This window comes from Methylocella sp. (assembly GCA_037200525.1).
In the GTDB taxonomy this organism is placed as follows: Bacteria; Pseudomonadota; Alphaproteobacteria; order Rhizobiales; family Beijerinckiaceae; genus Methylocapsa.
Genome location: JBBCGG010000001.1, coordinates 2,618,949 through 3,080,321, shown reverse-complemented (window position 1 = coordinate 3,080,321; position 461,373 = coordinate 2,618,949). Strand labels below are relative to the sequence as shown.

421 protein-coding genes, 6 tRNA genes, 1 other RNA gene, 23 pseudogenes and 1 riboswitch (2 of these 452 running past the window's edge) are annotated in these 461,373 nt (G+C 58.9%); of the genes and pseudogenes, 185 read left to right on the top strand and 266 right to left on the bottom strand.

Annotated features, from left to right (window positions below; all coding sequences use genetic code 11):
* From WDN46_15130 to WDN46_15110, 5 genes are all read left to right on the top strand, one after another.
* Positions 1–1,048, top strand: the 3' portion of a protein-coding gene (locus tag WDN46_15130; GenBank protein MEJ0094707.1) for an ABC transporter ATP-binding protein. 26 nt of this gene lie to the left of the window's left edge; only the last 1,048 of its 1,074 coding nucleotides appear in the window; its start codon lies beyond the left edge, outside the window; its stop codon occupies positions 1,046–1,048.
* Positions 1,014–1,769, top strand: coding sequence for an ABC transporter ATP-binding protein (locus WDN46_15125; protein ID MEJ0094706.1), 756 nt, complete (start codon positions 1,014–1,016; stop codon positions 1,767–1,769). The genes WDN46_15130 and WDN46_15125 overlap by 35 nt, the downstream gene beginning before the upstream one ends.
* Before the next feature lie 13 nt (positions 1,770–1,782).
* Positions 1,783–3,246 (top strand): amidase family protein, encoded by a 1,464-nt coding sequence (locus WDN46_15120; GenBank protein MEJ0094705.1) that lies wholly within the window; start codon positions 1,783–1,785, stop codon positions 3,244–3,246.
* A gap of 30 nt (positions 3,247–3,276) precedes the next feature.
* Entirely contained in the window at positions 3,277–4,890 is a 1,614-nt protein-coding gene (locus tag WDN46_15115) for an ABC transporter substrate-binding protein (GenBank protein ID MEJ0094704.1), read from the top strand.
* Between the two features lie 669 nt (positions 4,891–5,559).
* Entirely contained in the window at positions 5,560–6,204 is a 645-nt protein-coding gene (locus tag WDN46_15110; GenBank protein ID MEJ0094703.1) for a FecR domain-containing protein, read from the top strand.
* Here the strand turns inward: WDN46_15110 and WDN46_15105 are convergent.
* Positions 6,198–8,129 (bottom strand): adenylate/guanylate cyclase domain-containing protein, encoded by a 1,932-nt coding sequence (locus WDN46_15105; GenBank protein ID MEJ0094702.1) that lies wholly within the window; start codon positions 8,127–8,129, stop codon positions 6,198–6,200. The two genes, WDN46_15110 and WDN46_15105, sit on opposite strands and share 7 nt — an antisense overlap.
* Before the next feature lie 258 nt (positions 8,130–8,387).
* Here WDN46_15105 and WDN46_15100 point away from each other — a divergent pair, with 258 nt between their 5' ends.
* Both WDN46_15100 and WDN46_15095 read left to right on the top strand, forming a co-directional pair.
* Complete coding sequence (locus WDN46_15100) at positions 8,388–9,104, top strand: hypothetical protein (GenBank protein MEJ0094701.1); 717 nt, start codon at positions 8,388–8,390, stop codon at positions 9,102–9,104.
* Between the two features lie 320 nt (positions 9,105–9,424).
* The gene (locus WDN46_15095; protein MEJ0094700.1) at positions 9,425–10,033 is read left to right on the top strand and encodes a Crp/Fnr family transcriptional regulator; all 609 of its coding nucleotides are present in this window, start codon (positions 9,425–9,427) and stop codon (positions 10,031–10,033) included.
* 220 nt (positions 10,034–10,253) lie between these two features.
* Here WDN46_15095 and WDN46_15090 read toward each other — a convergent pair whose 3' ends face one another.
* From WDN46_15090 to WDN46_15055, 8 genes are all read right to left on the bottom strand, one after another.
* A complete protein-coding gene (locus WDN46_15090; protein ID MEJ0094699.1) occupies positions 10,254–10,415 on the bottom strand; it encodes an aquaporin in 162 nt (53 codons plus the stop codon).
* A gap of 344 nt (positions 10,416–10,759) precedes the next feature.
* On the bottom strand, positions 10,760–11,884 hold the full coding sequence (locus tag WDN46_15085) for a nucleotide disphospho-sugar-binding domain-containing protein (GenBank protein MEJ0094698.1): 1,125 nt from the start codon (positions 11,882–11,884) through the stop codon (positions 10,760–10,762).
* A complete protein-coding gene (locus WDN46_15080; protein ID MEJ0094697.1) occupies positions 11,881–12,093 on the bottom strand; it encodes a hypothetical protein in 213 nt (70 codons plus the stop codon). Before WDN46_15080 ends, WDN46_15085 begins: the two co-directional genes overlap by 4 nt.
* A gap of 469 nt (positions 12,094–12,562) precedes the next feature.
* Positions 12,563–12,742, bottom strand: a complete 180-nt coding sequence (locus tag WDN46_15075) for a hypothetical protein (protein MEJ0094696.1) — start codon at positions 12,740–12,742, stop codon at positions 12,563–12,565.
* Positions 12,726–12,863: a hypothetical protein gene (locus tag WDN46_15070; GenBank protein MEJ0094695.1), complete on the bottom strand. Its 138-nt coding sequence runs from the start codon at positions 12,861–12,863 to the stop codon at positions 12,726–12,728. The genes WDN46_15075 and WDN46_15070 overlap by 17 nt, the downstream gene beginning before the upstream one ends.
* Positions 12,827–13,240 (bottom strand): hypothetical protein, encoded by a 414-nt coding sequence (locus WDN46_15065; protein MEJ0094694.1) that lies wholly within the window; start codon positions 13,238–13,240, stop codon positions 12,827–12,829. Before WDN46_15065 ends, WDN46_15070 begins: the two co-directional genes overlap by 37 nt.
* Positions 13,240–13,512 (bottom strand): hypothetical protein, encoded by a 273-nt coding sequence (locus WDN46_15060; GenBank protein ID MEJ0094693.1) that lies wholly within the window; start codon positions 13,510–13,512, stop codon positions 13,240–13,242. The genes WDN46_15065 and WDN46_15060 overlap by 1 nt, the downstream gene beginning before the upstream one ends.
* Before the next feature lie 11 nt (positions 13,513–13,523).
* A complete protein-coding gene (locus WDN46_15055; protein ID MEJ0094692.1) occupies positions 13,524–13,739 on the bottom strand; it encodes a hypothetical protein in 216 nt (71 codons plus the stop codon).
* Positions 13,740–13,938: 199 nt separating this feature from the next.
* Between WDN46_15055 and WDN46_15050 the strand changes: the two genes are divergently transcribed.
* A complete protein-coding gene (locus WDN46_15050) occupies positions 13,939–14,154 on the top strand; it encodes a hypothetical protein (GenBank protein MEJ0094691.1) in 216 nt (71 codons plus the stop codon).
* Positions 14,155–14,441: 287 nt separating this feature from the next.
* Here WDN46_15050 and WDN46_15045 read toward each other — a convergent pair whose 3' ends face one another.
* Complete coding sequence (locus WDN46_15045) at positions 14,442–14,621, bottom strand: hypothetical protein (GenBank protein ID MEJ0094690.1); 180 nt, start codon at positions 14,619–14,621, stop codon at positions 14,442–14,444.
* Positions 14,622–14,812: 191 nt separating this feature from the next.
* On the bottom strand, positions 14,813–16,489 hold the full coding sequence (locus WDN46_15040) for a SulP family inorganic anion transporter (protein ID MEJ0094689.1): 1,677 nt from the start codon (positions 16,487–16,489) through the stop codon (positions 14,813–14,815).
* A gap of 646 nt (positions 16,490–17,135) precedes the next feature.
* On the opposite strand from WDN46_15040, the gene WDN46_15035 reads away from it, so the two are divergent.
* Positions 17,136–17,893, top strand: a protein-coding gene (locus WDN46_15035) for an IS5 family transposase (GenBank protein ID MEJ0094688.1) whose coding sequence is annotated in 2 segments (ribosomal slippage) — positions 17,136–17,475 and positions 17,475–17,893 — 759 coding nt in all. Because the reading frame shifts where the segments join, the coding sequence is not laid out codon by codon here.
* Positions 17,894–18,481: 588 nt separating this feature from the next.
* Here the strand turns inward: WDN46_15035 and istA are convergent.
* Positions 18,482–20,066 (bottom strand): annotated as a pseudogene (gene istA, locus WDN46_15030) (IS21 family transposase).
* A gap of 578 nt (positions 20,067–20,644) precedes the next feature.
* On the opposite strand from istA, the gene WDN46_15025 reads away from it, so the two are divergent.
* Together WDN46_15025 and WDN46_15020 are read left to right on the top strand one after the other, a co-directional pair.
* Positions 20,645–20,815: a hypothetical protein gene (locus tag WDN46_15025; protein MEJ0094687.1), complete on the top strand. Its 171-nt coding sequence runs from the start codon at positions 20,645–20,647 to the stop codon at positions 20,813–20,815.
* Between the two features lie 231 nt (positions 20,816–21,046).
* Positions 21,047–21,481, top strand: coding sequence for a VirK family protein (locus WDN46_15020; protein MEJ0094686.1), 435 nt, complete (start codon positions 21,047–21,049; stop codon positions 21,479–21,481).
* A gap of 1,206 nt (positions 21,482–22,687) precedes the next feature.
* Here WDN46_15020 and WDN46_15015 read toward each other — a convergent pair.
* The 6 genes from WDN46_15015 to WDN46_14990 all read right to left on the bottom strand — a co-directional run bounded on the left by WDN46_15015 (position 22,688) and on the right by WDN46_14990 (position 28,805).
* Entirely contained in the window at positions 22,688–24,280 is a 1,593-nt protein-coding gene (locus WDN46_15015; GenBank protein ID MEJ0094685.1) for an IS66 family transposase, read from the bottom strand.
* Between the two features lie 74 nt (positions 24,281–24,354).
* On the bottom strand, positions 24,355–24,699 hold the full coding sequence (gene tnpB / locus WDN46_15010; GenBank protein MEJ0094684.1) for an IS66 family insertion sequence element accessory protein TnpB: 345 nt from the start codon (positions 24,697–24,699) through the stop codon (positions 24,355–24,357).
* A complete protein-coding gene (locus WDN46_15005; GenBank protein MEJ0094683.1) occupies positions 24,696–25,049 on the bottom strand; it encodes a transposase in 354 nt (117 codons plus the stop codon). Before WDN46_15005 ends, tnpB begins: the two co-directional genes overlap by 4 nt.
* Positions 25,050–25,476: 427 nt before the next feature.
* Positions 25,477–26,385 carry a plasmid partitioning protein RepB C-terminal domain-containing protein gene (locus WDN46_15000; GenBank protein MEJ0094682.1) on the bottom strand — a complete coding sequence of 303 codons (909 nt, stop codon included), beginning with the start codon at positions 26,383–26,385 and terminating at the stop codon, positions 25,477–25,479.
* Between the two features lie 45 nt (positions 26,386–26,430).
* Complete coding sequence (locus tag WDN46_14995) at positions 26,431–27,312, bottom strand: plasmid partitioning protein RepB C-terminal domain-containing protein (GenBank protein MEJ0094681.1); 882 nt, start codon at positions 27,310–27,312, stop codon at positions 26,431–26,433.
* On the bottom strand, positions 27,309–28,805 hold the full coding sequence (locus WDN46_14990) for a recombinase family protein (protein ID MEJ0094680.1): 1,497 nt from the start codon (positions 28,803–28,805) through the stop codon (positions 27,309–27,311). Before WDN46_14990 ends, WDN46_14995 begins: the two co-directional genes overlap by 4 nt.
* 298 nt (positions 28,806–29,103) lie before the next feature.
* Between WDN46_14990 and WDN46_14985 the strand changes: the two genes are divergently transcribed.
* Positions 29,104–29,352, top strand: a complete 249-nt coding sequence (locus WDN46_14985) for a hypothetical protein (GenBank protein ID MEJ0094679.1) — start codon at positions 29,104–29,106, stop codon at positions 29,350–29,352.
* A pseudogene (locus WDN46_14980) lies at positions 29,349–29,554 on the top strand (AAA family ATPase). Before WDN46_14985 ends, WDN46_14980 begins: the two are co-directional and overlap by 4 nt.
* A gap of 135 nt (positions 29,555–29,689) precedes the next feature.
* Here WDN46_14980 and WDN46_14975 read toward each other — a convergent pair.
* The 4 genes from WDN46_14975 to WDN46_14960 all read right to left on the bottom strand — a co-directional run bounded on the left by WDN46_14975 (position 29,690) and on the right by WDN46_14960 (position 32,930).
* Positions 29,690–30,445 carry a response regulator gene (locus WDN46_14975; protein MEJ0094678.1) on the bottom strand — a complete coding sequence of 252 codons (756 nt, stop codon included), beginning with the start codon at positions 30,443–30,445 and terminating at the stop codon, positions 29,690–29,692.
* 283 nt (positions 30,446–30,728) lie between these two features.
* Complete coding sequence (locus WDN46_14970; GenBank protein MEJ0094677.1) at positions 30,729–30,926, bottom strand: hypothetical protein; 198 nt, start codon at positions 30,924–30,926, stop codon at positions 30,729–30,731.
* A 261-nt stretch (positions 30,927–31,187) separates the two neighbouring features.
* Complete coding sequence (gene wrbA, locus WDN46_14965; protein ID MEJ0094676.1) at positions 31,188–31,787, bottom strand: NAD(P)H:quinone oxidoreductase; 600 nt, start codon at positions 31,785–31,787, stop codon at positions 31,188–31,190.
* Positions 31,788–32,172: 385 nt separating this feature from the next.
* A protein-coding gene (locus WDN46_14960; GenBank protein ID MEJ0094675.1) for an IS5 family transposase occupies positions 32,173–32,930 on the bottom strand; the annotation gives its coding sequence in 2 pieces (ribosomal slippage) (positions 32,173–32,591 and positions 32,591–32,930; 759 coding nt in all).
* 570 nt (positions 32,931–33,500) lie between these two features.
* On the opposite strand from WDN46_14960, the pseudogene WDN46_14955 reads away from it, so the two are divergent.
* Together WDN46_14955 and WDN46_14950 are read left to right on the top strand one after the other, a co-directional pair.
* Positions 33,501–33,671, top strand: a pseudogene (locus WDN46_14955) (transposase).
* Entirely contained in the window at positions 33,638–34,261 is a 624-nt protein-coding gene (locus WDN46_14950) for an IS5 family transposase (protein MEJ0094674.1), read from the top strand. The pseudogene WDN46_14955 and the gene WDN46_14950 overlap by 34 nt, the downstream one beginning before the upstream one ends.
* Here WDN46_14950 and WDN46_14945 read toward each other — a convergent pair.
* A complete protein-coding gene (locus WDN46_14945) occupies positions 34,251–35,081 on the bottom strand; it encodes a LysR substrate-binding domain-containing protein (GenBank protein ID MEJ0094673.1) in 831 nt (276 codons plus the stop codon). The genes WDN46_14950 and WDN46_14945 overlap by 11 nt on opposite strands.
* A gap of 147 nt (positions 35,082–35,228) precedes the next feature.
* Positions 35,229–35,594 carry a nuclear transport factor 2 family protein gene (locus tag WDN46_14940; GenBank protein ID MEJ0094672.1) on the bottom strand — a complete coding sequence of 122 codons (366 nt, stop codon included), beginning with the start codon at positions 35,592–35,594 and terminating at the stop codon, positions 35,229–35,231.
* A gap of 98 nt (positions 35,595–35,692) precedes the next feature.
* Between WDN46_14940 and WDN46_14935 the strand changes: the two genes are divergently transcribed.
* Positions 35,693–36,649: a LysR family transcriptional regulator gene (locus WDN46_14935; protein MEJ0094671.1), complete on the top strand. Its 957-nt coding sequence runs from the start codon at positions 35,693–35,695 to the stop codon at positions 36,647–36,649.
* Between the two features lie 26 nt (positions 36,650–36,675).
* Here the strand turns inward: WDN46_14935 and WDN46_14930 are convergent, their stop codons facing one another.
* From WDN46_14930 to WDN46_14910, 5 genes are all read right to left on the bottom strand, one after another.
* Positions 36,676–36,861 carry a hypothetical protein gene (locus WDN46_14930; protein MEJ0094670.1) on the bottom strand — a complete coding sequence of 62 codons (186 nt, stop codon included), beginning with the start codon at positions 36,859–36,861 and terminating at the stop codon, positions 36,676–36,678.
* An 86-nt stretch (positions 36,862–36,947) separates the two neighbouring features.
* Complete coding sequence (locus WDN46_14925; protein ID MEJ0094669.1) at positions 36,948–37,241, bottom strand: hypothetical protein; 294 nt, start codon at positions 37,239–37,241, stop codon at positions 36,948–36,950.
* 568 nt (positions 37,242–37,809) lie between these two features.
* Entirely contained in the window at positions 37,810–37,932 is a 123-nt protein-coding gene (locus tag WDN46_14920; GenBank protein ID MEJ0094668.1) for a hypothetical protein, read from the bottom strand.
* Between the two features lie 4 nt (positions 37,933–37,936).
* On the bottom strand, positions 37,937–38,308 hold the full coding sequence (locus WDN46_14915) for a hypothetical protein (protein ID MEJ0094667.1): 372 nt from the start codon (positions 38,306–38,308) through the stop codon (positions 37,937–37,939).
* Positions 38,309–38,412: 104 nt separating this feature from the next.
* A complete protein-coding gene (locus tag WDN46_14910) occupies positions 38,413–38,688 on the bottom strand; it encodes a hypothetical protein (protein ID MEJ0094666.1) in 276 nt (91 codons plus the stop codon).
* Positions 38,689–38,986: 298 nt separating this feature from the next.
* Here WDN46_14910 and WDN46_14905 point away from each other — a divergent pair, with 298 nt between their 5' ends.
* From WDN46_14905 to WDN46_14895, 3 genes are all read left to right on the top strand, one after another.
* Entirely contained in the window at positions 38,987–39,547 is a 561-nt protein-coding gene (locus WDN46_14905) for a terminase TerL endonuclease subunit (protein ID MEJ0094665.1), read from the top strand.
* 152 nt (positions 39,548–39,699) lie between these two features.
* Entirely contained in the window at positions 39,700–40,758 is a 1,059-nt protein-coding gene (locus WDN46_14900) for a catalase family peroxidase (GenBank protein ID MEJ0094664.1), read from the top strand.
* Positions 40,755–41,309 (top strand): cytochrome b, encoded by a 555-nt coding sequence (locus WDN46_14895; protein ID MEJ0094663.1) that lies wholly within the window; start codon positions 40,755–40,757, stop codon positions 41,307–41,309. The genes WDN46_14900 and WDN46_14895 overlap by 4 nt, the downstream gene beginning before the upstream one ends.
* A gap of 391 nt (positions 41,310–41,700) precedes the next feature.
* Here the strand turns inward: WDN46_14895 and WDN46_14890 are convergent, their stop codons facing one another.
* Positions 41,701–42,417 carry an alpha/beta hydrolase gene (locus tag WDN46_14890; protein ID MEJ0094662.1) on the bottom strand — a complete coding sequence of 239 codons (717 nt, stop codon included), beginning with the start codon at positions 42,415–42,417 and terminating at the stop codon, positions 41,701–41,703.
* Positions 42,418–42,876: 459 nt separating this feature from the next.
* Between WDN46_14890 and WDN46_14885 the strand changes: the two genes are divergently transcribed.
* The 4 genes from WDN46_14885 to WDN46_14870 all read left to right on the top strand — a co-directional run bounded on the left by WDN46_14885 (position 42,877) and on the right by WDN46_14870 (position 47,306).
* Positions 42,877–43,962, top strand: coding sequence for a phage portal protein (locus tag WDN46_14885; GenBank protein MEJ0094661.1), 1,086 nt, complete (start codon positions 42,877–42,879; stop codon positions 43,960–43,962).
* Positions 43,963–43,980: 18 nt separating this feature from the next.
* Positions 43,981–44,220: a hypothetical protein gene (locus WDN46_14880; protein ID MEJ0094660.1), complete on the top strand. Its 240-nt coding sequence runs from the start codon at positions 43,981–43,983 to the stop codon at positions 44,218–44,220.
* Positions 44,221–44,413: 193 nt separating this feature from the next.
* Positions 44,414–45,171 (top strand): IS5 family transposase gene (locus WDN46_14875; GenBank protein MEJ0094659.1). Its coding sequence is split into 2 segments (ribosomal slippage): positions 44,414–44,753 and positions 44,753–45,171, totalling 759 coding nucleotides; the frame shifts between segments, so codons are not numbered across the junction.
* 966 nt (positions 45,172–46,137) lie between these two features.
* Positions 46,138–47,306, top strand: a protein-coding gene (locus WDN46_14870) for an IS3 family transposase (protein ID MEJ0094658.1) whose coding sequence is annotated in 2 segments (ribosomal slippage) — positions 46,138–46,402 and positions 46,402–47,306 — 1,170 coding nt in all. Because the reading frame shifts where the segments join, the coding sequence is not laid out codon by codon here.
* A 120-nt stretch (positions 47,307–47,426) separates the two neighbouring features.
* Here the strand turns inward: WDN46_14870 and WDN46_14865 are convergent.
* From WDN46_14865 to WDN46_14835, 7 genes are all read right to left on the bottom strand, one after another.
* On the bottom strand, positions 47,427–47,735 hold the full coding sequence (locus tag WDN46_14865; GenBank protein MEJ0094657.1) for a hypothetical protein: 309 nt from the start codon (positions 47,733–47,735) through the stop codon (positions 47,427–47,429).
* A 416-nt stretch (positions 47,736–48,151) separates the two neighbouring features.
* Positions 48,152–48,472: a DUF2335 domain-containing protein gene (locus WDN46_14860; GenBank protein MEJ0094656.1), complete on the bottom strand. Its 321-nt coding sequence runs from the start codon at positions 48,470–48,472 to the stop codon at positions 48,152–48,154.
* A 44-nt stretch (positions 48,473–48,516) separates the two neighbouring features.
* Positions 48,517–48,738 carry a hypothetical protein gene (locus tag WDN46_14855; GenBank protein MEJ0094655.1) on the bottom strand — a complete coding sequence of 74 codons (222 nt, stop codon included), beginning with the start codon at positions 48,736–48,738 and terminating at the stop codon, positions 48,517–48,519.
* Between the two features lie 286 nt (positions 48,739–49,024).
* Positions 49,025–49,438: a type II toxin-antitoxin system HicB family antitoxin gene (locus tag WDN46_14850; protein ID MEJ0094654.1), complete on the bottom strand. Its 414-nt coding sequence runs from the start codon at positions 49,436–49,438 to the stop codon at positions 49,025–49,027.
* 9 nt (positions 49,439–49,447) lie between these two features.
* The gene (locus WDN46_14845; GenBank protein ID MEJ0094653.1) at positions 49,448–49,642 is read right to left on the bottom strand and encodes a type II toxin-antitoxin system HicA family toxin; all 195 of its coding nucleotides are present in this window, start codon (positions 49,640–49,642) and stop codon (positions 49,448–49,450) included.
* A 48-nt stretch (positions 49,643–49,690) separates the two neighbouring features.
* A protein-coding gene (locus WDN46_14840) for an IS5 family transposase (protein ID MEJ0094652.1) occupies positions 49,691–50,448 on the bottom strand; the annotation gives its coding sequence in 2 pieces (ribosomal slippage) (positions 49,691–50,109 and positions 50,109–50,448; 759 coding nt in all).
* A 513-nt stretch (positions 50,449–50,961) separates the two neighbouring features.
* Positions 50,962–52,065, bottom strand: coding sequence for a TIGR03118 family protein (locus WDN46_14835; GenBank protein ID MEJ0094651.1), 1,104 nt, complete (start codon positions 52,063–52,065; stop codon positions 50,962–50,964).
* A 362-nt stretch (positions 52,066–52,427) separates the two neighbouring features.
* Between WDN46_14835 and WDN46_14830 the strand changes: the two genes are divergently transcribed.
* Positions 52,428–53,596 (top strand): IS3 family transposase gene (locus WDN46_14830; protein ID MEJ0094650.1). Its coding sequence is split into 2 segments (ribosomal slippage): positions 52,428–52,692 and positions 52,692–53,596, totalling 1,170 coding nucleotides; the frame shifts between segments, so codons are not numbered across the junction.
* A gap of 13 nt (positions 53,597–53,609) precedes the next feature.
* On the opposite strand, the gene WDN46_14825 is transcribed toward WDN46_14830, so the two are convergent.
* Together WDN46_14825 and WDN46_14820 are read right to left on the bottom strand one after the other, a co-directional pair.
* A complete protein-coding gene (locus tag WDN46_14825) occupies positions 53,610–54,389 on the bottom strand; it encodes an O-antigen ligase family protein (protein MEJ0094649.1) in 780 nt (259 codons plus the stop codon).
* Between the two features lie 618 nt (positions 54,390–55,007).
* On the bottom strand, positions 55,008–56,201 hold the full coding sequence (locus tag WDN46_14820; GenBank protein MEJ0094648.1) for a hypothetical protein: 1,194 nt from the start codon (positions 56,199–56,201) through the stop codon (positions 55,008–55,010).
* A gap of 21 nt (positions 56,202–56,222) precedes the next feature.
* Between WDN46_14820 and WDN46_14815 the strand changes: the two genes are divergently transcribed.
* Positions 56,223–56,480: a hypothetical protein gene (locus WDN46_14815; protein MEJ0094647.1), complete on the top strand. Its 258-nt coding sequence runs from the start codon at positions 56,223–56,225 to the stop codon at positions 56,478–56,480.
* Positions 56,481–56,767: 287 nt separating this feature from the next.
* Here the strand turns inward: WDN46_14815 and WDN46_14810 are convergent, their stop codons facing one another.
* The 7 genes from WDN46_14810 to WDN46_14780 form a co-directional block, all read right to left on the bottom strand.
* Positions 56,768–57,970 (bottom strand): glycosyltransferase, encoded by a 1,203-nt coding sequence (locus tag WDN46_14810; GenBank protein ID MEJ0094646.1) that lies wholly within the window; start codon positions 57,968–57,970, stop codon positions 56,768–56,770.
* Between the two features lie 14 nt (positions 57,971–57,984).
* Positions 57,985–59,229 carry a polysaccharide biosynthesis C-terminal domain-containing protein gene (locus WDN46_14805; GenBank protein ID MEJ0094645.1) on the bottom strand — a complete coding sequence of 415 codons (1,245 nt, stop codon included), beginning with the start codon at positions 59,227–59,229 and terminating at the stop codon, positions 57,985–57,987.
* Between the two features lie 117 nt (positions 59,230–59,346).
* The gene (locus tag WDN46_14800) at positions 59,347–60,558 is read right to left on the bottom strand and encodes a glycosyltransferase family 4 protein (GenBank protein MEJ0094644.1); all 1,212 of its coding nucleotides are present in this window, start codon (positions 60,556–60,558) and stop codon (positions 59,347–59,349) included.
* Positions 60,555–61,514 (bottom strand): NAD-dependent epimerase/dehydratase family protein, encoded by a 960-nt coding sequence (locus WDN46_14795; GenBank protein MEJ0094643.1) that lies wholly within the window; start codon positions 61,512–61,514, stop codon positions 60,555–60,557. The genes WDN46_14800 and WDN46_14795 overlap by 4 nt, the downstream gene beginning before the upstream one ends.
* Before the next feature lie 453 nt (positions 61,515–61,967).
* A complete protein-coding gene (locus tag WDN46_14790; protein MEJ0094642.1) occupies positions 61,968–63,602 on the bottom strand; it encodes a GMC family oxidoreductase in 1,635 nt (544 codons plus the stop codon).
* Between the two features lie 158 nt (positions 63,603–63,760).
* Positions 63,761–65,215: a UbiA family prenyltransferase gene (locus WDN46_14785; GenBank protein ID MEJ0094641.1), complete on the bottom strand. Its 1,455-nt coding sequence runs from the start codon at positions 65,213–65,215 to the stop codon at positions 63,761–63,763.
* A gap of 102 nt (positions 65,216–65,317) precedes the next feature.
* Positions 65,318–66,079, bottom strand: a complete 762-nt coding sequence (locus WDN46_14780; GenBank protein MEJ0094640.1) for a WecB/TagA/CpsF family glycosyltransferase — start codon at positions 66,077–66,079, stop codon at positions 65,318–65,320.
* 865 nt (positions 66,080–66,944) lie between these two features.
* Between WDN46_14780 and WDN46_14775 the strand changes: the two genes are divergently transcribed.
* The 6 genes and pseudogenes from WDN46_14775 to WDN46_14750 all read left to right on the top strand — a co-directional run bounded on the left by WDN46_14775 (position 66,945) and on the right by WDN46_14750 (position 70,871).
* On the top strand, positions 66,945–67,358 hold the full coding sequence (locus tag WDN46_14775) for a hypothetical protein (protein MEJ0094639.1): 414 nt from the start codon (positions 66,945–66,947) through the stop codon (positions 67,356–67,358).
* A gap of 620 nt (positions 67,359–67,978) precedes the next feature.
* Positions 67,979–68,599: an Arm DNA-binding domain-containing protein gene (locus WDN46_14770; GenBank protein ID MEJ0094638.1), complete on the top strand. Its 621-nt coding sequence runs from the start codon at positions 67,979–67,981 to the stop codon at positions 68,597–68,599.
* The gene (locus WDN46_14765; GenBank protein MEJ0094637.1) at positions 68,596–69,123 is read left to right on the top strand and encodes a site-specific integrase; all 528 of its coding nucleotides are present in this window, start codon (positions 68,596–68,598) and stop codon (positions 69,121–69,123) included. The genes WDN46_14770 and WDN46_14765 overlap by 4 nt, the downstream gene beginning before the upstream one ends.
* 447 nt (positions 69,124–69,570) lie before the next feature.
* On the top strand, positions 69,571–69,753 hold the full coding sequence (locus WDN46_14760; GenBank protein ID MEJ0094636.1) for a hypothetical protein: 183 nt from the start codon (positions 69,571–69,573) through the stop codon (positions 69,751–69,753).
* A 104-nt stretch (positions 69,754–69,857) separates the two neighbouring features.
* Positions 69,858–70,391 (top strand): annotated as a pseudogene (locus tag WDN46_14755) (AAA family ATPase).
* A gap of 108 nt (positions 70,392–70,499) precedes the next feature.
* The gene (locus tag WDN46_14750; protein ID MEJ0094635.1) at positions 70,500–70,871 is read left to right on the top strand and encodes a hypothetical protein; all 372 of its coding nucleotides are present in this window, start codon (positions 70,500–70,502) and stop codon (positions 70,869–70,871) included.
* Positions 70,872–71,725: 854 nt separating this feature from the next.
* On the opposite strand, the gene WDN46_14745 is transcribed toward WDN46_14750, so the two are convergent.
* The 3 genes from WDN46_14745 to WDN46_14735 all read right to left on the bottom strand — a co-directional run bounded on the left by WDN46_14745 (position 71,726) and on the right by WDN46_14735 (position 75,077).
* The gene (locus WDN46_14745) at positions 71,726–72,958 is read right to left on the bottom strand and encodes a cytochrome P450 (protein MEJ0094634.1); all 1,233 of its coding nucleotides are present in this window, start codon (positions 72,956–72,958) and stop codon (positions 71,726–71,728) included.
* A gap of 275 nt (positions 72,959–73,233) precedes the next feature.
* Complete coding sequence (locus WDN46_14740; protein MEJ0094633.1) at positions 73,234–73,935, bottom strand: glutathione S-transferase; 702 nt, start codon at positions 73,933–73,935, stop codon at positions 73,234–73,236.
* Between the two features lie 494 nt (positions 73,936–74,429).
* Positions 74,430–75,077 (bottom strand): alpha/beta hydrolase, encoded by a 648-nt coding sequence (locus WDN46_14735; protein ID MEJ0094632.1) that lies wholly within the window; start codon positions 75,075–75,077, stop codon positions 74,430–74,432.
* Between the two features lie 476 nt (positions 75,078–75,553).
* On the opposite strand from WDN46_14735, the gene WDN46_14730 reads away from it, so the two are divergent.
* The 3 genes from WDN46_14730 (at position 75,554) to WDN46_14720 (ending at position 76,506) form a co-directional block, all read left to right on the top strand.
* Positions 75,554–75,751 carry a hypothetical protein gene (locus WDN46_14730; protein MEJ0094631.1) on the top strand — a complete coding sequence of 66 codons (198 nt, stop codon included), beginning with the start codon at positions 75,554–75,556 and terminating at the stop codon, positions 75,749–75,751.
* Complete coding sequence (locus WDN46_14725) at positions 75,751–76,059, top strand: hypothetical protein (GenBank protein MEJ0094630.1); 309 nt, start codon at positions 75,751–75,753, stop codon at positions 76,057–76,059. The genes WDN46_14730 and WDN46_14725 overlap by 1 nt, the downstream gene beginning before the upstream one ends.
* A 192-nt stretch (positions 76,060–76,251) precedes the next feature.
* Positions 76,252–76,506 (top strand): hypothetical protein, encoded by a 255-nt coding sequence (locus tag WDN46_14720; GenBank protein ID MEJ0094629.1) that lies wholly within the window; start codon positions 76,252–76,254, stop codon positions 76,504–76,506.
* Between the two features lie 55 nt (positions 76,507–76,561).
* On the opposite strand, the gene WDN46_14715 is transcribed toward WDN46_14720, so the two are convergent.
* The 4 genes from WDN46_14715 to WDN46_14700 form a co-directional block, all read right to left on the bottom strand.
* Entirely contained in the window at positions 76,562–77,014 is a 453-nt protein-coding gene (locus WDN46_14715; GenBank protein ID MEJ0094628.1) for a hypothetical protein, read from the bottom strand.
* A complete protein-coding gene (locus WDN46_14710; GenBank protein MEJ0094627.1) occupies positions 77,011–77,304 on the bottom strand; it encodes a hypothetical protein in 294 nt (97 codons plus the stop codon). Before WDN46_14710 ends, WDN46_14715 begins: the two co-directional genes overlap by 4 nt.
* A 95-nt stretch (positions 77,305–77,399) precedes the next feature.
* Positions 77,400–80,459: a phage tail tip lysozyme gene (locus WDN46_14705; protein ID MEJ0094626.1), complete on the bottom strand. Its 3,060-nt coding sequence runs from the start codon at positions 80,457–80,459 to the stop codon at positions 77,400–77,402.
* Between the two features lie 98 nt (positions 80,460–80,557).
* Positions 80,558–80,899 (bottom strand): helix-turn-helix transcriptional regulator, encoded by a 342-nt coding sequence (locus WDN46_14700; protein ID MEJ0094625.1) that lies wholly within the window; start codon positions 80,897–80,899, stop codon positions 80,558–80,560.
* A gap of 238 nt (positions 80,900–81,137) precedes the next feature.
* Between WDN46_14700 and WDN46_14695 the strand changes: the two are divergent.
* From WDN46_14695 to WDN46_14685, 3 genes and pseudogenes are all read left to right on the top strand, one after another.
* Positions 81,138–81,308: pseudogene (locus WDN46_14695) on the top strand (transposase).
* Positions 81,275–81,904, top strand: coding sequence for an IS5 family transposase (locus WDN46_14690; GenBank protein MEJ0094624.1), 630 nt, complete (start codon positions 81,275–81,277; stop codon positions 81,902–81,904). Before WDN46_14695 ends, WDN46_14690 begins: the two are co-directional and overlap by 34 nt.
* 169 nt (positions 81,905–82,073) lie before the next feature.
* On the top strand, positions 82,074–82,475 hold the full coding sequence (locus WDN46_14685; GenBank protein MEJ0094623.1) for a hypothetical protein: 402 nt from the start codon (positions 82,074–82,076) through the stop codon (positions 82,473–82,475).
* A 28-nt stretch (positions 82,476–82,503) separates the two neighbouring features.
* Here WDN46_14685 and WDN46_14680 read toward each other — a convergent pair whose 3' ends face one another.
* A complete protein-coding gene (locus WDN46_14680; protein MEJ0094622.1) occupies positions 82,504–82,809 on the bottom strand; it encodes a hypothetical protein in 306 nt (101 codons plus the stop codon).
* Positions 82,810–83,034: 225 nt separating this feature from the next.
* Positions 83,035–83,124: transfer RNA gene (locus WDN46_14675), tRNA-Ser, on the bottom strand.
* Positions 83,125–83,332: 208 nt separating this feature from the next.
* Here WDN46_14675 and WDN46_14670 point away from each other — a divergent pair.
* Entirely contained in the window at positions 83,333–85,642 is a 2,310-nt protein-coding gene (locus tag WDN46_14670) for a Tex family protein (GenBank protein MEJ0094621.1), read from the top strand.
* 179 nt (positions 85,643–85,821) lie between these two features.
* A complete protein-coding gene (locus WDN46_14665) occupies positions 85,822–86,649 on the top strand; it encodes a class I SAM-dependent methyltransferase (protein ID MEJ0094620.1) in 828 nt (275 codons plus the stop codon).
* Between the two features lie 44 nt (positions 86,650–86,693).
* Here WDN46_14665 and WDN46_14660 read toward each other — a convergent pair whose 3' ends face one another.
* A complete protein-coding gene (locus WDN46_14660) occupies positions 86,694–87,479 on the bottom strand; it encodes a pentapeptide repeat-containing protein (GenBank protein ID MEJ0094619.1) in 786 nt (261 codons plus the stop codon).
* 217 nt (positions 87,480–87,696) lie between these two features.
* Between WDN46_14660 and WDN46_14655 the strand changes: the two genes are divergently transcribed.
* Both WDN46_14655 and WDN46_14650 read left to right on the top strand, forming a co-directional pair.
* Positions 87,697–89,226: an aspartate ammonia-lyase gene (locus WDN46_14655; protein ID MEJ0094618.1), complete on the top strand. Its 1,530-nt coding sequence runs from the start codon at positions 87,697–87,699 to the stop codon at positions 89,224–89,226.
* 372 nt (positions 89,227–89,598) lie between these two features.
* Positions 89,599–90,288 (top strand): CDP-diacylglycerol diphosphatase, encoded by a 690-nt coding sequence (locus WDN46_14650; protein ID MEJ0094617.1) that lies wholly within the window; start codon positions 89,599–89,601, stop codon positions 90,286–90,288.
* A 35-nt stretch (positions 90,289–90,323) separates the two neighbouring features.
* Here the strand turns inward: WDN46_14650 and WDN46_14645 are convergent, their stop codons facing one another.
* From WDN46_14645 to WDN46_14635, 3 genes and pseudogenes are all read right to left on the bottom strand, one after another.
* Complete coding sequence (locus tag WDN46_14645; GenBank protein ID MEJ0094616.1) at positions 90,324–91,310, bottom strand: aldo/keto reductase; 987 nt, start codon at positions 91,308–91,310, stop codon at positions 90,324–90,326.
* Positions 91,311–91,507: 197 nt separating this feature from the next.
* Positions 91,508–92,143 (bottom strand): putative colanic acid biosynthesis acetyltransferase, encoded by a 636-nt coding sequence (locus WDN46_14640; GenBank protein MEJ0094615.1) that lies wholly within the window; start codon positions 92,141–92,143, stop codon positions 91,508–91,510.
* Between the two features lie 36 nt (positions 92,144–92,179).
* Positions 92,180–93,313, bottom strand: a pseudogene (locus tag WDN46_14635) (glycosyltransferase).
* A 656-nt stretch (positions 93,314–93,969) separates the two neighbouring features.
* Between WDN46_14635 and WDN46_14630 the strand changes: the two are divergent.
* Complete coding sequence (locus tag WDN46_14630; GenBank protein MEJ0094614.1) at positions 93,970–95,466, top strand: hypothetical protein; 1,497 nt, start codon at positions 93,970–93,972, stop codon at positions 95,464–95,466.
* 286 nt (positions 95,467–95,752) lie between these two features.
* On the opposite strand, the gene WDN46_14625 is transcribed toward WDN46_14630, so the two are convergent.
* A complete protein-coding gene (locus WDN46_14625; protein ID MEJ0094613.1) occupies positions 95,753–96,490 on the bottom strand; it encodes a GH25 family lysozyme in 738 nt (245 codons plus the stop codon).
* 597 nt (positions 96,491–97,087) lie between these two features.
* Here WDN46_14625 and WDN46_14620 point away from each other — a divergent pair.
* From WDN46_14620 to WDN46_14610, 3 genes are read left to right on the top strand one after another with little or no spacing between them, the layout of a single operon-like run.
* Positions 97,088–98,824, top strand: a complete 1,737-nt coding sequence (locus tag WDN46_14620; GenBank protein ID MEJ0094612.1) for an ABC transporter permease subunit — start codon at positions 97,088–97,090, stop codon at positions 98,822–98,824.
* Positions 98,825–98,833: 9 nt separating this feature from the next.
* Positions 98,834–100,168: a nitrate/sulfonate/bicarbonate ABC transporter ATP-binding protein gene (locus WDN46_14615; GenBank protein MEJ0094611.1), complete on the top strand. Its 1,335-nt coding sequence runs from the start codon at positions 98,834–98,836 to the stop codon at positions 100,166–100,168.
* A gap of 12 nt (positions 100,169–100,180) precedes the next feature.
* A complete protein-coding gene (locus WDN46_14610; GenBank protein ID MEJ0094610.1) occupies positions 100,181–101,563 on the top strand; it encodes a multicopper oxidase family protein in 1,383 nt (460 codons plus the stop codon).
* A 29-nt stretch (positions 101,564–101,592) separates the two neighbouring features.
* Here the strand turns inward: WDN46_14610 and WDN46_14605 are convergent.
* Positions 101,593–101,889: pseudogene (locus WDN46_14605) on the bottom strand (magnesium transporter).
* Positions 101,890–102,301: 412 nt separating this feature from the next.
* On the opposite strand from WDN46_14605, the gene WDN46_14600 reads away from it, so the two are divergent.
* The 5 genes and pseudogenes from WDN46_14600 (at position 102,302) to WDN46_14580 (ending at position 110,299) form a co-directional block, all read left to right on the top strand.
* Positions 102,302–103,237: a polysaccharide deacetylase family protein gene (locus WDN46_14600; GenBank protein MEJ0094609.1), complete on the top strand. Its 936-nt coding sequence runs from the start codon at positions 102,302–102,304 to the stop codon at positions 103,235–103,237.
* A gap of 147 nt (positions 103,238–103,384) precedes the next feature.
* Positions 103,385–104,415: pseudogene (locus WDN46_14595) on the top strand (amidase).
* A 73-nt stretch (positions 104,416–104,488) separates the two neighbouring features.
* A complete protein-coding gene (locus WDN46_14590) occupies positions 104,489–104,860 on the top strand; it encodes a hypothetical protein (protein ID MEJ0094608.1) in 372 nt (123 codons plus the stop codon).
* Positions 104,861–106,956: 2,096 nt separating this feature from the next.
* A complete protein-coding gene (locus WDN46_14585; GenBank protein ID MEJ0094607.1) occupies positions 106,957–107,532 on the top strand; it encodes a recombinase family protein in 576 nt (191 codons plus the stop codon).
* A gap of 1,321 nt (positions 107,533–108,853) precedes the next feature.
* Positions 108,854–110,299: a primase-helicase family protein gene (locus tag WDN46_14580; GenBank protein MEJ0094606.1), complete on the top strand. Its 1,446-nt coding sequence runs from the start codon at positions 108,854–108,856 to the stop codon at positions 110,297–110,299.
* Between the two features lie 290 nt (positions 110,300–110,589).
* Here the strand turns inward: WDN46_14580 and WDN46_14575 are convergent, their stop codons facing one another.
* From WDN46_14575 to WDN46_14565, 3 genes are all read right to left on the bottom strand, one after another.
* The gene (locus tag WDN46_14575) at positions 110,590–110,844 is read right to left on the bottom strand and encodes a hypothetical protein (protein ID MEJ0094605.1); all 255 of its coding nucleotides are present in this window, start codon (positions 110,842–110,844) and stop codon (positions 110,590–110,592) included.
* Between the two features lie 227 nt (positions 110,845–111,071).
* Positions 111,072–112,448, bottom strand: a complete 1,377-nt coding sequence (locus WDN46_14570) for a DUF6538 domain-containing protein (protein MEJ0094604.1) — start codon at positions 112,446–112,448, stop codon at positions 111,072–111,074.
* A gap of 125 nt (positions 112,449–112,573) precedes the next feature.
* A tRNA-Leu gene (locus tag WDN46_14565) sits at positions 112,574–112,658 on the bottom strand.
* A 181-nt stretch (positions 112,659–112,839) separates the two neighbouring features.
* Between WDN46_14565 and lipB the strand changes: the two genes are divergently transcribed.
* Positions 112,840–113,556 (top strand): lipoyl(octanoyl) transferase LipB, encoded by a 717-nt coding sequence (gene lipB, locus WDN46_14560; protein MEJ0094603.1) that lies wholly within the window; start codon positions 112,840–112,842, stop codon positions 113,554–113,556.
* A 55-nt stretch (positions 113,557–113,611) separates the two neighbouring features.
* Here lipB and WDN46_14555 read toward each other — a convergent pair whose 3' ends face one another.
* The gene (locus WDN46_14555) at positions 113,612–114,565 is read right to left on the bottom strand and encodes a GNAT family N-acetyltransferase (protein MEJ0094602.1); all 954 of its coding nucleotides are present in this window, start codon (positions 114,563–114,565) and stop codon (positions 113,612–113,614) included.
* A gap of 931 nt (positions 114,566–115,496) precedes the next feature.
* Between WDN46_14555 and WDN46_14550 the strand changes: the two genes are divergently transcribed.
* Positions 115,497–116,039 carry a GcrA family cell cycle regulator gene (locus WDN46_14550; GenBank protein MEJ0094601.1) on the top strand — a complete coding sequence of 181 codons (543 nt, stop codon included), beginning with the start codon at positions 115,497–115,499 and terminating at the stop codon, positions 116,037–116,039.
* Positions 116,040–116,393: 354 nt separating this feature from the next.
* Here the strand turns inward: WDN46_14550 and phoB are convergent, their stop codons facing one another.
* The 8 genes from phoB to WDN46_14510 form a co-directional block, all read right to left on the bottom strand.
* The gene (gene phoB / locus WDN46_14545; protein ID MEJ0094600.1) at positions 116,394–117,176 is read right to left on the bottom strand and encodes a phosphate regulon transcriptional regulator PhoB; all 783 of its coding nucleotides are present in this window, start codon (positions 117,174–117,176) and stop codon (positions 116,394–116,396) included.
* 4 nt (positions 117,177–117,180) lie between these two features.
* Entirely contained in the window at positions 117,181–117,894 is a 714-nt protein-coding gene (gene phoU / locus WDN46_14540; protein MEJ0094599.1) for a phosphate signaling complex protein PhoU, read from the bottom strand.
* Between the two features lie 29 nt (positions 117,895–117,923).
* The gene (gene pstB / locus WDN46_14535; protein ID MEJ0094598.1) at positions 117,924–118,706 is read right to left on the bottom strand and encodes a phosphate ABC transporter ATP-binding protein PstB; all 783 of its coding nucleotides are present in this window, start codon (positions 118,704–118,706) and stop codon (positions 117,924–117,926) included.
* Entirely contained in the window at positions 118,703–119,542 is an 840-nt protein-coding gene (gene pstA / locus WDN46_14530) for a phosphate ABC transporter permease PstA (GenBank protein MEJ0094597.1), read from the bottom strand. Before pstA ends, pstB begins: the two co-directional genes overlap by 4 nt.
* Positions 119,543–119,545: 3 nt before the next feature.
* Positions 119,546–120,535, bottom strand: coding sequence for a phosphate ABC transporter permease subunit PstC (gene pstC, locus WDN46_14525; GenBank protein MEJ0094596.1), 990 nt, complete (start codon positions 120,533–120,535; stop codon positions 119,546–119,548).
* A gap of 87 nt (positions 120,536–120,622) precedes the next feature.
* On the bottom strand, positions 120,623–121,669 hold the full coding sequence (pstS, locus tag WDN46_14520) for a phosphate ABC transporter substrate-binding protein PstS (GenBank protein MEJ0094595.1): 1,047 nt from the start codon (positions 121,667–121,669) through the stop codon (positions 120,623–120,625).
* Positions 121,670–121,866: 197 nt separating this feature from the next.
* Positions 121,867–122,922, bottom strand: a complete 1,056-nt coding sequence (locus WDN46_14515; GenBank protein ID MEJ0094594.1) for an ATP-binding protein — start codon at positions 122,920–122,922, stop codon at positions 121,867–121,869.
* Between the two features lie 393 nt (positions 122,923–123,315).
* Positions 123,316–124,425, bottom strand: a complete 1,110-nt coding sequence (locus tag WDN46_14510) for a lysylphosphatidylglycerol synthase domain-containing protein (protein ID MEJ0094593.1) — start codon at positions 124,423–124,425, stop codon at positions 123,316–123,318.
* A 711-nt stretch (positions 124,426–125,136) separates the two neighbouring features.
* Here WDN46_14510 and WDN46_14505 point away from each other — a divergent pair.
* The 5 genes from WDN46_14505 (at position 125,137) to WDN46_14485 (ending at position 130,162) form a co-directional block, all read left to right on the top strand.
* A complete protein-coding gene (locus WDN46_14505; GenBank protein MEJ0094592.1) occupies positions 125,137–125,322 on the top strand; it encodes a hypothetical protein in 186 nt (61 codons plus the stop codon).
* A gap of 91 nt (positions 125,323–125,413) precedes the next feature.
* Entirely contained in the window at positions 125,414–126,337 is a 924-nt protein-coding gene (locus tag WDN46_14500; GenBank protein ID MEJ0094591.1) for a metallophosphoesterase, read from the top strand.
* A gap of 58 nt (positions 126,338–126,395) precedes the next feature.
* On the top strand, positions 126,396–127,379 hold the full coding sequence (locus WDN46_14495; GenBank protein ID MEJ0094590.1) for a histone deacetylase family protein: 984 nt from the start codon (positions 126,396–126,398) through the stop codon (positions 127,377–127,379).
* 350 nt (positions 127,380–127,729) lie between these two features.
* Complete coding sequence (locus WDN46_14490; protein MEJ0094589.1) at positions 127,730–129,040, top strand: outer membrane beta-barrel protein; 1,311 nt, start codon at positions 127,730–127,732, stop codon at positions 129,038–129,040.
* An 855-nt stretch (positions 129,041–129,895) separates the two neighbouring features.
* Positions 129,896–130,162: a hypothetical protein gene (locus WDN46_14485; protein MEJ0094588.1), complete on the top strand. Its 267-nt coding sequence runs from the start codon at positions 129,896–129,898 to the stop codon at positions 130,160–130,162.
* Positions 130,163–130,556: 394 nt separating this feature from the next.
* On the opposite strand, the gene WDN46_14480 is transcribed toward WDN46_14485, so the two are convergent.
* On the bottom strand, positions 130,557–131,867 hold the full coding sequence (locus tag WDN46_14480; GenBank protein ID MEJ0094587.1) for a nucleotide disphospho-sugar-binding domain-containing protein: 1,311 nt from the start codon (positions 131,865–131,867) through the stop codon (positions 130,557–130,559).
* A 1,053-nt stretch (positions 131,868–132,920) separates the two neighbouring features.
* Here WDN46_14480 and WDN46_14475 point away from each other — a divergent pair.
* The 3 genes from WDN46_14475 (at position 132,921) to WDN46_14465 (ending at position 134,201) form a co-directional block, all read left to right on the top strand.
* Entirely contained in the window at positions 132,921–133,256 is a 336-nt protein-coding gene (locus WDN46_14475) for a hypothetical protein (protein MEJ0094586.1), read from the top strand.
* Positions 133,257–133,354: 98 nt separating this feature from the next.
* Positions 133,355–133,648 carry a YciI family protein gene (locus WDN46_14470; protein ID MEJ0094585.1) on the top strand — a complete coding sequence of 98 codons (294 nt, stop codon included), beginning with the start codon at positions 133,355–133,357 and terminating at the stop codon, positions 133,646–133,648.
* Positions 133,649–133,772: 124 nt separating this feature from the next.
* Entirely contained in the window at positions 133,773–134,201 is a 429-nt protein-coding gene (locus tag WDN46_14465; protein ID MEJ0094584.1) for a hypothetical protein, read from the top strand.
* 34 nt (positions 134,202–134,235) lie between these two features.
* On the opposite strand, the gene WDN46_14460 is transcribed toward WDN46_14465, so the two are convergent.
* Positions 134,236–135,669 carry an AAA family ATPase gene (locus WDN46_14460; GenBank protein ID MEJ0094583.1) on the bottom strand — a complete coding sequence of 478 codons (1,434 nt, stop codon included), beginning with the start codon at positions 135,667–135,669 and terminating at the stop codon, positions 134,236–134,238.
* A gap of 458 nt (positions 135,670–136,127) precedes the next feature.
* Between WDN46_14460 and WDN46_14455 the strand changes: the two genes are divergently transcribed.
* Positions 136,128–136,949, top strand: a complete 822-nt coding sequence (locus WDN46_14455; protein ID MEJ0094582.1) for an IS5 family transposase — start codon at positions 136,128–136,130, stop codon at positions 136,947–136,949.
* Positions 136,950–137,082: 133 nt separating this feature from the next.
* On the opposite strand, the gene WDN46_14450 is transcribed toward WDN46_14455, so the two are convergent.
* On the bottom strand, positions 137,083–137,871 hold the full coding sequence (locus tag WDN46_14450) for an outer membrane protein (GenBank protein MEJ0094581.1): 789 nt from the start codon (positions 137,869–137,871) through the stop codon (positions 137,083–137,085).
* Between the two features lie 354 nt (positions 137,872–138,225).
* On the opposite strand from WDN46_14450, the gene WDN46_14445 reads away from it, so the two are divergent.
* Positions 138,226–138,876 (top strand): SOS response-associated peptidase, encoded by a 651-nt coding sequence (locus tag WDN46_14445; protein MEJ0094580.1) that lies wholly within the window; start codon positions 138,226–138,228, stop codon positions 138,874–138,876.
* Positions 138,877–139,334: 458 nt separating this feature from the next.
* Here WDN46_14445 and WDN46_14440 read toward each other — a convergent pair whose 3' ends face one another.
* From WDN46_14440 to WDN46_14415, 6 genes and pseudogenes are all read right to left on the bottom strand, one after another.
* Positions 139,335–139,910 (bottom strand): hypothetical protein, encoded by a 576-nt coding sequence (locus tag WDN46_14440; protein MEJ0094579.1) that lies wholly within the window; start codon positions 139,908–139,910, stop codon positions 139,335–139,337.
* 11 nt (positions 139,911–139,921) lie between these two features.
* A complete protein-coding gene (locus tag WDN46_14435) occupies positions 139,922–140,278 on the bottom strand; it encodes a hypothetical protein (protein MEJ0094578.1) in 357 nt (118 codons plus the stop codon).
* Positions 140,279–140,316: 38 nt separating this feature from the next.
* Positions 140,317–140,769, bottom strand: a complete 453-nt coding sequence (locus WDN46_14430; GenBank protein MEJ0094577.1) for a hypothetical protein — start codon at positions 140,767–140,769, stop codon at positions 140,317–140,319.
* Between the two features lie 81 nt (positions 140,770–140,850).
* Positions 140,851–142,019 (bottom strand): IS3 family transposase gene (locus WDN46_14425; protein MEJ0094576.1). Its coding sequence is split into 2 segments (ribosomal slippage): positions 140,851–141,755 and positions 141,755–142,019, totalling 1,170 coding nucleotides; the frame shifts between segments, so codons are not numbered across the junction.
* Positions 142,020–142,064: 45 nt separating this feature from the next.
* On the bottom strand, positions 142,065–142,397 hold the full coding sequence (locus tag WDN46_14420; GenBank protein ID MEJ0094575.1) for a hypothetical protein: 333 nt from the start codon (positions 142,395–142,397) through the stop codon (positions 142,065–142,067).
* Between the two features lie 296 nt (positions 142,398–142,693).
* Positions 142,694–143,460 (bottom strand): annotated as a pseudogene (locus tag WDN46_14415) (IS5 family transposase).
* A 115-nt stretch (positions 143,461–143,575) separates the two neighbouring features.
* On the opposite strand from WDN46_14415, the gene WDN46_14410 reads away from it, so the two are divergent.
* The 3 genes from WDN46_14410 to WDN46_14400 all read left to right on the top strand — a co-directional run bounded on the left by WDN46_14410 (position 143,576) and on the right by WDN46_14400 (position 144,842).
* Entirely contained in the window at positions 143,576–143,803 is a 228-nt protein-coding gene (locus WDN46_14410; protein ID MEJ0094574.1) for a hypothetical protein, read from the top strand.
* Positions 143,800–144,267, top strand: a complete 468-nt coding sequence (locus tag WDN46_14405; protein ID MEJ0094573.1) for a hypothetical protein — start codon at positions 143,800–143,802, stop codon at positions 144,265–144,267. Before WDN46_14410 ends, WDN46_14405 begins: the two co-directional genes overlap by 4 nt.
* Positions 144,268–144,467: 200 nt before the next feature.
* On the top strand, positions 144,468–144,842 hold the full coding sequence (locus WDN46_14400; protein ID MEJ0094572.1) for a hypothetical protein: 375 nt from the start codon (positions 144,468–144,470) through the stop codon (positions 144,840–144,842).
* A 13-nt stretch (positions 144,843–144,855) separates the two neighbouring features.
* On the opposite strand, the gene WDN46_14395 is transcribed toward WDN46_14400, so the two are convergent.
* Positions 144,856–146,024, bottom strand: a protein-coding gene (locus tag WDN46_14395; GenBank protein ID MEJ0094571.1) for an IS3 family transposase whose coding sequence is annotated in 2 segments (ribosomal slippage) — positions 144,856–145,760 and positions 145,760–146,024 — 1,170 coding nt in all. Because the reading frame shifts where the segments join, the coding sequence is not laid out codon by codon here.
* A gap of 116 nt (positions 146,025–146,140) precedes the next feature.
* Between WDN46_14395 and WDN46_14390 the strand changes: the two genes are divergently transcribed.
* Complete coding sequence (locus WDN46_14390) at positions 146,141–146,815, top strand: tyrosine-type recombinase/integrase (GenBank protein MEJ0094570.1); 675 nt, start codon at positions 146,141–146,143, stop codon at positions 146,813–146,815.
* A gap of 23 nt (positions 146,816–146,838) precedes the next feature.
* On the opposite strand, the gene WDN46_14385 is transcribed toward WDN46_14390, so the two are convergent.
* A tRNA-Asn gene (locus tag WDN46_14385) sits at positions 146,839–146,914 on the bottom strand.
* Between the two features lie 220 nt (positions 146,915–147,134).
* Between WDN46_14385 and WDN46_14380 the strand changes: the two genes are divergently transcribed.
* Positions 147,135–147,208 (top strand) — tRNA-Cys (locus WDN46_14380).
* Between the two features lie 319 nt (positions 147,209–147,527).
* Here WDN46_14380 and WDN46_14375 read toward each other — a convergent pair.
* From WDN46_14375 to WDN46_14325, 11 genes are all read right to left on the bottom strand, one after another.
* Positions 147,528–148,535 carry a hypothetical protein gene (locus WDN46_14375; protein MEJ0094569.1) on the bottom strand — a complete coding sequence of 336 codons (1,008 nt, stop codon included), beginning with the start codon at positions 148,533–148,535 and terminating at the stop codon, positions 147,528–147,530.
* Positions 148,536–148,872: 337 nt separating this feature from the next.
* Positions 148,873–149,412, bottom strand: a complete 540-nt coding sequence (locus WDN46_14370; protein MEJ0094568.1) for a hypothetical protein — start codon at positions 149,410–149,412, stop codon at positions 148,873–148,875.
* Positions 149,413–149,423: 11 nt separating this feature from the next.
* Positions 149,424–149,780 carry a hypothetical protein gene (locus WDN46_14365; GenBank protein ID MEJ0094567.1) on the bottom strand — a complete coding sequence of 119 codons (357 nt, stop codon included), beginning with the start codon at positions 149,778–149,780 and terminating at the stop codon, positions 149,424–149,426.
* A 38-nt stretch (positions 149,781–149,818) separates the two neighbouring features.
* Positions 149,819–150,271, bottom strand: a complete 453-nt coding sequence (locus WDN46_14360) for a hypothetical protein (protein MEJ0094566.1) — start codon at positions 150,269–150,271, stop codon at positions 149,819–149,821.
* Positions 150,268–150,549 carry a hypothetical protein gene (locus tag WDN46_14355; protein MEJ0094565.1) on the bottom strand — a complete coding sequence of 94 codons (282 nt, stop codon included), beginning with the start codon at positions 150,547–150,549 and terminating at the stop codon, positions 150,268–150,270. Before WDN46_14355 ends, WDN46_14360 begins: the two co-directional genes overlap by 4 nt.
* Complete coding sequence (locus WDN46_14350; GenBank protein MEJ0094564.1) at positions 150,546–150,731, bottom strand: hypothetical protein; 186 nt, start codon at positions 150,729–150,731, stop codon at positions 150,546–150,548. The genes WDN46_14355 and WDN46_14350 overlap by 4 nt, the downstream gene beginning before the upstream one ends.
* 48 nt (positions 150,732–150,779) lie before the next feature.
* Positions 150,780–151,397 carry a hypothetical protein gene (locus WDN46_14345; protein MEJ0094563.1) on the bottom strand — a complete coding sequence of 206 codons (618 nt, stop codon included), beginning with the start codon at positions 151,395–151,397 and terminating at the stop codon, positions 150,780–150,782.
* Positions 151,394–151,828 (bottom strand): lysozyme, encoded by a 435-nt coding sequence (locus WDN46_14340; protein MEJ0094562.1) that lies wholly within the window; start codon positions 151,826–151,828, stop codon positions 151,394–151,396. The genes WDN46_14345 and WDN46_14340 overlap by 4 nt, the downstream gene beginning before the upstream one ends.
* A 31-nt stretch (positions 151,829–151,859) precedes the next feature.
* Entirely contained in the window at positions 151,860–152,453 is a 594-nt protein-coding gene (locus WDN46_14335) for a hypothetical protein (GenBank protein MEJ0094561.1), read from the bottom strand.
* Positions 152,454–152,473: 20 nt separating this feature from the next.
* Positions 152,474–153,642, bottom strand: a protein-coding gene (locus WDN46_14330) for an IS3 family transposase (protein ID MEJ0094560.1) whose coding sequence is annotated in 2 segments (ribosomal slippage) — positions 152,474–153,378 and positions 153,378–153,642 — 1,170 coding nt in all. Because the reading frame shifts where the segments join, the coding sequence is not laid out codon by codon here.
* A 526-nt stretch (positions 153,643–154,168) separates the two neighbouring features.
* Positions 154,169–155,590, bottom strand: coding sequence for a hypothetical protein (locus WDN46_14325; protein ID MEJ0094559.1), 1,422 nt, complete (start codon positions 155,588–155,590; stop codon positions 154,169–154,171).
* A 251-nt stretch (positions 155,591–155,841) separates the two neighbouring features.
* Between WDN46_14325 and WDN46_14320 the strand changes: the two genes are divergently transcribed.
* A complete protein-coding gene (locus tag WDN46_14320) occupies positions 155,842–156,165 on the top strand; it encodes a hypothetical protein (protein ID MEJ0094558.1) in 324 nt (107 codons plus the stop codon).
* 95 nt (positions 156,166–156,260) lie between these two features.
* Here the strand turns inward: WDN46_14320 and WDN46_14315 are convergent, their stop codons facing one another.
* The 28 genes from WDN46_14315 to WDN46_14180 all read right to left on the bottom strand — a co-directional run bounded on the left by WDN46_14315 (position 156,261) and on the right by WDN46_14180 (position 178,548).
* Positions 156,261–157,934, bottom strand: a complete 1,674-nt coding sequence (locus WDN46_14315; GenBank protein MEJ0094557.1) for a transglycosylase SLT domain-containing protein — start codon at positions 157,932–157,934, stop codon at positions 156,261–156,263.
* Positions 157,927–158,940 (bottom strand): tail fiber domain-containing protein, encoded by a 1,014-nt coding sequence (locus WDN46_14310; GenBank protein ID MEJ0094556.1) that lies wholly within the window; start codon positions 158,938–158,940, stop codon positions 157,927–157,929. Before WDN46_14310 ends, WDN46_14315 begins: the two co-directional genes overlap by 8 nt.
* Positions 158,937–159,359 (bottom strand): GNAT family N-acetyltransferase, encoded by a 423-nt coding sequence (locus tag WDN46_14305; protein MEJ0094555.1) that lies wholly within the window; start codon positions 159,357–159,359, stop codon positions 158,937–158,939. The genes WDN46_14310 and WDN46_14305 overlap by 4 nt, the downstream gene beginning before the upstream one ends.
* Positions 159,356–160,993 (bottom strand): hypothetical protein, encoded by a 1,638-nt coding sequence (locus WDN46_14300; protein ID MEJ0094554.1) that lies wholly within the window; start codon positions 160,991–160,993, stop codon positions 159,356–159,358. Before WDN46_14300 ends, WDN46_14305 begins: the two co-directional genes overlap by 4 nt.
* 3 nt (positions 160,994–160,996) lie before the next feature.
* Positions 160,997–162,001: a hypothetical protein gene (locus tag WDN46_14295; protein ID MEJ0094553.1), complete on the bottom strand. Its 1,005-nt coding sequence runs from the start codon at positions 161,999–162,001 to the stop codon at positions 160,997–160,999.
* Between the two features lie 21 nt (positions 162,002–162,022).
* Positions 162,023–162,406 (bottom strand): hypothetical protein, encoded by a 384-nt coding sequence (locus WDN46_14290; GenBank protein MEJ0094552.1) that lies wholly within the window; start codon positions 162,404–162,406, stop codon positions 162,023–162,025.
* A gap of 35 nt (positions 162,407–162,441) precedes the next feature.
* The gene (locus tag WDN46_14285) at positions 162,442–163,314 is read right to left on the bottom strand and encodes a hypothetical protein (protein ID MEJ0094551.1); all 873 of its coding nucleotides are present in this window, start codon (positions 163,312–163,314) and stop codon (positions 162,442–162,444) included.
* 59 nt (positions 163,315–163,373) lie between these two features.
* On the bottom strand, positions 163,374–163,904 hold the full coding sequence (locus WDN46_14280; protein ID MEJ0094550.1) for a hypothetical protein: 531 nt from the start codon (positions 163,902–163,904) through the stop codon (positions 163,374–163,376).
* Between the two features lie 78 nt (positions 163,905–163,982).
* Complete coding sequence (locus WDN46_14275; GenBank protein MEJ0094549.1) at positions 163,983–165,011, bottom strand: phage major capsid protein; 1,029 nt, start codon at positions 165,009–165,011, stop codon at positions 163,983–163,985.
* Between the two features lie 13 nt (positions 165,012–165,024).
* Entirely contained in the window at positions 165,025–166,227 is a 1,203-nt protein-coding gene (locus WDN46_14270) for a hypothetical protein (protein MEJ0094548.1), read from the bottom strand.
* Between the two features lie 12 nt (positions 166,228–166,239).
* Positions 166,240–166,533: a hypothetical protein gene (locus tag WDN46_14265; GenBank protein MEJ0094547.1), complete on the bottom strand. Its 294-nt coding sequence runs from the start codon at positions 166,531–166,533 to the stop codon at positions 166,240–166,242.
* 68 nt (positions 166,534–166,601) lie between these two features.
* Positions 166,602–166,796: a hypothetical protein gene (locus WDN46_14260; protein ID MEJ0094546.1), complete on the bottom strand. Its 195-nt coding sequence runs from the start codon at positions 166,794–166,796 to the stop codon at positions 166,602–166,604.
* 316 nt (positions 166,797–167,112) lie between these two features.
* A complete protein-coding gene (locus WDN46_14255; protein MEJ0094545.1) occupies positions 167,113–167,445 on the bottom strand; it encodes a hypothetical protein in 333 nt (110 codons plus the stop codon).
* On the bottom strand, positions 167,442–167,738 hold the full coding sequence (locus WDN46_14250) for a hypothetical protein (protein MEJ0094544.1): 297 nt from the start codon (positions 167,736–167,738) through the stop codon (positions 167,442–167,444). The genes WDN46_14255 and WDN46_14250 overlap by 4 nt, the downstream gene beginning before the upstream one ends.
* Positions 167,735–167,965, bottom strand: a complete 231-nt coding sequence (locus tag WDN46_14245; protein MEJ0094543.1) for a hypothetical protein — start codon at positions 167,963–167,965, stop codon at positions 167,735–167,737. The genes WDN46_14250 and WDN46_14245 overlap by 4 nt, the downstream gene beginning before the upstream one ends.
* A complete protein-coding gene (locus WDN46_14240) occupies positions 167,965–170,514 on the bottom strand; it encodes a hypothetical protein (protein MEJ0094542.1) in 2,550 nt (849 codons plus the stop codon). Before WDN46_14240 ends, WDN46_14245 begins: the two co-directional genes overlap by 1 nt.
* Positions 170,515–170,576: 62 nt before the next feature.
* On the bottom strand, positions 170,577–170,822 hold the full coding sequence (locus WDN46_14235) for a hypothetical protein (protein ID MEJ0094541.1): 246 nt from the start codon (positions 170,820–170,822) through the stop codon (positions 170,577–170,579).
* Positions 170,819–172,195, bottom strand: coding sequence for a hypothetical protein (locus WDN46_14230; GenBank protein ID MEJ0094540.1), 1,377 nt, complete (start codon positions 172,193–172,195; stop codon positions 170,819–170,821). Before WDN46_14230 ends, WDN46_14235 begins: the two co-directional genes overlap by 4 nt.
* Positions 172,173–172,733 (bottom strand): terminase small subunit, encoded by a 561-nt coding sequence (locus WDN46_14225; GenBank protein MEJ0094539.1) that lies wholly within the window; start codon positions 172,731–172,733, stop codon positions 172,173–172,175. Before WDN46_14225 ends, WDN46_14230 begins: the two co-directional genes overlap by 23 nt.
* Before the next feature lie 331 nt (positions 172,734–173,064).
* Positions 173,065–173,139 (bottom strand) — tRNA-Met (locus tag WDN46_14220).
* 83 nt (positions 173,140–173,222) lie between these two features.
* Positions 173,223–173,810: a hypothetical protein gene (locus WDN46_14215; GenBank protein ID MEJ0094538.1), complete on the bottom strand. Its 588-nt coding sequence runs from the start codon at positions 173,808–173,810 to the stop codon at positions 173,223–173,225.
* Positions 173,811–173,821: 11 nt separating this feature from the next.
* On the bottom strand, positions 173,822–174,034 hold the full coding sequence (locus WDN46_14210) for a hypothetical protein (GenBank protein MEJ0094537.1): 213 nt from the start codon (positions 174,032–174,034) through the stop codon (positions 173,822–173,824).
* Positions 174,031–174,270, bottom strand: a complete 240-nt coding sequence (locus WDN46_14205; protein ID MEJ0094536.1) for a hypothetical protein — start codon at positions 174,268–174,270, stop codon at positions 174,031–174,033. The genes WDN46_14210 and WDN46_14205 overlap by 4 nt, the downstream gene beginning before the upstream one ends.
* A complete protein-coding gene (locus WDN46_14200; protein ID MEJ0094535.1) occupies positions 174,267–174,419 on the bottom strand; it encodes a hypothetical protein in 153 nt (50 codons plus the stop codon). Before WDN46_14200 ends, WDN46_14205 begins: the two co-directional genes overlap by 4 nt.
* A 20-nt stretch (positions 174,420–174,439) precedes the next feature.
* On the bottom strand, positions 174,440–175,123 hold the full coding sequence (locus WDN46_14195) for a hypothetical protein (GenBank protein MEJ0094534.1): 684 nt from the start codon (positions 175,121–175,123) through the stop codon (positions 174,440–174,442).
* A gap of 79 nt (positions 175,124–175,202) precedes the next feature.
* A protein-coding gene (locus WDN46_14190; GenBank protein MEJ0094533.1) for an IS3 family transposase occupies positions 175,203–176,371 on the bottom strand; the annotation gives its coding sequence in 2 pieces (ribosomal slippage) (positions 175,203–176,107 and positions 176,107–176,371; 1,170 coding nt in all).
* A gap of 609 nt (positions 176,372–176,980) precedes the next feature.
* Positions 176,981–178,069 (bottom strand): acyltransferase, encoded by a 1,089-nt coding sequence (locus WDN46_14185; protein MEJ0094532.1) that lies wholly within the window; start codon positions 178,067–178,069, stop codon positions 176,981–176,983.
* 218 nt (positions 178,070–178,287) lie between these two features.
* Positions 178,288–178,548, bottom strand: coding sequence for a hypothetical protein (locus WDN46_14180; GenBank protein MEJ0094531.1), 261 nt, complete (start codon positions 178,546–178,548; stop codon positions 178,288–178,290).
* A 104-nt stretch (positions 178,549–178,652) separates the two neighbouring features.
* Between WDN46_14180 and WDN46_14175 the strand changes: the two genes are divergently transcribed.
* Both WDN46_14175 and WDN46_14170 read left to right on the top strand, forming a co-directional pair.
* On the top strand, positions 178,653–178,895 hold the full coding sequence (locus WDN46_14175; protein ID MEJ0094530.1) for a hypothetical protein: 243 nt from the start codon (positions 178,653–178,655) through the stop codon (positions 178,893–178,895).
* 85 nt (positions 178,896–178,980) lie between these two features.
* Positions 178,981–180,609 (top strand): GMC family oxidoreductase, encoded by a 1,629-nt coding sequence (locus tag WDN46_14170; GenBank protein ID MEJ0094529.1) that lies wholly within the window; start codon positions 178,981–178,983, stop codon positions 180,607–180,609.
* Between the two features lie 35 nt (positions 180,610–180,644).
* On the opposite strand, the pseudogene WDN46_14165 reads toward WDN46_14170, so the two are convergent.
* From WDN46_14165 to WDN46_14155, 3 genes and pseudogenes are all read right to left on the bottom strand, one after another.
* Positions 180,645–180,878 (bottom strand): annotated as a pseudogene (locus tag WDN46_14165) (IS701 family transposase).
* Positions 180,879–180,897: 19 nt separating this feature from the next.
* Positions 180,898–181,314: a GtrA family protein gene (locus WDN46_14160; protein MEJ0094528.1), complete on the bottom strand. Its 417-nt coding sequence runs from the start codon at positions 181,312–181,314 to the stop codon at positions 180,898–180,900.
* Positions 181,315–182,101: 787 nt separating this feature from the next.
* Positions 182,102–182,248 (bottom strand): hypothetical protein, encoded by a 147-nt coding sequence (locus WDN46_14155; GenBank protein ID MEJ0094527.1) that lies wholly within the window; start codon positions 182,246–182,248, stop codon positions 182,102–182,104.
* Positions 182,249–182,260: 12 nt separating this feature from the next.
* On the opposite strand from WDN46_14155, the gene WDN46_14150 reads away from it, so the two are divergent.
* Both WDN46_14150 and WDN46_14145 read left to right on the top strand, forming a co-directional pair.
* The gene (locus tag WDN46_14150) at positions 182,261–184,453 is read left to right on the top strand and encodes an AAA family ATPase (GenBank protein MEJ0094526.1); all 2,193 of its coding nucleotides are present in this window, start codon (positions 182,261–182,263) and stop codon (positions 184,451–184,453) included.
* Positions 184,454–184,804: 351 nt separating this feature from the next.
* A complete protein-coding gene (locus tag WDN46_14145) occupies positions 184,805–185,011 on the top strand; it encodes a hypothetical protein (protein ID MEJ0094525.1) in 207 nt (68 codons plus the stop codon).
* Positions 185,012–185,147: 136 nt separating this feature from the next.
* Here the strand turns inward: WDN46_14145 and WDN46_14140 are convergent.
* Together WDN46_14140 and WDN46_14135 are read right to left on the bottom strand one after the other, a co-directional pair.
* Positions 185,148–185,243 (bottom strand): annotated as a pseudogene (locus tag WDN46_14140) (IS5/IS1182 family transposase).
* A 521-nt stretch (positions 185,244–185,764) separates the two neighbouring features.
* Positions 185,765–186,397, bottom strand: coding sequence for a Hint domain-containing protein (locus WDN46_14135; protein MEJ0094524.1), 633 nt, complete (start codon positions 186,395–186,397; stop codon positions 185,765–185,767).
* Positions 186,398–187,046: 649 nt separating this feature from the next.
* Between WDN46_14135 and WDN46_14130 the strand changes: the two genes are divergently transcribed.
* Positions 187,047–188,201, top strand: a complete 1,155-nt coding sequence (locus WDN46_14130; GenBank protein MEJ0094523.1) for a right-handed parallel beta-helix repeat-containing protein — start codon at positions 187,047–187,049, stop codon at positions 188,199–188,201.
* A 436-nt stretch (positions 188,202–188,637) separates the two neighbouring features.
* A protein-coding gene (locus tag WDN46_14125; GenBank protein MEJ0094522.1) for an IS3 family transposase occupies positions 188,638–189,806 on the top strand; the annotation gives its coding sequence in 2 pieces (ribosomal slippage) (positions 188,638–188,902 and positions 188,902–189,806; 1,170 coding nt in all).
* 192 nt (positions 189,807–189,998) lie between these two features.
* On the opposite strand, the gene WDN46_14120 is transcribed toward WDN46_14125, so the two are convergent.
* The gene (locus WDN46_14120) at positions 189,999–190,223 is read right to left on the bottom strand and encodes a helix-turn-helix transcriptional regulator (GenBank protein MEJ0094521.1); all 225 of its coding nucleotides are present in this window, start codon (positions 190,221–190,223) and stop codon (positions 189,999–190,001) included.
* 150 nt (positions 190,224–190,373) lie between these two features.
* On the opposite strand from WDN46_14120, the gene WDN46_14115 reads away from it, so the two are divergent.
* The 4 genes from WDN46_14115 to WDN46_14100 all read left to right on the top strand — a co-directional run bounded on the left by WDN46_14115 (position 190,374) and on the right by WDN46_14100 (position 192,284).
* Positions 190,374–190,700, top strand: a complete 327-nt coding sequence (locus WDN46_14115) for a hypothetical protein (protein ID MEJ0094520.1) — start codon at positions 190,374–190,376, stop codon at positions 190,698–190,700.
* Positions 190,701–191,174: 474 nt separating this feature from the next.
* Positions 191,175–191,492 (top strand): hypothetical protein, encoded by a 318-nt coding sequence (locus tag WDN46_14110; protein ID MEJ0094519.1) that lies wholly within the window; start codon positions 191,175–191,177, stop codon positions 191,490–191,492.
* A 166-nt stretch (positions 191,493–191,658) separates the two neighbouring features.
* The gene (locus WDN46_14105) at positions 191,659–191,928 is read left to right on the top strand and encodes a hypothetical protein (GenBank protein MEJ0094518.1); all 270 of its coding nucleotides are present in this window, start codon (positions 191,659–191,661) and stop codon (positions 191,926–191,928) included.
* Entirely contained in the window at positions 191,928–192,284 is a 357-nt protein-coding gene (locus tag WDN46_14100) for a hypothetical protein (GenBank protein ID MEJ0094517.1), read from the top strand. The genes WDN46_14105 and WDN46_14100 overlap by 1 nt, the downstream gene beginning before the upstream one ends.
* Before the next feature lie 52 nt (positions 192,285–192,336).
* On the opposite strand, the gene WDN46_14095 is transcribed toward WDN46_14100, so the two are convergent.
* Positions 192,337–192,951, bottom strand: coding sequence for a hypothetical protein (locus tag WDN46_14095; protein ID MEJ0094516.1), 615 nt, complete (start codon positions 192,949–192,951; stop codon positions 192,337–192,339).
* A 167-nt stretch (positions 192,952–193,118) separates the two neighbouring features.
* Here WDN46_14095 and WDN46_14090 point away from each other — a divergent pair, with 167 nt between their 5' ends.
* The 12 genes and pseudogenes from WDN46_14090 to WDN46_14035 all read left to right on the top strand — a co-directional run bounded on the left by WDN46_14090 (position 193,119) and on the right by WDN46_14035 (position 201,306).
* Positions 193,119–193,355: a hypothetical protein gene (locus WDN46_14090; protein MEJ0094515.1), complete on the top strand. Its 237-nt coding sequence runs from the start codon at positions 193,119–193,121 to the stop codon at positions 193,353–193,355.
* Complete coding sequence (locus tag WDN46_14085; protein ID MEJ0094514.1) at positions 193,352–194,524, top strand: ParB/RepB/Spo0J family partition protein; 1,173 nt, start codon at positions 193,352–193,354, stop codon at positions 194,522–194,524. The genes WDN46_14090 and WDN46_14085 overlap by 4 nt, the downstream gene beginning before the upstream one ends.
* A gap of 45 nt (positions 194,525–194,569) precedes the next feature.
* A pseudogene (locus WDN46_14080) lies at positions 194,570–194,740 on the top strand (transposase).
* Complete coding sequence (locus WDN46_14075; GenBank protein MEJ0094513.1) at positions 194,707–195,330, top strand: IS5 family transposase; 624 nt, start codon at positions 194,707–194,709, stop codon at positions 195,328–195,330. The pseudogene WDN46_14080 and the gene WDN46_14075 overlap by 34 nt, the downstream one beginning before the upstream one ends.
* Positions 195,331–195,404: 74 nt before the next feature.
* Entirely contained in the window at positions 195,405–196,433 is a 1,029-nt protein-coding gene (locus WDN46_14070) for a hypothetical protein (protein MEJ0094512.1), read from the top strand.
* 58 nt (positions 196,434–196,491) lie between these two features.
* A complete protein-coding gene (locus tag WDN46_14065; protein ID MEJ0094511.1) occupies positions 196,492–196,662 on the top strand; it encodes a hypothetical protein in 171 nt (56 codons plus the stop codon).
* Positions 196,659–197,153, top strand: coding sequence for a single-stranded DNA-binding protein (gene ssb, locus WDN46_14060; protein MEJ0094510.1), 495 nt, complete (start codon positions 196,659–196,661; stop codon positions 197,151–197,153). Before WDN46_14065 ends, ssb begins: the two co-directional genes overlap by 4 nt.
* A 417-nt stretch (positions 197,154–197,570) precedes the next feature.
* On the top strand, positions 197,571–197,945 hold the full coding sequence (locus tag WDN46_14055; GenBank protein ID MEJ0094509.1) for a hypothetical protein: 375 nt from the start codon (positions 197,571–197,573) through the stop codon (positions 197,943–197,945).
* The gene (locus tag WDN46_14050) at positions 197,942–199,045 is read left to right on the top strand and encodes a hypothetical protein (GenBank protein ID MEJ0094508.1); all 1,104 of its coding nucleotides are present in this window, start codon (positions 197,942–197,944) and stop codon (positions 199,043–199,045) included. Before WDN46_14055 ends, WDN46_14050 begins: the two co-directional genes overlap by 4 nt.
* Before the next feature lie 226 nt (positions 199,046–199,271).
* Entirely contained in the window at positions 199,272–199,958 is a 687-nt protein-coding gene (locus tag WDN46_14045) for a hypothetical protein (protein ID MEJ0094507.1), read from the top strand.
* Positions 199,951–200,289, top strand: a complete 339-nt coding sequence (locus WDN46_14040; GenBank protein MEJ0094506.1) for a helix-turn-helix domain-containing protein — start codon at positions 199,951–199,953, stop codon at positions 200,287–200,289. Before WDN46_14045 ends, WDN46_14040 begins: the two co-directional genes overlap by 8 nt.
* 180 nt (positions 200,290–200,469) lie before the next feature.
* The gene (locus WDN46_14035) at positions 200,470–201,306 is read left to right on the top strand and encodes a tyrosine-type recombinase/integrase (GenBank protein ID MEJ0094505.1); all 837 of its coding nucleotides are present in this window, start codon (positions 200,470–200,472) and stop codon (positions 201,304–201,306) included.
* A gap of 116 nt (positions 201,307–201,422) precedes the next feature.
* Here WDN46_14035 and WDN46_14030 read toward each other — a convergent pair.
* The 7 genes from WDN46_14030 to WDN46_14000 form a co-directional block, all read right to left on the bottom strand.
* Positions 201,423–201,500 (bottom strand) — tRNA-Pro (locus tag WDN46_14030).
* A gap of 94 nt (positions 201,501–201,594) precedes the next feature.
* A complete protein-coding gene (locus WDN46_14025) occupies positions 201,595–202,164 on the bottom strand; it encodes a MerR family transcriptional regulator (protein ID MEJ0094504.1) in 570 nt (189 codons plus the stop codon).
* Between the two features lie 158 nt (positions 202,165–202,322).
* Positions 202,323–202,658 (bottom strand): integration host factor subunit alpha, encoded by a 336-nt coding sequence (locus WDN46_14020; GenBank protein ID MEJ0094503.1) that lies wholly within the window; start codon positions 202,656–202,658, stop codon positions 202,323–202,325.
* Between the two features lie 325 nt (positions 202,659–202,983).
* Positions 202,984–204,000 (bottom strand): beta-ketoacyl-ACP synthase III, encoded by a 1,017-nt coding sequence (locus tag WDN46_14015; protein ID MEJ0094502.1) that lies wholly within the window; start codon positions 203,998–204,000, stop codon positions 202,984–202,986.
* Entirely contained in the window at positions 204,001–205,086 is a 1,086-nt protein-coding gene (plsX, locus tag WDN46_14010; GenBank protein MEJ0094501.1) for a phosphate acyltransferase PlsX, read from the bottom strand. It lies immediately after the preceding gene.
* Positions 205,087–205,501: 415 nt separating this feature from the next.
* Positions 205,502–206,125 carry a DUF177 domain-containing protein gene (locus WDN46_14005; protein MEJ0094500.1) on the bottom strand — a complete coding sequence of 208 codons (624 nt, stop codon included), beginning with the start codon at positions 206,123–206,125 and terminating at the stop codon, positions 205,502–205,504.
* Positions 206,126–206,154: 29 nt separating this feature from the next.
* A complete protein-coding gene (locus WDN46_14000) occupies positions 206,155–206,697 on the bottom strand; it encodes a ubiquinol-cytochrome C chaperone family protein (protein MEJ0094499.1) in 543 nt (180 codons plus the stop codon).
* Between the two features lie 270 nt (positions 206,698–206,967).
* Between WDN46_14000 and bamE the strand changes: the two genes are divergently transcribed.
* Positions 206,968–207,390 (top strand): outer membrane protein assembly factor BamE, encoded by a 423-nt coding sequence (gene bamE, locus WDN46_13995; protein MEJ0094498.1) that lies wholly within the window; start codon positions 206,968–206,970, stop codon positions 207,388–207,390.
* Positions 207,391–207,531: 141 nt separating this feature from the next.
* Here the strand turns inward: bamE and WDN46_13990 are convergent, their stop codons facing one another.
* The 4 genes from WDN46_13990 to ribH all read right to left on the bottom strand — a co-directional run bounded on the left by WDN46_13990 (position 207,532) and on the right by ribH (position 212,236).
* On the bottom strand, positions 207,532–209,670 hold the full coding sequence (locus tag WDN46_13990; GenBank protein ID MEJ0094497.1) for a sodium-translocating pyrophosphatase: 2,139 nt from the start codon (positions 209,668–209,670) through the stop codon (positions 207,532–207,534).
* A gap of 184 nt (positions 209,671–209,854) precedes the next feature.
* Positions 209,855–210,847, bottom strand: coding sequence for a thiamine-phosphate kinase (gene thiL / locus WDN46_13985; protein MEJ0094496.1), 993 nt, complete (start codon positions 210,845–210,847; stop codon positions 209,855–209,857).
* 433 nt (positions 210,848–211,280) lie between these two features.
* Entirely contained in the window at positions 211,281–211,745 is a 465-nt protein-coding gene (gene nusB, locus WDN46_13980; GenBank protein ID MEJ0094495.1) for a transcription antitermination factor NusB, read from the bottom strand.
* Positions 211,745–212,236, bottom strand: coding sequence for a 6,7-dimethyl-8-ribityllumazine synthase (gene ribH / locus WDN46_13975; GenBank protein MEJ0094494.1), 492 nt, complete (start codon positions 212,234–212,236; stop codon positions 211,745–211,747). The genes nusB and ribH overlap by 1 nt, the downstream gene beginning before the upstream one ends.
* Before the next feature lie 359 nt (positions 212,237–212,595).
* Between ribH and WDN46_13970 the strand changes: the two are divergent.
* Positions 212,596–213,362 (top strand): annotated as a pseudogene (locus tag WDN46_13970) (IS5 family transposase).
* A 164-nt stretch (positions 213,363–213,526) separates the two neighbouring features.
* Complete coding sequence (locus WDN46_13965; protein MEJ0094493.1) at positions 213,527–214,900, top strand: AAA family ATPase; 1,374 nt, start codon at positions 213,527–213,529, stop codon at positions 214,898–214,900.
* A gap of 12 nt (positions 214,901–214,912) precedes the next feature.
* On the opposite strand, the gene WDN46_13960 is transcribed toward WDN46_13965, so the two are convergent.
* The 14 genes from WDN46_13960 to WDN46_13895 all read right to left on the bottom strand — a co-directional run bounded on the left by WDN46_13960 (position 214,913) and on the right by WDN46_13895 (position 235,666).
* Positions 214,913–215,743 (bottom strand): universal stress protein, encoded by an 831-nt coding sequence (locus WDN46_13960; protein ID MEJ0094492.1) that lies wholly within the window; start codon positions 215,741–215,743, stop codon positions 214,913–214,915.
* A 208-nt stretch (positions 215,744–215,951) separates the two neighbouring features.
* Entirely contained in the window at positions 215,952–217,418 is a 1,467-nt protein-coding gene (gene rfaE1, locus WDN46_13955) for a D-glycero-beta-D-manno-heptose-7-phosphate kinase (GenBank protein MEJ0094491.1), read from the bottom strand.
* Positions 217,419–217,624: 206 nt separating this feature from the next.
* Complete coding sequence (locus WDN46_13950; GenBank protein MEJ0094490.1) at positions 217,625–218,821, bottom strand: AGE family epimerase/isomerase; 1,197 nt, start codon at positions 218,819–218,821, stop codon at positions 217,625–217,627.
* A gap of 266 nt (positions 218,822–219,087) precedes the next feature.
* Positions 219,088–221,685, bottom strand: a complete 2,598-nt coding sequence (locus tag WDN46_13945) for a glycosyl hydrolase family 28-related protein (protein MEJ0094489.1) — start codon at positions 221,683–221,685, stop codon at positions 219,088–219,090.
* Positions 221,686–222,426: 741 nt separating this feature from the next.
* On the bottom strand, positions 222,427–223,965 hold the full coding sequence (locus tag WDN46_13940) for a YifB family Mg chelatase-like AAA ATPase (protein ID MEJ0094488.1): 1,539 nt from the start codon (positions 223,963–223,965) through the stop codon (positions 222,427–222,429).
* Between the two features lie 102 nt (positions 223,966–224,067).
* On the bottom strand, positions 224,068–224,790 hold the full coding sequence (locus WDN46_13935; GenBank protein MEJ0094487.1) for a nucleotidyltransferase family protein: 723 nt from the start codon (positions 224,788–224,790) through the stop codon (positions 224,068–224,070).
* 129 nt (positions 224,791–224,919) lie between these two features.
* A complete protein-coding gene (gene tsaE / locus WDN46_13930; GenBank protein MEJ0094486.1) occupies positions 224,920–226,491 on the bottom strand; it encodes a tRNA (adenosine(37)-N6)-threonylcarbamoyltransferase complex ATPase subunit type 1 TsaE in 1,572 nt (523 codons plus the stop codon).
* On the bottom strand, positions 226,481–229,006 hold the full coding sequence (locus WDN46_13925; protein MEJ0094485.1) for an ATP-binding protein: 2,526 nt from the start codon (positions 229,004–229,006) through the stop codon (positions 226,481–226,483). Before WDN46_13925 ends, tsaE begins: the two co-directional genes overlap by 11 nt.
* Positions 229,007–229,281: 275 nt before the next feature.
* The gene (locus tag WDN46_13920; protein ID MEJ0094484.1) at positions 229,282–230,655 is read right to left on the bottom strand and encodes a PAS domain-containing protein; all 1,374 of its coding nucleotides are present in this window, start codon (positions 230,653–230,655) and stop codon (positions 229,282–229,284) included.
* A gap of 265 nt (positions 230,656–230,920) precedes the next feature.
* The gene (locus tag WDN46_13915) at positions 230,921–231,760 is read right to left on the bottom strand and encodes a universal stress protein (GenBank protein ID MEJ0094483.1); all 840 of its coding nucleotides are present in this window, start codon (positions 231,758–231,760) and stop codon (positions 230,921–230,923) included.
* 16 nt (positions 231,761–231,776) lie between these two features.
* Positions 231,777–232,175 carry a fluoride efflux transporter CrcB gene (crcB, locus tag WDN46_13910; protein MEJ0094482.1) on the bottom strand — a complete coding sequence of 133 codons (399 nt, stop codon included), beginning with the start codon at positions 232,173–232,175 and terminating at the stop codon, positions 231,777–231,779.
* Between the two features lie 217 nt (positions 232,176–232,392).
* The gene (locus WDN46_13905; protein ID MEJ0094481.1) at positions 232,393–233,076 is read right to left on the bottom strand and encodes an ABC transporter ATP-binding protein; all 684 of its coding nucleotides are present in this window, start codon (positions 233,074–233,076) and stop codon (positions 232,393–232,395) included.
* A gap of 2 nt (positions 233,077–233,078) precedes the next feature.
* Positions 233,079–234,347: a lipoprotein-releasing ABC transporter permease subunit gene (locus WDN46_13900; protein ID MEJ0094480.1), complete on the bottom strand. Its 1,269-nt coding sequence runs from the start codon at positions 234,345–234,347 to the stop codon at positions 233,079–233,081.
* A complete protein-coding gene (locus WDN46_13895) occupies positions 234,344–235,666 on the bottom strand; it encodes a proline--tRNA ligase (protein MEJ0094479.1) in 1,323 nt (440 codons plus the stop codon). Before WDN46_13895 ends, WDN46_13900 begins: the two co-directional genes overlap by 4 nt.
* 430 nt (positions 235,667–236,096) lie before the next feature.
* Between WDN46_13895 and WDN46_13890 the strand changes: the two genes are divergently transcribed.
* The 3 genes and pseudogenes from WDN46_13890 (at position 236,097) to WDN46_13880 (ending at position 238,767) form a co-directional block, all read left to right on the top strand.
* Positions 236,097–236,624 carry a hypothetical protein gene (locus tag WDN46_13890; protein ID MEJ0094478.1) on the top strand — a complete coding sequence of 176 codons (528 nt, stop codon included), beginning with the start codon at positions 236,097–236,099 and terminating at the stop codon, positions 236,622–236,624.
* Between the two features lie 52 nt (positions 236,625–236,676).
* Positions 236,677–237,846, top strand: a pseudogene (locus tag WDN46_13885) (IS3 family transposase).
* Between the two features lie 333 nt (positions 237,847–238,179).
* The gene (locus WDN46_13880; protein MEJ0094477.1) at positions 238,180–238,767 is read left to right on the top strand and encodes an NAD(P)H-dependent oxidoreductase; all 588 of its coding nucleotides are present in this window, start codon (positions 238,180–238,182) and stop codon (positions 238,765–238,767) included.
* A gap of 136 nt (positions 238,768–238,903) precedes the next feature.
* Here WDN46_13880 and glmS read toward each other — a convergent pair whose 3' ends face one another.
* Entirely contained in the window at positions 238,904–240,742 is a 1,839-nt protein-coding gene (glmS, locus tag WDN46_13875) for a glutamine--fructose-6-phosphate transaminase (isomerizing) (GenBank protein MEJ0094476.1), read from the bottom strand.
* A 48-nt stretch (positions 240,743–240,790) separates the two neighbouring features.
* A complete protein-coding gene (glmU, locus tag WDN46_13870; protein MEJ0094475.1) occupies positions 240,791–242,158 on the bottom strand; it encodes a bifunctional UDP-N-acetylglucosamine diphosphorylase/glucosamine-1-phosphate N-acetyltransferase GlmU in 1,368 nt (455 codons plus the stop codon).
* A 211-nt stretch (positions 242,159–242,369) separates the two neighbouring features.
* On the opposite strand from glmU, the gene WDN46_13865 reads away from it, so the two are divergent.
* Together WDN46_13865 and mdoH are read left to right on the top strand one after the other, a co-directional pair.
* The gene (locus WDN46_13865; protein ID MEJ0094474.1) at positions 242,370–243,938 is read left to right on the top strand and encodes a glucan biosynthesis protein; all 1,569 of its coding nucleotides are present in this window, start codon (positions 242,370–242,372) and stop codon (positions 243,936–243,938) included.
* A gap of 20 nt (positions 243,939–243,958) precedes the next feature.
* Positions 243,959–246,142, top strand: coding sequence for a glucans biosynthesis glucosyltransferase MdoH (gene mdoH, locus WDN46_13860; protein MEJ0094473.1), 2,184 nt, complete (start codon positions 243,959–243,961; stop codon positions 246,140–246,142).
* Here mdoH and WDN46_13855 read toward each other — a convergent pair.
* A complete protein-coding gene (locus WDN46_13855; GenBank protein ID MEJ0094472.1) occupies positions 246,131–247,057 on the bottom strand; it encodes a glycosyltransferase in 927 nt (308 codons plus the stop codon). The genes mdoH and WDN46_13855 overlap by 12 nt on opposite strands.
* Positions 247,058–247,267: 210 nt before the next feature.
* Between WDN46_13855 and WDN46_13850 the strand changes: the two genes are divergently transcribed.
* A complete protein-coding gene (locus WDN46_13850; protein MEJ0094471.1) occupies positions 247,268–248,026 on the top strand; it encodes an FkbM family methyltransferase in 759 nt (252 codons plus the stop codon).
* 54 nt (positions 248,027–248,080) lie between these two features.
* Here the strand turns inward: WDN46_13850 and WDN46_13845 are convergent.
* Positions 248,081–248,347, bottom strand: a pseudogene (locus WDN46_13845) (transposase).
* 105 nt (positions 248,348–248,452) lie between these two features.
* A protein-coding gene (locus WDN46_13840) for an IS5 family transposase (protein MEJ0094470.1) occupies positions 248,453–249,210 on the bottom strand; the annotation gives its coding sequence in 2 pieces (ribosomal slippage) (positions 248,453–248,871 and positions 248,871–249,210; 759 coding nt in all).
* Positions 249,211–249,366: 156 nt separating this feature from the next.
* Here WDN46_13840 and WDN46_13835 point away from each other — a divergent pair.
* Positions 249,367–250,133, top strand: a pseudogene (locus WDN46_13835) (IS5 family transposase).
* 24 nt (positions 250,134–250,157) lie between these two features.
* Here WDN46_13835 and ppdK read toward each other — a convergent pair.
* Together ppdK and WDN46_13825 are read right to left on the bottom strand one after the other, a co-directional pair.
* Positions 250,158–252,833 (bottom strand): pyruvate, phosphate dikinase, encoded by a 2,676-nt coding sequence (ppdK, locus tag WDN46_13830; GenBank protein MEJ0094469.1) that lies wholly within the window; start codon positions 252,831–252,833, stop codon positions 250,158–250,160.
* Positions 252,834–252,926: 93 nt separating this feature from the next.
* Complete coding sequence (locus WDN46_13825) at positions 252,927–253,508, bottom strand: DUF308 domain-containing protein (protein ID MEJ0094468.1); 582 nt, start codon at positions 253,506–253,508, stop codon at positions 252,927–252,929.
* Between the two features lie 356 nt (positions 253,509–253,864).
* Between WDN46_13825 and dxs the strand changes: the two genes are divergently transcribed.
* The 4 genes and pseudogenes from dxs (at position 253,865) to WDN46_13805 (ending at position 258,006) form a co-directional block, all read left to right on the top strand.
* The gene (dxs, locus tag WDN46_13820; GenBank protein MEJ0094467.1) at positions 253,865–255,802 is read left to right on the top strand and encodes a 1-deoxy-D-xylulose-5-phosphate synthase; all 1,938 of its coding nucleotides are present in this window, start codon (positions 253,865–253,867) and stop codon (positions 255,800–255,802) included.
* A 186-nt stretch (positions 255,803–255,988) separates the two neighbouring features.
* Positions 255,989–256,736 (top strand): annotated as a pseudogene (locus WDN46_13815) (TlyA family RNA methyltransferase).
* Positions 256,733–257,263: a hypothetical protein gene (locus WDN46_13810; GenBank protein ID MEJ0094466.1), complete on the top strand. Its 531-nt coding sequence runs from the start codon at positions 256,733–256,735 to the stop codon at positions 257,261–257,263. The pseudogene WDN46_13815 and the gene WDN46_13810 overlap by 4 nt, the downstream one beginning before the upstream one ends.
* Positions 257,176–258,006: a hypothetical protein gene (locus tag WDN46_13805; protein MEJ0094465.1), complete on the top strand. Its 831-nt coding sequence runs from the start codon at positions 257,176–257,178 to the stop codon at positions 258,004–258,006. The genes WDN46_13810 and WDN46_13805 overlap by 88 nt, the downstream gene beginning before the upstream one ends.
* Before the next feature lie 40 nt (positions 258,007–258,046).
* Here WDN46_13805 and WDN46_13800 read toward each other — a convergent pair whose 3' ends face one another.
* The 3 genes from WDN46_13800 to prfB all read right to left on the bottom strand — a co-directional run bounded on the left by WDN46_13800 (position 258,047) and on the right by prfB (position 260,656).
* Positions 258,047–258,547, bottom strand: coding sequence for a DUF2721 domain-containing protein (locus WDN46_13800; protein ID MEJ0094464.1), 501 nt, complete (start codon positions 258,545–258,547; stop codon positions 258,047–258,049).
* A 16-nt stretch (positions 258,548–258,563) separates the two neighbouring features.
* Positions 258,564–259,400 (bottom strand): rhomboid family intramembrane serine protease, encoded by an 837-nt coding sequence (locus WDN46_13795; protein MEJ0094463.1) that lies wholly within the window; start codon positions 259,398–259,400, stop codon positions 258,564–258,566.
* A 124-nt stretch (positions 259,401–259,524) separates the two neighbouring features.
* Positions 259,525–260,656, bottom strand: a protein-coding gene (gene prfB / locus WDN46_13790; protein MEJ0094462.1) for a peptide chain release factor 2 whose coding sequence is annotated in 2 segments (ribosomal slippage) — positions 259,525–260,586 and positions 260,588–260,656 — 1,131 coding nt in all. Because the reading frame shifts where the segments join, the coding sequence is not laid out codon by codon here.
* Between the two features lie 120 nt (positions 260,657–260,776).
* On the opposite strand from prfB, the gene WDN46_13785 reads away from it, so the two are divergent.
* Entirely contained in the window at positions 260,777–261,184 is a 408-nt protein-coding gene (locus WDN46_13785) for a hypothetical protein (protein ID MEJ0094461.1), read from the top strand.
* 21 nt (positions 261,185–261,205) lie between these two features.
* On the opposite strand, the gene WDN46_13780 is transcribed toward WDN46_13785, so the two are convergent.
* Together WDN46_13780 and WDN46_13775 are read right to left on the bottom strand one after the other, a co-directional pair.
* Complete coding sequence (locus WDN46_13780) at positions 261,206–263,617, bottom strand: penicillin-binding protein 1A (GenBank protein MEJ0094460.1); 2,412 nt, start codon at positions 263,615–263,617, stop codon at positions 261,206–261,208.
* 180 nt (positions 263,618–263,797) lie between these two features.
* Positions 263,798–265,261: an N-acetylmuramoyl-L-alanine amidase gene (locus WDN46_13775; protein MEJ0094459.1), complete on the bottom strand. Its 1,464-nt coding sequence runs from the start codon at positions 265,259–265,261 to the stop codon at positions 263,798–263,800.
* An 825-nt stretch (positions 265,262–266,086) separates the two neighbouring features.
* Between WDN46_13775 and WDN46_13770 the strand changes: the two genes are divergently transcribed.
* The 3 genes and pseudogenes from WDN46_13770 (at position 266,087) to WDN46_13760 (ending at position 270,854) form a co-directional block, all read left to right on the top strand.
* Positions 266,087–269,269 (top strand): Rne/Rng family ribonuclease, encoded by a 3,183-nt coding sequence (locus tag WDN46_13770; GenBank protein MEJ0094458.1) that lies wholly within the window; start codon positions 266,087–266,089, stop codon positions 269,267–269,269.
* Between the two features lie 417 nt (positions 269,270–269,686).
* Positions 269,687–269,980, top strand: coding sequence for a hypothetical protein (locus WDN46_13765; GenBank protein MEJ0094457.1), 294 nt, complete (start codon positions 269,687–269,689; stop codon positions 269,978–269,980).
* Positions 269,981–270,088: 108 nt separating this feature from the next.
* Positions 270,089–270,854 (top strand): annotated as a pseudogene (locus WDN46_13760) (IS5 family transposase).
* A 115-nt stretch (positions 270,855–270,969) separates the two neighbouring features.
* Here the strand turns inward: WDN46_13760 and WDN46_13755 are convergent.
* From WDN46_13755 to WDN46_13745, 3 genes and pseudogenes are all read right to left on the bottom strand, one after another.
* Positions 270,970–271,209 (bottom strand): hypothetical protein, encoded by a 240-nt coding sequence (locus WDN46_13755; GenBank protein MEJ0094456.1) that lies wholly within the window; start codon positions 271,207–271,209, stop codon positions 270,970–270,972.
* Between the two features lie 372 nt (positions 271,210–271,581).
* Positions 271,582–271,923 carry a hypothetical protein gene (locus WDN46_13750; GenBank protein ID MEJ0094455.1) on the bottom strand — a complete coding sequence of 114 codons (342 nt, stop codon included), beginning with the start codon at positions 271,921–271,923 and terminating at the stop codon, positions 271,582–271,584.
* A gap of 118 nt (positions 271,924–272,041) precedes the next feature.
* Positions 272,042–273,233, bottom strand: a pseudogene (locus tag WDN46_13745) (aminotransferase class I/II-fold pyridoxal phosphate-dependent enzyme).
* A gap of 152 nt (positions 273,234–273,385) precedes the next feature.
* Here WDN46_13745 and WDN46_13740 point away from each other — a divergent pair.
* On the top strand, positions 273,386–274,174 hold the full coding sequence (locus WDN46_13740; GenBank protein MEJ0094454.1) for a DsbA family protein: 789 nt from the start codon (positions 273,386–273,388) through the stop codon (positions 274,172–274,174).
* Positions 274,175–274,276: 102 nt separating this feature from the next.
* On the opposite strand, the gene WDN46_13735 is transcribed toward WDN46_13740, so the two are convergent.
* Positions 274,277–274,825 (bottom strand): flavin reductase, encoded by a 549-nt coding sequence (locus WDN46_13735; protein MEJ0094453.1) that lies wholly within the window; start codon positions 274,823–274,825, stop codon positions 274,277–274,279.
* 96 nt (positions 274,826–274,921) lie between these two features.
* Complete coding sequence (locus tag WDN46_13730; GenBank protein MEJ0094452.1) at positions 274,922–276,235, bottom strand: NtaA/DmoA family FMN-dependent monooxygenase; 1,314 nt, start codon at positions 276,233–276,235, stop codon at positions 274,922–274,924.
* Positions 276,236–276,661: 426 nt separating this feature from the next.
* On the opposite strand from WDN46_13730, the gene WDN46_13725 reads away from it, so the two are divergent.
* A complete protein-coding gene (locus WDN46_13725) occupies positions 276,662–277,270 on the top strand; it encodes a TetR/AcrR family transcriptional regulator (GenBank protein ID MEJ0094451.1) in 609 nt (202 codons plus the stop codon).
* Positions 277,271–277,355: 85 nt separating this feature from the next.
* Here WDN46_13725 and WDN46_13720 read toward each other — a convergent pair whose 3' ends face one another.
* Positions 277,356–277,769: a VOC family protein gene (locus WDN46_13720; GenBank protein MEJ0094450.1), complete on the bottom strand. Its 414-nt coding sequence runs from the start codon at positions 277,767–277,769 to the stop codon at positions 277,356–277,358.
* A 230-nt stretch (positions 277,770–277,999) separates the two neighbouring features.
* Here WDN46_13720 and WDN46_13715 point away from each other — a divergent pair, with 230 nt between their 5' ends.
* Positions 278,000–278,545: a methylated-DNA--[protein]-cysteine S-methyltransferase gene (locus tag WDN46_13715; protein ID MEJ0094449.1), complete on the top strand. Its 546-nt coding sequence runs from the start codon at positions 278,000–278,002 to the stop codon at positions 278,543–278,545.
* A gap of 19 nt (positions 278,546–278,564) precedes the next feature.
* Here WDN46_13715 and WDN46_13710 read toward each other — a convergent pair whose 3' ends face one another.
* Both WDN46_13710 and WDN46_13705 read right to left on the bottom strand, forming a co-directional pair.
* Positions 278,565–279,200 carry an NrsF family protein gene (locus tag WDN46_13710; protein MEJ0094448.1) on the bottom strand — a complete coding sequence of 212 codons (636 nt, stop codon included), beginning with the start codon at positions 279,198–279,200 and terminating at the stop codon, positions 278,565–278,567.
* Entirely contained in the window at positions 279,197–279,769 is a 573-nt protein-coding gene (locus WDN46_13705) for a sigma-70 family RNA polymerase sigma factor (protein ID MEJ0094447.1), read from the bottom strand. The genes WDN46_13710 and WDN46_13705 overlap by 4 nt, the downstream gene beginning before the upstream one ends.
* Before the next feature lie 214 nt (positions 279,770–279,983).
* Here WDN46_13705 and WDN46_13700 point away from each other — a divergent pair, with 214 nt between their 5' ends.
* From WDN46_13700 to WDN46_13675, 6 genes are all read left to right on the top strand, one after another.
* Positions 279,984–280,274 (top strand): DUF2282 domain-containing protein, encoded by a 291-nt coding sequence (locus tag WDN46_13700; GenBank protein MEJ0094446.1) that lies wholly within the window; start codon positions 279,984–279,986, stop codon positions 280,272–280,274.
* 221 nt (positions 280,275–280,495) lie between these two features.
* Positions 280,496–280,786, top strand: coding sequence for a DUF2282 domain-containing protein (locus WDN46_13695; protein ID MEJ0094445.1), 291 nt, complete (start codon positions 280,496–280,498; stop codon positions 280,784–280,786).
* Positions 280,787–280,868: 82 nt separating this feature from the next.
* Positions 280,869–281,735 carry a DUF692 domain-containing protein gene (locus WDN46_13690; protein MEJ0094444.1) on the top strand — a complete coding sequence of 289 codons (867 nt, stop codon included), beginning with the start codon at positions 280,869–280,871 and terminating at the stop codon, positions 281,733–281,735.
* A 24-nt stretch (positions 281,736–281,759) separates the two neighbouring features.
* Positions 281,760–282,521, top strand: coding sequence for a DNA-binding domain-containing protein (locus WDN46_13685; protein ID MEJ0094443.1), 762 nt, complete (start codon positions 281,760–281,762; stop codon positions 282,519–282,521).
* A gap of 15 nt (positions 282,522–282,536) precedes the next feature.
* Positions 282,537–283,013, top strand: coding sequence for a DoxX family protein (locus tag WDN46_13680; GenBank protein MEJ0094442.1), 477 nt, complete (start codon positions 282,537–282,539; stop codon positions 283,011–283,013).
* Between the two features lie 46 nt (positions 283,014–283,059).
* Positions 283,060–283,422: a hypothetical protein gene (locus tag WDN46_13675; GenBank protein ID MEJ0094441.1), complete on the top strand. Its 363-nt coding sequence runs from the start codon at positions 283,060–283,062 to the stop codon at positions 283,420–283,422.
* A 39-nt stretch (positions 283,423–283,461) separates the two neighbouring features.
* Here the strand turns inward: WDN46_13675 and nadC are convergent, their stop codons facing one another.
* The 6 genes from nadC to rsmI all read right to left on the bottom strand — a co-directional run bounded on the left by nadC (position 283,462) and on the right by rsmI (position 289,475).
* Positions 283,462–284,313 (bottom strand): carboxylating nicotinate-nucleotide diphosphorylase, encoded by an 852-nt coding sequence (gene nadC, locus WDN46_13670; GenBank protein ID MEJ0094440.1) that lies wholly within the window; start codon positions 284,311–284,313, stop codon positions 283,462–283,464.
* 12 nt (positions 284,314–284,325) lie between these two features.
* On the bottom strand, positions 284,326–285,849 hold the full coding sequence (locus WDN46_13665; GenBank protein ID MEJ0094439.1) for an L-aspartate oxidase: 1,524 nt from the start codon (positions 285,847–285,849) through the stop codon (positions 284,326–284,328).
* Between the two features lie 15 nt (positions 285,850–285,864).
* Complete coding sequence (nadA, locus tag WDN46_13660) at positions 285,865–286,872, bottom strand: quinolinate synthase NadA (protein MEJ0094438.1); 1,008 nt, start codon at positions 286,870–286,872, stop codon at positions 285,865–285,867.
* 79 nt (positions 286,873–286,951) lie between these two features.
* Complete coding sequence (locus WDN46_13655) at positions 286,952–287,959, bottom strand: hypothetical protein (GenBank protein MEJ0094437.1); 1,008 nt, start codon at positions 287,957–287,959, stop codon at positions 286,952–286,954.
* A 160-nt stretch (positions 287,960–288,119) separates the two neighbouring features.
* On the bottom strand, positions 288,120–288,491 hold the full coding sequence (locus tag WDN46_13650) for a YraN family protein (GenBank protein ID MEJ0094436.1): 372 nt from the start codon (positions 288,489–288,491) through the stop codon (positions 288,120–288,122).
* 3 nt (positions 288,492–288,494) lie between these two features.
* Entirely contained in the window at positions 288,495–289,475 is a 981-nt protein-coding gene (gene rsmI, locus WDN46_13645) for a 16S rRNA (cytidine(1402)-2'-O)-methyltransferase (protein ID MEJ0094435.1), read from the bottom strand.
* Between the two features lie 403 nt (positions 289,476–289,878).
* Here rsmI and WDN46_13640 point away from each other — a divergent pair, with 403 nt between their 5' ends.
* Complete coding sequence (locus WDN46_13640; protein MEJ0094434.1) at positions 289,879–291,090, top strand: penicillin-binding protein activator; 1,212 nt, start codon at positions 289,879–289,881, stop codon at positions 291,088–291,090.
* Positions 291,091–291,131: 41 nt separating this feature from the next.
* Here WDN46_13640 and WDN46_13635 read toward each other — a convergent pair whose 3' ends face one another.
* From WDN46_13635 to WDN46_13620, 4 genes are all read right to left on the bottom strand, one after another.
* Positions 291,132–291,269 (bottom strand): hypothetical protein, encoded by a 138-nt coding sequence (locus WDN46_13635; protein ID MEJ0094433.1) that lies wholly within the window; start codon positions 291,267–291,269, stop codon positions 291,132–291,134.
* Positions 291,270–291,283: 14 nt separating this feature from the next.
* Positions 291,284–291,772 (bottom strand): ferritin-like domain-containing protein, encoded by a 489-nt coding sequence (locus tag WDN46_13630; GenBank protein ID MEJ0094432.1) that lies wholly within the window; start codon positions 291,770–291,772, stop codon positions 291,284–291,286.
* A gap of 72 nt (positions 291,773–291,844) precedes the next feature.
* Positions 291,845–294,505, bottom strand: a complete 2,661-nt coding sequence (gene ligD, locus WDN46_13625; protein ID MEJ0094431.1) for a DNA ligase D — start codon at positions 294,503–294,505, stop codon at positions 291,845–291,847.
* Entirely contained in the window at positions 294,505–295,413 is a 909-nt protein-coding gene (locus tag WDN46_13620) for a Ku protein (protein MEJ0094430.1), read from the bottom strand. The genes ligD and WDN46_13620 overlap by 1 nt, the downstream gene beginning before the upstream one ends.
* A 517-nt stretch (positions 295,414–295,930) precedes the next feature.
* On the opposite strand from WDN46_13620, the gene WDN46_13615 reads away from it, so the two are divergent.
* The 3 genes from WDN46_13615 to WDN46_13605 all read left to right on the top strand — a co-directional run bounded on the left by WDN46_13615 (position 295,931) and on the right by WDN46_13605 (position 297,114).
* Complete coding sequence (locus tag WDN46_13615) at positions 295,931–296,092, top strand: DUF3309 family protein (protein MEJ0094429.1); 162 nt, start codon at positions 295,931–295,933, stop codon at positions 296,090–296,092.
* A gap of 171 nt (positions 296,093–296,263) precedes the next feature.
* Positions 296,264–296,584, top strand: coding sequence for a hypothetical protein (locus WDN46_13610; GenBank protein ID MEJ0094428.1), 321 nt, complete (start codon positions 296,264–296,266; stop codon positions 296,582–296,584).
* A complete protein-coding gene (locus WDN46_13605; protein ID MEJ0094427.1) occupies positions 296,581–297,114 on the top strand; it encodes a hypothetical protein in 534 nt (177 codons plus the stop codon). The genes WDN46_13610 and WDN46_13605 overlap by 4 nt, the downstream gene beginning before the upstream one ends.
* Before the next feature lie 47 nt (positions 297,115–297,161).
* Here WDN46_13605 and WDN46_13600 read toward each other — a convergent pair whose 3' ends face one another.
* Entirely contained in the window at positions 297,162–297,986 is an 825-nt protein-coding gene (locus tag WDN46_13600; protein MEJ0094426.1) for a response regulator, read from the bottom strand.
* A gap of 144 nt (positions 297,987–298,130) precedes the next feature.
* Here WDN46_13600 and WDN46_13595 point away from each other — a divergent pair, with 144 nt between their 5' ends.
* Both WDN46_13595 and WDN46_13590 read left to right on the top strand, forming a co-directional pair.
* Positions 298,131–298,562 carry a NepR family anti-sigma factor gene (locus tag WDN46_13595; protein ID MEJ0094425.1) on the top strand — a complete coding sequence of 144 codons (432 nt, stop codon included), beginning with the start codon at positions 298,131–298,133 and terminating at the stop codon, positions 298,560–298,562.
* Between the two features lie 74 nt (positions 298,563–298,636).
* Complete coding sequence (locus WDN46_13590) at positions 298,637–299,194, top strand: sigma-70 family RNA polymerase sigma factor (GenBank protein ID MEJ0094424.1); 558 nt, start codon at positions 298,637–298,639, stop codon at positions 299,192–299,194.
* Between the two features lie 62 nt (positions 299,195–299,256).
* Here the strand turns inward: WDN46_13590 and WDN46_13585 are convergent, their stop codons facing one another.
* Together WDN46_13585 and WDN46_13580 are read right to left on the bottom strand one after the other, a co-directional pair.
* Positions 299,257–300,132 carry an undecaprenyl-diphosphate phosphatase gene (locus WDN46_13585; GenBank protein MEJ0094423.1) on the bottom strand — a complete coding sequence of 292 codons (876 nt, stop codon included), beginning with the start codon at positions 300,130–300,132 and terminating at the stop codon, positions 299,257–299,259.
* A gap of 354 nt (positions 300,133–300,486) precedes the next feature.
* Complete coding sequence (locus WDN46_13580; GenBank protein MEJ0094422.1) at positions 300,487–301,344, bottom strand: YihY/virulence factor BrkB family protein; 858 nt, start codon at positions 301,342–301,344, stop codon at positions 300,487–300,489.
* 171 nt (positions 301,345–301,515) lie between these two features.
* Between WDN46_13580 and WDN46_13575 the strand changes: the two genes are divergently transcribed.
* Together WDN46_13575 and rmuC are read left to right on the top strand one after the other, a co-directional pair.
* Positions 301,516–301,845, top strand: a complete 330-nt coding sequence (locus WDN46_13575) for a hypothetical protein (protein MEJ0094421.1) — start codon at positions 301,516–301,518, stop codon at positions 301,843–301,845.
* Positions 301,796–302,683, top strand: a complete 888-nt coding sequence (gene rmuC, locus WDN46_13570) for a DNA recombination protein RmuC (GenBank protein ID MEJ0094420.1) — start codon at positions 301,796–301,798, stop codon at positions 302,681–302,683. The genes WDN46_13575 and rmuC overlap by 50 nt, the downstream gene beginning before the upstream one ends.
* A 25-nt stretch (positions 302,684–302,708) precedes the next feature.
* Here the strand turns inward: rmuC and WDN46_13565 are convergent, their stop codons facing one another.
* From WDN46_13565 to ffs, 5 genes are all read right to left on the bottom strand, one after another.
* Positions 302,709–303,074, bottom strand: coding sequence for a VOC family protein (locus tag WDN46_13565; protein MEJ0094419.1), 366 nt, complete (start codon positions 303,072–303,074; stop codon positions 302,709–302,711).
* A gap of 250 nt (positions 303,075–303,324) precedes the next feature.
* Complete coding sequence (gene recR, locus WDN46_13560) at positions 303,325–303,930, bottom strand: recombination mediator RecR (GenBank protein MEJ0094418.1); 606 nt, start codon at positions 303,928–303,930, stop codon at positions 303,325–303,327.
* A 13-nt stretch (positions 303,931–303,943) separates the two neighbouring features.
* Complete coding sequence (locus WDN46_13555; protein ID MEJ0094417.1) at positions 303,944–304,267, bottom strand: YbaB/EbfC family nucleoid-associated protein; 324 nt, start codon at positions 304,265–304,267, stop codon at positions 303,944–303,946.
* A 53-nt stretch (positions 304,268–304,320) separates the two neighbouring features.
* The gene (locus WDN46_13550; GenBank protein MEJ0094416.1) at positions 304,321–306,225 is read right to left on the bottom strand and encodes a DNA polymerase III subunit gamma/tau; all 1,905 of its coding nucleotides are present in this window, start codon (positions 306,223–306,225) and stop codon (positions 304,321–304,323) included.
* A gap of 88 nt (positions 306,226–306,313) precedes the next feature.
* Positions 306,314–306,410, bottom strand: an RNA gene (gene ffs, locus WDN46_13545) — signal recognition particle sRNA small type.
* A 154-nt stretch (positions 306,411–306,564) separates the two neighbouring features.
* Here ffs and nudC point away from each other — a divergent pair.
* From nudC to pnp, 4 genes are all read left to right on the top strand, one after another.
* Complete coding sequence (gene nudC / locus WDN46_13540; protein MEJ0094415.1) at positions 306,565–307,521, top strand: NAD(+) diphosphatase; 957 nt, start codon at positions 306,565–306,567, stop codon at positions 307,519–307,521.
* 28 nt (positions 307,522–307,549) lie between these two features.
* Positions 307,550–308,245, top strand: coding sequence for a 7-cyano-7-deazaguanine synthase QueC (queC, locus tag WDN46_13535; GenBank protein ID MEJ0094414.1), 696 nt, complete (start codon positions 307,550–307,552; stop codon positions 308,243–308,245).
* Positions 308,246–308,665: 420 nt separating this feature from the next.
* The gene (gene rpsO / locus WDN46_13530) at positions 308,666–308,935 is read left to right on the top strand and encodes a 30S ribosomal protein S15 (GenBank protein ID MEJ0094413.1); all 270 of its coding nucleotides are present in this window, start codon (positions 308,666–308,668) and stop codon (positions 308,933–308,935) included.
* Positions 308,936–309,231: 296 nt separating this feature from the next.
* Positions 309,232–311,376 (top strand): polyribonucleotide nucleotidyltransferase, encoded by a 2,145-nt coding sequence (pnp, locus tag WDN46_13525; GenBank protein MEJ0094412.1) that lies wholly within the window; start codon positions 309,232–309,234, stop codon positions 311,374–311,376.
* A gap of 87 nt (positions 311,377–311,463) precedes the next feature.
* Here pnp and WDN46_13520 read toward each other — a convergent pair whose 3' ends face one another.
* The 4 genes and pseudogenes from WDN46_13520 to WDN46_13505 all read right to left on the bottom strand — a co-directional run bounded on the left by WDN46_13520 (position 311,464) and on the right by WDN46_13505 (position 317,414).
* Positions 311,464–313,665: a 3-hydroxyacyl-CoA dehydrogenase NAD-binding domain-containing protein gene (locus tag WDN46_13520; GenBank protein MEJ0094411.1), complete on the bottom strand. Its 2,202-nt coding sequence runs from the start codon at positions 313,663–313,665 to the stop codon at positions 311,464–311,466.
* Positions 313,666–313,755: 90 nt separating this feature from the next.
* A pseudogene (locus WDN46_13515) lies at positions 313,756–314,965 on the bottom strand (acetyl-CoA C-acetyltransferase).
* Positions 314,966–315,052: 87 nt separating this feature from the next.
* The gene (locus WDN46_13510) at positions 315,053–316,846 is read right to left on the bottom strand and encodes an acyl-CoA dehydrogenase C-terminal domain-containing protein (GenBank protein ID MEJ0094410.1); all 1,794 of its coding nucleotides are present in this window, start codon (positions 316,844–316,846) and stop codon (positions 315,053–315,055) included.
* Between the two features lie 166 nt (positions 316,847–317,012).
* Positions 317,013–317,414, bottom strand: a complete 402-nt coding sequence (locus WDN46_13505; protein MEJ0094409.1) for a MerR family transcriptional regulator — start codon at positions 317,412–317,414, stop codon at positions 317,013–317,015.
* Positions 317,415–317,857: 443 nt separating this feature from the next.
* Here WDN46_13505 and WDN46_13500 point away from each other — a divergent pair, with 443 nt between their 5' ends.
* From WDN46_13500 to accC, 5 genes and pseudogenes are all read left to right on the top strand, one after another.
* Complete coding sequence (locus tag WDN46_13500; GenBank protein ID MEJ0094408.1) at positions 317,858–320,797, top strand: hypothetical protein; 2,940 nt, start codon at positions 317,858–317,860, stop codon at positions 320,795–320,797.
* A 287-nt stretch (positions 320,798–321,084) separates the two neighbouring features.
* Positions 321,085–321,534, top strand: coding sequence for a type II 3-dehydroquinate dehydratase (gene aroQ, locus WDN46_13495; GenBank protein MEJ0094407.1), 450 nt, complete (start codon positions 321,085–321,087; stop codon positions 321,532–321,534).
* A gap of 2 nt (positions 321,535–321,536) precedes the next feature.
* Positions 321,537–321,977, top strand: a pseudogene (locus WDN46_13490) (biotin/lipoyl-containing protein).
* Positions 321,946–322,014 carry a hypothetical protein gene (locus WDN46_13485; protein MEJ0094406.1) on the top strand — a complete coding sequence of 23 codons (69 nt, stop codon included), beginning with the start codon at positions 321,946–321,948 and terminating at the stop codon, positions 322,012–322,014. The pseudogene WDN46_13490 and the gene WDN46_13485 overlap by 32 nt, the downstream one beginning before the upstream one ends.
* Positions 322,015–322,038: 24 nt before the next feature.
* Positions 322,039–323,400, top strand: coding sequence for an acetyl-CoA carboxylase biotin carboxylase subunit (gene accC / locus WDN46_13480; protein ID MEJ0094405.1), 1,362 nt, complete (start codon positions 322,039–322,041; stop codon positions 323,398–323,400).
* Positions 323,401–323,408: 8 nt separating this feature from the next.
* Here the strand turns inward: accC and dprA are convergent.
* The 4 genes and pseudogenes from dprA to WDN46_13460 form a co-directional block, all read right to left on the bottom strand.
* Positions 323,409–324,672: pseudogene (dprA, locus tag WDN46_13475) on the bottom strand (DNA-processing protein DprA).
* 44 nt (positions 324,673–324,716) lie between these two features.
* Positions 324,717–325,331: a glycerol-3-phosphate 1-O-acyltransferase PlsY gene (plsY, locus tag WDN46_13470; GenBank protein MEJ0094404.1), complete on the bottom strand. Its 615-nt coding sequence runs from the start codon at positions 325,329–325,331 to the stop codon at positions 324,717–324,719.
* Between the two features lie 105 nt (positions 325,332–325,436).
* Positions 325,437–327,086 (bottom strand): arylsulfatase, encoded by a 1,650-nt coding sequence (locus WDN46_13465; protein MEJ0094403.1) that lies wholly within the window; start codon positions 327,084–327,086, stop codon positions 325,437–325,439.
* 115 nt (positions 327,087–327,201) lie between these two features.
* A complete protein-coding gene (locus WDN46_13460) occupies positions 327,202–327,447 on the bottom strand; it encodes a hypothetical protein (protein ID MEJ0094402.1) in 246 nt (81 codons plus the stop codon).
* Positions 327,448–327,710: 263 nt separating this feature from the next.
* Between WDN46_13460 and WDN46_13455 the strand changes: the two genes are divergently transcribed.
* Complete coding sequence (locus WDN46_13455) at positions 327,711–328,142, top strand: cupin domain-containing protein (GenBank protein ID MEJ0094401.1); 432 nt, start codon at positions 327,711–327,713, stop codon at positions 328,140–328,142.
* Between the two features lie 156 nt (positions 328,143–328,298).
* Here the strand turns inward: WDN46_13455 and WDN46_13450 are convergent, their stop codons facing one another.
* The 4 genes from WDN46_13450 to WDN46_13435 form a co-directional block, all read right to left on the bottom strand.
* Positions 328,299–328,952 (bottom strand): hypothetical protein, encoded by a 654-nt coding sequence (locus WDN46_13450; protein MEJ0094400.1) that lies wholly within the window; start codon positions 328,950–328,952, stop codon positions 328,299–328,301.
* A 20-nt stretch (positions 328,953–328,972) separates the two neighbouring features.
* Positions 328,973–329,730 (bottom strand): IS5 family transposase gene (locus tag WDN46_13445; protein MEJ0094399.1). Its coding sequence is split into 2 segments (ribosomal slippage): positions 328,973–329,391 and positions 329,391–329,730, totalling 759 coding nucleotides; the frame shifts between segments, so codons are not numbered across the junction.
* A 264-nt stretch (positions 329,731–329,994) separates the two neighbouring features.
* A complete protein-coding gene (gene pyrC, locus WDN46_13440) occupies positions 329,995–331,314 on the bottom strand; it encodes a dihydroorotase (protein MEJ0094398.1) in 1,320 nt (439 codons plus the stop codon).
* Between the two features lie 96 nt (positions 331,315–331,410).
* On the bottom strand, positions 331,411–332,361 hold the full coding sequence (locus tag WDN46_13435) for an aspartate carbamoyltransferase catalytic subunit (GenBank protein MEJ0094397.1): 951 nt from the start codon (positions 332,359–332,361) through the stop codon (positions 331,411–331,413).
* A 326-nt stretch (positions 332,362–332,687) separates the two neighbouring features.
* On the opposite strand from WDN46_13435, the gene topA reads away from it, so the two are divergent.
* From topA to rpmG, 6 genes are all read left to right on the top strand, one after another.
* Positions 332,688–335,615, top strand: coding sequence for a type I DNA topoisomerase (gene topA, locus WDN46_13430; protein MEJ0094396.1), 2,928 nt, complete (start codon positions 332,688–332,690; stop codon positions 335,613–335,615).
* A gap of 89 nt (positions 335,616–335,704) precedes the next feature.
* Positions 335,705–337,948 carry a ribonuclease R gene (gene rnr / locus WDN46_13425; protein MEJ0094395.1) on the top strand — a complete coding sequence of 748 codons (2,244 nt, stop codon included), beginning with the start codon at positions 335,705–335,707 and terminating at the stop codon, positions 337,946–337,948.
* Positions 337,949–337,958: 10 nt separating this feature from the next.
* Entirely contained in the window at positions 337,959–338,384 is a 426-nt protein-coding gene (locus tag WDN46_13420) for a DUF302 domain-containing protein (GenBank protein ID MEJ0094394.1), read from the top strand.
* 116 nt (positions 338,385–338,500) lie between these two features.
* Positions 338,501–338,947, top strand: a complete 447-nt coding sequence (locus WDN46_13415) for a DUF983 domain-containing protein (GenBank protein MEJ0094393.1) — start codon at positions 338,501–338,503, stop codon at positions 338,945–338,947.
* A 125-nt stretch (positions 338,948–339,072) separates the two neighbouring features.
* Positions 339,073–340,260 (top strand): MFS transporter, encoded by a 1,188-nt coding sequence (locus WDN46_13410; GenBank protein MEJ0094392.1) that lies wholly within the window; start codon positions 339,073–339,075, stop codon positions 340,258–340,260.
* 102 nt (positions 340,261–340,362) lie between these two features.
* Positions 340,363–340,530: a 50S ribosomal protein L33 gene (gene rpmG, locus WDN46_13405; GenBank protein MEJ0094391.1), complete on the top strand. Its 168-nt coding sequence runs from the start codon at positions 340,363–340,365 to the stop codon at positions 340,528–340,530.
* A 3-nt stretch (positions 340,531–340,533) separates the two neighbouring features.
* Here rpmG and recO read toward each other — a convergent pair whose 3' ends face one another.
* From recO to pyrH, 11 genes are all read right to left on the bottom strand, one after another.
* On the bottom strand, positions 340,534–341,271 hold the full coding sequence (gene recO, locus WDN46_13400) for a DNA repair protein RecO (protein MEJ0094390.1): 738 nt from the start codon (positions 341,269–341,271) through the stop codon (positions 340,534–340,536).
* 92 nt (positions 341,272–341,363) lie between these two features.
* Positions 341,364–342,338 carry a quinone oxidoreductase gene (locus WDN46_13395; protein ID MEJ0094389.1) on the bottom strand — a complete coding sequence of 325 codons (975 nt, stop codon included), beginning with the start codon at positions 342,336–342,338 and terminating at the stop codon, positions 341,364–341,366.
* 71 nt (positions 342,339–342,409) lie between these two features.
* Positions 342,410–342,889 carry a 3-hydroxyacyl-ACP dehydratase FabZ gene (fabZ, locus tag WDN46_13390; protein ID MEJ0094388.1) on the bottom strand — a complete coding sequence of 160 codons (480 nt, stop codon included), beginning with the start codon at positions 342,887–342,889 and terminating at the stop codon, positions 342,410–342,412.
* An 86-nt stretch (positions 342,890–342,975) separates the two neighbouring features.
* A complete protein-coding gene (lpxD, locus tag WDN46_13385; GenBank protein ID MEJ0094387.1) occupies positions 342,976–344,052 on the bottom strand; it encodes a UDP-3-O-(3-hydroxymyristoyl)glucosamine N-acyltransferase in 1,077 nt (358 codons plus the stop codon).
* 213 nt (positions 344,053–344,265) lie between these two features.
* Positions 344,266–346,713, bottom strand: coding sequence for an outer membrane protein assembly factor BamA (gene bamA / locus WDN46_13380; GenBank protein ID MEJ0094386.1), 2,448 nt, complete (start codon positions 346,711–346,713; stop codon positions 344,266–344,268).
* A gap of 258 nt (positions 346,714–346,971) precedes the next feature.
* Positions 346,972–348,117 (bottom strand): RIP metalloprotease RseP, encoded by a 1,146-nt coding sequence (rseP, locus tag WDN46_13375; protein ID MEJ0094385.1) that lies wholly within the window; start codon positions 348,115–348,117, stop codon positions 346,972–346,974.
* A 164-nt stretch (positions 348,118–348,281) separates the two neighbouring features.
* Positions 348,282–349,517 (bottom strand): 1-deoxy-D-xylulose-5-phosphate reductoisomerase, encoded by a 1,236-nt coding sequence (dxr, locus tag WDN46_13370; protein MEJ0094384.1) that lies wholly within the window; start codon positions 349,515–349,517, stop codon positions 348,282–348,284.
* A 167-nt stretch (positions 349,518–349,684) separates the two neighbouring features.
* The gene (locus WDN46_13365) at positions 349,685–350,623 is read right to left on the bottom strand and encodes a phosphatidate cytidylyltransferase (protein ID MEJ0094383.1); all 939 of its coding nucleotides are present in this window, start codon (positions 350,621–350,623) and stop codon (positions 349,685–349,687) included.
* The gene (locus WDN46_13360) at positions 350,620–351,402 is read right to left on the bottom strand and encodes an isoprenyl transferase (GenBank protein ID MEJ0094382.1); all 783 of its coding nucleotides are present in this window, start codon (positions 351,400–351,402) and stop codon (positions 350,620–350,622) included. Before WDN46_13360 ends, WDN46_13365 begins: the two co-directional genes overlap by 4 nt.
* 240 nt (positions 351,403–351,642) lie before the next feature.
* On the bottom strand, positions 351,643–352,203 hold the full coding sequence (frr, locus tag WDN46_13355) for a ribosome recycling factor (protein ID MEJ0094381.1): 561 nt from the start codon (positions 352,201–352,203) through the stop codon (positions 351,643–351,645).
* Positions 352,204–352,310: 107 nt separating this feature from the next.
* Positions 352,311–353,045, bottom strand: a complete 735-nt coding sequence (gene pyrH, locus WDN46_13350; protein MEJ0094380.1) for a UMP kinase — start codon at positions 353,043–353,045, stop codon at positions 352,311–352,313.
* Positions 353,046–353,278: 233 nt separating this feature from the next.
* Here pyrH and WDN46_13345 point away from each other — a divergent pair, with 233 nt between their 5' ends.
* Together WDN46_13345 and WDN46_13340 are read left to right on the top strand one after the other, a co-directional pair.
* Positions 353,279–354,733 carry an ATP-binding protein gene (locus WDN46_13345; protein MEJ0094379.1) on the top strand — a complete coding sequence of 485 codons (1,455 nt, stop codon included), beginning with the start codon at positions 353,279–353,281 and terminating at the stop codon, positions 354,731–354,733.
* Positions 354,730–355,365: a response regulator transcription factor gene (locus tag WDN46_13340; GenBank protein MEJ0094378.1), complete on the top strand. Its 636-nt coding sequence runs from the start codon at positions 354,730–354,732 to the stop codon at positions 355,363–355,365. Before WDN46_13345 ends, WDN46_13340 begins: the two co-directional genes overlap by 4 nt.
* Positions 355,366–355,519: 154 nt before the next feature.
* On the opposite strand, the gene WDN46_13335 is transcribed toward WDN46_13340, so the two are convergent.
* Entirely contained in the window at positions 355,520–356,326 is an 807-nt protein-coding gene (locus tag WDN46_13335; protein MEJ0094377.1) for an invasion associated locus B family protein, read from the bottom strand.
* A 319-nt stretch (positions 356,327–356,645) separates the two neighbouring features.
* Here WDN46_13335 and WDN46_13330 point away from each other — a divergent pair, with 319 nt between their 5' ends.
* The 9 genes from WDN46_13330 to WDN46_13290 all read left to right on the top strand — a co-directional run bounded on the left by WDN46_13330 (position 356,646) and on the right by WDN46_13290 (position 366,834).
* Positions 356,646–358,499 carry an extracellular solute-binding protein gene (locus WDN46_13330; GenBank protein ID MEJ0094376.1) on the top strand — a complete coding sequence of 618 codons (1,854 nt, stop codon included), beginning with the start codon at positions 356,646–356,648 and terminating at the stop codon, positions 358,497–358,499.
* 31 nt (positions 358,500–358,530) lie between these two features.
* Positions 358,531–359,295, top strand: a complete 765-nt coding sequence (locus tag WDN46_13325) for an SPFH domain-containing protein (GenBank protein ID MEJ0094375.1) — start codon at positions 358,531–358,533, stop codon at positions 359,293–359,295.
* 194 nt (positions 359,296–359,489) lie between these two features.
* Positions 359,490–360,140: a DsbA family oxidoreductase gene (locus tag WDN46_13320; protein MEJ0094374.1), complete on the top strand. Its 651-nt coding sequence runs from the start codon at positions 359,490–359,492 to the stop codon at positions 360,138–360,140.
* Between the two features lie 273 nt (positions 360,141–360,413).
* The gene (gene smc / locus WDN46_13315; protein ID MEJ0094373.1) at positions 360,414–363,866 is read left to right on the top strand and encodes a chromosome segregation protein SMC; all 3,453 of its coding nucleotides are present in this window, start codon (positions 360,414–360,416) and stop codon (positions 363,864–363,866) included.
* Between the two features lie 266 nt (positions 363,867–364,132).
* Positions 364,133–364,528 (top strand): AtpZ/AtpI family protein, encoded by a 396-nt coding sequence (locus WDN46_13310; protein MEJ0094372.1) that lies wholly within the window; start codon positions 364,133–364,135, stop codon positions 364,526–364,528.
* Between the two features lie 145 nt (positions 364,529–364,673).
* Positions 364,674–365,432, top strand: coding sequence for a F0F1 ATP synthase subunit A (locus WDN46_13305; GenBank protein ID MEJ0094371.1), 759 nt, complete (start codon positions 364,674–364,676; stop codon positions 365,430–365,432).
* A gap of 55 nt (positions 365,433–365,487) precedes the next feature.
* Complete coding sequence (locus WDN46_13300) at positions 365,488–365,718, top strand: F0F1 ATP synthase subunit C (GenBank protein ID MEJ0094370.1); 231 nt, start codon at positions 365,488–365,490, stop codon at positions 365,716–365,718.
* Between the two features lie 64 nt (positions 365,719–365,782).
* Complete coding sequence (locus WDN46_13295; GenBank protein ID MEJ0094369.1) at positions 365,783–366,340, top strand: F0F1 ATP synthase subunit B'; 558 nt, start codon at positions 365,783–365,785, stop codon at positions 366,338–366,340.
* Positions 366,341–366,354: 14 nt separating this feature from the next.
* A complete protein-coding gene (locus WDN46_13290; protein MEJ0094368.1) occupies positions 366,355–366,834 on the top strand; it encodes an ATP F0F1 synthase subunit B in 480 nt (159 codons plus the stop codon).
* Between the two features lie 104 nt (positions 366,835–366,938).
* On the opposite strand, the gene gcvPB is transcribed toward WDN46_13290, so the two are convergent.
* The 15 genes and pseudogenes from gcvPB to WDN46_13215 all read right to left on the bottom strand — a co-directional run bounded on the left by gcvPB (position 366,939) and on the right by WDN46_13215 (position 382,636).
* Complete coding sequence (gene gcvPB / locus WDN46_13285; GenBank protein ID MEJ0094367.1) at positions 366,939–368,549, bottom strand: aminomethyl-transferring glycine dehydrogenase subunit GcvPB; 1,611 nt, start codon at positions 368,547–368,549, stop codon at positions 366,939–366,941.
* Positions 368,543–369,894, bottom strand: a pseudogene (gcvPA, locus tag WDN46_13280) (aminomethyl-transferring glycine dehydrogenase subunit GcvPA). Before gcvPA ends, gcvPB begins: the two are co-directional and overlap by 7 nt.
* A gap of 46 nt (positions 369,895–369,940) precedes the next feature.
* A complete protein-coding gene (gene gcvH / locus WDN46_13275) occupies positions 369,941–370,315 on the bottom strand; it encodes a glycine cleavage system protein GcvH (GenBank protein ID MEJ0094366.1) in 375 nt (124 codons plus the stop codon).
* Positions 370,315–371,454, bottom strand: coding sequence for a glycine cleavage system aminomethyltransferase GcvT (gene gcvT, locus WDN46_13270; GenBank protein MEJ0094365.1), 1,140 nt, complete (start codon positions 371,452–371,454; stop codon positions 370,315–370,317). The genes gcvH and gcvT overlap by 1 nt, the downstream gene beginning before the upstream one ends.
* Positions 371,455–371,635: 181 nt before the next feature.
* A riboswitch (glycine riboswitch) is annotated at positions 371,636–371,736 on the bottom strand.
* An 85-nt stretch (positions 371,737–371,821) separates the two neighbouring features.
* On the bottom strand, positions 371,822–372,454 hold the full coding sequence (locus tag WDN46_13265; protein ID MEJ0094364.1) for a hypothetical protein: 633 nt from the start codon (positions 372,452–372,454) through the stop codon (positions 371,822–371,824).
* A gap of 152 nt (positions 372,455–372,606) precedes the next feature.
* Positions 372,607–373,899 (bottom strand): glycosyltransferase, encoded by a 1,293-nt coding sequence (locus tag WDN46_13260; protein ID MEJ0094363.1) that lies wholly within the window; start codon positions 373,897–373,899, stop codon positions 372,607–372,609.
* 408 nt (positions 373,900–374,307) lie between these two features.
* Complete coding sequence (locus WDN46_13255; protein ID MEJ0094362.1) at positions 374,308–375,096, bottom strand: SDR family NAD(P)-dependent oxidoreductase; 789 nt, start codon at positions 375,094–375,096, stop codon at positions 374,308–374,310.
* 1 nt (position 375,097) lies between these two features.
* Entirely contained in the window at positions 375,098–375,559 is a 462-nt protein-coding gene (locus tag WDN46_13250) for a MaoC family dehydratase (protein MEJ0094361.1), read from the bottom strand.
* Positions 375,556–375,990 (bottom strand): hypothetical protein, encoded by a 435-nt coding sequence (locus tag WDN46_13245; protein ID MEJ0094360.1) that lies wholly within the window; start codon positions 375,988–375,990, stop codon positions 375,556–375,558. The genes WDN46_13250 and WDN46_13245 overlap by 4 nt, the downstream gene beginning before the upstream one ends.
* Positions 375,987–377,210 carry a beta-ketoacyl-[acyl-carrier-protein] synthase family protein gene (locus WDN46_13240; GenBank protein MEJ0094359.1) on the bottom strand — a complete coding sequence of 408 codons (1,224 nt, stop codon included), beginning with the start codon at positions 377,208–377,210 and terminating at the stop codon, positions 375,987–375,989. The genes WDN46_13245 and WDN46_13240 overlap by 4 nt, the downstream gene beginning before the upstream one ends.
* A 1-nt stretch (position 377,211) precedes the next feature.
* Positions 377,212–377,481, bottom strand: a complete 270-nt coding sequence (locus WDN46_13235) for a phosphopantetheine-binding protein (GenBank protein MEJ0094358.1) — start codon at positions 377,479–377,481, stop codon at positions 377,212–377,214.
* A gap of 367 nt (positions 377,482–377,848) precedes the next feature.
* Positions 377,849–378,307: a L,D-transpeptidase gene (locus tag WDN46_13230; GenBank protein MEJ0094357.1), complete on the bottom strand. Its 459-nt coding sequence runs from the start codon at positions 378,305–378,307 to the stop codon at positions 377,849–377,851.
* Positions 378,308–378,663: 356 nt separating this feature from the next.
* Positions 378,664–380,601, bottom strand: a complete 1,938-nt coding sequence (acs, locus tag WDN46_13225; protein ID MEJ0094356.1) for an acetate--CoA ligase — start codon at positions 380,599–380,601, stop codon at positions 378,664–378,666.
* 203 nt (positions 380,602–380,804) lie between these two features.
* A complete protein-coding gene (locus WDN46_13220) occupies positions 380,805–381,500 on the bottom strand; it encodes a hypothetical protein (protein MEJ0094355.1) in 696 nt (231 codons plus the stop codon).
* 359 nt (positions 381,501–381,859) lie between these two features.
* Positions 381,860–382,636, bottom strand: coding sequence for a DUF1223 domain-containing protein (locus WDN46_13215; protein MEJ0094354.1), 777 nt, complete (start codon positions 382,634–382,636; stop codon positions 381,860–381,862).
* A gap of 401 nt (positions 382,637–383,037) precedes the next feature.
* Between WDN46_13215 and WDN46_13210 the strand changes: the two genes are divergently transcribed.
* The 3 genes from WDN46_13210 to WDN46_13200 all read left to right on the top strand — a co-directional run bounded on the left by WDN46_13210 (position 383,038) and on the right by WDN46_13200 (position 385,222).
* On the top strand, positions 383,038–383,625 hold the full coding sequence (locus WDN46_13210) for a LemA family protein (GenBank protein ID MEJ0094353.1): 588 nt from the start codon (positions 383,038–383,040) through the stop codon (positions 383,623–383,625).
* Between the two features lie 143 nt (positions 383,626–383,768).
* On the top strand, positions 383,769–384,614 hold the full coding sequence (locus WDN46_13205; protein ID MEJ0094352.1) for a TPM domain-containing protein: 846 nt from the start codon (positions 383,769–383,771) through the stop codon (positions 384,612–384,614).
* Positions 384,614–385,222, top strand: a complete 609-nt coding sequence (locus WDN46_13200; GenBank protein MEJ0094351.1) for a TPM domain-containing protein — start codon at positions 384,614–384,616, stop codon at positions 385,220–385,222. The genes WDN46_13205 and WDN46_13200 overlap by 1 nt, the downstream gene beginning before the upstream one ends.
* A gap of 129 nt (positions 385,223–385,351) precedes the next feature.
* On the opposite strand, the gene WDN46_13195 is transcribed toward WDN46_13200, so the two are convergent.
* Complete coding sequence (locus tag WDN46_13195; GenBank protein ID MEJ0094350.1) at positions 385,352–386,560, bottom strand: lytic murein transglycosylase; 1,209 nt, start codon at positions 386,558–386,560, stop codon at positions 385,352–385,354.
* A 137-nt stretch (positions 386,561–386,697) separates the two neighbouring features.
* Entirely contained in the window at positions 386,698–387,096 is a 399-nt protein-coding gene (locus tag WDN46_13190; GenBank protein MEJ0094349.1) for a response regulator, read from the bottom strand.
* 239 nt (positions 387,097–387,335) lie between these two features.
* On the opposite strand from WDN46_13190, the gene WDN46_13185 reads away from it, so the two are divergent.
* Positions 387,336–388,304: an N-formylglutamate amidohydrolase gene (locus WDN46_13185; protein ID MEJ0094348.1), complete on the top strand. Its 969-nt coding sequence runs from the start codon at positions 387,336–387,338 to the stop codon at positions 388,302–388,304.
* 2 nt (positions 388,305–388,306) lie between these two features.
* Here the strand turns inward: WDN46_13185 and WDN46_13180 are convergent, their stop codons facing one another.
* On the bottom strand, positions 388,307–388,840 hold the full coding sequence (locus WDN46_13180) for an invasion associated locus B family protein (GenBank protein ID MEJ0094347.1): 534 nt from the start codon (positions 388,838–388,840) through the stop codon (positions 388,307–388,309).
* A gap of 334 nt (positions 388,841–389,174) precedes the next feature.
* Here WDN46_13180 and coxB point away from each other — a divergent pair, with 334 nt between their 5' ends.
* The 6 genes from coxB (at position 389,175) to WDN46_13150 (ending at position 395,014) form a co-directional block, all read left to right on the top strand.
* Complete coding sequence (gene coxB / locus WDN46_13175; GenBank protein ID MEJ0094346.1) at positions 389,175–390,068, top strand: cytochrome c oxidase subunit II; 894 nt, start codon at positions 389,175–389,177, stop codon at positions 390,066–390,068.
* Positions 390,069–390,104: 36 nt separating this feature from the next.
* Positions 390,105–391,772 (top strand): cytochrome c oxidase subunit I, encoded by a 1,668-nt coding sequence (gene ctaD / locus WDN46_13170; GenBank protein MEJ0094345.1) that lies wholly within the window; start codon positions 390,105–390,107, stop codon positions 391,770–391,772.
* 472 nt (positions 391,773–392,244) lie between these two features.
* Positions 392,245–393,198, top strand: a complete 954-nt coding sequence (locus WDN46_13165; GenBank protein ID MEJ0094344.1) for a heme o synthase — start codon at positions 392,245–392,247, stop codon at positions 393,196–393,198.
* Positions 393,199–393,202: 4 nt separating this feature from the next.
* Positions 393,203–393,367, top strand: a complete 165-nt coding sequence (locus tag WDN46_13160) for a hypothetical protein (protein MEJ0094343.1) — start codon at positions 393,203–393,205, stop codon at positions 393,365–393,367.
* Positions 393,368–393,381: 14 nt separating this feature from the next.
* Positions 393,382–393,990 carry a cytochrome c oxidase assembly protein gene (locus tag WDN46_13155; protein ID MEJ0094342.1) on the top strand — a complete coding sequence of 203 codons (609 nt, stop codon included), beginning with the start codon at positions 393,382–393,384 and terminating at the stop codon, positions 393,988–393,990.
* A gap of 160 nt (positions 393,991–394,150) precedes the next feature.
* Complete coding sequence (locus WDN46_13150; protein ID MEJ0094341.1) at positions 394,151–395,014, top strand: cytochrome c oxidase subunit 3; 864 nt, start codon at positions 394,151–394,153, stop codon at positions 395,012–395,014.
* 106 nt (positions 395,015–395,120) lie between these two features.
* On the opposite strand, the gene WDN46_13145 is transcribed toward WDN46_13150, so the two are convergent.
* Positions 395,121–395,564, bottom strand: coding sequence for a cupin domain-containing protein (locus WDN46_13145; protein ID MEJ0094340.1), 444 nt, complete (start codon positions 395,562–395,564; stop codon positions 395,121–395,123).
* Between the two features lie 300 nt (positions 395,565–395,864).
* Here WDN46_13145 and WDN46_13140 point away from each other — a divergent pair, with 300 nt between their 5' ends.
* Positions 395,865–396,761 (top strand): cupin domain-containing protein, encoded by an 897-nt coding sequence (locus WDN46_13140; protein MEJ0094339.1) that lies wholly within the window; start codon positions 395,865–395,867, stop codon positions 396,759–396,761.
* A 4-nt stretch (positions 396,762–396,765) separates the two neighbouring features.
* On the opposite strand, the gene WDN46_13135 is transcribed toward WDN46_13140, so the two are convergent.
* Genes WDN46_13135 through WDN46_13115 form a run of 5 tightly spaced genes read right to left on the bottom strand, consistent with a single transcriptional unit; the run spans position 396,766 to position 412,196 of the window.
* Positions 396,766–397,878 (bottom strand): RuBisCO large subunit C-terminal-like domain-containing protein, encoded by a 1,113-nt coding sequence (locus WDN46_13135; protein MEJ0094338.1) that lies wholly within the window; start codon positions 397,876–397,878, stop codon positions 396,766–396,768.
* Between the two features lie 51 nt (positions 397,879–397,929).
* On the bottom strand, positions 397,930–399,246 hold the full coding sequence (locus WDN46_13130) for a hypothetical protein (GenBank protein ID MEJ0094337.1): 1,317 nt from the start codon (positions 399,244–399,246) through the stop codon (positions 397,930–397,932).
* 58 nt (positions 399,247–399,304) lie between these two features.
* A complete protein-coding gene (locus WDN46_13125) occupies positions 399,305–402,202 on the bottom strand; it encodes a condensation domain-containing protein (GenBank protein ID MEJ0094336.1) in 2,898 nt (965 codons plus the stop codon).
* Positions 402,199–410,253, bottom strand: coding sequence for an amino acid adenylation domain-containing protein (locus WDN46_13120; GenBank protein ID MEJ0094335.1), 8,055 nt, complete (start codon positions 410,251–410,253; stop codon positions 402,199–402,201). Before WDN46_13120 ends, WDN46_13125 begins: the two co-directional genes overlap by 4 nt.
* A complete protein-coding gene (locus WDN46_13115; GenBank protein ID MEJ0094334.1) occupies positions 410,250–412,196 on the bottom strand; it encodes a non-ribosomal peptide synthetase in 1,947 nt (648 codons plus the stop codon). Before WDN46_13115 ends, WDN46_13120 begins: the two co-directional genes overlap by 4 nt.
* A gap of 500 nt (positions 412,197–412,696) precedes the next feature.
* Between WDN46_13115 and WDN46_13110 the strand changes: the two genes are divergently transcribed.
* The 5 genes from WDN46_13110 (at position 412,697) to WDN46_13090 (ending at position 420,246) form a co-directional block, all read left to right on the top strand.
* Positions 412,697–413,599 carry an SURF1 family protein gene (locus WDN46_13110; protein ID MEJ0094333.1) on the top strand — a complete coding sequence of 301 codons (903 nt, stop codon included), beginning with the start codon at positions 412,697–412,699 and terminating at the stop codon, positions 413,597–413,599.
* 139 nt (positions 413,600–413,738) lie between these two features.
* Positions 413,739–415,172, top strand: a complete 1,434-nt coding sequence (thrC, locus tag WDN46_13105) for a threonine synthase (protein MEJ0094332.1) — start codon at positions 413,739–413,741, stop codon at positions 415,170–415,172.
* A complete protein-coding gene (locus WDN46_13100) occupies positions 415,169–416,434 on the top strand; it encodes a pitrilysin family protein (GenBank protein MEJ0094331.1) in 1,266 nt (421 codons plus the stop codon). Before thrC ends, WDN46_13100 begins: the two co-directional genes overlap by 4 nt.
* Before the next feature lie 12 nt (positions 416,435–416,446).
* Entirely contained in the window at positions 416,447–417,058 is a 612-nt protein-coding gene (locus tag WDN46_13095; GenBank protein ID MEJ0094330.1) for a GNAT family protein, read from the top strand.
* A gap of 314 nt (positions 417,059–417,372) precedes the next feature.
* Positions 417,373–420,246 carry an EAL domain-containing protein gene (locus WDN46_13090; protein MEJ0094329.1) on the top strand — a complete coding sequence of 958 codons (2,874 nt, stop codon included), beginning with the start codon at positions 417,373–417,375 and terminating at the stop codon, positions 420,244–420,246.
* Positions 420,247–420,301: 55 nt separating this feature from the next.
* Here the strand turns inward: WDN46_13090 and WDN46_13085 are convergent, their stop codons facing one another.
* The gene (locus WDN46_13085; protein MEJ0094328.1) at positions 420,302–420,922 is read right to left on the bottom strand and encodes a YqgE/AlgH family protein; all 621 of its coding nucleotides are present in this window, start codon (positions 420,920–420,922) and stop codon (positions 420,302–420,304) included.
* 169 nt (positions 420,923–421,091) lie between these two features.
* On the opposite strand from WDN46_13085, the gene WDN46_13080 reads away from it, so the two are divergent.
* Positions 421,092–422,027, top strand: coding sequence for a protein-disulfide reductase DsbD domain-containing protein (locus WDN46_13080; GenBank protein ID MEJ0094327.1), 936 nt, complete (start codon positions 421,092–421,094; stop codon positions 422,025–422,027).
* Positions 422,028–422,082: 55 nt separating this feature from the next.
* Entirely contained in the window at positions 422,083–422,568 is a 486-nt protein-coding gene (locus tag WDN46_13075) for a peroxiredoxin (GenBank protein MEJ0094326.1), read from the top strand.
* A 60-nt stretch (positions 422,569–422,628) separates the two neighbouring features.
* Here the strand turns inward: WDN46_13075 and rnhA are convergent, their stop codons facing one another.
* From rnhA to WDN46_13050, 5 genes are all read right to left on the bottom strand, one after another.
* The gene (gene rnhA / locus WDN46_13070; protein MEJ0094325.1) at positions 422,629–423,099 is read right to left on the bottom strand and encodes a ribonuclease HI; all 471 of its coding nucleotides are present in this window, start codon (positions 423,097–423,099) and stop codon (positions 422,629–422,631) included.
* Positions 423,096–424,061, bottom strand: a complete 966-nt coding sequence (gene thrB / locus WDN46_13065; protein MEJ0094324.1) for a homoserine kinase — start codon at positions 424,059–424,061, stop codon at positions 423,096–423,098. Before thrB ends, rnhA begins: the two co-directional genes overlap by 4 nt.
* Positions 424,062–424,193: 132 nt before the next feature.
* Positions 424,194–424,610 carry a DUF502 domain-containing protein gene (locus WDN46_13060; GenBank protein ID MEJ0094323.1) on the bottom strand — a complete coding sequence of 139 codons (417 nt, stop codon included), beginning with the start codon at positions 424,608–424,610 and terminating at the stop codon, positions 424,194–424,196.
* A gap of 1 nt (position 424,611) precedes the next feature.
* Positions 424,612–424,929 carry a hypothetical protein gene (locus WDN46_13055; GenBank protein ID MEJ0094322.1) on the bottom strand — a complete coding sequence of 106 codons (318 nt, stop codon included), beginning with the start codon at positions 424,927–424,929 and terminating at the stop codon, positions 424,612–424,614.
* A gap of 447 nt (positions 424,930–425,376) precedes the next feature.
* The gene (locus WDN46_13050; protein ID MEJ0094321.1) at positions 425,377–425,781 is read right to left on the bottom strand and encodes a hypothetical protein; all 405 of its coding nucleotides are present in this window, start codon (positions 425,779–425,781) and stop codon (positions 425,377–425,379) included.
* 371 nt (positions 425,782–426,152) lie between these two features.
* Between WDN46_13050 and WDN46_13045 the strand changes: the two genes are divergently transcribed.
* Positions 426,153–427,820, top strand: coding sequence for an MFS transporter (locus tag WDN46_13045; protein ID MEJ0094320.1), 1,668 nt, complete (start codon positions 426,153–426,155; stop codon positions 427,818–427,820).
* A 67-nt stretch (positions 427,821–427,887) separates the two neighbouring features.
* On the opposite strand, the gene WDN46_13040 is transcribed toward WDN46_13045, so the two are convergent.
* Together WDN46_13040 and eno are read right to left on the bottom strand one after the other, a co-directional pair.
* A complete protein-coding gene (locus WDN46_13040; GenBank protein ID MEJ0094319.1) occupies positions 427,888–428,187 on the bottom strand; it encodes a hypothetical protein in 300 nt (99 codons plus the stop codon).
* Between the two features lie 184 nt (positions 428,188–428,371).
* Positions 428,372–429,655, bottom strand: coding sequence for a phosphopyruvate hydratase (gene eno, locus WDN46_13035; protein MEJ0094318.1), 1,284 nt, complete (start codon positions 429,653–429,655; stop codon positions 428,372–428,374).
* A 333-nt stretch (positions 429,656–429,988) separates the two neighbouring features.
* Here eno and WDN46_13030 point away from each other — a divergent pair, with 333 nt between their 5' ends.
* Both WDN46_13030 and queF read left to right on the top strand, forming a co-directional pair.
* A complete protein-coding gene (locus WDN46_13030) occupies positions 429,989–430,744 on the top strand; it encodes a transglycosylase SLT domain-containing protein (protein ID MEJ0094317.1) in 756 nt (251 codons plus the stop codon).
* Between the two features lie 139 nt (positions 430,745–430,883).
* Entirely contained in the window at positions 430,884–431,345 is a 462-nt protein-coding gene (gene queF / locus WDN46_13025) for a preQ(1) synthase (GenBank protein ID MEJ0094316.1), read from the top strand.
* 13 nt (positions 431,346–431,358) lie between these two features.
* On the opposite strand, the gene WDN46_13020 is transcribed toward queF, so the two are convergent.
* The 4 genes from WDN46_13020 to tpiA form a co-directional block, all read right to left on the bottom strand.
* A complete protein-coding gene (locus WDN46_13020; protein MEJ0094315.1) occupies positions 431,359–432,402 on the bottom strand; it encodes an aldo/keto reductase in 1,044 nt (347 codons plus the stop codon).
* 106 nt (positions 432,403–432,508) lie between these two features.
* The gene (locus tag WDN46_13015; GenBank protein MEJ0094314.1) at positions 432,509–434,137 is read right to left on the bottom strand and encodes a CTP synthase; all 1,629 of its coding nucleotides are present in this window, start codon (positions 434,135–434,137) and stop codon (positions 432,509–432,511) included.
* Positions 434,138–434,347: 210 nt separating this feature from the next.
* Entirely contained in the window at positions 434,348–434,746 is a 399-nt protein-coding gene (gene secG, locus WDN46_13010; GenBank protein MEJ0094313.1) for a preprotein translocase subunit SecG, read from the bottom strand.
* A 219-nt stretch (positions 434,747–434,965) separates the two neighbouring features.
* A complete protein-coding gene (gene tpiA, locus WDN46_13005; protein MEJ0094312.1) occupies positions 434,966–435,757 on the bottom strand; it encodes a triose-phosphate isomerase in 792 nt (263 codons plus the stop codon).
* A gap of 138 nt (positions 435,758–435,895) precedes the next feature.
* On the opposite strand from tpiA, the gene WDN46_13000 reads away from it, so the two are divergent.
* Both WDN46_13000 and trpE read left to right on the top strand, forming a co-directional pair.
* Complete coding sequence (locus WDN46_13000; protein ID MEJ0094311.1) at positions 435,896–437,797, top strand: SurA N-terminal domain-containing protein; 1,902 nt, start codon at positions 435,896–435,898, stop codon at positions 437,795–437,797.
* A gap of 10 nt (positions 437,798–437,807) precedes the next feature.
* Positions 437,808–439,325 (top strand): anthranilate synthase component I, encoded by a 1,518-nt coding sequence (gene trpE, locus WDN46_12995; protein MEJ0094310.1) that lies wholly within the window; start codon positions 437,808–437,810, stop codon positions 439,323–439,325.
* A 2-nt stretch (positions 439,326–439,327) separates the two neighbouring features.
* Here the strand turns inward: trpE and WDN46_12990 are convergent, their stop codons facing one another.
* The 3 genes from WDN46_12990 to WDN46_12980 all read right to left on the bottom strand — a co-directional run bounded on the left by WDN46_12990 (position 439,328) and on the right by WDN46_12980 (position 441,664).
* Positions 439,328–439,891: a hypothetical protein gene (locus WDN46_12990; GenBank protein ID MEJ0094309.1), complete on the bottom strand. Its 564-nt coding sequence runs from the start codon at positions 439,889–439,891 to the stop codon at positions 439,328–439,330.
* A 67-nt stretch (positions 439,892–439,958) separates the two neighbouring features.
* Positions 439,959–440,750, bottom strand: coding sequence for a calcineurin-like phosphoesterase C-terminal domain-containing protein (locus WDN46_12985; GenBank protein ID MEJ0094308.1), 792 nt, complete (start codon positions 440,748–440,750; stop codon positions 439,959–439,961).
* On the bottom strand, positions 440,720–441,664 hold the full coding sequence (locus tag WDN46_12980) for a metallophosphoesterase N-terminal domain-containing protein (protein ID MEJ0094307.1): 945 nt from the start codon (positions 441,662–441,664) through the stop codon (positions 440,720–440,722). The genes WDN46_12985 and WDN46_12980 overlap by 31 nt, the downstream gene beginning before the upstream one ends.
* Before the next feature lie 1,126 nt (positions 441,665–442,790).
* Here WDN46_12980 and WDN46_12975 point away from each other — a divergent pair.
* From WDN46_12975 to WDN46_12965, 3 genes are all read left to right on the top strand, one after another.
* Entirely contained in the window at positions 442,791–443,042 is a 252-nt protein-coding gene (locus WDN46_12975) for a hypothetical protein (protein ID MEJ0094306.1), read from the top strand.
* An 11-nt stretch (positions 443,043–443,053) separates the two neighbouring features.
* Positions 443,054–443,677 (top strand): hypothetical protein, encoded by a 624-nt coding sequence (locus WDN46_12970; protein MEJ0094305.1) that lies wholly within the window; start codon positions 443,054–443,056, stop codon positions 443,675–443,677.
* A gap of 363 nt (positions 443,678–444,040) precedes the next feature.
* Positions 444,041–446,479 carry a DNA polymerase gene (locus WDN46_12965; GenBank protein MEJ0094304.1) on the top strand — a complete coding sequence of 813 codons (2,439 nt, stop codon included), beginning with the start codon at positions 444,041–444,043 and terminating at the stop codon, positions 446,477–446,479.
* A 498-nt stretch (positions 446,480–446,977) separates the two neighbouring features.
* On the opposite strand, the gene cas1 is transcribed toward WDN46_12965, so the two are convergent.
* The 3 genes from cas1 to WDN46_12950 are packed head-to-tail and all read right to left on the bottom strand — an operon-like array spanning position 446,978 to position 449,356.
* Positions 446,978–448,255 carry a CRISPR-associated endonuclease Cas1 gene (cas1, locus tag WDN46_12960; protein MEJ0094303.1) on the bottom strand — a complete coding sequence of 426 codons (1,278 nt, stop codon included), beginning with the start codon at positions 448,253–448,255 and terminating at the stop codon, positions 446,978–446,980.
* A complete protein-coding gene (locus WDN46_12955) occupies positions 448,245–449,147 on the bottom strand; it encodes a hypothetical protein (GenBank protein ID MEJ0094302.1) in 903 nt (300 codons plus the stop codon). Before WDN46_12955 ends, cas1 begins: the two co-directional genes overlap by 11 nt.
* 53 nt (positions 449,148–449,200) lie before the next feature.
* Positions 449,201–449,356 carry a hypothetical protein gene (locus tag WDN46_12950; GenBank protein MEJ0094301.1) on the bottom strand — a complete coding sequence of 52 codons (156 nt, stop codon included), beginning with the start codon at positions 449,354–449,356 and terminating at the stop codon, positions 449,201–449,203.
* Positions 449,357–450,323: 967 nt separating this feature from the next.
* Between WDN46_12950 and WDN46_12945 the strand changes: the two genes are divergently transcribed.
* Positions 450,324–451,151: a hypothetical protein gene (locus tag WDN46_12945; GenBank protein ID MEJ0094300.1), complete on the top strand. Its 828-nt coding sequence runs from the start codon at positions 450,324–450,326 to the stop codon at positions 451,149–451,151.
* 11 nt (positions 451,152–451,162) lie between these two features.
* On the opposite strand, the gene WDN46_12940 is transcribed toward WDN46_12945, so the two are convergent.
* From WDN46_12940 to WDN46_12910, 7 genes are all read right to left on the bottom strand, one after another.
* Complete coding sequence (locus WDN46_12940; GenBank protein ID MEJ0094299.1) at positions 451,163–451,645, bottom strand: hypothetical protein; 483 nt, start codon at positions 451,643–451,645, stop codon at positions 451,163–451,165.
* A gap of 631 nt (positions 451,646–452,276) precedes the next feature.
* A complete protein-coding gene (locus WDN46_12935; GenBank protein ID MEJ0094298.1) occupies positions 452,277–452,699 on the bottom strand; it encodes a hypothetical protein in 423 nt (140 codons plus the stop codon).
* The gene (locus WDN46_12930; GenBank protein ID MEJ0094297.1) at positions 452,696–452,869 is read right to left on the bottom strand and encodes a hypothetical protein; all 174 of its coding nucleotides are present in this window, start codon (positions 452,867–452,869) and stop codon (positions 452,696–452,698) included. Before WDN46_12930 ends, WDN46_12935 begins: the two co-directional genes overlap by 4 nt.
* Complete coding sequence (locus WDN46_12925) at positions 452,866–453,342, bottom strand: hypothetical protein (GenBank protein ID MEJ0094296.1); 477 nt, start codon at positions 453,340–453,342, stop codon at positions 452,866–452,868. Before WDN46_12925 ends, WDN46_12930 begins: the two co-directional genes overlap by 4 nt.
* Position 453,343: 1 nt before the next feature.
* A complete protein-coding gene (locus WDN46_12920) occupies positions 453,344–454,486 on the bottom strand; it encodes a phage tail tip lysozyme (protein MEJ0094295.1) in 1,143 nt (380 codons plus the stop codon).
* A gap of 280 nt (positions 454,487–454,766) precedes the next feature.
* The gene (locus WDN46_12915) at positions 454,767–455,051 is read right to left on the bottom strand and encodes a hypothetical protein (GenBank protein ID MEJ0094294.1); all 285 of its coding nucleotides are present in this window, start codon (positions 455,049–455,051) and stop codon (positions 454,767–454,769) included.
* Complete coding sequence (locus WDN46_12910) at positions 455,042–455,308, bottom strand: hypothetical protein (GenBank protein ID MEJ0094293.1); 267 nt, start codon at positions 455,306–455,308, stop codon at positions 455,042–455,044. Before WDN46_12910 ends, WDN46_12915 begins: the two co-directional genes overlap by 10 nt.
* A gap of 1,073 nt (positions 455,309–456,381) precedes the next feature.
* Here WDN46_12910 and WDN46_12905 point away from each other — a divergent pair.
* From WDN46_12905 to aqpZ, 6 genes are all read left to right on the top strand, one after another.
* Complete coding sequence (locus WDN46_12905) at positions 456,382–456,987, top strand: aminodeoxychorismate/anthranilate synthase component II (GenBank protein ID MEJ0094292.1); 606 nt, start codon at positions 456,382–456,384, stop codon at positions 456,985–456,987.
* 9 nt (positions 456,988–456,996) lie between these two features.
* Positions 456,997–458,064, top strand: coding sequence for an anthranilate phosphoribosyltransferase (gene trpD, locus WDN46_12900; GenBank protein MEJ0094291.1), 1,068 nt, complete (start codon positions 456,997–456,999; stop codon positions 458,062–458,064).
* The gene (trpC, locus tag WDN46_12895; protein MEJ0094290.1) at positions 458,061–458,894 is read left to right on the top strand and encodes an indole-3-glycerol phosphate synthase TrpC; all 834 of its coding nucleotides are present in this window, start codon (positions 458,061–458,063) and stop codon (positions 458,892–458,894) included. The genes trpD and trpC overlap by 4 nt, the downstream gene beginning before the upstream one ends.
* Before the next feature lie 3 nt (positions 458,895–458,897).
* Positions 458,898–459,404 (top strand): cyclic pyranopterin monophosphate synthase MoaC, encoded by a 507-nt coding sequence (gene moaC, locus WDN46_12890; protein ID MEJ0094289.1) that lies wholly within the window; start codon positions 458,898–458,900, stop codon positions 459,402–459,404.
* Positions 459,401–460,651 (top strand): gephyrin-like molybdotransferase Glp, encoded by a 1,251-nt coding sequence (gene glp / locus WDN46_12885; GenBank protein ID MEJ0094288.1) that lies wholly within the window; start codon positions 459,401–459,403, stop codon positions 460,649–460,651. Before moaC ends, glp begins: the two co-directional genes overlap by 4 nt.
* 224 nt (positions 460,652–460,875) lie before the next feature.
* Positions 460,876–461,373, top strand: the 5' portion of a protein-coding gene (aqpZ, locus tag WDN46_12880; GenBank protein MEJ0094287.1) for an aquaporin Z. 204 nt of this gene lie beyond the right edge of the window; the window shows 498 of its 702 coding nt (coding positions 1–498); its start codon is at positions 460,876–460,878; its stop codon lies beyond the right edge, outside the window.

The window sequence follows — 461,373 nt, the reverse complement described above, 5'->3', positions numbered from 1 at the left end:
AGCCGCCCGCGCCAATCCGCTCCGATCCGAGGCTGCGGAGCAGCTGACGAAGGAGGGTGCGCGGCCATTGCTGCGGATCGAGGACTTCACCCTCGATTTTCGCATCCGCGAGGGCGCCGTCCATGCTCTCGACTCCGTCTCGCTTGACATCTCCCGCGGCGAAATTGTCGGCATGGTCGGCGAAAGCGGGTCAGGCAAGTCTGTGCTGGCCTACGCCATTATGGGGCTCACCGATGCGGCGGGCCTCGTTCGTTCTGGCCGGATCGAGTTCTCCGGCCGCGACATGCTGCGGAAGACGCCGGCTCGACTCTCGAGCATGTTGGGCCGGGAGATTTCGATGGTCTTTCAGAGCCCGCGGACGGCGCTGAATCCGATCAGGCGCATCGGCCGTCAGGTGGAGGACGTACTTCTGAGGCACGGTAACGTCAGTCGGCGGGCGGCGCAGGCCGCAGCAGTCGAGGCTCTGCGGCGGGTGCGTATCCCGGACCCGGAGCGCCGCTTCTATGCGTATCCGTTCGAGCTGTCCGGCGGCCTTTGCCAGCGGGTAATGATCGCGATGGCGCTGGCCTGCTCGCCCTCCCTGCTAATCGCAGACGAGCCAACCGGGCTCGACGTCACTACCCAGGCCGCGGTTATGGATCTGATCCGCGACCAAGTGAGGGCGCTCGGAGCCTCTGTGCTATTGATTACTCACAATTTGGCGCTGGCCGGAGAGTACTGCGACCGCATCGTGGTGATGCACGCCGGACACTTGGTGGAGGCGGCGCCCGCCGAGCGGTTGTTGCGCCGCGCCGCTCACCCGTACACTGCGCGGCTGATGGGCGCGACTCCCGCCGTCGGCATGCGAATCGAGGATCTCGCCTCCGTGCCGGAAATCTGCCCGATTTGCGGCAGGCGTTGCCTCCGTGTCGCTTCCTGCACCGCTGCGACCGCTTCGATGCGCGTTGCGGCGCCGCGCCGCTGCCGTCGCAGATGGTGGAAGACGGCCATCTCGTGCGCTGCTGGAACCCGCTTTGAGCGCTCTGCTGGAGACGATTGGCTTGGCTAAACGCTACCCTACCCGCCATGGGCTGTTGCACGCTGTAGACGGCGTAGATCTGAAGATCGGGCGTGGCGAGAGCCTCGGTCTGGTCGGCGAGTCGGGCTGCGGCAAGTCGACCCTGGTCCGCCTGCTGGCGCGACTGATCGAACCGAGCGAGGGAGCGATTGTGTTCGATGGTCGGGACATCGCGCCGATCCCTCTCGACCGTTTCGTGCGCAGCCCGGCCCGCGCCCGCATCCAGAGCGTGTTCCAGGACCCCACCGAGAGCCTCAACCCCGCGCTGACAGTGTTTGACGCCGTCGCCGACCTGCGGACGCGGCTCGGCATGAGCTACCTGTTCGTCTCGCACGACCTGAACGTGGTCAGCCTGCTCTGCAGCCGCATCGCTGTAATGTACCTCGGTCGGATCGTCGAGCAGGCGCCAGCGGCCGAGCTGTTCCGCGATCCCCGCCACCCCTACACGAGGTCGCTGCTTGCCTCGATACCCGACCCTGCCCGGCGGGGAGAGTGGCCCTTGCGGCCCGACGGATCGGCGCGCAGCCCGATCGACCCGTCCCCGCATGTCTGCCGCTTCGAGGGACGCTGCCCGCGCCAGGAGGCGGTGTGCGCCGAGCGGATGCCGTTGCTGCTCCCGACCACGCCCGACCACCTCGTCGCCTGCCACTTTGCAGAAGAGACCGCCTTTGTCGCCGCCGGCTCCGCGCCAGCGGCGCGACCAGCCCATTAGAAGGAGCCGCCATATGAAATCCAACGTCGCCGCCGAGATCTGCCAACTCGACGCCGTCACCCTGGCTCGGCGCATTCGAACGCGCGAGCTGTCCGCCGTGGAGGTAACCGAGGCGGCGCTTGCTCGCATGGAGGCGACGGAACCGCATCTGCACGCCTTCTGCACGCCGGCCCCGGATCTTGCGCGCGCGACGGCGCGGACGATCGAGGCGAAGATCATGGCCGGCGAGGAGGTAGGTCCATTGGCCGGCGTGCCGGTCGGGATTAAGGACCTGGTTGCGACCAAGGATCTTCGGACCGCCATGGGCTCGCCGCTCTACCGCAACTTCACGCCCGATGAGGACGACATCGTGGTCGAACGGCTGAAGGCGGCCGGGGCGGTGATTGTCGGCAAGACCAATGTGCCGGAGTTCGGCTATAGCGGCGTCGGCCACAGCCCCATCGCCCCGACCACGCGCAATCCCTGGAATCTCGCTCTCACTCCGGGCGGCAGCAGCGCCGGATCCGGCGCCTCGGTCGCCGCCGGAGTGACGCCCTTCGCCATCGGCAGCGACGGCGGCGGCTCGGTGCGCATCCCGGCCGCGCATTGCGGGCTGGTGGGAGTGAAGGCGTCGATGGGCCGAGTGCCTTTGTATCCGGGCTGCCGGGACGAACGCTATCCCGGCGTATCAAGCTGGGAGGGCCTCGAGCATATAGGCCCGATGAGCCGGACGGTGGCCGATTCCGCGCTGATGCTCGACGTGATCGCCGGCCCCGACCCACGCGACCGCCATTCGCTGCCGACGGCCGATTTCAGCTGGCTGGACGCCGCGCGCGCCGGGGATTTCAAGGGGAAGCGCGTCGCCTACAGTGCGGACTGGGGATACGCCGCGGTGGATCCTGAGGTGCGCCGCGTGGTGGGTGAGGCGGTGCGGGTCTTCGAGACTGAGCTTGGCTGCGATGTCGAGCAGGCCGACCCAGGCTGGACTGATCCGTATGAGACATTTTGGAGCTTGGTCGCGCTCGAGACTGATCTGCGCGGCCTGCGGGCGATGGCGGCGCCGCATCGGCATGAGATGTCGCCGCACCTCGTCGCATTTCTCGATCGGAATTGGACCGCAGAGGAGTTCACCGACGCGATCACCGCCCGCAAGGCGCTATGCAACCGCATGTGGCGCTTCATGCAGCGCTATGACCTGCTGCTGACCCCAACTCTCGCGGCGCCGCCGTTCCCGGTGCATATGCAGGGGCCGGAGATCATCGATGGGCGCATGGTCGGCAACACTCAGTGGCTTTGCTTTACCTTTCCGATCAACATGACCGGCCAGCCCGCCGCCTCCGTGCCCGCGGGGTTCACCGCGGATGGACTGCCGGTTGGGCTGCAGATCGTCGGCCGCCATCTGGATGATCAAGGAGTGTTGCAAGCCTGCGCCGCCTTTGAGGCGGCGCGGCCATGGCGCGATCGGTGGCCCCCGCTGCCCGGCGCCGCCGCCCACTGACCGCATTCCTTTCACGTCCGGAGACAAATCATGACGCTGATCAGCCGCCGTTCTCTTTTGAGCGGCACGATACTTACTCCGCTCGCGCTGTCCCTGCCCGGCCTCAGCCATGCCGCGACGCCAAACGACGTGCTCGTCGTTGTCGGCGAGCAGGGGCCGAACTCGCTCGACACTCACGGGCCGACCGCCAACGACTACACTCGATTGGTCGCCTGGAACGTCTATGACCGCTTGGTGACTCATGGCGTCAAGACGATGGAGAATGGAGCCACTGGCTACGACGTGTCGGTGATGAAGCCAGAACTGGCCGAGAGCTGGGACATCGCCGACGGCGGCCAGACCATCGTATTCCATCTGCGGCGCGACGCCACCTTCCACGATGGCGCCAAGGTGACCGCCGACGACGTAAAGTGGTCATTCGACCGCGCCGTTTCGGTTGGCGGCTTCGCGACCGTGCAGACGGCGCCGGGTTCAATGACCAAGACCGATCAGTTCTCAGTGGTCGATGAGTCCACGTTCAAGATCACTTTCGACCAACCGAACAAGCTCACCATGCCGGACCTGGTTGTGCCAATCCCGATCATCATCAATTCCAAGCTCGCCAAGGCGCACGCGACGGCGTCCGACCCATGGGCGCTGGATTGGGTGCAGCACAATGACGCCGGCGGCGGCGCGTTCAAGGTGGCGAGCTGGAAACCGGGCACCGAGATCGTGTTCACCCGCTTTGATAATTGGGTTTCCGGGCCAAAGCCGCAGCTCGCACGGGTGATATATCGGCAGATTCCCTCCCCGGGCACCCGCCGCGCGCTGCTGGAGAAAGGCGATGTAGATATCTCAGTCGGCCTGCCGCCAAAGGATTATGCCGAACTCGCCAAGGCGGGCGCCCTGAACGTGATTGGCACTCCGGTGCAGAATGACCTTCTCTTCATCGACATGAACACGCAGATGAAGCCCTTTGACAATCCTAAGGTGCGGCAGGCGATTGCCTGGGCGACGCCTTATCAGTCGATCATCGACGCCGCGCTCTACAATCGCTGCGTGCCGATGTTCGGCGACGCGGCGGACAAACCTTATCCGCCTGCATGGCCGGTCCAATCGCACTACACCACCGACCTTGCGAAGGCGAAGCAACTCCTGACCGAGGCCGGGTACCCGAACGGTTTCAAGACCACAATCTCCTACGATCTCAGTCAGGCGACAACGCGCGAACCGATCGCGCTGCTGATGCAGGAATCTCTCGCCAAGATCGACGTTGAGGTCACAATAGAGAAGGTGCCGGGCGCCAATTGGTTCGCGCAGATGGCCTCCAAGACTATGCCGATGGCGATCACCGAATTTTATGGCTGGCTGGTGACACCAGAATACTTCTTTTTCTGGAACTTCGACGGCAAAAACAATTCGGTGTTCGACACCGCTAACTACATCAATCCGGCGCTTGACGCCTTGATCGACGCGGCGCGATTCGAGGGCGATGCGGCTAAATACGATGCCGATCTGGTAAAGATGAATGACATCGTCATGGGGGACCTACCGCGCATCCCGCTCGCGCGGCTCTTCTTGGACGTCGCGATGCAGAAAAACGTGAAGGGCTACGAGTACTGGTTCCACACCCATCTCGACTACCGCAAGATGTACAAGGCATGACGTTGGGCGTGAACGAACGGCGCTGTTTCACCTCCAGCCGGGGGCTTGGATCTGTTCCGCGCCTTCATACCGGGGGCCGCTAGCGGTCCGAGCTTCACCAGCGTGACATCCACAGTGGTCGAGAGAGATTGACGAGTTCTAAACTCTCATCATTCGAAACAGGAATGGCCTCTTGCACATTGCGGCAGGCAAAGAGAAAAGGCCTCGCTTTCAGCAGATATCGCTCGAAAGCCGCGGTGAGAAATCCGGCAGCAAACGCATATCGGGCCGGCCGCTCTCGGTTTCGCTGCCCCGCAGGTCGATCCACCAGCAGGACCAGAAAAATGAAATGATCGGCCGAGCATCAGTCCGCCGAGGTTCTTGGCCCGGATATCGAGCGCCGTCGCCAGAGCCATCAAATAGTCGGACAGGCTATATTCATCACAATTGCAAATGTAACCGTTTCGCACCGGACGGTCATCAAGTTGTAGTTCCATCCGACTAGCTTTGGCCCTTGAAGGCGCTAGATGATTTTTCTATGGAGTTACAAACCGGCCAGAAGCCGAGATGGAAATCCCCGCTTGATCTGAGTCAAAATTGCTTCTCTGGGCGAGTCTGCCGGGGTCGATGCATTCTCGGCGCACCGATATTTCTTGTGTGCGGACGTGCGGTAACCCCGGCCAAAATTTGGTGGAAGTGTTCCCTATGGACCTATCGCTGCAACATCCAGCATTATTGCTAACCGATCGCCGCACCCTTATGGGGAGTCTTGCTTGCGCCGTTGCCGTCGGATCGACTGCTTTCGCGGCTGACGCTGTTGGTTCTGTAGAAAGTTCCATCGGCGATGCGAACGCCGAGGCGCTTGGCGTAAGGCGCTCGCTCGTTACGGGAGCCGATATTTTCGTCGGCGATCTCATCAGCACTAGCGATACGGCGCGCCTCATCATGCTGCTTGGCTCGGCGACCCGCGTACATCTGGGCGCGAGCGTGCGTCTTCGCGTAGACAAGTTTCTTGCGGAAACTGGCGGCGAACTTAGATTTGATTCCGGGCCATTGGTGATCGACCGGGACGAAAGATCGCCCCCCATGAACCTGCGTGTTCATTCGCCATTCGGCGTGATTGCATTGCGCGGGACGCGCTTCTTCGCCGGACCTAGCAACGGGGTCTTCGGCGTTTTCGTCGAGCGCGGTGTTGTGGATTTCACTGCGGGCGGCGCAACGGTGCGGCTCACCGCGGGCGAGGGATCGGACGTCCGACAGCCCGGCGACAAACCCACAGCGCCACGGCTTTGGGCGTCCCAACGCGCGGTCGACGCTCTGCGAAGCGCCTACTGACGAATGGGTTCGAAGACCTCGAGCGTCTCGCTGCGGCCCCTGACCATCAGCTTGCCCACCGACCGCACGGTTCCCGGGGCGAGCCGCGCGGCTGCAACGGGGCCTATGCAGATGGTCGTCCCCAGCTCCTTATTAGCCGCTTCGAGGCGGGCCGCAGTGTTGATCGCCGTTCCATGCGCCGTATAATCTAGTTTGCGCTTTCCCCCCACGTCGCCCACAATTGCCAGGCCGGTTTCGACGCCGATGCGCGTTTGGCCGAGGCCAAGCGCTCGCGCCAACGGGCGTTCACGAAACGCCGCGCAGGCTTCGCTCAGCGCGAGAGCGCATTCAACTGCCCGCTGTGGATGGTCGGGCAGATCGAGGGGTGCGTTGAACAGCGCGTGAATTGCATCGCCGACGATCTTGTCGACCATGCCGCCGTGATCAACGATGACGTCGACGAGCATCTGAAAATAAGCGTCAAGGAGGGCGATGAGATCGCGCGGCTGAGCGCGCTCAGTCATAGCAGTGGAGCCCTCAATGTCGGTAAACATCGCCGTGACCTCACGCGTCTCGCCTTCAAGACGCACCGCGCGAGGATTCGAAAGAATGCGCGCCACTACGGCGGGCGCGAGATGCTGTTCGAAGCGGTCGCGCAATCGTCGCTCGCGGCGGTCTATTTCGACGGCGGAGGTCAGCGCGGACAGGATGAATATTAGCGCAGCCAGCGCCGGTGGTCCAGCCGGATCCAGCAGTAGATTGCGCCAGCGCAGCGTCAGAGCGGCTACAACAATCCAAGCAGCGAGGAGACCGCCAACGACAAAGAAACCGCGGACCGGCCTCAACCGAGATCCTGCGCCGACAGACAGCAGGCCAAGCAATATCGCGCCGACAACTTCAATCTCTGCGAGAATATAAGGTCGCGTCGGAATTTCATCCGACATCAGGGTCGCAATCGCATCCGCCTCGATTTGGACGGTAGGAGCCGCTTCAGCCTTCGCGGTGCGACGAAAGATACCAGCTTCGGGGGCGCTGCTGCCGATAAGAACAATACTGTTCTTGATCATGGTTGCGTCAAAATGCCTGTCAAGAACGTGCGCGGCTGAAATAGTGCGCCGTTCCCATACATCGGGCGGCGAGGCGCGGAACCGAAGAGTCGCGTCTGGCCCCAATGGCGCAATGCGATCGCCTATCCGAAGGTGCGCCGGAGCGTCCTCAATGATCAGCGCTGAGGCCTCCCGCGAAACGCGCACCGTTTCGACGGCGAAGCCCGCGATCAAGGCGCCTCCAGCAAGCGCCAGCAACGGCGTGCGACGCGCCACGCCGTCCGCATCGTTTTCGAAGACGATAAGGCCAATGCCTGCAGCGACTTCCGCAAGGCCGGCCGTCGGCCCAATCGTTGCTTCCGCGCCCCAAATGTCTGGCAGCTGTGGCGCACCGCGCACGAGAATTGGAGCCGGCGCCTGGTATGCCGCCGCCTGCTGCGCCAACACGGCGCCAAGCACGCCCTGAGTACGACCAAGCGCGCGGCCGAGTTCCGCGTCGCCGTCCGTCAATTGACGAGCGATCGTCGCGAGATCGACGCGCCCGGTTTCGGCCGCAAGCATACGAGCGACGGATGCAGGAGAAAGCCTGTCTTTGCCCTCCAGCAAAATATCGAGGCCAACGACATTCGGCTTCTCCTCGGCGAGCGCCGCGATAATGCGCGCCAGCAGCACGCGGCTCCAAGGCCACGGACCGTACCGATGCAGGGTCTCGCTATCGATGTCGACTACCACAATCGGCGGAGAAGCGTCCTCGCGCGAATAAGGCAATTGCAGGTCGAGAGCGCTTTCGCGCAAGAAGCTCCGGACGCCTCCGGCGTCGATGCGCCAAAGCGCACCAAAAGCGAAAAGCGATAAGATGCCCACAGCCAGAGCGGCGGATGCAAAGGGCTTGCGTTTCATATCTGCTCAATAGCACCGTCTCGCCAACGCGATCGGAAATTCCAGGGCCGTGAAACCTTCTTAATCGCCGTTGGCCCGTAGCCGTTTCCCGCAACCGCTATCAGCCGCACCGTTTGGGGATATTCCCGGTTTCCGTTCAAGCCCGCAGATGGCCAAATTGGCTCGCCGATCGGGACGATGTGAGTCAGAGCCAAAGCCGACCTTCGCCCGACCTCGGTTCATTGATTTTACGATGTCGTCCGAGCGTTGTGAAGCTTCTTGGCCGATGACGAATTTTCTCCATTCTGTTCCCTAGGGAACAGCGAAGGACAGCAAAACAGCGGATTGTCTGGGCGTCGGCACTTAACAGTCGACGCTTATAACAAAGGGGAAGCTGAAATGAAATCATCCATTCTATTTGGAGCGACGCTTGCCGTGCTACTGCCGATTCAAGCATATGCAGGGCCGGCGCAGTCGATCGAGTTTCCAATGACCGTTTCGGCAGGAGCGGCAAAGTGTTTGCCAAAAGCTCAGGCTACCGTCATCGTTCATAGTGTAGGCACAAAGGAAGAGCTGGAGATTGTCGCGTCTGGCCTGCCCGCCAATACCGATTTCGACGTGTTCAACATTCAGGTTCCAAACGCACCGTTTGGAGAGTCCTGGTATTTAGGCGACATCGAGTCTGACGTAAACGGCAACGCCGTGAATACTTATGTTGGCCGGTTCCAGAAAGAGACCTTCATAATTTCGCCGGGCGTTGCGCCTGCGCCCAAATTCCCCGCGGGAAAATTTCCGGATGCAACTGCAAGCGTGACAATTGGTGGCATTCAAATATATCATCTTGGAATATGGTTCAATGCGCCAGCGGACGCGTCGAAAGCAGGATGCGCGAATACCGAGACCCCGTTCAACGGCTCACATAACGCTGGCATCCAGGTCCTGAACACAGCGACATTTCCTGACACAGCTGGGCCGCTCTCCACTTTCCAACCCTAAACTGATGTCGCGGCGTCCCACCGCATGATCGCCAATCAGCCTCGCTCTCGGAGCGAGGCTTTTTTTCAGCGCGAAGCTGGTGAATTGCGGCGGCATTGATTCTGAACGTGATCAACCGTCACCACATCACCGTGATAGCAATAGACGATGTCGCCGATGCCGCATCATTCACAAACTTCCTTTTGCGGCGAGAGGGTGTGGAATGCCGGCTACTCTGGTATCAGAGAGCCATCATGGCTCCAGATCCTTCCGCTATCGCGTCGATTTTTCCACTTTTTGGTCCGCTCGATGCAATCGACAGCGCGGCGCTAGCGCCTCTGTTGCGTCGGCGGCGCTTCGAAATCGGGCGAGTCGTATTTCAACGCGCTGATCCAGCCGAAGAAGTGCTGCTGGTTATCGCGGGTCAGCTGCGCATTTCTGTCTGCTTTGCTGACGGGCGCGAGTTGGCCTTCCGGGTCGCGGGTCCAGGCGACACAGTCGGCGAAATAGGCGTCCTCGACGGTCGTCGCCGTAGCGCCGATGTTATTGCGCTGCGCGCCACCGAGGTCCTCGCGCTCGCGCGTGCAGATGTGAAGCGCTTGTTAATCAGTCGTCCCGCGATGGCGATGGGCGTGATTAACTTCCTCTGCGGCCGTCTACGCGACACAAGTGAGCAATTGGAGGCGATGGCATTGCAACGCGTCGAGGCGCGACTGGCGCGCTTTTTGCTGCGGTTGGTAGATTCCTCGGGGTCGTTGATACGCACCGAGACAGAGATCACGCTCGGTATTTCCCAGTCCGAGATCGCGGGATTGATTGGCGCCAGCCGTCCAAAGGTCAATCTCGCGTTCAGCGCCCTTGAGGAGCGGGGCGCGATCCGCCGCGCCGGCAAAAAGTTGGTCTGCCGTCTTGGAACACTGAGCGAGATTGCAGAAGCGCCCGGCGCCTGATGCCCTATAGGCGTCACATCAGGCCGAAAGCGCAATGATCCCAGAATCGCGGCGATTAGACCAAAGGTGGCGACTGCCTCGGAGAGGGCTTGGCCTGGGCCTTCCCGCAGTTTGACGGAGACCTGAAGAACAGGCTCTCCGAACATCGAATGAGCCAACCAGACCCCAAGCGCGGCCCCCACAAGCTGAACAACAATGTAAGCTGCCGCCGTCCGCGCAGTTAACGCATGTTGGAACAAAAAACCAATGTCACGGACGGATTGAAGTGTGCGCCCGAAAGCGGCTCGAAGATGATTATGAGCACGGTTAGCCCGGCGCCAGTCGCAAGTGTGTTGCCGAGCAGCGCGACAGCCGTATTACCGCCCGCAAGCCGCCCGCCCATTATGCCTGGGCCAATTATAATGACGAGCGAGAGGCCGGCGCCTAGCGCCTCGGCTGGCCAGCCGCACAAGGTCGAATGAGGTAAGCGGCGGCTCCAGGCTGGGCTCGGCCTTGATCACCTCAGCGCCCCAGCTTTGTTGTCAGATAACGATGCGCAACACGCTGCACCGTTGACCAAATCGGCGAGAGGGCACAAATCTCCGGAGATCCGTTGCAACAATCCTTCATGAGGAAGCTCAGCAGATCGGCCATTTGAAGATAATTGGCCTTATAAATGATCGAACGGCATACATGTCGGGTACCCGCAGCAAGCCTAAGTCGTCCTGCGACCGCGCAGAGAACGAGTCATTCGGCCTGCAGACGAAGGTGAGGCGCGGCGTTCTGATCATCTGGACGATGCGAGACCTCCGTGAGGATCCGGAGGATTTCGAATCGCGTATCGATGCTGCCCAATTCCTTAGCCATTGCCGACGCCCTCGAACGATAGCCGGGATCGTCAAGCACGGTTCGGACGGCCTCCCGCAATGCCTGCGACGTCGGCTCGTTCGTCCCAAGGTTAACGCCGACTCCGGACCAGGCAATGCGGGCGTTCACGTCCGCTTTGTCTTCGGTCAGCCCAGCGCCGACGATAGGAATTCCAAAGCTTAGAGCCTGATTAACGCTGCCATAACCACCGTTCGTGACAAAAGCATCCACTCTAGGCAGCATCCACTCGAACGGCAAATAGCTGGCGAGGCGTGCGTTGTTCGGGATCGGATCTGGTATGGCCTCGATCGGCCTTCCGCCCGTGGTTACGATCACGAGCACGTCAGGCTCATTGGCGAGCGCCGCAAGCGTCGGCGCCACCAATTGGCCAAAACCAAAATTCGCCACCGTTCCCTGAGTGACGAGAACAACCCTGCGGGAGCCGTTCAATTCATTCGCCCAGGATGGAATCGGGGCTTGGCCGGGGACGATCGGAAGAGCCCCCACGAAATGCACCGAGGTCGGCAAGTGCCGGCGCGGAAATTCAAAGCTTGGAACTGTCAATTCTAGATAAGCGTCCGGAAATTCTATGATGGCGTCGAGAAAATCCGTAGACAACGGCCCAACGCCCATTTTCTTCAAGAGTCCATTGAGGCGACGGGCCAAAGGCTGACTTACGACTCTGTCGTGCTCTCGGGAGATGGCGGCATACTCGCCGAGCTGCGCCTGATTGGTTGCGGGTGGAAAGCCAGCAAAATTCGGCGCGCCGTCATCACGGCGCAAATGCAAAAATGATGTGCCGCAAATAACAATCGGGGGACGTTTCGATCGCGGTCTGAACAGCATCGGGAGGACGCCGAAAAACATATCATCGCCGATGATGAGGTCGGCTGCGAAATCCCGCAAAACTTGCTCGAGGCCTTCCATCTGAGCGGGTACGGGATCGATGAACAGGCGCTCCAACGCGACGCGCACCCATTCCGGGCCCGGAGGTATGTTTTTCAATTCCGGAACCACTGCGGGGACGTCGCGGAGATCGAGGTCGGCCCCGCCCGAAGGGGGTGAAATGCTGCGCCGATGCCTTCAATGCGGTCCCGTAAGGCGCTTCCAGACAAGCCAACGACCTCGTGGCCTTCGCCGATCAAGACGCGTCCAATCGCAAGCAGCGGATTGAGATGTCCTATGGCAGGCGTCGAGGCAATGAGAACTTTCATGAGGTCCTGTCGCTCTGGTTATTATAAAAGTACATTACCGTGGCGGCTCCCTGTGTCGGCATAATGTCAGCGCGAAGCAAAGTTGTTACGTCCGCAATCTGTGACACGCGGTTGGCCGGCCGCCTCCCCTCCTGCCATATCGATGGCCACAGTCGTGACTTTGCAACTGAATTAGGGTCGCGGTACGTTCGCGAAATCATGATGGATGGATTTCGATGACGATGATGTCGCGGATTGGCGGGTCGGACAGAGGCAGGATTATGCTTCGAACGTCCATGTTCGCGTGAATCCGGCGGCGAAAAAAAAGCGACCATGACCAAACAAGCCCCAACCGGTCAGCCGGCAAACACTCAGTCAGACGGCTTGGGAGACTCGCGCACGAAGACCACGAGCGCGGAGGCTGCGGTCATTGAAGCCGCCAATTACACAGCGAACAACGAGCCCTGATCGGCCAGATTGTATCAGCCTCTCACATTTCCAACCCGCGCTGCTCGCGTGCATCGTGGAGTTGTTTTGTCAGCACGTCGACCTTCGCTTCGAGATCGTCGATTTCCTCTTGCAGAATTGCACCGCGTTTCTCGTACCCCGCAATCCGCTTTTCGTAACTTTCGATTAGCATCTTGATACGCGCCTCAATCAACAAAGCCATCGGCGGCTGCGGCGACCTGCAGCAGATTGCCGGCGCCGACCACGAGCCGCGTCTCCAGCGATGGCGCCGTCTCGCCTTCCGCAGTCACATAGGTGATGCGGACATAATAGATGCTGGCCACAAGCGCGCCGCCGACAGCCGCCCACAGAAAAGGCGCGCGCGGCGGCGCGATCCCGCTGGCGAAATCTGCGCGACAATCGGCCAATGCGCCAGCTGCAGCGGCAGGAAGCCGCCATGGATCTGCCAGGGATGCGCCTCGCGCCGCGCCCAAAATTGATCCTGATAGGTTTGCACCTGGAAAACGCGGTTGCAAAACTTGGCGACGGCGCGCGACTGCCGCGTGATGACGTCTTTGAGCCAAACGTCATCAGCGCCCGAGGCGATTTTGAGCTCCAGCTTGATGTCGGCGAGGGAAATCAGGTCGAGCGGCGCACCGCCCTGAAAGGCGGGAACGGCGGGGATCAGCACCCTCGATAGGATCGTCGGGGACGAGGCCATCAGTACAGCGCCACAAGGCCCGAGGCCGTGGTTCCAGTGGCCCAAACGCGCTGCGCCCGGATGCTCAGCACGGTTCCGACCGGGACATTGGAGAGGGTGACTCCAGGGCTTCCCGCCTGGTCCATCGCGGTGATGGTGATGTTGCCGGCTTTTCCGAAATAAATCGCCTTGGTCACGAAAGGCAGATCGGTTGTGTCGTTCGGCGTGATGATGGCCAGATTCGTCGGCGGGCTCACCAGGTCCGGGCCCATGCCCTGAAACAGATCGGTCATGTCGATCCTTGCTATTTGGTGAGATAGGTTTGACGGCGGCCGTGCCTCGGCGCCGGCGACGACGCTGCGACCGGAAGAACTGCTTGCGCGGGAAATGGCTTTTTTGGCCAGTCCTGCAAATTGGCGGCGATGTCGCCGGATGCCTCGAGGCGGACCGCGACGTCATCCGGCAGGATGCGCGTCTCGCCCGATGCGGATCGGAAGTACGTCGCGGGTAAATTCGACAAGCTTCATTTGTTTTGTCCTTGCTGCGGCTCAGCGCCGCACCGATGCGTGCTTGCTATCTGGGCGATTGCTGATTAATTCAACGGCGAAGCGCCTAACTCTTTCTCAGCATCCGGTACTGAGCCTTGGTGGGAGCGTTTATTAGCCGACCGGCCGCTGTAGCGATGACTACAGCCGGCCGCGATTTTAGGAATTAAAATTATGAACATCTTCAGGTTGTTAGCCGTCGCCGCGATCGTTGCAAGTTCCACGGGTTTTGCAGAAGCAAAGCAGATGAGCTCGCATTTCTATGATCAGCGGTCTGCCCAGGAAACCGGCATTACGACAGGCCGCTCGGTTGGAGCCGAGACCCAGAATGGATCGCATGGCGCTGTTGAGCAGCTGCCCCCGGCGCGCGGGCCGTTCGAGGTCTATTGATATCGCAACAAACTGCGAGTCAACGGTTTAAGAGGCGGGAATCAGTCCCGCCTTTTTCTTTTTGCACGGAAGAATGCTCTAGCCGACCAGCGCTTCGAGCGTGTCGAAGCGGGCAAATACCCCAGCTGGGAAGATGACGGCGGTGTCCGTCGTGGCGTTCGAGAGATGCGGCGTGACGGTAAGCCGGATGAATTCGTCAGCTTGGCGGAGGCGCCAGGCGGCGCAAAGGTGATGACGCCTTCGACGCGATCGTCCTTGATCTCGGGCGCGAAATTGCCGACCGGGCACTACAGATTATGATCGGCCAGGACGATGTTATTTGAAAGGTAATTGTCGAGCCTGCAACCCTTGGCGACGAGGACGTCCTTGACGCGGTCGCTTTTGCCGCTGTTGGCGACAACGCGGATCTGACGTTCGCCGAGAGCGGCATCCGTGATCACGGAGCCGGCGAAGAGTTTATTTTGCATAGTCACGGATTCCCAGTGGCTCTGACCGCCGCCCCATTACGCGTACGATCGATCAAAGTTGGTCTGCATTACGGCCGCCGGCGGACATTAGGAAAATCTCGGCGTAGAGGCGGTCTTGGCCGAAAGCGATCGATCGGCTTTACGTCACTTGCCGCCGGCTCGTATAAGAGCGGCAATTCGCGCTTGATGTCTCACGGGCTCCCCAAGAGATGTTTTGTAAATAGAGTGGATGCCTCTTCGAGATCTTCGAAGATCATTGGCTTTCCGATCCTCTCCAGGAGGCCGGCCCGCTTCAGAAGATCCAGGGGTTCGCTGTGCAACTCGGCTATCCCGAATGCGATCCCACGCTCGGCAAACATGCTGCGCACCTCGTCGAGCATTGCCGCTGCCGTCGAATCTACTTGGACGATGGCGCTGGCGTCGAGCACGAACCAATGCGTATCGGACAAGCCGTTCGCGATAGCCATGAAGCGCGACTTCACATAGTCAACGTTGAAGAAGAGAAGACTGCCCTCGATCAAACAAATCGCCAGCCCCGGGATCGGTCGCGCTGCCTTCGACCTGTGCATTTTGTAGAAGCCATGTTGGCCGGGGATGACGCCAAGCATCGCGTCGCGGGGCCGCATTTCCTTCAGCAGCGTGTACAAGAGGGTCGCCGCTACAGCAATTACGACGCCTTTCAGGACGCCGAGACTAATCGGACCCGACATGCCAATGAGCGCAAAGACAAACTCTATCCGGCTGACTCGCCAGATCTCGCGGAGGCTCGCCAGGTCAATCAGGCTGATTGCGGCGGCAACAAGAATCGCCCCGAGCGCAGGAACTGGCAAAACCCGGAGAGCATCGTTCAAATAGAGGAGTCCCGCCGCGAGAGTGAGGGCCGCAACGATGCTCGACATTTGTGTCTTGCCACCAACGGTCATGTTAATGGCGGTGCGCGAATCCGAAACGGTCACTGGAAACCCGCCAAATAGCCCTGATGCAATATTGGCGGCTCCAAAGCCGACGAGCTCCGCATCGGCGTCCACCGCGAACTTGCCGCGTGCGCCGAAACTGCGCGCCGTGACGATGCCTGAGCCGAAGCTCACCAGCCATATCGCCGCGGCATCGGTCAAAAGGCTTTTCAAGGGCAAATTCATCACGTCAGGAATGGAAAACGTAGGCAGCGATCGGGGCAGATTACCCACCACCGCCACGCCCATCTTCTCAAAGTCGAAGATCGCAGAAGCCGCCGCTGCAATCACAACAACGACTATTGGTCCCGGCACCGGTGAGCGCCAAAATGTCATGAGCTGCAGAACGACGAACATCACAAACCCGATCACTGCGGAAAGCCAGTGGATCGATCCTGCTTTTTGGAAGAGCTCAAGAAATGGCGGAAAAAGCCCGTCGGATTCGATCCGCAAGCCAGTCAATCGTCCGATCTGACCCACAAGGATCGAAATTGAAACGCCGCTGATGAAGCCGATAAGGATTGGTTTCGACAAAAAGACGCTGACCACACCGAGATGAAGCCTACTCGCGACCATACAGAAGATGCCGACCGCCAGCGCGAGCGCCGAAGCCGCGGCGACGCGGTCAGTCGGCAGATTCATAGAGGTGTTTGCGAGTGCGGCGGCCAGGACGGTCATTGTCGGCGCGTCAGGACCAACAATCAGTTGACGTGACGGGCCCAGCAAAGCGTAACCGACAAGCGGGAGAATGCTTGAATAAATGCCCACCTCGGGCGGTAAACCGGCGATCGCTGGATAGGCGATCGCACTTGGCACGGCTACCGCTGCAACGGCGAGGCCCGCCGTCGCGTCTGGGCCAAACCACTGGGGCCTGTAGCCCTTAAGACTCGTCAAGATCCCATACCGCGCAAACATTGCATCAGCTCCGGCGCGGACTTAGTTGCTTAGGCAAGCGGGCGTTGCCTTAACCACAAATCCAAACGTATCCTATGGGGCTTGCGCGCCAACAGGAACCGACGCCGTAGGGCCACCATCGGCCACGCCAAAAGCGCCGGCCTGTCCCATACCAGACGCCACCGTAATAGCGGCCTCCAACTCGATGACGACTCACCGCTGCGCCGCGGCCTCCGTATCCGCGATGGGCTGCGCCCATGCCCCGATGATAACCATATCCACCCCGACTGACACCTATTCCATGATGCCCGGCAAACCCACGATGCCCACCGCCCCTTCCGCCCCGCCCACCGGACCGCACAAGATCAATATCGGGGGTGGATCTGACAGCGTCCGTTCCGAGGATTTGTGGTGCAATGGGAAACGCAAGAACCGGGTTGAAGTCGGCGATTACAAAGGCGAGGCTAAAGGCAAGTCGAAGCAGCTTGACCCTGTGCATGACGAGACTTCCTTTAAAAGAAAAAGTGTAAACGCAGAAGAACGGGAGCGCAATAGTCCTATCCTATGCCCAAGTTACTCACTCAGTAAGCTTTCCTAGGGCCCAGACCCATAAAATGGTTGGCGTGACAGGCGGATTGTGATTCACAGCTTCCGAAAGGAAGCGACTATGAATCGGGATCAATTCTGGCTGACGGACGCGCAGTTCGCGAAGATCGCGCCGCATCTTCCCACGGACACGCGCGGCAAGGCGGGCGTCGATGATCGCCGGGTGATCAGCGGGATCATTCATGTGCTGAAATCTGGCGGACGCTGGATTGACGCGCCGCTGGAGTACGGGCCAAAGAAGACTCTCTACAATCGCTACGTTCGCTGGGCTGCTAAGGGCGTTTGGATCGATCTGTTCCACGCGCTTGCGCAAGCAGGCGGGCCGCCGGCGCAGGTCCTCATCGACTCCTCGGCGGTCAAGGCGCATCGCTCGGCCAGTGGCGGCAAAGGGGGGAGAAGAATCAGGCCATCGGCCGTTCGCGCGGCGGGCGCACAACCAAAATCCACGCATTGACCGATGCGGACTGCCGCCCGCTGTCTTTCATGCTCACCGGCGGCCAAATCGCCGATTGCTCGGCGGGCGCGGAGCTTATCGCGCGACTTCCTCCTTGCGAAATCCTCCATGGCGACAAGGGCTACGACGCAAATGCGATCCGTCGGCAGGTCGAGGAGCGCGGAGCTATGCCGAATATCCCGCCCAAGGCCAATCGCAGGTGGAAGAACTGCTTCTCGCCCTTCCTCTATCGAAACCGCAACGCCATCGAACGCATGTTCTGCCGCCTGAAAGACTTCAGGCGCGTGGCTACCCGCTACGACCGAAACGCATTAAACTTCCTCGCCACAGTCTGCATCGCCGCTACCGTCAGCTACTGGTTGTGAGTCTGGACCCTAGGCCACCTCAATGGGCCTCGTAACTAAGCGCCTCCGTCGTCTTTACGACGGCAAGGGCCAACGATTGAGAATCCATGCAAAGGGTGCGCCGAATATTGGAGACCGAGGTGCTGCGCATATTCGTTGGCTTCTTCGATCGCCCATACTCTAAGCGATCTCTAACCCATTGCCCGAAAACCGAAGCCAATAGATCCTATCGTCTGGAATGTGAGTCTTCTCTATTAATGTGAGTCCAGTCTGTATGCGCAGCCGATAAATGGCATCCTTTGAGGCCATGATAATTTGAGCAAATTAGACAAACGGATTTTCGAGGCTCGATACGGCCGTTTGCCAAATAAACCAATTATAATAAGGCATTAGCATAAAAAATGTGAAACTATAAAGCATCTTAAGATAAGAATTGTAGTATTCGCGTTCATATATTGGCCTTCCAAGATTATAACATTCGCTGAAAAGCGCCCCCAGCCATTTTCCAAAGAGTAAAGGTAAATAAAGGAAATCAACCGAATGCCCTAATAAGCCATGCCGTGCATCTTGAGAGCCCGCAGCATGATGACGACGGCGCCGGCGGCGGGATTATGACGCATGACGCGCCTCCCGGGTCTTGCGCAGAGCGTCGTAGCGCTCGACGTTGGCTTGCGGCTCGGTGGTCAAGGTCAAAGCCTGCGGAGCCTTTATTGGAGGCGTGTCCATGGGCTTTCCGTCGACCAGCCTGTGGAGCAGGTTCAGAATATGTGTCTTGGTCGGCGCGCCAGCCTCCAGCGCCAGTTCGACAGCCGTGAGCACGGCTTGCTCGTCGTGCTGGAGAACCAAGGCTAGAATCTCGACCATCTCGCGGTCGCCGCCCGGCGTCTTGAGCAGGCGCTGTTGCAAAGCCCGGAAGGCAGGCGGCAGTTCGGCGAAGGGCGCGCCGTTACGCAAGGCTCCGGGCTTGCGCTGTATGACCGCGAGATAATGCCGCCAATCGAAAACGGTCGCCGTGGTCTTGCGTTCGTGGGAGCGGGCGAAGACGCGGGCGTGCTCGCAGACGATCTGCCCTTCGGCAGCGACGACGATACGCTCGGGATAGACCCGCACGCTGACCGGGCGATTGGCGAAGGACGCCGGCACGCTGTAGCGATTGCGGTCGAGATGGACCAGGCACGTCGGCGAGACGCGCTTGGCGTATTCGACGAAACCGTCAAACGGCCTCGGAAGCTGCATCAGATGCCGCGTCTCTTCGGCCCAGGCGTCGGCTACCGAGCCCGCCTGCGAGTTGTGCGCCGTTTGCGCCCACAGTTCCCGGCAGCGCGTCTCCAGCCAATTGTTCAGCGCCGCCAGGGAGGGAAAGCTGGGCGTCGGTTGCCAAAGCCGATGGCGGGCGTCCTGGACGTCCTTTTCGATTTGACCTCCGCCCGCCATCCAACATGCTTCGCATGCCGGACCCTTGGCGGGCTCCGCCTTTCTCCCACCCGGACGCCGGATTGCAGAACCCGGCCTCGAACAGGAAGTGACTGACCATGGCTAAGAAGCGGGCGTTGACCTTGCGCTCCTTGCCGCGTCCGATCTTATCGACGGCGGTTCGCATATTGTCGTAGATGCCGCGCCGCGGCACGCCGCCCAGGACGCGGAAGGCGTGATTATGCGCGTCGAACAGGATCTCATGGGTCTGTTGCGGATAGGCGCGGAGAAAGAAAGCGCGGCTATAGCTGAGCTTGAAGTGAGCGACCTGGAGCTTGGTCCGCTCGCCCGCGATGACCGCCCAGTCCTCTGACCAATCGAACTGGAACGCCTCACCGGCCATGAACGCAAGGGGCACGAAGACGCCGCGGCCCGTGGTCTTTTGCTCTCGCTGTCGGGCGTCCTTCCAATCCCGCGCGAAAGCCGCCACGCGATTGTAGGATCCGTCGTAGCCCAGCGCCGCCAGATCGGCGTGCAACTGCTTGATCGTGCGCTTCTGCTTGCGCGACTTCCCTGCCTCCTGTCGCAGCATATGCGACAGCTTGTCGGCGTAGGGGTCCAGCCCGCTCGGCCGCTCAGGAAGATTAAACTTGGGCTCGATGCTGTCAGAGCGCAGGTACTTGCGCACCGTGTTCCGCGACAGACCTGTGCGCCGCGATATCTCTCGGATCGAAAAATGATCCCGATAATGCCAGCGCCGGATGACGCTCAATAACTCCATGTCGATCACTCCATCGCCCCCCCCCCCCGGCCACGCCAAAGGGGTAAGGTTCGAACATGGGTCAGTTCTCGGCGGAAAAACCCGCGCTGCCTGGGTCAGTTCTCAGTGGAAATCAACAGACCGCCGCGGCCGCCAACTGTGGAGCCGGAGCCTCGCAGTCTCCTGGTTCTGGACGGTCGGCGCGGTGGCGGTTTCACTCACGCCGGTCGTCATTCGCAACAAGACCGGCGGCGGAATTGGCGTCGAGACCGCCATCACCGCGCTTTTCGCGCTAGGCATCGGGATCGGCTCGATCGCGGCGGCCTTGAGCGCCAAGGGGCGTATTTTGCTACGCCCGGTTCCGCTCGCCGCCGTCGGTATGGCGGCGTTTCTGATCGATCTCGGTCTGTCGACCTGGAGCCTCCCCACAGCCAGCGCGGAAGTCGGTATCGGAGCGTTTTTCAGCTCGGCCAATCGGCGTCCGCATCGTTGTCGATTTTGTTGGCCTGTCGTGCGCCGGAGGCTTGTACGTCGTGCCGCTGTTTACCGCAATTCAGGTGGACGTCGCTGCAGAGCGGCGAGCAAGAGTTTTCGGCGGGGTGAACATATTGAACTCCGCGTTCATAGTCGGTGGGGTTTTGGGGACCGCCACGCTGCAAAGCAAAATCCTAGGCCTTACCGAGCCCGTTCTCCTAGCGGGCCTTGGGGTTTTGACCCTTGGCGCAGCCTTTTATGTCAGCAAATATGTGTCGCGGCGGGTCAATCAATGAGCTGCGGAACAGGGCGTTTGGCCGTGGCGGACTAGAGGCTGCTTCGCGCGGCCGTGATTAATTTCAGCCGTGACCCCAAGTCTGTGGAAAGCGAGCCGCCAGCGCGCTTCGTGCAAGCGTGGACAGTTGTTTGCCTCTAATGCGGCAAAGCGGCGGCGACGTGGTCGCATCTGAGCCGGCGACGTCGCTCTGGGGTCCGCGTCGGCTATAAAATCAACGAGGTAATAATATATGCGGTCACGTGTTTTTTCCTTCGGGGTCCTTCTGGCTGGGCTGGCTAGCTTCGGCGTTATCCGCGACGCAGCTGCGACCGACGCGCAGAATTATGCGGAACTGGAAAAGGCGGTGCTGGATGGCAAGGACATCCGCATGACGCTCGATCTTTCGAAATGTCTCGTCCACAGCACGGAAAAACCAGGCCCCCTTGTTCGTGGGAGTCTGCACTTCGAAGGCTACATGGAAGGCGATCAAGGCATAGCGTTCGCGACGACGCATTTCACTGTGAGAAGCGACAACACGCCGGTGGACGAGTTTCTTTCCTTCAAAGTCGACCGAGCGGGGAAAGTTGATGCGAAAACGCGCTTCCTAAACCCGGTTACCTATGCGGTCTTCCATGAGGCGGAGTTTGATTGCAGCATGGGTGAGGGAGTGGCTTTCCACTGGTAACTGATGCGACGCTACAGGGATGGGGTCGGCGAAGCGCCGGGTCCCTCAGGGGGTGCCTCATGGAACAGGGGCGCTCCTTCGGCAAAGTGGGGAGCGCCGCAGCCGGATCAGAAGGGTGCCCGAACGCGACGATATAACTTCTCGGTCCCCGTCGGGAAATCCGCGCTCTTCTCCCAAAATCAGCGCGTAGTGATGGCGCTTTCGTGATGCTGGTCTGAATGAGCAGGTGACCACCGCGCTGGTCATCCACAAGCGTAATCCCGATGCAGCCCCGAAGCAAAATGTCCCACGAAAAATCCCACGGAATTAAATTGAGAGGGAGTATCTATTTGATTGGTTTGGCGTTTTAGGAATCAGCTATCCGGCCTGGGGGACTAGGGGTCGTGGGTTCGAATCCCGCCACTCCGACCAATTCTCTCGTTGATATCTCAGCGTAATTCACATCTTCGCCGTTTGACGCCAGGATCAGCTCTCGCGTTGGTGACCACCTGGTGACCACGAAGGCGGAATTGGACGCAGCGGGCCCCAATGAAGATTCGCTAGCCGAATCTATAAAGCTACGCGGTGGGTAAAATCGAAGTCAGCCGCATGTCCTCCGGGCACGCAGCTCCGGCCAAAAATTTTTTCCGCTTCGAATTATTTGATTGGTCGACAGTAAGGAAACTTCGCTCGAATTGCTGTTGCGCAATGGACGATCTGCGCGCCGCCGCTTTCTCGGGTTCTTGTATCTGGGTAGCCCGCTGGCCTGTCACGCTCATAACCTGAAGGTCACAGGTTCAAATCCTGTCCCCGCAACCAAATTAACTATATGAATACGCAGCTCTTTTATGAAGCCGCCCTTAGGGGCGGCTTTCGTATTTTCAGTCCATGTCGCCACCATCTCGCCACCGAAAAAAATTGTCTGGTTGAAGCTGCATTAGCTATGCTGCGTGGTGAATCTTGGAGTGCAGATCTCATCCCGAACGTCGGGCCGTCCAAGCTTTCATAGATGAGACACGGCTTTGGCATTCAAGATAGGGCACTGCGATGTCCGTATGCAGCTAGATGAGCTCACGAGACTGCCTTATGGCGTCGCTCCTGTACGGTCTGAAATTTGGGCGGCGCGAGCGGCACGCGTAAATCGCCTGCGGACGAGTTCGAGAGCGAAAAGGCCGCATTTGTGTTGATCAGGACGCCGTTTAAAAGTAAGCGCTTAGCCGAGGCCGTTCAGGCGGCGTATTTCCAGGGCATGAGGGCATCGATTTCGGCATTGGGCCAGCCGTTTGCGACGCGCTCGAGTGTCTGGGTGAGCCAGGCCTGAGGATCGATGTCGTTCATTTTTGCAGTTTGCAGCAATGTGGCTATGGATGCCCAAGTACGGCCTCCACCATCGCTGCCGGCGAAGAGTGAGTTTTTTCGTGTGATTGTTTGCGGCCGGATTGCACGCTCTACGATGTTGGAGTCGATCTCGATGCGGCCATCATTCAGGAAGCGTTCGAGCGTCGCCCGGCGTGAGATGGCGTAACGTATCGCCTCGGCGAGCTTAGACTTGCCGGAGATACGTGGGAGCGCATCTTGCCAAAGCCTGAACAGATCAGCGACGATCGCCACCGCAGTTTCTTGCCGGGCCGCAGCGCGCACTTCTGGCTCTTTGCCCCGGACGTTTTCCTCGACCTCCCATAGATGGGTCATGCGTTCAATCGTAGCCGTGGCAAGCTCGGAGCTGCCATTGACGTGCAGTTCGTAAAATCGTCTCCGGACATGGCTCCAACATCCCGCGAGCGTGACGGCGTCATTGCCGCGGTCTGGCCTCGCGAGGCGATTGTAGGCCGTATATCCGTCGACCTGCAGAATGCCCCTATAACCACCGAGATGACGGGCGACACAATCGCCAGACCGGCTATCTTCGAAGCGATAGGCAACCATCGGCGGGCCGCTGCCGCCAAAGGGGCGATCGTCTCTCGCATAGGCCCAGAGATAGGCTGTCTTTGTGCTGCCGGAACCGGGCGCCAAGGTCGGCAAGGTCGTTTCGTCGGCGAAGATTCTTTCCGCCTGTTTGATCCGGGTGAGGACGTGTTCAGAGAGGATCTCAAGTTCAAACCCGAGCCGGCCCATCCATTGGGCCATCAGGGCGCGATTGAGTTCCACCTTGTCGCGCGTGTAGATGGCCTCTTGCCGGTAAAGCGGCAGGCCATCGGCATATTTGGAAACGGCAATAAGCGCCAGGAGAGCTTCCGTCGGAACGCCGCCCTCGATGATATGGGCCGGCGCTGGAGCCTGGATGACACCATCCTCATTCTTGAATGCGTATTTAGGCCGGCGCGTGACGATGACGCGGAACTTGGCCGGCGTGACATCGAGCCGCTCGGAGACATCTTCGCCGATCAGGATCTTCTGTTTGCCTTCATTCTCGGGAAGAGTGTCCGGTTCGATGACGATTTCGAGCCGCTCGAGATGGGCGGCAAAACCTTTGCGGGGACGTGCGGCTCGTTTGGCCTTATCGGGACTGGGCCGCTTGTCGAGTTCGGCCTGGATGGCTCCGATCCCCGTTTCAATCTCGTCGAAGACGAAGGCACTCTGTTCGTCATCAAGAGCTTTCGAGCCAAGCTTCTCGGAGCGGCGCCCGAACCTTGCCCGTTCCAATGCCTTGAGGATGGAGGTCAGTCGCGCGATGCGTTCGTCGGCGCTCGCATTCAAGGCTTTGAGATCGGCAACTTCGGCTTCAAGAGCTTCCGCGCGAGCCGCTTTTTCAGTCATGGCCAACACCATGGCCTTGAGCGCATCAACGTCGTCGGGGAGCTTGGAGCCAGGCACTACCATGGGGCTCATAAGAGCACATTTTGCCCGCGATTGCCGCCCTATTGAAACGCCCGATTCACTCTGTCGCAGGCGTTTTATCCAGCAAACTCCGGCCGTTTCACTGCCACCGCGTGAACGCGTTTCCAGTCCATCCCATCGACCAGCGCCATTAACTGAGCCTGGTTGAGTTGAATCCGGCTATGCCCGATCTTCGGCCAGCAAAACTGCGCTTTCTCAAGACGTTTCGCATAAAGACAAACGCCGGATCCATCCCAAAATACAATTTTGATTCTGTCGGCCCTTTTTGCACGGAAGACGTAAAGCGCGCCATCGAATGGATCGCTGCCGCTGTCACGGACCAGGGACAGCAAACCGTCTACGCCCTTGCGAAAATCGATCGGGTGACTTGCCAGAAACACTTTGACGCCCGATGGGATCATGCCGAACGAACCGCGCGGATCACGCGCCGCAAATGTGTTTCGTCGGCCGTCGCATCCGCGCGGATGACAACGCCGCCGACAACAATTTCGATAACGCAAGGCGTGGGCTGCGTGACTTCAAGAGATGCATCCGCCGGTGGCGCTGGCAGGCTGGCCGATCCCTTACGTAAGGCCATGCGCCGCCAATCAAAAAGCTGCGCGGGACTGATGCCGATGCCTCGGGCGATCGCCGAGACATTCGCTCCAGGCACCAGAGATGCAGCTACGGCCTGTTCTTTGATCTCGTCCGACCATCGCCGCCGCAGCTGCGACGGTGCTCCCTCAAGACGATCAGGAAGCACCTCGATCATATGGAAGCTTCTATCCCTAGACCTATGCGCAGACATAGAAGTTCAAACCAGCATTTATTGCAGCTCCCGCATAAATACCTGCTCGTCAGACGCTCCGCCATATGGGTCCAGCTTGGCGCTTACTTTATTGCAGCTCCCGCATAAATACCTGCTCGTCAGACGCTCCGCCATATGGGTCCAGCTTGGCGCTTACGTTTAAAAACGAAGGCCGCCATCTTTGGTTTTTGAGCCGGTATAGATAGGACAGCGCGCAAGCGCACTGAAACCCCCGAACTGAGCCCACAAACGCTGCCCAACCATCAGGCGATGGCAGCGATTGCCATATGTCCTCGGGCTCGGCTCCGGATAAGTTTTCGACCGACATGGCGCCCGAAGGTCAATGCCGGGACGCGACAGTGATGTAGGTCATCACGAAATCGAAGGTCTATCACTTCGCTGGTACGCCCTTGCTCCCGCCCACAAAGCATTTGGACCGGGCTTTCAATGCGGCAGGAGGAGGAGCTTGGTCAAGCGAAGCGGTCAGAACGATAGATCGGAAGTTTTCCAGAAATTCGGGGTGGCGGTTAGCCAGGAAGCGTTCGATGGCGGGCTTGGAAAGCAACCGCTCCAAAAAGCCGGCGGCAACAACTAGAACTAACATGTCGTCGCCATAGGATACCTCCAATTCTTTATAATCTTCGCTTATCGAGGACATCTCTCGCTCGAGACGCATCATCTGTTCAGTGGAAAGACCGGTAGCTCTTGTGAGTTCGTCCGGCTTATGGAGATCTGCTGGCTTGGTCGTGGCCAATAAGGCTTTAGTATAGCTGGAACTGAAGTTATTTGCGGACGTCATCAGCTCGGCCACCTCGAGCTGCCGAATCGGCTTCATCTTCCGAAGGACCTGGAAAGAGCGGTGACCGACCGGCTTATCCTTCAGCAACTCTTCGACCTCACCGCTAATGCCGGTGAGCATGTGCCGTCGCTGCCGGATTACCTTCACGTCTACATCGAGCGCTCGAGCGAGCTTCTCTTCGGGAACACCCCGCTCAAGAGCTCGAACTATCATATGGTGCTCTTGGATTGGAGCCAGACGATTGATGCGCTTGTTATAAGTGAACGCCTCGTCATCGTTGGCGACGATGCAGCTAGCGTGGAGGGCTCCCTGCTGCTGTAGCGCATCGAATCTGACATGCCCGTCGAGAAGGAGATGTGAACCATCCTTCTGACGAGCAACTGAAAGCGGTTCGATCAAACCTAACTGAGCCACCGACGCGACAATGCGCTTATACTTAGCGGTTTCTTTGAGAGCTGGCGCTAGTAGCTTCGACGGGAAGATTTCGCTCAATGCTACCATAAGCACTGCACGTTCAAACGCGATTTTTACCCTTCCCGGCATCGCTTATGGCCTCCCGGTTTCGATGCGCTCGGCTAACGCGCTCGGTAGAGAGTGTAGGCCTTCGGCGCGCAGAAGCGTCAAAAAATGATCATCGGTAAGAAGGCGTTTCAGCGCATTCGACACAAATAGCAGTCGACTGCGAGCAAGCGTCGCCCGTTTGACGAGAAGCCTCTGCCTTTCGGTTTCCTTCTGATAAGCACGTATAAGGTTTTCGGAGGTTACTCGCTTTAAGGTGCGGCGTTCCCGCCGATTCCGCAGACGTACCGCCTTGCCACTGGTGTTTCGCTGCTCGATGATTTTCCGGATCGCCAGCACTTGGTTGCCCGGGATGGCCTTCTCCTCATAAGCCTGCGCTAGTGCTCGCTGAACATCACCTTCTTTGGCGCGAGCGATCTCTACGGCAATTGAGTGCGGTATAACGCCGCGATCGACGGCATTGATGAGCTTCTCCTCGCCATGTTGGAGCAGGTAACAAATGGAGTTGACATATTCGGCACTGAAATCCAATTTGATGGCAATTTCCGAATGTGAATATCCCCTCTCCCTCAGAGCGCCGATTGCGCGCACTAGCTCGATCGAGGTGTGGTGCCGGCGGGCAAGGTTCTCGACCAAGCTCATCACGAAGCAATCTTCTTCAGTTGCGTCGAGCACTATCGCCGGGATTTCTAGCTGCCCCAAGGCCATGAAGGCTTCGAGCCGCCCTTGGCCACAAACCAAATCATATCGTGCATTGCCAGGACGTTGACTTACTGTGATCGGCTTTTTCAAACCCAAGTGGGCGATGCTGTCGATCAGCTCCTGAAAGATTCGCTTATTGCGAACACGAGGGTTCAGCACCTTAATGGCGTCGATCGGCACCATGCGGATTTCGTGACCTTCGGTCATAGGGCGGCTCGCAATGGCGTTCGACGCCCAAGGTCAAAGAAAGCGTCGAGGGTGTCGAATCTGTAGGCGTCAAGAAGAATGCCGTTTTCTGGCGCGAGGCGTAGATTCGAGACTGATCCGACGTCTAGCCACGGTAGCAGGTAATAGTCGTAAACTCCCGCGTTATCCGGTTTCATGCGGACCGCGATTGTGATGTCGGGCCTGAGGCCGCTATCCAGTCGAACCTTCCATCGCAGGCCGCCCGCTGTTGTCATTTGGCAGCGCACAATGACTACCGAAGCCCTGAACTCATCATTGATCGTGAGGAGATCATTCAGAGGGTTGCGGCGCACCGTGCCTCCTGCGCTTTCAATATCGACGACAACTTGCGCGACGACGTCCGGGTGGAGTGCCCGCAACGTTCGGTTGGTTTCGATGTAACGGTAATCACGAGACGGCGAATAGCCAACGAGCTGATAGGCGCGGACCAAGCTTCCGAACCGATGACGGAAGGTGGAACTGGACGGCATGTCCTCGGCTTCGTCGATTACAAGCCCCGAGAGCCATCCTTTTGTGGCAAGCAGCGTCGAAAGACGATCGAGCAGGTCCTGGTCGCTGAACCGTCGGCTTCGATCTTGGACGATCCTTTGCGCGGCTTCGAAGAAGTCGGCCTCCACGATCGGTTCGAAGGCTCCGTTGCTGCGCACCCACATACCTGGAGGGTTCGCAACGCGTTTTGCTTTGAGCTTGAAAGAAACGCGATTGTAAACGTTATTGCCGACATACTTCTCATTAGTCAAAATTTGATGGACTGCTCCGCGCGTCCAAGGCCGATAAAGATCGCCTGGAACTTTCTCGGCGTTTAAGATGGCGGCGATCTCGCTCTCAGTGCGCCGCTGCACGACGAACATTCGATAGAGGCGGCGAACCACCTCGACCTCGTCAGGCGGCCCCGGAGTTAGGACGACGCGATCTGTTTGCAAACTTTTATACTCTCCCCGACCCAACAGGACTTTCGGTGTCCGATGCTCATCAAGCAATTGGCGTCGCAGGCCGAAGCCAGCCGGGCCACCTTGGCGAAAACCCATGCGGATAAGGCGACACTGGCCTGTGAACACTTTAGCGGACAGCTCGCGGCTATACTCCCCCGCCATGGCTCGCTTCATACTTTTGATGATAGTGGCGCTCAGGCTTCCATCATTCTCGAATTGCTCAGCGCAATATCGAACTGCAATGCCTGCCTCACGACAAATAAACTCGTAATAGGCGCTTTCATCAGCGTCCTGAAACCGACCCCAGCGGCTGACGTCATATACAAGGATGGCGGCAAATTCCGCACACCCGCTGCGAACGTCTGCAATCAAGCGTTGGAGCGCTTGTCTGCCATCCAGACGCAGACCGCTTTTGCCCGAATCCTGATAAGTCCTGACGATCTCGAAACCACGACGATCAGCATACTGCGCAATAATATCGGCCTGGTTTTCTGTCGAGTATTTTTGATGATCGGTCGACATACGCACGTATTGCGCAGCCCGAACTCTACGGTGGGGATAGTCGTCGTTTCTCGGAGCTACCGAACTCATCATCACATATCACGATTACTCGAGCGGACCCCTGGAGAACGATTTCGTCGCTCGACGAGGCTACGGGGAGTGAACAGGAATGTCCTTCACCAAGAACGACCGAAAAGTTCAGTCAAAATCTGGAAGATCTTTTCCGGCCTCAGCAGAGGCTGGTCGCCCCCCATTCGCTGAGATAATCGCCTCGGCTCTAAGGGAGGAATTTGGCGGGGGCACGTCCGCAATAAAAACGGTGGCGAGGCTCACGCGAGCGAATGAGCGCGCCGTCCGCAATTGGTTCGACGCGAAAAATGGTCCGAGCGGCGAAAACCTGATTTATCTGCTCCGATATTCCGACGTTGTGCTTGGAGGTGTTCTCGACCTCGCTGACCGGGGAGAGCTTCGAACGGCGGCGGGCTTTTCCGAACTGCGCCAGCTGCTTGTTGACCTCTTGACCGCGATAGACGATATCCGTGCGTCGGCCCCACGGGGATTGCCGTGAAGATATTTTCCGTAGTGATTGAGAATTTTCGAGGCATCCGTTCGCTAAGCTGGTGCTACCCGATCATGCGGTGCTGATTGGAGATAGCAACACCGGAAAATCGTCAGTGTTCGAGGCAATCGACCTGGTCCTCGGCCCCCACCCGCTCAACCGACGGCCGCCCGTTGATGAGCATGATTTCTATCAAGGCAAGTATCTCCCGGTTGAGAACCTGGAGGTGCCCGAATGTGCCGCGCGATCGCGCCGAAAATTGAACAGCCGGCGCATTGCATCCTGACTGCGGGTCCTCAAATACAAATCCCACATGAACTGTTTGGACTGAGTTTTTTGGGCGGTGTCAAAGCCCGATCCCGTCCGCCCGGTCAACCCGCTTGACCTCCAGAGCAAACACATAGCCGAATCCGTGATGTGTCTGAATGATCCGCGGGGCGCTAGGGTCGGCCTCCAACTTCCGCCGCAGCCGCAGGATCTGCACATCAATGCTTCGATCAGAGATGTCCTCATGCCGGCGAGTCGCCTGAATAAGGTACTCGCGAGAGAGTGTGCGCTGCGGCGCTTCGAGGAACGCAATGAGGAGGGCGCGCTCGCTCTTCGTCAGCGTAACCGCAATTTCACTGGAGTCGGTCAGGCGGGCAAAGCGCCGATCGAACTGCCACCCACCAAATGTGTAAACGCCGAGCTCCGGCCCTTGCGGAGGCGCGACGCGCTCGGTTTTCCGTCGCCGCAACACTGCCCGAATGCGCGCCAGCAGCTCTCGGAGACTGAAAGGTTTGGTGACGTAATCATCGGCGCCAAGTTCCAAGCCAACCACCCGGTCGGTCTCTTCGCGCCGATGGCCAGTGACAATGATGACTGGGACGCCGGAGCGCGACCGGATATCTCGCAATAACTCGAGCCCGTCCTCTCGGCCAAGTTGCAGATCAAGAATAACCAAACGGGGTTTGTCTCTCGCAAAGTGACGAGCCATATCTTGCTGTCCTGAGGCTGAAATGGTGCGCAAGTTATTTTCTTCGAGGAAATTGATGACCATGCTTCGCATGGCTGCATCGTCATCGACGACGAGGATGCCTCCCGGCCGGCCGTCGTCGTTCATGTCTCTATATTCCTTGGAAATCCCAGGCGGCCGACGGTGAGCTGGGGTCTGGCCTCCGAGGTCAGGTCGCTCGGCGGGTCCTCCGCATGATTTCGTCTCCGCGTAATTTGGCGTGTTGGCGTAGCTGCGGACATCACGGATAGCCGAAGAGATGGTCCTCCCGGCGGGGGTGCGCAGCGAACGCGAACCTGCGCTTTTTAGCATCGAAGGGAATAGGAACACCCGATGGGTCAGTTTGGGCAAACCGATGTGGTTCCGCACTCCTCCGGCGTGGGCAAGCGCCTTAAGCGCTCACCTTCTTGATCAGACGTAGCATGTGGTCATCGAGGGTCTGGGCGACCTCGTCGATTTCGGCATTGTGGAACTGCCCAAACTGCGTTGAGGGCTTATCGTACTCAAAGGTCGTTCCGCCTCGAGCATTTTCGTACACGTTGAGCCGAAGAGGAGCGTAAAGCGCAGCGCTGAAATTCAGCTTCGTCATCTCGGCGGCAGCAAGGACGTCGCCAAGAGTACACGTTCCCCAGTTGCCGTCTTCCTTCCAGCGCCCGGCTACCCTCTCGGTCTACAGGTCGGCGATCGCTGCTTTTGCAAGATACGCTGCAATACGGTTGGCCGTCGGTTCTAGCCTTCCGCCGACTAACCCGTTTTTTCCCGGCTGCGTCGTTTCACCGGCAAAAAGGCCGCGGGACGCAGCGAGCGGACAAACTCACCAAGCGTTTGCCCAGCCAGACGGACGTGGATCTCAACCCCAAAGCTTGATGGTCGCCTCGGCAATCTTACGTCCCTGGTATCGTGCCCCTTGAAGCTCGTTTTCGCTTGGCTGGCGCGATCCGTCGCCGCCGGCGATGGTCGTCGCTCCGTAAGGAGATCCACCAGTTATTTCATCCAGGGTCATCTGGCCGCCGTATCCATAGTCGAGTCCAACAATGACCATTCCGAAGTGCAGGAGATTGGCGATGATGGAGAACAGAGTCATTTCCTGGCCGCCGTGCTGCGTCGCGGTTGAAGTGAAGGCGCCTCCCACCTTGCCGTTCAGTGCGCCGCGCAGCCAAAGGCCCCCTGCCTGATCCAAGAAGTTTGCCATCTGCGAAGCCAGTCGTCCGAATCTCGTGCCAGCGCCGATGATGATTGCATCGTAATTTCCAAGTTCTTCAATAGTCGCAATCGGTGCCGGCTGGTCAAGTTTATAGTAGGACTTGCGGGCGATTTCCTCGGGGACGAGTTCCGCAACTCGCTTAATATCGACGTGCGCACCGCCTTCGCGAGCCCCTTCCGCCACAGCATTCGCCATCGCTTCAATATGCCCATACGCCGAATAATAAAGAACCAAAATTTTGGCCATATTTGTCCTCTTTCTTGTGTTTGAGGCCGACCTCACAAATGACGCAGCACTAACGCTACTGCGTCGTAGCTACAGACCGCAGCCTTCTCTTTGACGCACTACTTGTACTTAGATCGAAACCGCTCCCTTCGGTGTGATGAGCTACAGTTTCGTTGGTACCCGATCCAAAAATGTGAACATCAGCGAAATATGGCCGTTCCGCACGAGAGCCACATCAACACCCTGATGGGCTCTTCGCGGGAGTCCAGCTCGTCGCGCCCGCTTGTCCGGCCCCTAGGATTAAGAGGACACAATCTTCAGCCCAAAGCTGTGCGATCGCCGCGCGTCTCCTCACTGCAACTCGTTCGCCGAAGACTTCGTGAAGACTGCGCTTTAGGGTCCAGACTCACAACCAGTAGCAAACGGTAGCGGCGATGCAGACTGTCGCGAGGAAGTTTATGGCGTTTCGGTCGTAGCGGGTAGCCACGCGCCTGAAGTCTTTCAGGCGGCAGAACATGCGTTCGATGGCGTTGCGGTTTCGATAGAGGAAGGGCGAGAAGCAGTTCTTCCACCTGCGATTGGCCTTGGGCGGGATATTCGGCATAGCTCCGCGCTCCTCGACCTGCCGACGGATCGCATTTGCGTCGTAGCCCTTGTCGCCATGGAGGATTTCGCAAGGAGGAAGTCGCGCGATAAGCTCCGCGCCCGCCGAGCAATCGGCGATTTGGCCGCCGGTGAGCATGAAAGACAGCGGGCGGCAGTCCGCATCGGTCAATGCGTGGATTTTGGTTGTGCGCCCGCCGCGCGAACGGCCGATGGCCTGATTCTTCTCCCCCCTTTGCCGCCACTGGCCGAGCAATGCGCCTTGACCGCCGAGGAGTCGATGAGGACCCGCGCCGGCGGCCCGCCTGCTTGCGCAAGCGCGTGGAACAGATCGATCCAAACGCCCTTAGCAGCCCAGCGAACGTAGCGATTGTAGAGAGTCTTCTTTGGCCCGTACTCCAGCGGCGCGTCAATCCAGCGTCCGCCAGATTTCAGCACATGAATGATCCCGCTGATCACCCGGCGATCATCGACGCGCGCCTTGCCGCGCGTGTCCGTGGGAAGATGCGGCGCGATCTTCGCGAACTGCGCGTCCGTCAGCCAGAATTGATCCCGATTCATAGTCGCTTCCTTTCGGAAGCTGTGAATCACAATCCGCCTGTCACGCCAACCATTTTATGGGTCTGGGCCCTAGGAGAGTTTCTATTCCCTCAGCCACGAGTCACTCGCAGGTCGCCATTTGAAGGAGCCCTGCTCAGGAACAGTTCGCGCCCGCATGCGGGGATTCGAAACACGAAATCTTCAGCGTGCCACTCCACGCTTCGGTCATTACTCGTCGTTTTCAGGAGATTACCGCCGAATGAGAAGAATTACACATGACATATTCCTACAGACGAAGAAGTATGCCTGCATAGGTTAGGCTCGCGGCAAGATTTTCACTACGCATCATTTGGACAACAGTGCGTTCCCCAAGAGGAACAATTGCCTGGTGGGGCACCGGTCGGTCTAGCGCTCCACCTTCACGCGGCCGCGTTCCCGCTCAGGCAGACCTGTTGTCCGTAGTTTTCTGCCAGGAAATCGATGAAGGCGCGGACAGCTGGGTTGAGCCCGCGGCGCGTCATGAACACTAGGCTCAGGACCTATTAAATTTGCCTGAGATGTGATTCCTGGTCTCCGCATGGGGAGGCTGGGATGAGTGATTTGTTTTTGTTGGGCGAGCGGCAGATGGCGCGGCTTGCGCCGCATTTTCCTCTGTCGCATGGCGTTCCGCGGGTTGACGACCGTCGGGTGGTCAGCGGAATCGTCTATGTGATCCGCAACGGCCTGCAATGGAAAGATGCGCCCAAGGATTACGGGCCGCACAAGACGCTTTACAATCGCTTCATCCGCTGGAGCCGGCTCGGCGTCTTCGACCGCATATTCGCCGCGCTCGCTGGCGAAGGTCCAAAGCCCGAGCGCATCATGATCGACGCCACGCATCTGAAGGCGCATCGCACAGCGGCGAGCCTGCTCAAAAAGGGGCTCTTCCCCGCCGTATCGGGCGCACGAAAGGCGGACTGAACTCGAAGCTCCACGTCGTTTGCGACGGCGCCGGCAAGCCCCTCGTCATGTTGCTCTCGGAGGGCCAGATGAGCGACCACAAGGGCGCGCGGCTGATGCTCAAGGCTTTACCGCCCGCTTCAATGTTGATCGCCGACAGGGGCTACGACAGCAACTGGTTCCGCGCCGCGCTGAAGGCCAGGGGCGTCGAGCCCTGCATCCCGCCAACCAGAAGCCGCAAGCTTCCCATTGCCTATGACAAGACGCTCTACCGCCAGCGTCACAAAATCGAGAACATGTTCGCCAAGCTCAAGGACTGGCGGCGCATCGCAACCCGCTATGATCGATGCGCCCACACCTTCTTCTCCGCCATCTGCATCGCAGCCGCCGTCCTCTTCTATCTCAATCAATGAGTCCTGAGCCTAGATAGGTCGTAACTTCTTCAGAACTCCAATCCGGAAATATATGGAGAAGACGACCTTTTTCGATGGCATGCTTGACTATTTCTTTCGGCAAGAACGCGATACCTCGTCCAGCAGATGCGGCAGCAATCAGAGTGTTGAAATCGCTGCTACATAAGATTGGATCAAAACTGATCGTCTTTCGGACTCCATTCGGACCCAGAAGGGTCCAGCGCTGCGACGCCTCCTCTTGGGCACTCAGATATTGGAAATCGTTCATTTCTGCGGGGTCCACTGGGACCGCCCGCTGCCGGACGAAGTCGGGACTCGCCACAAAGATCCATCGGCTCAGGCCAAGGCGCCGCATCATGAGCGTTTCGTCGTCTAGCTGCAGGCGCGCGCGGATTGCAACGTCGATCCTGTCCTCGATCAGATCAATGCGGCGGTTGGTGGCTATTACCTCCAGCCGCACCAACGGGTATTTCGCCATGAAAGCGGGAATGAGCTGCGAGAGAAAGTTCTGAGCGATTCCGATTGGACAGCTCACCCTAACATTTCCCATGGGCTCCGCACGCAGCCGTGCGAGATCCCGTTCAGCGTCATCCAAGTCTGCAAGTATTGCGCTGCATTGTGTATAAAACGCCTCCCCAGCGTCGGTGGGTCGAAGCTTGCGTGTTGACCGCTCCAGCAGCCGGACGCCAAGGCGCGATTCAAGGCGGGCAACCCGTCTACTGACGCTCGATTTGGGAAGCTTTAGTGACTTGGCGGCGGCGGAAAATCCTCTGTGCTTCACGACGGCAGCAAAAACGAGAATGTCATTGAGGTCCTTCACCCCTCTAATCTCCTTGGTCTCGCCATAGCGAGCGACGGCAGATCGGTCGATGGTCCCACGGGACCGACCGGAAGTGCCATTAGCGACAACGCTGGAAAAAAAGCGCTCGCGGTCCTTCGTGATAGGGACCAGCGAGAGCGCCCAATGCTATTGGAGGATTGAGTCGAGAAATACATAGAGCGCCGCGATCTTGCCGTCGCGAGCGATGATCACGTCCACGCCCGTATAGTCCGGCTTTTCGCCGCGCGAACCGGACCCCCACGCCAAGCGGCCGGCGTTATGCAACGCTTGCGGCTCACCGTGCGGGGTATACGCGAAGTGGGGGTGAGTCGCACGGAGGTCTCCCGCGAACTTGTCCAGCGCGTCGTGCCCGACGAAGACGCCGGGAGGCACATAAAGAACGCAGTCGCTGGTGTAGAGGTCCTCGATTGCGGCGCGGCGGCGGGCAGGGTCGCCTTCACCAAAAACCTCCTGAAGGTTGCGGTTGAGTAGTTCATGAATTCTGTCCGACATAGCGCGTCTCCGTGGTTCCTTGCGGTCCACATTAATTTGTGGCGGAGGACCGATTTTCGAAATAGAAATGGGTGAAAGCTATCGTTGCAGGAATGTAGATGGCAAAGTTGCCTGACTTCGAGGGGCTGGCGATGTTCGCCAAGGTGGCAGAGGAGCGATCTTTTGCTGGGGCGGCCCGGACGATGGGTGTATCGGTGGCCACCGTCTCACGGGCTGTTACGCGTCTTGAGGAGCGACTGGGGGGACGTCTGTTCAATAGAACGTCCCGGCGTCTCGCACTGACAGACTATGGCCAAATGCTGGCGGAGCGAGCCTCTAAGATCTACGCAGAAGCGGAAGAGGCCGAGGATTTCGCACGCGAAACCTCCAGTCGCCCACGGGGCCTCGTGAAGCTCGCGGTCCCGATGTCCTTTGGCGCCCGCTGGGTCGCGCCTGCGCTGCCCGAGTTTATCCGTCGGTATCCTGACATCGCAGTCGATCTTCATCTCACGGATGCGCAGGCAGACCTCATCGGCGGTGGTTTCGATGCGGCGCTGCGCATTGCCGTGATGGAAGACTCCTCCCTCGTCGCACGACTCATTGCGCCCGTGCGCCGGTTTGTCGTCGCCTCGCCAACGTATATTGCTCGGTACGGTCGTCCGCAGCACCCACACGACCTGGGCGCTCATCAGTGTCTAACTTACGCGAACAGAGCGAAGCGCGAACTCTGGCGGTTCACTCATCGGGCGACAGGGGAGGAGTGCCCTATTGCTCCAACAGGGCCGCTAAGGGGCACGAGCGTCGAGGCGTTGTTACCGACGTTGCTCGAGGGGCTCGCGATTGCCGAACTCCCGGAGTTTATCGCGACACAATATTTTCCAGAGAACCAACTGGAGCCGATTCTGACCGATTGGCGCCTGCCGGAAGGCGGATTGTACTTCGTTACGCCGACTGCTCGCGCGCGTCCCGCAAAGGTCTCCGTCTTGGCCGACTTCTTGATCGCGGAGCTGACCGACGCGTCGTGGAGCGCGGAAGCCGTTATGGGCTGGAAACCGCCGGCGCAGCGGCGGAAGTAATCATAAGGTCAATATCGGGCGGGCGATCACCCTCGCTGCGACTTGAACGCCCGGCGCATCTCTTCGGCAAACAGTTGTGGTTGTTCGAAGGCCGCAAAATGCCCCCCTTTGTCGAGCTCGTTCCAATAGAACAGGTTCGGCCAAAGAGCCTGGGCCCACTCGCGGGGCGGACGGAAGATTTCGCGAGGAAAAATGGAAGCGGCCATCGGCAAATCGATGCGCCCGGCTGAGAGATTTGCAAGCCGCGTCGCGTGTTCTCCCGGTATATCCGGGCCGACGAAGCGGCAGTATTCGTCAATCAGTAAAGACTGATGTCATCGAGCATCGCGTCGAACGACAGCGCATCCTCCGGATTGCCGGAATTATCGGTCCATGCCTGAAATTTCTCGTAGATCCAAAGCGCCTGGCCACACGCCGAATCTGCAAGCGGGTAGCCGATCGTCTGGGGGCGAGTCGCATGCTCCTTGAAGTAGCCGTTCTGGTCACTGGCGAACCAGGTGGCCCGGTCGATCGCACGCTTTTCGGAAGCGGTCGGGTTTTCGGGGAGCTTCGCTGGGAACACGAAGGGCCAATTCACGTGAGCGGCAATCAACCAGGCGGTCGCAGATGCCCGAGCGCGTGCGTTACACCGGATCCTCAGTCTCCACCCTGGGCGACCCATTGGTCGTATCCGAGCCGCTGCATCAATGTTGCCCACGCCCTAGCGATGCGATTTACGTCCCGTACGGGTTCCACAGGCTTCTCCGAGAACGCAAACCCTGGGAGAGACGGCACGATGACATGGAACGCATCTTCCGCACGGCCGCCGAAGCGCGTGGGATCGCTCAGGTGGCCAATGATCTCCATAAACTCCACGAACGAATCGTCCTAATCCGGCCGCTGATGAGATCGACATCATCTTTCTTCAAAAGGCATTCTGACTGCCTCAGACCCGCCGCGCGAGCAAAAGCGCTAAGAGGAAAATAATCGCCGCGTATTGCTGATTGAATGGGGCCTTCCTCATTGGAGCGAACTTCACGAATGCGCTCAGTCGGTTCTTTGAGCGCGGCAACGCGCCATCCTTTACATGCTCCTGCTAGATCCGTGGCGAAATGCAAAGAATTTGCGCCGCTTGTTTGGCGGTTGGCAGATGGCCTTCATGGACGAAGCCATCGTCAGTTTCACTCATGGTTCAGGCCAAGGCCTTCCTCGAGCGCGAGCATTGCGGCGATGTTCACAAGATGGACGGTGAAAGTAACGGCGGCAATCCATGGATTTCGACTGTCGGGGCGACAGCGCTCCATTGGCCTAGGCCGCCTGGCTTACGGTCTTAATGGCGATTACGCTTCGGTCGATGATGCGATGGAATTGCTTGGATATTTCTTGAGCGTTCCAAGTTCCGATGCGCTTTGGACTGAGCATTATATTTGCGGAAATACCTGCAATGCGTCTGATCCGTTGCAACGCTGTCTCAAGCTCCAGAATTCTGACGTTCTTTCGCGTGATGGTCTCACACAAAATATCGACGTGCTCCCGGCTGAAGGTCTGCCGCAATTGTTGCTCCAGAGCGCTGATCGTCGATTGCTGCGCCTTGATCCGCTCCTTCGCGCGTCTCCGCGTCGCCGAGCGCTGTTTCAGTCGTTTTTGCGTTGACGCGAGCTTTTGAAACTCGTCTGGCATTCCTGTCTCCCCAAAGGAAATATCGGCGGCGATAACGGTGCGTTGAGTTGACAGACGTCGCGTCGTGGAGCGCTGCCCGGCGGGGCGATGCGCGGCGTAGAAAACTATTCGCGCAGCAAGGCGCGGCGCTGCTGATCAACGAGAGGCCCTACGCCGAGTTCCTCCTCGTCGCCCCAACCCAGCAGATCGCCGAGCTCGCCTTCCGCCAGGTCGAGGGCATGATCGCGACCGACAAGTCTCTGCGCAGCCTGTTGCATGTTCAACCGCATCTCAAAAAGATCACGCATCAGCGCAACAGCGCGACCCTTCAGATCAAGTCGTTTTCGACCGACATTCTCACCGGCGTGAAGCCGTCCGGCATTCTCGTCGACGAATTGCATGTCGTCTCCAACAACCCCAACGCCGACCGCGTCATCGGGCAACTCCGCGGCGGCCTCATCTCTCAGCCGGAAGGGTTTCTGTTTTTCATCACGACGCAGTCCGAGCGGCCGCCGGCGGGCGTCTTCAAGACAGAGCTCGCCAAGGCCCGCGCCATCCGCGATGGCCTCATCGGCGGCGCCATGCTACCCATTCTTTACGAGTTTCCTGAGGACGTCGCGTGGAACGATTCCGCCAATTGGTGGATGGTCACGCCCAATCTTAACGGGTGGGTCACGCTCGATCGGCTGATCGAAGATCATGCGCAAATGGCTGTCATGGGGCCACGCCTTTGCGCATGTCTCGGTGCTCGAGCGGCGCAAAAACGAGGCCTCGAAACTGCGCGATTTCGCCGAGCATGGCGATCTCACCATCGTCGACCGCATGTCGATCGCCTTCGAGGCCGTGGCCGACATTGCGGCGGAGATCGACCTGGCCGGAATTCTGGCCTCCATCGGGCTCGACCCATACGGCGTCGCAGAGATCGTCGAGGCCATGGCGCTGCGCGACATTTCCGGCGACGATCGCATCGTCGGCGTGTCGCAGGGCTACAAGCTGACCGGCACGATCAAGATGACGGAAGTCAAATTGGCCGACGGCAACCTTGTCCATTGCGGATCGGCGATGATGGCATGGTGCGTCGGCAACGCGAAAGTAGAGCCCAAGGGCAACTCGATCGTCGTGACCAAGCAGGCCTCCGGCTCAGCCAAGATCGACCCGTTGATGGCCCTCTTCAACGCCGTCGCGCTGATGAGCCAAAACCCGGAGCCGGTCGGAGGCCGTTCGGTCTATGAGGACGGCCATAGTCTATTGGCGGTTTAACGGTTGGGGCGTCGCTATTGCAAAGATCTGTGTACACGCAGTAAGATGTAGCGGAGCTCTTGATAGATAAATGGATCTGCCGCAGAATGCGTAAGACTTGTAGACATTGGAAGGTCGCTCGATGGCCTTTCCGTCGTGACAGCGAGGTTTGAATGCCGCAGCCGCTTCCGTCGCCCGCGCGCTCGGTGTTTGGATCGATGGTGCTGATCGCCGTCATCGTTGTTTTCGCCGCGGCCACCTTCGCTTACACGGCGGGATGGTTCTCACCGCAGCGCCTGACTCCGGACAAGATCATACTGGCGTTGACTCCCCCCACGGGGGCGCCGCTCGGCCATCGCCGGAACCACGCCAAGGGCGTCTGCTTCACTGGCGTGTTCGAAGCGAACGGCGCTGGCTCGGCGCTCTCGCGGGCCGCGGTATTCACCCGCGGGCAGTATCCAGCTCTCGGGCGCTTCAATCTCGGCACCGCCGATCCGAACGCACCGGACGCCACGGTCAGGGTGCGGGGGATGGGGCTGCGGATCTCTACGCCGGATGGGCAGGAATGGCGCGCCGCCATGATCGACCCCCCTTTCTTTCCGGTAGCGACGCCGCAAGCGTTTTACGAGCTGCTGCTCGCCTCCGCGAGCAAAGACCCGAACGCGATGAAGACATTTGCTGGCGCGCATCCAGAAATCGAAGCTTTCGGCGCGTGGGCTAAGAGCGCTCCCTGGACCGGCAGCTACGCAGAGGAACCTTTCAACAGTCTCGACGCCTTCATCTTCGTCGACGATTCCGGCGCCGAGCACAGCGTGCGGTGGTCGCTCGTGCCGACTGCGCAACCCGTCCCGATCTCGGCCGAGGATCTTGCGAAGCGCGGCCCCGACTATCTGGAGCAAGAGATCGCCGAGCGAGTGCGTAGCGGGCCGTTGCGCTGGAACATGGTGGTCACAGTGGCTAATCCAGGCGATCCGACGGACGACCCGAGCAAGGCGTGGCCGAAGGACCGCCGCACCGTCACCGTGGGCACGCTGATCGTGCAGCAGGTTCAGGCCGAGCCGGACGGGCCGTGCCGCGACATCAACTTCGACCCGATCGTGCTGCCGTCCGGCATCACCACCTCAAATGACCCGTTTCCGGCCGCGCGGTCGTCCGCCTACAGGGTGTCCTATGACCTTCGCACTGCGGAGGCCAAGGACTATCCACGAACCGCAACGGGTACCAAACCATGATCCGAGAGCGCTTCACTCCGCTTCAGCGCCTGCTGCACTGGTTAATGGCCGTCTGTGTCCTGGCGATGCTCTTCATCGGCGTCGGCATGGTCTCAACGGTGATGCCGAAATATCTGCCGCTTATATCCATCCACAAATCTCTCGGCATCGCCATCCTGGTGCTGGCGCTCATCCGGCTGGCGGTGCGCCTGCGCTACGGCGCCCCAACGCTACCGGCCGACTTGCCTGAGCCGATGCGGCTCGCCGCGCATCTGTCGCACTATGTGCTATATGCGCTGATGATTGCCATGCCGCTGATCGGCTGGGCGATGCTGTCGGCTGCCGCCTATCCGGTGGTGGTGTTCGGGGGCGTATATCTTCCGGCGATACTGCCGCAGAGCGACCATCTGCATAGTGTGCTCTGGGACGCACATTTCTATCTGGCTTTCCTGTTCTTCGCGGTAGTCTTGTTGCATCTCGCGGCGGCGCTGTTCCATGCGCTCGTCCGACGAGATGGCGTATTCGAGACTATGGCGCCTGTGCCTCCGCATAACGAGATCGCGGCCGAGTAACAAGGCTTTGTGGCCGACATTGCGGCGGAGATCGACCTAGCCGGAATTCTGGCCTCTGTCGGGCTCGACCCTTACGGCCGTCGCGGAGATTGTCTAGGCCATGGCGCTGCGCGACATTTCCGCCGACGATCGCATCGTCGGCGTGTCGCAGGGCTACAAGCTGACCGGCACGATCAAGATGACGTAAGTCAAACTCGCCGACGGCAACCTTGTCGTCCATTGCGGATCAGCGATGATGGCTTGGTGCGTCGGAAACGCGAAAGTCGAGCCCAAGGATAATCGACCCGTTGGTGGCGCTCATCAACGCCGTCGCGCTGATGAGTCACAACCCCGAGCCCCTCGGCGGCCGTTCGGTCTATGAGGACGGCCACAATCTGTTGGTGATCTGACGTTAAGGCAGTTTTTGGAGAAACGAGTTAATCAGACGAAGCAATCTCTCGCCGGCAACCGGCATCAGAGGCAGCATTGACAGCAAGCCGTGCAGCATTCCTTCAAGACGCACCGTCTCGGTCGCGATGCCTGACGCGCGCAGGCGCTTGCCAAGCGCTTCGCCTTCATCGCGCAGCGGATCGCACCCGCAGGTAATGATTAGGCTAGGCGGGAGCCCGGTAAGATCCTCCGCCAGTACAGGGGAAACGTAAGGTTGCCGGCGATCGACACCGGGAAGATAGAGACCCATTAACTGGGCATACTCATGAAGGCTGAAGACTTTTCCATCATGTTCGGCTTTCGATGGGTAGCCGCTATCGTCGCGCAAATCGGTGTTCGGATAGAGGCAGATCACACCTGCGAGAGCTGGTTTGCCTTGATCACGAGCCATCAGCGCCGTTGCGACCGAGAGCAAGCCGCCGGCGCTGTCGCCGGCCACAACTATCCGCGAGGCGTCCAGATTGAGGGAAGCCTGCTCGGCGACGATGTAAGAGAGTGCGGCATAGCAGTCATCTAAGCCCGCCGGGAAGGGGTGCTCGGGCGCCAGCCTATAATCCACCGACGCGATCGCCCATCCTGTCTCTTTGGCGAGTTTGCGGAGAGGCGTGTCGTAGAACTCGATCGAACCGCTGACAAAGCCGCCCCCATGTAGGTAAAGGAGAACGGGAAGGCGCCCCACTGTTGGCCGCGATAGATTCTCAGCCTCAGCAAATGACCTGCGTGGTCGAAGTGGACATCGGAGACATCGGCTAGGTCGGGCCCCAGGCCTTGAAGGCCTGCAAACGAATCGACGCGGCCGCGCCACGCCATCACAATTTCATGCGCGTTCGCGGGCGGCGGCGCCGGCGGAGCGGCCGCCAACATTTCGAGTACGGATTTGGCTTCTGGGTCGAGCCCTGAAATCAATAGTGGCGGTGCTGTCGAACTCTGATCCTACAATCTAAGGTCGTCTCAATACAAAACTGTGGCAACTCAGTTACGAGTGTCATGGACATAGGGGGCGCCCAACCTCTTGACGCCGGCGAAGGCTGCCAACCAACTCGAGTCGAGGTGGTTACAAATGGTCAGATCCACTCTTGAATCTTGCGTCGCTCGTAAAGCGCGCCGACGTCTCCATAAAAGAGAATTTCTTTCACCCATGAGCCTCGTCTCCCGCCTCCGCCAGGCCTTCGCGCCAAAAGAGAAAGGCGTTGGCGCCGCGCTCCCGGCGATGGGATATCTGCCGACGCTGGGCTCGACGCCCTCGACGACGGGGCTGAACATCAGCCAGGGCGCGGCGATGGCGGTGTCGACCGTCTACGCTTGCGTCACCATCCGTTCGCAAGATACCGCCCGCTGCACGCCGCGCCTGTTCAGGCGTCGGCCGGATGGCTCACGGGTGCAAAATACGACGCATCCGCTATGCAAAGTTTTTCGCCGACCGAATCGGGTTCGGACTTGGTTCGAATTCAGGGAGCAAATGAACGCCGCCTATCTTCTGCGCGGTAATGCTCATGCGGCCATCAAGCGCGATGCGCGCGGCGTCGTCTCTGAGCTCATTCCGATCAATCCGGACGCCGTTCTCGTCCTTGAGGGCTTCGACCGCCAGATTTTTTACAACGTCAATCGGCTCGGGCTCTGGCAGATCGCCATGCTGCGCGAGTTTCCGTCCTCGATCGCCTCGGAGGATATCTTTCATCTGCGCGGCCTGAGCTTGAACGCGCTCATGGCGCTTTCGACGATCGGCATCGCGCGCGATTCCATCGGCGTCGCCAAGGGCCTCGAACAACAGACGGCGCGACAAATGGCCAATGGCGCCCGGCCCAGCATGGTGCTCGAAGCTCCGCATAAACTGTCCGAGGACGCCGGGACGCGTCTCAACCAGCAGTTCCGCGACGCCTACGCGGGCTTTCAAAACGTCGGCGGCGTGCCGGCGCTCGAACAAGGCATCAAGGCAAACCAGTTGCAGCTCACTTCGGTCGACATGGAGTTCATGGCGCAGCGCGCCTACCAGGTGCAGGACATCGCCCGCTTTTATCGCATCCCGCCACATAAGCTCGGGACGGACCAGCTGCGCGGCGTCAACATCGTCCAAATGGATCAGGACTACGTCAACAATACTGTCATGCCTGATCTGCATCGCTGGGAGCAAAAGTTTGATCAGGTCTTCGGCCTCTCGGACGAAGGCCTCGAGATCGACATGGACGAGACGGTGTTGCTGCGGGCCGATATCACGACCCGCTAAAATTCCGCGCGCGTCGGTATGCTGACGGCTTTCCTGTCGCCGAACGAAGTGCGCGCCAGCGAAAACCTACCGCCCGTCGAAGGCGACGACGAGGTCTATCGGCCGCTCAACATGGCGGCGCTAGGCAGCGACGCCACCGGCACAGCGGCGGACGGCGCCAGGCATCCCAACACCGAAGAAGGCGACACGCCTGGCGCCGACAATGTGCCGAATGGAGCGGAGGCGACAAGCGCCGGCGCGCCGAATGATTGTTCATGATCCATAGGCGAAGCTTAGCGCGCGCGGAGGAATAGCCGCTTCGCGCCGGGAGCCGACATTCGATCTGATGAGATGCAACCCAGGAAGGGGCACGGTTCAGAAGTACAAACGAGAGCAAGCTTAGGGCCCAGACCCATAAAATGGTTGGCGTGACAGGCGGATTGTGATTCACAGCTTCCGAAAGGAAGCGACTATGAATCGGGATCAATTCTGGCTGACGGACGCGCAGTTCGCGAAGATCGCGCCGCATCTTCCCACGGACACGCGCGGCAAGGCGCGCGTCGATGATCGCCGGGTGGTCAGCGGGATCATTCATGTGCTGAAATCTGGCGGACGCTGGATTGACGCGCCGCTGGAGTACGGGCCAAAGAAGACTCTCTACAATCGCTACGTTCGCTGGGCTGCTAAGGGCGTTTGGATCGATCTGTTCCACGCGCTTGCGCAAGCAGGCGGGCCGCCGGCGCAGGTCCTCATCGACTCCTCGGCGGTCAAGGCGCATTGCTCGGCCAGTGGCGGCAAAGGGGGGAGAAGAATCAGGCCATCGGCCGTTCGCGCGGCGGGCGCACAACCAAAATCCACGCATTGACCGATGCGGACTGCCGCCCGCTGTCTTTCATGCTCACCGGCGGCCAAATCGCCGATTGCTCGGCGGGCGCGGAGCTTATCGCGCGACTTCCTCCTTGCGAAATCCTCCATGGCGACAAGGGCTACGACGCAAATGCGATCCGTCGGCAGGTCGAGGAGCGCGGAGCTATGCCGAATATCCCGCCCAAGGCCAATCGCAGGTGGAAGAACTGCTTCTCGCCCTTCCTCTATCGAAACCGCAACGCCATCGAACGCATGTTCTGCCGCCTGAAAGACTTCAGGCGCGTGGCTACCCGCTACGACCGAAACGCCATAAACTTCCTCGCGACAGTCTGCATCGCCGCTACCGTCAGCTACTGGTTGTGAGTCTGGACCCTAGTGCAAACGCAGAAAAGATCCGCGTTTTAGTCGACTATGCGACTTGGCTTGGCAAGAATAGAATTGATCTCGGGTTTGTAAATGATGTCACAAAAGGTAAGGTACTGGTGTTTCCAATCGTAGCATATTATAAATCGGCCGGCACTAGGGATCATTTTTACTGGGGAAATACGAAGGATTATCTCCTGAAGACGGGCCATTCGCATGCCAGAATAGTCGTAATGGGGCCCGACAATCGAGAGCAATTTTATGCTTTCAGCATATATCTCGGCGACTCGGAAGTAGAAATAAATCTGTTCAAGGATGTTACCCATCCCGGATTTTTAGTAGAGAACGATCCAGAGTTCTTATGGGGACCAGATTGAGAGTGTTCTCTGGACAGAGGTTAGCATCATGCATCAGATGCAAAGGTCCTGGTACATTGAGCCCCTATCGGCGCTTTCTGCTGTAGTCGCGGCCGTGTTCTGGGTAGGCTCAACCGTTGTTTGGGTGCCGGTACCTACCGAGACCCCCGGACCGGGAAGTTTCGTCGGTGGCCTAATCGACGAGAAAGATCGCTGGGGGCATCTATACGACGTCGTTAAGACAATCAAAAAACAATCCAAATGAAATGGATTTGCCGCATTTTTTGCGGCGCTATCCGCGTTCGCTCATGCGGCAGCTATTCTATTCCCAGCTTGACCGCCCTACGAAATACCGACTCACCGCTGTGCCCGATCTTATCGGGCGCCGCGGCGGCAAGCTTAAGTGGCACTGCCAAAATGTTCCGACAAAGTAAGGGGCAGCTTCTACCGACACGGCAGCTTCCCAACCACGAAGCCACCCCCAGGAAACGATCCTCTTCCCGGTCCCCCTACGCAATTCCAAACAGTGCTCGCAGTGACGAATGGTCTGCCCCCTGAAAAGTGATCCTCCGTGAAGTATGGGCTTATGAGCCTGATGGAGGACTGCGCAATGCCGAGGAAAAGACACAAGGCGGAAGAGATCGTCGCGAAGCTACGGCAAGTCGAAGTGCTTAGCGCGCAAGGGCGACCGGTCGCGGAGGCGATCCGCTCGATAGGGGTGACGGAAGTTACATACTATCGATGGCGGTCGGAATACGGCGGCCTGAAGGGCGATCAGGTGAAGCGGCTGAAGGAGCTGGAGGCGGAGAATACGCGGCTCCGTCGAGCGGTGTCCGATTTGACGCTTGAGAAGCTGATCCTGAAAGAGGCTGCCTCGGGAAACTTCTGAGCTCCGCGCGTCGTCGCGCCTGCGTGGAGCATGTGATCGCCGAACATGGCGTTTCCGAGCGGTTCGCTTGCCGGGTTCTCGGTCAGCATCGCTCCACGCAGCGCAAGGTTCCGACCAAGCCCGATGACGAAGCGGCATTGATCGCCGACATCACGGCGCTCGCCATCCAGTACGGCCGCTATGGCTACCGCCGCATCACGGCGATGTTGTGGGAGCGAGGCTGGAAGGTCAACGTCAAACGGGTCGAGCGGATCTGGCGACGCGAGGGGCTGAAAGTTCCGGCCAGACAACCCAAGCGCGGGCGTCTCTGGCTCAATGACGGCTCGTGCGTCCGGCTGCGCCCGCAATGCCCCAACCACGTCTGGTCCTATGACTTCGTCGAGGACCGCACTCATGATGGCAGGAAATATCGCATGCTGAATATCATCGACGAATTTACCCGCGAATGCATCGCGATCAGGATTAACCGGAAGCTGAAGGCAGCGGACGTCATCGACGTTCTCTCGGACCTCTTCATCTTGCGAGGGGTTCCGATCCACATTCGTTCCGACAACGGCCCGGAGTTCATCGCCAAGGCGTTGCGTGACTGGATTGCCGCCGTCGGCGCGAAGACCGCCTACATCATGCCGGGCAGTCCCTGGGAGAACGGCTATTGCGAGAGCTTCAACTCGAAGCTGCGCGACGAGCTTTTGAATGGTGAAATCTTCTACACTCTCAAGGAGGCGAAGGTCGTCATTGAGCGATGGCGACGCCACTACAACACCGTGCGCCCGCACTCATCGCTGGGCTACAAGCCGCCAGCCCCGGAGACCCTGCAATGGCCGGCTTCGCAATCCGGACCAGCTTCGCCCGCCACGCCAGCAATAGCGCCAGGGCCGACAATGCACTAACATTCAAACTGGATCACCCCATGGGGGCAGGCCACGAATACCGTCAGCCGTTGCGATGCCGCAACATAAAAGAAAAAGCCCGGCGCTGGGCCGGGCCGAGCCGTCCGGGTTTCGAAGGCGTCAAGGGATAATTTTATCGAGCGCGGACCGAAGCGATTTCATGGCTTCCATACTGCCAATGAGATGAGCGACAATCACCCGATCCATCAAGACTTCGTTCCCGGCAGGCGAGACCGCAACATGGCGACTCACCTCAAGTGCGACTTTCACGACCCCATCCATGTGTCCAAGGAACGGAGCTCGTTCAAAATATAAGAACGGAGCGCTTGCGCTCGCGACCGCCGAAATACCTTGAGCAACACTGGGAATAATTTCTACAACGGGTTGGCTGGCGGCAGCCGCCTGCGTGGAGGTTGGCTTACGGGCCATGATCGACTTTCTTAGAACTCCAGAGCCAATCGAAATTGCTTAGCTCCCGGCCAAGGAGTTAGTCGCGACTAGATTACAAAAGTGTTTCGCCACAGTTACGGTTGCATGAAAAAGCCCGGCGCTGGGCCGGGCTCTCAGGCGTAAGTGACGCGAAGGTCTTACATGCCGCTTTTAAAAGTATTGTCTTTCGCATTGCTTCCAGTAAAGCGACGCCGACTGACAAAACTACCAACGCTGCTAATTTGATCATAAAATCTCCTGGAACGAAAATTGTGATAGCAACGCGATATAACAGTTAGTGGTGGTCATGGAAAAGCCCGGCGCGAAGCCGGGCCGAGTTTATTTAGATAGGATAGGAAGTGCCTTGCTAACGTAAAGCGCGGTGCTTGGTTCCCGACAGCGGCAGACCAGCGTGTCTATTCTGAACGCTTGGCGCGATTCAGAAACGCAGCGATGCCGCTGACAATGGTCGTCGTTCCGAATATTCCGGCAACGGTGGGCTGACCTATATGCAGCGCATAAATTGTCACGCCAAAGGCTCCAACAGCAAAGATGCCAGCAAGGCATTGGCCGATGTGGGCCTCCCAAATTCGAAACCGGAGTTCGGTTTTTTCGAGCGCGCGGCGGTGAGCTGCCTCATCCTCAAATTGACGCACGATCCGCGCTGCCGAACCGGGCACGATCATCTCGAATTCTCGGAGCGACCCTGGCGGCGGGAGCGGTCCAGACCAACCCATAATTTCCGTTTGGATTGGCCTATCTCGTTCTACCGGGGCCGAGGTCATCCGGCACGTTTGATCTTTTCGTCCAGGCTGCGCCTGTATCGCCGCTCAGCCGAGCTAAGATCCGAGCCGACTTTTACCCAGTCCTGATGCAACGCCTCAGAAACAGAGTTGGCTCGCTTCGGTAGCTCGGCCTTATTCTGTCCGAAGGAGCCCATCTGAGCAAAACCTCGAATCATCGATGCTGAAAACTTCATCCAGACCGTGAACATGTCTTCCATCTAGGACTCCTAGACCACGCACCGGAGCTCGCGAAGATCTCCGAAACAGCCTAACAAATATGCTATCGGCAACGGTCCAACAATGCGTAAGTTCACACAGGCAAATGCGGCGGATCGTTAAGGCTCCAAGCCAGCCGATTAATGTCCTGTTTCTTATAGGGAAATGTCCTATTGGCGGCCTACCGCTGTGCGCGATCTTATCGCGCGCGGCCCCTTCGGTGTGGGAGCGTCCCAACTTTCGGACCGTGTGCCGGCGCTTAGCCCATTCTGTCTGCATGATGCACCGTTATTTCAGCGGATCACCGTTGCGCCTCGATCTTATCGCGCGCGGCGCTGGCCATAAATTTGGATCGGCTCGGCTTTCGCCTGGCCGCTTCCCGGTCGATCGTCTCAAGCAAAACCCGCGTCGATCATCAGGTTGACCTTCACGAGGCGTCCATTCTCGAGAAGCAGTGGAATTAGAACGGGCATTTCGCCCGGCGAGAGCCTGATTGATGTAAGGACCTTGCCAACGCCCCTTGCGGTCGGGATCTCGAACCGATCCGTTGGCTTTATGCGCCATGACATCGCGCAGCGCGCCAGTGACGCTGGCGATGGCTTCGTCGGGGGTGTTGCCGGCGCCGACGCAGCCGGGGACGTCTGGGATGCGGACACCCCAATTGTCGTCGCTTCCGTCCAGAATCCCAACATAATGAGCCATGGAAGTCTCCTAAATCCACTCCGCCGCTTCGGCAATGGATTGCGCGGCGCCGATTGTAAGTTCTTTCCTACGGGGAACAACGATCATCACTCCTGGGAAATCCCGGTTAACGAATCGATAGTGGCCGGCGACCCCAATATTCATCCAACCTTCCTTTTCCAGGCGCGCGATGATTTTACGCACGTTGGTCTCCAGGCCTTGCATGGCGCACCCTCTGGCTTGTTGACTCGCCCCGCAGTTTAGGGTCCAGACTCACAACCAGTAGCAAACGGTAGCGGCGATGCAGACTGTGGCGAGGAAGTTTAATGCGTTTCGGTCGTAGCGCGTAGCCACGCGCCTGAAGTCTTTCAGGCGGCAGAACATGCGTTCGATGGCGTTGCGGTTTCGATAGAGGAAGGGCGAGAAGCAGTTCTTCCACCTGCGATTGGCCTTGGGCGGGATATTCGGCATAGCTCCGCGCTCCTCGACCTGCCGACGGATCGCATTTGCGTCGTAGCCCTTGTCGCCATGGAGGATTTCGCAAGGAGGAAGTCGCGCGATAAGCTCCGCGCCCGCCGAGCAATCGGCGATTTGGCCGCCGGTGAGCATGAAAGACAGCGGGCGGCAGTCCGCATCGGTCAATGCGTGGATTTTGGTTGTGCGCCCGCCGCGCGAACGGCCGATGGCCTGATTCTTCTCCCCCCTTTGCCGCCACTGGCCGAGCGATGCGCCTTGACCGCCGAGGAGTCGATGAGGACCTGCGCCGGCGGCCCGCCTGCTTGCGCAAGCGCGTGGAACAGATCGATCCAAACGCCCTTAGCAGCCCAGCGAACGTAGCGATTGTAGAGAGTCTTCTTTGGCCCGTACTCCAGCGGCGCGTCAATCCAGCGTCCGCCAGATTTCAGCACATGAATGATCCCGCTGACCACCCGGCGATCATCGACGCCCGCCTTGCCGCGCGTGTCCGTGGGAAGATGCGGCGCGATCTTCGCGAACTGCGCGTCCGTCAGCCAGAATTGATCCCGATTCATAGTCGCTTCCTTTCGGAAGCTGTGAATCACAATCCGCCTGTCACGCCAACCATTTTATGGGTCTGGGCCCTAAAGCGATCGAGCGAAGAGTATAAGATAGTGGAAAAAAGACAGCTTTCTCTCGCAAAAAACAAAAGAGGTCGGCCGACGGGACGCGTGCGTCCTGAAACCAAAACACTCCGCATTGCTGTCGATACTTTGAATTCTATCGACGATTGGATTACCACCCAGCCTAATCCGAAACCTACAAGGCCGAGGCTGTACGCTCTCTGATCGAAGCCGCGCTTCACTTTTTGGAGAAAGATTCCGGCGGGAAATGATCGATGATGCCTGCATCGACATCAAGATTCGAAATAGCCGGCAAGCAACTCTTTGGTGCTCGAAGGCAGGGAAACCTTGACGGACCGGTCGTTCGAAGAGGAGACGTGATGGGCAGGCCGCCAGACCTCGCGAGCCCTGGCGGCCTGCATCCGTCAAGTGATGGCCGGAGGCTTTACTCCGGCCCTTTGTCGATCAATTCGCCGCTGCAACTGGCGTCGCGGTGGCCGGGGTAAGCGTGCTGAACTGGCCGTGCGTGCCGGCGTCAACTCCCGTGGTGATGAACAGCGCGCGCGGATCAGATATAGAGCCGCCGCCGAACCTCAGTTCCCACAGGCCGGGAGCGCCGATCGGCTGGCCGCTTTGGTTGAGCAGAGGTTGAATGCCGCCTTTTCCATCAAAAGCGTTGATATGGCCGTCGCCGAAGTTGCCAACGATGATATCGCCGCTGGCGCCGCCGAAACCAACCGGGGCAAGCACAGCGCCCCAGGGGGCGTTGAGGACGCCGCCAGCGCCGAGGCGCTGCAAGAGATTGCCGTTGGTGTCGAAAATATCGACGAAACCAGCGCCCGCTGCTGGGGTGACGAAGGTTTTCGTGGCGTTCTGCTTGGCATAGGTCACAATGATATTGCCCTCGATCGTGTGGATGCCGAAGGGCGTGAAGCCAGCGGGGATCTGCGGATCGGAAAACGTGCCCGTCAGCTTGTCATTCGCCGGCTTAAATGTGGCGTCGAAGACATCGATATGGGCGGTATGGACGTTGGCGGCGTAAATGAACGCGCCGTCTGTAGTCTCGCCGAGGGCCAGAGCGGTGTAAACGGCGCCCGTCTTCGAGTTGTCGACGGCGGTGACGGCGACGGTTGGATTGACCGGCAGATTCGGAGCCCAGGCCGCGATGGAGCCCTGCCGGGTCGCGAACATGAAGAGCGAGGTCAGCTGCGTGCCGGGGACCAGGAAGTCGGGGGTCGGATTCCAGAGCAAGCCAGAAGGTTGCGACTTCGCGCTGGGGGTGATGGGATTGGGGATGGTGAAGGTTTTTTGCACCTTGGTCCCATTGCCGTCATAAAGGGTGGCGACGCCAGAACCGCTATCGTTGATCCAGAACGCGCCGTCCGGCTGGAAGGCCATGCCCCAGGGGTCTACCAGGATAGGGTCGATGGTGATGCCGCCGCCCTTGGTGTCCGAGACAAGGTTCGTCTTTTGGTACAAGAGGGGCGTCGTTGACTGTGCGTGCGCAGCGCCGGACAGCAATGCGGCGGCGGACAGAGCCGCGGCCAAAAGCGGAATTTTCGGATTCATTTCATTTCCTATTTTTTGGAATCGGGTTGTTCGGCCGATGTCGCAGATCGGTTCGGAAAGAACCGTCCTCTCTTCGACGAAGACAACATAGAGTGGTCTCGTTTCACCGTGATTTCCGCTACTAGGAAATTCGTTACGATCGAAGTGAAAGAATGTCGTTTGATGAACTGCGATTCCCGAAGACATGCCTGAGTGATCCGCATCCGTTTATGGAAGGAGCCCCCGCTCGCTTCGCTCGACTGCGGCGGGGGCAGTTCGCACTACCGGGACTCGATCGTTAGGCCTTGAAGAAAAATGGTCTGCCCCCTGAAAAGTGATCCTCCGTGAAGTATGGGCTTATGAGCCTGATGGAGGACTGCGCAATGCCGAGGAAAAGACAGAAGGCGGAAGAGATCGTCGCGAAGCTACGGCAAGTCGAAGTGCTTAGCGCGCAAGGGCGACCGGTCGCGGAGGCGATCCGCTCGATAGGGGTGACGGAAGTTACATACTATCGATGGCGGTCGGAATACGGCGGCCTGAAGGGCGATCAGGTGAAGCGGCTGAAGGAGCTGGAGGCGGAGAATACGCGGCTCCGTCGAGCGGTGTCCGATTTGACGCTTGAGAAGCTGATCCTGAAAGAGGCTGCCTCGGGAAACTTCTGAGCTCCGCGCGTCGTCGCGCCTGCGTGGAGCATGTGATCGCCGAACATGGCGTTTCCGAGCGGTTCGCTTGCCGGGTTCTCGGTCAGCATCGCTCCACGCAGCGCAAGGTTCCGACCAAGCCCGATGACGAAGCGGCATTGATCGCCGACATCACGGCGCTCGCCATCCAGTACGGCCGCTATGGCTACCGCCGCATCACGGCGATGTTGTGGGAGCGAGGCTGGAAGGTCAACGTCAAACGGGTCGAGCGGATCTGGCGACGCGAGGGGCTGAAAGTTCCGGCCAGACAACCCAAGCGCGGGCGTCTCTGGCTCAATGACGGCTCGTGCGTCCGGCTGCGCCCGCAATGCCCCAACCACGTCTGGTCCTATGACTTCGTCGAGGACCGCACTCATGATGGCAGGAAATATCGCATGCTGAATATCATCGACGAATTTACCCGCGAATGCATCGCGATCAGGATTAACCGGCAGCTGAAGGCAGCGGACGTCATCGACGTTCTCTCGGACCTCTTCATCTTGCGAGGGGTTCCGATCCACATTCGTTCCGACAACGGCCCGGAGTTCATCGCCAAGGCGTTGCGTGACTGGATTGCCGCCGTCGGCGCGAAGACCGCCTACATCATGCCGGGCAGTCCCTGGGAGAACGGCTATTGCGAGAGCTTCAACTCGAAGCTGCGCGACGAGCTTTTGAATGGTGAAATCTTCTACACTCTCAAGGAGGCGAAGGTCGTCATTGAGCGATGGCGACGCCACTACAACACCGTGCGCCCGCACTCATCGCTGGGCTACAAGCCGCCAGCCCCGAAGACCCTGCAATGGCCGGCTTCGCAATCCGGACCAGCTTCGCCCGCCACGCCAGCAATAGCGCCAGGGCCGACAATGCACTAACATTCAAACTGGATCACCCCATGGGGGCAGGCCAGGATGACAGCTCCCCGAAACTAAACAATGCCCCCAACACGAGAGCCACTCCCGGCCCGGAGCGCAGGCTTTCTATGACGACGTTGGCTGAAATGGAAAGCAGGACGACCACCGTAAAGATAACTATCGGCAACGGCCCTTTGCGCGGCACATAACGAACAAGAAAATAAATGAGAAACAAGGACAAGACGCCAAAGCGAGTTAACAGATAAAGAAATCCGTTGTGGAACGAGAGCGAATAAACGTCATAGCCAAGCGACGCGGAGCTCTCCTCCCCCGCGGCGGCCATGTCCTTGGCAATTTCAGGATCGAGATACTGTTCCCATCCTAACTCTTCAACAGCTTCGAGCGGCACGATTCCTCTCCCCAGAGGCGTTCCAATGAGGGGGAAGTCCATAAACACGGAAAAGGCATGCTGCGCGAGAGTTTCTCTTGCCTGCCCATTATTCCCCTCGCTTACGCGGGAGTCTTTCAGATTAACATAGCTGGCAAATAGCGATGTGAGCGCCAAACATACGATAGCAACAATAACTGTAATCCGCCATGGCACAATAACGCGGGATAGCGCCGTAGACCGTACGCAGAATATCAATGTAAGGGATAAACAGGATATAGTCGTATACGAGCTCACAAGATGTGTTGATGTAAGCAGGAGAATGGCTAGCGCAAATAATACAAAATAGTAATTGTATCTCTTGTCAAAAAACACAATAAAAATAATAAAGAAAAAAACTGCTTGGTCGGCAGAGATATTGTGCATGATTGGAAGGCCGACCGCGAATATCTGGACTAATGGGACAAATATGAGAGCGGCTGTTAGCGCGGCTTTCCCCAAGGAGGTAAAGAACCTATAATTATATATCTTATATCCAACCATGAACCACGCGTAGAACATTATTAATGTCAGAATCTCTCGCAACATAGAGCTAAGGCTGAACTCATATTTAGCGTATTGCCCTAAGGGAAAAACCAACATTAATAAAATTTTGATCGAAATAAGTAATAATACAGGACCGAGCATCGTAAACGTGGATCTGTTCATTCTTCGGATTGGCCACAAAAGACCAACAAGCCCAATGGAAAAATGCAACGATACCAGCGCCATTGAAACTATGGTAATAACAAAGTCCGTTATTCGTTTTCTCTGGTCTCTCCCCATACTCTGCACTTCTCATTTTCCGGATTGATGTTCATTTAGGCAGACTATCTTAAATCAATTTGCTTTATATTTCTATCGCCGAGTAATGCTTCGTTGCCCGACTTTCGCACGAAGCAGGCGCAACAGCGGGCAAGCTCCCTCGGCAAGGCCTTCGTCACCCATTCGGCTCTCGTCCAATCGCCGCTTGGCGCGATCACCCCATGCGGAAAGGGCGCCGGTCTAGGAAGCGGCGTAAAGACAAATTCTCTTGGTTGCGAACAGCGCATTCTCACGGTGGGCGCGGTCACAAAGTTCGATCACATAGTCAATGTTGTTTTTTCGGGCGTAATCGAGCTTTTCCTCAAGGGAGATCTTGGAGCTCGCTTCGCTCACGCGGTGATGCCAAACGCTGTAATAAGACGGCGACCACATCACCGCCGCGCCCCTCTTGAAATCGACCCAAACAAGCCGATGCGAGGCATACTCGAAGATAGTATCGTCAACCCCCTCGGCCTCGCCTTCGCTGAGCCCTTTCTTCTGATTGAAGGAGACGACGGGCGTCTCAAAGACGGCGGTTACCGGCGTACTTTTGCGAGCCCAGGCGCCAATTGTCCACCATTCGTCGATCCACGCCTGGTCGTTCTGGTTCTTATGATGGTTCGTCAGCGCCAGGACAGAGATGATACATAAAAGCCACGCCGCCATCGCGATCTGCAGTCTGCCCCGTCCCATCCCCGGAATGCCTGATATGCGTGGAAACAGAGCGCCGATGCGTGGCGCAAGGGCCGTTCCGAGCAGGCACAGGCCAAGAGCCAAAATGATCGGAAAGCGAAGGGCGCCATCCGTTGGGACAGTCAGCGCCACGACGAGGATTGGCGCAATGACGGTCGCTTTGACCCGGTCTTCGCCGAACCACCACGAGGTTGCCAAGGCGCAGACCGCGAGAGTCGCAAGCAAATGGACAAGCGTGCTGCTGCGGAGCAGATGGAGATTGAGGAATGTCTGCGAATGGGTTGCGAAGGGCAGGAGGATTCCCGCAACATATATACCGCAAACGGCCAGAAGCGCATACAGCCAGATGCGACCGGCGCTGCCAAGGTGCATGAAAGCGCCGGCGCCGATGGCGACGACAAAGGCAACGCCAACCTTTTGGCTGAGACTGATCGAACCGAACAAGAAGTGATACGGAAAGTATTCGGTTAGGAACGACACATAGTCAAATGATGTCGGTTTTCCAAAATCCGGATTGGACAGGATCGAGGCGATGACCGGCGCGGCGAGCAAGCCAGCGAAGCCGATGCCTACCAAACCTCGAAGCAGGAGGTTGCGCCAAGTCAGCTCGCGACGCAAAATCTGAATGAGAAACACTACGCCGAGGACGACGATTGTCCAAACGCCGAAGAACGCGTTGACCGAAAATATTGCGCCTACCATAGCTATCGCCAGGGCGATCCGATGCCGCAGCGCCAAATAGAGAGCCAGAAGAAAAAGGCCATTGGCAATTTCGGATTGATTGAAATAGTTGATGAAAAGACCACCTTCTCCGGCGAAGGACGGCCCTCTCATCAAATAGGTCGTGCTCACGAGAAGGGCGAAGAACAGCTGCTCACGTCGTGTCTCAACATGGAGCAGTCGGGCGCATGCGAGAAAACCTACAAAGGACAAAAATCGGCTGAGCGCGAAAAGCAGCAAAAAAGCCCAGTAGACGCTTAAGTAACTCGCAGATCCGCGCAGCATCGCCCAAATGACCGAATCGTAATGCCGCAGGGATTGCATGAATTGATCATTTGCGAACTGCGGTTCGTTATACAGTTCAGCGACGATTGGGAAATGGAACAGGTTGTTGTTGGTTCCAAATACAAAGCCGGTGATCGCCAAAGACACGAGTGAGCCCATGGCCGCCGCGATCCAGAAGACCGCTCGGTCAGATCGTTCGTCCGCGGATCGAAACTCACCTTTTTTGACAGGCATGGCTTTTTCTCCGACGCAAGGCGGAAGCGTTAGCGCAGGGATTTCGGGCGGCCATAGAGCTCGACCAGGCGGCGCGCGATCAACGTCCAGTCGCCGATCGACACAGCCATGTTGAAAGCGGCCCGCGACATCGCCGGCCACTCGTCTTTCTTGACGCGCTCGGCAAGAAGGAGCGCCTTCGCTACCGCCTCCGGCGAGAGTTTCTCAATGAGAAGTCCGCTAGGAGGTTCGACGATATGTTCCGCAAACCCCGTCGGCTTGGACGCGATAAGCGGCAATCCGAGGATCGCGGCTTCGAGTCCAGCGGTTGGAAACACGTCGAACCGGGATGGCAAAACGAAGAAATCCCACGTCCGTAAGACTTTCTTCTTCTCCTCGCCAAATAGCGGGCCACCTATCCGGCAATATTCGTCAATGGAAAGCGACTTTGCCAAGGCTTCAAGTTGTTCTCGCGCGGGACCCGGACCGACTAACTCCAACGCGCCTTTCCCCCCGGCGCGCCGGTATTCCGCAAAGCCTTTGAGGAGAAGGTCCAGTCCCTTATGTTCGATGGCGTAGCGGCCACAAAAGCCGAACAAGGGAAAGCGAGGGGACGGAGACATGCGCGTCGGCGGCTCGGGAACCCCGTCGATGCTGCTCGAATAAGCGGCGTTGAAAATCAACTCGCACGAAGTGCGCGGAGCGACGCGACGTATGATCTCACGCTCCGCCGGCGTAACCGCCTGCACGAAGTGCGCGGATTCGAGCACCCAGCGCTCAAAGAGTCGAAGGTAGATCGCCGGGAGTGGTTTGACGACCCTGTTCTCCTGGTCGAAGATATGCGAGTAGCGACCATGAATCGTCATTGCATAGGGAATGCCGCGCCGACGGAACGCGCTCGCGATGGATAGAAGAAGCGGATCGCGCCCGTGGTGAATATGGAATATCGTGCCGTCTGTCGCGTCCGCCGTCAGGGCGTCGATGACATGCTTGTCCAGCCGAATGAAACGGCCTCCCATTTTGACGCCGGTCATAGGGGTGAGACGCGTCGGCGCGTCGGCGATATCCTGCGGTTCCTCGAGCGAACTCTTCAAAAGATAAAAGAGACCCACTTTAGAGCCTGCGCGCTTCTGTTCGGCGGCGATCCGTTGCGCCACGATCGCCAGTCCGTTCGCCCGGAGCGGCATATCGCCTGGGTCAATGACGAGGTGGCGGATGTCGAGAGACCCCTTCGGCATTGATGGCTGCAGCAACAGATTGGGCCCTTCTAAGATTGACGGAGAGGTTCATTGCCTGTCGCTCGCGCGACGATATAGAGCGACGCGGCGAGCCGCGCCACGTTCGCCACGACCAATGCGACGCAGGCGCCCGCCAGTCCGAACATACTGGTGAGCGGGAACGCCGCAACCAATGCGACGCCCAAGCCAATAATGTTGATGGCGAGGGCAAGACGAGGAGCATCGATGCCATGGAGAAAGGAGCAAATCATTTCGACGCCATAGTTCGCAACAAATGCTACAGCGAGGATGCGAAGGGCTAGCGATAGCTCGACGTAAGGCGACGCCGCCCCATAAAAGACTCGCAAGAGAAATTCCGACGCAATAAACGCCACGGCATAATATAAAAAGATGGGTGGGACGCCCAACAGCATGTAGGTCCGCGCGGTGGACCATTCCGTTCCGTCTCCGTCCGCCCGCGCACGCGCGGCCGTTTGCGGAATGATGTTGCCGAGGCCCTGGATCACGGGGTTTGCCAAATTCAACACATTGAGGAGGGCTTGAAACGAAGCGGCGGCCGCTGCGCCCCAACCCACTCCAAGCATCCCGAAAAATATGTAGAACCGCCAATAGGAGATCAGATTGTTCGCCAGCGCCCAGCCGCCTATCGACCAAAAGTCCGTCAAGACGAGGCGCACTTGACTGGGGGCCGACAATGACACCCGAAGTTGGCGCGCCTGAATCAGAACCGCCAATCCAGACATCGCCGCCATTCCCCAGAACGCATTTTGCAGGTTGAGCGAGCCAGCGAGGACAAAACCGAAAATGACCGCTGATTGCCCTAGGTAGCTCACCGCATCGCCGACAATCGCCTCCTTGATGCGGAAGCGCGCAAGCAGAGCCCGTCGCGTTCCCTCCTTCAATTGCCACAGGATTAGATAGGCGACAACGGAAGGCGCGATGGCGCCGAGATGGAACGCAAACAGCGATGCCGTCAGCAGAACGCATAAGGGGATCAAAAACAGAAAGAAAATTCGCGTTGAGGCACCCAGCAACGCCTTTTCGTCATCGCCATTAGAAACCGCCATGCGGACCGACATGGGGTAGAATATGAGCGAGGAGTTGACAATCTGGAGCGTGAATAATCCGCCCATCAGCAGAGCGAAGGCGCCGTACTCGCCCGGCGGCAGTTGCCGGGCGATAAGGATGTTCACCAAAAAATTGCCCAGGCTGACGACGGCTTGGTCGACCAAAGTCCAGGACGCTCGACGGAAATGCTCGGACTTACGTGACATTGAAGAAACCGAAAGTCGATGAATGCTCAATCATGGCGCCTCGATCCCGTTCGGCCGCAAACGGCAGTCCTGCTTGAGCGTTCAAATAAATATCTCTCATATGCATGTCCGAAGGACCTATGAGTTGCCCTGCAATATCGCCTTATATCCGGCTACGGCTTGTTTGGCCGCATGCGCCCACGTGAATTCCGTCGCGGCGCGCGCTCGCGCGCTTTGACCCATGGCGCGGAGGCTCTCAGCTTGGCCCGACAGACTCTCGACGGCGGCAGCTAATTGCCGAGGGTCTCCCGGCGGGATGACCATGCCGCACTCCTCCGTCAGTTGATAAGGGATCCCGCCTACGTCGGAGGCGACCACCGGCAGGCCGTTGGCCATGGCTTCGAGAACGACCAGAGGAAATGTGTCGGCAAGCGTCGGAAATACGAACAAGTCTGAGCGCCTGAATAGCGCTGCGACTTCACCATCGGTCAGCAGGCCGGTCAAGACAATGCGTTGGCCTGGCCTGCATGACCGGACATAGCGTTCATAGGGGATCTGGGGGCGCTTTTCGCCCCCAACGATCAGCAGGTAGGGCTGCTGCAAAGAGGCGAACGCATCGAGCAGAACGGGCAACCCCTTGTTGGGCGAATGATTGGCGAGGAAAAGACATGTGATCTCGCCATCTTGCCGCGCTGGGATTCCCAAACGGCTTATGATTGCGCGATCTTCATCGGCCTCTGCGGACGCGGACGGCGTCACCCCATTGCTCACGACCGTTAGATTGGGCCCCTTGAAACCCATGCGGCGAACGATCTCGAAGTCGGCAGGAGAGAGGGCGAATATGCCGGCTGCGCGCTGAACGACTTGCTGAACGGGCCGCACGGCAAGCTGGCTCCAAATCAGCCGACGGAGGGGGCCAAAGCGATTGATTTTGGCGCCATTGGCGATTTCATTGAAGCCGTGGGTCGAGACAACATACGGAATTCCGGCGGTGCGGCATGCGCGCGCGACGCGGGCCATCTCCAGTCCTGGCATGGGATTGTGCAAGTGAACGATGTCGAACCCGCCCCTTCGAACAATCTCCGGGAGGTCCGACCGATAAAACAGCGTCTTGTAGCGATTCGACAGCTTGGACCACGATAAGGGCCACGGGAGCCAGCTGCGCGTTGCGATCCGCTTGCATGCGCTCGCTTCCGGCGCCGCTCCCACGCCGGGCCCCCTATTCAACATGCTTGCGATGGTGACGTCGCAGTGGAGCGCAACAGCGGAGCTGAGTAACTCGGCGGCGCGCGCGGCTCCGCTGACCGACATGTGCGGCGATATCACGATTGCGCAAAGGACCTTGATCATCGGTATTTGTCCGTCAGTTCGGCGGCGAGATCGGGCTCTCGCCAAAGATCGCGAAGCGCATCATCAATCGAGCGCTTGGGCTCCCATCCAAACAAACGATGAATTTCGCTAATATCGGCGCCAAGGAAGGGCCGATCGCCCACGCGCACGCGCGCAGCGTCGCTTTCGATAGAGAACTCGATGCCGGCGATGCCTTTCAGCTTGGTCAGCAGTTCCTCGACCGAATATTGCTTTGAGGTGCCGAGGTTGACGGTTAAGGCTTTGCCTGGGCTTGCCAGATCGCTCTCGGCAACGGTCCCAAAGCCTCCGGCAGCGTCTAGCACGTGAATGTAGTCGCGTTTTGGCCATAGATTGCCGAGGTGAATCTTATTTCGCCCGGCCTTTAGCTGCGCAATAATCTCTGGCATCACATGCGGGTTGGTTTCCCCCGGCCCAATAACGTTGAACAATCTGACGATCACAGCCGAGACGTTGCGTTGCTTTGCAAAGTAGCGGACATAGTGCTCGGCAAACAGCTTGCTCGAGCCATAGACGTCGGTGGGCGCAAGTTTCGTGGTTGATTCGCGATGCAGCTCCGTATCCGGCTCGTAAACGGCGCCGCTGCTAGCCAATATGAAGCGGGCGGCCGGCGGGCACGCCAGCGCCATATTCAGCGTTCCCACCACATTCGTTTCGACCGCGGCGGACGGATCTTGCTCGCATTCTGGAATGAAATGGATCGCCGCAAGGTGAACAATTACGTCCGGCGCAAAGTCCGCGACGAATTTCGTGACCTCATGGCCGTTGGTGATGTCGATCCGCTCGAGCCGGAACTTCCGCGTTTCCTCTTCGCCAAACCGAATTCGACCCTGGCGCAGACAGTCAACGACGGCGACCTCATGTCGATCGTAGAGTAGCCGGGTTAACTCACGACCGACATATCCATTTCCGCCAGTAATCAGAATTCGCTTGCGCATTTTAAATCAATCCGTGTTGCAGTAACACTGTCCAGGCGCCGCCAAACTATATTATTGGTAATAACACTTTGAGTACCAAGTCCGGCGCCATCCGTGCCGATTTGCAATCGGAATGCCAGCAGTCAGACGGTCCGACTTAGTTCGATAATACCGTATTATGGCTAAAATGCCAATATTATAATAGCAAAGATATAGTATTACTACACTAACCGATAGGCATCAATCTTGTCAACGACAATTGCTCTGAAAAATCAATACGTTTCTATTAATTGCTATATTGCATGCAATTTCTGGAGAGAGAGGCAGCTCTTTCTCCCAGCAAGGCGGATTCTGCCGCACCCCCATGTTCCCGAGCCTTGGCGCGCGCCTTTTGGACGCCCGAAAATCCGCCCGAGTATCACCGCCATCGCCCCCGCACATTCCGACGAATGGGGAACTTACGAGCCGCTCCTTCTAGCGCCAGCGACCGGCATTGTGCTCTTTGACGATGTAGTCGCAGGCGCGGGCCGTCAGCGCCATGATCGTCAGCGTCGGGTTTTGCGCCCCGCAGGTCACAAAGCTTGCGCCGTCCGTAACAAAGACGTTCTCGGCATCCCAGCATTGATTGAATCGGTTAAGCACGGACTTGTCGGGATCGTCGCCCATTGGCGCGCCACCCACTTCATGAACAGAGGAGCCCGGTATGGCGGCGCCAGACTCCAACACGAGGCGTTTCCGCATCATCTTGAACGCAAGGTTGTGCAACAGCCTCCCTGTCGGAGTCGGTTGGATTTCCAGCCCCGCGGCCGACGCCATCGTCTTCATGGTCGCGAGCGCGTCGGCGATCATGTTGTTCTCGTTCTCGGAATATGTGAAATCGATATGCGCCACCGGAATGCCCCAGGCGTCTTTCTTATGCGGATCGAGCGTAATCCTATTCTGGGGCTGAGGCAGCATCTCGCCCTCAGCCGCCAAGAACCAAAAGGGGTAGCCGCGCCCGATTCCCCCCTGTATCGCGAAACCACGCAGATAAGGCCCACCTGCCGGCCTGGGATTTTTGTATTGGGGCACGTAAAAACCCCCAATCTTTCCAAAGTCGAACGCATCGGTTTTGCCTAGCGCTTCAGCTTCGAGGTCCACATGCGGGCCGGACAGCACGAAATGAGCGTGATCCATGAGATTGCGGCCAACGAGACCGGCGGAGTTCCCAAGGCCCTTCGGGCGGAGATCGCTTCGGGAGTTCAACATAATGCGCAAGGTCTCGATGGTGCTCGCACAGAGCACGATGACCTTCGCCCGCCCGGTATGCCTTTCTTTGCTGCGTCGGTCCATGAAGCGCACGCCTATCGCGCGTCCCGTCGCCCCGTCGACATCAATGCTCTCCACCACCGAGTTACTTCTCAGCGTTAGCCGGCCGGTTTTTTGGGCGGCCAGGATGGTCAGAGGGATTCTCGAAAGATTGTTGGCGACGTATCGCGTTGGGATGACGTGTGATCCCGGAAACACCCGCTGCACTTGGTCCCGGAACTTCTGTTCAGCGGCGTTAAGCGTGGTGAGCTTGGCGTATTTTCCATCGGGCACTCCCGGCAATCCCTCCGCAGTGCCGTTTACGCCCAGAAATTCTTCGACATGATCATAGTACGGAGACAAATCGTCGTAGGAGATCGGCCAGTCCGCTCCGTAGCCGTCTCTGCTCGCGGCCTTGAAATCGCTATCGGACATGCGGAAGACGATACGGCCCCATGTATAGAGGCGTCCGCCTACCTGCCGGCCTCGAAACCAGTTGAAGGGTTTGTCGCGCGGGGTCGTGTACGGGTTTTCCCGGTCGCTGACAAAAAATCTCTTCGTCGGCTTCGCGAAAGCGACGCACCGCGCCTGAATCGGTTGGCCGCCGAAGATCGCAGCGCGGGCTCGGTTCACGATCGGATTGCCGATGACAAGATGATGCCCGGCCTTCCCAGGCGGCGGAAAATCGGCGATCTGGTCCACCTCCCGTCCGGCTTCCAGCAACAGCACCCGCATCCCGCGTTCCGTGAGTTCCTTGGCGGCCCAGCCGCCAGCGGCGCCCGAGCCAACCACAATAGCATCGAACTCGGTATCTTCGAGCATGAGTATGACAGCTCCGAAACGATTGCTCTCCATGCCTGCTGCGGCCGCATCTCTTACTTTACATACTGACATCTTTACTGTCTGTACATAGCTCATTTGGTTGCTGCGCAGCGGCCCTGGTGCCTTCGCGGCATGGCGCCGAGGCGCCGGCTGACCGATCAGATAGCGGCCAACATAACGCCTGCAATCATGGCTCCGGCTGCGACGCTGACCCGATCTTGCAAAGCGAAAACAATCGGATCGTCGTGAACCAGGCGGCGATGCGCCATCATGAGCATCCGGCTGATCCAGTACATGAGGATGGGGCATGCGAACCACAAATATTCAGGATGACGATAAAGAGGACGCACCGCGTCCGACGAGATATAGAGCGCGAAAACCGTCACCGCATTGAAGCCGGAGGCCGCGGCGAGCGCTCCGACGACTTCGATATCGCGTAATCTGTAGTTTCGGTTCGTCGGGTCTGGCAGCTCCCCATCAACGCGGGCGGCGAGCTCAATATAGCGCTTGATGAGCGCAAGAGAGGCGAAGAAGAACAATGAAAAGCCGAGCAGCCACTGCGACGCCGATCCGCCGATCGCGGCGGCGCCGCCAATGACGCGCAATGAATAGAGCATGGCAAGGGCGACGACGTCGATCAGCATCTTCGTCTTCAACCAGCATGTATAGGCGTTCGTTAGGGCAAAATAAAACAAGAGCACTCCCAGAAACGGCCACGAAACCGCCGCCGCAAGCCCAATGGACCCGAGCAGCAGAAGCGGCATAAGCGCGACCGCCTGACGGATCGGAACGGCGCCGGATGCGAGCGGCCTGTTCTTTTTGGTCGGATGGTTGCGGTCGGCGGAGAGGTCCACGAGATCGTTGAAGATGTAGACGCTCGAAGCGCAGAGCGAAAAGGCCATCGTCGCAAGCAGACTGTTGAAGATGGACTCGGCGTCGAATTTGTGGGCCGCGAACATCGGCAGCCACACCAATGCGTTTTTGGCGTATTGATGCACGCGGATCAGCTTCGTCCAGGATTTCCAACTCGCTTTTGGGGTCTCGATGAGGTCGACTCCAAGGACCGCGAGCTTGGCCGCGAGCCGCGGCGATGTCCTGACGCCGATTCGCTTGGACGCCGCCGCCCAGACCGGCAAATCGGCTTCGTCGTTGCCGATGTAATCGAAGCCGCCTTCGCCGAATGCTTCGACAAGGAGGTCGGCCTTCGCGTGAGCGCTTCTGTTGGTGGTGGCGTCTGAGCCGAAATAGTCTGTAAACAACCCGAGATGCTGGGCCACGGCGGCGACAAATTTGGCGTTGCTCGCGGACGCGAGATAGACATGCCGCCCGTCCGCCCGCGCGTCCTTGATGAGGTCTAGCACCGCCTCGTCGTAAGGCAATTCAGCAGCGTCGAAATCGCTCGATTCCGCCAATACGCTTTTGAAGCGCGCTTTACCGTGACGCAACGCAAGCAGCAGGCTGAAAATCGACGCCGGATCCTTTCCGATTCGGCCGAAAAATGATTCAATAAGCAAATCCGATTTGATCAAAGTGCCGTCCAGGTCAACGACGAGGGGAAGGCCGCCGACGTCCGCGAGCTCGGACTCCGCAGCGACGATCAAGGAAATGGACATAGAACACTCCGATCAAAAATAACTATTTTAGCAATCACGGATGTATTGCGAAGAAATATTAAATGCAGTAGTAATATATAATTCTATTAGTCTTCAGCTATTCTAATGATTATCAGCGAAGTTGTCGCTATAAGCTGCGAGATCCGATCCAACCCTTGGCCCGAGATAAAGAGATATTTGTTCGCGGACGGCGTTAATCAGGAACCAAGGGACAATTTTGACATACCGCGGAAAAAGGCGGCGCGGTTCGCTGCAGATGCGATAAACCCATTCGAAGCCGGATGATCGCATCCATTCCGGCGCGCGCGAGACTGCGCCGCTGTGGAAGTCAAAGGCGGCTCCGACCCCTATTAATGTCGCGCCGCGAATTTTCCCGACGTGTTCGCTCATCCAGACTTCTTGCTTTGGCGTGCTCAACCCGACCCAGACGATCTGGGCCTCCGAGCGGTTGATGTCGCGAACGATTTCGTCGTTCTCCTCCTCGGTGAGCGGACTGAAGGGAGGCGAATAGAAGCCCGCCACCGCCATGTTCGGGTATTTTGCCTTTAGATTCTTGATCATCGCCTCGGCGACGCCTGGCTTGCCGCCGTAGAAATAATGACGAAGGCCGTTCGCCTCCCCCGACCTGCATAAAGCGTCCAACAGCTCCGCGCCGCACACGCGCCCACTCTTCAGTTGCGACCGAATCTTTGCGAGCCAAACGAGGGGCATGCCGTCCGGAGTTACCATTCCGGCTTCGTGATGTATCTTCATCAACCGCGGGTCCATGACGGCCAGCTTCACGCCGTGGACGTCCCGAACGCATACATACTCGGCTTGCCGCCTTTCAATCCATTCTATGATCTTCTCTACAGCGGTCTCCAAAGTGAGAAGACTTATCGGAACAGCTAACACTAAAATGGACGGCGGCTTCGGGACTATCGCGACGTTTGAATTGCGATAAACAGGACCATCTTGATGGATTGCGCTCTCGTGCGAGCGGGCAGTTTTGATTGAAATGCCTGCGTTAAGAATACTTGGCATGGCGCGTCTCCCAATACCCAAATATCAACCGGCCCAAATTCATTCACTGAAGAATGAAAGGCGACAGCTATACGCTGTATAATCGTTATTCCATTTAGAAAGCGTCATAAATATAGTATTATTCGAACAAAATACTGTATATTAGTGGATTATATATGTATCACGACAGTAGAAAATAATTTATAGTCACAGACGCTTCAATATCTGTGTGCCGCAGCAACTTGCCACGATGAAATTGGGCGCAGCTAAGATGTTCTCCGGTGTGATCCAGAGAAATTATCAATTAAACGGACGAAGCTATGAATTAGCTTCAGTTCATTCAATTAATGACTCAAAACGTTATGGACATACTCACTCGTAACGGTATCTCATGTAAAAAATATAGTCAACACAGTAATAGTCGAGCATTAATACTATATATTATTAGCGTATATATGTGTGACAATAGTGAAAATAATTTAGCGTTCGATCATTTTTAATGTCTTCCGCCGCTGCGAGGCGCCATACACTGACTTTTGACGCAACTGCTGCGCGATCCGACTAAATTCGCGATTGAGCGGACGAAAGCTAAAGATGCGCCATTCGTTTTCCCGCTCGCGGCAACCATGGCGCCGCGGTCTGTCGCGCTTTTGGCGTAAAAGCGAACACCTTATCGGCTCTCTGGCGGGGATCGGCTGCGGCGCTGGGCTCGACCGGGGAGCCCTCAATGGGCAATCACGGTTGTTGCCCAAGCCGCCGAGCTTCAGCCCTGGAGCCTGCTGGCTGTATTCCGACCTCGGGCTTTATCACGCTTGGCTATGCCGTGGTGGCGGCCTTCAGGCACAGAGCGCAAGCAATCCATCACAGCTATTGCGGCGAGCAAACGAGCGGCCCCGACATGGGCTTCGCGTGGCAGCTCGCCGATAAGAACGCATCCGCCCCAACCATTATTTGGAAGGACGGCGAGGTCAGCGCCGGCGGTTGCTCATGCTGGCTCGGAATGATCCCGGCGACGGACAAGGCGGGGCCCATGGGCGTCGCCGTCCTTGCCAATGGATGGGTCAATGACCTCGGCGGCGTATCGGTGGAAGCCGATCCATATGGTCACGCCATCCTGACGCAGATTGCCGCCAATGCGTGAAGTTTCGAGTTAGGTCGTAGTTGCGAAAGATGCCGCGAGAAAGGCTAGACGTAGTTCTCATCTGGCTTCCGAACGGCCCGCTGCGAATTTGACCAAGGTTGCATTTGCGCTGATAGCGGCCCTTTGCGCTGTAGACATCGGGCTTCGGAGTGGGATCGAAATCGAGACAATTGCACCAAATGGAATGAACGCCCGCTTTTGCGTTCTAGAAGTCCAAGCAGACCGTCCGCATATAGCCGAAATAGCAGCCTGCAACGCGACCAAACCCGGCGGTGTGCTAAACGGCGAAAATGGGTCGAAGGTTTTCTTCCGTTTGTGGGCAGTTTGGTGGGCAACGTTATTCGTTTTTAATATTTCATAATGAAATCACTTAGTTATTTGGTATTCTGGCGGATGGAGCGTCCGTCGAATGATAGTTCAATGTAGTTCATGGCCGTATACCTTGCCCTCTATGAATCAGCTGGTTACGAGATAAACCGTCTTCCTTCGTCCAGCTTAGTTTGCTACAATTCAGTTTCGCGATTGGGCCGGAGTTGGGGCCAAGGAGTTGGGCGGAAAGGCGAGACAGCTTCGGAAGCTCTCAGCGCGGACGGTGGCGAGTTTGATGACGCCAGGAAAGCATGGCGATTGGCGGCGGTCTCTATTTGGACATCGATAAAGACGGTCGCCGGCGTTGGATCTTTCTCGCCATCGCGAATGGCAAGCGGCGTGAAATGGGCCTCGGCGGCTCCCCCGCCGTCTCGCTCGCCGACGCGCGTGCCAAGGCCGACGAAGCGCGCAAGCTCGTCGCCGCGGGCGTCGATCCGATTGAAGCGCGGCGCGAGGCCGGAAAGCCTGAGGCCGGGAAGCCGACGTTCGGCGAGTGCGCTGATAAATTCGTTGAAGCCAAGTCAGCTGAGTGGCGCAACGACAAGCATCGCGCCCAATGGAAAATGACGCTGGAAAAATATGCCGCGCCCCTGCGCCCGCGGCCCGTCGACGAAATAGACACGGCTGCGGTGCTGCCGGTCTTGCGGCCGTTGTGGCAGACACGCCCCGAAACTGCCTCGCGGCTTCGAGGACGCATTGAATCGGTTCTCGATGCGGCAAAGGCGGAGGGTCATCGATCGGGAGAGAATCCCGCGCGCTGGAAAGGGCACCTCGACAAGCTCTTGGCGAAGCGTCAGCAGCTCACCCGCGGACATCACGCGGCCCTGCTGTACTCTGATGTGCCGAGTTCATTTGCGAGCTTCGCAAGATGAAGGCAATGGCAGCAAGGGCGCTTGAGTTCGCCATCTTGACCGCGGCGAGGTCAGGTGAAGTGCTCGGTGCGCGTTGGGATGAAATCGACCTTGGGGCCAAAGTCTGGACGGTTCCGGCGGCGCGGACGAAAGCCGGACGCGAACACCGCGTCCCGCTGTACGGCCGCGCGATCGAGATCCTTGAAGAACTTGCCCAAGGCAAAACGAGCGATTTCATCTTTCAAGGACAGCGAGCCGGGCGCCCGCTCTCCAACATGAGTATGGAAATGGCTCTGCGACGCATGAAAATGGACGCGACTACGCATGGCTTTCGAAGCAGCTTCCGGGGGGCGGGCGAAGAGACGCACTTTCCACACGAGGTCGCCGAGGCAGCGCTTGCCCATGTGATCGGCGATAAGGCCGAACAGGCCTACCGGCGCGGCGATGCGCTGGAAAGGCGTCGCGGGTTGATGGAGGCCTGGGCCATGTTTTGCGAGCCCATGCCGGCCACTCGTCCACTGGACATTCGCGAGGACACGCTATGATAGACGATCCAGTCTCAAACGAGGTTCCCGCAAAATGGGTTTCCCTTTACGAAGGAGCCCGAATAATCGCGCGCCTCGACGGCGAACCGCTCCGGCATCCAAACGACGCTCCGCGGAAGGCGCTAATCAATCTTGTCGAGAAGTTGCGCCAAGGCCTCGTCAACAGCTGCGGCGAGCGGTTTTCCCTAGACTCTGAGCTCGGGAATGCCATAATCCCCGATGATTGGGACAAATGCGCCTTGGCTCTCAATCATCCCACGTTGCGTGAGCCCGGTAATCGGCATCCACGATTTATAGATATCGAGGTCGATGCTAATTGGTGTAATGCGGCTATTCGCGCCCGCCGAGGACGCGCCGCGGCTAGCAGAAGAGACCGCGATTGACCGGGAAAGTCTGTCACCTCAAACGAATAGCGCTCACCCTCGAAAGAGAGGTCAGCAACCGATCTTGCGTGACCGGATCAAGGCCGAGATGAAAGCCGACATCGCAAAGGGTTACAATTTGGCTGGCGCGAAGGAGGAAGAGATGAGCGCAAAGTATCGTGCCTCTCGTGACACCTGCCGACAAGCCAGAGATGAAATTCAGTCGGAATTTGTCGAGAAAGAAACTCCGACAAATAGCGCCAATTAGCGACCATCGACAAATAGCGACAGCGCTTACTCTCTGATTTTCTTCTGCATGTCCAACGATGTGCAGGAGAAACCGCACAATGTTAGCCGCCGCGCGTCTTTCCCAGGCAAGGCGTGGGCTTGCTTTTCGGGCAACCGGGATCTCTGAAATCCTTTGTGGCTCTCGACTTGGCGATGCATATCGCGCTCGGGTGGGATTGGGCAGGGCGTCGAACCGAACAAGCGCCGACCGTTTACATCGCGGCTGAGGGTTCAGCAGGCCTGCGAAAGCGCGCAATCGGTTTCCAAAAATCCCACGAACGGCAGATATCAGGACGTGTCCCCTTCAGCATGATTGCCGCAGCGCCGAACCTGGGCGGCGAAAAAGACGACCTGGCCGAGCTCATTGCTTCGGTTGAAGCCGCTGGCGTCGCGCCCGGACTAATTGTTCTTGACACGCTGGCGCAATCGCTCGGCGGCGGTGATGAGGATGGGACCGGAATGCAGCAGCTCGTCGCCAACGCTACCGCCCTTGCAAATCGCTTCCGCGCACTTGTGTTGATCATTCATCACGTCGGTTTAGGCGACGATAAGCGCCCGAGGGGCCATTCTGGCCTGCTTGGCGCCAACGACGCCAGGATGCTTTGCGAGAAAAGATAGGCTCGCCTTCTGCGTCTTTGACGCTTCAAAGGCTCGAGGATGAAGACTCGAACATCATCCTCGAGGCGACGCTGTCGCGGATCGTTATCGGCCACGATGTAGACGGCGATGAAGTTTCAACGCGTAGTCGATCGGGTCGACAATGCTGATGCATCGACGACGACGATTAAGCCACGGGAAGTTCCGCGAACGCAACGGCTGCTCATGACTGCAACGCGTGAGGCGATCGACGATGCGGGACAGGACATCCGGCCGTTCGGTTTCGATGGTCCGGTGGTCCGCGCGGTCGCTGACGAGGCGATCAGACTGCGCTTTTACGAACGCATTGCCGAGCAGGCCGGTCCGGACGAAGACCAAAACACCGTGAAAGAACGCCGACGCAAAAGCTTTAATCGTTCGATCGAAAGCGCGCTAAAGGCCCAAATCCTGGTCGCACGCGAGATACAAGGCCAGCGCCTTATATGGCTCCCACATGGTTAAGCTCAAGCGGGACAAATGGGACATCCGGGACAATGTCCCTCAAGTCCCGGTGCCTTCAGGCTTGGGATCCAGCGGGACGGACGGGACATCTCCTTTTGGGATGTCCTGGATGCCCCGCCGGTCCCGGCAAGGGCGCTAAAAAACCGGTCTATCCAGATCTGGCGCGGCTTCGAAGAGCGCAGCATCGCAAGACCCCTTACGACCTAGCAACTGGACGCCGAAGATCGCGATTGGTGAACCGTATTGTAAGCGCTTGATATTGGGCAGCGGGGCTACGTGCACGCGCGTGGAGGGCAAAATGAACGCTCCCGAGATCGGCTTGACGGCCAAAGGTGATGGATTGCGCGCACGCGGGACAGCTCCCAGCATTTCAGCAGCGGCCGGATTGTAAGAGGCCATCGAGAAAGGCTATTGCAACGCTTGTGCTCATCCAGGATCAGCGGCGCATCACACGCCCAATCAGGCATTAGCGGATATCCCTTCCGCCGCACTCTCCTCTAGGATCAAGCGGTTTGAGGCATCGGCCCCAATCTCTGGCCCCAATTGCATGGCGCTCCTGCTCGGTCGGTAGAATCTCCTCGCCGCGCGGATCACGGTCATCGCCGGCGACCGCGTTTTGGAATGGCTCCCCCGCGGTCGTGATTTCTGCGCGATCGCCCAGGAGGCACCCCACCCCCAAAAATGCGCCGTCGACAGTAAGCTCGACACTCAGCCGCGCACCTTACTCCTCAATATCACGCCGGCCCAAATTTTTATCTCGGCGCGAACATTCCGCGGCTCTGATATTCGGCTGGCTCCTTTGGGAGATCGCCGCGAACCGTCGCCGCGGCCGCGGTTCCCTCTGCTCAGCAGACTTATCCCGCAGTTGGCCACTCGACTTTCATGCCGTCGATGCGACGGATGCCGGAGTGGCCGCGAAGCCGCGGCGGCTCTCCAGCCAACCGAAGTTGCGGGAGGCGCGCAGTAAGCGCAATGAGCCCTTCCTCGAGTTCGGCTTTGGCGAGAGCCTCTCCGATGCATCGATGAGCGCCACCTCCAAACACCAGAGGCCAGCGCTGTTGGTCGGTTCTGCGTATATCGAATGTGTCGGGATCTCGGTAGAGCTCAATGTCCCGCATGGCCGACATGGTCGAAAACGTGACAAGTTTTCCTTGGTCAAGAACGTAATCGCCGATCTGAATGTCTTCGAGGATGAAGCGAGAAACTGAGCCGACGATCGGCTCGAAACGCAACGCTTCCAATACAGCGCCTGGAACAAGCGCGGGATCGCGACAAACCGCCTCCCACTGTTCCCGATGCTGGAGAAGCAATGCAACTTCCACAGCCAGGGCCCCGCGCGTGGTATCGCTGCCGCCGATAATGAGCGACGCGATCTGAATTAGGATTTCGATGGGCGAAAGGTCGCCGCTCTCATCGACCGCCGCCAAGGAAGAAGTCAGAAAATCATCTCTTGGGGTTGCGCGCCGCGCCTCGATGAGGCGATCCGCATAATCGAACAGCTGGGCTGCGGAGTTCTGCATATCCGGCACGTCCTCAGCCGTGAACGAAAGGGTAAAGACACGGGACACATTATAGACCAGGCTTGTAAAGTGGGGGATTTCCGCTGGCGGCAACCCAAGAATTTCGCTGATGATGTGCGCCGGTAGTTGCGCTGCATAACGATCCAGAAAATCCACCTCTCCTGCCGCTTGCCAGCTGTCGATCAAGTCTTCGGCAACCTTGCGAATGCGTGGTCGTAAGTCGGCGATGAGGCGAACCGCAAACGCTGCTGAAAAAGGCAAGCGACGCCGACGGTGATCGGAACCGTTCGACGTGAGCATCCCGTATTTGAAGAGGTCGAACAGTGGGCCGTCCATAATGCCCAAGAACTCAGGAATCTCCGTTTCTCCTTGCCGCACACGATGGTCCGTGATCAGCTCTCGGATGTCGCTCGCGCGAAGGACGAGGTCGACGCCGTCGTTGCTCCTTTTGATTATCGGGACCAGCGGTCGGTAATGGCCGAAAATAGCGTGCGGGTCGTTTTCGAGCTCTTCGGTTGGAATGATTAAAGGTTCCGCCACGGCGGCGCCGGATTGTCCGTTTTGCATGTCGTGACCTCTTGCCCATTTCTCTGGGTGGTGGGCTGACGGAGTGGCGCGGATAATAGCCCGGAATTTGACTGCCGGAGACAAGCGCGCATTGGCCCAAGATATTGGACTGATTCTATGTCGCGGCGATTTCAGAAGGAAACAGAGATGTTACGCCTGTAAACAGCGTCTCGCCGAGATCGCGAAGAACCTGCATCACGGATTGCGCCCATCACGGTCGTGGGCGATTTCCGATCCCGGCGATTTCCTCGTCAAGCGGAGAGGAAAATGAGAATCTAAGCGTCCAAAACTCTGCGCAGCGACGCCTCGATCTGCCCGCCGCAATAGGCCTCGCCGTAATCGTGCTGAGCCTTGGCGGCCAACTTGGTCAGCGGTGGCAAAGCAGCAACCCGCCGCGTTAAGGCGGCGGTCATTGGCGCGGCTTCCTCAAGGATCGCACCGATCTCGCGGAAGCGGTCTGCCATGGTCGACCACAAGGTGGCTGTCACGACGTCGGCGACGCCCGCAGTCTTGCCGCCCAGCAGGAAGCCCGAGTCTGCTGTCAGGCCGTGGCGACGCCCGGTCTCCTCCCAAAATGACATCCACTTCTTCAGGCGGGGGACGAACTCCTGCCAGCTTTTTTTCGTCCACATCTCCCGGCCGCCGTCCAGCGTGATCTCGTCGATCACGTCGTTGGCGTCGTTGACAACCTTCATGGTCATGGCTCGCAGGGCGGCCGTCTTGGGCATGAGGTCGAGCGTCTCGCCTAGATAAAGGATAATGGCTGGCATCTGAGCGATAGCGAAGTCCGCCTTTTTGTCGATCAGCATTGGCGGCCCCATGAACGGGACCGGCATGTGCTTCGCCGGCTCGTCCATCAACTTGGTGATCGCCGGGTCCCCTCCCTCTGTCCACGTCCTTCCTGCATAGGCGAGGACGGCGCGCACGAACTGACCGCGGAAGGGCACGGACCAATAGTAGAGGTCGTAGTCAGACATCTTGAGACTTCCAGATTACGTGGCCAATGTCTGCCAATAACGCCGCTAGGCGTCTTTGTCCACGCAACGCCGGCTCCTTTGCTCGCGTCGACGAAGCGCGCCTCTGGGAAATCGCTGAAAATCTGCACCGGTCGGATCTTACTGCTCTAGAGCGCGCGGAGCATGTTTCAGAGTGGATGATCATCACAAGCAAGGCTCTCCAAGTTGGGGACCCTTTGGGGGGTGCACAGCCGAACGACAAAGGTGTCAGTTAGGCGATTCGCGAACTCGGAATATCGAAAGGAGAGGCTGACCGCGCTCCGAAGATCGCCGCTCTATCGGATCAAGCGAAAGACGCTGCCCGCGAGGCCGGCCTCGACGACAACCAATCCGTTCTGCTGAAGGTGGCGCGCGCCGAGCCGGCGCGGCAAGTCCAGGTAGTTGGGGATATCGGCGACAAGTTGCCCGGAGAGGTCAGCCTACAGTCGCAGCTGTCGACATCCCGCTGCGATCGCTTACTCATTGACCAAAGCCGCCATCGTCTCTTCGAAAGCCGTCAGCATCGGATAATGGCTCGTATCGATCGTAATGACTCGCATAGCTGGGTCGGATTCCATCTCTGCAAGGCGGGTGGTCATGGGCGACTCGCCATACCCTGTGCAGACCACGTAAGAGACTGGAATATCCGGGCGGACCTTTAGGGCCGTCACCGGTTGATAAACGGTGCGCCAGGGTTGCGCGGTGAACCTCGGTTCAAGGTACGCTTCAATCGCCGGATCGTTCACGCCGAACACTGACAATGGAAATGGCGGCAACGGCAGGTTCTTGTCCTTATAGGTGTCAAAGAACGCCCTTTGATCTGGCGTGAGATAATCGACGAGCGCTCGTCCGTCCTCTGGCATGAAGGCGTCGAGATAGATCAGCTCTTTGATGCGCTCGGGGATGCGCGCGAGAACCCCGGTGACCACCATGCCGCCGTAGCTCCAGCCAACCAAAGTGATGTCTCGCAAACCCTCCATTTCGATGTGCGCGACAACGTCCTGGATATGGGTCTCCAGATCAGCGGTGTCATTGCCGGTATGCCCCGCTCGCCAAGGCCTGTCAGGGTCGGCGCGGTCGCCGTGTGGCCGAGCGCCCGCAGGCGAACGAGCACGTCTCGCCAGGCAAAGCCGCCCAGAAAACCGCTGTGGACAAGGACGAAAGTGCGGTGTGCAGCGTTACTCATAAAAACCTCTATCGGAAATTGTCGGTTAAAGCAGCTGAGCAACGTCAACTTGATTGGGATTGAACAGCCCGCGCAGTTAGATCCGGGTCCATCGTGCAGACAAGTACGAAAAACGTACTTACCAATGGGTTTGGGGCATAATTTCAGCGCGAAACAAATATGTCGGACACGCCTTTATCCCGCTACCTCCCTTGCTGCCGCATTCGATGATGGCTGCTTTGACTTCGCGGCTTAAATATGCTAGCGATAGCTGGTCGCTACGTTATGACGGCGGATTCTGATGACCGACGACATCGCGAATTGGCAAGCTGAAGAGACGCACAGGCTGATGACTTCGAAAGGCTATGTTCGCGTGGACCCGGCTGCGAAAAGGAGACGACCGTGACAGAGCAACCGATGTCCGACGCCGCTCGAATGAGTGAGCTGGTCAACCGCCGAACCGCGCAGCATGCCCGAACGGACGGCGACCAGTTCGATCCCCAGGCGCGCGTTGATGCGGAATTGAAGAAGATCCCCAAGCCACCCCTCTGGGACACACAGTCGTCGGCGGTTCGCCTCACGTGGCTGAGAGGCCAGTCGCGCGAGATCAAGGCTCGGTTGGGAATTAAGTGATGACGGAGCCTCGGCGGTGCCAGCGGATCGTTTCGCGGAAAACCTATCTCGCCGTGCGGGGACTGGATGACGAATGCCGGCCTTTGCCCGATGATGACGACGTCGTCGCCGACGAGGCCGAAAGCGGCGCGCTGGCGTGGAAACCGGGCGAACCGACCGCCAAAATTAAGCGGCCGATTTTCGACACGGATCTCAGCTTCAAGGGCGTGGCGGCTACAAATCAACCGCCGCCCAATCCATACGAGCCGCGTCCGCCGCGCGACCGAATGTTCCGGCGCCGGTTGACCGGCAGGCGGATTGAACCATGACTGACCAGCTCCCGCCGGATGCTAAGATCGAATGTTTTTACAAGGATGCAGCGGGGCGTCTGCCTGGTCGCATGGATGCACCAGAGCGACTATCGCGAAGCCAAGCGCATCGAACCAAATCGCTGGTCGCGGTCACCCTGGCTTGGTCTGCTCCAAATATGCCTCTACGCCCCTCATGGCGAACGCCTGGCAATGGCGATTCAGAAAGAGCCTGGCGGTCCCTACATCATCCAGGCGGGTCCCTATGCCGGCAAGCGCGTTGACCCTCGGTCCGGCGCCGCCATCGGCGTGGCTGTCGCCCTAGCGGTGGCAGGACGCGGACCAGAGCAATCGCCCGAACATCCGGCGCTGCTGCCAAGCGAATGGCAGAGCCTCGTCTCGACGGATGGCCCGCAAATTAACTGGCGTGAGAGGCCTCCATCGGCGCGGCTATCTCAGCGCGCTTGATCTTGTCCGCCGCATTCCGCCTGGCCAACCTGCGGCGATACATATCAAAAGCTTCTCACTCTCGCGGTCCCATTCGCATGCGGCGAGCCTCGATCTCATCATCCAGCTTCTTTGCCTTGGCTTCAGACCTGGCAGCAACCTCTACCGCCCTCTTTGCTTTGCGCTCCTCGGGAGTCATCCGAAGGGTCTCCCATACCTTACGGCGGCGGGTGACGTCGCAGGGCGCAGTATCGGTGATGGCGCGCAGCGTTGCAGGGTATGGCGGGCATTTCACGACCTGAAATTTTAGGCCAAGCGCCGGTAGCAGTGAATCAAGAGAAAGAGGACCCAAGCCTTTCATACCGGCCTCGATCTTCGACAGGTACCCCGGCTGCAAACCTGCGATTTCCTCAATTTCCAAAGTGACCAAGCCAAGCTCTTTGCGACGATCTCTAATCGTGCAAACGATGCCCCTGTACGAATCGACAATATCCGCTCCATCGTCCACATCTGGCGTGAGATCGTTCATTGATCGGGTCTCCTTGTCCTGATCACAAATCCGGGCGTAATCGGTTTTGGGCGTGGGGCGACTCCGTCCAAAGAGAGGGGAATGATATCATCGAAGGTCGGCCGCGGGCGGTTGCGCTGCCAATCGTCAACGGCGTTGTTGAATGCTACGATGAATGCCGGGCTCTTTTTCAGCGCGCGAGCGGCGTGACGCGTATATCCGACAAAGCGCGCGGCATCATAGATGGTGTAAGCCGTTCCACTTGGATCAGACGGCGATCCATTGATCATCAGGTCGATCATCCGCAGCATTCAGCGATTGATCTTGATGTGATCGTCGGCGACCATCTTCCGAATCTCGGCTTCGCGATCCGGCAATTTCCAGTAATCGGTCAGGTGGTCGGGCATTAAAGGCCCCTATTATTCGAGGGCGCGCCAAACCCGCCGCCGGCCTTGCTCGCAAGACTCATCGGAGGCTGCTCGACAGCATTGGAAGTATCGTCACCGAGATATTGCCCAACGCTCGGACGGTTCATGGCTGATCGAAGATCTAGTACAAATGCGCCGCCGTCCGCATTCTGAAGATATTGTCGCGCCTTGTCGTCGCCAGAGAAGACGCGATAGGTTCCCTCACCTCTCGACTCCAGCCGCCAGTTCGAGCTGTTGCCGCTGATCGAAGGCTTCAGCGCCCTGGCTGGGAAGGTCGAACCATCTGCAGTATGAACTCCTTTGAAATCATCGTCGGTCAGGCCAATAATCGCTGCCTGGAGCTGTCCAGCATTTGCGCCATAGGTCGGCGCGATCACGTTCGAACCGCGATAGCTGACCACCCCTCCCGTCACGGCGTCGACGGAGGACTTCCAACGGTCTGAATTGAATACCTGGCTCGTGTCGCCTGCCTTGGCTGATTGCGCGGCATAATAGGCCTCTGCCGCGTTCTGCACCGCGCCGCGGATCGCCGGCGACGGGAAATCATTCGCTGGAAACGTCCGCATGGTATTCGTTTGAATGTCGGCCGCTTTCGGCGCGAGGCGCGGTTCGGTTTGGAGCAGAGCAGCGCCTTGGACGATATCCGTCGCCGCCGCCGCCGGCGCGTAGCGATTGACCGATCCGGCGACTGTGAAGATCTGCCCAGCCTTTCCGGTCTGGCCGATCGCCGCCAGCGTTGCCTTTTGCTGGGCTTCCGGCAAGTTGGAGATCGTGCCCATGAGGCCCATGCGCTGATCAAGCGGACCATTTTCGACCACGTTCTTGACCCGATCTATCTCATTCGGGAAGACGGCCGAGAGCGACGCGCCAGGCTGGCGCGCCGCGATCGCCGAGACGACTTGCGACCGTGCGGCGATACCCGAAGCGATCGAATCCGGCTGGCTGAAATCGAGCGGCGCGGGCGACTGACGGACCCAGCCCTTCGCCACCGCTGTGCCGCCAGGATCATCTCTTAAGGCCCTTTGACCCTGCACGAAAAGCTCCTGCGCGTGCTGCGCGACAAGTCCCTGATAGTTGGAACCTCCCTGCGCCTGCGCCTTGACCTGATCCATGTAGCTTTGACCGGCGGACGGGGCCATTGCGAGCGCGGCATTGGCCTGCGATTGCCCCTCGATGGTCGACATGATGTTTTGTCGCTGCTCGGAGAATTGCGCCTTTCCCTCTGTGAGCTGAACATAATTTGCGACGACCGTGGGTGACGGCGTGATCCCGTTCTGAAGCGAACGCTCGATGGAAGATCCCAGCGCGGTCGCCATCGTGGTCTGATTGCCCTGGTCGGCCGCCGTCTTTTGAACCCATGTCGATAGCAGGAATGGGTTGGCCTGCATCTGCTCACGGGTGAAAGGAGTGCCGTTGACGCTCGCTGATGAGACGTTTCCGCCGGCAAGCCTCGTGGCTTGATCGAGCCGGTTCTGCCAGCCGTTCACATTCGCAGCGACGCCCGTTTCGGCGCCGGCCGGAATTTCATATTTTAGGGCAACCGCGGCCGCTGCGCCCGCCACGTCGTTTGTCGCGCGCAATGCAGCGGCGGCGCCGGCGTGCGTCGTTTCGAGTTCATGTTGAACAAAGGCGAGCTGCGTCGCGTAATCGTTCATCGGCTTGCCCTGCGCCGCCGCAAACGCCTTGAGAGCCTGCGCGCGATCGGCATTCCATTGGCCGATTCCGATCGAGTTCGATCCGTCCGATCCATCGCCGGGATTGACGGCGTTCGGATCGAGCCGGCCGCCGCTTTCATGTACGAGGTTGCCGACGATCCCCGCCGCCTGCGCTGGCGTCCAGCCCTTCGACTGGAAATATTGCATCGCCTGGGCTTCGTTTCCCAGCGCTCCCGCTATGGGGCCGCCGACGCCTTGGGCCGCGGCGCTCTGCAATGGCGAGAGGTTATTCGTGGCGGCGTGGATCCCGGCGATCGCCTTGAGCGATTGGATCTGAGCGACGGCGTCGGCGACGTGATATTGCTGCGCTTGAGCGAGCGCCGAGTCGTAAACCGCAGGATCAAAGTGATTTCCGGACTGCACTGCGTTGGTCAGCGCCGTGACGCTGCGCCTGACGCCTTCCGCGCCGATCGCGTCCTGGCCCTGGAGAAACTGCAGCCGAGACTCGCCCTGCGCCACGAGCTGGTTGCGCTGCGCATCAGTGACGCCCTGGATATGATCGACAGAGTCGTGAAGCTGCTTTTGAGCTGCAAGCAGGCCCTGGGAATCATAAGCATAATCCATGTGCCCGACGATTGCCTCGCCGGTCAGCTGGATATTTAAATCGGAGCGCAGCCCGTCGACGACGGCCTTGGGCATTTGGAACAGCGGGTTCGCCTGAAGCGAATCGAAGTAGGAGTGAAGCTGTCCCGACTTCTGCACAAATTCCGGGGTATCGGTCCCGCCCTGGCGCGCGAGCTGACCGAGGTCGTTTTGCAGAGATTGGATTTGCGCCTGAATGCTCGACTTCGCATCCGACGTGTCCAATGCAGCCTTGGTGTTGACCAGGCTGTCATAGTGCTGCGTCGCCATCTGCTCGGCGTTCGCAACGAGGGTATTGGCGATCTGATCGTCGCCATATTGCGCGCGCAGATGATCGATATATCCATTCGCTGCGGTCTTGAAGGCAACCGGATCGCCGGCGTGCTGGACCCGCAGATCATTCATATCTTGGGTGGTCTGATTCTGCCCGTTTGCAATCGCGCCAGCGACGACGACGTGCTCATATTCGTCGCCGGCGCGTCCGAGGATGAAACTCGTTTCCGGGGTCTGGATTTGGATCTGTCCGTTTGCGTCACGACTGACTGATCTGGCGGCCTTCGCGACTGCTTGCTCGCCTGCCTGCTGGGCCAGCGGAACGGCGTCATCTTCCAGGCCTTGCCCGAATTGCTCAGCGCCTTGCGCGACGAAGTCGGCAGAGCGGGTCACGTCGCCGCCGGACACGCGCGAGGTCGGATCTTCTGCAGTGATCATGCCTTGCTGGGGAATGTTTACGAGAGCCATTGGGCTTTTGCTCCGGTCGCTTCATGAGTCGTTCGAACGTAAACTCATGCTCGGCCGGGCAGCCAAATCGGGCAACGCACCGGGTGCGTAAACTGGATTTAGCGCCGCTTTAGCGGGTCACGAACGCGGCTGACGCCATCGACCTGGACAAGAGGCGCGTTCTTTCCGACCGCCGGCTCAGGGTGCGCAGCCTCATCCTCGGGAGCCACTTCAGCGATCTGCTCGCGCGCCTTGGCAGGCCGTACCTTCACACCATTTCTGATGAACTCGACGCCGGCGCCCTCGAACGCGGCTTGGATCTTTTCAACGCTACTGATGCGGGCATCTTCGCCAGTCTCGAAACGGTTGACCGTATTGGCTCCGACGCCTGCCGCTCGAGCAAGATCGATCGTTGTCCAATTTAGAGCGGCGCGGGCCATGCGGCATTGATTTGGCTTCATGTGGTGAATTTAACACCAAATACCATTGACATCAAAGCGGATATGATATTACCATTAATAGTGTTAAAATCACCATTTGGAGATATCTCAATGCCGAATAACGCCATTCCGGCGGCCGAGGAGCTTGGACAAAAATAGATGATCTGAGCGCAGATCTGTCTCGCGTCGAGAGTCTAGGCTCAGGACCTATTAAATTTGCCTGAGATGTGATTCCTGGTCTCCGCATGGGGAGGCTGGGATGAGTGATTTGTTTTTGTTGGGCGAGCGGCAGATGGCGCGGCTTGCGCCGCATTTTCCTCTGTCGCATGGCGTTCCGCGGGTTGACGACCGTCGGGTGGTCAGCGGAATCGTCTATGTGATCCGCAACGGCCTGCAATGGAAAGATGCGCCCAAGGATTACGGGCCGCACAAGACGCTTTACAATCGCTTCATCCGCTGGAGCCGGCTCGGCGTCTTCGACCGCATATTCGCCGCGCTCGCTGGCGAAGGTCCAAAGCCCGAGCGCATCATGATCGACGCCACGCATCTGAAGGCGCATCGCACAGCGGCGAGCCTGCTCAAAAAGGGGCTCTTCCCCGCCGTATCGGGCGCACGAAAGGCGGACTGAACTCGAAGCTCCACGTCGTTTGCGACGGCGCCGGCAAGCCCCTCGTCATGTTGCTCTCGGAGGGCCAGATGAGCGACCACAAGGGCGCGCGGCTGATGCTCAAGGCTTTACCGCCTGCTTCAATGTTGATCGCCGACAGGGGCTACGACAGCAACTGGTTCCGCGCCGCGCTGAAGGCCAGGGGCGTCGAGCCCTGCATCCCGCCAACCAGAAGCCGCAAGCTTTCCATTGCCTATGACAAGACGCTCTACCGCCAGCGTCACAAAATCGAGAACATGTTCGCCAAGCTCAAGGACTGGCCGCGCATCGCAACCGCTATGATCGATGCGCCCATACCTTCTTCTCCGCCATCTGCATCGCCGCCGCCGTCCTCTTCTATCTCAATCAATGAGTCCTGAGCCTAGGCCAGGCAGCCGTCATCATTTGTGATGACGACCCCGCAAAAAAGATCAAGTGCGTCAGTGAGGTTCTATCGTGCGTGTCCGATCAATTGAGAGCCGCACGGGTGGAGCTCGCCAGGGTTCTCGAGCTGGTCGGATCGGCCAAATGCGCTGGGGAGGCATGAGCATGGCTGACAATCCATCTCGCCTCATGACGATTGGCTATGTTCCAGCCGCCGGACTCGGGATTGGCGGCATAGCTGCGACTATAACTTCGCCGGTGGCGGCCGCCGGAGACGCAGAGTTGCTCGCGATTGAGGCTCGGTACGAAGGGGCACGGGCATTGGTCATCGAAGCTGGAGAGACTGGGGATTATCCCGATGATTTTGTCTTCATCGACAGCGATGTCGCGGAAGAAATGGTCGATCTTCAGGCGAAGACGGCGGCAGGTCTCAAAGTTAAGGCCAGAGCCATTTTTCATGAAAGAGGTTATCCAGACGAGTATCTGAATGATATGAAAAATCTTGAACGCGAGGATGTAGCGGAACGATTGATCATCTCACTGATCGAAGACATCCTAAAGCTCTAAACACGCTGAGAATGCGCCGGCTATCGCTTCACTCAGGCAGCTTTCTCGGCCTGCCCGGCTTCCTGCGGACGTTCCATAGTTCGGGCCTTTCTGGCCCGTCTTGCATCGGCCTGGGACCGTCGAGGTTCCAGTGCTTATCGAAGAACTTCTTGACGGCATATTTGTATCTTCTGCCGATAACGAAATCCATTTTCGGCATGCCCTTGCGCTCGTAGTAAAGCGAGAATTGCTTCCAATCCTTCGCATATTTCCGGCCAAGGATCGCGATGGCGAGCTCTTCCTCGGTCGGGAACAGAGGCAGCGACTCGAAGGGAAGGTATTTCGGTTCCGTCATATTTGCCCAATCCCAGTTGCTCGCGGAAGGCCCGCAAGCCTGCCGCCAGGACGGCAAATTATCATCGAAGTCGGCCGGTCGCTGCTGCGACTTTGCGCGCCTCGCCGTCTTCAATCGTCCATGGTTGGCCGTGGCGAGCTAAATTTACGATTGGGGCCTATGTTGGGGCCACTTTCGCGCGCCAAGCAGAATATCTAAATAAAACAATAGGTTGTGATGGTATTCTGGCGGAGGGAGCGGGATTCGAACCCGCGATACGGTTTCCCGCATACACACTTTCCAGGCGTGCGCCTTCAACCACTCGGCCACCCCTCCGCATTTTCGCTCGAGGCGGACGTTGTCCCCTGTTTGCTCGTGCGGCCGGGCTCTTTGAGATCCCGGCGACGCGGCGCCACGCGAATCGGCGCACTATAGTGCGCAGCGAGCCGAGCGCAACCCGTAACTGGACATGCCGCCCACAGGTTGGAATCCATTTCGGCCTGACCTATTGTCGCGGCCCCGAATCGATGAGGACCTGACCCGAATGGCCGCTGAAATCGACCGCATTCTCAAAACCATCGCTGCTGAGGTCGCAGCCCGGCCTGAACAGGTGAAGGTCGCCGTCGATTTGTTGGACGAGGGGGCGAGCGTGCCCTTCATCGCTCGATATCGCAAGGAAGCCACCGGCGGTCTTGACGACACCCAGCTCCGGCGGCTCGAAGAACGCCTCGCCTATCTGCGCGAATTGGAGGCGCGGCGTCTCGCCATCCTCGACTCGATCGGCAGCCAAGGTAAATCGACCGACGCGCTCACGGAAAAGATCGCGCAGGCGACGACCAAAGCCGAACTCGAGGATATTTACCTACCCTTTCGGCCAAAACGCCGCACTCGCGCCCAAATCGCCCGCGAGCGCGGTCTTGCTCCTCTGGCCGACCAAATCATCGCCGATCGCCATATTGTTCCTGCCGAACTGGCGCAGAGTTTTCTTTCCGCCGACGTACCCGACGTCAAAACCGCCCTCGAAGGCGCGCGCGACATTTTGACCGAGGCTTTCGCCGAGAACGCCGATCTCGTCGGAGCGCTGCGCGCCCATCTCAAATCCCATGCGGTTCTTCGCGCGCGGGTGGTTGAAGGGAAAGAGGAAGCGGGCGCTAAATTTTCGGATTATTTCGATCATAGCGAACGCTGGGCTACTGCGCCAAGCCATCGCGCGCTCGCCATGCTGCGCGGCCGCAACGAGGAGGTCCTGTCGCTCGATCTCGAAGTCGATGTAGCCGATGCATCCCCGGTGAAGCCGGTCGAACAGATCATCGCGCGGCATAATGCGATCGCCTCGCAGGGCGCCCCCGCCGATGCGTGGCTTCTTGACGTCGTGCGCTTCGCCTGGCGCGTAAAGCTCTCGCTGCATTTGACGCTGGATCTGATGACCGAATTGCGCGAGCGCGCCGAGGCCGAGGCGATACAGGTTTTTGCACGCAATTTGAAAGACCTGTTGCTGGCCGCGCCAGCCGGAGCGCGTCCGACCATGGGGCTCGATCCTGGCATCAGGACCGGCGTCAAAGTCGCCATCGTCGACGCTACCGGCAAGCTGCTGGACACTTCGACGATTTATCCGTTTCAGCCGCGCAATGATGTTTTGGGCGCGAGCGCGGAGTTGACGCGGCTGATAAAAAAACACGGCGTCGAATTGATCGCGATCGGCAATGGAACGGCGAGCCGCGAGACCGATCGATTGGCGGGCGAGGTAATCGCGGCCCTGCCCGGCGCAAAGCCCATCAAGGTCGTCGTCAGCGAGGCCGGGGCCTCGGTGTATTCGGCTTCTGCGCGCGCGGCGGCCGAGATGCCCGATCTCGATGTGTCGCTGCGCGGCGCGGTTTCCATTGCGCGGCGTCTGCAGGACCCCCTCGCCGAGTTGGTGAAGATCGATCCGAAGGCGATCGGCGTCGGGCAATATCAGCATGACGTCAACCAGACCCAGCTTGCGCGCTCGCTCGACGCCGTTGTCGAGGATGCGGTGAACGCGGTCGGCGTCGATCTCAATACCGCTTCCGCCTCGCTGCTGTCCCGTGTGTCTGGTCTCAGCGCCTCGCTCGCTGATGCGATCATCCTTCACCGGGATCAGAAAGGCGCTTTCAAGTCGCGTCGCGACATTCTTTCCGTCGCGCGGCTGGGTCCGCGCGCCTTCGAGCTTTGCGCAGGGTTCTTGCGAATTCCGAACGGAACGGAGCCGCTCGACGCCTCCTCGGTTCATCCCGAGGCCTATGGGCTCGCGCGCAAAATCATCGCCGCGTGCGGACGCGACGTGCGTTCGCTGATGGGCGATGCGACAACTTTGAAATCGCTTAATCCCACGCAATTTGTCGATGAGCGTTTCGGTCTGCCGACAGTGCGCGATATCTTGCTCGAACTCGAGAAGCCGGGTCGCGATCCGCGTCCGGAATTCAAGACCGCGACCTTTGCGGAGGGCATCGACGATCTAAACTCGCTGAAGCCCGGCATGGTATTGGAAGGCACTGTCACCAATGTCGCGAATTTTGGCGCTTTCGTCGATATTGGCGTGCATCAGGATGGGCTCGTCCACGTATCGCAACTCGCCGACCGGTTCGTCAAAGACCCGGCGGAGGTCGTCAAGGCCGGCGATGTGGTGAAAGTGCGCGTCGTCGAAGTGGATTTGAAGCGCAAGCGCATTGCGCTCTCGATGCGCAAGGAAGACGCGCCGTCGTCTGGCGCGTCGATAAAGCGGCCCGCCGCGCGAGACGAAGTTGCAAGGCCTCAACCCAAATCACAGCCACGGGAAAAATCCGCGCAGGGGGCGCTTGGAGCCGCTTTGAGCGAGGCGCTGCGGCGGAAGTAATTCCGACATTGATGATTGCGCTCTAATAGAGGCCCCCTCCCCGCTCTCTCCTTGGCTGCCTCGGCGGCTGCGACGTCAACTTGCTAAAAGGGATGCGCCAATTTCATCTTACCGCTTTCAGCTCCAAATGCTTTTGCCTTCAGCCTCGCGCGTCTGCCTACAGTCTGGGGAACCTTTTGATGAACCAATTGAAAACGCAGGCAAGAAATATTGCGTACAGGCTCCTGCTCAACCCGAGCGTCAGAAAGTTCGTAGAGAAACTGCCCTTTTTTCGGGACATCCAAGGGGGCATGCAACGCACCCATCCGTTTGACAAAATCTATGGCGTCGATACGAGCGGCACATTCCCGCCCGATCTGATTCAAACCAGCGGCGTGTCGACAGGCTTTATCAATTGCTATCTCGCCACGACGCCAAGCATCACTCGACGCGCTCTCGCCAGCCTGCCTGATATCGAAGCTTATACGTTCGTCGATATCGGATGCGGCAAGGGCCGCGCCTTGATCGTGGCGTCGGAATTTCCGTTCACCGACATCATTGGTCTCGAGCTATCGCCGGAGCTCGCGAAAATTGCGCAATCCAACATTGACAAGATCCAACGCCAGTTTCCTGACCGTCCGCTCATCCGCGTCATCGAGGGAAATGCGCTGGAGCACATGGTCCTTAGCGGCAAGGTCGTCTTTAACATCTTCCATTCTTTTGGACCGGAACTCATGACCGAGTTAATTCACAAGATCGAATCGGCTCTCGGATCGACGTTGGAGCATGTCTTCTTCATCTACCAAAACCCGGTCTGGGGAAACGTTTTAGACGCGTCGCCAGCTATGAAGCGCTGGTTCGCAGATACGATGCTTTTTGAAGACGCGGAGCTTGGCTTTGGCGACGGCACGCGCGATGGCGTAACGATCTGGCAGAGCGTTCGCGGCGCGCGCGCCGGCGCTTGTCCCGGCGCGGACCGCGAAATTGTCATCGTCGAAGAGCGATACGTGGCGCGAATTGCGCCTTAGACTCTGAATGAAAAGTAGGCGGTAGCCATATCCGCTTTGGGCACTCACTCTTTGAGGATGCGCGCCACGTTCTTGGCCTCAGCGAAAGCCTGTTCCTGCGCCGCGTCGATGCGGGCCGAAGCAACGTCGGCGTCGTTGAGATTTGTATGATCGAGGATTGCGCCGCGAAAATCGGCGCCGCTGGCGTCGGCGCCGGCGAGCGAAGCATGCGTTAAATTCGCGCCGGCCAATTTGGCGAACTGCAGATCGACTTGCCCGAGGTTAGCGTTTTCGAAATCTGCGCCAGACAGATCTGCGGATTTCAATATCCCCCGCATCAAACCCATCGACTGGTTCTTCGAGTCGGCGGAGAGATCGGCTGCGTTGAGCTTGGCTTTGCGCAGGCTCGCGCGGGACAAGTCGGCGGTGATGCGCGAGCCGGACAGATCCGCGCCATCATACTTCGCGCCTTGCATCTGGCTTGCGAAAAGATTCGCGCGCTTCAGACTCGCGCCGGAAAAATTCGCCCCGACGCCCCAGACTTGATCGAGCACAGCGCCATCGAGTTTCGCCCCTGAGAGATTTGTCTTGTTCATGCGCGCGGCGCGGAAATTGGCTTTGGTCAGATCAAGACCGGAAAGGTCGAGGCCGTTCAGGCTTTTGCCGGCAAGGTCGACCCCGCGGCCATCGCTCGCCTTGATCGTTGCTTCAACATCCGTGCGCGTCATTTCGGCGGTGGTGAACATCGGACCGGAAAGGTCGACATTGCCCATCATATCCTGCGCCAACGCGCCCGACGCGAGCGTGACAGTAAAAACTGCAAGAATAATGCGTCGGTTGCGAAACGGCATCAAAAGCGCTCCGATTGGTTGCCGCGATTGCTGAACCTTTATCTATCACAATCTTGCAGCAAATCTCCGATTTCGCGGTTTTTCGAACCGATATTTGCGGAAAATGGGCGCGCGGCGAGCATTCGTAACGAGCGATTAGCAAAAAAGCGCCTACATGTTGCAATAAGCTCAAATTGTCCAAAAGGCCGACAAGCTCAAACTCAACGGATTTTGGCCCATGACTAAAGCCAATGCCCAAAAAATCGTCGCCGCTTCATCGGAGCCTCCCCCGATAAAGCTTGCGCTGGCGACTACCCGCTCCATCGACCTCGCCAGTGCGATGACCAGACGAGAGCACGATCTTCTTGGCGAAGCTGATATTCCCGCCGATGTCTATTGGGGCGTTCATACTTTGCGGTCGGTGGAGAATTTCCCTATCACTGGCGTTCCGATCGGACATTTCCCGGAGCTTGTGCGCGCTTTGGCGCTCGTCAAACAGGCGGCGGCGCGGGCCAATCGGCGCCTCGGGCATTTGTCCGTCGCGAAGGCGGAGGCCATCGATCGCGCCTGCGACCTCATCGCCAAGGACAGGCGTTTTCTCGATCAATTCGTCGTCGACGCTGTGCAGGGCGGCGCCGGCACTTCGACGAATATGAACGCGAACGAGGTTGTCGCCAATCTCGCGCTGGAGCTTATGGGCAAGTCACGGGGCGAGTATGCAGCGCTGCACCCGATCGACGACGTCAACATGGCTCAGTCCACTAATGACGCTTACCCTACGGCATTACGCCTCGCCATGATCTTCGGCGCGAAGTCGCTGGCGCAGGCGCTGCAGGATCTCGCCTTTGCATTCAAGGCGAAGGCGGTCGAATTCGGCGATGTGCTCAAAATTGGCCGCACGCAACTTCAGGATGCGGTGCCGATGACGCTCGGCCAGGAGTTTGACGCGTTCCATGTGACGATCAAAGAGGATGTCGACCGGCTGCAGGAGGCAGCCAGCCTGTTCCGGGAAGTCAATCTCGGGGCCACAGCAATCGGCACCGGCATCAACACCGATCCGCGCTATGCATCGCTCGCCGTCGCCGAACTCGCGCGCTTATCGGATGAACGCATGGTGCTTGCCGAAAATCTGATTGAGGCGACATCGGACATGGGAGCCTTCGTTTTGTTTTCGGGCGTCCTCAAGCGCATCGCGGTGAAGCTTTCGAAAATCTGCAATGATCTGCGCCTGCTTTCCTCCGGTCCGCGCGCCGGCTTCGGGGAAATTCGCCTCCCGGCGGTCCAGGCCGGTTCGTCGATCATGCCAGGCAAGATCAATCCGGTGATCCCCGAAGCGGTCAGTCAGGTCGCCTATCTTGTCATCGGCCATGATCTGACCGTGACGATGTGCGCCGAGGGCGGACAACTCCAGCTCAATGCGTTCGAACCAACGATCGGCTACTGCATCCTTACGTCGTTGCGCATGCTGACCGCCGCGATCGACACCCTGACGCAGCGCTGCGTCACCGGAATTGAAGCGAATCGCGAGCGCTGCCGCGAGCTTGTCGAAAACAGCATTGGTCTCGTTACGGTTCTGGGGCCAATACTTGGCTATGAGACCTGCTCGCATGTCGCGCGCCGTGCGCTCGACGAAGGGCGCAAGGTTGCCGACGTCATCCTTGAAGAAGGCTTGATGACCGCCGCCGAATTGCACGACTTGCTGGGCATTGAGGACATGACGCGCCCGACGCGTTTGACCTCGCCGGTTCTCGCCAAGCTAAGGCGCTAGCGCACCCCCGCCAAGCATAGGCTTGACGAACGCATCGGCGCTCTTTCGCCATGTGCAATTTCACACACCGCCGCAATGCCGAAAAATGCCTATGTCACGGACTCCAATTTGCTATGCTATAGATAGCATTGTCCGGGGACGGCGTAGCTTGCGGCCCTGAGCCAAATTACTGGGACGTTGCCGATATTGCTGCACAAGATCAAGAACGTCGCTTTTGCGCCCGCCGGCTTCATCCGAGGGGCGCATGCTGGTTTTCCCCTCGCAAAGATGCCTCTGACCTTCACCCGACAAAAACCCAAATCAAAGAAACGCCGCCAGCTGAAGATCGCAGCGTCTGCCTGCGCTGTCGCTGTATTGGCCTTGGGCGCAGCCGTGGCGGCTGCGGATCGCGACGCCTTATGGATGGTCGTGCACGGGCTGTGCGTCGTCGACGAGATGCGGGCCCACATCCCGGCCCCCTGCTCCGAAGTGAATCTGGCGAGCGGCGAAGACACCGGTTGGGCGATTCTGAAGGATATCTTCGGCAAAACGCAATTTCTGCTGATCCCGACCCGCCGCCTTGCGGGCATTGAGAGCCCGCTGGTCGGAACCTCGGAGCTGCCAAACTACTGGCGCGCGGCGTGGTCCGCCCGCCGCATGGTTTCCGAGCGCGCCAACAAGGAGCTGCCGCGCGACGCGATCGGCATGGCGATCAACGCCGCGAACGCGCGCACCCAGGACCAACTCCACATTCATGTCGACTGCATCCGTCCTGATGTGCGCGAAGCGCTGTGGACCCAAGCGTCGAAGATCACCGCGCAATGGGCCTACCTCGATCTCGGCGGCCACACTTATCGCGCGCGACGCATCGACGGCGCGGAACCCGAACCCGATCCTTTCGCCTTGCTCGCAGAGGACGCGCGCGCGTTGCGGCACCCGATGGGCGAGGAGACGCTGGCGGTAATCGGCGCAAAACTCGAGGACGGAAAGGAGGGGTTTATCCTCCTGTCCGACCGCTCGCCCAGAGCCGGACACGCCCACGCCGAAAGCCTGCTTGATCACGCGTGCGCGCTGGCCGGATAGAAATTTCGCTCCGGCCAATTAAGAGAGACGCCAAGTTACACATAACGCGCAAGTTTGTTGGCGGGAGATGTCAGCATCGTCTTATTGACAAACTCCACGACGTCAGTGCGTGGCGCTCGCGACGCCCTCGCGCAGTTCGCGTCGATGTGCGCCTGATGGGACATCGAAGCGACGACAACGCCCGCCGGATTGTTTCCGAACGCATAATCGAGAAGTATTTCGCTCGCCATAAAAGGCGGCCCATACGCCAGTTGAGAGGCAAGGGCTCCGAGACGACCGCCGTCTCCAACCAAAAGATGAGACAAGCGCTCATGCGCTCCTGCGCCAAAGGCGTTTTGCGTGACGAAAAAAAATGAAGGATCGCCAGACAGTTTGGAGCGCACCTCGTCGATGGTTTGATGAAATGGATTGTCGCGGCACTGGACGATTCGAAACAGCCCGGAAGCGACGCCGGCTGCGACCGCATCGGGCTCCCCGACGATGGACAGACAACGAACATAGCCCTTCTCGACAACGCGCCGCAGCGCCGCCAGGATCGTCGAATCGGCAAAATCCTCTGCGCGCGGTTCCTGCAAGGCCAACACATCAACATAATCGGTGCGCAGGCGGCGCAGGCTCTCGGCAAGCGACGATTCAATCAAGTCGCCCCGCAACGGCTCTCTTATCCTATTCGATTTCGAGCCAGCGTCGACGGTGGTCCATAATTCCGGAAAGGCCCTTAAGGCGCCGCGCTTGATAACGGTCATGAAGCGCATCAAAGGCGAAAGCATTGGTCGGGCGATGCCAACTTTTGTGCAGATCGCCACCCGATCCCGGCGCCCGACCAGGAACTTTCCTAATATGGTTTCCGCCTCGCCGCCGCCATCTGGCGGAGCCACGTCATACCAGCTTACGCCGCGCTCGAATGCGTAATCGAGGGCGCGACGCCCTTGCGCCTCAGAGATGCGCGAACCCAGCGACGCGCAGCCAAAACCCAAAGCGGAAACGTCTCGACCGAGGCCTGAACAGACGACGGTTCTCATACGCCTCTCTTCCTTCCATCAGGTTGGAAATCCGGTCTCAGAACCCCCGATAATATGATTCCCAAAACGCGCCAGTCAAAACGCCCTGGCCAAAAGCGGCGAGCTTTCCAGACAAGATCATGCGTTCTAATAGGCGAGGGAGCAATATTGATTTGCGCTAAAATATTCACGCTCTCGCGCGAGGCGCATCCGCAAACTTAAACGTCGCTAGAGCCTTGAGCGCCGGCGTCGGCAAAGCGGACGCGCCGCGGTCTAAGTTTGCGGGCGGGGTTGCCGCCGTAAATGGTCCATGGCTCGAGATCGCGGAACGCACATCCACGCGCGCCCAATACCGCGCCCTCCCCGACCGTAACGCCAGGACCGACAAAAGCTTCGGCGGCAACCCATGCGCGCTTGCCGATCGTGATCGGCCGCGCCGTGGTCTGAAAATGAACGTCTTCCACATCGTGTCCGGCGGAGCACAGATTGGCCCCCTGGGATACGATCGCATAATCTTGGAGCGTGATTTTTTCGACCGAATAGACGGTCACATTTGGGGCGACTTTGGCGAATGGTCCGAGCTCGAGATTCGGCGGGTACCAGATTTTCGCGCTGCCATAGACAACCGCCGTAGGCGCGATCTTTGCGCCAAAAAGCCTCAGCAACGCCCGCCGCCAAGGGTGCAGCGGCGGTGGCGTCCAAGACGCCAGAAGAAGCCATGCAACGGTCCAGACGGCTCGAAAAGCGCGGTGCGCGAGCGAATAAGTCGGACCTCCTTCAAGCGGACGCGTTTTTTCCGCGTCAAGAAATTTGGCGTCGAGCTTCTTGCTATCGCCGCCGCTAGGACGCCGCATTGCTTCAATCAACTGCGGCGTCATCGACGCTATGTCGAATTTCTTGATAAAGCCCTCGCGCGCGCGCTGACCCATTTCCCGCCTCTCCTTGGCGGAGAGATCAATGAAGCGCTCAAGCAGACGCCTCACCCCATCCAAATCATCGTTCTCGACAAAGCCGGCGCGGCATTCCTCGACCTCTCGCCATGTCGCAACCTTCCGCGTCGTCAAAACCGGCGTCGAACACGCCATGGACTCGGCGACGACGATGCCGAAGTTTTCCTGATGCGAGGGAAGAACGAAACCTTCGGCGGCGCGAAACGCGCCCCACTTCAGATCTCCTTTCAACATTCCCGGCCAATGAATGCGATCCGCCACGCCAAGATCACTGGCCATATTTTGCAGTTGCTTGACCGAACCGACGGAATCGGGGCCAGCTATGACGAGATCCAAAGTCGGATCTTTTGCGGCGACGCTAGCAAACGCATTCACCAGCAAATCACAGCCCTTTTTCGGATGAATGCGGCTCAGAAACAATATGAATCTGCGCTCTGCAATCTCGGGAAATGCGGTGCGAAATGCCTTGATCTGAGCTTCTGGATCGCCGCTTGGATCTATTATCCCATAAGGCACAACTCTCTCGTTGGCCCGGTACGGCCAAAACGATTTACGCGCGAGAACGCGCTCCTCTTCCGACACAAACATCACCGCCGAGGCGTTATTAACCAATCGCCCCTCGCTGAACCACCAAAGAAGCTGCTTGAAGACAGCCTTGATTGGAAACGCCTTGTTGAAATACGGATCGAGCATGCCGTGGGTGTAGACGAAATAGCGCGCGTCGGTCTTGGACAGCGCGCGCCAAGCGGCCAGGGAAGTAAAATTCCATAAACCGTTGATGACGATTGCATCATATCGCTTGGCGTTCTCTTTGAGCCAAGGAATGAAATTTGGGCTATAACCGTAGCGTAGCCACGGAACTTTCCGGCGCCAGGCGAGGTATCTCGGGTTGCTGTCGCCTTGAGGGTACACCGGCAAAGGACACGTTCTAACCCAAGGATCGCTCGGAATATCGAGAGACAAAATTTCGCGATCGCAACCATTTTCGAGGAGCGCCGCCGCTGAAGCGAATATTCCTTCGATTGGTCCGCCGTATTCGGGATTGACGGTCGCTATGACGTGCAAAATGATCATTGGCAATCACGATTCGCTGGTTTCGCTCGAACGAGGCTGACGCGCGCCAATGCGGGCCACCTCTGCGATAGCATATAACAGACAAGAGTTATCTATATTTCTGTATGCCAACTCAGCAATTAAGGCAATGCAAAGTAATGCCAGTTTCTGCAAAATAATTGGATCGATATTTAATTTTCGTGCAGTAGTAGCGCAGGCGACAATGTTTGCGATGAACCAGCTTATAAACAAGATTGCGTCTCACCGCGCGCACCCACACCAGAATTATTTATTCCAAGAAGCCCGGCTCCAGCCTTATCTCTGACGAAGATCGCGGCCGCTCGTCTGACAACGATTGAGCGTTGCGCCTTTCGATTGGACGGGCGGGATCATCGCGCATCGGCCTCAAGGGATCTTCACGTTGATTTGGCGAAGATTTTGGCGGCCATATCGCGAAGACCTTGGATCGCCGCCGGCAGCAATTCTCGATTCACCCCGCAGACGCTCTTACTCCATCATGATATATTAAGCAGTGCAGTTGCAAATATTGTGACTGCCGCATCGCGTAGAGATATCAGACGCCGTCCTCAGCGCAGAAAGCTCTGCGCGGGCTTGAGGCCGAAGTTGCGAATCTAACATCGGATCAGACTGGTCCTGGCGAATCAAAGGGTGACGAAGTGGCCATCGCAATCGGCGTGATTGATATAAAGGCGACGCGAGTTCCGATTGTCTTTCCGCTGGCTGCGGTAAGCACGTTGGGGATCGCGCAACTGTTCCTGGGCGCAAACCCGCTTATTGTTTTTATGTGCGTGGCCGCAATTACAGTCACGTTTATCCCATTACACATATTTGGCCGCGATCTTTATTCTATTTTCGCGCTTGTGTTTAGCACTCGTTATCTGGGTGTGGCGCTTTTAGCAAAGACGTTTCATGGGCAAACCCTGGAAAGCAACTTGTTCGACCCGTATCCGACTTATGCGTTAACTTTGCTTCTTATGATTATCGAAACTTCCGTCATATTGTTAGCGCGTAAATTGGATCCCGGAACGACGTTGTTTCCCTTTCCGACGGATTTGCAGAGTTTACGGAAACTTGCGCCGATCGCCTATAGCATTGGTTTCGTGGGCGTGGTGATTGCCGGCCGTCTAAAACCCGCAGAAGGCGTCGCCAGCGCAGGAATAGTTTTCAATTTGGCTTCTACGCTTTCGACTTTGTGTGCGCTGGGCTTCATTGCGGAAGCTTCATACAGTATCGAAAAATCTAATGGACGAAGCTTATTTACTCCTTTGCTTATTTTTATGTTTTTGTTCATTCTTCTTGCTGTGATTGCCCTCAATGAAAGAGGTTTTCTTCTGAACTGCCTTATTGGAATTGGAGTCGTAGCTTTTATATATAGAGCGCTGCATTTTCGCTACATTGTTGTTGGCATTCTATTTGCCGCGTTTTTTTCGTCATTCTTATCCCCCCTGATTTTGTATCTCAGATCGCAGAGAACGATGGAGATCACGCAATTCATAGAATTGGGTCAGGAGACCGCGATAAAGATGATCGTCGACCCAAATTTCCGTAAAGTCGTTAACGACACCGTACAATATCGCTCGCTCGATGACCTCAATGAGGTCCCCCCTTACGACTATTACGGCAACCGCTCGAATGTATTGAATAGACTATCTTTCATTGGCCTTCTCGACGCTGTCTACAACGCTACGAAGTCGCACAATCTCTTTGGCTCAGAGGCCTTGGAAAGGTCCATTAACATGAACAGGCCAAGTTTCCTTGGCCCTAAACTTGGGGTTGGCATGGGCGACTGGATGTCCTGGCAGCTCGGCATGGGGGCGCCAGGAGTCATTTCATTCCTTAATTTTGGTCTCCCGATGGAAGGTCTGGCAACTTGGGGGGTGATCGGCTTTATTACTTATCCCTTCATATTCATGTTGCCCGTACTCTTGATCTTTGGGCGCATTTCGAGCTTTCGGCTCGCCACTCCGGTCAGCGTTCTAATGTTTATCGCCTTGCAGCACAGCATTTTCGAGGACACATCGGACGGCTTTATCGGAACCGTGCTAAGGGATGCGCCGATTTTGCTTTTGTTGCTATTCAGCTTGTACTCGATCTTCTTTCGTCGCTCGTCGAGCGCGGCGTCAAATCCCATTCCCTCATCCGCACAACGTTGAGCGCTCGGCCCTGCAGGCCTGAGCCTCGGCCTCATTGCGCCCACCGAGCGCCGACGAAACACCGGTTGCTAAAACCGCGCTGTTTGCAAAAGGCGAAGCTCAGCCTATATTCGAGCGATCTTCAACGATTCGAAAGGAGGTGATCCAGTGTCTCATTGTCTCACGTTGCGGGCCCTGACCTGGACTCATGCCTTTGAGGTTTCCGCCTCCTTGGACGATCGAGGATCGTGGACCGCGATCTGACAATGGAAGGGTTGCCTCAACGGGCATCCCTTCTTTTTTATGCTTAAGCCCGAGCGGCCATCTTCAGCCAGGCCTGCCAATCAGCGACTGTGCCGTTGAACGCATTGCGATCGACATAGCCGCGGATGCCTGCGACATGGCCTTCCGCCGTGTGTTGCCAGAACCGCCAACGCCGCGCGCCATATTTCAGCGCCGGGTGGCATTTCACGCTGCGAACCCAGATCGTATAATCGTTGAACTCACCCTGCATCACGTCACGGTGGAAATCGATTGAAGTATAGATGACCGGCTTCTTGCCATAGGCTTCCTCCATCGCGGCGAGGATGATTTTCATCTGCTCGATGGCTACCTCGCGCGGCAGGCGTTTGGGACAGGTTTTCGATTGCCCGTTCCATTCGACATCGAGAACAGGCGGCAAAGCGTCCGGATCGTTCGGCACATTAGCCTTGAACCATGCCGCCTGCTCTTCCGCGGGGCGGCACCAATAGGCAAAATGATAGGCCCCGCGCGGTATGCCTGCAGCCTTCGCCCCCTCCCAATTTTGCGCGAATTTCTCGTCCAGACGATCTCCGCCCTCGGTGGCTTTAATCCAGGCGAACTGAACGCCTGAAGCGCGAACGCTATTCCAATCTATATCGCCCTGATATTTCGAAACGTCGATGCCATGAATTTCGTAATCGGAAGGCCGCGGCAAAGATTCATCATCGAGACCGCCGCCAGTGCAGCCGGCGACGACAAGCATGAGCGCGAGCGTTAAAAGGGAAATTGAAAATTGCCGCATGTGCGTCAGCCGAAATGTGATCCGATGAAATTTACGCAAAAGTTAGTAAGACCGCGTTAACAAGTCGAAAAAACGGCGCCCCCAAAGCGATTTGATATTTCACGCTCGCAAAAGGTAAATTTACCGGGGCAAAAATGAGCATCTGCTATTTTTCTGGCGCGAGCCTGATCCTGCGTGCGGCGGCCATCAGGCTGGCGCTTCCTCCAAAGCGTAAAGGCTCTTCGAAGCGCACTTTGCCCGCTCATCAGGTCGCAAGGCCGCGCTTTCGGACGGACCTGAGAATTACCTTCGGATTGTCGTCCCGCGGCCTTGATCGATCGTCCAAATTCTGCCTATTGGCGGCGGTTGATTGTTGACTTGCATCGCGGGCGACAAACAGCGGCGCGACTTCTTCAATGGGAGATTTCACAGGTTCCCGCGCCTAACTCACTTCAGGATCCTCGCGGTCCGGCCTAGCAGCCGTCAACCACTTGTCATTCGCCTCGACAACAGTCACAAGAACGGAACGAATAGCGGCGTCTTTTGCTGTCTGTCGGTCCACGTCCACCCGCCATCATCGTCCAGAGTCCTCACCCGCCGACGCTGTAGAAGGCCGCCATGCTGTCTCGCTTCGTCCCGTTCACTTCGCTCGGCCGCAAAGCGCTGCCCAATCAATATGACCTGCTCGCCTTTGCGTTCGTCGTAGCCGCCTTCATCACGGCCACGCGCGTTTCCAGCGGCCTGACCCTGCCCCTCGAGGCGCCCGAATCGACCATGGTTTCGCTCGATTATGCGCTGCTGCCTTATTACGCGCTCCGCACGACCTTGCGGATGTTCGCGGCCATGGCGGCTTCTCTCGTCTTCACCTTCATCTATGCGACTTTCGCCGCAAAAAGCCGCCGCGCGGAGTTGGTGCTGATACCGCTTCTCGACGTTCTGCAATCGGTTCCGATTCTTGGCTTTTTGTCATTTACCGTGACTTTCTTCCTTGGGCTATTTCCGGGCTCTATTTTTGGGGCCGAATGCGCCGCGGTCTTCGCGATCTTCACGTCGCAGGCCTGGAACATGGCTTTTTCGTTCTACCAGTCGCTACGCAATGTGCCGCGCGACCTCAATGAGGTGGCGCGGGGATTCCAGCTTTCCGGATGGCAACGATTCTGGCAATTGGATGCGCCCTTCGCAATGCCTGGCCTGATCTGGAATATGATGATGTCGATGTCAGGAGGCTGGTTCTTCGTCGTCGCCGCCGAGGCTATCTCCGTTGGCGATACGACAATCAAACTTCCTGGCATCGGCTCCTATCTCGCCCTCGCCATCGAACAAAAGCGCATCGACGCCGTCATCGCGGCGATCATCACGATGTTCATTGTGATCCTCGCCTATGATCAATTTCTGTTTCGGCCGTTGGTCGCTTTCGGCGCGCGCTTTCGCGTCGAGCTTTCGGCGAGCCAAACTCAGGAAAAATCATGGGTCGCGCAAGTTTTCAAACGGGCGCGATGGGCGCGCGCCTTGATGCGCGCTCCGACCCAATTTTTGCAAAGCGTTTCCCTGTGGCGTCTTGAGCTTCCGGCGCGCTCCCTGCGCGATGCGCCGCCAAATCCACGCCTCAGCCGGATCGTCGATGTCTTGTGGGCCAGCTTCATCGGCCTCATCGCACTGTGGGCGAGCTGGCTCATCGTCGATTACGTCCGCCAGGAATTATCTTGGAGCGATCTTTGGCAGGCCGTTGTGTTTACCCTCTTCACCATGGCTCGGGTCGTTTGCATGCTGATCTTGGCGACCCTCGTGTGGGTGCCCGTTGGCGTCTGGATCGGGCTGCGGCCAGCGATCGCGGAAAAAGTTCAGCCGCTGGCGCAATTTCTAGCTGCCTTCCCGGCCAACGTCATTTTTCCAATCGCCGTCATTCTCATCCTGCGATTTTCACTAAATCCCAATATCTGGCTGAGCTTTTTGATCGTATTTGGCACGCAATGGTACATTCTCTTCAACGTCATCGCCGGGGCCTCGGCCTTCCCCAACGATCTTAAAGAAGCGGTCTCGAACTTTCGCATTCGTGGTTGGGATTGGTGGAAACGCGTCATCATTCCGGCGATCTTCCCGTTTTATGTCACCGGAGCGCTAACGGCGTCCGGCGGCTCATGGAATGCGGCGATCGTCGCCGAGTACGTCCATTGGGGCGACAACACGGTCATGGCGCAAGGAATCGGATCCTATATCGCTAAGGCGACAGCGGATGGCGATTTTCCCAAAATTGTGCTCGGCGTCGCCGTGATGTCGATCTTCGTTATTTTTTTCAATCGCCTGCTGTGGCGGCCGCTTTTTGGCCTAGCCCAACGGCGTCTACGGCTGGATTGAGGAAGACTCATGCTCGACAATCACTCAAAGATCGCGCTCGAACCGCGTAAAACTCTGCTTCAAGTCAAGAACGTCAGCCAGAACTATCTGACGGGGTCGGGCGAGCAGGGACCGGCCGTTCTCGAAGATGTTTCCCTCACTTTGAAGGAAGACGAAATCGTCGGCCTGCTTGGGCGCTCGGGTTGCGGCAAATCTTCGCTGCTGCGCATCGTCTCCGGCCTCGTCAAGCCCGCCAGCGGCGACGTCAACTATCTTGGCCGTCCGGTCGAAGGTCCCGTCGATGGCGTCGCCATGGTGTTCCAGAGCTTCGCCCTGTTCCCCTGGCTCTCGGTGCTCGCCAATGTCGAACTTGGCCTGCGCGCTAGAAAAGTGCCGAGTGACGAAGCGCGCCGGCGCGCCCTGAAAGCGATTGACCTCATCGGCCTCGATGGCTTCGAATCAGCGTTTCCCAAGGAATTGTCCGGCGGCATGCGCCAGCGCGTCGGATTTGCCAGGGCGCTTGTGGTCCATCCCAATATCTTGCTGATGGACGAGCCTTTTTCGGCGCTCGACGTGCTGACCGCCGAGACCCTCCGCACCGACCTCCTCGATCTTTGGGTTGAAGGCCGCATGCCGATCAAGTCGATCCTGATGGTCACCCATAATATCGAGGAGGCGGTTTTGATGTGCAATCGCATCATCATCCTATCCTCGAATCCAGGCCGCATCGACGCCGAAATTCAAGTCGGCCTGCAACATCCCCGCAACAGGCTCGATCCGGAATTCCGCCAATTGGTGGATAAGATTTATGCGCTGATGACGAAACGGCCGGAGCCGGCGCCGCTGAGCCGCGATGGCGCGTTCCCCGGCCTTGGCTTCGCTATGGCGCTGCCGCAAGTCTCAACCAATACGCTCGCCGGCATGATCGAAGAAATCGCCGCCGAACCCTATAATGGCCGCGCCGCCCTGCCCGAGCTCGCCGACAGTCTCCAGATGGAAGTAGACGAGCTCTTTCCCGTCGGCGAAACTTTGCAGCTGCTGCGTTTTGCCGAATTCGAGGAAGGCGACATCAAGCTGACGCCAGCCGGCGCCCGTTTCGCCGATGCGGAAACCGATGTGCGCAAAAGGCTCTTCGGCGACCATCTGCTGTCCTATTTGCCTCTCGCCGCCCGGATCAAGCTCATCCTCGAAGAGCGCCCGAGCCATACTGCCCGGTCGACTCGCTTTCTGGAGGAGCTGGAGGATTATATGTCCGAGGAATATGCCGAAAAAACCCTCAAAAGCGTCGTTAATTGGGGTCGCTACGGCGAGCTTTTCGCTTATGATGAAGCAACGGAAACGTTTAGTCTCGAGAACCCGCAGTAGGGACGGTCGGAGATGCTCAATCGGCGGCGATTTGTCGGCGCTTCGCTCGCGACCTGCGCAGCTTCCTTCGCCCGCGCGCAAACCAGCGAGCCGGCGCCGACGATTTTGCGGCTGGAGCGCCGCAGCATTGAAGTAAACGGCAAGGCCGCTTCTATTCTCGACATCCGGCAGCCGGACGGCGCGCTCGGCATCGAGACGGAAATCGGCAAGCCTTTCCGCGTCCGGGTCGAAAATCGCCTCAACGAGCCGAGCCTCATCCACTGGCACGGGCTGACGCCGCCCTGGCGCCAGGATGGCGTCCCTGGCATATCTTCGCCGCCGATCGCACCGGGCGAGTCCGCCGACTATGACTTCCCGCTCGCCTTCGGTGGCACCTTCTTCATGCACTCGCATGAAGGGCTGCAAGAGCAACTGCTGATGGCGGCGCCGCTGATCATCCGCGACAGGCAAAAGCCCAGCCAGCAGGAATTCGTCGTCGAGCTTTCCGATTTCAGCTTTACGCCGCCCGAAGAGATTTACGCGCAGCTGCGCAAGCCAACCGCCATGGCGGGAATGACGCCGATGAAGATGGGCGGCGACGCCAAGCCCGACCTCAACGACGTCAAATATGACGCCTTCCTCGCCAATCGCCGCACTCTCGCCGACCCCGAAGTCGTGAAGGTCGAGAGCGGCGGCTCTGCGCTGCTGCGCATCACCAACAGCTCGGCGATGAGCGCGTTCCACATAGAGTTGGGCGAACTTGAGGGCGACCTCGTCGCGGTCGATGGCCATGACGTCGCTCCAATCAGGGCGCGGAGCTTTCCGATCGCGGTTTCGCAGCGCTTGGATATCAGCTTGACGTTCCCGCAAGGCGCGGGAGCCTATCCGGTGCTAGCCACGCTCGAAGGCGAGCGGCGCCAAACGGGCGTCGTTCTCGTCGCGGGCCAAGCCGAGGTCCGGCGCATTCCCGATCTTGCCGACGCCGCTTCAGCCCCGCTGAACCTCGACCTGGAAAGCCGCCTTCGCGCGATAGATCCCCTCGCGCCGCATGCGGCGGACCGGGTCCACACGCTGAACTTGACCGGCTCCATGTCGGGGTACCAATGGACGATCAACGGCGTCGCCTGGACTAAGGAGGTCCCGCCGCTGCCGGTCTTCGCGGGCGAGCGCGTCGAACTCATCTTCGTCAACCAGACAATGATGCCGCATCCGATGCATCTGCACGGACATGTTTTCCAGGTCGTCGCCATCAACGGCGAAAGATTTGCCGGAGCGATGCGCGACACCGTGATTGTTCCGCCGAAGACCGCCGTCACGGTCGCCTTCGACGCCGATAATCCCGGTTGGTGGGCTCTTCACTGCCACCTGCTCTATCACTTGGCGGCGGGCATGTTCACGACGATTCAGTACTTCTGAGCGCGCCTCGCCCATTCCGGTTGAAATAATTACCCCAGCCGGAACCACAACGTGGCGATGCCAAGGAATGACGCGTAGCCGACAACGTCGGTCACGGTCGTGACGAAGGCCCCCGACGACACTGCGGGATCTATGTCGAACCGGTCGAGCAGTTCCGGGATGAGAATCCCGCCGAGCGCTCCGGCGACGAGATTGATCAGCATGGCGAGCGCGATGACGACGCCAATTCCCGGCAGGCCAAACCAGATGCCGGAGACGACGCCAGTCAGCACGCCAAAGGCAAGGCCGTTCAACGCCCCGACCAGAGCCTCGCGCGCAACAACCCGCGCCGCATTGGCGCCCCAGCAATTCGATGAATTTTAGCCGCTGATCGGAATTGAGCGCGACAAGCAATGCGCCAAGATCCGCTTCGTGCAGATGGCCCGCAAGCGCCAACGCGTGATCGGCGTCGTTAGCCTCAATCGCCGCCGCGACGTCATGCAGAAAATCGGGCTCGATCCCGCCATCCTCGCCATAGATCGCAGCGACGTCGCCGGAGAGCCGATCATGAACGGTCGCAGATGGGTCCTGGTCTTTAATGTCGGCCATGTATCATCCTGTCCAGTCGATCTGCTTATTGCGGTTCATAGAGCGCTTTTAAGACCAAGCAAAATCAGGAAGGCGCACCCATTGTTCTCGGCATTGCCAATCCCACCTTAAAGCGAACGGTTTGGGGGCGCCGCAATGACCGCAAAGCCGATGCTTTGGAAGTGGGAGCCAATTTTCTTTGGCTTCATCCTTTGCCTCATCGGAGCAGGCGTAGCCGCCGCCCCCTGCCCGCCCGATGCCCTCGGCGTCGAGCGCACCCTGAAACTCAGCGCGCAAGGCGGCTGGCAGGTTGGTCTGAAATCCTATCCACAGACCTTGGCGCTCGAAGATCATGAGGTTGTGCTAACCTTCGACGACGGTCCCAGCGCCGGTACAACGGAGAAGGTGCTCGACGCTCTGGCGGCGCAATGCGTCAAAGCGACTTTTTTTCTCATCGGCCGCAATGCGCAGGCGTTGCCGAGTTTAGTTCGGCGCGAAATCGCCGAAGGACATACCGTTGGCCATCACAGTTTTTCGCATCCGGCGGCGACGCTGCGGCGAATGAGCGAGACGGCGGCGAAAGAAGAAATAGACAAAGGCATTGCGGCCGATGATGCGGCAGCCTATGGAGCCGCTGGAACCGCGCCGAAAACTCCATTTTTTAGATTTCCTGGATTCGCCGACACCCCAGCGCTCGATGCTTGGCTGTCCTCCCGCAACATTGCGGTGTTCGGCGCCGATTTCTGGGCCTCCGACTGGTTGCCGATGAGCGCCAAGACAGAGCTGGCGCTCGTCCTGTCTCGCCTTGAGCAAGAGAAGCGCGGCATTCTGCTCATGCACGATATAAAGGCGCAAACGGCGGCCATGTTGCCGGATCTGCTGCGCGAGCTGAAACAGCGCGGTTTCAAGATCGTGCATATTGCGCCGGGCGACGACCCGCCGCCGCTCCGTGCGGCCCCTCCCGGCTGGACATCCGAAACCGAAAAGATCATCGCCAGCGTTTTTGCGAGAGAAGCCGGCGGCAGCCCCAAGCCCGGCGACGCGCCGGCCAAGGACGCCCCGCCAGAAAACAGTTCAGCGCCCCCCACCGCGAAGGCGGCGAAGTAATTCCATTATATTGAGGTTACATATTGAGGCCGCTCGCCGCTTCAATGGGTCAGCGGCATTACACTCGTAGCCGTCCTCCGGCCGCCGGACATAATGCCGTAAATCGGCGAAGGCAAAATTCGCCCGTCGAAAAGGGAGCGATTGCGAATGACGCCGAAAGAGTATCGGACCCACGACGCAACCAGCCTCGCAGAGCTGGTGAGGACGAAGCAGGTTACCGCCGCCGAGCTGCTCGAAATCGCGCTTGACCTTACAAAGCAGAATGCGCGCCTAAATTTCATCGCCGTTCCGATGACGGAAATCGCCCGCAAACGCGCGAAAACCCAACTCACTGGCCCCTTCGCCGGCGTGCCCTTCCTCCTGAAAGATTGGAATCAGGAATATGCGGGGCAGCCCGTCACCGCCGGCTCCGCCGCCCGGAAAGATTGGATCGCTGACCGGAACAGCGCCTATACCGATCGCTGCCTGGAAGCGGGGCTGGTGATCTTTGGCCGCACCACGACGCCCGAACTCTGCATCAAAGCCGTCACTGAAAGCCGCTTTTACGGCCCAACCCGCAACCCGTGGGATATTGGCCGCACACCGGGCGGCTCTTCGGGAGGCTCCGCGGCATCTGTCGCCGCCGGAATCCTGCCGATGGCGGCGGCTCCATCCGAAGTCCCGCCAGCTATTGCGGTCTGTTCGGTTTCAAAGTCTCGAGGGGCCTGGCGCCGCCACAAGCCGAGGAAATCTGGGAAGGATCCACGACCGAAGGGGTGCTGACCCGAAGCGTGCGGGATTCAGCCGCCATGCTAGATGTGCTGGCCAGCCCGGATCCCGACGGTCCTGATATCATGCGGCGTCCGGCGACGCGTTTCGCCGATGCTCTGCGCCCGTCTGCGAAACGCCTCCGCATCGGACTTTCCACACGCTCGCCGGTCGATGCGCCAGTGCATCCCGAAACTCTCGTCGGCATTTATAAGACCGCGCAGCTCCTCACCGATCTCGGCCATTGCGTCGAGGAGGCGGAGCCCGCCACCGGCTACAAAACTCTCGCCCACAGTTTCCTCACGCTGCTGATTGGCCAGATCGCCGCGGCGATTCACGCCACGCGCGTCCAAACCGGCGCGCCGGAAAGCGCTTTCGAGCCCGAGACCCGTCTGCTCGGCAAATTAGGCCGCGCCGCATCCGCATTCTGAATATATTACCGCGCACGACGCCTGGGCAGGCATAAGCCGCGATCTTGCCGCCTATTTCGCCAGCGGCTTCGACGTGATGCTATCGCCCGTCACCTCCGGCCCCGCGCCGCGGATCGGCGAGCTGGACCTGCCAGCCCTTCAGCGCGTCATCCTGCCATTGCTACTCGCGCTGCCCATCGGCGAGTTGCTCCATAAAAGCGGGATCCTCAACACGATGGCAATAGACGCTCTCGCCGCCACCCCGTTCAACATACTCTCGAACCTCACCGGGACGCCGAGCATGTCGGCGCCAATGCACTGGGCCGCTTCTGAACCGGGCGCACTGGAGATGCCGTTCGGCGCCCAATTCACCGCCCAGCTTGGCGATGACGCACTATTGTTCTCGCTCGCCGCCGAACTGGAACAGGCGGCGCCTTGGGCGAACCGGCGACCGCCGGAAATTTAGGCCAAGCTGATGCTTTATACGCTGGATGCGCTTCGATGAACCGCGAGCGCCCGGCCGCGACTGCCTCTGAATGAGCGCGACAGATCCTCGCGATTGCCATTCCCGCACCTTCTGATCAGGTGCGGGTAAAAGTGGTGCGGCCAAGAGGCTCAAGCCTTACGGTGGTTCAGCGCTAAGCATTTGAAATAACACAAACTCTAACGGGGACACAAGGGCCTGTAATACCTAATGTAACACCTACTGCTGACTGCCAAAAGTCCGGCTCCACGAGCAATGCATCATTTTTCTGAAAGCACAGTTTGCCGCTAGCGCAATGATGCTATTCGAGCTTAAGTGTAGACTTGCGGCACCAAGGCATGGAAGCCATGGATCAAAGGTTCGGAGAGCAAGATGGGGCTTGAGTCAAACGCGAACCTTAAACCACTTTATTCTGGCATTTTGGTTCTTTTATTAAGCAATTCAGCCTTTGCTAATAGTCACATCGACCTCCAATGCTCTATACGAGCCACCCATAGTGACCAATCTAATTTAAGCATTTTAGTTGATACGAATCAAGGCTCCGCAAGGATGTTTCCTATGTATTACGGCGGAGCATTCTACATAGATACAATTAATGATCAACTTATAATATTACACACAGACACCCTTCTTCCAGTCAATACTGGCGTTGACCCGTTGAATCCTGTGGAATCCATTGGCCGCGTAGTGGTAAACATCGACAGATTCACAGGCAGTTTCAGCATGAGCACTCCGCACAATCCGCTTGTGGCGAGATTTGAGGGTCAATGCTGGTCGGCGCAAAAGCAATTTTGACGTATTGTGGGCGAGCGTAGCAAGCTACTGAAACAAACCCGCGCCCGGGCTAAGGTATCCCCGGTTTTCAAAAGGCACACCACATGTTTACGAAAGGGAGTGGGGGCGCTTGGGAATTCTATAGCTTCAACACCACACATCCGTGGCGAACAACAACTCGCAGTCGAAAGCTAATTTTTTGAAATGGGGTGGAGCGATGGGACCCATTGGGAATCAGGTGGCCACCTGGGACCCCTATCCCTACCCTGGGTCGCTTTCGTATCCGATCGAATCCAAAGTCCTTGCCTAATCACGAGTTGATCAACAAACGTCATCATGATCGTGGTGTGCGGCTATGCATGATTCGGAAACGACTGGCCATTCGAAGAAAGGCCGACTTGACGCATGAGATAGAGCCAGTCTCCTAATGGCAACGAAATTACGAGTCGGCCCACTCCTTTACACAAGCGACATTTCATAGCTGGTGAACGGTAGATGCCGAGGATTCAAACAAGCGGCAGGAAACCCGACTGATGTCTCAGCAGGCCATCGTCATTCTCGGCATCGTAGGATCGATTTGCGGAATAATCGCTTTTATATGGCCTTTTTGCGCCTTTGTGCTTGATCGATTTGTTCGATTTATTTTTCCTCACAGTATTAAATTAACTGAGTATAATATAACTACCACGGCGCGGCAGATTATATACATTGATTTTCTGTATAATGACCAAAGGATGATGATCCTATTCGCATCTATATCTGTTATTCAATTTATTTTTGGCTTCATAATCTTTTTTTGCGCCGCATTTATACTTTTAGAGAATTTAATACCGTCTGTACTTTTAGCATATTACGTCATCGTTCAACCTATATGCTATATTCTCCTAGTTTTTGGGTTGCTTCACATGTTGTCTGCTCGCACGTATCTCCTTTCAGTTTGGCACGCTAGGAGATCGGCAAAAAAATACCTGGCCACGATCAATAGAACCGCTAACCGAATAGGCACAGATTTTATGCTGGAGCTGCGAACGGAAGCTGCAAACCTGTCCGCAAACGGAGCATGGAACTCTAACCGACCCGATTTCGATCCGGGCCGCAGAGGAGAGGCCCTGAAACAACTGCGGAAAATCTCTCCGCGGTTAGAAATTTAGATAAGCCGGAACCTTCACTATCAATAGACCAAGCCCTAGTGATTCGTCCCTAGCCCTGCCATTTAGACTATCACACAAATACAATTTGACTTTTGATAGCTTATCGATCACAGTGTCCTCAGGCCTAGTGATGGGCAATGGGGGATTGAGACAATGATCGTTGGCTATGGAAGGACCTCCACAACAGACCAGAAAGCGGGCCTGGAGGCCCAAGAGCGAGAGCTGTTGGCCGCTGGAGTCGAGAGACTTTTTCAGGAGCAAACCAGCTCCGTGGGGCCGCGCAAGGCGCTTGAGGAGGCCTTGGGGTTCCTGAGGGCCGGCGATGTGCTGGTGGTGACCAAGCTCGATCGGCTAGCGCGCTCGGTGGCGAATCTTGGGGACATCGTGGCGCGGCTTGAGAAAAAGGATGTGGCGTTACGGATCCTTGGCCTCGGATTGGACACCTCGACCCCTACGGGAAAACTCATGCTGAACCTGCTGGGGTCCATCGCGCAGTTTGAACGCGAAATCATGCTGGAGAGGCAACGCGAAGGTATTGCCAAAGCCAAAGACGCCGGAAGGTATCTGGGCCGGAAGCCCACGGCGAGGGCGAAGGGGGCGGAAGTTCATGCGCTGGCCGCCAAGGGACACACAAAAGAAGCCATCGCTAAGGAGCTTGGAATAGGTGTTGCGAGCGTCTACAGGGTCCTGAAGCGCGTGAAGAGCCCGACAGAGGCAATGGCAGAATGATAGCAGGGGCTTACGGTCCCTGGTCGAAAAATACGTGACACCTACACATAACCCGCCTTGTGAGAAACCTTCGGCCCGATCGACGAGAAGGAAGCACGCAGAACGCGCTGCGGTGCCAGAGACGGTACTGAGCAAGTGCCTTCATTCCAGTAGACCTGAGGCAGCCAGCGACCTCCCTCACGCACCATTTCGATGAAGCAGGGCCGAAAGCGTGAAATCGATAGCATTGGCAATAGATTAGCTATCGAAAACAGGTTGGCACCCTGCTTAGTGAGGAACCATCGGAATTTTAATAGAGACCGCAGTTTAACATATAATCTTTGTTGAATTAGCCTGCGCTAGCCTCCGATCGAAAGATTGGGGGCTTCTTTTTGCCTGAAGATATCAAACAAAGCAGACACCAACCGGAAAGTAATCATTATGAAAAACACAACGAACACCACAACCACTGCCGAGACCAATAGCGTAGTTATCTTTTTGCGCGTGAAGCCTTCGTTGGCCCAGCGGCTGCCCGATGTCCAGAAGATCCTGGGCAAGCAATTGGGGCGCAAGGCTACATATCCGAGAGTTTTTGAGTTTCTGCTCACGAAGTTCCTAGAAGGTGTTCCTTCTGCATCTCATGAATAAGCGTAGCAACGCTAAGTTTCCCTAACTTACTGGCGTGCCTAATCGCACAGCATAGCTTCCGTTTTACACATATAAGCAAATGTATCCTTGGGTGACACACGTCGCCTGAGGTTTCTCTCTTTGTCATGACAATGCAGCTCTGAGGGGCGCAGCGGAGGAACACAGTACATGGACCCAAGTGTCGCAGACACGTCTGCTTTTAATTACCTTTTGAACGGCTCCAGGCCGCAAAACACAACTTTTCAGCCAGCATCCATCAGCAGCATCTTGGGAGGCATTAGCGCCGCGCTGGCCGCGAGGGATCAGCCTGCACCTGAGGTGGACCTTAGCCAAGCCCTTGGCGGGGCCGCTGGTGGGCAAGCGTACCAGTATGCCAGCATTCCGCACGGCAGCCTTTACACAGATCCGCAAGGGGTGCGGAGGCAGCGAAACGTGTTCTCGGACCCGAAGATACCTGGAGAAGCCTTAGGCGCTAGTGCAGCTGGGGGGACACCATGACAAGCAGTCGGAACACAGTGGGCCTCAGGGTTTACATAAGGTCTGACCTACTTGAGACCCTTACAGGGCTAAGTGGAAATTCACTGTCATCATTAGTTAACGCCTCGATCGAGGTAGCACTGGAAAACCCAAAAGCAATTAAGGCCACGGCAGAGAACCATGGTTTTGCGAGAAGCGCTAAGGACGCGAGCAACCAATGTCTAACAACACGAAACTAATTGCGCCAACCACTGCCCAGGCCCTGCTTGATGCAGGCAAGGCCGTTCGCGCGGGATCACGTGAACACAAGAGAATGATGGAAGGCCTTTGGGAAAAGCTTGCCAAGAGGTTTGCCTATATAGCCAGCGCCGGCAAATGGGCCGATAGGGATACTGGGGCCGATAGAAGTCTCATGCCAGATTGGGCGCTACAGCGACTCGTGGATGTGGATTTCTCGACGCCCGTCCCAGTGCTGAGCTATGGCCGCAAGGATGGCCGCGTGGTGCTCTCAAAAGATAGCCCACAGGTGGCCGAAGTTGGCGAGATGCTCCATGAACCGGGGGAGTTCGATAAAGATACGCTCAGCCTCACTCAGCGGCTTGTGGTGAGCTATTGGGATACTTTTCCAGGGCAGCCGAGGATTGTGCAGCTAGAGAATGGAACCCGAGTGCTCAACCTGTGGTCAGAACCGCGCGTGAAAGCGATCAAACCTGAGATCTACACCGAGCCGCGATGGTTCCTGGACGTTGTCGAAAGGTTCTTTGGGGAACACATTACAGAACGTGAATGGTTTCTCGATTGGTGCGCGCACATGATATGCCGCCCGTCAGTCAAGATGCCTACCAGTGTATTGCTCATTTCGGCGCTTAACGGCGCTGGAAAGAACTTCATTGCTGAGGCGCTTAAACACATGGTCGGCGAAAGGAACACCAAATCAGTAGTGGCAAGTTCATTGAGTGGTAATTTTCAGTCATTCATACCGGGTACATCTTTGGTTGTTGTTTCAGAACTCTATGAAGCTGGCAACTATTCGTTTGCTGATAGGTTAAAAACTCTGCAATCTGAGGATGAAATCTTCGTAAATATCAAATTTGGACCCCAGGAAAACATTAAGAACATGTGTCATTTTCTGGCCTTCAGTAACAACCCAATGCCAGTGCGGCTGGAGGAAGGCGATAGGCGCTGGTTCATCTTCGCGAGCCCCCAGGAAGAAGCCATGAGCGCTGACTGGTGGTCCGACAAATGGCAATACCTCAAGAACCCAAGGGGCGGCTTGCCTAACCTAAGGGCCTTGGGATGCCTGAGACGGTGGTTTGAAATGCGCATGGGAGACATTGAGCGCACGGACCGCTTTGAGGCCTTCGGACGGCCACCCGTGACGGAACACAAACAGGACATCGTTGAGGATAGTCGCAGCGTGTACTACTTGCGGCTCAAGGAGCTAATGGCAACCGGCGAGCTTCAAGTTAAACCGCACGGACGCATTGGGCTCGGGGATATCTATGAGCAAATCGTGGAGAAAGATCCTAGGTTCAACAGGCCACCGGCTGGGCAAGCGGGTTCCGACATGAAGGCCTTAGGGTTCGTTCAAAAGCGAACCACTACCGAGCGCTATTGGATGGCTCCGGTTGACTACATTCCAGCGCCGGGCATGGACATTTAGTCTGCTTTGGTAAGCTAAAGCCCAGTCGAGCAGTAGGGATCGGCGGGGAGCATTAGGCGGGCTAAAGGTGACGAAAGCGGGCCTAGGGGTGCGGAAGTTGCTCCCTAGGCCTCATTCTGTATTCAATGTATATTCCCTATGTATTCCAAGTGGATAGCAGGTGTTTTTAGGGCAGGTAGGACAGAGTAGTATATTTACCCCCCCTTTTGCCCGTCATCGCGTGTCATTGGTACTTTTTGGGACCTTCGTCGATACACCAAACGTAGCTTATTCCGCCTGAATTGGTAGTATTAAGCGGCCTTAAGCTGATGCGCCTTGTGCGCCTCCTCGGCACTCCACAAGAGCACAGGCTCACCTTCCGTGGGCGCTGAATGGATCTCAGAAATATAGGCTCCAAATGCCCAACCATCGCCCGCATTTGGGGCACTATCGAACAAGGTGTTCGCCTGAGCATAGGCAAGCTCCTGGGCTTCCTCCAGACTATTCGCCTTGATGGGGAACCTGTGTTCCGTAGGAATAATCACGGTAACGTTAAACATAGTCATGGGTGTGTTTCCAGTTGTTGGATCGACACTGGACAGATGCGTTTCATCTCCAGCCGATAGCCACACAACTACACATTTTTTGCTACCGCGTCAATGATTATTATTTAGAATAAAGTATATCCACTGACACTGAATATCATATGGAGTGTAATAGCATTACATGCTGTAGGTATTAATTGTACAAATACAGACAATTCTACCTTATATAAGAGCAGGCTATCTATAATTCATTCCAGAACTACCTTATCGAGCCACCCCTTAAGCACCTCAAGACTGTACCCTTGGCCGTAACCCTGCCCTACCGAGCGATGGCTGATCCAACCACCTATTGCATCCATAACGGCCTCAGGGCAGCCCACAGCCCTAAGTCTGTCTCGAAGGGCATGGCGCGCCGAATGCGTAGTCTTGTCGATGGCTAGGCCTCGGAGCCATTTGTTGATGGTGTTGCTGGCATGCGTCGCTCGTATGAGTCCGTCACTGGCGTACCTAGGGAAAAGCCAACCTGCCCCTACCCCCTGAGCAGCCTTTAGGGCCTCTTGGGCAGCCCAGAGGGACACACCGACAAGAGGGACACGCCGAACGCTCCCTGGAGTCTTGAGGCTCCTCCCAAGCTTCCGATGCTCCTTGATCCAAAGGTGTGGCACTGAGTCGCTAAGGAACACATCCGAAACCCTGAGACCCACGACCTCCCCTAGCCTCGCGCCGGTTTCAATCTGCATTGCGATAAGCCATCGAATATTGTCTGAGCGCTGGCAGCAAGCCGCTGCTATGGTCTGAAGCTCTTCATTGGTAAACGGCAGGCGCTTTCGAGAATCTTCGCCTTCGCGGGCTATGTCGAGTTTCGCGAAGTGATTCGGAAGGTGAACAGGGGATAGCTCCCGAATCCCTACCGCAAACACAGCGGCTATGGTGTCCAGCCGTCTCCGCACGGTAGCGGTGCGCCTTCCCTGGGCTATTACGTCCTGGACAGTCCGAGCATTCGCCCTTGTGAAGGCCTCAAGGGGTAAGTCGCCAGCTGCATCAAAAACTAGCTGGATGGCTCGCTGGGTGAACACGCGAAACGCTGGGTCATTACCTCTGTTGTGCCGATTAAGATAAACCGCCAAGGCATCACTGAGGAGAACACGGGGCTTCTCTGGGCGTTCGTCGAGGAGACGATAGGCCTCATGCTCCACGGGACTCAGCAGGCTTCCTGGGTCCACGTAGCTGTGGGGATCATGGCGGGCCTCGGACCACTCCGAGCCTATGCGGCGCTCTATGTGCTCCTCTAGGACATCGCCAAGGTCGAAATCAGCACGCACCGAGCCATCGGGATTGCGACGGGTCCCAGGTTCGAGCCCTAAGGTTTCTAATAGTGCTTTAGCCGCATCCCGCGTCTCAGCCGTGGTTAGCTTGAGATCCTTGGCCTGAGGCGACCTGAGGTGTTGCCACAAGGCATCGTGAACGCGGGCCTGCCGCGAGGCCTCCTTAGCAGCCTCTGCGGGGTCATGCGTTTTGAGGCTCTTACGTATGAACGTGAGATTGCCGTAATGCCCCCTCAGGTCAGAAGGAACCCGGCGCTGGTAATAAAAGGAGCCGTCTGGCTTTCGAAGCAGATAGCGCACAGAGACCCTGAGGCAGCCATCGGAAAACAGTAGAAAGGCCACGATGTAACCCACAATGTAACACTACATGGGGCGCTGCGAAGCCTCTAAGGCATTGAAACAACTTGAAGAAACACCAAAAACATTGGTGCGGCCAAGAGGACTCGAACCTCCACCGGTCTCCCGACTAGCACCTCAAGCTAGCGCGTCTACCAATTCCGCCATGGCCGCAAATGACCGCGCTTATGAGCCTAGACTCCGCGCGGCCAGATGCGTCGTCTAACAAATCGGCGGCGACGTGGCAAGGCCGCTTCGGCGGTGCGAGCGCTAAGATTGCGCGGGCGCGGCTCGATCTATGTTCAGCGCTCATCCTGTTGTGGAAACGCGGCGTCTTCTCTCATATGAAACAACCATGATTACGCGAGAGAGCCTGAAAACCGCCTTATGGCGCGCCGATGATTCGCCCGTCGAATGGCGTATTTCCGATGGGCTGACGCCTTACGCCGAAGCGCTCGCCTTCATGGAGGCGAAAGCCGAGGCCATCGCCGCCGGGACCACGAAAGAACAGGTCTGGCTGCTCGAGCATCCGCCGATCTACACGGCCGGAACCTCAGCGAAGGACGGCGATCTCGTCGAGGCGCGATTTCCAGTGCACCGGACCGGACGCGGCGGCCAATTCACCTATCATGGGCCGGGCCAGCGCGTCGCTTATGTGATGCTGGATCTGAAACGCCGCAGACCCGACGTTCGCGCCTTTGTCGCCGCTTTGGAGGCCTGGATCATTGCGACCCTCGAGGCCTTTAACATAAGGGGGGAACGCCGCGAGGATCGGGTCGGAGTCTGGGTGGCGCGGCCGGACAAGCCGCGCGGGATATCCGGGGAAGTCGCCGAAGACAAGATCGCGGCAATCGGGATAAGGATCCGGCGTTGGGCATCTTTTCATGGCGTCTCGATCAACGTCGAGCCGGATCTTTCGCATTTTTCCGGCATCGTTCCCTGCGGCGTCGCGAATGCGCATTATGGCGTGACCAGTCTCATCGATCTCGGCCGCCCGATCAGCATGAGCGAAGTCGATGCGAGCTTGGCGCGCGAGTTCGCAACGGTCTTCGGGCCTATTCTACGGGTTTGAAAGCAAGATTTGGCTCGCGCTCAGCAGGAATGCCGATGGGAGCGACGCACAGCGCCTAACAAAAGAAACGATTGGGTCGAAGACATTCCTTAAGCCCGAACGTCATGCTTCCAATCAGAGTAGTCTTAGTAACTATGTACCGTGGTTTGATGTGTGCGCCAAACCCGTCAAAGAAAGCTACCCCCTCTTTGGAACTGAGACCATCAAAATCGAACGTCCGATTAGCTTCTGCGGCATCTTTAATAGCTTCCCAAATCAGGAAGCTGATAGCCCCAGACCTATCTTCAAGTGATCTAGTTGACATAAAATAATAAGCATAACGATTATCGTGCGGAACAAATATAGCAGCCACCAAGTTCTTTGAATCTTTGGCTCTCGCTGCATAAATTTTACCGCGCTTTCTTTCGATAGTCTCCTGAATGATTATCGCAGTGTTATGATCGCGGTAAACATTTTTTAGACCGCGATCTTCAATATTTTGATCGTAAAATAAAAAGAACTCGTCAGGCGTTATAGAAGACAAATCATAACGTTTCTCTGCACGACGAATCTCACTTCGTTTAGAAACACTGAAGGTTTCCCAAATTTGTTCCACCTTCTTGGGTTCGATCTCATGAGTAAATTGAACTCGAGTCATGAACCCTTTTTGTTGAAAAGGTATAACATCATCGCTATCCAAACACTTGTAGCGATAAACTTCGTATGGCGGCAATTTGTCAATCAATTCCCGCATTGCCTTATAGGTATTCTGACGTCGGGTTTCGAGACTACCTTCGCCAGAATTAATTGCGGGGCCTAGAGTGTGAACAAGTCCTGGATTTATACTGATTGAAAATCCAAATTTCTTTTGTGGAAAATAAGGTAGGCGTCCCACTACCTCACCCTTGCTTTCAACCTCTACAAATTTATACGAATCGTCCGACGCTATCTTTAACCACCAGGGCTCATGAAAAATTGTTGGCGCCAATGGATCGACGCCAAACTGCTGCACTGTATAAACGTGCTTCATGGCTGTTGAATCCAGAAAATCAATTCGTCGTCAAAAATATCATGAAGTCTTTCTAGTATTAAATCGGTCCAAACACAACGCGAGGCAGGATGAGCTCACGCAAATTTTAACCGCGGCGCAAGGCTTTGAGCCATTGCGCTCCGAAAAAAAGCAAACGCGATCTGCCATAAACGATCGCAGTTTGCAAAGGCCCGGCAATTTAATCGGCTGAACAGCCGTGCGGGGTCTGCCGTCGGGCGTGGAATGCCGTTGAGCGCACCAGTCCGGCGCAAGCCTACTTTGCAAATCTCGCTGCGAGGCCATCCGGCCTGAATTAAACAAGAAGGAGCAAGAATTAAATATATTGCGTAGGGACAAGGCGGCCTCGGCGATCTTCTTCGGGCAAAGTCGCAGCCAGCTTTCAATCCCTCATGCTTTGAAAGGGCGGTTTGGCTCGGTCATTTCCGAAGACGAACCTCGATGCTCAACAAAGGGGCGAGCGCGCTTTCCCGACTCCCGCTTTTGTCGAGAGCAGTTTTTATGGCGTTCAAAGTCGGGCAAGCCCAACCTCGAATGACTCAAAGCCCGAGGCATGATGAAGGGTTATGCCGCCATCCCTCAAGACGCTGGCTTTGCCCAACATGAGGGCGCAATCTCCAAAAGCTCCGAGCAGCCGTGCAAGCTTCTGTTGAAAACATTCTTCAGCACCTCAGGGAGCTTGCATGCGATTCAACGGCTAGTGTAGCGTGCTGCCTATGGACCACGACATATCGTAGAAACTTAAATCGGTTCGAGGTCCGTGAAAAGATACGCAGCCCTTTTGGCGGCGAATCAGTGTGTTTGGTCGCGTTTATTCGGATGGCGTCGGGGAGAGCTCCCTCCCGTGATTATGGCTTTTGACCCAAATTCGCACGACCCGGATTGCAAATTGACCAATTTCTAGGAGACCCCAATGTCCTGGACCGATGAACGCATCGATCTGCTGCAAAAGCTCTGGCTTCAAGGATTGAGCGCCAGCCGGATCGCGAAGGAACTCTCAAACGGACTGACGCGCAACGCCGTCATCGGCAAGGTTTATCGGCTTGGTCTATCGGGCCGGACCAAAGTTGTGGCTGAGCCTGCGTCCGTTCCGCGACCGGCGCAAAAATCCGTGCTGCGCGCATCAAACCCGCGACCCAAAGGCCCAATGATCCAAGGCGCGAGCGCGTTCGTTCAGGGCAATACGGCGTTAGCCATGCAGCCCTTCGCAGTTGAAGCGCGAGCGCTAGCTCCAGCCGTCGATGTTGTGGTTCCGATCACCGAGCCAGTGACGATCGTCGAACTGCTCGACTCGATGTGCCGATGGCCGCTCGGAGATCCGACGCAGTCGGATTTTCGCTTTTGTGGCGCGAGAAAGATCGGGGGCGAAGGCCCCTATTGCAGATGCCACGCTGCGCTCGCTTATCAGCCGCATCAAGATCGTCGTCGCCAAATGCGCACGCAAAAATCGGCCTGACCGAGGCGACCCACAACCTGCGCATTCGATCGGCGCGGATCGAATAAGATAGAACTGGATTTAGGTTCGGCCCTGCAATGGACGTTGCGGGGCCATTGCTATTTTCCGTCCGTTTTTCTTGAAGCATGCGCCGCAGAAAACCGGCAAACAAAGCTCAAACCTTGAAGGCGCACCTTCAAATCCGCGGAGACGCCTTCGTTCTTCGCGTCGGCGTTTTCAAGCCGGCCTCCCGGCTTTGAGCTGGGGCGAAATCAGCGCGAAGGCGAAGAAATGCCGTTGAGCCCTATTGGGGTTCCCAGTCGGAACTCGGGACAGCGCGTCGGCGCTGTCCGATCCCCGCCATTGGGCCCGGCCTCAGCCTGACAGAGGTTTGCCAAAGGTTTCGTCGAAGGAATAGCCGGCGCCCCTTACAGTCCGGATAGGATCTTTTTCGACGCCGCTCGACAACGCCTTGCGCAGCCGGCCGACATGAACATCGACAGTGCGCTCGTCGATCTCGGCGGAGAGACCCCACACGCTGTCGAGCAACTGCGCGCGAGAGAACACGCGGCCCGGTTTTTCCATCAAATGCTCGAGCAGGCGAAATTCCGTCGGCCCAAGATGCACATCGCGGCCTGCACGGTGAACACGCCAATTCTGGCGGTCAAGCTCGAGATCGCCTGCTGAAAGGACGCCCGCCACCCTGTCCGGTCGCGCCCGGCGCAGCAAAGCGCGAACGCGCGCCATAAGTTCGGGCACAGAAAACGGCTTGACTACGTAATCATCGGCACCGATCGAGAGGCCGCGAACGCGCTCGCTTTCTTCTCCGCGCGCGGTCAGCATGATCACCGGCAGGCTGCGGGTCACCTCTCGCGCCCGCATTCGCCGGCAGATCTCAAGTCCCGAGACGCCTGGCAGCATCCAGTCGAGAATGACGAGATCAGGGATCATCTCGCTCAGCCTGACTTCGGCTTCGTCACCGCGTTCGACCCGGTCCACGACAAAACCTTCGGCCTCAAGGTTATAGGCGAGCAATAGGCTCAACGCCGCCTCGTCCTCCACGACGAGAATGCGTGCAGCCGGAGCCGTCGCAGGAAGCCGCCCGGAATTCAGGCGGCCGTCATTGGGGATTTGCGTTTGGGTTTGGACTTCGCTCATGGCTTCACACGCCCGTCGTGGGTGGATCGGACATCAGGCCCCGGCCCTTCGGCCGGTCTGACGGCATGGACTCTCCGGTAACAAGGTAAATCACCGTCTCAGCAATGTTGGTGGAATGATCGCCGATTCGCTCGATGTTTTTGGAGCAGAACAGAAGATGCGCACAGAAGGAAATGTTGCGCGGGTCCTCCATCATAAAGGTCAGGAGATCGCGAAACACCGAGTCCTCGAGGGAGTCGAGTTCCGCGTCATAGATCCACACGCTCCGCGCGCGTTCAGCATCGCGCTGCGAATAGGCGTCGAGCACATCCTTCAGCAATATGGCGGCGGCCTCGTGCATCGACTTGAGGCCAACGATCGCGCGCGGGATGCGCACGTCCGCCGCGATCTTGATGGCGCGCTTCGCTATGTTCTTGGCGAGATCGCCGACGCGCTCGAGATCGTTTGAAATGCGGATCGTCGCTATAATTTCGCGCAGGTCGACGGCCATCGGCTGACGCCGCGCGATCGTCAGAATCGCCTGCTCCTCAATATCGCGCTGTAGCGCGTCAAGACGCGGATCGCTGTTGATCGTCGCCTGGGCAAGTTTGGTGTCGAATTCGATCAGCGAATCCATTGCGTCGGACAGCATTTTTTCAGCGATGCCGCCCATTTCGGCAATCTTCTGGCCAAGCGCCTCGAGTTCCTTATCGTAAGCTGCGACGATGTGTTCGGACATGAGTTGTTCCTGAAAGGCCGCGCCAACGCTCAGCCGAATCGGCCGGTAATATAATTCTGCGTCTGTTTACAATCTGGTGAAGTAAAAATTTGCGATGTGACGCCAAATTCAATAAGTTCGCCGAGATACATGAACGCAGTGTAATCGGAACAGCGCGCGGCTTGCTGCATATTATGAGTAACGATGGCGATCGTATATTTTTCTTTCAATTCGTCGATCAATTCCTCGATCTTGGCCGTTGAAATAGGATCGAGCGCCGAACAAGGTTCGTCAAGTAAAATGACTTCCGGATAAAGGGCGATGGTGCGAGCGATGCAAAGCCGTTGCTGCTGACCGCCCGAAAGCGATAGGCCCGAAGCCTTCAGCTTGTCTTTGACCTCCGTCCACAACGCCGCATGTCTCAATGCGGCCTCGACGCGCTGGTCAAGTTCGGCCTTATCGACTTTCTCATAAAGTCTGAGGCCAAAAGCGACATTGTCGTAGATAGACATCGGAAACGGCGTCGGCTTTTGAAATACCATGCCGACGCGCGAGCGCAAAATATTGAGGTCCTGCTCTGGCCTCAAGATGTTCTCGCCATCCAGGAGCACTTCGCCCTCCGCCCTTTGCCTGGGGTAGAGATCGTACATACGGTTCATGACGCGAAGAAGCGTCGATTTTCCGCAGCCGGACGGCCCGATGAAGGACGTCACATTGTTTGAATGAAGCGGGAGCGTGACATTCTTCAAAGCCGGCGTGTCGCCATAGAAAAAATTGAGGCCGCGGACCGAGATCTTCGGCGCGAGGTTCGAGATTTTTTGCATTGCCGTCATTTCGCGGTCCTTGCTCCACCGAGCGCACGCGCAGTGATCGAGAGCACGAGCACCGCAATAGTGATGATGAGAGCGCCAGTCCAAGCAAGCTGCTGCCACTCCTTGTATGGACTCAGCGCGAACTGGAAGATGACGGCCGGCAAACTCGCCATGGGCGCATTCAAATCAGCGCTGAAGAACTGATTGTTCAGCGCCGTGAAAATCAACGGCGCGGTTTCGCCGCTGACGCGGGCGATGGCGAGGAGAACGCCGGTGATCAGCCCCGCTCGTGCGGCGCGATAGGCTACCTCGATTATAACGACGGAGCGCGGCAGGCCGAGCGCGCTCGCAGCCTCTCTCAATGGATTGGACACGAGACGCAGCATGTCCTCGGTCGTGCGCACGACGACGGGAACGACGATCACCGCCAGCGACATGGCTCCAGCGAAGGCGGAGAAGTGGCCCATTCGCGAAACAATGACCTCATAAATGAAAAGACCGATGACGATGGAAGGCGCGCTGAGCAGAATGTCATTGATGAAGCGCACGACGACGGTGAGCTTCGCGAAGCGACCGTATTCCGCCATATAGGTGCCGGCCAGTATGCCGAGCGGCGCGCCGACCGCGACGCCAAGCGTGGTCATGATGAGGCTGCCGACAATGGCGTTCAACAGGCCGCCCCCCGATCCGGGCGGGGGCGTCATCTGCGTGAAGACCGCCAGCGAAAGGCCGCTGAATCCCTCAACCAGAAGCGTGGAGAGAATGACCATCAGGCAGCCAATGCCAAACAGGGCCGACGCGAAACAGAGCGCCAGGTAAATGGCGCCGACGCGGCGGCGTCTCTCATAAAGCGTCATGGTTTAAGCCCCCGCCTGACGTTCGAGCCGCATCAACAGCAAACGCGCGGCGGCGAGAATGAAAAAAGTGATGAAGAAAAGGATCAGGCCAAGCTCGATCAAGGCCGAGGTGTAAAGATCGCCGACTGCTTCGGTGAATTCATTGGCGATCGTCGCCGAGATCGTCGTGCCGGGAGCGAGCAGCGAGCCCGCGATCCTGTGCGCGTTGCCGATGACGAATGTCACCGCCATGGTTTCGCCGAGGGCCCGGCCAAGAGCCAGCATCACGCCGCCGATGACGCCAGTGCGCGTATACGGAATGACGATGAAACGCACGACCTCCCAGGTGTTGCAGCCCTGCCCGTAGGCCGCTTCCTTCAGCACGGCGGGCACGGTTTCGAACACATCGCGAGAAATGGAGGCGACGAAAGGGATGACCATGATGCCGAGGATGAAGCCAGCGGTAAGAATGCCGATTCCATAGGGCGGCCCGGCGAAAAGCGTAGACAGAATCGGCACGTCGCCGAATGCCGCGATCAATGGGGGCTGAACATATTTTTGTACGGCAGGGGCAAAAAGGAAAAGGCCCCAGATGCCGTAAATAATCGAGGGAATGCCCGCGAGAAGCTCGACGCCGATGCCGATCGGACGGCGTAAAATGTAAGGGCAGAGCTCGGTCAGAAAAATCGCTATGCCAACGCCGACAGGGGCCGCGACGAGCAAGGCGATGAGAGCGGTGACAAGCGTGCCGTAGATCGCTGGAAGGGCTCCGAATTTTTCGGTGACCGGATTCCAGGTTTGCACCGTCAGAAAGTCGAACCCAAACGCTCTTATGGCCGGAAGCGAGCCAACGACCAATGAAGCGATGACCCCGCCGAGAATCAAAAGAACCGCGATCGCAGCGGACAGGGTCAGGAGACGGAATCCATCATCCTGGAGCTTGAGCCAGCTCAGAGTCTTGGCCAGCTTTTGCGCTCTATCTCGTCCGACATCGCCGATTGCAACGTCAACCACGGCGTCTCTCCTCGCGGCCTTCATTTTGCCTGCGCCGCCAGTACGGCGGCGCAGCTCCAGAGCCAATTGTTCCGCGCACAGCGATGCTTAATTCAGCAAAGCTTTGCCATCCGTGTCTTTGATGTCGGACGCCCAAGTCTTCTTGATCAGCGCAATCAAAGATGAAGGCAGCGGAATATAGTCGAGCTCCTCTGCGGACTTAGCTCCGTTGGCGAAGGCCCAATCGAAAAACTTCAGGGCTTCCTTCGCGGCGGCCACATCCTGCGGCGCCTTCGGCATCAAGATGAAGGTCGCGGCTGTGATCGGCCAAGAACCGGCTCCAGGCTGGTCGGTCAGAATCTGGTAGAAGCCGGGAGCGTGCTCCCAGTCGGCGTTGCCCGCCGCGGCCTGGAAGCTTGAGATCGACGGGGCCACCGTCTTGCCCGCCTGATTGATCATTTTGGCGTACGTCATCTTGTTCTGCATGGCATAGGCGTATTCGATGTAGCCAATCGAATTCTTGGTCTGCACGACGTTATTCGCGACGCCTTCATTACCCTTGGCGCCGATGCCAACCGGCCATTCGACCGCCGTGTTCACGCCGACGGAATTCTTCCAGTCAGGAGAAACCTTCGAAAGATAATTGGTGAAGTTGAAGGTTGTGCCGGACCCGTCCGAGCGATGCACGACGGCGATCGCGGCCGACGGCAATTTGACGCCGCTGTTCAGCTTTTGAATCGCGGGATCGTCCCAGGTTTTGATGGCGCCCGAGAAGATCTTGGCGAGGGTTGGCCCATCGAGCGTAAGTTCGCCAGCGTTGACGCCATCGAGATTAAGAACCGGCACGATGCCGCCAATCACCATCGGCCATTGCGCGAGGCCGCTGGCCGCGAGCTCATCGGCGGTGAGCGGCGCATCGGTCGCTCCGAAGGTAACCGTCTTGGCCTTGATCTGCTTGATCCCGCCGCCGGAACCGATCGACTGATAATTCAGGTCGTTGCCGCTCACGGCCTTATAAGCCTGCGCCCATTTGGCGTAGATCGGAAAGGGGAACGTCGCGCCGGCGCCGGTGATAGTGGCCGCATCGGCCGATGCGCAAACAGCGAGGCTCAAAGTCGCCGCTGCTAGCGCCGTTCGCAGGAACGAGAAATTCATGAAATTGCCTCTCATTGGCTGAAATAATGGAGATCCGCCGCGAGCTGGATCAACCAAATTGGAGATCCTGCGCCGCAAGGGTCCGTTAGAGGCGGAAGACAAACTATCATCTACGCCCTGATCTGATCCTAGTAAGGATCGACGAGGGCATTATGAATTTAAAATGACAGCTTGATGACAACGGTCGATTTATCGAATCATCTTACGTGCAAGGGCAAAGTCACGCTGAAGGTCGCGCCTTCGCCGACCGTCGATTCGATGCCGAGTCTGCCGCGATGGCGCGCGACGATATGTTTGACGATGGCGAGACCAAGGCCTGTGCCGCCTTTGGCCCGGCTTTGGCCGGCGTCAACCCGATAGAAACGCTCGGTCAGGCGTGGCAGATGCTCAGGCGCGATCCCCGGACCGTAGTCGCGCACGCTCAATACGCATTGACGCTCCCGCGCTTTGAGCGTGATGTCAACGTCGCGGCTAGAACTGGTTAAATCGCAGGCGCCGTACTTGATCGCGTTTTCGACGAGATTTTCGACAACTCGCAGCAATTCGTCGCGATCGCCGCTAACGACGACCGAAGTTGGAACATCAACCTTCAGGACAACATCGTTATCGCGCGCCATTGGCGTCAGCGTATCGGCTATGTGGCGAAGGATTGCGACCAAATCAACCGGGGATTGCGGACGCAGATGCAGGTTCTGTTCAATTCGCGACAGGGATAGAAGGTCATCGACGAGGCGGGTCATCCGCTGCGCCTGCTCCCGCATGATGGCGAGAAACTTCACGCGGGCCGGGGCGTCCTCCCGCGCCGGCCCCTGGAGCGTCTCCACGAAACCAAGCAGAGATGCGAGCGGCGTGCGCAATTCATGGCTTGCGTTGGCGACGAAATCGACCCGCATCCGTTCGACCCGGCGAGCCTCGCTGAGGTCTCGCAAGGTCAGAATCATAGCCGGTCCAATGTCCGATCCCTCCATTGCGGCGACGTTTAGTTCGAAGAATCGTTCGACCGGCACGCGCTCGAGCCAAGTCGCGCGTTCAGGATGGCCGGACGCGCGGGCGCGCATCACCGCATCGAGCACGTCCGGCGACCGCAGCCCGCGCGCCAAAGGATGATCTGGCTGCACCGCCGGGAACAGCGCTTGCGCCGGAAAATTGATCGCAAGAACCCGATCGTCCGCGCCGACGACAATGACCGCCTCAGGCAATGCGTCAATCAAGCGGCTAATGACAAGACGGTCGCGAGCCAGTTGGTTACTCATCAAGGACTGGGTTCTTACGCCTCCAGAAATCATTGTTCGGTTTTCCAAGGCAGCCACCCTATTTCAGAGCGCACAACAAAAAACATGCGTTGAACTAAAAGCATGAAGGTTTTTTGACAGCGTTTCCGTCTGTCGCTTTGGAGCGCAGGTTCGCGGCCTCCAGGACTTCTATACGGCTTTAGCTTCGCGCATCATCTCTTCAAAACGAATCGATCACGCTTTTTTATTGTAACACATGATCTTACGCGAAAAGTCCGCAACTTTTGGGATCATGCTTTTGCTATTTCAACGCATGATCTTTGTCCGAAAAGTCTGCAACTTTTCGGGATCATGCTCTTGCTATTTCAACGCATGATCTTATCCAAAAAAGTCTGCAACTTTTCGGAATCATGTCTAGCCGAGATCGTCCACTTGCGCCTCGGTGCGCCGCATCGCCTCGCGCAAGCTCCTCCAGCGGCGGAAACTCTCATGTGCGCCGAGAAGGGCGAGAGCAAGGACGAAAGGCGCAAGATAATAGATGGCGCGAAACAGCAGCAGCGAGGCCAGCAAAGGTTCCTGCGCAACCCCCGGCACCGCCTTCAGCATCGTCGCTTCGAAGACCCCGATGCCGCCGGGGGCGTTGCTGGCGACTCCAAGGATGCAGCCAAACACATAGGTGGCCGCGAAGGTGAAGAAATCGATGGTGCTATGCGTCGGCAGCAGGACGTAAAGAACGCCGGCAGCTGCGCATTGATCAATAATGCCAAGCAGGATCTGGCCGAGCGACAGACCAAGACCTGGAAGTTCGAGTCGAAAGCCTTGAAAGCGCACATTGCGGCGGCGGATCGTCACCCAGACAAGATAAGCGAGGATGCCGCCAAGCAAACCGACGCCGATCAGCAAATTGAGAGCGGGAGTGAAATGGTTGATCGCGCTGATCGCCTCGGATCTGAAGGCAAGGCCCGCGCCGATTACAAAGATCATGCCGAACCAGAACGTCACGCCGGCGACGAGGGTCAGGCTGGCGACTTTGCTCGCCGCGAGGCCGACCTGGGAATAAATCCAGTATCGAACGGTGCCCGCGGTGATCAAAGGGAAGCCGAGGGTGAAAGAAATGGCGTAGCTCGTAAACGAGGCGAGCGCCGTGGTTTTATAAGGGACGCGGACGCGGAGCTGGCGCAGAGCTAGAGCGTCATAGCCGGTCAAAGCGGTGAATGAGACCGCGGCCAGCAGCACCGCGGCGGCGATCTGGTCGCCTCCGGTCGCGGCAATCGCCTCGCTCAAATCGCCGAGATTAACGGCCGAGAGCGTGCGTCCGAGGATGTAAATCGAAAAAGCCGCAATGGCGAGGCTTAAGCCAGCGGCGAGCTTTTTTCCAATTGAATGGCGCCGCGCTATGGCGGCGGCTGCAATCTGTTCCTGCGCGTCATCCAGCGTCGCGCCTAGAGCGAGCGGCTTCGCCTCGTCCAAAAAACCGCTCGGGCCGCCGGCTCCGCCAGAACCCGGCCGTGGATGTTTATGCATAAATCCCTGATCCAAAACCCGGCCCTTGTTTTCATTTGCATAAGCTCGCTCAACCCGCAGCTCCTTCGGTGCATTGCGTCAAGACGTAATGCGGCTTATGCGGTGAGAAAGCGCCAGGAACAAGACCCAGCATGAAGACGTCATTTGCTCGTCGTCACAAAACAATTCTTGATACGAAACTCAACTGATTGTGATCTGCCCGACGCGGCGTTTCAGCTTGCTCTTTGATCGGCAATTTTCTCCCCAATGCGGATCATCTGCTGATATCAGGGACTAAATCATAACACCTCTTTAAACCTTACCTGAAAAGGTTAGAGTCTACTCGGACAAACCCGCGCCCGCGCCGAGCCCGTCAAGAAAATGCCCGGATGCCAACATGCTTGGACTGGACAGAGCGCACCAGCTCGCCGTCCGCGCTCAATCGTCAGGATGAAGGAAAACGAACCTCTGGCCGGCGGCTTGGCTGACTTGCTTCGCGGCCCTGAACAGGGAGCCCGGCGCAAGGACGCAACCGCACGCGCCGCAGACTGAGCGATTCCGCACAGGCAAAGCGGCGGCGGTCTGTTTTTATCGCCCTATGGCGAGCCGGCTTCTCCACAGCCTGCCGCAAACAAATCCAAAAGGGTTAGACGGCATTAACTTTCACGCCACATGATCCTTCAAACGAAACTCAAAATGCGCCATTCCGCCTCCAACTAGACGAGCCAGATCATGACACAGCAACCCGAACAACCAGCCGCCCGCCAGAATGTTCCGCGCGACCTTCTGTCCCGGCTCTATCGCGAGATTGGAATATCAGCCGTTGCGGCGGCCTTGGAATCGAACAAGACGCAGAAGGCCCCACAAATCCATGCCGGGCAAAACCCTGCCGTCATTCGCGAGGAAAAGGCCGCCTAGAAGACTATTCTGGGAATCTCGTTCCCGAATTAAGCCGAACTCTACTCAACTATGGGTTGGTTCCTCCCGAGCGATGCGGTAGAGTGTTTATATGAGCAATCTTAGCCGTCGGCTTTTCCTACAAAGCGCCGGCGGCGTCGTTTGGGCGACTGCTAGCCTTGGTTCCTATGCTTTCGCATTCGAGCCGGGCCTGCGCCTCAAGGTGACCTCCTATGCCGTCGCTCCTCCAAACTGGCCACGGGATCTAACCCTCAAGGCGGCCGTTCTGGCCGATATTCACGCCTGCGACCCATGGATGCCGGCGGATCGAATTCGTTCAATCGCCGAGCTGACCAACGCTCTTCAGCCGGACGTCATCTTTCTCCTCGGTGATTTTAGCGGCGGGCATACGATTTTGACCGACCCGGTCATGCCCGAGCAGTGGGGCCCCGCCCTTTCGGTGTTAAAGGCTCCGCTCGGCGTTTTTGCAGTGCTTGGCAATCATGATTGGCTCCACGGCGCGCTGCCGAATTTGCCGAGCGACGACGCCGTGGGCGTACGCAACGCGTTAATCAACGCCAATATAAGAGTCCTTGAAAATAACGCCGTCCGGCTAAGCAAGGACGGTCAACCCTTTTGGGTGGCCGGCCTTGGCGATCAGATCGCGGGACCAAGGGATCGCGAGAGCCCCGGCGGCGTAGACGATCTGCCTGGAACGATGGCTTTGATCGCCGATTCCGCGCCGGTCGTGATGCTCGCGCATGAACCGTTCGTGTTCCGGCGCATGCCGGATCGGGTCGCGTTGACCTTATGCGGACACACGCATGGCGGCCAGGTCAATCTGCCCGGCCCGCAAAAGCGCTATGCGCGGATCTTCGGGGATCTGGTCTACGGGCATATCATCGACAAGAACCGCCATCTGATCATTTCGGGCGGTCTTGGCACGTCGCATTTGCCGATCAGGTTTCTGCGGCCTCCCGAGGTGGTCGAAGTCACCATCAGCTCGTCCGCCGCGGCGGACGGCATTCAAACCTGAGCGATCCCTCTGGGGCGCCGCCCGAGGCCCATTGTAAACTCGCTCTTCCGAATAGATCATGGTTGCGGCGACCGCGGGCCTCGCCAGCGCGATCCATGAGCGAGTTCTTTTGGTGACCACTCTTTTTGTGACCCATCCCTCAAGTCTCGAGCATGATGCCGGTCCTGGACACCCGGAACGTCCGGACCGCATCCGCGCCATCGAACGCGCATTCGAACATGAGCGCTTCCAAGCCCTCCATCGCGCGCTGGCCCCCGGCCTTGTCCGCGAGGCGCTTCTTCGCGTTCATCCCGCGAATTACGTCAAGGCGATCGAGGCCGCCGCTCCCGCCGAAGGCCGCAGCCGTCTTGATGCCGACACGGTCATGAGTCCGGGCACGTGGGACGCTCTCAGCCACGGCGTCGGGGGAGCTGTGGCGGCGGTCGATGAAGTGATGCGCGGCGCGGTGAAAAACGCCTTTGTCGCCGTGCGGCCGCCCGGCCACCACGCTGAGACAGCCCGGCCAATGGGCTTTTGCTTCTTCAATTTTGTCGCGGTCGCAGCGCGCCATGCGCAGGCCGCTCATGGCGCGGAGCGCGTGGCGATCGTCGATTTCGACGTTCACCACGGCAATGGGACGCAGGAGATCTTCTGGAGCGACCCGACAGTTCTTTATGCCTCCACGCATCAAATGCCGCTCTTTCCAGGCACCGGAGCAGTCGATCAACGGGGGGAGCACGACACCATCGTCAATGCGCCCTTATCGGCCGGCGATGACGGCCTCGCATTCCGCGAAGCGATGACCAGCCGCATTCTGCCGCGAATCGAGGCTTTCGTGCCGGACCTGATCGTCATCTCGGCCGGTTTTGACGCCCATCGCCTAGATCCGCTCGGAGGCCTCAATCTCGTCGAGCCCGATTTCGCCTGGGTCACGACGCGGCTGATGGAGATCGCCGAACGGCGCGCCAATGGGCGCATCGTCTCGATTCTCGAAGGCGGCTATGATTTGGACGGTCTCGCCCGCTCGGCGGCGGCGCATGTATCGGCGTTGATGGAGGCGTGACGCCGCGCGATCCGCCCTCAAAATGGCCGAGGAACGCGACATCGGCTTCGAAAAGTTTACGTAAATGAGAATCGAAGCGGCGGACAAATCTTTATTCTCCCGTGCGGCGACGTGGGCGATTGCGGCCACAGCTGCGGCAAGGGGGAGCGACGGAGGAATTACCGGCTCCCTCTGACCTCTATTTAAGCAAATACAGTTCCTTTAAGTAGCAATATGGCGCACAAACGCCCCAACTGTGGCAGGAACACATCAGACATAGCAAATCAAACTCGCACAAGATTGATTGATTGAATGTCCACGCATCCTATGCGCTTTTTATAGTTCTCGACGGCGCTAATGGGAGTGGAACCATGGCTACGCTATCAAGATCATCCGTCCTGCCGACGCTTTGCGCCAGTTTTATCCTGCTCAACCTAGGACAATTCGCGCGCGCCGCAGATCTCGCGCCCGCAAAGCCGCCGCCCTCCTGGTGGGATACGTTTGCAGTAACCGGCGCAGTTGAGGCCGGCATCACCATAAATCCGGCTGACCCCGCAAATGGGCTGAACTTCGGGCATCTGTTCACTGACAAAGCAAACTCTCTGCTGCTGAACCAGGCGTTGCTGACAATCCAACGTCCAATCGATCCGACGTCGAAGGACTATGATTTCGGCTTCAAGATTCAGGGCATGTACGGGTCGGACGCGCGTTACACCCATTTTCTCGGCGAACTCGATTACGCCATCAACGACAGGTATCAGCTCGATGTCGTCGAAGCCAATGTGCAGGTCCACCTGCCCTGGCTGTTCTCTGGCGGCATCGACGTCAAAGCGGGCCAATATGTCACTTTGGAAGGCGCCGAAGTCATTCCCGCAGGGGACAATTTACTTTACTCGCATTCCTATATCTTCAACTTCGGCATTCCCTTCAAGCTGACCGGCATCACGGCCGTCGCCCACGTCATTCCCGAGGTCGATATCTATGCCGGCGTCAATACTGGCGTGAATACGACCTTCGGCAATGGTCAGGGAGACAACAATGGCGGCGCCGGGTTTGAAGGGGGAATCGGACTGAACCTGCTAGGCGGCAATCTTACGGTTCTGGCGATCACAAACATCGGTCCGCAAAACGCGGATACGCCCGTCGGCATCGCAGCATGCGGCGGCTGCAACCCGAACTCTACGTTGCGCTTTCTGAACGACATGGTCGTGATCTGGAAGGCGACCGACAAGCTCATCTTCACCACCGACGTCAATTACATCCACGACGACGCCGCAGGCGGCCTCGACGGCTATGGCATTGCGCAATATGCGGCCTACGCGATCAACGATTGGCTGAAGATCGTCGGCCGCGCCGAGGTCTGGCGCGATAACAACAACTTCTTCGTTTCGTCTCTCGGAGCCCCCGGCAACTTCAATTTCGCCAACGCCCAACACGGTTTCCCTTTCAACGGCGGCTTTCCCGTGGCGGGGGCCTTTGCTCCAGCTCCGACAACTTATCTCGAGCTTACTCTTGGTCTCAACATCTCCGCCCCGGCCATTCCGGAGGCGCCGTTCTTGAAAAGCATTACAGTCAGGCCTGAAATTCGCTATGATTCCTCGTTGAACAGCACCACGCCCTTTGATGTCGGAACAAAAAGCTCGCAGCTTACATTTGGCGGCGACATTATCGTGAAGTTCTAACAGTCCGTTCCATTTTCATCATTAGCGATGCGTCCAGAAATCATCCCGAACAGTCTGCGGCTGTTCGGGATGATGCATTGAGACAACGCTTAAATCGATCTCCAGCTTGCGCTAGCGCGGCGCGACCGGCGCTTCGACCTTTCGATCGAAGGGTGCATGCGAGTCGCCCTAAAAGGCGCCGGCCGGAGAACGCCGCCAGGCCCATCGAAAAGGCTGGTCCGTAAAGCGTCCACGCCTTTCGTCAGCGCCACCGCAACTTCATTGAAATCCGTCAGCCGCCGCCTGATCGCTCGCGCTGCCGGCCGCCAAGCGCGCGGTTCCTTCGTCCCCTGGCGCAGCCCCGGCACAGCCTGATTCTCCGCATTAAAACTGGGAAATTAGTCAATATTGCTGCCTTAAATTCGACAATCCAAGGTTGCTTTTAGCCGCGCACTCGCCGCCGAGGTCGGCTCGCGACTGTCGATTCTGAAGCGTTTGGCAGCCAGCTTACAAGTGCAACAGTCGTGAAATCCGCGTGCAACAGTATCAATTCAATGTCTTCCCATTCGATATGCAATTCTAGCCGGTTCTGTTTGGAACCGGACCAAGAAGTGCGGGCTTTCCCAGCGGGGAGCCGGACCGCTTCGCTACTCCCTTGAAGATTCAAGATCGTCTTCAAGGCTCAACGACAGCGATTCGGCAGATTGGATAAACCGCCCTTGCCGCCCTTTCAACGGGCTGGCGGGGGTCCCGCTAAAAAAGGACCAAGGGCACACACCCATTAGACGCGGCCTGCCTGCCTCGCCTCAATGGTCGTGACGCTCAAATGCGAGGTTACCGATGGCATCATATACAAAAAAACGTGGAGACCGGCTTATGCTCGAAGTCAGCGACGAAGAAGCTGCTCTGTTAGAACTCCTTCGGAAGCACAGGCCTGGATACAATCAGCTCCTCATCAGTTCGCTGGGCGGCCATTGGTGCATCGAGAAGAGCGATTTGAGAGTGAACGCGCCGCGCCAAATCGGATTTGGCGATACGTTTGAAGAAGCCTGGAGCGGGATCGCCGCAAGATCGAGGGCGTCAGAGGTCTCGGATCGGCAGGCGCGGCATCTGAAGGTTGTGAGTCCTTCGCACGTGCGATAATCGCTTTCGTCGCAATCATCACGTAACCGCGCGCTGGATCAGTCGATGCGACGTGAGATGCCTTCCAATGACTGCGCTTGCGGCATACCATACGGCCGCTAGCCGCAGCGCCTTTGCTTGCCCATCGACCAGCATCATACCGCGGAAGTACGAAAATACCTGACGCCGGCTCGCAATATACGCGCAAGCGGGCGACGATGGGCGCAGGCGCGACGTGGTTGCGGTTGAAAAGTCCTCCCAAATCGACGGCGCTCTGTCACCGCGATCTCGTACCCCTCGCCGAAAAAAATCCTCGCCCGCACGAGGCGGCCGAGGATGCGAGGACCGGAAGCACACACCTTAATGCGCTGCAAGCATTAACGGCTCGCAGCGCGGAATCCTTAGCGCTGTCGCATCACTGGGCTGCTTCTTCGGCGTAAATGCCCGAGACCTGACGAAGGATCCGGAGGATTTCGGATCGCGTATCGGCGCAGCCGAACTCCTTGGCCATGGCTGAGGCGCGCGCACGATAACTGGGTTGATCCAGAACGGCCCGGATCGCCTCGCGTAGCGCCTGCGGCGTCGGATCGTTGGTGGCGAGATTAATGCCGACCCCGGACCAGGCGACACGGATGTTGACGTCGGCTTTGTCTTCGGTCAGCCCGGCTGTGACAAGCGGAACGCCAAAGCTCAGAGCCTGATTGACGCTGCCATAGCCGCCGTTAGTGACAAGCGCATCGATCTTGGGCAGCACCCATTCGAACGGCAGATAGCTGGCCAAGCGGACATTGCTGGGAATTGGCCCGGGTATGGAATCAATTGGACGACCGCCGGCGGTCGCGATCACGAGCACATCAGGCTCGTTGGCGAGCGCCGCGAGCGTCGGGGCGACCAATTGGCCGAAATCGAAATTATTCACCGTCCCCTGAGTGACCAGCACGACTTTGCGCGAGCCATCCAATTCGTCGGCCCAGGTCGGGACAGTGGCTTGATTCGGAACGATTGAGACGGCGCCGACGAAATGCACCGTGTCGGGCACATCGCGTTGCGGAAGCTCGAAACTTGGAACCGTCAACTGCAGATAGGCGTCTGGCAACTTTATGAGAGCATCGAAAAGATCGATGGATAATGGCCGGACGCCCAAGCCCGCCAGGCGATCGTTCAAGTACTCGCGTATAGGATCAGTCACATCCGCTTTAGTCTTTTCGAAGATGGCGGCATATTCTTGACGCTGGGCTTCGCTGCTTGCTGGCGGCAACCCAAGGAAATGCGGCGCTCCGTCCTCACGGCGCGCAAATAGAAGCGTGCTTCCACACAAAACAATAGCCGGACGTTCCGACCGTGGTCCAAGCAGCATCGGCAAGGCGCCAAGAAATAGATTGTCGGCGATAATGACGTCAGCCGGGAAGTCCCGCAGAACCTGCTTCAGGCCTTCATGCTGAGCTGGGACCGGGTCGATGAACACGCGCGTCATCGTAAAGCGCGCCTCTTCAGGCCCGAGAGGTATGTTTTTCCGTTCGGGAAATGCCGCGTCGATGTCGCGCAAGTCGAGGTCGGCGCCCGCCGGAAAGGCGCGGAACGCCGCGCCGATGCCTTCAATGCGGTCGCGCAGAAAGCTCGCGGATATACCAACGACCTCGTGGCCTTCATCGATCAAGATGCGCCCGATCGCAAGCAATGGATTGAGATGGCCGGTTGCGGGGGTCGACGCGATAAGAAATTTCATGCGATCTCGTCACTTTAGATTGGTAAAAAGGGCGCCGAGATTGTGACCGCATCGTTCCGAGCGCAGTCCAACTCATCGGCTCGAGCAACGAGAAGCTAACGAGCGCGAGTTACGGCCAGACTACTGATCGGCGTCAAATGACTACAGCCGCAATGCGGGATGTTGGCGCAACGCGAGGAAAGGATGCGGAATCGCTTCATCTCGATGCGCCGAAAATCGCGCTCGGTGCTGCGCAATCATCGAGCACCGCGGCGGGAATGTTAGATGCCACAGAAGCCAATAAGCGCTCGCAAAATCATCCAACGGATCGAAGCGTTGAGAGACAAGATCGCCGCACAGCGTGGATGAAGAGCTCGCCCGGAACTGAAATGAATCAGTTATGGCAAGCGCTCGTTTAAGATGAACGGATGCAGCTAAAAGTCTGAAGCATAAGGTCGGCGCGAGAATTGGCCGCCAGAAAGCCAGCGACAGAGGATCGGCTGGTAAGCCAATCCTCCTAAAGTCATACGTAATATAATTTAATGACCATGCGATGCAAACCAACAGTTGTCAATAATCAATATTACAGCTTAAGGCGGCAGCCCATGGATTCGACAGCGTTTGCCTGATGATAGCCTTCGAGCCCGCAGCCCGATCGAACCCGAACGAGCGGGGGCCTGAAGGCGGCGTCAAATTCAAAGATGCAATGAAATCAATTTGGTGGGGAGGTAGGCCAACTCTTAACTAGTGAAATCAATTAGTTATCACATAGGTGGGAGAAATATTGCCGCATATAATTTCAACTACTTACGGCTGGTAGTCTCCCACCTTTTCGTGTCGCATTCATTGCAGCGCGCCCCGCGCCTCTGCTAGCCTTTCCTCGTGGCCGCAATCCTCTCTTTTTCATTCCGAGGAGCGTCAGGAAAGCGTTGATTCCCCGCTGGGCGTCTGGTCCGCTTTTTGTCCACCGGTTGGCCTATGTTACGCTTGCAACGATGGCCAAATGCCCCAGCCGCAGCGTCCACGAGCCCGTAAAACCGACGTAGCGCCGGAACGGGTTCGAGTCGTGCGATCGTGCCTAAGCCGGCAGACCCGAAACAGCCCGGCCTCTTCGACCGCCCGCTCCCCAAGTGGATTCCGCCCTGCCTGCCAACGCTGGTCGCCAAGCCGCCATCCGGCGAGAAGTGGATCCACGAGATCAAATGGGACGGCTACCGGGTTTCAGCCTATGTCTCGGGCGGCAAAGTGACGATCCGCAACGGCTTCGACTGGACGCCGCGCTTTCCGGCTATCGCCGGCGCCCTGCTCCTGCTCCCGGTGCAGTCTGCCGTCATCGACGGCGAAGCGGTCATTCTGGACGCAGCCGGTTGGTGTCGGCGCCGCGCACGACGATGCCTTGACTCAAACTAACCCCACGACCATAAAAAGCCGGGTCAATTCTCAGTGGAAATTCCTGGCCCTCCCAGGTCAGTTCTCAGCGGAAATCAACACATTAGGAGCTTAGACCAATGATCTACGCTTGCATCATGGACTACGGCGACAAGGCCGAGATCCAGCGCGTGCGCCCCAAGCATCGAGCCTACCAGCTCAACCTAATCGGCGAGGGCAAGGTGATCTCCGCGGGCACCCTGCTTCAGCCAGACGATGGTGGCCTGTTCCTCTACGAGGCGTCGTCGCTGGAAGCGGCGCAGAAGATGGTCGATGACGATCCCTACATTCTCGAGGGGTGCATCACCCGGCATCGGCTCCGCGAATACGAAATCCACGGGGCCAACGGCGCGCTTTTGCGCAAGACCGGCTGACCCAACGCTGCGGCTTAAGACAGCTTTAAATCCGGCGAGGGCCGCCAGGCGCTCGCGGGCCGACAGCATCCGAAACAAGCCGCCCATCCTGCTCAGCGAGGAATACGGCGGTGACGGCGCGGCGATGTTCAAGATCGTGAGCGAAAACGAGCTTGAGGGGATCGTTTCCAAGCGACTTGATCGACCGTACCGCTCTGGGCCGAGCAAGGACTGGCTCAAGACGAAATGCGTGCAGTCTGGCGAGTTCGTCGTGATCGGCTACGAGCCATCTGCGGCCGTGCAAGGGGCGGTTGCCAAGCTTCTGCTAGCTGCCAAGGAGCCGGAAGGGCTCCGCTATGTCGGTGGGGTCGGGACGGGCTTCTCGGCACCCGTCTCAAAGGAATTGAAAGAGGGGTTAGACTTCATCCGCACGGAACAGCCCGCGATCAGCGGTTTGAAGGTCGCCGGCGCTGTCTGGACAATGCCAATATTCCATATCGAGATCGCCTATCGTGGATTGACCGGCGACGGGCTGCTGCGGGCCGCAAGTTTCAAAGGAATTGTAGAAGTCTGAATAAAGCGGTATCGAGAAGTTCGGATGGGCGGAGCTAGGTATAGAGAATAGCGTCCCGTACTCCTTCTAGTAGATATTGGACTTCGTTGACCGGTTTTACCTTAGCCCATTCACTACACATAGCCTGCCATAGAACGTCACCACCGCACCGCAGCTGGTTAGCCGCCGCCTTAACCCACTCATGGTGATCCGAAAGCGTCATAGCCTTTTGGCATGCGTCCGACACGTCCGAATAGTCGCGGCTTATGCGTACATGTATGTCACCCCAGCCCCCTTTGCCCAAGTTATCGAATACGACCCGCTCAGGAGCATCACCACCCGGAAGCAATATGCATCCGTCCGCAGTCTCCTGCTCACCATCGAGGAATATGACGGTCGGCCGAGGAAATCGCTTTGCCTTTGCCATTTGGCCAAGCGCCACGCCGAGATTTGCTGTTCCGTAGGGAATAATGCGGCAACGAACGAACAGATCTGGTGCATGTTTGCTAAGTATTTCTGCTAACCACGTCTTAGCCCGCTCGTCTTCGACATAGACCTCGCAATCCGGATGGTCCTCATCGTCCATTTTTGTCATGGCAAATTGCGGAGTTACTCCGTTGACAATCGATCTTCCAGAGCTATTGCGCAGAATATAAATTCTAGCATTCATTGGTAGCTCTTCTAAGATAGTAGAAGAGTGAGTGCTAAGAATTATTTGACATTCAGTGTCTCGAGCAATGCGCGCTAAATCTCGTATCAATCTGCGTTGGGCGCGTGGATGAAGAGAAGATTCAATTTCATCAATCAGGACGAGACTATATTTAGTTATGTTTTCGCTGATCAGTTCCGCTGTAGTTAATTCGCCCATGCCATGATGATAACCTGAATATGGCATACTAGATTTAGATAAAACAGGAATCTCTCTATTATCATCTATGCTTGAAATAGCCATTTTAGCAAAATCGTATTCTTCGCCCATAATGAACGATAATCTTTGCAGTTGATCCTTATCAAAATCTTTGGCAGATTTTTCCTGATGTTTTGTTTTTGCAATTCTTGCATAACCAACACGAGTAGAGACGGGTTGCAACCTATCCAAGCCAATATAAGAGACGCTTCTCAATGGCCTAGCGGGTTGGCCGAGCCATCGCGTTGTCGGTTTTCTTATCGAGCTTTCTGAAGGCTTTTCGCCCTGGCGATAGGAAAATCCAATACGGACGTTGTCTATGTGATCCCAAGCTGTTTCCGGAAAAAACTCGGTTGGATACCAAGTTCGCCCATCGGGGTTCTGATATACGCACGCCGCAGACTGCAAAATTGTGCTTTTTCCCGAGCCATTTTCGCCAACGATGGCCACTATGGGGAAATCGAAAGATATCCGCTGCCCATGCCAGCCTCGGATGCCGCTAATCTCTAGCCATTGAAGCCACTTCGGCCAGCCATTACGCGCGCTGCATTTCGCTTCAAGTCGGCGCATTTCAGTGCTCAACGCCATCGCAATCACCCTGTCCTTGAAATCCCAAGGAAGGCATAGAGCCCCCCGACTATTTTGTATATATGAAAATTAATATGGACTTTGCCTAGCGCTGCCGGCCGATGGCGACATATTGATCTAACGATGGGGGCTGCCGTCGACTAATTATCCGGCCCCTGGCAAGGGACCTAATGCGTCAACATTAGCGGATCTATCGCTAGCCTAAGCCGCGCTTTTATCGCCCTTGATCACCTTTAGCCGGTGTTGACTCTCCGTCGGGAGATCCAGCGGTCGCGGCGGCGAGTCGAGATCGATGAAAAATGCGCCCAACGACTCTGCAATGCCTGTCTGCGTTCCCACGGGGCAATCGCCGGCGAGCGGCGAGGATGCATTGGTTGCCCCCGATTGACGATCGCTCTTAGAGTCTGTTTGACAACTTTGACATGGTTCTTTGGTTATGATTCACGCTTTCGATGTGGACAGCCAAGAGCCGTGGCCGAATGGCCAAGATTGAGAAGAAGACGAAGCGCTATCCGAGCGACCTGACTGATGAGGAATGGTCTTCGGTCGAGCCGTTTCTGCCGAAGGCGGGAGCGACCGGAAGCCCCCGACGGACAGACCTGCGCGAAGTTTTGAACGCCATCCGGTATCTGGTGCGGTCGGGATGTGAGTGGCGGATGCTGCCGGTTCACTTCCCGCCCTGGCAGACGGTGTACTGGTGGTTTCGCCGCCTGACCCGGCGTCTGATGTTTCGCACCCTTCACGATGTCGCCTTGATGATCGACCGCGCGCGGACGGGCCGCAACGCCGAACCGAGCGCGGCGGTGCTCGACAGCCAGTCCGTCAAAGCCCCGGCGCCGCAGGGAACACGCGGGTTCGACGGCGCCAAGAAGATCGTCGGGCGCAAACGCCATATCGCGGTCGACGCCGACGGACGTCTGCTGATGGTCAATCTCACCACGGCCGATATCGCCGACAGCACAGGCGCGCAAGCCGTTCTTGAGGCCATCCAAAAACGCTGGCCGCGGGTCAAACACCTGTTCGCCGACAGCGCCTACGATCGCCAGCGACTGCTCGACAAAGCGGCTTTTCTCGACTTCACCGTCGAGATCGTGCGGCGTACCGAGGCCGCATTCGTGATTCTGCCGAGACGATGGGTCGTCGAACGGACCTTCGGATGGATGACCCGCCACAGGCGTCTCGTCCGAGACTACGAGGCCCGGATAGACGTCTCTCACGCCATGATCGAGGTCGCTATGGCCGGCTTGTTGATCCGCCGGATAACCCACCCATAGTTGTCAAACGGACTCTTAGACGCGTTCCACGAGCGAATGTGCCACCATCGCCTGCAGCGAGAACGCGAGAAAGCCCGGCCAATCGGCCGAGCCTTCCCTGCTTCCCCTGAAAAGAAAGACGACGAGCTAGATCTCAGTACTTGGCGACAATCGGAGCGGGCGGAGCGAACGTGTCGAACTTGTAGCTGACGCCGGCCTGCACCTGGTTTTCGGTAGTGTGGCGGTTAGCAAATGCGCCGACCGAAGCCAACAGAGGAAAGTTGAAGGAATTGCTGGCAAATACGGTGGTATGGCCGAAATCGGAATAGCGATATTCCGCCCGGATCGACCAATTGTTGGTAATGGCATATTCAAGGCCGCCGCCGACGGTCCAGCCAACCCGCGTCGACGATGCGCTGTCGAACCCAAACGGAGTCGAAATGCTGCTGTTTACGCCAGCAAAAGCGACGCCGCCCGTGGCGTATATCAGGACGCGATCCCAAGCGTAGCCGAGGCGGCCACGGACCGAGCCCATAACGTCGACGTTGGAATGGACAGTAACGGGAGGGGCGAACCCTGGGAATACCCCATTCTCTGAAACGAATCCAGAGAAAGTCTTGTTCAGGCTGGCGCCATCGACACTGCCTTCGAGGCCGATGACGAACTGGTTCCACTGCAGATTATAGCCGACATGACCGCCGCCGATGACGCCGCTATTGCTGACGCTTAAGGAAGAAAAGTCACCAAAATTATCGCCGATGTTACCGTTTGAGGTACCCCAAGCATAACCAACCTGAGCACCGATATAGAAGCCGGTCCAGGTAAAGATCGGCGCTGGCGGCAGATATACCGGCGGCGGAGCACGGGAAGGAAGATCGGCCGCAAGGACCGACCCTGTCAGCATAATGGAAGCGACGGAAGCAAGTAGAGTATGCCGTAACATTCGTTCCCCCCTTAATTTTTGGTTGACCTCCTCAACTTCTGCTTGTTTCTGCTCTTTTACAACCTTTTGTGACGATAAGAATGCCGGTTTTTGGGCGATGTGGCTTATCGGTTACACAAAGTCAGGTTGGCTATATTGCTCCAACCGGTCACTGAGGTGTTCGGGCGATCCCAGCCTCCCCTCTGCCGCCCGATGAACGCCTCCTGCTAAGTTGCATCGGGATCGATACTGGCTCTGCAGGTGCTACCGGTCGGCGAATGCATTCCGGTCGCTCAAAGAAAAGTGGATCCTTTGGGAACGGCACGGCATTGGCGCCGATTGACGATCGCTCCTCTGACGCGATTTCGTGAGCGTATGTGCAACCTCTACTCCATGACCCGCAATCAGGATGCGATACGCCAGTTGTTCAGGTTCCGGCGTGATCTGGCCGGCAATCTGCCGCTGATGCCGGCCATCTTCCCCGACATGATGGCTCCGGTGGTTCGCAGGGCGTCGGACGGCGAGCGCGAGCTGTCGCTGATGCGCTGGGGCTTCCCGCCGCCGCCGAACCTCGGCAAGGTCCCGATCACCAACGTCCGCAATCTGGCCTCGCCGTATTGGCGCGGCTGGCTCAAGGCTGAATGGCGCTGCCTTGTGCCGGCGACGTCGTTTTGTGAGTGGACCGACAGTCGGCCAAAGGTCACCAATTGGTTCGCGCTAGATGAGAGCCGGCCCCTCTTCGCCTTCGCGGGGATCTGGCGGCTATGGAGCGGTGAGCGGAAGGGCGAGACGCGCGAGCACCGTCTGTTTTCGCTTCTGACGACAGAAGCGAATGAGATAGTGCGCCCGATACATGCCAAGGCCATGCCGGTGCTGCTCACGACGCCCGAGGAAATGGATGCATGGCTCGAAGGATCGATCGAGCAAGCTATTGCGCTTCAACGACCTCTGCCGAACGAAAAGCTCAGGATTGTCGCGAAGGGAGAGAAAATGGACGAGGCTGGCAGTCCCGCCCTCGGCTTTTGAAAAGGAACCCCCGCTCGCCGGAGGTGAACGGCGGCGGGGGCAGTTCTCACTACCGGAACACGATCGTTGGGCCTTGGGGAGTTTCATGCAACGACAAGGGGGTGGCGAAACGGCCCGGCTCCCGCGGGACGGAGACCCGCGATTTTTGACCAGACTGGAGCTCGACTGCCCCTCCAGCATAGTCGGTCAATACGAGTGGAACAGCGATGTTACGACGTGATTTCAACTTCGAAAAAAGTCGCCGCAAATCGAGGATTGTCGGAAAATGGGGACGATTGAGGCCAACCAATCGCCCCCACTCCATAACAAATTGTTGCGTTCTTAAATGTTGCAACACTCGGTCCGCCACATTTGTGGGTCAAATCACGACCAGCAAAACCCCGAAACAGGAATGCCAATTATCGTGATGGTTGTAAATTTGTCCTTCCGTGGACCAGCGCCACTAATCTCAACCATGTTCACTCGATCTTCGCGGTCCACCTATGGCCGGCCGTCGTCGCTGTGACCGTAATCGCCTCGGTCGAAACCGGTCCCGTGCCCGTGCTATAAACCCCACAGGGGGCTAGCTCGATCGATCCGCCTGCCGTCGTAGATGCAGCAGCCGTGAAGTTGATGAAGAGGCTCTCGGCCGTCGTGATATTTTGCGAAGCGGCTGTGCACGGATTCTCGATGAAGATCGTCATTCTAGCAGAGACCGACGCGACCAAAGTCTGAGAGGTGCCGCCCGTCGTTACCGCGCCGCTGCGATCCGTCAGCGTCTTCACGTTGGGGACGATAGTGACCGCAACAGCCTGAGCCAGCGGAGTTGCGCCACCCAGAGGCTGACTGATCGCGCCACCGCCGCCACCTCCTCCACCACCCGTGCAAGCGGCGCCGGTCTCGTCGATTACCGGAATGCCCTGACTACCCGGATTATAGATCGCCGGCAGAGAGTCGCATGAGGTGACAACGAACGCGCGCATTTGCGCATGAGCCGCAGCCGGCGCCAGCGCCAGCATCGCAAACAAAAGGACCTTGACCACCAATCTAGTCATTGCAGGCGTCCTCATTTTATGTGCGTCAGCAGCCAAGCGCCCACGCCGGACGCCAAACCCCCTCCAAGTCCACCCAGGAGCGAGTTTCGTATGTTCCGCGCGTCGGCGCCTTTGCGTTGGTTCTCGCTGGCTATGAGCTGATCGAGGTCCTCGCGCATATTCTCTACGGATTCAAAGCGATCGATGAGCGCTTCGAACTTCGCGACAAACCGCTCGAGATTGAGGGAAAGCTGGGCTAGCGGCTTAATCCCCTCTTCGAGATTTCTGATCCTGGCTTGGTTGTCCGATGTGAGTGCAACCATTTCTTTTTCCCACGTCCAGCGCTCGTTGAGCAGCCGGTGTTCACGATTTTCGCCTTCGTCCGCCATTTCGAATTATCCCCTGAAAGCCTTCCTCGGCGAACTTCTTAGGTGGTCACGAGACCTGCGGCCGCCGGCGGCGCGGCGATCGGCGCGGGCGATACAACGACAGGCGCGGGATTGCTCTCGACGCTCGCCTGATAGGCGCCAATCGTGCTGAGGGCCAACGCCTTCACCTCATCGGGAGTGATGCCCAACTTCGCGACAACGGGCCCGGCATTAGCGATCGCGGCGTTAGCGACCCGCGCCACCTGCGGCGACTCGACGTTGACGTTGATCGTCGAGAGCTTGTCGACGCCTTCGCCGACCATGCGATGCACTTCGTCCGCCATCGCCTTGCGCACGAGATCCATCTGCGAACTGGAGATCTGGATCTTGAGATATTTACGCGCGAGATTCCCCACGGCGCCGAGTCCCGCGAGGATCACGACCGCCGCGACGTCCTGGATGGCGGGCTTCAGAAATTCAACGACCGGCCCGATGCTTACGAGCGTGTTCATGTCAGCGTCTCCGTGGGATGGACGATGCTGCGCACATCCGCTTGGAGTGGCCTGCCCCCATGGGGTGATCCAGTTTGAATGTTAGTGCATTGTCGGCCCTGGCGCTATTGCTGGCGTGGCGGGCGAAGCTGGTCCGGATTGCGAAGCCGGCCATTGCAGGGTCTCCGGGGCTGGCGGCTTGTAGCCCAGCGATGAGTGCGGGCGCACGGTGTTGTAGTGGCGTCGCCATCGCTCAATGACGACCTTCGCCTCCTTGAGAGTGTAGAAGATTTCACCATTCAAAAGCTCGTCGCGCAGCTTCGAGTTGAAGCTCTCGCAATAGCCGTTCTCCCAGGGACTGCCCGGCATGATGTAGGCGGTCTTCGCGCCGACGGCGGCAATCCAGTCACGCAACGCCTTGGCGATGAACTCCGGGCCGTTGTCGGAACGAATGTGGATCGGAACCCCTCGCAAGATGAAGAGGTCCGAGAGAACGTCGATGACGTCCGCTGCCTTCAGCTTCCGGTTAATCCTGATCGCGATGCATTCGCGGGTAAATTCGTCGATGATATTCAGCATGCGATATTTCCTGCCATCATGAGTGCGGTCCTCGACGAAGTCATAGGACCAGACGTGGTTGGGGCATTGCGGGCGCAGCCGGACGCACGAGCCGTCATTGAGCCAGAGACGCCCGCGCTTGGGTTGTCTGGCCGGAACTTTCAGCCCCTCGCGTCGCCAGATCCGCTCGACCCGTTTGACGTTGACCTTCCAGCCTCGCTCCCACAACATCGCCGTGATGCGGCGGTAGCCATAGCGGCCGTACTGGATGGCGAGCGCCGTGATGTCGGCGATCAATGCCGCTTCGTCATCGGGCTTGGTCGGAACCTTGCGCTGCGTGGAGCGATGCTGACCGAGAACCCGGCAAGCGAACCGCTCGGAAACGCCATGTTCGGCGATCACATGCTCCACGCAGGCGCGACGACGCGCGGAGCTCAGAAGTTTCCCGAGGCAGCCTCTTTCAGGATCAGCTTCTCAAGCGTCAAATCGGACACCGCTCGACGGAGCCGCGTATTCTCCGCCTCCAGCTCCTTCAGCCGCTTCACCTGATCGCCCTTCAGGCCGCCGTATTCCGACCGCCATCGATAGTATGTAACTTCCGTCACCCCTATCGAGCGGATCGCCTCCGCGACCGGTCGCCCTTGCGCGCTAAGCACTTCGACTTGCCGTAGCTTCGCGACGATCTCTTCCGCCTTCTGTCTTTTCCTCGGCATTGCGCAGTCCTCCATCAGGCTCATAAGCCCATACTTCACGGAGGATCACTTTTCAGGGGGCAGACCAATGCGCTCCATGTAATCGTCGACATCAAGGGAGGTTTCCGCCGAGGTGAAGGCGACGTCGACATGGCGCTGGGTGGCGACCGTGAGGAGGAACTGCTGTTCCGTCGTGTCCTGCACGGAAATGCTGGGGCCGTCCGTCACGGTGTACTGGTTGGCGTAGCGGATACGAAGCTGCGCGCCGATCTTGGCGCCTTCGTTGCCGAACTGGTCTTCAAACTGGCGGGAGACGTTCTGAATGAAATAGTTCGTGTTCAGAAACATCCGGATCGAGTACCGCGTGATCATAGACGGCGTGAGGATATTATTAGCCATCGGGATTGGCTCCTATAGGGCGCGCTATCTCCGCAGCGCAGTGATTTGGGGGAGCGGCCGGGGGCCGCGTTCATCTCTGTTCCCGAGACAGAGAGAGGTGACGGGGTAGAGCCTTTCGGCTCTCGCAGGCATTGACGGGGCCGGGCCCGGACGCTTTGTCAGTCAGGAAGGCCGAACCGTCAGCCTTCCAATCATCTTCGGCGCGGCCGCCGAAGGATTATCGACGCGTGTTTCTTTTCGCGATCATCTCATTAAAGCCGGCGTCAAATTCCGCGTCGCTAGGCAGTAGTGACGAATTACCTGAGCATGATAGCAATAGCGGCGAGCAATACGAAGCCTCGGTAGTTTGCGAGGAGCTTGTCGTATCGGGTTGCGACGCGCCGGAACTGCTTCAGTTTATTGAAGAAACGCTCGACGAGATTGCGCTCCTTGTAGAGCGCCTTGTCGTAGGGGAGCGGCGCGCGGCGATTGGATTTTGATGGGATCACCGGCTCAGCCTCACGCATAAGAACAGCCTTGCGCAAGTGATTGGCGTCATAACCTTTATCGGCGATGATCGCATCGGCCGCAAAGCCTTCGATCAGGGCGTGCGCTTTTGTGATGTCGTTGCGCTGCCCAGGTCCGAGAAGGAGCCGAACGGGGTTGCCGAGCGCGTCTGTCGCGGCGTGGATTTTGGTGCTCAAACCACCGCGAGAGCGGCCCAGGCCTTGGGCATCCGCCCCCCTTTGGCGATCCTTGCGCCGGCCGCGTGCTGATGGGCGCGCACGATTGTTGAGTCGATCATCAGCCATTCGAGATCGGCCTCGGCGGTGAATGCCTCAAGAAATCCGTCCAAGGCGCCGCGCTCGATCCAGCGATAGTAGCGGCGTTTCACCGCCTGATGGTCGCCGAAGCGTTCGGGCAGATCGCGCCAGCGGCCGCCCGAGCGGGCCATCCATAACAGCGCGTCGACGAAGCGTCGATTGTCGCAGCGCGGCCCGCGCTGGCCGGCTCTTCCGCCTGGCACAAGATCACAAAGCCGCTCCCATTGATCGTCTCGCAGCGCATCGACATCCCGAATCATCAAGGCTGATCTCCAAAAATCAGCCTTGAATCATGGAAAGATCCTCGCGAGAATCCCCCAAACGCCGAATTCGTCACAACGGCCTAGTGGTAAGACGCTGTCGCCCCTCGATGTTTTGGGCGAGGTAATTAGGGAGCGCGACAAGCTCCGCGAAACCATCGCCGCCAAAGACGCCGATCTGGCGTTGATGCGGGAGGCGCTGGAGCCGTTCGCAAGGACGCCGTGGCTTTCCGAAATCGAGGAAGATGATCTCGTTATCTACAGCAACGGAGGTCAGGTTTTGACATGGGGTGACCTTCGCCGCGCCCGCGCCGCCCTTCAGGCGAGTAAGGAGAAGGCATGAAGAGAATTTATGTTGCATCGTCTTGGCGGAATAAGCATCAGCAAGCAATCGTTTCAATGCTCCGCGAAGACGGCCACGAGGTCTATGATTTTAGATCGCCGTTTTTCGGCATTAAGGATGGCTTCCGCTGGACCGAAATTGATCCGAACTGGGAAGCATGGACGCCAAGTTCATACCGCGAGAAGTTGCTAAATTCGGCTACTGCCGCTCAAGGATTTAATTCCGACTTCCGCGCCATGCGCTGGGCTGATACCTGCGTGCTCGTGATGCCATGCGGTCGCAGCGCTCACCTTGAGTTAGGATGGTGCGCCGGCGCCGGAAAGCACACGATCGTCCATATCCCAGAACCGTGCGAGCCGGAGCTTATGAACATGATCGCCGACGACATAACGGTCAGCGATGAGGAATTGCTCAGTTCGCTCCGAGGCCGAGTTTCCGGCGCGCTCGAGAAAGGCCAAGCCTGAACCATGAGCCGCCGTCCCGCCCGGTTTACGCAAGCTGACATAGCCCGCGCGCTCCGCGCTGTGGAGCAAACGGGTGCTAGCTTTGCGGTCGAAATCTCCCAGGATGGTACGATTAAGCTTACGCCATTCAGCGAGGCTCGGCGTGTGATGCCAACACCCCCGGTTGCAGGCGGTCGCAAGATCATATTTTAATGCGGTCCATGCCGAAGCCTAGGTGGCCCTTCCTCCAGAAGCAGACGACACGCCATGGCGCGACGGTATGGTATGTCCGCAAAGGAAAGGGGCGCAGGACACGTATAAAGGAAAAGTTCGGAACTCTGGAGTTTGAAGAGGCCTATTACGCGGCGGTGGCCGGGAAGATGTCCGCCAGTGTTCCGGTTGAATCAGAAAGCCTTACTTGGCTAGTTGATCGATATAAGGAAGCATCGGAATGGACAAGGTTATCGTCAGCTACCCAGAGCCAGCGCGGCAATATTTATAAAGTGATGCTAAAATCCGCTGGGAAAGAGCCGTTTGCTGCCATCACAGAGGAAGTCATTATTGATTCCCGCGATTGGCCTGCCCCCATGGGGTGATCCAGTTTGAATGTTAGTGCATTGTCGGCCCTGGCGCTATTGCTGGCGTGGCGGGCGAAGCTGGTCCGGATTGCGAAGCCGGCCATTGCAGGGTCTCCGGGGCTGGCGGCTTGTAGCCCAGCGATGAGTGCGGGCGCACGGTGTTGTAGTGGCGTCGCCATCGCTCAATGACGACCTTCGCCTCCTTGAGAGTGTAGAAGATTTCACCATTCAAAAGCTCGTCGCGCAGCTTCGAGTTGAAGCTCTCGCAATAGCCGTTCTCCCAGGGACTGCCCGGCATGATGTAGGCGGTCTTCGCGCCGACGGCGGCAATCCAGTCACGCAACGCCTTGGCGATGAACTCCGGGCCGTTGTCGGAACGAATGTGGACCGGAACCCCTCGCAAGATGAAGAGGTCCGAGAGAACGTCGATGACGTCCGCTGCCTTCAGCTGCCGGTTAATCCTGATCGCGATGCATTCGCGGGTAAATTCGTCGATGATATTCAGCATGCGATATTTCCTGCCATCATGAGTGCGGTCCTCGACGAAGTCATAGGACCAGACGTGGTTGGGGCATTGCGGGCGCAGCCGGACGCACGAGCCGTCATTGAGCCAGAGACGCCCGCGCTTGGGTTGTCTGGCCGGAACTTTCAGCCCCTCGCGTCGCCAGATCCGCTCGACCCGTTTGACGTTGATCTTCCAGCCTCGCTCCCACAACATCGCCGTGATGCGGCGGTAGCCATAGCGGCCGTACTGGATGGCGAGCGCCGTGATGTCGGCGATCAATGCCGCTTCGTCATCGGGCTTGGTCGGAACCTTGCGCTGCGTGGAGCGATGCTGACCGAGAACCCGGCAAGCGAACCGCTCGGAAACGCCATGTTCGGCGATCACATGCTCCACGCAGGCGCGACGACGCGCGGAGCTCAGAAGTTTCCCGAGGCAGCCTCTTTCAGGATCAGCTTCTCAAGCGTCAAATCGGACACCGCTCGACGGAGCCGCGTATTCTCCGCCTCCAGCTCCTTCAGCCGCTTCACCTGATCGCCCTTCAGGCCGCCGTATTCCGACCGCCATCGATAGTATGTAACTTCCGTCACCCCTATCGAGCGGATCGCCTCCGCGACCGGTCGCCCTTGCGCGCTAAGCACTTCGACTTGCCGTAGCTTCGCGACGATCTCTTCCGCCTTCTGTCTTTTCCTCGGCATTGCGCAGTCCTCCATCAGGCTCATAAGCCCATACTTCACGGAGGATCACTTTTCAGGGGGCAGACCACGATAAACGCAGAGATACGCCATTTGCTGGAAATGATTTCTTGAAGGCGATGCGCGGTTTATTTCAATGGGCAGTCAAGGCTAAGCACTTAACGGTTGATCCGACAAAGAACGTCGATGGATTCGGTCACAAAACCAAAGGTTTTCATACCTGGACCGACGAGGAGATCAGGCGCTTCGAGAAGAGGTGGCCGATCGGGACGCGAGAGCGCTTAGCGCTGGCAATATTGCTCTATACAGGTCTGCGGCGGGGCGACGCGGCTAGGCTCGGCAGACAGCACGTCCGGGATGGCCTGATCACCATGACGACTGAAAAAACAGGGACAATCGTCGAAATCCCCATTTTGCCTGTGCTGGAAAAGATTATCGCCGTGAGCAAGACCGGCGATGGAGCCTTCGTTGCCACGCCATCCGGCGACCCTATGACCAAGGAAAGCTTCGGAAACTGGTTCCGCGATGCCTGTAATGCAGCAGGTGTGCCTGGCGCAGCACACGGTCTGCGTAAGGCCGGCGCCACGCATGCAGCAAACAACGGCGCGACCGAAGCAGAACTTGAGGCGATTTTCGGCTGGACCGGCGGTCGGATGGCGTCGCTTTATACGAAAGCAGCAAACCGGAAGAGGCTTGCGCGCGGAGCAATGGCAAAAATGGCGAGAGAGGAATCTTCAGATCCTATGCCCCCACCACCCGAATTCGGTGAGGGCCTTGTGGCGGAAACCACATAAAAATCAATAGGTTATTTATTGGTTGGCTCCCTGAGCAGGACTCGAACCTGCGACCGATCGATTAACAGTCGATTGCTCTACCAGCTGAGCTATCAGGGACCGCGCGCTAGGGCGAACGACGCGCCGATGCGAACGAGCCGCATATAGCAAGCTTGCAACGGTTTTGCAAAGCGCTAATCGCGCAACCGTCTGGCAACGGCGGCCATCCGGGAAAATCGCTCCGCCGCCGCAGCCCTCCGGGCTTTTTTTTTCCGGAGGATTTCTTGCGTCCACTTCGTTTTTCTTGCTATAGGCAGGGTCGCGCTATCGTCGCGACGGAGGCCTCGTGGCGGAGTGGTTACGCAGAGGACTGCAAATCCTTGCACCCCGGTTCGATTCCGGGCGAGGCCTCCAATACCTTCGATGCGCATTGAAATCATTAGATAATTTATATGCTTTCGTCCCACTTTTTTGAACCTGTTTGGAAAGTGGGACTATTTGTTCACCTTCGGTACGTGGACCATGCTCGCCTACTCATTCCGAGGAGCGTCAGGAAAGCGCTATCGCTACGCGCTGATTGCGGGCGTAAAGGCTGCCGATCTGCCGGCCGGACCAGGAATGTATATCGTAGCGTTCGGGCGCCCTTCTGATCCGGCACCGGTTTATGTCGGAGAATCGCAGAACGTCCGCAGCGCTTTCGAGCGATCGCAGCCTTGGCGCAAGGCGCGGGAAATCAGCGATGAGGCTCTGTTTTTTCTACGGCTGGACCTGAGCGCGCATGATGCAGATCGGCGCGCGGCGATTGTACGGCATCCTCTGAACCGATGATGCGCGCCAGTAGCCATTTTGTCAGGCCCGGAGCGGTGTATTTCGCGACCATCCCCGTGGCGAGGAACAAATCGGCCAGCGGCAGGATGTGGCTACCGAGCACGACCCAGGACAGCGTGATGGTGCGTGTTCCGCTGATCAGCCCCGCGGTCAAGGCTGCGGTCCGGCCGTAACGCCAGAACAAAAGCGTCCCGGTCAATTCCGCCCCAAAAAGCAGCGCGTAGGCCAAGAGCACGAATTCAAGGCTGGTCTCCGGCTGCGTCAGCAGCTGCGCCTGCATGCCTCGCATGGACCCCATTCCGGCGAGGAACATCGCAAGGATGGCAATTCCGGTTGTGGCTTCGGGGTTTTCGCGAAGGAATGTGCTTGCGAGGCGTTTTGCCGCCAAGGATGCTAGAAAAGCGCCTCCCACGAGAAGGGCGAGGTCCAAAGACATCTCAATCGGGTCGATATCGAGATGATAACCGCCAAACAATGCGGCGAGAGCTGGGATGTAGAACGGCGACGCGGCGGTCCCAAGAACGGTCGCCAGAAGCGCTATCGGGATGTTGAGCCGGAGAATCACCGCAAAGGCGACGCAGGTCGGGCTTGCAGGAACCAATGCCCAGAAGAGCAGCCCCTGAGCCAGTTCTGGGCCGGGCCGAGCGATAATGATAATGAGAAATATGCTGAGAGGGACGCCAAATGTGGCCCACAAGACCATCAATATATTTCGCTTCATGTTGGCGATTTCGCCTTCGATCGACTTGCGGTCGAATTTCAGGAACGAGCCAAATGTAAATATGAAAATCGCGACAGCGAGATATGGCCTCGCCATGTCCGACAGGATTGGAATGCATAGGCCGATAACCACGCCGGCGATAACGACAGCGGCGCCGTTCTGTCCCGCCCATCGTAGAACGCTTTTTATCATTTTCTGCTCCCGAAGTCTGGAATTGTCTCGCAATAAAACCCCGCTCGCGTCGAACAAGCGGGGGCAGTTCTCACTACCGGGACACGATCGTTGGGCCTCGAAGAGAGTCTCATGCAAAGACATCAAGGGGGTGGCGAAACGGTCCGGCTCCCCGCAGGCATAAGCCCGCGATTTTGACCAGACTGGAGCCGGCAGACCGCCCAGCCTAGTCGATCAACGCTTATGGAACAGCGATGTTACGACGTGATTTCAACTTCGAAAAACACGCTCCGCGCCTACTCGATCTTCGCGGTCCATCTGTGCCCGGTCGTCGTGGCCACCTCTCCATCTGCATCGCTCAGTTTGCAAAATAGCAGGCGACAGTTCCGGCGACATTGCTGATCCCAAACACCTGCGCCGTTAGCGTGGACACATCCAAGCTTTCACCGGGCGCGAGATCAAAACCAGTTGCGGTTGTCGTTGCCGACGGTCCAACCGTTAGAATTGGTGATGGCGCGGCGGGTGGCGTCGAAGTGTTCGGCGAACAGTTCTTTACGACACGATGAACCATTGCTGTCGAAAGCGGAGCGATCGAAACAACCGTTGTTCCAACCGTGGTTTTTGTCATGGTAATAGTCGCGCCAGTCGCCGGCGTAGTCGCCTGCGCGTTGGGCTTGGTCTGATTACCGAGGTTGGGGGTAAAGCCGCCGCCCCCGCCGCCGCCAGTGCAAGCAGCGCCTGTCTCGTCGATCACTGGGATGCCCTGACTGCCGGGATTGTAGATCGCCGGGAGATCCGCGCACGATGTGACTACGAACGCTCGCATTTGAGCGTGAGCCGCAGCCGGCGCCAGCGCCAGCATCGCAAACAAAAGGACCTTGACCACCAATCTAGTCATTGCAGGCGTCCTCATTTTATGTGCGTCAGCAGCCAAGCGCCCACGCCGGACGCCAAACCCCCTCCAAGTCCACCCAGGAGCGAGTTTCGTATGTTCCGCGCGTCGGCGCCTTTGCGTTGGTTCTCGCTGGCTATGAGCTGATCGAGGTCCTCGCGCATATTCTCTACGGATTCAAAGCGATCGATGAGCGCTTCGAACTTCGCGACAAACCGCTCGAGATTGAGGGAAAGCTGGGCTAGCGGCTTAATCCCCTCTTCGAGATTTCTGATCCTGGCTTGGTTGTCCGATGTGAGTGCAACCATTTCTTTTTCCCACGTCCAGCGCTCGTTGAGCAGCCGGTGTTCACGATTTTCGCCTTCGTCCGCCATTTCGAATTATCCCCTGAAAGCCTTCCTCGGCGAACTTCTTAGGTGGTCACGAGACCTGCGGCCGCCGGCGGCGCGGCGATCGGCGCGGGCGATACAACGACAGGCGCGGGATTGCTCTCGACGCTCGCCTGATAGGCGCCAATCGTGCTGAGGGCCAACGCCTTCACCTCATCGGGAGTGATGCCCAACTTCGCGACAACGGGCCCGGCATTAGCGATCGCGGCGTTAGCGACCCGCGCCACCTGCGGCGACTCGACGTTGACGTTGATCGTCGAGAGCTTGTCGACGCCTTCGCCGACCATGCGATGCACTTCGTCCGCCATCGCCTTGCGCACGAGATCCATCTGCGAACTGGAGATCTGGATCTTGAGATATTTACGCGCGAGATTCCCCACGGCGCCGAGTCCCGCGAGGATCACGACCGCCGCGACGTCCTGGATGGCGGGCTTCAGAAATTCAACGACCGGCCCGATGCTTACGAGCGTGTTCATGTCAGCGTCTCCGTGGGATGGACGATGCTGCGCACATCCGCTTGGAGCATGAGCAGAACCGTAACAGGATCTATGGCGTGGTAGCGTTTGGCGAGCGGGATGGGCCACCAGCCGCAGTGACGAAGCGAGTCGGCGATCGAGGCCGAGCAGATCAGTTTACGCGGATCATGCAGGCCGCCGTTGAACGTCGCGAACCCCAGAATGGCCTTCATGTCGTATTGCCAGCCGATGCGATATTCGAGGAAGGCCACCCAATGGGCGTACATTTCCGGCGTCATTTGAGATCGACGAAGATTTGTAACGTGTCCTCTGGCGCGTAGTCGCCGGGAAGGCGTTGCACGCCGCCTTGGGTCAGCGCCGCGATGATCGTGCCATCGGCCATCACCGCTTCGACGTGGCTCACCGCGGCCATATTGTCGAAGCGGATCAAGCGCGAAAAAAAGTCATCCTTCGTTGTCACGAAGCGAATTCTTGCGGTGTTCGCGGGCGGAACGGGAACGATCAGCTCCTACTTGATCGGCGAAGCAGCGAGAGCCGCGAGCGAAGTTGCGCCCGTCAGGATCCCCGAGACGAGATCCTTCGCGGAGATGAGCTGGAAATTCGCGAGTGAGGAGCAACCGGCGACGATTGGCGAATTGGGCGACAGCGCGATTTCAAGATCCGTGATGATCTCGATATCCACGGCGAGGTGAATTTTCGGCATATCGCTAGCCACCGGGAGCGCCTGAACCTGCGCGACGAAGGCCTGAATTGGCGTCCAGCAAGCCGCCGTTATCGTATTTCCGGCGGCCTTGGCGACAGTCTGAGCCGCGGCCAAATCCGCGGCGGCGTCGCTCGTGACCCAAGCGCGAACCTTGTCGACCATTTGGTCAGGTGACTGGAGGCCGGTCTCGTTGAGGCCGAGCGGATCGAACGGCAGCGGGATCGGGAGCTTCGAAGTCGTCGCGGCGGCATCGCCATTCAAACCGAGCGGGTCGATCGGGAGCGGCAGCGGCAATTTTGCTTTCGAGGCGGCAAAGGAAGGCGACGCACAAACCAGAGCGGCGCAACAAATGGCGACAATCAAGCGAAATCCACGCATCGTTTTGGTTCCTTTCGTGAGGGGAAGAGCACGCGCGAGTCTCATGCGGCGACTCCCAAAAATTGCTCTCGCTCGGCTTCGCGGCGACCCTTCAACTCTGATGGGTGATCCCACATCAGGAAGGCATTCGCCGCGGCCTCTAAATTGCCGGCATTGATCATGTGGACGACGGTCGATCCGACGAAGCCATGCGCGCCGATGTTGAAGGCAAGCGAAACGCAAGCGTCGAACTGATCTTGGCTGATGCTAACGCGGATCGCCCGATTGACTGCGGCGATTTCCGGCGCGAGATCGGTATGGAGGATTCGCATTTCCTCGTCGGGAGTGATGGTCATCCCGGCATGAACCGATGGCGGACTCGCGCGGCCCGTATGGCCGACGCCGATGGTCCAAATCCCGCGGCTGTCGCGATAGGCCTTGAGTCGCGATCCTTCGCGACCGATGAGCGCTAGCAATCCCTTTTCGGAAATGTCCATTATCTCACCTTCGATATGAGCATCTCGCATCTCACATGTAGCGTTGGCATTGTGCGCTCCCATAAAGAGCCATCGTGCTCACTGCGAACGAGGCGTTGCCGACTAAGAAAAGCGTCGTGGCCGCAGAAACATTGAAAACCGCAGGCCCAAAGTTGACGCTCTCCGCCACATTGGCCGGGATCGCCGAAGAGCTCTCAGCCGCTCCGACGCTTCCAGCAGCAGCATTGGTCGCGGATGTCGTGGAAAGAGAGGCTAGGAGGCTTGATGTCGTCGTGGTTGCCGCTGGCTTTGTCCAAACCGTGCCGTTGCAAAGCCAGTTGCCGGGCGTCAGCGCGATGGAGCCGATGTTGATCGGTGTTCCGGAGGTCGGCTGTGACACAGCAGAAGAATTCGGGACCGAGAGCGACATGATCTCGCCCACGAGGCCGGCAGCCTGCGTAGCCGCGTCCCTCCTCGCCAGCGGAGGAATGTAGGTATTGCCGCCCGGCACGCCGCCGTCGCTCAGCTCCGTTGCAACAGAGGTAACGTTTTGTTTGGCGATCAAAACGCCGGAAGTGTTCGCGCCGATCGCGATACCGACTTCCAAGACAGCTAGATTGTTGGGGCCAATGTGGCCTGCCCCCATGGGGTGATCCAGTTTGAATGTTAGTGCATTGTCGGCCCTGGCGCTATTGCTGGCGTGGCGGGCGAAGCTGGTCCGGATTGCGAAGCCGGCCATTGCAGGGTCTCCGGGGCTGGCGGCTTGTAGCCCAGCGATGAGTGCGGGCGCACGGTGTTGTAGTGGCGTCGCCATCGCTCAATGACGACCTTCGCCTCCTTGAGAGTGTAGAAGATTTCACCATTCAAAAGCTCGTCGCGCAGCTTCGAGTTGAAGCTCTCGCAATAGCCGTTCTCCCAGGGACTGCCCGGCATGATGTAGGCGGTCTTCGCGCCGACGGCGGCAATCCAGTCACGCAACGCCTTGGCGATGAACTCCGGGCCGTTGTCGGAACGAATGTGGACCGGAACCCCTCGCAAGATGAAGAGGTCCGAGAGAACGTCGATGACGTCCGCTGCCTTCAGCTGCCGGTTAATCCTGATCGCGATGCATTCGCGGGTAAATTCGTCGATGATATTCAGCATGCGATATTTCCTGCCATCATGAGTGCGGTCCTCGACGAAGTCATAGGACCAGACGTGGTTGGGGCATTGCGGGCGCAGCCGGACGCACGAGCCGTCATTGAGCCAGAGACGCCCGCGCTTGGGTTGTCTGGCCGGAACTTTCAGCCCCTCGCGTCGCCAGATCCGCTCGACCCGTTTGACGTTGATCTTCCAGCCTCGCTCCCACAACATCGCCGTGATGCGGCGGTAGCCATAGCGGCCGTACTGGATGGCGAGCGCCGTGATGTCGGCGATCAATGCCGCTTCGTCATCGGGCTTGGTCGGAACCTTGCGCTGCGTGGAGCGATGCTGACCGAGAACCCGGCAAGCGAACCGCTCGGAAACGCCATGTTCGGCGATCACATGCTCCACGCAGGCGCGACGACGCGCGGAGCTCAGAAGTTTCCCGAGGCAGCCTCTTTCAGGATCAGCTTCTCAAGCGTCAAATCGGACACCGCTCGACGGAGCCGCGTATTCTCCGCCTCCAGCTCCTTCAGCCGCTTCACCTGATCGCCCTTCAGGCCGCCGTATTCCGACCGCCATCGATAGTATGTAACTTCCGTCACCCCTATCGAGCGGATCGCCTCCGCGACCGGTCGCCCTTGCGCGCTAAGCACTTCGACTTGCCGTAGCTTCGCGACGATCTCTTCCGCCTTCTGTCTTTTCCTCGGCATTGCGCAGTCCTCCATCAGGCTCATAAGCCCATACTTCACGGAGGATCACTTTTCAGGGGGCAGACCAATGTCAGCATATGCTATAGAATGGCCCGTCTCGAGCGTAACCAGATTAAGCAAATGTGAGCTGGAGATACCCTTTAGAGCGCCAGAAATTCTTCCATCGGGGATGAACATTTCCGAACAAAATAGACTCAGCGGCATCGCTACATGCATGGGATCTCATAATTTCTACGTAAATTCTGCCGATAGCGAATGCGATGGCCGAATGGGGCAGACTTCCCCGCAATATCTACCGGAATGTTATAATAGAGACTGGCTATCAACATTTGGCATTTCCCATCGTTGATATGCGAAAGAAAATGCCATGAAGTGGTTGATTTTCCAGATAATAATTGTCGTCGCGTGGTGCTGGAACGTCTGGCCAGAAATTGCTCGCGGAAATCTTTTCCACGTTCCATTTGCGATTCTCGTGGCCTGGTTGCTCACAGACGGAATCTCCGAAGCGATCGATGGAACGAAGCGACTATGGCGCTGGCTGCGAAGTCGCGCCGGTGCGCCCGGCAAGAAGGGCAGCGGCGAGGTCTCGTTGCGCGCGCCCTATGGGGGCAGCCCGCTGGGCCTCCATAATGGTGCTGAAAGCCTCCCCAGGGTTGGCGAGAAGAGCGTGCGCAAGCGCCTCTGATCTGCTTCCAAGTCTTGCCCGAGTGAGAGCATCTGACGTCTTTTGCCAGATCGAGCCGGGATTCAGAGTTAGAAGCGTGTTTCCCAGCGCCGCCGCCGTCCCCGGCTCTGAAAGATTTTTCAAATCCTCGGCATTGAAGGCTGTCAAGGATCCCGGCGCTTGGCGTTTTCCCGTAGCTTCCAGCGCGGTCAATAAGCTGTGAATGTCCGGCGCAACAGCCGCTCCATTCGGAAGCGCTCCGAGCCCGGCTGCTAGCGTCTCGCGCTGCAACGGATTGCCGGCGACTTGTGCTGCAAATTTAGCGCCTCCCCATTGGTTTTCGCCAGGGACATTGTTTTGACTGGCTTCCGAGAAAGCAGTCGCAAGATGTTGGCGCGCGAGAGCGGGGGCGATTGCTGGATTTTGCTGATTTAGGTGGCCAATCGCTTGCGTCGTCTCTGCGGCGGAGCCTTCGAGCGGCGCGGACGGGAAAAGCGCGCTAGTCTGCGCCCGCACGGCCGGCGTTCCGCTCATCGTTCCAAGCGGGCCAGCCTGCAGCGGATCGAGAAATTGTTGCCTCCCGCGCTGTTGAAGCAAAAGGGCGGCATCGTAATTCGGGTCGCCCCCGCGATTTGGGTCACGAGCGATATCCCGTGCGTCTGAAGCCCCGCCGCCATACGTCGCGGCCTCCTGCGGCTGAAAGCCAGGGTTCGCGACATTTGAGAGTGCTTGCCCTCGCGCCCGCATGTCCTTGGTCACTGCGTCGACAACGCCGATCGCATTATCTGGCAGATGAGCATATTGCGGACCAAGAACCGGATTAGCGCGCAACCGGTTGAGGGAAACCTGAAACGCCGGGTTATTCGCGATCGGCGTAAAATCGTGCGGATCTATCGTTTGCGCCTCTGCCGCTTGATAAAATGGCCGAGACGCCTGATTGATATTCCGGTTTACGCCTTCGATCGCGCTGTTTGCGGCCTCCTGTCCCTGCATGCCCAAGACGGAAGGCTGCGCCGAGGCGGGAGCGATCCGATCGAGTGCGTCATTGACGGCGCCGGCCACCTGGGCCGGGCGTTGCGCCATCGCCGGCGCGGTGATTGCCCCGCCTTCCCGCGTGCCTTCGACCAGACGCTGGATACGACCCATTTGGGTGGCGCCGCCAGTCGCTTGCTGGATGGCCTCGGCTGATGTCAATCTAATGCCGCGTTGCGCAGCATCCTCCATGATTTGTTGGGCCGCCCGCATGGTTTGATCATCTACGCCGCGGGTGGCAGTGGCCAGCATCCCTTGCTCGACTGTCGGTCCCGTCGCGAAGGATGCTGCGCCCCCAGCAAGCACGGGCGCAATAGCGCGCGCCGCGGGCTCCCATGGAGTTCCCTCCGTCGCCTGCCCTGCCGCTTCTGACGCGACTCCAGGTATGACGCCAAATCTGACCGGAGCCCCCCCCCGAGCGCCGCCGCCGGAACGAATTGCCCGATCGTGTCGGCATAGCGTCCAGCCTCGGTCTGAGGCTGATGATAGGCACCAGCTGCGCTTTGAACGACCTGATCGACCTGGGCCGAGTTCGGCGCTGCGAAATTATCGACGGCGCGCGCGACTTGGCCGAGCGCGCTCTGGTCAGCGTTCGTTTCACTCGGCGCAGGCTTATTCACATCGGCAAGTATATCCGCCGCAGTCTTGCCTGGCGGCAGTTGACCAGTGTACTCAAGCGCCCACGCGGCACCTTGTTGCGTGATGTTGGATGCCATATCCCGCACATCGCCGTAGAGGCTCGGGATATGAGCGACGCCCTTGGCGAGGCCGGTCAAGCCGCTTTGCGCGACATCCTTTGCAGTATCCAAAAAGCCATGCGGCTCTGACGCAAATGGATCATGATCCACCGGCGTAATTGTCCCCGAAGCCTGCGCGGCAGGAGCGTCGGCAAAAGGGTCATAGTCGACAGGAGCGATCGCCATCAGGGCGTCCACTTTACAAACTTGCCAGGCCTATTGGGATCAGGCGCATAAAAGGCGCCGTCTTTGGCTTGTCTGAATCCCACTGGGGGCGCGGCGGCCGTGGGCGAAGCTGTCGCCGAGCCCGGCGCTGGAGATTGTTGCGCCTGCGGCGGCGTCGGGGGCGGAAGCGCTTGGATTCTCGTCATGCGTTCCGCGACGGGAATCGAACGATCGCCCGCGATTTCCCCCACCTTAGCCTGATAATTGGCCAGAGTTTTCAGGTTTTCAAAGGCGATTTGCCGGCCCTCCGGGGTCAGCAGATTTGGCGGGGAGCTCGCGAATGCCCCCGCAATCTGCGGGCTCGTCGCGCCAAGGGCATAAACCGCCGCCGTGTAGGCCTGCTGATCCGGCAGATTGTCTGTCTTGATGCCATATTTTCCGAGGAAATTCTGCATCAAGGGCACGAACCCATAATTCGCCTTCTGACCAAGTTGCTCGGCTTGATCCAGCATGCCGAGGGTGGCCTTCGCCTGGACGCCCGTATTGCGATAAGTCGCGAGGGTATCGACATCCTTCCCGGCTTCGTCCTCAGCAGCCTTGAATCCGATTCCAGCATTTACCAAGGGAGCCGCTCCGGCCAGCGGATTTCCCGCTTGCGGGCCGCCTTGGGGAGGAGAAGGTGCGATAACCTGGGTCTGCGGTGCGCCCGTTGGCCCAGGCGATGTGGTCGTCTCTCCCGCAAAGCCAGGAACGGCAACGCCCCCGAAATGAACTTGCGGGGTAACCGAGGGTCCGGCGCCCTGAGCTGGCGTCGCGAAGTGAAACCCTCCATATGGGTCTTCAAGCGTCTGGGGCGAATATTCGCGTTGAAGGATCGCAGCCGTCGCCGGATTTAAGTCCGGCATTGCCAAGAGCGATGCCGCAGCTGCGTTCCGCTGTGGATTAGCGACCGGGCGTACCGTCGGCGCGCTTGTAGCAGCTGGCTGCTGTGGCGCGCTGTTCGGCGTCGGAACGGGGCCGGCGAGCTTAACCCGACCGGTGACGTCATTCACATAGCTTGAGACAGTCTTGCCGTTCCCGTCCTCGCGATCGGCGATCCAGGGCGTCGGCGAACCTGGCGGCGCTACGTTTCCCGGACCTGAGAAATAGGCTACGGCAACGCGCGCGGGGTCGCCTCCGTAGCGCTGCTGGTAGTCCGCAATGATGCGGTGATGCACCGCAAGATTATCGGATGGATTATCGATACTTTCCCCTGGTTTGGCATAGGCGGCGAATGTCGCCGGCATGATCTGGCCTTGGCCTCGAGCGCCGTCGACGCTGGGAGCAACATTCGGATTATTGCCGCTCTCCTGTTGCAGGATTGGGCCGGAGATGTCACTTGCCGCGGTTTGCGCACCAGGCGGGGAGCTTCCAGCCCCCTGTGGACTGTTCAAATAGTCGTTCGTTTTGCCGACTTGGGCCGCATAACTGTTCTGTTCCTGCTGATCTGCGAGATGACCCGTGTACCCTCCAACGAGGGCGCGCGCGAGCTCGCCAAATCCCTGCGCCACGCTTTTCACCGGCTGCGGCTTCATAAGCTCGTTAGCATAGGCGTAGAGCTGCTGTCGCTGCGCCGGCGTCGCGTAAGCCGGATTGATGAAGTTCGGCGAGGCCGCAAGCGCCGCGCCAAGGCCATCGGTAGACGGATCAGCCATCGACGCCCCTCACCGCGCTCTCGGTCGCGCGCTCGTAATTCACGCGCATAAACCCATCATCGCCGACATGTACTGCTTCTGGGCAATCCTCGGCCACATCCTGAGCCATCAATCCAATTTGCATCTTCGGATCGTCGTGATAGCGGAAGCGATAGACGGGCTTGCCATCGAAGAGTCGGCCGATCTCAGCGATATCCCGCTTCGCGCGGCGATCAGACGTAGTACCGGCGGCCGGCGTGCCTGGCGCCCTCGCCAATCCACCGAGAATCGCGCTCGGGATGCTGAACAGGCCTGAAATCGTGTTCTGGAACTGCTGATTTTGCTGATCGAAATTCTGTTCTGCGGTGCTCTCGAAATTGGCCGGCTGAACTTGTTCCTGCGGTGTTGAGACCAGGGAAGAACTGACCGAGCCAGGTTGGCCCTCGCCGAGGAGCGTTCCCAGCGTCTGGATTGGAGCCTCATAGCTCTGAAGCGCCTGATTGAAGACTTGGTTCTGATCCTGCGCCATGGCGTTTTCAACCGATCCGGTCTGATTCTGATTGAGTGAACGCTCCGCATTATCGTAGGCGGTCGACCCCTGCGTGATGCCCTGCGCGGCGAGCTGCGAGTCAAGATTGCTCTGTTGCTGCGTGAATGTCGGCTGCATGAATTGGGTTTGCATGTTCAGCAGCTGGCTGGTCAGAGCATCGTTCGACAAGTTCGGTCCCGAGGTCAGAGACGGCGCGAGGTTCGTCGCCAACTGCCCAGCATCGTTCGCGACTTGCTGTTGCGTCCCGACTGTCGCGTTGAAGAGGCCCTGCTCCTGCGGGCTCAGCGCCGTCGTCGCAGTGAATTTCGGTGTCCCGTCAGGATTGGTCCCGGATTGGGTGAAAGTTTCGGACCCAAAAGGCGTCTGCTGGTTGACGTCATTCAGCTCGGCCTGCTGCGTCGCGGCTTGTTGATTGAAGCCCTGCTGCGTGTCAGCCGTCTGTGTGGGATTTGGGGGCGTCGGCTGACTGAGACTCATCTCGCCCTCTCAATATATTTTTGAGCATCCGCGGCCAGAATGCCGAACATGATCGCATCGAGCCGCTTTGTCGGGCCGAAGTAACGCTTCAAGACGCCCTCGCATTTGAACCCGAAGCGAGGCAGCGCCTTGATCACGATTTTATTTTGGCGCGGCATCCGGGCCGTCACGCGATTGACCTTCAAGCCGACGAACGCGAACTTCATCAACCCGCGCAGGATCGTCGGCGTCATCGCGCCGGGGCCATAAAAGCAGAGCTCGACGTTCGATCCGTTGAAATCGTGAAATGATGCGGCTCCAACCAAGAGCCCTTCACGATCGATGATCCCAATCGCCCAATACCAATTGCGCAATGGAGAGCCGAATTTCTTGGACGCCCAATCTGCAACTGTTTTGTCGTGACCGAAAAGGAGATTCAAATAAATGCCCCTCGTTCCGCCAAGATATTCCACCCGTTCAGCTGTAAATTGCTCGTAGCGGACGGATTATTCGGGTTCTGCTGGGTCGTGACTTTCGTCCAGACCGAGACGTAATGCCCGATCCCTTGGGGAGACAGCCAGTTATTTGTGATGCCCGGCGCATTACCCCAATTGAACTGGCCCCATTTGACCTGATTCCACAGCGCTTGCGATGTGGTAACTGGCTGCTCCGTCGAGAATGTCGCGGCATTCTTGAAATCTACGTCGATCCCGATGGAGGGTACAGGATTGGCCGACGCAGTGATCAGCGCCTGCAAGCTCGTATAGCGCTTCAGTTGCGCCGCGTTTCCGAACGAATTATAGGCGCCCTTGACGATGCAGCAAATCGGCTGCTTCCCGTCTCCAGATCCGACATTCCATTGAAAAACAGTGCCGTTATTGCCGCCCCAGAAAATATTATCCGCGGCGTCGACTTCCCAGCAATTGGCGTTAATCCCGAACAGCGGCGATTGCAACCCCGTGCTCGGATCGATCCCGATGAAGCGCGACCAGGCCCCGATGATGGTGTTCATCACGAATTGCATCTGGAAGGCGTTTTCTTGCATCGGGATATTCAGGATGGCGAGCGTTCCCAGAGGGAATTCAATCAGCTGCCAACCAAAATTATTCTTAAATTGCTGTGCGGCCAACGCCATCTGATTCATGATGATCGACGTCAGCGAAACCCTGTTTGCCGCCGCGCGATCGGTGGACAACATCTCCGACATGCCGACGACGCCGTCGACGGTGATAATCATCAGATCGCCGGAGATGCGCAGAAAGCAGCGGCGCTCTATCGGCGAGCCGATCTGATATCGACCGACGAGCTGGAAGGTACTCGCCGTGGTCGGATCCGTCCCGGCAAAGACGATGACCTCACCGCGGGACGTCATAAACGCGATATATTCATCGACATTCTGCCGGGTGTCGACCGTCCATGTCCCGATCGCCATGAGAAATCCGCCCTTGGTCATCAATTGACCGAGGGGGAAGGTCTGAGCGGCGCCCTGGATGCCTCCGACAGTGGTTAAGAAAATGACGTCCGTCGAGTTATTCTGAACGAACCAGAGGCGTTGCTGATATGCGTTGACTTGAATGAATTGCGTCGGGTCGATTCCATCGCCGGTGATGGGCGCCTTGCTCCATGTGGTCCCGTCGTAAAGGAGGACGCCATCGGCGCCATTGCAGGCGATGATATGCTGCGCCTGAGAGGCGTTCGAGAACATGATGTATTGGAGCCGCGAATTTTGCAGCCCGGTCATTGTGGTGGGCGTGGCCGGACCGACTGCGGTGCAATCGTAAATCGTCCCGCCCGCGACGCCGAAGATCTTTCGCGTCCCGTTGAACCCGTTGAACGCCATGAGGGTCTGGACAGGCGTCTTGTTAGTCCCCAAACCCGTCGCCTGGACAACCGAACCACGGCGCGGCTCGATCCAGCCCGGCCGGCAAACCCAATTGTCGAGTTGAAAAGCCCGATCCACCGGCATATTGGCCAGCGGCGAAATTGCATCCCAACCGCTGACAGGCGCCGGCAAAGGTACGCCCTCGACCACCACCATCTTTTGTGGTCGTTTGGCTTTCGCAGTGATGCGCATCGATCAGTTTCCGACCGGTCCCGGAAAAGATCCGTCCTGAACAACAGACGCGAAATAACCGACGCGCGGGCTCGGCAGCGACAAGGTTTTCGCGCCGCCGTCATTGCCGTATTTGCGGTCGACGTAATCCTGATATTCCTGCTGGAAAGCGGCGTAGTCGAAGCCCTTGATCTGCCACATCCGCCACTTCGCGCCGAGGATGAAGATATTCTCATCCAGGATCGGGAAATCAGTGTCGGCCAAAAACCTCGCCTGCGCCACGCCATTGGCGCTAAGCACCGAATTCTTGGAAATGTATTCGAAAACGATATCGATTGGCGTATCGATCGCGCCCGGCGGCGGCCAGAGCCGATAATTATTGATCGGCCCATTGGCTTGCTTGAGACCGTTCGAGCCGATCTGCCGGAAATGTCGGCGAGGCCCGATCGTCACAATGCCGGATCGATGCCACTGATCGAGTTGAGGGCTGTCTGGCCCCATCAAAGACCAGCGGTTCGTGCGATCCCACCATGTCTGGTTGATAAATCGAGAAAAATCGGCCGGCTCCGGATAGGTGTCTTTCGCGAAAACCATCGGGACGCCCGTTTGAGTGGCGGTCGCCGGCTGATCAATGGTGACCATCGTCGGGCCAGGGACGGTGGCTACACGCGTCGCAACGGGAAGGAATTGCCCATTGACGACCCAAAGCTGGCTGAATTGAGTGGCGTCGCCGCCGCCAAATCCATCGCTAAATCCGTCGCTAAATCCATCGGCGCCGACAATCTTGATATTTTTGATCAGCGGGCTGCCTTGCAGAACGTCACCGATCGCGTTAACGGGCTGCGCGACATGCAAATTGTATTCGGTTTGCAGCGCGGTCCAGTCGTAATTCTGCTGGATTTCGCGAAGATCCCGATTGATTAGCGCTCCGAGTTGACGAGTCTGAAGATCGGTCGCGCCCGCGACGACCGCGGGCCGATCAAGGCCGAGCTCGTCGCAAGCTGTCTGAACGATTTCCAGATAGGTCATCGGCATTGTCGATAGCTCCGATTACGCGCCGGCTACGCAGACCCATTGCGGCGCGGCGCCGCCGGATCCCGCGACGAGCATAAATATCGCGCCCTTCCCTGCAGCGATGGAGATATCGCCCGTGGTGCTGCCATTGAGGGTGGCGCCGCCGAGCGGCGGGAAGACCAGCGCTGCAACGGCGCCGACGTTGAAGACGTAATGCTCCTTGCCCATGGCGATCGGGCCAGTTGGAAGCGTATAGGCTGTGGCGCCCGTCTGCGCATTGGCCAGGGTGATCGAGCTTCCGATCTTCGCAGCCCCGGCCTGCGTCGTGCCGATGCCATTGAGCGGCGCAATATTGTAGCCGATGCGCTCGGCGACCGCCGGCGGCACGCCAAGGCCCGTGAGATCCGTCTGAATCGCCATGATGGTCTTCCTTTTTGGGGTTGAGATTGGAGAGACTACTCGTGCGGCTTACGCGGTTTTCCGGCCGGCCATCCGCCGCGACGTTTCGGCGGCGCATCGAGAGATTCTTCCGAGTCTGCGGCTTCCTCTTCGACGAACATCGGTTCATCGGAGGCCTCGATTGCAGGCGCGGCGTCTGTATCGGGTAGGTCGTCGTTCGGGAAGGTTTGGCGGCTATCGCCGAATTGCGGCGGATAATCGGTGGTGCGCCCCTCGCCGAACTGCTGGGCGAGCGTCGGATCTCCATTCGGGATCATCGCAGGCGGTATTTTCTGGTTCTGCGCCGCGAGAAGCCGATCGATCTGCGTCTTCATGAGCGCGATCTGGTTGCCCTGAACCTCGATCTGGCCCTTGAGCTTGTCGTTTTCCTGCTGGAGGCGATGCATGCCGACGCCGCCATTGGCCGCGGCGAGGAATTCCTTGGCCTTGCGCTGCCATTCCGTCGCGCCCATGCCGATGGTCTGCTGGCCGTGCGCGGTCAGGCCGGCGAGCTGCTCTACCGTGTGGACAGCGAGCGTATGCAAATTGGCGGCGATCTCGGGGTGTTGCGGGAAAAGGCATTCCAGCGGCGTCCCGGCCGGAGCAGGCTTCTGGCCGCCCTCATAGCGCGCCCAATGGTGAGGCCAGCGATGCTTCGCCGCGTCATTTTCCGTCACCGGGCGATCGATGTAATCCTTCTCGCCAGGCTGCTGGATTCGGACATAGGGCAGCGACACGTGATAGGGTCGGCCGCGCTCGCGCGATTGAACCGGATCAAGCACCGATTTCGTATAAAACAGCACGTTCACGGTTTCGTCGGAACCGAAGCGAACCAGACCATTGGGCTGGATCGTTCCTCCTTGGCCGTCAATCGTCACATGGTTATTCATGAAAGGTCACGCTCCAAAGAGGAACGAGGCGAGCCTCAACGGCGCGCCCCGGTTATTTATTAGCTCGGCAGCAAGACTTGCGGCTGGTTGAGGAGACCCGGCGCCACGCCGGCGCTCGCCCCATTGGCGGTCGTCAGAATGATGCCATCAATCGCGACGTTGGCCGCTGCCGTGCTGGTCAACTGGCCAGCGGTGGCCGAAGTGAACAGCGCGGTATTGGCGGGCGTGCTCGCCGCGGTCAGAATCGCCGGAGAGAGACCGGCGGTCTGAACGAAGCCGAAGTCACCACCAAGAGAGTTGACTTGCGACATGACGCCGACCAATTGGCCGGAGACCGCCGCGGCGTTCGCGCTGGTGAGCGCCGTGAAGTTCCAATTGGCGTCCATGAAACCCACGGTGCCGACCGGATAAGCCGCGGCGAATTTCACGAAGACATATTCGGAATTATCGACGCCCTGAACGACCTGACCCAACGAAAAAGGCGGTCCAGGAAATTCGGGGGTCTGATTGTTGACGGTATAGGTGATGGTCAGATTGACGCCCTCGAGAGGGGTTGTCGCAAAGGCCAGCCCGGAAGCGGTTGCAGGCATGATGAGGATCCTTTCGGAAAAGCGAACTGAAGCGGGAAAGAAAAGCGAGACGATGTGGGGCCGTCTCGCCAAGCATGATCAGCTGGTGAGAACGCCTTGCAGGAAGGCGGCGCTCAGCGTCATGTTTCCCGCCCAACCGAGCAGGCGGACCATCGCGTCCTGGTTGACCGAAAAGCGGTTCGGATCGAGCGGAACCATGTCGCGATCGGCGTGCGGACGCCAATGCAGATACTTAGTGTTCAGCATGTACATCGTGTTCGTCGGCGCGCCGCCAACGGCCGAACCGCCCGCAATATCCGGGGTGAACGGATCATTGGCGAAGCCCTGGAAGCCGCCATCAAGCACGACGTCGGCGCTCATATATTTGAGCGTCTCGAACCCGATTTCAGCCATATCCGGCGCGCGGCTTTCGGTTTGAATGCGCTGGATGGCCTGGAGGCTCTCGAGATAGAGCTGCCAGTAATTGCCGTCCGCAACGATCAGATCGGGCATGTCGCGCCCGCGAACCAGCTGCTTCCACAGCGAGTTCATGTAGTGCTGGATATTAGCCGACGTCGCCGCGCCGCCGCCGTTCGCCAGCGCCGAGAAGGCAATGTTGCGCCAAAACAACCACGTCGCCCGATCAATACCGCCGACGACGCCAGAAGTCGGCGTGTTGGCGACGAGATTGGCGAGACCGTTGATCGTGCCCGTCACGCTGCCGTCGCCGTACATGGCGAGAGACAGGCCGTTCAGGAACGTATCCTCGCCATTCTCGATGCGGCTTTCCAGCAGATCGATGATGGCTTCCTCGCCGGAGTTCTGCAACTCCTCGAGGCCGGAGATCGATACGGCGAGCGCAGCCTGCCGGATCGGGAATTCCGCCGCAGTAAAGGTCTGCGAGGGGCTGATATTCAGGGTCTGATAACCCGAATACCATTGGAAGGTCTGGTTATTGGCGTATGCCAGCTCCTGAACGATCGTGCGACCGCCGGAGAAGGTCTTGACTCTGCCGCGGGTGTTGAGCCGGCGGATGAGGGCGTTGTTGCGGGAGAAGTTATCGGCCAGGACGCCCGTGCGATTACGCAGGGTCGTCGTGACGATTTCCGACAAATTGGGGAATGCCATAACACCATAATCCTTAGATTATGGCCGACTGCTCCTTGATTGCGCTCTTCAGACTGTCTCGAACCGACTGCCCTTGCGGTGTACCCGCAACCGCTCGGCCGCCAACCGGAGATCCCGCGCGGGGACCGACGCCGGCTCGGCGCGCCTTCTGGACCTCTTCAGCATCAGCTTTTCTGCGGCGCTCAGCCTCGTCAGCCGCCTTTTTGGCGGCGGCTTCCTGGGCAGCGCGGGTTTCGGCTTCCTGCTTCTCTCGCTGTTCCTGCTGAATCAGAGCGAACGTCTCGGGATCGGCGCGGCAAGCGCGCTCATAGGCGTCATCGAAGACTTCCTTCGGGGTGGCGCCGGTCGCGATCTTTGAGTTGATCAAATGCCCCATGACGGTACGCACCTTTTCAAAGTGCGGCTTGTCCTTGGAGAAATTTGAGATGTCGTTCTGTACCCGCTCACGGTCCCGGCGCTGTAGCTCGGTTTCGAGAGCGGTGACCTTCTGATTCAACGGATCGAGATAGGGTCGGAGAATTTGGTTCGGGTCAGCCGGAGTCTGAGGCGCAACGCCGGGCTGTGGGCCGAGGGTTGAGAGATCGAATCCGTGCGCCTGAGCGAGGGCTTTGAACGCTTGGGCCTTGTTGGGCCCGGCAAGCGCGGCATGCCATCCAAGCAATTGCGAGACCGCTTCGGCTTCTGTCTTGCCCAGGCGCTGCAATTGATCTTTGACGGGTGTAAAAGCATCCTCGATCGGCTTGAATTTGGCCTTGAGTTGTTCAACGCCCTTTTGGGTGTCTTGCTCACGCTTGACGAACTCGGCTTTCACCTGGTCCGGAAGCGTGTCCCATATGGCCTTGACATCCTTCGACAGGGCAGCGGGGGCAGCGACGCTGGCCGGAGCTTGTGGCTCGGCCGGCGGTACAGTCGCGCTGGCATCTGGCTTCGAAGAAACGGTTTGAGCCTGCGGAGAGGGCGTAGACGCCGCTCGATCCTGAGGCTTTAGATCTCTTGTCCCCGGCGCGCGCTCATTGCGCGGCTCGTCCGGGTCTTTATGTTCACGGATTGCGGCGCGCACAAGAGAACGAACATCTTTGCCCTTTTCCTTGCCTGCGGCTTCATCCCGAGGATGACGATTTGGGTTCTCTTCGCGTTGCGGCTCGGTGCGTTCAACGCGAGTTTCTCCACCGGCGGGAGCTGTATCCCGGCCGTCGTTCAGTTTTTCGGGGTCCATTGGTTCCTCGGGTTAAGCCTCGACAGACGCCTTGGCCGGCTGTCGATATCCTTCAATTAGCCGGTCCATGGCCTGCAACGGCGTGAGCGACTCTTCAACCCAGAAATATCGCTTCTCGACGCCCTCTCGGGTCGAGAACGACATACATTCGATCCTATAATAGCTCTTCTCGATAATGACCGGCGATGGCTGCCGATCATATTCATAGATAGATACTGGCGAAATCGCCGCAGCGGTCGTCAGGCGTGTTCCAGTGACTTCGCGCATGTGCCCGTCGGATGCCCCGCCGATGCAGAGAATCTTCATCAGGTGCGCTCCGGGCCAAGCGTCGCGATCGGCCGGGATTTCAATTCAATGATTGACGACATGGGCGCTCAATACTGCGGCGCGCTGGGATAGGACTGCATTGGCTGTTGCATCACTTGCGACGGAGGCGCCTGACCGAGCATCCCAGGCTGGCCCTGCTGCGCCTGTTGCAACGCCATGCCGTTGCCGGTCACCGCGCTTTGCCCGTACTGCGATGTGGGGAGCTGTCCGCTCATGCCGGGGGGCGCGTAACCGGCACCCATCAGCTGTTGAATCATCATTTGCTGGTAGGATTGGGGGTCCATTAGATTATCCCTTCCGGAGGCGCGGGCAACAGCCGCCAAAACGTCGGGTTGCGCCCTAATTCGCAGTCCGACGCGTAACTACCGGGAGCTTGCACCCACCAATTTTTTCCGTCGAATTCGGCAGTCGTCATCACGGCCGGCTCGGGACGGCGGCACTTTTGGGGTCCGTTTCCTGTTCCGTAATATTCATAATATTCAGGACAAAATACTAGCAGCACGATCCCAGTTGGAGCCTCGACTATAGGTCTCCAGTCCATCGTCGCCGCCATATTCGCTAGCCGAGAGCCACGTCAATGCAGCGCAAGGCGACGTTGGTCTGCGCCACTCGAGAGGAAAGCTCGCTCAGTCGCTCATGCAACGCCCCAACGAGTCCGACCGGCTCCGGTTTGCCATGTTCAGACTCACCTCCACGCGGCGGCGAAGACACCAACTTGCCTTTGATGTCCAGAGCCAATGCCAGATTGGCGTCTACGTCGTTGATGATCTTCAATATCATCGACGCCGCCGAAGATACGGATTCCACTTCAGCGACATTTTGGCATTGGGTGAGGCCGCTAATTGCCTGGACCGCAGTCTGATTGCTGAACCGATCGTTTAGCCTGTTCATGCTCGTTTCCCGTTCCTGATATCGTAAATCGTCTTCTTGATGGCGTCGACGCGCTCGCGGCGGTCCAATTTGATGGGTGCCCGCGGCTTAAATACGTGGTCCCCAACTTCACAACATCCCGCCGCTTTCGTCGCGTGGCGAAATGCCGATTTGCTGTCATAGACACGGCCATCGGCCATATGGCGCAGCGGCTCCATACCGTCTCGGATCAGATGAAAGCCGCCATCGAGCGGCTCAGCGTCCTCTTTGCGGACCATTTTGCCGTCGCGGAAGACGAAAGTTTCCCGGCTCATTTCACCTGCTCAATTAGAAGCGAAAGCGCATCGCGCAGACAGATTGCCTCGCTTAGTTTAAGATCGAGCTCGGTATCGGATGACGCTTCATAAGGGCCCGACGAGATCAACAACGAAATTGGGCGATCGCGCTCAATATTGCCGTCATCGTCTTCTGAGACGAGCACAGTGACTACGCTTTCTATGAATTTTCTCGCCTTGTACCCAGACCTGAACTCAATTTTCATCACGCTGCTCCGTTCGGCGCTGGCGTTGGCGCCATGAGCGTTTCGATCCGCCGCTGATGCGCCAAACCGGTTGCCTCCATCTCGCGGGCGTGCGTCTGCGCCGCAATCTGCGCCTGCAATTGAAGTTCGGCCATTTTCTGTGCATGCTCGGCGGCGCGATATTCGGCCTCCCGCTGCATTTGCGCCATTTCCATCTGCGCTTTCTGCTGCGCGACCTGAGCGTCGAGCGTATTGGTCGCCATCGCGCGCTGATTGTCCTCAGCTGAGGCCTGAGCATCGATCTGCGCTCGCTGGATCTCAGCCTGCGATTTGGCCTGCGTCTCCTGCAACTCCAATTGCTGCTTCTGGATCTCGGGATTGGGCTGCGCTGGCGCGATCTGCTTCGCGACAGCATCCTTCTCGGATTTGTCGATAAATTCCTCGATGGTGCTCTCGAGATCGCGACCGGCGCGGAAACCTCGCACGCCGAATAGCAGCATTTTCCCAAGCATGGGCACGGCATCGGGGTTCATCTGCCCGATTTTGAAGCTTTCTTCGATGAATTGGGTCGTCGCCTTCAAGAACTCCGTCCGGGCCTGCTTATCTTGGTTCACATCATCGACGATTGTGGAGTCCGTCTCGATGTCGATGCGGAAGCCGCGCATTTTGTCCTGCTTCAGAAGGTCGATCGCCTTCATGATCAGGATTTGCTTCTCCTGCTGATGAGCTTGCATCTGCATTTGGTATTGAGCCATCTGCATCTGAAATTGCGCGTCGGGATCTACCGCAGGTGCAGGTGCACCGACTCCACCGGGCGGCTGCGGAGCCGCGTGAACCATCGGATTTGAAGGCGGAACGCTGGTAGGCGCTCCTCCAATAGGCGTTGCAGGCTGGCCGACTTGCGTTCCCGCAGGCGAAATTGGCACCGAGGGTTGCTGTGACCGAACCGGCGGCATAGGCAAGCCGTTGGGATCATGCATCCCTGATGGAGCGCCAAGGGGCGGCCCTCCGTTATGTCCGAGCATGGGCGATTGGGGTGGCTTTGGCGCAACTGGGGCTGGCCCACCGATCCCGTCATCAAACATCGCTCCTGAAATATTGATCAGCGTCTCGACTGGAAAATGCTCGGCGATAATCTCGCCCATCATCTTGATGGTGTCGCGGCAGAAGCGGGCGACTTCCGTCTGGCGCCGTTGCAATCTCAAGCTGCCCCAACGGCCCTTCGTCTGCACCGCCTCGGCGGTCTCGCGCGGATCCGCCTGCCCCCGCATAATGTCGGCGAGGCCTGTGATTTCGTAGAGATCTTTCTTGATCTGCTCGCGCGCCTGTGTGAGCCCGACGAGAACGTCCGAAATCTCCTTGATCGGCAGGAACGAGATCGCCGAAGACAGCCCACCTTTTTCCGCAAATGCGGCCCAAGATGAAACCGGGATCAGCTTATTCTCGTGCCCTTCATCAAGCAGCCGCGCCAATTGCTTCTGCGACGAGTCGTAGACGCCGGCGACCTTCAAAGCTTTGATGAGCAGGCTGATCCGGTTCGTGAGATTGTCGATCTCAATGGCCTGATCCTGATATTCGATGTAATCCGGAACGGGCTCAATGGTGTCGTTCGTCATCGTGGCGAACAGGGGCTTCGGGCACGGCCAGAAGCCTTCGAGATTCAGCGGATCCTCGCGCGGCTCCTCGAGGAACTTATCGAACCCTTTCGCGATCGTATAAACCTTCCGCGTCGGCTTATGCCAGATCTCAAAAACGATGGCCTTTTTCATGGCATCGGGCATTTGATCGATGTTGCGGCCGATCTTATTGAGTTCGTCCGTCTCGGGCGTCATCTCCAGTGGGACGGCTTTACCGATCTCCTCGCCGAAATCGTCAATCAGATCCTGGCGCGAGGGGAACAGGCGCCGCGCGACCCATTCAACTTCTTTCCAGAAGCGCGCCTTCGAGGTGAAGAAATCCTGCCAGTGGACGTAATCGATCTCCACATTGGCGCTGAGAAGGCGCTCCGCCGGCGCCTCGTCCGTTTGGGCGTCGCCGTCGGTTTCCTCCTGCCTATCGAGATCCGAAGGCTCTTCACCAACGTCAAGCGGATCGCCAGCTCTATCTGAAAGTTCGTCGTCGCCGCGATCCGTCAAGCTCGACGCCGCGCCGATCACCGGTTTGAACCGCAGCCACGGCACGCCGCGACCGACAAGCAAAAAGTCCAGGACGCATTGTTCCATCGTATCATGGAAGCCGCTGTCCGGCAGCTCGTAGCGCATCGCGCGCTCGAGAATTTGCGCCGCGGCCCGCCCGACGACATCGCGATCCAAAAACCGATGTTCGGCGATCGGAACCGGCTCGCGCCCATAGATTGAGGGCTGAAGCGTCTGAACGTTCGACCAGAGGAGATTCATCCTCATGGGCAAACCGACGTTCTGGCCTTCGTCCGGCCGCTCCTCGCGGTAGCGCTTAATGATCCGCTTGCAGCGGCGCTCCCAACGGTCGCTGCGCTTTTCGGCTAACTCGATCTGGAGCTTCCACGCCGCGCAATCTTCATCGACCGCGGCCGCCGTTACTGGAGGCGACACATCCGCGTCCGAATTCGCAAACTGACGTATGCGCTTGCATGGTCCGCGCGGGGCAATCGCCATCAATCTCTCTCGAAATATTTGCAGCCCATCATGGGCTCAACGTACCCAGCGACCAGATCGCATTTATGCGCGCGGTAATATTCGCAGAGACCGCAGCGGTGAAAGGGCTTGCCCTTCTTGTATTCGGCGTTCTCTTTGGTGAATTTCTCTCCGGTTGCTTCAACGCGCTCTTTTGCGCTGGGCGCCGCGCCATCGGAATCGTAACCGCCGCGAGATTGGCCGGTATTGTCCATCTCGTCGGTCATATCCGCCCACTCCTATGCCGACGTCCCCGGTCTTCCCAGAGCTCGTCCAGCGTGGTTTCTTCCAACGGTTGAAACCGCGTATCTTTCACCGGCTCCGGGATATCGACGCGCCAGGCCTGCGACAAATACTGAAACGCTTTAGCTCCGTGCGACGACCAATCGTGCAGCGCGCTCGCTCGGAACGCCTTCAGCGTGTCGTCCCACTCCCGCCGATAGCTCTCAAGGCACGCAATGCCCATATCTTCCGTCCGGGGGTGAAAGATGCATTTCGGCAGTGTCGAGCGGATCGCCTGATGACCGTCCGCGTCCGAACTGCGGGGCACGACGTGCGGCCGCAGCCCGAGTTCAAGCATGGTCTCAACGCGGGTGCGGTCCGTGCCCCACTCTTTTACCTTGGCGTCATGCGGGACGAAGTCCTTGCCAGGCGTCCAGCCGTATTCTTTCTGCTTGCGCTTCAGAACATCGGAGTAATGCTGAACGCCGACGCCATGGGCCGCGTAATAATCGAGGATGTGAAGACCACCCGGCAAAATCTGAAACCCCCAGATTGCCGTCGAGTCCCTGACGCCCAGATCCCACGCCGTATGAACCGGGAGGCCTTCGACAACCCCGATATCGCGGATCCGGCCCTCAGCACGAACCGACGCCATCTCACGCGCATAGAAAGCGCCGAGGATCGCCGCATTGAAGGAGCAGAGATATTCCTGCTCGAATTGATTATTGCCGAGATCTTCGCCATAGAGCGCGACGTATTCGGCCCGGCTTTCTGCCAACTGCGCCGGTGTCAGCGCGCCGGTATCCTCTATCGTCGAGACTTCAGCGAACCAGCCCGGCGTCTTTCTCGCCATATCCAGCATGGACTTGGCGTGATTCCGTCCACGAGGCGTCGTGATGAACGCGGCCCAGCCGTTATTCTCGATCAGCATCGGCCGGATGTAAGCCCAAGCGATCGGGTTGGCCAAAGCCCATTCCGAGAAGACGACGCCTGCGACGCCGGCGCCGACAAGGCCGTCATAGCGATCCGACCCGATCACCTGCCAGGTCGAGCCGTTTTTCAGCCGAATGAACATTTCCTGGTCATTCGTCGATGCCCTCACCTCGGGAGGGAAGGCTTCGTCAATCCGCCTTTTCCCAGTGTGCGGGTTGACTGCCGTCCACAGCGCCTTGCGAGCCTGGGCATATTCCGGCAGGCAATGCCAATAGGACGCCACGCGCCGGTGCGCCAATTCGCAAGTCACCGCGAGCGCGATCTCATCCTTTCCCCAGCGGCGATGAGCAATTTCTATGGCCCGCTTGCCGCCGCCGATTAGATATTCGTGGAGAGGCCGCTGATACCAACGGACGCGGCGCTCAATCTCGCGGACGGCTTTCATAGATGGTTTTGAATTCCACGCTGCCGTCGCTGCTCAATTCCAGCCGATCTTTGAACATGCCCACGAACTTGCCGAGCTTCTCAAGCGCCGAGAGCTTGTCATGGAATTTGATTTTGACGCCGCCCTTTTCATTCTGGCTGACCTCGGCAATGGCGGCCGCAGTGTTATCGTCGATCTCGTCGCTCGCGATGATTTCAACGGTGTTCGTAACGATATTCTTGATCACGAGGACGTCGCCGCCGTCCGGATTGTCCTCTTCAGTGATCCTGGCGCTGTGCCATCTCACTGCCTTGCGGATGTCCGAGAAGCCGATCTTGACCAACTCTTCAGCTATGCGCTCGACGGTAACGCCGGCCTTTTGAGCGGCTTGGCTCAGGATTTCCTCAACTCGGCTCCGGATACCCTCATTTGACTTCAGACGCTGAGCATTCTTGAGGCTGGGCGTGTATCCTGCCTTGGCGTAAGCGGCCTCTGCCGTCGATCCCTTTGCAAGCTCCTGGGCGAAGAGTTCATGCTTGGGATTGGTCAGGACGGGCATTTCTCAATCCTGAATTGTTTCCGATCGGCCGACAACGGGCGCTTGCGAAGAGGCTAGCCCTATGAGTTTGCCGCAAGCGTTGACGGCACAGGCCTCTTACCGATCGAAACTCCGGCCCACGGCGCGGCCGCTTTCGCTACTCGCCATCGTTTTTTCCGGGACCATCCTTTGGATGATCGGGCACCAAACTGGCGGGGGCTGTCGGCTTAGCGCACCCCCAACGCGATTATCTTAGGCCGGCTCTGCATCGCGCTTCATCCAACCTTAGCGCGACAGAAGTCTCTCTCAGCTGTGATCAGCAGCTTCAACGAGTGTTGGTCTTCTCAAAACTTGGTTGCGGAAGTCAGATTTGAACTGACGGCCTTCCGGGTATGAGCCGGACGCGCTACCACTGCGCCTTTCCGCGACAAAAAACGCCCGAACCTTGCGGCCGGGCGTGATTTTGTACGTTACAGATTCGTCGCTGATTTGCTCTAATAAGTCAACTGCCTAATTATGCTCCAATTCATTTTCCACACTCATCTCGAATTGATGTCGGCGTGGGCGCGTCGCGCCGATCCCAACTCCCCAAAACTCCGTGAGATCATCGAGCGCAAGTCGCAATGCTGCGGTAAAATAGGATAGCGTTGCATATGTGGGCTTCTCGGCCTTATCGCGCGCGCGCGCCAAATCATAAACAGCCATCCGATCGCCTATGACGCTGACGAGAAGCGCATAATACCGGGCGCCGAGATGCTGGCGGATTTCCTTCAATTCCTGAACCGCCTCGGCGACGCCCTTGGGAAGGCCACGATGCGTGAACGAGATGTCAACTTTGACTTGGCTGTAGTCAATTGCGCGGGCGCCCCCGATCTCTGCGCGGTCGAACAGCTCGAGGAAGCGATCACCGGCTTCTTTCTGAGGGGCGTTGATTGTTTTCCTCGCCACCATGCTGTCGAGCGGGTGGACGCGGATGTTTTTCATTACCGTCAATTGCTTCGCCGGTTCGAATGGATCTTGGATTGAGGCTGGCTCCAATTCCACGGAGCAGTTTAATCCTGGCAACGTGATCTGCTGCTTTTTGCGTTTCTTGGTCATGGATTTGGCCTCTATGATGGCTGCCGCTGGGCTTCATCAGCCGCGGCGCGCCGGAATAATTCAGACCTGACGCGGATCAATGCTGCCTCTTCTCGGGGAGACCACCGCAGGCATTGATTGTTGGTGTGGGCGTCTTGGCGGGCGACGAGACGCTGCTCCATGGCCATGAGATGGGCAGTGGATAGACGGGGCATGAGCTCGACGAGCACAGAGGACCCGGTCATTTCAGCGCCTCGTCGACCATGGCGGTGAAGACGATATTTGCATCGATCGTATCGATGTGGCCGACGAAGTAATCTCTCGAGGTGGCCGAAAGCAACATCGCTTCAGTTGGCTCGTTCATCGCCTCTATCACCGCGCGGACAAGCCTTCGTGCCAATTTGCTCGATATTCTCGATCCTGTAGCGGAGGCCATTTCATCCTCTACTATTGCGCGTGCGCGCTCGACCATTTCGCTCATGGCCTCCGCTCCCATACCGCCCAAAACATCATCCGCCAGAAGGTCGCAATGGTTTCCGCCTGGCATGAGGCGATCTCCACCATTTGGTGAGCCATGGCGGCTGAAGCGCGCCGGCGCCGGGCTTCGCGCGCGGCGGCGAAATCGATCACGTTGGATTTTCGAGAAAGATTCATGAGACACCTGCAAGCGGCGCGCGCTCTTTCTCGAGCGCGATGATGGCGGGCAAGAATTCTGCAAGGACGTGTGCGGGTACGAGACAACCGCCCATTCGCGGGCGAGGCCCCAGCGACGCAGGCCATGGGCCATCGCCCGATTTGTAGCGCTGCATCCACAACCGCCAGTCGGCGTCGCTGATCTCTTTCGGCCCAGGCGCGGCCGTCTGCATGGCCGGGGCCTTCTCATGCGCTTCACGGATTGCGCCGTCGAAATATGTCAAGCTGGAAATCGAAGGATTTCTCGCCAGGCATTCCCGGATCACGGCGATGCAAATCTCCGGTTTGCAGCCCTGCGAGATCCAAATTTCAGCTCGGTGGGTATTCGGAAACTTTTGTGACCCGGCCTGCCGGAAGGCATCCATGATCGATTTTTTAAAATCGACCAGCGCGCCAGCTGCGCTAGCAGCTTCTGGTATATGGCTTATGGCTTCTGGCTTATGGGTGTTAAGTCTATCCTTAACCTCACCCTTATCCGACGCAGGAATTTCCTTTTGTTTACTGAGGCTTGGGTTGCCACCGTTTTTCCCATTTTTCCGTGCTAAAGAAGACTTCTTTTCATCACGAACTATCCTACGGGAATAAATTACGCCTTTGCGATCGCGGGAGAACACACCGTTTCGTTCTAGCTCTAGCAGCAAGGTCTCAACCTCCGGCGATGCGAGACCGACTATGCGGGCGATCTCTGGCCTGCCCCCATGGGGTGATCCAGTTTGAATGTTAGTGCATTGTCGGCCCTGGCGCTATTGCTGGCGTGGCGGGCGAAGCTGGTCCGGATTGCGAAGCCGGCCATTGCAGGGTCTCCGGGGCTGGCGGCTTGTAGCCCAGCGATGAGTGCGGGCGCACGGTGTTGTAGTGGCGTCGCCATCGCTCAATGACGACCTTCGCCTCCTTGAGAGTGTAGAAGATTTCACCATTCAAAAGCTCGTCGCGCAGCTTCGAGTTGAAGCTCTCGCAATAGCCGTTCTCCCAGGGACTGCCCGGCATGATGTAGGCGGTCTTCGCGCCGACGGCGGCAATCCAGTCACGCAACGCCTTGGCGATGAACTCCGGGCCGTTGTCGGAACGAATGTGGATCGGAACCCCTCGCAAGATGAAGAGGTCCGAGAGAACGTCGATGACGTCCGCTGCCTTCAGCTGCCGGTTAATCCTGATCGCGATGCATTCGCGGGTAAATTCGTCGATGATATTCAGCATGCGATATTTCCTGCCATCATGAGTGCGGTCCTCGACGAAGTCATAGGACCAGACGTGGTTGGGGCATTGCGGGCGCAGCCGGACGCACGAGCCGTCATTGAGCCAGAGACGCCCGCGCTTGGGTTGTCTGGCCGGAACTTTCAGCCCCTCGCGTCGCCAGATCCGCTCGACCCGTTTGACGTTGACCTTCCAGCCTCGCTCCCACAACATCGCCGTGATGCGGCGGTAGCCATAGCGGCCGTACTGGATGGCGAGCGCCGTGATGTCGGCGATCAATGCCGCTTCGTCATCGGGCTTGGTCGGAACCTTGCGCTGCGTGGAGCGATGCTGACCGAGAACCCGGCAAGCGAACCGCTCGGAAACGCCATGTTCGGCGATCACATGCTCCACGCAGGCGCGACGACGCGCGGAGCTCAGAAGTTTCCCGAGGCAGCCTCTTTCAGGATCAGCTTCTCAAGCGTCAAATCGGACACCGCTCGACGGAGCCGCGTATTCTCCGCCTCCAGCTCCTTCAGCCGCTTCACCTGATCGCCCTTCAGGCCGCCGTATTCCGACCGCCATCGATAGTATGTAACTTCCGTCACCCCTATCGAGCGGATCGCCTCCGCGACCGGTCGCCCTTGCGCGCTAAGCACTTCGACTTGCCGTAGCTTCGCGACGATCTCTTCCGCCTTGTGTCTTTTCCTCGGCATTGCGCAGTCCTCCATCAGGCTCATAAGCCCATACTTCACGGAGGATCACTTTTCAGGGGGCAGACCACTGCCTCCTCGCGGCAAAAGGCCGTCTAGTCCCCAGCGAAGTTCATCCAACGCTTCAACATCCGTCGAAGCCAAATCTGGGGAAACATGAATCACTCAATCGCCGTCCTCAACGCACAACTTTCCCGTTTTCGCATGCGAAAGATTTAATTCGACGACTTTACACATCATCAGGGCGCGCTCCTGCTTTGCGCTAAGCATAGCATAAGGACCAGCAGGGCGAAAAAGCCATAGATCAGGCGCAAGAAAGGCGGACCCCACAGCGTCAGCAAAATCGCCCATAAAATCCAAATGGCCATCGGCGCGTCCTTATTTTTCCGTCTCTACTTTTTATAGGCTTTCGAATTGCGCCGTCATCGCCCAAACGGGTCTCTGGCAAAAGCGATATGGCGTCTCACTTTATTGGTCTTCCCCTGAAAAGAGATCCTCCCTGAGGTATCGCTTTCAGAGGCGAAGGAGGAATCGAAATGGCGCGAAAGAGATACAAACCTGAGGAGATTGTCGCGAAGCTTCGGCAGGCGGCCACGCCTGCAGCGAGCGCTTTCATGTCTGCGCGCGGCTGATCGGCCGCATGTGAGGCGACGCCTTCATGATTGCGCCCATCAGTAAGCGGCGCGCCGGCGTCTCGAAATATTCGTAGCTGACAGCCGCCATGGCCACGACTCCCAGAGCCGTCGCCAATACCAGCAATCTTGCGTTCGCTGAGCTTAGATCGTTGATCGGATGACCGCTCGCGGCAAACGCTACCATGACAGCGTAATGCGTAGGCGCGTGGCTGAGATAAATTGAATACGACCAGTTGCCGAGAGCGACCGCCGGGCGCGAGTTTAGCAGCCTGCCCGCAACGCCCGTTGTATTGACGCCATAAAATATGAGGCACCCGAACGCGCCCACGGTAAAGAAATCCTGGCGCGTTATGATCGCCAAGCCCATGAATAAAATTGTGAGAATTCCAGCTCGCTTTATTAGGAGCGCGGCTCCCCCCGAATGCGCACGATAGATGAGCGCGCCAATTGAAAATTCAGAGAGAGTGCGGACCAGCGCGGGAACGCCCTGGACGAAATTTAAGCTTCCGCCGTGAGCGATACTTAGCGACGCCAGGATGGCTACGCAGCAGGCGGCCATCAGCTGCGGATATTTTCCCGTGACGAGTAGGCCGGCGGAGAAGACGAAAAAAACGTAGGCTTCCGCTTCGGTGCTGATGGACCACGATGGGTAATTCCAACTTAGGCCGCCGCCGTACCATTGTTGCAGCAGAACCGGCTGAAGCACTAACGATCCATCGGAAAACGACACAAACTTTAGTGGCGTCCCGGATAGAACGACAGTTATCACCATGGCCAGCGTCGTAAGGGCAAACAACGGGTAAATGCGAGCGAAGCGCGCTATTGCAAATTGCATCCAGTGCGCCCGCCAATTCGATGCTAGCAAGCGCCCATAGACGTGAGCGATTACGAATCCGCTGAGCATGAAAAAAAGGTCAACCGCAAGATATGCGTGGCCTAGGAATGGCAGCATATCGGAGAGGTGCGCTTGCGGCAGAAAGAAAATGCTGAAATGGAACAGGGTGACCGCGATCGCTGCGATCCCACGCAAGCCATCTAGGGAAGGAATTCGTTTCGCATAACTCATTTGGAAAATTGCAGCCGTGGGAACAGAGTTTTCGCCATGCCGCGGCAAACAATTCTCATGACTTCCACTCCCCCAAATGTAATCCGTCCCACGAAAACCTTCCGCACTCCAAGCGACGGCTTATTCTACTGGCGAAATTGTTGAAGTCGGCGCTGACGCCGCCGCTCAGGACGCCGCAAGAAGAGGTTAGGCTCTAGGATAGAAGCCATAATTGCGTTCTAGGCGCATGACGCGTTTGCGCCTTTTATGCGCTTCGGCCCCACGGCGATCTTTTCGCTCACGTCCAGTTCGAATCTACGTATGTCCGGCAATGTTTGCGGGAAGCCAATATCGCCACGCCTTGCAAGCGCCTCCACAAACTCAAGTATTACCTCATTCGGGTCTTTCAGAGCGTTAAATGTCTCGGTAAGCCGATCAATGACGATATTCGCGGCGATTTTCGATTGGATGCTCGCGACCGAGCCGCGGCGCACGGTCATCGCGCCAGCGCGCGCGTTTCGTCCGACGCTCGCCGGCATTCGTGAGACCGACGCTGAGCATACCGAGCCGCCGGACTATGCGGCGACTAATCGGATCGCCGCAAATGCCCGCGGCGCAAGAAATGAGCCCGGAGGCGAGAACGAACCTGGCGGCGGCCAAGGCGCACCAGTGGATCAGGGTGGCGGCGGATCCGAGCCTATCGCCGGCCGCGGCGCAGACTGCGCGGCACCTCGCGACGGTCGTCGGCGCGGGAGCTGAAACTCCGGCAACGAGCGAACGCGGCGATGGCGCAAACAAGCGGGGATCAGGCAGTGCAGGAGCGAATGGCCATGCCTCGCAGCAATAGCGAGCGCTGAGGCGAATCACAAGGTGGGCAAGGCGGCAGATGAGAATAGGATCGAGAGCGATGTTGCAGACCCCATGTCGCCATCATGATCCTTGACGGACGACGCATTCCGCAGGACGACGAACTTGAGACCGACATGTGCATCGTCGGCGCGGGCGCGACCGGCATAACCCTCGCGCGGTCACTCGATCTTAGTGGGTTGAATGTCTGCCTGCTCGAAAGCGGCGGCATGGACTACGATTCGCAGACCAACAGCCTTTATGAGGGCCGGAATCTCGGCCTGCCCTATTGGCCCCTGGCCGAATGCCAACTGCGCATGATCGGCGGCAACACCAACGGCTGGGGCGGCTGGTGCCGTCCGCTCGAAGCCCTGGATTTTGAACGGCGAGACTGGGTTCCATGCAGCGGCTGGCCATTCGGCGCCAAAGAACTCGCACCCTATTATCCGCGCGCCCAGGAGATCTGCCAACTTCGGCGCGACAATTTCGATGTGGCGGCGGCGGTTTCGCATTTGGCCGATCCAAGCGCCGGCGTCATCCCGGCCGACCCGGCGCGTTTCGAAACCCACCTCTATCAGTTCAGCCCGCCGACCCGCTTCGGCCGGGTCTACCTCGACGAAATCAGACGCTCCGAGCGGATCATGTGCCTGCTGCACGCCACCGGCATGGGCATTCAGGTCACCAACGACGCCAGCCAAGTCGCCAGCATGCGTGCGGGCAGCCTGACCGGCGCCCGTTTCCGCGTGCGCGCCAAGATCTATGTTCTGGCCTCCGGCGGCATCGAGAATGCTCGCCAGCTGCTGCTCTCGCGCGACGTTGCGCCCTTAGGGCTGGGGAACGACCACGATCTCGTCGGCCGCTACTTTACGGAACATCCGCACACCAAACGCCGAATGTTCCTTAACGCCAAGCGCCCGGCCCTGGCGCTCTACGGGCTCAAATATTACGGCCGCGGCCTGGCGGCGCGCCTGTCCCTTACCCCCGCCCAGCAAGAGCACGAGGCTTTGCTGGGCTATTCCGCGAATCTTCACGCCGAGTATCGGGGCGAGGCCGGCGCCGGATTCGCCTCTCTGCGCAAACTCGTGCTCACCCTCAGCCAGTCACGCAGCTTGGATCCCTTTGTGCGGGCGCCGCCCTATGGCCCAAAGGGCATCACCGCGCGCGACATCGGCAACATCATCGCCAACCTGCCGGGCACCACGTTCAGCGGATTCCTGCAGGCCTTTCGCACCGAGGCCTTCGTCAAGCACTACGTGCTGGAGAGCAAGTCCGAGCAGGCGCCCAATCGCGATAGCCGCGTCACGTTGGATCACGCGCGCGACCGCCTGGGACTGAACCGATCTTGCCTGGACTGGTGTACCCTGCCGATCGATCGACGCACTATCGTGCGCGCCGAAGAGTTGCTCGGCGAGGAACTGCAGCGGCTGAACATCGGCCGACTCGAGCCTTTGACCCCGGACGAGGTCGAATCCTGGCCGCGAACCGGGGTGGAAGGAGGCTGGCACCAGCTCGGCACCACGCGCATGGCCGACAACCCGCGTGAGGGTGTGGTCGACCGCAACTGCCGGGTGCACGGCGTGGCCAACCTGTTCGTGGCCGGCGGTTCGGTCTTTCCGACAGTCGGCACGGCGCCCCCGACGCTCACGGCAGTCGCGATGACCTTGCGTTTGGCCGATCACCTCAAACAGCGCTTCGTCGCAGCCGTTTGCAAATAAATATCGTCCGGCGAAAAGTAACCGTGACTCGCTATATGCTGCTGACCTTTATCGAGGATACGCTGAGGCGGCCCGTCTGCGACGCGAATGCGTTGGGCGACGAAGCGGGCGCTCAGAGGACCGTTGACGCCGCGGCGCCAGCTGACTTTCCTCCATTTGATCCCGGCCAGCATCGCCTCGGCCGCCACAAAGAGTGTATCGGGGATTTGGTTCTTGCGTGGCCGGCCTCGTTTCACCAAAGGAAAGATTAAGGAAACGCCGGCGGGATAGTGCGACTAACCCGAGCGGCTAATCCTCGTTCAAAAACGTCGAAGCAATCGCCGCCGGCAGCTTATCGGGGTAAAAGACCAGTAGGGACCGGCCGATAAAATTCCAGACCAGAACAACCGGAAGGGTGAGGATTTTCGCGACCGCGGGGATCATATCGAGGCCATCGACTAGACCCACGACGATCAGGGTGTTCAACGCGAGGCCGATCAGCACGACGAGCGAAAGACGCAGCAATTCGACGCCTAGGCTGAATCGGCCGCCAACAAAAGCAATTTTCAAAGAAAGGAAGTAGTTTGCCACGTTTGCAAATATGAAACTCGCCACTGACGCCAAAATAAGCGGAATGCGGATGAATAACATCATTTGGAAGCTGGTTAACTCAATGAGGAACGACATGCCTCCCACGAACGCATAAATGAGAAATTGCGCGTACATTATTTTGGAGCTTCGCCGCATCAATCTCCCTCCGACATTTTCGGCGCCAATCTCGGCGATTGAGTTCGGCGGGCTGCCACGCTCAGCGGATCGTGCAGGAGGCTTCGTGAATGACATGACCATGCCCAGCGCCGACAGACATTTGCGCGTCCGAAGATAGAGACAATCAATGCTCGCCGCCGTCGGCGACGCGCCCCGGGCTGAGCAGGACACGTCAAAGACCACGGACGCCATTCAGCGTGTGCGAACAGGCGCGTCATGTCGCGATGCTGCATATTGTAGAAATATGCCTCGTATGACGAGGGACTCACGTTGCCAATTATCAAAACGAGCGTCGCACCCGACAATGGCTAAGAAGCGGATTTTCAACGCAGCGCTTGAGCCGATCATTGCGGCAGCCCTTGATGCAAGGGCTTCGGCGTGGTGCTTTTCAAATGTTGGGCGCAATTGTTTACGATCCCAATAAACCATAAAATATAGCTATAATACCCAATTTCGTTATTGAAATGCGCTGAGTTGAGGTGCAATTTCAATCATGCTAAGATAATTTTTTGTTGAGGGCAATAGGACGGTCATATTTTGACATGCAATCTATCTAGTTGACGCTTCCGAATGAAAGATGATGAACGTCGATTGCCGTCAATATTATCCCGTCATTCATGCCATGCTGTTTTTGATGCCGATATCGTCGCCCAAGATTAGAACTGTGAAAATAACCAAACCTTCTCACACGTCGCCGACTCCGGCGGGGTGGCTTCCCGGTCCTGGCTGAGCAGGGAGGCGTCCTTCACGAGCCGCTTGGGCATTGTTTATTTAAAACGATCAAAGGCTTATTGAAGCGATGCTGCAAATCAACCCATTGGGCAATATGCCCGCCGCCGCCAACGGCGATCTTGGCCTCCAGAGCGATTTGTCCGTTATCGACCTTGTTCATTCGGCAATCGGAATGGTCAAGCGGCAGTCCTGGACTATTCTCGTCATTACATTATGCGCATTGTCTCTCGGAGCGCTCTATCTATACATCACGCCGCCGAGCTATACCGCCATAGGAACAATGGTGATCGACACGCGCAAAACGCAATTCCTGAAGGAGCAGCCGACGGTCGCCACCCCTCCCGTCGACGCTGGCGCCGTTCAGACGGAGGTTGAGATACTGAAATCGCCGAAGATAAGCTTGGCGGTGATCGACGCATTGCAACTCACGCATGATCCCGAGTTTGTTGGCGACGGCCAAGACTTGATCCCGAGATGGATTGGATCTTTGCTGGGCGCTCAGAGCATCATGAAGTCGGATGCTCCCCCTTCGGAAGCCGAATTAACCGACCGGGCGCTCGCCACTTTTGAAAACCGCCGCAGCGTGGTTCGCGCCGGCTCGACCTATGTGATGGAAATCGGCTTTCGTTCCCGCGACCCTGCAAAAGCAGCCAAAATCGCCAACGCCATCGCCGACGCCTATCTGAAAGAACAACTGGACGCGAGATATGAAACCGCCCGCCGCGGCGGCGGATGGCTGCAGGACAGTCTTACGAAACTGCGGACCGAAGCGTCGGCCGCAGAGCGGGCAGTGGTCGATTTCAAGCGGGCGAACAATATCGTCGAGAGCGGCAAAGGTCTGCTCGTCAACGAACAGCAACTTTCTGAATTGAACACCCAGCTGATCACCGCGCGGGCTTCGACCGCCGAAGCGAAGGCTCGCCTCGACCGCGTTGACGCGGTGATCGATCAAGGCCTTCCGGACGCATCCGTGGCCGATGGTCTGAAGAGCGAGGTCATCGTCCGCTTGCGTAATCAATATGTGGATTATGCAGCGCGCGAGCGCATCTTCTCGGCGCGATACGGCCAGAACCATCTGGCGACCGTCAATTTGCGCACGCAGATGCAGGAGATCCGGCGCAACATCGACGACCAAATGAGGAAGATCGCCGAAAGCTACAAGAGTGATTATGAGATCGCTTCCGCGCGCGAGCAGAGTTTGACCAACAGCCTTAAAGGCGTCATCGCGGAATCGCAGAGCACGAACTCCGCTCAGGTCAAATTGCTGGAACTCGAGAGCGCAGCGCAAAGCTACCGGACGATTTACGACAGCTTTCTCCAGCGTTACATGGACGCGGTTCAGCAGGAGTCTTTCCCGATAAACGATTCCCGGCTGATCGGGCCGGCGATCGCCCCGACCAAGCAAAGCCAACCCAACAACCTCATGGTCATGGGGATGACTGGCGCCGGCGGCTTGGCGTTCGGCTTCTGCCTCGCGCTTTTTCGCGAAATGTCGGACCGCGTTTTCCGCACCGGCTCCCAAGTCGAGGAGATCTTCAAAACCAATTGCGTCACCATGTTGCCGGGGCTTAAGTCTGATAAAGCATCGCCTCGCGACGACGGCGCGTCCGATCGCGGACCGGCGGCTACAAGAGCCGTTCCTCCAGTCGGCGACATACTGCGCCATGCCGTGGATTCGCCCTTCTCGCAATTCGCTGAAGGTTTGCGCCTGCTGCAACTCGTCGCCGACCTCAACGGCCCGGCAAAACTGAACAGGGTCATCGGCGTTACGTCGACTTTGCCGAACGAAGGAAAGTCAACCATTGCGTCGAATTTTGCGCATTTGATAGCTCACGCCGGCGAGCGCACGATCTTGGTCGACTGCGACCTGCGCAATCCATCTCTCACGCAAAAGATCGCGCCGGACGCATCCATCGGCCTCGTCCATGTCATCGCCGGACGAGCCGAAATCGCTGATGCAATGTTGACCGATCCCTCGACTGGATTGCACTTTCTGCCCGCAGGCGTAACGGGCAAACTCCTGCACTCAAATAAAATACTGGGATCTCTTGCGGCGAAGCATTTTTTCGATCAATTGCGCGAGATGTTCGATTATGTGATCGTCGATCTTCCGCCGATCGTGCCCATCGTCGACACAAGGGCGGCGGCTAACTTCATCGATTCCTTTATCTACGTCATAGAGTGGGCGCGCACCAACAGACGCCTGGCTCAGGATACGCTGCAAAAAACGCCGGAAGTTCGCGAACGCCTTCTCGGCGTCGCGATGAATAAGGTCGACCTTGCAAAAATGTCGCGTTACGAAGGAGACGTCAGTCATTTCTCCTACCACGAAAGCTATGCTCGCTACGGCTACGTGGAGCAGTGACCGGACACACATGGGGCAATTGCCGCGAAAAAAAGACTCGCGGCCGGCTCGCCAGGAAGACAATGCGGTTGGGCTGACTTTCTTCAGTCCTCTTGAGCGCGCATCAAGAGATCAAGCCACAGCTCTGGCGCTCCGCTGTTCTATTCGACGGCAGATAAGTTGATGCGGTCCTAGATTCGAGCGCGTCGGCACGTGCGTCAGAAGGAGCCGTATGCCGCCCGCCAACGATGTTCGGGCAAAGGTTCCGACAGGCGCGGCGTGATGGAATGGCGATTGCAGTGTAAGCAGCGATCCGCTGGGGCTGTCCAACGGATGGCGGATTTGCTCCTTGTTGAGCTCGGCGACCGCGTCATGGATGGCGTGACCGAGATCGTCCGCGGCGAATGTCTGATAGGCGAGATGATGCCGTTTCAAATTGCGCCAGACTTCTTCGATATCGTTCAGTTCGCGAGCTCATTTGAGCAACCACTCAATTGCCAGCCAGCGCGCCGGCTCAGTAAGCACAGCGCGCGTCACGCGGTTGTCGAGCATGAGGGGGTCGGTTTGATCGCACCCTAACGTTGCGCTTATTTGCGGCAAGATAAATTGCGGCCAAGCCGTCAAAATCCTGAACGTTTGAAGTAAGGGAGGTTATGGAAAATCAAGTCGTCTTTCGCTCGGGTCAGCAGCTCACTAGCGACGATTTCAATACCGTAAGCGGCTCGATGTGTGACCACTCATCGTCCGTCAAATCGCTTGGATAGCGCAGCTTGTCACGATTGTATTTCGCGCGATTTTCGGACGTCCACACCGGCGACCCCTCTTCGAATCAGGCCGCCTCCAATGAATCATAAATGATTCATCCGATTCAACTACCTCCCGAACGGACGCTTAAGGAACCACCGGTTGGGCGCTCCGGTGAAATTTCTAAAAATCAAACGACAACCGCGCCAATCAGCAATGAGGCGATCAGCAAAAATAGGAAGGCGGCTTTGGCCTTCCAACTTGGCCCGCCGAATCGGCGCAGTTGCTTAATCATTTAGCGCTGCCTCATATCGAATTCGGCAACCTGCTTTCGGTCGGGATCATACTTGCATACGACAACAATATGCGATTGGGCTCCGAAGCCATTTTAGAATGTGGCGTTGCTCTCCCAGAGAGTAGACTAGGCGTTCGCCGTCGGAGGAGCGGCGAATATCCGGCTCGCATTCATGCGGTTCCTGGAGCTTGGACTTACCGATCCGATTCCAGATGCGGCGGCCGCCAAGCCTTCACGCCGGCGAAGACAAGGCGCTTAAAGGTGTCCCCGCGGCGATTGGCGCGGGAACACGATCACTCCGCGCTTTCCATTGAAAGCGAGGTTGCACGTTCCGCCAAACGGTCGCGAATGATATCGAGTTTCTCCGGCTCGCGCCACGGAGACATCAAGTTGCGGAGTCGCGCAGTCAATTCGCCGCGTCGTCCGCGGAACGAAATCGGTGCGCAGGCGAGCTCGCTCGCAGCCGGCGGCCCATATAAGCGGAGGTAACTTGCGAAGTTATTGGCGTTCTCGCTGACATTCAACAAGGTTTCGCAGGGAGCGCCTTCTGCATAAATCACATCGTGCGATTCGAGCTTGATGTGGAAAAATTCAAGCTCGTCATGTTCGTCGGCGCTGTAGAGGTCAATCGTCACGCCGTTGATCAGCCTGTCAGCCGAGACGAGCATCCCATCAATGAACAGTGCGTGGGTCTGCGTCACATACAAATCGGCGGAAGGGATATTCGCTCCCAAAGCCGAACGCTTGATTCGTACGGGTCTGACGTCCCTCGCCCACGGCTTGCCGGGAGCGCTTTTTCTATATCGCGAATATCCGATCCATTGAATCGGGCGCGGCGCTCCCAGAGCAGTCGGCAGAATGTCTCCGATGGCCAAATCTTCGACGCTCCGTTCGCCTTCAACGGTGCGAATTCTCGTGCCCTTCATAAAACAATTGCCTCGGCCCGAATGCCGGTGCGAAAATGGCTCGAAAAACCGCCACAGGCCCCGCTCTTCGCGGCTACTGAGTTCCATGGCAGAGGCTGGCGTCACTTTGGCGATTGTCGCAGATGCGACAATCGCTCCAATTGCCATAACGTTACGGGCGCCAAGCGCCAAAAAATTGCGTTTTGATGTCTGGGGTTGCTCTATCATTTGATCATACTCGTCATGAATGAGAAGACAATCGTAAATGATGCGATAACAATCATTCCAGAGCTGTTAAATAACAGCACTAATCATCAGCCAAATGTATAAGCGCGCCGCAGCAGTTTTTTCAATAATCCAATACAATAGAGAATTAACAGATAGTTGACGCTCTCACATGATCCATTTGCGTCATTCGCCTCCTCATTGTCGTTGCGAGAAAGCGAACCGCCCGAAACAAATCCGAATAACTGGCTGGATAAACGCTATAGCAACGTCGGTAGCAATTGGGGCATCAAAACGGGCATTTCTGTGCCGAGTGACGCTTAACAATTGCCATATTTCGTCATATACTCGCCGACGCCTTTATGGCGTTTTGGGGCTGTCGCCCCTGAATAAGGCTCTACCTTCGCTAGGAGGGCCTTCAACTAGACGGCGGGGAGAAAGAACTATGTTAAACAGGCACGACCGTAGGAATGCGTGGATCAAGCCTTGGCTTGTCGGCGCGTTGGTCGTCAGCGCGGCCGTCTTCACCGAAGCTGATACAGCAACCGCGGCCCATTCTCGAAGGCCGCCGGCCCCACCAACTTCCACCCCGCCAACTTCTGTCCCGCCAACCACGGCCCCGGGCGGCGGCGCGACTACGGCCGGCCCCGCCCCCGCGGCGGCGAATTGCGCGGTTTATCAGAATTCCGGTCCCGTGATTGTCAAGAGCGACAATCAGCTCATTCAAAATATGACGATTACATCCAGCAATGGCCCGGGCATCAATACCAATGGCCACAGCGGCGTGAAAATCCAAAATGTCATCATTCATCATACTGGCGGACCGGGCATTCTCGTAGATGGATCCAAGTCCGTTACGGTGTCTGGCGCCGACATCATCTTCGATGGCGCGCCCTCAGCCGGGCCAAATCCATCGAGTTATGATAGCACCAATATTCATTGCATTAGCTCCTCCGCACTGACCGTCACGAACACGCGACTAACGCGCGGCGCTTCCGGAATCTATTTGGAGCAATGCACGGGCTCCTCGCTATCTTTCATCGAAGGTCACGATCAACGGGGTCCAGCGCCGCGAGGTCAGTTAGTGCAGTGGAACGCGTCTAACAACGGGTCTCTCACGGACTTCTCCAATGTCGCTTCGCTGTCGACGTCTTGGACTGAAGACAATGTCAATATCTATCACTCTACCGGAATCACCATGGCAAGGGGTTTGGTTGACACCAATAATTCGCCGTCCGGCGATGGCGTTCTAGTGGATGAGCAGAGCGGCAATGTCACCGTGACGGACGTGGATGCAATCCATCAGGGCAATGGTTGCTTTGGGGTGTGGGGAGGTGGCGGGCACGACGTAACCTTCACTAACACGAGGTGTCGGGACAATTATTGCAAACTGCCCCGCGGAACTCCTAGCTCCGGTAGCCTCGCCTGGGCGATCGATCCCACTTCAAAAAAGGGGAATCTCAAAATCGCGACGTCTACCTATACGAACCTGTGCAACCCGGACAACGTCGTATGGGACGATTCCATACTGTCTTTGGAACAGCTGACCCATAGCAATTTCACGCCGCGCGCGCCCATTGCCGTTCAATTGTGCCAATAAGCGTCCCTGTCGCGTGATCAGACGCCGGAGCGCTTAAAGGGCGCCCGGCAATTCCAGGGTGAGCTTCGGCGGCAAGTCTCGCGGAGCCAGAAGGACTTGGCTGCGGCGAAGTCTTTCTGGAGCATCGCCTTCGCGTGCAGACATACTGCCCCGCGCCGGAGCCCGCAGGAACGGCCGGGCACAAACATTCCGCGCGGGCTCCAGCGCCGGAGATGCAAAGACTCTCACGGTTTCGCTTGGCGGAGATTATCCATCAGCACATCGGTTTCGGGACCGGAAATGATGCTGACGCTACTCGCCGGTATTTTGTGGGCGTCCCACAACATTTGCCGATGGCCGCGCAAATGATTTTGCCCTTTCGGACGGGATTGGTCTGCCCCCTGAAAAGTGATCCTCCGTGAAGTATGGGCTTATGAGCCTGATGGAGGACTGCGCAATGCCGAGGAAAAGACACAAGGCGGAAGAGATCGTCGCGAAGCTACGGCAAGTCGAAGTGCTTAGCGCGCAAGGGCGACCGGTCGCGGAGGCGATCCGCTCGATAGGGGTGACGGAAGTTACATACTATCGATGGCGGTCGGAATACGGCGGCCTGAAGGGCGATCAGGTGAAGCGGCTGAAGGAGCTGGAGGCGGAGAATACGCGGCTCCGTCGAGCGGTGTCCGATTTGACGCTTGAGAAGCTGATCCTGAAAGAGGCTGCCTCGGGAAACTTCTGAGCTCCGCGCGTCGTCGCGCCTGCGTGGAGCATGTGATCGCCGAACATGGCGTTTCCGAGCGGTTCGCTTGCCGGGTTCTCGGTCAGCATCGCTCCACGCAGCGCAAGGTTCCGACCAAGCCCGATGACGAAGCGGCATTGATCGCCGACATCACGGCGCTCGCCATCCAGTACGGCCGCTATGGCTACCGCCGCATCACGGCGATGTTGTGGGAGCGAGGCTGGAAGGTCAACGTCAAACGGGTCGAGCGGATCTGGCGACGCGAGGGGCTGAAAGTTCCGGCCAGACAACCCAAGCGCGGGCGTCTCTGGCTCAATGACGGCTCGTGCGTCCGGCTGCGCCCGCAATGCCCCAACCACGTCTGGTCCTATGACTTCGTCGAGGACCGCACTCATGATGGCAGGAAATATCGCATGCTGAATATCATCGACGAATTTACCCGCGAATGCATCGCGATCAGGATTAACCGGCAGCTGAAGGCAGCGGACGTCATCGACGTTCTCTCGGACCTCTTCATCTTGCGAGGGGTTCCGATCCACATTCGTTCCGACAACGGCCCGGAGTTCATCGCCAAGGCGTTGCGTGACTGGATTGCCGCCGTCGGCGCGAAGACCGCCTACATCATGCCGGGCAGTCCCTGGGAGAACGGCTATTGCGAGAGCTTCAACTCGAAGCTGCGCGACGAGCTTTTGAATGGTGAAATCTTCTACACTCTCAAGGAGGCGAAGGTCGTCATTGAGCGATGGCGACGCCACTACAACACCGTGCGCCCGCACTCATCGCTGGGCTACAAGCCGCCAGCCCCGGAGACCCTGCAATGGCCGGCTTCGCAATCCGGACCAGCTTCGCCCGCCACGCCAGCAATAGCGCCAGGGCCGACAATGCACTAACATTCAAACTGGATCACCCCATGGGGGCAGGCCAGTCGTCTTGGCGGAATTCTGCAGGCACTCGATCAGAGCGCTTTGACGATTTGCGCAATGGATTGATGCTGGAGCGCGTGCCGATTCGAGCCGAGTAAGCACGTCGAGTGATGAATTCGACTTTTCCTGCTCCGAAATTTCGTGATGAAAAAGCAAGGATCATGGCGCCAGGGCCGTGTCGCGAGCCCGCGCCTTAGTGGAAAGGAAATCGTTTGGCGTAACAGCGCCGCCTGTAGCGCCCATGATACGCTCCAGCAAATCGAACGAAGGCGTTTGCCGCCCCCTCTCGACACGGCTCAATGTTGCGCTGGTCGATTGACACGAATCCGCGAGCTGCTTGAGGGATAGGCCCGCTTCGACCCGGAATTTTCTAAGAGCGTTCATTCTCAAGTGTTACGCCCTACGTAGCATTCTTGTCAACCGCCTTGGTACACCCGTTGTAACCACGGCGGCTTCACAAATTGGTACACTTGGCAAATGGCACCCAGGGCAAAGCCACGGCACTACATTCGCGAGTGGAGGCTGTACAAGCACATGTCTCTGCGCAAGCTGGCTGCGCGCCTAGAGGAAACTCCGGGAGGAGAAGAATTGATCTCCCATGCTAGCCTGCAGCGAATCGAGAGTGGCAAACAGCCCTACTCTGAGCCTATTCTGAATGCGCTGGCCGCAGCCTTCGACATCGAGCCTTGGATGTTATTAGAGATGCATCCCGAAAGGGGCGGCGCGGTTGTCGATCTCCTCATTCATTTGGACGCAGCGACTCAGAAGCAGGCATTGAAGCTTATCGAAGCCATCAGGCCAGATGTTGTACCGAGCGAGCCCGCCCCACTGCAGCGGAGACCAAAATTGAAAAAGCTGTAGGCTTTTAAGGCTACGGCGAGGGTCTAACCGAGCATAATTAAGCCTCTAGCTTCGCCGTAAAGCTCGAACGCTCGAAAAGACGAAAGAAAAGCGAATTAACAAGCAGCAGAGAGGCAAGCGCGCCCCAAACATGTCGCTACCCTTGAAACGATGGAACGCCGCCGGAGCGCTACTTCGTTGACGGGTGCAACAGCGCTAGGAATCTGGTTGGACCACCCTCAAAGCACCAGTTTTGTCGGGGTGCTGAAGCGTTTTGCAATCTCGCAAAAATAGACATCGGAGCCCTTGCCCCAGACCTACGGATCTTCGAAGCAAATTCATGTGATACCACCCTTACCGATTGCGCGCAGTGCCGCAGGCAGCGATGCTGTTTCAGGGGAGGGCCGAACTGGGGTTTTGGAAGCGACTATAGCTACAGGTTGGCCCTCCCAGCCTCGCACGCCCGCCCGGCTCCCATTGCCAAGGAAGACCGTCATGGCCGATGAAACCAAGACTCCCCCGATCACAGAGGCTATCCCTAGCGTGGTGGGAGGAATTTCTGGCATTGCAAGCGCCAATGCCCCCTTCATTTATTTCGACATCGTTCCGTTTCTGGGTCATGTTAACGGGATCGGAATGATAACGCTCACTGCGCAGCGACAAATTTCCACCCGTCCGGACGGTTCGGCCCATACCGATCATGCCGTTGTCGCCTATCTCCGGGGCAATATCCCAGCATTTCTGGCGCTCAAGTCTGCTATCGACACGATACTTTTATTGGCGCAACCAACGCCCCAAGGCCCTTCGAATTAACGAAAACTTCTCCAATTCAACGGACAGGAGTCAGACAACGGACTCCTATCCGCGTGCGTAGGAAAGGACGAAGGCAGACAAGAATGTTACACCCGGCGCACCATCACGCTTGACTTGCTTGTTACATGTAGCGTAGCACTTATCCATCAACCCGATGGAGCGCCGGATGGCAACCCAACAAACCCAAACCCTTCAGCCGCCGATTCACGCCAGCGCCGTCGCCGACGAACAGACAATCGCGGTCATGCACGGCGCCATCGAAAACCTGTCGCGGCATGAGCTCGATCTCTTTGAGCGCCGGGTTTTCGCCTATCTCGCCGCCGGCATTCCCTCGCGCCTTATCATGCGCTTCGACGAGGCGGCCCTCGCCGTCGAGCTTATTCGCCGGCGCGCCATGGGCGATGTTCCCGGCGTCGTCTTCGGCGAGGCCGCGTGATGGGCGGCCTACTCTATGATCCGCCGCAAAGTCCAATCGGCTCCCAGATCGACGAAGACAGTCGGATCGAGGCCTGTCGCCGCAAGCCGGACGACCCGAAACCTAACGCGGTGATCGAAGCAGCGCTGATAGTTATTTACGCCGTCGTCGCGACCGCCTGCCTACTTGCTCTTGCAATGTTCGGCATCGTCGCCCCGCGCATTGTCAGCGATGCAATGCATTCCATTTCATGCCCCTCCGCGCCGGAGCAAAGCTCCTTGCAGCAGAGCCCGGCCCGCGTGTTTTCCCCCAGCGCGGGCCGGGTCTTTTCTCAAATCGATCCAATCCTCATCGCACCATTTTGGAGCCAGCCATGACGCTTGACGAATATTTCGTCGGCTCGTTCAGAGAGGTGGCTTGATGACTATTTTACGCCGCTCCCTCAAAGCGCCAGACATGCGCCAGAATGCGCTTGCGGAACGAAAGAATTGCTCTCGCGCCGGCGTCCCGGCCGAGCGATTGAATGGCGAGGTTGTGCGCCATATCTCTGGCTGCACGATAGACTGGCGGCGCGTCGCCGCTCATCTCGATCCAAGATTCCAATACAGCGCTGCGCCTATCCGGATCGTCCTTTCCCGCGGCGAGCTCTCGCGCAAGGGCGATATACCCTCGCGCCAGATCGGAATGCAGCGCCGCCCGTCCGCTAAAATCGAAGCAGAGATCTGCGGCTCCGAAAGCCGCGATCAAAAGTCCAGAAAGCCAAGCCACGAACACTTCTCCGGCCGCGGCAGTTCCAAGCAGGATTGTAAAGAACATCGTCCAACGATGCAGGCCGGTAAACCAGGCCTGCCTCGCGCGATGATAATGCACGTCTACCGCGAGATAAAATTCGAGATCTGCGGCTTCCGTGTTCAGCGTGACGACGTCGGCTTCGGAGCCGGCTTCGGCTGTGGCGGAGGAGCCGCTGGACGCGTCCGGGGCCACTCCTTCTGTAGCGGCTTTGTCGGAGGCGTGGGCGTCTGCCCAGTCTTGTTTGTTGCCCATTGTTCAACCCTTTCCATTCGTGATCTCCAATCGGTTGGTGGTTGGTGGTTGCGAGGCCCGATCCGCGTGCTGGCGGATCGGGCCACTTTCATGATTCGCGGAATGCCCAGCGATGGGAATTCGCCAATAGATCCGCGTCAACCCGCCGTTGAGGAGGACAGGCCGTTATGAGCCCTTCGATCAGCCCTACGCCGCAATCCGTCACTGAGGACGATTGCAATGAATTTATCGACCTTCTGGTCACGGAAGCGGCAGAAGGCGCGCCGCGGGACAAGGGAGTCGCGATGAAGACGCTGCCGCATTTCAGCCGCGCCAAAATCGCCGTCCTGAACGGTGCGCCCCGCACCGCCTATCGCATGATCATGCGCGCCGCCGACCTGTTGCTGAACGAGGCCGCAGAATGACCGCCGCCCTCCAAAGCTCACAAAATAACGGTCGCCAGTCATTGACCGTTTCGCTGCAGGCGATTGTCGGCGTTAGCGAACTAAACCCCCGCTTCTTCGATGATCGCGAGGACATCGACGGGCTCGCCGCCTCGTTGCTGGCGAGCGGACAATTGCAGCCGCTCCTCGTAATGACCACGGACCATCCGAGTCGTCCCGCCAATTGGGTCGGCGATTTTTACGTCGTTCTCGACGGGCAACGCCGCTGGCGCGCGATGCAGCTGCTCGCCGACCAGAATGGCGGCGCAGCGCACTATGCCGTTGACGTCGAGGTGTTTGCCGCCGACGAGCCTTCTCTTCGCGAGATCGCGCTGGCCGCGAATACAATGCGCCGGCCGCTGCACCCGGTCGAGGAATATGAGGCATTCGTGGCCATGGCTCGCGCCGGCTTCGACGAAGAGCGCATTGCGCGAGATTTTGGCCTCGGTCTCCGTCACGTCCGCCAGCGCCTGGCGCTGGGACGCTTGTCGCCCAAGATTTTGACCGCCTGGCGGGAAGGCAAGATCAACGCCGACGTGGCGCAGGCTTATACCGCCGGCGATGCGCACGCGGCGCAAGAGGCCGTCTTCGACCAGCTCAGCACAGGCGGTCACTATCCACATCAGATCCGGCAAAAGCTGCGTTCCGACGCGTTGCCGGGCCAATCGAAGGAAGCGGTCTATGTTGGCGCCGACGCCTATATCGCCGCCGGCGGCCGGATCGAGGAAAACCTTTTCGAGGAAGAAATCATTTTCCGCGACGGCACGCTGTTGAAGCGCCTCGCGCGCGAGAAGCTTTTGGCCGCGGCGGAGGCAATCGCGGAAAAAGAGGGCTGGGGCTTTGTCGTCGCCGGCGGCGATCAGCCCGACGGCGGTTATCTCGTCGAAGACTATGAGGTGGACTTCCTGCCGGCCGAGGAGCAACGGCTCGAAGCGATCGAGGATGAAGAAAACGCAGTCATCGCCGCCCATGGACCCAACCATGCTCGGATTAATGAATTATGGGCAGAGAGGGATGGCATTGAAACTCGCGCCCTGCTCCGCTCTATCCCCCAATCCCAACGCGCCACGCTCGGCCTCGTCGCTGACCTCGAGCTCGATGGAACCCCAATGTTCGGCAGGGGTTTCGAGGCTAGGCTCAGGACCTATTAAATTTGCCTGAGATGTGATTCCTGGTCTCCGCATGGGGAGGCTGGGATGAGTGATTTGTTTTTGTTGGGCGAGCGGCAGATGGCGCGGCTTGCGCCGCATTTTCCTCTGTCGCATGGCGTTCCGCGGGTTGACGACCGTCGGGTGGTCAGCGGAATCGTCTATGTGATCCGCAACGGCCTGCAATGGAAAGATGCGCCCAAGGATTACGGGCCGCACAAGACGCTTTACAATCGCTTCATCCGCTGGAGCCGGCTCGGCGTCTTCGACCGCATATTCGCCGCGCTCGCTGGCGAAGGTCCAAAGCCCGAGCGCATCATGATCGACGCCACGCATCTGAAGGCGCATCGCACAGCGGCGAGCCTGCTCAAAAAGGGGCTCTTCCCCGCCGTATCGGGCGCACGAAAGGCGGACTGAACTCGAAGCTCCACGTCGTTTGCGACGGCGCCGGCAAGCCCCTCGTCATGTTGCTCTCGGAGGGCCAGATGAGCGACCACAAGGGCGCGCGGCTGATGCTCAAGGCTTTACCGCCCGCTTCAATGTTGATCGCCGACAGGGGCTACGACAGCAACTGGTTCCGCGCCGCGCTGAAGGCCAGGGGCGTCGAGCCCTGCATCCCGCCAACCAGAAGCCGCAAGCTTCCCATTGCCTATGACAAGACGCTCTACCGCCAGCGTCACAAAATCGAGAACATGTTCGCCAAGCTCAAGGACTGGCGGCGCATCGCAACCCGCTATGATCGATGCGCCCACACCTTCTTCTCCGCCATCTGCATCGCAGCCGCCGTCCTCTTCTATCTCAATCAATGAGTCCTGAGCCTAGTCCTGCAACTCGCAGCGACGGTCTGTCAGTTCGTGATTCCGCGCCCCCCGCACCAAGGAGCGTGGAGAAGGGCGCGGCGGCCGAGTTGTCGCCCCTGTCGGTGGCCGCGCCCGACAAAACCTCAAAGGCCGTCCGCGCCGTCATCGACGAAGCCGTCGAGAATTCCTTTTCCGAATGCATTCGCTCGCGCCCCGATCTCGCCCTGATGGTCGCCGTCGCCAAACTCGGAACAGATTACGGCCAAGCCTATGGCTGCGTCGGCCTGTCGATCACAAGTAATCAATCCTTCGAGGCCAGGTCGGAGCTCCTTAAGAGAATAGGGCGGCTAAGATTTAACGAGGCGCTGGCGATTTGCGCCAATGCGCCGCTGGTCGATCTCTCGGTCGCTTTTACGGAATTCGTCGCGCGCTCGATCAGGATTGTCGGCGATTCTCTGCGGGGCGAAGTCCCGCTATCCGATCTGACGCCCCTCGCCGCAGCGCTTTCTATGCGCGGCGCCCCGTTAGCTGCCCAGCTCGATCAAGCGTTCGATCGCAAGGCCTATTTCGACGCGGCGACAAAAGGCGCCGCCCTCGCCGTCGTCGACGCGATCGGCACGCCGGCGATCAATCGCGCCGACAAGAAAGGCGCCATCGCCGACTATGTCGCGGCCGACGCGACGAAAAAGAAATGGTTGCCGGCGCCGCTCGCCGCCTGGGCCGAAACGCCGGCGACGTCGCTCGAGCTCCCGCGTCAAGAACAGGACGAACGGCCACTCGCGCAGGCCATGGTCGAGGCGATCGACGCCGATGAGGACGAGGCGGCGGAGGAGGCATCGGGCAGCCATGCGATCCCCTCGCACAAAACTGCCGTACATTTCTTCCTCGAAGAGGTGATGGATTGCAGCACAGGCGTCGAACGGCCGCAAACCAAAGCCTCCGTCCTGCATCAGGCCTATTTGAACTTCGCCGCCGGGCGCGGCCTTCCCGAGCTAAGCATCACCGCATTTAGCGCCGCCATTCTTGCGCTTGGCTATGAGAAAAAGCGCATCAAAACCGGCGTCCACTATCTCGGAATCGCTTTGCGCGAGCAGGTCGATGAGGCCGCATGATGTCGCCTCATCTCGACAAACTCAAATCCCGCTTGGCGCGTATCGAATGGCGCATCGGATGCCTCGATCGGATGATCTGCAACGCTCATCTTGGGGTTCGCGCGTCGCCCTCGCCATTGAAGACCGCGCCAAGCTCAAACCCGAGCGCGAGCTGCTCGCCGATCAGATCACGGCGATCGAAGCTTTCGAAACCGCCAAGCGCGAACAACTCCTGACGGAGAACTCATGAGCGGCGTTAACAAAGTCATTCTCGTCGGACGTCTTGGTCGCGATCCCGAGGTTCGGCGCACCAACGCCGGCGGCGCGGTCGTCACCTTCTCGATAGCGACCTCGGACACCTGGCGCGACAAGGTCAGCGGCGAGCGCAAAGAGCGCGTGGAATGGCACAACATCGTCATCTTCAACGAGAATCTTGGCAAGGTCGCCGAGAGCTATCTGAAGAAAGGCTCGCAGGCCTATGTCGAGGGCAAGCTGCGCACGCGATCCTATACCGACAAGGATGGGGGCGAGCGCCGGACCACGGAGGTCGTGCTCGAGCAGTTCGGCGGCCAGCTCGCGCTGCTGGACAAGGGCGAAAGAACCGGCCCGTCGGCCGACAGCTATGGCACGGTCAGCGACAGGCCGGCGCGGCCCGCGCAGCAGCACGATGATCCGCGCATGGCCATGGGCGATCGTCCGACGCGCACCGCCGACATTATCGACGACGACATTCCGTTTTGAGGACTCTCGCCGTCCAGCAGCGCAACAGCGACAACCGCCTGCCCGTCTTCAATCAGCTATTAAGAGGTCGTCATGACGTTTCTTCTAATGGTCGCAACGCATTTTCTGGAGAGTATCGCGGCCGCCTTTGCCGGCGTCAGCTGGTATCTGTGGCACATCGGCGTCACATCGTGACCTGCACCTTGGATCAAGCTCGGATGCTGAAATGTCGGAGCTAAATCAAGCGCGAGATCAGGCGAGGAAGGAACGAGGGATATGATTGTCACCCAAACGTGGACGCACGATCTACCTATGATGCAGCAGACCGTCTTGATGACGGCAATTCGAGCGCCAGACGGGATCCCCAAATATCATAACGTCAAGCCGATGGTGCGATGGTTCCGTCGATGCATCTTGCTCTCCTCGATTGATCATTGAGTGTTGGCCGACCCGCTTCAGGACGGCGGCGGGTCCTTCACTGGACCGATCGTCATCGGCTATCCAGCCGCGTCATGGGATTCGGCCTTTGGTTGGGAAAAGCATATCGCACCGTTTGTCGACCAACTCATTGAGGCTTCCGACGAACTGCCGCACCATTGGTACATGCACTATATGCACGCCGCCGAGATTATCGGTTACAAGCACCCGGACCACCGCATAGCGCAATTTTGGCGTGGCGTGTACGAGCGCATGGTACACGCCCTTCATCTCTATCCAGAGACCGAGGCTCAGCTCGACGAGCGCCTATGCGACAGCCGCGAGGCGTGGCTTGCGAGGACCGATGCGTCTGAAAAGGCGAGGTTGCGCGCATGACCCGACGCACCACCGGCCCCACGCGCAGTGACAGCGCCTACGAAGCTGAGATCGCCGGGCTGAAACGCGAGCCTTCGCTTCTGGAGAAGGTCAAGCGGATAGTGCTTCTTGCGAAGCGCGCGACCGTCAAGAAGCACCGCCAACGCCTAGCCGATGCGATCAAGAAATCTGAAGACCTTGCGAAGCAACTTGCTTATGTCAACACAGAGCTCGCCGATCGAGACACGCGCCTAGCCGCTGTGGAAGTGGAGCGGGATAGCCTGTTAGGCTTCAAGCTACGCAACGAGATCCTGCGCGATAAGGAGTTGATTGCTCGCACTAAGCTAACAGCCGCCGAGGCCATCATCTCAGCCGCCCGTGCGGCTCCCGATGCGGTCGAAGCGGCTACGGACGCCGCGCTGAAATTTGTTAGCCCGGCCCCGACCGAGCGTGCACGAGATCGGTTCGCTGAGGCCATTCAAGCCGCGCTCACCGCAGCCAACATCAACATTGCAGCCGAGCGCGCATGCCCCACCGACGCAGACTCCGCGATGGAGAGCTGCGGGCAAACCGATTTCGTCGAGACATTGCAAGGTCACGCTTCATTCTGTGAGAGTTGCGCTCGTGATGGCGGCATGAAGCCCGATGACATTGCGATGGTTGTCGGAAAGCTTCGAGATGCGGCTTTCGTTGTGTCGCAGTTGCAAAAGCTACGCGACGAACTTCGCGAGCGCGCCGAGAAGGCCGAGACCGAGCGGGATACTGCAATTGAAGACGCTGCGAACTGGCGAGAGGCGCTTAGTGAAGCTGGCTGGGAACTCGCAGCCGCACAGCCGCCCGCAGAGTTCGCCACCGCGTCCGAAAAACGTACACAAATTACTGACGGGCTTAAGCGCGGGGAAGTTCTGTCCTTCGTTGATGGCGTTCTTACGGTCAACGTTTCCGGCTATGGCTCCAACAACGGAGACGGCTACCTCGGACTCCATGATGACAATCTATCTTACGAGGAAGACGGCATCCGAAGGGCAAAAATCCCAAATTCGGAACTCATCGCCATCCGAGATTTTCTTAATCGTGTTCTTCCTCTCGCCGCGCCGGTCGATGGAGAGAGCAAGCCATGAGCAATAGCGTCTCAGTTTGGGTAGATGGGAAGCGGGGTAACACGATAATCCACCGCCCTACTAACGCAGCAAGGGGTGACTACGCCCAGCAAAGCCGCAAGGCTGGCCCGCTGGCAACGTTGCAAAGTCACGCGGTTGACCGGATCGGCCATCTCGTCAATCGGCCTATCTATCCAAACTCAGACGCTATCAGGGCCGCCGCCATTCAGGCGAGTAAGGAAAAGGCATGAGCGACCGCCCTATCCCATTCAGCGCGCCGATGATCCGGGCTTTGCTCGACGGCCGGAAGACGCAGACCAGAAGAATCATAAAGCCGCAGCCGCTAGCCGAAGCAGTCGCTGATGGCTCTTTCATGCGGGATGCGAACGCTTTGATCTCGCCGCGACCAATTCGTTGGAGTGTAGGCGACCACCTATGGGTGCGCGAAGCGCATTATCTGACGGATAATGGGCACAATGAATTGGCGGTCTATGCCGAGGATCAAGAATCCGCGCGGCAACATCTTGAGCATGTTGATTCGCTGAACGCGAGATATCCGACAATAGATTGGTCACGTCATGGAAAACTGCGCCCATTCATCCACATGCCGCGCTGGGCTTCGAGGCTCACGCTGATCGTGAGCGACGTGCGCGTCCAGCGCTTGCAGGACATCAGCGAGACGGAGGCGATCGCGGAAGGCATCGCACAGAGCCCGCACGGCAACCGAGATCAATGGTGCAATTATCCTCTCGGATCGTCTGCTGCGGGTTGGATAGACCCCCGAAGCAGCTTCGAGTCACTTTGGCGAACCATCAACGGTACCGCCGCATGGGACGCAAACCCATGGGTTGTCGCCCTGACCTTCTCTGTCCACCGCGCAAACATCGACGCGATGCCCGCGCTCGAGAACGGCCTTGGCCTGATCCATGAGTGAAACTGACGATGGCTTCGTCCATGACGGCCATCTGCTCACCGCCAAACAAGCGGCGCAAATTCTTTGCATTTCGCCGCGGATGTTGCAGGAGCATGTAAAGGATGGCACGCTGCCGCGCATTGCCATAGGGCGTGGGGAGCTGCGCAAGCATTATGCCTATGACCCCGCCGATATTGAAGCGTTCAAGCGAGCGCGTAAAGAATTTGGGGGTAGACAATGTCCGTCTACAAAAGGGAAGGCTCGCCGTTCTACAGCTTCGACTTCCAATTTAGAGGTATTCGATTTTCAGGCTTTACGAAAGCAACTTCTAAGCGAGAAGCAGAAGCAGTAGAAAAGATTGAGAAGGAGAAAGCGAAAGCTTCCTTCGATGCCAATCAATTGTCCCGCAGCGCGCCGCTGACTATAGGAACTGCAGCGCAACGCTACTGGATTGAGGTTGGCCAACATCACTCCGGCGCTGAAACAACCCTCACGAAATCTTAATCGCCTTTGCAATTACTTCGGCAAAGCTATGCCGCTTGATCAGATTTCGAATGATGATGTCGCAAAATTAGTCTCTTGGCGGCGCTCGCAAACCGTGAAGGGTCGCACGAAGAAGCGCGGGAAAGAGAAGCCGCGGCTGATTGCGCCGGCCACTGTCAACCGTTCGACCATTGAGCCACTACAAAAGATGTTCACTCGAGCGTCCAAAGTCTGGAGGGTCGTACTTCGAGACGCACCTGATTGGGGCCAGCATCTCCTCAGAGAGCCGACTGAACGCGTCCGGGAAGTTCGGGGCAACGAGGAAGGGGCTATTCAATCAGCGGTGCGCAGCGACTATCTGCCGCTCATTTCATTCGCTCGCGCGGCCGGTCTTAGGCAGGCGGAATGTCTTCTGAAGAAAGACGACATAGACCTGCTGGCCGGTCGAATTAGGACAATCGGCAAAGGCAAAAAGCCAATCGACCACCCGATCACTTCAGAGATGCGCGCGATTCTCATGGCAGAGATGGCGAATCCAACCGAGTACGTCTTTACGTATGCAGCGGCTCGCGCAAGGAAAAAACATCCCGCTCACGAGAGAGGCCAGCGAATGCCGATCACGGCTTCCGGCTTAAAGACTCTCTGGCGCCGGGCGAAGCATCGCCGATCTGGCCCGAGCGTACCAGCCGATCTTCGCTTCCATGATTTGAGACATGATTTCGCGACGAAACTTCTTCGCGAAACCAAAAACCTCAAGCTCGTTCAAAAGGCGCTGCATCATTCCAAAATCGAAACGACAACGAAATATGCGCACGTTTTGGATGATGAAGTCTTGGAAGGGATGGAAGCCGCCGGTCGGAAAAGAACGGGTAAGCCCGAAGCGTGAACATCCGTGGGACTTTCCGTTCCGCTACATGCGTTCGTTGCGCTTAGGTTCCACTTCTGATCACTTCGGGCGTTCCAGCCTAAAGTCTGAAACGCCCGAAATCTCAAAGAGATAGATGGTCGGAGTGGCGGGATTCGAACCCACGACCCCTAGTCCCCCAGACTAGTGCGCTAACCGGGCTGCGCTACACTCCGACTGCGACCCCTTATAGAGAAAGCATTTTCTGCGCGCAACGTTTCCGATGCGGGAAAGAGCGCGGTTGTCTCAATCAATAAGAACGAGGGGGATTCACGGGCGTCTTAGCGTCTCGAGAATGCGTTCGCATTCCTGCAACTCAGCCAAAGCGGCGTTCAGCCTGCGAGCGTCTTCCATCGAAAGACTGGTTGGCCATGGCGGACCCGCATCGATGTGCGCAGCCGCGTTTTTGTCGATTTCAAGCATCGCCTCTCCCGCCATCGCTGGACGCCGCGTTTCAAACAATGGGCCGGCCGAAGTCTCAGACGCTTGCTCGATCAAATCACCATCCCACCGTTCTTCAATGCTTGAAATGGGGAGATCTTGCGCCGCATAGGAGGAGATTGAAGACGGCGTGAACCCGGGGTCGGCGACTGCCCGAGCGCCCTGCTCTTTCAAGATTCGCTGCACGCCTTTGATGGTATAGCCCTCGCCGTAGAGAAGACGCCTGATTCCGCGCAAAATTTCAATGTCGTGAGGACGGTAAAAACGGCGCCCGCCTGCACGCTTCAGCGGTTTGATCTGCGGAAATCGCGTCTCCCAAAAGCGCAGAACGTGTTGCGGCAGATCGAGTTCGTCCGCAACCTCGCTGATCGTCCGAAATGCGTCGGCGCTTTTATCCATATCGCTTCGACCTCAAGGCCGTTCGCAGCAATCTCAGAGCGACCTTTGCCCGATTGCTTCAACCGCGGCAGATCATGCTCGATACCCGCTTGGCCAAGCCTACTTGGCTAACGCATGATCCGCTCTAGAAACCCTGCAACTTTCCAAAAGATCAGGGTTTAATCGTCTCCCTCTGCGATCGTTTGTCCGTTGACCCGCGCCTTGAGCACGCTCGAGGGTTTGAACACCATCACGCGCCGCTGAGTGATCGGGACTTCGATTCCGGTCTTCGGATTGCGTCCGATCCTTTCGGATTTTGCGCGCACGACGAACGACCCGAATGAAGACAATTTGACGGTTTCCCCTTCCGCCAAAGTGTCGGCAAGCTCATTCAGGACCATTTGCACCAAGGCTGCGGATTCCTTGCGGGATAGACCGACGCAACGGTACACCGCTTCAGCCAGATCGACCCGCGTGATCGTCCGCGCTTCCAGCTGCGTCAAGGCGTCAACCATTTGCTGCGCATGCGACGATTCCAGCTCTCCTGCAGCGGATATGGTTGCAAATTTTGTCATTCCTCAATCTCTATTTACCCGACACTTGGCCGGTAGATCGGACAAAGTGTAGCTCTGGAAAGCAGCAGGTCCAGCCTTCCCAGCGCGTTTTCGGCGACAGCCGACCGATTCTGATCAACGAAAACCCGTTGACCCCTATAATATCTTGGATTTTAACCGGCTCTGGTGACTTGACTGGCGATCGCGCCCAAATGCGACAACGGCGGAAGTCTGGAGCAAATCCTTCGTCAAATCAAGGCATGTTACGATAGCCGGGGCATCGACTTTACCAGCGGATCAGCGCCGACGCCCACGTGAAACCACCTCCCATAGCCTCGATCATCACAAGATCGCCTTGCTTGATCCGACCATCGTCGCGCGCCGCCGCCAAAGCGAGGGGAATCGAGGCGGCGGACGTGTTGCCATGCAGATCGACGGTAACCACCACTTTGCCGGGAGCGATGCCAAGCTTTTCGGCTGAGGCGTCGATGATGCGCCGGTTGGCCTGATGCGGCACGAACCAATCCAACTCGGCGGCGGTTGTTCCGGTGGCGGCAAAAGCTTCACTGACGACATCCGTGACCATCCCGACGGCATGGCGAAAAACTTCCCTGCCGGCCATGCGCAAATGACCGGTGGTTTTCGTCGTTGATGGTCCTCCATCGACGTATAGCTTTTCCCGATGCCGTCCATCGGAGCGCAAATGCGACGTCAGCACGCCACGATCCTTGGCGGTTCCCGCGGATGGTTGGGCCTCAAGCACGATCGCCGCCGCTCCATCGCCGAAGAGAACGCATGTCGTGCGGTCTTGCCAATCCAACAGCCTTGAAAACGTTTCGGCGCCGATCACCAAGGCGCGCCGATGCGAGCCCGACTGCAAAAATTTGTCGGCCGTAGAAACCGCGAAAACAAAACCCGAGCATACGGCCTGGATGTCGAAGGCAGCCCCATGGATCATGCCCAGCGCCGCCTGAATCTGGGTGGCGACGGCGGGAAACGTATAGTCAGGCGTCGAGGTCGCAACGATCACAAGATCGATATCCGCCGCGGTCAAGCCGGCGTCAGTCAGAGCTGCTTGCGCAGCGTAGAAACCGAGCCTCGATGTCGGCTCGTCTTCGCCGGCGACATGGCGTTGCCTGATGCCGGTTCTTTGCACGATCCACTCGTCAGTCGTGTCGAGCGATTTTTCGAGATCGGCATTGCTGACGATCCGCTTGGGAAGATAGGAGCCAAGGCCAACAACGACAGAGCGCAGCTTGCCCGAGAGAGCATGTGTCACGGCAAATGATCCATTCGAAGCCATTCAGGAATCCGAGGGCGCAGATTCAGGTTCGCCCGCGGCCTTGAGCTTCGGCGGCGTCGGACGTCCTTGGTGCGACGCCGCGAGCGACTCGCGAATTTGACCCAGCAACTCGTGGCGCGCAATTGCATAGGCGATTTCGATCGCCACCGAAGTGCCAAAAATATCAGAGCCGCCATGACTTTTGATCACGACGCCGTCGAGACCGAGGAAAACGCCGCCATTGACGTTGCGGGGGTCCATCTTTGCTTTCAAGGCGGCAAAAGCCTTGCGCGCGAAAAGATAGCCGATCCTCGACATGATATCGCGGCTGACCGCTTCGCGGAAATATTGCGCCATCTGGTTGGCGGTGCCTTCGGCGGTCTTTAACGCGATATTGCCGGCGAAGCCTTCGGTGATGACGACATCGACAGTCCCTTTGCCAATGTCGCTGCCCTCGACGAAGCCGACATATTCGAGATTCGGCAAGGCGTTTTCGCGCAGAAAGCGCGACGCCGCTTTGACATCGTCTATTCCCTTCATTTCTTCGGAGCCGATGTTCAGCAAACCGACGGCGGGGCGCTCCAAGCCAAGGACGATCCGCGCCATCGCGGCGCCCATGATCGCAAGATTGACGAGGTGCTGCGCATCGGCGCCGATCGAGGCTCCGACATCGAGAACGATCGTCCTCCCCCTGATGGTCGGCCAGATAGCGGCGATCGCCGGCCGCTCGACGTTCGGCATTGTGTGGAGGCAGGTTTTCGCCATGGCCATCAAGGCCCCGGTATTGCCTGCCGAAACCGCGATGTCGGCCTGGTTGTTTTTAACGGCTTCGATTGCAAGCCACATGGACGACTTGCGTCGGCCCGCGCGCAACGCCTGGCTCGGCTTGTCGTCCATCCGCACCGCGACATCCGTGTGATGCAAGGTCGAAACGGCGGCGAGTTGTGGAAAAGCGTCGAGATGCGGACGCATCAAGGCTTCATCGCCAAAAAAGGCGAAAGCTATGTCCGCGCGCCGCTTGAGCGCGCGGGCGGCGCCGGGAAGCGTTACTTCCGGCCCAAAGTCACCGCCCATGACGTCGAGCGCTATTCGCACTGGCTTCATTATAAGATCCGGAACTGAGCTAGACCATGATTGCTTCCGACTATACGGCTCATGCCCTCTATCTCTTTGTTTTAACACAGGATGTGATCCGAAAGGTCTGCAATTTTTCGGAATTATGCTCTAGCGCGCGCCAAGGCGTCGCGTTCGCAGCAGGCCAAAGGGTCATCGTAATGAATTGATGCATCATCCTATTTGGGAGAGAGGTTCGCGGCGAAAATCGGGCCCTCGATACGAACTCTTTGGATTTTATGCGAACCAGCTTCGCAGGTCATATCCGGGCGGAATCGGAGGAGTCTTAGCGTTTATTTGTTCGATTATAGGATAAATGCCTCGGATGGTAGAGGGTTTGACGCTTCCGCTTCCTGATGTTGATGAAAGCGCCACGTTTTTCGATTTTCTTGACCTTTGCCTTCGCTCCTTAATCGCCATCCTTAAGCTTTTTCAAGACCGTGAAAGGAGACGCCTCTGCGGCCGGTTTTGAAAAACTCGCTTCGTCGAATCGAACGCCGGGCTTGCGGGGATAATGATCAAGATTGAGCGCGAAGAATTCCTCGACCAAGGCTCCAACATCAATGCGCCCATCGATGATCGGATCGAGCGCATCCAACGGCGCGGCGACGGGGCGCGCGACATTGGCTTCCATCTCGGCATCCCTGCCCGCGCGTTTCCGCGAGGGGTTTTCGGGCGGAGCGATGAATTCGGCCTCGACTTCGGCCTCAAGGTCGCTTTCGAATGGGTCAAGGCTGACAATGCAGGTTTGCACGATGCGGGCGCGCAACGGGCCGCTTACTTTGAATTGCGTCCGGTTTTGCCTGGCGATTAGGAGATCGGCCGAGAGGCTCTCAACCGCAACTAGCCCGTCGCTTTGCGCGATCGCCGCGCGCTCCTCCGCATCGGCGCTGATTGAAACCTTCAGACCCGTGTCGGGGACATCTGCGACCGCGACGAAGCGCGAAAAATGTCCCGCTTCGGTCGGGAGCGCCGCTTTTTCATTGTCTCCCATGCGCGAATTTCCAGCGCCGGGACCTCTCTTCAATTTCATGGCAACCGCCTCCGGAATGTTGTGTGGCTTCAGTGAATGGCCGCAGGCTCAGGAAACGGAACCGGGCCGTCCGCAAAAACCGCGAACGAAGCCTTGGCTAAGGCAATGTTCGCCGCTTCGACGTAACTGGCCAACCGCCGCGCATCCGCCCGGCCGGCATAGACGTTTCGCGCCAGAGCCGCCGCGAGCGCCGGTTCGCCAAGGCGCAGAGCCTGATCATAAGCAAGGCTGCGTCCAAGGAAAGCCTCGGCAAGGATTTTCATTCGCTTCGGGACGCTGACATCTCCGACGCCCATTTCCCGCAAAGCTTCCTCGAGACGGGCGAACACGGCGTCGGCGAGATCCTGGGCCAACTCCGGCGCGGGCGGTGCCATCGCATTGAGCTGGCGCAGCACGAGCATCGCATGCAGGGTCATCGCCTCGAACCGGCCTTCAAATGTGTCCTCGATCGCATAGTCCGTAAACAATACCGGATTGCGCGCCGCCGCCATGATCTCGCCGTGAAGCCGGTCGATCAATTGACGGTTGGCGGAGCGGCGAGACAGCCAGGACAGCATGCGACGAATATCCAACTTGGCCGGGTTCGAATTCACCTCGGCTTAACTTCAATAAGTTTAACGTCGCTTTGCCAGCGCTACCGGGTGTGGGCCGAACGCCCATTGCCGCCTTGCTTTTGGCATTGCCGGAGGTTAGGCATCGCTCAGCCTCGCGGCAAATGCAACTGATGGTTGGCGGTTATCCGTCTGGAAGATATTAGTTCGGAGGCTTGAAGAATGTGGTTCGATAGCAGAACCCCTGCCCGCAATAGAAAAGCTGGAGCGCTAGGTTCTGGATCAGTCCGCGTGAAACTCGCCTTTGCGGCGGCGCTTGCGCTGAGCCTTGGCGGTTGTCTTGGCTATGACGGACAAGTCGTCCATGGCTATCAGGCTAACCCGAAAGCGCTTGACGACGTCAAAGTCGGCGCTTCGGCGGAGCAGATTCTCGTCCTGCTGGGGACGCCGACGACAACCTCCACCGTGGGCGGCGACGCCTGGTACTACATCACCCAGGTCACCGATCGCAGCGTCCAATTTCTACAGCCGAAACTGGTCGATCAGCGCGTCTTTGCCGTCTACTTCAATAAGGACAAAAAGGTTGAACGCGTCGCCAATTACGGCGTCGATGACGGCAAACTGTTCGATTTCGTTTCCCGGACAACGCCGACCGCAGGCGCCGAATCGAACTTCCTTAAGGGAATGTTCCTCAACCTAATGAAATTTGGTTAGGCTGGACCCTGAAATCGCGCGCCCTTGAAGCAATATCTCGCGATTTCCTCTCAAGATATTGTTTCAACGGAATTATTTGAGTTCCTGTCGCCAAGGCCGTTGATCCGGCTTTCGCCGAGGCCAACGTCCAAACTCCGCGCCTCAGTGGGCGAGCGCGGCGAGCAACAGCAGCGCCACGATATTGGTGATCTTGATCGCCGGATTGACGGCGGGACCCGCGGTATCCTTATAGGGATCGCCGACGGTATCGCCAGTGACAGAGGCTTTGTGCGCTTCGCCGCCTTTGAAATGCTTGACGCCGTTCTTATCGACGAAACCGTCTTCAAAGCTCTTTTTGGCGTTGTCCCAGGCCCCCCCGCCCGAGGTCATCGAGATCGCCACGAAAAGCCCGTTGACGATGACGCCCAGCAGCGAAGCCCCAAGCGCCGCGAAGGCGGACGCCTTCGAACCGGATATGAACAACACCCCGAAGTAGACCACCAGTGGCGCCAGCACGGGCAGAAGCGAAGGAATGATCATTTCCTTGATCGCCGCCTTGGTCAGCATGTCGACGGCTCGGCCGTAGTCGGGCCGCTCCGTCCCCGCCATGATTCCGGGCCTTTGCTTGAACTGACGCCGCACCTCCTCGACCACCGCGCCGGCGGCACGGCCGACCGCCGTCATCGCGATGCCGCCGAACAAATAAGGGATCATTCCGCCAAAGATCAGGCCGGCGACGACATAGGGATTGGAAATGTCGAAAGAGACCGCCCCCATGCCCCTAAAATAGGAAAACTGATCCGGATTGGCGGCGAAATATTCGAGATCGTGGCTGTAGGCGTTGAACAACACCAAGGCCCCAAGGCCTGCCGAGCCGATGGCGTAGCCCTTGGTGACCGCTTTTGTCGTATTGCCGACCGCGTCGAGCGCGTCCGTCACCTGGCGGACCTCCTTGGGCAGGCCGGCCATTTCGGCAATTCCGCCGGCATTGTCGGTGACCGGCCCGAAAGCGTCGAGCGCGACGATCATGCCGGCGATCCCGAGCATGGTCGTCACCGCGATCGCCGTGCCGAAAAGACCTGCAAGCTGGCTTGTGGCGATGATGCCGCCGATGATGACCAGCGCCGGAGCCGCCGTCGATTCCAATGAGACAGCAAGACCCTGAATGACATTCGTGCCGTGTCCCGTCACGGAGGCCTGGGCGATGGAAACCACCGGGCGTTTGCCGGTGCCGGTGTAATATTCCGTGATGACGACAATGAAGCCGGTGACGACGAGCCCGATGAGGCCGCAGACGAAAAGATGCGAACCCAAAATTGTGGATCCGTTGACCGTGCCGATCGCTCCCCAGCCGACTGTCGCGGAGGTGGCGACGGCGAGCCCTACAATCGATAGAAGGCCAGCGGCGATGAGCCCTTTATAAAGCGCGCCCATTATCGATTGATCGGCGCCGAGCTTCACGAAGTAAGTCCCGGCGATCGAGGTGATGAGGCAAGTCGCGCAGATCGCCAAGGGATAGAGCATAGCGGCGAACAGGACGGGCTGACCGACGAAAAAGATCGCGGCCAAAACCATGGTGGCGACGACCGTCACAGCATAAGTCTCGAACAAATCGGCCGCCATGCCGGCGCAGTCGCCGACATTGTCGCCGACATTATCGGCGATTGTCGCGGGATTACGCGGATCGTCCTCCGGAATTCCGGCTTCGACCTTGCCAACGAGATCGGCGCCGACATCGGCGCCTTTAGTGAAAATGCCGCCGCCGAGACGGGCGAAGATTGAAATCAGCGAGGCGCCGAACCCCAGCGCGACCAGAGCATCGACGGTCTCGCGGCTGTTTGGCGCGTGGCCTAACGGCCCGATCAGAACATAAAAATAACTGGAGACGCCAAGCAGAGCGAGGCCTGCCACCAGCATTCCGGTGACGGCGCCCGCCTTGAATGAAATATCGAGTCCAGCGGCGAGCGATTGCGCTGCGGCCTGCGCCGTCCGCACATTGGCGCGCACGGAGACATTCATGCCAACAAATCCTGCGGCCCCGGACAGCACGGCCCCGACCAGAAAGCCGATGGCGATTGTCCAGGATAATAAATATCCGAACCCGATGAAAATAATGACGCCGACCACGGCGATCGTCAGATATTGGCGCTTCAAATAGGCTTGCGCGCCCTCGGCGATCGCGCCGGCGATCTCCTGCATTCTGGCCGAACCAGGACTAGCCGCAAGAAGTCTCGACGACGTCACGACGCCATAAATTATTGATAAAAGCCCCGTCAGGATGACAAGCCAAATGCCATTCATCTGTTTCCACCTTAATTTTTTGTTTTATACGACGCCGAGTCATTGCTCGCGCCCAATAAACAACATTTACAGAAAGCGTTCGCATGCGCAATCGCGCTGATCTGCTTCTGGTTTCCTTGAAGGGTGATCGCTTCAGACCGAACCGGTCGCGGCGCCAGATCGCAGCATCTGCCGGGATGGCTTGCTAGAAATGCTGAAACGAGGCTTTTGCGAAGCTGACGACGCCTCCGCCGGCATCCCTGAATAGAGGCGCCGATTCTCCGTGAACTGCGCTGCCCAAGAGGCTGACGGCGAGTCCGTCTTTCTCGGCCGCCGCCATGAATGCCGCGCTGTCGGCTGGGGGAACCGCGCAGAGAATTTCATAATCGTCGCCGCCCGTACAAATCGTCTCGATCAGGCGCGGGGCGGCGCGCAAAACCTCGCGCGCGGCCTTGGATAGCGGAACATCGGCAAGTCTGACCTCAGCCGTCATGCCGGTCAGACGCAACATTTTGGCGAGATCGCCCGCAAGACCATCAGATATGTCCATCGCCGCATGGGCATAGGCGAGCGCGGTGCGCAAGCGAAGGCGGGGCTGCGGCAGCAAATAACGATTGAGGAGGAACTCGGCCGCAGCCTCGCTCGCCGCGCCGATCCAGTCCTGATCGCTTGTAGCGCCAAGGCGAAGCTTGAGACCAAGCGCGGCATCGCCAATGGTTCCGGTCACATAAATCTGGTCGCCGGCCTCAACGCCGGCCCGAGGCGCCATTTTTCCTGTGGGGACCGCGCCTAACGCCGTGATGGAAATGGTAAGGGGTCCGGGCGTTTTTACGGTGTCGCCGCCTAGTAGGGAACATGCGTAGAGGTTCGCATCCTCTCCAAGACCATGGGCGAAACCCGCGAGCCAGTCCGCCGTCCAATCCCCCGGCAGAGCGAGGCCGAGAAGAAATCCCAAAGGCTCGGCGCCCTTCGCGGCGAGATCGGAAAGATTGACCCGCAAGGCTTTCCGGGCAATTGCGCTGGGAGGGTCGTTGCTGAAAAAATGCACGCCCGCGACGAGGACATCCTTGGTGAGAATGAGATCCCGCCCTGGCGAGGGCCGCAAAACCGCAGCGTCGTCGCGGAGCAAAAGGCCGCCCTCCCCGGCCAAGGGAGCGAAATAGGTCGCGATCAAATCGTCTTCGGAAGGGCGCGGCATGGTCTTTCAGCGATAGCGTCGCGTTGGCTCATCGCTTCGCCCCGGCAGCTTAACACGATTCGAGACCAGGATTCGGAGACCGCTCAGCCGATTTGACGCAGATAAAAGCCGCTATAGGCGCTAACGCTCCAAAGCGGGAAATAAAGGGATGGGCCTGCAATAAGGAGAATAGCCAGAACAATACGGGATAATCGCACGATATTATTTTGTGCCGCTCACCGGCGAGCGGCCGCCGCCGCTTGAGCGTGATTATATCCCATTGGACTTTGCTTTGGCGCTGACGCCGGGCCGCGGCAAAATTGGGAAAGATTCCTCGAAAGAGCCGCAGTCGGCCGCTGGCGCCAAAAATATTGTTTTTAGGCTGCAATTGCAACGGGGCGCAACGGCGTCCGCCCGGCAGCGCGCGTCAGCGTTTTGACGAATATTGGGGGCGTTAAACGCGCGGCTCGAACTCATTGGCGCGATAATGACGAGCCATGCCATCTAGGACGGCGTTGACCATTCCGGCCTCTTCCCGGGCAAAAAAAGCGCCGGCCACGTCGACATATTCCTTAATCGCGACGCGCGCTGGAATATCCGAGCGTTTCTTTAGTTCATAGGCCCCTGCCCGCAATATCGCGCGCAGAACCGCATCGACGCGAGCCAAAGGCCAGCCCTCGACAAGCGTCTTATCGATCAGACGATCGATTGGGCCCTGATCCGCCAGCACGCCCGTCAAAATATCGCGAAAGAACGCGATCTCGGCCTCTTTGTAGCGTTCGCCTTCTATCTCATTGCCTATCCAGAAGGATTCAAATTCGGCGAAGGTCTCATTCAAACCCTTCTCGGTCACTTCCATTTGATAAAGCGCCTGGACGGCGGCAAGGCGCGCGGCGGAGCGTCCGTCGGGATTGGCCATTAAAGCGCTCCAATGTCGAGCTTGAGGCGATGGATGACCAGGGCCGCCCGCGCCGCGTCGCCGCCTTTATCCCCCTGCTCGCGATCAGCTCGCGCCAGGGCCTGAGCTTCGCTATCAACCGTTAGAATGCCATTGCCCAAAGCCAGCTTGCGGGAAACCCCAAGCTGCATCAGCGCGCGAGCGCTTTCGTTCGAGACAATCTCGAAATGATAGGTTTCGCCGCGAATAATGCACCCCAGCGCAATGGCGCCGGCGAAGGGTTGCCCCAATTGCTCGGCCCGATCCAGCCCGATCGCGATGGCGATCGGGATTTCAAGCGCTCCCGGCACGCTCAAGAGATCGAAAGTCGCGCCGGCTTTGGCGAGCGCTCGTTCGGCGCCGTCGAGCAGCATCGCGCCGATGTGATCGTAGAAACGCGCTTCCACAATGAGGAATCTTGCGCCATTGACGCTCGCATGGGCGGAGTCGGGGGATCGGCGAGGCAGGGCCATGAGTTTTTGTGCTCGGGAAGAGGTTTCAGGATGGGATCGCGCCCGCGCAGCGAGCAGCTTCCCTTCCGAGTAACAAGGCAAGCCGGTCGCGGCAAGCCGAAACGTTCGGAATCGGAATTAGCGCATGGGCGGCGTCGCCAAAATAGCTTAATCAGTCCGGCGGGGAATGGCCGCTCGATTCAAACTATGCCGTGACTTTCAGCCGCGCTGCTCCAAGTCAACTGTTTTTGACCCCTTTATTTGTGGATCGGAATATGGGACAGGACGCTGCTTTAGGCCGTGGTGACGAATTCGGCGTTTGGGGGATTCTCGCGAGGATCTTTCCATGATTCAAGGCTGATTTTTGGAGATCAGCCTTGATGATTCGGGATGTCGATGCGCTGCGAGACGATCAATGGGAGCGGCTTTGTGATCTTGTGCCAGGCGGAAGAGCCGGCCAGCGCGGGCCGCGCTGCGACAATCGACGCTTCGTCGACGCGCTGTTATGGATGGCCCGCTCGGGCGGCCGCTGGCGCGATCTGCCCGAACGCTTCGGCGACCATCAGGCGGTGAAACGCCGCTACTATCGCTGGATCGAGCGCGGCGCCTTGGACGGATTTCTTGAGGCATTCACCGCCGAGGCCGATCTCGAATGGCTGATGATCGACTCAACAATCGTGCGCGCCCATCAGCACGCGGCCGGCGCAAGGATCGCCAAAGGGGGGCGGATGCCCAAGGCCTGGGCCGCTCTCGCGGTGGTTTGAGCACCAAAATCCACGCCGCGACAGACGCACTCGGCAACCCCGTTCGGCTCCTTCTCGGACCTGGGCAGCGCAACGACATCACAAAAGCGCACGCCCTGATCGAAGGCTTTGCGGCCGATGCGATCATCGCCGATAAAGGTTATGACGCCAATCACTTGCGCAAGGCTGTTCTTATGCGTGAGGCTGAGCCGGTGATCCCATCAAAATCCAATCGCCGCGCGCCGCTCCCCTACGACAAGGCGCTCTACAAGGAGCGCAATCTCGTCGAGCGTTTCTTCAATAAACTGAAGCAGTTCCGGCGCGTCGCAACCCGATACGACAAGCTCCTCGCAAACTACCGAGGCTTCGTATTGCTCGCCGCTATTGCTATCATGCTCAGGTAATTCGTCACTACTGCCTAGATCAATCCGATGTCTTCGCTTTCCTCGGCAGCCCGACGACCCATGGGCTCGATCTTCCGGTCACCCGCATCGACACGCATGGCGCCGCGGTTTTTCTGGCCGGCGAAAACGTCTACAAGATCAAGCGGGCGGTCCGTTTTCCGTTCATGGATTTCTCGACGCTGGAAAAGCGTCGTCGCGCCTGCGAGAACGAGCTTGCCGTCAACGCAGCGAACGCGCCGCAACTCTATCTTGGCGTCACTCCCATCTCACGCGACGGCGTCAATCTGAAGTTCGGCCGCGGCCCCCAAATTGTGGAATGGGCGGTGCATTTGCGCCGTTTCGACGAAAATCGCACGTTAGATCATCTGGCTGACCGCGGAGAGCTCGATCTCGACATTATCGCCAAGCTCGCCGATGTCGTCGTCGGCTCGCATCAACGCGCGGTCATGATTACCGGCAGTGAATCGACCTCGGCTCTCCGGGCGCAGATCGAAGAGACGATGGACGCTCTTGAAGCTGCTTCAGACATATTTCCCGCTGCCGCCGCGACCCGGCTTCGGGGGCAAATGCAACACGCTTTCAAGGGCGCGGCGCCGATCCTCTTGAAGCGCGAGGCGAACGGTCACGCGCGGCGGTGCCATGGCGATCTGCATTTGCGGAACATCGTCATGATCAAAGCCGAGCCGGTCTTGTTCGACGCGCTCGAATTCGACGAGCGGCTTGCGACCTGCGACATTCTCTATGATCTTGCCTTCTTGCTGATGGACCTTTGGACGCGCGGCCTGCGCGCGCACGCCAATCTCGTATTCAACCGCTATCTGTCGGCCAGCGGCGATATCGACGCACAGCTCGAAGCCCTTGCGGCGCTGCCGCTTTTCCTGAGCCTGCGCGCAGCGATCCGCGCCAAGGTGGCCAATCTGGAGCCTTCGAAGCAAACCGAGCGTGTGACGGCGGCTCGTCATTACTTTGAGGCGGCATGCGCGTTTTTCGAGCCGTCGCGCCTTGATCTTGTCGCGTTCGGGGGCCTTTCTGGCTCCGGCAAGAGTTCAGTTGCGCGGGAAATTGCCGCTTCGGTCGGCCGGGCTCCCGGCGCCGTTCACTTGCGCAGCGACATCGAACGCAAACGCCTTTTCGGCCATTCCGAATTGGAGCATCTGCCGGACGAGGCCTATCAACCCGCGAGCTCGGCTATGACTTATGCGCGTTTGCGCGCCATGGCCGCCACCGCCCTCGCCGCGGGCCAGAGTGTAGTGATCGACGCCGCGAATCGGAAGCTCGAGGACCGCCGCGCATTGGCTGATCTTGCCAGCCGCAGCCACGTCCGTTTTACGGGGCTGTGGCTCGAAGCCCCCGTTGAAATCCGCCTCGCGCGCGTGGCCAAGCGCACACGCGACGCCTCGGACGCCGACGCAGCGATTGTCGCGATGCAGGCGCAGGAGCCGGTCGGCGCGGTGGAATGGAACCGCCTCGACGCTTGTGGTCCGATTGAGCCCCTTATTGATCAAGCGTTGGCTGTGATCCGGCGGCAACAGGATTGAGGGTGAGGCGCATCAATGTGAAAGCATGTGACAGCGGGCGGTCTGCTTGAGAAGATCGCGCGTCGCTCCGCCAAGTATCCATTCGCGCAATTTGCTGTGGCCGTATGCGCCGGTGACCAGCAGGTCGGCGCCTTCTTTTTTAGCGAGCGCATCGAGTTGGGCCGCCACATGGTCGCGCGACGGTTGTTCGACTACACCGGCGGCGTTGACGCCATGACATGCAAGCCAGGCCACAACGTCGTCGAGGCGGCGTTTGGCCGCAGCAGGGTCATCATTCTTGTCGATTTCCGCCACGATCGCGGTTTGGCATCTGCGCAGCAGCGGCAAGGCGTCGTAGACAGCCCGCCGAGCTTCGGCGGAGTCCGTCCACCCGACCAGAATTCGCTCGGCCTTAAGGGTTTCCACTTCATATGGAACAAGCAGGATAGGACGACCGGCGCGGGCGATCAGATCGCCAGGATCGATGTCCCAGCCGAGATCGAGCACATCTTCAGCCGAACTATGTCCAAGGATTATCAGATCCGCAGCGCGACATTGATTGGCGATGAAAGCTGCTGGAGCCTCAATCGCGGAACGCCATTCAAGCCGTTTGACGCGGCCGCCGAGGGCGGCCCGGAACCGCTCCTCCGCCTCTTGCAGGCGCAATTTGGTGCTGGCCAGATTCTGTTCGAGCGCGTAGGCCGCCGAATAATCGTCCGTAAGACCCATGGGCATTATCTCGGACTGAGCGGCGACGCCGATGACGCGGGCGTTGAACCGCTCGGCGAGATCACCGGCGATATTCAGTCTGGCACCGTTGCGGTCATCCAGATCGATGTAGACCATCAAGGTGGCGTAGGACATGGGCGGCTCCAAACAGCGATAACGCTTCTTCGACAGACTGACGACAAAAAGGCGAGAGCAGTTCAACTTGGGACGTGATTGTTTCAGGGCGAATCAATCAAGCGCTCCTATCGTCTATTTAGACATATGATCCCATTTGGAAAGTCCGCGCCTTCCCCAAATCCTATCCGATCATCCTATCGCACATTTAAGGCTAAGCTCCATCAGATCAAAAAATCTTCTGGCTTCTTTCAGCCTTGGTAATGATTTTTGAAGTCGATTGGCCCGGCGAAAGTTGGGCCAGCACAATCCTGCCGCCTCGCGCCCGGACTATTTCAGCGCCGACGACTTTGTCCTCAGTGTAATCGGCTCCCTTGACCAAAATGTCCGGTTGCAGCGCCCGGATAAGTTCGAGCGGCGTATCTTCCTCAAAAATGACTACCGCGGCCACGCCCCTGATCGCTCCAAGCACGGCCGCCCGCGCGATTTCATCCTGGATCGGACGGGAAGCTCCTTTGAGGCGGCGCACCGAGGCATCCGAATTCAAAGCTACGATAAGCCGATCGCAGCTTTCGGCCGCCTGCCGGATCAGTGAAATATGACCGGGATGCAAGAGATCGAAGCAGCCATTGGCGATTCCGACGGTCAGCTTCTGTCGCGCCCACGCCCAGCGCAGGGCGACGGCCTCGTCGCGAGTGACATGCCGCCCGTCATTGACTGAGGGAGAGGCGGTCTCGGAAGCCAGAGCGGCGTAGAGCTCCTCGGTCGTAACGCAGGCTGTGCCCAGTTTGGCGACGACGATTCCGGCGGCATGATTAGCCACCTTCATTGAGTCGCGCATGGACAAGCCCGCCGCAAGCGAGGCGGCGAGTAAAGCTATGACGGTATCGCCTGCGCCCGAGACATCAAAAACATCCTGCGCAACAGTCGCAAGATGGATCGGCGCTTCGCCGATGGCAAAATACGACATTCCTTTTTCCGACCGCGTCAGCAGAATATTGGCGCCGCTCATCTCTTGCGCGCGCAGGGCCGCCGTCAGCGCCTCCGCGTCGGTTTCGCAGGGAAGCAGCGTCGCTTCGGTCAATTCCTTTCGGTTCGGCGTAAGAATCGAAGCCCCCCGATAGGACGAGAGATTGACACGCTTCGGATCGACCAAGACTACCTTTCCCGAAGATCCGCATCTGTCGATGACCGCCCGCAAAACCCGGTCCGACAGAGCGCCTTTGCCGTAGTCTGAAAGGATAACGATGTCGCTGCGATCGACCGCGGCGAAAGCCGCCTCGAGCAAACGATCCTGGATCAATTCGTCAAATGGACTTGTGTCTTCCTGATCGATGCGAACGATCTGCTGGCGCGCGCCGACGACCCGCAACTTCCGGGTCGTCGGCCGGCCCGCAACAGCGATCATTCCTGAGAGATCGACGCGGCCATATTGCCGCAGGCAATCGATCAAACTGCCCCTTGCATTATCGGTGCCGGTCAGGCCGACAGCATCGACAGAGACGCCGAGCGTTGCGAGGTTCGCCACCACGTTGGAGGCGCCGCCGGGAACGGACTTTTCCGTAAGGGAGCGGACGACCGGAACCGGCGCCTCCGGCGAAATGCGGCTGACGTCGCCATGCAAATAAGCATCCAGAATATGATCGCCAATTACAGAGATGCGGCATTTCGGGAAATTATCAAAAAGACGAAGCATTTGAAGAATCCAATTCGCCAATTGAAAAGGCCCGCGGACCAAGCCGAGGCGTTGATGAATGTCTAAGCAACGGGTCAACAAAAGTTTTAAGTAAAGAAAATCTATTTAGCGTGATGCGGGATTTAAGTAAAACAGCTGCAAAAATGCGCCGGTCAGACTCGCGGTTTCAAGCCCGATAACTCAATTTCGACAAATGCGGCGGCGGCTCACGCTGAAGCGGCTGCGCTTTCCTCGACAGGATCAAGGGGAAAAGCGCGGGACAATTCCGTCGCCGCCAAAAATAGATGATAGAGCGAGCTGGCTGGCGCATAATCGACCAGCGGACGCAATTCGGGGCTAAGGTGGTCGATCCAGCCGCCGGCAAAAGGCTTGTCAAGAAAATGATCGGTCAGCGCGCTGATCATCGCCGCGCCGAAGGCAGGCGCCTCAGGATCCCCCAGGAAATGTTGGGCGACTGCTGCTTTCGCGGCTTCCGTATGCGGCCAGATTCGGTGCGAGCCTTTGATCACGCTCATGTCTGCGGCGAGTTCATCAAAGATGAGTCCATTTTCGGCAAAGCCGCTTTTTTTCGCGGCGGCGCCGAGCTTCTCGATCCAGAAACGCAAATCCCCGCCGGATAGCTTTTCATATTCGAGCAGCAGCCAGACCCATTCAAAGTGATGGCCTGGTTCGAAAACCCAACGCTTGAGCGGATCTCTATGATTGCTCCAGTCTTCGGCAAAATATTCGAGCAGAACGCCGGGCTTTGCGAGAAACAAACGGCTCTTGAAAATATCGATCAGTTTTCCAGCGCGCGCGAGGTAGCCCCTTCCCGGCGCTGCATTCTCCAGAGCGAGATAGGCTTCGAGCAGATGCATAAGCGGGTTCTGCCGCTTGCTGCGGTCCTCGACCGGCGCCCTATCGAAGAGGCCGCCGTGTAGATGATCTTTCAGGCGAGCGTCGATGAAAGCGATTGTTTCATCTGCGTGCGCAATCAGGCGATTGTCGCCGTTTAGCCGATAAAGCCATGCGATTGCAAAGAGAACGAAGGCGTGAGCATAGGCATCGCGCATTGGATCCAGGATCCGGCCGCCCGCGTCGACTGAAAAGGCGAATCCGGCGGACGCGCCATCCGGGCCGCAAAAATCACGCAGGAGCGAGGCCATTGCGGTTTCCGCTATGGGTCCGCCTTCGGGAAACCAGCCAAGATGCGCGGCATGAGCGAAAACATAGATCTGCCGCGCCTGCACCATGGCGCGCCGAGGCGTCGCGGTCTGTGGCCGCCCGCTCCAATCGAGGCGCTCCTGAAACGAGCCCTGCCCGGCGTCGAAACCGACCGTCGACCAAAGCGGAAGCGCCGTTGCGGTGATCCAATTGCGGAGTTGTCCGGTTCGACCGCGAACCAGCGCCAGCGCATTCGTCATACCTGAAGGGACCTGCATCTCTGTGGCGCTTGCTTCCTACGTCTGCGGCCAAGCTAGTAGAGATCAGCGTGATATTCAACCCGCGCCCCCGCCGCGCCGGCATGACTCGCGCGCCGCATTGTAGCGCTCCGAGAGCGCCTCCAGCAGCGCCCGGTCTTGCGAATTCTCGTTAAACCGGGCGCGAAGCCGACCGCGCCAGCTGACGCAATTGCGCTCTCAAAAACTTTGGCGCGCTGGCGAGGTTGGGCCAGCGCGCCAAAGGCGGATTATTTGATGACAGTCACGCCGGCCGGAGCGGCGGGATTATTAGTAATTGTTCCGGTTGAGTGTGGGCCTGCGGTGGCGGGGCTCCAGTTGGCGAAGACGTCGTCGAGCAGGAAGGTGGAGGCGACGTTGCTTGTGCCTGTCGCGTTCCAGATGACCGTCGCCAGCGCGCCGTAGCTCAGCTCGTACTGCACGGGGCAGTTGACGCAGCTGTTGCCTTGAAACACCGTGCCGACGATCGGGCTCGGGCCGGTATAGACGAAAGCGCCATTGCCCACCTGCTGGTTGAGGGCTTCGTTCTCATAGCCCTCTTTGCTATTGTTGCCGGTGTAAAGATAATTGTTGGGATTGATGGCGGCGTGGGCGGTGAGCTGATTGTTGCGAACCTCGACGCCATCGGCGCTGACGCCCCAGAACTGGTTGGGGGAAATGCTGAAGAACTCCGTATTGATGGAGGACGGCCACTGTCCTTTGGTATTTTTCAGCACATTATTTTTGATCTCGATATTTCTATAGGTCGCATCGAGATAAGCGACTGGCGGAGTGGTGTTCCAGCGCGCCTGGTTGACTTGATAGGGCGCCAGGATGATGCCGCCATTATCGGTCAGCTGATTGTTGGCGATGGCGACGTTGAGGAACATCACCGGGCCAAACAAAACAATTCCCGCCGGGTTGTTCTGCATCGTGTTGTTGCGGATCATGACGTTTTCATAGGATGGCGCGCCGGTGGCGAAATGATCGCCCGCGGCGGGGATGACGTCCCATGGCTTGTCGATGGTGAAGGTGTTGCCGCTCAACCCGACAATATGCCGCCATTGCCCGGCCCCTTTGCCGCTGACGACGACGACGTAGGAATTGGGAAATAAGTTCCAGGCGCATGTCGCGCATCGCGATCCGTCGGCGATGGTGGCGCTCGTCGCCGCCGTCACGGCGCCGGAGTCGACCTCCGGCGAAAGGGAGCCGCCTTCGCTGAGGATGGTCTCGCCATCGGCGTTCTGGAATGGCAGGGTTGCGCCGGATACGTCGAAAATATTATTCTGGACGACGCCGTTCCTGATGAAGTTGAACGACATCTGACGGCCAAGGCCAATCCAGGTCGGCGATGAATAGCGGGTAAAGTGATTGCCCTCTACTATGATGTTGTCGATGTTCGAGAAACTGGCCGAGCCGATGAACCCGAAAGCCAGCGTATTGTTCTGCACCGTCACATTTGTGCTGTTGGCGAAGTAGAATGGGCCGCCTGTTTTCGGCGCATTCGCCAGCGTCGAGAAGGTCGAGTTCTCGATCGCGACCTTGTTGCAGCCGATGAGGGTGACGGCCGCCGCGCTGGCGTTCAAATTCCAGTTGACGCGCTGCGCGAACAGCTCGCTGTAGGGGGTCAGCCACTGGTTGACGAGCGGCGTAATATTCAGCCCTTGGGCGTCGGCGCTCTGAAACGACAGATCGGCGATCCCGGAGACGTTGCCGTTGAAGGTCACCGCGTTAAAATTATAGCTGCTCGGCTGCGAACTGGTCGGACCATAAACGATCTTGGTGGTGCTGTCGCTCTGCCCCTGAAGGACGACGCCGGCCTGCAGCGCGATGCCTGTCTGGGCTCCGCTGCGAGAGGCGAGCCGATAGGTTCCCGCCGGAAGATAGGCGATGCCGCCGCCGCTTTTAGCCGCCGCCGCGATCGCCGCATTGATCGCCGCCGTGTCGTCGGCGACGCCATTGCCGACGGCGTGCAGCTTCAAGACGGGGTCCGTCATGACGTTGTAGATGTGGTGGTATTGTTCGTTGACGCCGGGCTTGGCCGCATTATAGGCGGCGCCGTTCTGGGTGATGAAATCGCGTCCCCAGGTCACGCCGAGCTTGAAATAGTCGGAGCCGCCGCCCGAGCGCCCGATGATCGCCTGATCCGCCTGGGCGGAGCCATAGCCATTGGAGACCGTCACATTATAGGTTCGTCCGGCGACGATCCCGCTGGGGGCGATCGCCGTGAGGCTATTGGCGTCTTTCGCGCCGGAAACCGTGGCGGCGAGCGAGGTCCCGGTTTGGGCGTCGATGAGGGTCACCGCATCGGCGGCCGAATTGACGTAGAGATTGCGGCCGAAGATGCGAAACTGATCGCCGGCGGCGATCTCGACGGCGGGCGTTGCCGCATTATCCACATTGATGGCGCGCGTCGCGTCATAATGCACGGCGCGCGGCGCATCAAAACTCATGGCGCGGGGCGCGTTGAGATAGACCGGCGCGCTGGTTCCTTTGCTGTTGACGACCCAGAGCTTGTAAACGTCGAAGGCCAGGGTCGCCGGAATCTGGACGACGACGACATTGTCGGCGGCCTCCATGGCCGGGACGAGGGTCGCCGCGCTCTGCCGGCCGCCCTGAATATAGACTTTGGGCGTGGTGGTCAGCGAGCTGCCGGTGACGCTGATGACGTCGCCCGGGTTGGCGGTGAAGGGCTGGTTGAAAATCACCGGCGCAGCCACGGCCGCCGCGGCGCCAAGCCCCCACACCAACGCCGCGCCGCCCACGACGCCATGCCAGCGCAATAGCCGGAACTGGCGGCGCTTGATGCGCCCAGTGTATAAACCAAATAGACAGGTTGAAGTTCGCATTACTACTATTCCCCAGTTGCGAAAATTGGATAAACAGCCCTCAACCCGTCTTATGCTTCGGATTTGTATCGGCGGGGCTAACAATATAATTCCGCAATGGACATTCTCAGCGCGCCATTAACGACGCGACATAAAATATTATTTATACATATGACGCGGTATCCTCCATTATACGGAGGCTGCCTACCGTAATATTTCAACTTAGGCGTGATTGCCTACTTGTCACGCTGATCATAGCGTTCAGATCCGTCGTGGACAATTAAAGGCAAATAACCGGCAGGTTCAGAAGGAAGCGCTGCAAAGAGCGCTCAACCAGAATATTTGAGGCGCTAAACTTTTAGCAACCTACGCAACGCTCCATACTTACGATCCTAGACTCGCATCAATATATTTTTCCTAAAGCGAGCATTTCTGCTGAATACACTTCGTTCTATCGGTCTCCATAGCTGAGGCTGAGCCTGATGGATGCGGGTAATATTTTGGCAGTGTGGCCAAAGCGTGGCCTTTGGACCTCCAGAAACCGCCTTCTGAGGCTCCCGCAACTGCCGCGCGTCAGCAACAATTGCAGATTTTTTAAGAGAATCACGCGCCAAAACAACGGCATAGAAAGCAGTAGCGCGTCAATATGAAGCAACCACGCCGCTGCCGATGGAAATCGATACTATTCATCCAATAAAAATCGCCGCGCCGGCGCATTCAACGGCTGATTGCCGCCGTCATCAGATACTGCTGGCGGTGGGTTCAAGCCGCGCGCAATTGCCGGGCGGCATCGATCCTGTACGAAAGCGCTTCGGCGAGATGCAGGCTTCCGACCGTTTCGGCTCCGTCAAGATCAGCTATGGTCCGGGCCAGCTTCAAGACCCGGTGAAATCCGCGCGCAGACAGCCGTAATCGATCCGACGCCTCCTGAACCAAGGCAAGGCCGCCGGCGTCCGGTTGCGCCACCGCCTCGATCACCGCCGCAGGCGCGGCGGCGTTCGACCCGATGCCCGGCTGCCCTAATCCGGCGTAACGACGCACCTGGATCGCTCGCGCCGCAGCAACTCGCGCCGCGACTTCGGCTGATCCTTCGGATGGCGGCGGCAGCATCAGGTCAGCGGCGGCGACGGCGGGCGCCTCGACATGAAGGTCGATGCGATCGAGCAAGGGACCCGAGAGCCGCGACAAATATTTAGCAATGCAGCGCGCGTTGGGCTGGCGATTGCAGGCAAAACCCGGATCCGTCGCATGGCCACAACGGCAAGGGTTCATCGCCGCGACCAGCTGGAATCGCGCTGGATAGACGATCCTGTGATTGGCCCGGGCGATGGCGACCTCGCCGGTCTCAAGCGGCTGGCGGAGGCTATCCAGAACTTGCGGCTGAAATTCCGGCAATTCATCAAGAAAAAGGACGCCATGATGAGCGAGCGAAATCTCGCCCGGTCGCGCCCGCGAGCCGCCGCCGACCAGAGCGGCCATGGACGCCGAATGATGCGGCGCGCGAAACGGGCGGCGATCGGTGAGCGAGCCGCCGGCCAGATCGCCTGCGACCGAATGGATCAGCGAAACCTCAAGCAGTTCACGCGGAGTCAACGGAGGCAAAATTGAAGGCAGCCGCGCAGCCAACATGGACTTGCCCGCCCCCGGCGGCCCATTGAACAGGAGATTATGACCTCCGGCTGCGGCGATTTCGAGCGCGCGTTTGGCGCTTTCCTGACCTTTGACGTCGCGCAGATCGGGCAACGCCCCGGCGGCCTCGCGCACGGCCGGACGCGGGGAGGCCATCACCTGCGTTCCTTTGAAATGATTGGCCAGCTGAATCAGGGAAATCGGCGCCAGAACGTCAATGTCTTGACTGGCCCACGCGGCTTCCGGACCGCTTTCGTGCGGGCAGATGAGACCGTGGCCGCGCGCGTTCGCCGCAATCGCCGCCGGCAGAACGCCGGTAACGGCGGTGATGGTCCCATCGAGAGCCAATTCGCCCAGCACGGTGTAATTTTGCAGAGCGTCCTGGGGGATGGCGCCAATCGCGGCCATGATGCCAAGCGCGATCGGCAAATCATAATGACTGCCCTCTTTCGGCAGATCCGCCGGGGCCAGATTGACTGTGATGCGTTTGGCCGGCAGCGCGAGCCCCGATGCGTTCAGCGCCGCCCGCACCCGCTCGCGCGATTCCGCTACAGCCTTGTCGCCGAGTCCGACGACGGTGAAAACCACATTGCCATTGGCGATCTGAACCTGGACGTCGACCGGCCGCGCCTCAATGCCCTCGAACGCAACCGTCGCGACCCTGACGACCATCGGCAACTCCCGGCTCCCGCTTACCGGGAGCTTAGCTGACGTCACAGCCGCGCGCAAGAACAACCAGTGAACGCCGTTCAAGTTGGCGTTTCGGCGCCGGCGCTAGAGCACGCTGAGCGAAACCACCCATTCCGCCTCAGCGATGACCTGGGGGGCGCCGACGTGCAGCCAGAATCCGTCAAGCCTTTGTCCGAACAACCTGCCTCGCTGCGCCGCCTCGAAAAAAAACGGCGCCAATGGGAAGATTTTTCGCGTTTCTCCGGAAAACAGCTCCGGTTTGACGATGCCGACGCCAGCATAGGCGAAAGGCGCGACTTCGCGTTCGGCGCGGCGCGTCAACCGACCATCCGGAGCCATAAGGAAATCGCCGGGCCAATCGACCCCGATGCTCGCGGTCGTCGCGGCGACGAGCAGCAGAATGTCCATGACGTCGGGGTCCCACGCCTCAGCGAGGCGGCGCAAATTCTGTTTTGGCCCTTCGATCCACAAGGCGTCCGTATTGCACAAAAAAAACGGCTCCGGACCAAGCAATGGCAGCGCCTTGGCGATGCCGCCGCCCTGATCGAGAAGTTCATCCCGCTCATCCGAAATCATTATTTTCGGCGTTTTGCGCGCGGCGAGATGTGCTTCAATCTGATCGGCGAGGTAATGCACATTGACGATCGCCGTCTCAACTCCCACGTCGGCGAAACGATCGAGCATGTGATCAATCATTGGCTTGCCGGCCACTTTGATCAGCGGTTTCGGAGTGGTCAGGGTCAGCGGTCGCATTCGCGCGCCAAGACCAGCCGCAAAGACCATGGCTTTGGTGGGTATGGAGGTCATGTGGATCCCAGTTGAGCTAAGCCGTGACGCCACCTTCGAAAGGCCGCACACTTGCTCATAAAGGCGGCCTCGCAGGCTAAAACAAGCGCTTATACCGCGCAGTTAAAAAGACCGAGAGCAGTAGGGGCCTCAGGTCGCCTGATCGAAGATCTGCGGCAGGTTATTTTCATACCAGATCTTGAGGTCGGCCAGAACCGGGTGATTCAGGTCTTTGACCAGATATTTTTGGAGGCGCGGCAAATGGGAAAGATATTGCGGTTTCCGGTCGCGCGCATCGAGCCGGGTAAAAATGCCGAGGATTTTAGTCGCCCGCTGCGCCCCCAGAATGGCATAGGCTCTCGCAAATTCAGCCATGTCGAATGCGTCGTTCGCGTCGCGTCGCAAACGCGCGTAATGGGAAAGGAGCTTTAATTCGATGATATCTGGAACATCGATGCGGGCGTCTTGCAGCAGCGACACGACGTCATAGGCGGGATGGCCGAGGACGCAATCCTGAAAATCGACCATGCCGACTTGCGCGACGCCTTCGCGTTGCGGCAGCCAGATGAGATTGGGCGAATGATAATCGCGCAGGGTCCAGGTCGCATCTGCGTTGAGTCCGTCCTGCAAGGTGCGCCGCCAGAGATTGATGAAGGTCGCCTTGGCCCCGGACGATAGCTGCACGCGGGCGCGGTGCGGCGCGTACCATTCGAGCAGCAGTTCGACCTCAATCGACAACGCATCGAGGTCGTAATTTGGAATGCGATACGTCTCATTCGCATTGATCGGCAGAGAGTCGGGCAGATCTGCGCCATGCAGGTGGGCCAACGCGGTCGCCGCCCAAGCATAGCGCTCGGGGTTTACGCCATCTGCGCCAATGATCGTCTCCACGCCGAGATCTTCGAGCAGAACGAGGCCAGTCGATAGGTCGAACGCGTAGATTTCCGGCGCCGAAAAGCCCTCGGCGCGCAAGCCTTTGTCGATGGCGATGAAAGGCCTGATGTTTTCGGCGAGCCGCGCAATCGCGCTATAGGGCTTGCCGTAGCGAAGCGGCGGGCCGTCCGGGCGCTGCGGCGCGATCATCAGAACCGCGCTCTGCCCATCGGGCTTGACCAGGCGCTCAAAGACTCTGCTCGACGCGTCGCCTTGCATGAATTGGCGCTTGGCGTCGCGCCAGCTGGTATGTTCGAGAATGTCGTGGACCGCCTTGGCTTTCGTAAGCCTCGGGGCGAAGGCGCCGACGCCAGTCACTGTCGCCGTGCGAGCTGCCCGCCTGTCGCCCGCGCCGTCTCCATCGGGGCCAAGACTAAAGCGGATGTCGAGCCTATCGGCGGCGAGAAATCCTTCCGCGCGGTCCGGCCATTCGACGAGAACGAGCGCTCCCTCGATCGCCTCCTCCCAGCCGAGTTCGATAAGTTCTCCCGGCTTTTCAATCCGATAGAAGTCGGCATGGACGATTTGGCTTTGCTGGCCCTCATAGCTCTGCATCAAGATGAAGGTCGGGCTCGGAACCTCGAGATCTGACTCTCCGGTCAGCAGCCGAATCAACTCGCGCGCAAAAGTCGTCTTGCCGGAGCCAAGATCGCCGGACAAAGTCACGAGATCGCCGGGTCCGATCAGCTCAGCGACCTCGGCCGCGAGCTTCGAGGCGCTCGCCTCATCCTCAAGGCGTCGCGACCAAATCGTCTCGGACAAAGCGTCTGGCCCCTGCTCAGCCGCCATTGCGTTCGCGCTCCTGCGTTATTTCGACCGCCGCCACATTCATACGTTCAGTTGGAAAGATGCAAGTCACCGTCGTCCCCTCCCCGGGCGCGGCGTCGATCAATATGCGGCCGCCATGCAATTCGACGAAGGAACGGACGATCGAAAGGCCGAGCCCGACGCCGCGATGGCGTGAGCCGGAGGTATGCGTTTTAAAGCGCTCGAAAACATGTTCAACGACCTCGGGCGGAATGCCGCGCCCCTGATCGCTCACCTTGAAGACGATCTCATCGCCACGTCTCATGGCGGCGAGATCGATGGTCTGACCCGAGGACGAGAAACCGATCGCATTGGAAAGAAGATTGAACAGAATTTGCCGGATCCGTTTGCCGTCGGCGATAAACGAGCCGATGCCATCCATCGCGACCACGTGAAGCGTCAGTTTCGATTCGTCCAGCCGATCCTGAACGCCTTCGGCCGCGGCCTGCATCGTCTTCGCGATATCGACATCCTCAAGCGACAGTTCCATTGCGTCCGCGTCGATCGAGGCGAGGTCGAGAATGTCATTGATGATGGCCAGAAGCGCGGAGGAGGATTTAGTCACATAACCCGCATATTCGAGCTGTTTTGCGTTAAGCGGGCCAACCGTCGAATCGCCGAGCAACTGAATGAAGCCGATGATGTTGGTGAGCGGCGACCGCAGTTCATACGATACGTGGTGAACAAAATCATTGCGCAGCTTTTCGGCATCGATCAGCGCCTGATTTCGTTCCGTCAGCGCCCGTTCGACATTGACGCCTGCGGTCGCGTCGATGAAGGTCAGCAAAGTCGCCCCATCGGGCAGCGGCGCGGCGGCGCAGTCGAGCACGGAACCGTCGCGCCGGGACAAGCGGCTTTCAAATCCTACTCGTTGATCCTGCAATCCAGCGACGACGGCGCGGAGTTCGTCCCAGTCGGATTCATGCGCGAACAGAGGCGCACAGATTTGCGCAACGCGATCGATGTGCGGCTGATCATCGAGCTGCTCCGGCTTCAACGTCCACATGCCCGAGAAAGCCGGATTGAACAGTTTGAGGCGTCCATCGCTGCCGAACACCGCGACGCCCTCTTTCAACGTATCAAGGGTTTCGCTTTGCACACGGATGGCGGCGTTGAATTGCGATTCAAGATGGAACCGCTCGGTGACGTCGTCGAAAAGATAAGTCACTCCGCCTTGAGGATTGGGGTTAATGACGATGCGAAGCGTGCGTCCATCGGGCAAGTGCCACGCCTGTTCTTCGGTCTCGAGCGATTGATAGGCGGCCAGCACGCCGGCTTTCCACGCGCGAAAATCGGCCTGTTCGGGTAATAGTCGAGCCGCCCGCAACCGGTCCAGAATCTCCGATTCGGTTGGCTTCTGCTCAAGCCAGGCCTGATCCAAGCCCCAGAGCTGGCGATAGGCGGCGTTGTGGAAAACAAGCCGCTTTGCTCGATCGAAAATGACGACTGCCGTCGACAGCTGGTCAAGCGTTCGCGCGTGCGCCTGCATTTCCCGTTCGAGCGCCGCTCGCATCGACTGGATTTCGGAAACGTCCATGGCCATGCCGACCGAGGCGCGGCCAGCCGGCGCATCCACAATGTCGAGCATGCGACGTTCGCCGACGACGACGGCTGGCGCGCGCCCGCGCCAGATTGACCCAGCCGCTCTCGCATCAGCGCCGGCGTCGCGCGCCGCACGCTCCAAAAGCTCGATGCTACGCGATACCGCGGTCGCCGGATCCTTGGCTTCGACAGCGCGGGCGTAGGCCGCGTTCACCCAAGTCAATTGGCCCTCGCCGTCGCGAACCCACGCCGGATTGGGAACCGCATCGAGCATCGCCCATAGCGCCTGGAGTTCGCTGATGGTGCGGGCCTGCAACTCTTGCAGACGGATGGCTTCAAGGCGATCGCCAGAGACGTCCCGAATCCGCATGACGGCGAGGCCGCTGACAGGGCGTCCTTCGGCTTCGAGATGACGTCCGCCAAGGCTTGTGACTGGGAAGCGGAACGCTTCGCCGCGCGCGCGCAGCCGGGCGACGCTCAACTCGAGGTTTTGCGCCATGTCCGGCGGCAGCCAGGAGCCGAAGGCAAGCACGCGGCGGGCGTTGGATCCGTCGGTAATGAGGCCGAGATCGCCCTCGATATCAGGCTGATCGTCGGGCCCGCCCCAGGCGACGACGATCTGGGTTTCGGCGGCGAGAAACAGTTCGGCGCGGTCGAGGCGAGCGCGCGAACTTGCGAGCTCGGCATTCAGCGCGCTTTCGCGCTGCATCCATTGCCGCCGTCCGATGAGATGAAACAAAGCCGTCAGCGTCGAAAAGAGAATGAGGCCGACGACCAGTGAAAGACCCGCGATATTGGGATTTTGGCGCAGCCCAATGGCCATGCTTGTCTCAACATCCGCAGGGTTCGGCCAGAACAGCGCTTGCGTCGGGGCGAGGAAAAGCGCGAGCCCAAGGCAAACGCCGAGGCTCTGGCGCCGCCAAGATGGAAGCTTCCAAGTTGAAAACCTCCACATCGGGAGCGTCCAAACTCTCGCGTCCTCTTGGCGCCAGCGCCATGCCATCCGTGCCTCCGAACAGGTTCCGCCAGAGGGCGATCGCCTCCCGACTCACTCCCACTGTAGCGATACAGCAACCCTTTGAGAATCCCGTTAAAACCGTGCGTAAAGCTTTTGCGGCGGCAAAATCGCAGACAAAAGTCATTAATGGCGTGGAACGAGGCGCCTGAGGGGTGGTTGCGCCGCCGCCATCGTCTTGCCGGCCCCGTGGTCAAAAAGACACATGCGGGAAGCTAGGGCTCGGCCAGCAGGGAGAGCGGGAGCCCGACCACAAATGCCGCGCCGTTGGTTCCCTCGGTTTTGGCAAAAGTTCCTCCGATTTGGCGAACGAAGGCGTCGACGAAGCGAAAACCCAGCCCCGATCCGGCGTTGCGGGCGCTCGAACCTGCAACGCCGACGCCGTCGTCGCTTATGGTGAGCGCGAGGTCGCCGTTGCGGCGAGCAAAACTCAGCACGATCCGACCTTCGCCTCCGGGGAAAGCGTACTTCACCGCATTGGTGGCGAGCTCGTTGACGATCAGTCCGAGCGTCACGGCGTGATCTGCGACGATCGTCAGAGGCTCCGCTTCGACGCGGATCTCGATCTTCGACCCCTCGCCAAGCAGGCTGGAGCGAAGACTGGCTGCGATGCCATTGAAATACGCCTCGACCGGCACCGGACCGAATGTGGCGGATCGGGAAACGACGTCATAGAGTTCGGCGACGGCTCCAATGCGCGCCTGCATGGCGCGGTAACCATCAAGACACGGCTCCGCCGCACGGCGCATTTCGAAGGCGACGAAAGAGTTAATGATTTGCAGGCTGTTCTTAATTCGGTGTGCGAGTTCGGCCGCAAGCAAGTCGTGGTGACGCTCAAGAAGGCGCGCTTCCGTGACGTCCTCCAGAACGAGCAGCAGGCGGGTAACATTGTTGCCTGGACGGTGAACCTTGCTCGCGTTCAGCTTGAAGATGCGACGGCCAATCCCGGGGAAATTATCTTCGATCTCGAATCCATCGACGGCCGCGTCATCGGGGACGACGCGGTCCAACAGCGCCTTAAGAGCGCTAACGCCCCATTGCCCCTCGCCAAGATCTTGCAGGCGGCGGCCGATGACCTCATCGCTTTCTACCTTGAAGAGCCGCAGAAACGCCCGGCTCGCTGTCACGACCGTCATGTCCCCCTCGAGGATGACGAGCGGGTCGCGAACGGTATCGACGATGTTTTGCGCCAAACGCCAATTGCGTTCGCTCTCACGCCGCGCGTCTTCAGCCGCGGTTACGTCGTCGATCGCTATCAGCAGGAACGGCGTGCTGTTGCCCGGCCGAAATACCTTGCGAGCATTCAGAACGAGAGAGCGGCGTCCGATCGTCTCGAACTCGTGTTCGACCTCGAAAGCCTCGATCGCCTCCTCCGCCGGAATGACGATCTCGAGAAGGTGGCGGAGAGCTGGAATGTCCCATTGCCCATTGCCAAGTTCATAAATTCGCCGGCCGATCGTTTCATCCGCCTTGACTTCGAACAAGCGGTAGAAGGCGCGGTTAGCCGATATCACGCATAGATTTGCGTCCAGCACGAGCAACGCGCTGCGCACCGTCTCCACAATGTCCTGAGCGGAGACGTCGCTCATAGATTCGAACACGATCTGTCACCCCCAAAGATTCGACTCTAGCACCGCGGATGTCGAATTGTGAGTAGCGGGGATCGCCCAGGATAAACAGCGTCTCCGCTTCGCTCGGGCGTCGCGAGCACAAGCAATGAACGACCCGCCGCTTCTCGTCGGAACCTGATTTTAGACCGGCGTCTTCATCCACGCTGGAATTTTCCAGCCGGCGATCGCGCGATTCTCACCTGGAATTGATCAACACGAACGCGGACGCAGATCGCGGCTCTGCTTAGTGCTGCATCAAAAGCGGAATCATCGCTTGCCGCAAAATAGCGACGGTGGCCCCGCCGAGGACAAGCTCAACAAGCCGCGGACGTCGGTAAGCGCCCATAACAAGAAGGTCGGCCCCAAGCCGATCGGCTTCTGACAACAGCGTCGCTCCGATATCGGTGTGCCCGCGCGGCGCGGTCACAAGCTGCGCGGCCAAGCCGTGGCTGGCGAGGAGCGCGAGAACCCCGGCGGCGGCGGAAGCGGCGGTCACCGCTTCTTCTGCGATGATCACGGAAATTCGTTCGGCTCGTTTCAACCAAGGAAGGCCCGCCGTCACGGCGCGCCGCGCCGCCTCCCCCTCTTTCCAAGCCACCGCGACATGACCGCCGAATGGCCCCGATAAGCGAGCAGGAACTCGAAGAAAAGGGCGCCCGGTATCAAAGATGGCCGCGCGCAAGACTTGCCGGCCTTCCACATCGGCGTCGCTGGCGGGAGCGCCGATCACAATCAGGTCGGCCTCGCGTCCTCGACGAGCCACCTCCTCATAGGGCGAGCCGGTGACGTCGAGCCAAGCAATTTCAGGCAGAGATTTGTCTTCCCCTCGCTGAACGCGCTCCCGGCCCCAGGCGTCAAACAAGGTTTTGAGCGCTTCGGCTTCCCGCGCGGCCCCTGCTTCGATTTGGGCGTTTTGAGATTCCGTCAGAATCTCCGCCGCCACGACGATGGTCGCCAAGGGGGCAACGCGAACATGCAAAACGTCAATACGCTGGGCGTTCAGGACGGCGGCCGCGGCGTCGGCGCCGCGCAGGCAAGCCGCAGCGGAGCACTCGTGCGTCAAAACAGCGAGCAGTGAACGCATCGCAGCAGGACCTCCGTCAGTTGCGGATAATCGCTCCGTTGATGGCCCCAGCGCAAATGGCCCCCAACCACACGAATGCAAGGCACAGGATGACGGATGACGCGACATAGGCGCCGGCTCGCATCATTTCGCCAGCTTGCGCCAGTTCGAGCGTTTGCAAACTAAACGATGAAAACGTGGTGAAGCCGCCGCAAAGTCCCACCATGACGAAGATCCGCATATCCGCAGGAACGGAAAAGCGGCCATCCGCGCCAGTCGCCGCCGCAAATATGCCGATGACAAACGATCCGCTGACATTGATGAGCAGCGTGCCCCAAGGAAAGGCGGCTCCGACCAAGCTCACCACAAAGCCTGCGAGCCAGAACCGCGCCACGCCGCCGAGGGCGCTCCCAATCGCAACCCAGACATAGGTCATGATCGCGCTTCCCTCAACGTTCCGCCGAACGCCGCCGCATGCGAAAAGCTCGCGATGGAGCGCTCAACCGGCGGCCAGTCGTTCATGTCGTTTTGCCTTTCCGTCTCGTCACTTGGGGGAGAAATAGCGCAATGCGGCGGGGCTTTGATACTGAGGCGACTATATTGTCGTCTTCGCATTCTCAATAAACTGGTTCAAAAAGCCGCGGCCGGCGCATTTATGGCAACTCGACCAAAAGCCCATCGCGCAAAGTGACGCGGCGGTCCATTCGCGCCGCAAGGTCCATATTGTGGGTGGCGATCAAGGTCGCGAGCCCGGTGGCCCGGACGATGGCGTCAAGCGCTTCGAACACATGATTGGCGGTTTTCGGATCGAGATTGCCGGTCGGCTCATCGGCGAGCAGAACGCCTGGACCATTGGCGACGGCGCGGGCGATCGCAACTCGCTGCTGTTCGCCGCCCGATAATTCGGCGGGCCGGTGTTTTCCCCGCGCGACGAGACCAAGATAATCCAATAATTGCGTCCCGCGGTCTTTTGCTTCCTTGCGCGAATAGCCCGCGATCATCTGCGGCAGCATGATGTTTTCGAGCGCCGAAAACTCCGGCAAAAGATGATGAAACTGGTAGACGAATCCAATTTCCACCCGTCGCAGAGCCGTTCGCGCATCGTCCGCCATATCGACGGTCGGCTTGCCCGCCACATAAACCTCGCCGTCATCGGGCTTTTCGAGCAGGCCGGCGATATGAAGCAAGGTCGACTTGCCCGCGCCCGAGGGGGCGATCAGCGCCACCGATTGGCCGCCCCAGAGGCAGAAATCAGCGCCGCGCAAAATATCGAGCGGAGCGCCCGCCTGATCGTAGCGGCGCGCGACCTTCTCCAGATAGAGAGCCGGAGTGGACATGGCTATTCGTAACGCAGCGCTTCGACGGGATCGAGCTTGGCCGCGCGCCAGGACGGATAGATCGTCGCCAGCACGGACAGCGTGAGCGTCATGCCGACGACGGTCAAAACATCGCGTGGATCGACCACCGAGGGCAGGCGCGACAGAAAATAGAGCTCCGCCGGAAATAGATTGGCGTGCAGAAGACGATTGAGAACTTGCCGGATCGGCTCGACATTGCTCGCGACGATAAGGCCGAGAAGAAATCCGGCGAAGGTCCCGACGATCCCGATCGACGCGCCGGTTATCAGGAAGATTCGCATCACGCCGCCGCGCGTTGCGCCCATTGTGCGCAGCACGGCGATGTCGTGGCCCTTGTCTTTCACCAGCATGATGAGGCCTGAAATGATGTTCAGCGCGGCGACCAGCACAATCAGCGTCAAAATGATGAACATCACATTGCGCTCGACGTTCAGCGCATCAAAGAAAGTTCTATTGCGCTCGCGCCAATCGGTCATGATCATCGGCCGCGTCACCGATCCGTCAATCTCCGCGCGAACGGCGTCGAGGTTTTCGGGCTTATTCAAGAAGATTTCGATGACGCTCGCCTCATTGTCCTTGCTAAAGAAAGCCTGCGCCTCCGGCAAAGGCATGTAGACGAAGAGATTGTCGAATTCGGCCATGCCGATCTGGAAGATCGCCGTGACGGGATAGACTTTGCTGCGCGGCGCCACCCCAAACGGCGTCTGCGGGCCGTTGGCGATCAGGATCTTGATCTTGTCGCCGATGCGAAGGCCAAGGTTTTCCGCAATCCTTTGCCCGATTGCAACGCCCCCGGCCGAGTCGAAACCATCAATCGTGCCCATCTTCACATTGCCGGCGATGCCGGGAAGCCTTTTGATGTCGGCTTCGCGAATGCCGCGCACCAAAGCGAAGGCCATGTTGGTCGTAGACGCTGCGGCAGGCCCTTCAATCATCGGAATCGCCAGCTTTACCCCTGGCAAGGCGCCAACTTGGCTCACGACTTCGTCGTAATCAGTCAGCGGCGAGTCGGCGGCCTGCAGGAATATATGGCCGTTGATGCCAACGATCTTGTCAAGCAGCTCCTTGTGGAAGCCGTTCATGACCGACATGACGACGATCAGCGTGGCGACGCCAAGCATGATCCCGAGAAAAGAGAATCCGGCGATGACGGATACATAGCCGGCCGAACGCCGCGCGCGCAGATAGCGCAGGGCGATCATCCATTCGAAGGCCGCAAAGGGCCGCGTGCCAGCCGGAGACTTGCTCATGCAGCCGTCATGCGCTTGACCGCCTCGGCGGGGTCGAGAGATTCCCGCGCGCCGGTCGCCCGAGTCTTCAGCTCGATCTTGCCTTCGGCGACGCCTTTGGGGCCGACGATGATCTGATATGGCAGGCCGATCAGATCGAGTTTGGCGAATTTGGCTCCCGGCCGCTCGTCGGTATCGTCATAAAGCACATCGACTCCCGCCTTTTCGAGTTCAGCGTAAATCTTGGCGCAGGCCGCGTCCGTCGCCGCATCGCCGACCTTGAGGTTGGCTAATCCGACCTTGAACGGCGCAACGACGAGCGGCCATATTATGCCGTTCTCGTCGTGATTGGCCTCAATGAGGGCGCCAACGAGCCGCGAAACGCCAACGCCATAGGAGCCGCCCATGAATGGCCGCTCGACCCCGTCCGGCGCGGCGATCGTGGCGCGCATCGGCTTCGAATATTTATCGCCGAAATAGAACACCTGGCCGACCTCGATGCCGCGGGTATGGATGCGTTTGGCTTCCGGCGTCTCGCGCTCGAAACGGGCTGCGTCATGCACATCCTCCGTCGCGGCGTAAAGGCTGGTCCATTCCTTGACGATAGGGGAAAGATCGCCATCGTAATCGATGGAGCCATCCGGGATAGGCAATTCTAAGACGCCGGCGTCGCAAAATACCGCGGACTCGCCCGTTTCGGCCAGAATGATGAATTCATGGCTTTGATCGCCGCCGATCGGACCCGTTTCCGCGCGCATCGGGATCACCCTCAATCCCATCCGAGCGAAAATCCGCAGGTAGGAAACGAACATCCGATTATAGGAGAGGCGCGCGGCAGCCTCGTCAACATCAAAAGAATAGGCGTCGTTCATCAAAAATTCGCGGCCGCGCATAACGCCGAAACGCGGCCTCTGCTCGTCGCGAAACTTCCACTGAATATGATAGAGAATTTTGGGCAGTTCGCGATAGGATTTGACATAGGCCCGAAAAATCTCCGTGATCATGTCCTCGTTGGTCGGCCCATACAGCAATTCGCGCTCATGCCGATCCTTGATCCGCAACATTTCCGGCCCGTAGGCGTCATAGCGGCCCGTTTCCCGCCAGAGATCGGCCAATTGCAGGGTCGGCATCAAAAGCTCGATCGCGCCGGCTCTGTCCATTTCCTCGCGCACGATCTGTGAGACTTTTTGCAGCACGCGCAGTCCGAGCGGCAGCCAGGCGTAGATGCCCGAGGCCTCCTGACGGATCATGCCAGCGCGCAGCATCAGGCGATGCGAGACAATTTCGGCCTCTTTCGGCGTCTCGCGTAAAATTGGCAGCAAATAACGGGATAGTCGCATCTTTTGGCAAAACCGGGTCTGAGAGCGGCGGATGGAGCGAGGCCTAGGTTTAGGACGCCGCTGCGGGAAAGGCAAAGGGCGCCAAGCCGAGATCCAAATCTGGCTTCAGCTTGGAGCAAGCTACAGCGGAAAGACTTTCGGCGGTCGAGCCGCCGCCCGGCCAGCGCCCGGTCTTGCCAGAAATGCCGCGCCTCACGTATCGGCGACCTAACGAAGCTGCGCACGCTTAAACAGCATGCCAGAAAGATTGCACGACTTGAGAAAGTGAAGATTTTTTAACCGTACCTGATTTCGCTTTCCGATGCTTCATGTCTTCCTGGCGCTTCGAGGCAACCGGACCATCTTCCGCATAATGACGGTGGCGACATCATCATCTACGACCCGGCCGCCTGTTCGCTCACTTTGGCCTTCCTGAGGAACCCTTCTTGTCATGAGTATCGTCAAACCCGATCCACTGATGGGCCCCAAGCTAAAGGTCGAAAGGGCCAAGCGCCACCTTGCGGACCTTGAGACAACGCTTCATGCTTTCCACGATTCCAATCCCTATGGACTTGTCGAAGAGATAGACCTCCAAACCGGAGAGTATGTCTACCGCGTGCGCATCCACAAATCTATCCCATGCGAGACCGGCACTATTATTGGCGACATCATCCATAACCTGCGGTCGGCTCTTGATCAGATGGTTTGCGGCTTGGTACGAGCGAACAGTAAGCAAGTAAGCGGAGGAAATGGCTTTCCCATCATGGGATCGGCTAAAAGTTTCGAAGAAGCCTGCGTCAGAAAACTTAAAAACGTGCCCCTCAAAGCGCAGCGGTTCATCCAAAGGTTGAAACCTTACCAAGGCGGGAACACGCTTCTCTGGCAAATCAGCGAATTGGACAACATGGACAAACACAACGCTATTGTGCCCGTCAACGCTGGCCAAATTGCAATCAGGGCCGCCTGGTCTGCCCCCTGAAAAGTGATCCTCCGTGAAGTATGGGCTTATGAGCCTGATGGAGGACTGCGCAATGCCGAGGAAAAGACACAAGGCGGAAGAGATCGTCGCGAAGCTACGGCAAGTCGAAGTGCTTAGCGCGCAAGGGCGACCGGTCGCGGAGGCGATCCGCTCGATAGGGGTGACGGAAGTTACATACTAATCGATGGCGGTCGGAATACGGCGGCCTGAAGGGCGATCAGGTGAAGCGGCTGAAGGAGCTGGAGGCGGAGAATACGCGGCTCCGTCGAGCGGTGTCCGATTTGACGCTTGAGAAGCTGATCCTGAAAGAGGCTGCCTCGGGAAACTTCTGAGCTCCGCGCGTCGTCGCGCCTGCGTGGAGCATGTGATCGCCGAACATGGCGTTTCCGAGCGGTTCGCTTGCCGGGTTCTCGGTCAGCATCGCTCCACGCAGCGCAAGGTTCCGACCAAGCCCGATGACGAAGCGGCATTGATCGCCGACATCACGGCGCTCGCCATCCAGTACGGCCGCTATGGCTACCGCCGCATCACGGCGATGTTGTGGGAGCGAGGCTGGAAGATCAACGTCAAACGGGTCGAGCGGATCTGGCGACGCGAGGGGCTGAAAGTTCCGGCCAGACAACCCAAGCGCGGGCGTCTCTGGCTCAATGACGGCTCGTGCGTCCGGCTGCGCCCGCAATGCCCCAACCACGTCTGGTCCTATGACTTCGTCGAGGACCGCACTCATGATGGCAGGAAATATCGCATGCTGAATATCATCGACGAATTTACCCGCGAATGCATCGCGATCAGGATTAACCGGCAGCTGAAGGCAGCGGACGTCATCGACGTTCTCTCGGACCTCTTCATCTTGCGAGGGGTTCCGATCCACATTCGTTCCGACAACGGCCCGGAGTTCATCGCCAAGGCGTTGCGTGACTGGATTGCCGCCGTCGGCGCGAAGACCGCCTACATCATGCCGGGCAGTCCCTGGGAGAACGGCTATTGCGAGAGCTTCAACTCGAAGCTGCGCGACGAGCTTTTGAATGGTGAAATCTTCTACACTCTCAAGGAGGCGAAGGTCGTCATTGAGCGATGGCGACGCCACTACAACACCGTGCGCCCGCACTCATCGCTGGGCTACAAGCCGCCAGCCCCGGAGACCCTGCAATGGCCGGCTTCGCAATCCGGACCAGCTTCGCCCGCCACGCCAGCAATAGCGCCAGGGCCGACAATGCACTAACATTCAAACTGGATCACCCCATGGGGGCAGGCCACTTTTCAGCCAAAGCCCAGAAGGGAACCTCCAGCTTGGGGGAATGCCCGTCGGCAGCACTCCCGTAGTTTTGGGATATCAACAACCTACCGCGCCAGTGGGGCCACTCCAAGACAATATGGAAATCTATCGGTTCCGCGCTCCATTCGGCGGAATGTTCGGCCCACAAAAACAAGTGCAGGTAGCCATTAGCGTAACTTTCGGAAAGACTCGGGTCACAAACCTTGGTCGTTGAGACTATCAACAAACTCATCAAATTTGTAGATCGCACCATCATTATCGTGGAACGAAGAATCCTCTATGCGCACGCTGATTGTCGTCGCTCATCCCCTTAAAGACAGCTTCACCCAAGCCGTTGCTGAGCGAATCAAGGCGACCTTGCAGCGGCGCGGCGTTGATATTGATTTGATCGATCTTTACGCTGACGGTTTTGACCCGCGCCTCTCGGAAGCGGAGCGGCGCGGATATTTCGCAACGCCCTATGACTCGACCTCAGTCGCTGATTATCTTGCCCGGCTCAAGGCTGCGGACAAGCTTGTGTTCGTGTTTCCGCAATGGTGGTTCAACATGCCCGCCATTTTGAAAGGTTTCTTCGATCGCGTGCTCGTTCCGGGCGTCGCGTTCAACCATGCGCCGCGCGGCGGCCTGACCCCGGCCCTCACCCAGATCACAGCAATTTTCGTCGTAACCTCCACTGGTTCGCCGTGGTGGATGGCGCGGCTCTATATGGGCGATCCGGTCCGTCGCCAAATAGGTCGCGGCGTCAAAGCGGCGATGTGCCCCAAGGCGAAGTTCCGCATGCTGACGCTGCACGATATGGACCGTTTTTCGCCTCAGCGCGGAGAAAACTTTCTGGATCGCGTCCAGAGAGCGCTGCGACGTTTTTAGATAAAAATAACAAAGGCATATTTATAATTTTTAATGCATGACCTCATCTCCAAAGTCCGCATTTTTGGGGGGTCATGATCCTGTCTCCCGCCGCATGATCTTATCCCAAAAGTCTGCATCTTTTGGGGATCATGCTTTATTCCACCGTCACGCTCTTCGCGAGGTTGCGCGGCTGGTCGGCGTCTTTGCCCATGAAGACGGCGGTGTGATAGGCGAGCAGCTGAATTGGCACGGCGTAGACCATCGCCGAGAAATCCGGCGCGACATCCCCCATCACGATCGAGGCTTCAGCCTCGCCGGCAAAATCGCGCGCAAGCGCTTCATCGCCAATGAGGATCAGCCGGCCGCCTCTGGCTGCAACCTCCTGCATGTTGGAGATGGTTTTTTCCAGCACCGCGTCCTTGGGCGCGATAACGATAACCGCCATATCGCCGTCAATCAGCGCAATCGGCCCGTGTTTCAGTTCGCCCGCCGCATAGCCTTCCGCGTGGATGTAGGAAATTTCCTTGAGTTTTAAGGCCCCTTCGAGCGCCAGCGGATAGGACGTGCCCCGGCCGAGATACAGCACGTCGCGGACTTTGCTGACTTCGCGCGCCAGAAGCTCGACGGCGCTTTCGCATTTCAGCGCCTGCGCCATCAGGCCCGGAATGGCCATCAGTTCGCCGACCAGCCTCGCCTCGGTCTTGGCGTCCAGAACGCCCCGCGCGCGGCCGACCGCCAACGCCAGCGCTGCGAAAACCGCAAGCTGGCAGGTGAAAGCCTTTGTCGAGGCGACGCCGATTTCAGGTCCAGCCAGCGTCGGCGCGATCACGTCGCTCTCGCGGGCCATAGTCGAGCTCGCCACATTGACGATTGAAATGACCTTCTGCCCTTTCGATTTGGAGTAGCGCAGGGCCGCCAATGTGTCGGCCGTCTCGCCCGATTGCGAGACGACAAGCGTCAGTCCGTTGCGCTCGAGCGGCGGCGTTCGATAGCGAAATTCCGAGGCGATCTCGACATCGACGGGCAGATCCGCAAAACGTTCGAACCAATATTTGGCGATGAGAGCGGAGATATAGGCAGTGCCGCAGCCGCAGATCGTCAGCCGCGACAGTTTTGCCGGGTCGACCGGCAGCTCAAAAGGAAGCGCGACGCGCCCCGATGACATGTCGAGATAATGCGCGAGGGTCCGCCCGACGACCTCGGGCTGTTCGTGGATTTCCTTCGCCATAAAATGGCGATGATTGCCCTTATCGATCAAAAATGCCGCGGCGAGCGTTTTGATCCTGCGGCGCTCGACAGGAAGGCCAGCGGCGTCGCGGAAGGCGGCGGAGCCGCGCGTCAGCGCGACAAAATCGCCATCTTCGAGATAGGCGATCGTATCGGTGAAAGGCGCCAGCGCCAGAGCATCGGAGCCGAGAAACATTTCACCGCTTTGGTCGCCTTCGCCAAAGCCCACGGCGAGGGGAGCCCCCTGGCTTGCGCCGACCAAAAGATCATCCTCGCCCTCGAAGATCATGGCGAAGGCGAAAGCGCCTTTGAGGCGCGGCAGGCTTTGCGTCACGGCGTCGATGGGAGAAAATCCCTCGCTCAACGCATCCGTCACAAGATGAGCGATTACCTCGGAGTCGGTCTCAGAGCTGAATTCATGCCCCTTGGCGCGCAACTCGTCGCGCAATTCGCGGAAATTCTCGATGATGCCATTGTGCACCACCGCAAGCTTGGCGCTGGCATGAGGATGCGCGTTGATTTCTGTCGGCCTGCCATGCGTCGCCCAGCGCGTGTGACCAATGCCGACCGAACCCTCGAGCGGCTCGTCAGCGAGTCGCCGCTCCAGATTTTTGAGCTTGCCGCTGGCCCGGCGACGAGCCAGATGGCCGCCCTCAAGCGTCGCTATGCCAGCCGAATCATAGCCGCGATATTCGAGCCGCTTCAGCGCCTCAAGCAATGAAGCTGAGACCGCGCTGCGCCCCAAAATGCCAACAATTCCGCACATAAATTTCTCCTGCCGCGCCGCAAAATTCCGTTCGGAAGGCGAGGTTCGCTATTTCTGATTCTTTTTCCGAAAGGATTTGGCCCAGCCGGCCTTTTCGATCTGACGCTCGCGCGCCACCGCCAAAGCGTCCGAAGCGACATCCCGCGTAATGACAGAACCCGATCCAATATAGGCGCCGTCGCCGATCTTAACCGGGGCCACCAAGGCGCTGTGCGACCCGATGAAGGCTCCCTCGCCTATTTCGGTGCGGAACTTGCCGAACCCGTCATAATTGCAAGTGATTGTTCCTGCGCCGATATTGGTTTTGGCGCCGACGCTGGCGTCGCCAATATAGCTCAAATGATTGATCTTCGCGCCTGCGCCGACGGTCGCGGCTTTCACCTCGACGAAATTGCCGATATGAACCTCTTTTCCGAGATCGGCGCCTGGGCGCAAGCGGGCGAACGGCCCGATCGTCGCATCTTCGCCGACGGTCGCGCCTTCGAGATGGGAAAAGGACCGTATAAGGCTGCCCGCGCCAACTGCGACGCCTGGACCGAAAACGACATTTGGCTCAACGACGACATCGCAGCCCAGCTTGGTGTCGAAAGCCAGCGTCACGCTCGAAGGATCGATCAGGGTCGCGCCCTCCCGCATGGCCTCCGCGCGTAAACGCGCCTGCAAAAGCGCCTCGGCCGCGGCGAGTTGCGCGCGGTCATTGACGCCCAACACCTCATCCTCCGCGACGATCAAAGCGCTTGCGGCCAGTTTTTGCGCTCTGGCGATGGCGACGGCATCAGTCAGATAGAATTCGCGCTGGCTATTTTCGGCGTCGATGGCCTCGAGCAGTCCAAGAGCATGGCGGCCGGCGAGCGCCATCAGCCCGGCGTTGCAGGTTCGAACGCGGCGCTCCTGCTCGCTCGCATCGCGGTCTTCGCGGATGGCCTCGAGCGCGCCATCCTTGAGCATCAGCCGGCCATAGCCGGTCGGGTCTTTGGCCTCAAACCCGAGGGCGACGATGGCGTTGGAGCCATCCGCCAGCGCCCCGCGCATGAGCGCGAACGTATCCGGCCGCACCAGCGGCGTATCGGCGAAAGCGACGATGATGTCGTCATAGCCTACCGCGATGTGCCCCCGCGCCGCCAGCACCGCATGTGCGGTTCCCAGGCGTTCCACCTGGATGGCGATCTCGACGCCGGGAACGACCGTTTTGGCTTCCTTGATCAGAGCCTCTTGATTCGGTCCGACAACGACGACGATCCGGTCCGCGCCCGCTTTTAGGATCGCCGCCAGAACATGCGCCAGCATGGAGCGACCCGCGATCTTGTGCAGCGCTTTTGGCCGCGCTGACCGCATGCGCGCGCCGAAGCCGGCGGCCAGAACGATGGCGAGGCACGTGCGGCGAGAGGAGATGGAGCTGTAAAGAGCAGCAGGCATGAAATAAACGTCTCCGCGGCCGTCTTGAATTCGCATCGGCTGGACCGGCGCCTTTAGGAGCGCCGAAGCCGTTTAACCATAAAGATGCGCCGCAACAAAAAACCTAGGCAAAAGATTCGTGAAGCATCTTACCGTCGCCTAATTGTGCGCTATAGACTGATTTGGCGGTTTTCCTTCAATCAGCGGCGCGCTGGCGCCAACAGATAGGTTCATGGTCCATCGGAGGGAGATTCTGCAGCTTGTCCTTGGCGGCATAGCCAGCGGACTGGCGTTCGGCCGCGGGACTGCGGCTCCCAGCGTGACAGGCGACGAAGCTCAAGCGCCTAGCCTTCCAGCCGCGTTCCCCTTGAGCGACCCGACTCCATTCGACCCGGCGATGGTGACCGAGACGGCAAGACGCCTATCAAAACAACCCTATAAAGCCATCCCGACCGATATTCCAGACGCCTTCAAAAACCTTAATTATGACCAATACGTCTCCATACATCTGCGCCCAAATGCGACGATCTGGGCTGGAGACAACATCGGTTTTGCGCTTGAGCCCCTACATCGCGGGTTCATTTTTTCTACCCCGGTGCAGATCAATCTCGTGTCCGACGAACAGCAGCGCCGACTGATCTATGACGAAAAAATGTTCGATTTCGGCAAGGTCGCGCCGCCGGCGAATATCGGCGACATTGGGTTTTCCGGCTTTCGCGTGTTGGCGCCGCAGGAGACTAGCGGATTTTTCGAACTCGCGACCTTTCAGGGCGCAAGTTTTTTCCGCGCCGTGGGGCGTGGCCAAAATCCCGGCGCGATGGCGCGCGCCCTTTCGATCAAAACCGCGGACCCCCGCGGCGAGGAATTTCCGGCGTTCCGCATTATGTGGATCGAACGCCCGACCGTGGCCGCCAATGCGCTGGTCATCCACGCCATCATCGATTCCGAAAGCGTCGTCGGCGCCTATCGCTTCACGCTGCGGCCCGGCGATGCGACCATCATCGACACCGAAAGCACTTTATTTGCTCGAGCCGCTCTCGATAATTTCGGCATCGCGACGATGAGCGCGACCCATCTTTCCGGCGCGATCGACCGCAGCCGCGCCGACGACCTGCGTCCGAACATCAGCGAAATCAGCGGACTGCAGATACTGACGGGCAAGGGCGAATGGCTGTGGCGGCCGGTTTCGAATCCGGACACTTTACAAATTTCAACATTCGTCGATGAAAATCCGCGCGGTTTCGGCTTTATCCAACGCGATCGCAATTTCGATCATTATCAGGACGATGATCAGCACTGGGAGGCGCGCCCCTCTCTCTGGATCGAGCCAATCGGCGATTGGTCTTTTGGAGGCGTGCAGCTCGTCGAAATTCCGTCCGAGTCGGAGGCGAACGACAACATCATCGCCTATTGGCGGCCGAAGCAATCTCTAGCCGCGGGCAATGAAATTTCCTTCGCCTATCGGCAATTCTGGTGCAAAACTCCACCGGAGCGCCCTGCCCTCGCGATCGCCGTTTCATCGCGTTCCGGCCGCGGTTCGTCAGCAAAGCGCCGCCGTTTTCTTGTGGAATTCTCGGGCGAAATTCTCGGTCTCCAAAAGGCCGAAGACATAAAGCCGAACGTGAGCGCTTCGCCGGGATCTATAGTCTCCGTTCGAACGTTCACTTCAGCCGACAAAGCCTCCTACCGGGTGTTGTTTGAACTCGGCCCCGGCGGCGAGGCCTATTCTGAACTGCGCCTCGTTCTCGAGGCAGCGGGGAAACCGGTCAGCGAGACATGGATCTATCGATGGACTCCGTAACTAAGATCGAGCCAGTTGTGATGCAGCTGCACTCGACCGATTTTGCGCCCGCCGGAGCCGATGTTTTCCCTTGCACGCCGCCCGAGTCGCCGCTGGAGATGCCGACACAGAGTTTGTCGCGGTTCAGCCGCAAGGAGGTCCGTGGAAACAGTCGCCGCCACCGCTTTTTCGGGACTTTGCTGGCGCGACTATTGGTGTTTGGCGGCGGCTTCGCCGTAACCGCCTATGGCGCCTATCAGATGTATGAAGTCGTGGCGGTCGGCGGGGTCACGCCGCTCGAATGGGCGCTGGTGCTCCTCTTCGTCACCAATTTCTCTTGGATCGCGCTCGCCTTCACGAGCGCCATCGCCGGATTTTTTTGGCTTTTATTCTTGGCTCCAAAGCCGCCGGCGCTGCCCGCTTCGCTGCGCGAGCGAACCGCCATCGTCATGCCGATCTATAACGAGGCCCCAGCGCGGATTTTTGCCGCTCTGCAAGCAATGTTCGAGGATGTCTCAGCCTCTGGCCTTGGCCAGTCCTTCGATTGGTTTTTCCTGTCGGACACGACGGACCCGGACGTATTCATCGCCGAGGAGCAAGCTTTCATCGCGATCCGGCGCCGGCTTGGGCAAGACGCGCGGATCTTCTACCGACACCGGCCGAAAAACACCCACCGCAAGGCTGGCAATATAGAGGACTTCGTCACCCGTTGGGGCGGCCGATACGCGCATATGGTGGTGCTCGACGCCGATAGCCTGATGACCGGCCAAACGATCGTCGCTCTGGGGGCGACGATGGAGGCTGATCCCGACGCCGGCATCATTCAGACCTTGCCTCTGATCATCAATCGCAACACGCTGTTCGCCCGCGTGCAGCAGTTCGCAGCCAGGATCTATGGCCCCGTGATTGCCGCCGGGGTTTCTGTCTGGATGGGCCGTGAAGGCAATTATTGGGGCCATAACGCGATCATTCGCACCAAAGCCTTCGCCGCCCATTGCGGCCTGCCTGTTCTGCGGGGGCGGCCTCCCTTCGGCGGCCATATCCTCAGTCATGATTTCGTCGAGGCGGCCTTGATGTTGCGCGCCGGTTACAGCGTCTACATGCTGCCGACCCTCGCCGGCAGCTTCGAGGAAAGCCCGCCGTCGCTCATCGATCTCTCGGCGCGCGACCGTCGCTGGTGTCAGGGCAATCTTCAACATTTGCGCATCTTGACGACCAAGGGCCTGCATCTCGCCTCGCGGCAGCATTTCGTCACCGGCATTATGGCCTATGTGGCTTCGCCGCTCTGGATGCTGCAATTGTTCGTCGGCATCGCGCTCGTCTTGCAGGCGAGCTATATCAGGCCGGAATATTTTTCGAGCGACTTCACGCTGTTTCCAGCATGGCCGCGTTTCGACGCCGCGCGGTCGCTTGAGCTTTTCACGCTGACCATGGTCATTCTGCTGCTGCCGAAACTATTCGGCCTGCTGCTGGCCTTGCTTCAGGGCCGCACGCGGCGCGGCTGCGGCGGCGCGGTCAGGCTTGTGCTGTCGACGGTTTTCGAAATCATCATGTCGGCGCTGCTCGCGCCGAGCATGATGCTGATCCAAGCCGGTCACGTCATGCACTTTGCATTCGGCTTCGACACCGGATGGAACCCCCAGAGACGCGATGACGGATCTATTCCATTGAGGGCCATCGTGCGACGCCATCGAAGCCATGTCGCCATGGGTTTCATCACCCTGATCGCTGGCTTCTCGATCGCTCCATCGCTTGTTGCATGGATGTCGCCGACTATTCTCGGCCTCCTTCTCGCGATTTTGCTGTCCTGGTCGACCGGACTTCTGAACGTCGGCCTCGCCTTCCGCCGCGCCGGCCTTCTGGTCACGCCGGAAGAGCAATCGAAGCCTCCATTGGTTGAGCACGCGAATGATCTGGCGCAAATGATCGGGAGCGAAGCTGCGCAAGAGCAGAGCGGACTCGCCGCTCTTTATGGCGATCCTAAATTTTCGGCTTTGCACCTTGCTTGGCTGCCGCGCGGGCAACGCCTCAGAAATGGCGACATTTCGCCAGAATGGGCGCTTGCCGAAGCCAAGCTCAACGAAGCTGAAACGATCGATGAGGCGCTATCGTGGCTGCACCCCAAAGAGCGCATGGCGCTGCTTCAAGATCGCAACCTGATCGATCGCCTTTTGCTGCTCCCGCAGAAACGCAAGCCGGCGGAGCCGCTGTCTTCAGTCGGGTAATCCGCTGAGACAATTCAAGACCCGCAGTCGCATATGCTCCATTTTGAAACCGGCGCCTCCGAACCAAGGGGCGACGCTCATCGGCCAGTTTTCATGAGCCCAATCGCTGCCGTAGTGACGGAACATGACCGGATAGCAAAATTGCGACCTTCGATACATGCGGGATGCTCTGCTGCGGATTTTTTTTGCTCCATCATCCATCGAACCGTCGATTTCGGCATGATAGGAGGATCTGTCCTCGGAAAGCTGGCCGCAGCGCATCCGAAAACATCCGAGAATGGAATCGACCATCACAAGGTCGGTCTGCTTTGCAAAGCGTCTCCAAAGGTCGAAATCGCCCGCAAGGCGGAAAGCGGTGTCAAGACCTCCGGCCTGCTTCCATAATTTCGGACGCCAAAACGTGCCCTCTTGCTGGATATATGGCCGAGCGAATCGACCGTCAAAAATTCCAGCCGCTATGGCCTTCCGCGGAAAAGCAACGACAGGCGAAATCCACAGAGATTCACCTTTTTCAGTGATGACCGTAGGGCGTCCAGTCAACCAATCAATATTCGGATTATTTTTTAGAATCGCGTCTACTGTCGCGAAAGCTCCGGGTTCGAAACGATCATCGGCGTTGATCCAGGTCATCGCATCCGCGTCGCCGCAATAGGAAACGCCGCGATTGACGGCATCGTAGAGCCCATGATCGGGTTCGCTAGCAAAAGAAAACTCAATCCCCTTGCAACTAATTGGAAAGTCGTTCGCAAGACGGGCCTGCCACGCTTTCAATAAATTGATTGTTGAATCCGTTGATCCGCCATCTTGAACATGGTACCGGATCGAAAATGGACCCGATTGGGTCACTACGCTCAAAATAGTCTCGTTAATGAATTTCTCGCCATTGAGGATGGGCGTTACGATATTGAATCGCATTCATTTATCCGGTTTGATCAATAATTCTTGATTTACGCCTTGTCTCAACATTGTCACGATGTGCGTCTCTACACAAGCTTGGTTTACTGCATGAAACCGCGTCCGAGTCCTGAAATAACATCGAGTCGACCGAGCTCGGACCTGCGCGCGCAATTGACGGCAAAAGCGCTGCCGACGCCGCCGACGCCCACTAATGTCGGCGTTAGTGCGATGTCGCTTAAATATAGAAAATTCGTGGACATCGCGACGCGCTCCATTGTCGACTTTCTCAAACGCCACCGTTCCCAAATTCATTGGGTCAGTCAATGTGGCCAGGACGAGTTTGTAGTTGAGAAAATCTTCCGCCGGAAAAGAGAGGGATTCTTCCTCGAAATCGGCGGCGGCGACGGTCGGTATCTGTCCAACACGTTGATTTTGGAGACCTATTTCGACTGGTCCGGCATTCTCGTTGAGCCGACCGCCGCGTTTCACTCAATGGTAAAGAATCGCCCTAACGCCAAATGCGAACAGGCCGCTGTCGCAGGCTGCCGCAAAACGGTGCGGCTGCTCGAAATTCTCGATAAGGGCCAGGTCGCCATCAACCCGGAAGCTGCCGACGGCAATACGCTTCTATCTATCATAGAAGATGTTGATGGCGCGGAATCGCAGTTCAAGGCTCCCGATTTCGCAGCTGTCCAGAAAAGCTATCTCGTCGAAACGATTACGCTCGACGATGTTTTGACGAAATGGAATGCTCCCCAAACGATCGACTATTTCAGCTTCGATGTTGAGGGAGCTGAATATGAAATCCTGAAAGAGTTTCCCTTCGACAAATGGAAATTCAACTGCATCGGGGTAGAAACTCCTTCTGCGGAGCTCGATCAGCTTCTTGTCGCCAACAAATATTTCCTGATCCGAGAGGGCGCCCCTCTCGACTGGTTCTATTTGCACCGTGATTTTCTTGACGAATGGTTCGACAAACTGAATTGACGTGAGAATAGCGGACCTTCGTCCTAAAGACCCGCCCTCCTCTAGGGTCCAGACTCACAACCAGTAGCAAACGGTAGCGGCGATGCAGACTGTCGCGAGGAAGTTTATGGCGTTTCGGTCGTAGCGGGTAGCCACGCGCCTGAAGTCTTTCAGGCGGCAGAACATGCGTTCGATGGCGTTGCGGTTTCGATAGAGGAAGGGCGAGAAGCAGTTCTTCCACCTGCGATTGGCCTTGGGCGGGATATTCGGCATAGCTCCGCGCTCCTCGACCTGCCGACGGATCGCATTTGCGTCGTAGCCCTTGTCGCCATGGAGGATTTCGCAAGTTTGCACCGTGATTTTCTTGACGAATGGTTCGACAAACTGAATTGACGTGAGAATAGCGGACCTTCGTCCTAAAGACCCGCCCTCCTCTAGGGTCCAGACTCACAACCAGTAGCAAACGGTAGCGGCGATGCAGACTGTCGCGAGGAAGTTTATGGCGTTTCGGTCGTAGCGGGTAGCCACGCGCCTGAAGTCTTTCAGGCGGCAGAACATGCGTTCGATGGCGTTGCGGTTTCGATAGAGGAAGGGCGAGAAGCAGTTCTTCCACCTGCGATTGGCCTTGGGCGGGATATTCGGCATAGCTCCGCGCTCCTCGACCTGCCGACGGATCGCATTTGCGTCGTAGCCCTTGTCGCCATGGAGGATTTCGCAAGGAGGAAGTCGCGCGATAAGCTCCGCGCCCGCCGAGCAATCGGCGATTTGGCCGCCGGTGAGCATGAAAGACAGCGGGCGGCAGTCCGCATCGGTCAATGCGTGGATTTTGGTTGTGCGCCCGCCGCGCGAACGGCCGATGGCCTGATTCTTCTCCCCCCTTTGCCGCCACTGGCCGAGCGATGCGCCTTGACCGCCGAGGAGTCGATGAGGACCTGCGCCGGCGGCCCGCCTGCTTGCGCAAGCGCGTGGAACAGATCGATCCAAACGCCCTTAGCAGCCCAGCGAACGTAGCGATTGTAGAGAGTCTTCTTTGGCCCGTACTCCAGCGGCGCGTCAATCCAGCGTCCGCCAGATTTCAGCACATGAATGATCCCGCTGATCACCCGGCGATCATCGACGCGCGCCTTGCCGCGCGTGTCCGTGGGAAGATGCGGCGCGATCTTCGCGAACTGCGCGTCCGTCAGCCAGAATTGATCCCGATTCATAGTCGCTTCCTTTCGGAAGCTGTGAATCACAATCCGCCTGTCACGCCAACCATTTTATGGGTCTGGGCCCTAGGCCGTGGTGACGAATTCGGCGTTTGGGGGATTCTCGCGAGGATCTTTCCATGATTCAAGGCTGATTTTTGGAGATCAGCCTTGATGATTCGGGATGTCGATGCGCTGCGAGACGATCAATGGGAGCGGCTTTGTGATCTTGTGCCAGGCGGAAGAGCCGGCCAGCGCGGGCCGCGCTGCGACAATCGACGCTTCGTCGACGCGCTGTTATGGATGGCCCGCTCGGGCGGCCGCTGGCGCGATCTGCCCGAACGCTTCGGCGACCATCAGGCGGTGAAACGCCGCTACTATCGCTGGATCGAGCGCGGCGCCTTGGACGGATTTCTTGAGGCATTCACCGCCGAGGCCGATCTCGAATGGCTGATGATCGACTCAACAATCGTGCGCGCCCATCAGCACGCGGCCGGCGCAAGGATCGCCAAAGGGGGGCGGATGCCCAAGGCCTGGGCCGCTCTCGCGGTGGTTTGAGCACCAAAATCCACGCCGCGACAGACGCACTCGGCAACCCCGTTCGGCTCCTTCTCGGACCTGGGCAGCGCAACGACATCACAAAAGCGCACGCCCTGATCGAAGGCTTTGCGGCCGATGCGATCATCGCCGATAAAGGTTATGACGCCAATCACTTGCGCAAGGCTGTTCTTATGCGTGAGGCTGAGCCGGTGATCCCATCAAAATCCAATCGCCGCGCGCCGCTCCCCTACGACAAGGCGCTCTACAAGGAGCGCAATCTCGTCGAGCGTTTCTTCAATAAACTGAAGCAGTTCCGGCGCGTCGCAACCCGATACGACAAGCTCCTCGCAAACTACCGAGGCTTCGTATTGCTCGCCGCTATTGCTATCATGCTCAGGTAATTCGTCACTACTGCCTAGCCTCTGCTATTTACTCGCAGCTCTCCGCGCCAATGCCGCCTGCGCCGCGGCAAGCCTTGCGATCGGGACTCGGAAGGGCGAGCAGGAAACGTAATCGAGACCGAATTTGTCGCAGAACGCGATCGAAGCCGGGTCGCCGCCATGTTCGCCGCAGATCCCCAACTTGATGTTCGGCCGCGTCTTGCGACTGCGTTCGGCGCCAATCTCGACGAGTTCGCCAACGCCGTCCTGATCGATCGTGACAAAAGGATCGGCGGGCAGGATGCCCTGGGCGACATAGCGGCCAAGAAACGACCCCGCATCGTCGCGCGACAACGCCATGCAGGTTTGCGTCAGGTCGTTCGTTCCAAATGAGAAGAACTCGGCGCTTCTTGCAATTTCGCCCGCGCGCAGGCTGGCGCGCGGCGTTTCGATCATAGCGCCGACCGTATAGGGAATCGTCTCGCCGGTTTCCCCGGCAACAGCGATCGCCATCGCGTCGACGCGCGCCTTGATCAAATCGAACTCCGCCTTGCAGATAATCAGAGGCGCCATGATTTCCGGCTGCACCAGAGCGCCTGTATTGCGTTTGATGGCGACGGCCGCCTCAAAAATGGCGCGGGCCTGCATCTCGGCGATCTCAGGATAGGCGATCGCCAATCTGCAACCGCGAAAGCCCAGCATCGGATTGACTTCACGCAATTCATTCGCGCGGCGCAAAATCCTATCCGTCGAAACGCCCATCGCCTCCGCCACCTCGGCGATTTCCGCCTCGGTTTGCGGCAAAAATTCATGTAGCGGAGGATCAAGCAGCCGGATTGTCACCGGCAGGCCGGCCATGATCTCGAACAGCTCAACGAAATCGCCGCGCTGCATCGGCAGCAGTTTCGCCAATGCGGCGCGCCTGCCCGCTTCGTCGTCGGCGAGAATCATTTCGCGCACGGCCGTCACGCGGTCGCCCTCAAAAAACATATGCTCGGTGCGGCAAAGGCCGATGCCTTCAGCGCCGAACTTGCGCGCGGCGCGAGCGTCCTGCAGCGTCTCGGCGTTGGCGCGCACTTCCATACGGCGGGCATCATCGGCCCATTGCATGAGGATGGCGAATTCGCCCGAGAGCTCGGGCTGGCGCATTTCAACCATTCCCTGAATAACTTGCCCGGTCGCCCCGTCGATGGTCAGCATGTCACCCTTATGGAAAGTGAAGCCGTTCGTCGTCATCGTCGCATTGGCGTAGTCGATCCGGATAGCCCCAGCGCCCGATACGCATGGCTTGCCCATGCCGCGCGCAACCACCGCCGCATGTGAAGTCATGCCGCCCCGCGTCGTCAGTATGCCTTCCGCAGCATGCATGCCGTGGATGTCTTCGGGGCTGGTCTCGATGCGCACGAGGATGACCTTGCGTCCCATATTTTTGAGTTGCTCCGCCTCATTCGCCGTGAACGCGATCTCGCCGCTCGCAGCGCCAGGAGAGGCCGGCAGACCGGTCGCCACCACGCGTCGCGGCGCGTCGGGATCGAGCGCTGGATGCAGGAGCTGCTCGAGCGAGGCTGGATCAATGCGCCCAATAGCTTCTTCCTTGCTGATCAAACCCTCATGCATCATGTCAACGGCGATGCGGATCGCCGCAAGACTTGTGCGTTTGCCGGTGCGAGTCTGCAGCATCCATAATTTGCCATTTTCGACTGTGAACTCCATGTCCTGCATGTCGCGATAATGCTTTTCGAGCAGATCCTTCGTCCGCGTGAACTCGGCGAAGACTCCCGGAAGCGCGGTCTCCATCGAGGGCATGCGCGACCCCGCCGCCAAGCGCGCCGCTTCGGTGATATTTTGCGGCGTTCTGATCCCGGCGACTACGTCTTCGCCTTGCGCATTGAGCAAGAATTCGCCGTAAAGCTCCTTCGCGCCGGTCGACGGATTGCGGGTGAAGGCGACCCCTGTCGCCGAAGTCGCGCCCATATTGCCGAAAACCATCGCCTGGACAGTGACGGCTGTGCCCCAGCTTTCGGGGATGGCGTGAATGCGCCGATAGGTAATCGCGCGAGGATTGAGCCAGGAGCCGAAAACGGCTCCGATAGCCCCCCATAATTGCTCCTGCGGAGATTGCGGAAAAGGCTTTCCCGTCGCCTCCGCGACCTTGGCTTTGAAGGCGATGATCAACGTCCGCCAATCTTGAGCGTCAAGATCCGTATCAAGCTCTAGGCGTTTGCTTTCCTTGTAATATTCCAGAGCATCCTCAAAATGATGATGAGAGATGCCAAGCACGACGTTCGAATACATCTGGATGAAGCGCCGATAAGAATCATAGGCGAAACGCTCATCGCCGGAGTTATTGGCCAAGGCTTTGACGGTGACGTCGTTGAGACCGAGATTGAGGACTGTATCCATCATGCCGGGCATCGAGGCCCGCGCGCCGGATCTCACCGACACGAGCAGCGGGTTGCTGTCGTCGCCGAAGGCCTCGCCAGTCAAGCGGCCAATGTGAGTCAGCGAGTTCTCCACATCGGCGACGAGTTGAGGCGGAAAGCGCTTTTGATTCTCATAAAAATAAGTGCAGGCCTCGGTTGTGATCGTGAATCCGGGCGGAACCGGCAGACCAAGACTCGCCATTTCGGCCAGATTTGCGCCTTTACCGCCGAGCAGAGCGCTCAATTTGCTCGACCCCTCGGCCCGACCATCGCCGAAAGTATAAACCCATTTGACCATTTTTGGTCCTCTGCGAGTGCTGCGCGACGCGAACGTCCGGCGATGTTCCAGGCTATGAACCAATGAAAGGCGGTCGAGTTCAGAAAAACTGCGTTATGCGAGGCGGCGTAGTCTCCAGCCGAAACTGATCCAGCCGACGCCCCAAAACAGGAGGTCGAGGGCGAGAAGAATTCCGAGAATGACGACGCTGTTGGCGGGCCAGCCGAGAACAATGACAAGGCCGACAAGCGCGGTGACCACGGCCGCGAAAAGAACGGGGCTTCGCTCGGCGGAATTGAGCCGCGTCGCGAAATAAATCCTCATCGCGCCGACCGCCAGCATCCCCACGCCCAGCGCCAAGGTGAAAATCGCCGCCGCGAGCAAAGGCTGGGCAAGAGCCAAAGACGCGACGACCATGTAGAGCGCGCCTCCGATTATCCACAGAAAGAAGCGGACCCAAGTTTGCGCGCTCAAACCTATCGCGATTTCCGCAGCGCCCACAATGATCATGAAAATCGCAATGGCGTAGACGGAGGCGATCGTCGCGGAAATGACAAGAAGGAGCGCGATGACGCCAAGGGCGGCGCTGAGACCGCCAAAAGCCATGATCCAGCCCCAGCGATGCCGCAGGCGCCCCGTCTCGGCTCGGGTGCGGTTCGAAGCCTCGGCCGGCGGCCCCGCATTGTTGATCGACATGAGCAAATAGTCCTGTCAGCGCGAGTGGGATCCGACCATGTTAACGAATAATAACATTATAACAATAAGTTGCCATGACTTATTGAGATTTTTGATGCCGTTTTGCGCCTTTGCTTCGCTCCCGCTCGGCCCTGGATCGCCAGGCTTCCTTTTTGTCGCATCTGTGACCCAAAGGTCGCGCCTGACCGGTAAATGGCTGATTTGAGGGCAGTCTGCGTTGCCGCGCCGAAAATTGTCCGTTATTCACCTTTGGGAGAGGATGGCAAGGCGAAAATAGACTGGGTTTTCCCATCTTGAAGCAAATTGGCATTTAGCGCGTACCCCGAGCTTCCGGACCGACATGAGATGAGGCGCCCGTGACTACTTCTTCGAAGACCCCCCTGCTCGACGCGATCGGCTCCCCCGCCGATTTGCGTCGGCTGACGGAGGCGGACCTCACCCAGGTCGCCAACGAACTGCGCACTGAGACGATCGACGCCGTGTCGGTTACGGGAGGCCATCTTGGCGCGGGCCTCGGCGTCGTAGAGCTCACGGTCGCTCTGCATTACGTCTTTGATACGCCCCGGGACCGGATCATCTGGGACGTCGGGCATCAGGCCTACCCGCACAAAATACTGACGGGGCGGCGCGACCGGATCCGGACCTTGCGCCGCGGCGGCGGTCTGTCAGGCTTCACCAAGCGGTCCGAAAGCGAATTTGATCCATTTGGCGCGGCGCATTCCTCGACCTCAATCTCGGCCGGACTCGGCATGGCGGTCGCGAATACGCTATCTGGCCAGCAAGGCAATGTCGTTGCCGTGATCGGCGATGGCGCGATGTCGGCAGGCATGGCCTATGAGGCGATGAACAACGCCGGCGCGATGCATTCCCGCCTCATCGTCATCCTGAATGACAATGAAATGTCGATCGCGCCGCCCGCTGGCGCGCTTTCCTCCTATCTCGCCCGGCTCGTGTCCGGCGGCGCCTATCGCTCCGTCCGCGAGGCGGCGAAACAACTTGGCCGTCTATTGCCGCGCTTCGTCTATGACAGGGCGCGCAAAACGGAGGAATTCGCCCGCAACTTCTGGGCCGGCGGCACGATGTTCGAAGAACTCGGCTTCTATTATGTCGGTCCTATCGATGGCCATAATCTCGACCATCTTCTGCCCGTCTTGAAAAACGTTCGCGATTTCAAGGCTACCGGGCCGATTCTCGTCCATGTCGTGACGCAGAAAGGCAAGGGTTACGGCCCGGCCGAAGCCACCAGCGACAAATATCATGCCGTCAATACATTTGACGTAGTCACCGGCAAGCAAGTAAAGCCGAAGCCGAACGCGCCGGTCTACACGACTGTTTTCGCTGAAGCTTTGGTCAAAGAAGCGACACGGGACGACAAGATCGTCGCGATCACCGCCGCCATGCCGGGGGGCACCGGGCTCGATATCTTCCAGAAATCCTTCCCGGAGCGCACCTTCGACGTCGGCATCGCCGAACAGCACGCAGTCACTTTCGCGGCCGGCCTTGCGACCGAAGGCTATAAGCCGTTCTGCGCCATTTATTCGACATTCCTTCAGCGCGGCTATGATCAGGTCGTCCACGACGTGGCAATCCAGAATTTACCGGTGCGCTTTGCGATCGACCGAGCCGGCCTTGTCGGAGCGGATGGCGCGACCCATGCCGGCTCTTTCGATATCGCGTTCCTCGGCGTTTTGCCGAACATGGTTCTAATGGCGGCGGCCGACGAGGCTGAACTCGTGCATATGGTCGCGACCGCTGCGGCCTATGACGCCGGTCCAATCGCCCTGCGCTATCCCCGCGGCGAAGGCGTCGGCGTCGACATGCCGCTTGAAGGAAAGCCGCTGGAAATCGGCCGCGGCCGCATCCTGCGAGAAGGCAATAAGGTCGCCATTCTCTCGTTCGGCGCCCGTCTCGCGGAGGTGCTGAAGGCGGCGGAAGATCTCGCCGCCTATGGGGTTTCGACAACGGTCGCCGATGCGCGTTTCGCTAAGCCGCTCGATGTCGATTTGCTGATGCGTCTCGCCGCCAATCATGAAGTGCTGATCACCATCGAGGAAGGCTCGGTTGGCGGATTTGGCTCTTTTGTGATGCAAAAGCTTTCCGAGGAAGGCGTGTTCGACGGTTGCGGCGCGCGTGCGCTGAAATTCAGGTCCATGGTCATGCCGGATCTTTTCCTTGACCATGACAAGCCGGAAAAGCTCTATGCGCAGGCGGGTCTTGACGCCAAAGGCATCGTCGCCAAGGTTCTAGCCACCCTTGGCCGCGATAGTGATGCATTGAACAGCCGGATCGCGTAAGGCGGAGCGGATCTGGTAGGCTGATCCGAATTGGTGGCCGCAGACTCGACGGCTGGGCCGGCCCGCGGCGCGAACAAGACCGCCTGGCGCGATGGCGATAGAAATCCGCCGCTGACCTACCAAACATCCGTCTCTCCGACGAGGTTGCGAGACCGCCTCATGCGTCCAACGCCAAAGCCTTCCGATATGTCCGAAACAGGCATCGGTTCGCGCCAACGCGCCGACCTCGCGCTTGTCGACAGAAAATTCTTCGCGAGCCGCGCCAAGGCGCAAGAAGCGATCGCGGCTGGCCTTGTGCGCGCCGACGGCAAAGTTTTGCGCAGAGCCTCCGAGGCAATCAGTCCCTCGACGCAGATTGAGGCCGCGGCGCCCTACCCTTGGGTCTCGCGCGGCGGCGTAAAGCTCGCGGCGGCGCTGGATGCGTTCGGTTTCAATCCGATGGGGCTCGCCTGTCTCGATGTCGGCGCCTCAACGGGAGGCTTCACCCATGTGCTTTTGAGCCGAGGCGCTCGCCAAATCGTCGCAATCGATGTCGGGCGTGGCCAATTGCATCCTGATCTCGCCCGCGACCCGCGCGTGACATCATATGAAGGCGACCGACGCACGAAGTTTTGCGCCTGACTCTCTGCCGGAGCCGCCGAAGTTCATAACCTTCGATGTGAGCTTTATTTCGCTGACCTTGGTTCTTCCGCCGGTGCTTTTGCTTGCCGCGTCAGACGCAAAACTTGTCGCTTTGATCAAGCCTCAGTTCGAAGCGGGCCCTAGCCATGTTGTCAAAGGCATCGTCAAGGACCCGGCCGTTCACGACAAAGTCTGCGCCAAAATCAGGGATCTGATCCAATCGCTCGGTTGGGGGATCGACGGCCTCATCGCCTCCCCAATTGAAGGCGGCGACGGCAATCGCGAATTTCTCATCGGCGCTACAAAGTTATGATCAGCCTCAACGCCCGGCTTCAAATCGAGCGGCTCGGACAGCGCGGCGAAGGCGTCGTGCGAGGACCGGACGGCGGGATTTTCGTACCCTACGCCTTGGCGGGCGAAACGATTATCGCCGAAGTCGACGGCTCTCGCGGAAAATTGGTCGAGATCGCCGTCGCGAGCCCGGATCGCATCGCGCCTTTTTGCCGTTATTTTTCAATCTGCGGCGGCTGCGCGGTTCAAACCCTGGCGCAAGCGCCTTACGCACATTGGAAGGAGAGCCTTCTCGCAGAGGCGTTGCAGCATGCAGGCCTCGCCGCCAAGATTGCGCCTCTCATCGACGCGCATGGCGAGGGGCGCCGCCGCGCAACTTTCCACGCGCGAACTGATGAGACGGGGAATGCAGTCACCGGATTCATGGAAGCCCGCTCGCACAAAATCATCGAGATTGAAGATTGTCCGCTGCTGGCCCCCTCGATGCGCGAGGCTCCGGCGATCGCTGGAGCTTTGGCGCAGGTTCTGGCGAGTTCCGGAAGCCGCTAGACATTCTTGTCACCGCAACAACGTCAGGTCTCGACGTCGATCTCAAAGGTCATGGGGCGCTGAACGAAGACGAGACAAAAAGGCTGGTAAGGCTTGCGCTGAGGCAAAATCTCGCGCGCCTTTCAAACCACGGCGCGATCGTGACTCTCCAGCGACCTACTTTCGTCGCGATGGGCCGGGCGATGGTCGCCCTGCCGCCGGGCGCTTTTCTACAGGCGACGGAGGCCGGCGAGGCGGCGCTCGCGGCGAGAGTTCGCAATGCGCTCGCCGGCGCCCACCGGATCGCCGATCTCTTTGCCGGAGTTGGCACGCTCTCCTTGCGTTTAGCGGAATTCGCGCGGGTTCAGGCCTTTGATTTCGAGGAGCCGGCCCTTGAGGCTCTCGCCAAAGCGTCGCATGTTGAAGGGTTGCGCCCAGTAAGCGTCGAGACGCGCGATCTTTTCCGCCGTCCGCTTGGACCGGCGGAACTGGCCGTTTTCGACGCGGTAGTCTTCGATCCGCCGCGCGCGGGCGCCGAGCAGCAGGCGCGCGCTCTTGCGGGCTCAGTGGTCCCGCTTGTCGTCGCAGTATCCTGCAACGTGCAGACTTTCGCGCGCGATGCGGCAATCCTTTGCGCGGGGGGCTATGAGCTGGCGCAGGTCGAGCCGATCGACCAGTTTCGCCATTCGCCCCATGTTGAAATCATTGCAATCTTCAAACGTCCATTGATGAAGCCGCAGCGGCGCCGACGCATCCTTAGCTGATGGCGCCAAGCGCTGGCGAGCGCGTGCAACCACGATCGACTCAGGGGTTGGCGCCGCCGCGTTGACTGCGCGCGAACGATTCCTCGCAGTGGGCGGCTCGGATGCGCAAGCCCTTACCCGCCATCAACATCTCGGTCACAAATGCGGTCAGCGCGCCAAGCGTGCACAGAACGGCGACCCCAAAAAGCGTAAATAAGATCGATGCGGCGGCCGCATTGCGCAAGGCTCCAACGAATAGCGTTAGCGTCGCGGCGCAGGTTGCGCCGCCGCCCACTGCGCCAAGCAAGACCGCAACGTCTAAATCCAGAGATCGGCGGCGCAGATATTCAAGCTGAACAGATAAACGCGCCGCTTCCTCGGGCGCCGCGGTCTCAGCGGCTTCGGATAAACGATCGACCCGATCGGACACGCGGCCAAGGCGGGTTGAGAAAACGCCGAGCAGCGTCGCCACGCCGCTTAACAGAAAGACCGGCGTCAAAGCCACCTGAATGACGTGGGCTACCGTATCTAGCGATACGACCGTATTACTGAGTTCGAACATGGCGTCCGAAGCCGCTTTAGATTCGAGTGATCGGCGAGCCGGGCTTTTGGTCGCGCTCGACGAAATGAGACGGCGGATCGAACCATCGAAACGCCAGAAAACCAAGCAGAAAGCCCCCGATGTGAGCCTCCCAGGCGATGCTCGCACCGGCAATTCCCGCCGCGCTCGGGAACACGCCAAACAAGAAATTGGCGAGAAACCAGAAACCGAGGAAACCTATCGCAGAGCGATTGGAGAAAACTTCCCGCAGAGGCAACGCCGGTTGGCGATAGACATGATCGCCGCCCGATCGATCCCCAAATCCCAGCGCGGCGCCAAGCGGCGCGCCGGGTTGAAAGGCGAACCGCACCACTGCGGCCATGGCGGCGGAGACCACCGCCGATGCGCCGATGACCGGCTGCAAATCGCTCATATGAGTCAGAAAATGCATGAAGGCGCCGGCAACGGCGGAGATTGCGCAAAAAACCAGAAAGCGCGCGGTTCCGAACCGGCGCGCCACGGCTGAGCCGAAAGCGACAAGCCAAAGGCAGTTCAATCCGACATGCGCCCAGCCGCCATGCAAAAACGCATAGGTAAGCGGCGTCCACCATTGCGGCTCGCCATCGCCGAGGAAAAAGCGGCCGATCTGGGCGCTCGTCTCATCGGTTTGGGCAATCGCGTTATAGGCCGCGGAGACCCGATCCGGATCGAAGGCGAAGGTGAAACGCCCGGGCACGAAAGCAAAGCGTCGGATGATATTGAGTTGGCTTTCCGGCGAGACGAGATCGCATACCGCCTGGATGAGGACGAGAACGCCGACGAGCCCCATCACCACCTTTGGCACATTGAAGATTTTTTCGTTTGCGCGCGGCATATGCAAGGCCTCGGTGGTGAGACTTCTGAAAGAACATTAAAATGCGACGCGAGTTTGGGGCTTGCGGGCTATTCGACCTAATTGGGATCGCCGCACGCAAGCTGCACAATCGCTCCCGTCTGCTCTAGTCGACGTCCTCGACGACGAGCGCAGCGCCGCCCGAGACTCTTTGCGCCAGCGCGGCTTCCATAAAATTATCGAGGTCGCCATCGAGAACGTCGTCGGGCGTCGCCGATGTCGCGCCGGTGCGCAGATCTTTGACCAATTGATAGGGTTGCAGCACGTAGGAGCGGATTTGATGGCCCCAGCCGATTTCGGTTTTCGTCGCTTCGGTGGCGTTCGACTCCGCCTCGCGGCGCTCGATCTCCTGCTCGTATAGGCGTGCGCGCAGCATGTTCCAGGCGGTCGCCCGGTTCTTATGCTGCGAACGCTCACCCTGGCAGGCGACGACGATGCCCGACGGAATATGCGTAATGCGCACTGCGGAATCAGTGGTGTTGACGTGCTGACCGCCCGCACCCGATGAACGATAGGTGTCGATCCGGCAATCGCTTTCCTTGACGTCGATATCGATCTTGTCGTCGATCACCGGGTAAACCCAGACAGAAGCGAAGCTCGTATGGCGGCGAGCATTGGAATCGAACGGCGAAATCCGCACCAGGCGGTGCACTCCGGATTCGGTCTTCGCCCAGCCATGGGCGTTATGGCCCTTGACGACCAGGGTGCCCGACTTCAGGCCAGCCTCGTCGCCAGCGGTCTCCTCGATGATCTCGACCTTGAACTTATGCCGCTCGCCCCAGCGGGCATACATGCGAAATAGCATGCGCGCCCAATCACAACTCTCCGTGCCGCCAGCGCCGGAATGAACCTCGATATATGTATCATTGCCATCAACCTCGCCGGAGAGCAGCGCCTCGATTTGCCGCCGCTCCGCCTCGATCTTCAGCGCTTTCAGCTGATCTATCGCTTCCCTTTCGGTCGCCGCATCCTCCTCCGCCTCGGCCAATTCGACCAGGGTGACAGCGTCCTCAAGCTCGCTTTGAAAGCGATGGATCGAGCCAAGTCTGTCTTCGATTTCGGTGCGCTCGCGCATGATTTTCTGCGCGGCCTCCGTATCGTCCCAAAGATTCGGATCTTCGACTTTGGCGTTCAGTTCGGCGAGCCGCCGGCCAGCAGTATCGACGTCAAAGATGCCTCCTCAGCAATCCCATGGATTGCTTGATGGCTAGAACCAACGCTTCGGCTTCGGCGCGCATTTTTAAAGCTCTCTGAATGGGGGAAGGCGACGGAAGCGCCGCAACAGGTTATACTATAGATAGAGACGCTGGCTTTCCGTGTAAATGGGCGGTCGGGACACCGCGCGCCCTCGCGTCGAGGTGGACGAAGATTTTGCCGTCCCCGCTGGCCATTCTACAATGTTCGTCTGCTTCATGGAGAACGCCATGCCGGACTTCAAGCTGCCACTCTCGGGCGACGTCACCCAATCTTTTAGCTGGCTCACCGGATTTCTCAGTTCAATCGGCGACCAGTTCAGCCTCATCAGCGTCAATATGGGAAAATCCTCAGACCCGAAGGTTGAGGAAAAAGTCATCTCCGAGGTCGCGAGCTACGGCAAGCAGATTGGCCGGATCGAGGACGCGCTCGCCGTATTGCTCGACCATTTTCACCCCGATCGCCCGTTGACCCATAAGGAAGAAAAGGCCATTCGGGATATGAAGCGGATGCTTGAGGACATAGAAGACGTTAAGGGCCGTTATTCGTCCAAGCCCTCAAGTCAGCCATGAGAGACGCTGGCGGAGGGGAGCTTAATACAAGCCTCCCGTCCCAGTTCCCACAAGCCGGTCCGCGTCAGGATTGACGGCTTGCGCGCGCGGGCTTGACTCGCTTGCGGCGTAAGAATCGGGCGGCGCCGTGCCGGGCTTGAACGCCTCGAGTATGGTGCCGGAGCCGCTCGAGCGCATGCCGGACTTTGCGTCGACCGAGATCAGCTTGATCCCCGGCGGTACGCGAAACGGCACGTCGGGCTTGTCTTTCAGCGCCATCTTCATGAAATCGCGGAAAATCGGCGCTGTGTATTGCGCGGCTTGCGCTGAATCGCCCAGCGACCGCGGCTGGTCGTAACCCATGAAAACGCCGACGGCGAGGTCGGGCGAATAGCCGACGAACCACAGATCCTTGGCCTCGTTGGTCGTGCCGGTTTTGCCCGCCAAATGTTTGCCGACCTCCCTGATCGCCTGCCCGGTTCCGCGCTGGATCACGCCTTCCATGATCGAGGTGATCTGATAGGCGGTAAGCGGATCCAGCACCTGCTCGCGATTGTCGATCAGTTTCGGCTCCGGCTGGTTCTCCCACTTCGCGGCGTCGCAACCTTCGCATGTGCGCTCGTCATGGCGGTAGAGCGTATGGCCCCAGCGATCCTGGATGCGGTCGATGAGGGTCGCCTTGATCCTCTTGCCGCCATTGGCCAGCATCGAATAGGCGGTCGTCATGCGGAGCAAGGTCGTCTCGCCTGAGCCGAGCGACATGGACAGAAATGGCGGCAGATCGTCATAAATGCCAAAACGCTTGGCGTATTCCACAATCAGCGGCATTCCGACATCGCGGGCGAGCCGGACGGTCATCTGGTTGATCGAATGCTCGACGCCATAGCGCAAAGTATGCGGACCGCTCGACTTGCCTTCGAAATTCTCCGGCCGCCAAACGCCAAGGCCGGCGCCCTGATCGATTTCGATTGGCGCATCAAGCACGATCGAGGATGGCGTATAGCCATTATCGAGCGCTGTTGCGTAGACGAAAGGCTTGAAGGAGGAGCCCGGCTGACGCAGAGCCTGCGTCGCGCGGTTGAACTCGGATTGATCGAAGGAGAACCCGCCGACCATCGCAAAGACGCGGCCGGTATAGGGATCCATCGCGATGATGGCGCCGCTGACTTCGGGGATCTGGCGCAGCCTATACTGGCCGGGCTTGCCGTCGATCGGCTCAACATAGACGACGTCGCCGGGCCCAAGCGATGATCGCGCGCCAGCGCCTCGCGTCCAATGCATGCCGACATTGGTGAGCGTTCCTGATTCACGCTCGCGCTCAACTTCGCCGGATTTTTCTCGTTTTGGTTGCAGGCCTATTCGCGCGCCGGTCTCATTCGCATCAATAATCACAGCTAAACGCCAAGGCGAGACATCGCCGAGAATCGGAATGTCGGCGAGTGAAACTCCCCAATCTTGGCTAATATCAATATGACGCATCGGTCCGCGAAAGCCATGCGCTTCATCGTAGCGCACGAGACCGTCAACCAAAGCGCGGCGCGCCATAAGCTGCATTTTCGGATCGAGCGTCGTGCGGACTGATAGGCCGCCCTCGTAAAGCTTCTTTTCGCCATAGCGCTCGCCGAGTTCGCGGCGGACCTCTTCCGCGAAATATCCGGCGGCGATCGAATTCGGCGAGAGAACGCGCGGGTTGACGCCAAGCGGTTCGGCCTTGGCCTTCTCGCCATCCGCACGTGAGACGTAGCCGTTCTCGACCATACGGTCGATCACCCAATTGCGCCGCTCGATCGCCCGTTCCCGTTTCAGGAAGGGATGATAATTATTAGGTGCCTTCGGCAAAGCCGCGAGATAAGCTGCTTGCGCAATGGTGAGTTCGTGCACCGACTTGTCGAAGTAATTCAGGGCCGCTGCAGCGACGCCATAATTGCCAAGACCGAGATAGATTTCGTTCAGATAGAGTTCGAGGATCTTATCCTTTGAATAGGCGCCCTCGATGCGAAACGCCAGCAAAGCCTCTCTGATTTTGCGTTCAAAGGAGCGCTCATTCGTCAACAGAAAATTCTTGGCGACCTGCTGTGTAATGGTCGAGGCGCCTTGAACTCTTTTGCCGCCCTGGACCAGCACGACGAAGGCGCGAACGATGCCTTCTGGATCGACGCCCGCATGGGAGTAAAAATTCTTGTCCTCAGCCGATAGGAAGGCGTCTTTGACGAGAGCTGGAATGGCGGCGCTGGGCAGATAGAGGCGCCGTTCATGCGCATATTCGGCGACGAGAGAGCCGTCGCCGGCGTGAACGCGCGTCATCACTTTCGGCTCATAGTTCTTGAGCTGTGTATAATCGGGGAGGTCTTGTTCGAATTTCCAGACCAGCAGTCCGGCCGCACAAGCTGCGACAACAAAAACAATCGCGCCAGTGGCGAAAATAAAACCGAGTAACCGGGCAATAAGCTGCATGCGAACGGGCCTTTTCAGCAACCAAATTAACAAATGCGCTCGGCGCCCAAAGCCGACGACAAAGCTGATCGCTCATCCCTGCGGCGCTTTTGTGTTAATAGTTTGTCAAGCTGCCGGACGCCAGACCGAATTCGCTATTTCGATTGACGCCGCCTCGGTTAGATCCGATCGCCCCACACTTCAATTCGCTTTTGTCGCCAAATCTGCGGACGCCTCGGGCGACGCTGCTTTTTCAGCCGAAAAATTGTCATCCGGCGCAGATCCTGAGCCGGCAGGCGCGTCTGGAATCGTCCCAACCGGCGCCTGATCCTTATCCTCGGGGGCAAAGATTGCCGTCTCGCCTCGCGCGGCGAAAAATGCTTCGATGGCCTCGGCCATGCGGCTGGACGCCTTGTCGCGCCAATCTGGCGAAGTCAGCGCGATATCGTCTTTTTCGTTGGAAAGATAGCCGAGCTCCACCAGAACTGAAGGCACATCAGGCGCCTTCAGAACCCGGAAACCCGCCGACCGCTGCGGATTCTTATTAAGTCGCGCCGCCACCTTCCAATAATTCAGCAAAGTATGAGCGAAGACGTGGCTGTAGGCGCGGGTTTCGCGTCTCGTCAAATCATACAGAATGTCGGAGACGTTGCCGGCGTCATCAGTTCCATCAAGACCCGCCGCGGCGTCCGATTGGTTTTCCTTCTCGGCGACGCGCGCGGCTTCGGCGTCTGAAGCGCGATCCGAAGCGGTATAGACCGTCGCGCCGGAGACATCCGTCGCATCGGCCAGCGTGTCGGCATGAATCGAGACGAACAGCGCTACTTTCCGATCGCGCGCCATCCTCACTCGTTCGCCAAGGGGAATAAAACTGTCGTCCTCGCGCGTCATGACGGGCTGGTAACGCCCATCCGTCTCTAGTTTCGCAGCCAGAGCTTTGGCGAAATCGAGCACCAAATCTTTCTCGATCAACCCGTTGACGGCGGCGCCACGGTCGATTCCGCCATGACCCGGGTCGATCATGACGATCGGCTTACCGGCCGCCGTCTGAATTTTATCCGCGATCCGCGTTTGCGCCGGCGGGGCCAAGGCGGCGCGCGCGTTCTGCGCGTCGGCGGCGAAATGTGCCGAATTCGTCTTGGCGAGCTCGATAACAAGACGCGGCTTCCGCGTCGCATCGCCTTTTTCGCAACTCGCGCGAACAATCCGCGCCGGCGCGCCAAGGTCGATAACGATGCGCGAGCGTCCCGGCCCAAGTTGGCCGAAGCGAAACGAGGCGATGAGCCCCGCAGATTTAATGATCGACTTGACGGGGTTGGCGGCGCGGCGCCGAGGCGTCGAAGCCTTGCCGATTTCCGGATCGATCAAGAACTGGAGTTGCGGCGCATCGACAATGACGCGATCCGGACTAGCCATTACAAAGGCGCTGGCGTCGACCGAGGCCGACAGTTCGAAAACAAGACTGGCTTGGTCGCCGCTGTCTTCAAGGGTCGCCGCCTCGGCAAGAGTCTGGTCGACAGCCGCGGGCTGAGCTGGAGCCTGATCGGCGGGGACGGCGCGTTCTTCAGCTTTCAGTTCCCCAAGCGATATCGATGCGGCAAGAGCCAGCGCCGCGATTCCAGTCGCCAGGGCAATCAGCGTCGAAGCGGCGGTCTTGCAAACCATTACGTTTCCTTACGCATTCGATTCTTTACGCATTCAATGCGCCTCAAGCCTCGCGCGAAGCTGCAGCCGGACAATTGTCGGCTGAATGCGCGCCCTTGATCCTGCCTTTCTAGAACGAACGAGGTTAACGTGAGATAACCATCGCAGAAATGCCCGGAGAGTCCGTAGCGGCGGAGACACAGGTGAGTAAAAACTTGCCAAACCGCTACCGAACCCGATATGAACATATATTGTTTCTCTGGTTTAGAGATTCGCGATAATCGGGGCCCTCAGAAAATTCGAGGTTCTTGCGGATCTTGGCCTTCGCGTTCGGCACAACCTTAAGCGTTGTTCGTTGGCGGCGCAGGTTTGGCCGGTTTGGTTTTTGTCGTTTGGTTGTCGGCGTTTAGGCGCAGAGAGGCCACCGGCTTCATGATCGGCGCGGGCCTCACCAATCTAGAGTTTGGTTTTCGACGGTTTGTTCCGAACAAGCCGTTTTGGTAGGTAAGTAGGATATGGCATTCGCGGCGACGCGTCATTCAGCGACCGTCAAACAATGTGCTGAGGCAGTTGACTCATCCGCACGCGCCAGCATCCTCGTCTGTATAAGATCTAATTCCGTGCGTCGCCGACACGACAAGTCAGCTACAGACTTGCTGAGCAGTCTGCGGTTTCGCCATTCTTTCCCCGACGCGACTAGCAACCCGTCGTCCTCTACTTCCGCCTCACCCTTCCATCCAACGCCTGATGCGCTTTCGTGTCGGCTGCGCCACGCCTCAAAGTCTCGTTTGCAGACTTTTGTCGGCGGCGGCGGCCCCGCGCGCGTCCTGCCTGAACGAGTTTCCCATGCCCAACAAAATGCTGATCGACGCGTCTCACCCGGAAGAAACGCGGGTAGTCGTCCTTCGCGGTAATCGCGTCGAAGAATTCGATTTCGAATCCGCTAGCAAGAAACAGCTTCGCGGCAATATTTATCTTGCTAAAGTCACGCGCGTCGAACCTTCTTTACAGGCGGCGTTCGTCGATTACGGCGGCAACCGGCACGGATTTCTGGCTTTCTCGGAAATTCACCCCGACTATTACCAAATCCCCGTGGTCGATCGACAGGCGCTGATCGAGGACGAGGCGAACGCGCAGCGCGACGAAGAAGACGAAGACGCGCGGGCGCAGCGACGCAGCCGCCGGTTCCGGCGAGGCGACCGCAACGGCCGACGAGCCGAGAAGCGCATCGGCGACGGCGAAACCATCTCCGAGCCTTACGATGCCGCCGAGGCTGGCTCCGGCGCAGAGACGGCGCCCGGCTCGCAGGAACCGTCGGCGGCTCACGAATTTTCCGAGCGCGAGAGCGCTGGCTCGAGTGACTATGCTGTTGGCGAGAATGCCGCAGAGGTCGATCGCGCCGCGCCGCTCGAGACGGTCGAATTCGTCGATGCCGTGAATGCGGGTGCGGCGGATTCGGCAAGCTTTGCATTTGATGCGGATGTTCAGCGCGAACAGGATTTCGAGCGCGAGCAGGAGCATCGCTCTTCCGCAGATCGTGAAGGCCAACAAAACGGCCAAGAGGCCTCAACTGAGGAACGGGCCGAAGAGGTCGAGGTTCTTGAGGGCGCGGCCCCCAGTGACGCCAGCGAGCAGCGGTCGCCGGATCGCCGCGATGAAGCCGATGAGGATGGCGAGGACGAGGAAGAGCACGTCGAGCAGCTCGGCGGCGACGCCATGGAGGAGGTCCCGACCCGTCCCCACCGCTACCGCAAGCAATATAAGATTCAAGAGGTCATCAAGCGCCGCCAAGTGCTGCTGGTTCAGGTCGTCAAGGAAGAGCGCGGCAATAAGGGCGCAGCGCTGACGACTTATTTGTCGCTCGCCGGTCGTTATTCGGTGCTGATGCCAAACACCGCGCGCGGTGGCGGCATATCGCGCAAGATCACCGATTCGACGGATCGGCAAAGGCTGAAATCCATCGCTCAGGAGCTCGAGGTTCCAGAAGGCATGGGCGTCATCCTGCGCACCGCCGGCGCGGCGCGCACCAAAGGCGAAGTCAACCGCGATTTCGAGTATCTGCTGCGCATGTGGGAAACCGTGCGCGAAACGACCTTGAAATCGACGGCTCCGACGCTTGTCTACGAGGAAGGCTCGCTGATCAAGCGCGCCATTCGCGATCTCTACAACAAGGAAATCGACGAGATCGTGGTCGCGGGCGACAGCGGCTACCGCGAGGCCAAGGACTTCATGCGCTTGCTGATGCCAAGCCATATCAAGAATGTGCAGGCCTATCGCGATCCGCAGCCAATTTTCGCAAAATCGGGCGCTGAAGCGCAACTCGACGCTATGTTCCTCAATCAGGTCACCCTGAAATCAGGGGGCTATATCGTCATCAATCAGACCGAGGCTCTGGTTGCGATCGACGTCAACTCGGGACGCTCGACGCGCGAACATAATATCGAAGATACCGCGCTCCGGACCAATCTCGAGGCGGCCGATGAGATCACCCGGCAATTGCGTCTGCGCGATCTTGCCGGCCTCATCGTCATCGATTTCATCGATATGGAGGAAGGCCGCAATAATCGCGCTGTCGAGCGGCGTCTCAAGGACGCGCTGAAGAACGATCGCGCGCGCATTCAGGTCGGCCGCATCTCGCATTTCGGTCTGCTGGAAATGTCGCGTCAGCGCATCCGCACCGGCGTTCTCGAGGGCTCGACGGAAATTTGCCCCCATTGCTGCGGCTCGGGGATGCTGCGCTCCACCGCTTCGGTCGCGCTGCATGTGTTGCGCGTTCTTGAGGACGCTTTGATCAAGAATGCGAGCTACGATCTTGTCGTCAAAACGAGAACCGTCGTCGCGCTCTACATCCTCAACGAAAAGCGCGCGCATTTGCGCGAGCTGGAGCGGCGTTTCGGCGTTTCGGTGACGATCGCCGCCGATGATAGCTTGATTGGCGCCACCTATTACGTATTGGAGCGCGGAGAGCTTGCCACCGGCGGCCACGAGCCGCTTGCCCATGCTTCCGGCGAGCCTTTGCGCTTCGCCCCCGAGGCTGATTTCGATGACATTCCCACCGATGTCGAAGACGAGGCCGAAACCGATGCGCCGGTCAAGACAAGCTCGTTCGATGCCGGGTCGGATGAGCTAACGCGGGAGGAAGGCGCTGAGCGCCGAGAGGGCGAGAGCGAAAGCGACGCCGAAAACCGCCGCAAGCGCAGACGCAGACGTAGGCGCGGCCGTGGCGGCGATCGCGAGGGTTCGGGAATTGCGGCGAATGCGCCGCAGCCGCCTGATGACGCATTGGAAGCGGTCGCGAGAATCGGCGAATTGCAGCCGCCGGCAAATCCCGAAGCCGAAGTCTTCGTAGTCGATGCGGATGCAAGCGCAATCGAAGTCGAAGCTGAGGCTGAAGTCGCCCCAGCGCCTGCTCCGGTAGTTTCGGCTGCTGCTCCGGTGGTTGCTGAAGTTCCGGTTGAGATTCCGGCCGCAGAACCCGTCGAACCCCGTCGTCCGCGCCGAAGCCGCCGCGTTCGCGAGGCCCCGCAGGTCGCCGCAGCCGAGCCCGGCAGCGAATCCGCGCTGGAATTGGCGCTTGAAACCGAGGCGACGAAGGTCTCGGCGGATGCGGAAGCCGGCGCTGAAAGTGCGTCTCCGCCAGCCGCTGCTCCACGCGCTCGCCGAGCGCCGCGTGCGCGTCGCCGCACTGCTACAGTTGGGGAGGCCGAGGCCGCTGCCCCGCAAATCGAGGCGGCCGCGGCAGAACCGCCAGCTGCGGCGCCGCAGACAAGTGAGGCTGCGCCGACAGTCACCGCCGATGTCGCAACGGCCGCTCCTATTCAACAGGCGGCCAATGCGGACGAAGGCGCGCAGAGGTCAAGCAGCGGCCAGGCCGAAATGGCCTCCGATGCCGCGGGCGCTTCAGATGCGAGCGTCGCCGAGGCTCAAAGAGCGCCAGAACCGAGCGCCGCGAAGCCGGAGGAACAGGATCCGGCGCGCCCGAAACGGTCTGGCTGGTGGCAGCGCGCTAAAGCGACTCTGCGCGGATAAAGATAAGCCAGATCATTTCGTCTCGCATCGAAGTGATCTGCTATCTCGCAACTGTGGCCGGATCTCGCATCCGGCCATAATTACGTTAACAGTCTGTTTTATTTAGTCTTTTGTCGCTGATTGATGCATCGACCACAATCGCGCGTGAGCAGGCCGCGCGAGCTACGTCGGCGCTATTGGAAGGCGGCGAAGCGGCCCGGCAAGGCCGGGGCCTCAGCGGCGTGGTCGGATTGACGTGCGGCTAAAATGATTGATTTGAGCCGGCTCGCCATCCATGCTTGCGGGAGACAGAATCATCTTGGCGGTCGCAATTTCGGGGATCGCAGCAAGGGAGCGGATCGTGAAATGGTTCGAAACCGCCGCCTTGATTAGCGAATATCGCAATCGAAATTCGCGGCCGCAGCCAGGACCCCAATAATGAGTTCGGCATATCGCAACCGGATTGCGGCGGCGATCTTGGACGACTTGCTTAGGCGGGACGGAATTGGGGACGCTTTCGACGACCTTGACGACGAAATAATGCAGGAAATCAAAGACGCAATCAGCGCCGCCGCGATCGCGGCTATGGTCCCGTCCACGCTCGAGATGCAAGCCGCCGGGCGTTGGGTCCTCAAAAACCCTTTGGAATTCGACGCCGTATCGAGATGTCAGATCGCTGAGGCGGTATTTGTCCAAATGATGAAGGCTGCGCTCGAAGACGGAGAAAAATAACGCCCGTTCCCATCGTCGATACTAGGCCGTGGTGACGAATTCGGCGTTTGGGGGATTCTCGCGAGGATCTTTCCATGATTCAAGGCTGATTTTTGGAGATCAGCCTTGATGATTCGGGATGTCGATGCGCTGCGAGACGATCAATGGGAGCGGCTTTGTGATCTTGTGCCAGGCGGAAGAGCCGGCCAGCGCGGGCCGCGCTGCGACAATCGACGCTTCGTCGACGCGCTGTTATGGATGGCCCGCTCGGGCGGCCGCTGGCGCGATCTGCCCGAACGCTTCGGCGACCATCAGGCGGTGAAACGCCGCTACTATCGCTGGATCGAGCGCGGCGCCTTGGACGGATTTCTTGAGGCATTCACCGCCGAGGCCGATCTCGAATGGCTGATGATCGACTCAACAATCGTGCGCGCCCATCAGCACGCGGCCGGCGCAAGGATCGCCAAAGGGGGGCGGATGCCCAAGGCCTGGGCCGCTCTCGCGGTGGTTTGAGCACCAAAATCCACGCCGCGACAGACGCACTCGGCAACCCCGTTCGGCTCCTTCTCGGACCTGGGCAGCGCAACGACATCACAAAAGCGCACGCCCTGATCGAAGGCTTTGCGGCCGATGCGATCATCGCCGATAAAGGTTATGACGCCAATCACTTGCGCAAGGCTGTTCTTATGCGTGAGGCTGAGCCGGTGATCCCATCAAAATCCAATCGCCGCGCGCCGCTCCCCTACGACAAGGCGCTCTACAAGGAGCGCAATCTCGTCGAGCGTTTCTTCAATAAATGAAGCAGTTCCGGCGCGTCGCAACCCGATACGACAAGCTCCTCGCAAACTACCGAGGCTTCGTATTGCTCGCCGCTATTGCTATCATGCTCAGGTAATTCGTCACTACTGCCTAGCCTCGCGACGGCCTCCTTGCGCCCGTCGTATACGAAAGGGCGGAATTGCTCCCGCCCCTTTTCAAACTTGCGCAGCGCAGTCGGCGTCGCTTTTAGATCAATAAATCTCGAAAGGCCCACGCGCCGACGAGTGCGTTCCGGCGACATAAGACTGGGGCCTATCCATTTCGTACAGACTGCCCTGCCCTATCACGCCGACTGAACGGCCCTCCCTGACATTATTCTGCGCCCAGCCGCTTAAAACTGAGTGCTCAGATTGAGTCTGTCCTGCTTCGGCAATTCCAAAGGACGCGCCGATGATGATTGCCGCCGCGAATGACAATGTGCTGATTCTCATGGCTATAACTCCGAGTTGAGTTTGCGCGACCGTCGCCCTCCGCGGTTTTGAAGCCGCAGTTAGCCTTTGTCTGATGCTGAAGAGAATTCAGGCCCGGAGGGGGTTCAACAAACTACGATGCCGCTGCATCGCAGCTGTCGAAATGTCGGTCGGGCAATCGCTGTGAAGGTCCATGTGGGTAGTCCCTGAAATAATTCAACGGAGAAAAATTGGAGAGGGTCGCGCAAGAAGGTCGAGCGCGCTATCAGCGGCAGTTGCAGAGCCAAGTTCAGACCAAGTCGAGGAACGGGAGCTTGATGCGCGTGAGACGGAACGGCAACCGCGCGGCTATGCTTCCGCTGGTCAAGAAAGTGACGAGAACGACGAATAAGGCTAATTGACCTTCGAATTCTCTTCCTGCAGGCAGGTCAAGATGGAGGTAAAGCTAGTTATCGATGGCGAGGATTCGATGGGCACGCAAATTGCCCGCGAGCTGGCGGAATAGCCATTCCATTGTTGCTCGAGCACTTTCTGAGAATTTGTCTCGTCTAACATGCACTCTTCATAGGCTTTTTGCGCAGGACCAATTGGATTGGCTTTGGCCGCATCGCAGATCTCCTTAATATTATAATGCGGAAGGGCCTGCGCGAATGCAGGCGCCGCCGCCAGCTGTGAGCACAGAAGAAGCGCAGCATACTGTCTCATTTTGCTACCTTTCCTTTTGGCGTTCAGCAATGACGGGTGGTTATCGGCTTTCGCACGGATAAAGGATGGTGTGGATTCACGGTATATGTAAAGGCTGCGGCATGTCATTTGGGATCAGGCCGTATCGATGCCCATGGACCCTGCGGTTTTACCGCAACCAAGATTTCATCCGCCGCATAGCCTCGACGATGTCGCGCTCTGCCCCGGCAAACGAGAGCCGTACGGCGCAGTCGCCCCTTATTCGATCAAAGTCGAGACCCGGCGTCGCCGCGACGCCGATTTCATCGAGCATTTTTGCGCAAAAGGCCGATGCGCTATCGGTCAATCGAGACACATCGAGATAGACGTAAAAGGCGCCGTCCACCGGAGGGAAACGGCCAAGCCCCATGCCCGGCAATTCCTCGAGAAGAATGGCCCGGTTGCGCGCGTAGCCTGCAAGCACGACTTGCAGTTCTTCTTCCTCGTCAAAAACAGCCTCGGCCCCGAGTTGGCTCAGCAGCGGTACGGAAATCGCCAAACTTTGCTGCAAGCGTTCGACTGGGCGAATCAGATGGTTCGGCAGCACAAGCCAGCCGACCCGCCAGCCCGTCATGCAAAAATATTTTGAAAAGGAGCTGGCGACGATGACGTTGGGAGAAAACTGCAGCGCGGTTCGCGCCGGTTCGGCGTAAGTCAGGCCGTGATAGACCTCATCCGAAATGAAAGTAATCCCAAGCCGGTCGCATGTAGTGCAGACGTCGCGAAGAGCTGCCGCCCCATACATGGTTCCGGTTGGATTGGCCGGGCTCATCAGTAAAACGCCGTCGAGTTTCGCCCTGGCGTGGACGGCTTCGATCATCGCCGCCGTGACGACGAAGCGGCTGTCTTCGTTGGTCTCGATCGTGACCGTCTCGACGCCAAGCGCCTCGAGGCTGTTGCGGTAGGCCGGAAAGCCCGGCGCAGCGATCGCGACCCGCGCGCCGACATCGAACAAGGCGAGGAAAGCGAGCATGAAGCCGCCGGACGATCCCGTCGTCACCGCTATTCGTTCGGGCGCGACGTCTACGCCATAAGCATCGCGATAACCGCGCAATTCGGGCGCGAAGGCTTGGCCGGCCCAGAGCTTCAGTATAGCCGATCCTGCCTCCGTCCAGCGCGGCGATCGCCGCCTTGCGTACGGCGGGCGGCGGCGGCGATCCAGGTTCGCCCAGCTCCAGATGGATAATATGCCGCCCCTCGAGCTCAAGCTGGCGCGCCCGCGACAGAACGTCCATAGCCATGAAAGGGGCGATATTCGATCTCCGAGAGATCGGAACACGAGATAATGATGAATTCGATGCACGCGGCGCGGCTTCCGTCATTAGCCGCGGTGCCGTAAGCTGGGGGCTTGCTTGGCGGCCATATCAATGCCATCTGCGCTTTCGCCTTTGTCAATCATGCGGCAAACTCCCTCAAGTTTCTAAAAGAGCGGCAATATTTTATGATGCGGGCCACGATCGAGGAGTTCAGATCTATGTTTAAGCGAAGCCTAGCGCTTTTCGCACGTCACGCCAGTCTCGTGCTGGCCGCGTCCGCCATTTTCGCCTTCTCGCCCCTCCGCGCGGATGAATTTTCCGCGACGCAGAAGACCGAAATTGAGACGATCATCAAGAACTATCTGGTGGAAAATCCGGAGATTTTACGCGACGTCGCGACTGCGCTCGATGCGCGCGAGAAACTGGCTGAAACCAAAGCTCGTCAGGAGATCGTCAGCGATCCGTCGAGCCCGCTGTTTGACACCAGCAACCAAGCCGTCATCGGCAATCCAAACGGCGCGATCACCTTGATCGAGTTCTTTGATTATAATTGCGGCTATTGCAAACGCGCCTTGGGCGATCTTGCGCGATTGATGAAGGATAACCCCGATCTGCGGGTGGTTCTGCGCGACCTTCCGATTCTGGCTCCAGGCTCCGTCGACGCTGCAAAAATCGCCAATGCGGCGAGCAATCAGTTCAAAGGCGCAAAATTCTGGGAGTTTCACCAAAGGCTTCTTGGCGGCTCCCGCGGGGCCGTAGGGAAGGCCGAAGCGCTCGCCGTCGCGAAAGATCTCGGCGCGGATATGGACAAATTGGCGAAGGACGCCGCACAGCCGCCGGTTACCGCCGCCGTCGCGCAATCCACGGAACTGGCCAAAGATCTGCTGATTAACGGCACGCCGAGCTATGTGATCGGCGATGACGTCGTAGTCGGAGCGGTCGGCTATGCCGATTTGCAGGCCAAAGTCGTCAACGTCCGCAAATGCGGCAAGGTGGTTTGCTCATAAAACTTCGATCTTGCAGCCACGCGAATCCGGCGGGTCGCGAGAACGGCCCATAATGCGGCCCGCGCCCTATCGGCGCGGGCGTTGCTGGATTTAATCGCGGCGCTATCCGTGCGCGATTGCATGATAGCGCCGGCCAAAATAGATCAGGCCGTCGCGTGTGGAGCCCTCTTCGATCCCAATGACGCGACAAAATAGTACGGTGTGAGTTCCGACATCGACCTTGGATTCGATCCGGCAATCGAAAGATGCGACCGCGCCGATAAGGATGGGAGCGCCCGTCGCCGCTCTGGTCCAATCGCTCGCGGCAAAGCGTTCCTCGACCGGAGTCTTGCCGCCAAATAGGGTCGAAAGCTCTTCGTGGGCGGAGGTCAGCGTATTAACGCATAATACTCCATTCCGCCCAAAGGCCTCGCTGACCGAACTATTGCGATTGACGCAAACAAGGAGCGTCGGCGGCGCATCGGTAACGCTACAGACCGCCGAGGCGGTGAAGCCCGCAAGCCCGCCGGGACCATCGGTCGTGACCAGATGGACGGCCGCCCCGACAAGCGCCATTGCATTCCGATAACGCTGCTGCGTCACTGGCGATGCGGCGGCCGGAGCCTCTACTTCCCCGACAGGGTGAACGCGCATGGTTGCGTCCTTGTCCATGGTCTCCTCCATTTCAATGTGGAGTCGGGCTTGCCGAATTGCGAACCTGCCCTGCCGCGAACGGACTCGCGGCGCGGGCGCGTGCGATTATCGAGATCAGAAATCCCGGAGATTGTCCCGCAATGTTTCGTGAGCGTAAGCGGTACGAGCGAGCCCCCGGCGCTGAAGGGCGGGAACCAGACCGTCCGCAATCTCGACGATGTAGCGGCGGCTGACGCGCAGGACTGGGGTGGTGATCAGGAAACCATCGCCGCCGACCTCCTCCATTATCTCCCCCATGCGATCGGCGACCTGATCTGGCGTGCCTATCAGCTCCACCGACGAGACGAGGCCGCCCGCGCCTCCCACGACCAGTTCGCGCAAAGTCTTGCCGCTGCCCCATTCCTGAAACTTGTCGAGCGTGCCCTGCTCGCCATTGGTGACCAGTTTTTTCGGCAGCGGAGCGTCGAGATCGAACTGCGCGAAGTCGATTTCGGTGATGGCTGAGATCGAGGCCAGAACATCGTTGATGAAATGGGTAGACGTCAGCATGCGCTGATGTTTGTCATATGCGTCCTGCTCGGTCTCGCCAAGCGTCGGCGTAATGCAGAACAAAATCTTGATGTCGTCGGGATCGCGGCCCGCCGCTATGGCGCGAGCCCGGATGTCCTCGCGAAACGCCTTCATGCTTGCGACGCCGTTGGCGACGGAGATGATCGAATCGGCGTTGCGCGCGGCGAAGTCTCGCCCTCTTGGAGATGCGCCGGCCTGCACAAAGACGGGGCGTCCCTGCGGCGATGGGACTGTGTTAAGCGGGCCGCGGCATTTGAAGAACTTGCCGTTGTGATTGATGGTGCGGACCTTGGTATGGTCGGCGTAGACGCCGCGTTCGCGGTCGAAAACTACGGCGTCAGAGTCCCATGAGTCGAAAAGTTTTTTGACGACCTCCATATATTCGTCGGCCATTTCATAGCGTAATTCCCTTGCGGGCAACTTATCGAGACCAAAATTCTGCGCCGAAAGATCCTCGGCGCTGGTGACGATATTCCAGCCGAAGCGTCCGCGCGTCAGGCTGTCGATGGTCGAAGATAAACGCGCGAGAAGAAACGGCGGATAGGCGAGCGTCGACATCGTCGCCACCACGCCGAGGCGGGACGTCGCCATGCCCATCGCCGTGGCGAGCGGCGCCGGATCGTGTTTTGGCGCCATCATCGCGTTCTTCAACGCGGCTTCCGAAGATCCGCCAAAAGTTTCGGGAACCATCAGTTTGTCCTCGATCATGATGTAATCGAAGCAGGCGCGTTCGAGGGTGCGCGCCATTTCTATATAAAACTGCCCATCCCACGGCAGCCCGCCATTGCCGAATGGCTCGCGCCATTCGTCCGGCGTGAAGTTCATAAACCACGCAAGGTGGAAGCGTTTGGCGGTCATCGATCTATCCTTTGGTGCTTAGTCAGCATTCCGCCCGGCCCTGCGCAATCATCGGCGCAGGCAGCTTTGGCGGGCGGCCTCGAAAGAGGGAAGCGGCGCGTCATCTGGCGTTCGTCGCGAAATCGCGGAGACGCCGGGAACTGCGTGAGAGAGAGCGTTCGAAACACGATTGGTTAAAAATTTCTCCAGACGACGCCCTTATTAAACGCTAGCTTAATAAGCTTCGCAATCGGTTTTCCAGGGAAATCCAAAATATGCGCAAAAGCATTCGGACAATGCAGGCCTGGAGCCAAAACTACTTGGATAATGAGAGATGATGCCCGGTTTTTGCGCAGAATATCATGAGCCTCGCGCGCGGAAAGGCATCTCGATTATATGCGGCGGACACGAACGCGGTCCCGGCGCGAATAGCGGAAAGGTCAAGGCATGATTGCGAAGGCGCTGCGACAACGCCTCAATCCCGCCAAGCGGCGCGAACTGATCCTGGACGAGGCGCTTCAATTGTTCACGAAGCGCCACTATAGCATCGTCACCGTTCGCGAGATCGCGGTCCAGTGTGGAATAAACGTCGGCTTGATCTATCACTACTTCGATTCGAAAGATCATCTCTTCAGGTGCGCGCTCGAATATGCGATCGATCAGTTGGTCGCGGCCTTCGAGGAGCGCCAACGCGAACTCGAAGATCCTCTCTCCGTCATCATGGCTTGGCTCGATGCGCACACGACGCTGACGCCCGTAATCGCCCGCATGGTGAAGGTGATGGCCGATTACGCGGCCTTCGGCATGCGGAAGCCGGAGGTGGATGAATTGGTGTCGGGTTTCTATCGCCGTGAAAGAGAGCTGCTCGAGGACGCGCTGCGGCGCGGCATCCGAATGGGGGCGTTTCGCCCTGTCGACGCACCGAAAATGGCGCGGCTGATCGGCTTGCATCTCGACGGCATCTTCCACGGATCAGAAAGCCGCGGCGATCATCGGATCGAGGAAGACATCCGCGACCTCGAAGACGTCGTAAAATATTTGATCGTCATGCGCTAAACAGCAGAGCGTGACCTCAGCGCTTGGCGTCGCCGGGGTGCGCGGAGGCGCTTGTTCGGGCGCCCGGCTTGCGGCGCGTCGCAGATCAATAAATCTCCCACAAACCGGGCGTGGCGAGCTCCACGAGGTGCCCATCCGGATCGCGAAAATAGATGCTGTGGCCGCCGCGCGGCCATTCAGTGCAGCCTTCAATCGCGATTTCGCGCTGACGCAGTTTTGCCTCCCAGGCTGGCAGATCCTTGGCCGCCATAGCGAAGGCGATGTGCAACGGACCGCAGCCATCATGAGGTGGAATCGTCCCGCCCGGCAGGCGGGTCGTTTCAAGCGACGCGCCGCGCCGAAACAGGAGCAGCACGCTCTGGCCGCCGACCGAGAAAGCCTGCAGCCGATCGTCCCGATATAGCTGCCGAAGTTCAAGAACATTGGCGTAAAATTCGGCCGCACGATCAAGATCGTCGACATAAAGCGCCGTTTCGAGGACCCGGTCCAGATGGGGCATGGCGCTTCGAACCTCCCGCATTCGGGGTCTCGCCGGGCCATATGATATATTCGATCTCTGCAGCCGCCAATATTCTTGATTTGAAAGCGCGAGAGCCGGAGTGCGGGACGCCTTGGGCTCCGTCGCATTGGCGGGATGTAAATTGGACATGAGCTAACGAAGGTCAACGCCATGCTCAGTGCGCAGCGCTCGACCGAAAATTTTACGCGACCCCCAACGCGGTTCTTGGCATGAAACCCACCTCCTGTCGCGCCGGCGGCGCCAATGAGGACATCCGCTTTGCCGTCGGCGAATGCTCCCTCGGTTCAATCCTGGTCGCGCGCAGCGAGCGCGGCGTCTGCGCAATTCTTGTCGGCGACGCCAAGGAGGAGCTTATTCGCGAACTTGGCGACTATTTTCCGCGAGCCAAACTGGCCGCCGCTGATGGGGATTTCGAGGATTTGTTCGCGAAGGTAGTCGGCCTTGCGGAGACGCCTGCAGTTGGTGTCGATCTTCCGCTTGATGTGCGCGGCACGGCGTTCCAGCAGCGCGTTTGGGAGGCGGTGCGAGCGATCCCGGCGGGCAAAACGGCGAGCTATACCGAAATCGCCAAGCGGATCGGATCGCCAAAATCTGTCCGCGCCGTCGCTAACGCATGCGCCGCCAACCCGATAGCGATTGCGATACCGTGCCATCGCGTGATTGGGCATAACGGCGCTCTCTCCGGCTACGGCGGAGGCGTCCATCGCAAACGCGCCTTGCTTGAAATAGAAAGCAAGGCGCGAACACGTCAATAAAGCATGAGCTTTGAGGCCATCACCACCGCAACAGCCGCGACCCTACTGCTGCGCCAATCGCAGTGACGATGGCGATGGCCAAGGAATACCACACCGCGACGAACAGCGGCGAATCATCAGGGCAATGCGTCGCATAAAGCAGCGCGCCGATCGCGCCGGCGAAAAGTCCAGCGACCGCGCCAGCCAGCGCGGGACGTTCTGGAGCGCCATTGCGCAAGGCGATCAGAATGCCGACAAGCGGAGCCAAGGCCAGGAAAGGTATGGTCTTCATGCAGAACATCGAATTACTTCCGATCATCTGATGGCTCCAGTGCGCAGCGGGAACGGCAAAAAGTTCGGCCACGACGGCAATCGCCAGCAAAGCGGGTGCGATCGCCATAAGACGAGCGGGGCTTTGCGCGTCGGCCCCAGGGCGCGCGACGCGCAAGACGAGCATTGCGGAGAGCGCGACGAACAACGCCGTCAGGCAAACCTTGAAAAGCAACCTCGGCTCGCCGAGCAGCGTCAGGAAATGCGGCCTGAGGCCCACAATCCCAAAATAAAAGCAAAGCGCGATTGCAACGCCCGGCGTCAAAGCGAGCGCCAGGGCGCGCCGGGGCGAAGGCGAAACAACCTTGTCGGCGGAAAGGGCGCGAATGAGGTCAGCGGTCTTCACGAGTCGGTGCTCCGGAATTTGGCGGCGAGCGTCGCAAGCCCACGATGCAGAGCCACGCGGACTGCCCCGTTGCTCATCGAAAGAAGGGCGGCGGCTTGATCAATCGAAGCGCCTTCGACTGCAATGAATCTAACGACATTGCGCTGTCCGCTCGGCAGGCACTCGAGGTGACGATCGACATCGGCGACGATTGAAGTCAGTTGATCATCGGCAACGCCCAGCACCTCCACGAAATCATCGATCGAAACCTCCACCCGGCGGCCGCGGCGACGCAGCGCATCAATGACTTTGTGGCGCGCTATCGCGAAAAGCCAAGGCGCAAGCGGAGCATTCTCATCCCAGGTTTGACGCTTGAGATGAACCGCAAGCAGGGTCTCCTGGACGATGTCCTCCGCATCGGTCGTCGCCATTCCGGCGCGAGCAAGCCCCCTGGCCGCAAATGACCGAAGCGGCGGCGTCAGCTCGCGCAGCAATCGCTGATAACAATCTGCATCGCCCGCATTGCCGGCGCGCATCAGCACAGCCCATTCCTTTTCTGGATTACCGTCGCGCACGCGCGTCCCACTCAATCGTTTCGGCAGCCGCAGCAGCGGCGTTACATCTCAAAAGGCGTTGGCGCATCACTTTTTCGTTATGGAAGAAAAAACTCAAGATGCGTAACGCCAGCCCTCAATGCCGCGAAGAAATGGGCGTAGGACGGATGCGTCCAAGCCTACCGCAGGGCGAGACCAAACAGGATCGCTCCGCTGCACCGCGAATATCGTTTGGATAGAGGAAATAGCCATGATCACCAAGACCCAGATATCCGCAGCCACGCTTGCCGGCGCTTTCGCCACAGCGCTCACGCTTCTCGCAGCCCCGGCTTCCGCCGGCCCGGTCGCGCCGCAGCCCGATAAAGATAAGTGCTACGGCATTTCACTCGCGGGCCACAATGATTGCAAGGCTGGCGCTGGCACCTCTTGCGCCGGCACCGCAAAGGCTGACTATCAGGGCAATGCTTGGAAATACGTCGCCAAGGGCACTTGCGACACGATCAAAACCCCGAAGGGCGCCGGCTCGCTGTCGCCGACCTAATCGCCAAACCGGTCTCGAGGCGCGTGGCGTTTTCCGCGCGCCTCTTATGATGTCAGCCGTTTGATCTGATCTTTGACGGGGGGCGATTTACGATCGCGTGCCGAGGCTTTTGCGGGAAGCTCGTATGGAGCCGCGAGTGCCGCTGACTTATGCGAACGCCTGATGCCAAGAGAAATTGTTCCTTCTATGCTGCGGGTCTTGTTTGGATAGAGGACATAATCATGGTCACCAAGACTGACATCTCGGCCGCGATGCTTGCGGGCGCTTTCGCCACGGCGCTCACGCTTATCGCTGCGCCGGCCTCCGCCGATGACGCGGGCTCGGCTAAGGAAAAGTGCTTTGGCGTCGCGCTAAAGGGTCACAATGATTGCGCCGCCGGCGCTGGGACTACCTGCGCCGGCACGTCGAAGATCGACTATGACGGCGCGCACTGGAGCTTGGTCCCCAAGGGAACATGCACGACGATTAAAACGCCGAACGGCATGGGCTCCTCGACCCCCATCAAGATGTAATCAGCCTCAGCGGGCGCGCGGAAATTTCGCGCGCCCGCCTCATAAGCCTGTTTCAAAAGAAAGCGGCAGAGGGCCAAAGTCTATGCCATATCCGTCAAAGCTTCCAGCCAGCGTCGGCGTCGGCATTAAGCCGGAGCACTTCGAGGCCATCGCGGCCGCGCATCAGCCGCTCGGCTTTTTCGAGGTCCATGCCGAAAATTATATGGGCGCGGGGGGACTGCCGCACGCACAGCTTCGGGCTCTCCGCGCGGATTACGCATTGTCCGTACATGGCGTTGGCCTATCGATTGGCTCTATCGCGCCCCTCGATCGCGCGCACCTCTCGCGCTTAAAGCAGCTTTGCGATCGCTATCAGCCGCAGAGCTTTTCGGAACATCTCGCCTGGTCCACGCACGACGGCGTTTTTTTCAACGATCTTTTGCCGCTTCCTTACACGGAGACGACCTTGGCGAACGTCATCGCCCACGTCGACGAGGTGCAGACCGCGCTCGGGCGCCGCATGCTGCTCGAAAATCCCGCGACTTACGTGCGCTTTGCCGAGAGCTCCATTCCAGAGACCGCCTTTTTAAATGAGATCGCGCGCGCAACCGGCTGCGGCTTGCTGCTCGACATCAACAACGTATTCGTTTCAACGCGCAATCATGGCGCCCACGCGCGCGCTTATCTTGCCGAATTTCCGCTGGATCGCGTTGGCGAAATCCATCTCGCCGGTCACTTCGAGACGGTGGACGACGCGGGCGCGCCTCTCTGCATTGACGCGCATGGATCGCCGGTCATCGAGGATGTTTTTGCGCTTTTCGATAGCGTTATCCGCCGCGCCGGACCGCTCCCGACATTGATCGAATGGGACAATGACGTGCCGGATTGGCCAACCCTGCGCGATGAAGCCCTGGCGGCGCAAATGCATCTTGATCGCGCAGCCGCCTCCGGGACGCAATCGACCGCGTGAGCGACACAGGGAGATCCAGCCGTCGTGCAAACATCAGAAAGCGCATTCGCCGCCGCCCTGCTCGACTCCGATTTGGCGTTGCCGTCCGGCCTCGTCTCGCACACCGCGCAGATTCCGCAGAAAAGATTCGGCGTCTATCGCAACAATGTGATGGTTGGTCTCATTGGCGCGCTAGAGGCGCGTTTTCCGGCGACGAAACGCATCGTCGGCGAAGATTTCTTCAAGGCGATGGCGCGCGCCTTCGCCACGGCGCATCCGCCCCGCTCTCCGATGATGATGGTCTATGGCGATGACTTCCCGGATTTCATCGCAGCGTTCGAACCGGCAGCCGAAATTGTCTATCTCGCCGATGTGGCGCGCATCGAGACCGCGCGAATGCGCGCCTATCACGCCGCCGACGCTGAGCCTTTGTCTCAAGTAGCCCTCGCGAGCGTCGCTGTCGAAGCCTTGGGCGATCTCCGATTCGCGTTACACCCCTCGCTTGAAATCATTGCCTCGCCATTTCCCGCAGTCACCATTTGGGCGATGAACGTCGATGAAATCGCCCTGGCTCCGCTTGACGATTGGAGCGGCGAAGACGCGCTGATCGTGCGGCCCTGGCGCAACATCGAAGTTCGCCGATTGCCTCCCGGAGCCGGAACATTTCTGCAAAGCCTCAAAGCCGGCGAGCCGCTCGGCGAGGCTGCGGAGCGCGCGCAGAGCGCGAGCCCGGATTTCGATCTTGCGATCAATCTCGCCCTTCTGTTTAGCGCCGGCCTCGCCATCGCATTTACAAGTCCGACCTAAGAAAGATATTCCATTATGAGCGTACGAAGCGATTTGGATTCAGCGCGGACCCATCCCGTAAGCGCCATCATCACGATTCTGGATAAGATTCCACAATCCTTTATCTCGCTATGCGCGAGGATTTTCCCGGCCGCGGTTTTTTGGATGTCCGGAGAAACCAAGGTCGAGGGTTGGCATTTGAGCGATAGCGCTGTCGACCTCTTTCGCGATGAATATCGCCTGCCCCTGATCGACCCGTCCGTAGCGGCCCATATCTCCGCCTTTTCCGAGCATTTCTTCCCGGTCCTGCTCGTTCTCGGCCTCGCCAGTCGTTTCGCCGCGCTGGCCTTGCTCGGCATGACTCTCGTGATCGAGACTTTCGTCTATCCTGACGCCTGGCCAACCCACGGCGTCTGGGCGACCTGCTTCCTTGTCGTCATCGCGCGGGGTCCGGGCGTCATTTCGCTGGATTATTTGCTGGGGCGGTTTTTTCGTCGTTCGCCCAAAGCCTGATGATGGCCCGAGTATTGAAATGGCCGCCGCCTGTTGGTCCAGTTAATTGGAAAAGAACGCCTTCTGGCGGAACTTTTTTCGCCGTTTCTGGTTAGGCAATCGTAAGTGGTCTTTGGATCGGGCTCGGTTGTTGAAGCGGGGAAAGAAATTGACACATTTTTCTTTGAGATTGGCGTTTAGCGGCGCGATCATTCTCGGGACGGCGGGTTTTGCGTTAGCAGATCAGGGGCAATGGCCCATGATGACGTCTGACGCAGGTTATGCGGAACCCAGCATAGGCGTCGTGCAGCCCGATCAAATTTACGAGGGGCGCAGCGCCTTTTCACCCACTGAAGCCAGCGCCTTCAGTCAGGATTTTAATGGAGCCGGCTCTGCTTCCGACGAAGCCGCAGCGCCCGAAGACAAGTAAAAGGCCAATCGATTCGGCGAGGGCGGCCTCGCCGAACAACTACGATTCGAAATCGAGCCCGATATCCAGAACGGCCGCGCTGTGAGTTAGCCAGCCGATGGAGATCAGATCGACGCCGGAGGCGGCTACAGCTGGGGCTGTCGCCGGCGTGATGCGGCCGGAAGCTTCAGTTATGGCTCTGCCGGCGACAAGAGCGACTGCCTGCGCAAGCATCTTCGAGTCCATATTATCGAGCAAGACGGCGTCGACGCCCTCCTCCAAAGCCTCGACCAGTTGCTCCAGCGTATCGACTTCCAATTCAATTTTGACGAGATGGCCGACGCCCCCGCGCGCGCGGCGCAGCGCCTCTCTGACGCCGCCCGCCATGGCGACATGATTGTCCTTGATCAGCACAGCGTCGTCGAGGCCAAACCGATGGTTGCCGCCGCCGCCGGCGCGGACGGCATATTTCTCAATTGCGCGGAGGCCCGGCATGGTTTTTCGGGTACAGACGATCTGCGCCTTATAGTCCCGCACAGCTGAAACAATCGACGCTGTCGCGCTGGCGATGCCGCTCAAATGACCAAGAAAATTCAGCGCCGTCCGCTCGGCCGTCAAAATGCCGCGCGCGGGTCCTTCAATCGATGCGATGTGATCGCCGGGGCTAATTTCAACGCCATCTTCGCGCTCAACCCGCACAGTGATCCGCGGATCGATCAGCTCGAAGGCGAGACGCGCCAAATCGAGCCCGGCGACCACCCCCGGCTGACGCGCGGCGAGAACAGTCCGCGCGTTGAGGCCGGCGGGAATGACCGCATTCGACGTGAGGTCGCCGGCGCGGCCGAGATCTTCGAGCAGAGCGGCGCGCACAAGAGGTTCAATCAGTATCCGCGGCAGCGGCGCAGGAGTCATTGCAGGTCCACTTCAGTCGGCCATTTCAGGCATGATTTCTTGAGCGCTTTGGAGCGCATCATCAAGATGCAAGACGCTTCTTTGGGCGCTTGTCGCTGCATCGGGAAAGTCAGTCCGCGCGTGCGCGCCGCGGCTCTCGCGCCGGCGCAAGGCGGCGATCACGATCATCAAGCCGACAATCGCCGGATCGCTCGAACCCGCGCCGCCGAGCGCAAGCGGAAGCAGCGCTTCGGCCGCCTCGCGCAAGCCTTCTTCATTGCGCAATACGCCCGCAGCGCGCGACATGATTTCACGCACTGGTGCCGGGTCGCTGGCGACTAGCGGCGTCGCATCGAAAGCCGGCTTGCCCCGCTTCGGCGGCTGGCTTGCAGCGAAGCTTTCAGCGACAAAGCGTCCGCAAACCACGGCCTCCAACAGCGAGTTGCTGGCCAGTCGATTGGCTCCATGAAGACCTGTGCACGCCGCCTCGCCGCAAGCCCAGAGGCCTTCGATGGATGTGCGCCCGGCAAGATCGACGGCGATGCCGCCCATGTGATAGTGAGCCGCCGGCCGGATCGGGATCAGCTGCGTCGCCGGATCGATTCCGGCCGCATGGCAAAAACCGGTGATCGCCGGAAAGCGTCGCGTAAACTCAAGCCCCAGCGCCTCGCGGGCATCGAGAAAAACCTGATGTCCCGCCGCCATTCGTCGCCAAACAGCGCGCGCGACCACATCGCGCGGGGCAAGCTCGGCGCCTGGAATATCGGCCATAAACCGATCGCCGGTTTCATCGACGAGAATCGCGCCTTCGCCACGCACGGTCTCGCTGACGAGCTTTAGCGGAAAAGCGTCGCTATCGAGCGCGGTCGGATGAAACTGCACGAATTCGAGATCGCCCATGAAGGCGCCGGCTTTCGCCGCTAGCGCAAGCCCCTCGCCGAAGGAACCCGCCGGATTAGTGCCATAGCGGAAGAGGCCGCCGACGCCGCCGGTGGCGATCACGACGCGATTGCTGGCGAAGAGAACCGGCCCGTTCTCGCCCTCGGCGAGGACGCCGGTCACTGCATTATCATCGACGATAAGTTTCCGCGCGGAAATCCCCTCGATGACTGTTATGGAGGGCGTCTGGCGCGCGCGTAGAATCAAGGCGCGCATGATTTCGCGGCCGCTGCTGTCGCCGCCGGCATGCACGATGCGGCGGCGCGAATGTGCGGCCTCGAGGCCAAGCAGCAGATTGCCATTGGCGTCGCGATCGAATGGCGCGCCAAGCCGGATCAAATCTTCGATCGCCGCCGGAGCCGCGGTCAGAATTGTTTTTACTACGGCCTCATCGCAAAGGCCATCGCCGGCTTTCAGCGTATCTGCAAGATGCAAGTCGGCGTCATCATCCGGCCCCAGACTTGCGGCGACGCCGCCCTGCGCCAGCACGCTCGAGGCTTCAAAGCCGAGGCGCGCCTTGGTCAACAGGATGACCGGCCGCGGCGCTAGCGCCAAAGCCGCAGTCAGGCCCGCGAGGCCTCCGCCGATGATGATGCATGCATCCGGCGCATCGCGCATTTCGATCTCCAGACTTTACTTGACTGCGAGCATGCGCTCGACGGCGCGGCGAGCCGGGGCCGCAAGGGCGGGATCGATGCGCACCTCATGCTGCATCGTCTCAAGCGCACGCCTGATATTGCCGAGCGAGATCCTCTTCATATGCGGGCAGAGATTGCACGGACGCACGAATTCGAGCTCCGGATATTGGACCGCGACATTGTCGCTCATCGAACACTCGGTCAGAAGAACTACGCGCGCCGGACGGTTTTTCGCAACATAGGCCTGCATTGCAGCGGTTGAGCCGGAAAAATCCGCCTCCGCCACAACTTCCGGCGGACATTCTGGATGCGCCAACACGACTACGCCCGGATAATCTTCACGCAGTTCGCGCACTTCAGCGGCGGTGAACAGCTCATGCACCTCACAATGGCCTGACCAAGTGAGGATCTTGACGCCTGTTTCGGCGGCGATGTTGCGGGCGAGATATTCATCGGGCAGCATGATCACTCGCTCGACGCCGAGGGATTCAATGATGGCTTTGGCGTTGCCCGACGTGCAGCAAATATCGGACTCGGCCTTCACCGCCGCCGAGGTATTGACATAGGTGACGATCGGAACGCCCGGATGAGCGAGCCGCAGCCGCCGCACATCCTCCGGGGTGATCGAGTCTGCAAGCGAACAGCCGGCCCCCATATCGGGAATGAGAACTGTCTTGTCGGGATTAAGCAATTTCGCGGTTTCAGCCATGAAGTGCACGCCGGCGAGAACGATGACGTCGGCGTCGACATTCATTGCTTCGCGCGCAAGCGCCAAGCTGTCGCCAACGATATCGGCCACGCAGTGGAAGATCTCAGGCGTCTGATAATTATGCGCCAGAATGACCGCGTTGCGGCTGCGCTTCAGCGCCAGGATGGCGTCGATGTCTCGCGCATAAATAGGCCATTCGATCGCCGGAATGGCGTGGCGCACTTTGGCGTAGAGTTCGGGCGCGTAGAGGCCCGGCGCGAGGGCATGGTCGCCGCCGCGATTGTTTGTACGCATTACTTCCGCGGGCATCGCCATCCCTTATACTCCCATTGAGCATTATTGGTACATATGCTGGGGATGAGTATAAGATTTGTCAAGCCTTTGAAATGGGCAGCTTGGTTCCGACGATAGCGCGTTCGGTGAAAACGATGCGGCGAAAACGAAACAACTTGGCCGGCCGGCCGCCTGTATCCTGGCTGGTTTGCCCGGTTTCCTCGACGAGTTCCTGCTGTTCTATCAGCCGCCGAAAATTCTGCTTATGCACGAGCCGGCCCGCCAAAGCTTCTACGCACCGCTGTAATTGCAACAAAGTGAATGTCTCCGGCATTAGTTCGAAGACCACGGGATGATATTTGATTTTCGCACGCAGCCTCGCGATCCCGGTCGCCAGAATGCGGCGATGGTCTAGGATCATCGCCCGTCCGGCGCTCGACGCCTTGACTGGCGCCTCGTGGCGCGCGGCCCCCGCCGAACTACGCTCGGCCTCAGCGATAAGCCCAGCCTCATAAAGCAGCTCATAGCGCTGCAGAATAAGCTCCTCATTCCAGGGCCGGCCATCAAAGCCAAATGTGATCGTCGCCCGCTGAGCGCGATTCTGGCGAAGACTGGAATCCTTTGTCGCCGCGATCCACGCCTGCAGTTGCGGCTTCAGGACTTCTTCGATCATCGCAGGGACGCCAAGGCGATGGTCCTCCCACGGGAAATAGACGTACCAACTGCGCCAGCTCGCTTCATATTCCCCAGACGCCGGCTGTTCGCGCGTAAGGCCGAGGTAGCTGATCGAGATGACCTGCTGCTCGGCGCCAGCGCGATCCTTATCGGCGAACGTATAGAGCTGTTCGACATAACCAAGCGGCAGACGGGTCTGCCGCTCAACCCATGCGCGAAGGCCCGATTGCAGCGACCGGTGCGCCAGCTCAAAGGGGCCGGAAGGCAATGCGCCCTGATCCTGTATCGTCAGCACGCGGGGATCGCCGCAGGTCACCGCCGTCAGGACGGCGATCAGATCGGCCGCGATCCCCTGCCCGGCCGCTACAGAAGTTTTGGGACTGCTTTTGAGCGCGCTCGGCTTCGCAATGTCGGCATTGTGAAATGTTCCCATCACCGGTCGCGGTCACCTCGCCTCACGCCTTCGATCGCTGACCCGATTTGGATCGATTCCGCGTGTTGGGTCAACCATTTCCGCTCGCTTTCCACGGCCAGATGTCAGCTGCCTTAAAGGCTGCCAACCAATGAAGCCCCGAGGCGGGGCGGTCGATTTATCAAAAATTCAGCTCAAACGCCGCAATGTCATGACGCGGCCATCGCCACGGCGCGACGAAGACCGCGTCGCCGCGCCATGTCAAAGCTGCCGTGGACGGATGAGCGGCGATCCACGCTCGCGCCGCGCGGGAGATGCGACGACGTTTGGCGAGAGTGATCGCGCTGCTGGCTTCATCAAGGCTGGGACGCACTTTCACTTCGACGAATGCGATAGTGTCGCCGCGCCGCGCAATAATATCGATTTCGCCGCCGTGGACCCGGAAGCGGCGGGCCAAAATCGAATAGAATTTGAGCCGCAAAACCGCCTCTGCAAGCCGCTCGGCGATAAGGCCGCGCCAATGCGCCTCGCGACGATCGACCGAGTTCAGCAAGGCTCACTCGCGCGCGACGAAGGCTGCGGACAGCTCGATAGCCCGCGCGTAAACCTTCCGGCGCGGTTGACCGGTCGCCGCCGACACCACTGCCGCGGCGTCCTTGACCGAAAGCGTCTCCAGCGCCTTGTTCAGCTTGGCGTCAAGTTCTTCCGCGCTCTCGTGCGGCGCATCCGATCCCGGCGGTCCAACGAGGAGGACAATCTCGCCTTTGGGCGGCGCTTCGCCGGCCACAGCCGCCGCAAGATCGGGTAATTGTCCTCGCCGCACCGTTTCGTAATATTTCGTCAGTTCGCGGGCCATCGCCGCCTCGCGCGGGCCGAGCACGGCGGAGAGATCCGCCAGGGTTTCGGCGACCCGGCGCGGCGATTCAAAAAACACCAATGTGCCGGGAATAGGCGCAAGCTCGGCGATGCGCTGGCGTCGCGCGCTCGACTTCGGGGGCAGAAATCCTTCAAAAAAGAAACGATCCGTCGGCAAGCCCGCCACCACGAGAGCCGCGAGGACGGCGGACGCGCCCGGAACCGAAATGACCTCGATGTTCTGCGCCAAGGCATCGGAGACCAGCTTGAACCCGGGATCCGAAATCAGCGGCGTGCCGGCGTCCGACACCAAAGCCAGCGCGGCCCCCTCGGCCAGGCGGGCGAGCAGATGCGGACGCATCACGGCCGCATTATGCTCGTGATAAGCGACAAGAGGCGTCGCAATGCCATAATGGGCGAGCAGCGTTTTGGTGACGCGGGTGTCCTCAGCGATCACGGCATCGGCGGCGGCGAGCGTCGCCAGCGCGCGAAATGAAATATCGCCGAGATTGCCGATTGGCGTCGCGACCACATGCAGACCTTTGCGGATCGGCTCCGCTTCAGCCCGAAGGCCGAACGCCGTAAAGGCGCCGCTTTGGGTTTTGGCTTGTTCGCTCAGCTCGGTCACGCCAAAGTTCCCGCCCGACTCGGGATCAGGTCCGTTCCGTTCGCCTGTGGTCATGGTCTCGCCCGCCGTTGGCCGCCCGCGCTCGTGCAAATTCGCCGGCCGGCTTGTTCGTTAAAACATCCAATCGTTCTGATTATAGAACATACCGACCCCATCGGCAAGAATGCGCCGCGCGTTTTTGATTGCATAAGTCCAAAATTTGTGACTGAACCTCATTTTAATTTTTATGCTATCACGATTAGGGCCAGTTTTTCGGCCATCTAGGGCGTGATCGCCGCAAGTTGAATCGATCGCGTCCCGATACGTCACCGGAACGCATGACCTTATCCAAAGGGCCTGAATTTCTTAAAGGTCGTGCACGCTATCCGTTTGTTTCAATGCGGGGGCCTCGAGAAGTCCGCGCCCTTTTAAAGATCATGAATTGCTGCGCCAGATCATGCGCTTGGAGGTTGCCCGGATGAAAATTTTGTCGCGCGGCGGCGCCTTGGAAGCGCTTGGGGCGCTCGCTCTCGCCTTTTCCCTGGCGGCTTGCGGCCCCTCGAATGGAACCTTTGGACGAGGGCCGACCGACTCGTTCGGGACGGGTCAAAAACTCGCGACGCCGGCGCCGAACGCAAGCGAGCACATCGGCTCCGGCCCGGTGCGCGTCGCGCTCGTTCTGCCTTTGACGCAGGCCTCCGGCCCAAGCGTCGTTGGAGCCTCTTTGCGCAACGCCGCCGAACTCGCTTTGACGGAAGCGGGCGGCAATGACCTTACCTTGATCGTCAAGGATGATCACTCCACGGCCGAAGGGGCGCGCATCGCGGCGCAGGAAGCGCTATCGGAAGGGGCCGATCTCATCATTGGCCCGCTTTTCGCTCCCGACGTCCGCGAGGTCGGAAGCGTCGCGCGCGCCGCCGGCAAACCTGTGATAGCCTTCTCCACGGATACATCCACAGCCGGTCGCGGCGTCTATCTGCTCTCCTTCCTGGTCGAGAGTTATGTCGACCGCATCATCGATTTCGCCGCCTCAAAGGGCAAGAAATCGCTGGCCGCGCTGATCCCGGAAAATGATTACGGCCGCGTCGCGGAGGCCGCCTTTCAACAAGCGGCGGCGCGCAACAACATCCGCGTTATGACGATCGAACATTATCAGCCGCAGACCCTCGCCGCCGCCGTGCAAAAAGTCGCCGCGCTCGGCGATCAGATCGATGGGCTGTTCATTCCCGAACAGGCCGACGCCATGCCGACCGTCTCGCAGACGCTGGCCGCCGCGGGCTTCAACAACAAGAAAACGCAAATTCTTGGCACGGGCCTATGGAACGACGCTCGCGTCCTGCGCCTTCCCGCTTTGCAAGGGGCCTGGTTCTCTGCGCCGGAGAATGGCGGATTTAATGCATTCTCCACGCGCTACCACGCCAAATATGGCGTCGACCCAACGCGGATCGCCACCCTCAGTTATGATGCGGTGTCGCTCGCTGCGGCGCTCGCGCACACTCAAGGGTCGCAGCGTTACTCGGATAATGTTCTGACCAACCGCTCGGGATTCAACGGCGCGGACGGGGTGTTCCGCTTCCTGCCCGACGGCGCCAATGATCGCGGCCTCTCAGTGCTAGAGATCAACAATGGCGTCGCGACGCCGATCAGCCCGGCGCCGCATTCTTTTGCCGGCGCATCTTCCGCGACGTAGCATTCGCAGCATGATCAGCTCAACCGGGAATTGGTCATGCGCTAATGCAGCAAGTATATGAGCGCGAAGGCGACGATGACCAGCGCCAAGCCGCCATAGAGCACATAGTGCAAGGGCGCTCTGTTGCTTCCTTGACGCGCTTCGGTCTTGTTCAGAACGACTTGCGGCTCTTGATCCATCGCTAGGCTCCTGCTCAGGCCGCCGTCCGATTGACGCTCGCCAGCGCTAGCTGCGTCAAAGTCTGATCCGTTTTCTTTTCCTCATCGAGCGTCTCGCGCAAGAGCTTGCTCGCCTCGCCCATGCCGAGTTGGTCAGCCCACGCGATCAGTGAGCCATAACGCGCAATCTCGTAATGCTCGACAGTCTGCGCGGCGGCTACAATGCCCGCGTCGCAAACCTCGGCATCGTCGATGTCCTCCATGGACTCCTTGGCCTCTGCCAATATGCCGTCCATAGCTTCGCAACGGATGGATCGCGCCGCAACGCCGCAGTCATCAAAGATTTTTTCCAATCTTTCGATTTGATGTTCTGTTTCTCGCCGATGCTTTTCAAAAGCCTGCTTAAGCTCAGGCGAATGAGCGCCCTTCTCCATCTTCGGAAGGCTCTTGTAGATCTGCTTTTCGGCGTAATAGATGTCCTTCAGCGTATGCAGAAAGAGATCGTTCATAGACTTAACGGCCATGGTGCTTCTCCCAATCGCTGCGAGCAAAACGCCCGCGCTCCAGACATTGGAAGCATTTACGCGCCAGAAGGTTCACCGCGTCGCGCGTATTGCGGCCGATTTTTTTGCGGGCAGAACCTGCTTGATCTTGTTGATTCCTTGCCAAGGTTCAGCGTGCAGCGTCTGCAAGCGCCGGTCGACGTTAGCGAGGGTGAAATAATCAGCCCGCGTGATCGAGTTCAATTCGTCCCAATCAAGCGGCATTGAAACGCCTGCCTCTGGCCGCGCCCGCGTGGAATAAGCCGCGATGGCGGTTGCGCCGCGAGCATTGCGCAAATAATCAATGAAGATACGACCGATGCGTTCGCGCTTCGCCATGGTCGCCGTCAATTGACTGGGTTTTGCCGCCGCCATAGCCTCGGCGACCGCGCGGCAATAGGCCTTGGCGTCGTCCCAATTAGATCCAGGCGCGATTGGCGCCACGACATGCAGGCCTTTGCCGCCTGACGTTTTGACGAAGCTTTCAAGCCCGTCCTCACGCAGTCGTTCGCGCACCTCTAGCGCCGCCGCGACAAGGTCGCCCCAGGTGATTTTATCGCCGGGATCGAGATCGAAAATCAGCCGATCCGGAGCCTCAAGATTATCAATCTTCGCGCCCCAAGGATGAATTTCGAGAACGCTCGCCTGCACCAGCGCCATAAGGCCGTCGAAATCGGCGATGCTCACAAGCGATTTATCGTCATGAGGATCTTCCGTCAGCACGATGTGCTCGTCCGCTCCCTCCCATTGATGTTTCTGGAAGAAACAATCGTGATCGATGCCCGTCGGGCAACGCACGAGGGCGAGCGGCCGGCCGATAATTTGCGGCCCGATCAGCGGCCACGCCAAATCGTAATAGTCGGCGAGCGACTGCTTCGTGAATCCCGCCTGCGGCCACAACACGCGATCGGGATGAGTGAGCTTGACGCTCGTTTTCTGCGCGGCCACTGCTTTGGATCTGCTCATCTGCCAGCCTCCCGCTGGCGGCGAAACCGCGACTTCGCGAACGATCTCGGTCGGCGCCTTATCGTCGCGCAATCCTTTGAACGAGGCTTGGCGCAGCATGTTGGCCGTGGTCCAGCCGCGAAACTCGATTTCGGCGACAAGCTTGGGCTCGCTCCAACGAACGTCGCGTCGAGCCTCGGCTGTAAGCGGCCCATCGACCGGAGGCTTGTCACGCTTGATCTTTTCAAGTTCGCCAAAAAGATCTTTGGCCATCTGCTGGTTATAGCCAGTTCCGGCGCGGCCGGCGTGATTGAGCTTTCCCTCGTCGTAATACCCAAGCACGAGCGAGCCGATCGCCTTTGGCGTCGCCGTCGAAAGCGTATAGCCGATGACCACGAATTCCTGACGGTTGGCGCATTTGGCCTTCAACCAATCGCCGTCGCGCCCAGAGCGATAGGGCCTCTCGATTTGTTTTGAAACGATGCCCTCTGCTCTGAGAGCGCAGACATGCTTCAGCAACGTTTCGCCGTTGGCGGCGAAATGCGCGCTATAGCGAAGCGGGCCAGCTTGCGGCGCTGTTGCGATCACCTGTTCGAGCACGGCTTTGCGCTCAGTCAGCGGCGCAGGGCGCAGATCAAAGCCATTGAGATAGAGGAGGTCGAATGCGTAGAAAACGATCGCTTCTTGCCGGCCCTCTTTCAGCGCGTCCTGTAGCACTGCGAAATCGGCGATCCCGCCCTTGTCTTCGACGACAGCCTCGCCATCGAAGATTGCGCTTTCAACCGGCAACGCCGCAATTGCATTTGCGATCGAGGGAAATCTTTGCGTCCAATCGAGGCCGCGCCGCGTGCGAATGATCGTCTCGCCCGCATCGAGCGCAGGCTGGAGGCGGTAGCCATCGAATTTGATCTCATGCGCCCAGCCGGCGCCCGAGGGCGGCGCGCTTGACGCCGTCGCTAGGCACGGCTCGATAAAGCCCGGCATCTTGGCCTTCCGCGCGGCTTTTGGCGCGATAAATGTGAAAGGCTTCGCGGCGACGTTCCGCTTGGCCGATTTGGGGGCCGGCTCGGCATCGCCTTGCGGCAATGGCGCGCGGGCGCGCTGGCGCGGCGTCAACTCCTCGGCCGATGCGGCTGGCGGCGCGGCGGACTTTCCGCTTGTCCATGTGCGGCTCAAGGAATCCTTGGCGATGGCCTCAACCGGCTTGCCGCTCAGCACCGAAAGCGGCATCTCTTCAAGGATGTCGGGGTCCTTGGCCTCGCGCGCGAAATCATCGGTGGCTTTGATGAGCAGCCAATTGTCGCCGCGCTCGCCTTTTCTCTGCGCCATTCGCACGAGATGCCAGCCGCCTTTCAGCTTCTCGCCTTCCAAGGTGAAATTAAGATGGCCTTTGGCGTAGCCCTTGTGCGGATCGCCTTCAGGACGCCATATGCCGCGATCCCAAAGGATCACCGAACCCGCGCCATATTGGCCTTGCGGGATCATCCCTTCGAATCCGCCGTAATCGAGCGGATGATCTTCGACATGGACGGCAAGCCGCTTTTCGCCGGGGACGAGGCTTGGGCCTTTGGCGACCGCCCAACTCTTCAACACGCCGTCAAGTTCAAGGCGAAAATCATAGTGCAGTCGTCGCGCCGCATGCTTCTGGACGACGAAGCTTAGATCCGGCTTCGCCGCGCGGCGCGACGCCTCTTCTCCGCTCGGCTCCCGCGTTACCGTGAAATCGCGCTTGGCGCGATAGGCTTCTAGAGTTTTGGCCGGAGAGCGCATCAACTCGCCCTTTTCGCGCGCGCTTTAACGACGGTTGCGGCCTTGGGTTTCTGCGGCGTTGCGTGCGCTTGCGGCCTCGGCTTTGAGGCAGCTTTAGCCTTATCCGCGCCAGAAGCCTTGGCCGCGCCCCCCTTCTCTGTCGCGAGGCTGCGCCGGAGAGCGTCCATCAGGTTGACGACATTGCTCGGCTGCGGCTCATGAGGCGCTGGCGCAGGACGACCGGCGCGCTTGGCGCGAATGAGATCGACCACCGCTTCCTGATAATGATCCTTGAATTTGGCGGGGTCGAAGTTCGTCGCCTTTGTGTCGATGATATGCAAAGCAAGATCGAGCATCTCTTTGTCTAATTCGATCCTGGGAATTTCATCGAAATAAGCGGCATCGTCGCGCACCTCATAGCCATAGCGCAGCGTCGTGCCCATGATGCCCTTTGACCTCGGCTCAAGCAGGATAATGCGCTCGCGCCCGTAAAGCACGACGCGGGCGACGCCGACCATATCCCGGACCCGCATTGCCTCGCGAATGACGGCGAAGGCCTCTTCGCCGACCTTGTCATCAGGAGCGATGTAATAGCGGCTGTCGTAATACACCGGATCGACCTCAGATCTCGGTGCGAAGCTCTCGATATCGATCGTATGGCTGCTCTCGATTTCGATTTGACTGAGCTCGTCATCGGTCACAACGACATAATCGCCCTTGGCGATTTCATAACCCTTCACCCGCTCGTCCCGATCGACGATGTCGCCAGTTTCGGCATCGACATATTGCTGTTTGAGACGGTTTCCAGTCTCGCCATTCAGCATATGAAACGAGACTTTTTCGCTGGCGCTAACGGCGGGAAAAAGCGCCACCGGACAGGAAACCAGCGATAACTTGAGATAGCCCTTCCAATTGGCCCGTGGCGGCATGACGCTCCCCTGATACGCAACGCGAGGAATAGCCTACAAGAACGCGGCCTCTGCTTTTCCGGTTCCTTAAGGATTCACTCTGGAACCTCGAGATCAATGCCGCGTTGCTGGCCGTTCTTCAAATCTTCTAAAGGATCTTGATCTTGAGCGCCGTTCGCTACGTCAAAACCCAGCAGCCGCCGAAGCCTCCAGCCCCGGAGCCTGGGCCGCCCCCCCCCCCGGCAATATTCCAGCGCCGCCGCGGCAGCCGGAAATCCCCTCGCCAGACCCCGCCCCGCCGCCGGTCGACAATCCGGGAGACATTCCACCGCTTCCCCTCGGCGACCCTGACGTTCCTGATCCCGGCGGCCCAACGCCCGCCAATCCTCCGATGCGATTGACTGGCGAGAAACCTGGAAATCAGAGATTCTAAACGACGGAATTACGAGTAAACAGTAGACAGGAACTATTTCAACAGCGAGAGAGTTGGCGTTACATACGGCTTTAGAATATCGGTGTTTTAATAGTGAGGTTTGCGATGTCTCTCACGACAATCCTCCTGATCGTGCTTATCCTAATGCTGGTAGGCGCTATCCCATCTTGGCCGTACAACCGGTCGTGGGGTTATGGCCCCTCCGGCATCGTCGGCGTGCTTCTCGTCGTCGTCGTTATCATCCTACTCACGCGCGGCGGCGTCTGACGCCCTGTGGTTGGGTTTTGAATTGTGAGCACAGCTCAAAGCCGCAACTGATGCGGCCTGGAGCTGCGTCCCGGTTAGCTGCGTCGCGGGTTTTTGTTAGGCAGCGTGGCGCTTCAGGCAGTTGCGCCAGTCATAAAAATCAGTGACGTTCCTCGAATTGATGGAGTCAACATGACCAACGATAAGCCTTTTGAAGAAGCTTCGCACAATTTCGCTGCTGACTTGACGGCGTTGCGCGAGGATATCACGAGATTAAGCGCCTCGGTCACAGAGCTGGTGCGCGGGCAAGCGTCTGTGACGACGGAGTCGGTTTTCGGCGCCGTCGACGCCGCGCGCCAAAAGCTGTCCGATGGAGCCTCGGACGCCAAAGACCGGCTGGCGGGGGCCAGTTCAGATCTTGAAGCCACGATCGAGCGCAATCCACTCATTGCAGTCCTCATCGCGATGGCGGCGGGACTGTTGATCGGATTGATGAGCCGCGCTCGTAAATGAATCCGCTGATCGCGCGGGTCGCTCACGATGCAGCCGCCCCGCTGGAGGCGATGATTGCGCGGCTGCTGAAAAAAGTCGCGTTGGTCGCCCTCGGCATGGGCTGCGTAATCGCCGCTTCGGTCTTTCTCACGATCGATCTTTTCGCTTTTATCCAAACTTTGGCGGGGACATTGGTGGCGGCGCTGAGCGTCGCCGCACTCTTTCTGATCGCCGCGATTGTCTGCCTCTGGTTAGCAAGTCGTCCCGAGAGAGCGGCGACGGCCGCGGCCCAGCCGCTTGCAGCCGTTGCGTCCAAGGAGGCCCAAGACAATCTGCCGAAGCCCAATCCCGAATTCGTGGCCAAGATCGACGCGATAGTGGCTCCCATTCTGGAGATTTTACGTCAGGCTGGCCTGGAGAAGGAAGCATTGGCGGTCGAGGCCGGAGCTGAGATCGCCAAACAGCTCAACGCTTTTTCACTTGTCGGCTTTGCGATTGTCGCGGGCGTCGTCATTGGCCGAATTTTGCGGAGCAAGCGAGCGCTTTTGTAAGGCGGCAGGAGTGCGCCGCTGCCGCCGAATGCTCACGCCGCCCCTTCTCAGGCGAGAACGTTTCTCGATTTTGTTTCGTCTTTGCGATGCGATTTACGATCGAAAAACAGCGCCTGGCTGATGACTGCTTTCAGACTGTCGACTCCGAAAGGCTTGGTGATCAGGAATGCGGGCTCCGGCGGCGCGCCGGTCAGGAACCTTTCCGGATAGGCGGTAATGAAAATCACCGGCACGGAGAAGTTGCCCAAAATTTCATTCACCGCTTCAAGGCCCGAACTGCCGTCCGCGAGTTGAATATCGGCGAGAATCAGACCTGGGCGTTCTTTGGCGATGGCTTCCACCGCCTCGCGGTGCGTCCGCGCCACAGCGATGACTCTGTGGCCCTGCTCCTCGACCAATGTCTGCAAATCGAGCGCTATGAAAGGCTCGTCCTCGATGATTACGACATCGGTGCGGATCTGATTGGCGATTTCCTTACCAGCTGCGTCAATCAGACTTGCAGCCTCCGCAAGGGGGCAATCGAGCGCGGCGGCGACTTCTGCGGTATTGAATCCTTCGAGCGAGCTTAGGAGAAAAGCGATTCGAGGCCGCAATGTGATGGCTTCAAGATTGCGATGAGCGCCGGCTTCATCGCCAGAAAACCCGAGCTCATCGACGTGATCATTAACTGAGACGGAGCCCCAGACCTCAAGGAACAGACGGTAAAGCGTTGTGCGCACATCGGCGTCAGAGTCGAAATTGCCGGGGTCCGCAACGATCGCCTCAAGGGTGGCGAGCACATAAGCATCTCCTCCCGCTTGCGACCCTGTCAGAGCCCGAGAAAATCGGCGCAGATAGGGGATATGCGAAGAGATAGCTTGAGAAATCGACATCGATAAACGCCCCTTTGACCATTAGCGCCGCGTCAAGCAGCTCGGTCTGAGAATGCAAATTGTTAAGAAAGGTTCCAGGCTTGCGGAACTTTACCCCATGTGATGCGTTAGAAGGCGCTGAGTGCAGCAAACTATTTGTGAAGTTTGCACGTCGAACACGGGTTTATCAAGGCGTTTGGAAATGCCAACCGGCCATCTCGGGATGGCGGCCATGGCGTAACCGCCACTGAGGAGGGTAACGAAGATGGTGGGAACCGAAACAAAGGTGATCCTGTGGTGAAGACAACGAAGTCGGACAGTGGAATGTCGAAGGGACCGGACTTACGTTCGAACGTAGTAACAACCGACAGGGAGTATGACTCGATAGATCTCGATGAATATGTGGACGGCAAAATAGTCGCCGTATCGCGTATAAGGAAGACATCGGCCAAGCCCGAAATGGGGGATCAAATTGGCCTCGGTCTACGCAGCGTATACAATGACGTTTTGTCACAACCGGTCCCCGACCGGTTTTTTGATCTTCTGCGGCAGCTTGAAACCGCCTCGGGCGCTCAGTTCAAGAAGGATGCTTCGTGACAGCGGAACAGAAGGAATTTCTCGACGACGAAACGGAAGTGGACGCGCCGGTTGACCGGGCGGCGAGCGCTCAAATCACGGCGGACATTCTCGCGGTTATCCCCAATTTGCGCGCCTTTGCGGTCTCGCTATGCGGCAATCTCGATCGCGCCGACGATCTGGTACAAGAGACCTTAGTGAAGGCCTGGAGCAAGCTCGGCTCGTTTGTCGAGGGGACGAACCTCAGAGCATGGCTTTTTACAATTCTGCGCAATATCTATTATTCCGAATATCGCAAGCGAAGGCGCGAGGTCGCGGACTCGGATGGGACCATCGCCGCCAAGCTGGCGACCGCCCCGGCGCAGAACAGCCACATGGACATGCTCGATTTTCGCGAGGCGCTTCAGCAATTGCCGACCGATCAGCGCGAGGCGCTGATTCTGATTGGCGGCTCCGGCTTGTCCTACGAGGAAGCGGCGGGAGTCTGTTGCTGCGCAGTCGGCACGATGAAAAGTCGCGTCAACCGCGCGCGTGGCCGTCTCGCCGAGCTTTTGTCGATCAGTTCGAGTAGCGAGTTTGGCGACATTAGCGACTGGCAGGCAGCGGATCCTGTCCTGGTCGGCCAGCGTTATTTGCGCGGCACAGGCGATTGATTGCGCTCTGTAGGAGTAATGAATAAACCCCGAAAAGTCAGAAGCCTTTTCGGGGTTAGAATTCAATTCTGCAGCCAGCCGACCCAAACGCCAGCGAGAAGCAATACGCCCATCAGCGCCCGATAGATAACGAACGGCCACGCTGAGAAGCGCTCCAAGATGCGCAAGAGGCCCCAGATGGCGGCGAAGGCCGAAATCGAGGCGATGACGAGGCCAAACGCCAGAATCGACCAGCCTTGCGCGTCGAGATGGGCCTTATGCAATTCCCATAATTCTTTCAGACCGGCGGCGGCTATTGCTGGAAGCCCAAGCAGAAACGAAAAGCGGGCCGCCTCTTCCCGCTTGAAGTCCCGAAAAAGGGCGGCGGTCAAAGTCGAGCCCGACCGCGAGACGCCGGGGATAAGCGCGCCGATTTGCGCAATTCCAATCACCAAAGAGTCTTTCAACGTCGCGTGGTCGAGCGTGCGCCTCGGCCGCGAATAGATCTCGGCGAGCGCGAGCAAAGCCGCCATCACGATGCAGGCGACGCCGATGACGTTGAGGCTGCGCAACGGCGAGTTGCAGGTGTTGAGAATGGGCGCGAGCAGGATGCCCGCAATGATGATCGGGAGCGTCGCCAGAATGATCCAGACCGCGAAGCGAAAGTTCCAGTCCTTGAAATCGCGCCGCCGCGCCGCGCCAATCGAACCGAAGACGAGGCCGCGCACATCGCTCCAGAAATAGCTGACGACCGCTGCGAGCGCTGCAACCTGCATCGCCGCTGAAAAGGCCGATCCTGGATCCTGCCAGCCGAGCACAGCAGGGACGATTCGCATATGAGCCGTCGAGGAGATCGGCAGAAGCTCGGTAATGCCTTGTATGACGCCAAGAAAGCCAACTTTGGCGTAGCCAAGCGCGACGAAGCCAGTATCGATCCCTTCAGTGCAGGCAGAAGCCATCGTTAATCTTCCTCGAGTTTGCACGCCGCGACGAAACGCGGCTTGCGTTCAATCTTGTTTTTCCAGAGTCCGGGCAGAAGATCAACGCAAAACCAAGCTCTAGCTAGAAGCTGATGGTAAAGATGCCGCGGCGCTTCACCGCAGAGCTTCACGCGGCGGCTCATGCAGATAGTTTGCGGCATAATTACACATCATAATTACACATGACGAAGCGATTCATCGCCCCGACATCCCGAGCTGGACAGCGACGCATAACGATTGCGAGTCGGATTGCTGCTGTGCGGCTTTCAGCAGGTTTTTTTTCGCCGAGGTCGGCGCGCAGGGCCATCGTCTCTCCGAGCTCTCCTGACAGAACTATTCCAAAAGCCCGTTAGCCGCCTCATCCGGCTTTCGTCTTGCACGCGAAATCGCGGCGTTCAGTTCGCCGCCGAAGATGAAAATGGAGGCGATCATGTAAAGAAACACCAGAGCGATCATCACGGAAGCAAGGCCCGCATAAGTAGTGACGTAATTGCGGGCGAACTCGGCCAGATAGGAGCCGAACAGGATGCCAGCCGCGACCCAGAAAGCAAAGGTGAACGCAATTCCGGGGGCGATGTCGCGCAGTGACTGTCGCTTGGCGGGCAACAATTTGTGCACAATGACGAGCGCCACCAAAAGCACCAAAGTGGCGATGCTGAATCGACTAAAAGTAACCAGCCTGTCAAGCGGCTCGAGACCCGGCGCAAAGCGCAATACTACCGACCAGATCAACGGCGCGAAGACAACGAAAAGAGCCAAAGTCAGCAGCGCGAAAGCGCCGATGAAAACGTAGGCGATCGATTCGAGGCGCAGTTTCCACCAAGGCCGCATTTCCTTGACGTCGTAAGCGCGGTTGAGGCCAACGCGCAGCGCCTCTACGCCGCTGGAGGAGAAATAAATCGCCAACACGACGCCGATGGTGAGGAGACCGCCGCGCGGCTGCGTCAAGACGCTATGAATCTCTTTCGCCAGCGGCGCTGCGACTTGATCCGGCCAAGTCTGGAACAAAATCTTCACCGCTTCGTCAGCGAGGCCCTGCGAACCCAGAAAGCCGCCGAGCGCCGTCACAAAGATCAAGAAAGGAAACATCGATGTCAGGATCGACAGAGCGATATGGCTCGAGATCGCCCAGCCGTCGTCCTCAACAAAGCGCATGCAACTTTCATATATAACCCGAAAAACAAAGCGCATCGCCAAGACGCCTCATGCGGCCGGAGCTTAAGAGATAGCACGAAAGATCAACTGGCGTCGTTCCTCGCTCTCGCCGCTCGCGAGCGCAAAAATGCTCTTGCAACTTGAACTCCTTATGTCAAATGTTCCAGATTCGTTCCAGCATCGCCCCGAATCATGTAAAGACGCCCTATGGAGCGCGTGGTTTTCTTCCTCAATGGCGCGCCGGTAGAGGTCTGGCGGCTGCTTGTCGGAGCATTGGCGATCGCCCTTGCGCTGCTGGCCTATATGGCGATCAGCATTGCGCGGTCCGCGCGCGCGAGGAGCGTCGACGCCCTCAGCGCAGCGGAGCGCCAGCGCGAGATGGAGCAAGCGATGGCCGTCATCGCGCGGCAGAATGCGGAGCTCACCGGCCGCGTCCGCAGCGTGGCTGAGGTTTTGGGGGTCGCGCCAGACCGATCTCGCGCGGCTTGTGGCCGAACGGCTCGACGCCGTCGGCGTGCGCGTCGGCGTCGGCCTTGAATCCTCCGGCAAGAGCGCCGGCGAGCAGCTCGCCAAATTGAACGAACGGCTGGCCGTGATCGACGCGGCGCAGGCGAGACTGACCAGCCTGACCGAGGAGGTCGTCAGCCTCAAGGATATTTTCGCCAACAAACAGGCGCGCGGCGCTTTTGGCCAGGGCAGGCTCGAAGCCATCATCCGCGACGCCCTGCCCGACTCGGCCTATGCGTTTCAGCATACGCTCTCGAACAGAACGCGGCCCGATTGCGTCATCCGCCTGCCCGGCGATCCGCGCCTCATGGTGGTGGACGCCAAATTTCCGCTTGAAGCTTTCGCCGCGCTGAAATCGGCCGACAGCGAAGAGGCCCGGAAATATGCCGCCGCCCGCGCCCGCGTCGATATGGGCAAACACATCCGCGATATCGCCGAGCGTTATTTTCTTCCCGAGGAAACTCAGGATATCGCCATGCTGTTCGTCCCGTCGGAATCGCTTTACGCCGACATTAACGAACATTTCGATGATGTCGTTCAAAAAGCTCACCGCATGCGCATCATCATTGTTTCGCCGTCGCTGCTGGTGATGGCCGTGCAGGTCATGCAGGCAATCGTGCGTGACGCCAAGGTGCGCGAACAGACGCATATGATCCAGGCCGAAGTGCGCCGGCTCGTTGATGACGTCATGCGGCTCCGCGCGCGCGCAGCAAAGCTCGACGCCCACTTCCAGAACGCGCAGGAAGATGTCGTTCAGCTCATCGCTTCAGCCGACAAAATCGCCAAATGCGGCGAGCGGATCGACCAGATGGACTTCACCGACGACGGTAATATCGCCGTCGTCGAAAAAATGAAGGCCGCCGAATAGCAGCCTCTCCCGCAAAGGGCCGGCGTCACTTCGTCTTTGATTGCCAGAACCCGATCGTCGCGCCTGTGGGATCCGTAACGATTGACAGCCAGCCCGCGTCCATCACTTCGGTAACGTCACGGCAGATCGTCGCGCCAAGCGCCTCGGCTTTCGCCGTCGCCGCCGCAATGTCATCCACGAGAACATAAGGCATCCAGGCGGACTTCATGCCGGGCCCAGGCGTTTGCATCATGCCGCCACCCGTGCCTTCGCCGACGCTGATCATCGTGTAGTTCATCCCCGGACCGATTTCTTGATCGTCCAGCTTCCAGTCGAACATACCCTGATAGAATGCCTTCGCCTTGGCTAGATCAGTAGTGGTGAGCTCAACGTGAACAAAAGGATTGGCCATGACTGCTCCTTTGCGTTGCGCGATCTCGGCGAACGAATTCGCCGGTTAGATGATAGGGCTGTGACGCGCCGCGTAAACCTCAAAGATCGCGAAGGAACGCCAAAGGCAAAAAGGGCTCTTTTTGCTTTCTGCTGATCTGGGTCGGCCATCGCGCGGGGTGGAGCATTGGTTAGCCCAGCCTTTGGCTGGTCAATAAGCCCGCGCGCAACCTGGCCGGAAAATACGCCAAAGCGTCCAAAGATATGGCCGCCTAAAAATCGGTGCGGGCGCGCATCGCTGCGGCGAGCGTGCCTTCATCGAGATAGTCGAGTTCGCCGCCGACGGGAACGCCATGTGCGAGACGGGTAATCTTGACCTTCAAATGCGCCAGAATATCGGTGATGTAATGCGCCGTCGTCTGCCCATCGACCGTGGCGTTGACGGCGAGAATCACTTCCTTGATCTCATTTTCCGTCACGCGCGAAACGAGACTGTCGAGATTCAAATCCTTGGGGCCGACGCCATCGAGCGGCGACAAGGTTCCGCCAAGGACATGATAACGCGCGCGCAAAGCGGCGGCGCGTTCAAGCGCCCATAAATCGGCGACCGTCTCAACGACGACGAGGGTCGCGCCATCTCGCCGCTCGTCACTGCATATGGTGCATGGATCGCATGTATCGACATTGCCGCAGACCGAGCATGTGACGATTTTCTCGCGCGCGACCCGCATGGCTTCGGCCAGAGGTCCAAACAGCTCTTCCCGTTTCCGAATCAAGTGCAGCGCGGCGCGGCGCGCCGATCGCGGTCCAAGCCCAGGCAAACGCGCCAGCAATTGGATGAGGCGCTCGATCTCGGGACCCGAGACGCGCTCTCCCATCAGTTTAAATCCATCAAAACGGCAGTTTCATGCCGGGCGGCAAAGCAAGGCCGGCGGTCATGCCTTGCATTTTTTCTTCCATCAGGCGTTCTGATTTCTTCCGCGCATCCTCATGCGCGGTGACGATGAGATCCTCAAGAATCTGCTTCTCCTCGGCCTTAAGGAGCTGATCATCGATGACGATGTTTTTCAGGCTGCCTTTCGCGCTCAGGGTGACCCGCACCATGCCGCCGCCCGACTGGCCTTCGACTTCAAGGCGCTCCATCTCGGCTTGCATCTCCTGGATCTTCTCCTGCATGGCCTGCGCCTGTTTCATCAACCCCAACATGTCGCGCATCACTGATCCTCTTTCTTGGCGGGAGGGCCAAAGACTATCTTGGAAATCTTCGCTCAAAGGTCGCCCTCGCCGTAATCGTCGATAAAACCGATGTCATCATCCCCAGGTTTTGTCGCGGCGCCTGACTGCTCCGGCGTCGCCGCCTCTTCGCTCGAGCGGACAGCGACAATCTCGGCGCCGGGAAAAAGTTCGAGGACGCGCTTCACCAGGGGATCGGCCCGCACTCCCATGATCGACTGCTGCGCCTTGGCGTCTTCAACCTCTTTCAGGCTGGGCGCGCCGGGTTCGCGCGAGATCGCGACCATCCAGCGCCGTCCGGTCCATTCCTGCAACCTGCGCGTCACGGTCTGTGCGAGTTGCGGCGAGGCGTCGGGCGTCGCCGAAAACTCGATCGCGCCATCCTCGAACCGCACCAGCCGAACATCGCGTTCGAGGGCGAGTTTCAGTTGTATGTCGCGATGTTGCGCAGCAAGCGCAACGACATCCTCGAAGCGGGCCAGCCGGGCCGAGGGCTCCTGCGCGACCGGGAGCGGCGCAAACGCCGCCGCCGCGCTTGATCTCGTTGGCCCGGAGCTCGCATCGCGCGCCGGATAATCGCGCCCATTTTGATTGCGCGCGTTTAAATCTCGCCCTGCCGGCGTAATTGCCGCCGGAGCAGTTTTCGGCGCATCAGCCGGAGAGGCGCCCGCCGTCGCCGCCAATTTGCGCAACGCCTCGTCGGGCGTTGGCAGATCGGCGGCATAAGCAAGGCGCACAAGAACCATGTCGGCGGCGGCCAAGGGGCGCGGCGAATCCTTGACCTCTTGCAAACCTTTGGTCAGCAATTGCCAAGCTCTGGTCAAAACCGGCATTGACAGCATCTGCGCGAAACGCGAGCCCCGGCTGCGCTCATCCGGCGTGATCGCGGCGTCATCGCCGGCTTCCGGGGAAAGCTTCAGCCGCGTAATGAGATGCACGAATTCAGCAAGTTCGACGAGAACCGCCGCCGGATCGGCCCCGCCGTCGTAGAGATCTTTGAGGCCGCCAAGCGCTTGCGCCATTTGGCCCTGCATCACCGCTTCGAACAGATCGATGATGCGGCCGCGATCGGCGAGTCCCAACATAGCGCGCAGATTTTCGGCGGAGATTTCCCGCTGTCCTGACGCGGGGCCATGAGCGATAGCCTGATCCAACAGCGAAAGCGCGTCGCGCGCGGAGCCTTCGGCGGCGCGAGCTATCAAAGCGAGCGCCTCATCCTCGATCGCGACCCCCTCCTTGGCGCATATCGACGCGAGATATTTGATCAAAACCGCCGAATCGATGCGGCGCAGGTCAAATCTCTGGCAGCGCGAGCGGACCGTAATCGGCACTTTGTCAATTTCCGTCGTCGCAAACAGAAATTTGACGTGGTCCGGCGGTTCTTCCAAAGTTTTCAAAAGGCCATTGAAGGCCTGTTTCGACAGCATATGCACTTCGTCGATGATATAGACTTTGGTGCGCGCCATGACCGGCCGGTAGCGCGCCCCTTCGATGATTTCGCGCACGTCGTCAATGCCGGTGTGCGAGGCGGCGTCCATTTCGATGACGTCGACATGGCGCGAATCGATGATCGCCTGGCAATGAACGCCAAGCTCGGACATATGAATCGTTGGGCGCGTCACCGCCGCCTCGGCGCCGCGGCCCGGCAACTCATAATTGAAGGCGCGCGCCAGGATCCGAGCCGTCGTCGTCTTACCGACGCCACGAACGCCGGTTAAAATATAGGCTTGGTGAATGCGATCGAGATCGAAGGCGTTGGACAGCGTTCTGACCATAGCCTCCTGCCCGATCAGGTCCTCAAAACCAGCCGGGCGATATTTTCTTGCGAGAACGCGATATGGCGCGGGAATCGCGTTGGCGGCGCTGGCTGCGCCGTCAAAACCGAGCGGCAATGTCTCGCCGCCGTAGGCGCTCGCATTTTCGATGCGATCGTCTTGCATCGCGATAGCCCGTTCGAAAGGAGAAGACGGCTTTGAACTGATGTGGTCGCACCCGCGTCGCGCGCTGGCCGACCGCATAAATGCGTCAAGTGGGAGGCTGGACAGAGACCCGCCCGGTCTCGTTAGGGCTGCTTCCTTCCGGACCTGACCCGGTTGGCGAGTGGTGCGTCCACCGCCAACCTCCCGAACTCTATTTGGACTGCCGGCGGAAATTTCGCAACCTCCCAATCGGGTGGGATAGAGAATTGGCTCAAATCGAGACATGATTTGTTGAGAATGACCGAAGGGCATAAGTTCGCCGCGGTCTGGCTCCAGACTGACCGCGACTGAGGAAAATTGATGCACGGCCGCACGCTTCACCCAAACGACCTCAAAGAACGCTCGGCGCGCGCGGGTTTTGCCGGCAATCGGCTCAATCGCATGTCCGAAAAGCGCGACGACGTCGAATTTATCGATCGCTTGAAGCAATTGCCGACGACGCGCAGCCTCGTTTTGTCCGGCGACACGCCGGTCCTGAAACGCGTCGGAGACGGTTTTGACGCTCTTTTCACCTTCAGCGAAGCAGAGAGGCTGGGCGCCGTCCGGGAGACCGCGTTTCTTGGCTGCGACGGCGAAACGGCGCTTTTCGCGATGTTGATCGAGATCGAGGCGCCCGAAAAAGCCCCTGCCCGCGAGGACGTCGCTTTGCTTGATCTGCGCGCCGTCGCGGCGCAAGAGCTCGTCCCGGCAGAGATGCTCGGCGTGTTCGGCCAGACCAAAAGCCTAATGTCCTGGCATGCGCGGCATCGATTTTGCTCGAATTGCGGCGCGCCGAGCCGGGTTTCCGCCGCCGGCTGGCGGCGCAGCTGCGATGTCTGCGGGACCCACCATTTTCCCCGCACCGATCCGGTCGTCATCATGCTGGTGATCTCCGGCGAGGACTGCCTGCTTGGACGCCAGAGCAGCTTTCCAACCGGGATGTATTCCTGCCTCGCCGGATTTATCGAAGCGGGCGAAACCTTTGAGAATGCAGTCCGCCGCGAAGTGTTGGAGGAGGCGGGAATCGTCATCGGCCGAGTCGATTATCTGGCCTCGCAGCCCTGGCCATTCCCCAGTTCGCTGATGATTGGCTGCATCGCGGACGCGCTGAGCCGCGATCTGACGATCGACGCCGAACTCGAGGACGCGCGCTGGTTTAGCCGTGCGGAGATTCGCCTGATGCTTCAGAACGCCCATCCGGCGGGGCTGCTCTCCCCGCCGAGGATCGCCGTGGCCAATCTGCTTATGACGGCCTGGGCGGCTGGCGAGGTCTCGTGAATAGGCGGCGGAAAGCGGAGGGCGCGCCGTGATCGGAAAGGCGCTGGTGCTGTTTTCTGGCGGGCAAGATTCAACCACGTGTCTCGCCTATGCGCTTGAACGCTGGACCCATGTCGAAACGATCGGCTTCGATTACAACCAGAGGCATCGGATCGAACTCGACCAGCGGGCCGCGATTCGCGACGCGATCTGCCGCGAGTTTCCCGCTTGGCGCGAGAGGCTCGGCGAGGATCATCTGATTCGCATCGAGGCTTTGGCCGAGATCTCGGCCACGGCGATGACGCATGACATCGCCATCGAAATGGATGAGCGAGGCCTGCCGAACACATTCGTCCCCGGCCGTAACCTGATGTTCCTCACTCTGGCGGGGGCGCTCGCCTATCGGCGCGGCCTCGCCCATATCGTCGCCGGCATGTGCGAGACAGATTTTTCGGGCTACCCCGATTGCCGAGACGATAGCGTCAAAGCTATGCAGCTCGCCTTGAACCTTGGCATGGACTCGAGGTTCAACGTCGAGACGCCTCTGATGTGGTTGGACAAGGCCGACACCTGGCGCCTTGCGGCGCGCCTTGGCGGCAAAGCGCTGATCGACATCATCAATGAAGAGACGCACACCTGCTACCTCGGCGAGCGCGGCGTCAAACATGAGTGGGGCTACGGCTGCGGCGCCTGCCCGGCCTGCGTTCTGCGCGCCAAAGGCTGGCGCGAATTTAGCGCCGCGTGAGTTTCCGAAATTGCGCGCTGTTGAGATATTGCGTTGATTATACCTAAGCTCGCGTTTGGCTCGCCCGCAAATCGCCTACCGCAATCCTATGCAGCGCGGGAGCAGACCAAGCAACGTGTAAAAAAAGACGGCGAATGACTTCTTCCTGAGTGCGGCTCTATTTGCGGATAATTTGCAGAACTCTGGGGCGACCGAAATCCTTCGCTCGCACAGCCATATTTTGCCAGAGCGCCCCTTTCGCCGCCGTTTCTTTTCTGTATAAGTGGCTTACGCGATCGTCGCGCAACCCATCGGCGCCTACCCTGCTGGACGACATCCCGGCAGGGCTGCGGCTTTGGTTATCCCCTTCCAGTCCGGCCCTGCGCCCCATGCATGTGGGTTAGCAACGCCTCTGGTTATTATTTGTGAAAGGTCCACACGATGTCGATTACAGCGGAGCGCAAACAGGCGCTCGTTAAAGATTACGCTTTGAAGGCCGGCGATACTGGTTCGCCCGAGGTGCAGGTTGCGATCCTGACAGAGCGGATCACCAATTTGACCGAGCATTTCAAGACCCACGTCAAAGACAACCATTCGCGCCGGGGCCTTCTGAAGCTGGTCTCGCAGCGCCGTCAGCTGCTTGATTACGTCAAGACCAGAGACGAGCCGCGGTACAAATCCTTGATTGAACGTCTGGGCATCCGGCGCTAGATCTTTCCCGAGCCTCTTCCGCTTGGCGTAAGCGCTGCCGGACTAGGCCTGATTTGCATTAAACTATCGAAGGCGGAGCCGTAGGCCTCGCCTTTGCGGGAAGCGACGGCATGGGGCCGTCGTCCCGACACCTGGTGAAGACAAATGCGCCATGGCAGGATCGCCAGGCGCTGTACGCGGCGGCTCTTGGCATGATCCTCTATCATGCGGCGCATCAAAGAGCTCTCCCCGCGACAGCTTCTTGCCGTCTTGCTCTGGCACCAGTCTTCGCCTTTCATTATAAGAAAGACGAATAAATGTTTGAAATCCATCGTGAAGAACTCGATTGGGGCGGCCGGAAGCTTGTGCTTGAGACAGGCAAGATCGCCCGCCAGGCCGACGGCGCCGTTCTCGCCACCTATGGCGAAACCACCGTCCTCGCCACCATCGTCTCCGCCAAATCCGCAAAGCCCGGCGTCGATTTCTTTCCCCTTACCGTCAATTATCAGGAAAAAGCCTTCGCGGCCGGCCGGATTCCTGGCGGCTATTTCAAGCGCGAAGGGCGCCCCTCGGAAAAAGAGACCCTTGTCTCGCGTCTGATCGATCGCCCGATTCGGCCGTTGTTTCCAGAAGGCTATCGCAATGAGACGCAGGTCGTCGTGACCGTGCTCTCCCACGACCTCGAAAATGACCCCGACATTCTGGCGATGGTCGCGGCTTCGGCGGCGCTGACTTTGTCGGGCGTGCCTTTCATGGGTCCGGTCGGAGCGGCGCGCGTGGGCTTCATCAATGGCGCGGTCAAGCTCAATCCGACGATTGAGGAGCTGAAGGATTCAGCGCTCGATCTCGTCGTCGCCGGCACGGGCGACGCCGTACTGATGGTCGAATCGGAAGCCAAGGAGCTGTCCGAAGCGGTTCTGCTCGAAGCCGTCATGGCCGGCCATCGCGGTTTCCAGCCGGTGATCGACGCGATCATCAAGCTTGCCGAAAAGGCTGCCAAAGAGCCGCGCGATCTTGTCGTCGTCGACAAGGAAGCAGTCGAGACGGCGGTGCGCCAGATCGCCGAGGCCGAGTTGCGCGAAGCCTATAAGATTACCGCCAAGCAGGATCGGTATAAGGCCGTTGACGCAGTGAAAGCGAAAGTCGCGACGGGGCTATTTCCAGAAGGAGCGGAGCCTCGCTTCTCGAAAGAACTCGTCAACGAGGTGTTCCACGATCTGCAAGCCAAGGTCGTGCGCTGGAACATTCTCGACAGCGGCATCCGCATCGACGGACGCGACGTCCGCACGGTTCGCCCGATCCTCGCGGAAGTCGGCATTCTGCCGCGCACCCACGGTTCAGCGCTATTCACGCGCGGCGAGACGCAAGCCCTTGTGGTCGCGACGCTTGGCACGGGAGAAGACGAGCAGTTCATTGACAGCCTGGAAGGCACCTACAAAGAGCGCTTCCTGCTGCACTACAACTTTCCTCCCTATTCGGTTGGCGAAACGGGACGGATGGGCTCGCCCGGCCGTCGCGAAATAGGCCATGGCAAGCTAGCCTGGCGCGCCATACGCCCGATGCTGCCGACCGCGGCTGAGTTTCCTTATACAATCCGCGTCGTTTCGGAGATCACCGAGTCGAATGGCTCGTCATCAATGGCGACGGTCTGCGGCTCATCGCTGGCCCTGATGGACGCCGGCGTTCCGCTGAAGCGGCCGACCGCCGGCATCGCCATGGGCCTCATCCTCGAGGGCGAACGCTACGCGGTCCTGTCCGATATTCTCGGCGACGAGGATCATCTTGGCGACATGGATTTCAAGGTGGCCGGAACCCAGGACGGCATCACCTCGCTGCAAATGGACATCAAGATCACCGGCATCAACGAAGAGATCATGAGGGTCGCTCTGGAGCAGGCCAAAACCGGCCGGCTGCACATATTGGGCGAAATGGCCAAGGCCCTCACCGGAGCGCGCGCTGAGCTTGGGGAATTTGCGCCACGCATCGAGACGTTGAAAATCCCGACCGACAAGATCCGCGAAGTGATCGGCACCGGCGGCAAGGTGATCCGCGAAATCGTCGAGAAAACCGGCGCCAAGATCAACATTGAAGATGATGGCACGGTGAAAGTCGCGTCATCCGACGGCAACTCGATCCGCGCCGCGATCAACTGGATCAAGTCGATCGCGAATGATCCGGAAATCGGCCATATTTACGAAGGCACGGTCGTGAAGGTGGTCGATTTCGGCGCCTTCGTGAACTTCTTTGGCTCCAAGGACGGTCTTGTTCATATTTCACAGCTCGCCAAAGGGCGCGTCGCGAAATCCTCCGATGTCGTCAAAGAAGGCGACAAGGTCAAAGTGAAACTGCTCGGCTTCGATGAACGCGGCAAAGTCCGCCTGTCTATGCGTCTCGTCGATCAGGAGACCGGCGAAGACCTCGAAGGCAAGGAAAAACTCGAGCAACAGGCAGCCGGCGAATAAGCGCGGCCTTTGCTTGAATGCTATCGAGGGCGCTCCAAAAGAGCGCCCTTTTTCTTGTCCAGGCGTCGAGTCTGGCCAGACTCGACGTCAGGCGGCTTTTTTTGCGAAGCGGCCGTAAAATGTCTCGTGCGCTTTCGCCATGTCGATCAGAATCTGCGGCGGCGCAAACCGCCGGCCGTATTTACGGCTCAGCTCGTCACACAGCACGACGAATTGCGGCAAGCCGATTCCGTCGATGTAGCTCAAGACGCCGCCCGTAAATGGCGCAAAACCGAAACCGATGATCGAGCCGACATCCGCCTCGCGCGGGTCGCTCACGACGCCGTCCTCGATCGTTCGCGCGGCTTCGAGAGCCTGCGCGACGAGAAATCTTTGCTTGAACGAAGCAATATCTACGCTGTCTGGATCAAGCTTTGTCGGCTGGAGCGCGGCAAGGCCGGGCCATAGCGATTTCGCGCCGTGCGCCGGATAGTCGTAAAAGCCCTTGCCGTTTTTGCGGCCCAAGCGGCCGTGGTCGACAACCAAGGCTTTGAGCAAGGCTTCCTGCTCTGCGTCTATGGCCTCGGCCCCAAGATCTTCCCTCGTCGCCTCCAATATTCTGAGCGCGAGATCGAGCCCGACTTCATCATTGAGAGCGAGCGGCCCCACCGGCATTCCGGCCATCTTGGCGATGTTCTCGATCATTGCGGGCGGCGCGCCCTCGCGCAGCATGATATGGCCTTCGCGGATATAAGCCCCGACGCAACGATTGGCGAAAAACCCGCGCGCATCATTGACGACGATCGGCGTTTTCTTGATCGCGCGCACATAGTCCAACGCCGCAGCCAGAGCGCGCGCGCCGGTTTTCTCGCCAAGAATGATTTCGACGAGCAGCATTTTCTCGACCGGCGAGAAAAAATGCACCCCAATGAAATTTTCAGGCTCCGCGTAGGCCTCGGCAAGCGAGGTAATCGGCAAGGTCGATGTGTTCGAGGCGAAGATGGCGTCGGGACCAAGCACCTTGCGAACCTTGCGCGTCGCCTCGGCCTTGATCGCGCGATCTTCAAAGACCGCCTCGATCACAAGATCCGATCCCGCCAGCTCCCCATAGTCGGCGGATGCCGTGATGCGGGATAAAAGCGCCTCTTTCTCGGCGCCCTTGGCCCGGCCCTTCAGCACTTGCGAAGAGATCAGCTGCTCGCAAAAGACTTTGCCTTTGTCGGCGGCGGCTTGATCGCGATCGATCAGCACGACATCCATCCCAGCCGCCGCCGTTACATAGGCGATCCCGGCTCCCATGAAACCGGCTCCGAGAACGCCGACTTTCCGAATCACGGTCGGAGGAAGATCGGCGGGACGCCGCGCGCCTTTGTTCAATTCGCCCATGGAAATGAACAGCGAGCGGATCATCGCCGCAGCTTCTTTCGAACGCAGGATTTTCGCGAACCAGCGCGCCTCGACGCGCAGCGCCAAATCCATCGGCAGTTGCAGCCCTTCATAGACGGCTTGCAAGATCGCCTTGGCGGCCGGGTAATTATCATGCGTCTCGCGGCGATAGATCGCGTTGGCGGCGGGCCAAACCATCATGCCTTGCGGCGAGAACACCTTTCCCGAGGGAAGCCTAAATTCTTTGGCGTCCCACGGCGCGACGCTTGATCCGCCCGCCGCGATCCACGCCTTCGCTCTAGCGACAACCTCGTGCTTTGGCGCAACCTCATGCACAAGGTTCATGGTCTTGGCGGCCTTCGGCCGAATCTGATCGCCTTTGAACAACATTTGCAGCGCATCGCCTGTCTGCATCAGGCGGGCGACGCGTTGAGTCCCGCCAGCGCCGGGAAACAGGCCGACCTTAATCTCCGGCAGCCCGACCCGAACTTTGTCATCGTCGCCGATGACGCGGTAATGGCAGGCGAGCGCCAGCTCGAACGCGCCGCCAAGGCAGAGGCCATTGATCGCTATGGCGAATGGCTTGCCGCAAGTTTCGAGCTTGCGATAGAGCAGCGATAGACTCCGCGCGGATTCATAAAAGAGCTTCGTAGCTTCCTCTTCGCCCTTTTCCGCGAGCGCCTTTTTATAATCCTGCGCTGCGCTCTGGAGCATGGAAAGATCGGCGCCGCCGGAAAAAGTCTCCTTGCCCGAAGTTATAACGCAGCCCTTGATCGACGGCTCCGCAGCGACATGGTCGATGACCTGTTCGACCTCGCTCATGACCTCCGGGGTGATCACATTCATCGACCGTCCCGGCATGTCCCAGGTGAGAAGCGCGACGCCGTCCGTCTCGATCTCGAATTGAAAGTTCACGAGATTCATTTGTCGCTCCCCGGCGAAAATTTGAATTTCTAAAGCATGTTTTCACGCATGACCTCATCCGAAAAGTCTGCAACTTTTCGGGATCATGCTTTAAACCCGCTCAATGATCGTCGCGGTGCCCATGCCGGCGCCGATGCACAGTGTAATAAGCGCCGTCGCTTTGCCGCTGCGCTCCAGTTCATCAAGCGCCGTCCCGAGCAGCATCGCCCCGGTCGCACCGAGCGGATGGCCCATCGCTATCGCGCCGCCATTGACGTTGAGCTTCGTCGTATCGAGATCGAAAGCCTGCATGTAGCGCAACACCACAGCGGCGAAGGCCTCGTTGACCTCAAAGAGATCGATGTCGCCAAGGTTCATTCCGGCGCGCGCCAGAAGTTTTCTTGTAACGTCGACGGGGCCGGTCAACATCATCGCGGGCTCCGAGCCGATATTGGCGAAAGCCTTGATTTTGGCGCGGGGCTTTAGGCCAGTCGCCTGCCCTGCCTTCGCGGAACCTATCAAAACAGCGGCGGCGCCATCGACAATGCCGGACGAATTGCCGGCGTGGTGGACATGGATGATTCTTTCAACTTCGGGATGCGCATCGATCGCGACGGCGTCGAAGCCGCCTTGTTCGCCCATCAAGGTAAACGACGGTTTTAGCGCGGCGAGAGACTGCATATCGGTTGATGGCCGCATATGTTCATCGCGATCGAGCAGCGTAATGCCATTCACGTCGCGCACAGGCGCGATCGACCTTTTGAAATGGCCGTTAGTCCAGGCGCTTGCCGCGCGTTGTTGCGACATTACCGCATATTCATCGACGTCATCGCGGGAGAAGCCGTATTTCGTCGCGATGAGATCGGCGGAGACGCCTTGCGGCATGAAATAGGATTTGATCGCGATCGATGGATCGACAGGCCACGCGCCGCCCGAGGCGCCAAGGCCGACACGGCTCATCGATTCGACGCCGCCTCCGATGGCGAGATCATGCTGCCCCCGCCATGACTTGGGCGGCCGCGAAATTAACCGCATCGAGCCCCGACGCGCAGAAGCGATTGATTTGAACGCCGGGAACCTCATCGCCATAATCCGCGGTCAGCGCCGCAGCGCGGGCGATATTGCCGCCGGCCTCGCCGACGGGATCGACGCAGCCGAGAATCACATCGTCAACGAAGCTGACGTCGAGTGCGTTGCGATCCTTGATCGCGCCGAGAACCGTGGCGGCTAGCGCAAGGCTCGAGACTTCGTGCAATGCGCCGTCCGACTTGCCGCGTCCGCGCGGCGTGCGCACGTGGTCATAGATGAAGGCTTCGGTCATGCTATCCTCTTCGCGCGCGCTCGAGACAAAGCGCATCTCTCTTTCAATATTGTGACATCGAGGAGAGCGCAGGCCCAGCGCATAAGCCTAGAACTGTTCTGGTGCCAGCGCCATCACCGTGTCGGCGCCGGCTTCTATGCGGGCGAGGCGCACACTCGTTTCCGGCATCATGCGCTCCATGAAAAATCTCCCCGTCAGCAATTTACTTTCAAGAGCAGCGGCGTCGCCCTCGCCTCGCGCCAGTTTCGCCTGCGCCGCCTTGGCGATCTTGGCCCACATGAAGCCGAGCGCGACCAGCCCAAAGAGACGCATATAGTCATAGGAGCCAGCCCCGGCGTTCTCAGGTTTCGCCATTGCGTTTTGCATGAACCAGAGCGTCGCCTTTTCGAGATGGCCCGAGCCCCGCCGCAGGCCATCGAGATAGAGCTTTAAGCCAAGGTCCGCCTCATTATCTTCGATGAAGGATTTGATTTCGGCAAAAAAAGCCATTACGGTGCGGCCGCCGTCCTTGGCGAGTTTGCGGCCGACGAGATCGAGCGCCTGGATGCCGTTCGCGCCCTCGTAGATCATGGCGATGCGCGCATCGCGGACGAACTGCTCCACGCCCCATTCGGCAATATAGCCGTGGCCGCCAAAAATCTGCTGCGCCTTGACCGCATTTTCGAAACCAAAATCGGTAAGCACGCCTTTCAGCACCGGAGTCAGCAGACCCAGATGATCGACCGCCGCAGCCTGCGCGTCCTTATCCCCCGAGCGATGCGCGACGTCGCTGCGCAGGGCCGTCCAAATGACGAGCGCGCGGGCGGCTTCGTTGAAGGCGCGGATCTCCATCAGATTGCGACGGATATCAGGGTGCACGATGATCGGATCGGCCAGCTTGTCCGGATTTTTCGGCCCGGACATTGAGCGGCCCTGCAGACGATCCTTGGCGTAGGCGACTGCGTTCTGATAGGCGACTTCGGAAATCGCCAAGCCCTGAATTGCGACCCCGAGCCGCGCCTCGTTCATCATGACGAACATCGCGTTGAGACCCTTGTGCGGCTCGCCGATCAACCAGCCTGTGGCTCCATCATAATTCATGACGCAGGTGGAGTTGCCGTGAATTCCCATCTTCTTCTCGATGGCGCCGCAGGCGACGGCGTTGCGAGCCCCGAGCGAGCCATCGGTCTCGATCAGGAATTTCGGCGCGACAAACAGCGAAATGCCTTTGACGCCGGAGGGCGCCCCCTCGATGCGGGCGAGCACTAGGTGGATGATATTTTCGGCAAGGTCATGCTCGCCCGATGAGATAAAGATCTTTTGCCCGGTGATGGCGTAAGAGCCATCGTCGTTCGGCGTAGCCTTAGTCCTCAGCAAGCCGACATCCGTGCCGCAATGGGGTTCGGTCAGATTCATGGTGCCCGACCAGGCGCCGCTGATCAGTCTTGGCGCAAACATCTCTTTTTGCGCCTCGGTCCCATGGGCCAGCAACGTCGCCAACGCGCCTTGGCTAAGGCCGGGATACATCGCCAAAGCCATGTTCGCGGAACTGGCGAATTCATTGACGATGGCTGTCAGGGTGTATGGCAGCCCCTGGCCGCCAAAATTTTCGGGAGCCGACAATCCGACCCATCCGCCGCCTGTGAAAGCGAGATAGGCCGATTTGAAGCCCGGCGGCGTCAGCACATCGCCATTCTCTTGCCGGGCGCAACCCACCCGATCGCCGATCTGATTAAGAGGCTGCAGCACTCCTTCACAGAGTTTGCCCGCCTCGGACAGGACAGCCTCGGACACATCTGGCGTCAGGTCGGCGAAACCTTGCAAATTACCGTAGCGGGCGATGTCAAAAACATCGTGCAAGAGAAATAAAACGTCTCCAATCGGCGCTTTATAGCTCGACATATAATTTCCCCGCTTGCGGATGCGCAGACTGGGCGCCGGCTCGCGAGAGCTGGAGCGCAACCTATGCTAAATTCCAGATAGCATTACTGCGCCTTTTTGGAAGGCCTCCCAGCGAACTCTTTGCCCTTTTCGGCAGCAGAATGGAGCTTCCGCCCGCGACTCCGATTTATGCGATCGAGGCGCGATACGGCGATTCGAGAAGGCGTCGATGCGCGGTCTGCAAAGCGATGATGGCGGCGTCAAGTTCCCTGCGTTGCCGCTCGAGATGGTCGATTTGGGCAATGATTTGCGCTGGCGCCAGACCCATTTCCAGGTTTGCCTCGTCGCGGCTCCATCCCTCGAAATCGCGCGCCCCGGCCGGCTTTGAACTCGCCCCTTTGCGCGACGACAGCATGTCATGGATCTCAGCTAGCGTGAACCCAAGATGTTTTCCCTTCACGATCATTTTGAGGCGGAGTTTTTCGCGCGCGCCGTAGTAACGCGCGGCTCCTTCCCGCCTTGGTTGAAGCAGGCCGCGATCTTCATAAAAGCGTAGGGCTCGGATGCTGACGCCAAAAATTTCCGCCATCTCGCGAATGGTGCTGACCGTTTGGCGCCGTGGCGATGCGCCGCGCCGGACGGGACGTTTGCGCCAAGGGCTGATGCTTGCGATGCGGCCGGTCCGGAAGATGCTGATTGCTCCAGGCGGGATTTGTATCCATGGAATGCCCCTCTAATCACTGATAAATAAGCATTGATAAAAAATACCAAACTTGAGTTTCTTTTGCCACTTAAAAGTGTATCATAAAAATATACAACTAGTTCCGCGAGCACTCGGATGAGGACGCGGCGATGGAGACCGGTAGTGGCGGCGGACCGAGCAATAATTAACGCATTGTTCACCAAAGGCTTCGAATGTCTGGAAGGAGTCGCGGCTGACCCATGCGCGCGACTGCGATTCGTCGCCGGAAAATGCAATCTGATTAGCGTTGGGGCAGCCTTGGAACGTCAGCGATCGCAGCGGACTACGTCATGAACAAGCCGAACGCGGGCGCCGCGGACAGCATCGAAATCCATGGCGCCGATCGCGGCGTGTTCGCCCGTCGAGCAGTCGACCGGCCAGGAGCGGCGCCCCGCGATTGGCTGCGCCGCGTAGCTGCCCAACTTTCAACTCGAAGCGGCGCTGACCTAGCCTCCGTCGAGGTTGCGCAAAGCCTTACCGCCGTCGCAAGGCCGCGCGCGGAGACCGCTGCCGCCGATGCTGTCGCCAGCGACATGCAACGCGATGCCGAATGGGAGACTTACGCGGAGTTGAGCCATAAGCTCGACGAATTGGAGTTGCGCCTGCGCCGTGACGCCGACGACGACAGCAGCAGGTTTCTAAAGGAGGCGTTGAAGGAACTCGAAGCTAAGCTCCAGATTTCCGTTAGGCATCGCGCGCCGGCTGCGGCAGGGCGCGCTCCGGCGTTCGTGAATGCAGACCAAAGTCCGGCCAACCGCGACGCTCCCGGCCCCGATCTACCCCTGCAAAACGCGCCCGCAACGATTGGACGACTTGAACGCGAGATCAGGGCGATCGGCGGCAAGCTAGAAACTCTCCGCAGTCCTTTGGTCGATGGAGCCGCGTTTGCCCAGATGCAGAAGCAGACCGAAGAAATCCGCGATCTCTTGACGGACATCGCCGCGCGCCCTCTGTCGACGGGAAAGCTCGAAGCGCAGCTCGACGACTTGACGCGTAAGGCCGAGGAGGCGATCGCCAACACCGCCCAGCCTCGCGATTATGACGCGCTTTCGCAAAACATCGAGGCGGCGCATCGGCGCCTCACCGCAAAGTTCGAGGCCGGCTTGGCGGCGACCTCCGCCGAGACGGGCGGGATCAAAGATTTGGTTCAAACGCTCGCTGAAAAAATCGATGCCGTGCGCGATCCGAAGGCGAGCGATCCCGCGATCGAAGCGCTACAGCTGGAAATGACGAAGATCGCCAAACGTCTCGATGGGGCCGAGGCGGGTTTTGCGTCGTTAACAAGCCTCGAGCAGTTGATCGCGTCTCTGTTCCAGCAGCTTGAAGATTCACGCGGGGCCGGGGGCGCCAAGGCCGGACGTGATCTCTACCCCGACGCCGGGGCGAACCGGCATGACCTTGGCGTCCGCGATGATCACCGGGTGACGCGCGAAATCGCCGACCTCCGCGCCGAGCGGGATGAAGCAGACCGGCGCATTCACCTCGCCTTAAACGCCGTCCAGGAAACCGTCGGGAAAGTCGCCGAACGTTTGACCAAGATGGAAGCCGGTCTTGGCGAGATGCGGCCGAATAACTTCGGCCCTTTATTGGCCTCAAGTTTGGCTCCGATTTTCGCGCCGCGCGTGGAGCGCCCCCAAAATGACGGCTGGCAAAACGGCTCCCCTCATTCTGACGCCTTAAACGGACGAGCTGGCGAGGCGGCTCCCTTCAGGGGCGGGGAAAGCTTCGGCCCAGTGAGCGCTTCTCAGGGATTATTCGACGGCCCCGGCCCACGACAGTCCGAACATGGCGTGGAAACCGCCGCAAAAGCCAACGACTCGGTCGATTTTCTGATCGAGCCGGGCAGCGGTTTTTCGCGGCGGCGCGACCCGGCCGGAGCTCGCGTTTTTGACGAGCGGACGACGGTTGCGCAGGAGCGCGAAAGGGGAGCCGGCCGCGCTGACTTCATCGCCGCCGCGCGACGCGCTGCAAAGGCGGCGAAGATGGAGGCGAACGCATCTCGCGCCGTCGCAGCGGCCGAGGACGCGGGGCGACAGAACGGCTTTTTTCGCGCTCATAAACGCCCGCTTATCTTAAGCGTGGCCGCGTTGTGTCTTGCTTTGGGCGCTTATGCCCTGGCGAAAGCCGTCTCCCATGGAACAGTAACCGCGCCGTCTTTTACAAAGCTTCTAGGCAGAAGCGCGGAGCGCGATACCGCCTCCACGGCCGGAGGGGTGGCGGTTTCTACCGATCCTGGCCCCACGCCGGCCGCAGCAGCAACGCGACGGGCGACGCCGGATTCAGCTCCGCCTGCCCATCCAATTTCGGATCGGCGGAATTCCGCTCGGCAAAGTCTGATCAATTCAGGTCTGCTTGATCCTTCGCCGGTTGCGCCTGCGCCGCTCGCTGGTCCCCCGGATTCCTCGCAACCCAGCGAGACGCCCGCGACGCGAGCCATCGCGGGGAGCGACCCGATCATCGTTGGCGCCATCGGCCGCAGCGCAGCGAACTGGACCAACGCCGCCTCTTCCGCGCCGGCGCTTAACGCCCCTCTCTTGGCGCCGGCTCTCGCTGCAATGGCTGTTGAGGATCTGCGCAATCAAGCGGACGCCGGGGACGCGGCGGCGCAATTCGAATTGGGCCGCCGTTTGGCCGATGGCCGCACCGGAGCGCGAGACATAACCCTCGCCGCGCAATATTACGCCAAGGCAGCCGAGCAAGGCATTGCTGCGGCGCAATATCGGCTCGCCGTGCTGACCGAAAAGGGCCTCGGGGTCGACCGCGATCCGGCCCGCGCGCAGGCCCTCCATCTTGAGGCGGCGGAACATGGAAACGCGCGCGCGATGCATAATCTCGGCGTCTTGGCCGCCGATGGCGTGGATGAAAAGCCAGACTACGCCGCCGCCGCGATCTGGTTCAGCAAGGCCGCAGCGTTTGGCCTTCGCGACAGCCAGTTCAATCTGGCGATTCTTCTGGAGCGCGGATTGGGGCTTCGTCAGGATTATGAACAAGCCTATGCATGGTTCTCGATTGCAGCAGCAAAGGGCGATGCGGAAGCCGGACGGAGGCGGGACGATGTGGCGCTCAAATTGTCTGCTGCGGATCTCGCGATGGCCAAAACGGTGGCCGAAGCGTTCCGGCCGCGACCTCTCGACCCGGCGGCAAACGAAACGCTCATTCTGCAACCACGGCCGACAGCCGCTTCGCCAGCGAATGACGCTCTGTCCAAGCCCAAGGTTTCAGGCCTCTAAAGCTTGACGATTCGCCGTCTAAATCGGTGATGATGTACAAGATCCGTCGAGGGTCCACATTCGGCGTCTCTTGCTTAAGCGCTGATGAAAGGATCTGCGGCGCGGGCCATTTTACTCCCGCGCCTCTCCGGCCAACGTCGCCGTTGGCTTGAGCCTAGCTTTGCTGCCAAAACCTCTAAATTTGTTGTGAGGATAGACAGGACTTTCCCCTAACGCTTAGGCTTTCATTGCAATTTGATCCCGGCTATGGATGCGACTCGAATTTGTTTTCCGCCGCCGAGTCCATCATGAAAGCCGTCCACGTCCTGAACGGGCCAAACCTCAATCTTCTCGGATCGAGGGAGCCAGAGCTTTATGGCTCCGAGACGCTCGCAGCGATCGAGGCGCGTCTTTCAGCCATTTGCGCGGCGCGCGGGACCGTTTTGCATTTTCGCCAAAGCAATCACGAAGGCGATCTGGTGAGCTGGGTGCAGGAAGCAGGTCTCGCCGGGGAGCCTATTATCTTAAACGCCGGCGCCTATTCGCATACATCAATCGCGCTCCAGGACGCGATCAAGGGCTCAAGGGCCAAAGTCATTGAGGTGCATCTCTCCAATGTCCACGCCAGGGAGAGCTTTCGCCATCGTTCTTATATTTCTCCTGTCGCACAAGGCGTGATTCTGGGTTTTGGCGCTTTGTCTTACGATCTCGCGCTGCAAGCCTGCATCGCCAGCGCGACGGCCAGCGAAAGTCGATAAAAATGAAATATACGGGGCCTAAACCGGCCGGGAATTCTGTTGCGAGCGCGATCGATACCGAGCTTATCGAGACGCTGGCTAAAATTATTACGCGTCTTGGGCTTTCCGAGATCGAAGTTGCGCATGGCGACCTCAAAGTTCGCGTCGCGCGGCAGCTGACGGTCGCTGCAGCTCAGCCCCTTACCGCCGCCGCCTCTCCGGCAGTCGCGCCCGCGGGGGCGACTGCCGCCGCCGAAGTTAGCGCGCCTGGAGCCGTCAAATCGCCGATGGTCGGCACGGCCTATCTCCGCGCTTCGCCCGAGGCGGCGCCTTTCGTCGAAATCGGCTCGCAGGTAAAGGCCGGGGACAAACTCCTTCTTGTCGAGGCCATGAAGACGTTCAATGAAATCGTTGCGCCCGCGCCCCGGCACGGTGACGAGCATTCTGGTCGAGGATGGGCAGCCCGTGGAATACGGCCAACCGCTCTTTGTGATCGAATGACAGCCGCGCTTCCGGTGAACTGAGATGTTCGAAAAGATTCTCATAGCCAACCGCGGAGAGATCGCGTTGCGGATACTCCGCGCCGCGAAAGAGCTTGGCATCGCCACGGTGGCGGTCCATTCGACCGCCGACGCCGACGCGATGCATGTGAAGCTCGCTGACGAATCTGTCTGCCTCGGGCCGCCCGCCGCGCGGCTGTCCTATCTCAACATTCCGGCTCTGCTCGCGGCCTGCGAAATCACCGGCGCCGAAGCGCTGCATCCAGGGTATGGATTTCTTGCCGAAAACGCGCGCTTCGCGGAAATCCTTGCCGACCATCACATCGTTTTCGTCGGCCCGAAGCCGGAGCATATCCGGATCATGGGCGATAAGATCGAAGCAAAGCGCACGGCCGAACGCCTTGGCATCCCCTGCGTCCCCGGCTCTCCTGGCGCGATCACGGACGACGTCGAGGCGCTGGCGATCGCCAAGGAGCTTGGCTTTCCAGTCCTTGTCAAAGCGGCCGCGGGCGGCGGCGGACGCGGCATGAAGGTCGCCCGCAGCGCCGACGAGCTATCATCCGCGCTCGAGACCGCGCGGCTAGAAGCCAAAGCGGCGTTCGGCGACGATGCCGTCTATCTTGAAAAATATCTCGAAAAGCCGCGTCACATCGAAATCCAGGTCCTTGGCGATGGCCGCGGCAAAGCCATTCATCTTGGCGAGCGCGATTGTTCGCTGCAACGCCGCCATCAAAAGGTTTGGGAGGAAGGCCCCTCGCCCGCTCTCAATGGCTCGCAGCGGCTCGAAATCGGCGAAATCTGCGCCAAGGCCATGCGCGAGCTTGGTTACATGGGCGTCGGCACCGTCGAATTCCTTTATGAAGACGGCAAGTTTTACTTCATTGAGATGAACACGCGGATTCAGGTGGAACATCCGGTTACGGAGATGATCACCGGCGTTGATCTCGTCAATGAGCAGATCAAGATCGCGGCCGGTTCGTCCTTGGCTCTAACCCAGCAGGAAGTCGTCTTCAGCGGCCACGCGATCGAATGCCGGATCAACGCCGAGCATCCGGCGTCGTTTCGGCCCTCGCCCGGCACAATCAATTATTATCATCCGCCGGGCGGCCTTGGCGTTCGAGTCGATAGCGCGGTCTACGCCGGCTACAAAATCCCGCCGACCTATGATTCGCTGGTAGGCAAACTCATCGTGCATGGGCGCACCCGCAACGAAGCGCTGATGCGCTTGCGGCGTTCTCTCGACGAATTCATCGTCGACGGCATAGACACGACCATTCCTTTATTTCAGACGCTGGTTCGCAACTCCGACATCCAAAACGGCCTCTATGACATCCATTGGCTTGAAAATTTTCTCGCCAACGGCGGCATGGATGTCGAGGAAGTCTAAGCCCCGGCTTAAATCAGCGAAACGAGATCGCCGCCATGGCGCTCGATTTGGCCGGCGAGTTCAAGCTCGAACAAAATAGTTCGAACCTCCCGCGCCGGGGCCTCCGATGCGCGGATCAATTCGTCGACGGAGACCGGCGTCGGCCCCAACAATTCCATAACGCGCATTGCGACTTCTTCCCGCGTTGGGATGGCCGGCGCCGCATCGAGCGGCGGCGCAAACTCCTCCTCAATCGCGTCGATTTCGGCCAAAAAGGCTCCGTCATCGATCGAGGGGCCCGAGGGAGAGGCGCCAGCAAGTTCGGGCAGATCGAGTTCGTCCCACAGCGGGACGTAAGATTGGTTCGAAAAATCCGGTTCAGAAAAGCCAAGGCGATGGTCCGGCGAGAGATTCTGATTGGCCAAGGCGTCCAGCACATCCTCCGCCTTGGTGCAGAAAGTCGCGCCATCGCGCAACAGATCATTCGGGCCTTCCGCGCGCGGATCGAGCGCCGAGCCGGGAACCGCGAAGATTTCGCGGCCCTGCTCGGCGGCAAAACTCGCAGTGATCAGCGAACCCGAACGGCGCGCCGCCTCAACGACTACGATTCCGCGCGAGAGCCCGGCGACAATGCGGTTGCGTCGCGGAAAGTCGCGGCCGCGCGCCTCCCAGGCAAAAGGCATTTCGCTGATCGCGGCGCCATGCTCCAGCAGGCGCTCCAGCAAAGCCGCGTGATTGGCCGGATAAATATTGCCTAATCCGCCCGGCCAGCACGGCGATCGTCCCCGTCTCCAGCGCCGCCTGGTGCGCCCGCGCGTCGATCCCTCGCGCCAGTCCAGAAACGATGACATGCCCGGCCCGCGCAATGCCGCGCGAAATCTGCTCGGTAAAAGCGAGCCCCGCCGCCGAGGCGTTGCGCGAACCGACTATCGCAACCTTGGAGCGGCGCAGCGACGAAAGATCGCCGCGCACGGTAATGAGAGGCGGGGCCGTATTGATTTGTCGCAGCAGCGCGGGATAGTCGGGCTCGTAAACTCCGAGCAGAACCGCGCCTGAACGGCGCAATTCCTCGAGTTCCTGGTCGACTTCCGCGATAGTCGCGATGCGAATCGGCTTGCCGCTGGCGATCAGCCCCGGCAAAGCCTCGAGCGCCGCGGCGGCGCTCCCATAACGGCTCAGGAGAGCGGAAAACGTGCGCGGGCCGACATTATCGCTGCGGGACAGCCGCAGCCAGTCGAACCGCTCCGCCTCGGTGAGCGGATTCTTGGCCTCCACGGCGAAAGCCGGGAGCATCGAGGCTTTCTGCGTCAAGGTTTGCGGCGTCAAGACTTTCGGCGTCAAGACTTGCCGATCCGGGATTCCGTCCCGGCTCTAAGGCGCGCGATATTGGGCCGGTGCTTGTACCAAAGAATCGCCGCCAACGCGGCAAAAACGATCGCCGAATCGGTCTGACCCAAGGCGAAAAGAAAGGCGGGCGCGAGAGCGCTGGCCAGCAGCGCCGCAAGCGACGAAAAGCGCGTGATCCCCGCAACGCCGAGCCAGACCGCGATGAAGGCGAGCCCGGCCGGCCACGCGATGGCGAGAAGGCAGCCCAAAAATGTCGCAACGCCCTTGCCGCCCTTGAACCCGAGCCAGACCGGAAACACATGGCCCAAAAAGGCGCCGGCCGCCGCCGCCAGCATAGGGCCCCGCGGTGAGGAGCCATCCGGCGAAAGCCAGCGCTGCGCAAGATAAGCGACGATCAGAACAGCGATCGCGCCTTTGGCGAGATCAAGCAGCAATGTCAGAGCGGCTAAATCTTTCCGCCCCGTGCGCAAAACATTCGTCGCGCCAATGTTGCCCGAACCAATCGAACGCAGGTCCGTGGTTCCGGCGAAGGTCGTGAGAATGAGCCCAAACGGAATCGAACCGCAAAGATAGCCGAAGACGAGGGCGACAAGGGTGAGGATCACGTGGGAATCCGTGGCGAGAAGGCGGTCTCAACCTAGCTTGCGGGAGTTTGGGTGGCAACTCGGCGCGGGCGGACGAGCGGGCGGCGCCTAACGCCGCCCGAACGACTATTGGCCTTCGTGGCTCTTCATCATCTCCTCCACCGAACGCTTCACCGCCTCGAGATTGAAAGTTGCAGGAGCCTGCATCGGAGGAAAGTCGATGGCTGTTTCCGCAAGCGCCGCCACTTGCTTCTGAACGAGAACGAAGCGCCAGAACTCACGCGCCATGAAATCATTCATATACCCCCCACCTGCGTCATTGAGCGTTTGACCGCGTATCGATGGCGTCCGCTCAAACGGATCTTGGCGGAGGTTGACGATAGTCGGCATATCCGTCGTCACCTTCTCCCCGGGCCAGCCATAAGGTTGCTGAAAGAACTGGAACTTGAAGTCATCGATTCGCAGCGCTCCGAGGTGCGGACCGCCAAAGTAGAAAAGCTCGTGACGCGCGGAGGGTCCCTTGCCGAGCAGGAGATCCATCTGATTGTAGCCGTCGAGGTGATTCTTGTAGGTTTGATCGCCGAGCTTCACGCCTTTCAGCAGCTGATTGGAGATGTCGGGGTTGCCTGCGGCGGCCGCGAGCGTCGGGAGCCAGTCGAGACCGGAAAATATGCCGTTCTCCACTGTTTGCGGCTTGATCTTGCCGGGCCAGCGAATGATCGCGGGCACGCGAAAACCGCCCTCAAATACCGTGCCCTTCGTTGACCGGAACGGCGTCATGCCGCCATCTGGCCAAGTGAACACCTCGGCCCCGTTGTCAGTGGTGAATATGACGATGGTGTTGTCGGCCTCGCCGATATCCTGCAGATGCTTCAGCAAGTCGCCGATGCTGTCGTCCAACTGCGCCATGCCGGCTTCCTCAAGGCCGTAATTGCTCTTGTAGTTCATCAGCGCCTGGTACTTTGGCGGGATGTAGGTGAACACGTGCATGCGCGTCGTGTTGTGCCAGATGAAGAACGGCTTGCCGTCCTGCTTGGCTTTGTCCATGAAGCCTTCGCTGGCCCTAACCAGCACCTCGTCGAAGGTCTCCATGTCAAATTTGGCTTTGCGGCTCTCCTGCCAGTTCTGGCGGCCGGCCATGCTCGGGAACGGGGCTAGCGGACCTTCATCGACAATTCTCTGCTTGCCGACCTTGCCCCATCGCGGCATCTCGGTGGCGTCGTCCTCGGTTGTCGCCCAGGAATGCACCAGATCGCGCGGCCCGTATTTATTGATCCAATCCTGCGGGTAATCGAACCAGTAAGGGTCCGACATCGCATCGAGATGGTAGAGATACCCAAAAAATTCGTCGAAGCCGTGAACCGTCGGCAGGAATTTGTTGAGATCTCCGAGATGGTTTTTGCCGAATTGCCCGGTCTCGTACCCCAGCGACTTCAGCACCGTGGCGAGCGTTACGGCCTCGGCGGGGAGCCCAACGTCGGCCCCGGCCTGACCGACAGTCGTCAATCCGGTGCGGATCGGCAGCTCGCCGGTTATAAAGTTCGCGCGGCCCGCCGTACAGCTCGCTTCGGCGTAATAATCGGTGAATCGCATGCCTTCGGCGGCGAGCTTGTCGAGGTTCGGCGTCTTGCCCGACATGATGCCCTGATGGTACGCGCCGATATTGAACCATCCAACGTCATCGCCCATGATGATGAGGATATTGGGCTTCTTTTCCTGAGCCGCCGTAGGACCGGCCAGGGCCAAAATGGCGAGCCCCGCGATTGCGCCGAGCATCGCCGATCTTAGAGGCGTGATTTTCATGCGTCTCCTCCATGTTTGGGTGGTTAGTCCCTACCGCCTTTTGAAGATGCTTACGCTAACGGATCATCGGCGAGGCGTCGCGCTCGTCTCAATTCCTCCATTGCTGGTTGAACTTCGGGGCTGCGGCTTTGGCTTTGGCTTTGCCGAGAACTGCCGAGCCATAGAGGTATGAAATATGCTGATCGCGCAATGCGCTTAGGCCGAAGCGATCAGGTAGCGCCTTAAGCGGGAGCTCCGGCGCGATATAGACCGCCTTAGCGCCGCCAAATGTATAGACGGGCGGCGAGGCGGGACCGAAGAAGAGCGCGGCGACGTTATTTCTACGCCTAAGCATCAGCTTCGCCTCTGCTAGCGATCCGCAAGATAAAAAAGCGCCTTTACAAAGCTACTCTGGCGCAACCTTCCTAGCAACTTGAATTCCGATTGGTTTTGTTGCGCGCCGCCGCTCCTGCTGAATGCCGTTTAGTAAATTCTGATGAAAATCATCATATTTTGGGGCGGCGGCATTGCGTGACCTTCTCCGGCGGCTCATGATTGCGACGATTGCCGCACCCAAAACCGTCCCGCCAACGGGCGATTCGACCTGAGGAGACAGCCGTGAACTCAGTCTTTGTTGTCGCAACCAAAGATCTTCCGCGCGCAAAGGTCGGGGGCGTAGATGACCCCACCGTTGGTTGGGCCGGCGCGTTCGCCGCATATGGCGGGCATGGAACGACTCAGTCTTCGACCATCGTCTATGAAATCGAGCCCGGCCACCGGCTCGGCTGGCACAGCGACGCCACCGAGGAGACGCAATACATCCTGGCGGGCAGCGGCGAGCTGCGCATGGAGGACGGAAGCATTCACAAGGTTGGGCCAGGATGCGTTTTCGTGCTCCCGACGCCTGTCCGGCACGATCTCGTCAACACCGGCGCCGAAACATTGCGGGCGGTGGCTTTCTTCGCCGCGCCAATGTTCACGCAGACGTTCGACAATGCGATGTTGCCGCCGAACGTTCATGTTCTCGGGACGCCCAACCGCGAGGGCTAGCGCCTACTCCCCCTCGTAGACGTTCTCGCCCGGAACCGATAGCATCACTTTGACCCTATCAGTTTGGCTTCTCACATAGATATTTTTCCGCGAAGACCCCAATATCTTCTATACCTCCACCGTGTCTGGGCCAATTTCTGTCCATCTTGAATTTCTTCAAGGCCGCTTTCCATTCATCGAAATCACCAAGATCCATCCCGTAATAAAACAAAGCTTTAGTTTAGTTTTATTATGCTCAAATTCTAATGGTCCATTTGGCATTTCGACAAAATTATCAAATTCCACACCTCCTCGATCGCCTACATAGAAAGAAACCAATTTGGCAGAATTCGGTAGCTCAGACCAATCTTGAAAGGCATCAATGCGATGGTGTCCCGATTGGAATTTCAATTGAGCCTTTTCAAGTGCTTCATCACCCTTCTTATCAAACCAAGATGCAAAAGCACAAACATATAGCCGCACGTTTTTGAATGAAGAAGGATCTACCTTCAATGCCGCAAGCAAAGAGCCGTTTTCTGGGATATTTAGATGACCATTATATCGTCTGTGCGACCACGCTTCTTTCGCCAACACCAGATCTGCTTCAGTTATTTTATAACAAGGCAGTTTCTCAAACCATCGTGATAGCCTTTTGAGCATTTCAGCGTCGTTCGTATGAACATTCGCTTCATACCAACCTTTAATTTTCGAGCCTTCCATTGAAAGCCCATTCGAAGATGCATTCGAAGATCCAATAATTAAATCATTATCAAACAAATATACCTTGCTGTGTAACCCATCACATTGCGATACGTTGACTCCAGAATCCATCAATTTCCTAGGGTCCAGACTCACAACCAGTAGCAAACGGTAGCGGCGATGCAGACTGTGGCGAGGAAGTTTAATGCGTTTCGGTCGTAGCGGGTAGCCACGCGCCTGAAGTCTTTCAGGCGGCAGAACATGCGTTCGATGGCGTTGCGGTTTCGATAGAGGAAGGGCGAGAAGCAGTTCTTCCACCTGCGATTGGCCTTGGGCGGGATATTCGGCATAGCTCCGCGCTCCTCGACCTGCCGACGGATCGCATTTGCGTCGTAGCCCTTGTCGCCATGGAGGATTTCGCAAGGAGGAAGTCGCGCGATAAGCTCCGCGCCCGCCGAGCAATCGGCGATTTGGCCGCCGGTGAGCATGAAAGACAGCGGGCGGCAGTCCGCATCGGTCAATGCGTGGATTTTGGTTGTGCGCCCGCCGCGCGAACGGCCGATGGCCTGATTCTTCTCCCCCCTTTGCCGCCACTGGCCGAGCGATGCGCCTTGACCGCCGAGGAGTCGATGAGGACCTGCGCCGGCGGCCCGCCTGCTTGCGCAAGCGCGTGGAACAGATCGATCCAAACGCCCTTAGCAGCCCAGCGAACGTAGCGATTGTAGAGAGTCTTCTTTGGCCCGTACTCCAGCGGCGCGTCAATCCAGCGTCCGCCAGATTTCAGCACATGAATGATCCCGCTGATCACCCGGCGATCATCGACGCGCGCCTTGCCGCGCGTGTCCGTGGGAAGATGCGGCGCGATCTTCGCGAACTGCGCGTCCGTCAGCCAGAATTGATCCCGATTCATAGTCGCTTCCTTTCGGAAGCTGTGAATCACAATCCGCCTGTCACGCCAACCATTTTATGGGTCTGGGCCCTAATTTCGTCCGGATTAGTCCCTCCTGATTTAAGGTTACAAATTATCCTGCTGTCTGCCGCTCGCGGGGCAAGCCCAAGCTGCTCTGAAGCGCCAGCTCCCCAAAAGGCAACCGCTATTCTTATGCTGCTGGAAGATTTGGTGAGTTCTCTGAGCTGTGGAACAATTGTTTGCTCGTTCAAAAATTTCATTTTCTCAATCCCCCTCGTACACAATATCCCCGGCGACCAAAGTCAGCTTCACCCTGCCCTCCATTCGCGCCTCGTCAAAAGGCGTGTTCTTGCAGCGCGAATGGAGCTTTGCCGGATCGACGACATAGGGCTCGTCGGGGTCGAAGCGAATGAGATCGGCTGGCGCGCCAATCTTGAGCCGCCCTTGCGGCAGGCCCAAAATTTCTGCGGGACGCAAGGTCATCGCGCCGATCAGGCGCTCCAGCGAGAGCTCGCCGGAGGAAACGAGGCGCAGACCGGCGGAAAGCATGGTTTCGAGCCCGATTGCGCCGTCTTCCGCCTCGGCGAAAGGCAGGCGCTTTGTCTCGACGTCCTGCGGATTATGGTCCGACACAATGACGTCGATGAGGCCCGAGGCCAGCGCTTCAACGAGCGCCCGGCGCTCATCCTCGCGCCGCAGCGGGGGCGCGAGCTTCAAAAAGGTGCGGTAGTCGCCGATGTCGCTTTCATTGAGGGTCAGGTGATTGATCGAGGTCGCGCAGGTCACAGGCAGCCCAGCGGCCTTCGCTCGGGCGATGATCTCCAGCGAGAGAGTCGTGGTGACGAGAGCCGCATGGTAGCGCGCGCCCGTGAGGTTCACGAGGCGAATGTCGCGATCCAAAATAATGGCTTCCGCCTCGCGGGGAATGCCGGCGAGGCCAAGGCGGGAGGCGAACTCGCCTTCGTTCATCACGCCTTCGCCGGCAAGATCCCTGTCCTCGGCATAATGGATGATGAGCGCGTCAAAATCGCGGGCGTAGCTCATGACGCGGCGCAGCACCCGCGCATTGCGGATGGAATGGGCGCCATCCGTAAAGGCGAGCGCGCCGGCCTGCTGCAAAAGTCCGATCTCGGCGATTTCCTCGCCGCGCAGCCCTTGCGTCAGCGCGGCCGAAGGGATGACGCGCACCCGGCCTGTATCGCGGGCGCGGCGCAACAGAAAATCAACCACCGCCGCCTCATCGACCGGCGGACACGTGTCCGGCCGGGCCAAGATGGTGGTGACGCCGCCCGCCGCCGCCGCCGCCGTCGCAGTGGCTATGGTCTCGCGATGTTCGCCGCCTGGCTCCCCGATGAAAGCGCGCATGTCAATCAGACCCGGCGATACGATATCGCCGCCGCAATCGATGATGCGGGCATGCGAGGGGAGATTTTCCGGCGTGATTTCCGGGCCAAGATCACGGATGGCGCCATCGATGATGAGCACTCCGCCTGGCTCCTGCCGAAAATCCGCGCCATCAACGAGGCGGCCATGCACGAGGGCTAGCGGCTGATGCGCTACGGAGCGGGACGAGGGAATCTTCACGGCGCGTCGCTCCGCTCAAGCACGATGTCGAAAAGGCGGGGATTTTTTGGGCGCCGCCACATGATTGCATACATGAGACAAACTGCAGAACGAGCTCTAACCATTAGGTAAATGCTCGGAGAGAGCTTCAAGCACGGCCATGCGCACGGCAACGCCCATCTCGACCTGCTCGCGGATGCGGCTTTGCGCTCCATCCGCAACGGCTGAATCGATTTCGACGCCGCGATTCATCGGGCCTGGATGCAACACCAGCGCGTCGGGTCTGGCGAGCTTCAGCTTGTCCTCATCGAGGCCAAAAAAGCGAAAATATTCTTTCGGCGAGGGTACGAATCCGCTCTGCATCCGCTCGCGCTGCAAGCGCAGCATCATGACAACGTCGGCGTCCTTCAGCCCGGCTTTCATATCGCGGAAAACCTCGACCCCCATGCGCTCTATGCCGGCGGGCAGAAGGGTTGAGGGGCCGACCGCGCGCAGCCTGGCGCCAAGCGCTGACAGCAGGAGAATATTGGAGCGGGCGACGCGCGAGTGCAAAATATCGCCGCAAATCGCCACGGTGAGGCCCGCGATCCGGCCCCTGTTGCGTTTGATCGTCAGCGCATCGAGCAAAGCCTGGGTCGGATGCTCATGCGCGCCGTCGCCGGCGTTGACCACGGAACAATCGACCTTTTTGGCCAGAAGATGCACCGCGCCCGCCTGGGCGTGGCGCACGACGATAATGTCCGGGCGCATGGCGTTGAGCGTCATCGCAGTATCGACCAGCGTCTCGCCTTTTTTGACGCTGGAGGTCGCAACCGACATATTCATGACATCGGCGCCGAGGCGCTTGCCTGCGAGCTCAAAGGAGGACTGCGTGCGGGTTGAGGCCTCAAAAAAGAGGTTGATCAAGGTTCGTCCGCGCAGAGTCGACCGCTTTTTCTCGACCTGACGCGACACTTCGATCGCGCTTTCAGCAAGATCGAGAAGAATTCCGATGTCTTGCGGCGACAGGCCCTCAATTCCGAGGAGATGCCGGTGCGGATATTTAAGCTCTGGAGGCAGCTTGGACATGGGCCGTTCATATAGGACGAATCTGGCGCCGTCACAGGCGTTTAGCGCCTTTGTCTCAAATAGCGCACAAGTTTTACTCAATTGTGCGACAGTTCATTGAGCCGATTCGCAAATCGGCGAAGGCCAAGGGTTTTCGCGCCGTCCTTGCGCTGGCTTTTGGCAGTCCCATTTGACTAAGGCCCCGCCCTCCCCCATCTTCGCGGCGAAAATCATGCCGCACTGCAACCGATGCGAATTGCGGCGCACATGCGCAACCAGCGCTAACTGAACCTTTGAACGAGACCGTGAACCGTTGAGGTTGCCGGGCGAACCGAGGATTGTTGTCAATGAATGTCGTCATCGTCGAATCACCGGCGAAGGCCAAGACCATCAACAAATATCTTGGCGCAGGCTACCAAGTCTACGCTTCCTATGGGCACGTCCGCGATTTGCCGGCCAAAGACGGTTCGGTCGATCCCGACGCCGATTTCGCCATGCTGTGGGATGTCGACACCAAATCGGCCAAGCGCCTGTCTGATATCGCCAAGGCCGTCAAAGACGCCGACAAAGTCATTCTTGCGACCGATCCTGATCGCGAAGGCGAGGCGATTTCCTGGCACGTGCTGGAGGTTTTAAAGGGCAAGCGCGTCCTCAAGGACAAGCAGGTCGAGCGCGTCGTTTTCAACGCCATCACCAAATCCGCCGTCCTTGATGCGATGCAGCATCCGCGCGAAATCGACTCCTCGCTTGTCGACGCCTATCTGGCGCGCAGAGCGCTGGATTATCTCGTCGGCTTCAATTTGTCTCCTGTACTCTGGCGCAAATTGCCTGGCGCGCGCTCGGCGGGCCGCGTTCAATCCGTCGCCCTGCGACTCGTTTGCGAGCGCGAACTCGAGATCGAAGCCTTCGTCCCGCGCGAATATTGGTCGATTCTGGCGCATTTGAAGACCAAGGCGGGAGCGCCATTCACTGCCCGCCTGGTCGGAGCCGACGGCAAAAAGATCACTCGCCTTGACATTGGCGCCGGGCCTGAAGCCGAAGCCTTCAAGGCGGCTCTCGACACCGCCAAGTTCACGGTGGCGAATATTGAGGCAAAGCCCGCCAAGCGGCACCCTTACGCCCCGTTCACCACTTCGACGCTGCAACAAGAGGCCTCGCGCAAGCTGGGCTTTGCTCCGGCGCGCACCATGCAACTCGCCCAGCGCCTCTATGAAGGCGCCGAAATCGACGGCGAGACGGTCGGCCTTATTACCTATATGCGAACCGACGGCGTCGATCTTGCGCCCGAAGCCATTTCCAGCGCCAGATCCGTGATCGGCCGCGAATTCGGCGACGCCTATGTCCCGAAAGTTCCGCGCAAATATACCGTCAAGGCGAAAAATGCGCAGGAAGCGCATGAAGCGATCCGCCCGACCGATCTGACGCGATTGCCCAAGCGAGTCATGCGCGCGTTGGAGCCGGACCAGGCAAAGCTCTATGAATTGATCTGGACGCGCACCATAGCGAGCCAGATGGAATCGGCCGAGCTGGAGCGCACGACGGTCGATATCCTCGCCGAAGTCGGCGCCCGCAAACTCGATCTTCGCGCCACCGGCCAGGTCATTCGCTTCGATGGCTTTCTGAAGCTATATCAGGAGGGCCGCGACGACGACGAAGACGAGGACAGCAGCCGTCTGCCGGAAATGGCGAAAGGCGAGCCGCTGACCAAAGAGCGCATCGATGCTGCGCAGCATTTCACCGAGCCGCCGCCGCGTTTCACCGAGGCGACTCTGGTAAAGCGCATGGAGGAGCTTGGCATCGGGCGCCCTTCCACCTATGCCTCGACGCTGGCCGTTTTGCGCGAACGCGACTATGTCCGGATCGACAAGAAACGGCTCTATCCCGAAGACAAGGGGCGTCTCGTCACGGCCTTCTTGGAGAGCTTTTTCGCCCGCTACGTCGGCTATGATTTCACCGCGGATCTTGAGGAGAAGCTCGACCGCGTTTCGAATCATGAGATCGACTGGAAAGATGTCCTGCGCGATTTCTGGGCCGATTTTTCCGACGCGATCGCCGGCACCAAGGATTTGCGCACGACGCAGGTGCTGGACAGCCTCAACGAGATTCTTGGCCCGCATATTTTCCCGGCCAAGGCCGATGGATCAAATCCCCGCGCCTGCCCCTCCTGCGGCGACGGCCAGCTCTCGCTAAAGCTCGGCAAGTTTGGCGCTTTCATTGGCTGCTCAAACTATCCCGAGTGCAAATTCACGCGGACCCTGGCGAATGGGAACGGAGAGGCTGCGGAGGTCGCCGAAGGCGATCGGCCAGGCGTCAAAGTATTGGGCCAGAGTCCTCTGACGGGCGAGGAAATCTCGCTGCGGGACGGGCGTTTTGGCGCCTATGTGCAGCAAGGCGAAGGCGACAAACCGAAGCGCTCTTCGCTGCCGAAGACGATTTCTCCTTCCGAACTCACGCTGGAGCAGGCGATCGGCCTTCTGTCGCTGCCCCGCGAAGTCGCCAAACATCCTGAGACGAAAGAGCCAATTCTTGCTGGAATCGGCCGTTACGGCCCTTACGTCCAGCACGGCAAGTCTTATGCGAATATTGGCAAAGACGAGGATATTCTCAGCATCGGCGGCAATCGCGCCATTGACCTCATCATCGCCAAGGAAAGCGGCCTGACCGGCCGGCGCTTCGGCAATGCGGACAGCGTTCCTGCGCGCATCCTCGGAGAGCATCCTTCGGGGGGGCAGGTATCGATCAAAGCCGGACGGTTCGGCCCTTATGTCAATCACGGCAAAATCAACGCGACCTTGCCGAGCGACGCTGACCCCACCACATTAACGCTGGAAGAGGGCATCGCTCTTCTGAGCGCGAAGGCCGCTGGCGGCGGGCCCGTGCAGGGTCGTTTGCTTGGCGAGCACCCTTCGGGCGGCGCGATTACGGTGCGCGCCGGGCGCTTTGGCGCTTATGTCAATCATGGCAAGATCAATGCGACTCTGAAAAAGGACGCATCGCCCGAATCGATTACCCTTGAGGAGGCGATTCGCCTGATCGAGGATAAAGAGGCTGCGGGCGGCGGCCGCAAAAAGACGGCCACGGTCAAGAAAGTCGCGGCAAAGGGCGGCGTAGCCAAGGCGAAAGCTAAACCGCAAGCTCCGGACGACGGCGAAAAACCGCCGTTCAAACCGACCGCCAAAATCAAAACTGCGGCGTCAGCGCGAAAGCCCGCCGCGCCAAAGAAATCCTCCGCCAAACCAGCGGCGGCGAAACCGAAAAAGGCCAAGCAAGCGTGAATAAAGCAGCCGGCACGAGAACGTCCGGCCAAAAATCTACCCCCGCGTCAAAGCAAGACGCGGGCAGACCCCTGCCTTCGCGAGAGGACATTCTGGCTTTCATCGCCCGGGAGCGGGAAGCCCCCGGCGGCAAGGCTGCGGCCAAAATCAGCAAGCGCGAAATCGCCCGCGCCTTCGACATCAGAGGCGACGATCGGATCGCCCTCAAACGCCTGCTGAAAGAGCTTGAAGCGGAGGGAGCCGTCGAGCGGCGGCGCAAAAATCTGCACAGGCCGGGGCTGCTAGCGGGCGTCGTGCTCGCTGATTTCTTCAGCCGCGACCGCGATGGCGATTTTCTCGCGGCGCCGGTTGAGTGGGATGCAGCCCAGGGCCAAGCCCCCAAAATCGTCGTCGGCATCCCGCGCCGGCAGAGACCCGGGACCCCGACGCCGGGCGTCGGCGATCGCGCCCTGCTCCGGGTCGAGCCTTTGCCGGACGCCAAGCCGGGCGAGCCGAGCTACAGCGGACGCGTCGTCAAGCTGCTGGAACGAGCGAGATCTCAGGTTCTGGGGATTTTCCGCGGCAATCCGGCTGGCGGCGGCAGAATTGTCCCAATCGACAAGAAAAACATCAATCGCGGTGAACTCGATGTGCTGCCCGGCCAGGAAGGCGAGGCGCGCGACGGCGACCTCGTGGCTGTCGAAATTCTGCGCACCGGCCGGCTTGGTCTGCCCTCAGCCCGCGTGCGGGAGCGGCTTGGCGCATTCAATAGCGAAAAGGCGGTGAGCCTCATCGCCATTCATACGCATCAGATCCCGAATGTCTTCAGGCCGGAAGTCATCGCCGAGGCGGAGCGCGCCCGCCCTGCTACCCTTGATCATCGCGAGGATTGGCGCTCGATACCGCTGCTGACGATCGATCCGGCCGACGCCAAGGATCATGACGACGCTGTCCACGCCGAGGCTGACCCCGATCCCAACAATCGCGGCGGCTTCATCCTGCGCGTCGCCATCGCCGATGTCGCGGCCTATGTGCGGCCGGGAACGCCGCTCGACCGCGAGGCTCTCGATCGCGGCAATTCGGTCTATTTCCCTGATCGCGTCGTCCCGATGCTGCCTGAGCGCATCTCCAACGATCTATGCTCCCTGCGGCCCAACGAAGATCGCCCGGCGCTGGCCGTCGAGATGGTCATCGCATCCGACGGCCATAAGCTCAGGCATAGCTTCCATCGGATCATGATGCGCTCGGCGGCGAAGCTCTCTTATACGCAAGCGCAGGCCGCGATCGACGGAATGCCGGAGCCCGCGGTAACCCCGGCCGTGCTCCAGGATGTCCTTGTTCCGCTCTATCACGCCTATGCGGCCTTGAAGATAGCGCGCGACAAACGCGGGCCGCTCGATCTTGATCTCCCGGAGCGCAAAATTATCCTCGACATGGAGGGCGCGGTTGACCGCGTGGTTGTCCCGGCCCGTCTCGACGCGCATCGCCTGATCGAGGAATTCATGATCCTCGCCAATGTCGCGGCGGCGGAAACGCTGGAGGCGAGACATCAAGTCTTCGTCTATCGCGCGCATGATGAGCCATCGGTCGAAAAGCTGAATAATTTCGCGCAATTCCTGGCTTCGATCGGCATCAAGCTCGCCAAAGGAGAGGTAATGCGGGCAGAGCAGTTCAACGGCATTCTCGCCCGCGTCAAAGGCACGGACAATGAACATCTCGTCAACGAGGTGGTGCTGCGCACGCAGGCCCAAGCTGAATATGTGGTCGAGAACTACGGCCATTTCGGCCTCAATCTGCGCCGCTACGCTCATTTCACCTCGCCGATCCGCCGCTATGCGGATCTCATCGTCCATCGCGCTTTGATTTTTGCGTTGCAGTTCGGCCCCGACGGCCTGCCGCCGAACGCGCGAGACGAATTGCCGGAGGTCGCGGCTCGGATTTCCGCCGCCGAACGCCGCGCCATGGCCGCCGAACGCGAGACCATTGAGCGGCTGATCGCGGCCCATCTCGCCGACAAGATTGGGGCGACGTTCGAGGGTCGAATTTCGGGAGCTACTCGCGCCGGCCTGTTCATCAGGCTGAGCGACACCGGAGCCGATGGGTTCATCCCGGCGTCCATGCTCGGCGATGATTATTTTCGTCTCGATGAGGCTTTACATGCGCTGGTCGGCTCGCGCACTGGTAAAATGCATAGGCTTGGCGATGTCGTGACTGTTAAACTCGTGGAGGCGGCCCCGCTCGCCGGGGCGCTGCGCTTCGAGCTTTTGAGCGAAGGCCATCCCCGCATAAAATCGCGGTCCGGATCGGATCGCGTCAAAAAACCGCCGCGTCGCGATATTCGATCAAGGGTCTAAACGCCTCCAAATGGAGTTCGAAATGGCGGAAAATGGATTAATCACCCTGCCGAGCGCCCATTCGGCGGAGGAGACGATCAGCCGATTTGAGGCTGCGTTAAAAGCCCATGACGTAACGGTTTTCGCCAAGATCGATCATTCGGCGGGAGCCGCCAAGGCCAATATGCCTTTGCGGCCCACAATATTGCTCATTTTCGGTGGCGCTCGCGGCGGCACTCCGCTGATGCAGGCGGACCAGCGCATTGGCATCGACCTTCCATTGAAGGCCCTGGTTTGGGAAGATGCCGACGGCAAAGTTTGGCTCAGCTATAATGACCCGGCGTGGCTTGCCGCCCGACATGGCCTTGCGGCCTCCATCGATCAGGCTGTCGCAGCGCTTGGCAGACCGTCGCCGCGCTTGCGCAGAATGCGGCAAGCGCTTGAGTGCGGCGGTTAAAGCGGCTCGACATCGAGCCTTATTTTGAAATGACTTGCTGACCGCTGACGAATGCCTGTCCCGATCCAGGCTGAAGCGGCCGAGCCAATGTTGAACGATCGGCCAAGGAGACCGGCATGTCGGCGCCCGCGTTGGATTTGCCAGCTTTTCCATCCAAAAGCGGCGCGCTTCCGAAGCGCGATGTCTGGCGGTCGATTCGCCGCGGTTTTATGTGCCGTTGCCCCGCCTGCGGCGAAGGCAAGATCTTTGGCCGCTACCTTAAGGTGAACGCCGCCTGCCCGCATTGCGGCGAGGAATTGCACCATCATCGCGCCGACGATGCGCCGCCTTACTTGACCATTTTTGTCGTCGGCCACATCATCGGCTCCATGATGCTGCTGGCAGAAGAATTCTGGCCTGATGCGCCAATTTGGCTGCACGCTTTGATCTGGCCAACCCTCACGCTGATGCTCTCGCTTTGGTTTCTGCCGCGCATGAAGGGCGCTTTGATTGCGCATCAATGGGCCCTCCGCATGCATGGATTCGAAAGCTCCGAAGGCCGGCCGCCGAGCCCTGGCGTCTAGAGCAGGATCCCGGAAAGTTACAAATTTTTCGGCGAATATCATGCGTTGCAACGCAGAGATATAGAGCAAAATCGATTCAACCCTGAGCGGTCATGTTCTGATCGCGGCGCATTTGGAATGAACCATTGCTGACGAAGCTCGACCCTTCAAATAAAGGCGGCGACATCGCCGGCGCAAAACCGGCCGGCGCGCTGGCCTGCGCCATCGCGGCCGTATCGATCGTCGGCATCGGCCTGTCGCTGACGATAACCTTGATTTCAGTGCGTCTTGGCGAACAGGGTTTTAGCGCGCGCGCCATTGGTTTCAACCAAGCGGCGGCTGGCGTCGCAACTTTGGTCGTCGCCGGCTTCGTTCCGCGCATGGCCCGCCTCATCGGCGTCAGGCAGCTGCTTTTTCTTTCGCTTGCGCTCTGCGTGCTCTGTCTTGTCGCCATGGCCGCCACAGACCGCTACTGGGCTTGGTTCTCCATCAGAGCCGCCTTCGGCGCGGCGCTGACGACGCTGTTCGTCCTGAGCGAATATTGGATAAACGCCATCGCGCCGCCTGAACGGCGCGGTTTCGTCATCGGGCTTTACGCAGCGAGCGTCGCTTTCGGCTTTGCCGCAGGACCCTTTATTCTCGCTCTCGTCGGCACCGAAAGTTCGGCCGGGTTCATAGTCGCCACCGCACTTTTTGTAGCGGCGGCCTTGCCGATCATTGTCGGCAGCGGCTCGGCCCCCGAAATCGAGACCGCTCCATCGATTCCAGTTTTGGCCTTTCTGCTCGCCGCTCCCGTCGCCACATTGGCCGGCCTGCTGCATGGCGCGATCGAGACCGCGAGCATGGGTCTTCTTCCCATCTACGCCCTGCGCGCGGGCCTCACCGCCGAGACGGGCGCGCTGCTCGTCACGCTATTTGCCTTGGGCAATGTCGTGTTTCAGCTTCCGATCGGCTATGTTTCAGACCTGATAGATCGGCGCAAACTACTGATATTGATAGCGTTTTTTAGCATTTTAGGCGCTCTCGCGCTGCCATTCGCGCAGCCCGGCGGCGTCGCGCTATTCGGCGCGCTTCTCCTCATCTGGGGTGGCGTCGTCGGCAGCTTTTACGCCGTGGCGCTTGGCTATCTCGGATCGCGCTACAAGGGAGCGAACCTTGCCGGAGCCAATGCGGCTTTCGTCATGCTTTATTCCGCCGGCATGCTTTCCGGGCCGCCGGTCATGGGGCTTGGCATGGATCTGCTCGGGCCCAATGGATTCTTTTTCAGCACCGCCTTCGTGCTGACGCTCTATCTTGGCGTCGTTGCATGGCGAGGTTCGCGCGAGGTTTCTTGACAAGCGAGGCGCGATCCTTATGGTCGCGTCTTTCGGAGACATCGCCCCCTGAGTCTCAAGCTCGGGCAGTGGGCTTTGCGCCGCATTCAAGGGATTTGTGAGATGGCCAAGGCCGCAATGATCAAGATCAAGCTTCTGTCCTCGGCGGACACAGGCTATTTCTATGTGACCAAAAAGAACGCGCGCACCAAGACCGACAAGCTGTCGTTCAAGAAATATGACCCGGTCGTGCGTAAGCATGTCGAGTTCAAGGAAACCAAGATCAAATAGGTTTCAAACGCTCCAGCCCGAGCGTTTGGCGAGTTCAGCCAGATAAGCGTTGCGCGCCGGCGGCAGCCCCTGCCCGCGCGGGCCGAACACATCGCGCATCAGGAAAAATTCCGTTAGCCTAAATCCGTCTCGGATATCGCCGGGCAACGGGTTTTGCTGCGCTATGTTGCGCAACAAAAAGGCCGGCAGAGGCAGCAGCCGGCCGCGATAGGGTTCGCCTGCAGCCTGAGAGACGGCGCGGCCCGACTTCGGCGATACATAGGCTAGATTTTCCGCGTCTCCCGTCGCGGCGCAGCGCGACAAGTCAAGCCCGAAGCCGGTCTCGGCGAGAATTTCCATTTCCAGCCGAACAAGCATCGCCGGAAGCCGTTCATCCTCAATGTGATCGGCAATCAGCATCGCCGTATCATAAAGCTCTGGATGTGGCTCGCGCTCGGCGATCAGGCGCAGCAAGGCCGCCGTCAGGCCCATCGCATGCAGCGCCTCGGCATTGGCCATCAGGCGGCCTGTGCGCAGTTGCGTCGGCTCCACCGCGAAAGATCCAAGATGTTCGTCGAGCCGGGCGCGCCAGACCAGTTCGGCATTATTGCCCGCCTGCAAAAATGGCTGCATTCTTCGCGAACGGCCGCCTTTGACGAGCCCGAGATGACGACCATGCAATCTTGTCATCGCCTCGACGATGACGCTTGTCTCGCCGTATTTCTTAACCCCGATAATGAGGCCGTCGTCGCGCCATTCCATCCGCAATCGTAAAACATGATCCCGAAGATTGCAGCCTTTTCATAAGGTCAATCCGCTGAATCAAGCTTTGGCCTCATCTCCTCGCAAAATCATTATGGAATGAGCACGCTTGCGCCAGTCGTCTCGCGGCTTTCCAGCGCGCGATGAACCTTGACGACGTCTTCGAGCGGAAATGTCCCGTGCAAAGGAATGACGACATCGCCGCTTTCCACTGCGCGGAACAAATCCTCCGCCATATTGACGAAATCCGCGCGCTTCGCGCTATACGCGACCAACGACGGGCGCGTCGCAAAAAGCGATCCTTTGATGGCCAGGAGGCCAATGTTGAAGGCCTCGATCGGACCTGAGGAAGCGCCAAAGCTGACGAACGTGCCGATGGGTTTGATGCAATCGAGAGACGCTGGAAAAGTTGCTTTGCCGATGCTGTCATAGACCACATCGCAGAGCTCCCCTTTGGTGATCTCCTTTACGCGCGCGACGAAATCTTCTTCCCGATAAAGGATCGTATGCTCGGCGCCAGCCTTTTTCGCTAGCTCGGCTTTTTCAGGCGAGCCGACCGTGCCGATGACGTGGGCGCCAAGGGCCTTCGCCCATTGGCAGAGGATGAGCCCGACGCCACCCGCAGCCGCATGCACCAAGATCGTATCCCCTTTGCGAACCTTATACGTCCGGTGGAGCAGATATTGGGCGGTCAGCCCCTTCAGCATCATGGCGGCGGCGATTTCATAGGAAATGTCGTCAGGCAGATTGATCAGCCGACCGGCGGCGACAAGCCTTTGCTCGGCATAGGCGCCAAGACTCGCCTCATATGCGACGCGGTCGCCAAGCTTGAACTCGTCCACGTCCTCGCCAAGCGCGATAACCTCGCCCGCCGCTTCATTGCCGGGCGTGAATGGAAGCGCTGGAGCCCGATAGGCGCCGCTGCGGAAATAAGTATCGATGAAATTGACGCCGATAGCGTGGTTCCGAACTAAAACCTCGCCGCGCCCTGGCCGCGGCAACTCGATGTCCTCAATTCGCATCACATCCGGGCCGCCATATTCGTGAATGCGCACAGCCTTCGTCATTTTTATCCTCATAAAGCGGTTCCGCGCTCAATCATCCGGCGCTATTAGCCCGCCTCTTCATTGCAAGCGCATCATGCCTTAGCGGCCTCTTCCTCGGCCACCATGGCGGCGATCTCCGCCTCGCAAACAAGCGCGCCATCGACGAGAGCCCGCCCCGAAAACCACCACATGTTGCGGCGGTTATTTGTTTTGGTCATATGGAATTCGACCCGATCGCCGGGCAGGACCGGTTTACGGAACTTCGCTTTATCGATGCTCATGAAGTAGACGAGCGGCGCTTTCGACCCGGTCGAATTGGCGCGGATGCACAGCACGCCGGCAGTCTGGGCCATCCCTTCAATCAAAAGCACGCCCGGCATGACGGGACGCCCTGGGAAATGGCCCTGAAACTGCGGCTCGTTTATGCTCACGTTTTTGATGCCTATCCCGAATGCATCGCCTCTCGCCTCGATGATCCGATCGACCATCAAAAACGGATAACGGTGCGGCAAGAATTTCAGGATCTCAAGAATATCGAAAGATTCGATGGTCGTCGGCGCCGCTTCGCTCATCTTGTCGCTTTCTGTCTCTTTCATCGTGGCGCCCAGGATCATATCCTCTCTTCTTGTCTCACATGTTTCTCTGAAAGCTAGAACCATTAATCGCCGCTGGCGTCCGTAGGCGCATTTCCTCGCGTCAATCGCTCAATCACGGCAAGCGAACGCAGCCACGCGCGCAGCGGACGCGCCGGGTAGCCGCCAAAACGCGCCCGCGCCGGAATGTCCTCGATGACCCCGGATTGAGCCGAGATTTTGGCGTGCGCGCCAATTCGCAAACGCGCGGCTAGGCCCGCCTGCCCTTCCACAAAGACAAAGTCCCCAAGTTCAGTCGAATCGCAGATGCATGATTGCGGAAGAATATGGCATTGCCGCCCGATCCTTACATCAGCGGCGATTTGCACGAGATTGCCGATTCTGGAGCCCTCGCCGATCACGGTGTCGCGGCAACCGCCGCGATCGACCGTCGAGTTTGCGCCGATTTCGACAGCGTCTTGGATGATGACCCGGCCGATCTGGGGCATCCGCGCGCTCAAAGCGCCGGCCCTATCGCCGAGGCGAGAGCTATCCCGCCGCAAACCAGCCTGGCCGATGCGGGCTCCGGAATGCACGACGACGCGGTTGCCGATCAGCGCATTGCCGAGCGTAACTTGTGCGCCGATCGAACAATCACGCCCGATCCGGACATCAGGTCCGATGACGCTATTGGCCCCAATTATCGAGCCTGAGCCGATTTCGGCGCGCGGGCCGATGACGACGCCCGGATCGATGGTCACTCCCGGTTCGAGCCGAGCCTCTGGATGGATCGAAGCGCCCGGATTAACGCCCGCCGTGGCGAAGGAGGAGCCAGGCCAGTCGGCGGTCGGAAACATCCGGGCGAGCGCTATCGCAAAGGCCTGCGCCGGTTCATCCGTCACGAGCGCCAAGACGCTTGAGGGGACGCGGGAAGCATGGCGCGGCTGCACGAAGCAGGCGGCGGCGCGCGACGACTCGAGAAGGTCAATTTTTTCTGAATTATCAAAAAAAGCGAAGTCGCCGCGCCCCGCTTCATCGAGCGGCGCGGCGCCGTCGAGGAGAAGCGAAAGATCAGTTCCCGCAGCTACGCTCGCGCCCGTGCACGCGACAATATCCGCGAGCGAGAGCCGCATGGCGCGCAAGAAGAAAATCGGATCGTTCATTCGGCGCCAGCGTATACTCTAGACATCGGGCGATCGAAAATAGAAAGCGCCAAGCTTAACCTACGCCACAGATAGGCTGGCCAAAGCGCTATCAGCGCCCTTCATGGGCGCTGATAGCATCAATCACAACTGCGCCGCCATTTCTCACCCGGACACGCCTCACACCGCTCCGCGGCATGCGTCACGCGCAGCCCGCGGTCAGACACGGGCCGATCAGAAAGTAGTGCCGCCCGAGAAGCGGAAGAACTGGGTCTGATCGAATTCGTTCTTTGTGACGGCCTTGGCAAAGTCGAAGCGGATCGGTCCGAGCGGCGACGTCCAAATGAGCGAGACGCCGACTGAAGAGCGGATCTGCGTCGAGTCGCCGCCCAATGCGATGCAATTACCCTGAGTAAACAACGGCGGTTGCAAGGTAGGAGTGCACTGCCCATTCGGACTGAAGTTCGTCTTGCCGGTGTAACCGAACAAAGTGCCGGCATCCGCGAACAGCGCTCCCTTCAGGCCAAGATCCCTCGGCAAGCCCCAGATGGGGAACTGCGTTTCGACGCTGGCGCCGAAATAAGTGGTTCCACCAAGCGGGTTGCCCTGAGAAATCTGCGTATCGGACACGTCACGAGGCCCGATGCCGCTAGGAGCAAATCCGCGAACCAAGCTCGGCCCCAAGTTGAAGTTGTCGACGATGCGAAGCTGATTTCCGCCGTAGCCGAAGATCTCGCCGCCCTGAAGGTGTATGACGCCGACGATTTGGTCATAGATTTCATGGTAGAAGCGCAAATCGGCTGTCGTGCGTATGAACTTCTCGCCACCCAAACCAGCGATGTCCTGACGCAGCTCTCCCAAGAAACCGCTGGTCGGGTTCTTGTTGTTGTCGATCGAATTATACGACAGCGTATAGCCGATCTCGGAGGTCAGCGTATTGCCCTGCGCTTCTTTCAGCGCCAAGGAGGCCTCGCCATTGGTTAGACAGTTAAAGAAGAAGTTTGGAGTAGTGAAACTCGCAGGTCCTGGCGTGATGCCGTTGATCGGGTTGTTACAGTCATTATACGGAAAGGTCGAGTTGTTCGGGATCGACAGATACGTATTGTAGATCGAATAGCGCGGCGAGAACGTAATCTGTTCCGTTACGGGCAGGCCGAGACGCAACGTGCCGCCGGTGACGAAGCTATTGTAAAATGAGAACTGGTTCACGCTGGACTGCTTGGCGTACAGATCGAAGCCCGCCGCCAAGCGGTTACCCAGAAAATAAGGTTCGGTGAAGTTGAACTCGACTCCGCGTGAGTATTGGCCTTCGGACACCGAGAGCCGCACATACTGACCGCGACCCATGAAGTTTGTCTCGGTGACGGCTACTTCGGCGATAAAACCCGCCGAGGTCGAATAACCGCCAGACAACGACAGCGAGCCGGTCGGCTGATCCTCGACTTCGACATTTATGATCACGCGATCGGGAGCGGACCCCTGCTCGTTGGTGATTTTCACCTTCTTGAAATAGCCAAGATTGTTGAGGCGCCGCTCGGCCCGATCGACGAGAGCCTTATTGTAGGCGTCGCCTTCCCCGAGTTCGAATTCGCGCCGAATCACGTAGTCGCGCGTCCTGGTGTTGCCGCGAATGACGATGCGTTCAACATAAGCGCGCGGACCTTCGTCGATGACGAAAACGATGGTGACGGTGCGGCTGACGGGATCGCGATCGCCGCGGGGACGCACCTGCGAGAAGGCGTAACCCTGCTTTGCGATTTCCTTGGTCAAAGCGTCCGTGGTCTTCTGAACCAAATCGCCGTCATAGATTTCCCCGGCGGAGAGACGCACAAACGAGCGCAGCGAGGCTGCGTCGAGCGTCGGCAAGTGCGATTCGACGTCAACCGCCGCCACTGTGTATTGGACGCCCTCTTCCACCGTGATGGTGATGATATAGCCGCCCTGCTCGGGGCTATACTGCGCATCCGAGCCGGTAACGCGGAAATCGGCATAACCATTTTTCAGATAGAAGCGGCGAATCAACTCGAGATCGGATGCGATCTTATCTGGATCATAGACGTCGGAAGTTTTGAAGAACGACAGAAAATTCATTTCCGTCGTTTGCATGAGATCGCGCAGCTTGCCCGATGAGAAAACCAGATTGCCTACGAAATTGATGGTTTTGATGCCGGTCTTATCGCCTTCGTCGACCGTAAAGATGACGTCGACTTTGCCATTGGGTAGGTCGACGGTGCGGGCCGTGACCTTGGCCGCAGCGCGGCCAGAGCGACGGTAGGCGTCCTTGATCCGCTCGATGTCCGCATCAACCGTAGCCTGACTAAAGGGACCGCGCGACTTCGACTGAATCTCCGTCGTCAGAACTTCCGTCTTGACCTTGGAATTGCCTTCAAAAGCGACGCGATTGATGAGGTTGTTTTCGGTCACCTTGATGACGACGCGACCGCCTTCGCGACTCACGCTGACGTTGGAGAACAATCCCGTCGCGTAAAGGTCTTTCACCCCTTTGTTGACCGCCTCCTGATCGGGGCCGCTGAAATAGCCTTGAATGGTCTCGGTATCGACCCGCTTGTTGCCTTCGACCGAGACGCCCGCCGCGGACGCTCCCGAGACAGCGCCAACAAGCCACGCAAGAGCCAGGATCGTTACTGCGAACCGGTTCAGATGACGACGCATGAACAGCATGTAAGACCGGTCTCCACGTACTTGCCGCCGGCCGCTTGTCCGGACGCCAGAGAATTGATTGAACTGGCTTTATGGCGCGCAAGCCCAACGCTCGCATACCCTCAGCTCTGCTTCTACAGGGTTTGGTCAGCCCTGCAAATCAAGTTTTACCCAAATGCAGTGTTTTGAATCCAGCGTGGCGATCAAGACACGCTTGGCGGTGAGTAGAATGTAAAGCATCAAAGTTAACAGTTTTGCGCCGAGGTAACGCAGTTCTCTTTATCCCCAATGCATCAATTGCCGCGTCAGGCGGATAATGTCGTTATATGTCGCAAAAATCATCAAACTCGCGACCAAAGTCAGACCGATCTTAAAGCCGAATTGCTGCAGTTTTTCGTTCATGGCCCTGCCCCGCGCCGCCTCCACCGCATAATAAAAAAGATGTCCGCCATCGAGGAGCGGTATCGGCAAAAGATTGAGAAGACCGACCGAAATCGACAAGACCGCGACGAGATTGAGGAGAGCCGCAAAGCCGATTTTGGCCATCTCGCCTGAAACCTCGGCGATGCGAATCGGTCCGGAGAGCTGATCTGTCGATTCTCTCCCCATCACTAATCCGCCGAGGTAAGAGCCGGTTCGCGCGACAATGAACCAAGTTTCGGAGGTCGCCCGCCCAACCGATTCGATAAGGCCGTAATGCTGGATATGAAAATTCTCCGGCTTGCCATGCGTCTCAACGCCAAGGACGCCGACGCGGGTGGTTCCAAACGGAGTTACGACATCGCGCCGGCGCGGCGTCGCGACGAGTTCGACCGTCTGGCCCTGGCGATCGACGTCGAAAGTCAAGGCCGTGTCGCCGGCGGTCTGCACCACGCGCTGCATGTCTTCGAAACTGTCGATTTTCTTGTTGTCGATGGAGAGGATCAGGTCGCCCGGCTGAAAACCGGCGGCCTCCGCAGCGCTTCCAGCCGTCACATTGTCCACCAGCGGCAGAAGAATTCCGCGCCCGTTGACAAAAAAAATGCCTGTAAAAATGACGATCGCCAGAATGAAATTGGCGATCGGCCCCGCGGCGACGATTGCGGCGCGTTTCCCGACGTTCTGACCGAAGAAAGTGACTGATCGCTCCTCCGGCGACATCACAGCCGAAGCATTTTCATCGGTCATCGAGGCGCCGTTGGCGTCGCCGTGGAATTTGACATAGCCGCCAAGCGGCAAGGCCGCGAGGCGCCACCGCGTGCCATGACGATCGACGAAACCGAAAATCTCGGGACCAAAGCCGAGCGAAAAAACATCGACCCTGACGCCGCACCAGCGTCCGACAAGAAAATGCCCCAGCTCATGGAAGAAAACCACGAGGCTCAGCACAAAAACGAAAGGCGCGATGTAAGCGACCGCGGACCAGACATGCGTGAAGATCGTCATTGCAACTCCTGCGGCCGGGGCCGCTCCTGGCGCATATCCCAAGCAAACCAATCCGGTTCGCCGCGGCAGATGCATCAGAGCATGATCGCTTCAGCAATAGCAATCACGCTCCTTTCTGTTCGTTTCAAGGCGCGTCGGGCGGACTTGCAACGCCACAGCTCAAGTCAATGCGCTGACGCCCCCGCAGCGCTTTGCCGCCGCAGGGCGAACCGGGCTTTTTCGCGCACGTTCTGATCTATGGCGAGTGCGTCCGCGACGGACAAAGGCTCACGCGCGACGCCGTCGGCCAACGCCGAATTGCAAGCCTCTTCAACCAGCTTGGCGATCTCGTGAAACGAAACGCGCCTCGCCAAAAATGCCTGGACGGCGATTTCATTCGCCGCATTCAAGACAGTGGGAAGGCCGCAGCCGGTTCGCAAGGCGTCCAAGGCGACCCGCAGAGCGGGGAATCTGTTAAAATCCGGCCGCTCGAAAGTCAGTTGGCCAACCGCAGCTAGATTCAGGCGGCGAGCCTTGGTGGCGATCCGGTTCGGATAAGACAGGCAATGGGCGATCGGCACCCTCATGTCCGGCGCGGCGAGGCCCGCCGTCACGGAGCCATCGGTGAAGGCGACGAGGCCATGCACCACCGATTGGGCGTGGACGACAACATCGAGCCGCGCGGCTTCGATGCCGAATAAATAATGCGCTTCAATGACTTCGAGGCCTTTGTTCATGAGGCCGGCGGAGTCCACCGTGATTTTGGGTCCCATCGACCAATTTGGATGATTCAACGCTTGTTCCGGCGTGGCGTCGGCGATCGCCTCCGCGCTCCAGGTCCGGAACGGGCCGCCCGAAGCGGTCAAGGTGATCATCTCGATGGTTTCGGCTTCGGCCTCGCCCATCGCCTGAAAAATAGCATTGTGCTCGCTGTCGACGGGCAGCAAGCGAGTTCCCGAAGCCGCGGCCTGCCGCATAAAGGCGGCGCCGGCGCAGACGAGACATTCCTTGTTGGCGAGCGCCACGATCCGGCCGGCCGAAAGCGCGGCGAAGGTGGGCGCAACGCCGGCCGTTCCGGCGATCGCTCCCATGACGATATCCGCCGGACGCAAAGCCGCCTCGATAACGGCTTCAGCGCCCGCCGCCGCCTTGATTGAGGTTCCGGCCAGGGCTTCTTTCAGCGCCGCGTAACCATCCGGATCGGCGAGCGCGGCGAATTTCGCGCCGAGTTCGCGCGCAACGCGAGCTAGCGCCTGAGGATCGCGGCCGCCGGCGACGGCCTCAACTGTGAAAGCCCCATCGGACCCGGCGATGATGTCCGCCGTCGATTTGCCGATCGAGCCGGTTGCGCCCAGAATCACAACGCTGCGGGGTTGGCGTTCAGACGCCGGCGCTGGCCGCAATTGAATGACTTTCTCCATGCCGCCTCATTCGCCTTTGTGCTGGAATAGGATCAAAATGCAAATTCGTTAAGAAGAAGTCTCGCGTCGAAGCAAATGGAGACTCCCAATTTAGGAAGGCGCTTCCCTTCTTGCTGAGACAGCGGTTGAACCGACGCCCTGAAGCCGCCCATCATTTCATGGAACGTCTAAAGCCAATCGAATAGACCGGCGGCCAGCGATGAAAGACCGTGGCCCGCGCCCACCAAAGCGGCGAAGGCGGCGGCTGCAATAAAGCCATCCATTCGATCCATGAACCCGCCGTGACCCGGAATCAATTCGCTTGAATCCTTAACGCCGAAGCGCCGCTTGACGATCGATTCAAAAATATCGCCGGCCTGGGAGACCAGCGCGGTGACGAGGCCAAGGGCAAAAATCGGCAAGCCAAGCCTTGCCTCGCCGAGCCCAAAACTGCCGATCGCCACCCCAATCAGCGCTCCCGCGCATATGCCGCAGAACGCGCCGGACCAGGTTTTCGAGGGAGAAATTTTTGGCCAGAGCTTTGGCCCGCCAAGGAGGCGCCCCCCGAAATAGGCGAAAACGTCAGTGCCCCAAACCGTTGCGAAGAGCCAGAAAATCGCTCTCTGGCCGTATGTCGGGGAGGCATATAACGCGCTGACTGAAACGATGAGGCTGCCCGCATAGATGATCCCGGCGGCGGCCCAGATTCGCCGCGCCGGACCGGCAGCCCACGCTAGCGCGGCTCCGGCGGCGGCCAAGACGGCGCAGGCCAAGCCGAACTGACTGATGTGCAGGAAAAACGTAGCCAGCGCCAAGGCCAGCGCGACGATCGCGAAGCGCGCGCGAAGGCGTCGGGCCCCGATCAGATTTTGCCATTCCAACCCCACCGGCAAGGCGCCGATGAACCAGATCACGGAGAAAACGGTTCCGCCTCGCCAGACGGCGATGAGCGCCGCCGCCGCCAAGATGAAGCTAGAAACGACGCGCGGAGCGAGATCAGTTAACCGCTTCTCACGCAAGCGGCGTCTTTCTCGCGCAGCCGGGGGCGGCATGGCGTCATCCGGCGCTTTGTCGGCGCTTTCATTGGGCATAGGAACCAGGACCGGCGCATCAAGAAAACGATTCATTTCCTCGCTTTACCAGTCTCTACCTGCGCGGTCACGCCGCCAAAGCGCCGCTCCCGCGCGCCGAATTCGGCCAAAGCGGCTGCGAAGGCCTGCCGGTCGAAGTCAGGCCAATGCTGCGGCAAGAATACAAATTCGGAATAAGCCGCCTGCCACATGAGGAAATTGGACAGGCGCTTTTCGCCGGAGGTGCGGATGATGAGATCGGGATCGGGTATCCCCGCGGTGTCGAGATGGCGGGCGAATAAGGCATCGTCGATCTCGGAGGGCTTGAGGCGCCCGGCGGCCACCTCTTCCGCCAGCGCTCGCGCCGCCGCGGCGATCTCCTGGCGCGCGCCATAGTTGAAGGCCACCACCAAAGTGAGCCCGGTATTGCGCTCCGTCAGCTTTTCGGCCTCGCTAAGCAGGTCGCGAATATCGGATTTCAGATTGTCGCGCCGCCCGATCACTTTGACCTTGACGCCAGCTTCGTGCAAATCGGCGAGATCGGTTCGGACAAAGCGCTTGAGCAGCCCCATGAGGTCCCTGACCTCCTCGACCGGGCGGCTCCAGTTCTCCATCGAAAAGCTGTAGACGGTCAGATAGTCGAGACGAAAGTCGATCGCCGCGCGAACCGCACCGCGCAAAGCTTCCAATCCCCGCCTGTGCCCTTCGATCCGCGGCAGACCGCGGCTGGCGGCCCAGCGGCCATTGCCATCCATGATGACGCCGACATGCGCCGGTACGCCGTACGGGCGCTCGCGCGCCACGAGCGCGGCCTTCTCCGCGATCACGCTCGGCATTATGGTATCCTGGTCGCCAACCGCATACGGCATCCTTTTCGGCGCCCCCATCTCTTTAAGCAGGATTTCAGGGAAAGTTCCAACCCCGATGGCGTCTGGCCGGATAAAGCGAAACGTATGCGGCGATGACAGTCAATCGCAGAGCCCGACCTTCCCGGACGATCGCCGGCTCGCCGGCCTGGCGTTGCGACCTAGCCTGCCCGTCCGAAAAAATTAATCGACCCGCCACAATCCGCCCGCTCAAACCTGCATGATCTCTTTTTCTTTCGTCGCAAGCGCAAGATCGACCTCGCCGACGAATTGATCAGTGAGTTTTTGCACTTCGCTCTCGTGTCTTTTCTCGTCGTCCTCGCTGATGACCTTGTCTTTCAGCAGTTTTTTTAATGTATCCAGCCCGTCGCGACGCACATGCCTGACGGATACTCGCGCATCCTCGGCATATTTATGCGCCACTTTCACCATTTCCCTGCGCCGCTGCTCGTTCAGCTCCGGGATGCGGATCCGTAAAACCTGGCCTTCGACCGTCGGCGAGAGGCCGAGATTGGAGCTGCGGATCGCTTTGTCCACCGCGCCGACCATGCCTTTGTCCCAAACCTGAACCGATATCATGCGCGGCTCGGGCACGCTGATCGTCGCGACTTGGTTGAGCGGCATCGACTGCCCATAAGCCTCAACCTGAACAGGTTCGATAAGGCTCGAGGAGGCGCGTCCAGTCCGCAGGCCCCCCAACTCGTGCTTCATCGTCGCGATCGTCGCTTGCATGCGCCGCTTGAGGTCCGAAATGTCGAATTCTGCGCTCATTACACAACCCTGATGTCGTGGCCCTAAATGATGGCCCTAGCGAACCGCCGCACTCCCAGCGACGGCCATCATCATGCCCCTACCTTAGAATATCGCCTAAACTCTCCTCAGGGCGAAACAAAAGTGTATTTGCCTTCGCCCCGGAGCGCGCTGCAAATCGCGCCCTCTTCGCGGATCGAAAAGACGATTATTGGAATGCGATTCTCAAGCGCAAGCGCGAACGCAGCGGTATCCATCACGGCGAGATTTTTCGCAATGGCTTCGTCATGCGTCAGCCGCTCATAGCGCGTCGCCGTTCGATCGCGCTTGGGGTCGGCGGAATAGACGCCATCGACCTGCGTCGCCTTCATGATGAGATCGCAAGACAGCTCCGCCCCGCGCAGCGCCGCCCCGGTGTCGGTAGTGAAAAACGGGTTGCCCGTGCCGCCGGCGAGAACCACGACGCGGCCTTTGCCGAGATGATGCAGGGCCGCCTGGCGCGAGAACGGCTCGCACAGAGAAGGCATCGGCACGGCGGAGAGCGCGCGCGCGCTCTTGCCTTGTTTTTCAATGGCATATTCGAGGGCAAGCGCATTCATGACCGTGGCGAGCATCCCGATCGAATCCGCGCGCGCCCGTTCGATGCCCTTGTCGGCGCCAGCGATGCCGCGAAAGAAATTGCCGCCGCCGACGACAACGGCCACCTCAACTCCGAGCGCGGCGGCGCCGGTGAGATCGGCGGCGATCCGCGTTAAGGTCGGCATGTCAAGGCCGTGGCTTTGCTGGCCCATTAGCGCCTCGCCGGAGAGTTTGACGACGATGCGCCGCCATGGCGAAGGCTTGGTTTGGCCGAGTTCGGTCATTGGCGCCCTGCAGTCCTTGTCCTATGAAATGAAATGGTCCGCTGAAACGACGGGCGACGCCGCGCCAGAATGCAAAAGCGGCGGCACCATCTCGCCCGCTACATGGGCCATGCCAGTTTGAGCCGTCAAGTCCTGCGCGCCTTATTGCGACGAGAGCATGAAGCGGGTACGGGCAGGGAGAATAGAGCGGGACGAAGCCTATTCGCTTGGATCTCGCGTCAGAAAGCGCCTTGATGTCGCACCAGACTGCAAAGAACTCGATGCGGATGCGGCTGGTCCTCATTCCGTCGATCATTCTCGCTTTGGGGATCATCGCAGCAATCGGGGTGACGCTTTATGGCGCGAAAAGCCGAATCGTCTCCGAAATCGACTCGGGCCTCACTCTCGGCGACCATCTGATCGGCTACGCGCTCGACGACCTCGCCTCCCGGCCCGATCAGGACGCCTCGGCCCAGAGCGCGGCCTTGCAGCGCCTGCGCCAAAGCCTCAAACATGTCCGCCACATCAAGGTATCCTATCTGCCAGACGCCGCGCCCGAAAGCCCCGATCCTTCAAAGAGGGATGCCTCGCACAAAGCCCGAGGCGCGGCACCAGGGTGGTTTCTCAATTTGCTCAAGCCGCCGAAAATCGAAAAGAGTTACCCCGTTGTGATCGGCGGCGCCCAGCGGGGCAAAATCATCATGACCAGCGAGGCCTCCGACGAGATCGCGGAAATCTGGGCCGGTCTGGTTTTCCTGACTGCGCTTCTTGGCGTGATTTCGGCAGCCATCGTCACGCTCATTCTTGTCACCGCTCGCCATACGCTCGCGCCGATCCATCAATTGGTCGAGGGGCTCGATCGGCTTGGACGCGGCCAGTTCGAGGCTGTCGGCGAGATCCGCATCGCGGAATTGCGCCGCGTTGGCGAGCATTTCAACAAGCTTGCGCTGACTCTCGCGCGCTCCGAGGCGAATAATCATCTGCTGATCGACCGCCTGCTATCAGTTCAGGATGCCGAACGAAAAGAACTCGCGCGCGAGCTGCATGATGAATTCGGAGCCTCCCTGTTCGGCATCAGGGCCGCGGCCTCCTGCATCATCGAGGCGGCGGCGACGAACTTGCCGGATGCCGAACTAAGACGCGAGATCGTGGACCGCGCGGAAAATGCTTCAGCGCTTGCCGATGCGATCCAGAAGCAGAACTACCGCATTCTGGACCGGATCCGGCCGGTTATTCTGCATCAGATGGGCCTGCCCGACGCGCTCAAAACTCTTGTCGACGCCTGGTGCGCCCAGCATCGCGATTTCGTTTGCGCGATTAAAATTCCCGCCAAAACTCCCGCTTTCAGCGAAGAGATCAGCCTGACCAGCTATCGCGTCGTCCAGGAATGCCTCACCAATGCGGCTCGTCACTCGAAAGCAAGAAGCGTCCGCATTACCATGGATATCTGTCCCTCCGCCTCACCGGAGGGACGCGCTATTCGTCTGGCGATCGAGGACGACGGCGTCGGTCTGCCGGATGATTTCAGATATGGATTTGGATTTCTGGGCATGAGCGAAAGAGTGCGTAAACTCGGCGGACATCTCAATATCGGCAGGGCGGCGACCGGAACCTTGATCGAGGCATTGATTCCTATCGGCGAAGCGGCATGCTCCGAGTCAAAGTTGTTTGACCCGGCGGACAAGGTCGAAGGGATACGCAAGGCATGAGCGAGCGCGTCAAAATATTGCTGATCGAGGATCATCCGATCGTTCGCGACGGATGCCTGCGGATTCTCGCGCGGCGGCCTGATTTCGAGCCGATGGAGGCAAGCTCGGCGCAGGGCGGCCTCGCCGCGAACCGGAGTTTCTTGCCCGCTGTCATCATCCTGGATGTGGAATTGCCCGATATGGGCGGTCTCGACATCATCCCGGAGCTCATGCGCGATAACGCCGCCGCGCGCATCGTCATCTTCAGCATGTATGAAGCGGCGACATTCGTATCTCGCGCGCTCGATGAAGGCGCGCGCGGTTATGTGACCAAGAACGACGATCCGAACGCCATTCTCCACGCAATCGACAAGGTTTTGTCGGGCTCCGTCTACCTTGGCCAATCCGTCGCGCAGAATCTTGCTTTGGCTAATTTTGAGCCCGCAGAGAAGCCTCTGCGCGCTCTGACCGATCGCGAGCGGCAAGTCGTCACTTTGCTTGGCGAGGGCAAAAGCCTTTCTGAAATTTCTGCAAGCCTGGACATAGGTTACAAAACGGCGGCCAATGTCGTGTCGGCCGTTAAGCAGAAGCTACGCATATCGACCAGTCCGGCCCTGATCAAATTCGCGGTGGAATTAAGGGCCAAGGTCTAAAGAACAATCAGCGCCAGAATTCAAAAACAAAAAGCATGGCGGCTTTAATTGAAGCCGTCATGCTCATGTAATTTTCTCGCCGCTCGTTGATCGCCTCCGGCGAGGCGTTTGTAATCGCTCGCCGGAAGAATTTTCGTTTGTGACTCGGCCTTTATTACTTGGCCGGGGCCGCTGGCGCCGCCGGAGCGGGGGCGGCCGCAGCGGGGGCCATCGCCGCGCCGCCTGTCGCGTCGGGCTTGGCGGCCTCAAGGCGCTTGCGCTCGTCATCAGCGCGTTTTTGCAGTTCTTCCTGCAATTTCTTCTGCTGTTCCTCGAGAACCTTCGGATCCACCGCAGGCCCGTCAAAGGCTTTGCCGAATCCAGCTAGCGGGACCCCGAACGTAACGAGATTGTTGACCTGATTCTTGACGTCGACCAGCATCAACGTGCCTTTTTTCAGCTCGTCGACCGACGAGCCTTTGACCCTGGCTTCAGCGAAACAGCCGTTCGGGAAGCAGATCTCGAAAGTGCCGTCCGTCGTTGCGCCTTTATCCACAGCAAAGCGGAAGCCTGGCCGCAGCATCAGGCCAACGGGCATCAGCAGGCGGACAATGCGGACGTCTTCGCCTTTGACGTCATAAACGGCCACCGCCAAAACGGGGGGCTGGTCCTTTTGGGCGCTGAAATCGCGGGTCGTATAACAAATTTCCTTGCCGGCGGCCTGATCCTTGCCGCAGACCTTGGTCCAGTCGTTTTGGGTCGGCAAAAGGTCGACTCTGACCGGGCCCTGCGGCTGCTGCGGCTGCTGCGGAGCCGGCGATCCAGGAGCAGGTTGCTGGGCCGGCGCGTCCTGCGCAGGCGCCGGTTGGGCGCGAGTCGCGGGAGCTGCGGGCTTCTTCGACTGCGCAAAAGCATCAGCCCCGGCAAATAGAAAAAAGCCAGCCAACCCGGCCGCGCCGAAGCGTCTCAACGAGAACGGCATTAGATTTCCTTTCAAATGATCGGTCTTTGGAGACGGACGACAGACCAAAAAATTAACCAGCGGCAGACAAAGCCGACATTGGGGGACGCCGTCAAGGATCGGAGCCCAATCGACTTTGCCGCTTCGGTTACGCATTATGAGGCCGGCTTGCAAGCCCAGTTCGAACCTCGGCTCCAGATTCGCAGGCAAGTTTAATCTGGAAATCGCATTTAGGCGCCTGAATCACCCTTCGTTCGCCGCCTCAGCGCCAGCAAGCGCGCGAGCGCATGCCTTGACGCCGGAACTGCAGTAAATGCAAAAATGCTCTAAAATGATGGCAATGACGCAGCAGTTGACCCGGATCATCGCCGCCGCCCGCGCTTTCTCTCTCGCGCTTTGCGTGGTTGGCGCGCTTGGCGCGCTTGGCGGAAGCTCGTCCGGCGCCAGGGCGGAGGCCCCGCCAAAGGCCGCCATCGCCATGCATGGCGACCCGGCCCTGCCGGATGCCTTCGACCACCTGCCCTACGCCAACCCTAAAGCCGCCAAAGGCGGCCGCATCGCCATCGGATTTTTGGGAGCGTTCGACAGCCTCAACCCATTCAACCTGAAGGCCGGTTCGACGGCGCAGGGTCTCAACGGCAATGTTTTCGAAACGCTGATGACGCGCTCGCTTGACGAGCCTTTCACGCTTTACGGCCTAATCGCGCAGTCGATCGAGACGGATGCCGCCCGCACTTATGTGGTTTTTAGGCTTGATCCGCGGGCGCATTTTGCCGATGGCGCGCCGATCACCTCGGATGACGTCCGCTTCACCTTCGATCTGCTGAGGACAAGAGGGCGGCCACAGCACCGCGCGGCCTATTCCCTCGTCAAATCCATCGAGACGCCGGACCCGTTGACGGTCCGCTATGAACTCGGGAGCGGCGTCGATCGGGAAATGCCCCTCACCTTGGCGCTGATGCCGGTGCTGTCGCGACACAAGATCGACATAGCCAAATTCGACGACGCCACCCTTGAAATCCCGACTGGCTCTGGACCCTATAAGATCACCGAGGTCAAACCGGGCCAGCGTCTGATTTTGACGCGTGATCCCAATTATTGGGGCAAGGATTTGCCGGTCCGCCGCGGCCTCTATAATTTCAACGAAATCGACATCGAGTATTTTCGCGACTCCAACAGCTTGTTCGAGGCCTTCGCCGCGGGCCTCCTCGACTTTCGCGAAGAGACGAGCCCGGTGCGCTGGACAAGCGGCTATGATTTCTCCGCCATGCGAGATCATCGCGACGTTCGGGAGGCGCTTCCAATCGGCGGCCCCAAAGGCATGGAAGGCTTCGTCTTCAATATGCGCCGGCCGCTGTTCGACGACAGAAGGGTGCGCGAAGCGCTAGGACTGATGTTCGATTTCGAATGGATCAACGCCAATCTCTATGATGGCCTTTATAAGCGAACGAAGAGTTTTTTCGACGAATCGGAACTGGCTTCGACGGGACGCCCCGCTAGCTCCGCCGAGCGCGTTTTGCTCGAGCCGTTTCCGGGGGCCGTTCGCGAAGACATTCTCGAAGGGCGCTGGCAGCCGGCGACAACCGATGGCTCCGGTCACGACAGGACGGCGCCAAAGCGCGCCCTCGAACTGCTGCGCGAGGCCGGATATGCATTGCAGGATGGTCGCCTGACCAAAGATGGCGAGGCTTTATCCTTCGAGATCATGGTGAAGGATCGCAACCAGGAGCGCCTCGCCCTCAATTACTCCGATTCGCTCGCCCGCATTGGCGTCGGCGCGAAAGTCAGGCTCGTCGATGAGGTGCAATATCAGCGGCGGCGGCAGAAATTCGATTTCGACATGATGATCGGAACCTGGGTCTCCTCGGCATCGCCGGGCAATGAGCAGCGCTCGCGATGGGGCTCAAAGAGCGCCGATCAGGAAGCCTCGTTCAATCTTGCGGGCGTCAAATCGCCTGCGGTCGACGCTCTCATCGACGCGCTTCTCGCCGCCAAAACGCGCGAAGAGTTCGTCACGGCCGTCCGCGCCTATGACCGCGTGTTGCTCTCTGGCTTCTATATCGTGCCGCTCTTCCACGCATCAGATCAATGGATCGCGGCGGCGGCGCCGTTGGCGAGGCCGAAGGATTTGCCCCATTACGGCTCTCCAATCGGCAGCTCGACGCTGGATACGTGGTGGCGCGACAGCCCGTGACGCGCTTGCTCCAAAAAGGCCGAGAACGAGCATGAGCGATACATTCATTGGCGTTTTGGGATTCCTCGGCCTGATTCTGCTTTCGGGATTTCGGATCGCCAATCAATATCAGCGCGCGGTGGTTTTCCAGCTCGGCAAATATGTCCGCACCGCGGGGCCGGGGCTTTATTATCTGATCCCGTTCATCGAATGGCGATCGACCATCGACATGCGCACGATGACGACAGAGGTCGCGCAGCAGGAGGCGATCACCAAGGATAACGTGCCGGTCAAGATCAACGCCGTGATCTGGCGCCGCATCTTCGATCCCGGCCGAGCCGTCATCGAGGTCGTGAATGTCGGCGATTCGGTCGTCCAGGTCGCCGTGACGGCTTTGCGCAATGTCATCGGCCAGCACACGCTCGATGATGTTTTGAAAGAGCAGGAAACGCTGTCCGCGGCGCTGCAGGCCTCGATCGATCAGGTCACCGAACCCTGGGGCGTCAAGGTCGAGCGGGTGCAGATGAGGAATGTGGAGATTCCCGAATCGATGCAGCGCGCGATGGCGCAGGAAGCCGAGGCCCTGCGCGAAAAACGCGCCCGGAAAATCAAGGCGGAAGCCGAAGTCGAAGCAGCCGCCCTGCTCCAGCAAGCGGCGCAGATCATCATGCATAGCCCCGCTGGTCTGGAGCTGCGCCGGATGCAGATGATCACAGAGGTCGGCGCCGAGCAAAACACCATGACGATCATCATGATGCCAAGCGAATTCGTCGAAATGGCGCGGACGTTTTCGCAAGGGAAAAAGGAGGGCGCGTAGCAGACTATGCAAGCAGCGAAGCCATCGCGCTAGGCTCCTCGCTGAAAGAGAACAGCCGGTCATGCGAGCTGCAAAGACCATGCGTCGTCGCGTCTCAATTGACCTTTCTAAAGCTGACGTCTCAACCTGACGGCTCTTTTTCGCCATTGGAGGAATCATCCTTCAATGGCCCGCCAACGCGGAAAGAGCCTCGCATGACTGAAGGCGCCCCTCTGCCGATCCCCGTCGATTTTGCCGGCGACGTCGTCTGCCTCGACTGCTTTATGATGTTGCGGCGGGTCAAGGCCGTCGTCGCCACAGTACCGGGACTTGCCGTCGACATTCGCTGGCGCCCCTTCCAGATCGACCCCGACATGCCGCCGGAAGGACAGGACCGCGCCGCCTATGTGGAGGCTGCGCATGGCTCAGAGGAGATCGCCGCGACGCTTGCGGGTCTGGCCGAGATCAAGCGCCAATTTGGGATTGAACTCACTTTCGATAACATCAAGCGCCAGCCTAATACGTTCGCGGCGCATCGGCTGATTCGATTTGCGTCTCCGTTCGGGCGCGAGATCGAGATGGCCGAGAGTTTGTTCCAGGCGTTTTTCCTCAAAGGCCTGGACATTGGCGATCAAGAGGTCCTCGCCGCGCTGGCGGAGCAGTCGGGCGTCGATGCGGTTCTCGCCGCGTCATTCCTGAAAGGAGACGACGGCGTCGCAGCCCTCAAGCAGGAGCTTGCCGACGTCCGCGCCGCCGGGGTGCTGCACCCGCCGCGTTTCACCTTCGCAGGCAAGCAGACTCTCGTCGGCGTCAAGCCCGTCGAGGATATCGCGGACGCGCTGTTCGGCTCAATCGAGGACGAGTGAGCGCGGAAGCCGCTCTATTGGCTATGAAGCGCGCCGCTATGCGCTTCGCGCTCGGGTCATTGCGCCGCTACGAATGCCGTCTCCGCAGTCTATTGTGCACAGATAAATGCCGCCGCCGCCTTGCGCTCGCCACATGGCTCGCCCCGTAATGGCCTACAGCGAGTCGCGTTGATCGCCATTTTCGGTTAACCAGAAGTTAACGTCTTCAATAAACATTGAAAATATTGCAGAATTCTTTCTCGGGCGTAAAGGCCGCGCCATGATGTCCGGCATATGAAATTCACGAAACTGCGCATCGCGGGCTTCAAGACCTTCGTTGAGCCAACGGAGTTCCTGATCGAGCCAGGGCTGACCGGCATTGTCGGGCCAAACGGCTGCGGCAAGTCCAATCTCGTCGAGGCGATGCGCTGGGTGATGGGCGAAAGCTCATTCAAGAACATGCGCGCCTCGGGCATGGACGACGTGATTTTCTCCGGCGGCGGCAACCGTCCGGCGCGCAATATGGCCGAAGTCGGCCTTGTGCTCGACAATGCCGCCCGCACGGCCCCGGCCGCCTTTAACGATCACGAAATCATAGAAGTCTCGCGCCGCATCGAGCGCGAATCGGGCTCGACTTATCGCGTCAATGGACGCGAGGTGCGGGCCCGCGACGTGCAATTGCTGTTCGCCGACGCCTCCTCCGGCGCGCGCTCGCCAGCGATGGTGCGCCAAGGCCAGATTGGCGAGATGATCTCCGCCAAACCGCAGGAGCGCCGCCGCATCCTTGAGGAAGCCGCCGGCGTCGCCGGGCTGCACTCCCGCCGGCGCGAGGCGGAGCTGCGGCTGAAGGCCGCCGAAGATAATCTCACGCGTCTCGACGACATACTTTCGCAGATCGAGACCCAGACCAAAGGCCTCGAGCGGCAGGCAAAGCAAGCGGCGCGCTACCGCGATCTGGCCGCAAGCATTCGCAGTTCCGAGGCCTTGCTCGCCCTGATCAATCATAAAGAGGCGACGGAGACGCTGGCGCAAGCCGAGCGAAAGCTCGCATACGACGCCGCCGAAGTGATCGAGCGGACAAAGCAACAAGCCGAGACGGCGCGGGAGCAGGCCATCGCCGCGCATAGCCTGCCGGCGCTGCGCGACGCCGAGGTTTCGAGCGGCGGCGAATTGCAAAGGCTCATTCTCGCCCGCGAAGCTCTCGATGGCGAGGAAAAGCGCGCCAAAACGCGAAGCGCCGAACTGGCGCAGCGAATCGCTCAGATGACGAGCGATCTCTCTCGCGAGACCGCGCTGATCGCCGACGCCGCCGGCGTGCTGGAGCGTCTGGACAAGGAAGCCGGCGAACTTGCCGAGGCGGAAAGTCTGGAAAGCGGTCTTGAGACGGCCGCCCGAACTCGGCTGGCCGAGGCGGAAGCCGCCCTCGCAATCGCCGAGAAGGCGCTTACCGAGGCGCAGGATGTCCGCGCGGCCGTGGAGGCTCGGCGCGCCGCAGCCGAGGCTACGCTGCGTGAGGAGCGTTCGCGACTGGCCCGGCTAGAAGCGGAGCTAGGCAAAGTCGCCGAGGATCGCGGCGCGCTAATTGAGCTAGGCGGGGCCGAGGACCGCGCCGTCCTGCGGGCGGCGCTGGAGCAGGCGGTGGAGACCGCCGAGGCGCTGGAGGACGAGATCGCCGGCGCCGAACAGCGCTGCGCGGAGGCGCGCGGGGTCGAGGCCGGCGCCCGCTCTCTGCTGACTGAGGCCGAGCGCAAGGCGCAAAAGCTCGACACGGAAGTTCAGACGCTGTCAAAGCTGCTGACCGCAGAGACCGGCGGCTCTTGGGTCGCCGTCACCGAAGAGATCGAAGTCGCCAAAGGCTTTGAGGCGGCTCTCGGCGCCGCTCTCGGCGATGATCTCGATGCGTCGACCAATCCAGCGGCCCCCGCGCATTGGGCTCAAAGCGACGGGCATGGCGATCCGGAGCTGCCGCCCGGCGCGCAGCCTCTCTCCGATCTCGTCACCGCCCCTCCCCCTCTCGGCCGCCGCCTGAAACAGATCGGCATAGCACCGCGCAGCGAAGGGCCGGCCTTGCGAGCTTTGCTGAAGCCCGGCCAGAGACTTGTCTCGACGGAAGGCGATTTGTGGCGTTGGGACGGCTTCACCCAGGCTGCCGAGGCGCCAACGCCCGCCGCGCGCCGCCTCGTCGAAAAGAACCGCCTCGGCGATCTGACTTTGGCGGCTGAGGCCGCGCGCGAAATCGCTGATGCATTGAAGGCCAAAGCCGAAGCGGCCGAGGCCGATCTGGCGGCGGCGGCGACCGCCGAGAGCGAAGCGCGGCGCAATCACAAGAACGCCCTTCGCGAGGTGGAGGCCGCGCGCGCTAGGGACGCCAGCGCCGAGCGTGCGCAGTCGGCGGCGGCGGCGCGTCTTTCGGCGCTCGAAGATGCTGCGGAGCGGCTCACCCGCGACCGTGACGAAACCCGGGAGAAATTCGCCGCAGCGCAGGACGCACTCGACGGAATGGACGCGGCGATTGATTTGGCCGAGCGGCTGGAATTGGCCCGCGCCGCCGCCGCGCAACAACGCGCCATGGTCGGCGAGGCTCGCACTGAATTGCAAGCCCATTCGCGCGAGGCGCAGACCCGGACAAAGCGGCTGCAGGCGATCACCGAGGAGCGCAAATCCTGGCAGGTCCGCAGCGAAGGCTCCGGCGGCCAAATCAGCGCGTTCGAAGCGCGGATCGAGGAAGCAACCGCAGAATACGAAAAGCTCGCGGAGGCGCCGGATGCTTTCCTGGCTACCCGGCGCGTTCTGATGAATCAGATCGAAGCTGCGGAAGCTGCGCGCAGGGAAGCCGCCGACAAGCGCGCGGCAGCCGAAACCGCCCTCACTGAGGCGGATCGCAAAGCCCGCGCGGCGCTGGAGGCGATGAGCGCCGCGCGCGAGGAAAAAGCCCGCAGCGAAGCTCGAATCGAATCGGCGCGGCTGCGTTGCGACGAGGTTTTGCGCCTCATCGCGACGGAACTTGATTGCGCGCCGGCCGCTCTCGCCACGCTCGCCGGCGTCTCCGCCAGCGATGCGCTCCCGTCGGCGGAGGACGTGGAAAGGCGGCTCGAGGGGCTGAAACAAGACCGCGAACGGCTGGGGGCCGTCAATCTTCGCGCCGAGGCCGAGCTCGACGAGGCTCTGGCCGCCAAGGGAAATCTTGCGACTGAACATGCCGATTTGACGGAAGCCATCCGGCGCTTGCGCCAAGCAATCCAAAGTTTGAACAAAGAAGGCCGCGAGCGCCTGCTCGCGGCGTTTGAGGTCGTCAACGGCCACTTCCAGGGGCTATTCACAAGTCTCTTCGGCGGCGGCTCCGCTGAACTTCAACTCGTCGAGTCGGATGACCCTCTGGAAGCCGGCCTCGAAATTCTCGCCCGGCCGCCCGGCAAAAGACCGCAGGTTATGACGCTGCTCTCCGGCGGCGAACAAGCGCTCACCGCCATGTCGCTGATTTTTGCGATCTTTCTCACCAATCCCGCGCCGATCTGCGTGCTCGATGAGGTTGACGCGCCGCTCGACGACGCCAATGTGGAGCGTTTCTGCGATCTGCTTGAGCAGATGCGGCAAAAAACCGAGACCCGCTTCATCACGATTACGCATAATCCGATCACGATGGCGCGGATGAACCGGCTGTTCGGCGTAACCATGGCCGAACGCGGCATCAGCCAGCTCGTGAGCGTCGATCTCGAGGATGCCGAACGCCTCCTCGACGCCGGGTGAACGCGGGGCCGCGACACTCCGCGCGGATTGTCGCGGCCGTAATTTAAGTCGGCAGTTCATATACTTAGGCGTTCTAGTCTAAGTCTTGACAGGCCCCTTGCGCGCCCATATGTTGCGCCCGGCTTACAAAGCTCGCCACGCTACGACCTTATTTCTTGTCGCCGCTCGCCCAAAATTGGCCGCCATTCCTCGCTTTCCGCGACCGGGCGACCTATAAATTGCCTTCACGCACTTGTGCGAGGCAAGTCGGACGAGGGAGCGATCAAGTGACGGAGCGCGACGAGCCGCGGAGCGAAGATCAGAAACGCCAGGATGCCCGGATTGAGGCTGATCGGCGTGAAGATGCGGGCTTGAGGGCCCGGCTCGAGAAGCTTTCGACTGCGCTCGACGCCCGCAAGGACGAGAGCGCCGGAAGCGGCGAGCAGGCCTCAAATCTTTCGCCCAACTCCCTTGGGAGCGCTATGAGCCTTGGCTTCCGCGTGCTCAGCGAGTTCGTGGCGGCGGTTGTTGTCGGCGCCCTCATCGGATGGCAGTTCGACAAGTGGATGGGGACGACGCCGCTGTTTCTTCTCGTGTTCCTCATGATGGGGACGGCGGCGGGATTTTGGAATGTTTATCGCATCGCCGTCAAAACCCCGGGTTCGAAAGGCGGCCTCAGCTAAAGCATGGTCTTTCCCGAAGAGTTGCGGACTTTTTGGAAAAGACCACGCAGTCAATTAAGGAAGGCTGATCGCTTCATCTTGAGGCGGTCACGCCCCAAGGCGCTGATCGCGGATTGGGGCCTAAGGTTCAGGTCAGTCGAGGGGTTTGCGCGTGGAAAAAGCATTGGATCCGATCCATCAGTTCCAAGTCGAGCGGATCGTGCCCCTGCATTTGTTTGGGATCGATTTCTCATTCACCAATGCAGCGCTTTTCATGGTGATCGTCATTCTCGCTGTTTCGGCGCTGATGATTCTTGGCACCTCATCGCGCTCCATCGTTCCCGGCAGGCTCCAATCGGCCGCCGAAATGTCTTATGAGTTCGTGGCCAACACGGTTCGCATGTCGGCCGGATCAGAAGGGATGCGTTTCTTTCCCTTCGTCTTCACGCTTTTCATGTTCGTCCTGTTTTCGAACGTCATTGGACTCATTCCCTACACCTTCTCGGTGACAAGCCAGATCATCGTGACCTTCGCGCTCGCCGCGTTCATCATCGGTTTGGTCATCGTCTATGGCGTCATTCGGCACGGACCGCGTTTCCTTGGGCTGTTCGTTCCATCAGGCGTTTCGATGGCCCTGCTACCCTTCCTGGTGGTGATCGAAGTCATTTCCTTTCTGTCGCGGCCGATCAGCCTTTCAGTTCGTTTGTTCGCGAACATACTCGCCGGTCACATCACCTTAAAGGTGATGGCTGGTTTCGTCGTCTCTCTGCTTGGCGCGGGAGCCTATGCCTTGATCGCGCCGGTGCCTCTCGCGGCGACTGTCCTGCTGACCGGCTTTGAGTTGTTTGTGGCCGTGCTTCAGGCCTACGTCTTCGCCATTCTCACTTGCGTCTATCTCAACGACGCAATTCATCCGGGCCACTGAATAAATATTGAACAACAGATCGGTGCCCACTTTCGCAAGCTCAGGAGTTTAAAAAATGGATCCCGCTGCAGCTAGATTTATTGGCGCAGGTCTCGCCGCCATCGGAATGGGAGCCGCCGCTATCGGCGTCGGTTTGATTTTCGGCAACTTCCTCTCCGGCGCCCTGCGCAATCCAACGGCGTCCGACGCACAATTCGGACGCGCCTTCATCGGCGCGGCGCTTGCGGAAGGCTTGGGCATCTTCGCGTTTCTCGTAGCGATTCTTCTGCTCTTCGTTATCAAGTAAAGTAGATGCGCCCGGTGCGATATCCGGGCGCATTTTTCAGTTCATAAACGCCCGGGAATTGACGATGGCCACCAGTAAGTCGGAAATATACGTCGATGGCGCCTTGGCGCCCCCCGACATCGACCACGGGCCGAGCGCGTTTCCGCCCTTCGAAGCCGCAAATTTCGCACCGCTGCTCATCTGGCTCGCCCTGAGCTTCGGACTGCTTTATCTCCTGATGTCCAAGGTCGCGTTGCCGCGCGTTGAGAATATCCTCAAGGCCCGCGCGGAAAAGATCAGCAAGGACCTCGACGAGGCGCACGCCTTTCGCGAACAATCGGAAAAGACCGCCGCCGCTCATGAGAAGACAATCGCCGACGCCAGGGCCAAGGCGCAAGCTCTAGCTCAGGACAAGCAGGCAAAGATCAATGCCGACACTGACGCGAAGCGCCGCGCGCTTGAGAGCGAGCTTAACGCGAAGCTGATGGCGTCCGAGGCGCAGATCGCAGACACGAAGGCCAAAGCCATGACGAATGTCGCGGGGATCGCCAGCGACGCGGCTGCGGCAATCGTCGAGCGCATCACCGGCCAACCCGCCAATCCAAAAGCCATTGCCGCGGCGGCAGCCGAAGTTAAAGCCTGAGCCGGAGACGTTCGATGAATGAAGAATTTTTCGTCTCCTTTGCATTCGTGATCTTTATCGGCCTGCTCGCCTATCTTGGCGTGGACGGCAAGATCAATGCGGCGCTCGACAAGCGCGGTGAGAGAATCAAAGAGGAACTCGCCGAGGCCTCGAAGCTTCGCGCCGAAGCCGAAGCGGTCCTCGCCTCTTTTGAGCGGCGCCGCGCCGAGGCGGAAGCCGAAGCCGCCGCCGTCGTCGCGCAGGCCCACGCTGAAGCCGAACGTCTCGCCAAGGAAGCCAGCGAGCGCATAGCCGAGTTCGTCACGCGCCGGACCAAACAAGCCGAAGAAAAAATTGCTTCGGCCGAAGCTCAGGCGGCCGCCGACGTGCGCGCAGCCGCGGCGGACCTCGCAACCAAAGTCGCTGCAACGGTATTAAAAGCCGAGGCGAAAGGCTCCTTTGGGGACCAGCTCATCACCAAGGGAATCAGCGAACTGAATTCGCTGCTTCATTAGGCCTTCATCCCGAGAATCAGTCATTTCGGAGAGATACGAAGCATGACCGTTTGATCTTGGACGGTCATGCTTTTTTGCGCCCTTGCTCGTCTTCGAGACGACGTTCAAACCGAGCTTTCCGCGACTTTATCTTCGCGATGCTGATTGGAGCCATCGCCAAGAGAATTTTCCGTGGTCTGCCGCGTCCATTTAAGCCTTGGGCTTCGCGCCGCGCGGGTTTCATCGAGACGTCGGCGCGGCGCGTAAAATGGGGCGCCGATAAACCGCTCCACCTCGCCGGCAAGCGCCGCCATCGCCAAATCACGCAATGTTGCGATGAATAGATCGAGCGAAGCCTTTGATTCCGATTCTGTCGGCTCGATCAGCATGGCTCCATGCGCGACGAGCGGAAAATAAATCGTCATCGGGTGATAGCCTTCATCGATCATCGCCTTTGCGAAATCCAATGTCGTGAGGCCGGTCGGCTTCAGCCAAGCGTCGTCGAACAGAACCTCATGCATGCAGGGCCTATCGCCGAAAGGCTGCGACATCAGATCCTTGAGGCTGGCGCGAATGTAATTCGCGCTCAGGACCGCATCTTCCGACGCCTGCCGCAAGCCATCGGCCCCGTGCGAAAACATATAGGTCAAGGCCCGCGCAAACATGCCCATCTGGCCATGGAAAGCGGTGATGCGGCCGAATGATCGCGTCGCCTCCGACTGTTGCTCGACAAGGCGCAGGCCGCGCTCGCCTCTTCGCAGAAACGGCACTGGGGCAAAAGCGGCGAGCCGCGCCGACAAAACCACAGGTCCCGCGCCGGGCCCTCCGCCGCCATGCGGCGTCGAGAAGGTTTTGTGCAGGTTGATATGCATGGCGTCGACGCCGAGATCGCCCGGCCGCGCCTTGCCGACAAGGGCGTTGAAATTCGCGCCGTCACAATAGAAATAGGCTCCGGCCTCATGCATCGCCTCGGCGATTGCAACCACATCAGTCTCGAACAAGCCGCATGTGTTCGGATTGGTCAGCATGATCGCGGCGACATCCGGCCCCAACCGGCTTTTGATCTCCGCCAGATCAACAGTCCCGTCGCCGCGCGCGGGGATGGTGCGGACCTCAAAGCCAATAAGCGTCGCGGTCGCCGGATTGGTGCCATGCGCCGACTCCGGCGCGAGAACGATCCTGCGCGTCGCCCCCTCCCCCCTGGCGGCGATCGCGGCCTTGATCGCCATCATGCCGCAGGCCTCGCCATGCGCGCCGGCTTTGGGCGACATGGCCACCGCCGCCATGCCGGTCATCGTCATCAACCAACGGGCTAATTCGTTCATCAACTCCAGCGCGCCGGAAACAGTCGATTGCGGCTGCAGCGGATGGATGTCGGCAAAGCCCGGCAGCCGCGCAATAGCTTCGTTGAGGCGCGGATTGTGTTTCATCGTGCAGGAACCAAGCGGATAGAGACCCGCGTCGATCGAATAATTCTTCTGCGACAGACGCACGTAATGGCGCATCGCCTCAGGCTCGCTCAAGCCCGGCAGGCCGATCGGCGCCGCGCGCTCAAGGCCGCCTAGCCTGTATTTGAAAGGCGTGGGCTCATCGAGATCGACGCCGCTGACCTCCAAGCGGCCGATCTCAAAGATCAAGCCCTCCTCCATCGCAAGAGCGCGATTGGATGTGATGGTCTTGGCCTCGAAGATCGCCGAATCGTTTGTTTGCGTCGGGTGTTCCGGCCGGTTCAGCATGACAGCGCGCTCCGCAACGCGTCGGCGAAGGCCGCGCGGTCCTCATCGGTGTTGATCTCGGTCGAGGCGACGAGAATGAGATCGTCAAATCTCGGGCCGGGCAACAGCCGCGAGACAGGAACGCCGCCGAGCACTCCGTTTTCGGCCAGATGCTCGATCACCTGTGCACCATCGCCCTGCACGCGGATGGTGAATTCATTGAAGAAGGTCTGGTTGAGAACCTCAACGCCGCTCACTGCGCCGAGCCGATTGGCGAGATCGACGGCATTGGCGTGATTGACTCTCGCGAGCCGCCGCAGCCCGGCCTCGCCCAGCAGAGCGAGGTGAATGCTGAAGGCGAGACAGCAGAGACCAGAGTTGGTGCAGATGTTGGATGTCGCCTTGTCTCGCTTGATATGTTGTTCGCGCGTCGACAGCGTCAGAACGAAGCCGCGGCGCCCTTCCGCATCGATGGTCTCGCCGCAGAGACGCCCCGGGATCTGGCGCAGATATTTGGCCTTTGCCGCGAGGAGGCCGACGTAGGGGCCGCCGAAGTTCAGGCCATTGCCGATCGACTGGCCTTCTCCGACCACAATATCGGCGCCCATTGTCCCCTGGCGGTTTGACGAGACCGAGCGAGACAGCCTCGGTGACGACCGCGATCAGAAGCGCGCCCTTCGCCTCGCAGATTGCCGCCAGCGCCGAGAGATCCCGCACATTGCCGAAGAAATCCGGGCTTCGCACGACAACGCAGGACGTCTCCGCGTCGATCAACGCGCCGAGATCCTCGTCGCGCGCAAACACATTGGGCGAGGCGGCGACGACGCTGTCCCCCGTCATGCGGGAGACGGTGCGGACGACATCGGCGTAGTGCGGATGCAGCCCTCCCGAGAGCACGGCTTTGCGCCGTTTGGCGATGCGATGGGCCATCAAAACGGCCTCGATCGTCGCAGTCGAGCCGTCATACATCGAAGCGTTGGAGACATCCATCGCAGTCAGCGCCGCAACCTGAGTCTGGAACTCGAAAATCACCTGCAGCGTACCCTGCGCAATCTCGGGCTGATAAGGCGTGTAGCTGGTCATGAATTCGGAGCGCTGGATCAGATGATCGACGCTGGCTGGAATGTGATGCTTGTAAGGCGCCTGCCCCGACGAAAAACGGCGCCGACCCCGCCGCGACATTCTTCGCCGCCATCGCCGAAAGCAGCCGCTGCACCTCCATTTCACTCTTGCGCGGCGGCAGGTCCAGCTCAGTGGAGAGCCGCTTATCGGCGGGAATTGCGGCGAACAACTCGTCAATATCGGCAACGCCGATGCGCGCCAGCATGTCTATGCGATCATCAGGGGTCAAAGGAAGATAGCGCATGGAGTTCCAATCTCTTGGGTGGTCGCGCGTTTGATCGAGAGGGCGTTCAGTCGATGGATTTGAGGTAGTTTTGGTAGGCCGCCTCGTCCATCAGGGCCTCGAGTTCGGCGGGGTCCGAGAGCATGATTTTGAAGAACCAGCCCTTTCCGCTCGAATCTTCGTTGACGAGGGCGGGCGCATCCTCCAGCGCACGGTTGATCTCGACAACTTCGCCTGAGGCCGGTGCGCTGACGCCGCTCGCCGCCTTGACGCTTTCGACGACGGCGGCCTCGCTTCCCTTGGTCAAACTCTTGCCGATCAAAGGGAGCTCCACGAAAACGATATCGCCAAGTTCCGACTGCGCGTAATCGCTAATGCCGACGACGCCCGCATCCCCTTCGACGCGGATATATTCGTGATCTTTAGTGTAGAACGTCGGCATCAGGCTCCCCTATAAAACGCATGCGCCATAAAAGGCATGGCTGCGACTTTAGCCGCGAGCGGCTTTCCGCGCACGATGAGTTCGACCGGCGCGCCAATTTTTGCATAGGCGGCGTCCACATAGCCCATGCCGATCGGCCGCCCGAGACTCGGCGCGAAACCTCCCGAAGTGAGGCGGCCAATGGCTCGCCCGTCCGGCGTTTGAATCGCGGCTCCCTCGCGCGCCGGAATCTTGCCTTCCGTCAGGAACCCGACGCGGCGGCGCGAGGGACCATGAGCCAGAGCCCGCGCAATTGACGCAAAGCCAGGGAATCCGCCTTGTTCGCGTCGGCGCCTGGAAATCGACCAAGACAGCCCCGCCTCGACGGGATCGGCGCTCGCGTCAATGTCGTGGCCGTAAAGGCAGAGACCGGCCTCAAGTCGAAGCGAATCCCTGGCGCCGAGCCCTATTGGGCGCACATCCGGGTTAGCCAGCAGATCTTTGGCGAAACCCGTCGCCGCCGAGGCTGGCAGCGAAATCTCGAACCCGTCTTCGCCGGTGTAGCCGGACCGCGATATCAGCAAGGATAAGCCGCGGCGCTCGAAGCGCCGCGACGTCATGAAGGACATGCTTTCGACGCCGGGAACGAGCCGCCGCAAGACCGCCGCCGCCTTCGGCCCCTGCAAGGCGAGCAGGGCGCTGTCGTCGAGACTTGTAAGGGCAAGATGGGGAAGAGCTTTGGCGATCAGAGCGAAATCCGCCGTCCTCGCAGCGGCGTTGACGACCAGGAAAAGACGCTCCCGCCCTGCCTCGTCATCAAGGCGCGTAACAATCAAATCATCGAGGATATGGCCATCCGCATCGAGCAGCTGCGTGTAGCGCATTCGCCCTGCGGCGAGCGTTTCGATATCGCCGGGGACAAGCGTTTCAAGGCTTTGCGCCGCGTGCGAGCCGGAGAGAATCGCCTGCCCCATATGCGATACGTCGAACAGCCCGGCTTGAACGCGGGTGTGAAGATGTTCCTGGATGACGCCGGGCGGGTAGTGCGCCGGCATGTCATAGCCAGCGAAGGCCGTCATGCGGGCCTCGAGGGAGATATGCAGATCGTGGAGCGGCGTATGCGCTAAACCGGACGCGGCGGCGGATTGATGGGCAGACATCGGATCCTCGGTCGACGGGTGCAAAGAAGATCTGCGCACCCAGCCAATGCTGCGTACGCAACGCTTTGCCCCCTCTGTCCGGTGACCTGAGAGTGTTCCCTCGCGCGAACCTTGCTTCGGCGCGAAGCTGCCTCCGTCGGTGGATTTACCGCAAGGCGCGGCAAATCGCTTTCCAGAGCGTCATCTCCCAGCGGTCCATGGGCCTGAGCGTTTCCGGGGCGGTTGCGCCTTCGGCGCCGACTCGAGCGCAGGGCTCAAGGCGGACTCTTCCGCTGGGATCTTGTTTGACGCCTAAATTATTGGCGCGCCGAGTTCTTTTGTCAATGGCATCGCGCGCTGATTTGTCGCAACCAGCGCCCCGCCTACGTCAGTGTTTTGGCTTTTTGTCCGCCTTTTCAGCCTCGGCCGCTTCGTCGATGCCGACCTTGATGTCGTAATCATAGTCCGAGCGATCCTGGAAGAACGGGACGAGCAGCGGTTCGGAAACGACGCTGAAAGCGGCCTGGGCCTGCCCGGCCGCGATGGTAGCGGCCGCATGGTAGAGCTTGGTTACGACCGGCTCATGACTCGTCTTGTTGACGATGGCGATGCGCAACGGGACACTGAAGCTGGCTGGCGCCCCGGCCGGACCAAGCAGCACGCTGCCGGCGATCCCAACTTTGATGGAGAGATGCTCGCCCTCGATCGAACATTCGCGCACAACATCGCCAAGCGAAAATTGATAGCGCAAATTCATTGTGGTGGGCGGCGCGCCTGCATGGACCTGCGAAGCCGCCGTGCCTTCGAGAATGAGGATATCCGGACAAAACAAATGCCGAGCCTTGGGGGCCGCCGGATCCTTGTCCTTATCCTTATCGCCGTGATACGTGAAGAAATCGCCGAGATTGAAATTGTCGAAGAGACCGCCTGAATCGGCGTTGGCTCCGCCAGCGAGACCGCTAAGCCCGAAGATCACGCCAGTAGCCAGACATATTTTCGCCGTGCGGATTATACTGCCCAACTGCATCCAAAACCGCTCCTGATCTAATCACGCGAAACTCCTGCTCTATATGAGTTCGCGTGAAACCTCCAGGTCAGGAATGGGCCGATTAGACCCCAATTCTAAGCGAAGGGTTCAGTCCCTGCGCAGAGCGCCAGCCACGGCCCGGATTTTTAGAAGCGGCTGATCGAATCGGTCGGCGCAATGGCGCTAGTCTTCGGCGTGCGCTTCCATGTCTCGGTGGCGCCGAAAACTGTTTTCAGGATCGAGGGCGCATTCGAGACGCTGACATAGATCATCAATGGCGTCAGCGAGGCCAGGGTCGCGAAATAACGCGATAAGGAGCCGCGGCGCAGAATGAAGTAAGGAGCCAACGTCATGCCGACCGCAACCATCGCAATCACAATTGCAACGAGATCGATGATCGGAATATAGGCCGCCGGGTCGCCGCCGCGCAGAAGGAGACAAGCAAAAAGCGAGACGCAAGCAATTGCCGCGCAAGGATAAAACGCTTGTATGAGAATGAGGGAGCTTGCCGAGATTTTACGCCGCACGGACCAATCGGCGGTCCAGACCTGCTTGAGCAGCTTGCGCGCCACCTGCACAAAACCGTTTGACCAGCGCCGCTGCTGCACGCGCCAATGCTTGACCTGATCGGGAACGAGACCAGGCACAGGCGGGTCCATTGCAAACAATCCATGCCATCCGGCGATTTCGGCGCGAACGGTGAGGTCGAGGTCCTCGCACAGCGAATCGGAAGACCATCCTCCCGCCGCGACAATGGCGGCGCGGCGCCAGACGCCGCCCGTGCCGTTGAATTGAAACAGCCAGCCCGCGCGAAAACGGGTCGCCTGCTCCAACGCATAATGGGCGTCGAGCATCAAACCCTGGGCGCGGGTCAACCAGTTCGTCTTGTAGTTGGAAAACTCACAGCGGGATTGGATGAAGCTGGCGCGCGGATCGGCGATCAGGGCTGGCATGACTTTGCGCAGCCAATTCGACGGCGGCCGGAAATCAACGTCGAGCACGGCGACATAAGGCGCATCGGAGTGAAGCAAGCCCGCAGCTAGAGCGCCAGCCTTGTAGCCGGACCGATCGCCCCGGCACAGATGAAGGACATCGAAGCCTTGCGCATGAAGGTCGCCGATGACGCGCGTCGCAACGGCGCTGGTCTCATCGGAACTATCATCGAGCAACTGAATATGCAGGCGGTCTTGCGGCCAATCGAGCGCGGCGACCGAATGCAAAGCTCCGGCCACCGTTTCAGCTTCGTTGAAAATCGGGATTTGCACCAGAACGTGAGGCAAATCAGCCTCGGTCAAAATCATGCGGCGCAGCGGCCTGCCAAGAGTTTTGCCGGAGATCCGCTCGAAAACGTTGATGCCTATGAGGATAAGAAATCCGCCGCCCACAAAGAGAAGGCCGAATACGGAAATGACCAAACTGGTCTCGCTGAGCAATATCAAAAGATCGGAAAAAACCAAGTTGCAATGCCCCCGCGAATTTCGCTCTCCGATCCGCGCGGCCCGCTTCAGCGATCTTTGGCGCAAACTTTTATGGTTCGCTTGACCAAACAAGGCGGCAGGTTCGCATGAAGACATTGCCCGAGGGTCCCCCTTACAAGCCTCGCGCGATCGCTGCGCCGGCCTGGACCGGGATGCTCGAGCAGCCTCTGCGGACAGAAGTGCTCAAGCTGAGAAACCATGAAATAAGCGTGTGGGACAACCAACAAATTGCAACGAATTGTTTCAGGAATTGAGTAATTCCCAAAGATTTACAAAGCCTTAAAAGAGTCGCATTTGCTTGCACGGCGTTCGCCGACGAGGCCTCGCAAAAGAAGCGACGCAGCGCTGCAAAGCTGAGCGAAAGACCCGTTAAAGCGGCCGTTCTTCGGTTTTTGGCGCGCTGACTTCAATGTGCGACAAGATCTGATCGACGAGCCGGACTGGCAAGATTCGGGCAAGACGCGCCAAAAAATAGAGCGGCCAGGGGAAGGCGATCACTGCCTTGCGGCGATCAAGACCGCTGCGGATGATCGCCGCGGCGCGCGAATCGCTGATCTCGAGCGGCTTCACAGCATGGATGCTGTCGTTCAGCGGCGTTTTCACAAAGCCGGCGATCACCAGACTGACGCAGACCCCCTGCGACTCAAGCCGACCGCGCAATGATTCGGCGTAGGCGTGGACGGCGGCCTTCGTCGCGCAATAGGCCGGCGAATAGGGCAAACCGCGCAAGCCGGCGATAGAACCGATGAAAGCGAGCTGACCGGTTTTCCGGGAGCACATCGGGCCAATGAGGGGTTCGACGGTATTCAGGACGCCAATGAGATTAGAGCTCAAAATGGCGCGAACCGCCTGCGGGTCCTCGGAAATCTCGCCGGGCGCGAGGCCCGTGGTGATGCCGGCGTTGGCGATGCAGAGATCGAATCGGCGGCGCGCGTCGGAGGCCCCGATCCATTGCGCCATGGCGTCCTGATCGCGCACGTCCAAAAGCCCGATGTCGACTTCCGCTCCCCGCGCCCGAGCGGCTGCCCCCACCGCCTCCAGCCGCTCGGAATTGCGGCCAATCAGCGCCAAAGTTACGCCGGGTCCGGCGTAGGCAAGCGCCAGCGCGCGGCCGATGCCGCTCGAGGCGCCGGTGATGAGGACGGATCGCGGCGCCATGTCAGATCGCGCCGCTGCTGATGCGCCGAAGCGTCGCCTCCGCCAATATGGCGAGATCGCCGTTGGGGCCATGCGCCATCAGCCGCAGGAGAAGTTCAGGTTGCGGCGCGAGACTAGAGAGCGCGACGCGCCCGCTAACGCTGATGCTTTCGCCGGCGAAGACAGGCCGCAGAAATTTGCCCGCCAGTCGGCTAATCACGATATCGCGCCGCCACTGTCTCAGCGCCGGCTCAAAGCAACTCATCATCAGCATGCCGTGAATGGGCGGCTTTTTGAGGCCTACGGCGGCGGCGACATCCTGATCGAGATGCAGAGGGTTATCGTCGCCGGACGCCTCGGCGTAACGAGCGAGCTGCTCAAGACCGAAAGGACCAAAGTCGCAGCGGCCTATGGTTTGCCCGACTTTGGGCCAATCGGCGGGCGCAAGGTCAATCGGCGCATCGACAATCGGCGCGGCGTTCATGGGCTTGCGACCGCAGCCACGGGGACAATGCGGAGCACCGTCTCGAAACGACCGCAAATCTCTCGCTGCGGCGTCGAAATCACGGCATTTACGATCACTCGCGCGGGCTCGGCCTTGCGCTGGAACTCGAACGCCAGCCGATAATCGGCGTCGGTTTCAAGCGGGCGTTCATAATCAAAGCTCTGCGCCTCGTGGATCGGCAGAAAGGCCGCACCGCCGATCATCTGCGCAAGCGCCGGCCGCACCGCGGGAAGCGTCAGCCAGCAAAACGGATAGGTCAGCGGAACAAGTCCCTCGATCGGCGCGCCGCCAGTCTCGCGCTGAAAAGCGGCGACATGGGCGGCATCGGTTCGCACAGAGATCTCGGGCAAATTAATAGGCGCATCGCCTGATCCCTCAGCGGCGCCGCGCGAACCAATTTCCGGACTCATGCCGCCTCGGCGCGACGTACGATCAGGCTGGCGTTGATTCCGCCGAAAGCGAATGAATTGGTGAGGGCGACGCGGATCGGCATCGGACGCGCCTCGTTCGGCACGGGGTCCACGGGGCATTTTACATCGGGCTCGCGCCAGTTGATCGTCGGCGGGGCCACGCCATCGCGAACGGCTCCGATGGTGACGATCAGTTCGAGCGCGCCTCCGGCTCCAAGACCATGGCCATGGATTGGCTTCGTGGATGAAATTGGCAGTTGCGATAGCCGGTTGCCGAAGACGAGACCAAGCGCCTCGGATTCCGTCAAATCGTTGACGATCGTTCCGGTGCCATGCGCGTTGACGTAGTCCACCTCATCAGCCAGGACGCCGGCATCCGCCAAAGTGAGGCGCATGCATTCGGCCGCCCCTTCCGCATCCGGCCGCACCTGATCCTTGGCGTCGCTCGATGTGCCGTAGCCCGCAAGTTCGACGAGAGCTTTGGCGCCCCGCGCGCGCGCGCTTTCGGCTTCCTCAAGGATGAATACTCCGGCGCCGGCGCCGAGAGTCATGCCGTTGCGACCCTTGGAGAAAGGCCGGCAGACATCGGGCGTCAGCACGCGCAAAGCTTCCCAGGCAAGCATCGAGCTGTTTGTGATGCAATCCTCCGTCCCGCCGACAATAGCGCGATCGATCAGGCCGGAGCGGATGAGGTGGAGGCCAATTCCAATCGCCTGCGTCGCCGAGGAACAGGCGCTGGCCACGGCGAAACAGGGCCCCCTGGCGCCGAAGCGGATGCTCACATTCGATGGGCAGGAGCTGGGGATGAGGCGCGGCACGGTCAAAGGCGTAGGACGGCCCTGCTCGACCAGCGCGAGATAAAGGCCGTCTTCCAGCGTATGCATGCCGCCGACTCCAGTGCCTATGATCGCGGCGGTGCGCGGGCCCATCGGCTCGGAGCGCGAAAGACCCGCCTGGGCGACCGCTTCATCGGCGGCGGTCAAAAGATATTGAGTGACCGGATCGCAGAAAGGCAACACGCTGGCTTCGAGATGGGCTCCAGGATCGAACCCTTGCACCTGGGCCGAAATCTTGATGCGGCCGCGATAAGGCCGCTTGAATTGCGTTTCGGCGACACAGGAGCGCCCGTCTCGCGCCGCATGCCACAAGGCGGTCGCGCCTATCCCCGCGGCCGAGACAGCGCCCATGCCGGTAACTACAACCTGCCGCGTTGACGTCATGTCAGCCTTTTTCTTTGATGATGTAAGCGGCGATAGCGTCGATCAGGCTTTTGACGTCTTTGGCGTCGTGAAAGGGGCCGTCCATCGGGATATAGACGTCGAATTTTTCTTCGATCGCCGTCAATATCATCACTATATCGATCGACTTGAGATTCAGGCTTTCGATCGTCGCGTCCAAAGTGACTTTGTCGCGATCGACCATTCCTTCCTTCACGATGACGTCAGTGATCTGATTGACGAGTTCGGTCTGATCGAGATCCTTCGTTTCCACCGATTACCCCCTCCGCCATGGCCCAAATTAGACACGCCCCGCGCGGCGCATAAGAACGGGGCGCTCCTCAAGCGATCGCCCGCATCTCAAAGCGCCAAGACATGCAACCGCCGATCTCCCGACTCGAGCACATCCTGCAGGCCAACGTCAACTCTGCCTATCGGATCGATACGAGGCAAAGATGCAGAAAGCCAGAGCGCCGCGAGATCAATCATAGGGCGAAGCTGGCTGGTTACGCCAATCCGGCGCGGAAATAAAGACCAGCGGCGGCCAGAACGTCATCGTTCTGTCCGGGATCGATCACGTTCTGAATTTCTCTGTATCAACGCGTGATCCCGATATTGAAAATTCGGCGGCTTTCCCGGCTTCAAGGGACGGCGAAGACGCGCGTTCCCACCTGCACGCGGCCAAAGAGGTCGACGACATCCTCATTGTACATTCGAATGCAGCCATAAGACGCGGCGGTGCTGATGGATTTGCGCATGTTTTCCGTCGTGCCGTGTATGGCGACTTCCGAGAGCCCGAGGGTAATCGCCGCGGCGCCCATGGGATTGCGCGATGAGCCGCCAGGAATCACGCCGCGCAAATTGGGGTGATCCTGCCGGACGACTGCAGGGGCCGTCCATGCCGGGCGAACATATTTGCCGTTGACGAAGGTCTCGCCGCGCCAACTCATGCCCATCTTGCCGACCGCGATCGGATAGCGGATCGCGGTTCCCGCCCCGGTGGTCAGATAAAGTCTGCGTTCGCTTTGTTTGATGATGATCGTCCCGGGCGGATAGGCCTGTGGAAACGCCACGATTTCGCGCGCCGTCGCGCCCGTCATCGCCAAGAACAATGCGATGCACGCCCCTAAGCCCACGAAAATGGCAGCGCCGCCGCTCGGTATTGAGAAAACCGATCCGCTGTCTCTCCGCCCCTCGCTCATGATGTCGCACCGATGGAGTCGAATCGAGCCGCGGCAGGATTGAACTCAGCCGCCGATTCGACAATATCAAAGCTAGCGTTGCTTGGCGCGGAATCCTCTACTTTAAGTTAAAATGAAATTTACGTCTTATCTTCCTGCTTCAGCTTAGCTGTATCTTGAATAATTGCATATTCCTCAAACAAGCTTTTAAGTTGAAACGAAGATTGGAAGCATGATTGCTTGATCTGAAGCAATCATGCTTCACAGAATGCGCGTCAGCCGACTCGATTGCGGATGAGATCGTCGACAACCGCAGGATCTGCGAGGGTTGAAATATCTCCGAGCGCGGAAAACTCTTGTTCTGCGATCTTGCGCAAGATGCGTCGCATGATTTTGCCCGATCGCGTTTTCGGCAATCCCGGCGCGAAATGAACGACGTCCGGTGAGGCGATCGGCCCGATGTCCTTGCGCACCCAGGCGATGAGTTCGCGCCGCAGCTCCTCGCTGGGCTCAATTCCGACCATCAAGGTGACATAGGCGTAGATGCCCTGGCCCTTGAGGTCGTGCGGATAGCCGACGACGGCGGCTTCCGAGACCATTTTATGCGCGACAAGGGAACTCTCCACCTCGGCCGTGCCAAGCCGGTGACCCGAGACGTTGATCACATCGTCAACTCGCCCGGTGATCCAGTAATAGCCGTCGGCGTCGCGCCGGCAGCCATCGCCGGTGAAATATTTGCCGGGGTAAGCCATGAAATAAGCCTGCACGAATCGCTCGTGATCTTGATAGAGCGTGCGCATCTGACCGGGCCACGAATCGGCGATGACCAGATTGCCTGAACCTGGGCCTTCAATAACGCTCCCATTGGCGTCGACCACCTGCGGCTCGACGCCAAAGAACGGCAGCGTCGCCGAACCCGGCTTCAAATTCGTCGCGCCCGGCAAGGGGGTGATCAGAATGCCGCCGGTCTCGGTCTGCCACCAGGTGTCGACGATCGGACAGCGGCCCTCCCCCACGACCCGGTAGTACCATTCCCAGGCCTCTGGGTTGATCGGCTCGCCGACCGAGCCAAGCACTCGCAAAGAGGCGCGGCTCGACGACTTGACCGGCGCGTCGCCTGATCCCATCAGAGAGCGGATCGCGGTCGGCGCGGTATAGAAAATATTCACCTTGTGCTTGTCGACGATCTCCCAGAACCGCGAGATGCTGGGATAGCTCGGCACGCCTTCAAACATCAGCGTCGTCGCGCCATTGGCGAGCGGGCCATAGACTATATAGCTGTGCCCGGTGACCCAGCCGACGTCGGCGGTGCACCAATAGACGTCGCCCGGATGATAATCGAAGACATATTGGTGCGTCATCGAGGCATAGACGAGATAGCCTGCCGTCGTATGAACGACGCCTTTCGGCGCGCCGGTCGAGCCTGAGGTGAACAGAATGAACAGCGGGTCCTCCGCGTTCATCGGCTCGCAGGGGCAATCCGCACTCGCCTTGGCGACCGCCTCGTCGTGCCAGACGTCGCGGCCCGACGTCCACGCGACAGGGCCGCCCGTGCGCCTGACGACCAGCATGGTTTGCACGATATCGCCGGTTTTCTTGACCGCGGCGTCGGCATTGATCTTCAGCGGCACTTTACGGCCGCCGCGCAGGCCTTCGTCAGCAGTAATGAGGATTTTCGATTTGCAGCCTTCGATCCGGCCGGCGAGAGAATCGGCCGAAAACCCCCCGAACACCACCGAATGGATGGCCCCGATGCGCGCGCAAGCGAGCATGGCGTAGGCCGCTTCGGGAATCATCGGCAGGTAGATCGTGACCGTATCGCCTTTGCCGACGCCATGCGCCTTGAGGACGTTGGCGAGACGGCAAACCTCCTCGTGCAACTGCTTGTAGCTGATGTGCTTCGATTGATGCGGGTCATCGCCCTCCCAGATGATGGCGATCTCATCTCCAGACCTCGCGAGATGCCGATCAATACAGTTTTGAGCGACATTGGTGACGCCGTCCTCAAACCATTTGATCGAGACCTCGCCGGGACCAAAAGACGTATTCTTAACCTTGGTGAAGGGTTTGATCCAATCGATGCGGGCGCCCTGCCCTGCCCAGAACGCATCCTTATCGGCGATCGACTGCGCATAAAGCTGTTTGTATCTTCCAGCGTCGATATAGGCGTCTTCAGTCCACTCGGAAACGACGGGGTAGATCTTATCGTACATTGATTTGTCCTCCCGGGTAGCGCGTTTGCCGCGTCTTCCTATGCACTGAGGCAATTATGCGCCGCGGGCTCCCGCAATGACATTATTATTATCCATAATTGTCCGCGACCGCCGCGCGCTGTCACGCAATGTCGGAAAACCCAAAAGAGCCCCGGCAATGACCATTGACGCATTCCGGCTGCTGCGGCGCGCCGCCGACGTCGTCACGGACAGTCCTTCTGAACTCTCTCGAGCGCCTGGGATATGCCCGCGAGCGAATAGCTATCGACGGTGACATTGCCTTTCACCGACGGCGCTTTCACCACCAGTTTCGAGCCTTTCTTCAAGGCCTCGATGAATTGAGTTTCCTCCGCCGGGTTCTTGATCCAGGCGTTGCTTCCTTTGGAGACAAGATCGAAATTCGCGCTGCCAATTTCGGCCCGCGCCTCGCCGCCGTCCTTTATCGCAAAGCCCATGATGATCGACACCTCATTACGGACCTTTTCACTTGGCCGGTTGGAGATGAAAACATAGGCTGGATCTCGTTTGAGCGCAGCAGGCGCGCGAGCCTTTGGCGTCGCCAGCGCGTAGCAAGTTTTGTCCTTGGCGCCCTGTGCAAGAAAAGCGCCCCAATCGCCGAAGGAGCCGACCTGAACGGGCTTGCCGGCTTTCTTCGAATCGCTCGATTTGGAATCGCCTTTGGCGTCGGACTTCTTCGCGTCGGATTTCTTTGAATCATCCGATTTCGCATCCGCATTTGTGGCTTCGAGCCAAGGCGGCCTCCCGCCGCCCTCCGATGCGGCGCCTGCTTGCTGCGCCGACGCCTCATTGATCGCCGCGACGCTAGGGCTAAACGCGGAGAACGCCGCAAGGGTGGATGCGAACACAGTAGCGGCGCCGAGAAAGGAACGAAAACTCATAAGCTTATGACACTCCTTGTCCGCCGCCTTGCGCTAAAGGGGAGGAATCATCGCAACCTGTATAGGGGGAGAGCGGAGTAGGCGAAAGGGGACAAAGCCGGATGCGGCTCGTGAAACTTCCTTGAGGTAGGCAGTCGGCGTTGACCGCGAGAAAAGCTGGAACCAAAGCGAGCCTCGGACTCGGCTCTAGTGTTCCACAGCGGTTGAGGCCAAGTCTAGTGAAAACCAGTCTAGCTAAGACCAGTCCAGCTGGAATCCCAAACTCTAAAGTGGCCTATCGGCAAAAAATGCCGTCGCCCGTTGCAACCGGCCGCAGAATGGCGCGCACAACGCGGAGCGAGGGCCATTCCGCGATGGGTTCAAAGCCCAGAGCTTTTTGCCGCGCCGAGGATCAGGCCGGGCTTCTCCAGCGTGCCTTTTTGCAGCAGAACGACATAGCCTTCATCCTCGCCGCGCGAATCGGGCAACTCGAAGGTAGCGTTAGAGCCGGTCCATTCGCCGACCTTTTCAATCGCCCGCACAACGTTGACATAGGTCACGCTACGCCCGGCGTTCTCGCCGCGCCCGATATGGACAGTCTTGGTGCGCATGACGCGCAGCACCAAAACGGCGGCAGGACCGCCCGCCCCTTCCGGCACTTCGATGAATAGAGAACCTGCGGAGCGGGACATGCGCATCGGCAAACTCAACGCGCCGTCGCGACCTTTGCCGGCGTGGATCGCCTCTTCGATCTCTGCGCTATCGCTGCCGACCACCCCGGCCAGCCCATCCACCACCGCCTGCGGCGTGTAGACATGTCCATCGCCATGCGCTGTCGCATAGGCCTTCTGCCGCGACGAAAAAGCCGGCGCGGCGAGCGTATCCTTCCAGCCGATATAGTCCCAATAATCGACCGGAAAAGAGACCGCGATGACGTCGGGTTTGCGCGCTATGCTCGCCAACAGGGCGTCGGCCGGCGGGCAGGAGGAACAGCCTTGACTGGTGAAGAGCTCCACGACGCATGACGCGGTCGTCGGAGCGGACGGCGCCGCAGCCCCAATGCCGCAGCAGGCGATCACAATGAATGAAGCCCGAAGCGCGGCTCGCGACATGGCTCCGGCGCCAGGCAGAAGCTGAGAGCCGTTTAAAAGATCCATGGTCGCGCCGCTGTCTCTAATACGAATTCCATTTACCGCCAGAGTAGAGAATCGAACCCTTCACGCCAGTCAAATCGTGGTTACCACGGCGGTCAGCCGCAACGCGTAGTAAAAAAAGCGGTGGATCGTCGCGGCGCAAGGCCGAACGCCGGGAAAAGCCCGCGACTTTCTGGGCAAGATCGTGCTTTAGTTGAAGCGCATGGTCGTCTCGAGAAGTCCTACAGCTTTTCTGTATCATGCTCTTGGAAAGGCGCATATTTTCTCCCGAAACTCTTCAATTTTTCGGGATCGTGCATCAGTTAGAGGTTCGAGCCGCTCAAACGATCATCCTGTTGAAAGCCGGAGACCTGCGCATGACGCTTTTCGAAAATCGGCCGCAAACTCAGCCCTCGACCCGCCCCATGAACCGGCTGCTCGCCATGCTCGTCGTCGTTGTGCTGGGCGTCAGCGTTTCAGCCTGCGGTTATAATGCGATACCAACCCTTGAAGAGGCCGCGAAGGCCAAATGGGCGGATGTCCAGAACCAATATCAGCGGCGCGCCGACCTCATTCCCAATCTGGTCGCAACCGTGCAAGGCTATGCGAAACAGGAAAAGGACACGCTGACCGCCGTCACCGAGGCAAGAGCCAAGGCGACCTCGATCAACGTTGACCCGTCGGAGTTGACAGATCCTGAAAAAGTCAAGCAATTTCAAGCAGCTCAAGAGCAATTGTCGGGCGCGCTGGGCCGGCTGCTGGCGATCAGCGAAAATTATCCTGATCTGAAATCGAACCAGAATTTCCTGGCTTTGCAGTCGCAGCTCGAAGGGACGGAAAACCGCATCGCCGTCGCCCGACGCGACTATATCGAAGCCGCCAGAGCCTTTAATACGGCGCTTGAAACTTTCCCATCAATTCTCTGGGCGAAAACCATATTCGCCGGCAAGAAGCCGCTTGCAGCCTTCACCGCAAGCGATGCGGCGCAAACCGCGCCCCAAGTGAAGTTTTGACCGCCGAGAATTCGATATTTTCGAAAAATCGCTGCCGCCGGAGCATCGCAGCTGCGCCGGTTTTCGTTCCGGGCGCCCGGACATCTTCCCGCTGGACGTCTAGACTCAGAGGAATAGGCGCGCCGCTTGCCTGCCTCGTCTTCATTTTCTGCGCCAGCCTCGCCATCGCCTATAATTTCCCGCCGCTCAGCGGGCGGGTGGTCGATGACGCCAATATCATACCACCGGAAGCCAAGACTGCGATCACGGCGAAGCTCGAGCAGCTCGAAGCCAAATCTGGCATTCAATTCGTCGTGGCCACAGTGAACTCGCTCGACGGCGACGAAATCGAGCCTTACGCCAATGCGCTGTTTCGCGATTGGAAGCTCGGCGAAAGCAAAAAGAACAACGGCGTATTGCTTCTGGTCGCGCCCAAGCAGCGGAAGGTCCGTATCGAGGTCGGCTATGGGCTCGAAGGCACCTTGACCGATGTTTTGTCGAAAATCATCATCGCCAATGCGATCGCACCCCGCTTCAAGACCGGCGACTTCGGCGGCGGCATAGAGCGCGGGGTCGACGATGTGATCACGGTCCTGACGACTGATGCGTCCGAGTGGCAGAAACGTCCCGATCTGCGGCTCGATCATCAAGATTCGCCAACTGAATCGCTGACGCCCTGGATCGTCTTCGGCCTGTTTCTCCTTGTCATTTTCATGCTGTTGCGTTCGCCTAGACGCCGCGCTGCGCAGAGCGACATGTCGGGAATCGACCCCCGCTGGGGCGGCGGTCAGCAGGGCGAGATCTTCGACCGCCGCGGCTCGTCGCGCTGGGGTCCGTCGGCCCCTCCGCAGCAAAGCGGCGCGCTGGTCAGCAACATCCTTTCCTTTCTTCTCGGCATGCTGATCAATTCGGGCCGTGGCGGCGGCGGATGGGACGGCGGCGGCGGAGGCGGAGGCTTTTCCGGAGGCGGCGGGTCGTCGGGCGGCGGCGGCGCGTCGGGGAGCTGGTGATGATCTTATCGATCGACGACCAACGCCGCGTCAGCGCGGCGATCAAGGCCGCGGAAACGCAGACTGCCGGCGAAATCGTCTGCGTCCTCGCCCGCGCCTCCTCTGACTACATGACCTACGCGATCGCCTGGTCAGGCCTCGTCGCGCTCGCTACGCCCTGGCTGCTCATCGCCGTCACGCATCTGTCAGTGCAACAGATCCTGCTGGTTCAGGCATTTGTCTTTGCAGCGCTTTACTTTCTTTTTTCGGAATCCCGCCTGCGTCATCTTTTGGTTCCGCGCGGGGTCCGGCGCCAGCAGGCGCATCGCGCCGCGATGGAGCAATTCATGATCCGCGGCATGGCGCGCAAGGAAAATCGCGCCGGCGTCCTGATTTTCGTCTCCCTCGCCGAGCATTACGTCCGCATCGTCGCTGACGTCGGCATCGCCTCAAAAGTCGATCAATCGGTTTGGCAAGGCGCCGTCAACGCGCTGCTTGGCCATATCCAAAGCGGCGACATGGCAACCGGGTTCGTCTCAGCGGTCGAACAATGCGGCGTCGTGCTCGGCCAGCATTTTCCGCCCCGCGACGGAGAAGACGAATTGCCAGACCACATCTATTTCATTTAGTTCGGCCCGAGGAAACCCCACGAGATTCAGTCAGATAGAGATTAACTCTAAACTTAAAGCATAACATCATGCGTCGACGCAGAGGCAGGGCGTGATCGCCTCACTCGAAGGCGTCAGGGTCGGTTGCCACTATTTGCTCCGCGCGGCGGTAAGCACCGAGATGCTGGCGCGGCCGTCTGGCGCAAGACCCAACTTCGCCTGAAAATCGCTGATCGCCTGCTTGGTTTTGCTTCCGATGACTCCATCCGCCTTGCCATCAAGGTCGTAGCCTCGGCGCATTAAAAGAGTCTGCAATTCGCGACGATCCGCGCGCGACAAGCCGGGATCATTAGTCGGCCACGCGGTCACGAGGCCATGACGCCCACGCAGCCTGTCGGATAGCAGCGAGATGGCCAGCGCATAAGATTCCGCAGCGTTATAGGAATAGATCGCATCGAAATTGCGAGTGACGAGGAAAGCCGGCCCCCCCGCCCCTGCGGGAAGCAGCAGGCCGGCGTTTGGGCCGCCCCCGAGCGGCGAACCATCGATCCGCGTCAAGCCCCGCGCGGCCCAAGCCGCCATCGGCTCTTTGTGAACGCGCCCCGACGGACCCGCGAAATGCTGAGGCAGACGCACCTCAAAGCCCCATTCGCCGCCGGCGACCCAGCCACCTTTGCGCAAATAGGCTGCGGTCGATCCCAGCGCGTCGGGAACGGAATTGATCAAATCCTTGCGACCGTCGCCGTCGAGATCGACGGCGGTGCGCAAGAAAGTCGACGGCATGAACTGGGTATGACCGAAAGCTCCGGCCCAGGACCCGAAAAATTGCTCCGGCGCGATATCGCCATGCTGGACGATCTTCAGCGCGGCGATCAGCTCCGAGCGAAAATACGCTTGCCGGCCGCCGCCGCAGGAGAGCGTGGCGAGCGATTGCACGATGGGGCGCGTGCCGAAGCTGCGGCCATAATCCGATTCGACGCCCCAAACAGCGACGATCGTCGCCTTATCGACCCCGAAGCGGGCCTCCGCCGTCGCCAGAGGCTGAGCCCAGCGCTGCATCATCGCGCGGCCGTCGTTGATCCTCTCATAATCGACGAGGCCGGCGAGATAATCCCAGATCGGCGTCTTGAACTCTGGCTGCGCCTGCGATGACTGAAGCACGTCCGGGTTGGCTTCGAGACCGCGCGTCGTTTTATCAAATGTCGCGGCGTCGACGCCGCTCGCCAAAATCTGGGGGCGGAGACCGGCGAGACAATCCTGAAGACTCGCGGCGGCCGCTGGGGCGGGGTTTAGGATTTTGGCCGCAAGCACGGCGATCGGGACGAGCCGCAGCGCCCTACGAACGGCGCGTCTTGGCATGGCGCTGGCAAAAAACATCGAGAGCTTTATCCTGGCGTGAGCGGAAGCGAGCATCCGCGAGCCCTCCCCCCCCCCGCGCGGGTCAGCGGAGTCGGGCGTTCCGATCCGAATCCGCGGACGCGAAGCGCCCCGTCCGCTCAGGCTGCAAGAAGCCTTTGCACCTCATTGACAAGATCCTTGAGGTGAAAAGGCTTCGAGAGGATTTTGGCTTGCGGCGGCGCATTATTGTCGGGATTAAGCGCCACAGCCGCAAAGCCTGTAATAAACATCACTTTAATGTCAGGGTCGAGTTCGGTCGCCCGGCGGGCCAGTTCGATGCCATCCATTTCAGGCATCACAATGTCCGTCAAAAGCAATTCAAACGGCTCTTCGCGCAAACGATGATAAGCGGAAAGACCATTATCGAACGTAGCGACGTCATAGCCCGCGTTTTGGAGGGCCTTGCCGAGAAAGCGGCGCATGTCATTATCGTCCTCGGCGAGCAGAATCTTGCCGAGCTGAATCTTGGACTGGGTCGGAGTGTTCATATCGTTCATTGGGAGCCTCACAATCCGGCCAAGGAAAGGCCCATTTAGTAAAAATCATGTGAAAATCCGAAGCGTAAAATCGTCCAGCCCCATTTCCGTTTGCCGGTTCGATTTTTTCCGCAGCGGCCGTGACAATTCTGCACTGATAAAGATGGATCTGGACAGAAGGCCTCGTCTTTGTCACATTACAGGCCGTTGCCTGATTTTACCTAAAAGCTTCAAGAGCCATGGCTCTGTAGGGAGATTCCATGATTGCGGAGGCGCCAGGCAAACGTGAGGAAGCGCACGAACCGGAGTTGGATCCGGGTTTCGATGTGACCGAGCCGGACGTTCTGAGCTGCCCCTTGGTTTTCTCCTCGCCGCATTCGGGGGATGTTTATCCTCGCCGCTTTCTGGATCGCACGCGGCTCGCCGCCATCCAGTTGCGCCGTTCGGAAGATGCCTTTGTCGATGCTCTGTTCGGCGGCGGCGTCACGCTCGGCGCGCCGTTGATTCGGGCGCGATTTCCCCGCACTTATCTTGATCTCAATCGCGAGCCCTATGAGCTGGACCCGCGCATGTTCGATGAACGCCTGCCGGCCTTCGTCAATACGCGGTCGATGCGGGTCGCCGGGGGTCTTGGAACGATTCCGCGCGTCGTCGGCCAGGCGCAGGAGATTTATTCCGATCGCTTGCCTCTCGGCGAGGCGTTGCGGCGCATCGAGAAACTCTACAAGCCCTATCACGATCGTCTCGGCGAGCTTATCCTACGCGCGAAGCAGGTTTTCGGGCTGGCTGTTCTGGTTGACTGCCATTCGATGCCATCCGGCGCGCACTCGGCGAGCACGCCTCCAACCGGCGGACTTTTTAGCGCTGTATCCCGTTGTTACAATGACGCCGAGCCGAAGGCGAAAGCCGATTTCGTCATTGGCGACCGGCACGGCACGAGCTGCGCCACGTTCCTAGTCGATGTCATCGAAGATGAATTGCAGCGCTTTGGCTATAAGGTCGCTCGCAACAAGCCTTACGCCGGCGGCTTCATTACCGAACACTATGGCAACCCCCGCGCCAATTGCCACGCCATTCAAATCGAGGTCTGCAGAGGCCTCTATATGGACGAACAAAGCGTCAGGCAATCGCACCGCTTCGCTGAAATCAACGCCGCTGTAACCAAAGTTTCCGCCGCGCTCGCCGCCGCCGCAACGCGGCTGACAGTTTACCGCGCCGCTGCGGAATAACTTCAGGGCAACGCGTCGAAGCCTTCCTTAAACCCAGCCAGCGCCAGCGGAATGCCGATGCCCTCTTCCGGCGTCTGGAAAATGATGAAGGTGGCGTTTTTGCCATTCCTCATCTGATCGATCAGCTTTTCTTCCATCACGACCTCGGCGACGCACCCGGTCGGGAGGCAACGGACGAAACCGGCGCGCCCAACATCGACGTCATCGATTTTGAGCCCTAGGCCGGAGGGCAGCAGCACCCCGAGCGGCGCGATGACGCGCAGCAAGCGGCTCTTGCCGTCTGCGGTCTTGAGCACGATCACGACAAGGTTAATGTTCGGCTTGTCCTCGGCGGCTACGCTTTGCAACAGCGCGCATTGCTCCTTCGCCGCGCCGGGCGGCGTTTCGCAACGCAATTCCCAGTCGCCGTTCTTGGACTTGACGACGCCCTGCCCAAAGGCAGCGCCCCCGGTTGCAATGAGCCCGACGCCGATGAGAGATGCGCGCAAGAGGCGCTTGACGACCTTGTTTTGTTTGTGTTCGACCGCCTGCGTCATGCTCTCTCCGAAAATCGACTTATGCGTCGTACCGGCTCTGTATGGTTTTCTTTGGCCAACAATGGCTGCCTAGCAAATCGCCTCAAAGTGTCAAGCAAAGCTCGGCGGTTCGAGCCAATCGAGCCGACTTGGAGGTCGAAGTCGCGCAATTTTCATCCGGCCCACCGGCAGGAGGCCATTTTGTCGCACCCTTGCGCCGCATGAACTGTTTGAGGTGGTTGATTGCGCTCAACGCCCGTTTATAGTTTTCAACTATCTCTTCTGCCTCTGGACGGGGCGAAGGGGAAATGGTAGGCGCGGAACGGTCATCTGCGCATCCGGAGCTTCGATTTTCATGAGATTTGCCAGCACAGCCCTGCGTCACATTCAAAGGTTCCGCGCAGTCCTCCTCCGAGCCGCCTCCTGCCTCGCGTTGCTGCCCGCTGGCTCCGCGCTCGCCGACGGATTTGCCACTCCTGGCCAGATCACGTTCGAGGAAGCGGTGACGCCGATCGCCGAGGAGATGCATTTTTTCCATAATTGGATCGTGCTGCCGATCATCGTCGCGATCTGCCTGTTCGTCCTGGCGCTGCTCGCCTACGTGTTGATCAGGTTCAACGAAAAAAATAATCCCGTCCCAGCGCAGACCACTCACAACTCCATACTCGAGGTCGCCTGGACGGTGCTCCCGGTCATGATTCTGGTCGTTATCGCAATTCCCTCCTTTCGTCTCCTCACCCATCAATTGGTCGTGCCGCCGGCGGACATCACGCTAAAGGTCACTGGCAAGCAATGGTACTGGACCTATGATTATCCGAAGGATCAAGGCGGCGGGTTCGAGTTCGACTCCTATCTCATCCAAGACGCCGATCTGAAGCCCGGCGATCTCCGTCAGCTTTCCGTCGACAATGAAGTTGTCGTGCCGATTGGCAAGACCGTTCATATGCTCGTGACCGCTGCAGATGTGATCCATTCTTTCACTGTTCCGTCCTTCGGCATCCGCATTGACGCGGTGCCCGGCCGCATGAACGAAACCTGGTTCAAGGCCGAACGCGAAGGGATCTATTATGGTCAGTGTTCAAAGCTTTGCGGCGAGAACCACGCCTATATGCCGATCGCCGTCCGCGTCGTAAGCGAAGAGAAATATACGGCTTGGCTCGCTCAAGCCGCAAAGAAATTTGCTTCGACGAAGACCCCGGATTCGGTTCACTTCGCGGATAACAACGCGCCATCCGTCGCAGTTCGATAAGCGCGACGACAAAACAGCATTCGAGGGAGACTACCGTTGGCGACGAGCACGACACTTCATCCTGAAGAACACGCCCATCCGACCGGTTGGCGGCGCTACGCCTATTCGACCAATCATAAAGACATCGGCACGATGTATATAATCTTCGGGATTTTCGCCGGCGTCATCGGCGGCTTCCTGTCGATCCTCATGCGGATGGAATTGCAGGAACCCGGCATCCAGATCTTCACCCATCTCTCCCAGGTCTTCGACGGCGCTTCGCCCGAGACCGCGCTCGACGCCGCGAAAAACCTCTATAACGTGACCATCACAAGCCATGGCCTGATCATGATCTTTTTCATGGTCATGCCCGCGCTCATCGGCGGTTTCGGCAATTGGTTTGTCCCGCTCATGATCGGCGCGCCGGACATGGCTTTCCCGCGCATGAACAATATCTCGTTCTGGCTGCTTCCCGCCGCCTTCGCGCTAACCATCACATCGATGTTCATGGATGGCTCGCCAGGAATGAAGGGCTTCGGCGGCGGCTGGGTCATGTATCCGCCGTTTTCGAGCAACATCGGCACCCCCGGTCCGGCGATGGATTTCATAATCCTCTCCGTCCATTTGGCCGGCGCCTCCTCCATTCTTGGGGCGATCAATTTCATCACAACCATCTTCAACATGCGCGCGCCAGGCATGACCTTGCACAAAATGCCGCTGTTCGTATGGGGAATGTTGGTCACCGCCTTCTTGCTTTTGCTAAGCTTGCCGGTGCTCGCAGGCGCGATCACCATGCTGCTGACCGACCGCAATTTCGGCACGACATTCTTTGATCCCGCGGGCGGCGGCGACCCGATCCTGTTCCAGCACCTGTTCTGGTTCTTCGGCCACCCGGAAGTCTACATTATGATTTTGCCGGGGTTCGGCATCATCAGCCACATCATCTCGACGTTTTCGCGCAAGCCGATTTTCGGTTATCTCGGCATGGCCTACGCCATGGTGGCTATCGGAGTCGTCGGCTTCGTCGTGTGGGCGCATCACATGTTCACGGTCGGCCTTTCGCTCGACACGCAGCGCTATTTCGTCTTCGCGACAATGGTGATCGCCGTGCCGACGGGGGTGAAGATCTTCTCGTGGATCGCCACGATGTGGGGCGGCTCGATCACTTACAGGGCCCCAATGATCTGGGCCGCCGGGTTCATCCTGGTGTTCACGATCGGCGGCGTCACCGGCGTCGTTCTCGCCAACGCCGGCATCGATCGCGCCTTCCACGAAACCTATTATGTCGTGGCGCACTTCCATTACGTGCTGTCGCTCGGGGCCGTGTTCTCCCTGTTTGCGGGTTTCTATTATTGGTTCCCGAAGATGTCCGGGTTTATGTACAATGAATATCTCGCCAAAGTGCATTTCTGGCTAATGTTTATCGGCGTGAACCTGACATTCTTCCCGCAGCACTTTCTTGGCCTCGCGGGAATGCCTCGCCGATACATCGACTATCCTGACGCCTACACGCTTTGGAACAGGCTTTCGTCCTTCGGCTCTTATCTTTCTGGAATAGGCGTCATCCTCTTCCTCTACGTGATCTACGATGCTTTCGCCAAGAAACGCGTCGCGGGCGACAATCCCTGGGGCGTCGGCGCCACCACTCTCGAATGGACTGTGTCCTCGCCGCCGCCGTTCCACACCTTCGAAACCTTGCCCCGGATTGCGGGTTCGGACCACTAGAAAGGTTGCAGGCATCCCTCGATAGGCCTGGGCTGAAACAGAGAAAAACGGAGCATGATCGCTTCACATTGATGCGATCATGCTCCGAAACTAGGGTCCATATTCGCGTCCGAGGGGAATCTGTTCGCCGGTCGCAAATGATTTTATCCGAGAGTCCGGCGGCTTTCCGATAAGATCGCGTAAAGGCTGGGATTGGCGTTTTCGTTGAATCGGTCTAAAGCGTCATTTTGGAGCCTGTTCGGGGCCTACCCCAAAACCTCAGCCTTCATGCTGAGATGGGTCCGTTGCGAGCATGAAGGCGCTCGGAAAAAATGAAATCATCCTCCAAGGCGCGGCGCTCAACTGAGGGTGAGGTTTCGAAACTAAAAGCTGAAGAGGCTTTCGCGCCGCCCATCGTTCGATCGCCGGAGAACCTCGACGTGGTTCGACTACATTGGAAATGCATTAGGCAAACATTGAAGCAGTCCGAACCATGAGTTTGATCGCAAATAGCAGCGACGACGCCACTCCCGATCTCTCGATCTCGATCGCAAGTCCCGGCGACTATTTCGCCCTGCTCAAGCCACGCGTTATGTCGCTGGTGATCTTCACCGCGCTAGCTGGCGTTTTGATCGCGCCTTCCCATGTCAATCCGGTCATCGGCTTCGCCTCGCTCCTCGCCATAGCCGTCGGCGCCGGAGCGTCCGGCGCCCTCAACATGTGGTATGACGCCGATATCGACGCCGTGATGCGGCGCACTCGCAAACGACCGATACCGGCGGGCAAACTGACGAGAGAAAACGCGCTCAGCTTCGGCATAACGCTGTCTGGTCTCTCGGTTCTGACGCTGGGCTTTGTTTCCAACTGGTTCGCCGCTGCGCTCCTCGCCTTCACGATTTTCTTCTATGTCGTCATCTACACGATGTGGCTGAAACGCTCGACGCCGCAGAATATCGTGATCGGCGGCGCAGCCGGCGCCTTTCCCCCGATTGTCGGATACCTCGCCGCGACAGGGCATGTCAGCATCGCCAGCCTCTCCCTTTTCGCGATTATTTTCGTCTGGACTCCGCCGCATTTCTGGGCGCTCGCATTGGTCAAGGCCGACGACTTCGCCCGCGCCGGCATCCCGATGCTTCCGAATGTGGAGGGGCCGGATCGCACCCGCCGCGACATCCTTCTCTACACAGCCGTTCTTGCGCCGCTTGGTCTTTCGCCGTGGCTGCTCGGTTTCGCCTCGCCGATCTATGGCGTTCTTGCGTTCGGTCTTGGCGCGCTCATGCTTTTCTTCGCGGCGCGCGTCTATCTTGTCCGCACTGGCGAGCAGGCCAACAAATGGGCCATGCGGCTGTTCGGTTTTTCAATTCTCTATCTTTCGCTGCTTTTTGCCGAGATCGTCGGCGAACGCGTTTTTGCGATCCTGCAAAGCGCGGGCCTTCTGTCGTGGTAATGCTATGACCCCTGACAATCTTAACGGCGTCACGCTGACGCCGGCGCAACTGAAAAGCAGGCGCCAGCGCAATGTGGCTATCGGCCTTGCTATCGGCTGTTTCGTTTTGCTCATCTATGTCGTGACGATTGCTAAACTCGGGCCTGGCGTGCTCAATCGTCCCCTTTAAGGAACGCTTCCGCCATGAATGCATCGTTGGAGCCGCCGCGAGCGCCAATGTTTCGCCGCCAGCGACTGGTTGCTGCGCTTGCCGTCGCAGCGAGCTTGGCGATGCTTGGCCTGTCATTCGCGGCTGTCCCGTTATACCGCATGTTCTGCGCCGCGACCGGCTATGGCGGGACGACGCAGGTGGCCTATGCGGCCCCAGCAACCCAAGGGCTGCGCGATTTGACAGTCCATTTTGACGCCAATGTCGCGCCGGGCCTCAGCTGGACGTTCTCGCCGGAGACGGCGGAAATCAAATTGCGGACCGGCAAAACAGCGACGGTGTTTTTCAAAGTCACCAATATGTCGGATCACGAGACGGCGGCGCAGGCGATGTACAATGTCGGCCCCGACGCCGCAGGCGCTTACTTCGATAAAATCAGCTGTTTCTGCTTCAACGAGCAAACGCTCGGCCCGCACGAAACAGCGGAGCTCCCCGTCGTCTTTTTCCTCGACCCAGCGCTTGAGAAGGATCAGACGATGGCGGGCGTCGAGACGGTTACGCTTTCCTACACGTTCTTTGCCTCTAAGTCGGCGGCTCCCATCGCCGCCAGCGGGAAGCCCAGCGCAACGGCAAAACCGCTTTGAGCAACGTTCGGTTTCTCTTGACCAACGCTGCCAAACGAGGCAAACGCATCAGTCGAGCTTGCACTGATAATGCGCAGTTCAGCGCGATCAGCATAGCGCCGCGCTTCGGGCGGCTTTGATAAAGACAGGCTCATTGAGCCAAGCGGGAAGAGGGTCAAATATGGCGGACGCCCACGTAAAGCCGAACCACGACTATCATCTCGTCGATCCAAGCCCGTGGCCGATCGTGGCGGCCGTAGCCGCTTTCTTTATGGCCCTCGGCGGCATCATCTGGATGAAGGGCATGACCTTTGGGGACTTCAAACCCAATGGGTTGATTTTCGGCGCAGCCGTTATCTTGCTCCTCTTTGTCGTGACGCGCTGGTGGACCGACGTCATCAGAGAATCGACCGTTGAGGGCCACCATACCCGGGTGGTGCAGATCAGCCATCGCTACGGCATGATCCTGTTCATCGCTTCCGAAGTCATGTTCTTCGTCGCATGGTTCTGGGCTTTCTTTGACGCCAGCCTTTTTCCGGGCGAAGCCATTGAATATGCGCGCACCGAATTCACCGGCGGCATATGGCCCCCGAAGGGAGTCGAAGCCATTGACCCCTGGCATTTGCCGCTGCTCAACACGCTCATCCTTCTGACGTCCGGCACAACCGTCACCTGGGCGCATCACGCCCTCCTCCACGGCGATCGCAAAGGACTGAAGCTCGGCCTTCTCCTCACCGTCCTGCTCGGCCTGCTGTTCACATCGGTTCAGGCCTATGAGTATGTGAACGCGCCCTTTGGGTTCAAGGGCTCGATCTTCGGCGCCACCTTTTTCATGGCGACGGGATTTCATGGCTTCCACGTCATCATCGGGACGATCTTCCTAGCCGTTTGCCTGCTCCGCGCCCTTATCGGTCAGTTGTCGCTGAAGCATCATCTCGGCCTCGAATTCGCCGCCTGGTATTGGCACTTCGTCGACGTGGTCTGGCTCTTTCTGTTCGCGTGCATTTACGTATGGGGATCTTGGGGCGCGCCGATCGAGCATTAGCGCGCGCTTCAGCCGCTGACGCGAAGTTCAGCGTAATCAAAACACAGGGCGGGAGGCCGCCCTTTTTTTCACCACATTATCCCTTTGCATTCGGCGCGGCGCGGAGCTAGCCGCCAAGAAACGCCGCTACGGCGGGGTTTGCCTTTAACGCGGCCAAATCCTCATCTGTCGGCAACTGCGGCCGATCTCTGGCGGCATTTACCAGGCAGAGAAAGCCAAGAGGCGTCGCGGGGCCGGCGCGGAACTGATGCCAGGTCCAAGGCGCGATTGTGACCAGATCATGCAGCTTCAATGCGCTGACCGTCTCGCCGACCAGACATTCCCCCTGCCCGCGCAGCACCATGACGCCGTGCATGTGCTCATGCCGCTCGAGAGTTGAAAACCCTCCCGGCTCGATTTCGAAATAGCGCAATTCGCCGAGCTGTCGCGGATCGGAAAACAAAACCTGTCTGGAGATCGCCTTGAAGGGCGCGTCATTGGCGTCCTTATAGGGGCGATTCTCTACGCCTTCCCATCGGCAGGCTTCGACGCTTTTGCGGAGAGACGTCAATTGATCGCGGGTGTCAGAGATTGTTTCACCTAATCCTAAGTGGCGGCGCGAGGAAGGCAGGCTGTCTGCTGGAGTTCCGGCCAACCGACGCCAAATGTGAGCACATTTGCTGCCCCAAGGCAACGTAGCGCCACGGCCGTAATGTTGACATTCGGTAACGCAGCGCACATCGTTCGAGCCAATTATCCATTATAATGGCCAAATACATTTCGCCGCTACGCTAGGCTAATCCGCTTTCCGCTGACCTCCTTTGCTTCGTCAAGGAGGGCCGTAAAGGTTATTGCTGAAAAGGAAATTGCGATGGGTGCGCTCGATGATTTTGAGGGTCTGGACCTCCGTTCCGACGCCTTGAAAAATCAATTTGACCAAGAAGCCTTTAGCTTCAATCATTCAATTGATAAGCTTGACCTGTTCACAATAGACAATATTCATGCGTTGGCGCGCAAATACGCCGATTGCAAACATGATTATTATATAGCGCACAGCGCTACCGCGCCTGGCGCTGCTTTCAACTCCGTTCCGATTGCGTCCTATCGGCCCGACGAAGCGCTCGACCAGCTTGAGTCCGGCTCCTACCGCATATTATTGAAGCGCCCCGAAAATCACGATGCACGATTCCGAGATCTCCTTGACGCACTATTCGGGCAGGTCGTCGATCGACTTGGCGGACTTGGCGGGGAGCGCGTTGTACGGCTTGAGGCTGGCCTTTTCATAAGCTCCGGCGCGACGACGACGCCGTGTCATTTCGACCCGGAGATTGCCTTCTTTACTCAGATCGAAGGCCAGAAAACCTATCATGTCTACTCGCCAAGCGTCATGCGGGAGGCGGAATTGGAGCGCTTTTACCGCAGCGGCGGCGTGACGATCGCCGAAGTCGATTTGGCCACGCGCGATCCGTCGCGCGAGCAGGTCTTTGCGCTCGAGCCAGGCAAGGGTCTGCATCAGCCGCAAAACGCGCCGCATTGGGTCGAGACGGGCAAATCCCGCTCAATCTCATATTCTTTCGTTTTCGAGACGGACGCCTCGCGGGCGCGGGGACGCGTGCGGGCCTGCAATCACTACCTCCGGCGGCTGACCCTCAACCCGCCTCTTCCCGGAGCGTACCCTCGAGGCGATATAGTCAAGTCTCGCGCAATGGGTTTAGCCCTTCCAATCCGCAGGACGCTCGCGGATATTGTCCATAAAATGAGAGCATGATCTCTCAAGACCGCTCGTAATCATGTTCGGCGACGGCGCGAACGAAACCAGCGGTCTCTTCCGCGATCGCCCCAAGCGGAGCCGAAAGAAGGGCGCCGCCGATGAGCAGCATCACGTCGCGGCCGTAATAATCAAGCAGTTCCGGGACGCGTTGCAAAGTCATCCCACCCGCCGGCGTCGGGACGGCGGGAGCTAACGCGCCCCAAGGCCCAAGAAGTCCCTGCGAGATCGCTTTGCAGGTCGCCGCCGAATAACTAAATCTCCCGCCGTAATTGGGAAATATCGACGCGTCCGCGCCAAACAGCCGAAACAGCCTAGCGAATAAGACGGGAGACACGCGTGCGGCTCCGGTCATTGTCGGATGGGCTAGAAAAGCGAAATCGGGATTGGAGCGGCGCAACGCGTGAAAATTCGAGACCCCGGCGATCATCGGCGCAATCATAACGGTATCCAGTCCTTCGTCGCGCGCTTGCCCGATCTGCCGCTCCATCTCATCGTAATAGCCGGCTAGGCTGGGGACGTAGCGGGTCGAGCGGCCAGTCGCCTTGGCGGCCTTGCGCGTCGCCGCCGCGCAGGCGCGAATGCGGTCGGCGAAAGGACTATAGGACTGGTTCGCCAGCCCGTGATCATCCTTGATGAAATCGAGGCCGCCTAGCGCCAGTTGATAGGCGAGCTCGCCGAGTTCGGCCGCCGGCAGTCCTTGCGGTTTCAGCGCCGAGCAGGTCAGCGCCCGCATCTGCGCATCCGCGCGCACCCGCAGACCGGCGAGCCCAAGGCGCGGACCGCCAAACCACGCCAACAGATCGTCGGGCAATATAGCGTCGCGCAGGATGACGTCATCTTGCAGCGACGTGTTGCCAAACAGCATATTGATCAATTGCCCCGCGTCATCCCCTATGGTCGCGGCGGCGAGGTCGATCCGCACGTCGAACCAGCCATCGCCGCAATCGTCGATCGCGGCCACCTGCCCGACGATGTCGGAGACTATGGCCGGATCGCGGATCGCCGAAAGCGGCATCTCCACGCTCTGCTCCACCGCGATGGCGAGAGCGCGGGCTTCGATCGTACCGGCATCGCCGCGCACTCTGTAAAAAACGTTGAGTCTCGACGTCACCATGCCCCCTTGGTTAAATGGCGCGGCCCTTGTGGCGCGCGCGGCCCGCAGGCGTCACCAGCCGAGGAGAGAACGCAGCGAACGTCCGATTTCTCCAGCAAGCCAATGCGCGTTTCCGTGCAGCACAGCAACTTCTTTATAGGGCGACGGCGTTTGGCGAAGCAGCGGGCTATTCATGTTGCGGAGATATTTATCAAAAAATGCCAGCAAATAAGCATCTGCAATGGATTTGATGCGAAATGGGTCGGCCAACAACCAGTATTTATAGGAACCGCGATCGAAGACGCCATCGGAAAAATTTACATGCGACGCGCCATAGATCCAATAGCCGTAGCCGTCTGGCAGATTCATCAGCCGGACTTCTTCACGCCAGTCCCGATCGGTCAACGTCGCTTCATACCGCTCGTTAACGTCGAGCGATTGCAGCTGGCGCGGCCCAGGAAGCGGCGCATCGCTATTTAGGATCAAATACGGCTTGTCCAGCGCGCCCGTCGCGGCGCGGCCAAACAACCATCCGTCGAGATTGGCTACGGCGGCGACGCGCGGGTCCAACACGCCCGCCTCCGCGGCCGTTGCGCCCGCAATGGAAAAGCCGAAGAAGCCCACTTGATCGAATCGCAGCTTTTCGCGCCATTCCGCGTTGGCGCAGGCGTCAAGCCGATCTAGCGCCTTTAGCGTTTTCTCCGCTAAACGATGCACCTTGAGATCAGCGTTGCGCAGGGTCGCCTTGAAAGCCTCGGCGGAAGAAAAATCGAAATTCCATCGCGGCGGCGCTTCCTCCCCGTCCTGAGAATTGAAGGGACGGAACTCATAATCGGCGTCATCCACCGCAAACACGACATAGCCGTGGCTTGCGAGCTCCGCCGAAGTCGAAGCCTTGTCATGGTTGAGACCGCTTCCGCTCTGTGCGGAGAGCAGGATCGGGTATGATCGCTCGGCCGCGGATAAACGCGCATCGCGCATGACTGCGGCGCAGTCGATCTCCGCAACATTGTTGAGCGTCAAGTCGGATGCGGATGCAGCGCCATCGCCAGCGGCCGGATACCAGATCTGAGCAATGATCGGGGGACCCTCGCCCATCGCAGGCGGCAGCGAGACGCTGACGGTCTCAACAAGGAGAGGCCCCGACGGACCGGTTGGCGGCGACGCCGTCGCGAGTTGATGCAACGCCCTGATGAGGCGCGGCGCGGCGGGAGCGATCAGCAAACCGCCAAGAACCAGCGTCATCGTCAAGGCCGACAGCGTGACTATGCGCGGCGGGCGACCGGAGCGATATGCAACGATAAGGGCGACGACTGTCCCGGCGATGACAAGCGCGCCAAGCATCCACCCAAAGCGGTCGCGCAGCTGATCGAAACGAAGATCGAGCATCGCCGCAATATTCCCTTTACGTCTTTTCTGAGTAGCGACGCGACCAGCGTCTGCCGCGCTATGCCGGAACGGCGAAGCCTTTATGGCTCGCCGATCGCTTGGCGTCGATCTCTTCGAGCAACGGCCGTAGACATTCGGCGATCACAGTCGCGCCCTCATCCTGGAACATGCCTTCATGCCAGCCGGGAACATGCAATCGTATGACGCGGCCGTTGACCAAATCGGACCACCCCATGCTCGGATCGGAAAAACCAGTCACGATTTCGTCGCTTCGTAAAATAACGACATCGCCCGTCGACGGCGACGCCCGGTAGAGACGTTTCGCCGCCTCAAGATAGCGCATGAACAGCCAGGTTCCTCGATCATCTTGTCCCTGCTCGGACGGGTCGATGACGCGCAGCCAAGCAGCCAAATCCAGAACTCTGCTTTTGCGGATGATGGTAAAAGCAGCCAACGTTCGCGCGATCGATTGTTTGCCGCTGAAGAACAAACCTATTCGATGCTTGATCACATGGATCTTATAGCTCAGCTCGGTGAGAAAACGTTGGCCAACCGTCAAACTCGCCAATAAATCGGGGCGCCAAGCATCCGCCATCACGACTAGAGGGACCAATTCTCCGGTTTTTCGCAGTTGCTGCGCCGCTTCGTAGGCAATGGCTCCAGGCACGCACAAGCCCAACAGAATATAAGGCCCATGAGGCTGAGCCTCGCGAATGATGCGAACGTAATCGGCCGCTAGCTCGCTTAGGCCGCGAGGAGGCAATAGACGTGGAATGCTGGGATCAAACAGCTGAACTCCGAGAAACGGGCGGTCCAGGCCGAGTTCCCTCGAAAGATTGTAATAGATGAACGTATTGTGGATGGCGATGATCGGCGTCTTGTCGCCATTTGACTGAATTTTGACGATTCGGGAGTCATCGAGGCGGGAGCCACCGGGGCGAGAGACATCAGGGCGGGAGCGATCCGGCGGCGCTTCGATTTTGGCTTCGCTGACGGATAGGCTCGCAGCGAATTCCCGCAAGGTCGGGGCCTGAAAAAGATTCATCACATCGGCTTTGACGCCAAAAACGCTGGAGATGCGGTTTATGAGCCGGATGGTCAAAAGCGAATGGCCGCCAAGCTCGAAGAAATTCGACGTCGGCGCGATGGCGTCCACGTTGAGCAGTTCGCGCCAGATCGCCGCCACTTTCGCTTCGGCATCGCTCAATCCGTCGCCGGAAGGCGCATACGAAGCTGGAGGAGGTCGCGGTGGCGGCAAAGCCGCGTAATCCACATCGCCGCCCGCTGTGCGAGGCAAAGCGAGCAGGACGCTAACCCCTGCCGGGGCGTCGCCAGGCGGCAAGGAATGCTCGAGATAGGCTTTCAGCTTTGCAGGCAGAGCCTCCAGCGGAAGGCGCAAATCGGGCGCCGGCGCGACATAAGCGTAGGATCGGCTTCCGTCGCCCCCGTTCGCCCATGGCGCTGCAACGGCGTCTTTCACATCTGCATGACGCAACAGCAAGGCTTCGACAGCGGCGAGATCCGTGCGGCGCGCTTCAGCATCGCGCGCTTCACGAACCGGCGGCGTCAGCGCGGACAATTTTGCGCCGGGCGTCGAAACGGCGAACTCGAACACGGACATCAGGAAAGCGAGCATTCGCTCGGCCGTATCCCTTTCGAAAAGACTCGGGTCGAACTCAATAGCCATGCGCCAGCCGGAGGGCCAATGCACCAGAAACAAATTGAGGTCGTAGAGAGAGCCGGCCGAAAGCGACGGCTGTCCGCTAAGGTTGAAATCGCCGTATCTTTTGTGCTCCAGAACGTCGCCGAGGACAGTGAAATTGACTGAGATGAGAGGCGTGCGCGAAGAGTCGCGCGGCGGATTGAGAATCTCAACCAGTTTCTGGAACGGCATCCGCTGGTGGATTAGCGCATCGAGGACGGTTTCATTCACGCTTGGCAGAAATTCCGCAAAGGTTGGGTCGCCCGAGGCGTCGAATCTCAAAACGAGATCATTGATGAAGACGCCGATCAAATTTTCCAGTTCGGGCTCGTCGCGTCCCGCGATTTGAGTGCCAAAAACTATGTCCGTCTCGTCAGTGAAGCGATGCAGCATCGCCGCCACCACCGCGCAACAAAAACTGAATAGGGTCATATTTCGCTTGCACGCGGCTTCCTCCAGCCTCTCGCCAAGCTCCTTCGGTACGGTGGTCCCGAGAATTTCGCCCCCATGCGTCGGCCGGCCGGCCCGCTCACGGTCTGGACGAACCCGAAAATACGGCGCTCCAGTCAGTCTTTTTTTCCAGTAGGCGATTTCCTTCTCAAAGCTGCCGCTAGCGAAATACTCTTTCTGCCAAAGGCAAAAATCGCCATATTGCAGCGGCAGTTCGGGCAAGTCGTAGTTATGTTTGGCGTCGAGCGCCGAAACTATATCGCCGAATTCGCGCGCGAGAATGCCAATCGACGCGCCGTCGAAGGCAACGTGATGGACTGTGACCAGCAAGAATGCACGATCCGTCGCCAAGCGAAGCATGGTCGCGCGAATCAACGGCAGGCTGTCGATGTGAAATGGCAAGCGCGCTTCGCGCTGGGCCAACGCCATCGCCTCGTCCAACCGGTTCGCCTCAGGGAAAATCGTCAGGTCGATAACGGTCAGCTTGAAATTATAGCTGGCCGCGACTTCCTGCATGGGATCGCCATCTTTCTCGACGATCCTCGTGCGTAAAACCTCGTGCCTTTCGACGATAGTCTGGAACGCCTTCTCAATCGTCGCAGGGCTGAACTGCCCGGTGATTTCCCACCGCAAAGCGATGTTGAGCGACGGACTGGCGGGATCGAGCGCGTCAATGAACCAGAATCGCTGCTGCGCCGTCGAGCAAGGGAAGACAGATTCCGCGACAGTCGAAGCGCGAGAAACCGGCTGCTCCGAAATGTGCTGATCGTGATCCTGCAAATCATCGGCGCAGCGCATTGTCATGCAGACGGCTCCTTGGCTTGCACGCCGCGTCTGAAGCTTCTCAACGAAGGCGCCGTCTGAGCGACGACGATGGGTTGATCATCGGCGGCTCGCGCCAGTTCGCCAATCGTCGGCAGGCGCATCACATGCCGAGCCTCAAGGCCGATGCCTTCCGCCATCATGCGCGCCGCGATGCGAAAGAGGTCAATTGAGTCGGCGCCGAGCGAGAAGATATTATCGTGAACGCCAATCTCTTCAATTTGCAAGACTTCGCGCCAGATCTTTGCGAGCTTGCTCTCAAGCGGCGTTCGCGGCGCGGTAATGACGCGCTTTTCGGTCGCATGCGCCGGGTCAGGCTGCGGCAAGGACTTGCGATCAAGCTTCCCATTAGGGCTCAATGGCAGCGCATCGAGGCTGACCCAAATCGGAGGCACCATATAGTCGGGCAAATGGAGAACCGCATGGGCCGTCAACGCTGATGGCGAAGGCGTTTGTTGACCGGTTGCCGGCACAAAATATCCGACGAGACGCGGCGTTTCGCCTACCTGCGCGTCGATCACCGCCGCGCAGGTGGACACGCCCTCGCACTGCCGCATGACGGCCTCGATTTCCTCAAGTTCGATGCGGAATCCGCGCAGCTTCACTTGAGCATCGACGCGGCCAAGCATTTCAATGTCGCCATTGGGCAGACGCCGCGCGAGATCGCCGGTGCGATACAAGCGCTGCGGGACGCCATCGGTCACAGCAATATCGAAGAACGCTGCTGCGTCGAGGTCGGGGCGGCGAAAATAGCCGCGCGCCAACCCGTCCCCGCCAATGAACAATTGCCCGATCACGCCGACCGGCGCCAGCTCATAGCGGTTATCGAGCACATAGAGCTGCGTATTCAACACCGGCGCGCCAATCGTGATAGGCGATCCTTGCGAAACCTTGCCGATGCTCGACCAGATCGTGGTCTCGCTCGGGCCATAGACGTTCCACAGTTCATCGCCGTTTTGCAGCAGCGCGTCCGCTAGATCGCGCGGCAGCGCTTCGCCGCCGCAGAGCATTTTCAAACCGGTGCGGGCCTTAAATCCGGCTTCGATGAGAATCCGCCACAGCGAAGGCGTCGCCTGAACCAGAGTCGCTTTTGAGTTCTCGATGAGGGCGGCAAGCCCAAAGCCGCCGCGGACATCGTCGCGGCTCGCTATGACAACTTGAGCGCCGGTGATCAGCGGCAGATACAATTCGAGCGCCGCGATGTCGAATGCGATCGTCGTCGCCGCGACCAACACGTCCTCGCCCCCGAATTTCAACGTCCGCGCCATCGACCATAAAAGATTGACGACCGAGCGATGAGCGATCTCGACGCCTTTCGGCGTCCCCGTGGAGCCCGACGTGAAGATGACATAGCAGGCGCGCTCGACGTCGCCCACAACGAGCGGAGCGCTCGCCGGATTGGCCGCGATTGCGGCGGCGTCCGCATCGATCCGAATGATGGGCAAACCAGAGGCTATCTCCGCGGCAAAGGCGTTGTCGCAAATCACCGCGGAGATGGCTGCGCTCTCGACTACGAGACGCAGGCGCGCCACCGGATGATGCGGATCCAGCGGCACATAGGCGCTCCCGCTTTTCATGATCGCCAGCAAGCCGACCAGCATATCGAGCGAACGTTCCGTCGCAATGCCAATGCGGGCTTGCGATTGCGTTACGACGCCGCGCAGATGATTGGCGAGGCGATTGGAGCGCTCGTCGAGTTCGCGATAAGTCAAAGCTGCATCGCCAAAGCGCGCAGCGATGGCTGAAGGGGTGCGAGCGGCCTGCGCCGCGATCAGCTCATGCAATGGCCGCATGTCGAGATCGCACGCGACCGAATCATTGAGGTCATGCGTCAGCCATCTGCGCTCCGTCGCCGAGATCAGCGGCAGCGCGGATGCGGGCTGCGAGGGATTGGTCGCGATCTCGACGAGCAGCGTGCGATAATGGCCAATCCAACGCTCAATCGTCGCTTCACCGAAGAGGTCGGTGTTGTAGTCGCAATCAACGCGCAGACCGCCGTCCTGTTCGGTGATGTTGAAGAACAAGTCGAAAATCACATGACGCTTTGGATTGGACCTGGCGTCAATCTCAAGTCCCGGCGCACTTATCTTGCCGCCTAGACGCTCGAGGTTGAACTGCGCTTCGATCAGCGGCCGCCGGCCGGCTTCTCGCGGCAACGCCATTTTGCGCACGAGCGTGCCGAGCGTAAAGCTCTGGTTCTCGTAAGCGGCGAGCACAATCTGGCGGGTCGCAGCCAGATGCTCGGCGACAGTCGTCTCGTCGCTCCAGCGTCCGCGCAGCGGAAGAAAATTGACGCAATGGCCGACGAGGCTATCGCCGTCAACGACAGACTGTCCCGCCGCGGGGATGCCGACAACGACCTCGTTCTGGCCGGAGAGTCGCCCGAGCAGAGTTTCGAATGTCGCCAGCAGCGCAACGAACAAAGTGCAGCCCTGCCGCGCAGCGGTTTTGCGGAAACGCTGCGTCAGATCCGCGTCAATGGTCCGCGTCAAGGTCGCGCCGGCAAAGCTTTTCTGAATGCGGCGCGGCCGGTCGGTTGGCAGGTCGAGCGAGGGGGGCGGCGGCGTGAATTGCGGCAGCCAGAACGCATCGACGGCGGGCCCCTGCCGCGCCTGCCGGATGCGCTCCTCGACGCCGTAGCGGCTGAAGGACATTGGCGTTGGCAGATCCGCGGCGGCGCCGGTCAGCGCCGCCTCATATAGCTTGGCCAGCTCGTCGATGATGACGTTGAATGACCAGCCGTCGCAAATGATGTGATGCGCCGTCAGAACCAGAGCGTGATCATCGGCTCCAAAGCGAACCAGCTTCGTTCGCACGAGCGGCCCATTCGCGAGATCAAATGGCGTCCCCGCATCGCTCGCCAACAGATCGCGCCAAGCGGCCTCCGCCTCTTGCTGCGACAGGCCCGCAAAGTCACATTCGGTGAGTGCAAGCTCCAGCAATGGCAGGATGCGCATTTGCTCGCCATTCGGCTGGAAGGCCCCCCGCAAGGCGTCATGCCGGGCGACCACTTCATCCAGCGCTTTCGACAAGGCCTCGCGATTAAGCGCGCCGCGCAGGCGAAGAGTCATCGACTCGTTAAAAGCGCATGAGGCCTCGTCAGAGAGCTGAGCTGCAAGCCAGATTTCATTCTGCGCTTCGGTCAGCGGGAAATCGGTTTGCTCCGGGGCCCCCATGCCGGCGGGCGCAGGCATGAAATCCGCTTTTTGCATCGCGACGATGCTGTCTTCAAACGCCTCGGCGATCGCAGCAACGTCGGCGTCGCTATGCGCCGTCGTCAGGAAGCAAGGATAGTGCTCCTGGATATAAACGCCGCGTTCGAGCATATGCGGATAGAACAGGCTGGCGTAGCGGCTGACGCCGCTGATGTTGAAGAAGAACAGACTGCCGAAAGTCTCGATTTTGAAGTCGACGCCGCGCTGACGCGCGAAATTGCTCAAGCGCCGCACTAGTCCAGCCGTGCGCGCGCTGACGCTTTCCTGCAGGGCTGGCCCCTGCTCCTTGAGGTGGTTCAAAACGGCCCACACAGCCGCCATCACCAGAGGATGGCGCACGAAGGTACCGGCGAAAAAGGTCATTCCAACTTCGGGGTAGGAATCATCGCCATACCGCCACATGCCGCCGTCAAGCGCGTCCATGAAGGCCGCTTTGCCGGCCAGAATGCCGACCGGCAGGCCGCCGCCGACGACCTTGCCGTAGGTTGCAAGATCAGCGCGAATGCCAAACAGCGCCTGCATGCCGCCGGTATGCATCCTGAAGCCGGTGACCACCTCGTCGAAGATCAGCGCGGCTCCCGTCGTCTCGGTGATCGCGCGGATTTCTTTGAGGAACTCAACCGGCCGCAGATCGGGATGGCGGCTTTGCACCGGTTCGACCAGAACGGCCGCCAGCTCTTCCGCATGAGCGCGGATCCAATCGAGCGATTCCGGCGCGCCATAGGGCAGAACAACCATGTTCTGCACTGATTCCGCTGGAATGCCGGCTGCGGCGGCCATCGGGCGCGCAACGCCGGAGCGTAAGCTCCCTTTGACAAGGACCTCGTCGAACTGACCGTGGTAATCGCCCGTAAAAGTGGCGATGAGCGAGCGGCCCGTCACCGTGCGGGAGATTCGCATCGCCGCCATTACGGCTTCCGACCCGGTGTTGCAGAAGGTCACCCGCTCATTGCCGGTCATCTCGCTGAACAGCGCCGCGACGCGCCCCGCCAGCGCCGACTGCGGCCCTATTGCGAAACCCTTGCGCAACTGGTCGCCGACCGCCTCGACGACGAAAGGCGCCGCGTGGCCGAAGAAGGTCTGCCCATAGCCATTGACGAGATCAACGTATTCATTGCCGTCAACGTCGTAGATCCGCGAACCGCTGGCGCGGTCGCTGACCATCGGATAGACGAGATCTTTCCATTCCTGGCGGAACCCGGCGGCGGCGCGCGGATCGGCAAGAACAGGCCGATAGTCTTTCGTGAGGCGCTTTGACTCCGGCGTGCGCGCATTGAAGCGCAGGGTCAACTCGGCGAGCGCGCGCTGCTGTATTTCATTCATTTCCGCGGCGGGCGCCGAGCGCGCCGCGGCGATCATATCGAAGCGGGATTTTGGTTCGTCGTGCGGCGCGGACGCGGAAACCGAAGCCGAAGGCGGCGTCGCGACGGACGCAGGAGCCGTCGCTGGCGTCATAGTCTGAGGCTGCCGCATCGCGGCCGCGCTCTGAGGTTGCGCTGTAGCGCCAACGCCGCGCAGGGCATCGAGCTGCTGCGCCATGAGGCGGCTCATGACGTCGAGCTGATCGCGGATGACCTGTTCGACCGCATCGGACCCAATGACCCCACGCGGCGGCGAAGACAAACCTTGCGGCGGCGCGGAGATCGGCTGCAATGCCGAGACGAGCTGAACCGCAGCGGGTTGCGGCGCAGAAGCCGCCGCAATCTCACGGGGTAGATTTTCGGCGAGATGAGCGACGAGAGCCGGAATCGTCGAGAAATCGCCGAGCAACTGGCGAAAAGTCAGCTTGACCTTGAAATCGCGCAGCAATTGCTGCGTCACTTGACTGAGAAACAGTGAGTCGAAGCCCATTTCGAGAAAGCTTGTCTCAGGATCAAGTCCTGCGATCGACTCGCCTGAAAGGTTCTCAAAAAGCTCGACCACCCGTTCGCGCAGCTTGGCGCCGTCGGGTGCAGCCATGTTCACTTCCGGATGGGCGATCGCGCCCGGCGCTGCATTCATTTTCACAGATATCTCGGTCAATGATGTTTCGACAGCGGAATGGGAATTGATGGACTCAGGCTCGACGCGCGCGGGCGCGGGCGCGGCGCCGGTTTGGCGCGTAGTCGGAGGCGCATCGATCCAATGGCGCGTGCGCTCGAACGGATAGGTCGGCAATGGCGTGCGCCGTCGCCGCGCGCCGGCGTGGACGCCGCGCCAGTCGATGGAAACGCCGGCGCACCAAAGCTGCGCCGCGGAGCTCGCCATCACATCTTCGTCGGCCGCCTCCCGCGATGCGTCCGGCAGCGAGGCCAGAACCGCGTCGGGGCCGCTGCCGGCTCCGCCCTGCCGCGCCAGCGAGGACAATGTAACCCCCGGCCCAGTCTCAATCAGGATCGGCGCGCGGGCCGCGCTGGAGCCTTTGTTTGACGAACTTTCGCGCAACAGCGCCGCCAACCCATCGCCAAAACGCACCGGCGCGCGGCAATGCTCCGCCCAATAGTCCGGCGAGGTCGCCTCAGATTCGCTGAGCCAGTCGCCAGTCACTGAGGAAATGACGCGCAACTTCGGCGGCGACAGCCTGACGCCCGCAAATTGCTTCCGCAAAGCCGCGGCCGCCGGGTCCATCATCGGGGTATGAAAGGCATGCGAGGTGTGCAGCCGGCGGCTCATGAGCCCGCGCGCCGTCAATTCGTTCTCGAGCGCCGCCACGGCCTCGTCAGGCCCCGCAGCCACGCAGAGTTTTGGCCCGTTGATCGCGGCGAGCGCCAGCGGCGCGGCGAGCAATGGCGCCAGCTCGGCTTCGGGCAGGCGTACGGCCAGCATCGAGCCGCGCGGCATCTCCTGCATCAGACGGCCGCGAGCGGCGATGAGTCCGAGCGCGTCCTCGTGCGAAAAAACGCCGGCGATGCAGGCGGCCACGAACTCGCCGACGCTATGGCCGATCATCATTTGCGGCGCAACGCCCCAGCTCCGCCACAGCGCCGCGAGGGCATAGCCAACCGCGAACAAAGCAGGCTGCGCGATCTCCGTCGCCTGCAAGGCTTCGGAGTCGAGACGTTCGGATCCTTCGCCATAAAGAAGCGCGCAAAGATCGCGGCCAAGCGCTGGCTTCAAAATCTCGGCGCTGCGCCACATGCTGGAGCGAAACGCAGCTTCCGTGCGGTAGAGGTCAATCCCCATGCCGGGATATTGCGCGCCCTGGCCCGGGAACATGAAAGCGATGGTCCTGGCCGCGCACTGCTCGCCATAGGCCACGCCCTGGCCTGATTCCAGCATTGCCGCCGCCGCTTGAATATCCCGGACGGCAACGGCTGCGCGATGTCCGAAAGCGCGCCGTCCAATCTGCGTCGTATAAGCGACATCGGCCAGCGGGAGATCGGGATTGGACTTGAGGTGGCGCGCCAGATTGCGTCGCGCCGCCTCAAGCGCCGTAGCGCTGCGCGCCGAAACGCAAATGATTTGCGCTGGCCGGGCCAAAGGCTCCGGGACCGCGAAGGGCGCCTCCTCCAGCACGACATGCGCATTGGTGCCGCCGACCCCGAAGGCGCTGACCCCCGCTCGCCGGGGCTCGTCGCCGCGCAGCCAATCGCGCCATTGCGTGTTGACGTAGAACGGCCCGCCATCAAAAGCGATATGCGGATTTGGCGTCTCGAAAAAAAGCGTCGGCGGCAGTTGCCTATGCTGCAACGCCAGCGCCGTTTTGATGAGGCCGGTCACGCCGGCCGCGACGTCGAGATGACCAACATTCGGCTTCACCGAGCCAAGAGCGCAGAAACCAACGTCCTCGGTGCTGGCGCGAAAGGCGCGGGTCAGTCCGGCAACTTCAATCGGATCGCCAAGCGGCGTCGCCGTGCCGTGACATTCGACATAGCTGATGGTGCGCGCATCGACCTCGGCGGCCGCATGCGCAGCCGCGATTACGTTGGCCTGCCCGCTCGCGCTCGGCGCCGTAAAGCCGGCCCTGGCGCCCCCGTCATTGTTCAGTGCTGAACCACGGATAACCGCATAAATATGATCGCCGTCTTCGAGCGCATCCTCGATCCGTTTCAACAGGACGACGGCGGCCCCATTGCCGAAGACCGTGCCGTCGGCCTTGGCGTCAAAGGTGCTGCATCGCCCGGTCGGCGAGGCCATGGCGCCTTCTTGCGCGAGATAACCGCGCCGCTGCGGCAGCGTGATTGACGCGCCTCCCGCCAGCGCCATGTCGGACTGATAAAGCATGAGGCTCTGACAAGCTTGCGCGACGGCGACCAAAGAGGTCGAGCAGGCCGACTGCACATTGACGCTCGGCCCACGCAGATCGAGCTTGTAGGACACCCGCGTCGCGAGAAAGTCCTGCAACGAGCCCAGCAATTCCGGATAGCTGCCAATCTGGTAGTCGCTGGTGAAGATCTCCACCGCCGCTCGATCCTGGCAGACATTGCGCAGGAAGTAGGAATTCATGCTACACCCGGCGAAGACGCCGATGGCCCCCTTATAGGTCGCCGGGTCGTAGCCGCCATCCTCTAGCGCCTGCCAGGCGCATTCCAGAAAGACGCGATGCTGCGGATCGGTGAGCTCCGCTTCCCGCGCATGCATGGAGAAAAAGCCAGCGTCAAACTGCTCGATCCCATCCAGCACGGCGCGGGCGCCGACGAAGTTCGGATCATTGCGAACGCTCGAGTCGAAAGCGTCCTCCAACTCCGCATCTTTGAAGCGCGTTATAGATTCAACGCCTTCGCGCAAGTTGCGCCAGAACGTTGCGATATCGGCGGCGCCGGGAAATCTGCCAGCCATGCCGATGATGGCGATGCCGGGAGGAAGCGGCGAGGCGGAGCCAGACGGATCTTCTTTCAAAGCGCTGCCCTCGCGCGGTTTCGAGCAACGCGCCGGAGCGCCTCGGCCTGACGGAGCCTGCGGTTGTTGATGTCGTCCATCGCTAATCCGCCGTCGGGAGACTCCGCAGCGCTTCGGCTCGGCGCCGGATCCTGCTTTTGCAGATGAGCCGCAAGCGCGCGAATTGTGGTGAATTCGAAGAGTGCGGTCATCGGCAATTCGCGGCTAAACCGCGTTCTGATTTCTTCTTGCAGCGCCATCACATCGAGCGAGGCGCCGCCAAGATCGAAGAAGTTGGCGTCGAGGCCAACTGAGCCGATTTTCAGCAGTCGGCTCCAAATCGCGGCGAGAGCAGACTCGACCTCGCTCAATGCCGCGATAGGCTGGGCCTCCGCCTCCGCCGCATCTACCGGATCGGGAAGCGCGGCGCGATCTACCTTGCCATTCGGCGTGCGCGGCAGCTCTTCGAGAATCACGAAATGCGCGGGGATCATATGGTTTGGCGCGAATTCGAGCATTTTCCGTCGCGATTCCGCCGCGTCAAATGATGAACAAATCTTCATTGTCACATAGGCGACAATCTTACGCTCTCCGCCTGTGCGGGCGCGCACATCCGTTGCGGCATCCGCGACTTCTGGAAGGCGCCGGACGAGCGCTTCTACTTCGTCAAGTTCGACCCTTTTGCCGCGGATCTTGACCTGACGATCAGTGCGGCCAACGAACTCGACCACGTCATCGGGTCGTTGCCGAACAAGGTCGCCAGTGCGGTACATCAGTCGCCCTGATTGGCCGCAGAAAGGATCGGGCAGGAACTTCTCCGCCGTGAGATCAGGCCGGTTGAGATATCCGAGCGCTACGCCCTCGCCGGCTGCGAAGAGTTCGCCGATCTCGCCGCGCGCAACTGGGCGGAGGTCCAGATCGAGGACATGAATCTGGGTATGGTCAATCGGGCGGCCGACCGGCGTCGGGGCATCGGCGGGGGCGTCGCGCGCAATCGTATGGCAGCAGGTGAATGTGGTGTTTTCAGTCGGGCCATAACCGTTGACGAGACGGCATTGCGGCATTGCGTCGAGCACGCGGCGCACATGGCGCGGCGACAAGACGTCGCCGCCAGCGATCAGTTGGCGCAGCGGGCGCAATATCTCGAGCTGATGATCGACAATTGCGTGGAACAGGCTGGCGGTGAGCCAGGCTGTGGTAACGTCGTGTTTTTCGATGGCCTCGCCGATCTCGCCAAAGCTCGGCTGGGCGGGGCCGACGATAGCGAGCGCCGCCCCGTTGAGGAGGCAGCTCCAGATCTCGAATGTCGAGGCATCGAAGGCCAAAGGCGCGAGCTGCAAAACCACGTCGCCTTGCCCAAGCTCGACGAAGCTGTTGCAAGCGAGGCGCGTCACGCCGCGATGCGGAACCATGACGCCTTTCGGACGTCCCGTCGTTCCAGATGTATACATGACATAGGCGAGATCATCGCCCATCGCGATCTCAGCCAAGGGCGCTGCGCTTTCAAGCGCTATGGCGTCCTCCTCGGCATCGATGAAAACTGTCGGCGCCGACCACGGCCGAGGCTGCGCGGATAAGACCATATGCGCGGCGGTGACCATGACAATTGGTTTGGCGTCTGATGCAATGAATGAGAGGTGATCGAAAGGATAGGCCGGATCCAGCGGGACGAAGGCGGCGCCGGCTTTCAAAATACCCAACATCGCAACGACCGCATCCAGCGAGCGCGGCAGAAACAGTCCAACCAGCGAGCCTGCGCGAACGCCCTTTGACGTCAGGAATCGAGCGAATTGGTTAGATGAACAGTCAAGATCAGAATAGGAAATAAAACCATCGCCGAAAAATATTGCCGGCTTCTCGGGATGCTTCCGTACGACATCCGCGAAATAGGAATGAATGGTGCGGCTTGCGTCAAATGTCGCGGTAGCTGAGCTCTTCTCGATCTCTGCGAAACGATGCGACACTGCAACCACCTTGCTTCAGAAACAGCGGATCGTTTGCCCGGACCGGTTTTCCGGACAAGACCGCGCGCCAAATTTCAAATGAATGCGGACTATCAGGTCGCTAAATCATAAGGTCGAGGCAATACAATTTAAAATTGTTTAAAGACAATTATGCAATCTGATCATACGATCATCGCCGATTTTCGCAAATAATGCATAACCCATTTAAGCGCTCCTTGTCGGCGTAAACAGACATAATCGAAAAAAGCAGCAGTCCTTGGATGAGACCATTGCGCGCCGGACCCAAAAAAGGAAGCGCGCCGCATCGTTGAGCAATCATTTTCTAATTTAAACCAAATGAGCTTTCAAGGATGCGTGATGAGTTGGCGTGACGATTATTGCAATCAGTCAATTCTCATAATGGAAAATTCAGGACAACGTCTTTAGCGCGACCGCGGCAATCTTTTTGACCAAATGAGCGCCGAGTTGCGACCTTTGTGGACTTGGCCTCGACTTCGCCGATGTATGAGCCGCCGATGCGGGCTCATCCGGCGTTATTTCTTCCCTTGACTCTCGCTGTCCGCATCGGCCTTTTGCATTCCTTGGAGGGCGTTCTGGCCGTCCGGCAGCGTTGCATCAAGGCGGAACGAGGCGGCTCGAAGTTGAAAATGGAGACGTCAGCCACCGGCCGCATTGGAGCGAACCTCTTTCGCACGCGCTTGTTCTGGCCGGCCCTCTTTACCGGTCTTTGTTGCGCCTTTCTGGTCTCGCTCGGCATTTGGCAATTGCAGAGGCTCGCCTGGAAAGAAGGATTGATCGCGCAGATCGAAGCGCGCGCGAAAGCGCCCCCGACGCCCCTGCCCGCCCCCAATCAATGGCCGAGCCTCGACCCGCAGTCTTATGAATATCGCCACGTCGAACTCGATGGAACGCTGGAAAACGACAAAGAGGCGCTGGTTTTTCGCCCCTCCGGCGGCGGCCTGATGCAAGAACCCGGCTATCTTGTCCTGACCCCGCTGAGGCTCGCCTCGGGAGCCTATGTCATCGTCAATCGCGGCTTCGTGACGGAGGCCAACAAAATGCCCGGCGCGCGCCTCGCCGGGCAGACCGAAGGTCCGAACCACATCACGGGATTGATGCGGCAACCTGAATCCCGCAATTTTTTTACCCCCGCAGACAATCCCGCAACCGGGCAGTATTTCACTCGCGATCCGGCCTTGATCGCGGCGCATTTCGGCCTCTCTAACGCCGCGCCCTTCAACATAGACGCGGACGCCGCGCCCCTCCCCCCCGGCGGCTGGCCGAAAGGCGGCGCGACCGCACTCGCCTTTCCCAACAACCATTTGTCTTACGCCTTGACGTGGTTCGGCCTTGCTTTGGCGCTGCTTGGGGTCTTTATCGCCTTCGCCCGGCAAAAGCGCTAACCGCCCCACTGAAGCGGAATCCTTTTCGCCTAAAGCGGCGCTGTAAAATCGGCGCCGATGATTTTCTGTTTGCAGCTGGCCTCGGTGATCTATGTTAGATAACTGAAATCGCCGTTTGCTTTGGAGCCCTGATCGTCCTGTGAAATATATTTCGACGCGCGGCGAGGCCGCTCCGCTCTCTTTCGTGCAGACGCTGCTCGCCGGCCTCGCGCCTGACGGCGGCCTTTATCTGCCGCAATCCTATCCCCAATTCAGCGTAGACGAGATCGCGGGTTTCGCCGGCCAATCCTATGCGGATGTCGCCGAGGCGGTCTTGTCGCCTTTCCTGGCGGGCGAAATCGAGGCCTCCGCCTTGCGCTCGATGATCGACGCCGCCTACGCGACCTTTCGGCATCCCGCTATCGCTCCGCTCGCGCAACTGGACGATAATCTCTTCGCGCTCGAACTGTTTCATGGCCCGACCTTGGCGTTCAAGGACCTCGCGATGCAGCTCCTTGCGCGCCTCATCGACCACGCCCTAAAAACGCACGGCGAGAGGGCGACCATTGTCGGCGCGACCTCGGGCGATACCGGCGCTGCGGCGATCGAGGCTTTTCGTGGTCTGCCGCAGGTCGACGTGTTCATTCTCTATCCGCACGGCCGGGTCTCCGATGTGCAGCGCCGCCAGATGACGACGGTCGAGGCCGACAATATTCACGCCATCGCGATCGAGGGAACTTTTGACGACGCACAAGCATCCATCAAAGCCTTATTCAACAACAAGGCTCTGCGCGAAGAGCTGAATCTTTGCGGCGTCAACTCGATTAACTGGGCCCGCATCCTCGCCCAGACCGTCTATTATTTTACCAGCGCCGTCGCTCTCGGCGCCCCGCATCGGCCAATATCCTTCGTTACGCCGACGGGCAATTTCGGCGATATTTTCGCGGGCTGGATTGCGAAGCGCATCGGTCTGCCGATCGACCGGCTCGTCATCGCCGCCAACTCCAACGATATTCTGCCCCGCGCCGTCGCCAGCGGGACCTATGCCGTGACCGGGGTCCATGCGACGCAATCGCCATCGATGGATATTCAGGTTTCATCGAATTTCGAGCGGCTTCTGTTTGAGGCATATGGGCGCGAGGCCGGCGCGGTGCGCAGGAAAATGGCGCAGCTACAGCAATCTCGCAGCTTCGCCATCGACCCCGTCCCCCTCGAGGCCATTCGCGCCGAGTTCGACGCATTCAGCGTCGGCGAAGCGCAGACCACGCGGGAAATCGCGGGACTTTGGCGCGATGCCGGCTATTTATGCGATCCGCATACGGCGGTTGGCCTCAATGCGGCGCGCCGACACGCTGAAGCGCGGCGGAGCAAAACTCCCCTCGTCGTCCTCGGCACAGCGCATCCCGCCAAATTTCCCGATGCGATCGAGGCCGCCGTCGGCTTCCGGCCGCCTTTACCCGGCCATCTTGCCGGATTACTCGACAAACAGGAGCATTTTTCAATTCTGCCGAACGATCAGACTGAAATCGAGCATTTTATCCACGCAAGAGTCTCGCAGAGCGCCGCCGCGCCTGCGGCGAGGGCCGCATCATGAGCGCGCGGATCACCACTTTGCCCTCCGGCCTGCGCATCGTCACTGACGAGATGCCGCATCTCGAAACCGCCTCGCTCGGCGTCTGGGTCAAGGCCGGCTCGCGCCACGAGCGCCCGAGCGAACACGGGCTTTCGCATCTCCTGGAGCATATGGCCTTCAAGGGCACCCGGCGACGCTCGGCGCGCGCAATCGCCGAGGAAATCGAGACGGCGGGCGGCGATCTCAACGCCGCGACCAGCACGGAACATACCGCCTATTACGCCCATATGCTCGCCGAAGACGCGCCGCTGGCGCTCGACATTCTCGCCGACATCCTCACCGATAGCATATTCGACGCCGCGGAATTGGAGCGCGAAAAAGGCGTCATCCTTCAGGAAATCGGCGCGGTCGAAGATACGCCCGACGATCTGGTCTTCGATCTTTTCAACGCCTCCGCATTTCCCGATCAGCCGATCGGCAGGCCTATCCTCGGCACGCCCGAGCAGATCTCGCACTTCAGCCGGGATGCGATCGGGGCCTATCTCGACAGACATTACAGCAGCCTCGCGACTGTGATTGGCGCCGCCGGAGCGGTTGAGCACGACCGCATTTGCGACGAGGCTGAAAAGCGCTTTTCTGGCCTTTCCCTTGAGATGGCGCCGCAGAACCTGCCGCCGGCGCAGTATCTTGGCGGCGAAGTCCGCCTCAAACGCCGGCTCGAACAAGCCCATATCGTCATCGGTTTCGAGGGACTGGCCTATGGCCATGACGATTTCTATGCGCTCCAGGTATTTGCCAATGCGGTTGGCGGCGGCATGTCCTCGCGTCTGTTCCAGGAGGTGCGCGAGACGCGCGGCCTTGCTTACTCCATCCACGCATTTCACTGGGGTTATTCCGATACCGGGCTGTTTGGTTTTTATGCCGCAACGGGCGCCAAGGATGTCGCGGAATTGATGCCGGTGGCGCTGGATTGCCTCGCCGAAGCGGCGCAAAACTTGAGCGAAGCCGAGGCGCGGCGCGCCAAGGCGCAGATGAAGGTCTCGCTTCTCGCCGCGCTTGAGTCGCCATCCGCCCGATGCGAGCAGATCGCCCGGCAATTGATGGCTTTCGATCGCGTTCTAACGCGAGAGGAAATCATTGCTGGCATCGACTGTCTGGATATTGCGCACATCCGCCGCGCTGGCGCAGGCGCGCTGACTTCGACTCCAACCGTCGCGGCGATTGGGCCGGTCAGCAAGGTCTATGCTCCCGACCGCGTCGCCGACCGGCTGCGCGCCATTTGAAGGATCGGCCTATTGGCTCTATTTCGACTCGGGCCGACCAGTGAAAGCGCTCCTTTCGTGCGTGGCGAAGGCATTTATCTGCGGCCGCCCGAAATGCGCGACTTCGAGGCCTGGGCGGCGCTGCGCGAATGCAGCCGCGCTTTTCTAACGCCCTGGGAGCCGACCTGGCCGCCCGATGATCTGACGCGAGCCTCGTTCCGACGCCGCGTGCGCCGCCACATGCAGGAGATCGAGAACAACGAAGCCTTTCCGTTTCTCGTTTTTCGCGATGACGACATGCTGCTCGGCGGACTGACGCTCGGCCAGATCAAGCGAGGCGTCGTCCAGGCGACAACCCTCGGCTATTGGATAGGCGCCCCCAACGCGCAGCAAGGTTTTATGTCGCGTGCGGTCAAGGCGGCGGTCGGCTTTGCTTTCGGCACGCTTCGCCTGCATCGCATCGAGGCCTCCTGTCTGCCCCACAACGGAGCCTCGATCCGGCTGCTGGAGCGAATGGGCTTCACCCGCGAAGGCTACGCCCGCGCTTATCTGCGCATCAATGGAGTCTGGGAGGATCACCTGCTTTATGCATTGCTCGAGTCTGACCCGGCGCCTCTGCGCCTGCCGCGTCAGGGCAAACCATGAGCGATGCGCCAGGCGGCGAAAACGAGCCATGATGGGATGTCCATCATGAACCATAGCATTCGATGGAAGCTTATCGCTGTATAAATCTGTTTCTTGCCGCCCCGCCGCAGTCGCCGCCGGACGCATTCTGAGGCTTGCGGATAAATCATCCTGATCACAGGGATGCACCTCAAAACTGACCCAATCGCTCATTAGTTGCAGGGGTCTTGCCCGATGGCGGCATAGGCCTTACCAGTCTTCGTTACGGTCAACCTTGAACTATTCATTTTCTCCCGCACCTATTCGACAGGCAGGACAGACCACATTTGCCGAGCATCGCGCTTTATCTCCGTTGCCTGATCTTCATTGCGGCGCTTTGCGGCGGGCTGCTTCCGGCCAAGGCGATCGAATCGATTAGGGTTCCGCTCGATGCCCAGGTAATCGATCTCACCAAGGCGATCGAAAGCTATCATTCGGCCGGCGACCGCCTGCTCGTCTCGACCGCGCCTGGCTCCGATGGCATCGTTCGCCGCATCGAGGTGCGCGCCAGAGAGGAAGGAAGGCGGCCAAATTGGATCGTCTTCGCGCTGACCAATGACACCAGCGAACAAATCGAGAGATTGATCGTTGCGCCGCACTTCCGGCTGGTCGGCTCCGGCGTCGTCTGGCCCGATCTCGGCGCCTCGCGCATTTCCGCGATTACCGCCAGTCAGGGTTTTGCCCCGGAGCGCGAGGAAAACGCCGACGCCGACGTTTTCCGGCTGACCCTCGATCCGGCGACGACGGTCACTTATGTCGCGGAATTGCGCACACCGAACCTGCCGCAGCTCCATCTTTGGCAACCCGACGCCTATAAAGACAGAATGACCAGCCTCTCCCTTTATAAGGGCATCGTCATCGGCGTCGCTGGGTTGCTGGCGCTCTTTCTCACCATCGTCTTCGTCGTCAAGGGGGCGGTGATTTTTCCGGCCGCCGCGGCGCTCGCCTGGACCGTGCTCGCTTATGTCTGCATCGACTTTGGCTTCTGGGGGAAGATTTTTGGCACCGACGGTCAATCCGACCGGATCTGGCGCGCCGGAACGGAGACGGTTCTCGCGGCGACGCTGTTGGTCTTTCTGTTCGCGTATCTGAACCTCAATCGCTGGCATGTGCGGGCCTCGCATGTCGCCGCCATCTGGCTGGTCTTCCTGCTCGCCTTGGTTGGCCTTTCGGTCTATGACGCGCCTGTCGCCGCAGGCGTTGCGCGCATCTCGCTGGCGACAATCGGCGTCGTCGGCTTCGTCCTCGTGCTCTATCTCGCCATGCATGGCTATGACCGCGCGGTTATGCTCATTCCGACATGGTTCCTGTTGCTCGCCTGGATCATCGGCGCCGCCTTCACCGTAACCGGGACCCTGACCAACGATCTCGTCTCGCCCGCGCTTATCGGCGGCCTCGTGCTCATCGTGATGTTGATCGGCTTCACGATCATGCAAAATGCCTTCGTCGGCGGCGTCCTTGGCCAGGGCGCCATATCCGATGTCGAACGCAAGGCGCTCGCCCTTACGGGAAGCGGCGACATCATCTTCGATTGGGATGTCGCCGCCGACCGGGTCTTCGTCAGCCCAGAGGTCGAGGCCCAATTGGGCCTGCCCCGCGGTTCGCTCGAAGGGCCCGCCTCCATTTGGCTCGACGTCTTGCATCCGCTCGAGCGGGATCGATATCGCGCCTGTCTCGATGCAATGCTCGAACAGAGGCGGGGCCGGATCAATCAGGACTTTCGCCTGCGGGCGGCCGATGGCCAGCATTTCTGGTTCCGCATGAAGGCGCGGCCGGTAATCGGCCTCGATGGCGAGGTGTTGCGCGTCGTCGGCGCGCTCAGCGACGTCACCGAGAGCAAGATCGCCGAGGAACGGCTGCTGCATGACGCGGTGCACGACAATCTGACCGGCTTGCCCAATCGCGAGCTCTTCTTTGATCGCCTCGAAGCGGCGCTGGCGTTCGCGCAGACCGATCCCCAAATCCGGCCGACCGTCATCAGCATCGACATCGATCGCTTCAAACAAATCAATGAGGCGGTGGGGCTTTCCGCCGGCGATTCGATTCTACTCACCTTGGCGCGTCGTCTCGGCCGCATTCTAAAACCGCAAGACACGCTGGCGCGCCTTTCGGGCGATCAATTCGCCGCCTTGATCATTTCGGAATCCGATACCGATCAAATCACCGCTCTCGCCAATGTGGTTCGCCGCGTCGCTTCAACTCCAGTGACCTATGGAGACAAGGAAATTCCGCTGACGGCCTCGATCGGCATCGCGCTTTACGATCCACAATTGCACGCCAAGCGCGAGGACATGCTGAAAGATGCAGAGATCGCCATGCGGCATGGCAAGCGCATGGGCGGCGATCGCATCGAAGTGTTCAAAGCCACAATGCGGACCCTGCGCTCAGATCGCTTTGGCCTTGCCGCCGATCTCGGCCGCGCGCTCGAGCGCGGCGAAATGAAGGTCTATTTTCAGCCGATCGTGCGGCTCGAGGATCGTACGGTCGCAGGTTTCGAGGCGCAGCTGCGGTGGGATCACCCGCGTCTTGGCCGCCTCAACCCAAGCGAATTCACAGAGGTCGCCGAAGAAACCGGCATTATCGTTGATCTCTGCATCTTCGCGCTGGAGCGCACCGCGCGCGAACTATCCGCCTGGCAGCGCGCGCTTGATGTCGATCCGCCCATGTTCGCCAGCGTCAATGTGTCTTCGCGGCAATTGCTCCGGCACGAGCTCGTGCAGGACGTCAAGGCGGTGCTGTCGCGCGTTGAAGTCAGCCGAGGCACTTTGAAACTTGAGCTGACCGAAAGCCTCGTCATGGAGAACCCGGAATACGCGGCGCAAATTCTGACTCGCATCCGCGACCTCGGGGCCGGGCTTTCCCTCGATGATTTTGGCGCCGGCTATTCGTCGCTCGCCTATTTGCAACGCTTTCCCTTTGACACCATCAAGATCGATCGATCCTTCGTGCGCCAGACCGGAACAGGCGCGCGCCCTGTCATCCTGCGTTCGATGGTGACGCTAGCGCATGACCTTGGCATGGAGGTGGTCGCTGAAGGAGCCGAGGCCGAATCCGACGCCATCGAGCTTTACCAGCTCGGCTGCGAATATGCGCAGGGCTTCGCGTTCGGCAATCCGATCAACGCGATGGAGGCGCGGAAACTGGTTGGCGCCGCAACCATAGCGGCCTGAGGCGACAACCGCGCACCCTCCACGCTGGAGCTGGTGATCGATGCAGGCCGATGCCTCAGGCGTGTCCCGCCTCGGATGACAGCCGCCCAAGATCAATACCGACCTTATGCAGCGCGCGCTCATATTTTGAGCCCAAAGCCTGATCGAAAATCAGATCCGGATCGGCAGGAATATTGATCCAGCCATTGTGCTGCATCTCGGCTTCGAGTTGCCCCGGCGACCAACCGGCATAACCCAATGCAAGAAGCGCTTGGTCAGGGCCATCTCCGCGCGCAATGGCGCGCAGAATGTCGATCGTCGCGGTCAAGGATACGCCGCCATCGATCGGCAAAGTCGAATTGTCAATAAAAAAATCATTGGAATGGAGAACAAAGCCCCTGCCCGTGTCGACCGGGCCGCCTTTCAGAACCTGAACCGCGCCAGCTTGCGCCGGCAAGCGAATCGCCTCGTCGGGACCAATCACCTCGAGTTGAACCAGAAGTTCGGAAAAGGTCACTTTGCGCGCGGGGCGATTGACGATGATTCCCATCGCCCCCTCTTCGGAATGAGCGCAAAGGTAAATCACCGAACGGGCAAATCGGTTGTCCTGCGCGCCGGGCATAGCGACGAGCAATTGCCCGTCAAGATAGCCGCACCAGCCGCGCCCTTCACCTTCAGGAGGCTTTATCGATCCCATTTTATCCGCCTCATCCCGCCGAAATTGCGCCGCCTCAGTTCAATCTCCGTCGCGTGCACCGTCAGTCTCACCAATGTATCGCCTCGCCTCATCACTGCAATGTAGGTTGCGGCTTCCCTACATGCAAAATAAGTTGAGATCTCAAGCAGCCAGCGATCGCAGATCACCTATGCAAATGTCTCTCCATTTTTCCAAGGCGGTCGCCAGATGCGGCGCGACGCTCGTCGCCGCAGCGTTATTTGGAATGGCGTTCGTGGCGAATTTAAGCGCAGATCCATACGCGAGCCCGTGGATAACTGGAAAAAAATCGGCTGCGCGGCTGATCGTCGCTGCGCAGGCTCCGGTAGAGGGCGTCTTCCGGGCCGGCGTCGAGGTCCGGCTTGATGCCGGCTCGCACACTTATTGGCGGACGCCGGGCGACGCCGGCGCCGCTCCCGTTTTCGTGTTCGACAGCTCAGAAAACATCGCCGGAGTAAAGGTTCTCTATCCGATTCCGACGCGCATCGACGAAGCAGGATTGGATGCGTTCGGTTATAGCGGCGAAGTGACGTTCCCGTTGCTCGTCACAGTAAAAGACGCGGCGCGCCCGGCGCTTCTGGCGTTACGCCTGCAATATGCCGTCTGCGGCAAGATTTGCCTTCCAGTCACGGCCGACATTCAGCTGCCGCTTTCTACGCGCCCCGACGAAGGCGCAAGCATCCCGCAACAGACGTCGATCACGGCGGCGGAGACGAGAGTGCCGTTGCGGCTCACGCCGGCCGAGCGCGACGCCAAGGTCGCCGTCAAACGGGACGAGCAGGCGGAGAAGCCGACATGGCGGATGAGTTTGCGCGAGGACGCCCACGTTGCGGGCGAACCGGAATCCGCAAAGCTCGACCTATTCGCTGAAGCTCCCGAAGGCTGGTATTTCGAGACAAAAAAAGGCGACCGGCCGAACGAATTCCTGATCGTCGAAGTGGAGCGGCCAAAGCTGGACAGCGCCGGCGCCGTTCCTGTAACTCTAACTTTGGCGCAGCCGGGCCAAAGCTACGAGTTTGCGATAGATCTCGAGGCCGATTCTCGAACACCGTTAGCAAGCCCCCCGCCGACCGCCAAGACGGAATAAGCGCAGCTCATTCCGCATGAGCAGCTGCGCTGAGATACATCACCCGGAGGAAATGATGACGATTAAAGTCGGCGACGCGATCCCGAACACCACTTTCACGGTCATGACGCCAGAAGGCCCAAGCAAGCGGACCACAGAGCAAATCTTCAAAGGCCGCAAAATTGTGCTTCTCGGCGTGCCGGGCGCCTTCACGCCGACCTGCAGCAATATTCATTTGCCGGGATTTGCCGACAAGGTCGCCGATTTCAAGCTCAAAGGCATCGACGAGATCGCGGTCACCAGCGTCAATGACGTCTTCGTCATGAGCGCTTGGGCGAAGGCTACAGGCGCGGCGGACAAGATCGCCTTTCTCGCCGATGGCAGCGCCGATTTCGCCAAAGCCATCGGAATGACGCTCGATCTCTCCGAACGTGGCCTTGGCGTCAGATCGCAACGCTATTCAATGCTTGTCGAGGATGGCGTGGTGCGCAAGCTCAATGTCGAAGCTGCGCCGGGCACCGCCGAAACGTCAAGCGCCGAGGCCCTACTGGCGCAATTCTAGCGCATCGCCGCCGCCTCGCCCTACGTGATTCTCATTCCCGAAAGACCGGGACTTTTCGGCTTAGCCGAACTTCGGCGCCGCTCCGGCTCGAACGGGCAGGAACGGCGCCATGCCTTTGCGCGCGAGCTCATCGGCGCGCTCGTTCATATCGTGCCCGGCATGGCCCTTCACCCAGCGCCAATCGATGGCGTGAGGCGCCGCCGCCTCCTCCAGCCTTTGCCACAGCTCGACATTCTTGACGGGCTTTTTGTCCGCCGTGCGCCAGCCATTTCGTTTCCAGCCCGCAATCCAGCCTGTAATGCCGCCCTTGAGATAATTCGAGTCGGTATAAAGATGCACCGTGCAAGGACGCGTCAGGGCCTCGAGCGCCATGATCGCGGCGGTCAACTCCATACGGTTGTTCGTCGTCGCGGGCTCGCCCCCGCACAACTCCTTTTCCTGATCGCCAAAGGTCAGGATTGCGCCCCAGCCGCCCGGACCCGGATTGCCGGAACAAGCGCCGTCGGTAAAGATCGTCACCTCGCGGCTCATCGCAACAAGCCAAGCTCACGCGGGCTGGCGATTTTCTGATGGAAGCGCAATTTCCGCACATATTCGAGCGGATCCTTGGGATGCACCAAGGCCCCGGCCGGAACATTCAGCCAGTCGACGAGTCGCGTCAGCGCAAAGCGCAGGGCGGCGCCGCGAGCGAAGATCGGGATCGCCTCGATTTCCTCTCTCTGCAACGGACGCACCTTTGCGTAAGCATCGAACATGGCGATCGCCTTAGTGATGTTGAACGCGCCATCCCCCTCGAAACACCAGGCGTTGAGGCAGATCGCAAGGTCATAGGAGAAATCGTCCGTGCAGGCGAAATAGAAGTCGATGAGCCCCGATATTTCGTCGCCGAGGAAGAGAACATTATCGGGAAAAAGATCGGCGTGGATCACGCCGCGCGGCAAACCCGTCGGCCAGTTCGACTGCAGAAAAGCCAACTCCGCGGCGATCGCGGCGGCAAGCTCAGGGTGAACTTCATCGGCTCTCGCCCCCACCTGAGCGAATAGGCCCGGCCATGCGCTGAGGCTCAAGGCGTTGGCGCGAGAGCCGGCAAAATCGGCGCCCGTAAGATGCAGCTTGGCGAGCGCGCCGCCGACGGTGGCGCAGCATTCGGCATTGGGTCGATTGCGCCCGATGCCTTCGAGAAACGTCACGATCGCCGCCGGACGCCCCGCCAGCCTTCCAAGCGCTGCGCCAGATTTCATTCTGACCGGTTGCGGGCAGTTCAGTCCGCGCGCGGCGAGATGCTCCATGAGCCCCAGAAAAAACGGCAAGCTTTGTTCATCGACTCGCTTTTCATAGAGCGTGAGAATGAAAAAACCGGCGTCGACGTGCAGGAAATAATTGGAGTTCTCGACCCCTTCGGCGATACCTTTCAGCGCAAGGACGCGGCCAAGCTGATAGTCCTCGAGGAATGCGGCCAAATCCGCGTCGAGAACTTCGGTGTAAACGGCCATAGCGCATCCGGTGCGGACAAAGGAACAACCTGTCTCTTGCAGGCCTGTGGATCTCGGAGCCAGTGTTAGTAGCCACCCTGACGGCACAGGTCAAACCTGCATGCGCGCCTTGAGCCAGAACCCTGTGCTTGCTTAAGCCGCCTGGTGCACGGGAGTCTGCGCCATAGCCGCGATGATCGCCGGCGCGTCCGGCTGGATGACGCCGCACGACATGATGAGCTTGGCGGCGGCATCGGGGCTGAGCGGCATTTCGATCACCTCGCGCGCAGGCAGAAAGAAATAAAATCCCGTCGTCGGATTTGGCGTGCACGGCAAGAACACCGAAACATAGTCCTCGCCCGGGGGAAGATGCTCCCCAATGATCTGGCCGGGAGGCGCCGCGATGAAAACGATCGACCAGGATCCTTTGTGTGGAAACTCAACGAGCCCAACCTTGCGGAACGCCGTTCCCGATTGGGAAAACATCGTCTCGAAAATCTGTTTAACGCTTTTATAGATCGATCTCACAATTGGCATTCGCGCAAGAATCGCTTCGCCAAGCCTCAGCAAACTACGGCCGGCAAGATTGGCTGCGAGAAAACCCAACAGAGTGTAGGGAGAGAAAAGCCACGATAACGCCGAGGCCAGGAAGGCGAATCGGCAAATAGGTGTCCGGCCAAATATTCATTGGAACGAGGCGGCGGACCCAATTATCGACAGTGTCGATAAACCACCACACGATATAGGCGGTCACCGCGAGAGGGCCTGCGACGACCACGCCGGTTAGAAACCAATTGCGAATCCGGCCGCCGAGACCAGATCCCTTCGAGCCGGGGCCGCCCCCGGCGTCTTGCCCTTGAGGTAGCGTCTGCGGCGGAAGTTGCGTCATGGTTCGCCCCCAAGCCTCAGCGGGCCCTGGCGCGATCCGCGCCTAAACAGGCCGAAAACAAGTCTTAAGATAGAGCTCGGGTGAAACCTTAACCACGCCCAGACCCACCCAAACATGATAGCACATTCAGGTTGATGCGATCGACGGGTATCGATGACGGTTCGGGAGAAACTCTCTCTCTTTTTTAATCTCTTTCGAGAAATTACAACTAAATTGGCGTGACAATCCGTCACACATAAGCTAAAGAATGTCTAAGCCGAAAGAACGGTGCCAGCCATAAATCGGCGCATGAGTCCAAGTCTCGGGAGGACGCCGAATTCTACGCTTTCGCCACATTGCGGCGTAGCCTGCGAAGGCAAAGCGAGAATAGGTCAAGGACGAAGCCGGACAAGAGTGAGGATGCCCAATGCATCTTCGCTCTTTTCTGTTTTTAGTCTTTGGCTCCGCCTATTTGACGGCTGCGTCAGGAACCATAGCGGGAGAACTGGCCGGAGCCGATCCCGACCCGCCAGGCGCTGAACCCGGCTTATAGAGCACGCTGGCGTCGTCATACATTTCGATGCAAGTCAGGATTTCGACATAGCTCGGCATCGGCGAAATGCCTTGGGCGATGCAGGTGCGCCGATCCTCCGCTTTGAAACTGGACCATTTCTGGCGGAGCTGCTTCAGCGCGTCTTGCTCATCCTGCATGCAGCCTTTGTAGGCGAGGTTATTATCCTCGCCGCCGAAATTTTGCGCTTCGCGGCATGATTGCGCCACGTCGAGCTTGGGAACGCCATCTGTAACCGCCGATGCCGGCGACATCAGCGCAAAAAGCGAGAACCAGATGGGCGCTGCGGATAGGCGTAGCATGAGAACCTCCGAAACCATTTGTTTTATCTTGGACTGCAAGTAACGCAAGGGCGGAAGCGTTTTCCAGCATCGCCGCTTCGCGCGCGCGCCAGCCGATCCCTCAGTTAAGACAAGGTCATGACCTTCTTTTTAAATGTCGATCACTTTGGCGAAACCCTGTCTTGACAGGCGACGATCAAGGCTCGCGCCAGGCCGCAGCCATTTTGGCGACAGACTCAGTTGAATTTCGAGTATTGACACCTTGCCGCCATGATTAATTATTGACAAGCCGCTTTATTAATAACGGCTCCGCTGCGATGGCAGCCATCAGCCAGGATAAACAAATGGCGACAATATCAATTTCGGGGAAGGAAAGCGACCACGCGAGGGCAATGACAGGCGCCGAGAAGAAAGTGATTTTCGCCTCCTCGCTCGGCACAGTTTTCGAATGGTATGATTTTTATCTCTATGGATCGCTCGCCAGCATCATCGGCGCGCAGTTCTTCAGTCAGTTTCCAAAGGCGACGGCGGATATTTTCGCCCTGCTCGCCTTCGCTGCGGGTTTCCTCGTTCGCCCCTTCGGCGCGCTTGTCTTCGGCCGGCTCGGCGATCTTGTGGGCCGCAAATACACCTTTCTCGTCACCATTCTCATCATGGGCCTTTCGACCTTCGTCGTCGGCCTGTTGCCCAATTATAATTCCATCGGCGTCGCCGCGCCGATCATACTGATCGCGGCTCGGCTGCTGCAGGGGCTCGCCCTTGGCGGCGAATATGGCGGGGCGGCGACTTATGTTGCGGAACACGCGCCGCAAAGGCGCAGAGGATTCTACACATCGTGGATTCAGACAACCGCGACGCTCGGCCTGTTTCTATCGCTCCTTGTTATCCTGTTCACCCGCACGATCTACGGCGAGGCCGATTTCGCGAGCTTCGGCTGGCGCGTTCCTTTCCTCGTGTCGGTCGCTCTGCTCGGCGTATCATTGTGGATTCGCCTGCAACTGAACGAATCGCCCGCTTTCCTCAAAATGAAGGAGGACGGAACCGGCTCGAAAGCGCCTCTCAGCGAAGCCTTCGGCAATTGGTCCAACGCCAAGATCGCCCTGCTCGCGCTGCTCGGCCTTACAATGGGACAGGGCGTCGTCTGGTACACAGGGCAGTTTTACGCGCTGTTCTTCATGCAATCGATCCTCAAGGTCGATGGCTACACAGCCAATCTTCTCATCGCGTGGGCATTGATTCTCGGCACAGGCTTTTTCGTCGTATTCGGCTGGCTTTCGGACAAGATCGGCCGCAAGCCGATCATAATGTTCGGCTGCCTGATCGCCGCGCTGACCTATTTTCCAATCTTTGAGCGCATCACCACCTACGCCAACCCTGCGCTTAAAGCGGCCTTGGAAAACATCAATGTCACCGTGGTCGCCAATCCTAGAGACTGCGGCAATCTGTTCAATCCAGTCGGCACCCGCGTCTTCACGGCCCCCTGCGATATTGCCCGCGATTTTTTGGCCAAAAGCTCGGTTAAATATACGCGCGTAGATGGGCCAGCTGGCGAGCCGGCTAAGATCGTGGTCGGATCGCAGGAGATCGCCGCCTACGACGCCGCGAAAGTAGCGGATCCGAAAGCGGCGAAAGCCGAATTCGACAAGACGGTTCTCGCAGCTCTGCAAGCCGCCGGCTATCCAAAAAACACCGATCCGGGCATCGTCAAAATGGGCAACCCGCTCGATGTATTCCGGCCGCAAGTCGCAAAGATCATCGGGCTTTTGTTCGTGCTCGTTTTATACGTGACGATGGTCTATGGCCCGATCGCGGCCGCGCTCGTCGAGCTGTTCCCGACCCGCATTCGTTACACGTCGATGTCCCTGCCCTATCACATCGGCAATGGCTGGTTCGGCGGCCTTCTGCCCGCAACGGCTTTTGCGATGGTGGCGCAAACCGGGGATATTTATTTCGGGCTATGGTATCCAATCGTCATCGCGTCGGCGTGTTTCGTCATCGGCGTGCTTTTCCTGCCGGAAACCAAAAGCCGCAATATTTACGCCATTTACGCCGAAGATTGAGATCGCCTGACAAAGCAATGGGCCGCCCAAAAGCGGCCCATTTTTATAAATCGGTCCGATTCGAATCTCAGTTGCAAACGCGGACGCGCTCAACGACATAGGCGTAGCCGTTCCACACCTGTTGCGGCTGCCACCAGCAGCGCGGCGGCGGCGGCGCGTAAGCCGGAGCATAATAGCCGTAAGGCCCGTAAGGCGGCGGCGGCGCAGCGCCGGCGATGGCGCCTCCGGCGATGGCGCCGATAGCCAAGCCGCCGAGAAGGCCGGCGGCGACCGCGCCCCCATCTTGGGCCTGGGCCGGGACAGAAGCCGTCGCCAACGCGGCGGCTGTAAAGCTCAAAGCCAAACCGAACCTGATAGATTTAGCCAAATTTCTCGGCATTAACTCCTCCGCAGCTGACGCAGCAATGGCGAAACGACTAACGAGCCTCGATCATGTCGCCCGTTCGCGGCAATATTAGGGTCCATTGGCCTTCACTAAGGTTAACGAAATGCCGATTGGTTTCGGGCGTTATCAAAGTACGCCTGCGATCAGGGCGCAAAAAGGGACGCCCTTAAGCCCTTCCCTTCAACGCGCCGCGGCCTGCGTAGCGCGCTTGCGAGCCGAGTTCTTCCTCGATGCGGATCAGCTGATTATATTTCGCAACCCGATCCGACCGCGCAAGAGATCCGGTCTTGATCTGCCCGCAATTGGTGGCGACGGCGAGATCCGCAATGGTTGAATCTTCCGTTTCGCCGGAGCGATGCGACATCACCGCCGTATAGCCGGCGCGCTGAGCCAGATCGACGGCGGCGAGGGTTTCGCTGAGCGTGCCGATCTGATTGACCTTGACCAGGATCGAATTCGCGATGCCTTTGCTGATGCCTTCGCCGAGCCGCTCGACATTCGTCACGAAAATATCATCGCCGACGAGTTGCGTTTTGGCCCCGATGAGGTCCGTCAGAATCTTCCAGCCCGACCAATCGTCTTCGGACATGCCGTCCTCGATAGTGGCGATCGGGTAGCTCGAGGCCAATTTGGCGAGGTAACGCGCCTGCTCATCCGGCGAGCGAGTAATGCCCTCGCCGGAATAGACATAGGCGCCGTCTTTGAAGAATTCGGTCGCCGCGCAGTCAAGACCCAGAACGATATCCCGGCCTGTTTTGAAACCGGCGGTCTCGATCGCCTTCACGACGAAATCAAGCGCAGCCTCGGCGGAGGGCAAATTGGGGGCAAAGCCGCCTTCATCGCCAACGTTGGTATTATGGCCAGCCTGTTTCAGGGCGCTTTTGAGAACATGGAAGACCTCAGAACCCCAGCGCACCGCTTCCCTCAAGGATGAGGCGCCGACCGGCATGATCATGAATTCCTGAAAATCGATCGGATTGTCGGCGTGCGCGCCGCCATTGATGATGTTCATCATCGGCACCGGAAGCACATGCGCCTGGACGCCGCCGACATAGCGATAAAGCGGCAGGCCTGAAGCATCGGCCGCCGCCTTGGCCACGGCGAGGGAAACGCCCAAAATCGCGTTGGCGCCGAGCTTGGATTTGTTCGGCGTCCCGTCGAGGTCGATCATGGTCGCGTCGATCTTGCCCTGATCTTCCGCCTCAAACCCGCTCAGAGCCTCGAAAATATCGCGATTGACGCTCTCGACCGCTTTCAACACGCCTTTGCCGCCAAAACGCGCCTTATCGCCGTCGCGCAATTCGACGGCCTCATGCGCTCCGGTCGAGGCGCCCGAGGGAACAGCGGCGCGTCCCATGGAGCCATCTTCCAAGGTGACATCGACTTCGACGGTCGGATTGCCGCGACTGTCCAGGATTTCACGTGCGGCAATGTCGATGATCGCGGTCATGGAGGCTCCTATTGCGATTGGGGCGAATGATTTAGGCTTTTACGACTATGCACCCGAGGAAAAAAGCCCTTATCAGGCACGGTTTGAACGATAAAAACGAATAATGCGGACAATTGACGCTAAAAGGACGTATGTGGACAATCATCCAATTCCGAACCTTGATGGTGCTTTCTATAGAGTTTCCCGTAAGCTTGGCCAAGGGCAGTTGTGGGAATTCCGTTTGAGCTAGCGCTCCGACAATTCCTGTTAAGCCTTTCGACGTTATTATCGCCGAGCTCGTAACGAGAGGGTCAAGTGTCCGCTGGCAAAACTGCTTTTGCGTCAGTAGGCGTTTTGTGCGCGGTTTTGGCGGGGGAAGCCTATGCGGGCGCCCCTCTCCCCCTCGAAAATCCGCCGCTGCCAATCGCGAGGCCGCCGAATCTTTCCGGACAAGCCCAAGACCAGGCTGAACGCGCCGAATCACCCAAAGAAACGCCCGCCATACGGGCCGCCGATCTAATGAGTGAGGCAAGCTGGCCCGCGCGGCAAAACTACCGCATTTTATTGCGACTCGAAGCCGCAAAAGCGGGTCTTCCCCTCGATATAGCCGATGCCGTCACGGCGATCGAAAGCGGCTATGATCCGGCCGCCATAGGCGGAGTCGGCGAGATCGGCTTGATGCAGGTGCGGCCCGAAACGGCTGCGATGATGGGATTTAAGGGCAATCTCTCCGAATTGGCCAAGCCCGAGGTCAATATTCACTATGGCGTGTCTTATTTGGCGGAGGCTTGGCGTCTCGCCAACGGCGATCTCTGCCGCGCCTTGATGAAATATCGCGCCGGTCATGGCGAAGAGGAAATGACGGCGCTTTCGGTCTCCTATTGCGGCCGGGCTCGTGCGCATCTCGCCGCCATCGGCTCGCCCTTTGCGGCGGGCGTCACGGTTCCCATGGTCTTCGATATTATCACGCCTCGCGCCCATGCTCTGAGGCGAGCGCCGCGCATTCGCACGGCGGCGGTGAGCCGGGCTTTCTGGGCCACGCAGGAGGCAAGGGTAAAGGCGATCTCGGCAAGAATTGAAGCCAAATGGCGAAAAATGGCCTCGCGCTGATCTCAGCGCCCGTCGCCTGATCTTGCAGTTGCAGTTTGCCCTCGCCGAGCCTACAGCCCCTCCAGGCGTTGTGGCGCCATCTGACGCGGCGTCGAGGCTTTTGGGCCGAGCCGCGATTGTTATTTTCTGGAGGCTTCGCATGGTCAAAATGCACACAGGGACCAGCCTGCTCGGCGCCAGCGCGGCTGCGCCCCAATCGCCCGACGAGGCGACCTTGGAACGGGTGCGAAATCCGCATGAGGGGGAAGCCTATATCGCCCGCTTCACCGCCCCGGAATTCACTTCGATCTGTCCAGTCACCGGCCAACCCGATTTCGCGGTGCTTGTGATCGACTATTTGCCGGGGTCATGGCTCATCGAATCGAAATCGCTCAAGCTCTATTTGAACTCGTTTCGCAATCATGGCGCTTTTCACGAGGATTGCACCGTACGGATCGGCAAGGATCTCGTCGCCGCGCTCGAGCCGCGCTGGTTCAGGATTGGCGGCTATTGGTATCCGCGCGGCGGCATTCCGATCGATGTGTTTTGGGCGCATGGAGAGCTGCCGCCCGGAACCTGGGTTCCTGATCAGGGAGTTCCGCCCTATCGCGGGCGCGGCTGACCTACAGCTTTACTTACGGCGCGAGATTGCCGTGAAGGTGGTGAATGGCGTCGATCCGTTTTTCAAGGTCCGGCGCAATCTTCACCTCGATTGAATCAATGTCGCTCTTCAATTGCTCGAGCGTCGTCGCGCCAATGATGTTTGAGGTGACGAAGGGCCGCGTCGTCACGAAAGCCAAAGCCAGCTGCACCAGATCGAGGCCGAACTCCTTGGCTAATGCCGAATATGTATCGATCGCCTCCTCAACGCCCGGCTTTTCATAACGCTGACCACGCTCAAAGAGAGTCGTCCTAGCCCCCGCCGGACGCGCGCCGCGCTGATATTTGCCGGTGAGATAGCCTTGCCCCAACGGCGAATAGGCAAGCAGCCCGACCTGTTCGCGCAATGCGATTTCGGCAAGGCCGATTTCGAAAGTGCGGTTCAAGAGATTATAGGCGTTTTGAATCGAAGCGACGCGCGGGCCTTTGCCGGCTTCGGCCGCATTGACGAAGCGCATGGTTCCCCACGAGGTCTCGTTGGAGAGGCCGACATGGCGCACCTTGCCGGCCTTCACGAGGTCGCCGAGAATTTCGACGATCTCCTCGATTGAGTTTTCAGGACCCTTCGGCAAGTCGCGAAACGTGGTGGTCTGATCAACGAACAAGGCCATCGGGCGATCGGGCCAGTGCAATTGATAGAGATCGATATGATCGGTCTGCAGCCGCTGGAGCGAGCCCTCGATGGCCGCGGTTATGTGTTTGCGATTGAGCTCAGTTGGCCCTCCGCGCAGCCAGTTCATCTGACTGCGCCCGACGACCTTCGACGCGAGAATCACTTTGTCCCGGTTCTTGCGCGCCTTGAACCATGTTCCGATTATGCGCTCCGTCGAGCCTTGGGTTTCTGCGCGCGGAGGGATCGCATAGGCTTCCGCCGTATCAAAAAAATTGATCCCTCGGTTCAGCGCATAGTCCATCTGCGCGTGGCCTTCGGCTTCGGTGTTCTGCTGGCCCCAGGTCATGGTTCCGAGGCAGAGCGCCGAAACAAGCAGGTCAGTTTGGCCAAGACGGCGCAATTCCATGTATGGCTCCGATCGTCTGAAGAATTTCTATTGTACGAACAAGCTAGCGCTTTGGACTTTCGCGCTCAAGCGAGGCGCCGCAAGTTGATCCCCGTTTGCACGGCGATCAGACCAGCCGCGATTGTTCGAGCGCGGCGGCGATGAAACTCGCAAACAGCGGATGGGGATCGAAGGGGCGCGATTTGAGCTCCGGGTGAAATTGGACGCCGATGAACCAGGGATGGTCTTTGAGTTCGATGGTCTCGGGCAAAAGCCCATCCGGGGAAAGGCCGGCGAAGATCAGGCCCTTTTCGGCGAGCTTTTCCCGATAGGCCGTATTGACCTCAAAGCGATGCCGGTGCCGCTCCGAAATCTCGGTTGCGCCATAGATGCCCGCAATTTTGGAGCCGGGGGCCAGCACCGCGCGGTAGGCGCCAAGGCGCATCGTCCCGCCAAGATCGCCCTCGGCGGCGCGGATTTCCAATTCATTGCCGCGCATCCATTCGGTCATCAGCCCCACGACGGGCTCGCGCGTCGGACCAAATTCAGTGGAGTTTGCGTCAGTCACGCCGGCCAATGACCGCGCGGCTTCGATCACCGCCATCTGCATGCCGAAACAGATTCCGAAATAGGGCACTTTGCGTTGGCGCGCGAATCGCGCCGCAAGGATTTTCCCCTCGGCTCCGCGGTGGCCGAAGCCGCCCGGAACGAGAATTCCGTGCACATGGCCAAGGTAAGTGGCGGGATCGTCGCTTTCGAAGATTTCTGACTCGATCCAATCGATCCGCACCTTGACGCCGTTGGCGATGCCGCCATGGGTCAAAGCCTCGATCAGCGACTTATAGGCATCCTTCAGTCCGGTATATTTGCCGACGATCGCAATCGTCACTTCGCCTTCGGGGTTATGAACCCGCTCCATCACCGCATTCCAGCGGCTAAGATCAGGTTTTGGCGCGGGCTCGATGCCGAACGCCGCGAGAACCTCCTGGTCGAGCCCGGCCGCATGATAGGCGCGCGGGGCGTCATAGATCGAGGCGACATCCCGCGCTTCGATCACGGCGCTTTCGCGGACATTGCAGAAAAGGCCCAGCTTGCGGCGCTCCTCGCGCGGAATTTCGCGATCGGTCCGGCAAAGCAGAATGTGCGGCTGAATGCCGATCGAACGCAATTCCTTGACGGAATGCTGGGTCGGCTTGGTCTTGAGTTCGCCCGCGCTGGCGATAAAAGGCAACAGCGTCAGATGGATGTAGATCGCATGCGAACGGGGCAAATCATTGCCAAGCTGACGAATCGCCTCGAAAAAAGGAAGGCCCTCGATATCGCCGACCGTGCCGCCGATTTCGACCAAAACGAAGTCGACGCCCTCATTGCCCTGGAGAATAAAATCCTTGATGGCGTTGGTGACGTGCGGAATGACCTGGACGGTGGCGCCGAGATAATCGCCGCGCCGCTCTTTGGCGATGATTTCCTGATAGATCCGACCGGTCGTGACGTTATCGTCGCGCGAGGCGGGGCGCCCGGTGAAGCGCTCGTAATGGCCAAGGTCGAGATCGGTTTCGGCGCCGTCGTCGGTGACGAAGACTTCGCCGTGCTGATAAGGGCTCATCGTTCCCGGATCAATGTTCAGATACGGGTCGAGCTTACGCAACCGGACGGTGTAGCCGCGCGCCTTCAGCAGGGCTCCAAGCGCCGCTGAAGCGAGCCCTTTGCCAAGCGATGACACCACGCCGCCGGTGATGAAGATGTACCGCGCCATGGGCCTCAATTTTTATCTGGTTTCCACTGGGTTGGAGGAGCGATTGAGGCTCCCCCGGTTTCCATCCACAGCTAATTAGCGCCACGTGCGGCGCCCGCAAATTAGGCAATGCGCGAGCCGGCTCGGTCCGCCAAGCTGAAATGTCTCAATTCATTCGCAAATTTTCCGCTGCGGAACCGGCCTCGGCCTCGCCTCGAAATGAAGTCGCTTCTAATTCGGCGCGGGGGCGACTGGCGCCTCTGAAGGCGCGGGCTGAGCCGGAGCCGGGCGCGCATCTTCCATCTTCTTCAGCTGGTCAAGCAACAAATTGCCGCCGGTCCCCTGCCCCGCCGGAGCGGGGCCATTTGTTTTCGCTGGCGCGACGCTTTGCAAAATCGATGCAGGCGCCTGATTCCACTTGGCGAGAATGGTCATGCCAAGGCTCGTTGCGAAAAACAGCGCAGCCAAAATAGCCGTCGCGCGCGTCAAGACATTGGCCTGTCCGCGTCCGGTCATGAAGCCGCCGCCGCCGCCAACGCCGAGCGCGCCGCCTTCCGAGCGTTGCAAAAGCACGGTCACGACAAGCGCAACCACGATCATGAGGTGAATGACGATCAACACCGACTGCATAAACAGAATCTCTCTAGCTTCTGGCCCGTTTCGAAATACCTTCGCCCTTACATATAATGCAAAAGGGAGAACGCAATCCGATCTCGGAGCGCAAGGGCATCGGCTGCGGCGTCGCAACTAAAACACGAGCCGCGCGAAAAATGAGGCGCTCCGAAACGGGTTCTTACACCGCGCGAAGCCTTGAGGGCTAGTGAATAAAGCGGAAAAACCGGTTTTTCTCTATCGCACGCTGCCGCTCTCGCGGAAAACGCCCGCAATCGCCATGAAATCAGCGGCCGTCAGGCTGGCTCCTCCCACGAGAGCGCCATCGACGTCATCAATGGCCATCAATTCGGCCGCATTCTTGGGTTTGACCGACCCCCCATAAAGAATCCGTATTTTGTCGCCTTGCCCGGAGAGATCCGCGTTGGCGCGCTCCCGAATGAAGCGATGCATCTCTGCGATCTCCTCGCCGGTCGGCGTCAAGCCGCTGCCGATCGCCCATATCGGCTCATAGGCGATGACGATGCGCCCGGGAGGCGCATTTTCCGGTATCGAACCCGCCATTTGCGCCCCGATTACGGGCAAAGCGTCGCGAGCGTCCCGTTCGGCTTTAGTTTCGCCGACGCAAATGATCGCGGACAACCCCGCCCGCAAGGCGCCTTTGGCTTTGGCGCGTATGAGTTCATTCGTCTCGCCATAAGCGGCGCGGCGCTCCGAATGGCCGAGAATCACATACGCCCCGCCTGCATCCTTCAGCATCTCGGGGGAAATGTCGCCGGTGTAGGGGCCGTTCTCCTCGGCGCGGCAATCCTGACCGCCGAGCGCGACCGGCGAGTTTTCGCAGATTGCGGCGGCGGCCATGAGCAAAGTCGCCGGCAAGCAGATTGCGATCTCCGCCCTGCCCGCGCCGCCTTTGGCCGCGGCCGCACAAATCTTTTTCGCTTCGTCGAGGTCTTTGCGCAGACCGTTCATCTTCCAGTTTCCGGCGATGAGCGGGCGCGGTCGGAGCTGGCCTTGTCTGTCTGCCATCGAAATGTTTCCGATTTTGGCTGCTGCCCATGCGTTGCATGCGCGCGCGGCCCTTCTTATAGTCCCCCGAATTTATAAACGCCCGGCCCTAGCTTGGCCACAACCCTGAAGAGAGATAGGCCAGATATGTTGGAAGCCATGCGCGCCGCAACACAAGGCTGGATCGGCCGCACCATCATGGCGATCGTGATGGGTCTGATCATCATGAGCTTTGCAATCTGGGGCATCGGCGATATTTTTCGCGGCTTCGGCGCCAACAAACTGGCGCAAGTCGGGAGCGCGGAAATCACGACCGACGCCTTCCGCAATGCCTATCAGAACGAGCTCCAGCGGTTGCAGCAACGGGCAAAGCGCAGCATCTCCAGCGAAGAGGCGCGGCGGTTCGGTCTCGATCGGCAAGTTCTTTCTCGCCTAGTCAATGAGGCGGCGCTCGATCAACAGGCGCAGGCGCTCGGCCTCGCCATCAGCGATCAGCAGATCGCCAAGTTGATCAGCGCCGATCCGTCGTTCCACGGCGCCACGGGTCAATTCGATCAAACCCGGTTTGAAGAGCTGCTGCGCGACAATGGCCTCACCGAAAAAGCATATGTAAGCGACCAGCGCGGCGTCTATTTGCGGCATGAAATCACCGATGCGATGATCCAAGGCGTCGATTTACCGAAGGCGATGCTGGAGGCCATTCATCGCTTTCAATCGGAGACCCGCAGCATCGATTATTTTGTCTTGCCTGCCTCCAGCGCAGGAGACATTGCGCCGCCGCCCCAGGAGCAGCTGCAGAAATACTTCGATGATCGCAAACAAATTTACGCGACGCCCGAATATCGCAGTCTCGTGACTTTATCTTTGACGCCAGCGACGATCGCCAAGCCCGATGACGTCTCCGACGCGGACGCCCAGAAGCGCTACGACGAAGTCAAGACGCAACGTTTCGGGACGCCGGAAAAGCGAGCCGTCGAGCAGATCTTTTTTAACGATGAGGCGAAAGCCAGAGAGGCCCGCGCAAAACTCGATGCCGGCGCGACCTTCGACGATCTTCTAAAAGCCTCGAATTTGACGCCGCAGGACGCCAGTCTCGGAACCGTGACGCGCGAGGGGCTGGTCGACAAGAATGTCGCCGACGCCGCCTTTTCGCTGCCCGAAGGGGGCGTCAGCGAGCCGGTCAAGGCTAGCTTCGGCACGATGCTCGTCCGCGTCACCAAGATCGAGCCGTCGAGCGTGAAGCCGTTTTCCGAAGTCGAAGCGGACCTCAAGCGCGAGATCGCGCTTCAGCGCGCGAAAGACGAAGTGACGCGGCTGCACGATGCGATCGAGGATCAGCGCGCGTCCGGCAAGTCCCTGACCGAAGCGGCGGCAAGCGTCGGTCTCGATGCGCGGCAGATCGCCGCGGTAGACGCGGCCGGCAAGGACCCGCAAGGGGCGCCGATCGCCGATCTGACCAACGCTCCGGCTTTGCTGAAGGCGGCATTCGCCTCCGATATCGGAGTGGACAATGACACGCTGAAACTGCCCGAAGGCGGCTATCAGTGGTTTGAAGTCACGAAAATCGACAAGGCGCGTCAAAAGACCTTCGATGAGGCGCGGCCCGAAGTCGAAAAAGCCTGGCGCGATGATGAGACCGCGAGGCTTTTGTCGGCCAAGAGCATGGACGCAACAAAGCGCCTCGATGCTGGCGAATCAATTGCCGCCATCGCCGCGGCCGAAGGCAATGTCGAGATCAAGCACGCCAGCGCCGTCAAACGGACCGGCTCCAAGGATCTGCCGAGCAACGCCATCGCCCAGGTCTTCAATGTCGGCCCGCGCGGCGTTGGCTCGGCGCGAATGGACGATGGCGGCCGTCTGATTTTTCAGGTCATCGACGCGGTGACGCCACCCGTAGACTTCTCCGACCCGAGCCTTGCGGCGATAGGGGGCGAGATCAAAAACGGTTATGCCGACGATCTTCTCGCGCAATATCTGACCAAGCTCGAAACCGATCTCGGGGTGAAACTTAATATGCAGGCTTTCTCCGCCGCCGCTGGCGCCGCGCCCGATGCATATTAAGACAGACCCGATGAACGGGAATGCTTTCGAGATTTCCGCGCGGAACTACGAGGCGGGCAAGACCGGCCTTGTCTCGACCCGCCTTATCGCCGATCTCGAAACGCCGGTATCAGCATTTCTGAAACTGTCCGCGGGCCGAAAGGGCCGCATATTTCTGCTCGAGTCGGTCGAAGGCGGCGCGGCGCGAGGCCGCTACTCGATGATCGGCCTCGACCCCGACATTCTCTGGCGCGCCCAGGGCGACAAGGCGGAAATCAATCGCCGCGCGCTTTCTGATCCGCATGATTTTTCTCCCTGCGCGGAGGCCCCGCTGAAATCGCTGCGCGCGCTGATCGCCGAGTCGCGGATTGAGATGCCGGAAGACTTGCCGCCAATGGCTGCGGGCGTCTTCGGCTATCTCGGCTATGATATGGCGCGCCAGATGGAGCGTCTCGACGCTCCGAAGCCCGATCCCATCGGCGTCCCGGACGCCATGATGCTGCGCCCGACGGTGATGGTCGTTTTTGACGCGGTCAAAGAGGAAATTTTCGTCGTGACGCCGTTGCGCCCGACGCAGGGCGCGCCCTTCGCCGATGCCTATGATCGCGCGATGGAGCGGATTGAAGCAATCACGGCGACGCTCGAAGGACCGCTGGCGCGAGAAGCGCTTGCCGCCGATCCTTATCTGGCGGCGATCCCGCCGCGCTCCAATACGGAGGAAATGCGCTTCCACGAGATGGTCGAGCGCGCCAAGGAATATATTCGCGCCGGCGATATTTTTCAGGTGGTATTGTCTCAGCGTTTTTCGGCGCCCTTCGCCCTGCCCGCTTTTTCGCTCTATCGCGCGTTGCGGCGGGTCAATCCTTCGCCGTTTCTTTGCTATCTCGACTTCGGGCCGTTCCAGATCGTCTGCTCGAGCCCTGAAATTCTGGTTCGCGTCCGCGATGGAAAAGTCACCATCCGGCCGATCGCGGGCACGCGCTGGCGCGGCAAGACGAAGGCCGAGGATGATGCCTTGGCGTCGGACCTCCTTGCCGATGAAAAGGAATGCGCCGAGCATTTGATGCTGCTCGATCTTGGCCGCAATGACGTCGGCCGCGTTGCGAAGATCGGCTCGGTGGAGGTGACGGAGAAATTCGCCATCGAGCGCTACAGCCATGTCATGCACATCGTCTCGAACGTCGAAGGCAGCCTTGATCTGGAGCATGACGTCATCGATGCGCTATGCGCCGGCTTTCCCGCCGGCACGGTCTCCGGCGCGCCAAAAGTCCGGGCGATGGAGATCATCGACGAACTCGAGGCCGATAAGCGCGGCGTCTATGGCGGCTGCATCGGCTATTTCGGCGCTTCGGGCGAGATGGACACATGCATCATCTTGCGCACGTCGATCGTCAAGGACGGAGTCATGCATGTCCAGGCCGGGGCTGGAATCGTCTATGATAGCGTTCCCGCCTACGAGCAGCGCGAATGCGTCAACAAGGCGCAAGCTTTGTTTCGCGCCGCCGAGGAAGCGGTGCGCTTCGCAACCAGCGTCAAGCGGGGCCAATGAAGTTATTCGCGCCGGGGATATTTTTCAGTTTTTGCCGAACTTAAAGTTCCATTATTATCCTTATCCAATTGGTATAAAATTCTGTCAATTATCTGAAAGTCTAAATTTTTAGAAATTGATAGTTTTATTACTTTTTCGAGATAGGCGAAGTATGTATCAATTTTTTTAATTATTGGCGTCGTCGAATGTAGTGGATAAGGCACGCAAAATATCGCTCTATATGCGCGGCGATCAATTATCTGAAAAGCTTGCGGGTTTCTGAATCGAAGAAGGGTCGACGCCATTGGAAGATCGATGCCTGAATGATCCATTAACTGTTCAAGGGGCAGACGAGCTTCGCGATGAGCCCCCAGAGGTAAGTTTTTTAGAGCATTTAGTGATTTTAAAGCGCCTTCAGACAGCCGCGCGTATCTGTTGATCTTCCACAGGACGATTTCATTTACTATATTTTGATCAAATTTATCATTGTAAATAGTATCAAGTTGTTTAGTCAAATTTGTTTGATATTTATAATGCCCCATCACTCCAAGTAATTCATCTCGGTCAAAATTTTCTGCGCATTTCATTGACAACTCCAAATAATCTAATCGAATTCTCTTTCTATCCCCGCTGCACGCAGTCGACCAATCCACGTTACCCCGTCACCTCCAAGACGAGATGGTCATAATGGTTGCGGCCATATTCATCGACAACATGCACGTTGATGCTGTAGGCGCCTGACTCGAGATCGGCCGGCAGGCGCGCGGTCCAGATATGCGAGGACGGTTCGGGCTTCACCCAGGGCTTGATCGTCGCAGCATTGCGGCCATAGACCTCCTCGATAAACGGGTCGGTTCGCCTTTCAAGCTTCATGGGTCTGGCCTCGCCATTGCCAATGCGAAAATCGACTTTGGTTTTTGGCCCGCCATCGAAGAAATTCACGACGAGAGTCGTGGCGCCGACGCTCTCTTTCGGCAGCGGCGAACCGAGCAATTGTCCCATTCGAAAATCGCGAAAGATCTCCTTTTCGCGATGGAATTCGGCGTCGAGGCTCAATCGAATCTGGCGCCCGTTCGGTTCGTTCGCCGGGACAAACCGCGTAGCGTAATGAGTTCCATCGATCGAGAGGATATGGAATCCATTCGGACTGCCGTCGCGACTGTCGGCTGTCGCTATGCCGCGCCGGTCGGCGGGTCCGCTCCACCATGAGCCGGACACCGCCGTCAGTACATGATGATGATGCGGCGCGAGGCCATCGCGCGTGAGATAATGATGTTCCGTCGTATGGGTGTGGCCGGCGAAACTGACGGCCGGCCGATCGCCGAGCAGCGCAAGAAGAGCAGCCGCATCGCTGGTGTTCTGCGCCGGGTCCTTGTCGAGATAGGTCTCCAGCGGAATATGCATGACGATGACGATCAGCCGGTCGGCGGGGGTCTGTTGCAGCACGTTGGCGACGAAAGCGAGCTGCCGCTCGCCAATGCGTCCCCGATACGCGCCTTGCTATGGAGTTTGGCCGGATCCCCGCCGAGATAATCGACATTGTCCAGCATCAGGAACAGGGCCTTCCCATATTCGAACGCATAATAATTTGCGCCGAAAATACGCTTGAACGTTTCGCGGCTATAGCGGGCGTCAGGCGCTTCAAAATTCAAGTCATGGTTGCCGCCGATATTCCACCAAGGCAGACCGATCTGCGCGATGATCTTATTATAGCGATCATAAAATGAGAGATCGTCGAACATCAGGTCGCCCGCGGTAAGTCCGAAGGCGGCTTTGACGCCGATCAGACCGTTGACGACATCGTCGCGGATGAAATCGACTTCGGCCTGGCTTTCAGGCTGCGGATCGGTGAACAGCACGACATCGAAGCTTGCCGGCTCTTCCGTCTTGATAAGCCCGAAATCGACGGACTCAGGCAAAGGGCCGGTCGGCGAAAGGCCGGGATAGAGCAGACCCAGTTCAACAGGCGTTCCGTCCGGCTGATAGATATAGGAAAAACGCGGCAGCCGCGTCACCGGCTCGAGCGGAACCGCATAGCCGGCAGGCTTGATTACGAAGACCGCCATCCCATTTTCGATGGGGAGGCTGTAGCGCCCGTCCGGCCCGGTGCGCGCGACATCGCGTCCATTCGAGACGAGAACGCCGCCAATCCCCGCATCGCCCGCAGGCCTCTGGACCAGCCCCAGCGATGTCTCGAAAACAATGCCTTTGACGATCTCCGAGCCTTTATTATGCGGCTGTTCCTGCGCCGCCAGATCCCCAATCGGCGCGCCTGTCGCCGCAAGCGTAGCGGTGAGGGCCGTTGCCTTTATAAGGTCGCGACGTGACAAATTGGGGGGCGTCGTCTCCGCATCCTTCATATTCATCGGTTCCCTTTTGTCCAAAACTGCACCCTTCTCCGCTTTTTGCTTGCGGGGGGATATGGGGGGGTACAGGGGTCCATATTTTGTACGTCCCCCTATCACGCCCACGCTCTCGCGCCTGCTTATCTCTATCTTCGATAAGCACGCAAGCGATCGTTACAAGGTGGACGACATTCGGACTTTCAGAACGTTCTTACTGTACGAAACGTGGGAGCTTAACGAACCTAGCGGATCATTGTAAGCAGCGATCATTAGCGAACATAAGTAATGATAGCGATCTTTCATGATAATAGTAATCGTACTGATCATAGTGACCACAAGCGAACATAGCGAACGTAATGAGTTAAGCGGAGTTGTGTCGGAAGCAGAGTTGCTGGCGTAAGGACTTAGAGACGGAAGCATTATAGCGTCGCAACAAATGTCTTATACTGGCCAAAGAGGCAGCCAGATCCATTGTTATTTACGATGGTCATCTGACAAACCATCGTTACGGTAGATCATGATCGCGTAGGCGCGCAGATGCTCCGACGTAGTGCGTTGACTTTGCTGCGGTTTGTCCCTGACGGCCTGAGCGAGGCGTGCGATCACGGAAATGTGATTTGCGCCGTCCTTGACATTTCCATCAAAAAGTAACGCGGCCGGTATTGTAAATAGCCTCAGCATATGTGCAAGATGTTACAGACGGTGCTCCAACATGCTGAGAGGAAATTATGGCAAAGACGCAACGACCGGTCATGACGCATTTCCCCTTCGAGATTGATGATGCTGTAAGAGCCATGGCCCAACGCGAAGGTATCTCCCTCTCTGCGATGGTGCGCGACCTAGTGCTATCGGCTTTGAAACAGCGGAGGAAATGTCCAGACTTCAAACCCGTTGCGTCAGTAGGTCGACCGCTCGGATATAGTCCTGGCCCGAGAAAATCCCAACTTGAACAAGACCATATTGATCTCTCGGACGACACCGCGGCCGAAGACAAAGCTGCATAAACAAATAAGCCGCCGGATTACTCTCCGACGGCTTATTAATTTCGCTAGATGCTGCGTACCCGGCCAAGGCGTATGCAGCATCCGATTTAGAAATTGAGAACATCAGATAGGGCGATCAGATGCCAAACAAGAATATAATGCGATTTGCAGGCGGGCGCAAGCATAAAAGGGCGCAATACCCATATGCCGATCTCGATTTTGAGACCAACATAGTCTCAATGCTGGAGCTGCATGGATGGCTTAACAAGTGCAATCAATCCATTCGGACCCTACGCGCGAGAGGCGTCGATATTCGACAATTAAAAATTCGCGGTAGCTTTGCTCATGACGCCGCAGCCGCAACGCGTCGTGCATTTCCTGATCTGAATATCATTTGCATTGACGGCTGAGGGGTCGAGCAATGGCGCGGAACCCCTTTTCAGATTGGATCAATAGACTCGGCTCGGGCGCTAGATCGCTCTTCCGCAGTTTCACTTCGTCCGGCCGGTCGGAAAACCGCGCCCGCAAGCTTACGAAGATACATGCTTCGGCCTCGCCCGCTGAATATCGAAAGCTTTCACCGAGCGAACTCGAAAAGGCTGGGCTATCAAGGACGTCGAAACGCTATGTCCTTACGTCCACAACCCGCGTCACGGCAAAGACACCAACGGTCTCTGAGAAATTCGTTCGCGGCAAGCGCGCTGTCGACGAAGTGGGAACGCCGCTTAGGGGTTCAGAGGCTCCGACACGCCTTGCTGCTGGACAGCGGCCCTACAAGACCGCTGCTTCCGAGACGCAAGCCGAACGCCTTAAGGAGACCAATGCCGCGTTGCGTAGGGCGCGCACCACAGAGACTGTCCATGACAGCCTTGGACGCGCCTACCATCCCTCCGAGATAATGAAAGACCGCTACAGAAACCTTCGCAGGCGCAAGTTATCCGGCGAATGGATCGAAAACGACGAATGGTTTGGGATGATAAATATCGCCGAGGAAATCCACGATCCGGCCTTGGCGCAGCTGCGGCAATCGCCGTCCGTCACTTAGAAAGCGCCCTTCAGGATAACTATAATGTCGCCGAACCTAGACATGTCGGTCAATTGGAATGATGACGCCGAGCACGGATCGAATTCGTGCGATCCCTTTCTTGCCTATCGCTTTAACAATGGACTGCCTATTCGCGGCTGCCCGCACATTAGTGATTTCCGAAAGAAGGCATCTCGTCGCGCATATAAGAAAGGGGTGACGGGAAAAGCGTGCGAATTGAGATTTCGCGAAACGCGTCGCGAACCCGAGCGCGCCCGCGTTCAAGCATGGCGTGTACAAAATCCCGCTAAAGTTCAAGCCCAAAAGGAACGCAAATGGGATAAATCCTATCATCGCCCCTTCGTCGCGATCGACGCTGAAGGCATGGATTATTCTGGCGCTGACATTGAGCAAAACGAAGTCAGTTATCCCAAACACCGAACGTTTCTTTGGGGTGCTAAAGGTTGGGCGCGCGATATCGAGCGTAAATTAAGACCCGACGAAATTGCGGCCGGAAATGGTTTGAAGGGAAAGGAGTTGCAGGCCTGCTGGCTCGGCGACTCCAGCAAGCGCGCTTTGTCGTCCCGTGAAATTCTTGAGTGGTTGTTAGAGCTGCCCAAGATCTTTGGTGACGTTAATTTCGTCATGTTTTCTTTCGGCTATGACATGACGCAAATTCTACTCGGTCTCCCTAGAGAGACAGCATGGGAAATTCTAAAACAAGAGACGTTCCCTAATGAGAACGGCCAGAAGGGTCGAAAGGTGCGGACGCATACTTTCTACGGACCGTTCGGAATTAAATATATCAAGGGAAAGTCATTCACGCTCGGTCGGCTGCGCGATCCCGAAAGACCTTTCAAGGTAAGCGCCAAAGGCGACCGAGTGCCCGATTATATAACCTCAATTACAATTCATGATGCCTTTGGTTTCTATTCCTCGCGTTTTGCTGACGTCGTTAAAAGTCTGGTCAAACCTGGCTACGCCACGCAGCAAGATTATGAAATTATCGAAACGAATAAGGCGCGGCGTCATGAGTTCAAGACAGTGGATTTCGACCGAGTGCAGAACTACTGCGAACTTGAATTGATTTATCTGTCTAAGGCGCTGACTGTCCTTCGCGACGGTTTCGATAAAATGGATATTCGCCTTAAGGATTGGATGGGCGCAGGATCGGCCGCCGGCGCATTGATCAAGAAGCGCCAATTGCGCAAGGATCATTTTTCTACTGAAACTACGTGGGCGAACAATCCAAAGGACGGTAGCAGCCGCCTCGAGCTTTCCGACATCAAGAAGACGGATATTTCCCCCCAACAGGACGCGGCGCATCATGCCTTCATTGGCGGACGGATCGAATTGCTGAAGCAGGGTTATGCGCCGGATCAAGAATTGTTCGGCTATGACATTGTATCGGCCTATCCAAGCGCCATGCTCGAATTGCCGTCTATGCGATACGGGAAATGGACTCGGCGGAAATCTTTAATCACAAATAAAAAAGACCCACGTCGTTCGATTGACGTTTATCGGGAAGAAATCTGTCGCGGCAATGTCCTGAATATGTACCGAGTTTCGTGGCGTTTCCCTCCGTTCAAAATGGAGCGCGGTTATTATGACGGCTGTGCCCCAAAATTGATGCGACCGTTCGATGGCCGGCGTCAGACATATCCGTTCTTTCCGCTACCGTATAGGAAAGCGGATGGCGCTATTTTATTTCCGTCAGAAGGCAAAGCGTGGGTCATGCGCGATGACGCCATTGCGGCGTTGAAGTGGATTGAAGCATTTGGCTTGCAAAGCCAGGAATATCTTTTTCTCGTGAACGAAGCCTGGGAATTTAACCCGCCAACCTATGCCAAAGGACACGAGCACGAAGGCCTTCCGTTCGCCTTCGTGAATGAATTGTTTGAAATGCGCAAAAAGATAAAGGCAGAGAATGAGCGGACGCAGATTTACGACATCACGGAACTAGCGATTAAGCTTTGCATCAATTCGATCTACGGCAAATTCGCACAGAAAATTGGAGGGTCCGAATTCGATCCGCCAAACACCGTTTGCCCCTATTATGCGGCCGCGATCACGGCCGCATGCCGCCGGCGCGTCTGCGAGGCCGCATTGCTCGATCCCGAGGCCATCGTCATGTTCGCTACAGACGGTATTGTTTCGACACGTCCCTTAAATGGACTTGCGCCCATTGGCAAAAGCTTGGGCGATTGGGAAACCAAATCCGTCAAGGGCGGAATATTCCTGCAATCCGGTTATTATAGCTATATCGACGACGAAGGAAAAAAGACCAAGCTCCGCGGATCGCGAAAGACACATATCGTCATGCCGGGAACCGACATTTCGATGCATGACTTTTTGATTGAAAAGGTGCTGACGGCATGGGGCGAACCGAAGCGAATTGAGGAATTTATAGATCTCAACGCATTTCCAAGCGTCGATATCGAGCAGAATACATATATTACGGCTGGCTCCGCGGTCGTCTCGCTGGGACGCTGGCGCGTCGCCGGCCGATGGGCGAAATTGAAACGCCGGTCGCACGTTCATTCGATCGGCGTCAAGCGCGTGCTCGATTTTACCGCGCCGGAACTCTATTGGACGACCTATGACGAAAATGGAAAGGTGCGTCTCGCCGAGCGGTGCTATTCGCTAGTGCGAACCATTCCGAGATCGAACGCCATACCCAAAGGCCAATTTCAAATTCCATTGTCCGCACCAAATAAGCCCGAATGGCTTTCCGATGTAGACGGAGAAGGTGAAGAACGCCGCGAGAGCGCCGAAGGCATTGAAGGATTGCGGGAAATGGCTGACTTGATGGAAGGAATTTAGAATTGGCAGTTTATGCAGCTTGCATCGGCTCGGAATTCAAGACACGTAACGACCCCCAATAAAAGAAAATCGAAAATAAAGAAACCCAGCCCGGGAGCCGAGTTTCTAATTGAAAATGAAGACCCTGACACTCCGTTGCGCCTGCTATTTTTGGTTTGCACTGTTCTCGAAATAGGGGGGCTAAGCGTGCGTTGACGCAACGATCAACCGCCATCGAATAGGCGCTAGATTTGGATGCTGATGATGATTTTGCGGGGGTAATGGGTGACTTCTTGTTGAAGTCGCCTCGTGCCCGCAAGCTTCGCAGCGATAGATGCCCGAAAACGGCGCGGACGTTGCCGGGTGTAGAAGCTGGTCAAACGGTTCGGCGGTAATCTGCTTTAAATATTGAGCATATTTATATTCGGCCATGTGAAATCCTTCCCTTCTGAAACGAAGAAAGGATACCTGATTCGTTGCTGGTTATGTATGAATTCAATGCGCGTGCGTAAACGGGGCTCAAAACATTTTCGCAATTGTCATGACATTGCGTTCGACCTCGTGAAATGAAATAGCCGCCAGCACGCGCGCCGCTATCTCTCTCGCTAGCCTATTCGATAGGCGCACAATGCCACCCTCAAATTCCGCGAAATCGGCGCGCTCGAATTTCCTTAATCGGGCGAATTCGAACAGGACGTCGTCAATGCGCGCTCGCAATAATTCCAGCACGTCATAGGCGAATGACACCCTACCGCGTTTGTCTGTATGCAAGAACCCATAGACCGGATCGAGGCCGTGGCCGCAAATGGCTCGCACGGTTTGGGCGAGCATGACGGCGTAGGCATAATTGAGCATCGCATTCATTGGACTGCGCGCGCTCCGCGTCGAAAAAACAACCTTGTCTTGGCGTGGAGTTTGCCGAACGACCTGGACAGGTTTTAATTTGCGCGCGTTATTCCTTGTCCTGAAGGTCCGCCAGCTTTCGGGAACCTTATCGCGAAACGCCAATTCGAAGGCTCCGACCTCTGCTCTGCTCGCTCGGCTCCGTGCGCGCCAATAGATTAAACTCGTCGACGCCTCTATGGAAATAACGTCCGCCAAATTAGAAGCCTTTGAAAGCGTCATAAGCGCTTCGCGTTCATCAGTCGGATCAAGCCGATAGGACTTTATTTTTAGGGCAACGATCGATCTCGCAATCTTTATTGCCGAAGCAGTGAATTGCTTGCGGCGCATGGCGAGCGGGTTTTTGCCGTGATTGAGCGTCGCTTCGGTCGAAAAGAGGGAAAAGCCTTCGCCGGACTTTGCGGCGATCAACAAGCCAATGCGCCCGGCTTCCAACCATCGGATGGCGTCGGTCGTGACAGACGCCGACGCGGCGACGATGATAGTCTTGATGACGTGTTCATGCGGCCAAAACAGCCGTTCGCTTCCATCCCTAAAACGGACGCACAAGTTCCCCTGGCGGGCTTGCAGCGCAACGCCAGAGTCATCGAGAAACATTAAACCGGATGTGATCGAGATCGGTGCGGCGGCTGTTTTATGCTGCGTAGCAGACCGGCGAGACCATAAATCAGGCTTGCCGGCAGATCTCCAAAGCGCCAGTCGCCGATAGAAATGTTTCAGGCTAACGGGCTTATCGGCGATCGCGCAATGCTCGACCCAGAGATTGACGAGGCTTTTGCCGGCGACGTGCTCGCGTTCGACGCGAGAGAAGTCCGCGTCGCGCGCAGCCTTCACGAACGTCGAAGGTTGGGGGGGTGGCGTGCCGTGCGAAGCAATCACAGTTTCATGTAGCAACCAAATTGATCCAAGTTAGAGTGACGGTCTCAATTACCCCATAGCCATCTTCTCGAATTGCAAACTCAAAGCTAGGATTATAGGGGAAAACCACTCCATGAGACCTAAACGCGTCTTCGAGTTGTTCGGGATGGCTCTTGAAGCGTTCCTCGAATATCTCAAGGGTGCGCAACATTTTAGAGGTTTCACGCGCGGCCGCTAGCGTGGTTCCTGCAGCCGACATAAAGCCTATCGGCATAAAGACCTTCCCGCCAAACTCGAATGCCGCATTGTAATGGTTGCGCCGCAATCTTGCTCGCTGATCCTCCGTGATTTTGTTTTCACAACGAAGAACTCCCTTCACTTCATGAATGACGCCCGCGTCTGGCCATTCGGCAGCCAGTACTTCAAGGATGTGATCGCGGGTCCAGTCGTGATGGCCCATCAGGTCAATCAGGTAGGCGGTCGTCGGCTTGAACATCGCAAAAAGAAGAGGCCCGCTTCGCTCAACATATCCATCTGGCTCGACACGCGTCGAAATGTGCAGGTGATGAACGCCCCAGTCATTGAGCATCAGGTCGAGATCGCGTCGGCGACCTTTTTTCCCAGGAACCTGAACGGGTATCTCTATATCTCGACTTAGATATTTCCTCAGGTTACAACCGGCCTGGATCTCGGCAATAATCTGATCGACGTCTGATTTCTGCTGGGCAACGATCGGATTTTGCTCGAATGCTCGCGATTTGCGAAGCTCTCGCGGTTGTGGACTGACGTGCCTATTTATCCAATTGTGATAGAGAATAAACAACTTGTGCACGTCGAGGCCGTTCAAGTAAGTTACCAGATCCGCATCGCTGCGATCGTATGGCATCTCTCTCAGCACCCACTTACGCGCGCTTTCTTTCAACTTCACGTATTGCCGCCTTCCCTCGTGAAATGGCGTGTAAAGCAATATTGCCCGGTCATTTAAACATTGATCCGCGATCGGCTTGCTGCGACCTTGAGCCCTCGTGCAAATTGAAAATGTGCGTTTGTCCCTTTGCGGTAGGGAATATCATCCTCGCCACTGATCTTGCCGTAGGACGCTAGACCCTCTTCGAACGCTTTTTCGCCAGCGGTCATCCGCGATCTCCGTAGGCCCGATGCTGCCGCGGCTTCGCGCCGGCGCGCAGCCAGCTTTTTGAAAAATGTGGCGAGGCCAATGACAACCATAACGAGGCCGAGCGCGAGCTGCCACCTTGCTTCGCGGCCGGGGTCGCTATGAAGCCATGTTGACAACCAAATGCCGCCTGCGAAGAGGAATAGCACAATGTTATTTAGAGCGTGGTTGAAGGCGCGGAAGGGGTTGAACATTAGCGCACCTCCGCACGATGGCGTCGAGCGATGCGATGAATGAAAGCATGTTCGTGAATTAGCGCCAGAGCAATCTTTTCGAGCGCGGTCTCGTTGAAAAATCCGAGACCCTCGCGAGCTATTAATTGCCGGATGGTGTAAGTTGCGCTTTGGCTGTGAACGCCTCCAAAGGCATTGATTACAGTTCGGGCCTTGTCGGCGCGAGATATGCTTGCAATTCGCGGCTGAGAGACGGATATGCTAACCATTGGTCGAACTCCATTTCGTAGATGGTTTTCGGCAAGTCGTGAGGCCTGATGTGTTGCAAGCACGTCGGGCCTCGCGCACGAGTCTGAGAGGAAAAGCTCCCTATGTCAAACTATCCTTGTCGCACTTTGGCAACGCGTTCACTCGCACAACGCCAACAAGATCTTTCCCGACGCTCGCCCCACTATTCCGCAGGGCCTTTGCTGCAATTGGTTTCCGAACCGGCAGATGCAGTGTCATCGCTTAAGACACTAGAGCAATTACAATATGCAGAATGCCGCTGGCCGTGCGGCGATACTGAGGATGGCCAGCAGTTATTTTGCGCGGATCCCACAATTCAGACTAAGCATTCCAGCTATTGCGCGGCGCACTATGCGATTGGCGTCAGACGGCGGAATTGAATTTCGCTTTGAAGGCTGCATCATAAGTCCCGCCCGACTCACTCGCGTCAAGGTCGCGGCGCGGCGGCGAAAGAAGGCGGGGAAAAGTATTGTCAGGAAAGACCAACAATGAAATCGAAGTCTTTATTCTCATAGTATTATTCTTCCTCATTGTCTTCGCGCTGGACAAAAGGGACAAGCGCTCATCGCTATTTAGCTATAATCGCCATGACGTAAATGAAAATAAGTCGAAAACGGGCAACGATGTAAACAGTGATCCCAAATGGGAAATCGAAGACAATGATAAGTGGACAAAACAAAACTTAATCGCTCTCTGGGGTCTAATTCTCGCCTCGGGGGCGTTGTTTTTCTCTTTTCTTGGCTATTTAGGCCTTCAAAATACCCTCAAAGAGACGCGGCGTCAGGCCGATCTCGCAAGCAACCAGCTAAAACTAACATTCCCAGCAAAATTGAAACTAACAAATATCGAAATTTACAATGGTACGCGAGAGAACAATACTACGCATTTTGTCCCCGGCCAAAATTTCAATTTGGACGCCTACTTTGTTAACGTCGGCCGCCAAAGTTTAGTCACTAAGTATGAGATCTGCCTCGCCTACTGGACTGCCGCCGACCTGCCGTCGGTTCGGCCTTGGACCGTTGGCAATCACCCATGCGACGATCCAGTGTCGTATGAAAAGCCTCATTGGTATCTAGGGGAAGGGGCACCCGGCTCTGTACTTTTAATAAGATACAACGTTCAGGTGCCAAAAAATTATACCCGTGATATGAGCTTCTACTTCATGGGGGCAATAACGTACAAAGATGATGTTTCGGACAACCTTTTCGTCACGTTTGCGAGACGCTTCGATGTTAGCAAAGGTCGTTTCATTTCAATAGATGATCCGAACTACGAAATCTCTTATCCCGAAGACTGAAGAAAGCCCGATCATTTCATTTTGAATAATTTAATTACCTTACAAGGCGTCGGCGATCGGCCAATTTCTTTAAGTTCGATTTCTCTGAGGAGTGTGTTAAAGGACTTCAGCTCTCTAATGTCGGGCTGGTGGCCGTCGCATTTTTCGACAATTGGCTTTGCGAAAGCGGCCATGCGCTTCACTACCGCGATGTTCCGCCGATGTGCCCGAAGATTGTTCGATGGCATCACGCCTTCGCCGGATGGCAACTTATGCGAGAATTTCGATATCTTCACGCCATCGCGAGTATATGATTGAACGACCTTGCCGCCGATCGGCTTTCCCGTGCTCAGCAGTTTACACGTCTTAAGCTCAAGCCTTCGAGGAAGAGGCGGCCCCAAGAAATCAAGCAACTCTTCCACGCGCAAACGGAGTTCGCCCCGGAGATTTTCCTGAACATCCTCCTGATTGCGGTCGCCAGCTTTATCCGACGTTGAATTTGTCGAAGGGTTCATGACCACACTCCGATACCGCTCGCGCTGGCGTACGAACCCGACGCGGGGAATTGTATCCCGAGTAGAGCTTGCGATGTCCCGCCGACCAGCGCAGCGGACTGCCCAGCCGGCGCATTGACGATAGTGGGAAGGCTTGCCGACGCAGCTGCCGCCGCATTCGCGGACGCCGCCGACGACGCTCGCCCATAGTTTGCAATAGACGCAATCACCGCTAAGCCGATAGCGCCCGCCGCGAGAATAAGCATTCCGCGATCGTCAATCTGAAGCAATTGCATCATGAGGATTTCGCCTGCGAACTCGATGGACCGAATGTGCGGGATAGTCCAATAATTGCTATAAACAATAGCGCGGCCGAGAGAATGACCTGCAACCAATGGATTGGATGGATTGGAGAGGTAAAGTTCATTGCACGAATGCTCCCTTGCTCCATTTCAGAATGTCAGTTTCTCGAGGACGCTTGGCTGAAGACCTAATTCGCGGCTTTGGGCGGCCAGCTTTCGGCGCACTGGCTGCCGTGCGATTGCGCCAAATCAGCGCCGCAAGAATGACCAGCATTACCGCAGCTAGCGCCCAAACCCATAGCGGAATTGATTTCTTTTCGTCTGGCGCGTCGTCCATCGTTTTTCATCCCTCAATTGGCCGGCGACGTTAGCCAGTTATTGAAAATGTTTGTGAGCGAACTTCCGACAGTCGGATTGCCTGCTACGGGCGGACCGATAAGCGGGGTCGAGTTCGCGATGGCTGTTGGAATTTGAGCAATTGTTGGAATGCTAGTATTCAATGTGCCGTTGCCGCTGTTCACTGGAGCGCCCGCCGCGCCGCCCGTGACGAAATTTGTCAGATTGGAGTAAATCCCGCCGAGCGTCGCGCCGCCTGATCCTGCCGCGTTCTGCTGAGGGGTCGCCGCTGCGCTACCGGGAGCCGCCGCATTTGCATTGGTCGGGCTTGCGGGCGGAACATAAACGAGATCGGCGATATATTTCGATAGCGTGCCCTTCACAGCAACATAGAGAACGAACAATATGAAGAGAGTTCCGAAGCCCCAATTGGTCATTGCTTCGATCCTTGCGTTGTCGGCGCTACCTCGACGGCCGTAATCCACGAGGTTAGCGCCTTGAATGTATTCGTGAGCAACGTCGTGAATTGGGTATTCTTCGACAAAATCACAGCCATGATTGCCAGAATAAGAATTGAGCCAAGAATGCGATTGATCACGTCTGTCACAGGATGCCTCCCAATGCCCCAAAGACGCCATTGGTATTGATGTTGGGAATGTTGCCGAGGCTCGTCGCGCCGCCTCCAGCCGTCTTTGGCGTCGTCGCCGGCGACGATGGCGGCACGGAAGATCCTGTGGATGGAGCGGCCGTGGCTCCAGTGACCGTTTCGGCCGCGCCAGTCGCAACCTGACTTGCCGGCGCATTGGGCTGTACATTTTGAAATGATGAAGCGACCGCTGAGAAGGCCGTAGGATTTTTCACGACATAGACGAGAATGAGCAAGCCGAGCAGCAACTTTGCAGCGCTTTGAAGCCCGGTCACCTTACCGCCGATCACGAGCACTGCGACAAGACCAGCCCAAGGCAGGAAGCCGCCCTGTCCGATAAGGTCGTTTTCCAGTTGAGAGAAAAACGGTCCAGTCGTGTTCTGCAACGCAGTGACGACAAGAATAACTCCGATGGCCAAGACAGCGATTTCCATTTTAAGCTCCTACCGCTTGCAGACCGCGTTTTGCACTACGGCCGACGCCGCTCGCAGCATTGTTTGCCGCGCTTGCCACTTGCCGCCCTTCCGGGGTCGCAAACAGAAAGAGCGCAGCGGCGATAAACACCAAGCCGACAACAGCGACAGCGCCCCGACCGAAGAGATTGTAAACGTCTGAGATTGCAGCGCTTGCGATGTTCGTCGCAGTCGTCGTCAGTGAGGCTGTATCAGCAGTGTTCGTTTTATTCGTTGCTTGAGCATTCTGCGTTGCAGTTTTATTTAGAGACGCTGTGTCTTGTTGACTTGTCTTGCTGGCTAACTGAGCTGCCTGATTGGTGGCGGTCGCTTGAACATTTCCTGCCTGACTAACCGCAGTGGCTCCAACATATTCGAATATTCCCGAGACGATCGAAGACGGGTTGGACGCTTGAGAGCCTAGTGTAGATGCGCCCTGTTGCGTCGATTGATCAGCGGCCGTGGTTGTATCATCGGGCGCTATCGTGCCAGCGGCTGGCGCTGTGGATGGTGCGGCTTGCTGATCTTGCGGAGCGTACGAAAGATAGCCGCTGCCAGTTCCAGCGCCTGCGGTCGAAGGGAGGTTTGCGCCATTTCCGCCCGAGCCGGCTTGGTCCGTGGCTGTGCCGCCGCTGGCGTCAGTTATAGAAACTGTTGGGCTTGGCGTCGGATTGGCGTTGTATTGCGCCAACACTTGGTTGCCCTGGTTTGTCGCCAGGTTTATTTCTGGACCGGGATTAGCCGGGCCTTCGTAATTCGTGGTCACAGTGGACGCAATTGATCCGACCGAAGCATTTGGGTTCATGATTGCGGCGTAGCTCTGAGGATAGCTCGCTTGCATTTCACTCAACGTATATTGTTGCTGAGCATCGAGATCATTCAAAGAGCCGGTATCTGAAACTTGGGGGATACCGTTCAGAGCATCGTTGTAGCGCGCCATATTAGAAGCATTGGGCGTCCACTGTGAAATACCAAAAACCCCCGCCGCGTCCCCGCCGGGATTTGGCAACGCGCCAGGACCATTCTCAATAGATTGAACGCCAGCAAGGGCCGCAGCGCCGTTGGCCGGAACCCCTAGATTGAGATAGCCCTGAAAGAGCCGTTGTGTATTGATGCTGAGTGTCATTGGGGCAATCCCCGCTCTTCCAAATATTTATCGCCTGCCTTCGCATCATCAGGATGCGCCGAGCGCCAAGCCTTAACCTGCTTGTCGGAATAACGCCCACAGTCCGTTCCGCCCGGAGCGCGCACGCATATAGATATAGCGGCTATGCAGCCCGGCGTTCCTTCTTTGCATAAGACCGCTTTACCATCGACAAATGCGATACCAGGCTCGCCTTGCGCCATGCTTGGGAAAGCGGATGCCAGCAATATCGCAGCGACAATCATGGGCTTAATGATGTGCGTCATATCGTCGATCTCCCGAATAGCTCTTCTTCAAGTTCGCGAAAGACCGGAACCAAGCGTTTGTAAACGTCTTTGCATAAAAGACCTTGCTGGCTAAGGACGGAATACTCATCGCGTAGCGCTACAAAAGCTTTCCACAGCGCCTCTTGATGCTCGGTCCAAAGTCCACTTGCTCTCATCCTTTTTGCAGCACGGCAAATGCATTCGCCGTGCTCATCAGCAATCGTCCGTCTATCCAGCGCTGACTTTTCCCAAGGCTTTGACGGGAAGGTCATCACAGCCACCTGATGTTCCGCTTCGTCGGAGCGGCGTTTTCAACGACTTTGACGCTAGCCGGCTTCACGGCGGCGACTTTCTCTTTGGCTGCTGCCTTTTTGGGATCGTCGCCCAATGCCTCAGGCTCGTCTTCTATGGCTTGCTCAGCAGTGGCGGCTTCGACAAGCGCAAGTCGATCTTCGATCGCCGCAAACCTAGCCGCCGCCTCGGCTTCCTTGCGCAGCTTCTCAGCTTCGCGGAAGCGGAACAACTCGAGTTTTTCCATGTCGCTCAAGGACGTTGGAGCGGAAGGGGCGGAAGAGGGTGATAGGTCAAAGTCAGACATTGATTTCACTTTCTGGCTTGGTTGGGGTTGAAGTAGTCTTGTTGGCCTGCCGCCCTTGGAACTCGCGAAGGGGTGTTAGATCAGACGCGGTTAAGGCGTCGTCGCCGCGCAAGCCTGCAACGACATAGGATCGGACAACGCTTCCGACCGCCACGCACTCGCGAGCCGCAAGAGCGCGAAGGTCAGAAAGAACCTCCTCAGGAAAGACAATCGACAAACGGGGAGATTGACGCATTGCATTTAACCTCGGCTTTTACTTGTTTAATATTATGTGATAGCCCCGTCAGTTGCAACCTATATTTGGTATTAATAAGCAAATCACATTTCCGTGATCGCACGCCTCGCTCAGGCCGTCAGGGACAAACCGCAGCAAAGTCAACGCACTACGTCGGAGCATCTGCGCGCCTACGCGATCATGATCTACCGTAACGATGGTTTGTCAGATGACCATCGTAAATAACAATGGATCTGGCTGCCTCTTTGGCCAGTATAAGACATTTGTTGCGACGCTATAATGCTTCCGTCTCTAAGTCCTTACGCCAGCAACTCTGCTTCCGACACAACTCCGCTTAACTCATTACGTTCGCTATGTTCGCTTGTGGTCACTATGATCAGTACGATTACTATTATCATGAAAGATCGCTATCATTACTTATGTTCGCTAATGATCGCTGCTTACAATGATCCGCTAGGTTCGTTAAGCTCCCACGTTTCGTACAGTAAGAACGTTCTGAAAGTCCGAATGTCGTCCACCTTGTAACGATCGCTTGCGTGCTTATCGAAGATAGAGATAAGCAGGCGCGAGAGCGTGGGCGTGATAGGGGGACGTACAAAATATGGACCCCTGTACCCCCCCATATCCCCCCCCCGCTTTTTGCTTGCAGAAAATGCGACAGCTGAAGCCTTGACGCCGCTCGGCTGCGCGGCCCCTCAAATGCGCCGGTCTTGGCGATCAACCTTGACCTCGAAGCCAGTGCGGCCCAAAACAGCGGTTCCGACGACGACGAGCGCCCATGACCGCCATCACTCTCATCGATAATTACGACAGTTTCACCTGGAACCTGGTGCATTGCCTTGGCCCGCTTGGGGCCGAGGTCACGGTGCATCGCAACGACAAGGTGACGGTCGCCGAGGTCATGGCGTCGGCGCCGGACGGAATCGTGCTCTCGCCCGGGCCTTGCGGACCGCGCGAAGCCGGCATCTGTATTGATCTTATCAAGGCGGCAGGGTCGAGCATTCCAATCTTCGGCGTCTGCCTTGGCCATCAAGCCCTCGGCGAGGCCTATGGCGGCCAAGTCATCCGCGCGCCGATTCCGGCGCATGGAAAAACGTCGTTGATCGAGCATCGCGGCGAGACGCTGTTTCATGGCGTCAACGGACCCTTCCGCGCCGTGCGCTATCATTCCCTGGTGGTTGAGGCCGATACAATGCCACTGGATTTGCAGGTGACGGCGGAGACTGACGGTCTGATTATGGGACTTTCCCATAAGCGCTATCCAGCTCACGGCGTGCAATTTCACCCTGAAAGCATCGCCTCGGAATATGGTTTGCGAATTTTCGCGAATTTCCTCGCGCTTGCGGCGCAGTGGAACCAGAATGCTCGTCGCGCCGCAGGTTAGGGGTTTGACATGGATGCGTTCAAACCGCTGATCGCCAAACTCGCCGTCGGGTCCTCCTTGACCGAGATTGAGGCGCAGGCGGCTTTCGATCATATTTTCGCGGGCGACGTCACCCCTGCCCAGCTCGGCGGCTTCCTGATGGCTTTGCGCGTGCGCGGCGAGACCATTGAGGAGATCACCGGCGCGGTCCTCGCAATGCGGGCGAAAATGCTGCGGGTCAAGGCTCCGGCCGGAGCGATCGACATCGTTGGGACCGGCGGCGATGGACATGGGACCTACAATGTTTCGACCCTTGCTTCGCTGATCGTCGCGTCCTGCGGCGTTCCGGTCGCCAAGCATGGCAACCGCGCAAGCACCTCGCGATCGGGCGCGAGCGATGTACTCACCGCGCTCGGGGTCAAAATCGACCTTGCGCCCGCGGAGGTCGAATCCTGCATTGCTGAGGCGGGCGTCGGGTTCATGAACGCACAGGCGCACCATGCGTCGATGCGGCATGTGGCCTCCGTTCGCGTCGAACTCGGAGCCCGCACCATTTTCAATCTGCTCGGCCCGCTCGCCAATCCCGCCGGCGTCAAATATCAGATGCTCGGCGTTTTCGCTGCGAGCTGGCTCGAGCCTTTGGCGCAGGCGCTGCGCAAGCTCGGCTCCGAGCGCGTCTGGCTCGTCCACGGCGCAGACGGTCTCGATGAGCTGACGACGACCGGTCCGAGCCTCGTCACCGCGCTTGAAGGCGGCGCGATCCGCTCTTTCGAAATCATGCCCGAGGACGCAGGATTGCCCCGCGCTTCGCTCGCCGATCTCAAGGGCGGTGCGCCCGCAGTCAATGCAGCGGCCCTCAAAGCCGTATTGGAAGGCGCCAGAACGCCCTATCGCGATATAGCTGTCCTCAATGCCGCCGCAGCGCTGGTTGTTGCTGAGAAGGCGGCTGACATCAAAGAGGGCGCAGCTCTGGCGAGCGCGGCCATTGACGAGGGACGCGCGGCGGATACGCTCGCTAAACTCATAAAAGTTTCCAACCGATCAATCGCGCTTGCCGGATTCGCCGCGAGAGACGGCGCAATAGGAATGATTTCATGACCGACATTTTGAAGACCATCGAGGTCTATAAGCGTCGCGAAATCGCCCAGGCTAAGGTGCGGATGCCGTTTGAGGCCTTGGCCCGCAAAGCGCATGACCATAATCCGCCACGCGGCTTCGTCAAAGCCATACAGGCCAAACACGTCGCCGGGCGCCTTGCTCTGATCGCGGAAATCAAGAAAGCCAGCCCTTCGAAAGGACTCATCCGGGCTGATTTCGATCCGCCGGCGCTCGCAAAAGCCTATGAGGAGGGCGGCGCGGCCTGCCTTTCAGTGCTCACCGACCAGCCGTCTTTCCAGGGCGATCTTGCTTATCTGGCCGCGGCGCGCAACGCCACCCATTTGCCGTGCCTGCGCAAAGACTTCCTTTTCGATCCTTATCAGGTTTATGAAGCGCGCGCCCATGGCGCCGATTGCATCTTGATCATCATGGCTTGCGTCGACGACGCCGAGGCCAGCCAATTGACGCGAGCAGCGCATGATCTGTCGATGGACATTCTCGTCGAGGTTCATGACGAGGTTGAACTCACGCGGGCGCTACAGCTGGAAACCAGACTTGTCGGAATCAACAATCGAAATTTGCGGACATTTGAAACCTCGCTCGAAGTCAGCGAGCGTCTGGCGGAAAAAGTGCCGGCGGATCGCATAGTCGTCAGCGAAAGCGGCATCTTCACGCATGAGGATTGTCTGCGCCTCCAGACGCGCAAAATATCGACGTTCCTTGTCGGCGAAAGCTTGATGCGGAAGGAAGATGTGACGGCGGCGACGCGAGACCTGCTCATCGGCAAGTTGCCGCCGGCGCACGGCAAAAACGCGCATGGATTGACGTAAGCCATGCCGGAGCTAAAGGGTCATCGCCTCAGCCATCTGTCCGCCGCCGGGGAAGCCGATATGGTCGATGTATCCGCCAAGGCTGCGACGGAGCGCATCGCGATCGCGGAAGGCCGGATCATCATGCTTCCGGAAACGCTTGAGCTCGCGTTGTCCGGCAACGCCAAGAAAGGCGATGTCTTTGGAGTGGCGCGGGTTGCCGGGATCATGGCGGCCAAGAAGACGCATGAGCTGATCCCGCTCTGTCATCCGCTGCTGCTGACCAAAGTCGGAGTCGACCTCGAACCCGACGCTGCGCTGCCCGGCATTCGAGTTCGCGCCCGCGCCAAGGTTTTGGGGCAGACCGGCGTTGAAATGGAAGCTTTGACCGCCGTCTCGGTCGCTTGCCTGACGCTCTACGATATGTTGAAGGCGGTGGATCGCTCCATGCGGATCGAGGGAATCGCTCTTGTCGAAAAGAAGGGCGGCAAATCCGGCGACTGGACGCGCCAAGAGGCCCTGCCGGCATGAAAGCCGAGCAGATGCTGTCAGTCGGGGAAGCGCGCGCCCGCGTTCTCGCCAACGCCGCCGCCGCCTCTCCTGTCGAAATGGTCGGCTTGGCCCATGCGCTGGGGCGAACCCTGGCGAGAGATTTGGTCTCAAAGCGGACCCAGCCGCCGCAAGCCATATCCGCGATGGATGGTTACGCGGTCCGCGCCGCAGATCTCGCCAGCCTGCCTGTCCGGCTGAAACAAATTGGCGAGAGCGCGGCGGGCCGCGGCTTTTCGGGGCGCATTGGCGCTTTGGAGACCGTGCGGATCTTTACCGGCGGGCCCGTGCCGGAGGGCGCCGACGCCATTCTCATTCAGGAAGACGCCCGTCTCATTCAGGATGACGCGCGCGCCGACGCCGGAATGATCGAGCCGTTGCAGGGCGTCGCAAAAGGCCGACACATACGCGGCAAGGGCATCGACTTCAGCGAAGGCGAGGTTTTGCTCCGCGCCGGCGCTCGGCTCGGTCCCGCCGCAATGGCGCTGGTCGCGGCGATGAATCTCAATGAGGCGCCGGTTGCGCGACGCCCTCGCGTCGCCATCCTTGCGACCGGCGATGAACTCGTCCAGCCAGGAGGCGCTCTTGGCCCTGATCAGATCGTCGCCTCCAACTCCTTCGCGATCGCCGCGCTCGTCGAAGCCGCGGGCGGCGAGCCTCTCGATTTTGGCATTGCGCGCGATGATCTTTCCGCGCTCGACGCCGCCATCAAGGCGGCGATTGAGGCCGGCCCCGACATTCTCGTGACGCTTGGCGGCGCGTCGGTCGGCGATCATGATCTCGTCAAATTGGCCCTTGCAAAAGCTGGCATGGAGCTGAATTTCTGGCGCGTCGCGATGCGTCCGGGAAAGCCGTTGATCCACGGCAGGCTCGGACGGATGGCGATCCTTGGTCTACCGGGCAATCCGGTCTCTGCGGTCGTCGTCGGCGCGCTTTTCCTCGCGCCGTTGGTGCGGGCTCTGTCGGGCGACCCCAATGCGCAGAGCGACCAAAGCGAACCGGCGAGCCTTGGCGAAGCGATTCGCGCCAATGACGGGCGGCAGGATTATTTACGCGCAAGGCTCGAGCCGAGCGCCGAAGGTCTGCCTATCGCGACGCCTTTCTCGATTCAGGACTCATCGCTTTTGCGGCAGCTGGCCGAGGCGCAGTGCTTGGTCATTCGACCGCCCTACGCCCCGCCCGCCGCGGCCGGCGATACATGCCGCATTCTTCGGCTGCCGCTCGGTTGAGCGGCAGCCCTGTATTTTCTTTAGCAAAATACTTCTTTAGCGAAGCCTTCGAGAGCCGGTTGCCGATGGAAATGTTAACGAGGCTTCGATCAAAACCCCGCCTTAACCTTGGATTTTACAGTAATAATGAGGTATAGCCTATTGGGCGCAGTCGGCTAGGGCGTCGGAGTCAGATGCCAGCCTGGTCGATCCCGCATAAAAAATATTTTTGGGGGACACGATCGATGAGCAATTCACTGGTTCAACGCGTGAGCGCCGAGTTTCTCGGCACCTTCTGGCTTACCTTTGGCGGCTGCGGCAGCGCCGTTCTCGCCGCCGCTTTTCCACAGCTTGGAATTGCTTTTGCCGGCGTTGCGCTGGCGTTTGGCCTCACGGTGTTGACGATGGTCTATGCCGTCGGACCCATTTCCGGCGGCCATTTTAATCCCGCCGTGACGATTGGCCTGTGGGCTGGAGAGCGGATCACCTCAAACTATGTATTGCCTTACATCATCGCGCAGGTGGTCGGCGCGATCGCAGCGGCGGCGGTGCTTTATATCATCGCAAGCGGGCATCCCGGCTTCACGCTCGGCGGCTTCGCCTCCAACGGCTACGGCGAATTGAGTCCTGGTCACTACAATCTTCTGTCCTGCCTCGTGATGGAGGTTGTGATGACTTTCTTCTTCGTGCTTATCATTCATGGCGCGACTTCGCCGCTTGCGCCGGCCGGTTTTGCGGGCCTG

What these genes read in the sequence shown, in the direction of transcription:
- WDN46_15120 (MEJ0094705.1), top strand. Translation starts at nt 1,783, where the DNA reads ATGAAATCCAACGTCGCCGCCGAGATCTGCCAACTCGACGCCGTCACC.
- WDN46_15115 (MEJ0094704.1), top strand. Translation starts at nt 3,277, where the DNA reads ATGACGCTGATCAGCCGCCGTTCTCTTTTGAGCGGCACGATACTTACT.
- WDN46_15105 (MEJ0094702.1), bottom strand. Translation starts at nt 8,129, where the DNA reads ATGAAACGCAAGCCCTTTGCATCCGCCGCTCTGGCTGTGGGCATCTTA.
- WDN46_15090 (MEJ0094699.1), bottom strand. Translation starts at nt 10,415, where the DNA reads ATGGGCGGGCGGCTTGCGGGCGGTAATACGGCTGTCGCGCTGCTCGGC.
- WDN46_15080 (MEJ0094697.1), bottom strand. Translation starts at nt 12,093, where the DNA reads ATGAAAGTTCTCATTGCCTCGACGCCTGCCATAGGACATCTCAATCCG.
- WDN46_15075 (MEJ0094696.1), bottom strand. Translation starts at nt 12,742, where the DNA reads ATGGCTTTGTTGATTGAGGCGCGTATCAAGATGCTAATCGAAAGTTAC.
- WDN46_15065 (MEJ0094694.1), bottom strand. Translation starts at nt 13,240, where the DNA reads ATGGCCTCGTCCCCGACGATCCTATCGAGGGTGCTGATCCCCGCCGTT.
- WDN46_15060 (MEJ0094693.1), bottom strand. Translation starts at nt 13,512, where the DNA reads ATGACCGATCTGTTTCAGGGCATGGGCCCGGACCTGGTGAGCCCGCCG.
- WDN46_15050 (MEJ0094691.1), top strand. Translation starts at nt 13,939, where the DNA reads ATGAACATCTTCAGGTTGTTAGCCGTCGCCGCGATCGTTGCAAGTTCC.
- WDN46_15045 (MEJ0094690.1), bottom strand. Translation starts at nt 14,621, where the DNA reads ATGCAAAATAAACTCTTCGCCGGCTCCGTGATCACGGATGCCGCTCTC.
- WDN46_15040 (MEJ0094689.1), bottom strand. Translation starts at nt 16,489, where the DNA reads ATGTTTGCGCGGTATGGGATCTTGACGAGTCTTAAGGGCTACAGGCCC.
- WDN46_15020 (MEJ0094686.1), top strand. Translation starts at nt 21,047, where the DNA reads ATGCGGTCACGTGTTTTTTCCTTCGGGGTCCTTCTGGCTGGGCTGGCT.
- WDN46_15015 (MEJ0094685.1), bottom strand. Translation starts at nt 24,280, where the DNA reads ATGGTAGTGCCTGGCTCCAAGCTCCCCGACGACGTTGATGCGCTCAAG.
- tnpB (MEJ0094684.1), bottom strand. Translation starts at nt 24,699, where the DNA reads ATGATCCCATCGGGCGTCAAAGTGTTTCTGGCAAGTCACCCGATCGAT.
- WDN46_15005 (MEJ0094683.1), bottom strand. Translation starts at nt 25,049, where the DNA reads ATGATCGAGGTGCTTCCTGATCGTCTTGAGGGAGCACCGTCGCAGCTG.
- WDN46_15000 (MEJ0094682.1), bottom strand. Translation starts at nt 26,385, where the DNA reads ATGGTAGCATTGAGCGAAATCTTCCCGTCGAAGCTACTAGCGCCAGCT.
- WDN46_14995 (MEJ0094681.1), bottom strand. Translation starts at nt 27,312, where the DNA reads ATGACCGAAGGTCACGAAATCCGCATGGTGCCGATCGACGCCATTAAG.
- WDN46_14990 (MEJ0094680.1), bottom strand. Translation starts at nt 28,805, where the DNA reads ATGTCGACCGATCATCAAAAATACTCGACAGAAAACCAGGCCGATATT.
- WDN46_14975 (MEJ0094678.1), bottom strand. Translation starts at nt 30,445, where the DNA reads ATGAACGACGACGGCCGGCCGGGAGGCATCCTCGTCGTCGATGACGAT.
- WDN46_14970 (MEJ0094677.1), bottom strand. Translation starts at nt 30,926, where the DNA reads ATGACGAAGCTGAATTTCAGCGCTGCGCTTTACGCTCCTCTTCGGCTC.
- wrbA (MEJ0094676.1), bottom strand. Translation starts at nt 31,787, where the DNA reads ATGGCCAAAATTTTGGTTCTTTATTATTCGGCGTATGGGCATATTGAA.
- WDN46_14950 (MEJ0094674.1), top strand. Translation starts at nt 33,638, where the DNA reads ATGGAAAGATGCGCCCAAGGATTACGGGCCGCACAAGACGCTTTACAA.
- WDN46_14940 (MEJ0094672.1), bottom strand. Translation starts at nt 35,594, where the DNA reads ATGTCGGACAGAATTCATGAACTACTCAACCGCAACCTTCAGGAGGTT.
- WDN46_14935 (MEJ0094671.1), top strand. Translation starts at nt 35,693, where the DNA reads ATGGCAAAGTTGCCTGACTTCGAGGGGCTGGCGATGTTCGCCAAGGTG.
- WDN46_14920 (MEJ0094668.1), bottom strand. Translation starts at nt 37,932, where the DNA reads ATGGAGCGCTGTCGCCCCGACAGTCGAAATCCATGGATTGCCGCCGTT.
- WDN46_14915 (MEJ0094667.1), bottom strand. Translation starts at nt 38,308, where the DNA reads ATGCCAGACGAGTTTCAAAAGCTCGCGTCAACGCAAAAACGACTGAAA.
- WDN46_14910 (MEJ0094666.1), bottom strand. Translation starts at nt 38,688, where the DNA reads ATGCAATTCGTCGACGAGAATGCCGGACGGCTTCACGCCGGTGAGAAT.
- WDN46_14905 (MEJ0094665.1), top strand. Translation starts at nt 38,987, where the DNA reads ATGCGCAAATGGCTGTCATGGGGCCACGCCTTTGCGCATGTCTCGGTG.
- WDN46_14900 (MEJ0094664.1), top strand. Translation starts at nt 39,700, where the DNA reads ATGCCGCAGCCGCTTCCGTCGCCCGCGCGCTCGGTGTTTGGATCGATG.
- WDN46_14895 (MEJ0094663.1), top strand. Translation starts at nt 40,755, where the DNA reads ATGATCCGAGAGCGCTTCACTCCGCTTCAGCGCCTGCTGCACTGGTTA.
- WDN46_14885 (MEJ0094661.1), top strand. Translation starts at nt 42,877, where the DNA reads ATGAGCCTCGTCTCCCGCCTCCGCCAGGCCTTCGCGCCAAAAGAGAAA.
- WDN46_14880 (MEJ0094660.1), top strand. Translation starts at nt 43,981, where the DNA reads ATGCTGACGGCTTTCCTGTCGCCGAACGAAGTGCGCGCCAGCGAAAAC.
- WDN46_14865 (MEJ0094657.1), bottom strand. Translation starts at nt 47,735, where the DNA reads ATGGCCCGTAAGCCAACCTCCACGCAGGCGGCTGCCGCCAGCCAACCC.
- WDN46_14860 (MEJ0094656.1), bottom strand. Translation starts at nt 48,472, where the DNA reads ATGGGTTGGTCTGGACCGCTCCCGCCGCCAGGGTCGCTCCGAGAATTC.
- WDN46_14855 (MEJ0094655.1), bottom strand. Translation starts at nt 48,738, where the DNA reads ATGGAAGACATGTTCACGGTCTGGATGAAGTTTTCAGCATCGATGATT.
- WDN46_14850 (MEJ0094654.1), bottom strand. Translation starts at nt 49,438, where the DNA reads ATGGCTCATTATGTTGGGATTCTGGACGGAAGCGACGACAATTGGGGT.
- WDN46_14845 (MEJ0094653.1), bottom strand. Translation starts at nt 49,642, where the DNA reads ATGCAAGGCCTGGAGACCAACGTGCGTAAAATCATCGCGCGCCTGGAA.
- WDN46_14835 (MEJ0094651.1), bottom strand. Translation starts at nt 52,065, where the DNA reads ATGAATCCGAAAATTCCGCTTTTGGCCGCGGCTCTGTCCGCCGCCGCA.
- WDN46_14825 (MEJ0094649.1), bottom strand. Translation starts at nt 54,389, where the DNA reads ATGCACAATATCTCTGCCGACCAAGCAGTTTTTTTCTTTATTATTTTT.
- WDN46_14820 (MEJ0094648.1), bottom strand. Translation starts at nt 56,201, where the DNA reads ATGGTAGGCGCAATATTTTCGGTCAACGCGTTCTTCGGCGTTTGGACA.
- WDN46_14815 (MEJ0094647.1), top strand. Translation starts at nt 56,223, where the DNA reads ATGCCGCAGCGCCAAATAGAGAGCCAGAAGAAAAAGGCCATTGGCAAT.
- WDN46_14805 (MEJ0094645.1), bottom strand. Translation starts at nt 59,229, where the DNA reads ATGTCACGTAAGTCCGAGCATTTCCGTCGAGCGTCCTGGACTTTGGTC.
- WDN46_14800 (MEJ0094644.1), bottom strand. Translation starts at nt 60,558, where the DNA reads ATGATCAAGGTCCTTTGCGCAATCGTGATATCGCCGCACATGTCGGTC.
- WDN46_14795 (MEJ0094643.1), bottom strand. Translation starts at nt 61,514, where the DNA reads ATGCGCAAGCGAATTCTGATTACTGGCGGAAATGGATATGTCGGTCGT.
- WDN46_14790 (MEJ0094642.1), bottom strand. Translation starts at nt 63,602, where the DNA reads ATGCTCGAAGATACCGAGTTCGATGCTATTGTGGTTGGCTCGGGCGCC.
- WDN46_14785 (MEJ0094641.1), bottom strand. Translation starts at nt 65,215, where the DNA reads ATGTCCATTTCCTTGATCGTCGCTGCGGAGTCCGAGCTCGCGGACGTC.
- WDN46_14775 (MEJ0094639.1), top strand. Translation starts at nt 66,945, where the DNA reads ATGGGCAATCACGGTTGTTGCCCAAGCCGCCGAGCTTCAGCCCTGGAG.
- WDN46_14770 (MEJ0094638.1), top strand. Translation starts at nt 67,979, where the DNA reads ATGGCGATTGGCGGCGGTCTCTATTTGGACATCGATAAAGACGGTCGC.
- WDN46_14765 (MEJ0094637.1), top strand. Translation starts at nt 68,596, where the DNA reads ATGAAGGCAATGGCAGCAAGGGCGCTTGAGTTCGCCATCTTGACCGCG.
- WDN46_14750 (MEJ0094635.1), top strand. Translation starts at nt 70,500, where the DNA reads ATGAAGTTTCAACGCGTAGTCGATCGGGTCGACAATGCTGATGCATCG.
- WDN46_14745 (MEJ0094634.1), bottom strand. Translation starts at nt 72,958, where the DNA reads ATGCAAAACGGACAATCCGGCGCCGCCGTGGCGGAACCTTTAATCATT.
- WDN46_14740 (MEJ0094633.1), bottom strand. Translation starts at nt 73,935, where the DNA reads ATGTCTGACTACGACCTCTACTATTGGTCCGTGCCCTTCCGCGGTCAG.
- WDN46_14730 (MEJ0094631.1), top strand. Translation starts at nt 75,554, where the DNA reads ATGAGTGAGCTGGTCAACCGCCGAACCGCGCAGCATGCCCGAACGGAC.
- WDN46_14725 (MEJ0094630.1), top strand. Translation starts at nt 75,751, where the DNA reads ATGACGGAGCCTCGGCGGTGCCAGCGGATCGTTTCGCGGAAAACCTAT.
- WDN46_14720 (MEJ0094629.1), top strand. Translation starts at nt 76,252, where the DNA reads ATGGCGATTCAGAAAGAGCCTGGCGGTCCCTACATCATCCAGGCGGGT.
- WDN46_14715 (MEJ0094628.1), bottom strand. Translation starts at nt 77,014, where the DNA reads ATGAACGATCTCACGCCAGATGTGGACGATGGAGCGGATATTGTCGAT.
- WDN46_14710 (MEJ0094627.1), bottom strand. Translation starts at nt 77,304, where the DNA reads ATGCTGCGGATGATCGACCTGATGATCAATGGATCGCCGTCTGATCCA.
- WDN46_14705 (MEJ0094626.1), bottom strand. Translation starts at nt 80,459, where the DNA reads ATGGCTCTCGTAAACATTCCCCAGCAAGGCATGATCACTGCAGAAGAT.
- WDN46_14700 (MEJ0094625.1), bottom strand. Translation starts at nt 80,899, where the DNA reads ATGAAGCCAAATCAATGCCGCATGGCCCGCGCCGCTCTAAATTGGACA.
- WDN46_14690 (MEJ0094624.1), top strand. Translation starts at nt 81,275, where the DNA reads ATGGAAAGATGCGCCCAAGGATTACGGGCCGCACAAGACGCTTTACAA.
- WDN46_14685 (MEJ0094623.1), top strand. Translation starts at nt 82,074, where the DNA reads ATGGCTGACAATCCATCTCGCCTCATGACGATTGGCTATGTTCCAGCC.
- WDN46_14680 (MEJ0094622.1), bottom strand. Translation starts at nt 82,809, where the DNA reads ATGACGGAACCGAAATACCTTCCCTTCGAGTCGCTGCCTCTGTTCCCG.
- WDN46_14670 (MEJ0094621.1), top strand. Translation starts at nt 83,333, where the DNA reads ATGGCCGCTGAAATCGACCGCATTCTCAAAACCATCGCTGCTGAGGTC.
- WDN46_14665 (MEJ0094620.1), top strand. Translation starts at nt 85,822, where the DNA reads ATGAACCAATTGAAAACGCAGGCAAGAAATATTGCGTACAGGCTCCTG.
- WDN46_14660 (MEJ0094619.1), bottom strand. Translation starts at nt 87,479, where the DNA reads ATGCCGTTTCGCAACCGACGCATTATTCTTGCAGTTTTTACTGTCACG.
- WDN46_14655 (MEJ0094618.1), top strand. Translation starts at nt 87,697, where the DNA reads ATGACTAAAGCCAATGCCCAAAAAATCGTCGCCGCTTCATCGGAGCCT.
- WDN46_14645 (MEJ0094616.1), bottom strand. Translation starts at nt 91,310, where the DNA reads ATGAGAACCGTCGTCTGTTCAGGCCTCGGTCGAGACGTTTCCGCTTTG.
- WDN46_14640 (MEJ0094615.1), bottom strand. Translation starts at nt 92,143, where the DNA reads ATGCGGCGTCCTAGCGGCGGCGATAGCAAGAAGCTCGACGCCAAATTT.
- WDN46_14625 (MEJ0094613.1), bottom strand. Translation starts at nt 96,490, where the DNA reads ATGCGGCAATTTTCAATTTCCCTTTTAACGCTCGCGCTCATGCTTGTC.
- WDN46_14620 (MEJ0094612.1), top strand. Translation starts at nt 97,088, where the DNA reads ATGCTGTCTCGCTTCGTCCCGTTCACTTCGCTCGGCCGCAAAGCGCTG.
- WDN46_14615 (MEJ0094611.1), top strand. Translation starts at nt 98,834, where the DNA reads ATGCTCGACAATCACTCAAAGATCGCGCTCGAACCGCGTAAAACTCTG.
- WDN46_14610 (MEJ0094610.1), top strand. Translation starts at nt 100,181, where the DNA reads ATGCTCAATCGGCGGCGATTTGTCGGCGCTTCGCTCGCGACCTGCGCA.
- WDN46_14600 (MEJ0094609.1), top strand. Translation starts at nt 102,302, where the DNA reads ATGCTTTGGAAGTGGGAGCCAATTTTCTTTGGCTTCATCCTTTGCCTC.
- WDN46_14585 (MEJ0094607.1), top strand. Translation starts at nt 106,957, where the DNA reads ATGATCGTTGGCTATGGAAGGACCTCCACAACAGACCAGAAAGCGGGC.
- WDN46_14580 (MEJ0094606.1), top strand. Translation starts at nt 108,854, where the DNA reads ATGTCTAACAACACGAAACTAATTGCGCCAACCACTGCCCAGGCCCTG.
- WDN46_14575 (MEJ0094605.1), bottom strand. Translation starts at nt 110,844, where the DNA reads ATGACTATGTTTAACGTTACCGTGATTATTCCTACGGAACACAGGTTC.
- lipB (MEJ0094603.1), top strand. Translation starts at nt 112,840, where the DNA reads ATGATTACGCGAGAGAGCCTGAAAACCGCCTTATGGCGCGCCGATGAT.
- WDN46_14555 (MEJ0094602.1), bottom strand. Translation starts at nt 114,565, where the DNA reads ATGAAGCACGTTTATACAGTGCAGCAGTTTGGCGTCGATCCATTGGCG.
- WDN46_14550 (MEJ0094601.1), top strand. Translation starts at nt 115,497, where the DNA reads ATGTCCTGGACCGATGAACGCATCGATCTGCTGCAAAAGCTCTGGCTT.
- phoB (MEJ0094600.1), bottom strand. Translation starts at nt 117,176, where the DNA reads ATGAGCGAAGTCCAAACCCAAACGCAAATCCCCAATGACGGCCGCCTG.
- phoU (MEJ0094599.1), bottom strand. Translation starts at nt 117,894, where the DNA reads ATGTCCGAACACATCGTCGCAGCTTACGATAAGGAACTCGAGGCGCTT.
- pstB (MEJ0094598.1), bottom strand. Translation starts at nt 118,706, where the DNA reads ATGACGGCAATGCAAAAAATCTCGAACCTCGCGCCGAAGATCTCGGTC.
- pstA (MEJ0094597.1), bottom strand. Translation starts at nt 119,542, where the DNA reads ATGACGCTTTATGAGAGACGCCGCCGCGTCGGCGCCATTTACCTGGCG.
- pstS (MEJ0094595.1), bottom strand. Translation starts at nt 121,669, where the DNA reads ATGAATTTCTCGTTCCTGCGAACGGCGCTAGCAGCGGCGACTTTGAGC.
- WDN46_14515 (MEJ0094594.1), bottom strand. Translation starts at nt 122,922, where the DNA reads ATGAGTAACCAACTGGCTCGCGACCGTCTTGTCATTAGCCGCTTGATT.
- WDN46_14510 (MEJ0094593.1), bottom strand. Translation starts at nt 124,425, where the DNA reads ATGCATAAACATCCACGGCCGGGTTCTGGCGGAGCCGGCGGCCCGAGC.
- WDN46_14505 (MEJ0094592.1), top strand. Translation starts at nt 125,137, where the DNA reads ATGACACAGCAACCCGAACAACCAGCCGCCCGCCAGAATGTTCCGCGC.
- WDN46_14500 (MEJ0094591.1), top strand. Translation starts at nt 125,414, where the DNA reads ATGAGCAATCTTAGCCGTCGGCTTTTCCTACAAAGCGCCGGCGGCGTC.
- WDN46_14495 (MEJ0094590.1), top strand. Translation starts at nt 126,396, where the DNA reads ATGGTTGCGGCGACCGCGGGCCTCGCCAGCGCGATCCATGAGCGAGTT.
- WDN46_14490 (MEJ0094589.1), top strand. Translation starts at nt 127,730, where the DNA reads ATGGCTACGCTATCAAGATCATCCGTCCTGCCGACGCTTTGCGCCAGT.
- WDN46_14485 (MEJ0094588.1), top strand. Translation starts at nt 129,896, where the DNA reads ATGCTCGAAGTCAGCGACGAAGAAGCTGCTCTGTTAGAACTCCTTCGG.
- WDN46_14480 (MEJ0094587.1), bottom strand. Translation starts at nt 131,867, where the DNA reads ATGAAATTTCTTATCGCGTCGACCCCCGCAACCGGCCATCTCAATCCA.
- WDN46_14470 (MEJ0094585.1), top strand. Translation starts at nt 133,355, where the DNA reads ATGATCTACGCTTGCATCATGGACTACGGCGACAAGGCCGAGATCCAG.
- WDN46_14465 (MEJ0094584.1), top strand. Translation starts at nt 133,773, where the DNA reads ATGTTCAAGATCGTGAGCGAAAACGAGCTTGAGGGGATCGTTTCCAAG.
- WDN46_14455 (MEJ0094582.1), top strand. Translation starts at nt 136,128, where the DNA reads ATGTGGACAGCCAAGAGCCGTGGCCGAATGGCCAAGATTGAGAAGAAG.
- WDN46_14450 (MEJ0094581.1), bottom strand. Translation starts at nt 137,871, where the DNA reads ATGTTACGGCATACTCTACTTGCTTCCGTCGCTTCCATTATGCTGACA.
- WDN46_14445 (MEJ0094580.1), top strand. Translation starts at nt 138,226, where the DNA reads ATGTGCAACCTCTACTCCATGACCCGCAATCAGGATGCGATACGCCAG.
- WDN46_14440 (MEJ0094579.1), bottom strand. Translation starts at nt 139,910, where the DNA reads ATGACTAGATTGGTGGTCAAGGTCCTTTTGTTTGCGATGCTGGCGCTG.
- WDN46_14435 (MEJ0094578.1), bottom strand. Translation starts at nt 140,278, where the DNA reads ATGGCGGACGAAGGCGAAAATCGTGAACACCGGCTGCTCAACGAGCGC.
- WDN46_14430 (MEJ0094577.1), bottom strand. Translation starts at nt 140,769, where the DNA reads ATGAACACGCTCGTAAGCATCGGGCCGGTCGTTGAATTTCTGAAGCCC.
- WDN46_14420 (MEJ0094575.1), bottom strand. Translation starts at nt 142,397, where the DNA reads ATGGCTAATAATATCCTCACGCCGTCTATGATCACGCGGTACTCGATC.
- WDN46_14405 (MEJ0094573.1), top strand. Translation starts at nt 143,800, where the DNA reads ATGAAGAGAATTTATGTTGCATCGTCTTGGCGGAATAAGCATCAGCAA.
- WDN46_14400 (MEJ0094572.1), top strand. Translation starts at nt 144,468, where the DNA reads ATGCCGAAGCCTAGGTGGCCCTTCCTCCAGAAGCAGACGACACGCCAT.
- WDN46_14390 (MEJ0094570.1), top strand. Translation starts at nt 146,141, where the DNA reads ATGCGCGGTTTATTTCAATGGGCAGTCAAGGCTAAGCACTTAACGGTT.
- WDN46_14375 (MEJ0094569.1), bottom strand. Translation starts at nt 148,535, where the DNA reads ATGATAAAAAGCGTTCTACGATGGGCGGGACAGAACGGCGCCGCTGTC.
- WDN46_14370 (MEJ0094568.1), bottom strand. Translation starts at nt 149,412, where the DNA reads ATGACTAGATTGGTGGTCAAGGTCCTTTTGTTTGCGATGCTGGCGCTG.
- WDN46_14365 (MEJ0094567.1), bottom strand. Translation starts at nt 149,780, where the DNA reads ATGGCGGACGAAGGCGAAAATCGTGAACACCGGCTGCTCAACGAGCGC.
- WDN46_14360 (MEJ0094566.1), bottom strand. Translation starts at nt 150,271, where the DNA reads ATGAACACGCTCGTAAGCATCGGGCCGGTCGTTGAATTTCTGAAGCCC.
- WDN46_14355 (MEJ0094565.1), bottom strand. Translation starts at nt 150,549, where the DNA reads ATGACGCCGGAAATGTACGCCCATTGGGTGGCCTTCCTCGAATATCGC.
- WDN46_14345 (MEJ0094563.1), bottom strand. Translation starts at nt 151,397, where the DNA reads ATGAGACTCGCGCGTGCTCTTCCCCTCACGAAAGGAACCAAAACGATG.
- WDN46_14340 (MEJ0094562.1), bottom strand. Translation starts at nt 151,828, where the DNA reads ATGGACATTTCCGAAAAGGGATTGCTAGCGCTCATCGGTCGCGAAGGA.
- WDN46_14335 (MEJ0094561.1), bottom strand. Translation starts at nt 152,453, where the DNA reads ATGGGGGCAGGCCACATTGGCCCCAACAATCTAGCTGTCTTGGAAGTC.
- WDN46_14325 (MEJ0094559.1), bottom strand. Translation starts at nt 155,590, where the DNA reads ATGCTGGCCACTGCCACCCGCGGCGTAGATGATCAAACCATGCGGGCG.
- WDN46_14315 (MEJ0094557.1), bottom strand. Translation starts at nt 157,934, where the DNA reads ATGGCTGATCCGTCTACCGATGGCCTTGGCGCGGCGCTTGCGGCCTCG.
- WDN46_14310 (MEJ0094556.1), bottom strand. Translation starts at nt 158,940, where the DNA reads ATGAGTCTCAGTCAGCCGACGCCCCCAAATCCCACACAGACGGCTGAC.
- WDN46_14300 (MEJ0094554.1), bottom strand. Translation starts at nt 160,993, where the DNA reads ATGCGCATCACTGCGAAAGCCAAACGACCACAAAAGATGGTGGTGGTC.
- WDN46_14295 (MEJ0094553.1), bottom strand. Translation starts at nt 162,001, where the DNA reads ATGACCTATCTGGAAATCGTTCAGACAGCTTGCGACGAGCTCGGCCTT.
- WDN46_14290 (MEJ0094552.1), bottom strand. Translation starts at nt 162,406, where the DNA reads ATGGCGATTCAGACGGATCTCACGGGCCTTGGCGTGCCGCCGGCGGTC.
- WDN46_14285 (MEJ0094551.1), bottom strand. Translation starts at nt 163,314, where the DNA reads ATGAATAACCATGTGACGATTGACGGCCAAGGAGGAACGATCCAGCCC.
- WDN46_14280 (MEJ0094550.1), bottom strand. Translation starts at nt 163,904, where the DNA reads ATGCCTGCAACCGCTTCCGGGCTGGCCTTTGCGACAACCCCTCTCGAG.
- WDN46_14275 (MEJ0094549.1), bottom strand. Translation starts at nt 165,011, where the DNA reads ATGGCATTCCCCAATTTGTCGGAAATCGTCACGACGACCCTGCGTAAT.
- WDN46_14270 (MEJ0094548.1), bottom strand. Translation starts at nt 166,227, where the DNA reads ATGGACCCCGAAAAACTGAACGACGGCCGGGATACAGCTCCCGCCGGT.
- WDN46_14265 (MEJ0094547.1), bottom strand. Translation starts at nt 166,533, where the DNA reads ATGAAGATTCTCTGCATCGGCGGGGCATCCGACGGGCACATGCGCGAA.
- WDN46_14260 (MEJ0094546.1), bottom strand. Translation starts at nt 166,796, where the DNA reads ATGGGTGCCGGTTACGCGCCCCCCGGCATGAGCGGACAGCTCCCCACA.
- WDN46_14255 (MEJ0094545.1), bottom strand. Translation starts at nt 167,445, where the DNA reads ATGAACAGGCTAAACGATCGGTTCAGCAATCAGACTGCGGTCCAGGCA.
- WDN46_14250 (MEJ0094544.1), bottom strand. Translation starts at nt 167,738, where the DNA reads ATGAGCCGGGAAACTTTCGTCTTCCGCGACGGCAAAATGGTCCGCAAA.
- WDN46_14245 (MEJ0094543.1), bottom strand. Translation starts at nt 167,965, where the DNA reads ATGAAAATTGAGTTCAGGTCTGGGTACAAGGCGAGAAAATTCATAGAA.
- WDN46_14235 (MEJ0094541.1), bottom strand. Translation starts at nt 170,822, where the DNA reads ATGACCGACGAGATGGACAATACCGGCCAATCTCGCGGCGGTTACGAT.
- WDN46_14230 (MEJ0094540.1), bottom strand. Translation starts at nt 172,195, where the DNA reads ATGAAAGCCGTCCGCGAGATTGAGCGCCGCGTCCGTTGGTATCAGCGG.
- WDN46_14225 (MEJ0094539.1), bottom strand. Translation starts at nt 172,733, where the DNA reads ATGCCCGTCCTGACCAATCCCAAGCATGAACTCTTCGCCCAGGAGCTT.
- WDN46_14215 (MEJ0094538.1), bottom strand. Translation starts at nt 173,810, where the DNA reads ATGACCAAGAAACGCAAAAAGCAGCAGATCACGTTGCCAGGATTAAAC.
- WDN46_14210 (MEJ0094537.1), bottom strand. Translation starts at nt 174,034, where the DNA reads ATGACCGGGTCCTCTGTGCTCGTCGAGCTCATGCCCCGTCTATCCACT.
- WDN46_14205 (MEJ0094536.1), bottom strand. Translation starts at nt 174,270, where the DNA reads ATGAGCGAAATGGTCGAGCGCGCACGCGCAATAGTAGAGGATGAAATG.
- WDN46_14185 (MEJ0094532.1), bottom strand. Translation starts at nt 178,069, where the DNA reads ATGAGTTATGCGAAACGAATTCCTTCCCTAGATGGCTTGCGTGGGATC.
- WDN46_14180 (MEJ0094531.1), bottom strand. Translation starts at nt 178,548, where the DNA reads ATGACCGTGCGCCGCGGCTCGGTCGCGAGCATCCAATCGAAAATCGCC.
- WDN46_14175 (MEJ0094530.1), top strand. Translation starts at nt 178,653, where the DNA reads ATGCCCGCGGCGCAAGAAATGAGCCCGGAGGCGAGAACGAACCTGGCG.
- WDN46_14170 (MEJ0094529.1), top strand. Translation starts at nt 178,981, where the DNA reads ATGATCCTTGACGGACGACGCATTCCGCAGGACGACGAACTTGAGACC.
- WDN46_14160 (MEJ0094528.1), bottom strand. Translation starts at nt 181,314, where the DNA reads ATGTACGCGCAATTTCTCATTTATGCGTTCGTGGGAGGCATGTCGTTC.
- WDN46_14155 (MEJ0094527.1), bottom strand. Translation starts at nt 182,248, where the DNA reads ATGAACAAGGTCGATAACGGACAAATCGCTCTGGAGGCCAAGATCGCC.
- WDN46_14150 (MEJ0094526.1), top strand. Translation starts at nt 182,261, where the DNA reads ATGGTCAAGCGGCAGTCCTGGACTATTCTCGTCATTACATTATGCGCA.
- WDN46_14145 (MEJ0094525.1), top strand. Translation starts at nt 184,805, where the DNA reads ATGGATGGCGTGACCGAGATCGTCCGCGGCGAATGTCTGATAGGCGAG.
- WDN46_14135 (MEJ0094524.1), bottom strand. Translation starts at nt 186,397, where the DNA reads ATGAAGGGCACGAGAATTCGCACCGTTGAAGGCGAACGGAGCGTCGAA.
- WDN46_14130 (MEJ0094523.1), top strand. Translation starts at nt 187,047, where the DNA reads ATGTTAAACAGGCACGACCGTAGGAATGCGTGGATCAAGCCTTGGCTT.
- WDN46_14120 (MEJ0094521.1), bottom strand. Translation starts at nt 190,223, where the DNA reads ATGAACGCTCTTAGAAAATTCCGGGTCGAAGCGGGCCTATCCCTCAAG.
- WDN46_14115 (MEJ0094520.1), top strand. Translation starts at nt 190,374, where the DNA reads ATGTCTCTGCGCAAGCTGGCTGCGCGCCTAGAGGAAACTCCGGGAGGA.
- WDN46_14110 (MEJ0094519.1), top strand. Translation starts at nt 191,175, where the DNA reads ATGGCCGATGAAACCAAGACTCCCCCGATCACAGAGGCTATCCCTAGC.
- WDN46_14105 (MEJ0094518.1), top strand. Translation starts at nt 191,659, where the DNA reads ATGGCAACCCAACAAACCCAAACCCTTCAGCCGCCGATTCACGCCAGC.
- WDN46_14100 (MEJ0094517.1), top strand. Translation starts at nt 191,928, where the DNA reads ATGGGCGGCCTACTCTATGATCCGCCGCAAAGTCCAATCGGCTCCCAG.
- WDN46_14095 (MEJ0094516.1), bottom strand. Translation starts at nt 192,951, where the DNA reads ATGGGCAACAAACAAGACTGGGCAGACGCCCACGCCTCCGACAAAGCC.
- WDN46_14090 (MEJ0094515.1), top strand. Translation starts at nt 193,119, where the DNA reads ATGAGCCCTTCGATCAGCCCTACGCCGCAATCCGTCACTGAGGACGAT.
- WDN46_14085 (MEJ0094514.1), top strand. Translation starts at nt 193,352, where the DNA reads ATGACCGCCGCCCTCCAAAGCTCACAAAATAACGGTCGCCAGTCATTG.
- WDN46_14075 (MEJ0094513.1), top strand. Translation starts at nt 194,707, where the DNA reads ATGGAAAGATGCGCCCAAGGATTACGGGCCGCACAAGACGCTTTACAA.
- WDN46_14065 (MEJ0094511.1), top strand. Translation starts at nt 196,492, where the DNA reads ATGCCTCGATCGGATGATCTGCAACGCTCATCTTGGGGTTCGCGCGTC.
- ssb (MEJ0094510.1), top strand. Translation starts at nt 196,659, where the DNA reads ATGAGCGGCGTTAACAAAGTCATTCTCGTCGGACGTCTTGGTCGCGAT.
- WDN46_14050 (MEJ0094508.1), top strand. Translation starts at nt 197,942, where the DNA reads ATGACCCGACGCACCACCGGCCCCACGCGCAGTGACAGCGCCTACGAA.
- WDN46_14045 (MEJ0094507.1), top strand. Translation starts at nt 199,272, where the DNA reads ATGAGCGACCGCCCTATCCCATTCAGCGCGCCGATGATCCGGGCTTTG.
- WDN46_14040 (MEJ0094506.1), top strand. Translation starts at nt 199,951, where the DNA reads ATGAGTGAAACTGACGATGGCTTCGTCCATGACGGCCATCTGCTCACC.
- WDN46_14035 (MEJ0094505.1), top strand. Translation starts at nt 200,470, where the DNA reads ATGCCGCTTGATCAGATTTCGAATGATGATGTCGCAAAATTAGTCTCT.
- WDN46_14025 (MEJ0094504.1), bottom strand. Translation starts at nt 202,164, where the DNA reads ATGGATAAAAGCGCCGACGCATTTCGGACGATCAGCGAGGTTGCGGAC.
- WDN46_14020 (MEJ0094503.1), bottom strand. Translation starts at nt 202,658, where the DNA reads ATGGTTGACGCCTTGACGCAGCTGGAAGCGCGGACGATCACGCGGGTC.
- WDN46_14015 (MEJ0094502.1), bottom strand. Translation starts at nt 204,000, where the DNA reads ATGGCTTCGAATGGATCATTTGCCGTGACACATGCTCTCTCGGGCAAG.
- WDN46_14005 (MEJ0094500.1), bottom strand. Translation starts at nt 206,125, where the DNA reads ATGAAATTGAAGAGAGGTCCCGGCGCTGGAAATTCGCGCATGGGAGAC.
- WDN46_13990 (MEJ0094497.1), bottom strand. Translation starts at nt 209,670, where the DNA reads ATGAATGGCATTTGGCTTGTCATCCTGACGGGGCTTTTATCAATAATT.
- thiL (MEJ0094496.1), bottom strand. Translation starts at nt 210,847, where the DNA reads ATGCCGCGCCCTTCCGAAGACGATTTGATCGCGACCTATTTCGCTCCC.
- nusB (MEJ0094495.1), bottom strand. Translation starts at nt 211,745, where the DNA reads ATGGCCAATCCCGACGGACGCTCCGCCGCGCGCCTTGCCGCCGTCCAG.
- ribH (MEJ0094494.1), bottom strand. Translation starts at nt 212,236, where the DNA reads ATGGCCCTGCCTCGCCGATCCCCCGACTCCGCCCATGCGAGCGTCAAT.
- WDN46_13965 (MEJ0094493.1), top strand. Translation starts at nt 213,527, where the DNA reads ATGGATTTCTCGACGCTGGAAAAGCGTCGTCGCGCCTGCGAGAACGAG.
- WDN46_13960 (MEJ0094492.1), bottom strand. Translation starts at nt 215,743, where the DNA reads ATGTCCTACGCCACCTTGATGGTCTACATCGATCTGGATGACCGCAAC.
- rfaE1 (MEJ0094491.1), bottom strand. Translation starts at nt 217,418, where the DNA reads ATGCTTCGTCTTTTTGATAATTTCCCGAAATGCCGCATCTCTGTAATT.
- WDN46_13950 (MEJ0094490.1), bottom strand. Translation starts at nt 218,821, where the DNA reads ATGACGAATGCGCTGGCGCTGGTTCGCGGTCGAACCGGACAACTCCGC.
- WDN46_13945 (MEJ0094489.1), bottom strand. Translation starts at nt 221,685, where the DNA reads ATGCGAACTTCAACCTGTCTATTTGGTTTATACACTGGGCGCATCAAG.
- WDN46_13940 (MEJ0094488.1), bottom strand. Translation starts at nt 223,965, where the DNA reads ATGGTCGTCAGGGTCGCGACGGTTGCGTTCGAGGGCATTGAGGCGCGG.
- WDN46_13935 (MEJ0094487.1), bottom strand. Translation starts at nt 224,790, where the DNA reads ATGACCTCCATACCCACCAAAGCCATGGTCTTTGCGGCTGGTCTTGGC.
- tsaE (MEJ0094486.1), bottom strand. Translation starts at nt 226,491, where the DNA reads ATGGCGGCTGAGCAGGGGCCAGACGCTTTGTCCGAGACGATTTGGTCG.
- WDN46_13925 (MEJ0094485.1), bottom strand. Translation starts at nt 229,006, where the DNA reads ATGTGGAGGTTTTCAACTTGGAAGCTTCCATCTTGGCGGCGCCAGAGC.
- WDN46_13920 (MEJ0094484.1), bottom strand. Translation starts at nt 230,655, where the DNA reads ATGAGCGACGTCTCCGCTCAGGACATTGTGGAGACGGTGCGCAGCGCG.
- WDN46_13915 (MEJ0094483.1), bottom strand. Translation starts at nt 231,760, where the DNA reads ATGCGTTCACTGCTCGCTGTTTTGACGCACGAGTGCTCCGCTGCGGCT.
- crcB (MEJ0094482.1), bottom strand. Translation starts at nt 232,175, where the DNA reads ATGACCTATGTCTGGGTTGCGATTGGGAGCGCCCTCGGCGGCGTGGCG.
- WDN46_13905 (MEJ0094481.1), bottom strand. Translation starts at nt 233,076, where the DNA reads ATGTCCACTCCGGCTCTCTATCTGGAGAAGGTCGCGCGCCGCTACGAT.
- WDN46_13900 (MEJ0094480.1), bottom strand. Translation starts at nt 234,347, where the DNA reads ATGAGCAAGTCTCCGGCTGGCACGCGGCCCTTTGCGGCCTTCGAATGG.
- WDN46_13895 (MEJ0094479.1), bottom strand. Translation starts at nt 235,666, where the DNA reads ATGCGACTATCCCGTTATTTGCTGCCAATTTTACGCGAGACGCCGAAA.
- WDN46_13890 (MEJ0094478.1), top strand. Translation starts at nt 236,097, where the DNA reads ATGAGTATCGTCAAACCCGATCCACTGATGGGCCCCAAGCTAAAGGTC.
- WDN46_13880 (MEJ0094477.1), top strand. Translation starts at nt 238,180, where the DNA reads ATGCGCACGCTGATTGTCGTCGCTCATCCCCTTAAAGACAGCTTCACC.
- glmS (MEJ0094476.1), bottom strand. Translation starts at nt 240,742, where the DNA reads ATGTGCGGAATTGTTGGCATTTTGGGGCGCAGCGCGGTCTCAGCTTCA.
- glmU (MEJ0094475.1), bottom strand. Translation starts at nt 242,158, where the DNA reads ATGCCTGCTGCTCTTTACAGCTCCATCTCCTCTCGCCGCACGTGCCTC.
- WDN46_13865 (MEJ0094474.1), top strand. Translation starts at nt 242,370, where the DNA reads ATGGTCCATCGGAGGGAGATTCTGCAGCTTGTCCTTGGCGGCATAGCC.
- mdoH (MEJ0094473.1), top strand. Translation starts at nt 243,959, where the DNA reads ATGCAGCTGCACTCGACCGATTTTGCGCCCGCCGGAGCCGATGTTTTC.
- WDN46_13855 (MEJ0094472.1), bottom strand. Translation starts at nt 247,057, where the DNA reads ATGCGATTCAATATCGTAACGCCCATCCTCAATGGCGAGAAATTCATT.
- WDN46_13850 (MEJ0094471.1), top strand. Translation starts at nt 247,268, where the DNA reads ATGTCGCTTAAATATAGAAAATTCGTGGACATCGCGACGCGCTCCATT.
- ppdK (MEJ0094469.1), bottom strand. Translation starts at nt 252,833, where the DNA reads ATGGTCAAATGGGTTTATACTTTCGGCGATGGTCGGGCCGAGGGGTCG.
- WDN46_13825 (MEJ0094468.1), bottom strand. Translation starts at nt 253,508, where the DNA reads ATGTCGATCAACAATGCGGGGCCGCCGGCCGAGGCTTCGAACCGCACC.
- WDN46_13810 (MEJ0094466.1), top strand. Translation starts at nt 256,733, where the DNA reads ATGATCAGCCTCAACGCCCGGCTTCAAATCGAGCGGCTCGGACAGCGC.
- WDN46_13800 (MEJ0094464.1), bottom strand. Translation starts at nt 258,547, where the DNA reads ATGTTCGAACTCAGTAATACGGTCGTATCGCTAGATACGGTAGCCCAC.
- WDN46_13795 (MEJ0094463.1), bottom strand. Translation starts at nt 259,400, where the DNA reads ATGCCGCGCGCAAACGAAAAAATCTTCAATGTGCCAAAGGTGGTGATG.
- WDN46_13780 (MEJ0094460.1), bottom strand. Translation starts at nt 263,617, where the DNA reads ATGCAGCTTATTGCCCGGTTACTCGGTTTTATTTTCGCCACTGGCGCG.
- WDN46_13775 (MEJ0094459.1), bottom strand. Translation starts at nt 265,261, where the DNA reads ATGGTTTGCAAGACCGCCGCTTCGACGCTGATTGCCCTGGCGACTGGA.
- WDN46_13770 (MEJ0094458.1), top strand. Translation starts at nt 266,087, where the DNA reads ATGCCCAACAAAATGCTGATCGACGCGTCTCACCCGGAAGAAACGCGG.
- WDN46_13765 (MEJ0094457.1), top strand. Translation starts at nt 269,687, where the DNA reads ATGAGTTCGGCATATCGCAACCGGATTGCGGCGGCGATCTTGGACGAC.
- WDN46_13755 (MEJ0094456.1), bottom strand. Translation starts at nt 271,209, where the DNA reads ATGAGAATCAGCACATTGTCATTCGCGGCGGCAATCATCATCGGCGCG.
- WDN46_13740 (MEJ0094454.1), top strand. Translation starts at nt 273,386, where the DNA reads ATGTTTAAGCGAAGCCTAGCGCTTTTCGCACGTCACGCCAGTCTCGTG.
- WDN46_13735 (MEJ0094453.1), bottom strand. Translation starts at nt 274,825, where the DNA reads ATGGACAAGGACGCAACCATGCGCGTTCACCCTGTCGGGGAAGTAGAG.
- WDN46_13730 (MEJ0094452.1), bottom strand. Translation starts at nt 276,235, where the DNA reads ATGACCGCCAAACGCTTCCACCTTGCGTGGTTTATGAACTTCACGCCG.
- WDN46_13725 (MEJ0094451.1), top strand. Translation starts at nt 276,662, where the DNA reads ATGATTGCGAAGGCGCTGCGACAACGCCTCAATCCCGCCAAGCGGCGC.
- WDN46_13720 (MEJ0094450.1), bottom strand. Translation starts at nt 277,769, where the DNA reads ATGCCCCATCTGGACCGGGTCCTCGAAACGGCGCTTTATGTCGACGAT.
- WDN46_13715 (MEJ0094449.1), top strand. Translation starts at nt 278,000, where the DNA reads ATGAAACCCACCTCCTGTCGCGCCGGCGGCGCCAATGAGGACATCCGC.
- WDN46_13700 (MEJ0094446.1), top strand. Translation starts at nt 279,984, where the DNA reads ATGATCACCAAGACCCAGATATCCGCAGCCACGCTTGCCGGCGCTTTC.
- WDN46_13695 (MEJ0094445.1), top strand. Translation starts at nt 280,496, where the DNA reads ATGGTCACCAAGACTGACATCTCGGCCGCGATGCTTGCGGGCGCTTTC.
- WDN46_13690 (MEJ0094444.1), top strand. Translation starts at nt 280,869, where the DNA reads ATGCCATATCCGTCAAAGCTTCCAGCCAGCGTCGGCGTCGGCATTAAG.
- WDN46_13680 (MEJ0094442.1), top strand. Translation starts at nt 282,537, where the DNA reads ATGAGCGTACGAAGCGATTTGGATTCAGCGCGGACCCATCCCGTAAGC.
- nadC (MEJ0094440.1), bottom strand. Translation starts at nt 284,313, where the DNA reads ATGACTCCTGCGCCGCTGCCGCGGATACTGATTGAACCTCTTGTGCGC.
- WDN46_13665 (MEJ0094439.1), bottom strand. Translation starts at nt 285,849, where the DNA reads ATGCGCGATGCGCCGGATGCATGCATCATCATCGGCGGAGGCCTCGCG.
- nadA (MEJ0094438.1), bottom strand. Translation starts at nt 286,872, where the DNA reads ATGCGTACAAACAATCGCGGCGGCGACCATGCCCTCGCGCCGGGCCTC.
- WDN46_13655 (MEJ0094437.1), bottom strand. Translation starts at nt 287,959, where the DNA reads ATGGGAACATTTCACAATGCCGACATTGCGAAGCCGAGCGCGCTCAAA.
- rsmI (MEJ0094435.1), bottom strand. Translation starts at nt 289,475, where the DNA reads ATGACCACAGGCGAACGGAACGGACCTGATCCCGAGTCGGGCGGGAAC.
- WDN46_13640 (MEJ0094434.1), top strand. Translation starts at nt 289,879, where the DNA reads ATGAAAATTTTGTCGCGCGGCGGCGCCTTGGAAGCGCTTGGGGCGCTC.
- WDN46_13635 (MEJ0094433.1), bottom strand. Translation starts at nt 291,269, where the DNA reads ATGGATCAAGAGCCGCAAGTCGTTCTGAACAAGACCGAAGCGCGTCAA.
- WDN46_13630 (MEJ0094432.1), bottom strand. Translation starts at nt 291,772, where the DNA reads ATGGCCGTTAAGTCTATGAACGATCTCTTTCTGCATACGCTGAAGGAC.
- ligD (MEJ0094431.1), bottom strand. Translation starts at nt 294,505, where the DNA reads ATGCGCTCTCCGGCCAAAACTCTAGAAGCCTATCGCGCCAAGCGCGAT.
- WDN46_13620 (MEJ0094430.1), bottom strand. Translation starts at nt 295,413, where the DNA reads ATGCCGCCACGGGCCAATTGGAAGGGCTATCTCAAGTTATCGCTGGTT.
- WDN46_13615 (MEJ0094429.1), top strand. Translation starts at nt 295,931, where the DNA reads ATGTCTCTCACGACAATCCTCCTGATCGTGCTTATCCTAATGCTGGTA.
- WDN46_13610 (MEJ0094428.1), top strand. Translation starts at nt 296,264, where the DNA reads ATGACCAACGATAAGCCTTTTGAAGAAGCTTCGCACAATTTCGCTGCT.
- WDN46_13605 (MEJ0094427.1), top strand. Translation starts at nt 296,581, where the DNA reads ATGAATCCGCTGATCGCGCGGGTCGCTCACGATGCAGCCGCCCCGCTG.
- WDN46_13600 (MEJ0094426.1), bottom strand. Translation starts at nt 297,986, where the DNA reads ATGTCGATTTCTCAAGCTATCTCTTCGCATATCCCCTATCTGCGCCGA.
- WDN46_13585 (MEJ0094423.1), bottom strand. Translation starts at nt 300,132, where the DNA reads ATGGCTTCTGCCTGCACTGAAGGGATCGATACTGGCTTCGTCGCGCTT.
- WDN46_13580 (MEJ0094422.1), bottom strand. Translation starts at nt 301,344, where the DNA reads ATGCGCTTTGTTTTTCGGGTTATATATGAAAGTTGCATGCGCTTTGTT.
- WDN46_13575 (MEJ0094421.1), top strand. Translation starts at nt 301,516, where the DNA reads ATGGAGCGCGTGGTTTTCTTCCTCAATGGCGCGCCGGTAGAGGTCTGG.
- WDN46_13565 (MEJ0094419.1), bottom strand. Translation starts at nt 303,074, where the DNA reads ATGGCCAATCCTTTTGTTCACGTTGAGCTCACCACTACTGATCTAGCC.
- recR (MEJ0094418.1), bottom strand. Translation starts at nt 303,930, where the DNA reads ATGGGAGAGCGCGTCTCGGGTCCCGAGATCGAGCGCCTCATCCAATTG.
- WDN46_13555 (MEJ0094417.1), bottom strand. Translation starts at nt 304,267, where the DNA reads ATGCGCGACATGTTGGGGTTGATGAAACAGGCGCAGGCCATGCAGGAG.
- WDN46_13550 (MEJ0094416.1), bottom strand. Translation starts at nt 306,225, where the DNA reads ATGCAAGACGATCGCATCGAAAATGCGAGCGCCTACGGCGGCGAGACA.
- nudC (MEJ0094415.1), top strand. Translation starts at nt 306,565, where the DNA reads ATGCACGGCCGCACGCTTCACCCAAACGACCTCAAAGAACGCTCGGCG.
- rpsO (MEJ0094413.1), top strand. Translation starts at nt 308,666, where the DNA reads ATGTCGATTACAGCGGAGCGCAAACAGGCGCTCGTTAAAGATTACGCT.
- pnp (MEJ0094412.1), top strand. Translation starts at nt 309,232, where the DNA reads ATGTTTGAAATCCATCGTGAAGAACTCGATTGGGGCGGCCGGAAGCTT.
- WDN46_13520 (MEJ0094411.1), bottom strand. Translation starts at nt 313,665, where the DNA reads ATGAATCTCGTGAACTTTCAATTCGAGATCGAGACGGACGGCGTCGCG.
- WDN46_13510 (MEJ0094410.1), bottom strand. Translation starts at nt 316,846, where the DNA reads ATGTCGAGCTATAAAGCGCCGATTGGAGACGTTTTATTTCTCTTGCAC.
- WDN46_13505 (MEJ0094409.1), bottom strand. Translation starts at nt 317,414, where the DNA reads ATGGCGGAAATTTTTGGCGTCAGCATCCGAGCCCTACGCTTTTATGAA.
- WDN46_13500 (MEJ0094408.1), top strand. Translation starts at nt 317,858, where the DNA reads ATGAACAAGCCGAACGCGGGCGCCGCGGACAGCATCGAAATCCATGGC.
- aroQ (MEJ0094407.1), top strand. Translation starts at nt 321,085, where the DNA reads ATGAAAGCCGTCCACGTCCTGAACGGGCCAAACCTCAATCTTCTCGGA.
- accC (MEJ0094405.1), top strand. Translation starts at nt 322,039, where the DNA reads ATGTTCGAAAAGATTCTCATAGCCAACCGCGGAGAGATCGCGTTGCGG.
- WDN46_13465 (MEJ0094403.1), bottom strand. Translation starts at nt 327,086, where the DNA reads ATGCTCGGCGCAATCGCGGGGCTCGCCATTTTGGCCCTGGCCGGTCCT.
- WDN46_13460 (MEJ0094402.1), bottom strand. Translation starts at nt 327,447, where the DNA reads ATGCTTAGGCGTAGAAATAACGTCGCCGCGCTCTTCTTCGGTCCCGCC.
- WDN46_13450 (MEJ0094400.1), bottom strand. Translation starts at nt 328,952, where the DNA reads ATGGATTCTGGAGTCAACGTATCGCAATGTGATGGGTTACACAGCAAG.
- WDN46_13435 (MEJ0094397.1), bottom strand. Translation starts at nt 332,361, where the DNA reads ATGTCCAAGCTGCCTCCAGAGCTTAAATATCCGCACCGGCATCTCCTC.
- topA (MEJ0094396.1), top strand. Translation starts at nt 332,688, where the DNA reads ATGAATGTCGTCATCGTCGAATCACCGGCGAAGGCCAAGACCATCAAC.
- WDN46_13420 (MEJ0094394.1), top strand. Translation starts at nt 337,959, where the DNA reads ATGGAGTTCGAAATGGCGGAAAATGGATTAATCACCCTGCCGAGCGCC.
- WDN46_13415 (MEJ0094393.1), top strand. Translation starts at nt 338,501, where the DNA reads ATGTCGGCGCCCGCGTTGGATTTGCCAGCTTTTCCATCCAAAAGCGGC.
- rpmG (MEJ0094391.1), top strand. Translation starts at nt 340,363, where the DNA reads ATGGCCAAGGCCGCAATGATCAAGATCAAGCTTCTGTCCTCGGCGGAC.
- recO (MEJ0094390.1), bottom strand. Translation starts at nt 341,271, where the DNA reads ATGGAATGGCGCGACGACGGCCTCATTATCGGGGTTAAGAAATACGGC.
- WDN46_13395 (MEJ0094389.1), bottom strand. Translation starts at nt 342,338, where the DNA reads ATGACGAAGGCTGTGCGCATTCACGAATATGGCGGCCCGGATGTGATG.
- fabZ (MEJ0094388.1), bottom strand. Translation starts at nt 342,889, where the DNA reads ATGAGCGAAGCGGCGCCGACGACCATCGAATCTTTCGATATTCTTGAG.
- lpxD (MEJ0094387.1), bottom strand. Translation starts at nt 344,052, where the DNA reads ATGAACGATCCGATTTTCTTCTTGCGCGCCATGCGGCTCTCGCTCGCG.
- bamA (MEJ0094386.1), bottom strand. Translation starts at nt 346,713, where the DNA reads ATGCTGTTCATGCGTCGTCATCTGAACCGGTTCGCAGTAACGATCCTG.
- rseP (MEJ0094385.1), bottom strand. Translation starts at nt 348,117, where the DNA reads ATGACGATCTTCACGCATGTCTGGTCCGCGGTCGCTTACATCGCGCCT.
- dxr (MEJ0094384.1), bottom strand. Translation starts at nt 349,517, where the DNA reads ATGGAGAAAGTCATTCAATTGCGGCCAGCGCCGGCGTCTGAACGCCAA.
- WDN46_13365 (MEJ0094383.1), bottom strand. Translation starts at nt 350,623, where the DNA reads ATGAATCGTTTTCTTGATGCGCCGGTCCTGGTTCCTATGCCCAATGAA.
- WDN46_13360 (MEJ0094382.1), bottom strand. Translation starts at nt 351,402, where the DNA reads ATGCCGAGCGTGATCGCGGAGAAGGCCGCGCTCGTGGCGCGCGAGCGC.
- frr (MEJ0094381.1), bottom strand. Translation starts at nt 352,203, where the DNA reads ATGAGCGCAGAATTCGACATTTCGGACCTCAAGCGGCGCATGCAAGCG.
- pyrH (MEJ0094380.1), bottom strand. Translation starts at nt 353,045, where the DNA reads ATGACCGAACTCGGCCAAACCAAGCCTTCGCCATGGCGGCGCATCGTC.
- WDN46_13345 (MEJ0094379.1), top strand. Translation starts at nt 353,279, where the DNA reads ATGTCGCACCAGACTGCAAAGAACTCGATGCGGATGCGGCTGGTCCTC.
- WDN46_13340 (MEJ0094378.1), top strand. Translation starts at nt 354,730, where the DNA reads ATGAGCGAGCGCGTCAAAATATTGCTGATCGAGGATCATCCGATCGTT.
- WDN46_13335 (MEJ0094377.1), bottom strand. Translation starts at nt 356,326, where the DNA reads ATGCCGTTCTCGTTGAGACGCTTCGGCGCGGCCGGGTTGGCTGGCTTT.
- WDN46_13330 (MEJ0094376.1), top strand. Translation starts at nt 356,646, where the DNA reads ATGACGCAGCAGTTGACCCGGATCATCGCCGCCGCCCGCGCTTTCTCT.
- WDN46_13325 (MEJ0094375.1), top strand. Translation starts at nt 358,531, where the DNA reads ATGAGCGATACATTCATTGGCGTTTTGGGATTCCTCGGCCTGATTCTG.
- WDN46_13320 (MEJ0094374.1), top strand. Translation starts at nt 359,490, where the DNA reads ATGACTGAAGGCGCCCCTCTGCCGATCCCCGTCGATTTTGCCGGCGAC.
- smc (MEJ0094373.1), top strand. Translation starts at nt 360,414, where the DNA reads ATGAAATTCACGAAACTGCGCATCGCGGGCTTCAAGACCTTCGTTGAG.
- WDN46_13300 (MEJ0094370.1), top strand. Translation starts at nt 365,488, where the DNA reads ATGGATCCCGCTGCAGCTAGATTTATTGGCGCAGGTCTCGCCGCCATC.
- WDN46_13295 (MEJ0094369.1), top strand. Translation starts at nt 365,783, where the DNA reads ATGGCCACCAGTAAGTCGGAAATATACGTCGATGGCGCCTTGGCGCCC.
- WDN46_13290 (MEJ0094368.1), top strand. Translation starts at nt 366,355, where the DNA reads ATGAATGAAGAATTTTTCGTCTCCTTTGCATTCGTGATCTTTATCGGC.
- gcvPB (MEJ0094367.1), bottom strand. Translation starts at nt 368,549, where the DNA reads ATGCTGAACCGGCCGGAACACCCGACGCAAACAAACGATTCGGCGATC.
- gcvH (MEJ0094366.1), bottom strand. Translation starts at nt 370,315, where the DNA reads ATGCCGACGTTCTACACTAAAGATCACGAATATATCCGCGTCGAAGGG.
- gcvT (MEJ0094365.1), bottom strand. Translation starts at nt 371,454, where the DNA reads ATGTCTGCCCATCAATCCGCCGCCGCGTCCGGTTTAGCGCATACGCCG.
- WDN46_13255 (MEJ0094362.1), bottom strand. Translation starts at nt 375,096, where the DNA reads ATGGCGCCGCGATCCGTCCTCATCACCGGCGCCTCGAGCGGCATCGGC.
- WDN46_13250 (MEJ0094361.1), bottom strand. Translation starts at nt 375,559, where the DNA reads ATGAACGCCGCGCCGATTGTCGATGCGCCGATTGACCTTGCGCCCGCC.
- WDN46_13245 (MEJ0094360.1), bottom strand. Translation starts at nt 375,990, where the DNA reads ATGAGTCCGGAAATTGGTTCGCGCGGCGCCGCTGAGGGATCAGGCGAT.
- WDN46_13240 (MEJ0094359.1), bottom strand. Translation starts at nt 377,210, where the DNA reads ATGACGTCAACGCGGCAGGTTGTAGTTACCGGCATGGGCGCTGTCTCG.
- WDN46_13230 (MEJ0094357.1), bottom strand. Translation starts at nt 378,307, where the DNA reads ATGACGGGCGCGACGGCGCGCGAAATCGTGGCGTTTCCACAGGCCTAT.
- acs (MEJ0094356.1), bottom strand. Translation starts at nt 380,601, where the DNA reads ATGTACGATAAGATCTACCCCGTCGTTTCCGAGTGGACTGAAGACGCC.
- WDN46_13220 (MEJ0094355.1), bottom strand. Translation starts at nt 381,500, where the DNA reads ATGAGTTTTCGTTCCTTTCTCGGCGCCGCTACTGTGTTCGCATCCACC.
- WDN46_13215 (MEJ0094354.1), bottom strand. Translation starts at nt 382,636, where the DNA reads ATGGATCTTTTAAACGGCTCTCAGCTTCTGCCTGGCGCCGGAGCCATG.
- WDN46_13210 (MEJ0094353.1), top strand. Translation starts at nt 383,038, where the DNA reads ATGAACCGGCTGCTCGCCATGCTCGTCGTCGTTGTGCTGGGCGTCAGC.
- WDN46_13200 (MEJ0094351.1), top strand. Translation starts at nt 384,614, where the DNA reads ATGATCTTATCGATCGACGACCAACGCCGCGTCAGCGCGGCGATCAAG.
- WDN46_13195 (MEJ0094350.1), bottom strand. Translation starts at nt 386,560, where the DNA reads ATGCCAAGACGCGCCGTTCGTAGGGCGCTGCGGCTCGTCCCGATCGCC.
- WDN46_13190 (MEJ0094349.1), bottom strand. Translation starts at nt 387,096, where the DNA reads ATGAACGATATGAACACTCCGACCCAGTCCAAGATTCAGCTCGGCAAG.
- WDN46_13185 (MEJ0094348.1), top strand. Translation starts at nt 387,336, where the DNA reads ATGATTGCGGAGGCGCCAGGCAAACGTGAGGAAGCGCACGAACCGGAG.
- WDN46_13180 (MEJ0094347.1), bottom strand. Translation starts at nt 388,840, where the DNA reads ATGACGCAGGCGGTCGAACACAAACAAAACAAGGTCGTCAAGCGCCTC.
- coxB (MEJ0094346.1), top strand. Translation starts at nt 389,175, where the DNA reads ATGAGATTTGCCAGCACAGCCCTGCGTCACATTCAAAGGTTCCGCGCA.
- WDN46_13165 (MEJ0094344.1), top strand. Translation starts at nt 392,245, where the DNA reads ATGAGTTTGATCGCAAATAGCAGCGACGACGCCACTCCCGATCTCTCG.
- WDN46_13160 (MEJ0094343.1), top strand. Translation starts at nt 393,203, where the DNA reads ATGACCCCTGACAATCTTAACGGCGTCACGCTGACGCCGGCGCAACTG.
- WDN46_13155 (MEJ0094342.1), top strand. Translation starts at nt 393,382, where the DNA reads ATGAATGCATCGTTGGAGCCGCCGCGAGCGCCAATGTTTCGCCGCCAG.
- WDN46_13150 (MEJ0094341.1), top strand. Translation starts at nt 394,151, where the DNA reads ATGGCGGACGCCCACGTAAAGCCGAACCACGACTATCATCTCGTCGAT.
- WDN46_13140 (MEJ0094339.1), top strand. Translation starts at nt 395,865, where the DNA reads ATGGGTGCGCTCGATGATTTTGAGGGTCTGGACCTCCGTTCCGACGCC.
- WDN46_13135 (MEJ0094338.1), bottom strand. Translation starts at nt 397,878, where the DNA reads ATGGTGACGTCGAGACTCAACGTTTTTTACAGAGTGCGCGGCGATGCC.
- WDN46_13130 (MEJ0094337.1), bottom strand. Translation starts at nt 399,246, where the DNA reads ATGCTCGATCTTCGTTTCGATCAGCTGCGCGACCGCTTTGGGTGGATG.
- WDN46_13125 (MEJ0094336.1), bottom strand. Translation starts at nt 402,202, where the DNA reads ATGACAATGCGCTGCGCCGATGATTTGCAGGATCACGATCAGCACATT.
- WDN46_13110 (MEJ0094333.1), top strand. Translation starts at nt 412,697, where the DNA reads ATGTATGAGCCGCCGATGCGGGCTCATCCGGCGTTATTTCTTCCCTTG.
- WDN46_13100 (MEJ0094331.1), top strand. Translation starts at nt 415,169, where the DNA reads ATGAGCGCGCGGATCACCACTTTGCCCTCCGGCCTGCGCATCGTCACT.
- WDN46_13085 (MEJ0094328.1), bottom strand. Translation starts at nt 420,922, where the DNA reads ATGGGATCGATAAAGCCTCCTGAAGGTGAAGGGCGCGGCTGGTGCGGC.
- WDN46_13080 (MEJ0094327.1), top strand. Translation starts at nt 421,092, where the DNA reads ATGCAAATGTCTCTCCATTTTTCCAAGGCGGTCGCCAGATGCGGCGCG.
- WDN46_13075 (MEJ0094326.1), top strand. Translation starts at nt 422,083, where the DNA reads ATGACGATTAAAGTCGGCGACGCGATCCCGAACACCACTTTCACGGTC.
- rnhA (MEJ0094325.1), bottom strand. Translation starts at nt 423,099, where the DNA reads ATGAGCCGCGAGGTGACGATCTTTACCGACGGCGCTTGTTCCGGCAAT.
- thrB (MEJ0094324.1), bottom strand. Translation starts at nt 424,061, where the DNA reads ATGGCCGTTTACACCGAAGTTCTCGACGCGGATTTGGCCGCATTCCTC.
- WDN46_13055 (MEJ0094322.1), bottom strand. Translation starts at nt 424,929, where the DNA reads ATGACGCAACTTCCGCCGCAGACGCTACCTCAAGGGCAAGACGCCGGG.
- WDN46_13050 (MEJ0094321.1), bottom strand. Translation starts at nt 425,781, where the DNA reads ATGCTACGCCTATCCGCAGCGCCCATCTGGTTCTCGCTTTTTGCGCTG.
- WDN46_13045 (MEJ0094320.1), top strand. Translation starts at nt 426,153, where the DNA reads ATGACAGGCGCCGAGAAGAAAGTGATTTTCGCCTCCTCGCTCGGCACA.
- eno (MEJ0094318.1), bottom strand. Translation starts at nt 429,655, where the DNA reads ATGACCGCGATCATCGACATTGCCGCACGTGAAATCCTGGACAGTCGC.
- queF (MEJ0094316.1), top strand. Translation starts at nt 430,884, where the DNA reads ATGGTCAAAATGCACACAGGGACCAGCCTGCTCGGCGCCAGCGCGGCT.
- WDN46_13020 (MEJ0094315.1), bottom strand. Translation starts at nt 432,402, where the DNA reads ATGGAATTGCGCCGTCTTGGCCAAACTGACCTGCTTGTTTCGGCGCTC.
- WDN46_13015 (MEJ0094314.1), bottom strand. Translation starts at nt 434,137, where the DNA reads ATGGCGCGGTACATCTTCATCACCGGCGGCGTGGTGTCATCGCTTGGC.
- secG (MEJ0094313.1), bottom strand. Translation starts at nt 434,746, where the DNA reads ATGCAGTCGGTGTTGATCGTCATTCACCTCATGATCGTGGTTGCGCTT.
- tpiA (MEJ0094312.1), bottom strand. Translation starts at nt 435,757, where the DNA reads ATGGCAGACAGACAAGGCCAGCTCCGACCGCGCCCGCTCATCGCCGGA.
- WDN46_13000 (MEJ0094311.1), top strand. Translation starts at nt 435,896, where the DNA reads ATGCGCGCCGCAACACAAGGCTGGATCGGCCGCACCATCATGGCGATC.
- trpE (MEJ0094310.1), top strand. Translation starts at nt 437,808, where the DNA reads ATGAACGGGAATGCTTTCGAGATTTCCGCGCGGAACTACGAGGCGGGC.
- WDN46_12990 (MEJ0094309.1), bottom strand. Translation starts at nt 439,891, where the DNA reads ATGAAATGCGCAGAAAATTTTGACCGAGATGAATTACTTGGAGTGATG.
- WDN46_12980 (MEJ0094307.1), bottom strand. Translation starts at nt 441,664, where the DNA reads ATGAAGGATGCGGAGACGACGCCCCCCAATTTGTCACGTCGCGACCTT.
- WDN46_12975 (MEJ0094306.1), top strand. Translation starts at nt 442,791, where the DNA reads ATGCGATTTGCAGGCGGGCGCAAGCATAAAAGGGCGCAATACCCATAT.
- WDN46_12970 (MEJ0094305.1), top strand. Translation starts at nt 443,054, where the DNA reads ATGGCGCGGAACCCCTTTTCAGATTGGATCAATAGACTCGGCTCGGGC.
- WDN46_12965 (MEJ0094304.1), top strand. Translation starts at nt 444,041, where the DNA reads ATGGATTATTCTGGCGCTGACATTGAGCAAAACGAAGTCAGTTATCCC.
- WDN46_12950 (MEJ0094301.1), bottom strand. Translation starts at nt 449,356, where the DNA reads ATGACCGCTGGCGAAAAAGCGTTCGAAGAGGGTCTAGCGTCCTACGGC.
- WDN46_12940 (MEJ0094299.1), bottom strand. Translation starts at nt 451,645, where the DNA reads ATGAACCCTTCGACAAATTCAACGTCGGATAAAGCTGGCGACCGCAAT.
- WDN46_12935 (MEJ0094298.1), bottom strand. Translation starts at nt 452,699, where the DNA reads ATGACCAATTGGGGCTTCGGAACTCTCTTCATATTGTTCGTTCTCTAT.
- WDN46_12925 (MEJ0094296.1), bottom strand. Translation starts at nt 453,342, where the DNA reads ATGGAAATCGCTGTCTTGGCCATCGGAGTTATTCTTGTCGTCACTGCG.
- WDN46_12920 (MEJ0094295.1), bottom strand. Translation starts at nt 454,486, where the DNA reads ATGACACTCAGCATCAATACACAACGGCTCTTTCAGGGCTATCTCAAT.
- WDN46_12910 (MEJ0094293.1), bottom strand. Translation starts at nt 455,308, where the DNA reads ATGGAAAAACTCGAGTTGTTCCGCTTCCGCGAAGCTGAGAAGCTGCGC.
- WDN46_12905 (MEJ0094292.1), top strand. Translation starts at nt 456,382, where the DNA reads ATGACCGCCATCACTCTCATCGATAATTACGACAGTTTCACCTGGAAC.
- trpD (MEJ0094291.1), top strand. Translation starts at nt 456,997, where the DNA reads ATGGATGCGTTCAAACCGCTGATCGCCAAACTCGCCGTCGGGTCCTCC.
- trpC (MEJ0094290.1), top strand. Translation starts at nt 458,061, where the DNA reads ATGACCGACATTTTGAAGACCATCGAGGTCTATAAGCGTCGCGAAATC.
- moaC (MEJ0094289.1), top strand. Translation starts at nt 458,898, where the DNA reads ATGCCGGAGCTAAAGGGTCATCGCCTCAGCCATCTGTCCGCCGCCGGG.
- glp (MEJ0094288.1), top strand. Translation starts at nt 459,401, where the DNA reads ATGAAAGCCGAGCAGATGCTGTCAGTCGGGGAAGCGCGCGCCCGCGTT.